Genomic DNA, 452,366 nt, shown 5'->3' with positions numbered 1-452,366 from the left:
TGCCGGCCGGGATCTCCTGGGCGGTCACCTTCTGGTCCGCGTGGGCCGCGTTCCAGGCGGCGACCATCTGCTTGCCCCAGGCCACTTCCTCGGCGTTGTTCGAGAGCCAGACGGTGATCTCGCCGCGGGCTTGGGCGGCCGCGTCGGCATCGCCGCCGCCACCCGAGCTGCCGCCGCAGGCGGCCGTAGTACCGGCCAGTCCTAGGGCCAGCAGGGCGGCCGTGAGTTTGCGTTTCATGAGTCCTCCAGGTGGGCGGTTGACCGCCGGATGATCAGACGGGCCGGCGGCAGTTCCACGTCCGGTACTGCGCCGTCGCCGTCGATGAGCTGGTTGAGGGTGCGCGCGGCCGCCTCGCCGAAGGCGTAGGGGTCGGCGCGCACCGTGGTCAGGCCGGGATGGACGAACTCGGCGAGCTCGCTGTCGTCGAAGCCCGCGATGCTGAGGTCGTCGGGCACCCGGAGCCCGGCTTGTTGCGCGGCACCGAGACCGGCGATCGCCATCCGGTCGTTGGCGTAGACGATCGCGGTCGGTCGTTCCGGCAGCGCGAGCAGCCGTTTGGTCGCCTCGATCCCGCCGACCGCGGTGAAGTCGCTGACCTCGATCCCGATCGGCTCCACCCCCGCCTCGGTCAGGGCGCTGACAAACGCGTCCTGCCGAGCGGTCGCGTGGACGAAGTCCTGCGGGCCGGCGACATGCGCGATCCGGCGGTGGCCGAGCTCGAGCAGGTGTTGCACCACGGCGATCGTGCCGGGCCGGTCGTCCAGGCAGACCGCCGGGAACGGCGAAGGGCCGTCGGGACGGTTCAGCGTGACCGCCGGCAACCCGAGTGAAGTCAGCAGGTCGATCCGCGGATCGTCGTGCCGGAGGTCGGATAGGAAGACGCCGTCGACGCGGCCGTCCTGAGCCAGCCGCCGGTACCCCGCTTCCTCGTTCTCACCCGGCGCGACCACCTGCAGGACGAGCGCCTGCCCGCGGGGTGCCAGCACGCTCTCGACGCCGCCGATGAACGCCGGGAAGAACGGGTCCGAAGAGAGCACTCCCGGGTCCCTGGTGATCACCAGACCGAGTGCGAACGCCTTCGAGACCGACAGCGAGCGGGCCCGGTTGCTGGGCCGCCAGCCGAGCTCGTCGGCGGCCGCCAGGATCCGGTCGACGGTCGCCTTGGCGAGGCCGGGCCGCCCGTTCAGCGCGAACGAGACGGCGCCCTTGGAAACGCCTGCGCGGGTCGCCACATCCGCGATGGTCGGCCGTTCCTTCGTCATCTGCATCCCAGGATTGAGGGTTTAAACCGGTTTAAACGATTACTAAACCGGTACAAACCCTCCGCGTCAAGAGGTCGGGCCGGACTGCGCAGTACCGCGTCGATGTGAAGGTTCCGCGCACTTGTTTGCAGGTTCGTCTTGACGGTGCGGTGCCGGGTCGCTTAACTAAGGCGTCAGTGCCGGGCCCGTGAGACCCACACTGCAGTGACGCACCCAGCCGGTAACGAACGCAGTTTCCAGTCCGGTTTTCAGGCGCCAGGGCGACGGCCCGAGGCGGGGTCGCGTCCCCTGGACCGATGGAGCCAATCGTGTCCCGTTTCCGCCTCCCGCTGATGGTCGCCGTGACCATCGCCACCGTCACTCTCGCCTCGCTGCTCACCCGCACGTCCGCCGACGCGGCCGTCACGCTGCCGCCCGCACACGCCAAGTTCGACTACCAGATCGGCGGCGCCTACCCGCCGCCGTCCGGCGTCCAGGTCGTCACCCGCGACCGGACGGCAGCGCCCGCCGCCGGTCTCTACAACATCTGCTACGTCAACGCCTTCCAGGTCCAGCCCGGCGAGGAGAGTCAGTGGGCGCCCGACCTGCTGCTCCGCGATGCCGCCGGCAATGTCGTCGTCGACGAGGACTGGGGCGAGGCGTTGCTCGATCTCCGGACCGCGGACAAGCGCAGCCGGATCGCCTCGAAGGTCAACGGCTGGATCGACGGCTGCGCCGCCAAGGGGTACAAGGCGATCGAGCCGGACAACTACGACAGCTACACCCGTTCCAAGTCGCTGCTCACCGCACCGCAGGCCAAGGCGTACCTCACCCTGCTGGCGCAGCACGCCCACTCCAAATCGCTGGCCATCGGCCAGAAGAACACCGTCGAACTGGCCGGCGCTCGGCAGAGCATCGGGCTCGACTTCGCCGTCGCCGAGGAGTGCGGCCAGTACGACGAGTGCGGTGACTATGTCGCTGCCTTCGGCAACAACGTGATCGTGATCGAGTACACCGACGGCGGCCGGCGCAAGGCCTGCGGCGCGTTCGGTACCAGGTTCAGCATCGTGCAGCGCGACGTGGACGTCTCCGTCCCCGGTGACGCCGGCTACGTGCGCAAAACCTGCTGATCAGCCCTTTCCCAGCTCAGCTCTAGGGGTTACCCATGCCTTCACCAACTCGTCGTGACGTCCTTCGCGCGGCAGCCGCTCTGGCCGCTGCCGGCACCCTCGCCGCCTGCGGCAAAACAGGCGAGGAGCCGGCCGGCGGCGTGGTCACCGTCGATCTGTGGCACGGCCAGACGGACCTCGCCAAGGCGGCGCTCGACGGTCTGATCAAGCAGTTCAACGACACGCATCCGTTGATCAAGGTCGTCGGTGGTGGTGGCGGGGTGACAGCGGACAGCATGCTGCAGAAGGTCACCGCGGGCCTCGCGGCGGGGTCCTATCCGGACATCGCGTACATCTTCGGATCGGACCTCGCCAGCATGACCCGCAGCCCGAAGGTGGCCGACCTGACCGGCTCACTGGATCTGAAGGACAGCTGGCCTGCCGCTCGCGACGCGGTCACGGTGAAGGGCAAAGTGCGTGCCGCCCCAGCGCTGCTCGACTCGCTGTGCGTTGTGTACAACAAGAAACTCTTCGCCGCCGCCGGCTTGCCCGAGCCCAAGGCAGGCTGGACCTGGGACGACTTCACCGCCATCGCTCAGAAGCTGACCAATCCCGGCAGGGGCGTCTTCGGGACCGGCTGGCCGGGCGTCGGCGACGAGGACACGGTCTGGCGACTGTGGCCGATGATCTGGGACCTCGGCGGCGACGTGGTCAGCGAGGATGGCAAGTCGGTCGGGTTCGACAAGGTCGGTGTGCAGGCGCTCGGCACGATCGACCGGCTCCGCACCGACAAGTCCCTGTACGTCGACCCGAAACCGGGTGGCGAGCAGCTGTACCAGGTGTTCCTCGGTGGCCGGATGGGAATGGTTGCCACCGGCCCCTGGCAGCTCCCCGACGTCGTTGACCGAGGCATCGACTACGGTGTCGCACCACTGCCGACGTACTCGGGGAAGCCGGTGACGATTTCGGGGCCGGACACCTGGACCGTGTTCGACAACGGCAAAGCGAGGGTCAAGGCGGCGACCGAGTTCGTTCGCTGGCTCAACGATCCGCAGCAGGATGTCCGCTGGGACATCGAGGCGGGGAGCCTCCCGGTGAGCACCACGACCGCGGCCTTGCCGGAGTGGAAGAAACACGCCGCGGGCACCAAGGGGTTGCAGGTGTTCGTGGATGCGCTGGAGTCGGCACGAGTCCGGCCGACCATTCCGGCGTACCCGCAGCTCTCGCAGCAACTCGGGCAGGCCGTGGTCGCAGTACTGCTGGGCAGGAAGTCGCCGGCCGATGCGCTCGGTGAGTGCGTGAAGCAGTGCAACGCGATCCTGGCAGTGCCCAGCTGATGGCCAGTGTCGTCGGCACCTTCACCGTCGACCCTCGTGCGCGGCGCGCGGCCAAGCGGCGTACCAGGGGTGAGGGCCTGACCGCGTGGGCCTTCGTCAGCCCGTCGGTGCTGATCATCCTCGGGTTGAGCGTCGTACCGGTGCTGTGGTCGTTGTTGTTGTCGTTCCAGTCGAACGACCTGGTCTCGCCGAGTTCCTGGGTCGGCCTGGACAACTACCGGGCGCTGGCGGCCGATCCCGCGTTTGCCGCCGCGGTGAAGCACACGCTGCTCTATGCGGTGCTGTATGTGCCATTCAGCGTGGTCGGCGGGTTGGCGATCGCGTTGATGCTCGATCGGCGGATCCGCTTCATCGGGCTCTATCGCACGCTGGTCTTTGTTCCCTTTGTGGTCTCCGCGGCGGCGCAGGGCGTGCTGTTCTCGTTCGTCCTCGATCCCGAGTTCGGCGTGGCCAACTCGCTGCTGCACAAGCTCGGCCTGCCGGCGCAGGGGTTCTTCAGCGACCCCGGTCAGGCGCTCTACCTGCTGGTCGGGATCTCCTTGTGGAGCGGGACGGGCTTCTGCGTGATCGTCTATCTTGCCGGTCTGCAAGGGGTTCCGGCCGAGCTGGTCGAGGCTGCCCGCATCGACGGCGCAGGACGGGCCGGCGTACTGCGGCACGTCGTGCTCCCGTCGTTGACACCGGTGACGATCTTCCTGGTGCTGTTCCAGACGATCAACGCGTTGCAGGTGTTCGACCTGGTCTTCGTCACCACGAAGGGCGGGCCGCTCGGCTCGACGACCGTGATCGTGTACTTCATCTGGGAGAAGGCGTTCAAGACCTTCACAGCCGGCTACAGCGCGGCCGCGGCGTACGCGCTGGCCGTTGCGTTGCTCACCATCGGGCTCGCTCTGCAGTTCTACCGCCGGAGGGTCGCGCGATGAAACGTCTGCCCTTCAGTCCCTGGCATCTCGTCCTCGCGCCGCTGGCGTTGCTGTTCGCGTTGCCGCTGGTCTGGTTGCTGGTCAGCTCGGTGATGAGCAACTCGGAGATCAACCGGTTCCCGCCGGCGCTGATCCCGTCGAGTATCAAGCTCGACGGGTACCGGTTCGTGCTCGGGAACGCGCTGTTCCCGCGCTGGTTCGTCAACTCGCTGATCGTGTCGGCGGTCGCGGTGACCGCCAATCTGATGCTCGGATCGCTGGGCGGCTACGCCTTCGCGCGGATGCGGTTCGCCGGGTCGCGGGTGGTGCTGGGGTTGATGCTCGCAACGATGGTGATCCCGTTCCAGCTGACGATGATCCCGACCTTCCTGGTGATGAAGCAGCTCGGGCTGATCGACACCCTGGGCGCGCTGATCATCCCTGCGCTGGTGACGCCGTTCTCGGTGTTCCTGTTCCGGCAGTTCTTCGTCTCGCTGCCACGTGAGCTGGAAGAGGCGGCCTGGTTGGACGGGTGCGGGCGGCTGCGGATCCTGGTGTCCGTTGTACTGCCGCTGGCGAGGCCTGCGCTCAGCACTGTTGCTGTGCTGACGTTCCTGAGCACGTGGAACGACCTGACGTGGCCGCTGATCGCGATCAACCACGACACGAACTACACGCTCCAGCTCGGGCTGACGACCTTCCAGGGCCAGCACCACACCCAGTGGGCGGCGGTGATGGCCGGCAACGTCATCACCGTGCTGCCTGTCCTGCTGGGCTTCCTGCTGGCCCAGAAAGCTTTCATCCGCTCGCTGGCTTCTACCGGACTTAAGGGTTAACAGATATGAGTGGTTTTGATCTGCTGGTCATCGGCGACGCCAATCCTGATGTGGTGATTGGGCCGGTGCCTCAGCCGGTGGTGTTCGGACAGCGGGAGACGTTGGTGGACGCGGGCTCATTGGTGTTGGGTGGGTCTGCCGCGATCATGGCGTGTGGGGCTGCTCGGCTTGGCCTGAGCGTTGCCTTCGCTGGCCGGGTTGGTGACGACCCTGCCGGCGCCTTCGTCCGTACTGCGCTCGCGGAGCGCGGGATCGACGTGTCGGCGCTGGTAGTCGACGCAACGCTTCCCACTCCCCTGACGACCGTGCTGACCTCGGGCAGCGACCGGGCGATCCTCACTGCGCCAGGGTGCTTGCCCGCGATCACGGCGTACGACGTACCGGCTGAGCTACTGCGGTCTGTACGGCATGTGCATGCTGCCTCCTTCTACCTGATGCCTGAGCTCGCTGCTGGGCTTGCTGCGCTCTTCAAGGAGGCGAAGAGCAACAAGGCGACCACGTCGCTCGACACCAACGACGATCCGTCTGGGCGATGGGACCGCGTAGTACTGGATGCAGTGTTGCGGGTGACCGACATCCTCTTCCCGAACGCGGCAGAGGCGCATGCGCTGACAGGGCACCCGGTACTGGCGGATGCGGCGGGCATACTCGCTCGGCGCGGGCCGCTGGTGGTGGTGAAGGATGGTGCCGCCGGGGCTCTGGCACACGACGGCACCAACCTGTTGTCCGCTCCTGCGCTTGCAGTGGAGCCAGTGGACACCGTGGGGGCCGGCGACAGCTTTGACGCGGGCTATGTGGCCGCAGTACTGAACGGGCTCGGGCGGGAGCGGGCGCTGGCGATCGCTGCGGCCTGTGGGTCGCTGTCGACGCGTGCTGCGGGCGGTACTGCGGCACAGGCCGACTGGGCGCTTGCTGTGGAGAGTGCCGGATGACCAAGATCGCGTTCATCGGCGCCGGGAGCGTCGTCTTCACGCAGGGGTTGCTGGCTGACCTGTTCAGCTTCGAGGACCTCGGCGAGCTGCAGATCGCCTTGCACGACATCGATCCGGAGCGGTTGAGTACGGCGACCGGCGCCGCCAACGCCATCGCGGACACTTTGGGAGTGTCGCCGCGGATCAGCGCGCACCTGGACCGGCGGGCGGCGCTCGACGGGTGCGACTTCGTCATCAACATGATCCAGGTGGGGATGAACGAGGCGACCCGGCTCGATTTCGAGATCCCGGCGCGGTACGGGGTCCGGCAGACGATCGGCGACACGCTCGGGGCGGGCGGCGTGTTCCGCGCACTGCGGACCTTCCCGGTACTCCGCGGCCTCGCGGCCGACATCGCCGCCGCCTGCCCGGACGCGTGGCTGCTGAACTACACGAACCCGATGGCGATGAACGTCTGGTACCTGTCGGCCCTCGGAGTACGGAACCTGGTCGGGCTGTGCCACTCGGTCTACTGGACGATGAACGACCTGTCGGCGCTGGTCGGAGCGCCGTACGACGAGGTGTCGTATCTGGCGGCGGGCGTGAACCACCAGGCCTGGGTACTGCGCTTCGAGCACCAGGGGCGCGACCTGTATCCGGTGCTGGACGACGTGATCGCTGGTGATCCGGAGCTGGCGCGGCGGGTGCGGGTGGACATGTACCGGCGACTCGGGCACTACCCGACCGAGACGAGCGAGCACTCGTCGGAGTACGTGCCGTGGTACCTGCATGACGCGTCGGAGGTGGAGCGGTTGCGGCTGCCGGTGGGCGACTACCTGCGCATTGTCGAGGAGAACGTTGCGCTCTACCAGAGCACGCGGGATGCTCTGAAGGCCGGTGAGGCGCTGGCTGTGGAGGGCACGATGGAGTACGCGCCACAGGTCATCCACAGCATGGTCACCGGTACCCCCCGAACCATCTACGGCAACGTGGTCAACACCGGCCTGATCTCCAACCTCCCGGCCAACGCAGTCGTCGAAGTCCCTTGCCTGGTTGACTCCCTGGGCGTCCAACCCACCTCCGTCGGCGCCCTCCCCGCCCAGTGCGCCGCCCTCAACCGCGCCTACATCAACGTCAACGAACTCGTCGTCAAAGCAGCCCTCGAAGACAACCCGCACGCCATCCGCCAGGCTCTCATGGTCGATCCCGCAACCTCGGCGACTCTCACCGTCGAGCAGATCTGGTCGCTGGCGAACGACCTAGTGGATGCCCACAGCAACTATTTGCACCCGTCGCTCCGCACGCGAATCACGCTGTAACGGCGGCCTGGAGATAGGTCTTGTACGTGGCGAGGGTCTGGATGACTTCGGCTGCTGTGGTGGTTTTGTGGAGGGCGCCTACGCCTTGGCCGGCGTAGAGGGAGGCGGCGGTGGGGTCGGCGGCGCGGGTGGCGGCTACGTACTGGGCGTGGCCTTCGTCGTCCGACTTCAGGGCGGCCTCCTTGCCTTCCCACGTGTCGTAGAAGGTGTTGCGGAGGGCTCGGCCGCCGAATTCGTCGGGCCAGCCGGCTCGGGAGGCGGCGTCGAAGACTGTGCCGTAGACGGTGTCGGTCTCGTCGGCTTCCAGCAAGCGCTGACGGGAGGACTCAGGTGTGAGGGCCTCCTCGCAGGTGAGGAACGCCGTACCGATCCACCCTCCGGCAGCACCAGCAGCCAGTACTGCGGCCAGTCCGCGCGGCCCCGAGATGCCACCACCCGCCAGCACCGGGAGATCGGTGAGGTCGAGAATCGCTTGCAGCAAAGGAAGTGTGCCCACCTCGTTGCGACCGTGACCACCTGCCTCGGCACCACGCACGACGATCGCGTCGACCCCCGCAGCGATGGCTTCCCGCGCGTCGGCGACGGTCCCGGCCTGGGTCGTCACCACGATGCCCGCGGCACGCAACGGTTCGACGTACGGGCTGTAGTCGCCGAAGCTGAGGGAGACGAGGGCCGGCTTCAACTCCAGTACCGCGTCCAGATGCTCCGGCCGGTCCTTGACCGACCACGCCATCAGGCCGACGCCGTACGGCTTGCCGCTCGCCGCCGCGATCGCGCCTTCCGTGCGGATCCAGTCGGCCGACACCGCGCTCCCGGCGCCGAGCATGCCGAGTCCACCGGCCGCCGACACCGCTGCCGTCAGCCTGCCGCCGCTCACGTTGGCCATCGGCGCCGCCACCACCGGTACCGACAGTCCGAACGTCTCCGTCAACCAGCCGCCCATCGTCCACTCCTTCTCGGCAATGCGAAAGGCCCGCCCCGGAACAGTCCGGGGCGGGCCTTCGAGCGCATCAGCTCTTGTAGATGTCCGAGTTCGGGTCACCGTGGCAGCGCTTGTACTTCTTGCCCGAGCCACACGGGCAGACCGCGTTGCGCGGCGTACCGGCGTACTCGAGAGCGCCGCCCTCGACCGCGTCGGTGCGCACGGAGACCTCGTCGTCGCCGTCGATCGTCGGCGCCGAGTAGGTCAGCCGCTGCGGGCGGCTCTCGGTGCTCAGGCCCTTGGCGCGCAGCTTCGGGGTGTCCTGCGGCCGCGGGGTGTCCTGCGGACGGTCCTCGTCGTCCTCGCCGGACTGCCGGCCCGGGAACTCCGCGACCGGTGCACCCGGGACCAAGATGTCCTCGGCCTCGGTCTCCTCGAGCTCGGCCAGCTCCGCCTGCGCGGCCAGGTCGGCCTGCATCGCCTCGATGTCGACCTCGACGTTGAAGATGAACGCGACCGACTCCTCCTTGATGGACTCCATCATGGCGGCGAACATGTCGTAACCCTCGCGCTGGTACTCGACCAGCGGGTCGCGCTGGGCCATCGCGCGCAGGCCGATGCCCTCGCGCAGGTAGTCCATCTCGTACAGGTGCTCGCGCCACTTGCGGTCCAGCACGCTCAGCACCACGCGACGCTCGAGCTCGCGCATCGCCTCGGTGCCGAGGCTCTGCTCACGCCGCTCGTACGCCTCGCGGGCGTCGGACGTCAGCCGCTCGATCAGGAAGTCCTGGGTGAGCCCGGAGCGCTCTCCGCCGGCCTCCTCGATCAGCGCTTCCTCGGTCAGCTCGGTCTGGTACAGCGTCCGCAGCGCGGTGAACAGCTGGTCGAGATCCCAGTCCTCGGCGAAACCGTCGGCGGTTGCACCCTGCACGTAACCGGCGATGGTCTCGTCGAGCATGTCCAGCACCTGCTCCTGCAGGTCCGCGCCCTCGAGCACCCGGCGGCGCTCGGCGTACACCACGTGCCGCTGCCGGTTCATCACGTCGTCGTACTTCAGGATGTTCTTGCGGGTCTCGAAGTTCTGCGCCTCGACCTGCGACTGCGCCGACGCGATCGCCTTGGTGACGACCTTGTTCTCCAGCGGCACCGTGTCGTCGTCGTTGCGCGACATCGCCCAGTCGACCATCTCGCGCTTGAACAGGCGCATCAGGTCGTCCTCGAGGGACAGGTAGAAGCGGGACTCGCCCGGGTCACCCTGACGGCCGGAGCGACCGCGCAGCTGGTTGTCGATCCGGCGCGACTCGTGCCGCTCGGTGCCCAGCACGTACAGACCGCCGGCCTCGCGGACCTCGACCTGCTCGTCCTTGACCTGCTGCTCGAACTTCTCCAGGACCTTCGGGTACTCCGCTTCGTACTCCTCGGCGGACTCCACCGGGTCGATCCCGCGGGCGCGCAGGTCCTTGTCGGCCAGGTGCTCGGGGTTGCCGCCGAGGATGATGTCGGTACCACGGCCGGCCATGTTGGTGGCCACCGTGACGGCGCCCTTGCGGCCCGCCTCGGCGACGATCGCGGCCTCTCGCGCGTGCTGCTTGGCGTTCAGCACCTCGTGCGGGATGTTGCGCTTGCGGAGCTGGTTGGACAGCCGCTCGGACTTCTCGACGCTGGTGGTGCCGACCAGGATCGGCTGCCCGGTCTCGTGCCGCTTGACGATGTCCTCGACGACCGCGTTGAACTTGGCTTCCTCGGTGCGGTAGATCAGGTCACGCTGGTCCTGCCGGATCATCGGCTTGTTGGTCGGGATCTGGACCACGCCGAGACCGTAGATCTTGGAGAACTCGTTCTCCTCGGTCTTGGCGGTACCGGTCATCCCGGCCAGCTTGTTGTACTGCCGGAAGTAGTTCTGCAGCGTGATCGTGGCGAGGGTCTGGTACTCCTCCTTGATCTCGACCTTCTCCTTGGCCTCGATCGCCTGGTGCAGACCCTCGTTGTAGCGGCGGCCGTGCAGGGTGCGGCCGGTGTGCTCGTCGACGATCAGCACCTCGCCGTCGACGACCACGTAGTCCTTGTCGCGCTTGAACAGGTCCTTGGCCTTCAGCGCGTTGTTCAGGTAGCTGATCAGCGGGGTGTTGGCCGACTCGTACAGGTTGTCGATGCCGAGCCGGTCCTCGACCTTCTCGATCCCGCGCTCGAGGATGGCGACGGTGCGCTTCTTCTCGTCCACCTCGTAGTCGGCGATCGGGCGCTGGTCCTCGGCGATCTTGTCGTCGGCGAACCGCGGCTTGAGCTGGGCGGCCAGGTTCGCCATCTCGACGTACCAGCGCTGGGAGTCCTCGGCCGGGCCGGAGATGATCAGCGGGGTCCGGGCCTCGTCGACCAGGATCGAGTCGACCTCGTCCACGATCGCGTAGTTGTAGTCGCGCTGGACACAGTCCTCGATCGAGTTGGCCATGTTGTCGCGCAGGTAGTCGAAGCCGAACTCGTTGTTCGTGCCGTAGGTGATGTCCTTGGCGTAGGCGGCGCGGCGCTCGGCCGGCGTCATCTCCGGCAGGATCACGCCGTAGTCGAGACCGAGGAAGTGGTACACCCGGCCCATCCACTCGGCCTGGAACTTGGCCAGGTAGTCGTTCACCGTGACCACGTGCACGCCCTTGCCGGACAGCGCGTTCAGGTACGTCGGCAGGGTGCCGACCAGGGTCTTGCCCTCACCGGTCTTCATCTCGGCGATGTTGCCCAGGTGCAGCGCGGCGCCGCCCATGATCTGGACGTCGTAGTGGCGCTGGTGCAGGGTCCGCTTGGCGGCCTCCCGGACCACCGCGAAGGCCTCCGGCAGCAGCCCGTCCAGGGATTCCCCGTTGTCGACCCGTTGCTTGAAGTCGGCCGTCTGCCCGCGGAGCTCCTCGTCGGACATGCCGACGAAGTCGTCCTCGATCGAGTTCACCACCTTGGCGATGGTCTCGAGCTTGCGAACGGTCTTGCCCTCGCCGATCCGCAGTAACTTGTCGAACGCCTTCATCGTGGGGGGTCCACTCCTTGACTGTGCAGCCTTCAATGCGGCGGGTGCCTGACCGTGCGTACCCGGTGACGGACGCAGCACGGCCTGCCCGCCTGGCGGGCGCCACCCATGGTACTGGGCGAGCAGCCCCACCCCACGCCCCGGAGTGACTACCGCCCACCTCTTCCTCACGAGCGAGGCGCCAGGAAAGTTCCAGTACTACGCCCGCGACGGCGCTGCGCGCCGCCGCGGGGTGGTGAGGCGAGGCGCAGCGCCCAAGGGTGGGGTGGTGAAGGGCGGGGTGGTGAGGTGGGTCAGTAACCGCGGAGGGCGTGGCTCAGGGCTGGGGCTAGGTCGCCGCCGCCGGACATGCGGACCTGGTCCAGGCCTAGCCAGGTGGCTAGTTGGACTAGTTCGGCGGCTAGTTCTTCGGGGGTTTCTGTGGGGGCGTCGGGTTCGGCGTGGGCTGATTGGACCAGGAGGGTGCTGGTGGCTCGGTCGGACTTCAGGTCTACTCGGGCTACCAGGCGGTCGCCCAGGAGGAATGGGAGGACGTAGTAGCCGTAGATGCGTTTGTCGGCCGGTACGTAGATCTCGATGCGGTAGCGGAAGCCGAAGAGGGCCTCTGTGCGGGTTCGCTCGTAGACCAGTGAGTCGAACGGGCTGACCAGGGCCCGGGTGTTCACCCGGCGGGGCAGCTTGGCGTCGCGGTGCAGGTACGCCTGGCGCTTCCAGCCCTCGATGGTGACCGGCAGCAACTCCCCCTCCTCGACCAGCTCGCTGATCGCCTGCGCGGTGGGAGCGGGCGCAGTACGGAAGTAGTCCTTGAGGCATTGGGCCGTCGCGACCCCGTGCGCCTTCGCCGCGATCGAGACGAGACTGCGATGCGCGTCCTCCGGGGTCGGCGTCGGCGTCGCGACCACCGAGGCGGGCAGCACTCGCTCGGGGATGTCGTACATCCGCTCGAACTGCTGGTTCCGCCGGGCCACCGTGATCTCACCGGCGAAGAACAGGAACTCGAGAGCCTTCTTCACGTCCGACCAGTTCCAGCCCCAGTGATTGCGCTCGCGCTCCACATCGTCGTCGATCTCCCGTGCGGTCAGCGGCCCGTGGTCGCGCACGTCGGCCAGCACCTGCTTCAGCAGGTCCGGCCGTTGAGTCGCGATCATCCACGGCCCGTTCCATGCCTCACTCATCGCTCGCGCCATCCGCCACCGCATCAACGGGTGCGTCTCCACCGGGATCAGCGACGCCTCGTGCGCCCAGTACTCCACCAGCCGCCGCGGCGCCTTCCCCGCGGCACGGTCGAGCAGGTCCCGCGGGTACGGCCCCAGCCGGGAGTACAGCGGCAGGTACTGCGCCCTGCTCAGCACGTTGACCGAGTCGATCTGGATCAGCCCGATCCGGCCGAGCACGCGACTCAGCGCCCGCATGTCCGGCACGCCTTTCGGACGCGGATCGGTGAACCCCTGGGCAGCCAGTGCCACCCGCCGGGCCTGGGCCGTCGACAACGCCTCCATAGTCACCTCACGAAGTCTGCCCGCCCCCACCGACAGAATCCTGCACGCCGACGCTCACCAGGTGCGTGGTCATAACTCTGGTGTTACCGCAAGTGAGAGGTGCGCTACCCGAGGTGATCGGGGATTCTGCGTGCAGGTGGTGCCGCCCGCGCCGCCCCCCATCACCCTGGAGTGTGAGGCATGACAGCAAGACTTCAACTGGCGCGCGCCGTTTTGGCGGCCGGTGCACTGACCGCGGCATCCCTCGGCGCGGTGTCCGCCGCGACGGCCGCACCGGCACCTGACGGTCCGCACACTCGGATCGTGGGCGGGGAGCTCGCCAAAACAGCCGACGCGCCCTGGGCGATCCAGTTGTCGAACAGCGCCTCACCCGACCCGACCGGCGAGTACTGCGGCGCAACCCTGGTCGCGGCCAACAAGATCGTCACCGCGGCGCACTGCTCGACCGAGGCGGCCGGCACCTACACGGCGATCCAGGGGCGGGACGTGCTGAGCGACAAATCGGTCGGCAAGGAGTCCAAGATCAGTGCCATCTGGGTCGACCCGGAGTACGGCAAAGCGGACGGGCACGACGTTGCGGTGATGACGCTGGCCACCCCGTTCACCGGCGTACCGACGCTGGCACTGGAGACCAGTACGGCGGCTGACGCGGAGGGCGCGGCCGCTGTCGTCTACGGATGGGGCGCCACCGAGGGCACCGGCCCTGCGAACACCTTCCAGAAGGTGGTCACGCCCGTGCTCGGCGACGCGTACTGCGGTGACGTGTACGCGAGCCAGAACTACACCGCAGCCGGTGAGATCTGCGCCGGCTACAAGGAGGGCGGCAAGGACTCCTGCCAGGGCGACTCCGGTGGCCCGCTGGTGCTCAACGGCCGGCTGTTCGGCGTCGTCTCCTGGGGCGTTGGCTGCGCGGACGCCGGCAACCCGGGCGTCTACGCCGAGGTAGCCACCTACGCGGCCGCGCTGCAGGCGCAGATCGACGGCTAGCGCAGGCAACAGACCTTCACAGGGGAAGGAGAAAGGGCCGGACACCGTGCGCGGTGTCCGGCCCTTCTCCTTTGTGGGCTCCTCCCGGGTCAGACAGCCAGCCGGATCACTCCGTAGTCGTAACCGCGGCGGCGGTAGACGACGCTGGGCTGGTTCTCGTCGGCATCGACGAACAGGTAGAAGTCGTGGCCGACCAGTTCGAGCTCGTAGAGCGCCTGGTCCAGCGACATCGGCTTGGCGGTGTGGGTCTTCTCGCGCATCACCAGCGGCCCGTCACCGGTCACCGTCAGCGAGCCGAACTTCTGGGTCGGCACCTCGTCCTCGGCGGCCGTCTCCTCCGGCACCGGGGCGCCGTTGATGGCCTGCTTCGCGGCCACGTGCCGCAGTCCTTCGGGGGCGTGCTGACCGGTGTGCACCCGGCGCCGGTCGGCCGCCTTGCGGACCTGGGCGCGGAGCCGGTCGAGGCTCACGTCGAAAGCAGCCTGCTTGGTCTCACCACTCGCTTCGGCCCGGAGCACCGGCCCCTTGGTGTACATGGTGAGCTCGACCCTCATGGCCCGATCGTGCTGTCGCGGGTTCTTCTCCTGGCTGACTTCTACCTCGCATCGCAGTACCCGGTGATCGACCTTCTCGATCCGCTCGAGTTTTTCCTCGACGTACTGCCGGAAGCGGTCACTGACCTCGCAGTGATGACCCTTGACAACGACGTCCACGGAAACCTCCATCGATCGGCGACTCTGTTACGTCTTCGGACCCCCGTCGGTGGTGCCGGTTGCGGCAGTCGGGTGCCCGAAACGACAACACCCGCTCTGCGGCCCGGCGGACTCCGTGGGAAGGAATCCGGCTGATCCGGTCCTCGCCCACCACTGCGTCCGACAAGCCCAAGCGGGTGTCATACGCCAACGCTAGTCGGCTTCTGCGAAAACCGGTAGGGAAGTTCTCATGAACCGGGCAGCGCGCGTCGCCGGGTCGCGGCCACGACGGCACAACCGAGGACCGGAATTCCCCGGACTGCCAGGGCACGGCAGGCTTCGGCGAGCGTGGAACCGGTCGTCAGCACGTCGTCGACCACGATCACCGGCTGACCCGTCAGCCTTTCAGCCCAGCGCGAACGGGCCTCGAAAGCGCCGGACAGATTGGCGGAACGCTGCTGAGCGGACAGTCCGGCCTGGTCCTGCGGACGCCGTACGACGGCCAGCGCGTCGGCGAGCCGTACGTCGTACCCACTCCTGCGCAGCCGCCGGACCGCGACCGCCGAGAGCCGGCGCAACGGGTCGTGGCCGCGTTGCCTGACGGTGGAAGCCGAGGACGGCACCGGGCAGAGCCACGCGGCGCGTCCCGCTCCCAGCGTGGTCTGCACCGCCACGGCGAGGGCCTCACCGAGCGGTCTCGCCAGCGCGTACCGAGCGTGCTCCTTGTGCGCGAGGATCACCGACCGCACCACGCCGCCGTACTCCGCTGTTGCCGTCGGCACCGATAGCCCCTCCGGCACCGGATCAGGCCAGGCCCGGTACGCCGTACAGCCCGCGAGCGCGTGCTGGCACTCGGGGCACAGCGACACGCCTGGGCGGTCGCACCCCGCACAGCGGCCGCCCAGCACGAGATCCACGAGCGCATCCCGCAGCAGCCACCCGAACCACGATCCGCGATCGCCTCCGGGACCGCAACCACACCGTCGGCAACCTGTGGACAAGCCAGCCGGATCGACCATCGAGCCCCGGACCTGTGGACAAGTCAGCCGGGGTAGACCGGGGTGACCTTGCCTTCGGGGCCGTCCGCGAGGTCGACCCAGTTGAGGTCCTTGCCCTGCCAGTGCAGCTGGCCGGCCGCGTCCTGGACGGCCGGCAGGGTGTCGAGGTTCGGGTTGGCCGCGACGTGGATCGCGTCGAACTCGCTGCTCGCGCCCGGCAGCGCCCGCTGGTACGAGCCGTCCACGTTCACCTGCCACGGCCGGGCCTGGTTCTCGCCCTTGGCGGCCTTGCCTGCGACCAGGATGCCCAGGTTGCTCCAGGCGGCGTCCGTGATCTCGGCGAGCCGCAGGTGCAGCGGCTTGAACCGGTTGAGCACCAACTGGTTGCCGTCGGTGTTCTCGATCGTTGCGGTCTGCACCGTGCTGACGTCGTCCTGCCGCATCACCAGCAGCGCCCGGACCCCGTCCGGCGCCATCCGCAGGACGACCGGGGTGCTGCCGCCGAAGTTGGTCTGCACGGTGGCCACCTTGCCGTCCGGTCCGCGCACCCGCAGCCGGGGCTTGGCGCTGTCGGCCCGGTCGAGGATCCACAGGTTGTCGTCGTTGTCGTAGCTCGGCCGCAGCACCTTGCCCTCGACCGGGATCATCGTCGTGGGCTGCTCGTTCCGCGGCGTGTCCAGCCGGCCGTAGACGACCGCCTGCGTGCCGTTCCTGGTCGTGGTGACGATGGCGCCGGCGTCACCGCGCAGGTTCACCGCGAACGACTCGGCGTTGTACGCGTACAGCGGGCTGTCGGTGATCGGCAGCGGTTCGATGGTCTGGGAACCGTCCTGGCCCTGCGGGATGCGCTGGATCTTGCCGTCGCGCAATCCGTACAGGTCCTTCATCCGGCCGCTCGGCACGGACGGGTCGTACTGGCCGAAGTTGGTGGCGAACGAGAGCTCGTCGTTGGGCTGGTCGGGCAGCAGCGGGGCGCCGTCGACCGTGATCCGCACCCGGGCGGTGACCGGCCGCAGCGTCCAGGTGATCTGGGCGGCCAGCCGCTCGCGGTCGAGTGTGTCGGTCAGCGAGGCAGCCGTACCGCTCAGGGCCACGTTCGCGACCCCGGACTCCACCGGCACCGAGACGTTCACCGTCGTCCCGGGTGGGGCGGCCGAGACGACGCTGTTGCCGAGCCGGCCGGTCGGGCCCTTCAGCAGTTCCTGGATCAGCTGGGTGGCCGCCTGGCCGGCGACCACCTTGTTCGGCAGGAAGACCGGGTCCGCGACCAGCAGCTCCCTGGACCGATTGAAGAAGTACAGCGCCTGCGGCGCGAGCCGCGGCTGCAGCTGGTTGCTGCCCAGGAACACGCCGGGCGGCGCGTTCGCGACCCGCCACTGCTTGGACACTTCGGTCAGCTCGAAGACCCAGTCCACCTGGTCGCCCGGCACGGCCGGGGTCCACGAGCCGCGGGAGTCGATGGTGGCGATCAGCGGCGCGGACAGGTGCACCTTCTTGTTGGCATCGACCGACACCCCCGAGCCCGCCGTCTGGTCGTAGACCCAGGTCTTGGACTCGGGTTTCCAGCTTCCGGCGGCTTTCGACGTCATGTACTCGCGGGCGACGTCGAAGGCCCGGGTGTCCGCCATCGCCTCCAGGAAGCCGTTCACCAGCGGGAGCGGCTCGGCGTTGGGACGCGGTGGCCGCGCCTCGACCCCGATCCCGGCGCTCCCCGCGGCCGGGGCGTCCTGGCTGCTGTTCCGGATGGGGCCCTTGGTCGGCACGGTCGCGCAGCCTGCCGCCAGCAGGGCCGTCGACAGCGCGGCTGCCAGCACGGCCAGCGGTTTGGTCCTCATGAATCGTCACCACCGGTCAGCTTCTGGTACGGCGCGCCGACGTCGACGAGCTCGGTCACCACGCGGGCCGCGTCGCTCGGCCGGGGCGGCAGCGGCGAGCCGGTCAGCGTGATGTCGGGACTGCGCGGCAGGGTGAGCCGGAAGTACGCGCCGTCGCCGGGCGATCCCCAGGCATCCAGCCGGCCGCCGTGCAACCGGGCGTCCTCCAGCGCGATGGACAGACCGAGCCCCGTCCCGCCCGTGGTCCGGGCCCGGGCCGGGTCGGCCCGCCAGAACCGGCTGAACACCATCTCGGCCTCTTCGGCCCGGAAGCCGACACCGTGGTCGCGCACGGCCACCGCCGCGGCCTCTTCGTCGTACGCCGTGCTGATCACGATCGGCCGGCTCTCGCTGTGCTCGATCGCGTTGCCGATCAGGTTGCGCAGGATCCGCTCGATCCGGCGTGAGTCGACCTGGGCGCGGCACGGCCGGGGCATCTCCAGCCGGACCTCGCAGCCCTTGTGCCGCAACAGGGTCTCGTGGTTCTCCAGGACGCGGGAGACGATGTCGCGCAGGTCCACGTCCTCCAGGTCGAGGGCGGCCGCACCGGCGTCGAAACGGCTGATCTCGAGCAGGTCGGCGAGCAGCTCCTCGAACCGGTTGAGCTCGTTCTGCAGCAACTCGACCGAGCGGCGGGTGATCGGGTCGAAGTCGTCCCGGGTCTCGTGCAGCAGGTCGGCGGCCATCCGGACCGTGGTGAGCGGCGTCCGCAGCTCGTGCGAGACGTCGGAGACGAACCGGCGCTGCAGCCGGGACAGCTCCTCCAGCCGGCGGATCTGCTGCTGCAGATTGCTGGCCATCTTGTTGAAGGAGACCGCCAGCCGGGCCAGGTCGTCGGTACCCCGGACCTGCATCCGCTCCTCGAGCCGGCCGGCCGCGAGCCGTTCCGCGATCCGCCGGGCCATCCGCACCGGCGTGACGACCTGGCGGGTGACCAGCCAGGCGACCGCGCCGAGCAGTATGACCAGCAGCAGCCCTGCGGTGAGCAGTGCCCGCTGGACGACATCCAGGGTGTCCTTCTGCGCCGTGAGCGGGAACAGGAAGTACACCTCGTACCGCTGGGCGTTCAGGTTCAGCACCCGCAGCTGGGAGCCGAACGCGAGGCCGGGCTCACTCTGGCCGCCGTCGTAGTCGATCCGCAGGTAGGTGTCGTAGAGCCTGGTCTCGTCCTTCGCGACCGAGGCCCGCAGCTCGTACGGGATCGAGTCGCTCTTGACCTGGCCGGTGGTCCGGATCGCGTTGGAGTCGGCCTGGTCGCTCGGGATCAGCACCACCTCGTACAGGCCGGGCCGGTTGGAGCCCGCGATCAGCAGCGACAGCTTCTGCTGGATCGCGCCGGGGTCGGCGGCGTTCAGCGAACCGGACAGCGACGCGAGCTGCGCGACGGCCTCCTTCTGGGCGCTGTCCCGCCGCGCCTCCAGGATGCCGTCGGTGACCTGGCTCATCATCACCCAGCCGACCAGGATCAGCACGATCATCGACATCAGCAGGGTGCCGGTGACGATCCGGGCCTGGATCGAGCGGCGCCAGAAGTCCGGCCAGTGCCGCGGGTGGGTCCGCCACAACGGCTGCTGCGCGGCGTGCCAGTCGGCCCCGGCGGCGGTGAGCTCGATCTCGGTTCCGCGGGTTTCCGGCTCGGCTGCCGGTTTCTCCGCCGGCGACTGTTCGTCGCGTCCGTACTCGATCAGTCCGCACCAGCCTTGTAACCCACGCCTCGGACCGTCACGACGATCTCCGGGTGCTCGGGGTCCTTCTCGATCTTGGACCGCAGCCGCTGGACGTGCACGTTGACCAGCCGGGTGTCGGCCGCGTGCCGGTAGCCCCAGACCTGCTCGAGCAGCACCTCACGGGTGAACACCTGCCAGGGCTTGGAGGCCAGGCAGACCAGCAGGTCGAACTCGAGCGGGGTCAGCTGGATGGTCTCGCCGGCCCGCTTGACCGAGTGCCCGGCCACGTCGATGGTCAGGTCGCCGATGGTCAGCGACTCCGGCCCGGGCTCGTCCATCCGGCGCAGCCGGGCCCTGATCCGGGCCACCAGCTCCTTGGGCTTGAACGGCTTCACCACGTAGTCGTCGGCGCCGGACTCCAGGCCCAGCACGACGTCCACGGTGTCGCTCTTGGCGGTCAGCATCACGATCGGTACGCCGGACTCGGCCCGGATCGCCCGGCAGACGTCGATCCCGTCCATCCCCGGCAGCATCAGGTCGAGCAGCAGCAGGTCGGGTTTGAACTCCCGGAAGGCCGGCACCGCTTTGTCGCCGGTGGCGCACAGGTAGGTGTCGTAGCCCTCGTTGCGCAGCACGATGCTGAGCATCTCGGACAACGCCGTGTCGTCATCGACGATGAGGACTCGGCCCCGCATCGTCCGGTTACCTTCTGCCACGCCTGCTCCTTGTAGTGTCACGGCCGATCCGGATCAGTGCCGCGCCCAGGGGCGCCGATCGTACGCACTACGGATAGTGTCCCATTCTCCGGCCGGCGCACACGCCGGAGCGCCGAGCGGGACCGGAGTAATGGGGGTATTGGACCGCTCGGGCTGTGATCATGGTGCACTGCGGGTTCGGGGACAAGCCCGGCAGGGCCGCATCGGGGCCCGCCGGCGGGCCGGGAAGGGAGGGGGCGGGATGCGCGACGACATCGGGGTCTACGAGAGTCCGGAGTACTCCGAACCGCTGCGGCCGTGGCTGCCGGCGGACCTGCTCGACAACGCCGCCCGGACCATCTCCGACAACAAGGCGGTCATGCTGGGCCTGCCGGTGGTGGCCGGGATCGCGCTGGCCGCGGTCCAGGCGGCGCTGGCCCAACTCACCGTGCCCGGTGGCATCAGCGGCTTCTTCAACGCGGACTCGCCGTTCGAACAGGCCGGTATCTCCATGCTGGTCATGTACGGACTGCAACTGGTTCTGTTCGCTGTGGTGTCGAGCATGCTGTCCGGCATCATCGCCCTGGCAGCCGTCCGCAGCCAGCTGGCGACCCGGGTGGGCCCACGCGAACTGCTCCGCCTGGTACGCCGGTCCCTGCCCGCTCTGGCCGCTGTCGGCGCGGTGCAGTCGCTGTGCTTCGTGGTGATGATCGCCGGCTGGGGGCTGGGCGTCTTCGGCCTCGGCGTCGGCGCGGACGCGGTCATCTCGTCAGAGGTCGCCGGTCTGATCTCGGTCCTGCTGGTGATGGTCGGCGGCGTCCTGGTGCTGATCTTCGGGATCCGGCTGGTGCTGGCCGGCACCGTGGTCCTGATGGAGGGCAAGCACGCTCCGGACATCGGGCTCTACATCCCGGCCAGGGTGGGGATCTGGGGTTCGCTGCGGCGCTCCTGGCGGCTGGTGCGCGGCAAGTTCTGGCGGGTGCTGGGCATCCTGCTCTTCGCCTCCGTGGTGGTGAACATCGTCAGCTACGCACTGCAGTTCGGTATCGGCACCCTGGTCGCCACGCTCGGCGCCTGGGCCGACGGCAGCGACGACGGCAGCGCGACCATTGTCGCGGTGGTGGTTGGCGTCGCGGCCGGAGTGGCGACCGTCCTCACCCTGATCGCCAGCCTCGCCTTCCTGTCGGCCGTGCAGGCACTCATCTACCTTGACCTGCGGGTGCGGCGCGAGGGGCTCGACCTCTGGCTCCGTCCCTCCCTGCGACCGGCGCCGGCCCAGCAGCAGACCGGGCCGCTTCTGTGAGGCCCATGGTGCAACTGGAACCGCCGGTCGACATCAGCCGTGACGACGCCGCCCAGGAAGCCGCGAAGGAGTTGGCCAAGCCCGCCTATGGTCAGGCCGGCGACAACCTCATCGCCCGGGCGATCGACAAGGTCCTGACCTGGATCACCGACATGCTCGCCGACCTGACCGGCCGGTCCCCCGACGGCAATGCGGGGCTGCTGATGCTGGTCGGCCTGATCGTGCTCGTGGTCGTGGTTGTCCTCTGGCGGGCCGGCGTACTACGCACCACGCGCAGCACCAAGAGTCAGGTTGTCTTCGAGACCGGCAAGCCACGCAGCGCAGCGGAGTACCGGGCCCAGGCTGAGGCCGAGGTGGCCGGGGGCAACTACGCGGGTGCGGTGCGAAGCCGGTTCCGTGCCTGTGTCGCTGAGCTCACCGAGCGCACTGTGATCGACGAGCGACCGGGGCGGACGGCGTACGAGGCGGTGGCGGACGCGGGGCGCGTAGTACCGGCTCTGCGGGAGCCTCTGCAGCCGGCGGCGCTGGCGTTCACAGAGGTTGTCTACGGCAACCGCCCTGGTACTCCGGAACGCTATGCCCAGGTAGTGGCGGCTGACGACGCCGCGAGGCACGTGTCGACGCGACAGCTGGTGCAGGGATGAGTACTGCGCTCGGTCGGAGCGGCACCGAGGTCTGGCGGTCCCTGCGGGTTCCCCTGCTGGTCACGGGAGCCGCCGTGCTCATCATCTTCGTGCTGCTCATCGCAGGAGCCACCCGGACCTCTGGACCGTTCAGCCCGGACTCTGCCGAGCCATCCGGCGCGAAAGCGCTGGCGGCTCTGCTGGAGAACCATGGGGTCGACGTGACCGGCACCGAGGACTTCGAGGACGCAACGGACTCCGGAGCGGGCAAGACGCTTCTGGTCGCTCCCGGCGGGTCTCTGAGCCGCTCCGACTGGGAGGACATCGCAGCGGCCGGGTGGAGTCATGTCGTGCTCATGCGGCCCAGCTCCAGAGCACTGGAGTCCTTTGCCACCGGCGTGCGATCCGCAAGCCAGACAATGCCCTCTGACAGCCGCTCCCCCGGCTGCGACCTCCCTGCAGCCATCAAGGCCGGTACTGCGACCGTCGGCGGCGTCTCGTACTCCGCGCCCGACTCGGCCACCGCTTGCTACGGCGACGGCATCAACCACACTGTGGTCCGTCTGGAAAACCAGGGCACGACTGTCGACGTGGTCGGCTCGCCACGGACCTTCACCAACGACCAGCTGGCCGAGGACGGCAACGCGGCGCTGGCGCTCAACCTGATCGGCACGCACTCCGAGCTGGTCTGGTACCTGCCGCAGTACGAGGGCAACAGCTACGACGACGAGGACGACGCCGAGGGCCCACCACTGGTGCCACCGGACGTCCGGTACATCGCCTGGGCGCTGGCCTTCGCTGCCTTCGTGGTGGCGATCTGGCGTGGCCGCCGGCTCGGACCCGTCGTACCAGAGCCGCTGCCGGTCATCGTCCACGCGGCGGAGACCACTGAAGGCCGGGCGAGGCTCTACCGCCGTTCCAGGGCTCGTGACCGCGCGGCCGCGGCTCTGCGGGAGTCCACGCTCGGCAAGCTGCAGAAGGCCCACGGCATCCCCCGCAGAGCCGACCCGACCGCCGTGGTGACGACAGTCGCCGCCCGGACCGGCAGGGATCCGGCCATGCTCCATGAACTGCTCTACGGTCAACCACCGGCCGACGACTCCGCCCTGATGTCCCTGTCCCACGAGCTAGCTGTGCTGACGCTGGAGGTACGACACCCGTGACGACCGCTATCGAGGTCACCCCCGAACGGGCCAGGCAGGCTCTGGTCGAGCTCCGGAACGAGATCGGCAAGGCCGTGGTCGGGCAGGAGACCGCCGTGACCGCTCTGGTGCTCGCCCTGCTGTGCCGCGGCCACGTGCTGCTGGAAGGCGTCCCGGGGACGGCCAAGACGCTGATGGTGCGGGCGCTGTCGATGGCGATGCGGCTGGAGACGAAGCGGGTCCAGTTCACCCCCGACCTGATGCCCGGCGACGTCACCGGTTCGCTGGTGTACGACGCGAAGACCAGCGAGTTCGAGTTCCGCAAGGGGCCGGTGTTCACCAACATCCTGCTCGCGGACGAGATCAACCGGACCCCGCCGAAGACCCAGGCCGCGCTGCTCGAGGCGATGGAGGAGCGGCAGGTCACCGTCGACGGCGAGCCGCGCAAGCTGCCGAATCCCTTCGTCGTCGCCGCGACCCAGAACCCGATCGAGTACGAGGGCACCTATCCGTTGCCGGAGGCGCAGCTGGACCGGTTCCTGCTGAAGGTGACGCTGGAGATCCCGCCGCGCGACGCGGAGATCGCAGTACTGGCACGGCATGCTGCCGGTTTCGACCCGCGTGACCTCACGGCGGCCGGGCTGCGCCCGGTGGCCGGCCCGGAGGACCTCCTGGCCGGACAGGCCGCAGTACGACGGGTCGCAGTACGGGAAGACGTGCTGGCCTACGTGGTCGACCTGTGCCGGGCCACTCGGCAGTCTCCGTCGCTGCAGCTCGGGGTGTCGCCTCGTGGTGCGACCGCACTGCTTGCGGTGTCTCGGGCGTGGGCCTGGTTGTCCGGGCGCGACTACGTGATCCCGGACGATGTGAAGGCGATGGCGCGTCCCTGTCTGCGGCACCGGGTGCAGATCCGGCCGGAGGCAGAGCTGGAAGGTGTCACGGCGGACGCAGTACTGGAGAGCGTGCTGGCCACGGTGCCAGTGCCACGCTGATGGTCGTCACTGGCCGGGCCGGCGTACTTGCCGCGGCCGGAGTCCTCTTCGTCGCAGTGGTGATGCCCAGGTGGGCAGGAGTCGGCCTGGTCGTCGCTGTTGTGCTGCTGGTGTGCCTGGTCGACCTGCTGCTGGCTGGGTCGCCTCGGCGGCTGCAGCTCAGCAGGGAGGGCGACAACGCAGTACGGCTCGGGCAGCAGGCGGTGGTCACGTTGCTGGTGGCCAATCCGGGCCGCCGGGTGAAGGGGTTGCTGCGCGACGCTTGGCCGCCTTCTGCCGGCGTACAGGACCCACCGCACAAGCTGGACCTGCCCAATGGCGAGCGGCGGCGGCTGACGACGCATCTGGTGCCCACCCGGCGTGGGGATCGGCATGCTGACCGTGTGACGGTGCGGTCGATCGGCCCGCTCGGCTTTGCCGGCCGACAGGGGTCGCACAAGGTGCCGTGGACCGTGCGGGCGCTGCCACCGTTCAACAGCCGCAAGCACTTGCCGTCCCGGCTTGCACGGCTCCGCGAGCTCGATGGCCGAACCGCCTTGCTGACGAGGGGTCAGGGCACGGAGTTCGACTCACTGCGCGACTACGTGCCCGGCGATGACGTTCGCAGCATCGACTGGCGAGCCACCGCCCGCCGCGACAGCGTCGTACTGCGAACCTGGCGGCCCGAGCGCGACCGGCAGGTGGCGATTGTCATCGACTCCGGTCGCATGTCGGCCGGGCGGGTCGGGGATGCGCCTCGCCTGGACCACGCAATGGACGCAGCCCTTTTGCTGGCTGCCCTGGCAACCCGTGCTGGCGACCGCGTCTCGTTACTGGCTTGCGATTCGGAGGTCCGCGCCGACGTTCGCCGACCCGCTCCGCAAGATGTCCTCCCGTCTTTCGTCAACGCCCTGGCGAACGTGGACGCGCAACTCGTCCAGACCGACTTCCGGGTGGTCGTCTCGCACGTCCTGGAACGCCTCGGCCAACGCTCCCTCGTAGTACTCCTGACAGGCCTGGATCCCGCGGTGATCGAGGAGTCCCTGCTCCCGGTCATCGGCCCACTCCTCCGCCGGCACGTCGTCGTACTGGCGTCCGTGGCTGACCCGCGCCTGTCGGAGATGGAGACGTCCCTCTCCGACATGATCGAAATCTACGGCGCAGCCTCAGCCGCCCGCACCCGCCTCGACCGCGAACGCGTAACCGCAGTCCTCACCCGAGCCGGCGCCACCGTCATCGACGAAAACCCCGACCAGATCGCACCGGCCCTGGCCGACACCTACCTAGCTTTGAAGAAGGCCGGCCGGCTCTAGACCAGCTCAAGCGGCTCGTTTGGTTCGGGCGGGAGTTTGACGGTCAGGTGGTCTCCTGGTCGCACGATGCCGCCGACGGTGACCACGCTCATGATCCCGACCCGACGGACGACTGTGCCGTCGGCTGACTTCCTCAGCACCTGCTTCAGCAGACCCTTCTGCAGCCCGTTGATCTGACTACAGGGATCCCGCAGCCCGGTGACCGTCAGGATCGCGGTGTCCCCGAGTTGTAGTTTCGTCCCCGTCGGCAGCTCGAACAGGTCGAGGCCGACGGTGGTGACGTTCTCCCCCAGTTCGCCTGGCGCGACGTCGTACCCGTTGGCTGCCAACTCGTCGAGCACCTCCCGCGAGATGAGGTGCACCTGCCGCAGGTTCGGTGCCGTCCGGTCCTTCTTCACCAGATGCCGGTGCCGCACGGTGGCGCCCGCATGCGCGTCCCCCTCGACCCCGACACCTTCGATCAACCGGATCTCACCCACCGACAACTTGCTGAACCGGTGCTTGTCGTCGCGGTGGACGGCTTCGACTCTCACCCTCCCAGCTTAAGCAGGTGGCAGGCGGCTTGGGACTGGGCTGTGGCGGGGAGGATGGGGAGGAGGTCGGTGCGACAGTGCGGGGCGATGGGGTTGTTGGCGGCTACTACCTGGCAGCGGGGGTGGAAGCGGCAACCGGTGGGGATGCGGGTTGGGTCTGGGGGTTCGCCGGACAGGACGATGCGTTCGGGGGATTCGGGGAGGACCGAGAGCAGGGCCTGGGTGTAGGGGTGTTGGGGGTTCTTCAGGACTTCCTCGGTGGGGCCTGACTCGACGATGCGGCCGAGGTACATGACGGCTACCCGGTCGGCGATGTTCCAGGCGAGGCCTAGGTCGTGGGTGACCACCAAGGCTGACAGTCCCAGGTCGTCGCGAAGGCGCAGGAGCAGCGCGAGGATTTCGCCGCGGACGGACGCGTCGAGGGAGGCGACGGGTTCGTCGGCGATCAGTACTTTCGGGTCGAGCGCGAGTGCGCCGGCGATGACGACTCGTTGCCGCTGGCCACCGGAGAGCTCGTGCGGGTAGCGCAGGAAGAACCGCTCCGGTGGTCGCAGACCGGCCCGCGAAAGGGCCTCACTGACAACCTTCTCCTCGTCCGGGAGACCGTGGATCCGGGGACCCTCGGCAACCGCTTCGTAGACCGTCTGGCGAGGGTTCAGCGAACCCATCGGGTCCTGCAGGACCAGTTGAACCTGCCGGCGGTAGGCCTTGAGCGACTTGCCTCGGTAGGACAACGGCGTCCCGTCGTACGAGACCGTGCCTGAGGTCGGGCGTTCGAGGCCGAGCAGGGTGCGGGCCAGGGTGGTCTTGCCGCAGCCCGATTCGCCCACCAGGGCGACGATCTCGCCCGCCCCGACGGACAGGTTGACCCCGTCGACGGCTCGCGCGCGCCGGCCGCGCGAGCTGAACTCGACCGCCAACTCAGTTGCCGTTAGCAAGATTCCTCCAGGACCAGCACACAGGCCGCCGTACGCCGGTCACCGGCCGGCCGCAACGAGACCTCGACCGTCGAGCACGTGTCGAGGGCGACCGGGCAGCGCGGATGGAACACGCATCCCGACGGCAACTGCTGCGGATCCGGCGGGTCACCCCCGAGACCGCGAGGCGCCAGCCGGGACGCGGGATCGCCGACCGTTGGGAAGGCGGCCGACAGCGCCTGGCTGTAGGGGTGGCGGAACGTACCACTGGAAGGACCGGTCTCGACCACTCGCCCGGCGTACATGACCGCCAGCCGGTCACACGTATCAGCCAGCACGGACAGGTCGTGCGAGATCATCAGCAACGAGATCCCGTGCGACGCGATCAGTTCCTTGATCAGGTTCAGCACCTGCGCCTGCACCATCAGGTCGAGCGCCGTGGTCGGCTCATCGGCGATGATCAGTTGCGGCTCGCAAGCAAGCGCCATCGCGATCATCACTCGTTGCCGTTGGCCACCAGACAGTTCATGCGGATAACTGCGCGCCCGCCAGGCCGGCAGACCGACCTGACTGAGCAGCTCCGCGACCCGCGCCTTGGCCTTCTCAGGCGACTGCAGCTTGTGTACCAACATCGGCTCGGCGATCTGGTCGCCGATCCGCTGCACCGGATTGAGCCCGTGCTGCGCACCCTGGAAGACGATCGACGCCTCGGCCCACCGAACCGCGCGCAACCGACCCCACTTCATCTGCAGGATGTCCTCGCCACCAAGCACGATCCGGCCTGAGGTCCGCGCGTCCTTCGGCAGCAACCGCAGCAGCGCCATCGCCAGCGTCGACTTCCCGGACCCCGACTCCCCCACGATGCCGAGCGCTTCCCCGGCTTCCAGCGACAACGAAACACCCCGTACTGCGGGGACGTCACCCGACGCGATCCGGTAGGTGACGGAGAGATCGTCCAGCTCGAGCAGGCTCATCAGGCGGCCCTCCGCAGCCGGGGGTTCAGCACGTTCTCCAGTGCCCGGCCGCAGAGCGTGAACGCCATCACGACGATCACGATGCACAGGCCGGGAACGAGGATGTACCACCAGGCGCCGGAGGTCGCCGCGCCCCAGTCGTACGAACCGCGCAGCATCGTTCCCCAGGAGGTCTTGTTCGCGCTGACCCCGAGAAAGGCCAGCGTCGACTCGGTGACGATCGCGCTCGCCACCTCCAGCGTGGTACTTGCCAGCAGCAACGGTGCCACGTTCGGCAGGACGTGCCGGGTGGTGATGTGCCAGTGCCCGCCACCCAGCGCCTGCGAGCGTTCGATGTAGGGCCGGGCCTCCACCGCCAGCGTCTGCGCGCGGATCAACCGGGCCGTCGAAGGCCAGGACGTCACGCCGATCGCGGCGATGATGGTCACCGTGCTGCCGCCCAGGATCGCCGCCAGCACCAGCGCGGTGACCAGGGACGGCAGGACCAGGAACCAGTCGGTGATCCGCATGACGATCGCGCCGATCCAGCCGCGGAAGTGCCCGGCCGCGATGCCGAGCACGGTACCGATCACCATGCTGAGCAGCGCGGCGAGGAAGCCGATCAGCAGCGACGTCCGCGATCCCCACCAGACCATCAGCAGCACAGACCGGCCGGACTCGTCCGTACCGAGCGGGTCGTCCCAGCTCGGCGGCGCCAGCTTCTCGCCGGTCCCGCTGACGACATTGGTCACACCCGCGTCGATGAACAGCGGTGCGATGACCGCGAGCAGGACCGCGACCACGAGGATCACGAGGCCCGCAACGCCGGCCCGATGCGTGCGGAAGTCCGACCAGAACCGCCGGAAAGCGCGCCGGCGCCGGGTCCAGGTGATGCTGCTCATGCCGACCTCACCCTCGGATCAAGCACGTGGTACACGACATCGGCGAGCGTGTTCATCAGGATCACCGACACTGTGATGAGCAGGAACGTGCCCTGCATCAAGGTGAAGTCGGGCACCCGGATCGCCTCGTAGAACAACTGCCCGAGCCCTGGCCAGCTGAAGATCGCCTCGACCGTCACCGCCCCGCCGACGACGAATCCGATCCGCATGAAGACCAGCGTCACGGTCGGCAGCAGCGCGTTCGGTACTGCGTGCCGCCGCCGGATCTCATCATCCTTGAGACCCTTCGCCCGCGCCGTCGTGACGTAGTCCTGGCCCACCTCGTCGAGCACCGAGGACCGCATCACCAGGAGGTACTGCGCATACACAACCGCCACCATCGTCAGGCACGGCAACACCATGTGCTTCGCCACATCGAGCACGTAGCCGAAGCCATCGGGTGCGTCGACACTCTCGATCCCCCTGGTCGGGAAGACGCCCGGGATCGGACCGATGCCGGCGGCAAACACCATGAGTAGCAGGAGTCCGAGCCAGAACGTCGGTACCGACCAGAGCACCAGCGACACCCCGGTGGAGAACTTGTCGAAGCGGCTGCCCGGTTTCCACCCGGCTCGCGCGCCTTGCCAGATGCCCAGACTGACGGCCATCACCAGCGCAGTACCGGTGAGCAGGAGGGTCGGGCCGATGCGTTCACCGATCAGGTCGAGGACGGGGCGCTTGTACTCGTACGACGTACCGAGGTCGAAGCGCAGCGTCTGGCCGACGAAGTCCAGGAACTGCTCGGGCAGCGACTTGTCCAGCCCGAGCCGGCGTCGCTCCAGGTCGAGCTGCTCGGGCGTCATGTTCCGCCCCTGCGCCAGCGCCCGGACCGGGTCGCCGGGCAGCAACCGGAATGCGAAGAACGTCGCGACGATCACCATCGCGATGCTGAGCAGCGCCCCGCCCACCTTCGACACGGCGTACCGCAGGAGCCCCCGGCGGGCGGGCTCCTCGGCGATCGCCTCCGTCGCGGATGGCGCGATGGTCATCGCGCCACCCGGTCAGAAACTGGAGTCATTCGCGGTCGTCCGCCACGGTCTTGCGGCGACGGGCGAGGAAGAACCCGACTCCGGCCAGAACCAGGACGCCGGCGACGACACCCACGATCACGCCGGTGTTCGAGCCCTCGGCCTCAGCGGCCGCGCCGTCCTTGGAGACCGCTTCGAGCGTGTAGAACGGCCAGTAGCCGCTGCCGCCGTACATGATGCCCTTGTCCTCGGGGATCGTGGTGACCTTGGCGATCCGGTCCTTGCGGTAGCCCTCGAGGTTGTTCGGGTAGTACAGCGCGATCACCGGCGCGTCCGTGTAGAGCCGCTCCTGCATCTTCTTGATGACGTCGGCCCGCTTCGGCCGGTCCAGCTCCTTCAGCTGCTGCTGGTAGAGCGCCTCGTACTGCGGGTCGCAGTAGAACGACTCGGTCCCACCGCCCTCACCCGATGCGGTCGGACGCCGGCTGCACAGGTGCGTCGCCAGCACCTCCTCCGGATCCGGGTTGACCGACCAGCCGCTGATCGCGATGTCGAACAGCGCCGTCGTACCGGTCTCCTCGGTGAACTTGCTGGAGTCGAGCCGCTTGGTGGTCAGCGTGATCCCGACCTCCTTGAGCCACCCGGTCAGGTACTCGGCCAGCTTCTCCTCGATCGGCGCGTCGGTGTGGATGCTGAACCGGAACTGCAGCTTGCGCGTTCCGTCCGGCATCGTCCGGATGCCGTCGGCACCTTTCTTGTAGCCGGCGTCGTCGAGGATCTTGTTCGCCTTGGCCAGGTCGAAGCTGACCTTCTGGTCACCGCCGGCCTGCCAGAAGAAGTCCTTGTACATCGGCGGCACGATCGATCCGTCGGCCGGTTTCGCCAGCCCGTTCTGCACCTCGTCGACCAGCTTCTGCTTGTCGATCGCGGTGTGCAGCGCCTGCCGGACCTTCGGGTCCTTCAGCGCCGGGTGCCCGTCGCCGATCGGCTTGTTGTCGCTGGTGGTCGCACCGTGGTTGACCTGCAGGTACGTCGCGCGCCGGCCCTCGGTGTTCCACTGGACGATGTTCTCGTCACCCTTGAGGGCTTCGAAGTCCGGCGGCGCGAGCCGGCCGATCAGGTCGATGTCACCCTTCTTCAGCCCGACGATCGCGGCCGCTGGGTTGTCGTAGAAGATCACCTGCAGCTCATCGATCTTCGGCGCGCCCCGCCAGTAGTCCGGGTTCGCCTTGAGCTTCACGTACTGGTCCTTCTTGTGCTCCACCGCGATGTACGGCCCGCTCGTGACGGCGGGGTAGTCATTCGCCTCGTACTTCGCGATGTCGCCGACCTTCTCCCAGACGTGCTTGGGCATGATCGGCACCGGGTTCTCGAGCATCGACGCCTGCGGGGACTTCAGCTTGATGATCAGGTCCTGGCCGTTCGCGCTGACGTTGGCGAAGTTCTCCACGGCGGGGCCGTTGGCGGTCTTCGCGCCGTCGTCGGTGATCATCTTGTTGAACGTCCAGGCCGCGTCGGCGGCGGTGATCGGCTGCCCGTCCGACCACTTGGCCTGCCGGATCTTGAACGTCCAGGTCAGGCCGTCCGGCGAGGTGGTCCACGACTCGGCCAGGTCAGGGCTGGGCTGCAGCGTCTTCGAGTCCGGTACGGCGAGGTAGCCGTACATCCAGCGGTGGATCGACGACGAGACCAGCCGGACGGCCAGGAACGGGTTCATCGAGTCCATCGCCTGGGTCGCGCCGACCCTGATCACCTTGGGCGCCGCGGGGTCCGCGGTCACCGCGGCCGGCGCCGCTTGAGCCACCGGTCCTGCCAGCCCTCCCAGCGCCAAGAGTCCCATCGCCGCTGCCGCGCCGATCCATTTGCGCATCCGCCCCACGCACCTTCCGCCCTGGTGTTTAGGGAGAAAACCACACCATGAAGCGGTGGTTCGTCAATGATTTACGACTTTTCGTCACAGATCCGTTGCCTGCGACCACACTGGGACGGCGGCCGTCAGGGTTGGCGGCCCGCGAGGACGCAGAATTCGTTGCCCTCGGGGTCGGCCAGGCACACCCAGCTCTCCTCGCCGGTCTGACCGACGTTCGCCCGGGTGGCACCCAGCTCGAGCAGCCGCTCAACCTCTTCGTCCTGGTCCCGATCGGTCGGGTTGACGTCGAGGTGCAGCCGGTTCTTGATGATCTTGCCTTCCGGCACCTTGACGAACCCCAGCGTCGGCGGCACTGGCCCAGGACGCGCCTTCCCCTCGGCCACCAGCGGCGACCCGATCCCGACGAAGTCCTCGTCCTGCTCCTGTACTTCGTAGCCGAGCACCGCACACCAGAACCGCGCCAGCCTCACCGGATCAGCACAATCAACCGCCAGTTCGGTGAACTTGCTCGTCAAGACACAAACCCTTCTCAGTGTTTGGCGTTGCGGGACCAGACGAAGGCGTAGATGCCGAAGGCGGCTACGCCGAGGGCCAGGAGGGTGAGGAGGACGGAGCCGAAGGGCTGGTCCCGGACGGTGCGGAGGGCGGTGTCGAGGCCGCCGGCCTTCTTCGGGTCGTAGTCGATCGCCGCCCAGGCGAACAGGGCGCCGGCGATGACGAAGGCGATGCCCTTGGCGGCGTAGCCGATCCGGCCGAGCAGGATGGTCGACTCCGAAACGCCACCGACCAGGTCCTGGAGGAACTTCTTCTTGATCGCCTTGTGGATCTGGTAGATGCCGAAGCCGACGATGAGCAGGCCGATCAGCACGACCAGCACCCGGCCGGCGCCGTTCTGCATCAGCTTCGCGCTCAGCCCGCTCGAGGTACCGGCGCTCGACTTGCTCGAGCCCATCGCGACCTTGGCCGCGCTGATCGCCAGGACGAGGTAGAGCAGGGCACGGCCGGCCGCCTTGAGCCTCTTCTTGGTGTCGAACCCGTAGGCGACTTCGAAACCCTTCCAGATCACCAGCGAGAGCAGGCCGGCCGCGGCGATCCAGAGCAGCACCTCACCGAAGGGTTTGCTCGCGAGCTCGTGCAGCGCCCCTTCGTGCGAGCCTTCTTCGGATTTCTTGCCCCAGGCGATCTGCACTGCGATCCAGGCGATCAACAGGTGCACCACGCCGTAGGCGATCAGCCCGACGGTGATCGAGGCGTGGTACACGGGGCTTTGCCGTGCTTGCTGGGCGGTCGTCATGGCTCACTCGTACCCACCGGGAAACGGGTATCAAGCCGAGACGGGTGCGCTCGCCTCGCGGTCGGCTTCCTCGACATCGCCGTACTCGCCGGCCTTCACGGCGCGCCGGCCGAGCGTCCAGACGTAGACGCAGAACCCGAGCTCAGCCAGTACGCCGATGCCGACCCTGACCGAGGTGGGTAGCGGCGAGGGCGTGACAAAGGCCTCGATCAATCCGGTGATCAGCAAGATCGTGCCGAGCCCGATCGCCATCCCGACGGTGGCGCGGCCGGTCTGGGCGAGGGCCTGCATCCTGGTTCTCGGACCGGGCGCTATCCAGGACCAGCCCAGCCGCAGGCCGGCCGCCGACGCGACGAAGACCGCGGTGAGTTCGAGCAGGCCGTGGGGCGTGATCAGGCCGAAGAACACGTCGCCGCGGTCGTGGCCGATCATCAGGCCGGCCATCACGCCGAGGTTCTCCGCGTTGCTCCACAGCACGAACATCGTCGGGACCAGCAGCACACCGATCGCCAGTACTGCGGCCGAGATCGCAGCGTTGTTGATCCACACCCGGAGGGCGAAGTCCTGAGCCGGGTTCTCGGAGTAGTAGTTGGCGAAGTCCTCGTTGACGAGTTGCTCGATCTGCGACGGGGTGGCGATCGACTCGAGGATCTCCGGGTTCGCGATGATCCGCCACGCCATCCAGGCGGCGACCAGGTAGAACAGCAGGCCGATGGCGAGCCACCAGCGGCGGGAGACGTACAGAGCGGCAGGGAAGCTCACCAGGAAGTAGCGGGAGATGTCCCGCCAGACAGGGGCCTGTGCACCTGTCACTGCACCTCTGGCGTCGGCTATGAGCCCGGAGAGCCGGCCGATGGTGACAGGGTCGGCTCCACTCGCCCGGAGCGCCGACAGGTGCGTGCCGACGCGCTGGTAAAGCGACACGAGCTCGTCGGCCTCAGCACCGCTCAACCGGCGCTGCCGCCGAGTCAGCTCGGCCAGCCGATCCCACTGCGGCTGATGCACGGACACGAACGCCTCGACGTCCATCAGCCCTCCCTCGACTCAGTCTGGCTCTCCCCTGGGGCAGACCAGTGTCCCGCATCGGGGGGTCGGTGCGTAGCTCCGGTGCCCAGGTGCGTGCATCGCAAGGCGGAGGAGGACCGTCGATGCGGGGTTCATCGTCGGTCCTCCTCCAACGCAGCGAGGTGCGTGCCTGGGTGCCGGAGATGCGTGCCGAACCTCCGATGCTGGACACTTGCGGTCCGGGGGGTCTGAAAAGGGAGGGGCGCTGTGTCTCAGCTGGTCACGGGGGAAGCGGTTGTCCTCCAGGTGCGGATCGCGCGGATGCCGACCCGGGCCCTGGCCTGTGCGATCGACTTCGTCATCCAGATGATCGTGCTGGGAACGCTGCTCGGCATCCTGCTGCAGTTCCTGATCGTCGAGGCGAGCCCCGCGCTCGGCGCCGCGCTGGTGATCATCACCGTGCTGCTGGTCCTGATCGGCTACAAGGTCGTAATGGAGACGCTCACCCGGGGCAAAACGCTCGGCAAGCTGATGCTCGGTCTCAAGGTGGTCCGCGACGACGGCAGCTCGATCCGGTTCCGGCACGCGCTCGTCCGGGCGCTGCTCTGGCTGTTCGTCGACTTCGCGCCGTGGTTCGCGGCCAGCCCGGGGATCGTGGCGAGCCTGATGAACAAACAGGGCAAGCGAATCGGCGACATGGTGGCCGGCACCGTGGTGATCCGCGAACGGCACCAGCCGATGGCGTCACCGCCGCTGTTCGTGCCAGGGCATCTGGTCCAGTGGGCGCAGTCCCTGGAGTTGTCGCGGCTCACGGACGACCTGGCGAACACGGCCCGCGAGTATCTGGCCCGGTTCATCGAGCTGGAGCCGGCCGCACGGGTTGCCCTGGGCGACGAGCTCGCCTACCGCGTCGGGCAGGTGACGGCTCCTGCGCCGCCGGTACCGATCATCGCGCCCGCCTTCCTGTCCGCAGTACTGGCCGAACGCCGCCGGCGCGAGCTGACCCGCCTAGCCACCGCCAGAGCGACGTACAGCACCACCACCGGCCCCTTCAGCCACCCCACCCCGTACTCCGCTCCGACTGGCCCCTTCACCCCACCCGGCCAGTACTCCGCTCCGACTGGCCCCTTCACCCCACCCGGCCAGTACTCCGCTCCGACTGGCCCCTTCACCCCACCTGGCCAGTACTCCGCTCCGGCTGGCCCTTTCGGGCCACCTGGTCAGGCCGCTGCTCCGGCTAACCCGTACGCCGTTCCGGCCGGTCCATTTGCTCCTCCGAGCCCGTACGGTGCGCAGCCGGCGCAGTACAGCCCTGCCCCGCGACCGCAGGACCGGCCGTACCCCGGCCCGCCGCCTGCGCCCGCCCAGGAGCCGACGAAGGTCAACGCCGAGGGCTGGCACGCACCGGGCAGCGAGCCCGACCAATGGTCCTGACCAACTGAAAACTGTCGGACCTCCTCGGCAGACTTGTCGAGTGGACTTCCCCCAAGCTCTGCGAACTGTGCGGCACGGCCGGCGCCTCAGCCAGCTCGAGCTTGCCCTGCGCGCCGGGACCACGCAGCGGCATGTGAGCTTCCTCGAGTCCGGCCGTTCGAGCCCCGGCCGTTCTCTCGTCACGTCCTTCAGCCGGACGGCGTTGCCCTTCGGCCGAAACACATACTCCCCACCGGCCACGAACTCCTCGTAGCTCCGGGCGACGCGCGCCTCCAGTTCGTCGTACCCGGTCGCCACCAGCGTGCCGGCCGCGAACCCGAAACCGAGCCCGCCGGCCACCGCCCGGAACTCCGCGGGCGGATCCAGCACATGGACGCCGTCCTCGGCCCAGAGCGCCTCGATCGTCCTGCGACGCTGGCCGGCATCGGCCTCGCACCAAACGCCGACGTACCGCGCGACCAGTTCCCGCGTTGCGCTGTCAGTCATGGTTTTCTCCTTGTTTCACAGGCTTTTCCTCGACACCGACGATCCTCCGCCACGCGCGCTGCCGGCTCAATTCCCGGCGGGGAATGGGCTACTGTTGCGACCATGTCGCAACAGGTGGATTGGGCCGGATGGCTGCAGCGGTGGGACGACCAGCAAGCGGGGTACCTGCCCGATCGCGAGGAGCAGTTCGGCCTGATGCTGGACGTCGTCGAGCGGCTCGTGGGCGAGCCCGGGCGATTCGTCGACCTGGCCTGCGGGCCCGGGTCGATCTCGGCTCGCGCCGCCAAGCGTTTCCCGCAGGCCGACATCATCGGTGTCGACCTCGACCCGTTCCTGCAGGAGATCGCGCGCCAGGCGGTCGCCACCGAGCGCGTCCGGTTCGCCGAAGCGAATCTCCGGATCACGGGCTGGGACGCAGTACTGGGGGAGGATCCGGTCGACGCCGTGTGCTCAGCGACTGCTTTGCACTGGCTCGATCCTGAGGATCTGGAGGCCGTGGCTCAAACGCTGGCCCAGCGCATCCGCCCGGGCGGAGTGTTCCTCAACGCGGACACGATGCGGCTCGGCCCCGACGAAGTACCGCGGCTGGATGCGCTCGCCGTGGCGCTGCGCGACGAGATCTGGGCCGAGTCCCACGCGCAGGGCGTCGAGGACTGGCAGACCTGGTGGGAGGCAGCCGCCGCCGAGCCGGCCTTCGCGGAGTTGCTCGCCGAGCGGGAGGCGCGGTTCGCGGACCGCTGGAGGGGCCGCGAGATCACTCTGACCGACACGATCCAGTCCTTCCGCAAGGCGGGTTTCACCGAGGTCGCAGTACTGGGTCAGGTCGCCGACAAGCACCTCTTCGCGGCGATCCGCTAGACGCCGAAGGGCGCCGTACCAGAGCCGGTACGGCGCCCTCCCAACGCAACCTCAGTAGCGGTAGGCGTCCGACTTGTACGGACCCTCGACCGGTACGCCGAGGTACTCCGCCTGCTCCTTCGACAGCTCGGTCAGCTTGACGCCGAGCGAGTCGAGGTGCAGCCGGGCGACCATCTCGTCGAGGTGCTTGGGCAGCACGTAGACGTCGGTCGGGTACTGCGCGGTCTTGGCGAACAGTTCGATCTGCGCCAGCACCTGGTTGGTGAACGAGTTCGACATCACGAACGACGGGTGGCCTGTCGCGTTCCCGAGGTTCAGCAGCCGGCCCTCGGACAGCACGATGATCGTGTGGCCGTCAGCGAAGCGGAACTCGTCGACCTGCGGCTTGATGTTGACCCGCTGGATGCCCGGCGTCTTGTACAGGCCGGCCATGTCGATCTCGTTGTCGAAGTGGCCGATGTTGCCGACGATCGCCTGGTGCTTCATCTGCGCCATGTGGTCGGCGGTGATGACGTCCTTGTTGCCGGTGGTGGTGACGAAGATGTCGGCGATCCCGACGACGTCCTCGATCGTGGTGACCTGGTAGCCGTCCATCGCCGCCTGCAGCGCGCAGATCGGGTCGATCTCGGTGACGATCACCCGGGCGCCCTGGCCACGCAGCGACTCCGCACAGCCCTTACCGACGTCGCCGTAGCCGCAGACGACCGCGACCTTGCCGCCGATCAGCACGTCGGTGGCGCGGTTGATGCCGTCGATCAGCGAGTGCCGGCAGCCGTACTTGTTGTCGAACTTCGACTTGGTGACCGAGTCGTTGACGTTGATCGCCGGGAACAGCAGCGTGCCGGCCTTGTGCATCTCGTACAGCCGGTGCACGCCGGTGGTGGTCTCCTCGGTGACACCCAGGATGTTCTGGCCGATGGTGGTCCAGCGCTGCGGGTCCTCCTGCAGCGACCGGGTCAGCACGGACAGCACGACGCCGTACTCCTCGGACTCCGCGGTGGACGGGTCCGGGACCGCGCCGGCCTTCTCGAACTCGGTGCCCTTGTGGACGAGCATGGTGGCGTCGCCGCCGTCGTCCAGGATCATGTTCGGGCCGTCGTTGCCCGGCCAGCGCAGTGCCTGCTCGGTGCACCACCAGTACTCCTCCAGCGTCTCGCCCTTCCAGGCGAACACCGGGACACCTTGGGGCGCGTCGGCGGTACCGTTCGGGCCGACGACGACCGCTGCGGCCGCGTGGTCCTGGGTGGAGAAGATGTTGCAGGACACCCAGCGCACCTCGGCGCCGAGCGCCGTCAGCGTCTCGATCAGCACGGCGGTCTGGATGGTCATGTGCAGCGAGCCCATGATCTTCGCGCCGGCCAGCGGCTTGCTGTCGCCGTACTGCGCGCGCATCGCCATCAGACCCGGCATCTCGTGCTCCGCGAGCCGGATCTCCTTGCGCCCGAACTCGGCGAGTCCGAGGTCTGCCACCTTGTAGTCGAACGTCATACCGTTGCCGCTCCCCTGGGGATGTGGATGCTTCCTACCGAGCCACACTAGAGGTCCCGGCACGGGTGGCGGACCGCCGGGTCGGCATTTCTGACACTGAAATGTCAGGATAAATCCCATGCGCATCACGGAGGCGGCGAAGAACCTCGGCACCACTCCCCGAATGCTCCGTTACCGGGAGGCCCTCGGGCTGCTGCCCAGCTCCCGGGCCGCCCGCAACAGCCAGCGCCAGTACGACGAACGCGACCTCGCCGCGGTCAGGCTCGCCCTCGAACTCGAACGCCGGTACGACGTGACGCCGGCCGCGCTCGCCTTCGCGCTCAGAGCACTCGCCGAGCCGTCGGTGGCGGCCGACCTGCGCAACCTCGGCTACCGCACCGGCCGCCTGACCACACCACCCACCACGGCCGAGATCGATCGCGAGCGCGCCCTCCGCTGGCTGGGCCGCAGCGGCACCCTGCCGCCCCCACACAACCGGCCGCGCTGAACGAGAAAGCCCCAGCCACCGACCAGGTGGCTGGGGCTCTCAGTCGCGGCTTCTAGTGGGACGGCGCCTCGGGGACGGCCGGACGCTCGGCGCGGACGTAGCCCTCGACGTAGATGTCGGGCTCGATGTAGACGTGGATCGACATCGGCTCGGCCTCGCGGACGGCGCGTTCGACGTCGTCGATGGTTCGGGCGATGGACGCCGCGTCGGCGTCCTCGGCGACCGCGACCTTGGCGGCGACCAGCACCTCCTCCGGGCCCAGGTGCAGGGTCTTGAGGTGGATCAGCCGCTGCACGCCGGAGACCGACTTGATCGCGTCGACGATCTTCTGCTGCGCCTCGCGGGTGGCCGACTCGCCGAGCAGCAGGGACTTCATCTCGATCGCCAGGAAGATCGCCACCACCACCAGCAGCGCGCCGATCGCCATCGAGCCGAGGCCGTCGTAGATCCCGTTGTCGGTGGCAAGCGTCAGGCTGACGCCGATCAGCGCGAGGATCAGACCCATCAGCGCGGCGAAGTCCTCCAGCAGGATCACCGGCAGCTCAGGCGACCGGGCGTTGCGGATGAACCGCATCCAGCCGACGGTGCCGCGGAGCTTGTTCGCCTCGATGATCGCGACCCGGAACGACATCGTCTCCATGATGATCGCGGCCACCAGCACCGCGACCGGCACCCAGTGCCAACTGTCGATCGCGTGCGGGTCGTGCACCTTGTGGTAGCCCTCGTACAGCGCGAACAGGCCACCGACGCTGAACAGCACGATCGCGACGATGAACGAGTAGACGTACCGTTCCCGCCCGAAGCCGAACTGGTGCAGTTCGTTGGCCTCGCGCTTGGCCCGCTTCGACCCGACCAGCAGCAGCACCTGGTTCCCGGCGTCGGCCAGGGAGTGGATCGACTCGGCCAGCATCGAGGCCGACTGGGTCAGCAGCCAGGCGCCGAACTTCGTGATCGCGATACCGGTGTTCGCCAGCAGTGCCGCGACGACGGCTTTGTTACCGCCACCAGCCATTTCGGTTGTCCTCCGGGACGTTCAAGGGGATGAGTACAAAAGGTCTTGGGAGCTCAGCGAGCGGACACGACGAACGCCGTGCCGGAACCACGCAGAGTACAGGGTCCTTCGGGTCCTCGGGCGAACGCGGACTGACCCGCGGACAACTCGACGACGTCTTCGGTGCCCTGGGCACCTACCGTCGCCGTTCCGTCCACACAGGCGACGATCCGCGGTCCGATGCCGGCCACTTCGACCGCCGCTCCGGCCAGGTCGATCCGCCGTACGGCGAAGTACTCGCAGCCTGTCTCGTAAACCGTCACACCCGGTGCCACCTCGACTCCTTCGAGTACCGGCGACGCCAGCGGCTCGAAGTCGACCACCGACACCAGCTCCGGTACGTCGACATGCTTGCGGGTCAGCCCGCCGCGCAACACGTTGTCCGAGTTCGCCATCACTTCGAACCCGGTGCCGTGCAGATAGGCGTGCACGTTGCCGGCCGGCAGGTAGACCGCCTGGAACCTCTCCAGCCGCACGCGGTTCAGCAACAGCGCGGCCAGTACACCCGGATCGTCGGGGAACTCGTCGCACAGCCGCGCAATCGTCTCGGCCTCCAGCGCGAACTCGTCGCCCGCATAGGCGCGACAGGCCTCGCCGAGAGCGGCGACCAGCGGACGGATCGCATCCCGGTCGGTGCTCATGAAGGACGTGAAGGCGTCCTGCAACTTCCCATCGCGCAGCAAGTCGCGCAGTTCGTCGAGGACACCCAGCGCCTCGAGCAAGGCGATCGACGCGGCCAGCGGCCGGAAGCCGACCAGCGCGTCGAAAGGACCCAGCGCGATCAGGATCTCCGGCTTCGGCCAGGCGTCCTTGTAGTTCCGGTCGCCGGCGTCCCGCGGAATCCCGGCCGCCTCGTCGCGGGCAAAACCGTCCACCGCCTGCGGGCGGGACGGATGCGCCTGGATCGACAACGGCTGCTCAGCCGCCAGGATCTTCGCCAGGAAGGGGAACCGGCCCTCGAACTGCGAGGCCACCGACTCCCCCAGTACGCCGGCCGGGTCGGCGGACACCAGATCGAACAACGACTCACCCGACGGCAGCACCGAGGGCGCCGACTCGTGCGCGCCCATCCACAGCTCGGCCTGCGGGGTGCCGTCCGGTTCCACCCCGGTCAGCTCGGGGATCGCGGTCCGCGACCCCCAGGCGTAGTCCCGGACGGTGTTCTGAAGCGGAGCTACCACGCCGGGTCCTCCGCAGGGTTGCCCGGTGGCCCGGGCGGCTCCTCGCTGGGCGTGCCGTAGCGGCCCAGGCCGATCCCCAGGTACGCCGCGGCGTACCGGCCGTGCTGCGTCAGTGCGGCGTACCGGGCCACGTCGGTCCCGTTGGCCTGGGTCACTACGTGCACCCGTACGTCGTGGCGCTCCGCGGTCTGCTCCAACTGGCGGCGGTGCTCGGCGACGCCGCCGTCCTCCACCCCGTCGTCCAGGATGACCAGGCCGGGCCGAAGCTCCTCCGGCTGGTCGAAGGGGTCCGCGAAGACGTCACGCGGCGGCTGGTTCGCCAGCACCGGCAACAGGTGACCACAGTCGGCTGCAAGAGCCGGGCGGCCGCTGGCGAGCCGCACAGCCTCCACTACACGACGTGCGGCACGAGCAGCCAGCACCGAGCCGCCCCAGACCAGCGGAAGCGCGTCCGCGAGCATCAGCGCGAGATCCTTGGCCGGGTTCGACGCTACGTCGTTGTTGGGCGAGCAGGCGATCGCAACCTCGTCGAGCATCTCCGCAACGGCCTTGGCGTCCACAGCCGGCCCAAGCTCCAACTGGTGAAGCCCTTGCAGTACTGCGACCGCTGCCGCCAACTGGTCGTCCGACTGCGACGGGAGCCGGATGGCGTGCCGCGAGCCGGCCGAAGCCTGCGCCACCGGCGAGTCGGCAGGAGAGGCGACCATCAGGCCACAGCCCCGGCGTACCGCCTCGGAAGCGGCCGAGACCGCGGCCGTGTCGGCGTCGTCGCCACTGAGCACGATGACGAGGTCGAGGGGGCCGGTCCAGCCGGGCAACCCCGGACCGGGCCAGGCCACGAACGGCACCGGGCAGACCGGCTCCAGCACCGCGCGGACCAGCCGGGCGTCCCGGCCGGCGGCGACGATCGCGCGCGGCCGGAAGCCGTCCGTGGCGAGCTGGGACAGCGCTTCTTCGGAGGCGTCGAGCTCGGCCCGGACCCGGGCACCCGCCCCCGCCAGCCGGCGCAGCAGATGGTCGGATGCCTCGAGGGCGGCCGGGTCGTCCAGCCGCGAATCGTCGAAGACGCTCATCAGTTGTCGGTAGCCTCTGCGTTCTTGGTCTCGCGCGCCTCGTCGATCAGCAGCACCGGGATGTCGTCGCGGACCGGGTAGGCCAGCGCACAGGTGGCGTTGGTACAGACCAGCTCACTGGCCTCGTCGTCCACGCGGAACTCCGACCGGCACTTCGGGCAGACCAGGATGCTCAGCAGGTCCGGGTCCAGGTTCAGGTTAGACACAGTCATCAGTTTCCTTGTTCTGCCGGCGCACCGGTGATCAGGGCCAGTACTTCGTCGCGGACGCGCTCCATGGTGGCGACGTCCGCCGCCTCGACGTTGAGCCGCAGCAGCGGCTCGGTGTTCGACGCGCGCACGTTGAACCACCACTGTCCTGCGTCGATCGTCAGACCGTCCAAGTGGTCAACGGTAATGCCCTCGCGGTCGCCGTAGGTGTCCTCGATCGCGGCGACCGTGGCGGCGGCGTCCTCGACCCGGCTGTTGAGCTCACCGGAGGCGACGTACCGCTCGTAGATCGAGAACAGCTCGGAGGCCGGCTTGTCCTGCTCACCGAGCGCCGCGAGCACGTGCAGGGCCGCGAGCATGCCGGTGTCGGCCCGCCAGAAGTCCCGGAAGTAGTAGTGCGCGGAGTGCTCGCCTCCGAAGACCGCGTCGGTCTCGGCCATCTTCTGCTTGATGTTGGAGTGCCCGACCCGGGTCCGCACCGGTACGCCGCCGTGCTCGCTGACCAGCTCCGGCACGGCCTTGGAGGTGATCAGGTTGTGCAGGATGGTCGAGCCGGGGTGCTTGGCCAGCTCCCGGACCGCGACCGCGCCGGTGATCGCGCTCGGCGAGATCGGGTCGCCCTTCTCGTCCACCACGAAGCAGCGGTCGGCGTCACCGTCGAAGGCCAGCCCGAGGTCGGCGCCGGTCTCGCGCACCTTGGCCTGCAGGTCGACCAGGTTCTTCGGGTCCAGCGGGTTCGCCTCGTGGTTCGGGAAGTTGCCGTCCAGCTCGAAGTACAGCGGCAGGATCTCGATCGGGCCGGTAGCGAAGACGGCCGGTACGGTGTGCCCGCCCATCCCGTTGCCGGCATCGACGACGACCTTGAGCAGTCGGCTGCCGGACAGGTCGACCAGGCCGTTCAGGTGGTCCGCGTACGCCGTCAGCAGGTCCTTGCGGCGGACGTGACCCGGCACGGGGACCGGCGACAGCCCGTCGATCAGCGACTTGGCGACCAGGTCGGCGATGTCCCGCAGCCCGGACTCCGCGCCGACCGGCGAGGCGCCCGCGCGGCACATCTTGATCCCGTTGTACTGCGCCGGGTTGTGGCTCGCGGTGAACATCGCACCGGGCAGCTGCAGCCGCCCGGAGGCGAAGTACAGCTGGTCGGTGGAGGCCAGGCCGATGTCGATCACGTCGGCCCCGGTGCTGGTCACCCCCTCGGCGAAGGCGGCGGCCAGCCCCGGGCTCGACGGACGCATGTCGTAGCCGATCACCACGGCTCCGGGGCCGGCGAGAACGTCCAGAACCTCGACGAACGCGGCACCGGTCGCCCGGGCCACCGCCTCGTCCAGCTCGTCCGGGACGACTCCGCGGACGTCGTACGCCTTGAAGATCGCAGCTACGTCAACCATGCGTGGACCTTATCTGGCCCCGGCATCATGCTGTGTTTCAGGCTGTTTCGAACCAGCCTGGTGTCGCCCGGTGGTGGACGTCCGGGAGCTTGCGCTCGACCACCGGGGCGGCCCAGCGGACGGCGTTGGCGAGGACCTGCTGCACCTCGGGCTGGTGGTAGGTCGGGTACTCCTGGTCACCCGGCCGGAAGTAGAAGACCCGGCCCTGGCCGCGGCGGTAGCAGCAGCCGGAGCGGAACACCTCGCCCCCGGAGAACGAGCTGACGAACACCAGCTCGTCCGGCTGCGGTACGTCGAACAGCTCGCCGTACATCTCCTCCTGTTCGATCACCAGCGGGTGCGGTACGCCGGCCGCGATCGGGTGCCCGGCCGCGACGGTCCAGAGCAGTTCCCGGTCGTTGTCCGAGCGCCAGTCGAGCGAACAGGTGGTCCCCATCAGCCGCTTGAAGATCTTCGCGAAGTGGGCCGAGTGCAGCGCGATGAGCCCCATCCCGGACAGCACGGCCTGCTGGACCCGGTCGACGACGGCGTCGTCCACGTCGTCGTGCGCCGTGTGCCCCCACCAGGTGAGCACGTCGGTGTCGGCCAGCACCTCGTCGGTCAAGCCGTTCTCGGGCTGCTGCAGCCACGCAGTACGGACCTTCACCTGCTCGCCCAGCTTGGCGCGCAGCCCGGCCGCGATCGTCTCGTGCATCGTGTCGGGGTAGATCTTCTGCACCGACGCGTCGCGCTGGTCGTGGACGTTCTCGCCCCAGACGGTCACTCGGATCTCAGTCATGCAGCACTACCTCTCGTCCGGCCTTCGCCGAGGCGTAGGCGGCGTCGATGACCTGGGTGCGCGCGAGCGCCTCCGAGCCGTTGTGGGCGGACCAGTCGCCGCTGAGCACGATGGCGACGAACTCGCTGACCACCGCGCGGTGGCCGAGCCCGGCGCCGGTGGCCGGACGGACCTCGGCCGGGATGCCGCCGACGTCGGTGAAGATCTTCAGGGTGTCGGTGTTCGTGTAGTCCTGGACGTCGATCTTGGCGCCACCCTCGGTCCCGAACAGCTCGATCCCGAAGTTGTCCCCCGGCGCCCGGTACGTCGCCCAGCTGGTCTCCAGCTGCAGCGCCCCGCCGCCCTCCAGCCGCAGGTACGCCGTGGCCAGGTCCTCCACCTCGAACTTCGCGCCGAGCGTGTCGACCTTCGGCCGGACCACGGTGCTCACACTGCCCCGGCCGCGCGGGCCGAGCTCGGCGAAGGTGTTCGCGCTGACCGTGGTCACCTTCGGCTCGTTCATCAGGTACAGCGCCAGGTCGAGGATGTGCACGCCGAGATCGATCAGCGGGCCGCCGCCGGACAGCTCGCTGTTGGTGAACCAGCCCCCCATCCCGGGGATGCCGTTGCGGCGCATCCAGTGCGCCTTGGCGTAGTAGATCCGGCCGAGCAGGCCTTCGTCGATCTGGTGCTTGAGGGTGGCGACGTCGCCGCGCTCACGGTGGTTGAACACCACCTTGAGCACCCGCCCGGCCTTCTTCGAGGCCGCCACCATCGCGGTGCCCTCGGCCACCGTCCGGGCCAGCGGCTTCTCGCAGAGCACGTGCAACCCGCGCTCCAGGGCCGCCAGCGCGATCGGCGCGTGCAGTTGCGTCGGCGTACCGATGCTGACGGCGTCCAGGCCGTCGACGGCGAGCAGGTCCTCCCACTTCTCGAAGAGGTTCGGCACGTGGTGCTTGGCGCCGAGACTCTTCAGGATGTCCGTCTCGAGCCCCGCGAGCGCCACCACTTCGACGTCGGGCAGCTCCGAGAACGCTTCCAGCGCGGTCCGCCCGGCATAGCCGACACCGACCACTCCGACCTGTAGTTTTCGATCGTTCACAAGTCAGGAGTCTTGTCAGCCGATGACAACGTGGTCAACCTCATCCCACGCTGTGAAACGGGCCGCGCCCCCCGATCAGCTGTGTCAGCGGGGCAGCTTGGCGCCGGCTGCGACCGCCATCTTCTGGAAGTTGGCCGGCTTCACGCCGTGGCCGTAGCCCCAGAACGCGAGGACCGAGACCGTCGTGCCCTTGAGGGTGACGGCGTACGGGAAGGTGCCTGCCTCGCTGCCCGGGTCGTTCGGCAGCGGGTAGTCGTACCAGCGCAGGATCGTGGTGGCGTCACCGACCTTGACCTTGGACACGGTGAGCTTCCGGCCATGGGTCGGGCTCTTGGGCTTAGCCGCCTTGCATGTCCTGACGACGGCGACGATCGAGGCATACGCCTTCCGGGCGTCCGCCTTGGTGTTGTACCGGGTCAGGTACTGCGCGCCGTACTTGGACATGTCGTCCGTATACCCCCGGGCCAGTCGCTGCGCGACCCGCTTGCCTTCCTGCGAGGCCGGGCCGCACCAGGTGCGCGGGAGGATGCCGCGGTCCCGCTGGACCGACCATCCCTGCCGCGGGTCGGCCTTGGCCACCTGGCCGACCGTCAGCATCATCGACCGGCTCATGTACGCCCCACGAGTCGCCGACGTGTCGGCGGTCTGGGTGCTTCCCGCCGTCGCGCCGATCGCGGTCGATGCGCCCGCCACCAGGCCGACGACCGACAGTCCGGCAGCCACGGCCCAGCGCCTGCCGACAGTGTGCAGTGCTCTCATTTCCTGTCTCCCCTCCAGCGAATGTCAACTGGTGAGACAGCGCCCGCGCGGAACTTGTTCAGCCGTCCGGGACGGAGAAACGACTCCGTTATCAGGCTTGGTCGGTGGTGCCGTCCGACGCGGTCGAGCCCGGATCCTGCAGCATCCGCAGATGGCCACGGCGGATCACCTCGACCGGCGCGCCCGGCGCCGGCTGACGACTGGCCGGCGGCAACGGCCGCGCAGCCTCCCGTACTGCGTTCGCCAGCGCCTCGAGGTCGTCGTTCGACGGGCCGGCGGCGGCCGGATCCGGGGCCAGCCGGATCACTTCCCAGCCGTTCGGCGCGGTCAGCCGGTCGGCGTGGTCGGCGCAGAGGTCGTAACAGTGCGGCTCGGCGTACGTCGCGAGCGGACCCAGCACGCAGGTCGAGTCGGCATAGACGTAGGTGAGCGTCGACACGGCCGGCCGATGGCAGGCGGCGCGCGAACAGATCCTGGCGATGCTCACGACCAGACGCTACCCCCACTAGGCTGATCGCGTGACCGAGGCTCGCCGTCATCGACGGCACATCGACCGCCACGGGCGCGGCATGCTCGGACCGATCAGCCGTCCGAGCAGCTTCGCACCGCGCGGACTGCCCTTGCAGCGGTCCGCCGCCGCCCAGTTCGACGAGGTGGTCGCGATCGAGGTGACCAGGCTGGAGAAGCGGTTGCCGCAAGTCGTCGCCCGGGTCGAGTTCGCGATCGAGGACGTGCCGAACCTCGATCTGCACGCCGGCGAGATCCCGCTGACCCACTCCACCGGCGGCACCTCGCACGAGCCCTACCGGATCGTCGTGTTCCGCCGCCCGATCGAGCTGCGCGCCGAGCGGTCCGGGACCAGCCTGGCCTGGCTGGTCCGATCGGCGCTCGTGCTCGAGCTGGCCGAGGTGCTGGCGCTGTCACCGGAGCAGATCGACCCCGACTTCGACACCGACGACGACTGACCCTTTCCCGCGACTTCGTGCACCACCTGAGCAGATCAGCCGCGGCGACTCGCTCACGTCGTGCACAAAGTGGGGGTTTTACTTCAGCGCTGCGCGGGTGTCGGGTAGGGCGCCCAGCTGGGCGCGGAAGACCAGTGACGTGGTCAGCGGCCAGGCGGCCACCAACGGCACGTCGTCCTCACCGGGCTTGGCCGGCGGCATCAGCGTCACGGCCGCCACCACCGAGCCCTTGACCTGCTCGACCATCAGGTACGTCGGCTTGGCCTGCGCCTTGAAGCCGATCGCGGTGGTCGCGCCGTTGACCACGTCGAGGGCCCGGGCCTGGACGAGCTTGCCGGTCAGGTCGCGCAGCTCGAATCTCACCGATGCCGTCTTGCTCGGCGCCGTGATCTGCAACTGGACCGGCTGAGCATGCGCGGGCAGCACCAGGTACGCCGGTCCGGCCAGCGCCTCGGCCGATCCGATCACGGCGAACTCGTCACCGGTCCCCGCGACGTTGCGCGCCGACGCGGTCACCGGCTGGTCCGAACTGATGGTGATCGACGACGGGTCGCCGCGCAGTACCTGGTCGAGCCGGATCGACGTCACCGAGCCGGCCGGGATCTGGACGGTCGACAGGTCGGCCGGTTTGAAGGGTCCGTTGGGCCCGTTGACGGTCAGCGTCGCGGTGGCCTGCAGGTCACTGGGGTTGGCCAGGGTGAGGATCCGGACGCCCGCACCCGCTGCGATCCCGGGCACCACCAGCGACGTGGTCGGCTGGGCGGACGGGTTGATCCAGTCCACCCCACCGGGCTTCTTGCCGTTCACCGCGTTGTCCCGCAGCGCCGGCGCCACCCGGCCGCCGGTCGACTCGACCCGCAACGCCAGGTCTCGCGCCTTCGGCGCCAGCAGGCTCATGTACAGCTCGACGGTGCCCCGCGCCGGTACGACGACTCCGCGCGCGTTGGGCAGGTCGAGCTGACCCTTGGACGAGTAGACGGTGACGTTGACCTCGGCGTTGATGCTGTCGAGGTTGGTCAGCACCAGGACATCGCGCCGGCCGGTCGTGCCACTGGCTCCGACGAACCAGAAGTCCGATCCGGGCAGCGTGCAGGGCACACTCGCCATCCCGCGGTTCACCCCCTCGGTCGAGATCGACGTACCGGTCCCGACGGTGCCGGCGGCGAGCGGGCCGGTGCCCTGGATCGACAGCGGTACGGGCTTGGCGGACAGCGGCGTCGAGGCGATCTTGCCGCGCACCAGCACCGACCCGACCGGGTCGGCGGTGGCCGGCAGCGGCGCGATCGACAGCGGGTTCGCCGTGCCCTCGGCCGTCGGGGTGTCCTTCGGCAGCACCGGTGAGACCGCGTCGACCGAGCTCAGGATCTTGTCGCTGGGGCCGGGGACGGGGCAGCTCAGCGCAGTACGGTTCACGATCGCGCGGCTCGGTCCGCCGGCGCCTTCGGGCCGGGTGACCGGCTCCTTGGCGTGCGTCACGACGCCCAGGCCGGCTGCGGCGGCCATCGCCAGCACGCAGGCTCCGACCCTGATTCGCAGGTCCGACAACAGGCGGCTCACGACTCCCTCCTCGCGTGGGTCCCGCGCGGGACCGCAACCGTTCGGCGCGCGGTCGGCAGGCAGGAGATCAGCGCGATGATCCAGGCGATGATGCCGAGCACCCGCCAGATGTCCCGGACGTCGTCCTGCAGTGGTGTCTTGCCGTCGATCTTCGACCGGTCCACCAGCCAGGCGGCGTCCGCGTCCGCGGCACTCGCCCTGGTCAGGCCGGGCAGCGAGTCGAGTGTGGCCATCAGGGTCGGATCGACCGGTGCCGGCAGATAGACGTAGTCGATCGCCAGCGACGCCAGTTGGCGCCCCTCTTCACCAGTTCCACCGCCGCCGAGGGCGGACAGGACATCGGTGATCGGTTTGCTCTGCTCGGGCTTCGGCGCTGCTTCCAGCGCACCCATCCGGGGCCCGCCGTTGCGCACCAGCGCGAAGCGCATGGCCGTCGTCGCGTCCTTCCGCACCACCAGGATCGATGCGTTCTGCGGCGGCCCTTGCGAGGACATCAGGTACTCCGGGAGGTCCTGTTCGGGTCCACGCCGCAGCGGGCCGTCGTCACCGCGCACGAGCCAGAACCCGGCAACGACGAGCGTGGTGACCAGGACCAGCCCCAGCACGCCCTGCACGAGGAGCTCGCGCGACTTGCCGACCGAGTCCCACGCGACGGTGATCGCGATGATCCAGCCGGCCGTCATCAGGAACATCAGCGGTCCACTGCCACCACCGAGCCGGCTGGCGACCAACGTGCCGGCCAAGCCTGCCAGCGCCGCGAACCAGCCGATCAGCTCGTACCGCTGCCGGCTCTGCCGCATCAGGCTGAGCAACGCCACCAGCATCAACGGTACGGCGAACCACCAGGGCACCGGCGCACCGATCGGCGTACCGGTCAGCAGGTGCGGGAGGCTGTCGCCCGGGCCCACTGCGGCAGTCGGTGGGCCGCCTGCTTCCTGCCCGAACCGGGACGGATTCAGGACGAGCTCGATCGTCCAGGGCAGGACGAGCACGAGACCGAGGACGACCGAGAAGACGAGCTGCCTGCCCTGGCGACGCCAGCCGAGACCGAGCGGAGCGGCTACTGCCAGTGTGAGGCCGACCAGGAGACCGACGGCCGGAGTGAAGGCGAACAGCACGGCCAAGCAGATCCCGGCGAACCAAGCTGCTCGCCAGCTGCCCTGGATGACAACCCGTCGACGCCGGGCGACCGTGTGCACGGCAGCACCGAGCAGCGGCAACGCGATCGCCGCGACAACCGTCCCGAGCCGGCCCTGCGTGACCGCACCGTTGGTGAAAACCGCCAGCCCGTACGCCGCCGCGCCCCACGCCCGGGCGACCCGATCGACGACGAAGGCCCGCAACAGAGCCCAAGCGGCCAATCCTGCCAGGGGAACCGCGCCGAGCAGCAGCACGTTCGTCGCGCCCGAGGGGCCGAAGGTGACGGTCGACAGTGCCCAGAACTGAGCCAGCCAAGCCGGTGGAGTCACTCCGGCCGGCGCGGCGGCAGCGGCATGCCACAGCGCACCGAGACTCTCGTGCGGAGGCAGCAGCAGAGCGGAACGCAGTACGCCGCTGCCGATCAGGCTGCGAGCGGCCACGAATGCACCGATGGCAAGGAAAACCCAGGTGACCAGGAACGGCCGGCGGATCAGCTGCCGGCGCCAGCGGGGCTGGTCCTGCGCGACGCGGGCGGTGCTCTTGGCCCGGCGGGCGGTCGTGACGACCTGCTCCTCGGGCTCGTCGGCCCAGGCTTCGCGCAGCCGCTCGGTGATCGTGCTGCCGGTCTCCTCGAGGTTGTGCCGCAGGGCGTTCACCGAGCGCGAGAAGAGCGGTTTGATCGCGTCGTACGGGACCTGGTCGAGGCGGCGGCGGTCCTTGCGGGCCTGGGTCCAGCCGCCCGCCAGCAGAGTGCCGAGCAGGGCGGTCCATTCGTCGACCGCGCCGGACGGCGTCTTGCCGATCAGGAACCAGGTCGACCGGATGACGGTGCCGACCAGGAACCTGAGGATCAGCAGCGGAAGCAGTTTGGCGGGCGCGTTCGCCAGGACGGTGTAGTAGGCATGCGCGCGGTCGAGCTGGTAGGCGTGCCGGCGGGTGCCGGCCAGTGCGCGTTCGCCGGTCGCGGCGGCCTGGGCGTGGTACACGACCGCGTCCGGTGCGACGCCGACCTTGAACCCGGCCCGGCTGGCCCGCCAGCCGAAGTCGATGTCGTCGCGGAACATCGGCAGGCGCGGATCGAATCCGCGCAAGGACTCCCAGACGTCGCGGCGAACGAGCATGCCGGCCGAGCTGACCGCGAGCACGTTCCGCGACTGGTCGTGCTGACCCTGGTCGAGCTCACCGTTCTCGATCCCGGTGTCCCGACGGCCACCCAGCGACGTGGTGACGCCGACCTCGAGCAGTTCGCGATCGCGCGGCCACAGCCGGAGCTTGGGACCCCAGACCGCGGTGTCCGGAAACATCGTCGCCTGCTGCAGCAGGTGCTCCAGCGCCTTCGGAGCGGGTGCACAGTCGTCGTGCAGCAGCCAGAGCCACTCGACCACCGGCATGTGCCCGTCGTCGCCGTACGGGCCGACAGCGGACGGGACAGGCGCGAAGCCGACCGTCTCGATGCCGCGCGCGACCGCGGTACCGAAGCCGCTGCGGGCCGAAAGGCTCACCACGGGCTCGACGGCGGGCATCTCGGCCAGCAGTTCGGCGGTCTCGTCGGTGGAACCGGTGTCGACGGCGATCAGCCGCTCGGGCCGGCGGCCGAGCGCCCACAGCGCCTCGGTCAGCCGGGGCAGCCAGGCGGCTCCTTCGTGCCCGACCACGACCGCGGTGACGACGTGCCGGATCGGCGCGCGACCCATCGGGTCGTGGGTGAGGTCGGTGGGAAAGTCGACTGAGTCGAAGAACTCCCAGCCGGCCGGAGCTTCTGGTTCCATGCGGAGCAGTGACACCTCAGGGGAAAGTGACGGCCTGGCCACACGACCATCCGGACGCGCGACGAGGACTCACCTTACGCGACCCGGCGAGGCTGCTGTGCCATACCTTCCCCGCCCCACCACCCCGGTCTGGACACAGCAGCGGGCCCCGGTGGACGAAGTCCGGCCGGGGCCTCACGCGGAAGTATGTGTTGACTTTTCCGTTCTGCTGATTCACGGCGTGAATCAAGGACGATCGACGACGGCGGGGTGGCAGGGCACCACCACCAGTCGATCAGTCGGCGTCAGACGGCCTTCTTCTTCAGCTTGCGGCGTTCCCGCTCCGACAACCCGCCCCAGATTCCGAAGCGTTCGTCGTTCTGCAGCGCGTACTCGAGGCATTCGCCCCGTACGTCGCACCCGAGGCAGACCTTCTTCGCCTCCCGGGTGGAACCACCCTTCTCCGGGAAGAAAGCCTCTGGGTCGGTCTGGGCGCACAGCGCCCTTTCCTGCCAGTTCGGCTCCTCCTCGATCGCCTCACCGTCGACAATCGCCATCAGCGTTTCTGTCACGGTACGACCTCCTCGACCCTGTTCGTTCCCCTGTACATGTGGGTTTGCGGACCACATGCCTGACCTCGACCGTTCTGTGTGCTGAAAACGGTCCCCGATACCGAGTGTCCAACGAACGACACGGTTGAAATTACATTCCTGCAATCCACGAAAGTCAAGCCGTGGTCTGCTATTGGCATCATCCGCAACACGGCTGCAAAAGAACGAGAGGCCTGTCTGCACAGGCCTCTCGGTGTACTACGACCCCCGGTCAGGCCGATCTGATTTGACTGACCGGGGGGTTTTTGCATGGTTGCTTCCTGGTCAGGAAGGCTGTGACCACCAGCCCTGCTGGTTGCCCTGGCCCTGCTGCGGCTGCCCTTCGTCGTCCTTCGGGGTCTCGGAAACCTGCGGTTCTACCCGGGTTTCGTCGGTCCCCTGCGGGGTTGCCTCGACCGGCTGCTCGGCCGCGGGAGTCTCTTCCGCGGGCCAGGTCTGGCCTTCCTGCTGCCAGCCCTGCTGCGACCAGCCCTCGGCCTGCGGGGCTGCCGGCTGACCCTGCTCGGGCTGACCAGCTTCCTGCGCGGGCCACTCCGGCTGTGCAGGCTGGTACTGCTCCTGGCCGGCCCACTGCTGACCGGAGTCGGCGCCACCCCACTGCTGCTGGCCCTCTTGCGGCCACTGCTGGGACTGCTCCTGGGCGGGCCACTGCTGCTGGCCTTCCGGGCTCCACTGCTGCGTCGGCTCGGCTGCGTGGCCCTCAGCGGACCAGGCCTGCTCGGCCGGCTGGGCACCTGCCTGGGCAACCGGCGACTCGGCCTGCGGCTGGGCGTCCGCCTCAGTCACCGGCCAGGTCTGCTGCTCGCCCTGGTTCCAGCTCTGCTCCTGCGGCCACTGCTGCTCGCCACCCTGGGCTGCGGCGTAGCCACCAGCTGCACCGGCAGCGGCACCGGCCGCGCCCGCCGCACCAGCGCTGTAGGCGCCGTACTGGCTCTGCTCGTTCTGGCCGTACTGACCCTGCTGGGCGCCGTACTGCCCGTACTGGCTCTGAGCGCCCTGCTGGCCGTACTGGCCGCCCTGCTGCGGGAACTGGCCGCCCTGCGGGCCGTACTGACCCTGCTGGCCGGCGAACTGGCCTTGCGGGCCTGCCTTCGGTGCGCGGACCGGTGCCGGAAGCGCCTGGAAGGTCTTGAGCATGTAAAGACCGGCAGCGCCGTAGATCGCGAGACCGGCGAGCGCGAACAGGAAGCTGACGAACTTGAGACCGCCCGTGCTGGTCTCGTTGAAGCCGGCGAAGGCGCCGATCAGGACGATCAGCGCGAGGACGCCGGTGATCGACAACGCGGCCAAGGTCACGATCCGGGCGTTGTGGGTACGCTCACCCGCTTCGTTCACCAGCCACACCGAGGCGACCAGCGAGAAAAGCACCACCAGCGCGTCCAGCGCGGGTGGGGTGAGGCTACCTTGCACGAGAGCGGCGGCGTTGGTGAATCCTGCGCTGCCGACGAACAGCCGGATCAGCGAAGCCAGCGCCACAAGGCCGGCAAATGCGAGCAAGATGTACGCGACCGGCTCTCTGAGCTTCTTGGTTGCGTCGGTGACCACGAGGGCTCCTCGGGATGTTGGGGGCCGTTCAACTGACGTTGACACATGTCGGACCCTCGGCAGCATAGTCGTGCGGTGGGCCGCTGCTTTGACGACTCGTGGAAACTGTTCCCATGCGATTGACAGTGCTAGCCGGTGGCATCGGCGGTTCCACCTTCCTGCGCGGCCTGCTGAAGGCGCGGCCGGACGCCGAGATCACCGTGGTGGGGAACACCGCGGACGACATCACCCTGTTCGGGTTGCGGGTCTGCCCCGACCTCGACACGGTGATGTACACGCTCGGCGGCGGCATCTCGAAGGAACGCGGCTGGGGGCGTGAGGACGAGACCTGGGTGATCAAGGACGAGCTCGCGGCGTACGGCGTGGAGCCGACCTGGTTCGGTCTCGGCGACCGCGACGTGGCCACCCATCTGGTCCGGACCCAGATGCTCGACGCCGGCTACGGGCTGGCTGCCGTGACCGAGGCGCTCTGCAGCCGGTGGAACCTGCCGGTCCGGCTGCTGCCGATGAGCGACGACCGGGTCGAGACCCACGTCGTGGTGGACGACCCGGACCATCCGGGCACCAAGAAGGCGATCCACTTCCAGGAGTACTGGGTCCGGCTGCACGCCGAGGTGACCGCGCACCAGATCGTTGCCGTGGGCTCCGAGAAGGCGAAGCCTGCGCCCGGCGTCCTGGACGCGATCGCCGAGTGCGACGCGCTGCTGCTGCCGCCGTCGAACCCGGTGGTCTCGATCGGCACGATCCTCGGCGTACCGGGGATCCGCGACGCCGTCCGCGAGACGTCCGCGCCGGTGATCGGGGTCTCCCCCATCATCGGCACCGGCCCGGTTCGCGGGATGGCCGACAAGGTGCTGGCGGCGATCGGGGTGGAGTCGACCGCGAGCGCGGTGGCCAAGCACTACGGGTCGCGCGCGGCGGACGGCGTACTGGACGGCTGGCTCATCGACACGTCGGATGCGGCTCAGCTGGAGTCGATTGCGACGGCCGGGATTCATGCCCAGGCCGTACCGCTGTGGATGACCGACGAGGACACGACGGCAGCACTCGCCTCCGCGGCACTCACGCTGGCCGAGGCGGTCCGCCGGTGAGGAAGCACCTCGAGGTCTTCCCCGTCGTCGGACTGCCCGAGATCGACGCCGGGGCCGACCTGGCCGCGCTGATCGGCGAGGCGGCCGACCTGCGCGACGGTGACGTGCTGTCGGTCACCTCGAAGATCGTGAGCAAGGCCGAGGGCCGGTTGACCACGGGCACCCGCGACGAGGCGATCGACGCCGAGCTGGTCCGGGTGGTGGCCTCCCGCGGCGACACCCGGATCGTGCAGACGCGGCACGGCCTGGTCATGGCCGCCGCCGGCACCGACACCTCCAACACCCGACCTGGCACCGTGCTGCTGCTCCCGGTCGACCCGGACCTGTCCGCCCGTGCGTTGCGTGAGGCCCTGCAGGCCCGGTACGACGTCAATGTGGGCGTGGTCGTCACGGACACGCTGGGCCGGCCCTGGCGGAACGGTCAGGTCGACCTGGCGATCGGCGCCGCCGGAGTACAGGTGATCGAGGACCTGCGCGGCACCACGGACAGTCATGGCAACGTGCTGGCCGTCACGGAGCCTGCGCTGGCCGACGAGATCGCCGCTGCCAGCGAACTGGTGAAGGGCAAGGCCGACGGAGTACCGGTCGCAGTACTGCGGGGGCTGGCTGATCTGGTGTTGCCTGCCGGTGAGCACGGACCTGGGGCTCGCGCGCTGGTGCGGGATGCCGAGCTGGACCTGTTCAGCCTGGGCACGCGGGAGGCGGCGCGGGCCGCAGTACTGGACCGGAAGTCTCCTGGTGCGCCACGGGAGGTTGATCCGGCCCTGTGGGCCGACCTGGTGGCCGATGACGACGCTGTCCAGATCAAGCTGCTCGACGGCGCCAGGGGGGTCTACGGCGTCTATGGCGACGACCCGGTGGCGGTCGGGATGGTCGCCGAGCGGCTTGCTGTCCTGCTGCACGCCGAGGGCTACGGGGTGAGCGTCCGGACGGGTATGGGGAGTGAGGCGACGATCACGGTCGGCTCACGGTCTGCCTAGATTTCTAGGCAACCTCTCAGACAGCTTGCGTACACTGCATCCGCACGGCGGCTCCGAGACCGCCCCTGATCCGGGAAGACCATCACTGTGGGTAAGTCTCAGAAGCAGTCACGCCGCGAGCTCGTCGAAAAGATGCAGCGCGACCAGGCCCGGGCCGACAAGATGCGCACCCGGCTGATCGTGGCCGGCTGCATGCTCGTCGGCCTCGCCATCATCGCCTACCCGGCGATCAAACTGATCCAGGACTCGCGGACCAGGAACCAGGCCATCAGTGAGATCGGCGTCGCCGCCTCGGCCGCCTCCTGTGACGCCCCGACGAACGACGCGGCCTCCGGCACCCAGGACCACCAGCCCGACGGCACCAAGATCCCGTACGCCGTCTCGCCGCCCTCGTCCGGCCCGCACTACGCCGACTGGGCCCCGTTCTCGAAGAAGTTCTACGCCGGGGACCGCCCGCCGGTGGAGCGCCTGGTGCACAACCTCGAACACGGCTACACGATCCTCTGGTACAACGAGGCGACCGCCAAGAACAAGGAGCAGGTCGAGCTGATCGAGAAGCTCTCCAAGGCCAAGCTGCCGGACAGCTCGATGGGCAAGTTCATCGCCGCCCCCTTCAACGCCGCCGACGGCGCCGCCTGGCCGGCCGGCAAGAACATCGCCTTCTCCCACTGGAGCGGCAACGCCCAGGGCCAGACCACCGCCTTCGGCCACCGCCAGTTCTGCGGCACCGTCTCCGGCGAAGCCCTCAAGCAGTTCATGGACAAATACCCCGCCACCGACGCCCAAGAACCCAACGGCGGCTGATCCACCTCTTTGCGGACAACGCCCCGGACCTGGCTTCAGGTCCGGGGCGTTGCGCGTTTCGTCACCAGCCGTGCCGGCGGCGCGCTTCCCGGCAGCAGAGCAACGCCGCGACCGAGGACTGCTCACACAACGTTCCGTCCAGGACGAGATCGAGCGCGGCGTCCCAGGTGACCAGTCCTACGCTCGGCCGGTCGGGCTCGTCGGCCCCGGTCAGCGGCTCCGGCTGATGCACCAGCCGCCCGCGTGCGAAGAAGACGTGCACCTTCGCCGACGAACTGGCCGCGTCCTTGTCCAGAACGGCGACCTCCGTCAGCTCGACCGCCTCGAACCCGGTCTCCTCCAGCAACTCCCGCCGCGCGGCGACGAGCGGATCCTCGGCCAGGTCGAGCGCACCGCCCGGCAGTTCCCAATCGGCACGGCCGATGCCCGGCCGGAACTGACGGACCACGATCAGCTCGTCCGCAGCGGTGACCGCACAGATCACGGCGACGGTCGGCCGATCGATCAGGTAGTACTCGTCGATCGTCCTGCCGGCCGGATCAGCCAACTGCGTACGCCTGACTGTCAGCCAGGGAGAAACCACCACGGATTCCTCGTCCGCCGGCGTCCACGGAACGGCCGGATACTCGGCCACCATGTGAATGGATCTGTCACCGGGTGACATCGTGACTGACGCTCCAGAGCTGGTCGTACTGCCTGACGAAGAAGTCGAAAAGGTTGCCGGCATCAACAGTCATCGGCTGCCGTTGGAGAAGCATGCCAGGACGAAGGTTCGCCGAAGCACGATAGGGCAGGAACTCGACCTGGATCTGGCCGGCGGGCGATGCGGGATCGACGATGATGACGTTGGCGGTGGGCACGATGTCGTAGCCCCGTACCTCGAAGTCGCCGCCCAGGCCGCGGGCCTCCTTTGCCAGCGTGACCATCGCTTCCTGGCTTCGCTTCAGTTCGCGGTGGAAGGAGTCCTCTTCGCCGAACAGACGACCGACAGCGAAATGCACCTGCCGGAGCGCGGGCGTGCTGTCCAGCAGCAGGATCCGGACGGAGCAACTCCGGCTCTTCTCCAGCAGGAGCTCACGATGCTGCTCCGCGAAGTGGAGCAGCGTCGTCCCCATGATCAGGACGGAACTCGTCGCGGGCCCGAGCAGTGGCAGTAACGGCACCTCGCGCCGAGTACTGCGGACCACCGCCGCCACCTCGGAAGGAACTCGGGTCACCTCGTTCATCCGGCTGTTGAGGACCGTCACTCCGTCGTCCAGATCCCGCCGGAGGACGTCCAGGTCCGACCGGATCCCTTCGAGCAACGTCACGCGCTCCAGAACCGCCGAGGCGAAGAAGAAGGCGAGGCCCAGGAGGGTGATCTGCGGGATCCGCTGGGCGAGCCAGGCGAACCTGTCCAGACCGATCGTCAGGTCGATGGCCGAGACGACCACGCCGGTGACCAGCAGGATCAGCACGGTGGCGTCCGAGGCCCGTCGGGCGATGCGCTGCCAGCGCAACTGCGCCGCTGTCGGGGACTGCGAGTTCGTCAACGAACAACTCCTCGGATACTCGTCGTCAGTTCCTCGATGGTGACCGCGGGTGCGATCACACCGTGTCCGATGCGAGTCGGCAAAACTACCCGCAGGCTGCCCGCGCGGACCAACATGACTTGGCGGAGCGCGTCGGCAAACCGCTGTTCGGCGGCCTTGTCGATGTCGATCGAGACCGGTAGCGCGAGCCGTCCGAGCAAGTTGCCGACGCGACGACCCTCGGCCTCGCCCAGGAGACGCCGGTCGACCGAGATCCTGGTGGCGGCAGCGATCCCGATCGCGACCGCGGGGCCGTGCCTGATCCCATGGCCGAGTGCCTTCTCCAGGGCATGCGCGGTCTCGTGGCCGAAGTTGAGCAACCGGTCGAGCTCGGCCTCGAACGGATCCTTCGTCAGAAGGGCCAGCTTGGCCATCACCGCCCGGCTGATCAGCTCGTCCAGCACCCGCGGCGCGGGGTGTCCGCCGGTCGGCAGGCTCTCCAGTCTGGCGAACAGCGCGCCGTCTGAGATCGTTGCCACTTTGGTGATTTCTGCCAGTCCGTCCCGGTCGGGGATCTCCAGCTGGACGGGCAACAGCGCAGGATCGATGATCACGTGACTCGGGTGGTAGAAGGCGCCGACGGCATTCTTGGCGGCGGTCGTGTTGACGGCGACCTTGCCCCCGATCGCGGCATCGACCTGGGCTGTCAACGTGGTCGGAAGGCAGACGTACGGGATGCCCCTCAAGTAGGAGGACGCGGCGAAACCTACGGCGTCGGTCGTGCTGCCGCCACCCACGGCGAAGATCGTCGTCCGACGATCAGCACGCAGCCGTTCCAGTTCTTCGATCAGGAACCCGAATCCGGCCAGCGTCTTCGCTCGTTCGCCCCGCTCGATCGTGATCACGTCCACTGTGCCGAAGACCCGCCGCAGGGCGGTGTCGACCACGTTCCCCACCGCCGCCTGAACGGTTGCGTCGGCCACCCAGATCGCCCGGCGGGACGGCGGGGAGGTGATTATCTCAGCCAGGTTCTGCACCGCGCCACGGGCCATCACGATGGTGCAGGCGGCCGGTCGCCCGACGTTCAGCGTCAGGTTCAGCTCGGCCTGCACTCGATCACCAGTCCTTCGGTATCGACCTCGGGCGTGAGCAGAACGACGTCGGGACAGGCCGGATCCGTCCGCCACGCTTCCTCGAACTCCTGGCGCCGGTGGGGAGGAATCAGCGCCCACACCGCTCCGCCATCTCCCCCGCCGCAGAAACGGGCCGCGCCGTCACAGGCAACCACAGCACGACGAAAGGCCACTGCCGCCCCCTTCATGACCTGTGGCCATCGTCGGACGCGTAACTCGCACTCTTCGTCCAGTGCGGCCGAGGCAGCTGCCCAATCAGCGGCACTGACCGCTTCCGCGAAGTGCCGGGTAACCTCCGCCGTACGGATCCACATCGCGAGTTCGCCCTGTCGCACAGACTCCGACCAGGAACGGCTGAGTCCACCGTCGACATGCGGTTCTCGAAGGACACCGACGACCAGCCGGGAGTTCAGCCCCAGCACGGTGCTCGCTCCCTGGATCGGAATCCGCCGGAACGGCGGCATCCTGTCCCGGGCGTCCCACTCCCACAGAGACACCCCGCCGAAAGCGGCCGCCAGGTGGTCCTGCAGTCCGACCGGAGCGGGGGTGATCGCCGCCTCCAGGCTTTGGGCCAGCATCGCCAGCCCCGGCAACTCCGCGCTTGACAATGCGACCTGTGCGGGAAGACGCCGATACGTCTGACAGGCGGCCACCAGGCTGAGCGCTACCGCGCCCGATCCGCCGAGCCCGCTGCCGCGCGGTACCGGCGACCGGATCGTCACCCGGACGCCCTCGAGCTGGAAGTGGTGCAGGATCACGGCGGTCAGCCGGGTCGCTCCCGCCAGCGACAGCTCCGCGGCTGATCCGAACTTCGTCACGCCCGTTTCGTCGTCCACGACGATGCAGGTGCCGTCCTGCTCCTCGACCGTCACCTCCACCCGCAGGTTCACGGCGAGATTCAGCGTGCAGGGATCGTACGGCTGCAGGATCGTCGCGATCGTCGCCAGATCCAGTGCGTTGCCGCAGTCCACCCGGAGCGGGGCGGAGGCGCGAACGGCTACCGGTGATGCAGAGCCGGGCAGATCGGCCTCCTTCCAGTGACACGACCGTCGTGCCACTGGAAGACTTCCCCGCGGCGTCCGTCGAAAACAACGGTCCGCCCACGGCGCGGACCCTCAGAGCAGGTCGTGCAGGCCCTCGTCGCGGATCCGGTCGACCACCTTCTTGACTTCCTGGGCCCGCCTGCGGTCGCAGATCAGCAGTGCGTCCGGGCTGTCCACGATGGCCAGATCCCGGACACCGACCGCCGCGATCAGGCGACCGGACTGCGGAACGATGACTAGTCCGTGGCTGTCCTCGAGAACGAGCACCGGCTTGCCACCACCCTCCCCGACCCCGGTCCCGTCCACGACGATGTTCTCGTCCGGGTTGTCCTCGCTGGTCCGCAGGGCCTCGCCGAGCGCGTGGAAGTCCCCGACGTCCGTCCAGCCGAAGTCCGACGGCACAGCGGCGACCAGGCCGGCCTCCGCCGCTCCCTCCATCACGGCGTAGTCGAGCGAGATCTTCGGCAGGGTCGGCCAGACCTCCGCCAGTACCGTCTCCTGCTCACGTGTGCCCCAGGCCGCGGCGATCCGCTGCAGGCCCGCGTGGAGCTCAGGCTGTTGCCGTTCCAGCTCGGCGAGGAAGACGTCGACCCGCCAGACGAACATCGACGCGTTCCAGTAGAACTCGCCGGAGTTCACGTACTCCGTGGCGACGTCGAGCGTCGGCTTCTCCTTGAACCGGCTGACCTTCCGTACCGGCCCGCCGTCGATGACCTCGCCGCACTCGATGTACCCGTAGCCGGTCTCGGGGTAGGTCGGAGTGATGCCGAAGACGACCAGGCGTCCTTGCTCCGCGCCGGCGATGGCAGCCCGGACGCATTCGAGGAACCGCTCCTGGTTCTGGACGATGTGGTCCGCGGAGAACGCTCCCATCAGTGCCTGGGGGTCTTTGCGGGCGATCAGGACCGCGGCCAGGCCGATGGCACCACAGGAATCCTTGGGCGACGGCTCGACCAGCACGTTCTCGTCGGGCAGTTCCGGCAACTGGCGCGCGACGGCCACCGCGTGCGCGGTTCCGGTGACCACATAGGTGTGCTCAGGCGTCGTCACCGGAATCACTCTGTTCACCGTCGCCTGCAACAAGGTGGCAGGAGTGCCGCTGAGGGCGTGCAGGAACTTCGGATTCGACTTCCGCGAGAGCGGCCACAGACGTGTGCCGCTGCCCCCTGCTGGGATGACTATGTTGAGCATGGAGAGGGAGCCTACCGGGCTGGGGGTGACGGCTCCTCGGGCTGTACCAGTTGGACGCTGGTACGGCGGTGAAGAGCCGCTCACCGCCGCGGCCCGGCTACTCGGTTGGGTCCGTGGCGTCCGGGGCTTCGCAGGCGGGGTTGTCGGGTTGGGGGGTGGGGACTGGTGGTAGCCGGAGGTGGGCCAGGTCTGGGGGGACGGGGGTGTTGGGGCGGAAGAAGGGGGCGAGGTCGCCGTCTATGCCGGTGGCTGGGGCGTCGGTGAGGCGGAAGCGGTCTCGGAGGCGGCCGTAGAAGTCGGTGGGGCGGAGGCGGACCAGGCGGAGGCGGCGGACCGAGCCGTAGACGCCGATCCAGTCTCCTGGGTCCAGTACGCCGCGTAGTTGGCCGTCGATGCTCACGGCGGCTTGGCCCGAGTGTGGGAGGACACGGAGGCCTACTGGCTCGTCGGGTGCCGCTACGACTGTGCGATTGAAGGTCATGTGCGGGGCGACGGGGGTGAAGACCACTGCTTCCATGTGTGGCGACAAGATCGGGCCGCCGGCCGCGAAGCTGTACGCCGTACTGCCGGTCGGTGTCGCGACGATCAGGGCGTCAGCGGAGTACGACGCGAGCAGGCGGCCGGACAGGTAGACGCCGACGCTCACCTGGTGGTCGCGGGCGAGCTTCTCGAGTACTACGTCGTTGAGGGCCGTCACGTCGAGCGCCACACCCCAGCCGTCGCTCTCCTCGCGCACAGCAGGTGGCGGGAGGGACGGGCCGTGGCCGTACCGCAGCAGGGCCTCGATGCCGGTCGGGACCTCCAGCGGCCGGGAGGCGCGCATGGTGAGCGTCATCCGCTCCTCGATCGTGGCCTGGTCCTTGTGGACCGCCTCCAGCGCCTCCTCGACGTCACTGCACGCCACCTCGGTCAGGAAGCCCACCTTGCCGAGGTCGACGCCCAGTACGGCGGCACCGTTCTTGGCCGCGATTCGGGCACCCCGCAGGAAGGTGCCGTCGCCACCGAGCGTGACGACCAGGTCGGGGTTGCCGGCGTGCTGCATCTCCTCCATGCCGCCCCGGCGGTGCTCGTGGTCCTTCCAGACGTCGATGTCGGTACAGCCGATGTCGTTGCGACGACACCACTCGCGGACCACCCCGGCGGCCTGCACGGCCAGCGGGCGAGCCTGATGGACGACGAGACCGAGACGGCTGACTGGCACGGGTGACTCCTCCTGTACGGCGTACCAACACCGTATGTCGTGCGGACGACCCGCTACCGGTCATCCTCCGGCGTCGGCCGGAGGTGCTGAGCGCCGGGAGGCGCTGATGATCGGGTCGGTTTCGTCGTCGAACTCGCCGATGACCTCTTCCAGCAGGTCCTCCAGCGCGACAACACCCAGCGGCTCGTCACCCTCCTGCACTACGGCCAGCTGCGACCGGCGTTCGCGCATCAGCCGGATCGCGGCGGCCACTGGCGTGCCGGCCGCCAACCGCAGCGGCTCGGTCATCAGGTCGGAAGCCCGAAGGGTGGTCCCACCCCGAGTGGTCGCGCGGGCCGCATCGCTGACGTGCACGATGCCGCACACCGCCGTAGTACCCGGTGTCACGACAGCGAGGCGCGAGTGGCCCTCACGTCGGCTGATGAGCTCGACTTCGCGAGCAGCCGCCGACGCGGGCACCGTGGAGAGCTGAGCGGTCGGCGTCAACACCTGAGCGACCGTGGTGTTCTGCAGCGCGAGCATGGCCGTCAGCAACTCGTGTTCGGGCTCTTCGAGGGTGCCGTGTTCGCGGGACGACTCGATCAGCAGTCGCAGTTCATCCGGACCGTGGGCGTTGGCCAGTTCGTTCTGCGGGGTCACCTTGATGAGGCGCAGGCAGAGGTTTGCCATGCCGTTCAGCACGGTCAGTAGCGGCCGGAAGACGTACGTGAATCCCCGGAACGGCAACGCCAGCAGCAAGGCGGATCGCTCGGGATCGCTGATCGCCCAGGACTTCGGCGCCATCTCCCCCAGCAGCACGTGCAGCAGACCGATGCCGGCGACCGCGATGAGCAGGGCGATCACGTGCCCGACTCCCTCGGGCAGTCCGATGACTTCGAATAGAGGATGTAGCAAGTGCGCCACGGCTGGTTCCGACAAGGAGCCGAGGCCGAGCGTGCACAGGGTGATGCCGAGTTGCGCGCCGGCCAGCATCAGCGACAGCTCGCTGACGCCGGCGATCGCGGCTCGCGCCGAGCGGCTTCCCGACGCGGCCGCCTGTTCCAGCCGGTGCCGTTTGGACGCGACCAGGGCGAACTCCGCCGCGACGAAGAACCCGTTGAGCGCGAGCAGCAGCACCGAGATGAGCAGCGCGACCGTAGTACTCATCTCAGCCGCTCCAGGACGACGATGCCGGGCACATGCCGCAGTACGGACTGGACTCTGAGCTGGAAGAACTCGGCGGGCACCGGCCGGCCGTCATGATCGAAGCGACGGGGCAGCTCGACCACCAGCTCGTCGCCGATGATGGGGATGCGGCCGAGCCGGGCCATGATCAGGCCGGACAGCGTGTCGTAGTCGTCGTCCTCGGGCAGCCGGATCCCGGTCTCCTCGGCCACCTGGTCGATCCGCCAGCGGGCCGGCACGGTCCAGGATCCGTCCTTGTTCTCCAGCATCGCGGCCTCGGGCAGGTCGTCCTCGTCGCGGATCTCGCCGACCAGCTCCTCGGCGATGTCCTCCAGCGACACCACCCCGGCGAACCCGCCGAACTCGTCGATGACGATCGCGAGCTGGCGGTGCGCAGTACGGAGTTGTTGCAGTACTGCGGGCAGCGGCAGCGTAAACGGTACGACGACCGGCGCCGACGCCAGTGAGCCGGCCGGGACGTGCGACCGGTCGGCGGGCTCGACCTCGACGACGTCACCGATCGCGATCACGCCGATCACCTCGTCGACCGAGTCGCCGATCACCGGGAATCTGCTGTGGCCGGTGTCGAGCAGTTCCACCACTCGGGTCAGCGGCGCGTCCCGGTGCACGGTGACGACATCGACTCGCGGCGTCATCACCTCGTCGGCGTTGCGGTGCCGGAAGTCGAGCCCGTGGTCGAGCAGCCGCATGGTGTCCTGGTCCAGCAGCCCTTGCTCGTACGACGTCGCGATGATCCTGTCCAGGTCCTGCGCGGTGGCCCCTTGCGGGAGCTCCTCGACCGGCTCGATGCCGACCCGGCGGAGGATCCGGTTCGAGGTCGCGTCGAAGATCCGGATCAGTGGACCGGCGACGGCCAGGTAGATCAGCGTGGACCGGGACAGTCGCAGCGCGATCGCCTCGGCCCGGGCGATCGCCAGGTTCTTCGGTGCCAGCTCACCGAACACCATCTGGATGATCGTTGCCAACAGCAACGCCAGCACGACCGAGACCGACAGGCTGACGCCCTCCGGCAGACCGGTCGTACCGAGCAGGTTCTCGAGACCCTTGCCCAGATAGGGCTGAGCGACGTACCCGGCCAGCAACGCGGTGAGGGTGATCCCGACCTGCGCGCCGGACAGGACGAACGACAGCCGCTGCGTCACCTTGAGTGCGCGGGCCGCGGCGTGGTCCCCGGCGTCGGCCAGGGCCTGCAACCTGTTCCGGTCCACCGCGACGTAGGAGAACTCCTGCGCCACGAAGTAGCCGGTGGCAACAGTCAACGCCAGGATCAGCACCAGGCCGATCACGATCAACATGCAGTGACCTTACGCCAGGCCGCACCCGGTTGAGCCGAAGACTAAGGTTGCGGAGTGACCCTTCCTCAGCTGTTCGGCGCCGCGGTCCAACGGGACGGCGCCAACCCGTTCCTGACCTACTACGACGACGTCACCGGCGAGCGGATCGAGCTCAGCGCGGTCACCACCGCGAACTGGGTGGCGAAGACGGCCAACCTGCTGGTCGACGAGTACGACCTGGAGCCCGGCGAGACGGTCGCGATCGGGCTGCCGCCGCACTGGCTGGGTGTCGTCTGGGCGCTGTCGGCCTGGTCGGCCGGCGCCACCGTCACCACCGGCGAGGGCGCGCTCGCCATCACCGGACCCGACTTCGCCGTCCGCGGCACCCGCGAGACGATCGCCTCCGCACTACTCCCGCTGGGCGGCCGGTTCCGCGAACCGTTGCCGGAAGGCATCCACGACTACGGCGCCGAGGTGTACAACCATCCCGACCTGTTCGTCCCGTTCGATCCGCCGGCGGACAGCACACCGGCGTACGACGACAAGACGCACGCCGAGCTGATCGCGGCGGCGGAACCGATCACCGACCGGGTCCTCACCACGACCTCGCTGGTCGCGCCCGAAGGCATCGGCACGTTGATCGGCGTGATCGCCGGCGGCGGCTCGATCGTGCTCTGCCGCAACCTCGACCCGGCCAAGCTCGACCGGCGGATCGCGGACGAGAAGGTCGATCGCGTGCTGGCAGACCTGTAACCACTACTTGGAGGGGAATCTTGATGCAGCGGTTCGAGGGGAAGGTCGCGCTCGTCACGGCGGGCGCACAGGGGATCGGCGCGGCGGTCGCGCGGCGGATCGCCGCGGAAGGCGGCTCGGTGGTCATCACCGACCTGCAGGAGGACAAGATCACCGCGCTCGCTCAGGAGCTGGGTGCTTCCGCGCTGGCCGTGCGGATGGATGTCACCTCCCGCACGGACGTCGACACCGCGGTGGCGGCAACGATCGAACGGTTCGGGCAACTCGACGTGGTGGTCAACAACGCCGGCGGCTGCATCGTCACCTCGGTCCCCGAAGACACCACCGACGAGGACTGGCACCGCCAACTAGACCTCACCCTGGTCGGCGCCGCCCGCTGCATCCAAGCGTCCCTCCCCCACCTGGTAAAAACCCGCGGCAACGTAGTCACCATCAGCTCGGTCAACGGCCTAGCCGCCTTCGGCAACATCGAGTACGCCGCCGCCAAGGCCGGCCAGATCGCCATGACCCAAAACTTCGCCGCCCGCTACGGCGCCATGGGCGTCCGCTTCAACGTAGTAGCCCCCGGCACCGTCCGAACCCCCAACTGGGACAGCCAACCAGAAACCCTGGAACAGTTCGCCGCCCTCTACCCTCTAGGCCGAGTAGGCGAGCCAGAAGACATCGCCGCCGCCGTAGCCTTCCTAGCCTCCACCGACGCCGCCTGGATCACCGGCCACACCCTCCCAGTAGAAGGCGGCGTCCTCACCGGCCCCGGCCAACTAGACCTAACCCCCACCGGCCCTTTCAAGAAGACCTACGAGGACTAGCGAGACGCACCTCTGAGGGGCTAACCCTTCGAAGGACGGGTTGCCTAGCCAGAATCTCGCCGGGCAACCCACCCTTTGACGGGTCAACCCCTCAGAGGGCGAACAGCTCAGCTGGTACGCCGCCCTGACGGCCGTCTTTCACGAGTATGCGCAGCACCTCCGCCTGCCGGTGAGTCCGTCCGCCTCTACCGCGGGCCACCTCCGAACGCATCTCACCCAACCCAGCCCCGCCCCCAAAGCCCTCATCCCCCATCCGGGGCGGGATTCCGCCACCTCTGGGGTGGCTATTCGCCGTCCGCGGGGGTAGGAACCTCCCCGGTCTGGCACCCGCCGCGCCAACCTCTGGTTCGCGAGGTGATGCGCAGCATCACGAGCCTGGCGCCGGCTGGTCAGCTCCTTGTGGCAGTCCGCGCGGCTGCGGCCAAGGCGTATTTTTGTTCCAGCAAATTCCCGAACGTCTTCCAGTCGCCCGCTACCTTTCTGAAGCCGGCCGTTGCGGCGGCTAGGTCGCCTCGGTGTTCGGCCAGTAGGGCGTTCGCGGTGGTGACGGAGTATTCGCGCATCGGCAACAAGGGCACCAAGCGAGATGTAAGCTCCTCGGCGAGGTCCAGTTCGTCTACCGCCAGTGCGGCTCGGACGAAGGTGGGTAGGCGCGCCGCGAATTCGTGGCTTCCGGCGAGCTCTTCCAAGTCGGCCAACCGCTGCAGCACCTCCCGTACGCCGTCGCGGTCCCCATCCAGAGCACGTGCCGTGGCGACCGGCGCGCCACCGATGGCGACATAGTCGGGCCAGCCGCTCACGATGCCCAGGCGGTAACCCTCCTCGGCCGGCTCCCGCGCCCCGGGCACACCCAGTTCGAGCAGAGCCCGAGCCAACGCCGCCAGTACTTCGATGCGCCGCAACGTCGTAAACGCCGGCCCCGGATCAGCTAGTTGCGCACGGCAAGCAACAACCACGGCCTCGGTGTCGCCGGTCTCCAGCATCAGTTCCAGCACCGTGCAGCTGAGGTTCTGCCGCAGCTCGGCCAGGCGGCGCCGTTCGGTGAAGTCCTGCGCCTCGCGCAACGCTTCGAGCGCCGCGATCGGTCCTTCGATCTGCCACACCACGAACCCGTAGTTGAGCCACGTCACCGCCGCATTGCGCGCATGGCCAAGCTCCAGCAACGCACTCAGCGCGTTCTTGATGTCGACCAAACCACCAGTGTCACCGTTGCCGACCCGCGACAGCCCGCGTGCCTCCAACGCGCGGTGCGGCACGCAGTACCCGAGCTCCTCGGCCAGGCGCAGCGACCGGTCCGCGTCGACGATCGACTCGTCCCGGCGGCCGGCAATGGACAGGATGGTCGCCCGCCCAGCCAGCGCACCAACGAGGTCCTCGCTCGGCTCGAGGCTTTCGAAGATGCTGACCACCCGGTCGATCGTCGCCAGGCTCTCGTCCCTGTTGCTCATCGCGTACGTCGACAACCGCAACGTCCGCGCCAGGCCGGCCAGATCACCGGCAGCCTCGAATCCAGCAACGGCCACCCGGTACGCCGCGAGCGCATCCTCCAACCGGCCGGTCAGGAACGCCGCCCATCCCCAGCGCGCCAAGACCTCGGGACGCTCGGGGTCATCCTCCGGCGTGAGGGCCAGCGCCTGGTCGAGCAGATCCATCGCGTCGGCGGTGTCCAGATTCATCGCCCGCTCGCCCGCTTGGCGCAGCTGCCGCCGGGCGCGCGGTACCAATCGTTGCTCGGTCTCCTCATCTCCGACGGCGCGAGCCAACTGCACCGCAGTACCGAGGTGGTGGGCAACGACATTGCTCGTATCGGCTTGCCGCAAAGAGCATTGCGACTCCATCCAGTCCGCGGCGGCGATGTGCCGCGCCGACCGCGCGGCTCGCGGAACCTGGCTGTAGGCAACATCTCGCGTCAGCGCGTGCCAGAAGGTGTACTCCCGTTGCCCTTCCAGCGACGACTGCCGAACCGGCCGCACCAGCTCCTTGCGCGACAACTCTTGCAGAGCCTGTACTACGTCCGCCGGGTCGCGCCCGGCGAGGGCGGCGACTGCCTCGGCCCAGAAGACCCGGCCGATGACTGCCGCATCCGCGAGCAGGGCCTTTCGCTCGTGGGCCAGGGTGTCGAGCCGGGCCGCGATGATCGAGGTGATCCCCGACGGCAACTCGGCCGGTGCCGAACCCGAGCCGGTCTCGTTCACCATCCGCGCGAGCTCTTCGGCGTACAAGGGGTTTCCGTCGGCACGGTCGACGAGGTCGGCTCTGGTCTGCGGGGAGAGTTGCCGGCCGAGGCGTTCGCCGATCAGCTGGTCGGTCTCGCTGCCGGACAGTGGGGACAGGCCGATCATCCACGCGTTCTGCAGGCCGCGGGTCCAGCGCGGGCCGCGTTCGAGGAGCTCGGGACGGGCGGTGATCACGACCAGGAGTGGAAGCTCGCGCACCCATTCGGCGAGGTGGTCGACGAAGGCCAGCAGGGCGTCGCGCGCCCAGTGCAGGTCTTCGAGCACCAGCACGGTCGGGGCCGATTCGGCGAAGCTTTCCAGGAGTTGGCGCCAGGCGGCGAACGACTCTTCCTGCGCCACCGCGACCGGCGTACCGTCGGCGTCGGCACCGACCAGCGGGCGGACGCGGGATCGCAACCAGGCCTGGTCGGCGCCCGCGGGAAGGATCGACTCGAGTTTCGCCGCGGCCTGCTCGGGTGGGTCGCTGTCGAGGATGCCCGCCTGGGTCTTGATGATCTCGGCGATCGGCCAGAACGGGCCTTCGCCGTACGGGAGGCAGCGGCCCTCCCGCCAGACGACCATCTCCTCGTGCTTGTCCAGCTCCGCGCCGAGTTCGGCGACCAGGCGGGACTTGCCGATTCCAGGTTCGCCGAGCAATGTGACGAACTGAGGTGAACGCTCGGCGACGGCCTTGTCGAACGCGGTTCGGAGCAACACAAGGTCGCGTTGGCGGCCGATCAGCGGCGTACTGAGGTCCCGGATCACGTCGGCGCCGACGCGGGCGCGCGGTTGCCCGGCCTGCCAGCGACCGAGGGGTCGGCTGAGGCCTTTGGCGGCGACCGGCTCCAGCGGCTGGTAGTCGAAGACGCGGCTGGTCGCGGCATAGGTGGCAGCGCCGACGACGACCGCGCCGATCGGGGCGGACGTCTGCAGCCGGGCGGCGGTGTTGACCACCAACCCGGTCACGAACGGCTCGCCGAGCTCCGGCCGGGCCGACAGGTCGACCAGCGCTTCGCCGGTCTCGATGCCGATCCGGACCTCCAGTGTCCCGGCAGCGAGTTCCGCGAGGATCGCCAGACCGGCCCGGACCGCCCGCTCGGCGTCGTCCTCGCGGGACAGCGGTGCTCCGAAGACGGCCAGGATCGCGTCGCCGGCGAACTTCTCCACCGTGCCGCCGAACCGCTCGACGGTTGCCTTCAGAGTCCGGTGGTACGGCGTCAGCCAGCGGCGGACGTCCTCGGGATCAGCTGCCTCCGCCGCGGCCGTGAAGCCGACCAGGTCGCAGAACAGCACCGAGACGACCTTGCGTTCCTCGTCCGCCGGCGGCATCAGGCGTACCTCAGGCTTCAGGCGCGGGCTTCGAGCGACCGGACGCGGGTGGCGAGAGCCTTGAGCAGCGCCTCCGCCACGTGCGGGTTCTCCTTCACCACCGGCGCGAACGCCAGCGCGGACAGCGCGAACGTGGTCAGCCCCTCGGGACCGGCCACGACGGTCGCCGAGCGCGGCAGCCCGTCGATCAGGGAGATCTCACCGAAGTAGTCGCCGGGGCCGAGGGCCGGCCGGGACTCTCCGTTGACCATGACCTCGGCGGACCCTTCCAGCACGACCTGCAGCCCGGCGTCGTCACTGCCCTGCTCGGTCGCGTGGGCGCCGGGGTTGATGGTCAGCGTCGTCCCGCGGGCGATCAGGTCGGACAGCGTCTCCTTGGGCAGCCCCGCGAAAAGGTCGACCTTCGCCAGGAACTGCGGCAGGCTCTCGTGACTCATCGGATCGCACCCCTCGATCGGTGCCCGCCCAGGCGGACAACACAGTGAACTGCCGGACAGGTTACAACCGCGAAGGACCGGCAGCCTAAGAAAATGCCGGTCCACGGACCCCGCGCCGCAAGTATTGTTCAATCAGTGACCGAGACAGCGCAGTACTACGACGAACTTCCGCTCTGGTCGGCGCCATTCGGGCAGTTGATTCTTGAACGGGTTCCCCTGCGCCGGGGCCAGACGATCGTGGACATCGGCGCCGGCACCGGCTTCCTGACCGTCGAGCTGGCCCAGCGCAGCGCGGCCGCCCGGGTGATCGCGGTCGACCCCTGGCCGGAGGCGATGCGGGTCCTGCGCCGCAAGATCAGCTATCTCGGCCTGACCAACGTCGAGCTGCGGGTGGCGGACGCGGCCACCCTCGACCTGGTCAGCGGGTCGGTGGACGTGGTCGTCTCCAACCTCGGCGTCAACAACTTCGACAACGCCGACACGATCCTCGCCGAGTGCCACCGGGTACTACGCCCCGGCGGTCGGCTGCTGCTCAGCACGAATCTGGTCGGCCACATGGCGGAGTTCTACGACGTACTGCGCGAAGTACTGGACGACCACGAGCAACTCGATGCCCATGTCAACCATCGGGCCACGCTCGACGGCACGGTCGCCCAGTTGCAGGCCGCCGGGTTCACGGCTTCCGTCGCCGGGACGGGTTCGTTCACGATGCGCTTCGCCGACGGCACGGCGCTCTTCAACCACTACTTCGTCCAGCTGGGCTTCCTCGAAGGGTGGCGCTCGATCGCCACGGCGGCCGAACTGGCCGCCGTGGAGAAGAAGCTCAACGAGCGCGGTGAACTGGCCCTGACGATCCCGATGGCCTGCTTCGAAGCCATCAAAAGCTGAAGCAGGTCAGGGCTTCCGGGGTCGTGCCCACCGGGCTCAGGGCTTCGGCCAGGCTTCCCAGGCGGTGGCGAACATCTGGTCGACGGTGTAGGTGTTCTTCCACTCCAGGTCGCGGGCGGCGAGCTCACCGGAGGCGACGACGCGGGACGGATCGCCCGGTCGGCGCGGGCCTTCGGTCGGCGTGAAGTCGATCCCGGTCACCCGGCGGGCGGCGTTCATGATCTCGCGGACCGACGTACCGGTTCCGCTGCCGAGGTTGTAGACGGGCTCCAGCGACTTGTCCTGCTCGAGGCTCCGCGCGGCCGCGACGTGCGCCCGGGCGAGGTCGGCGACGTGCACGTAGTCCTTGACCGACGTGCCGTCCGGGGTCGGGTGGTCGGTGCCGTAGATCTGCGGGACCTTGCCCTGGGTCAACAGGTTGCAGACGATCGGGAACAGGTTGTACGGACTCGCGTCGTACACCGACTGGTCGCCGGAACCGACCACGTTGAAGTAGCGCAGCGAGGTGTGGTTCAGGGTGACGGCCTTGGCCTGGTCCGTGAGGAGCCACTCGCCGATCAGCTTCGACTCGCCGTACGGGCTCTGCGGGTCGGGCGCGGTCTGCTCGGTGACCACCTCTTCCTTCGGCGTACCGTAAACGCCCGCGCTGGAGGAGAAGACGATGTTGGCGACGCCCTGATCGGCCATCGCCTCGAGCAGCGAGACCATGGCGGTCACGTTCTGCGTGTAGGTGTGCAGCGGGCGCTCGACCGAGACACCGGCGTACTTGAAGCCGGCCAGGTGGACCACCCCGGTCGCTCCTTCGAGCGCGCGGCGGGTGGCCTCACCGTCCAGCAGGTTCGCCTGCGTGAAGGGGACACCCTCGACCAGGAAGTCGGCCTTCCCGCTGGACAGGTCGTCGATCACCGCGACGTCGATCCCCTCCGCCCGGAAGGCGCGCACCACGTGCGATCCGATGTATCCGGCCCCGCCAGTCACCAGCCATGTCATGTCCAGATGCTCCCATTCGACGCCATGTTTCGGACCTCACTGCAACACCTGCATTGAATCACATAAACCACCACTTTTAAACATAATCGATCATCCAGCAGTGGTGAGCTTAGGATGCGCGCATGATCGGACTAGTCCTCGCCGCCGGTACCGGCCGCCGCCTGCGCCCGTACACGGACACGTTGCCCAAGGCGCTGGTCCCGATCGGGCCGGACACCACCGTGCTCGACCTGACGCTGGCCAACTACGCCGAGGTCGGCATCACCGACGTCGCGATCGTGGTCGGGTACGCCGCCGACGCGATCAAGGAACGGGTGGCGGGCTTCGAGGAGCGGTACGGCGTCACGCTCGAACTCGTGCCCAACGACAAGGCGGAGACGTGGAACAACGCGTACTCGCTGTGGTGCGCGCGCGACCTGCTCGGCGCGGGCGCCATGCTGGCGAACGGCGACACGGTCCATCCCGCGTCGGTCCAGCGAGCCCTGCTCGCCGCGCGCGCCGAGGATCGTCAGGTGATCCTCGCGCTGGACACCGAGAAGTCGCTCGCGGACGAGGAGATGAAGGTGATCTGGTCGCCGGAGCGCGGCGTCGAGCGGATCACCAAGCTGATGGATCCGTCGACCGCGACGGGTGAGTACATCGGCGTCACACTGATCGAACCGTCGGCCGCCACCGCCCTCGCCACCGCCCTGCGGCAGACCTGGGAACGCGATCCCAACCTGTACTACGAGGACGGCTACCAACTCCTCGCCGACCAGGAGTTCCGCATCGACGTCGCCCCCATCGGGACCGTCGACTGGGTGGAGATCGACAACCACGACGACCTGTCCCGGGCCCGCACGATCCTCGGCTCTCCCAGTGACCTTCCCCAGTGACCTGCCCCAGTGACCTCCGCTGAGCCCGCACCATCCTCGCTGCCCGCAGTGACCTTTCCTGAGCAGGTGAGCCTGTGCCGCTGCTAGCCCGGATGATCCCGGCACCGTTGGTGGTGGACGTCCGCCGCGGGGCACTGGCCGAGCTCGGCACGATCCTGGCCGACCAGCGGATCTCCACGTCGGGACGGGTCGCGATCGCCGTCGGTTCGACGTACGGGCCGATCGTGCAGGCGACCTTCCGTGACGGGCTGGCCGGGGCCGACTGGTTCACCGTCGACGGCGGCACGATCACCACGGCGATCAAGCTGGTCGAGCAGATCCGGCTGCGGCGCTACGACGCGATCGTCGGGATCGGCGGCGGCACGGTGCTGGACGTGACCAAGTACGCCGCCGCCCGGCTCGGCCTGCCGATGGTTGCCGTCGCCACCAATCTCGCGCACGACGGGATCGCCTCGCCGATCAGCACTCTGGACAACGACGCCGGCCGCGGCTCGTACGGCGTACCGGCGCCGATCGCCGTCCTCGTCGATCTGGACCTGATCGCCCAGGCGCCGGCCCGTTCGGTCCGGTCGGGGATCGGCGAGATCGTCTCCAACCTGTCCGCGATCGCCGACTGGGAGATCGCCCACAGCCTGCGCGGTGAGGAACTGGACGGCCTCGCGGTGTCGCTGGCGCGGACCGCGGCCCAGGCGGTGATGAACCACCCCGGCACGATCGCCGAGGACACCTTCCTCACGACCTTGGCGGAAGGCTTGGTGCTGTCCGGAATAGCCATGGTGGTCGCCGGTACGTCGCGTCCGTCGTCGGGCGCGTGCCACGAGATCTCGCACGCGATCGATCTGCTGCACCCGCAGCGGCGCGCGTTCCATGGTGAGCAGGTCGGCGTCGGGGCCGCGTTCGCGTGGTTCCTCCGTGGTGACAACGCGATGTTCAACGCGACGATCGACTGTCTGCACCGCCACGGCCTCCCGGTCCGTCCGGTGGACCTCGGCTTCACCCTCGAGGAGTTCGAAGGCGTGGTCGGCTACGCGCCACAGACCCGCCCCGGCCGCTTCACCATTCTGGAAGAGTCGGCCTTGACACCGGCCCGCATCAGCACCAAGGTCAACGCCTTCAACGATCACGCCTACGCTCGCATCACGTCTCCCCGGATCACTCCCGAAGGTGTACCTCTGGAAGACCAGTGAGCGCTCTGGAAGCCCGCCTCGCCCTGGAGGACCTGTGACCGTCGATCGCCACCTCGACTGGCCCGCCTGCCGCAACGCCCGCGACCTCGGCGGCCTCCCCACCACAACCGGCGGGACCATCCGCCCGGGCGCGCTGATCCGCTCGGACTGCTTGCAGTTCCTGTCTCCGGAAGGCGTGGAGACAGTACGCCGTACCGGCGTGAGCCGAGTCATTGACTTGCGTACCGCGGGCGAGGTTTCGGCGTTCCCGACACCCTTCACCGACGATCCGATCGGCCTGCACGTTCCGGTGCAGGACACCGACGATCCGCAGGACCACACCACGATCGTCGGTGCCTGCACCGAGATGCTCGATCTCCATCCGGACCGGTTCGCCGCCGCCCTCCGAGCCATCGCCGAAGCCCCCGAAGGCGCCGTGGTGGTCCACTGCTTCGGCGGCAAGGACCGTACCGGCGTACTGGTCGCCCTTGCACTCATCATCGCCGGCGTCCCCGAGGACGAGATCGTCGCCGACTACGCGTTGACCCAAGCCCGCATGGCGCCGCTACTCGCCGAACAACTGGCGGCCGAGCCGGACGAGTCGCTCCACCCACGGATGATCGAGTACCACGACACCCGCGCCGACTCGCTGACCCAGATCCTGCGCCACTTGGACACCAAGTACGGCGGCCCGATCGCCTACCTCACCCAAGCGGGCCTGACCGAGGCTGAGCGGACCACCCTGCGAGACCGTCTCGTTCGCTAGTGTCCCGTTAGCTGCCTACTTGCAGATCAAGTGGTATTCGTGGGTTGCGGTGGCGGCGGTGGGCTCGTCGATGACGAGGGTCTGGGTCAGATCGACCCGGCGGCCGGCGGCGGCGCCGAGGTCGAGCCTCGCCTCGAGGGTGGTGTCGCCCTCGTCGATCGCCTGCTCGATCGGTGCCGACGCCTTACCGTTCGTTTCCCAGTGGTACTTGATCGTCGCCGGCCCGTCGGCGCTGACGGTGGCTCGCACCGTGACCGGCGCCGTACAGAACACTTCGCTCGTCGAAGGCTCGATGAAGGCAATCCTGGTGATCTTGGCGTCGTCGTCGACGAGCACCAGCCAGGCGATCAGAGAGACCGCGACGATGCCGGCGCCTGCCAGCAGCGGCGCGAGCCTCGACTTTCGCGGTACGGGCTGGTGATGAACGGGCACGGCTTGTCCAGCAGGGGTCTCCAGCAGGTACGGCGCAGGGGGGTCGAAGGCCGGCGCGGGCTCCAGGACCGGCTGTTGCTGCTGGGCCAGGGTCGTTCGCGAGCGGAGGACGAAGGCTTGCGAGGACACGACCGCGAAACCGGATTCGTCGGCCAGGAAGCGCTGGTAGGTCCGCAACGCCTCCGCTCGAGCCGCACCGAGATCGGCCGCGTCGATCTCGAGACCGACGGCACCGCGACAGGCGAAGCCGTACAGGAGCTCCAGCGGCCGGCCGAACTCGTCGGTCACCGGGCCGGCCACCGGACTCCCCTCCAGGTCGGCGGGCGTGAGTCGCTCGGTCACGCAGACGAAGGTGACGTCCCCGGCCGCGAGCCCGGTGAGCTCGGCGACCCTCGGCTCACCGTCGGCCGGGGAGTCGCCGCTCGCGGTCTGCCCGAGTACGCCGTACTCGTTGCTCTGGACAAGGAAATCCGGCATCAGCAGGGACTGGTATCCCCGGCGCCGGCCGCGCGCGACCAGGAAGGCCCAGCCGTACGCCGGATCGCGGGTCACTCGCCTACCTTCCACTGAGCCGGGACGCGGGCAACCGGGCTTCGAGCCGGTCGAGTTCATCGGCGAACTCCGCCAGCACCTGAGCCCGGGCAGCCTCGACCGACTGTGCTTGCATCCTGTTCTCCTGTCTGGACCGCCCGCTCGCGCGGACCTCCTCGGCCGTCGCGCCGGCCATCCAGTCGAGGAACATGCCCATCACGTCCCGGCCGGAAGAGCCGCCGACCACGTCCTGGAGCCGCTGCCGGAGCGCCATCCCAGCGGGCAGGGAGAGGAGTCCGTCGAGCGACGTCCGGGATCCGTCGCCGCGGCCGCGCCGGGAGGCCGCCTCCTCGGTGAGCCGCCGACGGGTCAGGGCGTCGAGCGAGGACTCGACCTGGCGGAAGAGATCCGGCAGGATCGCGGTCAGCGGCACCTCGACGTTGGTCGGGTCGACCTCGCCATCGGGAAGCTTGAGCACGTGACCTTGCTGGTCCATCTGAGCGAAGTGCGGTCCGACCGCGCTGACCGGAATCAGCCGGATGACCCGATGCGCGAAGGTGTGCGTCTCGATCAGGGCCCGCAGGTGCGCGGTCTCGAGCAGGGCGTCCCGGACCAGGTCGAGGCGGGTGTTCTCGTCCGCGTCCGCCGGCTCGCCGAAGCCACGGACCAGGTCCCACTTGGTGAGGACGAAGTGGATCGGGCAGGAAGCGCCGGCCATGATGCCGGTCATCGGCTGGATCTGGCTGCGGAAGTACCGGCGGCCGGCCGGTTCGTTCCGCAGGTACTGGAGCACGCGGTAGCCGTCGAGCATGCAGAGCAGGCCGTGCGCACTTCGGATCCGCGACTCGAGGTCGGCCAGCGCGGTGGAACCGGCTTCCTGTTCGGACTCCAGCAGTTCGCCCGCGTAGTCGAGGTAGCTGATCCGGAACACCGTGTGCCGGACGCCGGCATCGAACGACACACAGTCGAAGTCGAGCTCTCTGGTCTCACCGGTCCGGGTACCCCGCGGCCACGGCTCCGAAGTGTCGCTGACCTCGTCGAAGACCTTGCTCAGGTAGACGCGGTGCGCGGCGTTCGTCTCGAGGAAGTACGTGCGCCCGGGGGCCGGCACGTTGACGGTGTGGAACATGCTCGACAGGTAAACGGTCTTGCCCGAGCCGGCCACGCCCAGCGCGACCACCCGGAAGTGCGGAGGAGTGTGGTCCACCGCAGTCTCCGCCGTACGCCGCGGCGCAGGAGCCCCCGCGAGCCGGGTTGCCGGAGTCGCCGTGGCCGGCCCGGTGGCCGTCGCGGGGGTCGGCGCGGGGGTCGGCGTTGGCGCGGGCGGCGCACCAGCTAGCCGGGTGATGGTGCCGGCGGTTTGCGGTGGGATCTTTGCCGGGCCGGTGGGTTGCCGGCGTACTGCGGGCGGTGGCTCGGCCGGGCGCGAAAGTGCCGGCGCGAAGACCTGCCGACGCAGGCTGAACGCGTGGACCGTGGCGATGATCATGAGCACGAAGTAGAGCGGCACCACTTGGACGCCTGCCCCGAGGCCCGCCATCAAGACGATCCAGGCGACCGAGTAGATCAGCGCCGTCACGGTCATCGCGCCCGCCTTCAGCTTGCCGGCCGCGTGGATGAACGGAGCCGGCGTCAGTAGCCCGAGCGACAGAACCGGCAGCAAAGCCCACAGCACCGTCCCCGCACCCAGCCGAGCCGGCGCAGAAGTCGGCGTACTTCCCACCGTCGCAAGCGTGCTCGGCTCCGGCTCAGGTGTTCTCGGTTCGGGTGTGCTCGGCTCCGGCTCGGGTCTGCTCGGTGCCTGCTCGGGTGTGCTCGGCTCTGGCTTTGACGCGGGCGGCGCCGGATTCGGCCGGGTCGGCTGAGGCTTCGGCGTGCTGGGTGCCGGCTCCGGCGTGCTGGGTGTTGGCCGCGGCGCGATCGGGGTCGGGCCGGGCGGAGTCGGCGCAGGCTTCGGCAGGCTCGGCGCCGGCCTCGGCGTACTCGGCGCAGGCTCCGGCGTGCTCGGGGTTGGGGTGATGGTGGTGGTGACGGGGATGGTCAGTTCGCCGCTGGGGGCTTTGAGGGTGATGGCTCCGGTGCGGCGGCCGGGGGTGGTGGTTTCGACGGTGACGACGAAGCTCTCGGCGGATTCGCGAAGGTGGATCCAGGCGTCGTCGGTGTGCGGAATGGCTGCCCGGGCGATCGGCGGACCCTGCAACTCAACTTCCTGCCGGGGAGCTTCGGCGCCCTGGGGCACCGGCGCGAACTCGATCTCGGTGCGGCTCGGCCGCAGAACCGCCTCGGCGAGCGCCGCCTTCGCGGGCTCCGCGACGTACTGGATGTCGGTTCGCGCAATCTCGGCCAGCGCCTCGTGCGCGCCGACCGCCGACGGCAGGTTGTCGCTCAGCAGCCGGACCCGGAGCTCACTGACCGCGCCGAGCCGGGAGAACATGTTCGAATCCGTCATCGCCGCCTGCAGGTCGGCGGGAATCGGCATCGGCTTGATCCGTTTGCGTCGGCTTCTCGCCAGGTACAGCTCCCCTGCATCTCGACGTCCCGGCTCGGCGTCTGGTGCGGGGTCTGGGCGCGGACCCGGTCGAAGACATAGTCGTACAACTCGTTCAGCGAGACCCAGCCGTCCTCGTCCCGGTCGGCGTCACCGGTCGCGAGCCCGTCCACCAGGGCCGTGGTGAAGACCGACGGCCGCTGGGTGTTGTCATCGGCGAGCCGATCGCCCTCGAAGGCGTACTCGATCGAGCTGGACGCCGTGATCACCGCCCGCCCGCGACCACCGCCGACCCGGTTCTCCGGGAAGCTGTCCGACACGTTGACGTCACCGGTCGAACGGACGGTCACGCCCTTCCCGAAGGCACCGCCGTAACAGCAGTCGAGCAGCAAGACGATGCTGCGCGACCTGCTCGCCCGCATGCACCGCTGGACGAAGTCGGCGGAGATCGCCGTCGAGCTGAGCCGGTTCGGCCGGGTGTTGGTGGCCGCGAAGAAGAGTTCGCCGGACTCGCTCTTGAGCCCGTGGCAGGAGAAGTGCAACAGCAGGACGTCGTCCGCGTTGCTGTCGGCGAGCAGATCCTCGATGTGGGTCTGGATGACGTGCGCCGGCTGGTTCCGGACAGTCTCCACCTCGAAGGCGCCGATCTGGCGGTCCCCGAGCACGCGGGCCAGCGCCTCGGCATCGGCCGCGGGAGACAGCAGGTGCCGGAGTCCCTCGTGGTCGTACTCGTCGTTGGCCACGATCAGGGCTTTGCGGCGGCCGTCCATCAGCCGTCCTCGGATCCCGCGTGCCCGCTGACGAACAACTCGATGAGCCGGCCCTGCTCCTTCTCCGTCACCTCGGACAGCTCGAGGACGTCACCGTCCAGCTCGATCCGGACGGTGCGTTTACTGCCATCGCCCTGGCTCAGCCAGCCGCGGATCGCGGCCACGACGGTGCGGAGCCCCAGGGCGGACTTGGTCAGGGTCACCACCAGCCCGCCGATCGCGATCGCGTCGATGGCCCGCGCGCCCGGTGGTGGCGGGCCGGCCCGGAGCGCGGTGACGCCGCCGACGTCGAGCTCGGCGAGTTCCTGGCGCAGGTACCCCGTCAACGTGTCCAGCCGCTCGGCGTCGGCTCCTGACTCGGACAGCTGCAGACGCAGTTCGGCCATCCCGGTCCACCCCTTCCTCGCTCCGTGGACCGCGGCGAGGCCCCCCACGCCGCGTGACGCCCACGTCACTCAGGCTAGACCGCTTCCCCCGTCGCCGCCACGCGTCGCACGCCCGCCCAGGCGTCGGGACCGCCCCTTCTGTGCCCGATCGGGCAGTCAGCCGATGCCGGTGGACTGGTGGTCGGGTTCGATCACCACGACGTGGCGGACTTCGCCGCGGGGGTAGGGCTCGCCGCTGTACTTGAGGGCGAGTTGGTCGATGAGCTCCCAGGCGGAGTCGTCCTCGATCCATTCGACCGCGCGGCCGCGGATGACGACCGGGTCGAAGGGGTTGTCGACCGGCGCGATCGACAGGGCCAGGCGGGGGTCGCGGCGCAGGTTGCGGGCTTTGCGCATGGTCGGACCGGTGAAGATGACGATGCGGTCGCCGTACGGGCCGACGTACACGGGAGTGTTGTGCGGCGATCCGTCCGGCAGGATGGTGGCGAGGTGGGCGATCGAGGCGCCCTCGAGGACGCGGCGTACTTTGTCGTCGAGCATGAGTTCTCCTCAGCGGTGGTTGCCGGCGCGCCAGGCGACGTAGTCCGAGACTGCCGCGGCGACGTCGAACATCGGGGTGAAGCCGGTCTCCTGGGTGAGCCGGGTGATGTCGAGGTACGGGTCCTCGCCGGGGCCGTGCCGGCGTCCCGGTAGGAGGTCGAGTTCTACGCCGGGGTTGATCGCCTGGACGGCTTCCACGAATTCGCGGTGGGTGGAGCGTCGGCCGCTGGACACGTTGTAGATGGTGTGGCGCAGGGTTTTCGCGGTTGTCAGCAAGGCGATCGCTCGTCCCGCGTCGGGTGCGTAGCAACTGTCGCCGCCGTCGTCGGCGTACAGGGGCTTCGGCTTTTCGCCGCGCTGCAACGCGCTGATGTACGGCGGGTAGGGGCTGAACTGTGATTCGGGGTCCATCAGCGGTCCCCAGGTGCTCCCGATCCGCAAGAGGATCGGCTGGACGCCACTGCCTGCGAGGCTGTGCGTGGTGATCGGCTCAACCGCTTTCTTGAAGGCGACGATCAGGTGCGGGAGGTCGACGGCGGGGAGGTCGAGCCCTTCGTGCCAAGGGATTTCGGGCCGGCCGATGTACAGGCCGATGCTGCTGGCGACGGCGAATCGGCGGACCTTCCAGGCGCGGGCGGCGTCCAGCGCGTTGAGCAGGACGGTCGTGTCGGTGCGGAAGTAGCCGATCGGGTCATCGCCGGGGATGGTTCCGGCCAGGTGCACGATTTCGCTGATTTCATAACGGTTGCCTAGGGCAAAGAACGCGTCCCGGTCGGTGAGGTCGAGCGATTCCACGGTGACCTGGCCGGCCAGGAACGACGGTACGTCGGTCTGGCGGTAGGAGGTGACGACCACTTCGTGTCCGAGGTCGACGAGCGCGCGGGCGGTGTGGGAACCGATCATGCCCAGCCCGCCGGTGACGAGGATCATCGGACCACCTCGTAGTGCAGGTGGGTCACGCCCGGTGCAGCGACGGCCTCCAGCAGCCGGAGGTGCACGTGCTTCGGGACCGACTGGAAGAAGCTGTGACCGCCGCCCAGCAGGATGGGGATCTGGTGCAGGATCACCTCGTCGACAAGGTCCGCCGCGAGCGCGGAGGTCAGCGCGCCACCGCCCATCACGGCGATATCTTTGCCCCCGGCAACCTTGCGGGCCGCCTCGATCGCCTCCTCGATGCCGGTGGTGATCAGCGTCTGCTGCTCACTGACCTCCGGCGCGGGCCGGTGGGTCAGCAGGAACAGCGGGGCGGTCGGATGCGGGCTGCCGCCACCGAAGTGACTCGAGTGCTCGTACGTCGTCCGCCCAACGACCGTTGCGCCCACGCGGCGCGCGGCGGTGTCGAAGACGCGAGCGCTCGGCTCGCTCAGCTTGAACCCCTCGAACACCTGGCTCGGGGTATCGCCGTTGAAGTACCAGTCGAACAGCATGCCCGCGTCGCCGAGACCGCGGCCGAACTCGTCGCCACCGTCGGGTGTGCGACCGCTGATGTACCCGTCGACCGAAACCGAGTGGGCACTGATCACCTTGCTCATGACACTCCCTTTGTTGCTTGCTCAGATCGCTTGCTGGAAGTCGAAAAATCGATGTGGGTCGTAGGTCTTTTTGACCGCGGTCAGCCGATGATGGTTGCTCCCGTGGTACGCCGCGGCCGGATCGTCGAGCGCGAGGTCGGGGAAGTTCGGAGAGACGTGACCTGACCCGTCGGGATGGGTGATCGCCCAGGATTCGTCGACCCAGGGGCTGGGCGCCTCGGCGACGTGTTCGAGCAGGAAGCGTTGCCCGCGATGGGCGAAGGCGGTGGCGTCCGCGGCGATCCGGTTGTAGGCACCGCCCATCGCGGTGAACGACAGTTCCCGCCGGCCCACGTCCCTTGGCTCGCCGAATTGGGTCAGCAGTGATGTGAGGGTGGCGTCGGTCAGTGCCTGGACGAAGAACTCCGATCTGATCCGAAGCGGGCTGTCCGGAAGGCCTCGTGGATCGGCGAAGGTGTCCTTCAGTTGGTGATACGGCAGACCGGCTCGCAACTCGATCGCCGGCGTTGCTTTGAGCTGATCGGTGAGTTCCCGGAGTAAGGCCGCGGTCGGGTCTTCCGCGAGAAGCGAGGCGCCGAAGAGGGTCGCCTGGAGCGGCCTGCCGGGCTCGGAGACCAGGCTGAGGTTGGCGGTGAGTTCGTCCGGGGCGTCCGGTGCCCAGTACTGCCAGGCCGCGACCAGGTCTTTGACGACCGGCCCGGACCAGCGCGCCTCGATCCGAGTCGTCGTCGGCTCGGGGACGGTGGCGTACCGCAGTACGGTGACAACGCCGAACTGGCCGCCGCCCGAACCTCGCAGCGCCCAGAAAAGGTCTGGCTCGTGGTCGTCGTCGCAATCCACGACGGTGCCGTCCGCGAGCACGATCTGGGCGCCGACGAGCCGATCGCAGGTCAGCCCGTACTTCCGCCCGAGCAGGCCGATCCCGCCGCCGAGGGTGAGGCCCGCGATGCCGACGGTGGCGCCGCATCCGGCGGGCAGCGTGCGGTCGCAGGCGTGGAGTTCCGCGTACACCTGCCCCAGGCGCGCACCGGCTCCGATCGTCGCGACGCCGTCGGCCGCGACGGAGATGTCGGCCAGGCCGGAGAGGTCGAGCACGATCCCCTCGGTCGACGATCGGCCCGCGAAGCAGTGGCCACCACCGCGCGGGACGATGCGGTCACCGGTGGCTCTCGCGTATTCCAGTGCGGCGACGACATCCGGGACCGACCGGCACCGCACGACGAGCCGCGGACGCACGTCGCCGTACGCCGGATTGGCGGGCCGGCGCATCGCCTCGTACCCCGGCGAATCCGGGCTGAACACCTCGCCGTCGAGTGAGCCGGCGAACCTCGCCAAGTCGGTCATGACCCGAAACTACGAGCGGCCGGGCACTCCGGTCTTGAACAAATCACGCACGGTCTAGACCGGTATCAGTTCTCCCTGACGATCATCCCCGCCGGCATCGGCGCTGGCACCGGCGGCGCGGGGATCGGCGGCGGTGCGACTGGCAGCGAAGCGGCTGGCAGCGGAGCGGCTGACTGCGGGGCGGCCGGCGAGGAAGGGGTGGTAGGAGGCGTAGTGGTCGTGGCCGCAGGCGCAGCGGTCGACGCTGCCGCCCAGGAGCTGCCGCGGGGTCAGGCCGGTCAGGCGGAGGCACTCCCGGCTCAGGTGCGCCTGGTCGGCGTACCCGACGTCGACAGCCAGTCCCGCCATCCCGTCCGCGCCGAGCAGCGCGGTGGCCGACGCGCCGGCCTGAGCCAGCGCGAGGAATCCCTGGAACCGCAGCGTCCGCTGCAGCACCTTCGGACTCACCCCAACCGCCTGCTGGCACCGCCGCCGCAACTGGCTCGCGGAAAGCGCGAGGTGATCCGCCAACCCGTCGATGTGGGTCGACTGCCACGGCATCAGCGCCTTCACGGCCGCGCCGACCAACCGATCCCCACCGCCCGTACGCCGAAACTCGTGCAGGAGATGCGTTTGCAGCCCCATCAACGCCTGCTCAGGCGACTCGGCCCGCGCCATCGACTCCACCAGACGATCCGCCGTACTACGCCACAACTCCGTCATCTCAACCCGCTGGTCGACCAACTCGTCGAGCATCGCCGGCAGCGGCGGCGCGGTCCCCGGATGGAACCGCACGCCCACGATCGTCGTCCGCGGCGGAATCACCTCGACCTGCGGCCCGGTCAACGGCCCGACCAACTGCGGACAGCCCCCGATCGGGAAATGAATCTCAACCCCACCCGTCGGCAAATGCCGCTGCACGTACGCCGCATCCCCGGTCCGCTGGATCCACACCGTCCGCACGACCCCCGCCAACCCCACCAAGGGCAGCCGCTCGACGTACGCCTCCATCCCCGCATAGTCCCACCACCAGCCCACCAAGACCACGCTTTCGAACCCGATGGAATTCATTGCCGCCGCCGCGCCTCGCTCGCTTGAACAGCAGCCGGAAAGCTTCGGGGCGGCGGCGGTATGTTGCCGGGAAGTTCTCTGAGTTGTGGGCTCGGGGTGGAGGCATCCGGGGTGAGGGGTTGCACTCCGGGGTGCTGGGATTTACCTTCAGCTAACCGTTAGGAAGGTTTCCTAATGGTCTAGGCAGCTGCAGCGCCTTTCCCTTCACCGCCCGGAGGACACCGCTGATGTCGTATCTACTTCGAGGGCTGACCGCTGCCGCGGTCGTCGCCTCCGTCCTGTTCGTCCAACCAGCCCTCGCCCCATCCGGCTCGACGGCTGCCACCGCCGCCGACACCCTGCTCTCCCAGGGAAAACCCGCCACAGCTTCGTCCATCGAGGGCAGCGGCTTCGAGGCGGCCAGCGCCGTCGACGGCAACTCCTCCACCCGGTGGGCCAGCGTCGAAGGCCACGATCCCGAGTGGATCCGGGTCGACCTCGGCGCCACCGCGACCATCAGCCGGGTGAAGCTCAACTGGGAGGTTGCGTACGGCAAGTCGTACAAGGTCCAGACGTCAGCCGACGGCACGGCCTGGACCGACGTCTACTCGACCACGACCGGCAACGGCGCGATCGACGACCTGACCGTGGCGGGTAGCGGCCGGTACGTGCGCGTCTACGGAACCGCCCGCGGTACGACGTACGGCTACTCCCTCTGGGACCTCGAGGTCTACGGCACCACCGGCGGCGGCACGGGTGACACCACCCCACCGAGTACGCCGACCGGTCTCGCCGCCACCGGGACGACCTCGAGCAGCGTCTCGCTGGCGTGGAACGCGTCCTCGGACAACATCGGCGTCACCGGCTACGTCATCTCCCGCAACGGCACGGAGATCGCGACGACCGGCACCGGTACGACGTACACGGACACCGGTCGCGCGGCGTCGACCAGCTACACGTACACGGTCAAAGCGCGCGATGCCGCCGGCAACGTGTCCGCCGCGAGCAACACCGTAACGGCGACCACTCAGGCCGGCGGCAGCGGACCGGCCGTGCCGTTCGGCAGCCACCAGTTCCCGTACGCCGCCGGCATGCTCAAGCCGTCCGGCACCCAGGCGACGCTCGACCAGAAGGTGATCGACTACTACCAGCGCTGGAAGGCCGCTTTCGTCAAGCAGAACTGCGGCAACGGCTGGTACCAGATCATCTCGCCCGACGCCGATCACCCGTACGTCGCCGAGGCCCAGGGCTACGGCATGGTCGTCACCGCGACCATGGCAGGAGCCGACCCCGCCGCCAAGACGATCTTCGACGGCCTGGTCAAGTACATGCTCGCCCACCCCTCCGTGCACAACCCTGACCTGCTGGCCGCCGAGCAGAACTCGTCCTGCGTCAGCGTCAACGGCTCCGACAGCGCGACCGACGGCGACATGGACGTCGCGTACGGCCTGCTGCTGGCGGACCGGCAGTGGGGCAGCGCGGGGACGTACAACTACAAGCAGCTCGCCATCCGGCACATCAACGCAATCAGGGCGAGCGAGATCAACCCGAGCACCAACCTGCTCAAGCTTGGCGACTGGAGCAGCTCCGGCGACCAGTACTACTACATCTCTCGGACGTCGGACTGGATGATCGACCACTTCCGCGCCTTCAAGGCAGCCACCGGCAACTCCGCCTGGGACACCATCCGAACCGCCCACCAGAACGTGCAGGCCTCCCTGCAGGCGAACTACGCACCCAGCACCGGCCTGCTGCCGGACTTCGTGATCAACACCAACACCACCCCGAAGCCGGCCGCCGGCCAGGTCCTCGAAGACCCCAACGACGGCTCGTACTGGTGGAACGCCTGCCGCGACCCCTGGCGGATCGGCGCCGACGCCGTCACCAGCGGCGACTCCAAGTCACTCACCGCGGCCCGCAAACTCAACACCTGGATCAAGTCCAAGACAGGCGGCAACCCCAACAACATTGCCATCGGCTACAAACTGAACGGAACCCAGATCTCCGCCGGCAGCGATCCGGCGTACTTCGCCCCGTTCGCCGTAGTAGCCATGACCGACCCCAACAGCCAAGCCTGGCTGGACGCCCTCTGGAACAAGATGCTCGCCACCCCCATCGACACCAGCAGCTACTACGCCGCCAGCATCCAACTCCAGGTAATGATCACCACCACCCACAACCACTGGATCCCCTAACCGCCCCAAACCCCGCCCGGCCCACCGGGCCGCGCGGGGTGCTCCCCACACCAAGCAACTCCCCACGCTGCCTCCCACGGTCACCTGATTGGCCAGGCAAGCGCCGCTCTCGCGCTCGGCGACCCGCGACCCCGCATCCCTCACCGGTGCTGCGCCGCCGTCCCGCTGGCCCTTCCCCGGTTGAGTAATTCACCTCATGCGCCGGACACTTCCCTCCCGCAGGATCAACGCATGAGCAAACCGATCCAGCCCTCGCAGACCTCTGCCTTCTACGTTCAAGCGGTCCTGTCCTTCGGCATCTCGCTGGCCGCCATGACGATCGCCATCGTCTACCTCCCCGCAGCCACCTGGATCCGCGCGTTCCTCGCCCTCGGCCTCCTCTACCTCGTCACCTCGACCGTGACCCTTTGCAAGGTCGTTCGAGACCGCCAAGAACTCTCCGTCGTCACTACCCGAGTAGACCAAGCCCGCCTCGACAAACTCCTCGCAGAACACGACCCCTTCAGAGTCGACGCCTGACCGGCCGCCCCGGACCGCCAGCACTCACAAACCTCGCCCGAGCAGTCCTGCCAAGGCGTAGGAGGGGTACGCCTTGGGCTGCGCGCAGCGGGTTTGTGAGTGCTGGCGGTCCCGGGAGAAGCCGGGCCAGTGAGCGCGACACGAGTCATACGTCCGATGCAAGCGCACCCGCCGCCGTCACGGCGACGCAGGAGCCGCGCGTACGGCGGAGGAAAGCCCGCGCAGCGGAAAGGTGGCGACGTCGGAGCGTGGTGGGGGGTGGGGAGCTAGCGAACGTGGGCGCGACGTAGGAGCGGCCGTCGGAGCCGGCGTGGGGAGCTCTTACAGGACGGCTGCTGTGTCGTTGGCGATTACTCGGCGAGGGACTTTGATCGGTGGCTCGATCAGGGCGACCTTCAACGACTTGCCGTCCGGGACGATCCACGGGGTTTCTGGTGAGGCGTTGGGTTCGGCCTTCCAGGTGTGGCAGACCTTGGGGATTTTGATGGGGTAGATGGTCAGTTCGCCCTGGGGGCTGATGTGGAGGCGGAGGAAGCCTTTGTAGTCCTCGATGCTTTGGCCGGCGAAGAGTTCGTTCACGTTGAAGCGGAACTTGCCGGCGATCAGCAGATAGGCGGCCACTAGTTCGGCGTCCACGAAGCCCACCACCAAAGGGGTTCCCACGAGGGTGACCAGGACCGTTATCCAGTCCGCGGCACCCTGGCTGAGGCGGAAGAGGACAGCGGCCCAGGCAACCATCAAGGCCAGGTGGGCCAGGGAATGCAGGAATCCGGCGACCGCGGCGGCCCAGCCGCTGCGGACCAGGCCGAACCGGCTGAAAAGCACCCCGGCAATGACTGTGAAGGCCACACCGAAGGCCGCCGGGGTCCACGCGGACAGCAATCCGAAGATGCCGTTCGGTTCAGCGGCAAGGCCGAACTGGACGAGCAAGGCGAGGACGGTCTGCAGACCTGCCGTCAGTCCCCAGAAGCCCGGATTGCTCACCGGCAGCCGATAGATCCCCTTGGCCAGGCGCTTCGATTCCCTCGCCTCGGGATAGGTCTGCACTTTGTCGTACGTCGTGACCTCGTTGACGTCGGCAACTCGCGAGACCTTCGGCGGCAGCGTCAACGACGGCGGCAAAAGGTGCGTCGCCGAAAGGAAAGCTCCCCCACCACCGCTCGTGATCCGTTGCCCGCTGCCATCGCGTTCGGCGTACCGCGCGTAGTGGTGCGCGTCGCCCGACAACATCACCCGGGTCACGGCGCCCGAAGGCCGGATGATCTCGCGGTCGAAGAAGCGGATGGTGTCGTACTCGTGCGTGTCGCCGCCGGCGCCGGCGTGCACCCACGCGGGTGTCGGCGTACAGAGGATGACCGCGTCGCCCTCTTGCATGCCGGCCAGTGCTTCGCGGAAGTAGTCGAGTTGTGGTGCGTCGATGTAGCCGCCGAACTGGGTGTCGATGGCAACGAGCCACCAGCGGTGCGGGAGTTCGATCGCGAAGTAGCTGCGGCCTTGCTCGGTTTTCCAGCCACCCACGTCGCGCTGCTGGGCGAAGACGCGCAGGAATGCTGTCAGGCCGTCGTACCAGTCGTGGTTGCCCGGCAGCGCGAAGAGCGTCGGCTGGTTCGCCGGTTCCGGCAGGGCGGCGCGGTACGGGCCCTTGGTGCGATCCTCGTACGCCGTCGACGACGCGGCCGGGTACACCTGGTCGCCACCCATCACGAGCAGCGAAGCTCGGGGCAGCGGCAACCCGTCGACCGGCTCCACAACCGGCGCGGCCAGTACCGAGGCGACCGAGTACGTCGCGTCGAAACCGTCGCCCAGGTCGGCGACGAAATCGAACCACAGCTCGTCGGTGCCGTGCCGGTACCCGTCGGCGGGCAACGAACTCTGCAGCTCGCGCTTGTCGGCGTACGCGCCGAAGATCCCGGACAGGACGGCCTTGACGCCGATGCTGCCGAGCACCGACGGCAGCAACCAACGGACTGGTCCTCGAATGCGGAATCCGAGCTCTTCCTCGGACAGATCAGAAGGGCGGCTCTGCTTCACCCGGCTACGTTACGGCCGGTGGGGTGCCACCGCGACCGGGACCGTGGCGTCGATGTGAGGACTGCGCCACCGGGCCGATAGATTGGCCCGCATGTCTAACGCGGCCGGGCCGGCCGAGACCGTCGACCTGGCGGCGCTGGCGGAGCGACATGGCCTGACCAGAAGCTCGGCGAGGCCACCACTCGGCGCCTACCTGCGTGAGTTGTGGGGACGCCGGCAGTTCGTCGTCAGCTACGCCCGGGCCCGCACCTACGCCATGTACGCCGGTGCGCGGCTGGGGTCGGTCTGGCAGGTGCTCACGCCGCTGATGAACGCCGCCGTGTACTACCTGGCATTCGGCGTCCTGCTGGGCACCAAGCACGGCATCGACAACTACGCCGCCTTCCTGATCTGCGGCATGTTCGTCTTCACCTACACGCAACGCTCGATGACCGAGGGCTCCCGGGCGCTGGCGCTCAACATGTCGCTGATCCGCACGCTGCACTTCCCGCGGGCGACGCTGCCACTGGCGTACGTCGTGAACGAGCTGAACCAGATGGCCGTCTCGATGGGCATCCTGTTCGTCCTGGTCGGGGCAACCGACGGGATCAGCTGGCGCTGGCTGCTCGTCGTACCGGCGCTGGTGTTGCAGACGATGTTCAACCTCGGGATGACGTTGATCTTCGCCCGGATCGGCACGTTCGTGTCCGACATCAGCCAGCTGCTGCCGTTCGTCACCCGGACCTGGTTGTATGCCTCCGGCATCTTCTTCTCCATCCCGGACAAGCTCCGCGACATCGACGCGCCGTCGTGGGTCATCCATGTGCTGGCGCTCAACCCGATCTCGGCGTACATCGACCTCGTCCGTCGCGCGTTGCTCGACGAGCACGAGCAGCACGCGTTGCCGAACGCCTGGCCGATCGCGGCCGGCTGGGCGGTCGTCGTACTGGCCGGCGGGTTCGTCTACTTCTGGCGCGCGGAAGACCGGTACGGCCGTGGCTGAGCCGATCCCGACCGTCATCGCGGACGACGTCAACATCATCTACAAGGTGATCGCCGGGCAGGGCGGCAAGGGCACGGCGGCGACCGCGTTCCGGCGCATCCTCAAACGCCAGGACCGGCCGACGATCCGCGAGGTGCACGCGGTCAAGAGCGTCACCTTCACGGCGTACAAGGGCGACGCGATCGGCGTGATCGGGCGCAACGGCTCGGGCAAGTCGACCCTGTTGCGGGCGATCGCCGGCCTGCTGCCGCCAGCGTCGGGCGCGATCTACACCGGCAGCCGGCCGTCGCTGCTCGGAGTCAACGCCGCGATGATGAACGACCTGACCGGCGACCGCAACGTCGTACTGGGGTGCCTGGCGATGGGCATGTCCCCCGCCGAGATCACCGACCGGTACGACGAGATCGTCGAGTTCTCCGGCATCGGCGACTTCATCGATCTGCCGATGTCGACGTACTCGTCAGGGATGGCGGCCCGGCTGAAGTTCGCGATCGCCTCGGCCAAGACCCACGACATCCTCCTGGTCGACGAGGCGCTGGCCACCGGTGACGCCGAGTTCCGGGTCAGGTCGGAGCAGAAGATCAAGGACCTGAGGTCCGAGGCCGGCACGGTCTTCCTGGTCAGCCACAGCCTGGACGTCGTACTGGACACCTGCAACCGAGCGCTCTGGCTCGACAAGGGGGTACTGCGCATGGACGGCGACACCCAGGAGGTAGTCGCCGCCTATACCCGTGAAGCCACTGCCAGCAGGTAGCAGCCGAGTCGGCTAGGCAGAAGCAGGAGCACCGGGGGCTGTGGCAGCCGGTGGGGCCGGGCGCTCCTGGAGGCCTACCAGGAAGCCGATACCCCAGGAGATGTGCATGGTGGCGCAGATCAGGGGTAGCCAGAAGAGGGCTTTCCAGGGCAGGTAGCGGCCTTCCATGGCTGAGCCGACCATGATCAGAAGCGCATAGCCGAGGGGTGCCAGGAAGCCGAGGTCCAGGATGCTGACGCCGGTGGCCAGGCCCACGATGCCGAGGATGGTGCCGACTGCCATCAGGATCACCGCGACCGGCGGGGCCAGGTAGCGCTTGCTGGCCGTCTCCGGGTGGCGGCGGATGACTTCGCGGCGCCACTGGCCGGTGTGGAAGAACTGCCTGGCGACGTCCTTGAGGGACGAGCGGGGGCGGTACGTCACGGACAGGTCGGGGCTGAACCAGATCAGGCCGCCGGTCTTGCGGATGCGGTAGTTGAGTTCCCAGTCCTGGGCCCGGTGCATCGACTCGTCGAAGCCGCCGACACGTTCCAGGGCCGCCCGCCGGAAGACGCCGAGGTACACGGTGTCCGCCGGACCCGCCTTGCCGCCCTGGTGGAAGGTGGACGCGCCCAGCCCGAGCCGCGAACGATAGGCACACGCGACGGCCATCTCGATCGGCGTACGGCCCTCGGCAGCCATCACCCCACCCACGTTGTCGGCGCCGCTCTCGTGCAGCACCTCGACCGCCCGGGTGATGTAGCCCTGGGTCAGCACGCCGTGCCCATCGACCCGTACGACGATGTCGTGGCGGGCGTGGGCGATCCCGGTGTTCAGGCCCGCCGGGGTCTTGCCCGACGGGTTGGCCACGATCGTGATCCGTTTGTCGGCCTCGGCCAGCCGGTCGGCGATCTGCTGCGTCTTGTCCTTGCTGGGACCGATCGCGAGCACCACCTCCAGCTCGCCTGGGTACTCCTGGTCGAGGACGCGGCCGACTGCCTCTTCGAGGTGGCGTTCCTCGTTCAGCACCGGCATCACGACGGAGACTGGGGGCCAGGAAGACAAGGACATGTTCAGGTCAGGCCTTACAGATCGAAGCGACGTCGTCGACGTCGTTACCGGGTTTGGACGGGGTGGTGCTGGTCTTGCCGGGCTTGGCCGACGTGGTCGGTTTCTTGGTGGCCGTGGTGCTCTTGCTGCTACTCGGGGTGTTCGTGGTCTTACCGTCGCCGCCATCGGACGACTTGTCCAGCGCTTCGGACTTTCCGATCGCCTCGGCCACCTTGGCCCGGATCAGCTCGAAGTCGGGGTTGCCGGTCTTGATCAGTGGCGGGACCGCGGAGAAGCTTGACACCGGCAGCTTCTTCGCGTCCAGCGCGAGGTCGGTGAAGGTGCCCAGGTCGCCGGACGGGATGTCGGTGTTGACCACCTTCTTGCTCGCCTTCGCGATGCCCTGGAACTTGGTCAGCACGGTCTGCGGCGACAGCTGGTTCAGCATCGCCGTCATCACGCACTTCTGCCGGGTCATCCGCTCGTAGTCTGTCGCACCGGCCCTCGACCGCGCGAACCAGAGGGCGTGGTACCCGTCCAGATGCTGGTTCTTGCCCGGCTCGATGTAGCCCTTGATCGGCGAACCGATCCCGCCGATCGGGACCCGCTTGCCGACGTCGAGAGTGATCCCGCCGACCGCGTTGAGCAGGTCGCGGAACCCGGCCAGGTCGATCAGTACGTGGTAGTTGACTTTCAGCCCGGTGATGCCCTCGACCGCCTGCTTGGTCGCCGTGGCGCCGGGGTCCGGGTCGCCGGGGAACAGGGCCGGGTGGCCGGCGCCGTACGTGTAGACGCCGTTCAGCAGGCAGTTCTCGGCGCAGTCCTTCCACCGGAACCCCTCGGGGAACTCCTTGTTCATCGCCGTACCGGCCGGGAACGGCACGCGGGCCATGTTCCGCGGCAGGCCGATCAGCACGGTCCGGCCGGTGTTCGCGTCGATGCTGGCCAGCGTGATGCTGTCCGGCCGGGTGCCGACCCGATCCGCGCCGGAGTCACCGCCGAGCAGCAGGACGTTGTACCGGCCCTTGTCTGCGTCGGACTTCTCGCCGTTGCCGAACACCGAGGCGACGAAGTCACGCTGGGTGGACACGATCGTGCTGCCCCAGATCAGCGCGCCGACGACCAGCACGATCAGCGCCCCGTCGAGGATGCTGGCGGTCAGCCGGTGCTTGCGCTCCAGCGTCAGCGGCCGGCCGAGCCGGTAGGCGTCGACGAACAGTGCCGCCCACCCGACCGCGAGCAGGATCAGCAGGATCTGGATGATCCGCAGCGTCGTCGGCGACACCATCAGGTTGATCGCACCGGCCCGCCAGATCAGCGACAGCACGATCAGGAAGACGACGACCGCGACGATGCCGCCCAGCACACGCCAGGCCCAGCGCCCGGCCCGCTTGCTGCCGGCCGCGATCTGCGCGGATCCGGGCAGCACCAAGGTCATCAGCAGCAGCGTGAGCGCTCGCTTGAAGCGGACCGGCTCGCTGAGATTGCGCAGGTCTGGCTTCTCCTGCGGCATGAAACCTTCCGTTCTCCCGTGGCATGGACGACACCACCCTCTCAGGCGCGCCGACCTACCTCCTTTTCCCATCCCTCACCGGGTACGACGTACCGGGCAGGGTCATGGTTCGAGCCGGGCGGATCCGGAGACGAAGGGTAACAGTTTCCTTACCCACCGAGAGCGGCGACCAGCCGGTACGGATCGCGGGGATCTCGCCGCGTTGCCGCAGGTTTACCCCTGTACTGGCCCGTACGGCGAAGTTTTCACCGCGTTGTGATGGCCGGAGGTGGGGTTCATCGGATACGAAGAGTCTTGGGCCGGCTACGGCCTGCTTGCGCCGCCCAACCGCAAGCACACCAGTGAGGACAGGAAACCGCCCATGAGACTGTTCCGTACCTTTGCCGCGACCACCGTCGCGCTCAGCGCCGCGCTGCTCGGTGGCAGCCAGGCACTTGCCGTCGAGGCCACACCACAGGCCTCCGCCCCGGCCGCCGTCGCCGCACCCGGTGCCGACTTCACCGGTATCGCGGCCCTCAGCAACTGCTCCGGCTCGCTCGTCCGGTACGCCGAGTCGCTGTCCACCGATCCCGCGCTGATCCTCACCAACGGCCACTGCTACGAAGGCGGTATGCCCAGCCCCGGCCAGGTGATCGTGAACCGCTCCTCAACCCGGCGGTTCACGCTGCTCCGGCCCAGCTCGAGCAACGCCGGCACGGTCCGGGCCAACCGGATCCTCTACGCGACGATGACCAAGACCGACGTGTCGCTGTACCGGCTCACCGAGTCCTACGCCTCGATCAAGTCCCGCCTCAACGTCACCCCGCTGACGCTGGCCAAGCAGTCCCCGGTGGCCGGCGCCGGAATGGCGGTCGTGTCCGGCTACTGGAAGCGGATCTACACCTGCTCGGTCCAGGGCATCATCCCCGAGCTGCGCGAAGCCGGCTGGGTGATGAAGAGCTCCATCAAGTACCTCCAGCCCGGCTGCGAGACGATCGGCGGTACGTCGGGCTCGCCGATCGTGAGCACGACGACAGGTGAGGTGATCGGCGTCAACAACACCGGCAACGAGGACGGCGCCCGCTGCACCCTCAACAACCCGTGCGAGGTAGACGCCAACGGCAACATCACGGTCGACCAGGGCGCGGCCTACGGCCAGCAGACCTGGTGGCTCTACACCTGCCTAACCGCCACCCGCACCCTCGACCTCAACAAAACCGGCTGCCAACTAGCAAAGCCCGCCACCCGCACCCGCTAACCCACCAACAACCTCCGGCGACCACTCCCCCCGCGGGCTGGTCGCCGGAGTGCTTTCTGGCTGGCAAGTATCCCCCCACCCGTAGTCGTATCGCGGGCTGGAGCGTCGCCCCGCCCGAACCAGTGGGGTGGAACCCACCTTCGCAACGAGCTCGAGCTGCGGCTGGATCCGCCTGCTCGCCCACCCCGGGCTCACCTCATGGCGGGTGCATCTGACTTGCTCGAACCGCCGCCGAGACCCCGAGGCTCGACGGACAAGTGCCTCAGGGGCGGCGGCGGGCGAAGATGAGGGCTTGGGGGACTTCTTCGTCTGGGTCGCAGAGCCACTGGGACTCGATCTCGAAGCCGGCGTCGCGCAGCCAGGAGGTCACCTTGTCGGGCTGGCGGCGGTGGACGTAGACCGTCATCGGATGGCCGCCGTACCCCTCCGTCTTCAGCCGCGAGATGTCGCCGACGTGAAACCCGATCTGCAACGGCCCGCCGGGACGCAGTACCCGATGGAAGTGCTTGAAGACTGTCGGCACCTCGTCGTCGGGGATATGGATGAGCGACCACCAGGCGAGCAGGCCGACCACCGAAGCGTCATCCAAAGGCAGGTCGGTCATCGAGCCCACCTCGAACTGCAGCTCAGGATGGTCACGCCGCGCCACGTCGATCATTCCGGGCGACAGATCGATACCGAAGGCGTCGACACCGAGCTCGTTCAGGCGGGCGGTGACATGTCCAGGGCCGCAGCCGACATCCGCCACCGGCCCGCCGCCAGTCGCCAGCACTCGTTCGGCGAACACCCCGAGCGCGGCGCGAAGGTAGGTCTTACCGGCGATGGCGTCGCGCAGTTGGTCGGCGTAGCTGACAGCGACCGTGTCATAAGAAGTTCGGGTATCGGCCAACCAGTCATCCGCAGTCATGCCCGCCACGATATTCGAGGCCAGGCTCATGCCGACTTCAAGCGGCTGCACGAAGCTCTGCCCCCACGCCCGCGAACAGGTCAAATACTTGCCCTAAGCAACATTAGCCGGTTACCCACAGACGGAGGCCTCCTGTGCATAACTTGGCCAGTTCTGCCAATCGCGAGTCTCCTTATAAACAAGGCGGTCTGGGCACGGAAATTGTCGGTGGCGTTGTCTAGAGTTTGCTGCATGGAGACCACGCAGCTACTCCCTCCGTCGAGGCTCGGTGACAGCGCTTTGCTGTCCACTCTCGATGCGGTCGAGGCTGCCCTCTCCACCTTGACCGCGTACCGCCTGCAGTTGGTCGCGGACTTCGATCAGCGCGGCCTCGCGAGCGAACACGGCGCCCGCGACACGATCGAGTTCTTGTCGCTGCGTCACCATCGCAACCGCCGCGAGATCAAGCGCGATCTCGCGACCGCCGAGGCGCTTCGCAGCTACACCGCCGTCAAGTCCGCGCTGCCGGACCCGGTAGCACCGACCGACGCGACGCCCACCACCGCCGACGCCCCGGCACTGGTGTTGAACCCGGGCCAGGCCGCAGCGATCGTCACCACCTTGGAGAAGGCGCCGGCCTCGGTCCCGGTCGAGCTGTTGCGGGTGGCCGAGGTACAGATGATCGAAGCCGCCCAGCTGCTCACTCCGGACGGGCTGCTGGGTTTCGGCCGCGAGGTGCTGGCCCGGTTGGACACCGACGGCCCCGAACCCGCCGAACACGACGCCGCCGCCCGCGAGTCGCTCACGCTGCACCGGGCCGACGGCGGCGTGAAGTTCACCGGCTACCTCGCGGGCGAGAACGCTGAACAGTTCCGCACCCATATCAACCGGTTGTCCAAGCCCCACCGCACCGTCGACGGTGAGCTGGACCCGCGCCCGCACGCCAAGCGCCAGGCCGACGCGTTGAGCTTGATTCTGGACCTCGCCGCCGCCAACACACCCCGCACCGACAACGACCCTGGTACGTCGGGTGGGCCGGGGGTTCCGCACATCACCATCACCATCGACTTCGACGACCTCCGCGCCGCCACCGCCCAAGCAGTCGGCGAACTGGTGTACGGCGACAACCTGTCCGCCTCCGCGATCCGGCGCCTCGCCTGCGACGCCGCCATCCTGCCCATCGTGCTCGGCTCGGACTCCCAGCCCTTGGACGTCGGTACCGAGCAGCGTTTCGTGACGCGGCCGATCCGGCGGGCGCTGATGAGGCGGGACAAGGGCTGCGTGGTCTGCAAGGCGCCGCCGTGGCAGTGCCACGCCCACCACCTGATCCACTGGATCGACGGCGGCCCCACCTCGATCGCCAACCTGGTGCTGCTGTGCGCCGGTCACCACCGCGCCGTGCACTCCGGCCAGTGGGCCATCACCATCACCGGCGGCGTCGTCCACGTAACCCGCCCGGCCTGGACCAGCCCCGGCACCACCACCGCCGCCGACCTAGCCAACCTGACCGACCTGTCGCGCTACTACACCCCGACCTCCGGCCGACAGGTCAGCGTCAACCCCCACCACGAACACCCCAGCATCACCACACCCCACGAGCACCCCAACGTCACCCCGAACCACGAGCACCCCCACCGGCTCCCGGCCACCAGCCTCACCGGACAACCCAGGCCGCAGCCAGACTCGCGCCCCAAGGTGCAAGCCGGTACCGGAGACCTGTCCTGGCTCACCCCAGAAGCCACCGCGCTCCTCGACCCCTGGGGCGACAACGGCACCCCCTCCGCCGGCCCGTAAACCCCCGCACCCGCCGGCGGCTCCGCACCGCGACAGCAGCCGCCGGCGCGAAACACCCCCAACCACCAAGCGCCCGATCACAACCGATCGGGCGCCCAGACCCATGCCACCCACAGCCGGCGAGGCGCCGTGCCCACCCCGCCGCCGTTGCCAAGTACAACCATGTCTTCGGTGCCGCCCGCGCCGCTCACTAACCGGGCACCGGAACGGCTAAGTAGCGGGAGAGACACACAACGCACCCGACCACTCGGTAGTTCGGGTGGAGCAAAGGGAGCCAAGTCACACCGGATCATCCTGGTCATCGCGCTGCTCTTCCTGGGTCCCGCGACAAGAGCACGAGCGGCCACACGGTTGCCTCACCGACGCAACCTGAGCCACATACGCGCCCCACCAGTCGGTAGTTCGGGCGGGCATGACCCTCCAGCATCCGACACGAGCACCGCCAAGGCGACGCACCCCAACGGTCCCGGGTGGCGCCGACACCTCAGCCCGACGAAGCAACGCGAGCCGGATACTCAACGCCCTCCAACCCCAGTAGCTCGACCGGGAGCAAAGCTCGAGCCAGGTCGAACCGGATCATCCTGGTCATCACGCTGCTCTTCCGGGTCCCACGGCAAGAGCACGAGCGGCCACACGGTTGCCTCACCGACGCAACCTGAGCCACATACGCGCCCCACTGGTCGGTAGTTCGGGCGGGCATGACGCTCCAGCATCCGACACGAGCACCGCCAAGGCGACGCACCCCAACGGTCCCGGGTAGCGGCGACGCCTCAGCCCGAGGACGCAGCGCGCCCCGACCACACAACGCAGTCCCGCCGCCCCAGCGGTTCGGGCGGGGTCACGCTCCAGCCCGCGACGCGTGAGCGGGGGCAGGCGTTGGAGATCGACAACCTGGGCCGGATACGTCACGCACCCCACCACTCAGTAGTTCGGCCAGGTGCAACGCTCCAGCCCGCGACACGAGCACGGGTGGGGCCACCCGGGTGGCTCGCCGGCGCAACCTGAGTCAGATACGCCATGCGGCCCGCCACTCAGTAGTTCGGGCGGGCGCGACGCTCCAGCCCGCGACCCACGAGTACGGCGGGGGGCGATGTACTCACCGCCGCCGATAGCTGGCGTGGCCCCGTCGGATGGTGTTAAAAGTTGGACCGAGGGTGAGGTAGAACACTCTGGATCCGGTATGGTCGCCGCCCATGGCAGTCGAGTCGTCAACACCTGGTCAGGTCAGCACTCCGCGGTGGCATAGTCCACTTGCGGTGAAACCCCGCCTGGTTCTGGCCAGTGCGCTGATGTTGTTCCTCGAGCTGGCGCTGATTCGCTGGACCGGGTCCAACGTCGTCCACCTCAGTTACTTCTCCAACTTCGTGCTGCTCGGATCGTTCCTCGGCATCGGGATCGGGATCCTGCGGTCCGGCCGGGCGAAGCGACTGCCGTTCTACTCGCCGATCGTGCTCGGGCTGCTGGTCGCGGTGGTCGCGTGGAAGCCGGTCACGGTCAACCGGGGCGGCGACACCAGCGTCATCTACTTCACCAGCCTGAACACCACCGGCCCGCCGACCTGGGTGATCCTGCCGATCATTTTCGTCGCCGCCGCGGTGATCCTGGCCGGTCCGGCCGAGTTGGTCGGCCGGTGTTTCGGTGAGTTGCCGCGGCTGACGGCGTACCGGTATGACCTGATCGGGAGCCTGATCGGCATCCTCGCGTTCACCGGGTTGTCGTTCGTGGGTGCGCCGCCGATCTGGTGGGGTGCGATCGTCACGATCCTGTTCGCAGTACTGATGGTCCCGCAGCAGAAGCTGACCGCGACCGCGTTGAGTGCTGCGCTGGTGGCCGCGCCGCTGCTGGTGATGGTCGGCGTGCTGTTCCACGAGTCGACGCGGCCCGAGAACAGCTGGTCGCCGTACTACAAGGTGCAGACGCAGGCATCTCAATGGGATGGCGTGCCGCTGCTCACCATCACGGTGAACGGCGTACCGCATCAGCAAGCGATTCCGGCCGACTCGCGGCTGCAGTGGGAGCCTCAGTACGGGCTGCCGTACGAGCGGGCCAATGCGGGCAAGGCGCCGAAGAACGTGCTGATCATCGGGGCCGGCTCGGGCTCCGACGTCGCGATCGCGCTGAAGAAGGGCGCGCAGCATGTCGACGCGGTCGAGATCGACCCGCGGATCCGCGACATCGGCAAGGCCCTGCACCCCGACCGCCCGTACCAGGACCCGCGGGTGACGTCGCACATCGACGACGGCCGCGCGTTCCTGTCCCGGACGGACAAGAAGTACGACCTGATCATGCTCGCGCTGCCGGACTCGCTGACGCTGGTCAACGGCGCCAGCTCGCTGCGGCTGGAGAGCTACCTCTTCACCAAGCAGGCGTTCGAGAGCGCGAAGGAGCACCTGGCTCCGGGCGGCGCGTTCGCGATGTACAACTACTACCGCGAGACCTGGCTGATCGACCGGCTCGCGCTGACGGCGGAAGAGGCGTTCGGGCACAAACCCTGTGTCGACAAGGTCGGCGACGACCTGCAGCAGGCCGTGGTGACCGTCGGGCTGACCGAGGCCGACCAGACCTGTGGCACCGCCTGGGCCGGGAAGACCGAGATCACGCCGCCGCCGGCCACTGACAACCGGCCGTTCCTGTACCTGTTCACCGACCGGATCCCGTCGCTGTACCTGGTAACGCTCGGCCTGGTGCTGGTCGCCGGCCTGATCGGCGTGGGCATCGCGGGCGGCGGTTCGTCGTACCGGCGGATGCGCCCGTACGCCGACCTGTTCCTGCTCGGCGCCGGCTTCATGCTGCTGGAGACCAAGAGCATCACCGGGTTCGCCCTGCTGTTCGGTACGACGTGGGTGGTCAACGCGATCGTGTTCGCCGGGGTGCTGATCGCCGTCCTGGCCGCCGTCGAAGTGACGCGGCGGTTCAAGACGCCACCGGTGAAGGCGATGTACGTCATCCTGGCCGCCGGGCTGCTGCTGAGCTGGGTCTTCCCGGACAGCTGGCTGCTCTCGATGCCGGTCGGGTTGCGCGCGCTGGTCGCCGTGGTGATCGCGTTCATGCCGATCTTCGCCGCCAACGTCATCTTCGCGAAGCGGTTCAGCGACACCGCCGACGGCACCGCCAGCTTCGGCGCCAACCTGCTCGGCGCGATGCTCGGCGGCTGCCTCGAGTACGCGGCGCTGCTGATCGGCTTCGACGGCCTGCTGATCATCGCCGCCCTGCTGTACGTCGGAGCGTTCCTCCTCCGGCCGAAAGGCAGTCCAGCGGTAGCCGGTTAAGCGGCAACAAAAAACTGAGGGCCACCCGCGCGGGTGGCCCTCAGTTTTTTGTCGGTGACTCAGCTGTTCGGCGATCCGTCCTGAGGGCGGTCCGGGTTGGGGCCCGGGTTGTAGGTCTCAGGCGGCGGGTACCCCGGGAAGGTGTTGCCCTGCTGCCCCTGCCCGTACTGCGACCCGCCGGGTTGCTGCTGCTGCGGGAACCCCAGCTGCTGGGGATAACCAGGTTGCTGCGGGTACCCCGGCTGCTGCGGATACCCGCCCTGGTTCGGGAAGGTGTTGCCTGGGCCGCCTCTGCGGTTGCGGCGACTGGCGACGGCCAGCAGGATCGCGCCGAGGGTCGTGAAGATCAGCACCGAGAAGACGAGCCCCACGATTGCCACGACGAAGAGCCCCAGCGAGCCGCGGGCCCCGACGGCGAACCTCACCCCGGGCTCGGTCTCGACGCAGTCCACCACGTAGTCGCCGGCCGGCAGCTTGTCGACCGACCGCGCGATCACGTACCAGCTCGTCTCGTTGATGGTGAGCGTCTCGGATCCGCTCGGCACCTCCAGCGCGACATCGCCGTCCGTCGCCGTCTTCACCTCGCAGGTCGGCTTGACTCCCTGCTCCGACGCGTAGATCTTCAGTCCGCCGTCGTCGAGGTGCATGACCCCGCCGTCGACCGGTTTCGGCGAGCTCGGCAGGTTCATGACGAGCAGGACGGCGAAGAGGGCGGCCAGCACGCCGCCCACGACAAAGCTGGCGATCCCGAAACGTTTCATGTGAGAACGCTAGCCCCCAGAAGCGTCACACCAGGCGCAGCGTCCGTCACGGTACGCCGACAAGTCGCAGCCCCCAGCGGTCTCGGGACCCCGAGCCACCGCAGCCCAGCGACCCTCACAGCAGACCGAACAACGGCGACCAAGCGACCCTCACGGCAGACCGAACAACGGCGACCCAGCGACCCTCACGGCAGACCGAACAACGGCGACCCAGCGACCGTCACGGCACCCCGAGCAAGCGCAACCCAGCGGCCGTCACGGCGGCGGCAACCACTACGAGCACGAACGGCGCCTTCCGCCAGGCCAGGACCCCGCCGACCAGGACGCCGGCCGGTCGGGCGATCCCGGCGTGACTCTGCCCGTCGGTCAGCGCGGCGGTCGCCACCAGCGCCGCCAGCAGGACGATCGCCGCCACCGACATCACCTGCTGCGCCCGCTCGGGCAGTTCGAATCGCGTGCGCAGCAAGGGCCCAGCGAGCCGCAGCGAAAAGGTGCCCACGGCAAGCACCAGGATCGCGGCGAGCAGTGCTGTGGTGTTCATCGAACCGTCTCCATCGCAGGTTTGCCGCTCCGGTAGAACACCAGACCGACGAGGGCGAGCAATACCGGCAACCCGGCGGGCAGGAAAGGCGTGGCGACGAGCGCGGCAACAACTCCAACTGCCGCGGCCGTCCGGGTCGACCGATCCCGCAGAGACGGCAGCACCAACGCGAGCAGAACAGCGGGGAACGCGGCATCCAGCCCGAACGCGTCGGTGTCGGTGATCACCGCCCCAGCCCCCGCGCCGATCGCCACCCCGACGTTCCAGCAGACGAAGATCCCGATCCCCCCGGCCCAGTACGCCGCCCGCCGCTGCCGCGGGTCGTCCTGGCCGAGGGCGAAGGCGACGTTCTCGTCCGTCATCAGGTGACTTCCCGGCAGCCGTCGCCAGCCGCCACCGATCACGTCGCTGATCGCCAGGCCGAACGGAACATGCCGGGTGTTCACCAGCAGTCCGGCGATCGTGGCCGCGACCGGACTGCCACCGGCCGCCACGATCCCGACGAACAGGAACTGCGACGCACCGGCGAACACCAGCAGCGACAACGCGATCGGCACCCAGATCGGGAGTCCCCCGCCGACGCTGATCGCGCCGTACGAGAGCCCGACGACGCCGTCGGCCAGGCAGACCAGTCCGATCGCGCGGAGCAGTCCAGGGTCTAATGTTCGCCATATCGAACGCATGGGTTTTATGATGAACACATCACAGTTGTTCGTCAAGCCGAACACATGGACCGATGGAGCGAACACCGATGGACAGTAAGGCGCCACTCGACGTCATCGCATCCTCCCTGCGCCGGGAGCGGGCCCGGGCCGGCCTGTCACTGACCGAGGTGGCCAAACGCGCGGGCGTGGCGAAGTCCACCCTGTCCCAGTTGGAGTCCGGCACGGGCAACCCGAGCGTGGAGACGCTCTGGGCGCTCTCGGTCGCCCTGGAGATCCAGTTCGCCGACCTGCTCGAACCCCCGCGACCCAAGGTCCAGGTGATCCGGGCGGACGAAGGCCCGGCGATCTACTCGGAGAAGGCTGACTACGCGGCGACCCTGGTCGCGGCCAGCCCGCCTCATGCCCGGCGCGACCTCTACCGCATCGTCGTCGCGCCCGGCCCGGGCCGCGAGTCACAGCCGCACATGCCAGGCACCATCGAACATGTTGTCCTGAGCACCGGCCGCGCGCTGATCGGCCCACTGGAGGAGCCGGTCGAGCTCCACCCGGGCGACTACATCGCCTACCCCGGCGACGTGCCCCACCTGTTCAAGGCACTCGTCGCCAACACCACCGCAGTACTGGTCTCCGAGACCTCGTAGCGTCCCGGCCCCAGGCATGGTTGCCGCGAGCAACGAGCCGCGGGCAACGCGTAGTGAGCTGCCGGTCAGGCCTTACGGCCGATGCCGCCGGCGATGCACTCCTCGATCTGGCTGAGCGGCTTGACCCGGGGACCGTCCGGCCACCACTCGTCGCACAGGACCAGGCCGGGCTCGACCAGCTCCAGGTCGCCGAACATCGCGCGGATGTCGGGGTAGGTGCGGAACAGGCCGCTGCCCATCGGGCTGTGGGTGAACCGGTCCTCCAGCGCGCGCGCCGTCTTGGCGTGCTCCGGCGTCTCCGGGTCGAGGAAGTGCGAGATCACCACGTACGAACCGGACACCAGCGCGTCGGCGTACCGCTTGACCAGGTCGGGCGCGTCGTCGCCGAGGTAGTGGTGCAGGGTGCCGTTCTGGATCAGCGCGATCGGCTGGCTGAAGTCGAGGAACTCGCGGACCTCGGGGTGGTCCAGGATCTCGTCGGGCTTGAAGATGTCGGCGCTGATGAACAGCGTCTTGTCGTTCTCCTCCAGCAGCGCCCGGCCGTGCGCCAGCACCACCGGGTCGTTGTCGACGTAGAGCACCTTGGCGTCCGGCTGCAGCCGCTGCACGATCTGGTGCGTGTTCTCCGCCGTCGGCAGGCCGGAACCACAGTCCAGGTACTGCGTGATGCCCGCTTGGCCGGCCAGGAAGCGGCAGGCCCGGACCAGGAAGTTGCGGTTGGACCAGGCCAGGTCGGTGACCTCGGGGGCCACGGTGGCGACCTGGCGCAGTACCTCACGGTCGATCTCGAAGTTGTCCTTGCCGCCCAGGAACGCGTCGTACACCCGGGCGATGCTGGCCCGCGTGGTGTCGACGCCGACCGGAACCGAACTCGGGGACATCTTGGCGTCGGGCATGGGCGACCTCGCAGATCGTGATGGGTCAGGAGCAGGAAAGACAGAGCCTACTAACAGTAGGGGAACGATTCCAGGTCTTGGGGGCGCGTCGGCCTGCCCCGGCCTGGCCGTAATCGTGAAATGATCCATCACAGCGTCAGGGACAGGGAGGACGGGCGGTGACGGAGCAAGGCACGCCGGGCGGGCCGACCGCGTTGCGGATCATGCTCGGTGCCCACCTCCGCCGGATGCGCGAAGAGGCCGGGATCACCCGCGCCGAGGCGGGCTACGCCATTCGCGGCTCCGAGTCGAAGATCAGCCGGCTCGAGCTGGGCCGGGTCGGCTTCAAGGTGCGTGACGTCGAGGACCTGCTCAGCCTGTACAAGCTGGCCGACGAGGACGAGCGCGCCCGGCTGATCAAGCTGGCCAAGGACGCGAACAACCCGGGCTGGTGGCAGCGCTACGACGACATCACGCCGAACTGGTTCCACTCCTATCTCGGCCTGGAGATGGCCGCCGAGCTGATCCGGACCTACGAGGTCCAGTTCGTCCCCGGTCTGCTGCAGACCCCCGACTACGCCCGCGCGGTGATCCGGCTCGGCCGGGGCGAGCGGCCGCTGCCGTCGGCCGAGATCGACCGCCTGGTCGCGTTGCGCGAAACGCGCCAGCGGATCCTCCAGGGCTCCACCCCGGCCCGGCTCTGGGCGATCGTCGACGAGGCCGTACTCCGCCGCCCGATCGGTGGCCGGGCCGTACTGCGCGCGCAGCTCGAACATCTCGCCGAGGCGTCCCGGCTGCCGAACGTGACGCTGCAGATCCTGCCGTTCTCGGCCGGCGGTTACGCGGCCACCGGCGGCGCCTTCACGCTGCTCCGGTTCGGCGACGCGGACCTGCCCGACGTCGTCTACATCGAGCACCTGACCAGCGCGGTCTACGTGGACAAGCGGGAGGACGTCGACGAGTACGTGATCACGATGGACTCGCTGTCGATCGCCGCCAGTACGCCGCGCAAGACCCAGGAGCTGCTCACCGAGATCACCAAGAGCTTCACCTGAGGCCGAGCCGGTCAGGACGGGCGCACTGGGTGACGTCGCGGCGACACTGCGTCAGCAAACATCAGGCCTTGGTTAACCGACAACCAAGTGCACCCTGAGTACGTCATATTGTGTGCGCCCAACTCTCCCTTGGACGGAGTTGTAGACACACCGATGCCGAGCGACGAGCACCAACCGGAACACTCGCGGGGCCGCGCCCGACGGTCCGCCCCGCGCCGGCGAGCCAACCGGCCGCGCACCGCGCGCACCGTCGCCTGGATGACGCTGCTCGGCGCCGTCGTCCCGGGCACCGGCTACCTGCTGGCCGGCCGCAAGAAGCTCGGCGCGGCCGTGACCACGATCTCGGTCGGACTGTTGCTGCTGGCCGGCTACCTCGGACTCACCCAGCGGGACCGGATCCTCGAGGTGGCCGTCGCGCCGCGGCAGTTGCAGTTCGCCACGATCGGCCTCTGCGTCCTCGGCACGCTCTGGATCGTCGTCATCGTCACCTCCCATCGGGCCCTGCGCTCCGGTACGGCGAGCAAGGGCTCGCGAGTCGGCGGCGCGGCCCTGGTCGGCTTGCTCAGCTTCGCGGTCGCAGTACCGACTGCTCTGGCTGTGCAGACGGCGCAGACGCAGCGGGACCTGGTCCAGACGGTCTTCGCCGGTGGCGACAGCAAGAGCGCGACGCGGCCCACCATCAAGAACAAGAAGGATCCGTGGGCCGGCAAGCCGCGGCTCAACGTGCTCCTGCTCGGTGCCGACGACGCGCAGGGCCGCGAGGGCGTCCGGACCGACACCGTGATCGTCGCCAGCATCGACACGGTGACCGGCAACGTCTCGCTGATCTCGCTGCCCCGGAAGCTGATGTTCATGCCGTTCCCGGAGGGCACCAAGCTGCACGAGAAGTACCCGGACGGGTTCGGCAAGGACGGCATCTCCAAGCAGGACCGGCTCGAGTGGATGCTGGACGCGATCTACAAGAAGGTGCCCGAGCAGTACCCGGGCATCGTCGGGCCGTCCGACAACGAAGGCGCCGACATCCTCAAGCTGACCGTCGGCGAGGCGACCGGGCTGACGATGGACTACTACGTCCAGATCAACCTGGCCGGGTTCACCGAACTGGTCAACGCGCTCGGCGGGATCACCGTCAACATCAACTACCCGATCCCGGTCGGTGGTAGCGACGACGCCAAGCGGCCGCCGAACTACTACCTCAAACCCGCGCAGAACAAGCATCTGTGGGGTCTCGAGGCACTCTGGTACGCCCGCGGCCGGTACGGCATCCCGAATCCGGACGACGCTCGCAGCGCCCGGCAGCGGTGCGCGATCCATGCGATCGCCGAGGCGGCGACACCGCCGAACCTGCTGAAGAGCTACCGCAATCTGGCCAAGGTCGGGAAGAACATGCTGCGCACCGACATCACCGAGGACCTGCTGCCGGCGTTCCTCCAACTGGGGCTGAAGATCAAGTCGGCGAAGGTCTCCGAGGTCCCGCTGGACGGCAAGAAGCTCAAGTTCGCCTATCCGCACCCCGACTACGACGGACTGCGCGAGACGGTAGCGGCAGCACTGTCGGCCACCCCGGCTCCCAGTACTCCGGGCACCACGCCGCGGCCTGGCAAGACCGCACCTGTCACGCCGACTCCGACCTCAAAGCCGACCTCCCGGCCGACCACGGCGCCAACCACTGAGCCGACCGGCACCGCCACAGCCAAGCCGTCGACACCTGCGACGGGACCGGCTGACCTGGCCGACGCCTGCGAGTACCACCCGCAGCAGACGCCGTAGTCCTGTGTGTACCACCCGCAGCAGACGTAGTACGGGCGTCTCGCCAGCGCTGGACACCTGATTGCCGCGGCTGGGCAGTGGGCTCTACGGTGGTCGCCATGTTTGAAGGGTGGGGTGACCGCGGTCGCCGGCGAGTGGAGTCGAGTGTGGCGTGGCTGCGGGAGACCATCGGCCATAGCGAACTGGCTGCTGCGCAGCGGATGCCGGCTGTAGTCGCGCAACTGGACCAGCACGCGGCGGCAGTACGGGACATCCTGACCTTCGGAGTACCGTCCGGACGCGGTGTGGATCAGAAGGTGTTGCTGGCCGGGTACGGCCGCGGCCTGGTGGATCGGGCCGCCGAGCTCGGGCGCCCGGTGGGTCGAGTGGGGCACTGGGCGCACGCGGAGTGGCTGGACCTGCGGCTGGCTGCTGTCTGCCTGCTGGCCGACGAGTGGCGTGCGCCGGGCTGGGACGACGGGCTACTCCCCCAGCCGTAGAGCGACGGCCGGTCGGGATCCGACCGGCCGCCATGTGCTGCTACTTGCTGCCTAGTAGTTCTCCCAGTCAGTAGCGGTTCGGGTTGTCGTAGCCCGGTTCGCCGGTGGAGCCACCGGTCGGCCGCGTACCGGACGTCGACGACGAACCGGACCCTGACTGGCCGGACCCTGACTGGCCGGACCCTGACTGCCCCGGCATGGACTGCCCCGGCGTGGTCTGGCTCGGGGTGGTGTAGCCCGTCATGGGCTGACCGGCCGCGTGCTGACCCGCCATGTGCTCACCCGTCGCGGACTGCCCGCTCATGGACCCGCTCGCGGAAACGCTCGCGGGCTGACCGGTGGGCTGGCCCGTCGTAGTGCCCGCGGCGGCGTCCTCGCGACCCCGCTGGTACGCCTCGGCCTGCGCCCGGGCCGCCGGCAGCTCGGAGTCGGCGCGGTCCAGCCACCGCTCCCACCGCTGCTGCATCGGCCGGATCAGACCGCCACCCGCACCGACGACGATCACACCGCCGACAGTGGCCAGGACGGCGATCAGTACCGGGGTGGTCACCGTGGTGGCGACACCGATCTGGTTGAGGGCCGCGATGATGCCCAGCGCCCAGATGAACACCGACGCGATGGTGGCCAGCGTCTTCCCGTAGGACAGACCGCTCAGCGCGTTGCCGACCAGATCCTTCACGGCCCGCGCGACGGCGCCGGCGATCACGACGATGATGATCGCGACAGCGGCTCGCGGCAGCCAGGCCACGATGTCGGTGAGCAGGTCGCTGACCGGGTTGGGTCCCCAGACCCCGAAGCCGATCTGCAACGTGATCAGCAGGATCGCGTAGTACACCAGTTTCGCGATGATGTCGGACGCGTCGTACTGCGACCTGGCCAGCGCCTGCTTGATCCCGCCCCGCTCGACCGCTCGGTCGAACCCGACCCGTTCGAGCGCCGCGTTGACCACTTTGGCCACGACTTTGGCAATGATCCAGCCGATCACCAGGATCGCCAGGAAGATGACCAGCTTGGGCACGAACGTCGCGATCGCGCTCCACGCGTCGTTGAGGCCTTGTTCGATATCCACTGTCTGCTCCTTCCGGTCCGGCACACCTCGAGAGACGGGACGTGCCCTGTCGCCGACCCGGTACCCCGCCGGGCCGCACAAACGCACAAGCGGCTGGTACCCCGCGGCGTACCGGCCAATTCGGCGTGCACAAGTTCGGCGCGCGGCAACCGTGTGGAGCAGGTCAGCCCGCCGGATGGAACCGGCGACCGGCTCGATGTTGCCGAAGGTGCCGACGGCAACGGCGGCGGCGAGCGTCAGTGGGTGAGCGCGGCGGCTTCGGGGACGGCGAGCAGGGCGGAGACCCACTGCATGCGCTCGGGCTTCGGCCAGTAGTAGACCCAGGTGCCGCGGCGTTCGCAGTCGACCAGCCCGGCCTGGCGCAGGACCCGCAGGTGGTGGGAGATGGTCGGGCCGGACACGTCGAACTGGCCGGTGAAGTCGCAGACGCAGATCTCGCCGCCGGCCGAGGCGATGATCGACATCAGCCGGAGCCGGATCGGGTCCGACAGCGCTTTGAAGACCGCGGCGCCCTCAGCGGCCTGCGCTTCATTCAGGGCCGAGACGGAGATCGGCGCGCAGCAGCCACCGCTCCGCTGAGCGTCGGTCGCATCGGACGATTCCTGATTCGACATGTGTCTATCTTGACTCTCGTCTAATCAAAAGGCAAGCTGGACATCGCTGATTAGATGAACTTCAACATAGTGGGGACGGGAGACCGATGAGCGAGCAGCACACCGCCGCCGGCGCGGACCAGACGGCACCGGCAGCATCCAAGACGGCACAGGCGGTTCGAGCGCCGGAGGGTCCGGTCGTGGTGATCGGGGCGGGTCCGGTGGGGCTGGCAGCGGCCGCGCACCTGGCCGAGCGGAGCGTGGAATTCCTGGTGCTCGAGGCCGGGCCCGGGGTCGCGGCGGCCATCAACGAGTGGCGGCACGTGAAGCTTTTCAGCCCGTGGCGCTACGACATCGACTCCGCGGCCCGTCGGCTGCTGGAGCAGTCCGGTTGGGTCGAGCCGGACCTGGGCGCGCTGCCGACCGGAGGTGACCTGATCGACTCCTACCTCGAGCCGCTGACCAAGACGCCGCAGCTGAACGACCGCATCCGCTACAACGCGGCCGTCGTCGCAGTGACTCGGGCCGGCTTCGACCGGGTCCGTACTGCGGGCCGCGAGCAAGCACCGTTCCTGATCCGGCTGGCCGACGGCAGCGAGATCCTCGCTTCCGCGGTGATCGACGCAGCCGGGACCTGGCGCCGGCCGAACGTGCTGGGCGGCTCCGGCATCCCCGCCCGCGGCGAAGCCGAGGTTGCCGACGGCATCGCTCGCGCCCTGCCCGACGTACTCGGCCGTGACCGCGACCGCTACGCGGGACGCCGTACTGCGGTAGTCGGCGCCGGCCACTCCGCAGCGACGACCCTGCTGGACCTCGGCGCGCTGGCGGACGAAGTCCCCGGTACGGAGATCGTCTGGGTGGTGCGTGGGACGGACCAGGCGCGGACCTACGGTGGCGGCGAAGCGGACGAGCTCCCCGCTCGTGGCGCACTGGGAAGCAGGCTGAAGAAGCTGGTCCAGTCCGGTCAGGTCGAGCTGGTGAGCAGCTTCCGCATCGAGGCTGCGACCCGGACAGCCGACGGCCGGATCGAGTTGGCCGCCGGCGACCAGCGTGTGGTCGCGGACACGGTGGTGAACTCGACCGGGTTCCGGCCCGACCACGACATGGTTGGCGAGCTCCGGCTGGACCTCGACTCGATCATGGGTTCGACCAGAGCACTTGCGCCGCTGATCGACCCGAACAAGCACTCCTGTGGCACTGTGCCGCCGCACGGCGTGGACGAGCTGACCCACCCGGAGACCGGCTACTACGCCATCGGTGCGAAGTCCTACGGCCGCGCCCCGACCTTCCTGCTCGCCACCGGCTACGAGCAGGCCCGCTCCGTCGTTGCCGCTGTGGCAGGCGACTGGGAGGCAGCCCGCGACGTACAGCTCGACCTGCCGGAGACCGGAGTCTGCTCCTCGAACCTGGCCTACGGCGACGCGAGTGGCGACGAGGCCGGGGGCTGCTGCGGACCGGCGCCGCAGGCAGTCACTGCTGGCCGGGGGCTCTCCACTGGCATCAGTGGCGGCCTCCTGACCGTCATTGAGGACAAGGCTCCTGCCCAGTCGGGCTGCTGCGGCTGATGAACCACCCTGCCCCGGCGACCGCCACAGACCTCGGTACTGGCGGTCGCCGCGGCACTCAGCGCCGCGACATCGTCGCCGCGCTAGCCGTCACCACCACCGTCGGCTACGGCGTCCTGTACTACGCCTTCAGCGTACTACTCGCGCCAATGAGCAGCGACCTCCAGATCTCCACCACTACGGCGACTGGAGCACTGACCACCGCAGTACTCGTCAGTGCGGCCATGGCCATTCCTGTCGGTCGCGTGCTCGATACCCGCGGCGGGCGCGGGGTCATGACAACAGGATCCGTGCTGGCAACCATCGCAGTATTGACCTGGTCGCAGGTGCAGAACGCGACGCAGCTGTACGCCGCCTTCGTGCTCATCGGCGCCGCCTCGGCGATGGTGCTCTACCAGCCCGCGTTCGCTGTCATCGTGGCGGTCACCGAACCGGCGCGACGCGCCAACGCCTTGCTGGGCGTCACTCTGGTGGGCGGCTTCGCGAGTTCGATCTTCATCCCCCTGACCGGCCAGCTCATCCAGGCCATCGGCTGGCGCGACACGCTCCTCGTCCTGGCCAGCATCGTTGCCCTGGGCACCATTCCCCTGCACACGCTCACGCTTCGCCGTACCGGCCCGCCGGTGCCAACGACCGCCCATGAACGGCGCTCACCGGCCCGCGTACTACGAGACACCGGCTTCTGGCTGATCGCCGTCGCGTTCGTGCTGCACAGCGCGGCCCAAGCAGTGATGGCCGTCCACCTCGTCACTTACCTAACCCAGCTTGGCCATTCGCTGACCACTGCGGCCGGCCTCACCGGCTTGCTCGGACTCCTGTCGGTCACCGGCCGCATCCTGACCACAGTCGTCCAGCGCTGGGTATCCATCACCCTGATCGCCGCCGCCGTCTACACCCTGCAGGGCATAGCGATCGCCATGCTGCCCTTCATCGGCCAAAGCGTCGGCGGTGCCACGGTCAGCCTGGTCCTGTTCGGTCTGGGCTTCGGCGTCGCGTCGATCGCCATCCCCGCCATCCTGCTCGACCGGTACGGCGACGACGGCTACGCGACCATCTCCGGCATCCTCGGCACGCCGACCACCATCAGCCGCGCCACAGCCCCACTCGCGGCCGCCGCCATGGCCACCACCATCGGCTACCGCCCGCTGATCCTCACCGCCGCCGCGGCCTGCCTAACAGCCGGTGCCGCGCTCACTTACTCCAGCGGAGCAAGGCTGCGACCGGCGCGCCACCCAGGGCAGCGCGGGGAAGAGTGACGACCTCGGCCGTGGTCCGGACAGCCGCCGCCACCAGCGCCTGATCGGCACGAAGCGGCTGATCCGACGGTACGGCGCCAAGGTCCAACCCAGGATGGTCCTGTACTACGACCTCGTGGGCAGCCGCCTCGCCCGGATCCAGCAGCAGCGTCTCCACCTGGCCGCGAACGAAGGCGCCGGCCACGTCCCGGACACCGGTGGCAACCGCGAAGTCCTGACCGAGCCGGTCCTTCAACCGATGGACGAGCTCGACCTGACGCGCAACGGAGTGCGCCATCAGCGCCTCGCGAATCGCCTGCGCCTGGGCCTCGTCACCACCGTCCTGGGCGCGGCCGCCGGACTCCAGCTGCACAACGGTCGCCTCGGACTTCTCCAGGCGATCCGTCACCTGGCCGACCGACCGGGGATCGCCCGCCACCAGGATCAGCCGTACGCCGCGACGCATCACCGACTCCAACTCGGTCACGACCGCGTCGGCGTTGCGGCTCCAGACATTCTCCGTCTCGTGCTGGTAGCGCAGCGCGGACCAGCCGCCGACCGGCACCTTGTGCACGTGATGGGTCTCGCCACCGGCCGAGGTCTGACTCTCCGGTTCCGGTACGTCGGAGTTGTAGACCGCGACGTCACCCCCCCTCGTGGTCGACCAGCGCCAGCGCGAACCGGATGTTGCGGTCGGCCAGCCGGATCCACTCGGTCAGGTCGGGCAACGGCCCCCAGCTCACCACCGGCTGATCCACCCGCTGGTGCGTGACCTCGTCGAAAAGCAGGCCCGTCACGTTCGCCACCACCATCCTGGCGGCCGGGGCCGGCGTCTCGACCTGCTCGGTCAGCCGCTCGGAGACCGACCGGATGACGGCGTCCGGCGCACCGGCGGAGGCAAGTTCATCGACTGCGGCCCGCGCTCGCAGCTCCTGCTCGTGCGCACCGGACTCGGACTCACGGCTCACGTCCAGCAGCACACTCGCGAACGGGCCGTCTTCGGCAAAGACATTGCTCAGTCGCGTGGCATCCATGCCGCCCGGGTACCCGCGAAGGCGATCGGAAAACGCCCCAGCTGAGAAGGAGCCTGATCGATGACGGAGCGACTGAGGGTCGCGACCTTGAACATCTGGTGCCGGCACGGCGACTGGCCGGCCCGGCGAGAGATCCTCCGGGAGGGATTCCGCGCGCTGCGGCCCGACCTGGTGGCGCTGCAGGAGACGGTGGTCGGCGACGGCGACGACCAGGTCGCCGAGCTTTTCGGCGACGAGTACCACGTGATCCACCAGGGCCGGCGTACTCCGGAGGGCGTCGGCTGCTCGATCGTGAGCCGGTGGGAGCCGGTCCGGATGGACGAGATCGACCTGTGTGTCACCGAACGGGTCGACCCGGAGGACTTCCCCGGCCGGTCCACCGTTGCCGAGTTCGACACCCCGCTGGGTCCGGTGCTGTTCGTCCAGCACAAGCCCGACTGGCAGGTCGACCGCGAACGCGAGCGGGAGCTGCAGGCGGTCACCGCCGCGGCGAAGGTCGAGAAACTGGCCGCCGATCGGGACGTGCACGTGATCCTGGCCGGCGACTTCGACGCCCGTCCGGAGACCGCGAGCGTGCGGTTCTGGACCGGCCGGCAGTCGCTCGGTGACCTGAGCATCAACTACCAGGACGTCTGGGAATTCGCTCGGCCCGGCGAGAGCGGGCACACCTTCACGCTGGAGAACCCGCAGATCGTCGCGGAGGCAGACTGGGGCCGCATCCCGCCCCGGCGGATCGACTACCTGATGGTCCGCTGCGACGAGCGCGGACCGACCCTGCGGATCCGCTCGGCGGACCGGCTGTTCGACACCCCGGTCGACGGTGTTTTCGGCAGCGACCACTTCGGCGTCACCGCGGAGCTCGAGCTCCCCTGACGGCGCAGTAAGGTGTTGCCGATGGACAGGGTGCGGATCGGATCGGGGCTGGTCAAGGCCCTGATCGCCGCCTGCCTGCTGGCCGGCGTCTTCACGATGCACGGCCTCACCGGCAACCACGACGCCGCCATGGCCTTGGTCCACCAACCACCGACACAGCTCGGCCTGCCGTCTCCGCACGAGTCGATTGGCGTAGCGCCTTCGCACGAGCCGGTCGGCGGGCCGTCTTCGCACGAGTCGGGCGGTGTGCCGCACTCGCACGAGTCGGCGCCGCACACCGACGTACCGGCGGCGGCTGCCGGGCTGCCGGTTGTCGAGTTCGGTCCGTACGAGGATCACGGGCACATCCACTCGATGGAAGACGTGTGCCTGGCGATGCTCGTCGCGCTCCTGCTCGCGCTCGTCGTCGCGGTGGCCCTGCGCAGTTCGGTGACCGCGCACCCCGCAGTAGTGGCTGCCGCTCCGGTCCGGGTGGTTGCCAACGGGCCGTCGCCGCCGTGGCGCCGGCCCACCTTGTCGAAACTCTGCGTACTCCGTACCTAGGCCGAGCCCTGCCCAGAACCGGGTAATCGGCCCGCTGACGCGTGCGCCGCACCCGGGGTTCTCGCAGTACTCAGCTTTCGACGACAAGGACCTCTTCATGCGACACCACCTGTGGAAAAGTGCTGCCCTGATCTTGCTGTCCGGCCTGGTGCTCACCGGCTGCGGCGACGACACCGACGGCGGCTCGCCGGCGGGCGGGCACGGCACCGGACACGGCAGTTCGACCACCGCGACCGCGAAGACCGGGGACTTCAACGACGCCGACGCCACCTTCGCGGCCCAGATGATCCCGCACCACCAGCAGGCCCTGCAGATGACCAGCATGGCCAGCCGTAAGGCGACCACCGCCGAGGTCAAGAAGCTCGCCGCGGCAATGACCACCGCGCAGCAGGCCGAGATCAAGACGCTGACGGGCTGGCTCACCGATTGGGGCAAGCCGGTGCCGACGCCGGCCCCGCACGACGACCACAACATGACCAAGATGCCCGGGATGATGACCGAGGCCGAGATGTCCGACCTCGGCAACGCCACCGGTTCGCTGTTCGACCGGATGTGGGCCCAGCTGATGATCGAGCACCACGAGGGCGCGGTGCTGATGGCCAAGACCGAGCAGACCGCGGGCAAGAACGCGGCCGCGATCGCGCTGGCGAAGAAGATCGAGACCGACCAGAACGCCGAGATCGCGACCATGAAGCGGCTGCTCGGCCGGATTCCCGCCAACTGACCCGGGAATACCCCCATGGGGTATAGTGTTACAGCGTCGGGAGGCTACGGAGTCCGTTCCGTGGCCGCCCGGCACACCGGACGCTCGAGAGGACACATCATGGTCAAGGCACCCCACCAGGGCCACGATCACCACCACCCTGACAACAGCCCAGCGACCGCTTCAGAAGTTGCCGAAGCCGGCCCCGAGACCCACAGCAGGCACGGGGCGCACGGCGGGCATGACGCGCACGGTGGGCACGACAAGCACGCGGGGCACGACCCGGAGATGTTCCGGCGGAAGTTCTGGCTGAGTCTGCTGCTGACGCTGCCGATCGTTGTCACCAGCCACATGGTGATGGACTGGTTCGGCTACTCGCTGGACTTCCGCGGCATCGACTGGGTCGGTCCCGTGCTCGGCACCTTCGTCTTCTTCTACGGCGGCTGGCCGTTCCTGGTCGGCGGCGTCCGCGAGGCCCGCGACCGGGCCCCGGGCATGATGCTGCTGATCTCGATGGCGATCACCGTCGCGTACGTCGCGTCGCTCGCCACCAGCCTCGGCGCCTTCGACCTGGACTTCTGGTGGGAACTGGCAGCCCTGGTCACGATCATGCTGCTGGGCCACTGGCAGGAGATGAAGGCGATCGGCCAGGCCCAGGGCGCGCTCGCCGCATTGGCGGCACTGCTCCCCGATGACGCCGACCGAGTCACCGACGACGGCGTCGAGACGGTATCGATCGCCGACCTGCGCATCGGCGACGTAGTACTGGTCAGGTCCGGTTCACGCGTGCCGGCCGACGGCGAGATCGTCGACGGCGCCGCCGAACTGGACGAGTCGATGATCACCGGCGAGTCCCGCCCGGTCAGCCGGACCGTGGGCGACCGCGTGGTCGCCGGAACCGTGGCGACCGACTCCGCGATCCGCGTCCGGGTCAACGCGATCGGCGAGGACACCGCCCTGGCAGGAATCCAGCGGCTGGTCAGCGAGGCGCAGCAGTCGAGCGGCCGAGCCCAGGTGCTGGCCGACCGGTTCGCCGCGATGCTGTTCTACATCGCGACCGCGGCCGCACTGGTCACTTTCCTTGCCTGGTGGGTCTTCGGGACCCTCAACGAGTCCGTCGTACGGACCGTCACGGTCCTGGTGATCGCCTGCCCCCACGCCCTCGGGCTGGCGATTCCGCTGGTGATCGCGCTGTCCACGGCGGTCGCCGCGAAGGCCGGGATCCTGGTCAAGGACCGGCTGGCGCTGGAGCGGATGCGGACCGTCCAGGCCGTGCTGTTCGACAAGACCGGCACGCTGACCAAGGGCGAGCACGTCGTCACCGGCATCGTCGGCGACGGGATCGACGACCAGGAGGTACTGCGGATCGCCGGTGCCGTCGAGGCTGACAGCGAGCACCCGTTGGCCCGCGCCATCGTCACGGCGGCCGACCAGCGGGGCGGGCGGGCCAAGGCCGCTGACTTCAAGTCGCTGACCGGCCGTGGCGTCCAGGCCACTGTCGAGGGCGTGAACTACGCCATCGGCGGGCCCGCGCTGCTGCGGGAACTGGACGCGACCGTACCGAGCCTGCTGCGTGACCGGGCCGAGGAGTGGTCGAACCGGGGCGCCGCGGTGCTCTATCTCCTGCGCGTCGACGACTCGACCTCGGTCGCGACCGGGGCGATCGCACTGGAGGACGAAGTACGGCCCGAGGCGCGGGAGGCGGTCGAGCAGTTGCGGGCCGCCGGCGTGGCCAAGATCGTCATGATCACCGGAGACGCCGAGCCCGTCGCTCGGGCGGTGGCAGCCGACCTCGGCTTCCGCGACGGCGTCGACGAGGTGTTCGCCGAGGTCCTGCCGGCCGACAAGGACAAGGCGGTCAGCGAGTTGCAGGCGCGAGGCCTGACCGTGGCGATGGTCGGCGACGGCGTGAACGACGCACCCGCGCTGGCCCGGGCCGACGTCGGCATCGCGATCGGCGCGGGGACGGATGTCGCCATCGAGTCGGCCGGGGTCGTGCTCGCGTCCTCCGACCCGCGCGGTGTCACCGGCGTGATCCGGCTGTCCAAGGCGTCGTACCGCAAGATGATCCAGAACCTCGCCTGGGCGGCCGGCTACAACGTCGTCGCGATCCCGCTCGCGGCGGGCGCGCTGGCCTGGGCCGGGATCACCCTCAGCCCGGCGCTCGGCGCCGTCCTGATGTCGGCCTCGACCATCGTCGTCGCCGCCAACGCCCAACTCCTGCGCCGCGTCCACCTGACCCCGGAACGCTGACCAACCATCCACACGAACCGCCGCGACCTGCTTCCCAGGCCGCGGCGGTTCGTTTCGCGAAAGCCTTGTTCTACTGCGGTTTGAGGCCACCGAAGGTCAGGTCGAGGATGGTGTCCACCTGCTCCTCGGTGACGGGACCTGTGTGCAGCAGTAACCGGTAGTACAGCGGCGCGTAGAGCAACTCCACCCTCAGGCATCGTCCGGGCGAGTGGCGGGACTCAGTTCGGCTAGCAGTCCGTAGTGGTCGCTGACTGTGGTGGCGGGTTGGTCGAAGATGCGATGGCAATCGGAGATCGCCAGGGTCGGGCCGCCGTGGGGGCCGCAGCGGACGAGGATGTAGTCGATGCGGCGGTAGGGCCAGTCCCAGTCGGCGCTGTGCGGATTGCCGGGGACGAAGGTGTCGCCGTTCTCCCCCGGATGGACGCTGCTCCAGGCATCGCGATAGCAGACGCTGAGATCGTCGATGACGTGCTTGCCGGTCCAGAACCGCATGCTGTCGGCGTCCGGCTCCGCGTCGAAGTCACCCGCGACCAGCACGTGGCCGGGATCCTCAGCGAGCAGATCGTCGAGGACGCGAGCGGTGGCGGCTGCTTGCAAACGTCGTTCGTGCTCGTGGTCCAGCTGCCAGTCGGGGAAGTGGTTGGCCAACCAGATCCGGCCGATCGGCTCCGGCGCCAGGATCTCCGTGACCAGGGCCGTGCAGGCGAAATCCGTGGCCCGGGTGGTGAGGTGAAGATCGATCTCCTCGACCCGACCAACCGGCCACCGACTCGCCGTCGTCACCCCCTGCCCATCCGCCTCCCGCGCCACCTGATGAATCACCTGGTACGCCGGATCAAGAAACTCCTGCACCTGGTCGTACTCCGCGGTCGCGACGGTTTCCTGCAAGGTGATGAGGTCTGGCCCGAGCTCGGCGAACTCCCGCCGGAGTACTTCCCGCCGAGCCGGCCAGTCACCGCGAGTCCTCCACACATTGAGCGTGGCGATCTTGAGGTTGGTCATGCCGACCGTTACCCATCTCTGGCCCGAGCACTCAGTTGAGGTGACTGAGGCTGGTGGCGAGGCGGGTTGCCAGGCGGGTCAGGTCGCGGTCGGTGCCGTGGTCGGGGTTGACCTCGGTCAGGACGAGACCGGCGGCCGGGCCGCTCAGGAACTCGTCCAGGCAGTCCATCATCAGGTCGAACGGGAGGCCGGTGTGGTTGTCGATGTGGACCGGGAGGTCGGCGAGCGGGAGGTCGAAGAAGTCCACCACGTCGATGTCGAAGTGGATCAGGTACGAGCCGCCTGACGACGCGAACAGGTCGCGAGCCTCCCGAGCGGTGCGCACGCCATCGCGGCGTACGTCGGCTGACGTGAACCGGCGCAGGGCGGACGTTCGCTTGGTCTCGTCGAGTCCCACGTTGACGCCGAAACCGACCACGTCCTCAACCTCCAGTAGCGGGCGGCGCGGTCCGATGCCGGCGAGCGGCTCGTAGCTGCCGGGCTCGCCCAGCGTGTGCCCCAGCCCCATCGAGTCGAGGACGCCGCTCGCCGTGCGGTCCGGCGTTCCGAGATCGAGACCGCCGTCGAAGTACACCAAGCCCGGGTCGGACCCCGCCCTCAGCAGGCCGGAGACCACGCCGACCGTGATCGAGCAGTCTCCCCCGATCACCAGCGGGAACCGGCCGGCGGCCACGGCCGCGGCGACCCGTTGAGCCGTCTGTTCGGCGATCGACACCACCGCAGACGCGTTCGACAAGCCGTCGGTCTCCCGCACGGGTTGCCATCGCGTGACAGGCTGCTCGCCCTGGTCGACCACGTCCAGCCCGTGATCGGCGAACACCTTCAGCAAGCCGGTACGCCGCAGCGCGGCCGGCGCCTTCTCCTGCCCGGGTGAGTGCGCGCCCGCACTGGAGGGGACATCCAGCAGTTCGATGGTGACCATGATGATCAACTCGCTTCCAGTCAAACAGGTTTTGATGGAATAGCTGTACCCTGGCAGCATTCCTTCAAACAACAGTTAGGTGGAAACGATGGCGAATCCCACGCCGGGCCGCCCGCGGTTCTACGCCGGTGTCGCCTGCCTGGATTTCGCCAACACGGTGGAGCCTCGCGTCACCCAGCCGGAGTTCGACTTCCTGCCCGACTTCGCCGCGCTGATCCACTGGTCGGACGAGGCGAAGCTGCTCACCCCCGTCCAGCGCCGCCGGCTCAGCCGCCAGGCAGAGGAGAACCCAGCCGCGGCCCACCGCGCGTACGACGCCGCGATCACGTTCCGTGAGTCCCTGTACCGGCTCTTCGCCGCAGTAGCAGCGGCCAAATCGCCTCGAGGCCTAGACCTCCAGGCCCTTCAACACGTCTATGTGGACGCGCAGCAGCATGCGACCGCCACCCTGGTCGACGGCCGGCTCGAGTGGACGTGGCGCGAGCCGTCCCTCGCCTACCCCGCCTGGCGGATCGCCGGCGACGCCATCGAACTACTCCGCTCCGACCGGCTCCAGCGCGTCAAGAGATGCCAACCGACCTGCGGCTGGCTGTTCCTCGACACCACCAAGAACAACAGCCGCCGCTGGTGCAGCATGCGCGAGTGCGGCTTCGAGGCCAAGGTCCAGCGCCAACGCGAGTCCACCCGAGTCAAGTGATCCTCTAGGTCGAGCAATCTGCTGAGAGCCTGGCCGAATCTTGTCCCAACGTTGACCGGCTCTTGTCGCAGAGCGGGCTGGTCCGCGCGACCGGCAGCCGTACGATGGCCATCTCTGCCAGGAAAGGGATCGGATGCGTGTACTGCTGGTCGAGGACGACCCGTCGATCGCCGGCGCGCTGTGCGAAGGTCTCCCCCGGTACGGATTCGCCGTCGACCACGTGACCACCGGCGCCGAGGCCCTGGCGGGTTTCGGCGCCGCCGAGCTCGTCCTGCTCGATCTCGGCCTGCCCGATGCCGACGGCATCGACATCTGCCGCCGGATCCGGGCGGTCAGCGAGGTGCCGTTGATCATCATCACCGCGCGCTCCGACGAGATCGAGCGGGTGGTCGGACTCGAGCTGGGCGCCGACGACTACGTCTCCAAACCCTTCGGCCTGCGCGAACTGGTAGCCCGGATGCGCGCCGTCACCCGCCGTACGGCGCCTCGAAGCGCCGGCGAACCCGAACCACCACCTGCCGTGGCGACCCAGCAGCTCGGATCCCTTCGACTCGACCGAGCAGCCCGGCGAGCCTTCGTGGCCGACGCCGAAATTTCCCTTACTCCCAAGGAATTCGACCTCCTCAGCCTGCTCGCGGCGACCCCCGGCGTCGTCCACACCCGCGAGCAACTGATCGAGGAGGTGTGGGACAGCAACTGGTTCGGCTCGACCCGCACCCTCGACGTCCATGTCGGTGCCCTGCGCAAGAAACTCGCCGACGCGGTCGAGGTGAACACCGTCCGCGGGGTGGGCTTCCGGCTCGATCCGGTCGCCCGGTGAAACTCCGGCTGGTCGCCAGCTATGTCCTGCTGGTGGCGGTCGCGCTGGCCCTGTTCACCATTCCGGTCGCGCTGAGCTCGTCGTCCATCCTCCGCTCGACCCTGGAGCAGACCGCCCAACGGGAAGCCCAGCTGTTCGCTCCCCTGGTACTACGAGACGACGCGGCCGCGGCCCAGGCGGTCGACGACCGGACTCGCGACTTCGAGAGCGCAACCGGTTCGCGCGTCGAACTCGTCGAACCGGCGGACCAACCCGCTGATGCCCAGGTACGGCAAGCTCTCGATGGTGGTGACCCGAAACCCGTCTGGGGTCGCCATCCGTTGCTCCAGGCCGACGCGGTCAGTGTGGTTCTTCCGGTCAAGGACCAGGGCCGCACGGTCGCGGTCGTCCAGATCGTCTCGCCGGCCGCCGACGTCAACGCCCAGATCGCGCAGATCTGGCGGTTCCGGTTGCTCGTCGGTGGTGCCGTCCTCCTCGTCGCGTCGGCCGTCGCGGTCGTCATCGCCAGCACGCTGGCCCGCCCGTTGCGCCACCTGGATGCGGTCGCCCGCCGGATCGGCGACGGCGACTACTCGGTCCGCGCATCGACCAAGGGCCCGCCCGAGATCGCGACCCTCGCGCGCACCCTCAACGACAGCGCCCGGCAGACCAACGCCCTGCTCACCTCCCAGCGATCCTTCGTCGCAGACGCCTCCCACCAACTCCGTACTCCGCTCGCGGCCATGCGACTCACCCTCGACAACGTCCGCGACACCACGCACGACCCGGCCCTCAGCGGCCGGATCGCCACCATCGATGCCGAGATCCACCGGATGAGCCGCATGGTGGAAGGGCTCCTGGCGCTGGCCAGGGCCGAGTCGACCTCGGCACCCGCCCAGCCGATCGACCTGGCAGCGATCATCGACCTCCGGGTCTCCACCTGGTCGGCTGCCCTCCAGGACACCGGGGTCGAGCTCGTGGTGGAGCTCGACCGCCCATGCTGGATCACCGCGACGCCGGGCGCACTGGAGCAGGTCCTCGACAACGTGCTCAGCAACGCGCTGGCTGTAGTACCGGCGTCGAGCCGGATCACCATCGTCGCTCGCCGGACCGGGTCGTCGGCGGAGTTGGTCATTGAGGATCAAGGGCCCGGTATGACCGCCGAGCAGCGCGCCCGCGCCTTCGACCGGTTCTGGCGTGCCGGGCCGCCCTGCACCGGTACGGGCCTTGGGCTGGCCATCGTCAAACAGCTCGTCGAACACGACGGCGGCCAGGCCGAACTCCGGCCGGCGCCGGGCGGCGGTCTCGCCGTCCACCTGACGCTTCGGGCCGCGACCTCACCTTCCAAGCGCTGACCGAACGCTGTCGCGATCCCGGCGTTCTCCTGACTTTCTGTTGCCATGCACAACAGCAGGATTGGTGGTGTCCCGGTAGCACTCGGCTACCGGCCGCCTGACCAGGAGCTCTCGTGAACCGAACCCGTACGACGGCCTTCGCCGCCACCACCGCCATCGCTCTCCTCGCCCTGACCGGCTGCGGCGGTGACGCCGGACCGACCAAGCAGGAGATCGCAGGTCTGTTCGACCAGTGGAACGCTGCCCTGGCGGGCGGCAACGCCGGCGTCGTCGCCGACCTGTACGCCGCCGACGGGATCCTGCTCCCGACCCTGAGCTCGGACATCCGGGCGAATCGGGAGCAGATCACGGCGTACTTCGAGACCGAGTTCCTGCCGAAGAAGCCGCAGGGCACCATCACCGAGTCTCACGTCCGGATCCTCGACGAGCGCAACGCGACGCACAGCGGGAACTACCGCTTCTCCCTCACCGACAAGGACGGCGGCAAGAGCGAGGTCGACGCCCGGTTCACCTACGTGTACGAGAAGATCGACGGCCGCTGGCTGATCGTCGAGCACCACTCGTCCGCTGCGCCCGGAAAGGACTAGCGGTCCTGCGGCCTGGACTCCGAGGTCGAGGCGCGCAGCGAGCCCGCGTGCGCCTTGGCCGAGGGGTCGCCCTTGGTCTTGATCAGGCTGGCCACCACGACGATCACCAGGATGCCCAGGATCACGCCGAGGCTGACCGGCGTGGGCACCTCCGGTACGCGGTCGTCGATGTCGACGTGCGCCCAGTGCAGGATGAGTTTGACGCCGATGAACGCCAGGATCACCGCCAAGCCGGCCGACAGGTACACGAGCCGGTCCAGCAGTCCCTTGACCAGGAAGAACAACGCGCGCAGCCCGAGCAGTGCGAACGCGTTCGCGGTGAACACGATGTAGGGCTCTTCGGTGACGCCGAACACGGCCGGAATCGAGTCCAGCGCGAACAGCAGGTCGACCCCACCGATGGCCACCAGGACCAGGAACAGCGGCGTGACGAGCTGCCGGCCCTCGACCTTGGCGAACAGCTTGCCCCCGACGTACTCGTCGCTGATCGGCAGCAGTTTGCGGGCGGTCTTCACCACCACGTTGTTCTCGACGTCCGGATCCTCGTTGCGATGCCGGAAGAGTTGCACGGCGGTGAACAGCAGCAACAGGCCGAACAACAAGAACATGAACGAGAACAGCGACAGCAGGGTGGCGCCGACCGCGATGAAGATCGCCCGCATCACCAGTGCCAGCACGATTCCGAAGGTCAGCACCTTGTGCTGGTGCTCCTCCGGGACCGCGAACGTGGTCATGATGATCACGAACACGAACAGGTTGTCGACCGACAGGCTCTTCTCGACGATGTAGCCGGCGAAGTACTCGGCCCCGAACGAACCGCCGTGCACACTGGCGAACCAGACCCCGAACCCGATCGCCACCAGCACGTAGAAAACCGACCAGGCGGTCGCCTCCCCGAACCCGACCTTATGCGGCCGCACCGCCGCGAGGACCAGATCCACCGCCAGCAACAAGACGACCAGCCCGATCGTCAGCGCCCACGTCAACCAGCCGATCTCGAGCACACTGCCTCCCACTCACCGGTTCCGAGCGGCCAGTCTGCTACCCCCGTTCAAATCACCCGCATCGACGCGCCGACCGTTGCTCCTGGCACCCAACTGCATCACGGCGACGGCACTGAGCACCAGGCCGCCGCCGACGAGCTGGATCCCGTTCAGGGACTCGCCGAACGCCGCGGCCGCGAGGGCGACGGTGACCACCGGCTCGAAGGTCGACAGGATCGATGCTGCCGAAGGCCCGACCCGCGCCATTCCGGCAAAAAAGGTCAGGATGGCGGCAACGGTGCTGACCATGGCGATCGCGAGCAGCCAGAGCCAGCCGCTGGGTTCGAAATCGAGCTGCGGACCGCCCTGTACTGCGGATGCCAGGGCGAAGGTGATGGCGGCGCCGGTGCAGACGAGTGCGGACAGCGCGATCGGCGGGGTGGTCCCGCCGACTCGGTCGCCGGCCAGGATGTAGATGCTGTAGGCAACTGCAGAGCCGAGACCCATGGCGGCTCCCAGCGGGTTCAGGCCGCCTGCCGCCGCACCGCCCAGCACCAGGGCGGTGCCGCTGGAGGCGATCAAGAGCGCCGCGATCCGGCGGGGTGACGCCTTTTCGCGGCCGAGCGCGATCGCGCCGAGCATCACCAGCGCCGGGTAGACGTAGAGGATCAGCGCGAGCAGCGAAGCGTCCATCCGTTCCAGCGCGCCGAAGAAGAGACCGGCCTGGGTGGCGTAGCCGATCCCGCCCATCGCCAGGCCGGCAACCACCGAGCGGCGCGACAACCCGCGGAAGGCTCCGGTGGCGCCGGCGATGGCCAGCAGCGCCGCGGCGGCGAACATGAAACGCAGCAGCAGGAGGTCTCCGAGACCGACGCCGGCGCCGTACGCGAGTTTGCCGAAGATCGCCATCGCACCGAAGCAGGCGGCTGACAGGAGGCAGAGGAGAGGTCCCACCCCGACGATGCTGCCATCGTCAACTGTTCACGTCTATCTCATGTTTGCGGACAGAACTGGGTAGCATTGGTGAACGATGCTCGACCTTCACCGCCTCCGGATCCTCCGCGAACTGAGTGCTCGCGGGACGGTTCACAGTGCCGCCCGGTCGCTCGGATACTCGCCGAGCGCTATCTCGCAGCAACTGGCGGTGCTCGAACGCGAGGCGGGCGCGAAACTGCTCGAGCGCACCGGCCGCAACGTCCGGCTCACCGATGCGGGCCTGGCCCTGGTTCGCCACGCGGCCGCCCTGCTCGACGGGATGGAGGCCGCCGAGGCGGAGGTCGCCGCGATCGCGGCCGGCCGCCCGAGCGGCGTCGTACGGGTGTCGGCTTTTCAGTCGGCCTTCCTGCGGATCGTCGCTCCCGCGGTCGCGGCGCTGGCCCAGAGCCATCCCGACATCCGGATCGAGGTCACCGAGGCGGAGGTCGAGGCGTCGATCCCGGCGCTGCGCCTGCGTCAGCTCGATGCGGTGGTCGGTGACGAGTACTCCGACCAGCCGCGGCCCGTCCACGCCGACCTCGCCCGCGAGCCCCTGGTCCGGGAGCAGGTGCGCCTGGTCCTGCCTGAAACCCATCCGCTGGCCCGCCACCGGCAAGTGCGAATGACGCAGCTAGCCGATGCGCGATGGGCCGCTTGCCAACCCGGTACCGGCCATCGGGACATGCAGATCCGCGCCTGCCGTGCGCTCGGCGGCTTCGAACCCGACCTGCGCTACGCCTCGGACGACTTCCTGATTCTCGTCGAGATGGTCCGGGCAGCCGGCGCCTGCGCGCTCCTCCCCGACCTCGTCCTCGGGTACGGCGTACCGGGCGTCGCCGTACGGACCTTGGCCGAAGGCACGATCGACCGCGAGGTCTTCCTCCTCACCCGCGCCGCCCGGACCCCCGCGGTCGAGGTTGTCGCCGCAGCCCTCCACGAAGCCGCTCCTTAGATCTCCTTCGACGGTTGGACGACGATGTGGGGGATGTTGACGTGCCGGGGGCGGCTCGCGATGTACGCGATCACGTCGGCAAGCTCCTCCGGCTGGACGGCCGACAGGCCGACCCGCAGTTCGTCGAGCATCGCCCGCAGGTCGGCCGGGAAGCCGTCGGCCAGCTCGGTCCCGCCGGTCATCCCCGGTTCGACATTCGTCACCCGGATCCCGTCGGGTGCGAGCTCGGCCCGGATGCTGCGCGACCAGTACGAAACGGCCGCCTTCGTGGCGCCGTACGTCGTCATCCCCGCCATGTACCGGTCGGCCGCGAGCGAGGAGATGTTGACCAGGTCGGTCGTTCGCTCGGCGGCGGATCGCTTCAACGCGGGCAGGAAGGCGTGGGTCACCTCCAACAGGCCTTTGAGGTTCACGTCCACCATGTGCTGCCACTCACTCACCGGCGCCTCGCCGAACGGCTGGATCTGCATCAGTCCGGCGTTGTTCACCAGCAGATCCACATCTCCGAGCTGCTCCTGGACCGTGACCGCGGCTCGCGCGACCGCTGCCTGGTCGGTGATGTCGGTCGGTACGGCGAGCGCGCGTCCGCCTGCTTCGACGACCTGGGCGGCGAGCTTCTCCAGCCGGTCGGCCCGCCGGGCGAGCAGAGCGACGGCGGCACCGTCGGCGGCGAGGCGAGTGGCGATGGCTGCGCCGATTCCGCTGGCGGCGCCGGTGACTACTGCGATTCGTGATTCAGTCATGGCTCCACCCTCGGGCGGACGCCGGGACCGGACCAGATCCGCTCCGACCCTAGGTCTGGCAGTACCACCCAGCCTGGATACTGGAACGGTGAGACCTGAGCTGGGTGAGTATCTGCAGAGCCGGCGCGCCCGGGTGAGCCCTGAGGAGGCCGGCCTGCCCAACGGCGCGGCCAGGCGGGTGCCAGGGCTGCGCCGCGAGGAAGTAGCGATGTTGGCCAATGTCAGCGTCGACTACTACATCCGGCTCGAGCAAGGTCGCGCCGGCAACCCGTCCGAGACGGTTCTCGGCGCGGTCGCGGACGCTCTCCGACTGACCGCGGCCGAGCGCGCCCACCTGTTCTCGCTCGCGGCACCGAGCCAGCGGACCAGCCCGCCACCGGCCGAGGTACGGCCTCAGCTCGCCGCGATGATCCAGGCACTGCGCGACGTACCGGCGATCGTGGTCGACCGGCTGACCAACGTCCTCGCCTGGAACGACGGCGCCGCCCTGATCCTCGCCGACTTCGCGGAACTCCCTGTCGAGCAGCGCAATCTCACCCGCATGCACTTCCTCGACCCGGCGATGCGTGACCTGCACGGGAACTGGGAGCAGGTGGCCCGGGACGCGGTGGCCCAACTCCGCCATGCTTCGGTCGGCTACGCGTCCGACCCCGAAATGGCCGCGCTGGTGTCCGAGCTCAGCAGCGCCAGTCCTGAGTTCGCCGCGTACTGGAACGCTCACGACGTCGCGACCCGGTCTCCGTGCGCCAAGGTCCTCAACCACCCGACGGCCGGGCGGCTCAGCTTCTCGCTGGAGTCCCTGGTGCTTCCCGCTGACGACGGCCAGTACGTGATGACCTACACCCCCACCGACGAGCCCACCAGAACCGCCCTCCTCGCCGCCGCCTCAGCGAGCTAGGTGCGAAGTGACTCGAGTAGTCGGGTCAGGACGGTGAGGGTCTGCTTCAGATCGCGGCGTGGATGGTCGGAGCCGGCCAGCCAGAGCGCGGCCTCGTTCATTGCCCCGGACAACAAATGCGCGAGCGGAACGACCGGCTGCTGAGGAATCTCACCCTCCTTGACCAACCGTGCCAGTACGTCGATCAGGTGCTGCATCGAGGTTGATGCGTCGAGCCGGCGCCAGGTCCCCCAGCCGAGGACCGACGGCGCGTCGATCAGCATGATCTGCTGACGGTGCGGCTCGGCGCTCGCGGTCAGGAAGGTCCGGCAACCGACGACCAGTTGCTGCCAGCTGTCCAGCCCTTCGGTCGCCTGCTCGATGCGCTCGGCGACCTCGGTGTGGATCTGCTCCAATACCGCCTGGAAGAGTGCGTCCTTGCCGTCGAAGTAGTGGTAAAGCGCACCCTTGGTGACGCCGGCCGCGTCGACGATCTCGGCCAGGCTGACCTGGCCGTAACCCTTGTCGGCAAAGAGTTCGCGGGCCGCGGCCACCAGCGCCGCCGTCGTCTCCACACGCTGTTGGGCCTTGGTCCTGGTCGGCATGGCGCCACTCTACCGCATTGACATACCAGTGGTATGGATCTAATTTTGCGGAACATACCGCCGGTATGTATCCCCCGCACTGAGGAGAGCCATGAAGGTATCCAGCTTCTACCCCGTGATCTGCACCGATGCCGAGCTGGTCGCGGCGACCCGCGACTTCTACGTTCAGCACTTCGGCTTCACCGTGACGTTCGACTCGGGGTGGTACGTCAGCCTGCGCCTGGACGGCGACCCCGACTACGAGTTGGCCATCCTTGACGCGTCCCACTCGACGATCCCGGCGGCCGGACGGCGTACGGTCAGCGGTTTGCTGCTGAACTTCGAGGTCGACGACGTCGACGCCGTCCACCACGACCTCGTCGAGGTCGCCGGCCTGGAGCCTGCCCTGACCTTGCGCAGCGAGGACTTCGGCCAGCGGCACTTCATCGTGACCGATCCGGCCGGCGTCCTGATCGACGTGATCACCGAGATCGAGCCGTCCCCCGAGTTCGCCGCCAACTTCACCGAGGCGTAGCCGTCCTGGATCGCTTCAGCGGTTGGACACGCCGGGTGACCGAGCAGAGGCCGGCGGGGGTGTTCGACACTCAAGGTGACCGAGACGGCCACCGGGAGGGCGTCGATGCCTACTGATCCTCCGCCTGCTTCCTACGACCGGGCCGCGGCGGCCCGGATCCTCTTCGAGCTGGCCGCGGGCGAGCCGTTCCGGTCGGCCGCGTGGGACGAACCGACTCCCCGCACGATCGAGTACCGCGAAGAGGTACTGCGTCCGGCGCGCGGAAGTCACCTCACCGCCGGGCAACTGTCATACGTCCTGCGCTATCTCCAACCGTGTCCGACCTACCTGGTCACCTCGGCCGGCTCGCGCATCACCTGGCGCGACAGCGACGGCATCGTCAACGTCGGCCACACCGGACCGCTCGGCGCGGCCGTTCCGGTCGTCGCACGAGAAGCGACGCTGATGCTGTGGAAGCTGCTGGCCTCCAACCAGACACTCGCCCGGCGCTCGGCCGAACTGAGACGCGAGGAGCGTGCGGTCCTCGCCGCCACGACGACCGATCGGGTGCCGCTCGACATCTTCCGCACCGGCATCGACGCAGCGGCGAAAGCCCTTGTCCAGCACGCTTTTCTCGCCAGACAGACATCCTGTACGACGCCGGCCGAGTTCGCCCGCGCGCTCCTCGACGGCGGCATCTTCAAGACAGTCGCCGGCACGTGGTACTGGAGCCTGCAGGCGACCACCTATCGGCGCGGGATCATCCCGGCGTCCTTGGTCACGTACGCCGGTCAGGTGCGCTACTCGGTCGACACCACCATCAACCTTCGAGCCTTGAAGGACGCCCAGCTCGAGGCCGCCAGGGAACTCGCCGACCGGGCCCGGTCGGCGAACGTGGAACTCGGGACGCTCCTAGATGACGGCCACGGCACGACGCCATCCAGCGCCGCGCAGTACGCACATCTGGAACCCGGTGATCGGCCGCGCTGTCCCGCGCAGGTGACTCATGCGAGCAACGGGCACCGGTCCAGCGTTCTTGACCAGGTGGCGCATGCCTTCGTCGAGACCTTCACCCACCTCATCGAGGTCATCGAGGTGGTACCGACCGCGGCCGCCGCCAAGGCCGCGGTCGGTGCGGTTGGCGAGGTGTTCGAAGTACCGGACATGACGTGTGACCACTGCACGAAGACCATCACGCGAGCGCTCGGTGAGCTCGGCGTCGACCCGCCCGAGTTCGACCTCGTCACCAAGCGGGTGATCGCTTCGTTCCCGTCCGCCGACGTCCGGGAGCGCAGTTTCGAGGCGATTCGCGAGCGCGGCTACACCGTCGTACCGGTCACCTGACGCTGACAGTCCGGGCAGAGGCCGACGAGCTCGACGGTGTGCGCGACCTCGGCGAATCCTGACTCGTCGGCCAGGCGCGCGGCCCAGCGCTCGACGACGTCGGCGTTCACCGTGCGACTGAGGCCGCAGCTCCGGCAGACGAGGTAGTGGCAGTGCCCCGCCGCCGGACGCCGCCGGTAGAACCGCTTGCCCACCTCGTCGCGAATGACGTCCACGCGACCCGCTCGCTCCAGCTCCCGCAGCGCCCGGTACACCGTCGTCAAGCCAACAGAGGTGCCGGCCGTTTCCAGCAACTCGTGCAATTCGCCGACCGAGACGAGGTCCCGGCAGCCGGAGAGAGTGTCCAGAATCGCGGCCCGCTGACGCGTCCGGCGCAAGCCGATACTCGCGGCCGACAGCTCCTCCATACGCACCAACTGTACATGACAATCATTTCCAACAACCGTACTGCGCGACTGCGCTGCGCGCCGCGGTCAGGCGAGGCGGCTACTTGCTGTGGCGGGCGTCCGGAGTACCTGTACTCCGATTACGCACCACGTCGCGCACATGACCACCAAGGCGATGTCGTGCCACGGGTCGGCCGGGATTGCGATGGCTGCGAAGGCAGCGATCCCGGCAACTGCCAGTAGCTGCCACCCGCCCGGGGCGGGTGAGTGCCGACGCAGCGCCAGACCCCACGTGAGCTGGCCGATCACCAGCGACAGCATGCCCAGTGCGAAGAGCAGGAACGACAACTCCAGCGGTGCCCCACGGATGACGCCAGTGATCAGCGCGACCAGGCCGAACGCCGTCAGGAGCCCGGCTCCGGCCATCGACAGGAAAGCTCCGGCGCGGGCCGGCTTCGTACGGCGTACTGATTCTCGGCGCAGGCCGCGCACGGCCAGGGTCAGCAGCGCGAACCCGAGCGTGCTCATGGTCAGCAGCAGCACGAAGGCCGGCATGTTGGTGATGGTTCCGTCGTCACGCTGAGGGTTCAGCAGCCACTCACCTTGGATGCCCGCCACCATCAAGACTCCAGCCGCGACCGCTGCCCGGCCGGTGGACTCAACAGTCGTCAACATCATGAAGCCCCTTTCACTTCCGGCGTCCGTCGCCTCTCCTCCGAAGCTAGGAAAGGCGGGCACCGGCGGTCGTCGCCCGCACTGCGGTTTCGCGGTCACCCGTACGGCGGACGGGAAGGCTCGACGACTCCACCTCTTTGTGGATGTACGGCGACAGCGGAGTCGCTACCGTCGAGATATGCCACGTGCTCGCTTGCTGGTACTCGCCGACCTCGGGGTCGTGCTCGTACTGGCGCTGTCCGCGCTCGGCCAGGTGTGGACCTCCCCGGCGACCGAGCTGGAAGGCGGCCGGGGCGCAGCTGAGCTGACACCGCGGGAGACCGAAGTACTGGCGCTGCTTGCCGAGGGGCTCTCGAACACGGAGATCGCCGACCGTCTGGTCGTCGGCGACGCCACTATCAAGACTCACGTCGGCCGCGTCCTGATGAAACTGGGCGTCCGGGACCGCGTCCAGGCAGTCGTGCTCGCCTACCGCTCCGGGTTGGTCAGCTGATCAGGTGGCGTGGCGGCGGCGGTAGGTTGCGGTTCGGGTCCGGTTCTGGCAGGTGACGGAGCAGAAGCGGCGGTGGGCTCGGGGCGAGATGTCGATGTAGACGTCGGCGCAGTTGCTAGCCGAGCACAGGCCTACCCGGGCCGAGTCGTGGTCGGCGAGCTGTTTGCGCAGGGTGAGCCCGGCAGCTGCCAGTACTGCGAAGCCTGGGTCCTCGACCACCCAGGTCGCCGCGAGGCCTCCAGCGGCGAGCCTGATCGTGGGTCGGACACCGGTCTGTTCGAGAAGACCGGAGAGCGTCCGGACCCTTTTGGCGGGGTCGCCGTTCGCGAACACCGAAAAGATCGCGTCAGCGGTTCGCTCCAACGTCTGCGTATCCGCCTTGACCCAGCTGGGCAGCAGCGCCTCGGTCAGCGCCGGGAAGCCATCCCGCTCGCCGGTCGCGCGCGGGACTGTCCCCCAGCCGTTGACGAGCGCGACGACCGTGGCGATCTCCAGTGGGTCAATGAACACAGCTTCAGTGTAACGCCATAAAGGTGTGCATGGCGTTGCAGACACCTGCACCATCCCGTAACGTCATAACAGAGTTCATGGCGTTACGAGTGCAGGATGGTGAGTTGATGCGGGCAGGTATGCGGGAATGGACAGGGCTGGCGGTGCTCGCCTTGCCCTGTGCGGTGGTTTCGATGGACGCGACGGTGCTGAACCTCGCGATCCCGAAGATCAGCGCCGCGCTTCAGCCGAGCGGTCCTCAACAGCTGTGGATCGCCGACAGCTACTCGTTCGTGCTCGCCGGCCTGCTGATGACGATGGGCATGGTCGGCGACCGCATAGGGCGCCGTCGGCTACTGCTGGCAGGTGCCACCGTCTTCACGGCAGCCTCGGTTCTCGCCGCTTTCGCGACCGGTCCCGGCCAGCTCATCGCTGCCCGCGTGCTCCTCGGACTTGCCGGCGCAACGCTGATGCCGTCCACGCTCTCGCTGATCCGCACGATGTTCGTGGATGCCGCGCGACGGCGTTTCGCCCTGGCAGTCTGGACGGCGAGCTTCGCTCTCGGAGGATTGGCCGGCCCGCTGATCGGAGGCCTACTGCTGGCTCACTACTGGTGGGGCTCGGTGTTTCTGGTCGCCGTACCGATCATGCTGATGCTGCTGGCGCTCGGACCGTTCGTGCTTCCGGAGTTCCGCGGCCGGACCGCTCCGCGCATCGACGTTCTCAGCTCGGTGCTCTCGTTCGGCGCCGTTCTGAGCTTCGTGTACGGCATGAAGAACCTGGCCGCCACCGGCCCGCAGCCGATGCACTTCGGCGCGGCAGCAGCGGGCGTAGTACTGGCTGGATGCTTCCTCCTGCGTCAGCGGCAGCTGGCTCAGCCGGCCATCGAGCCCGCACTTCTCCGCACGATCTCCTTCAGCCTGCCCCTCGCAGTCTTGGCGTTGAGCTTCTTCGTCCTCTACGGCACGCAGTTCATCACCGCCCAGTACTTGCAGGTCGCCCTTGGCTTGTCCGCGCTGCAGGCGGGTCTGGCTTCGCTTCCTGGAACGATTGCCTACCTGATCGGATCGCTCTTGGTGCCCCGCATCACCGGACGACTGGGCACTGCCCGCGGCCTTTCCGGCAGCCTGCTCATCAGCGCGGCAGGCTACGGCCTGCTGACGCTGGTGGCGTGGGGAGGACTGTGGATAGTAGTCGCCGGTTTCGTTGTTTTCTCTATCGGTTTGGCCGGGGTCTATGTCCTGGCAACAGACCTCACAGTCTCCACAGCGCCTCCAGAACGAGCTGGGGCGACATCGGCCCTCCTGGAGACCAGCGCCAACCTAGGAGGCGCACTCGGCATCGCGAGCCTCGGCAGCGTCGTCCTTGCCGTGAGCAACCACACCGACACCACCTCCACCCTCACCCACGGCTATCAACTGGCCGAACTGGTAGCCACCGCGGCCATCCTCATCGCAGCCACCACAACCATCGTCCTCCTCCGCCCGCGATCAGCGCAGAAGGTGCCGTCAGCAACAGTTCTGTAGATAGCTCTGAAGGTCTGCGAGCGCTGCGGCGCTGCCCTCGCGGTCGGCTCGGTACAGGACTGTTTTGCCTTCGCGGCGGGAGGTGACGATGCGGCCACGCCGGAGGAGGTCGAGTTGCTGGGAGGCGGTGGATTGGCCGATGCCGGCCTGCTCGGCGACCTCGTTGACCGACAGCTCCGCGCCGCGCGAGAACAACAGCATGATGCGTTGCCGCGTCGGACTGGCGAGAGCCTTGAGAAAGTCGTGCGTGGACGCGGAAAGCTCCACCGGCTCGGCTGCCATCCCACTCCCTTCGAGTGACCCCAGCCTAGCTCATATCGTTACTTCGTCATATCGCAATATGACGATACATTGTGGTCATGACTTCTTCTCCCCTGGTGATCATCGGCGCCGGCCAGTCCGGGCTGGCCGCTGCGAAGGCCGCCGAGTTGGCCGGTCTTCGGGCCCTGGTGCTCGAGTCCGGCGACCGGCCGGCCGGTTCCTGGCCGTCGTACTACGACTCGCTGACGCTCTTCTCCCCCGCCCGCTACAGCAGCTTTCCCGGTACGCCGTTCCCCGGCGACCCGGATCGGTATCCAACCCGCGACGAAGTGGTGGCCTACCTGGAGAGCTACGCCGCGACGCTGGACACCGAGATCCGGCTGGGCACCCGAGTGACAGCAGTAGAGCAAGCCGCCCAAGGCTTCATAGTGCGCACTGAAAGTGGAGACACGATCCACGCAGCCGCGGTTATCGCGGCAACCGGTTCGTTCGGCAGGCCTTACGTACCGGCGATTCACGGCCGGGAACGATTCGGCGGAGAGGTCCGGCACGTGGCGGAGTACCGGGATCCGAAACCGTACGCCGGGAAGCGGGTTGTCGTCGTCGGAGCCGGCAACTCCGCGGTTCAGATCGCGTACGAGCTGGCCGAACTCGCGCACGTCACCCTCGCGGTCCGTAGGCCGGTGCAGTTCGTACCGCAGCTCCGCGGCGGGCGCGACACGCACTATTGGCTGCACACACTGCGACTGGACCTACTGCCACCGTCAGTGCTCTCGCGGCTGATCAAAGGCACCCAGGTCCTCGACACCGGCAGCTACCGCGCGGCTCTGGACTCGGGTGACATCTCTCAGCGACCGATGTTCACGGCGTACGACGAGGCTGGCGTCAGCTGGGAAGGCGGCGAACGTGAGCCGGTCGACGCGGTGTTGTTCGCCACCGGCTACCGCCCGCACCTGCCCTACCTGGAACCCCTCGGAGCTCTCGATCCGAATGGTCTGCCGCTGCACCAACGCGGCATCTCACTGACCCACCGCGGCCTGGCGTATCTCGGCGTAGAGTTCCAGCGATCGTTCTCGTCAAACACCTTGCGCGGCATCCATCGCGATGCCCACTATGTCGTCAAAAGGCTGACCCCCTGCGTCAGCGATCTCATGGGCGGAGCAAACTGAGCAGCCAGGCACCCGGCGCGGTACGCGCGGTCGTCATCGGGGGCGGCCAAGCAGCACTGGCGACCGGTTTCTACCTCCGCCGCGCCGGCCTCACCCCTGGCCAGGACTTCGTCATCCTCGATTCCTCGGACCGATCAGGTGGCGCTTGGGCCAAGATGTGGCCGACGCTCCGGACCTTCTCGCCGACGCAGCACTCGTCGTTGCCCGGCTGGATGATGCCGCCCTGGACCGGCGACGACGGGTACCCGCTCGCGGCTCACGTCGTCGACTACCTCGCGCAGTACGAGGAGCGGTACGAACTCGCCGTACGCCGTCCGGTGCGGGTCTCGTCGGTCCAGTACGGCGATCGCGGCCGTCTCGTCGTCTCCACGGATCACGGCGACTGGCTTGCCGACAACGTCATCTCCGCCACCGGCACCTGGTCCAGGCCGTTCATCCCGAAGTACCCCGGCCATTTCGCCGGGCGGCAACTGCACACCGCGCAGTACCGGCGGGCGTCCGGCTTCGCAGGTCAGCGGGTGATGATCGTGGGCGGCGGCAACTCGGCGGCGCAGATTCTCGCCGAGGTGTCCGAGGTCGCCGAGACGATCTGGGTGACGCCGCGTCCGCCACGCTTCCTTCCCGACGAGGTCGACGGTCGCGCGCTCTTCGAGATCGCCACAGCTCGCCGGCGCGCTCGCGATGCCGGCAAAGCCGACACAGGTGGGGTCGGCGGACTTGGCGACATCGTCATGGTCGACAGCGTCCGCAAGGCCCGCGACCGCGATGTCCTGCACTCACGCGGACCGCTGGACCAACTCACCGAACACGGCGCCCGCCTGTACGACGGAAGCCGGGTCGACCTCGACACCATCATCTGGTGCACCGGCTTCAGACCGGCGCTGCAACACCTGGCACCGCTTGGCCTTCGCGGACCTGATGGGCTCATCCCCACCGAAGGAACCCAAGCACGCAAGGAACCGCGACTCCACCTGGTCGGCTACGGCGACTGGACCGGCCCCGCCTCGGCGACCCTCATCGGCGTCGGCCAGACCGTGCGCGCTCTCGCCGCCGCGATCAGGTGAACGCCGTACGGCGTCAGGCTGCCCGAAGCTCGCCGACGAGTTTTTCGACCCGGGCGCGGATCTCGTCGCGGACCTGGCGGACGACCTCGATGGGCTGGCCCGCGGGGTCGGTGAGTTCCCAGTCCTCGTAGCGTTTGCCGGGGAAGACCGGGCAGGCGTCACCGCAGCCCATGGTGACGATGACGTCGCTGGTCCGGGCGGTGTCGTACTCGAGCAGTTGCGGGACGGCGCCGGTGATGTCGATGCCGACCTCGCGCATCGCCTCGACCGCGATCGGGTTGATCTGGTCGCGCGGCGCGGACCCGGCCGATCGGACCTCGACCGTGTCCCCGGCCAGCTGCCGGAGCCAGCCGGCGGCCATCTGCGAACGGCCGGCGTTGTGGACGCACACGAACAGGACGACAGGCTTGCTCATTTGGTTGCTCCAGAGGTCTCGGACTGTGGGGTGACGACATCGCCGGCGGCTTGCCCGGCGTCGGGGTACAGGACGGTGAGCAGGCCGACGCCCACGATGGCACCGATGAGTTGCGCGACGATGAACCCCGGCAGAGATCCGGGCGCGATCCCGGCGAAGGTGTCACTGAACGCGCGGCCGATACTCACCGCGGGGTTGGCGAACGAGGTCGACGAGGTGAACCAGTACGCCGACCCGATATAGGCGCCGACGGCAACAGGTGCGAGCGCGGCACGACCGGACCGGGCCAGCGCGAAGATCAGTACGACGAGGCCGGCGGTGGCAACCACCTCTCCCAGCCACAGGTGACCGGCACTGCGATCCTTGGTCGACCACGAGACGGCAGGCTCGGCGTACATGAGATTGGCGAGCACCGCTCCGGCCACCGCACCGATGATCTGCGCGGGGATGTAGGCCCCGAGGTCGCGCAGCGTCAGCCCCGTACCGGTTCGTTGCCCCAGCCACCAATCCACGACCGAGACCACCGGGTTGAAGTGCGCACCGGACACCGGCCCGAACATCAGGATCAGTACCGCGAGCCCGAGCGCCGTCGCAAACGCGTTCTCCAGCAACTGCAACCCGACATCCCCCGGCGACAACGCCGCGGCCGCGATCCCCGACCCCACCACGACCGCCACCAACAGCGCAGTACCGACGCCCTCGGCAACAACCCGCCTCCACAACGGCACCACGCTGCTCACTGGCGGCCCAGGTGCGCGGCGGGGACGGACAACTCGTCGAGGAGAACGCGAACGCGACGCTCGATCTCGTCGCGCACCGGCCGGACGTGCTCCACGTCCTGACCTTCGGGATCGTCGAGGATCCAGTTCTCGTACCGCTTGCCGGGGAAGATCGGGCAGGCGTCACCACACCCCATGGTCACCACGACATCGGCGGCCCGGACGACCTCGTCGGTCCACGGCTTCGGATACTCGGCGGAGATGTCGATACCGCGCTCGGCCATCGCGGCCACCGCGGACGGGTTGACCTCGACCCCAGGCTCGGAGCCACCGGACCAACCGACCGCCGCGTCGCCGGCCAGGTGTTCGAAGAACCCGAGCGCCATCTGGCTCCGGCCCGCGTTGTGCACACACAAGAACAGCACGACCGGGCGGCCGTCGTCCGCATGACCTTCGACCCTGGCCAGTGCGGTCAGGCGCTGACGGGCGAACCGCTCGGCCAGCAGCGGCAGGAAGTTCGGCACCGTACTTCCGGTGGCGAACTGGTCGTAGCTGGAGTGCAGGAACCGCTCGATCGTCTCGGCCCCGTAGATCGCGGCGAACTCGTCGCCCAGCCTGCTCGCCGCCGTACGCAGCGCCAGTTGCTGGTCGATGGACAGGTCTTCTCGGTGATGCCCGGCCAGCTCTGTCATGGTCGACTCCTGGAGTTGTCGGTCGCGTCGGTTGGCGAGAGGACGGGCGCCAGGCGGTCGACCCGGTCGGTGAGCTCGGTGTAGGCGGCTTCGAAGGCGGCGTCGGTGTCGGTGGCTGCGGGATCCGGGATCGACCAGTGCAGTCGCGGGCGCGCGGCGGCCGGGAGGTGTTCGTACGCGATGTCGCAGACCGCGATGACCAGGTCGTCGGGCTTCACCACGTCACTCACCTGGCTCGTGCGCCAGCCTGTGGGATCCAGCCCGTGCTTGCGTGCGACCCGTACTGCGCGTGGGTGCGGCGCGGTGGCCGGCCGGGTGCCGGCCGAGAGGGCGGGGATGCGGCTGCGCCGCGACCAGATCGAGGCGGCCAGCTGCGAACGGGCGGAGTTCTGCGTACAGACGAACACCACCCGCGGCGCCGGAGCCAGCGAGGGCGTGACAGCCGACTCCAGCACCTCGGTCACCACCCGGACATAGGTACGGCGTCGATCGCCTTCGGACCGGGACCGCACGACCAGTCCGGCATCCTCCAGCACCTTCAGGTGGTGAGCGATCAGATTGGTCGGCATCTCGAGCACCAGCCCGAGTTCGCCAGGTGACGCGTCGCCCGCGACCAGGGTCTCCACAATCGCGAGCCGGCCGGGATCACCGAGCGCCGCGTGCACCCGGGCCTGCTCTGCCAGAGAATTCCGCTCAACGTTCATTGACTCAATAATCACTGAGCTAATCTGCCGTGTCAACCCGATGACGAACCGCCGGCCACGTTCGCCGCGTCAGGTAACTCACCCGCACGCTCCTGAAACAGCCACGCTGCCCCGTGTCGATTTCTGACCGTGTCGATTTCTGGGTGGGCCGGTCGACGCAGGGGTGAAGGAACAAAACCCCTGCTTCGGAAGGACCCATCATGACCACCAGCAGCTCAGTCGTCCGCACGACGTCTCGCGTCACCACCCGTACCTTGCTGACCGCCGGCCTGGTGGCCGGCCCGCTCTACACAGCCGTCTGGCTCGGGCAGGCCGCGACGCGGGAAGGGTTCGACATCACCCGCCACCCGGCCAGCCTGCTCGCCAACGGCGGACCGGGGTGGATCCAGACCGTCAACTTCGTCGCCGCCGGCATCCTCTCGATCGCCGCCGCCGTGGGGCTGCGCCGCTCAATCTCCGGCCGCGGCAGCCGGTGGGCACCACGGCTGCTCGGCGCGTACGGCGTCGGTCTCCTGCTGGCCGCAATCTTCCCGGCCGATCCCGCCGCCGGCTTCCCTGCCGGTACGCCGGCCGACTACGCCGAGATCAGCACCCGCGGAATGGGCCACTTCGTAGCTGGGAGCATCGGATTCACCGGCCTGATCGCCGCATGCCTGGTGATGGCAGCGCACTACCGCAGTGCCGGCCAGACCGGTTGGGCCCGCTACTCCACGGCCACCGGCGTACTGTTCTCCGCCGCCTTCGCCGGCCTGATGGCAGGAGCCGGCAACCCGGCCACCATCATCGCCTTCGGCGTGGCAATCGTCCTAGCCTGGACCTGGATCGCCGCCACCTGCGCCCACCACCGCCAAACCAACTGACGAGGTTGCCCGGGCTCATCTCCTCGTGATGAGCCCAACCACAAGACTGACAAGCCCGACCGCACCAACCGTGGCGCTCGTCATAACGAACTTCCGAGCGACCACGGCGAACCTGTCGACGTCGCCTCCCCCACCAAGAACGAAAAGCCCCGCCAACAAAACCAGAATGAAAACAGCCAGGACCAGCAGCACACCACCAACGATGAGCAGGGTCATACCGAGCCGCTCTCGCGAGGACCGACCGCCCCCTGCCTGCTGAGGAAACGGATACTGCTGCGGAGGCACATTCCCCCAACGCGGGTCGTAACCTCCCGGACCACCCGGCGCGGACTGAGACATACCCGGACCCTACCCGCCAACAAGCTCTGCGCCCGTCCACCGACTCAGCTCTCGGCCGTGGAGTAGTGCGCCGTCCACCAGGACCTCCACCGCAGCCGGTGGCCGCGGACTCACCGAGGAACTCGACCACGCCCGAACCAGCTCAAGACCAGAAGCCGCGCAACGCAACGGCCAGGTGCCCCGCTTGACCGCGCAAGCCGCCACGCAGCCGCAGCACGCAACCACGTGGCGCGCATGCGCCGAAGGCGCCAAGAGAACAGTCGCCGCCGGAGGCGGTGTCCTCTTGTCAGGCGAGGCCCTTGAGGAGTTGGCGGGCCATGACGATTCGTTGGACCTGGTTGGTGCCTTCGTAGATTTGGGTGATTTTGGCGTCTCGCATCATGCGTTCGACTGGGTAGTCGTGGGTGTAGCCGTAGCCGCCGAGGAGTTGTACTGCGTCGGTGGTGACGGCCATGGCTACGTCGGAGGCGAAGCACTTGGCGGCGGCGCCGAAGTAGGTGAGGTCGGGGGCGTTGCGTTCGGAGCGGGCCGCGGCGGCGTAGGTGAGCTGGCGGGCGGCTTCGAGCTTCATGCCCATGTCGGCGAGCATGAACTGCAGGCCCTGGAACTCGGCGATCGGCTTGCCGAACTGCTTGCGCTCCTTGACGTAGCCGAGCGCGTAGTCGAGGGCTCCCTGGGCGATGCCGAGGGCCTGGGCGGCGATCGTCACCCGGGTGTGGTCGAGGGTGGCCATCGCGGTGGCGAAGCCGGTGCCGGGGGCGCCGATCATCCGGGACGCCGGGATCCGCACGTTGTCGAAGTACACCTCGCGGGTCGGTGAGCCCTTGATGCCGAGCTTCTTCTCGGGGGCGCCGAAGGAGACACCCTCGTCGGCCTTCTCGACCACGAAGGCGCTGATGCCCTTCGAGCGCGCGTCCGGATCGGTCACCGCGAAGACGGTGTAGTAGTCACTCACGCCCGCGTTGGTGATCCAGCGCTTGACGCCGTTCAGCACGAAGAAGTCCCCGTCGGCGACAGCGCGGGTCTTCATCGAGACCGCGTCCGAGCCGGCCTCGGGCTCCGACAGGCAGTACGAGAACATCGCGTCGCCCGCGGCCACCGGCGGCAGGTAGCGGTCCTTGACCTGGTCCGAGGCGGACAGCAGCAACGGCAGCGAGCCGAGCTTGTTCACCGCGGGGATCAGCGAGGTGGACGCGCAGGCGCGGGCCACTTCCTCGATCACGATCACCGTGGCCAGCGCGTCCGCGCCGGCGCCGCCGTACTGCTCGGGGATGTGCGGCGCGTGGAAGTCCGACGCCTTCAGCGCGTCGTACGACGCCTTGGGGAACTCGGCGAGCTCGTCCACGTCACCGGCGTGCGGGGCCACTTTCGCGTCGCAGACGTCGCGCACGGCCTCCCGGATCGCCTGGTGCTCCTCGGACAGCGCGTACAGGTCGAATGAGTTACTCACGGGTACCAAGGTACGACGAAACCCCCTCCGCCGGGAGTCGCCGGACCCGTAAAGTGACCAACGGCGCACTCAAAGCCCGCAGCCGGACGGCGGCCGGACATGATGCGGTCACCTGGTGCTCACCGGGATCGGTAGAGTCCCTCGCATGACTGAAGGCACGCCCACCAGCGCGCGACCGCTGCGGATCGCGGTGATCGGCACCAACTACCTCGGGGCCAACACCGCCGCGGGAATGGCCGAGTTCGGCTTCGACGTGATCGGCGTCGAGATCGACGAGCACCGGCTCAAGCTGCTCAACGACGGCAAGGCCCCGTTGTACGAACCAGGGCTGGACCCGTTGCTGAAGAAGCACACCGACTCCGGCCGGCTGCGGTTCACCAAGGACTACACCGAGATCGCGGACTGGGCCGATGTCCACTTCATCTGTGTCGGTACGCCGCAACTCGAGGGCAGCGACTCCGCCGACCTCGCCCAGATCCACTCGGTCGTCACGATGCTGGCGCCGTTGCTGACCAAGCCGTGTCTGGTGGTCGGCCGGTCCACCGTCCCGGTCGGTACGTCGAAGGTGGTGGAAGCCCGCTTCCACGCCGAAGCCCCGGCGGGTTCTCAGGTGGAGATCGCGTGGCAGCCGGAGTTCCTGCGGGAGGCGCACGGCGTGGACGACACGCTGCACCCCGACCGGTTGGTGTTCGGCGTACAGTCGCCGGCCGCGGAAGCCAAGTTGCGGGAGGTCTTCGCGCAGCCGATCGCCGACGGATCGCCGGTGGTCGTCTGCAACCTGCCGACCGCCGAACTGGTCAAGGGCGGCGCGAACGCCTTCCTGGCCACGAAGATCTCGTTCATCAACGCGCTGGCCGAGCTCACCGACGCGACCGGCGCGGACGTCACACTGCTCGCCGACGCGCTCGGCTACGACAAGCGGATCGGCCGCGGCATGCTGAACGCCGGGCCCGGGTACGGCGGCGGCTGCCTGCCGAAGGACCTGCGATCGTTCATGGCCCGGGCCGGTGAGCTCGGCGTGGAAGAGGTCATCACACTGCTCCGCGAGGTCGACGACATCAACCAGCACCGGCGCGCGCGGATCGTGGACGTGGTGCACGAACTGCTCGGCGCCGACTGGGTCGGCAAGAACGTGACCGTGCTCGGCGCGGCGTTCAAGGCCGGCACGGACGACGTACGGGACTCGCCGGCGCTCGACATCGCCGGCCGGATCCAGCTGCACGGCGCGACCGTCACGGTCTTCGACCCCGAGGCGATGGAGAACGCCCGCCGGGTCCGCCCGACCTTCCGGTACGCCGAGTCCGCGCTCGAGGCGTGTGAGGGCGCGCACCTGGTGCTGCACCTGACCGAGTGGCCGGAGTTCCGCTTGCTCGACCCGGCCGCGTTGCGCGGCCGCGTCGAGGCGCCGGTGGTGGTCGACGCCCGACTCTCGCTGGACGGGGCGAAGTGGCGCGCCGCAGGCTGGATCTACCGCGCCCCCGGCCGGCCGTAAAGCCCTGGCAAAGCCGCAAAGCCTTGTAACAAGAAGACAAGGCAGCCTCAGGAAACGGTGGCGTTCCTGAGGACGGGCCTTGTGAGGGCAATCAACCCGATCAAGGCAGACGCCACACCGATGCCGAGGCAGACGCCGGTAATGCCCACCCCGTCCAGGTCGGCGAAGGTGCCGAGGACGGGGTTCATCACGACCAGGGCGAGGCTCTGGCAGAGCACCACGACCGACTGCAGCCGCGACTGGTACTCACGCTCCACCGAGTTCATCAACAACGGCAGGACATGTCCGGTGAAGGTCCCGACGCCGATCCCGCTGACCACGCCGGCCGCGAAGGCGAGCGGCAGCGGCTCGAGCACCGAAAGACCGAGCAGCCCGACCCCGGCCAGCAGCAGACCGAGCGCCGCGAAGACACCCGGCCGCGCGAAAGCACCGCGGGCCAGGATCCGGAGCGCGATGATGCCGACACCGAGGCTCCGGCTGGCGACCAGCAGGCCGGCCGTCGACGCGTCCCAGCCGTGATCCCTCGCCAGCAAAGGAAGTAGCAGCGCGTCGAGCGGCATCAGCAGTCCGGCCGCGATCGTCATCGTGATCAGCAGCGCCCGCGTCAGCGGCCGCCCGAAGGCGACCCGGACCCCGTCCAGGATCGACCGGAACATGCCCGTTCGCGGCCCGGTGGCACCGGCCGGGGTGTTGCGCAACGAGATCAGCACGATGATCATCACGGCGAACGTCAGCGCGTCGAACCCCGCCGCCGCGGTCAGCCCTGACCAGTTCACCAGTACGCCGCCGACCGCCGTGCCGGTGACGGCGAAGACGACTCCGGTGACCTGAAAGCTCGCCAGGGCCCGCGGCACCAGCTCCGGCGACACCAGCAACCGGGGCATCGACCGCGAGGACGGCAGGAAGAACGCGTCGATGATGCCGACGACCAACGCCGTGACCAGCAGCAGGCTGATGGGTTCACCGACCGCCAGCGTGGCTGGAACCAACGCGGTGGTCACCACGAACATCGCGATGCAACTAGCCAGCAGGACCTTCGGTGCGCCGTACCGGTCGCCTACCGCGCCGCCGATCAGCAGCAGGGCCGCACGCGGGGCCGCGGCCAGCAGCAGGACCAGGCCGGCAACCTGGCCGCCGTGCCGGCTGGCGGACCAGCCGATGGCAAACGTCATGGTCAGGTCGCCGAGCAAGGAGACGGCCGCGCCGAACAGCCAGATCCAGTAACGGACCGGGATGCGCTGCGTATCCGGTTCTGCGGGCGGAGTCACGATCGACGACCTTAGACGACGTTGGTTGGAATCTCACGGCTACCCGCCCCAGGTCTGTGGAAAACCGTGTGAGTGTCAGTTTTGACGCAGCTCTGCCGCGCCATCACGCACAGTACTGCCCTTGGCCCGCGCCAGGTCGGCCAGGTTCTCCTGGAACTCGATCATCTTCGCGCGGAGCTTCTCGTCGTGCGCGGCGAGAATCCGGACAGCCAGCAGGCCAGCGTTGCGCGCGTTGCCGATCGACACGGTGGCGACCGGCACGCCGGCCGGCATCTGCACGATCGACAGCAGCGAGTCCATCCCGTCGAGGTACTTGAGCGGCACCGGGACGCCGATCACCGGCAGCGGCGTCACCGAGGCGAGCATGCCGGGCAGGTGCGCGGCGCCGCCGGCCCCGGCGATCAGCACCTTCAGGCCGCGCTCGTGCGCCGCCTTCCCGTAGTCGATCATCTCGGCCGCCATCCGGTGCGCCGACAGCACGTCGGCCTCGAACGGCACGTCGAACTCGACGCACACCTCGGCGGCCGCCTTCATCGTCGGCCAGTCCGAGTCCGACCCCATCAGGATTCCCACGCTCATGCTGTCGCCCTCTTACTCGTCGATGGTGCCGGTCAGGTACGCCGCCGCGTGGCGCGCGCGCTCGCGGACCTCGTCCAGGTCGTCCCCGTACGCCGTCACGTGGCCGACCTTGCGGCCCGGCTTCACGGACTTGCCGTAGAAGTGGACCTTCAACCCGGGATCCCGGGCCATGCAGTGCAGCAACCCGAGATGCATGTCCTCGACGTCCCCACCGAGCACGTTCACCATCACCGTGTACGGCGCCCGCGCCGCCGGTGATCCGAGCGGCAGATCCAGTACCGCGCGCAGGTGGTTCTCGAACTGGCTGGTGACCGCGCCCTCGATCGACCAGTGACCGGTGTTGTGCGGCCGCATCGCCAACTCGTTGACCAGCAGCCGGCCGTCGCGGGCCTCGAACATCTCGACCGCGAGGATCCCGACGACGCCGAGCTCACCGGCGATCTTCAACGCCGTCTGCTGCGCCTGGGCCGCGCGATCCGCGCTCAGACCGGGCGCCGGGGCGGTGACCTCGACGCAGATACCGTCCCGCTGGACCGACTCCACGATCGGGTAGGCGACCGCCTGGCCGTGCGGGGACCGGGCGACGATCGCGGACAGTTCGCGGACGAAGTCGACCTTCTCCTCGGCCAGGATCGGCACGTTCGCGGCGAACGCCTCGTCGACGACCGGGTCGTCGGCGCTGGTGGCGACCCAGACGCCCTTGCCGTCGTACCCGCCGCGGGTGGTCTTCAGGATGATCGGGAAGCCGCCGATGCGCTTGGCGAAGTCGTCGAGGTCGGCCTTCGAGGCGACCACCTGGTGGGCCGGGGCGGGCGCGCCGATGGTGTCCAGCCGCTGCCGCATCACCGCCTTGTCCTGCGCATGCACGAGGGCGTCCGGGCCCGGGCGGACCTTGACTCCCTCGGCCTCCAGGGCCCGGAGCAGCTCGGTCGGGACGTGCTCGTGGTCGAAGGTGACCACGTCCGCCTCAGCGGCGAACCGGCGTACGGTCTCGGGGTCGCGGTAGTCGCCCACCGGGGCGTCGGCGACGGCCTGGGCGGCGGAGACCGTGGGTCCCTCGGCGAGCACCCGCAGCTGGATGCCCAGCGCGACCGCCACTTCCTGGGTCATCCGGGCCAGCTGGCCGCCGCCGACCATGCCTACGACAGGAGTTCCGACCGGGAGATCTGTGCGCTCGAACTTCACGGGGCTGAGCCTAATGTGCGGACATCCGACCCTCCCCGGCGGCGTCAAGGACTCGTCAAGGTGCCGGCGGAGATTTCGGGGTCTGACCCGTTGCCGGGTACCGTGGGAAGCTGCCGCACAGTCATCCGCGTTCACAGAGAGTTCCCAGGTCCGTTGAAGATCGTCACAACGCTGTATCGCCAGGTTGAGCACCTGGTGCACGAAGTGGCCAAGTTCGGTCTGGTCGGACTCCTCGGCATGGTCGTCGACCTGCCGATCTACAACTGGCTGGTCTTCGACAACCCGCTCGTCCTCGGCGAGTCGAGCAACGGCATGCTGCACGACAAGCCGGTCACCGCGAAGTTCATCTCGGTCACCGTCGCCACCATCGCGACCTACCTGGGCAACCGGCACTGGACCTGGCGGCACCGTGAGCGCACCGGGCTGCACCGCGAGTACGTGCTCTTCTTCGTGCTGAACGGCATCGGCCTGCTGATCGCGGCCGGCTGCCTGGGCTTCTCCCGCTACGTCCTGGACCAGCACAGCTGGCTGGCCGACAACATCGCCGCGAACTTCGTCGGCCTCGGCCTCGGCACGCTGTTCCGCTTCTGGTCCTACCGCAAGTTCGTCTTCAGGGAAGAGCTCGCCCTGGAAGACGCGGAGCAGCAGGCGAAGGCCCCCGACACCCCGGCCGCGCTGGACGCCGACAACACCGGCGACCTCCCCGCCGTTCGCTGAACCCCCAGCGGCACCCTCAACCCTGCCGCTCTCCGCAAAACCTCGCTAAAACCCGGCTGCACAGGGCCGCTCGGCGTGTGAGGATGCGATGGTGACCGAGTATCCCGTTCGCCAGGCCCGTGCCGAGGACTACGAAGAGATGGGCGCCCTGTTCGCCGGGGCGATGATGTTCGAGCCGTCCGTCGACGACCTCGGACGAAGACTGTTCGAACCCGACCGCGGACTGGTGGCGACCGACGGAGCAGAGATCGTCGGTACTACGCGGGCGCTGACCCGCGACCTGTCCGTCCCCGGCGCGATCGTGCCGGCCGCGCACGTGACCGGCGTCGGCGTCCGGGCGACCCATCGCCGGCGGGGCCTGATGGCCGAGCTGATCACCCGGCAACTGCGCGAAGTACCGGAAGCGATCGCGGTGCTGTGGGCCAGCGAGGCCGGCATCTACGGCCGCTTCGGGTACGGCGCTGCCGCGTTCAGTACGCAGTACGAGGTCGATCTGCATCGGGTCGGGCCGTCGAAGGTGCGGACCCGTCCGGGTGAGATCAGCGCGCTGACCGTCGATGACGCCCTCAAGGAGCTCCCGTCGCTGCTGCGGGGACTGCAGGAGCGGCGACCGGGCGTGTCCGGCCGGTCGGAGCTGAAGTGGCAGGGCCGGCTGAAGGACAAGCCGGAGGAGCGCGGCGGCAAGACCGCTCGCCAGATCCTGGTGCACCGGGACGAGACCGGCACCATCGACGGCTACGCCCTCTGGCGCGGCAAGATGGATTGGGGACCGACCGGTCCCGCCAGCGAGGTCCACGTCGAAGAGCTGGTGGCGACCGGAGCGGCGTACCAGCTCCTGTGGCAGCACCTGCTGACCCTCGATCTGGCCGCCAAGCTCAGATTCGGCTTCGCCGCGGTCGACGAGCCGCTGCAGCAACTCGTCACCACCCCGACGGCGCTGGACCGACGGATCAGCGAGTCCCTGTGGCTCCGCGTGACGGACGTCGCCCGAGCCCTCGAACAGCGCCGGTACGCCGTCCCGCTCGACCTCGTGCTCGAGGTGACCGACGAGGTGATCCCGGCCAACGCCGGCCGCTACCGACTCGTCGCGGACGGCGAGGCCGTGCAGTGCGACCGCACGGACGCAACGGCCGACCTGACCCTCTCCGTGACCGAGCTGGGCGCGACCTACCTCGGCGGCCGCGCCCTGGCCGAATTCGCCACCACGGGCCGAGTCGTCGAGCACACCCCCGGCGCGCTCAACCTCGCCACCGCGGCCCTCCGCTGGCCAACTGCACCGGCCAGCATCGAGATCTTCTGACCAGGCCGGTCACCGGCGGTCGTTGTCTTCTGAGCTGAAGAGGGTTTCGGAGTCGGGCTCGGCGACGGGCCTGGCTTCGCGGCGACGGAGGGGCTCCGGCGGGGCCTCGTCGTCGAGGTAGCCGTCGCCGGGTTTGCCGTCCGGGCCGCCGAAGAGCAGGTCGGACATCTTCAGGTGCATCTGCTCGACGTGCGGTACGTCGGGCAGGACCACCTGGCCGCCCTCGCTGGCGGACTGGATCTGCAGGGTGCCGCAGCGCAGCATCCGGTCGATCAGGCCGTGCTCGTAGGAGACGTCGTTGATCCGCATCAGCGGGATGTCCCGGCCGGTCCGGGTCAGGATGCCGTGCCGGGTGATCAGCCGCCGGTTGGTCAGCGTGTAGCTGGAGAAGAACCAGTTCAGGAACGGCTTGGCCGCGAACCCGAGCAGGATCAGCAGGCCGACCACGCCGATCGCGATCCGGGCCGGACCCTGCATGCTGCCTTCCGGCACCACGGCGGCCAGGAACGCGCCGCCCGCCACCACCACGAGCAACAGGAACACCGGGAAGATCAGTGCCTTCCAGTGCGTCCGGGTGCTGACGACGACGTACTCGTCCTCACCCAACAACTTCGCCGAGATCGCCATGGTCCCAGTCTCACAGTTCCGGGGTCCGCTTGTCGCCGGTCGACACGACTGCCACCGATCGCATACTGTCCGCAATGCGCAAGGGGCACAGCGTCACCATCTGGGGGGCTTCACCAGTGAGGAGCCGTGATGGGCATCTTGTCGGTACTCGATCGCGAGCACACCGTCGCGCCGCCGGGGTACAGCCGCTGGCTGATCCCGCCCGCCGCGCTGGCGGTGCACCTGTGCATCGGTCAGGCGTACGCGACCAGCGTGTACAAGACCTCGCTGACCAAGCACTTCGACACCAGCCAGACCGCGATCGGGGTGATCTTCAGCATCGCGATCGTGATGCTGGGGCTGTCCGCCGCGATCGGCGGCACCTGGGTCGAGCGCAACGGGCCGCGCAAATCGATGTTCGTCTCGGCCTGCTTCTGGGCCGCCGGCTTCGGAGTAGGTGCCCTCGGCATCGGTACCGGCCAGCTCTGGCTGGTCTACCTGGGGTACGGCGTGATCGGCGGCATCGGGCTCGGCATCGGCTACATCTCGCCCGTCTCCACCCTGATCAAATGGTTCCCTGACCGCCCGGGGCTCGCCACCGGCCTGGCGATCATGGGCTTCGGCGGCGGCGCCCTGGTCGCGAGCCCACTGTCCCGCCAGCTCCTCAGCCTGTACGACGACGGCTACAACCCGAGCAACTCGGGATCGGTGGCCGGCGGCGGTGCGCTCGTCGCGCTGTTCCTGACGCTGGGCATCGGCTACTTCGCAATCATGATGTTCGGCGTCTTCAACATCCGCGTGCCCGCCGAAGGGTGGAAGCCGGACGGTTTCGATCCCGCGCAGGTGAAGGCGAAAAGCCTCGTCACCACCGCGAATGTATCCGCGGCGAACGCGATCAAGACCCCGCAGTTCTGGCTGCTCTGGATCGTCCTGCTCTGCAACGTCACCGCGGGCATCGGCATCCTGGAGCAGGCCAGCCCGATGATCCAGGACTTCTTCCGCGGTGCGGACGGCAAGTCGAGCGTCGCGATCGCCGCGGCCGCCGGTTTCGTCGGCCTGCTGTCGATCTTCAACATGGCCGGCCGGTTCGCCTGGTCGACGACCTCGGACCTGATCGGCCGCAAACCGATCTACGCGCTGTACCTCGGCGTCGGCATCATCTTCTACTCGCTGCTGGCGACCGTCGGCCACAACAGCACCGCGCTGTTCGTCCTGTTCGCCGCGGTGATCCTGTCCTTCTACGGCGGCGGTTTCGCCACCGTACCGGCGTACCTGCGGGATCTTTTCGGGACCTATCAGGTCGGCGCGATCCATGGCCGGCTGCTGACCGCGTGGTCGGTCGCCGGGGTGGCCGGGCCGCTCATCATCAACGGATTCCTCGACAGGGAAGGGAAACCGGGCACGCTGACGGCCGAGGCCTACCGGCCCGCGCTGTTCACCATGGTCGGAGTCCTGGCGATCGGCTTCGTCGCCAACCTGCTGATCCGGCCGGTCGCCGACCGGTTCCACGAACCAGCCAAGGCAACCGCAATGGAGGCAGCCAAATGAATCCCCGCCTGGTCGTCTCTTGGGCGCTGGTAGCGGTGCTACTCGGTTACGGCATCATCCAGACACTCATCACCGCGGCCAAGCTCTTTACTCAGTAGCCCGCACATGCGTGACATCGCCGGCGGCCAGGGAATGCGGGCCGTCGGCGGTGAGCACTATCAGCCGGCCATCGGCATCCAGATCCGTAGCGGTGCCTTCCAGGAAGACGCCGCCGGGCAGCTCCACGCGCACCTGCCGCCCAAAGGTGGCTGACAGCTCCCGGTAGTCCGGCAGGATCACCTCTGGGTCTCCAGCAGCGTCCACCCAGGTCCGGTAACGAGTCTCCAGCTCCCGGAGTACTGCGGCCAGCACAGTGGCCCGGTCGGTCGTCGCCGCACCTTCGAGCGCCATCGACGTGGCTACCTCTGTGGGTCGCTCCTCCGCCTTGAGAGTCACATTGAGCCCGATCCCCACGATCGCCGCCGGCCCGTCCACCCGCTCGAGCAGGATGCCTGCCAGCTTCCGGTCGTCGACCAGTACGTCGTTGGGCCACTTCACCTGAGCAGGGATCTCCCCCACCCGCCGTACTGCGGCAGCAACCGCCAGCGGAACCAGCAACCCCAGCCACGGCCAGCGATGCGGCGGCACACTCGTAGGACGCAGCAGTGCGGACATGAGCAACGCAGAGCGGGCCGGTGTGGTCCAGGTACGCCCCAGCCGCCCACGACCCGACGACTGGTACTCCGCCGCCACCAGCAGCCCCTCAGGCTCGCCAGCGCGCGCTGCGGCCGCTACCACGGCATTGGTCGACTCCGTCTCGGCCAGTACGTCGATCTGACGCCACAGCGAGCCCGGACGGACTAGCCGCCCCCGCAGGAAGTCAACGTCGAGGGGCGGCCTTTCCAGATCGCCGTACATCAGCCGGTGTTCTGCAGACCGGCGGCAACGCCCGACACGGTCAGCAGGAGCAGCCGCCGAGTCCTGACGATCTGCTGCTCGTCCAGCGAGTCATCCGTCCGCAGCGTCCGGAGTGCCCGCAGCTGCAGGTAGCTCAGCGCATCGACGTACGGGTTACGCAGCTCGACAGCGCGGCCGAGCACGCGGCGGCCGCTGAGCAGCCGGTCGCCGCCGAGCACCTTGAGCACCCACTCCGTGGTCAGCTCGTGCTCGTCCAGCATCTGCTGGGTCAGGTCCGGCCGGTCACCGAGTTCGAGGTAGCGGCCGAGGATCCGCCGGTCGGTCTTCGCCAGCGACATCTCGGCGTTCTCGAGCATCACCTGGAACAGCGGCCAGTTCTGGTTCGCGTCCTGCAGCACCGCAACGTCGCCAACGGCTGCCAGCGCCGACCCTAGGCCATACCAGCCCGGCGCGTTCACGCGGGCCTGCGACCAGGCGAACACCCACGGGATCGCCCGCAGGTCCTCCAGCGAGGACACGGCCACCCCACGACGGGCCGGCCGGGAGCCCAGTGGCAGCTGCCCGAGCTCCTCCAGCGGCGTCACGCGGCCGAACCACTCCGCGAACCCCTCCGCCTTGACCAGCCGGTGGTACGTCGCCCGGGAGGCCTCGTCCATGGCCTTCCCCACCACGGCGAACCGGTCGGCCGCGACAGTGGCGCGCTCCTCGATGCCAGGCGTGGAGGCGAGCAGTGTGGCGGCAGTGACCTGCTCGATGTGCCGCTGCGCGATCGCTGCGTTGCCGTAGCGAGCAGGGATCGCCTCACCTTGCTCAGTGAGCTTGAACCGGCCAGAGACCGAGCCAGGCGCCTGAGCCAGTACTGCGCGGTTCGCCGGGCCGCCCCCACGTCCCAGCGCTCCACCACGGCCGTGGAACAGGGTCAGGCGGATCGCGTTGCGCTGGGCCCAGGCGGTGATGCGCGCCTGCGCGTCGTACAGGGCCAGGGTGGCCGACACCGGGCCGACGTCCTTGGCGGAGTCGGAGTAGCCGAGCATGACCTCGAAGCGCCGGTCGTTGGCCGTCAGGCGGTGCCGGACCCGGGTCAGCTGGATCGCGTTGTCCAGCACCTCCACCGAGTTCTGCAGGTCCTCACCGGTCTCGAACAGCGGTACTACGTCCAGCTCGATCGGCCGGCCGTCCATGGCGGCGTCAGCCAGCTCGTAGACGGCAGCGAGGTCGCCTGCGTTCCGGGTGAACGACACGACGTACCGGCGGCAGGCCTCAGGGCCGAAGCGCTGCTGGATCTGACCGATGACGCGCAGTGTGGCCAGTACTTCCTCGGTCTGGTCGGAGAGCTCACCACCGCTCAGTACCTCCTCCAGCGCCTTGGTGTGCACCGAGGAGTGCTGCCGGACCTCCAGCTCGGCCAGGTGGAAGCCGAACGAGGTCACCTGCCAGATGAGTTGCTGCAACTCGCCGTACGCCTGCCGCAGTGCCCCTGCACTGACCAGCGAGTCCTGCAGGACCTTCAGCTCGTGCAGGAAGTCAGCAGACCGCGGGTAGCCGAAGTCGGCGTCCCGGGCGCGCGTGGCGGCCAGCCGACGGGCTGCAAGCAGCAGTAGCTGGCGGTGCGGCTCGGAAGGCGAGCGGGTCTCGATGTCGGCCATCAGCTCGGGGTTGACCGCCCGGGCGTCCTCCAGGATCCGGCGTACCGGCGCTGACGGCGGAGTGGTCGCCGCATCCAGCGTGAGGGCGCGGCCGAGCTGATCGGTCGCCCGCTCGAGCGCGCGCAGTACGTGGTCAGCCTGGATCTGCATGGCCTCGCGGGTGATCGCCGCGGTGACGTTCGGGTTGCCGTCGCGATCGCCGCCGATCCAGGAGCCGAGCCGGACGAACGGGGCCACCACCGGCTGCTTGATACCGGCCGACTCCCCGGCCAGGGCGTCGTCGAGCCGGCGGTAGACGTTGCCGACGACATCGAACAGGGTCTCCTCGAAGACCGCCATCGCCGAGCGGACCTCGTCCAGCGGGGTCGGCCGGCTGGTCCGCAGCTGGGACGTACGCCAGAGGATGTCGATCTGCTCGACCAGGCGGCGCCGGTTCTCGGCCAGCTCGCTGTCACCGGCGCGCGGGTCACTGCGCTCCTCCAGCAGCGTCGAGATCCGCCGGATGGTCGCCAGTACTGCGCGCCGCCGCGCCTCAGTCGGGTGGGCGGTCAGTACCGGGCGGAACTCCAGCCCATTGAGCAGGGCACGCGCCTGCTGCTCGCCACTGTCGGCACCGATCTTCTCGACCGCCTGGGCCAGCTCGGACACCGCCGGAGCGTCGCTGGCGCGGTCGCGCTCCCGAAGTACGCGTGCCCGGTGCAGCTCCTCGCTCAGGTTCGTGAGGTGGAAGTAGCAGGTGAAGGCGCGGGCGACGTCCTCGGCGCGCTCGTGCGGCCAGGTGGCGACCAGCGCCTCGGCTCCCTCGCCGTCACCGGCGATGGTGAGCTCCCGGAGCTTCTCGACGTCGTCGAGCAGCGGCTGACCGGCGTACTCGACCAGTACGCGGCCGAGCAGCTCGCCGAGCAGGCGCACGTCGGCGCGGAGCTCCTCGGGGACTTCGAAACGTGCGCGGGTACGGGTGCGGGCGCTCGCCTGACTGCCGGTCTCGGTCACGTTCGCCCACGATATCCGTGGGCACGCTCTCGCCGCCTCCCAGTCCGACTGGTGAGCGCAGATCGTGACCAATCGTGACGAAACGTCAGTGTGACGCGACAGTAAGGGCACTAAACGGCGTTGAAGCCGCCGCCGACCACCTGGGAGACGATCTTGGCGAGCTCGGCCGGGGTGCGGTCGGTGCCGTCGACAACGAGCATCCGGGCGCAACTCTCGGTCATCGAGGCCAGCATCTCGGCCAGCACCGGCAGGTTCGCGTCCGGGTCGGTGACACCTGGCAACGATTGCACAAGAGTCAGCCGCAACCCCTCCACCAGGAAGGCGCGCGCCGCCCGGACCCGGTCGGCAACCACCGGCGCCGCGCCGTACTGCGCTCCGAACACAATTCGCCACGAGCGCGGCGACTGGGCTGCGGTCTCCAGGAACGCGGTGAGGCCTTCGAGCACGTGCTCCTCCGGCGTACCGACGCTCGGGTCGGCCGGCAGCGCGGAGACGATCGAGATGACCAGGTGCTGCTCCTCGCGGGCCAGCAGCGCGAGCAGGAGCTCGTCGCGGTTGGCGAAGGAGTCGTACACCACCGGCTTGGTGACGCCGGCCGCGTCGGCCACCGACTGCATCGTTGTACCGGCGTAGCCGCGTTCGGAGAACACTTCGAGGGCGGCGTCCAGGATCAACGGACGCCGGCGCTCCGGACCCAGGTGCGCGGCCCGGCGGCGAGGTTCCGGAACCGGGTCTTCAGGGCTGACCACTTGACAAAGCTATCAGGCCCGTAGGAAATTCCTACGGTCTGGTAGGAAGTGTCCGAAGGGACGCGTTTCCTATCTGCCAGGGAGGCGTCGAGTGGCCGTACGTGGCAGTGCGCGGTGGCTGGAGTCGGAGGACTTCACCGCGCTCGACCTCGGCGAGTTGTCCCGGCTCGTCGCGCGCACCTCGGAGCGAGAGCTCCGGCATCGGCTCATCGGGGGAGTCCGAGAGATCGCGTTGCGCGAGATCTTTCGCCGGATGCCGGAGTACCTCCGTCCCGCCCGGGCGGAGGGTTTCGACGCGGTCGTCGGCTGGCAGATCACCGGCGCGAGCGGCGGCGGCGTCGACGAGTACCGGATCCTGGTCAGCGACGGCACCTGCCGGGTGCTCACCGGCCACCGCGACCCACCGGCGATCTCGGTCCGCACCGACGCGGCCACCCTGCTGCGGATCGTCACCGGCAACGAGGACCCGGTCCTGGCCGTCCTCAAACAGCGGCTCTCGGTCCGCGGCGACCTGGCCCTGGCCGCCCGGCTCAGCAAACTCTTCGCCGTCGGGCCCCGTACTCCGCAGTAGGATTCCGGCATCCGGTGTGTTCATCGTCATCTGGGCGCGGGGTCCACAGGCGTTAGAGTGCCCGCTTATGGGAGAGACCGTGAACATCCACACCACCGCCGGGAAGCTCGCGGACCTGGAGCACCGGCTGGACGAGGCCGTGCACGCCGGCTCCGAGCGCGCGGTGGACAAACAGCACGCCCGGGGCAAGAAGACCGCCCGCGAGCGGATCGCGCTGCTGCTGGACGAGGGCTCCTTCTCCGAGCTGGACGAGTTCGCCCGGCACCGCTCGACCTCCTTCGGCCTGGACGCCAACCGCCCGTACGGCGACGGCGTGGTGACCGGGTTCGGCACCATCGACGGCCGCCAGGTGTGCGTGTTCGCGCAGGACTTCACCGTCTTCGGCGGCAGCCTGGGTGAGGTCTTCGGCGAGAAGATCGTCAAGGTGATGGACCTGGCGATGAAGATCGGCTGCCCGCTGATCGGCATCAACGACTCCGGCGGCGCCCGGATCCAGGAAGGCGTGGTCAGCCTCGGCCTGTACGGCGAGATCTTCCGCCGCAACGTGCGCGCTTCGGGCGTGATCCCGCAGATCTCTCTGATCATGGGCCCGTGCGCGGGCGGCGCGGTCTACTCCCCCGCGGTCACCGACTTCACCGTGATGGTGGACGAGTCGTCGTACATGTTCATCACCGGCCCGGACGTGATCAAGACCGTCACCGGCGAGGACGTCAGCCAGGAGGAGCTCGGCGGCGCCCGGACGCACAACACCAAGTCCGGCAACGCGCACTACCTGGGCAGCGACGAGGAGGACGCGATCGAGTGGGTCAAGGCCCTCGTCTCGCACCTGCCGCAGAACAACCTCGAGGACCCGCCGGCGTACGCCGAGGTCGCCGAGCTCGAGCCCGATGAGACCGACCTCGCGCTCGACTCGCTGATCCCGGACTCGCCGAACCAGCCCTACGACATGCACACGGTGATCGAGGCGGTCGTCGACGACGGCGAGTTCCTCGAGGTCCAGACGCTGTTCGCGCCCAACATCATCGTCGGCTTCGGCCGGGTCGAGGGCCGCCCGGTCGGCGTGGTCGCGAACCAGCCGCTGCAGTTCGCCGGCACCCTGGACATCGACGCCTCCGAGAAGGCGGCCCGGTTCGTCCGCACCTGCGACGCGTTCAACGTGCCGATCCTGACCTTCGTCGACGTGCCCGGCTTCCTGCCCGGCACCGACCAGGAGTGGAACGGCATCATCCGCCGCGGCGCCAAGCTGATCTACGCCTACGCCGAGGCGACCGTGCCGATGATCACCACCATCACCCGCAAGGCCTACGGCGGCGCGTACGACGTGATGGGCTCCAAGCACCTGGGCGCCGACATCAACCTGGCCTGGCCGACCGCGCAGATCGCCGTGATGGGCGCGCAGGGCGCGGTGAACATCCTGCACCGCCGCGAACTGGCCGCCGCCGCCGAGGCCGGCGAGGACATCGAGGCGCGCCGCCGGCAACTGATCACGGAGTACGAGGACCACCTCGCCAACCCCTACATCGCGGCCGAGCGCGGCTACATCGACGCGGTGATCAAGCCGAGCGAGACCCGCGCCGAGATCGTCCGCGCCCTCCGCCTGCTCCGCACCAAGCGCGACACCCTCCCGCCGAAGAAGCACGGCAACATCCCGCTCTGATCGGAGCCCGCCATGACCGAACCTGTACTCCGGATCGCCAAGGGCGACCCGACCCCCGAGGAACTGGCCGCCCTGCTGGCCGTCGTCGCGGCCCGCTCAGCCCCCACCCCGGCCCCGTCAACAGGCCCTGACCACGCCAGCAACTGGGCCACCTACTGGCGCAACCACACCCGCCCACTCCACCCCGGCCCCAACGCCTGGCGAGCCAGCGCGCACCCGTAACTAGCGCCGGCGGAACCTGATCAAGGGGTAGATCGGGGCTGGTGAGTTGCCGTAGGGCGGGCCGGGGAAGGTTGTGGCGCCGTCGAGGTGGAGGCCGTACTGCGCTGCGCGGGCGACCAGGACAGGTAGGGCATCCTGTGAGCGGTGGTCGTCGGGGGTGCGGCCGGTCGCGTAGCGGGCGGACTCGCGCTTCTCGGTGGTGGTGATGAAGACGCCGTCGGGACGTAGTACCCGGGAGACCTCCGCGAGGATCTGGTCGCTGTCGTCCACCAGGTGCAGGAGCCAGATCGCCAGTACTGCGTCGCAGCGGCGGTCGGCGATCGGGAGTTGGCTGGCGTCCGCGGCGGCGACGTGGCCGGGGAGCCGGATCCGGGCGTGCCGGAGCATCGCGGGCGAGAGGTCGATGCCGTGCACCAAGTTGCCTTGAGCAACCAGTTCGGCGGCGACGGTGCCGGTGCCGACAGCGAGTTCCAACACCCGGCCACCCTTGGGTAGCAGCTCGAGGATCGCGTCGGCAGCGGCTCTGGCGCGTTCGGGGCCGCCGCGGGATTCGTCGTACCGGGCGGCTTCGGTCTCGTCGTACTGAATCTTGCGCGGCGGTGCCCAGAGGGAAGGCCAGGAAATCCCTACCTGGGCCAGCATCCGGCGGACCAACGGCAGGGAGATGCCGACGACGTTGTGGTAGTCGCCCTCGATGCCGGCCACGAACGGGCCGCCGAGACCGTCGACGGTGAACGAGCCCGCGACGACCAGCGGCTCGCCGGTTGCGACGTACGCGTCGATCTCCTCCTCGGTGAGGTCGGCGAACCGGACCGTGGTGGAGGCGAGTTCGCGGATCTCCTGCCGGGTGGAGGTGTCGAACAGGCAGTGGCCGGTATGCAGGATGCCGGATCGGCCGCTCATCATCCGGAGCCGCTCGCGGGCGATCTCCGGCGTACCGGGTTTGCCGTAGGCGACGCCGTCGATCTCCAGCACCGAGTCGCAGCCGAGCACCGTCGCGTGGTCGTCGAGGGTCGAGACGACCGCGCGCGCTTTCAGTACCGCGAGGGTGCGGGCCAGCTCGCCCGGGCTGTCGGCGGTGACGTGGTCCTCGTCGACTCCCGAGACGATCACCTCGGGCTCGACCCCCGCGTTGCGCAGGGTCTTCAGGCGGGCCGGCGACGCCGACGCGAGTACGAACCGCGGCCGCGGGCCGGTGGCGACCGGGTCAGGGCTCATCGGGGCGCTCACAGTTTGGCGAGGGCGCGGCGGAGCGGGTCCAGGCCGATCGAGCCCAGGTTCAACGCGTCCCGGTGGAAGGCCCGCAGGTCGAAGTCGGCGCCCAAGCGCTGCTTGGCGTCCTCGCGCGCCTGCAACCAGATCCGCTCACCGACCTTGTACGACGGCGCCTGCCCCGGCCAGCCGAGATAGCGGAGCAGCTCGGCCCGGATGAACTCGGTCTCCATCCGCGAGTGGGCCCGCAGGAACTCGAACCCGAGCTCCGCGTTCCACCGCTCGCCCGGCCGCCAGCCGAACGGGTTGTCCGCCGGGATCTCCAGCTCCAGGTGCATCCCGATGTCGACGATGACCCGGGCCGCCCGGAAGGCCTGGCCGTCGAGCATGCCGAGTCGCGCGCCCGGCTCCTCGAGATAGCCGAGCTCCTCCATCAGCCGTTCGGCGTACAGGGCCCAGCCCTCGCCGTGGCCGGAGACCCAGCTGCCGACGCGTTGCCAGCGGTTCAGCAGGTCGGTCCGCAGCATCGTCTGGGCGACCTGGAGGTGATGCCCGGGCACGCCCTCGTGGTAGACGGTGGTGACCTCGCGCCAGGTGGCGAAGTCCTCGACGCCGTTCGGCACGGCCCACCACATCTGGCCCGGCCGGGTGGTCAGGTCCTCACTCGGCGGGGTGTAGTAGATCGAGCCGTCGGACGTCGGCGCGATCATGCAGTCGATCCGCTGGATCGAGGCCGGGATGTCGAAGTGGGTGCCGGCCAGTTCCTGCACCGCCGCGTCGGCGAGCTGCTGCATCCAGTCGCGGAACGCGTCCTTGCCGTGGATCATCCGGGCCGGGTCGTTGTCGAGCAGCTCGGCGACGGCCGCGATACTGCGGTCACCGTCGTTGAGCGCGGCCGCGATGGTCTCCATCTCGGCCTCGATCCGGGCCAGCTCCTGCCAGCCCCAGGCGTAGGTCTCCTCGAGATCGACGGCAGCACCGAGGAACTCCCGCGAGGCCAGCGCGTAGACCTCGCGGCCGCACGCGTCCCGGCTCGGTGCCTGCGGCAACAGCTCGGCGGTCAGCCACTGGCCGAACTGGTCGTAGGCCTTGCGGGCCGAGGCGGCGGCCGCCTCCACGGTGGCCTTGACCGGCGAGTCCGGCGCCTGCGCGGCGAGCCCGGCGAAGAAGTCGTCACCGTCGGCGCCGGTCCAGCTGGCGATCCGCTCGGCGAGCGCGTTGACCTGCCGCGCTGCGGACACCCGCCCGAGGCCGGCCTGCTCGGTCAGGGTCTCGCGATAGCCGTCGAGCGTCGTACCGACCTGGTTCAGCCGGATTGCGATCGTCTCCCAGTCGTCCTGGGTCGCGGTCGGCATCAGATCGAAGACCTGGCGGATGTGCGTCGGCTCGCAGGAGATCACGTTGAGCTGATGCTGCGGTACGCCGGCCTGGTAGCTCTCGAGCTGGAGCCCGAGCCGCTCGAGCAGCCCGTCCTTGGCGACCTCTTCGCGCGCCGACGTCACCTGGACGGCGGATGCCTCGGCGACCGTCCGGCGGTCCAGGTCGATCAGCGCCTCGAACCCGGCCGGCGAGAGGTCCGGTAACCGGTGGTCATGGCCCTGGATCCCCATGAAGGTGGCTTCGGCCGGCGAAAGCTCGGCGAACGCCTCGAGGTACCGCTCGGAGATCTCGTCGATGGGGCTGTTCGGTGTGGTGGCATCCGTCACCACACCGACACTACCGCGCGCCTGATCCGCGATGCCGGTACTGTGGCGCTCTCTCGTCAGTGGAACGACGCTGACGTCAGTGAAAGGGACACGGGGTTGACGCAGCCGCCATACGGTCAGCAGCCAGGCGGGCCCTACCCGCCGAACCAGCAGCAGCCGCAGTACCAGCAGCCCGGCCAGCCGCCGTACCAGTACGGGCCGCCGTCGGTGGCGCCGCAGCAGGGGCAGAGCTTCGGCTGGGGACCGCAGTTCGCGCCGCCCGGCCAGGGCTACCCGCCGCAGGGTGGCTACCCACCTGGGCAGGGCTACCCGCCTCAGGGCTTCCAGGGGCCGGGCTTCCAGCCGGGCTGGCAGCAGCAGTTGCCGTCGCGGAAGAAGTCCAAGGCACCGCTCTTCGCGGTGCTGGGCATCGTCGGAGCGCTGGTGGTCGGGTTGTGGATCTTCGGCGTGATCAAGAAGAACGCCGACAACAACTACACCCAGCCGACGACGACCGAGCCGAGCTACCGCTCCACGCCCACCGTGCCGACCGAATCACCGGAGCCGACCGGAGAGCCGACGGCCACGGAGCAGCCCACCACGACGGAGCCGACCAGCACGACGACCTCGGAGCCGTCCGGGGCGGCAGACCTCGTCACCCTGGCCAAGAACAAGCTCTACACGACCGGCCCGATGCGCACGGTGAACTGCAAGGAACCGACCGTCAAGCCGAGCACGGCCAGCAACGCCGCCCGGTACTGGGCCGAGGTCAAGCCCTGCCTGGAGCGCTCGTGGGCCCGCCAGATCGCATTGACCGGCTACCGGTTCAGGCCGCCGGGGATGCTCTTCTGGTCCGGCACCAGTGTCAGCAACCCGTGCGGCGCCAGCGCCGTCAGCGTGCCGTTCTACTGCCCCCCGAACCACATGATGTACATGAAGGTCGACAACTTCGTGAAGGCGTACAACGAGTACCCCGGCGCGGAGGACAAGGCGTACGCACGGATGTGGTACTCCCGGTCGATCGCCCACGAGTACGGGCACGCCATGCAGTCGGTGACCGGCATCCTCGAAGCGTCGCACCGGGTCAGGTACGAGCTGCCCGACTCCGACTCCCGGTTGCGGCAGACCCGGCGGGTCGAGCTGCAGGCGAACTGTCTGGCCGGCGTCTTCCTGGGGGCCAACAAGCGCAGCTACCCGATCAACGGGCTGATGCTGCAGGTCTGGAACAAGTGGGTCGTCACCGCCGGTGGCAAGCCGGAGCAGAGCACCCACGGCAGCAAGGCGAGTCAGGCGTACTTCATGGGGCGCTCGTTCGTCACCGCCGACCCGGCCAGCTGCAATACCTTCGCGGCCTCGCCGCGCAACGTCAGCTGAGGATCCGGGCAACCGGTACAGTGCCCCGATAAAACCAGTGCTCCCAGGGCACTGAGGCGAGGTGCGCTGCTGCTGCGGCACAGGAATACGCAGCAGCAGCGCACCGACCCTGTCGGCCTCAGCTCGTCTTGGCGTCCAGGAGTTGCAGCAGGTCGTGGGCGGCGAGCTCGATCTTCTTGTGCCGCCACTCAGAGGCCCGGTAGACGCAGGCGATCAGCCCGGTGCGATGCAGCCGGCGCAGGTCGCCGTACACGAAGGCGTGGCGGGCCTTCGTCTCGTCATTGGCCCCGACGGTCAGCCCGAGATGCCACTGCCCGTACTCCTCCCACGAGTGCGACTCGAGGAACTTGTTCTGCGCCTCGGCCCCTGGCTGGACCGCACCCCAGTCGCTGTCCAGCACGTACTGCCGGCCCTCGATCAGCCGCTTCGCGTACTCCACCGCCTGCTCATTGACCTCGTACTTCGCCATGCCACTCCAGTGCCCACCAGCGGGCACCGGACACTAAGTGAGCTCTTCGGCGACCGATTCGGGGGCCGTCTGGCGCCAGGAGTCGAGCAGGATGTCGCGGAGTTCGGCGGCGTCTTCCAGGGCGGCCAGGCGGGCGCGGACCCAGCTGGAGCCGGCTTCGTGGGGTGGGACCCAGAACTTCTCCGGCTCGGCGGCGATGAGTTCGGTGCGTTCGAGCCGCGGGCAGCGGACGGCGAACGAGGTCTGGTCGTCGGGGACGGTGAGGAACATCCGGCCCGCGACGTCGAAGGTCGGATGACCCCAGCGCTCCTTCTCCACCACGCCGGGGAAGGACAGCGCGATCCTGCGTACGTCGTCTGCGTCAAGCACGGCGACAGACTAATCGCCGGGACGGACCATTTGTCCCGGCCATTAGTTGATCAGCGGCGGCGTCCCGGCAGGAGCAGGGCGAGTACTGCGCCGACTGCGACGATTGCGGCGCCTACCCACACGGCCGGCACCAGGCCGTCGACGTACTCGGTGGGGCTGGCGTAGGAGCCGGCGGAGGCGAAGACGGAGGCCAGTACTGCGACCCCCATCGCCACGCCCACCTCGCGAATCGTGCTGTTCGTGCCCGACGCGACGCCCCGGTCGGCGTCGGAGAAGCTCGCCATCACGATGCTGGCCGAAGGGGCGAGGGTGAGCCCCATCCCCACTCCGGCGAGCACGAACGGAGCGACGTACGAGGGGTAGCCGACGTCGACGGTGGTGATCAGCGCGATCCAGCCCAGTGCCGTGGCCAGGAGGACCTGGCCGGTGGCGATCAGAGCCCTGGCGCCGACGCGATCGAGGACCAGGCCGGCCAGCGGGGCGATCACCATCGGCGCCAGCGTCCAGGGCAGTGTGCGCAGGCCCGACTGCAGCGGCGTGTAGCCCTGGACGACCTGGAAGAACTGCGCCAGCAGGAAGACCGACCCGAAAACGCCGACGGAGAAGGTGAAGGCGGTGAAGTTGACGACGCTGAAGGCCCTGGTCCGGAACAACCTCAGCGGCAGCATCGGAGCGGGCGCCCGGTGTTCCCAGGCGACGAAGGCGACCAGCAGTGCGGCGCCACCGATCAGGGCGGTCAGGATCCGCGCCGAGGTCCAGCCGTCGTCGGCACCGTGCACCACGCCCCAGACGATGGCGAGCACGCTGCTCGCGGACAGCACCAGGCCGAGCAGGTCGAGCTTGTGGGCGCCACCGCGGGACTCGGTCAGCACCCGGGCCGCGAGCGGGATCGCGATCAGGCCGATCGGCACGTTCAGCCAGAAGATCCACTGCCAGTTGATGCCGTCGACCACCGCACCGCCGACGACCGGCCCGACCGCGACGCCGAGGCCGGAGATGCCGCCCCAGATGCCGATCGCGGCACTGCGCTGACGAGCCGGTACTGCCGCCGCGAGCAGCGTGAGCGACAACGGCATCACCGCGGCGGCGCCGACGCCCTGGATCGCGCGGGCACCGATCAGCATCCACGGCTCGGTGGCCAGCGCACAGGCCGCCGAGGCGACGGTGAACAGCGCGATGCCGGCCAGGAAGATCCGCCGCCGGCCGAGCCGGTCGCCGATCGCCGAGGCGGTCAGCAGCAGGGCTGCGAAGGAGAGCGTGTAGGCGTTGATGAACCACTGCAGGTCGGTCAGCGAGGCACCCAGCTCGGCCTTGATCACCGGCAGCGCGTTCGTCACCACCAGGTTGTCCAGCGTCACCATGAACACCGGGATGCCCACCACCGCGAGCACGAGGCCCAGCGAGCGCCGTACTGCGGGCTCGTCGGCAGGGGTGTTGCCGGGTGCCCGGCCGGCGGGTTCGAGGGCGGTCGTACTCATTGCGGCTCCTTGTTGTTATCGACTGATAACTTACACTGAGATCAAGGTATGCATTGACTGATAACATGTCAATCGACCGAGGAGAGGGAACGATGACCAAGACCAGGCTGACCGCGGCCGAGCGCAGTGAAGAGGTCCTGCAGGCGGCGGTGGTGGCGTTCGGCGCCAACGGGTACGCCGGGACGAAGACCGACGAGATCGCCCGCCTGGCCGGGGTGTCTCAGCCGTACGTGATCCGGCTGTTCGGCACCAAGCAGCAACTCTTCCTCGCCGCCACCAACCGGGTCTGCGACCGGATCGAGGAGACCTTCCGGCGGGCCGGTGCCCGGGAAGGCTCACTGGCCAGCCTGGGCGAGTCCTACAACGAACTGATCCCGGAGCGCGAGCTGCTGGTGGTCCTGTTGCACGGTTTCGCGGCCAGCAACGATCCCGCGATCGGCGACACCGTCCGGGAGCGCTTCGGCCGGATCCACCGGATCGTCGGCGAGCTCAGCGGCGCGACGCCGGAAGAGGTCACCCACTTCATGGCCAACGGCATGCTGCTCACCGTGATGGCCGCGATGCAGGTGACCGGCCCCAACCCGGTCTCCTGCACCTGGGCCACCGAACTCCTCACCAGCCTCAGCACCAAGGACTAGCTGTCGGACTCCCCGATCGACTGGCCGGAGGCGAACCAGATCGCTGCGGTCGCGGTCGCGAGCGCGAGCACGGTGACGAGCAGGGAGCCCGGTACGCCGGCGCCGCGGATCAGGCCGGCCGTGATCGCGACGACCGGGCCGAGCAGCAGCGCGATGCTTGCTGGCAGCAACCACTTCCGCAGGGCCTGCCGATGCACTGTCGCGTACGACGGGATCTGGCCGGCGAAGGCGGAGGCCAGATGCACTGTCAGCAAGGCGATCCCGGTGACGACCAGCGCCCAGCTCAACTCATTGGGGGCTCGTAGCAACCAGCCCAGACAGATGACCAGCAGGAACATCAGTGCTGCCAGGGAGTCCGGCAACACCACGCAGCCGACCAGCAGGACCGATCCCACTACCGAGACCGCATCCATCTGGTCCCACGACTGCAGGCCGGGCAGCACGAGTGCCGCCACACCGGCCAGCGCGATCGCCGAGCGAGCGAGCCAGGTGGCCCGATCGGTCGCCCGGAGCTGTGCCAGCCACTGGCTGATCTTGACCGCCGAACTCATGACCGCATCCTCGGCGCCGAGGCCACCCGCGCCGCGTCCCGCAGTACCTCGTCCAGCGTCCCGGCGCCCCGCCAGCCGACCGTCGGTACGCCGAGGTCGCCCAGCCGGTCGAGCTCCGCGCGCCGCTCGAGCAGGCGGAGCCGCCAGGCCAGCGGCCAGGCCTTCGCGTCGTGGTGTTCGACGTCGATCACTTCGCCGGCGTCCGGTGGCAGAGTGTCGACCGCGATCACCGTGCAGCCCGAGTGGACCAGCGTGACGATGTAACCCAGCATCGCCTTGCGCAGCAGCGGGCTGAGAACGATCACCAGGCTGTCCGAGCGGATCCGGTGCCGCCGGGCCAGTTGGTTCTCGTCGTGCTGGCGTCCCCCGCGATCCGCGTGCACCAGTACGTCGAGGATGCGTCGCAGGTGGGCCCGGCCGCTCCCGGCGCGGACACCGCCGACCGTAGTACCGGTGTCGATCAGTCTGACTCGGTCGCCGTGCCGGAGGTAGTGCTCGGCAATGGAGGCTGCTGCGCGGACGGCTGTGTCCAGGCTGCTCGACCTGCCGTCGATGCCTTCGCTGATACCGACCTCCGTGCCGGAGTCGAGCAGGATGACGACCTCGGTGTCCCGGTCGGACCAGGTCGAAGTGACGTGCAGCTCACGCGTCCGGGCCGACACCTTCCAGTTGATGCGGCGCAACCGGTCTCCAGTACGGAACGGTCTGACCCCTGCCAGCTCAGTACCCTCACCAGGCCGCCTGGACCGGTGCAGCCCGACCAGCCCAGCAGGACGCGGTACTGCGTCCACTGCCTCGAACCCGGCGCGCAATGGCAACGTTTTGACCGGCACAGCGGCAGGAGATGTCACCTGAACCCGGTAGGCACCCAGCACGGACGTAGCGATGACATGCGGGTGCTGTAGCTCCCGCAGGCCCCAACGCTCGGAGCGCACGCCCACCTCGACAGTCACCGCGCCCTCTGCGACCGGCTCGGCCACGGCAGCTTGCGGCGGGTCGTAGCGGAACCACGGCGACCGCACCAAGGCCATGACGACCAGGTCGATGTCAGGGTCCAGCCCCTCCGCAACCTTCAGCCGGTACGTCGTGGCCTGTCCCTCGAACAGCACGTCCGCGTCCAACTCGGTCCGGAGCACTGGCTTCTCGCGCGGCCGGAAGTAGCGCCCCCAGGCGGCGAGGAAGGCCAGTGGAAGGCCGAGCACTGCCATGTCCGGCCGGCGGCCCAGCACAGCGATCAGCAGCAGGAGAGCAGCCACAGCGAGCGCCCTGACCTGCGCGTGTGTCGGCCCCCAAGTCACTGCCGGGTGTCCGCGACAGTAGGCGGCGCAGGCACCGATCCCAGCACAGTACGAACGACAGTGGCTCCAGTCACCTCATGCAGCCACAGCTCAGGCCGCACAGTGATCCGGTGAGCCAGCGCCGCAGTGGCAACCGCCTTCACATCCTCCGGTACTACGTAGTCGCGCCCCTGGATGACGGCGTACGAGCGAGCCGTGAGCAACAGGGCCAGCGAGCCACGAGGCGAGGCGCCGACGAGCACCTGGGAGTCGCGGCGAGTCGCAGCAGCGAGCTCCACGCAGTACCGGCCGACCGTGTCGTCGACGGTGACTCGCTCGATCGCCTGTTGCGCCGCGAGCAGGCCGGCCGCGTCAGTGACGGCCTCGACCTTCTGGTCCTCCGAGCGGCGACTCATGCGGCGTTGCAGGACCTCCCACTCCTCGGCAGCGCTCGGGTAGCCGAAACCGATCCGGAGCATGAACCGGTCGAGCTGGGCCTCCGGCAGCGGGTAGGTGCCCTCGTACTCGACCGGGTTGGCCGTCGCGAGCACGTGGAACGGCACCGGCAGTGGGAAGGTCTCGCCCTCGACGGTGACCTGGTGTTCCTGCATCGACTCCAGCAGCGCGGCCTGCGTCTTGGGCGGCGTCCTGTTGATCTCGTCGGCCAGCAACAGGCCGGTGAAGATCGGGCCGGGCCGGAACACGAACTGCGAGTCCCGCTGGTCGTAGACGAAGGCGCCGGTGACGTCGGAGGGCAGCAGGTCCGGAGTGAACTGCACCCGGCGGAACTCCAGCCCGAGCGCCTGCGCGAACGACCGCGCCGCCAGCGTCTTGGCCAGTCCCGGGTAGTCCTCCAGCAGCACGTGCCCGCCGGCCAGGATGCCGGCCAGCACCAGCTCGAGCGCGTCGCCCTTGCCGACCACTGCCTCGCCGACCCGGTCCAGCACCTTCCGGCTCAACGCGGACACCTCGCCGAGGCTCAGCTCATCAGTCACGGGTTCCTCACAGCTTCTCGATGGTCTGGACGGCCACTTCGATCTCCGCGAGCGTCGCGGTCCGTGCCTCGGTGCTGGTGATCAGGTCCCACAGGTGGTCGCCCACCACCGCGCGAGCCCGCTCAGGTTCCAGCTGCGGATCGATGCCGTGCCGGTGCACCAGCCGGTCGACGGTCAGCTCCAGCAGCAACGGCTGGATCCGGCGGGCGAACGTCATCGACCCCTCGCCGGCCCTGCGCTCCCGGTTCGACTCCTGCACCCAGGTCGCCAGGAACTGAGTCCGGTTTTCACTGTTGCGGCCGCGCCGGGCCGCCAGCCTCTCGTCGTACCGGGCGGGCCAGGTGGTCTCCAGTACCTGCGGTACGACAAGCCGCAGGGCAGCCGAGCCGAAGCCGATCGCCAGGGCCATCGCGACGAACCAGAGCGGCCGCGGCTGCGTCCCGGCGATCCCGAAAGCCACGATCAGCACGAGGCTGCCGGCCGCTGCGAGCAGCACGTGCTGCAGCACCAGCTTGTTGGCCGACCCGAGCCGCTGCCTCATCGGTCCGTCCCACCATCCGAGGCGTCCGGCCCTGCCGAGGCGGTCGGTCCTGCCGATGCAGTCGATCCGGCCGATGCCGCCGGCGCGGCCGGGGTTCGGCGCGCGATCGCGGCCGCCAGCTCGTCACGGAGCCGGACGAGGGCGGCGCGTGCCTGCGCACGGGCCTCCTCGCTCGAGCCGTGGGTCGAGTACCGTGCCTCACGGTAGAGCTGGGCGAGCCGGAGCAGCTCGGGCTCGGAGACGCCGCCCACGCCGAGCACCCGGACAGTGAACTCGGCCGGCGTCTCGGACTCCTGCCGACCCACTCCTGCCGAGGCAGCCGCGCGTTCGAGCGCCACCCAGCAGGCGATCACGCCGTCGGTCGCAGTACCGGAGTCGACGGCGGCCAGGCCCGACTCGACCGCGTCCGCGAGCCGGTCGACCTTCACCCGCTCCCAGTCGGTGTCCGAGCGCTCCACCACCGGAAGCTCGACCTGCCTGAGCATCCGGTAGAGCGCCCAGGCCAGGAACAGCAGGATCACCGCCCCGATGAGGTAGATCACCGCCTGCCAGACCGCCTTGACCCAAGCAGGCATCTCGGTCGCCTTCGGCTCTTTCCTGCCGCCCGGCGACTGCTGCGGCGGCGTCACCTGGGCTGCCGTCTGGGTCGGGAGGGGCTTGGGCGAGGACGAAGCAGTGCTCTCGCTGTACGGCCGGACGCTGCCACCCGCAGACGCCAGCACGACGAGCGCGACCGTCGCGACTCCCAGCATCAGGACGATCGCCACCGCCCACGCGCTACGACGGCTCGGCTGCATTCGGGAAGACTAGCTCGGTGTAAGGCCTTACCAGGTCAGAATCCGGTGTCCAGCCAAGGCAGCCGCGGTGACAGAAATGCCCGCGAGGCCACGGCCAGCGCGCCCTCGGTCCGCTCCTCCACCAGGCCCGCCGCGCCCAGCAGACCGAGCGACGGCCGGCCCAGGTACGCCGTACCGAGCTCGCGTACGCCGAGCACCAGATCCGGGCTCCGGTCGGTCTTCTCGCAGGTAGCGCCGCCCGGGCCACCCGCCAGGTGCCAGGAGCCGGCGTTCCAGGGCAGGAAGTCGTCCTCGACACCCAGGACGACGTCGAGCTCCTCGGCGTACGTGCGCGCGGCCAGCGCCTTGCCGACATCCGCCACCCGGCCCCAGAGCCCGTCCAGCGTTGTCGCGTTCGCCGCGCGTGGGTCGACCAGCAGCATCAGCAGCGGGTCGTCGGACGGCAGGTGCTCGTACCTCGTCTCGCCCAGCAGGTCGGGGTCGAGCAGGAACTGCCAGAGCGCGACATGGGCGGCCACGTCGGCCGAGTGCACCCGGACCACGTCGACAAAACCCTTGTCGGTACGCCGGGTGCGGTAGTGGGTGTAGCCGACCAGCTCACCGTCCCGCTCGGCCAGCACACACCGGACCGGCGAAGCACCCTGGAGCCGGGCCGTCACGTTGTCGTGGGTGACGTAGTACTGGAAGTTCTCGTCGTGCTGGAACATGCCCGGCCGGGTCTTCGCCTCGGCGTTGTGGAACGCACTGGTCTGCGCCAGCGACTCCTGCGGATCGGCGAACCGGAGCCGGACGTCCTCGACCCCGGCGACCTTGCGCAGCTCGCGGGAGGTGCGCTTGATGGTCACCTCCTGGTGGTCGGAGGCCAGCCCGTACCCGAAGCGGCCGTAGATCACCGGCTCGCTGGCGGTCAGCACGGCCAGCGGCTCCCCTGCCTCGTACAGGTCGGTCAGCTGGCGGCGCATCAGGTCGCGGAGGATGCCGCGACGGCGATGGGTCGACAGGACGCCGACCATCGTCACGCCCGCCGCCCGCACCTGACCGCCTGGCACCGTCAACTCGAACCCGAAGGCTCCGGTGTGCCCGACGACGTCCTTCCCGTCGGTCGCCGCGACGGAGCGGTCGCGTTCCCAGACCCGGGCCTCCGTCTCCAGTTGAGCGTCGCTCCAGGGCGCCGAGAAGGCCAGGTCGATGACCTGCCGCAACTCGTCCCACTCACCGTCGAACCGCCCGATCTCGATCGTCATACCCCCTCCCTATCAGACCGGACCAGACCGCCGCCGGGAATTTCCGGGGGGTCCGGCCGGCTGTCCCCAGGCCGGCCGGAGCCCTGATCAGAGGGTGATCGACCAGTTGGTGAGGGTCCCGCTGTCGCCGGGGCCGTTGTCGCCGATGCGGAGGTTCCAGGTGCCGGCGGCGTTCTCGGTGCCGACCGGCGTCACCGTGTAGGTCTTGCTGGCCGGCAGCGGGTGACAGGTGCTGCCGCCGTACCGCTGCAGGTAATACCAGCGGCCGCTCGGGGAAACCACGCTGATGTTCAGGTCCTCGAGGCAGCTGTGGTTGCCTTCCACGGTCACCTTGAACGGACTCGCGGCCCGGCCGGTCGCGGTCGAGCGGATCGGGCTGACCGTGGTCTGGAAGTCGCGGATCGGATAGTCGGTGCCGTTGGCAAACGTCCGGCCGCCACCCGGATCACCCGGCTGGGTCCGAGCCGTCACGGCCGGACTCGCCGCCGACTTGTTGCCTGTGGCATCTTTCCCCTGGATGGTGAAGGAGTAGCCGGTGTCCGGGGTGAGCCCGGACACGGTGGCCGTCGTACCGGCGACCGTGGTGGCCAGCGTGCTGCCGTTGTAGACGTCGTACCCGGTGACTCCGACGTTGTCGGTGGCAGCGTCCCAAGCCAGCGAGACGCTGCTGGACGTCGTACCGGTGGCTCGCGGGTTGCCCGGCGTGCTCGGTGCTTCCGTGTCGTCACTTGGGGTGCCGGTCAACAGAGTGAGGTTCCACTTGGTGAGGGCCTCGTTGACCGGCTGGAAGATGGAGTTGTCGTCGTTCGCCACACAGTTGCTGTTGCCGCCCGAGTGCAGGCCGATCGCCTTGTCGCCGCGCAACCAGGCGCCACCCGAGTCGCCGCCCTGGGAGCAGGCGTCGGTCGTGGTCAGGCCGTCGATCACCACGTTGCCGTAGTCGATCGACTGGTTCACCGTCCGGACCTTGCCGCATTCGAAGTTCGGCGCGGTGTTGCCGGAGTGGCAGACGGTGTCGCCGACGATCGCCTCGGCCGAACCACTGACCTTGACGGCCGGCTGCCCCCAGGTGTTGACGTTCGGAGAGATCGTCCAGCCGCTCTCGGTCACCGCCACCACGCCCATGTCGCCTTCGCGGGCGTTGACGCTGCGGCTGCCACCGACGTTCGACGTACCGAGCTTGTTGCTCTGACCACTGGCCCCGTACGCCGCCTGGTTCGCGTCGTTGGCGCAGTGGCCGGCGGTCAGGAAGTGCTTGTTGCCTTGGGCATCCGTCGCCGGGAAGCCGACCGAGCAGTTGCTCTCACTCCCCGGCCACCACGGATCTCCCGGGTTAACCTCACCGGCTTGCTGCCGGAAGTTCGTCGCGACCTGGACGACCTGTACTCCGTCGCCGAGCCCGCGCAGCGCGCCGTACGCGCCGCGCGCCTTCACCACCACCTTGTTGCTGACCGGGTCGATTCCCCAGCTCTGCAAGCCTTTCCCGCGGTCGGCCCGGGTGATCTTGTCGACCTTGGCCAGCAGCTCCTCCAACTGGGCCTGGCTGCGCGTGACGAGCTTCGGTGTTGCGCCCGCCTGCCGCACCCTGGCGGCCTCCTGCTCGTTGATCACCGCAACCATCAGCTTGCCGTCGGCAATCCAACGGCCGGCCTGATTGGGGGACTTCGGCAACTTGCCGGACAACTGATGCAGCACTGCTTGTTGGTCCAGCGGCTTGTTGCCATTGGCCTGCTCTGCACCGCGTGACTGCTGCTGGTCCGCACTCGCCGGGCCGCCGACGATGACCAGGGCCGCGACCGCGGCGATCACCGCGGCTCCGCCGACCGTCATTCTGCGCCTTTTCATCGGTGTTCTCCTTGAATTCGCACATCGAGGGGTTGGGGCGACCCTAGGAACGAACTCACGACGCCGATATGCGCCGACTGTTTTCACAATTAAGGCTTCAGCCTTAACACTTCACTTGGCCGGCCAGTTCCAGCGGAAGCCGTAGCGGCCGGGCCCGAAGTTCAGCGCGACACCGTGCACCGATGCCTGCGGTTCCACCTGGACGGCGAGCTCGTCGGCCTCGTCCAGCCGGGAATAACGCTCGCAGCCGACCGGGAGCCGATCCGGATCGAAACAGATCTCCAGCACGAACTCGCGGACCGGCAACCGGAATTTCCGCTCGTAGTTCGTGGCCGGCGGATACGGCGCGGAATTCACCAGTTCGTGCTCGGTGATCACCGTCTCGCCTTTGCGCAACGGCCGGTCGAACAGCAATTCCGCGACCAGCAGGCCGTCCGCGGGACGCAGTACGGTGCGACCGAGCCGGCAGTGCCGCAGCGGGCGGATCTCGGGCAACACGCGGTCGTGCTCGTCCACGTGCATGATCACCACCCAGCGGTCCGGCCCGTCCGCCTCGGCGCGCAGTACCTGGCGTGAGTGGTAGGACCGCTCGCCGCCGTCGGGGCCGACGTACACGCGGTCGTGCTGACTGATCCTGGTCAACCGCTCGTCCCACCTGATGTCGACCTCGCTGACCGCGTCCTCGACCGCGTCGGGTCGCGGCCAGAACGCCGCCACCTCCGGCGGATCGGGCACCGTGCTCAACCACCGTCCCCGCCTGCGCGGTGGACCCAGCGAGTCCATCAGCGTCCCGGCCGGTAGGTCGAGGACGGTCTCCAGCAACTGAACCGCGGCCAGCGAATCCCGACGCTCCGGACGGGACCGCCCGGACTGCCAATAGCTGAGGGTGGCCAGACTCACCGAGATTCCCTGCACCCGCAGCCGATCGCGAATCCGCTCGAGTCCCAGTCCACGGGCCTGGATGGCCGCGCGAAGAACCCGAGCGAACTCGCTGTCCGCCTGCAGTGGCTCCGGCATGGTTCGCACCCTAATGACGGAGGTCCACCCGCGGAAGGCATCACACCTTTAACAGTTAACTGGTACTGAGCGTGCGGCGCAGACCGTCCATCACCAGGGTCGGAGCCATCCCGACGGACTCGTAGAGCCTCAGCGCCTTTGACGGGTTGTTCGTGTCGACGTGCAGGATCGTCCCCGCCCGCCCGGCCGCCGCGTCGAGAGCGAAGGAGTCGCGGAGCAGGAAGGTCGCCAACCCACGGCCACGGAACTCCTCGACGACGCCGAGCCCGGCGAGGTGACCACAGTTGTCGCCCTCGATGAACTCGTCGCCGCAGGTGCGGAACGCCACCGCCCGGCCCTCGATCTCCAGCAGGGTGAGCTGGGACCAGGCGAAGGTCGACTTGGCCTCGAGAGCCTGCACCCACTCGTCGTGCGGGCGGGGCACGAAGCCGAACTGGCCGTGAAACGCGGCCAGGATGACCTCGTGAGCCGTCCAGCGACTCGCGTCGTCGAAGGCACCACGGCGAATCGTCAACCCCGCGGGCAACGCCGGAGCGGCGACCGGTCCGGCGTGGTCGATCCGCATCCGGAAGTACGTCGTACCGAGGGCGAACTCGTTCCCGGACAGCAATGCCCGCAGCGGCTCGTCGTCGTGGTGGACCCACACGTCCACGGTGATCTCGGCGTGGCCCTCGGCCCGCCCCATCGCCGTCGCGCGCCGCATCGTCCGCTCGTAGAGCCAGGCCGCCACCGACGGCTCCGGCGACGTCACCTCGATCTCGACGAAGGCGTGCTTCCCCTTCGCGAACGCGGTCCCATAGCCGACCGGGGCATCGTCGCGACCGAGCACCAGGAAGCCGTCCGTACTCCGCCCGAACCCGGGCTCGACGATCTTCTCCGCGACCTCGTCCAGCGTACAGTCGGCGAACCCGACCACTGTCGTGTTGTAGGCCGAGATGAGATCAAAGATCCCTTCGGCATCGGTCGTCTCGGGAGCGCGGACACGGAACCCGTCCGGCAGAACGGCAGCAGCCGTCATCGCTCACTTTCACAGTTTTTTGTCATACCTACCCGATGCGCCCGATCCGCCAAAGGTTGCGTTCCCACCACCCCGCCGGCCCCGGCGCCGGCCGCACCCCGGCACTGGACTGATGAAAACGATTTTCATATACTCGGGCCATGGCCGCCCCTCGCACCACGCCGTTGACCCTGTTGACCGGGCTTTCCACCACGCTGCGCGAACCCGTCCTGGCCACCATGGTCGACGCCACCACCGTGGCCGTCGTGGTGGAGCAGGACGAGCTGCGGCAGCGTGGGGTGCTGACCTGGCGGGTGTTCGACCAGGGCGGTCCGATCGACTCCGGTGAGTTCACCGTCGACGACGACTGCGGCGCCTGCCAGCTGATCGAGTCGCTCCTGCCGCTCTTGGAGACCCTGACAGCGCGCGGTCACTGGCGCCACGTCGTACTGGCTGCTCCGCCGGCGATGGAGGCGCGGTCGCTGGCCAGTGCTCTGGTCGCCACCATGCCCGAGGTGCGGGTCGACACGGTGACGTGCGTGGTCGACGCCGTGCTGCTGGTCGAGCAACTGTCCGGTGACGAACTGCTGGAAGAGCGCGGTCTTGCCCTCGGACTGCCCGACCGGCGCAACGTGGCCGAGTTGACCGCACGGCAGATCGAGTACGCCGACGTCTGCGTGCTGGCGAACGCTCATCGCAGTAAGGCGCCGGAGCGGTTGCACCACCTTCTCCAGCACCTGAACCCGCGTACGACGGTCGTCGCCGCCGACCCCGCCGGAGTACCGGCTGAGCCTGTCGCGCACCTCGGGCGGTTCGATTTCGACGCGGCGGAGGCATGGGCGGGCGAGTTGGCGTCGGCATCGCGTCTGCAGCCGAGCGGCGATGGCGTCACCACGGTGCTGTGGCGGTCGAGCCGTCCGCTGCATCCCGCGCGTCTCAACGAGGCTTTGGAGGACATCGTCGACGGTGTCGTTCGCAGCCGGGGCATCGTCTGGCTCGCCAACCGGCCGACCCAGCGGGTGCGCTGGGAATCGGCCGGCTACAGCGCATCGCTCGGCACGCTCGGCGAATGGGCCGACACCGAACACCTCGCCGAGTGCACCGTCGTCGCGACCGGTGTCGGCCTGGATCCGGCTCGCCTGCAAGCCGTCCTCGACGCCTGCCTGCTGACGGAATCCGAGCTGGCCGGCCTCGACTGGCAGTCCCTGGACGACCCCTTTGCCGGAGTGCTCTGAGGTTGAGTTGCGGCTCAGTCGCGAGCGGCGGCGAGGTGCATGGCCGCGGCCGCCTGCAGGTGATCGAGATCCGATGACACCGTGGCGAAGGTGAACCCCTCACTCAATCGTTGCCGCGCCTCCGTACCGCTGTGCGTATGGATGCCCGCGGCAACACCCGCCGCAGCCGCGGTACGGGCGATCAGCTCCACGGCGGCATCGAACGTCTCGGCCACGTCCGGATCGCCCGGATACTTGCCGCCGACAGCCAGCCGCAGATCAGACGGACCCACGTAGATCCCGTCCAGCCCAGGCGTCGCGCAGATCCCGGCGACATTCTCCAGCCCCTGCCGAGTCTCGATCATCGCCAGTACGACGGTCGCCGCGTCGGCCTCCGCCGGCACCGGACCGATCCGCAAACCCGACCGAGCCGGCCCATAGGACCGTACGCCGTTCGGTGGGTACCGCGCTGCCTCCACCGCCCGCAACGCGTCCTCAGCCGTGTCGACCAGCGGCACGATCACGCCGGCCGCACCGGCATCCAGGGCCCGCCCGATCGGCGTCGGGTTGTTCGCCTCGACGCGCACCAACCCCGCCGTACCGTTGCCAGCGGCATCGATCGCGATCAGGCCGTCCAGCAGGCCGCGAGAGTCGATCAATCCGTGCTGTCCGTCCAGTACGACGTAGTCGTAGCCCGTCAGCGCGATCCGCTCGGTCGCCGCGGGCGCGTCCAGCATCACCCAGTACCCGAGCGCGACCTGCCGGCTCCTGAGCCGATCGGCAAAATCCTTCGACGACATCCTGTCCCTCTCAGCTCAGCTGCAACGGTTCACGGGTCCGCGATCTCAGCCGAGCAACGGCAGCCGGGAAGCGTGGTCGCCCAGCAACTCCAGGTCGTCCTCGGTGAGCGGCAGCCGCCCGGTTGCCTTCAGCACGTACGTGGTCGTGTCCCACTGGATCACATCCCAGGCCTCCGGGCCGAACAGCCCGTCCAGAGTGCGGGCAGTCACCTGCAATCCTTCCGGATCGGGTTCAGGTGCCTCGGGCAACTCCAGGGTCAGGTCGAGGTGATGCACCGTTGCCTCCAGCACCAGTGTCGCGACGAAGTCGGCGGCCCGTAGTACATGACCCTGCGTCTCGACCTTGTGCCCCTTCTCGGCCAGTGCCACCACCGCCGCCCGAGCCGCCGCACCCGACACCTCGGCCCAATGCTCGACCAGCTTGCTCGACGGCCGGTACGCCGACGCGACCGCGCCCCAGAAGCTCACTTCGCCAGGATCACCGGCCGGGGTGTTCCGCCAGTACGACACGAAGTCCCGATCCGGCTCCCCCGTCGACGGAGTAGCGAACGCAACCAGCGCCCGCTCGGCGTCGTACAGGAGGTGGACGAGCAGCGCTCCGACGGTCATCCCCTCGCAGCGTGTCGGCCGCTCGAAATCGGCATCACTCAAACCCCGCGCGACCTGTGTCAACCGCCCATAGGTCCGCCCGAGCGTCGCCGCCAACCCCAACGGCAACGCCCCATGCTCAGGAGCCTTCATACTACGAACCTAAACCCACCCCAGGGCATCCGTCCTGGTCGCCGATCCCGAATGGGTACTGCTGTGAGGATTCCTTTCACCGTCCGGCCCGGCGCGACCGGCGTACCGATCGACTGGGCTGCCGTCGAGGCCCGGCTCGGGTTGCGGCTTCCGACTGACTACAAGGAGTTGGCGTCGGCGTACGGGCCGCTCGATATCGGGGAGTTCATCTGGCTCCACGTGCCCTGCGTGCAGGAGGGCCGGTTCGACTACGGCGACTGGCTGAAAGAGACCCACCGGCACTGCCGGGCCCTGTCCCGCAAGGTGCCGCCGCACACGCCTCCACCCTTTCATCCCCAGCCCGGCGGCCTGCTCGCCTGGGGCACGACGCGACGCTCCACCTACCTGTTCTGGGACACCTCGGCGGCGGATCCTGATCAGTGGCCGGTGGTGGCCTACGACAGCGACGCCGGCCAGGCGGGGAAGAACCCGTGGCAGAACTTCGGCCTGCCGCTGCTGGACATGCTCGAGGCGACGCTCCGGACCGGACTCGAACTCCCGCCGGCCTACGACGAGTCGGTCTTCCACCGCGGCGATCGACGGCTCGGCCCACTGCCACCCACCGCCCAACGGACTGCCTTCCTCCCCAACCCAGAGTCCTGGACGCCTTCCCCGCCGCCGCCCGCGGAGGATCCGGTACGGCGTACCGCGCTGACCGTCGGCTCCGGGCTGACGGCGGTCCGGCAATTGGTTCCGCCACCCACCGATCCGTATCTCGGGGACGGCAGCTGGGAGGAGCTGTTCGGGCAACTGGGGACCCGGCTCCCCGCGCAGTACGTGGAACTGCTGGAGACCTACGGTTCGGGCAGCTGGTCGTCCTGGCTCAACTTCTTCTCGCCGCTGCCCGCCAACACTCCCGACCCGCAGCACGCCTTCCGCGGTCTGCCGGTCTTCGCGACCGAGATTCTCGACATCTACCGGGAGCTGCGAGCCGCTCATCCGGAGTTCCAGCCGCTCGCCGTCTGGCCGGAGCCCGGCGGCTTCTTCCCCTTCGCCGAGTCGGTCGACGGCGATGCTCTCGGCTGGCTGACGATCGGCTCGCCCGACGACTGGCCGCTGATCGTCTACCCGCGCCACTACGACCAGGGCCCACCGCTCACCACCGACCTGTTCGACACCCTGCTCGGCTGGCTCCGCGGTGGCGCTGCGCCCGAATCGTTCCCGAAGCTGGACCCCGATGACGATCCGCTGGAGTACGCCACGTTCGAACCGTGGCGGCCCTAGATCGGCGGTACTAGACCGGCGGTACGCCGTGCCTGCGGGTGCTGAAGTGGCGGTTTTTGGTTTGGGCTGCGGCTAGGCGGGCTATCAGGTCGTCGCGGAGGTTCTCCGGTTCGACGATCGCATCGATGACCAGGTCGGCGGCCAGCCGGAGGATGTCGATGTCGGTCTCGTACTCCTCGCGCAGCTTGGAGACGTACTCGACCCGCTCGCCCTCGTCGGCGATCTCCTGGATCTTGTTGTAGTAGACCGCGTTGATCGCGGCCTCGGGACCCATCACCGCGATCTTGGCCGTCGGCAGCGCGATACACGCGTCCGGCGAGAACCCCGGTCCGCACATCGCGTAGAGCCCGGCGCCGTAGGCCTTCCGGACGATCACCGACACCGTCGGCACCGTCGCCTCGGACACCGCGGTGATCATCTTCGCGCCGTGCCGGATGATGCCGGCCCGCTCGACCTCCGAGCCGATCATGAAGCCCGGGACGTCGCACAGGTACACCAGCGGGATGTTGAACGCGTCGCACAACCAGATGAACCGGGCCGCCTTGTCCGCCGAGTCGACGAACAGCACGCCACCTTTGACGGCCGGCTGGTTGGCCACGATCCCGACCACCTGCCCGGCGAGCAGCCCGAACCCGGTGACGAGCTCCGGCGCGTACGACGGCTTGAGCTCGAAGAACGTCTCGGCATCGAGCAACGCGTCGATCACGTCGTGGATGTCGAACCCGACACTCTCCTCCACCGGCACCAGGTCGCGGGTGAAGTCGCGGCCGGCCGGCGCGGCGTCGTACGACGGAGGCTGGGCCTGCCACGAGCCGGGGACGTAGGAGAAGTACTGCTTGGCGAGGTCGATCGCCTCGGCGTCGTCGCCGGCCAGCAGGTCGCCGCAGCCGGACACACTGGTGTGCATCCGGGCGCCGCCCATCTCCTCCAGCGTCACCTTCTCGCCGACCACCATCTCGGCCATCCGGGGCGAGCCGAGGTACATCGAGGCGTTGCCGTCGACCATGATCACCAGGTCGCAGAACGCCGGGATGTACGCGCCACCCGCGGCGGACGGGCCGAACAGGCAGCAGATCTGCGGCACCTTGCCGGACAGCGCGACCTGGTTGTGGAAGATCCGGCCCGCGCCACGCCGGCCCGGGAACAGGTCGACCTGGTCGGTGATCCGCGCGCCGGCCGAGTCGATCAGCCAGAAGATCGGCAACTCGTCACGCAGCGCGACCTCGGTGATCCGGACGATCTTCTCAACCGTCCGGGCACCCCACGACCCGGCCTTCACGGTCGGATCGTTCGCCACCAGCAACGCCGGCCGCCCGTCGACCAGCGCGCGCCCGGTGACAACGCCGTCCGCGGGCAGCCCAGGGTTCAGCGCGTTGGCCAACTGCGCGTCCTCGACAAAACTCCCCTCGTCGACAAGCAGCGCAATCCGGTCCCGGACATAAAGCTTGTTCTGCGAAGCCAGCTTGGCCGCCGCTTTTTCAGGCGGCCCCAACGTCGCCTCACGCGCAACCTTGACCTCGGTCCAGTGATCGCGACTCATGAAACCTCCAACCCTGAAAAGGCGAGTATGACAAAGGTCATCGTGCCTCCCCCCACCCTTGACCGATGAGGTGAGGACGCCCGGTCATCGGGCCTCCCGATCTGGACTGAGGAGCGGAGGAGCGAAGCGACGGAGCGACGAGGGAAGATCGGGAGTTAAGCCCGATGACCCGCCGAGCCGAAGGCGAGGCCAAAAGCACAGCAATCCTGTTGCTCAGTCGACCGGCTACCCACTCAATCATTCGACGGGTAGACCAAGGCCGCGGGCGATCAGCATGCGTTGTACTTCGGAGGTGCCTTCGCCGATTTCCAGGATCTTGGCGTCGCGGTAGAAGCGGGTGACCGGGTACTCCTCCATGAAGCCGTAGCCGCCGAAGACCTGGGTGGCGATCCGGGTCGCGGTGACCGCGGACTCGGTCGCGTAGAGCTTGGCGACGGCCGCCGCCTGCTTGAACTCCTTCATCGGAGCACCCGCGTCCTTGAGCGCCGCGGCCCGGTAGACCAGCAGCTCGGCCGCGTCCGCCATCACCTTCAGGTCGGAGATCTGGAACGCGACACCCTGCTTCTGCCCGATCGGTACGCCGAACGTCTTGCGCTCCCCGGCGTACTGGACCGACATCTCCAGACACGCCTTGATGCAGCCCAGGGCGACCGCGCCGATCGCGACCCGGCCGTCGTCGAGGGTGGCGAGGAACTGGCCGAACCCCTTGCCGCGCTCACCCAGCAGGTTCGCCTCGGGCACCCGGCAGCCCGCGAACGACAGCGGGTGGGTGTCCGACGCGTGCCAGCCGAGCTTGTCGTACGCCGCCTCCGCCACGAACCCCGGCGTACCGGTGGGGACGATGATCGTGGAGATCTCCGGTCGCCCGTCGGCCTTCTCGCCGGTGCGGGCCGTGACGGTGACGAGGGAGGTGATGCTGGAGCCGGAGTTGGTGATGAACTGCTTCGACCCGTCGATCACCCACTCGCCGTCCTCGAGCACGGCCCGGGTCTTGGTGGCGCCCGCGTCGGACCCGGACTCGGGCTCGGTCAGGCCGAAGCCGGCCAGCTTGCGCCCGGCGACCAGGTCGGGCAGCCAGGTCTGCTTCTGCTCGTCGGTGCCGAAGGTGAGGATCGGGTTGATCCCGAGCCCGACCGCCGCCTCGAGCGTGATGCCCATCGACTGGTCGACCTTGGAGATCTCCTCGATCGCGACACACAGGCTGGTGAAGTCGCCGCCCGACCCGCCGAACTCCTCCGGCGCGGTCAGCCCGAACAGCCCGAGCTGACCCATCTTGTGGACCACCTCGACCGGGAAGTAGTGCTTGCGGTCCCACTCCGCCGCGTGCGGGGCGATCTCGGCCTGGGCGAAGTCCCGCACGCTGTGGGCGAACTCGCGGTGCTCTTCGGACAGCTCGTACGACATGAACGACTCCTGGGCCTCGTGATTGACGCTTACGTAAACGTAAAGCACGATGGGCTGCATGCACAATATCCAGGTGACAGCGGATCCGCAGACCTGGACGATCGCCGAACTGGCCGCCGAGTACGACGTCACCCTGCGCACGATCCGCTTCTACGAGGACAAGGGCCTGCTCACCCCGGAGCGCCGCGGCACCGTGCGCGTCTACCACGCCCGCGACAAGGTCCGCCTCGGCCTCATCCTGCGCGGCAAACGCCTCGGCTTCAGCCTCGACCAGATCGCCACCATCGTCGACATGTACGACGCCGAACCAGGCGAGGAGGGCCAACTGGCTTACCTCCTCGACCAGATCGGCCACCGCCGCGCAGAACTCGAACAACGCCGCCGCGACATCGACGAAACCCTCACCGAGCTGGCCGAGGTAGAACGCCGCTGCCAAGCCGACCTCGAAACCCTCCGCACCAAGTGACCGGCGCGGACGGCTGTGCACGCAGGACCCCAGGAGAAACCGGCGACACGCCGAGGTAAGCGCTTGCTGGGTGAGGTGGTGCGTGCGTGGCCGTCCGCATCACCAGTCGTCGGCCTCCACCCGGCCGGGAGTTAGCCAGCGGACGCGGCCACCGTGTGAGCGGTCGCCAGGGCCTCGTCGTAGCGGCGAAGCGCCAGGGCTGCCACGCGGAGGTCGGCGCCTACGGGGGCGCTGACCGGGAGGTCGCCGGCGATGCGGCGGACTCGGTCGGCGAAGAAGCCGGGGGCGAGCAGGTAGGTGGCCACAGCCAAGCGCTCGGTACTGCGGACTGCCTGGCGGGTGCGGGTGAGGACGGTCCCGAGGCGTTCGCCGGCGCCTGAGACGTAGCCGACCTCCACCGGGCGGTCGATGCGTTCGGCGAGCATCGCGGCCGTCGCCGAGCAGTCGAGCAACGCCCGCCGATCCGAAGACCCAGCAGCCGCCATCACCACCCGGTCGACCCGACGCAGGTCGGTGCAAGCACGCAACCGATCAACCAGTACGTCGGCCAGCGCCGGATCAGGCCCCAACGCCGGAGCGGCCTGCACCTGATACGGACGACGCTCAGCCTCCCGGGCGATGTCGACCGCCGTGTGATACCCACTGCTCAACAGCAACGGCACGATCACCGCATGGTTGCTATCAGCAACAACCCGGTCGACCAACGCAGGCAACGCGGGCACATCGACATCGACAAAGCCCAACGACATCGGCACCGACGGCCGCAACGACGCCATCAGCCGGACCAGCGAGTGCACCTCGCGGATGCCCCGCGGATCCGCCGTCCCATGGGCCGCCGCCACCAGGTCGATCATGTTGCTGCTCCCACCGGTTCGACCGCCAATCGGTATCCGCGGCGCACGACCGTCCGGACCAGTTCCGGGCGACCCACCGCAGTACGCAATCTGTTCACCGTCACCTCCACCGCATGGACGTCTTCGGCACCCGGCAGCACGGCCAGTAGATCAGGCCGCGAGACCACGTCTCCGCCGGCCGCCACCAGGGCCGCCAGCACCGCTCGGGGACCAGGACCGAGCGGCAGCACCTCACCATCGAGTACCGCGGCGCCACCGCGGATGACCAGTTGACCGAAGGCTGTCTCGATCGAGCGGGCGTTGTCGTCCGTCAGCCGGTCGGTGACGATCCGGATCAGCGCACCGAGCCGGAACCGATCCGGCACCAACGGCTCCAACCCCAGCGCCACGAACGGTGCCGCCGTGATCGGCCCTACGCATCCGTTCAGCACCCGACCGGTCCGCAACGCCGAGACCAGCGCGTCGTACTGGCCGGTCAGCGAAGCGGCATCCAGCATCGCCTGAGCGCCCGGCGCAGACGTGTGCACGACGGCATCCACCCCACCGGAACAGATCTGCCCGATCATCCGCTCGACAGCCGCCGGGTCGGGCGCGGGACCCCAGCGATAGACCTCAAGCCCACGCACCGAGGCACCCACAGACCGCAACTCATCTTGCAACGCAGGATCGGACAGCCCATGCAGCTGTACGACGATCTTGCGCCCCTCGACCCCTTGGTCGCGCAGCCACTCGACGACCTCCGCAGTCGTCTCCGAGCGCGCCGACCAGTGCTCGACCAGCCCGGCCGCCCGGATCGCTCCACGCGCCTTCGGTCCACGCGCCAGCAGCCGCGACTGCTCCAGGGTGCTGAGCAGGTCGGCAGCCAGCCCGACCGTGTCCGCCGCCTCGATCCACCCCCGGAACCCGACCGCCGTCGTCACCACCACGTCGTCCGGCGGGTTCGCGATCACCCGCCGCGTTGCCTCGAGCAACGGCTGGTCGTCAGCGGCCGGCACGATCTGCAGGGTCGGCGCGTGCACCACCTTCGCGCCCCGGCGCTCGAAGGACGCGATCAGGTCCTCCGCCCGCCGGTGCGCGGTGACGGCGATCGTGCAGCCGCTGAGTGGGCCAGGCTTAGTCACCGACAATCACCTGTCCGTCGGTGACCCGGACCGGATAGACCGTGAGCACCAGCGACGGGTCGTCGAGGCACACGCCGGTCCGCAGATCGTAGACCTGCTTGAACATCGGCGACGCCACCGTCGGTACGTCGCCGCGGTTGCCGACGATGCCGCGCGACATCACGTTCGCGCCGCTGACCGGGTCGGTGTTGCTCAAGGCAAACACCTGCCCGTCGTAGGTCCGGAACAGCGCGATCTGCCGATCCCCGATCAGGGCGGCGACACCTCGTTCGGGCAGCAGCGCGTCGAACCCGCACACCACCACAGCTGTCGTCGAAACGGTCATCGGCGTACCTCCAGTCGGGGACCGGCGAGCAGGACCGGTTCCAGTTGTCCGCGTTCTGCCGGGGTCGCCGGCCGCGGCTGATTGCGTTCGACCACGTAGCGCAGGTCGGCGTCGGGCTGGTCGGGCGCGTTGACGAACGACACGAACCGGGCCAGCTTGTCCGGGTCCTGCAAGGTGGCCTGCCACTCGTCGACGTAGGAGTCGACGTGGGCGGCCATCGCCGCGTCCAGGTCGGCCGCGATCCCGAGGCTGTCGTTGAGCACGACGTCCTTGACGTGCTCCAGACCGCCCTCGATCTCGGTGATCCAGACCGCCGTCCGCTGCAGCCGGTCGCCGGTCCGGATGTAGTACATCAGGAACCGGTCGATTGCCTGCAGCAACTGCTCGTCGGTCAGGTCGGAGGCGAGCAGCTGCGCGTGCCGCGGGGTCATGCCGCCGTTGCCGCCGACGTACAGGTTCCAGCCGTTCTCGGTCGCGATGATGCCGACGTCCTTGCCGCGCGCCTCGGCGCACTCCCGCGCACAACCGGAGACACCGAGCTTGAGCTTGTGCGGCGAGCGCAGCCCGCGATAGCGCAGCTCCAGCGCGATCGCCATCCCGACGGAGTCCTGTACGCCGTACCGGCACCAGGTCGAGCCGACACACGACTTCACCGTCCGCAGCGACTTGCCGTAGGCGTGTCCGGATTCGAACCCGGCGTCGACCAAACGCTTCCAGATCGCCGGCAACTGCTCGATCCGGGCGCCGAACAGGTCGACCCGCTGGCCGCCGGTGATCTTGGTGTAGAGCCCGAAGTCGCGCGCGACCTCACCGATCGCGATCAGGCCTTCCGGGGTCACCTCACCGCCGGGGATCCGCGGGACGACGGAGTACGTGCCGTCCTTCTGGATGTTGGCCATCACGTGGTCGTTGGTGTCCTGCAGCGTCGCGCGCTCGCCGTCGAGCACGTGCCCGGCCGGGTCGAGGCTGGACAGGATCGACGCGACCACCGGCTTGCAGATGTCGCACCCGCGTCCCGATCCGTGCCGCTCGACGATCTCGCTGAACGTCCGCAGCCCGGTCACCCGGACGACGTCGAAGAGCTCGGCCCGCGACAACGCGAAGTGCTCGCACAGCGCCTTGCTCACCTCGACACCGGCGGCAGCGAGTTCGGTGTTCAGGATGTTCTTGACGATCGGCAGGCACGAACCACAGCTCGTCCCGGCCTTCGTCTTGCTGCACAGCGACTTCAGATCGCCACAGCCCTCGTCCCGGACCGCGCAACGAATGGTGCCAGCGGCAACGTTGTTGCAGGAGCAGACCGGCGCGTCGTCAGGCAGCTCCAGCTGGACCGGCCCGGAGCCCTCGGGCAGCAGGTACGACGCTGGGTCGCCGCCGAGCTCGCGTCCGACCATCGGCCGCAGCCCCGAGTACGCCGACGCGTCGCCGACCAGGATGCCGCCGAGCAGGGTGCGCGCGTCATCGGAGAGGACGAGCTTCTTGTACACGCCGGCCACCGGATCGGCGTACACGATGTCGAGGGCGCCCTCGGTGGTGCCGAAGGCGTCGCCGAAGCTCGCGACGTCGACGCCGAGCAGCTTGAGCTTGGTCGAGGTGTCCGCGCCGGGGAAGGTCGCTTCGCCTCCGAGCAGCCGGTCGGCGACGATCTCGGCCATCGCGTACCCCGGAGCGATGAGGCCCCAGACCCGGTCCTCGATGCAGGCGACCTCACCGATCGCCCAGACGCCCGGCACGGAGGTGCGGCAGCCCTCGTCGACGACAACACCGCCACGCTCGCCGATCTGCAGACCGGCGGCCCGGCCCAGCTCGTCCCGCGGCCGTACGCCGGTCGCGAACACGACCACGTCGGCCGGCAGGTCCTTGCCATCGGCAACCGCCATCGCCTTGGCCGCACCCTGCGAAGTGGTCTTCACCTTGGTGGTCTGGGTCGAGGTCAGCACCTCGATGTCGAGGTTGCGGATCAGCCGGGCCAGCGCGCTGCCGCCGCCCTCGTCGACCTGAAGCGCCATCAACCGCGGAGCGAACTCGACCACCTTCGTGGTCGCGCCGAGCGCCCGGAGCGCACCGGCCGCCTCGAGGCCGAGCAGACCGCCACCGACCACGACGCCGTTGACGTCCTTGCCCTCGGACCGCAGCCGCTCGACATACACCCGCAGTGCGGCGACATCGTCGATGGTTCGGTAGACGAAGCATCCGACCGCGTCGCTGTTCTTGATCGGCGGCACGAAGGCGTACGAGCCGGTCGCGAGCACCAGTTCGTCGTACTCGATGACCTCGTCGCGGGAGGTCCGGACGGTCTTCGCGTCGGTGTCGAGCGCGGTGACCTGGACGCCCTTGCGCAGGGTGACGGCCGGGTCGTCCCACAGTTCGGGGTCGCCCAGGGAGAGGTCGTGCGGGTCGCGGCCGGAGAAGTAGCTGGTCAGCGCCACCCGGTCGTACGGCATCCGCGGTTCTTCGGCCAGCACGGTGATCCGCCACGCGATGTCGGCGTCGCGGGACCGCAACGCCTCCACCAGCCGGTGCGCGACCATGCCGCCACCGACGATCACCAAGTGCCGGGCCTTCTTCAGCTCTGTCATGGTCGCCCTTCTGGTCGGGACGGGTTCACTCTCGCCGCGCTGGAGCCGGTCGAGCAGGTTGCCGACGGCACCGATACAGCTGCCGCAGCCCGTTGTCGCCCTGGTCTTCGCCGCGATGCCGGCCACACTGTCGGCACCGCCTTGCCACGCCGCTTCGATCGCGGCTCTGGTCACTCCGTTGCACCGGCAAACGGTCAGGTTCTTCTGCTTGGGCGGCTCCGGTGCCGCCAGCAACGAGGTCGCTTCCACCGGAGTCCGCCGGTCGCTGAGCAGTACCAGCTCGGCGGCTACCTCGGGAGCGTTGACGGCGACCGCCGCCACCACGATGCCGTCGTTCAGAACGGCCCGCACGTAACGCTGCCCGTCCTCGAGTCGAACGACCTCTCCGTCGGCATCGCGCTCGCCGAGAGCCAGTACGTCGAGCCCGCCGGCCGTCAGCCGCAGTACCTCCGGGTCCGGCTCGTACTGCGTCCCGTGGCGCAGGTGGTCGGCCAACGCGGCCGCCTGCTCCCAGGCGGAGTCGACGGTGCCGGTACGCCGTCCGTCGATCACCGCGCAGTCGCCGATCGCGTGCACTCGTGGGTCGTCGGGGCTGGTCAGCGTGTGGTCGACGACGATTCCATCAGCGACTCGCAGCCCGGCCGCGGCGGCGAGGTCGGTGCGCGGCTTCACGCCGCAGGTCGCGATCAGGAGCTCACCGAAGACCGCACGGCCGCCCGAAAGCTGCAGAGCCTTGAAAGCCCCGTCCTTCACCGTGCTGCTGACCACCTCGGTGTTGAGCAGCACCTCGATGCCGAGCTCACGAACCGAACGGGTGATGGACCGTCCAGCAGTCGGCCGGACCACCTTGTCCAGCAGCGTCGCACCGTCGTGCACCAGCGTGACCGCGACTCCGCGCTCACGCAGAGCGCAGGCAGTCTCGACGCCCAGCACCCCACCACCAAGCACGACAGCCCGCCGAACCCGCTCAGCAGCCTCGACAACGCCGACCGCATCAGCAGCAGTACGAAGCGTCCAACCACCGACAACCTTCGCCGGCACAACAGCCTCAGCCCCGGTAGCAAACACCAACCGGTCATAGCTGAACCGCTGCCCGTCATCAGCAACTACAACCTGCGCACGCCGATCCACCGCGACAACCCGCGCCGTCGCAACGTCGTCGACGGTGGGTTTGCCAGCACGGCCCGCTACATACTCGGTCAGGCGAGTGCGGTTGTAGTGCGGCTCATCGCCCAGCACCACCACGTCGTACTCGGTCAGCTCGGCCGCCAGGCGCGTGCCCGCCATGCCGCCACCGATGATCACTACCCGTTCGGTCATGCCGACCACCCCGCCAGCGGTACTGCGTCGGCGCTCAGCTCGACCGCGCACACCTTGAACTCCGGCATCCGCGAGATCGGGTCGAGCGCATCGTTGGTCAACTCGTTCACCGCACCGTCACCACCGAAGTGGAACGGCACGAACACCGTGTCCGGCCGGACGTCGCTCGTCACCCGCGCCGCGAGCACCATCGAGCCGCGGGCCGTCCGCAACCGCACCGGCCGCCCGTCCGCGATCCCGAGCTGCGCCGCCACCCGCGGGTGAATCTCCGCGAACGCCTCGGGCTCAGCCGCCGCCAGTTCCGCGACCCGCCGCGTCTGCGCACCGCTCTGGTAGTGCTGCAACAACCGCCCGGTCACGAGGTACAACGGAGCCTCGGCCCGCAAGTCGTCCGCGACCGGCCGGTGATCGACAGCGATCACCCGAGCGCGCCCGTCAGGCGTACCGAAGCGATCTGCGAACAGGCGCGGCGTACCGGCGTGATCCTCCGACGGGCACGGCCAGAAGAGCGCTTCGCCGGCGTCCAGCCGCTCCCAGCTGATGCCCGCGTAGTCCGCGATTCCGCCTGCGCTCGCAACCCGCAGCTCCTCGTAGATCTCAGCGGGATCGGTGGAGAAGGCAACCTCCGGCCGCAACCGCTCGGCCAGTCCACCGAAGACCGCCAAGTCGCTTCGCACCAAACCAGGGGGTGCGACCGCCTGGCGACGCCGCAGTACGCGACCCTCGAGCGAGGTCATCGTGCCCTCCTCCTCGGCCCACTGGGTGACCGGGAAGACGACATCCGCCAGCATCGCGGTCTCGGACGGTACGACGTCCGCCACGACCAGCAGGTCGAGAGAGGCGAGCCGCTCCCGCACCGACGCCAGCCGAGGCGCCGAGACCAGCAGGTTGCTCCCGTGCACGAACAACGCGCGCGGGCCGTCCGTAGTACCGAGTGAGTTGATCAGCTCGACGGCGCTCCGCCCAGGACCGGGCAGGTCGTCCGGCGAGACTCCCCAGACTCCAGCGACGTACTCGCGCGCCGCCGGGTCGGAAATACTCCGGTACCCCGGCAGTTGGTCGGCCTTCTGGCCGTGCTCCCGTCCACCTTGCCCGTTGCCCTGACCGGTGATGCAGCCGTAGCCGTTGCCGACCCGACCGGGCAGGCCGAGCGCCAACGCCAGGTTGATACAGGCCGTGACCGTGTCGGTGCCCTTGCTCTGCTGCTCGGCCCCACGCCCGGTCAGGATGAACGCGCCCTTCCCACCGTGAACCGGCGCAGCAGCAGCCAGCACCCGAGCCGCCTGCCGAATAGTCCCAGCCGGTACGCCGGTAACGCGCTCCGCCCGCTCCGGCCACCAACCCGCCGTCGAGCGGAACAACCCATCCGGGTCATCCGTCCGCTCGGCCAGGTACTCGGTGTCGGCCAGGTTCTCCTGCAGTACGACGTGCGTGAGCGCCAGCACCAAGGCGAGATCCGTCCCCGGCGTCGCCTGAAGATGAATCCCGGCCAGCTCAGCCGTCGCGCTCCGTCGCGGATCGACAACCAGCAACCCACCGGCCTCGCGAGCCGCGGCAAGATGCGCGACCGCCGGCGGCATCGTCTCGGCAAGGTTGCTGCCGACCAGCAAGATCGCGCCCGCGCCGCCCAGATCCTCCAACGGGAAGGGCAAGCCGCGATCGATGCCGAAGGATCGGTTCGTCGCGGCGGCCGCGGACGACATACAGAACCGGCCGTTGTAGTCCACGTTCGAGGTGCGCAATACGACCCGGGCGAACTTGCCCAGGGCATAGGCTTTCTCGTTCGTCAGCCCGCCGCCACCGAACACGGCGACCGAGTCGTTGCCGTGGGCACCCTGCAACTGCTGGATGCGCGAGGCAACGAAGTCCAGCGCCTCGTCCCAGCTGGTCTCGACCAGGTCGCCCGACTCGTTCCGCACCAGCGGCTTCGTCAGGCGATCAGGCACCGTCAGCACCTCGGCCGCGGTCCAGCCCTTGCGGCACAGTCCGCCACGGTTCGTGGGGAATTCCCGCGGCTGCACCTCGACCGCACCCGGCCTCCCGGCCGGGTGCAGAGTCGTGGCGCACTGCAGGGCGCAGTACGGGCAATGAGTGGCGACTGAGGTCACACGCGCTCCTGGCTGAGCGGGCCACCCCGACGCAGGTAGCAGAAGTAGGTGACGGCGAGACAGACCACGTAGAAGCCGCAGAAGGTGTAGAGCGCCGGGACGAGCGATCCGTACTGCTCGTTGGACATCGCGAACCCGCGCGGTACCAGGAAGCCGCCGTACGCGCCGACCGCCGAGGCGATCCCGATGCAGGCCGCCGCCTCGCGCCGGGCCCGGGGCAGTTCCGGCTTGCCGTCGAGATCGAGCGTCGTCTGCCGGAAGACTGCCGGAATCATCCGGTACGTCGAACCGTTGCCGGCCCCGCTGGCCACGAACAGGACCAGGAAGCTGAGCAGGAACCAGACGAAGCTGCCCGCGTTGAGGGCGGCGATCGCGGAGAGGATCCCGGCGCCCATCACCACGAAGGCGCAGACCGTCACCCAGGCGCCGCCGACCAGGTCGGCCAGCTTGCCACCGAACGGCCGGGACACCGAGCCGACCAGCGCGCCGAGGAAGGCGATGTGCGCCACCGTGATCTCGGGGAATGAGTGCTTGATCAGCAGCGGGAAGGCCGCGCCGAAGCCGATGAAGGAGCCGAAGGTGCCGATGTAGAGGAACGAGATGACCCAGGTGTGCGGCCGCTTCGCCGCCGCGATCGAGGCGCGGAAGGACGAGGTCGCCGCGGTCAGGTTGTCCATCGTCTTCCAGGCCAGAACGGCGGCCAGCAGGATCAGCGGGATCCACATCAGCCCGGCCCGGTTGAGCGTGAGCCCGGCGCCGGCGACGATCACGATCGGTACCAGCAGCTGCACGACGGCGACGCCGAGGTTGCCGCCGGCCGCGTTCAGGCCGAGAGCGAAGCCCTTGTCCCGCTCGGGGTAGAAGAAGGAGATGTTGGTCATGCTGCTGGCGAAGTTTCCGCCGCCGACGCCCGCGGTGGCCGCGACCAGCGCCATCAGCCAGAACGGGGTGTCCGGCCGGCTGACGAAGAAGGCCAGGCCGGAGGCCGGGATCAGCAGCAGCAACGCGGACACGATGGTCCAGTTCCGGCCGCCGAACTTCGGCACCGCGAACGTGTAGGGCAGCCGCAGCGTGGCGCCCACCAGGCTCGGGAGCGCGATCAGCCAGAACATCTGGTTGGTCGTGTACGCGAAGCCGGCCGCCGGCAGCGAGACGACGACGATGCTCCACAGCTGCCAGACCGAGAAGCCCAGGAACTCGGCGAAAATCGACGGCCACAGGTTGCGCCGGGCGACCTTCTTACCCTTCTCCGCCCAGAAGGTGGCGTCTTCGGGGTCCCAGACATCGATCCAGCGACCGCGCCTGGGCGCTTCGACAGTACCCACTGCCCCGGCCCGGTCGCGGGGAGTGACGACCTCCGGTCCAGCCTCGAGCGTCATCCTGGTTCTCCGATCATTTGACCTCACTGATTAGGCCAGGACGCTATGACCGGGGTGTTTCCGAGCGGTCATTTAGTTGTTACGCCGTCGAAACGGCTCCCGCACACCTCCCGTGCGGCAGTGAGAGAAGTGGGTACTCTTTCCGGGCAGAACCGACCGACGAGGGGGCTCCGTGGAGCAGGCGACGACCGGACGGCGTTCGAGCAGGCGCTGGGTGTGGCGGGCGGGGGTGGCCGCGGTACTGATCGTGTGGCTGCTGCTCGCGGCGCTGGGCGGCCCGACCGTCGGCCGGCTGAGCGAGGTCCAGGAGAACGACAACGCCAACTTCCTGCCCAAACAAGCCGAGTCCACCCTGGTCAACACCGAAGCGGCCAAGTTCGTCGACTCCACCGCGCTGCCGTACCTGGTCCTGATCGAGCGTGAGAGCGGAATCACACCCGCCGACCTCGCCAAGGCGAACGAGTTCCTGGCCAAGGTGCCGGGAATCGAGCTGGGCGAGGGCAAGACGATCGGCCAGTACCTGGCCACGCCGCCCAAGACGGTGATCCCGTCGGCGGACAAGAAGGCGCTGCTGCTCACCATCGAGCTGGACGGCAATCGCGCCGCCGAGGTGGTCCGGGAGGGCGAGACCGTCCTGTTCGTGGTCGCCGACAAGCTGCGCGAGGACATCAAACAGTCGCTGACCCCGACCGGACTCCAGGTCTACGTGACCGGCCCGGGGGGTGTGTTCGCCGACTTCGTGGTCGCCTTCGGCGGGATCGACGGGATCCTGCTCGGCGTCGCGCTGGCGGTGGTGTTCGTCATCCTGCTGATCGTGTACCGCAGTCCGGTGCTGCCGATCACCGTCCTGCTGACGGCCGTGTTCGGTCTCGCGCTGGCCGCGCTGGTGGTCTATCCGCTCGCCAAGAACGACGTGATCGAGCTCAACGGCCAGAGTCAGGGCATCCTCTTCATCCTGGTCGTCGGAGCCGCGACGGACTACTCGCTCCTGCTCGTCTCCCGGTACAAGGAAGAACTGCACGACTACGAGAGCAAGTACGACGCGATGCGGGTCGCCTGGCGGGCCTCGATCGAGCCGATCGCGGCCAGCGCGGCCACCGTCATCCTCGGCCTGCTCTGCCTGCTGCTCTCCCAGCTCGGCAGCACCAAGGGTCTCGGCCCGGTCGGCGCGATCGGTATCGCCGGTGCGCTGATCGCTTCGATGACCTTCCTGCCCGCCGTCCTCCTCGCCTTCGGCCGCCGCATCTTCTGGCCGGCGATCCCCCGCGTCGACCATGTCCACGCGAAGGACCAGGTCGGTGGCCGCAAGCTGTGGGGACGCGTCTCCGGCATGGTCGGCCGCAGCCCGCGCAAGGTCTGGGCGATCAGCGCTTTGGCACTGCTCGCCTGCGGTGCGTTCCTGCCCACCTTCAAGGCCGAAGGCATCTCGCAGGAGGACCTGTTCCTGAACAAGGTCGAATCCGTCACCGGTCAGGAGGAGCTCGCCAAGCACTTCGACGCCGGCGCCGGTACGCCGGTCCAGATCCTCACGCCGGCCGACCAGGCCGACAGGGTGGTGCAGACGGCAACGAAGGTCGACGGCGTCGCCAACGCGTCCGCCTCGGTGGTGCCCGGTCAGCCGCCGAAGGTGGTCGAGGGCAAGGTTCTGGTCCAGGCGACCCTCAAGGTCAAGGCCGACTCCCCCGAGGCGACCAAGGTGGTCGAGCATCTGCGCAGCGAGCTGGACACGGTCAGCCCGGACATCCTGGTCGGCGGCACCACCGCGATCAACCTCGATGTCCTGGACGCCAGCAACCGCGACCTCCGCGTGATCATCCCGGCCATCCTGGCGGTCATCTTCGTCGTCCTGATGCTGCTGCTCCGCTCGGTCGTCGCCGCGATCCTGCTGGTGGTCTGCAACGTGCTCTCGTTCGGCGCGACCGTCGGCGTCAGCGCGCTGGCCTTCAACCACCTGTTCGACTTCCCCGGCGCCGACCCGTCCATCCCGCTCTACGCGTTCGTCTTCCTGGTTGCCCTAGGCATCGACTATTCGATCTTCCTGATGACCAGGGTGCGCGAGGAGTCGATCGAACAGGGCACCCGCCGGGGCATCCTGGTCGGCCTGGCGGTCACCGGCGGCGTGATCACCTCGGCCGGTGTCGTGCTGGCCGCGACGTTCTCCGCGCTGGCCGTGCTGCCGATCCTGTTCCTGGTCCAGATCGCCTTCATGGTTGCCTTCGGCGTCCTTCTCGACACCACCATCGTCCGCTCCCTGCTGGTCCCGGCGCTGTCCTACGACATCGGCCGCAAGATCTGGTGGCCGAGCAAACTGGCGAAAGCGGAGGTATAGATGGAGACCTTCGACGGTGTCATCCAGGAGGCCCCCGGCGGCGGCGCGTACGTCGAGGTGCCGGGTGAGGTGATCGCTGCATTGGGTGGCGGCGGGCGGATCCCGGTACAGGCGACCTTCGACGGGATCGCGTACCGGGGCTCGATCGTCTCGATGGGTGGCTGCCTGGCGCTCGGCATCCTCAAGCAGATTCGCGGTGAGCTCGGCAAGGGACCTGGCGACCCGGTCACGGTGACGGTCGAGCGCGACACGGCGGAACGCACGATCGAAGTACCGGCTGATCTGGCGGAAGCTTTGCAGGCGGCCGGGGTGCGGGAGGCGTTCGACGCGCTGAGTTTCAGCCACCGGCGCGAGCACGTGAAGGCGATCGAGGAGGCCAGGAAGCCGGAGACCCGGGCCCGCCGGATCGCCAAGGCCGTGGAGATGATCAAGCCCGATTGAGCTGTGTCGGGTCGCCACCGGCGGAGGAGTTGGCTAGTCTCCCGTCTGGGGGTCGAGGAAGGTGAGGAGCCCGATGGCAGACACCAAACCCATTGACCACGACAGGTTCAACCTGCCGATCAAGAACCTGCCCGCACCGCAGGTCCGCGACCTGCCCGAACCGCCGACGAACACCTGGCGGATCGTCGGGCCCGGAATGGTCGGGGCCGGGGTCGGGCTCGCGTCCGGTGAGTTCATTCTCTGGCCCTACATCTCGTCGCAGGTCGGGCTGGTGTTCCTCTGGGGAGCCGCCGTCGGCGTCGCGATCCAGTGGTTCCTGAACATGGAGATCGAGCGGTACACGCTGGCCACTGGTGAGACAGCGTTGACCGGCTTCAACCGGTACGGCAAGCACTGGGGCCTGTTCTTCGCGATCATGACGTACTTCGCGAACCTCTGGCCCGGCTGGGCGACCAGCTCCGCGTCGATGCTGACCTACTTGTTCGGCGCCGGCAATCCGCGCTGGATCGCGATCGGCATCCTGGTCCTGATCGGCGCCATCCTGACCCTCGCGCCGGTCGTCTACGTGATGCTCGAAAGGCTGATCTTCGTCAAGATCGCGGCGGTCGCACTGCTCGTCATCCTGGCGCTGATCTTCGCGATCCGCGGCCGGACCTACAGCGCACTCGGCGACGCCGTCACGCACCCCGAGTTCCCGGTCGAGACACTCGGTTTCGCGCTGATGATGGGCGCGATCGCGTACGCCGGAGCCGGCGGCGGGCAGAACCTGTGCCAGAGCAACTGGATCCGGGACAAGGGGTTCGGCAACGGTGTCCACGTCCCCCGGCTGACCTCGCCGATCACCGGCGAGAAGGAAGCCGACCCGTTCGCCAACGGCTACACGTTCCCGCCCGACGAGCAGAACCTGGCCCGCTGGCGGCGCTGGTGGAAGTTCGCCAACCTCGAGCAGGCGCTGACCTTCGTCCTGATCACCGTGGCGACGATCCTGTTCACCTCGCTCCTGGCGCACGCGACCCTGTTCGGCGACGACACGGTCAAGAACAACATCGGCTTCCTCAAGATCGAGGGCGTCAACCTGCAGAACCTGGTGGGCGGCTGGTTCGGCTACCTGTTCTGGGCGATCGGCGCGTTCTCGCTGTTCGCCGCCGCGGCCGGCATCGTCGACTACACCTCCCGGCTGAGCTCGGACATGATCAAGGCCCGCTACCTGCGGACCTCCACGATCACCGAGTCCCAGCTCTACTTCTGGCTGGTCTGGGGACTGGTTGCCTTCGGCATCATCGTCCTGCTGGCCGGTCTGGACCAGCCGCTGGTCCTGCTGGTCATCTCGGCCTGCACCGCCGGCACCATGATGTTCGTGTACTCCGGCCTGCTGTGGTGGATGAACTCCCGCGCCCTCCCCCGGGCGATCCGGATCAGCCGCCTCCGCACCGCCGTCATGCTCTTCGCCTTCCTGGCGTTCGGAGCCCTGGCCGTCTTCACCATCATCGACCAGGTCAAGAAGAACTTCTGACCTACTCCCGAACCCCGTCCGCCCGGCAACCTCGGGCGGGCGGGGTTCGGCGTTTCAGGAGTCGTACGGCTGCGGCGCGCCGTTCACCGTGGTGAGCAGGGAGTAGAGGGAGGTCGTGGCGGTGAGGAAGAGGCGGTTGCGTTTAATGCCGCCGAAGCAGAGGTTGGAGACGGTTTCGGGGACCAGGAGCTTGCCGAGCAGGGTGCCGTCGGGGTGGTAGATGTGAACGCCGTCGGCGGCCGCTCCCCAGATCCGGCCCTCGCTGTCGAGGCGGATGCCGTCGAAGGCGCCGTTGCCGCACTCCGCGAACAGTTCGCCACCGGTCAGCTTGTCGCCGTCGACGGTGAAGACCCGGATGGTCGCCTCCTCCGTATCGGTCACGTAGAGCAGGCTGCCGTCGTTCGAGAACGCCAGCCCGTTCGGCCGGTTGAAGTCGTCGGCGACGACGCTCAGCGTGCCGTCCGGCGCGATCCGGTAGACGTGGCAACCACCGACCTCGATCTCACCGCGATGGCCCTCGTAGTCGCTGTCGATCCCGTACGCGGGATCGGTGAACCAGACCGCGCCGTCCGGGCTCACCACCACGTCGTTGGGACTGTTCAGCCGGCCGCCGTTGTGGCCGTCGGCAAGCACTCGCACCGAGCCGTCGTGCTCGGTACGCGTCACCCGCCGGTTGCCGTGTTCGCAGCTGACCAGGCGGCCCTGCTCGTCCAGCGTGTGCCCGTTCGTGTTCCCGGCCGGCTCACGGAACACCGACACCTGGTACGACGTCTCGTCCCAGCGCAGGATCCGGTCACTCGGGATGTCGCTCCACACCAGGTACCGCCCGGCCGGCGAGTAGACCGGCCCTTCCAGCCAGCGCCCGCCGGTCCACAGCCGCTCCAAGTGGGAGTCTCCCCGGATCCCGGCGAAGCGGTCATCCAGCCTCACCCACTCAGCAGGGACGGTTCCGGCCAACGGCTCGAGCAGGGGCATGCCGGCTCCTCACGTTCGGTGCGTTCGTTGTCACCCGCGATCGTACGGCGGCGGGGCCCCGTCCGTCGTGAGCAGCCAGGAGTAGACCGACGTGGTCGCGGTGACGAACAGCCGGTTGCGTTTCGGCCCGCCGAAGCAAAGGTTCGACACCACATCAGGGAGGAGCAGCTTGCCGATCAACGTTCCGTCCGGGTCGAAACAGTGCACGCCGTCGTGGGCCGCGGCCCATATCCGACCGGCCGCGTCCAGCCGGAGGCCGTCGAACATTCCTGCCTGGCATGGCGCGAAGACCTCGCCGCCGACGAGCCGGTCGTCCTTCACCTCGAACCGCCGGATGTGCTTCGCGGGCGTGTCCACGACGTACAGCTCGGATTCGTCCAGCGAGAAGGCCAGGCCGTTCGGCCGGGCGAAGTCATCGGCCACGACGGTCAGTTCCGAGCCGTCAGGAGAAAGGCGGTAGACGTTGCAGCCGTCCAGCTCCTGCTCGGCGGCGTGGCCCTCGTAGTTCGAGGTGATCCCGTACGGCGGGTCGGTGAACCAGATCGAGCCGTCCCGGCGGACCACCACGTCGTTGGGGCTGTTCAGCTTGCGGCCGTCCAGGTGCGACGCGAGCACCGTGATCGAGCCGTCAACCTCCGTCCGCGTGACCCGGCGGTTGCCCTGTTCGCAGCTGATCAAGCGGCCCTGCGCGTCCAGGGTGTTGCCGTTCGTGTAGCCGGCCGGCTGGCGGAAGATCGAGACCGCGCCGGACAGCTCGTCCCAGCGGAGCATCCGGTCGTTGGGGATGTCGCTGAAGACCAGACTGCGCCAGGCCGGGACGTAGACGGGCCCTTCGAGCCAGCGGCCGCCGTCGTACAGGCGCTCCACGTATTCGTCGCCGCGGGCCACCAGGGCGAAGCGCTCGTCCAGTGTCACCAGTTCGGCGCGCGACCTGGGCGGCGGGGTGTCAGTCAGCGTGATCGTCATACTCAGGATGCTATCTTGCAAATTCTTCTTAAAACCAGACGAGGTTCGGCACTTATGACGATCGACCAGACGGATCGCGAGTTGCTCGCCCAGTTGCAGCAGGATGCGACGCAGTCGTACGCCGCACTGGGTCAGGCGGTCGGGTTGTCCGCGGGAGCGGCTCATGAGCGGGTTCGCAAGCTGAAGGCCGCCGGCGTGATCCGGCGGACCACGATCGAGGTGGATCCGGCCGCGCTCGGCAGCGGAGTACTGGCCTATGTCCTGCTCGACACGGACGCCTGGATGGGCGATGCGGTGACTCGGCAGGCGCTGGCGGACATCGCCGCGGTCGAGGAGGCGCACATCATCGCCGGGCCCGCGTCGGTCCTGGTGAAAGTGCGGACCGAGACCACCGAAGCGCTCCAGCAGACTCTGCGGGCGCTCCATCAGGTGGACGGGGTGACCAGCACTCAGACAGTCGTCGTGCTGGAGTCCTGCTTCGAGCGCCCGCCCGCGGTGATGTGACATAGAACCTGTCACGCCTGAGGTCCCCTTGACCCTAGACTCGGGCGGGCCGAAGGGAGTTCAGCTGTGTCTGACAGCAAGCGCATCACCAAGGTTCTGGTCGCGAACCGGGGCGAGATCGCCGTCCGGGTCGTCCGTGCCGCCGCCGACGCGGGACTGGGCAGCGTCGCCGTGTACGCCGAGCCCGACCGCGACGCCCTGTTCGTCCGGCTCGCCGACGAGGCGTACTCGCTGGACGGCGCGACACCGGCCGACTCCTACCTGAACATCGCCAAGATCCTCGACGTCGCCGCCCGCTCCGGCGCCGACGCGGTGCACCCGGGCTACGGCTTCCTGGCCGAGAACGCCGAGTTCGCGCAGGCCGTGATCGATGCCGGCCTGATCTGGATCGGCCCGCCGCCCAGCGCGATCGACTCTCTCGGCGACAAGGTGAAGGCCCGGCACATCGCCGAGAAGGTCGGCGCCCCGCAGGTCCCCGGTACGCCGAACCCGGTGGCCGACGCGGACGAGGTGGTGGCTTTCGCAACGGAGTACGGGCTGCCGATCGCGATCAAGGCGGCGTACGGCGGCGGCGGTCGTGGCATGAAGGTCGCCCGCACGATGGCAGAGGTTCCGGAGCTGTTCGAGTCCGCGACCCGGGAGGCGATCAGCGCCTTCGGCCGGGGCGAGTGCTTCGTCGAGCGCTACCTGGACAAGCCGCGGCACGTCGAGACCCAGTGCCTGGCCGATGCCCACGGCAACGTCGTGGTGATCTCCACCCGGGACTGCTCGCTGCAGCGCCGGTACCAGAAGCTGGTCGAGGAGGCGCCCGCGCCGTTCATCTCGCCCGAGCAGCTCGAGACGCTCTACACCTCGTCCAAGGCGATCCTGCGCGAGGCCGGGTACGTCGGTGCCGGGACGTGTGAGTTCCTGATCGGCCAGGACGGCCTGATCTCCTTCCTCGAGGTGAACACCCGGCTGCAGGTCGAGCACCCGGTCAGCGAAGAGGTCACCGGGATCGACCTGGTCCGGGAGATGTTCCGGATCGCCGACGGTGAGGAGCTCGGGTACGACGACCCGGAGATCTCCGGGCACTCGATCGAGTTCCGGATCAACGCCGAGGACCCGGGCCGCGGCTTCCTGCCCGCGCCGGGCACGCTGACCAAGTGGCATGCGCCGTCCGGTCCGGGGATCCGGCTCGACGGCGGCTACGACCAGGGCGAGACGGTGCCAGGGTCGTTCGACTCGCTGGTGGCGAAGCTGATCGTGACCGGCCGCGACCGGACCCAGGCGCTCGAGCGGTCCCGTCGCGCGCTGAAGGAGTTCGTGGTCGAGGGGATGCCGAGCGCGATCCCGTTCCACGCCGCGGTGGTGAGTGACCCGGCGTTCATCGGCGCCGACCGTTTCCAGGTGCACACCCGGTGGATCGAGACCGAGTTCGACAACCAGATCCCGCCGTACGCCGGTCCGGTCGATGTGGCCGAGGCGGACGAGCGGGAGACGGTCACCGTCGAGGTCGGCGGCAAGCGGCTCGAGGTCGTCCTCCCCGCCGGGCTCGGCGCCTCCGCGGCAGCCGCCGGTACGGCGAAGAAGAAGCCGTCGCGGCGCGCGGGCAGCAGCGGCAAGGGCGCGGCGGCGTCGGGCGACTCGCTCACCTCGCCGATGCAGGGCACGATCGTGAAAATCGCCGTCGAGGAAGGCGCGACGGTCGCCGAGGGCGACCTGATCGTGGTCCTGGAGGCGATGAAGATGGAACAGCCCCTGAATGCCCACAAGGCCGGCACGGTGACCGGGCTGTCGGCCGAAGTAGGCGCCACGGTCGCGGCCGGCGCGGCAATTTGCGAAATCAAGGACTGAAAACACAGCCGTTTCTCAGCATTTACCGCTAGTGTCCCGTCAGCACCGCTGACGGGACACTTGGCTTCCCTGCAGGATTGCCGCGAGGTGAGGAGAACTCTGCATGTCCAGGAAGACCCACGAGCAGCAGCTGGCTCAGCGCAAGGCGCAGCGAATGGCCGAGCGGCAGGCTGAACGCGCCAAGCAGCGCCGGATGCTGGCGATCACCATCGCGTCGATCGTGGCGGTGGTCGCGGTGATCGCGGGGGTCTTCGTGGTGATTGCCCAGAACACCGGCAACGACACCCCGGCGGCGTCCGACACGCCGTCGGCGCCGGCCGGCGCGGAGAACAAGCCGCAGTCGATTCCGACCGCGCTGGCGGCGCCGCCGAAGCGGCCGAAGCCGCTCGCGGCCGAGGTGGACTGCAGCTACGCCAAGTCCGCCGAGTCGGCCAGCAAGAAGGTCGACCCGCCGGCCAACGGCAAGGTCAAGGCCAGCGGCACCTCGCCCGTCACCCTCAACACCTCGATCGGCGACCTGAACCTGACCCTGGACAGCGCGCTGGCGCCGTGCACGGTGAAGAGCTTCCTCAACCTGGTCGGCCAGAAGTACTTCGACAACACCACGTGCCACCGGCTGACCGTCGGCCAGGGCCTGCAGGTTCTCCAGTGCGGCGACCCGACGACCGATCCGGCCAAGCAGGGAAGCGGCGGCCCTGGCTACAGCTTCAAGGACGAGGTGTACCCCGAGCTGAAGTACGGCCGCGGCATCCTCGCGATGGCGAACTCGGGCCCCAACACCAACGGCAGCCAGTTCTTCATCGTGTACGGCGACGCATCGGGCCTGAGCCCGGCGTACACGGCCTTCGGAACGGTCGACAAGCCGAGCCTCGAACTGATCGACAAGGTCGCCAACGCGGGCGTGATCCCAGAGGGCGGGCCCACCGACGGCAAGCCCGCCACCCCAGTCCAAATCAAGACCGCAACCACGGCCGCCAAGAACTGATCAAGAACTAGCTAGGCCAGTTCGTCGTACTTGCTGCGGGGCCAGGCCAGTAGGGCGTCGATCTGGACCATGCCGGACTGCTCGAGCAGCTGGACCGGTCCGTCGACGAAGTGGAAGAGGCCCGTGGCGGGATCGCGGGCCTCTTTCCAGGCTCGGTCGGAGTAGGCCTGCATGACCGTCTTGTAGCTGCGGTCGTGCGCGATCGAGTCGAGGATCAGCAGGTTCTTGAAGTAGATCGCGTTGAACCTCGTCGGCTGCTTCCACAGCCGGTCGTCGGTGCCGTAGAAGGCCAGCGACGCCTTCGCCAGCGCCTTGGCGTCCGTGAGGTACTTCTTCTCGTGCGTCGCCTTGTACAGCAGGGCTCCCGCACCGAGCATGACGCCCTGGTTGTAGCTCCACTGGGTCTTCTCGATCGTGCCGGCCAGGTCGATGTGGTCCCAGTACAGGCCGTTCGGGGCGAGCATGCACTTCTGCGTCCAGTCGTACATCTTCTTCGCCCAGGTCAGGTACGACTTGTCCCGCGTCAGCAGGTACAGGTGCGCGCCGAGCTCGGCGCCGGGACCGTTCGACACCGTGTTGCGGTCCTGGCTCCAGGGCGCCTGGGTCCAGAAGACGCCGCCCGCGCACGGGTGCGTCGGATCGGTGTCCCAGCCGTGCACGACGAGCGCGAAGATCTCCTTCGCCCGCGCGAGCGACGAGCGGTCACCAGTCCGCTGGTAGTGCTGGATCAGCTGCAGGCCGATCCACTCGTTGTCGTCGTAGAACTTGTCACCACCGTGGCCGAGCGGCGGCCGCAGGTACGAGTCGTATCCCTTGGGCGTGGTGGTGTCGTTCCAGTAGAGCTCGTACGCGTCCAGCCGGCGCTCGGCTTCCTGGGCCGCCTTGCGCCCGGCCCCGGGGATGCCGGCCAGGTTCTCCGCGGCGATCGCGGCCTGCGAGTACGGCCAGACGTAGGAGTACGGGTTCTGCTGGTGGTTCGGGTACTCCTCGAGCAGCAGGCCCTGCTGTCCGACCTCGAAGTACTTGTTCAGGGCCTGGTACGACGCCTGGGCGCGGGCCGCCGCGGTCCCGGGGCCCGTTCCCTGGCCGGCCTCGGCTTGCGCGTTCGCACTCGGGACGTGCAGCGCGGCCAGCAGCCCGACCGCGAGCAGCCCGCCCGCGATCCTCTGAGTTGGTATACCAAATTTTCTGCGCATCGACCTTGCTCCTCCTGGGGCGGCAGCGGTTGACATCGATGTCACGTTCTAGCTGGCCGAAGGTTTCGCCGTCAATGCCTCGGCGTCATCGAGCTTGGGTTTGCGTTGATATATCAAGCACGGTGGGTTGCACGCCGGCGAAGGCGAACCAGGCGGAGCGAAGGCGCAGCCGCGACCGGACCTGGTCGCCGCTCAGCACGACTCGCCCTTTCGATCCGACCGCCTCGACGCTGAGCACCCGGCCGCCGGACGGCCCGACGCCAGTACGCCGTACGACGCGCAGGCTGCGCAGCGAGCCGACACCGAACGCGGCCTGGAGCTGCGAGCTGGTCCGGGTCACCTTCCAGGCGACATTCGGGTTCTTGTTGCCCGGATACGCGTCCCAGGGATCAGCCTTGACCACCTGGTACGGCGCGTCGCCGTCAGCCGTGGCGCCGCCGTTCGAGGAGGAGAACTCGGCGATGATCGGCTTGCCCTGGTAGAGCCTGATCTGGCCGGCCGTCGCCGCGATCGCCGCGTTGGTCGACGCGACCTCGGCGTTGTAGCCGCCGTACACCTGACACGACGTCGTGTCGCAGAGATCGTAAGCCCGCTTGGCTGCCCGGTTCCGGTGGTAGACCGAATAGGTGCGGGCGGCAACCGACTGGACCTGCAACGCGGCCGGCCGCCAACTCGTCACCGCTTCCCGCGGAACCACGCCACGAAGGTAGAGCTCCAGCGAGAGCACGTTGACGGTGTCGAAATGAGCTCCGGCCACGTCGGCGGATCGCAGTGCGCCGCGATAGCGCACGACGGCCCCGCTCGGCAGGACCAGGGAGATGACCGTCGGGCCTTCGAACTGCGCCATCCCGGTGAAGGTCTTCCAGAGCGTCCAGGTCTTCGTCTTGGCGTTGTACGAGCTGACCGAGGCGCTGTGTTCGCCGCGCGGGTTGATCGACCACTGGCTCCTGGTCGATGCCACCGGCAACGTGTAGACCTTGCCGTTGGCAAGATCCCGCAGTCCAAGTTTGTTGCTAGCGGCAACGCGAACGCCGTCGGTGGTGTCCGCGGTGATCCGCACCCGCATGGAGCCGGTCGCCTTGCCCGCCGTCGTACCGGGATAGTAGAAGTCGAGGATCGTCTTGGCCGACCGGCCCGCGATCGCCGCGCCCTGCGCGCCGTACTGCGACATGCCCCGGCCGTGGCCGAAGCCGCGACCGGTGAGCGTCTGAACGGCCTCAGACTCGGGCTCCGGCGGGGCCGCGGCATTGCCCTGTGCCGTTGCGCTGAGCAACGTCGAACCGATTACCAGGGCAACGAGCAGGCGCTTCACGACACATACACCTTTTGCTGGCGGTTGTTGTAGGTCAGGATGCCGCGCTGGAACTGTTGCCGCAGGCCACCTTTCACCTTGTACATGTCGGTGATCGGCAGCCCGATCCGCGAGCGCTCCGCACCGAGCGCGACGTACTTGCGGTGGATCAGCCCGGCGACCGGGCGCATCTTGGTGGCCTTCGACCAGTACAGGCCACCCTTCTGGAACGACTGGACCTTGCTGCCGGCGACCCGGCCGTTGCGGTACTCGCTGGTCGGCAGGCCGAGCATGCCGTCGGGGCCGAACTGGCGGTAGCGGGTGCGGAACAGCCCCATCACCGAGTGCGCCCCACTGGCGGGCGACCAGTAGATGTCGCGCGCGGCGAAGTAGGTGGCGCGGCCGGTCTTCGTCCGGTGCTCACCCCAGAACGGTTGCCCCGTCACCCGGAATCCGCCGAGCTGCTCGGCGAACCGGTAGATCTCGGTCCACACGCTCTTGCCCATCAAGATGTTGACCCGTTGCCGGAGCCACGGAATCTTGGCGTACAGGTTCTTGCCCGGGCAGGCGGTCGCCTTCGTGTCGCGATGACCGGAAATCGTGGCGAGCTTCTTGCCTGCCAGCTTGACCGTTGTCAGCGGCGACCGGTAGTAGGCATCCAGCTTCCAGGCGATGATCCGGGCTGTCGTCTCCAGCATCGGCGCGGCCGGCGTGGCCTTCTCGAAGTTGCCGATCAGCGAGACGCCGAACGAGTTCGCGTTGAACGAGCCGGTGTGCGCACCGAGCACCGGGAACTGCGCCCCGCCGTACCGGCCCTCGAAGGCGCGACCGAACCGGTCGACGAGGAAGTTGTAGCCGAGGTCGCACCAGCCGCGGCTCTTCACGTGGTACGCGTACATGCTGCGGACCATGCCCGGCACCTGCGTGCGGGTGTAGTTGTTGCGGTCCGCGGTGTGGTGGACGAAGGCGGCGTGCACTGTGCCGGTGTACTTCGGACGCACGCAGGTTTTGCCGTTGTGGGCACGAAGTCGTTCGTCAGCGCCCCATCCGCGCCGGCTCACCATGGCCGGCATCGGGTACGGCGCTCGGCTGCCCTCGACGCCGGCCGGATCCTGGATGGTCGGCGGCTCGGCATCGGTCGCGCGCACTCCGGGGTTGATCAGGACGACCTTCGCGTCGGAGACCGTCGTGCCGTCGAGCGTGGTCAGGGCTGCCTGGACGCCGTTCGCGTCACCGACCCAGAGCGGCTCGGTGCCTGAGCGTCGGCTGCCTTCCGGGGTTGCGGGGCCGTGGTCGTCTTCGACGCGCAAGGGCTCCCAGGCTGACCACTGGCCGGCGCGCTGGACGCGGATCCTGACCTGCACCTGGGCGGAGCTCTCGCGGTACGGCCAGGTGACGCCGACTAGGCCGAAGGGCTTGGTCTGCCGGGCCTGGGTGGCCGCGTACCGGCCGGCTTGCTGCAGCGGGAGCTCGGTGTATTCGTCGGCTGAGTCGGGGACGGCCGGGCTGTTGTCTGGGGTGGCCGGGCTGTTGTTGGGCACGGCGGTTGTCTGCTGGTGGAGCGGGTGCTCGGGGATGGGCGCGAGCGGTACGAGCAGGGCGAGGCCTGTCACCGCGGTCAGCGCCAGTCGGGGTGAGAAGGTCTTGCTCATCGGACAGCCTTCTGCTAGACGGAACAGCAGTAATCGATTATGCGCACTGCGTGATCGGCGGCCCGGCATTTTCGTCACCCTGCGTGGCGCGATGGCGGCGCGGTTAGGATGACTTCGGAAATCGAAGCGACCTCGGGTGGGCGGTGTGGCTGGTATGGCTGGCCGGTTCCGGTCTGACGAGTTGCCGGGTCCGTTGCCCTCGACGGTGCGGCAGATCGGCGAGTGGTGGACGCTGCTGATCCTGCACGACGCCTTCGACGGGTACACCCGGTTCGACGAGTTCCAGCGCAACCTGCGGATCTCGTCCAGCATGCTGACCACGCGACTGCGGGCACTGGTCGACGACGGGTTGCTGGAACGCACGCAGTACCAGGACAAACCGCCGCGGTACGAGTACGTGCTGACCGAGCGCGGGCGGTCGTTGCGGCCGGTGATCATCGCGCTGGCCGCGTGGGGCAACGAGCGGCTGGCGGCCGAGGAGCGGACGATGATCCTGGTCGACGCCCGCACCGGTGAAGAGGTCGAGCCGGTGGTGGTGGACCGGGCGACCGGCCGGCGGGTGGACGGGCCGGAGTACGTGTTCACCGCCGGACCGGCCGCTCCGGAGGCTCTCCGCAGGCGCTACCGGCAGCTGTGATTCTTCAGCGAATTCTCAGCAGATTTCGGTCGGTTTCGACGGCCCGGTAGGCTCGACGCAACACTCGTCGAGGAAGGCCCGACATGTTCACCACCATTCTTGTGATCGCGGTCATCGTCATCGCCTTCATGGCGTTTCGTTCGTACCAGCGCACCAAACTGGAAACCAAGAAGAAGCACGAGATCAGCTCGGCCGAGCTGGAGTCGGTGAAGCGGACCGCCGACGAGGACATCACCAAGTTCGGCGAGGAGCTGCAGGACCTCGACCTGGACATGGTCGGCAAGGACCTCGGTGACGGCGCCCGGCAGGACTACCAGCGCGCGCTGGACTCCTACGAGGCGGCCAAGAAGGCGGTCGGCGAGGTCACCGAGGCCGAGCAGATCCGGCACGTGATCGAGATCCTCGAGGACGGCCGGTACGCGATGGCCTGCGTCCGCGCCCGGGTGAACGGCGAGCCGCTGCCGCAGCGCCGCCCCTCCTGCTTCTTCAACCCGCAGCACGGCCCGTCGGTCGTCGACGTGACCTGGGCGCCGCCCGGCGGCGCCCCGCGTGACGTCCCGGCCTGCGCCGCGGACGCCGAGCGCGTCCGGGCGGGCGCCGATCCCGATATCCGCAAGGTCATGGTCGGCCCGCAGCGCGTGCCGTACTGGGAGGCCGGCCCGGCCTACTCCCCCTACGCGATGGGCATGTTCGGCGCCCTCGGCGGCGTGATGACCGGCATGTTCATCGGCACCATGCTCGGCGGCATGTTCGCCGGCGGCGGCTACGGCGACATGGCCGGCGGCGGCTTCGAAGACGGCGGTGGCGGGGACGGTGGCGGCGGCGAGGGCGACTTCGGCGGCGACGGCGACTTCGGCGGCGGAGACGGCGGCGGCTGGGACTTCGGCGGCGGCGACTTCGGCGGCGACTTCTAAACGGTGTTTCTGCGAACCGCCGGAAGCTTCACGCTTCCGGCGGTTCTTGCTTTCCCGAAGACGAGCAGGAGTGCGGCGGCGAGGGTCAGCCAGAGGTAGGCGTTGCCGGCCAGGGACTGGACGAAGTTCCAGCTGAGCTCGAGGTTGCCGCGTCGTGGTGGCCACCAGATCGGTGCCACCATGAAGAGCCCGAACCAGCTCAGGGCCACCGGCAACGGGTAGCGCCGGCCGAGTTGTGTTGCCGTGAGCAACGAAACGCCGAGCGGGATCACCCAGACCCAGTGGTGACTCCAGGACACCGGCGAGCAGAACAGGCCGATCAACCCGGTGACCGCTGCGGCGGCCAACTCCTCACCGCGACGCCAGAGCTCGCGACTCAGCCAGAGGCCGGCGACCACGGTCACCAGTACTACGAGTTGCCACAGCCGGCCGCCGCCGTCGAGATCACCAGTGAGCCGGATCAGGAAGCCGTTCCACGACTGGTTGCCCGAGTACGCGAGGCCGCCGATCCGGCCGGTGTCGGAAATCAGGTTCGTCCAGTACTCGTACGCCGTCCGCGGCGCGATCAGGAACCCGATCGCGACCGTCCCGGCGAACGCGGCCGACGCGTGCGCAAGGGCTCTCCACTGCCGCGTGACGAGCAGCAGGCCGAAGAAGACCAACGGGGTCAGCTTGATCCCGGCCGCCAGTCCCAGCCAGGCTCCTCTGCCGCAACGCTGCTTCGGGCCGAGGACGTCGTACAGGACCAAGGCGCAGAGGAGCAGGTTGATCTGGCCGTACGAGAGGGTTTCGCGGACCGGCTCGATCAGCAGTGAGGCGGCGGAGATCGCGATCAGGACGGCTGGGTGCAACCGACGGCCGGCGAAGAACTGTTTGAGGCTGAGCTTCCAGATCACCACCAGGGCGACCAGGGAGGTGGCGATCGAGGCGCCGTACGCGAGCGGCCAGGGCAGGAGCGAGACCGGTGCCATCACGACGCCACCGAAGATCGGGTACGTGAACGGCATCGAGATGTAGCGCAGGCGGGTTGTGTACAAGCTCGACGGATCGGACAGGATCGCGGCGCCGCCGAGGCGGTACACCTTCAGATCCGCGCCGGTGTGGTCCCACACGAAGGGCAGCAGGATGGCAACGGCCACGCATACGCCTGCCGCCAGCCACCACCGGCGCTTGACCGGGTCCCCCAGGATCCCCCCATTCACCCGATCCAGCCTCGCTGGCTATAGGGTCAGCCGGTCTATGCCAGTGTTGCGGCTGGATCTCAGTTTCTGGAGACGTGCTGACTGACTGGGTCCTCATCGGCTACGGCTTGAGGGCGGCGGACGATCAGCAGCACGACGGCGACCAGTGCCGCGATCAAGTAGGCATTGCCACTGAACTGCTCCCGGAAGGACCAGTCGAGCTCACGGTTGTAGTGGTTGGGCGGCCACCAGATCGGCGCGATCGCGAACAGCCCGAACCAGCCCGCCGCGAAGACCAACTTGGGGTTCTTGGGCAGCTTGGGATTCTTGGGCAGCACGCTCATCACGCTGAGGCCCAACGGGATGGCCCAGACCCAGTGATGACTCCACGACACCGGCGAACACAGCAGGCCGATGAGCGCGGTCGTCGACACCGACGCCAGTTGCTCACCCTTGTCCCAAAGCTTCCACGTAAGCCAAAGTCCGCCGCCGACCGTCACCGCGACCAGCACCAGCCACACCGGCCCGCCACCGTCGAGATCCCCGGTCAGCCTGATCAGGAACGCGTTCCACGACTGGTTGCTCGAGAACGCCAACCCACCGATCCGCGTCGTCTCCGCCACCAACGACGTCCAGTACTCCGTCGCGCCCTTCGGCGTCACCGCGAATCCCACCAGCACCGTGCCCGCAAACGCCGCACTCGCGTACGCCAAGGCCCTCCACTGGCGGGTGACGAGCAGCAGCCCGAAAAACACCAAAGGCGTCAACTTCACCCCAGCCGCCAACCCGACCCAGATCCCCCGGCGCGAGTGCTTGGTGTCGAGCACGTCGTACAGGATCAACGCACAGAGCATCAAATTGACCTGCCCGAACCCGAACGTCTCCCGCACCGGCTCCAGCAACAACGACCCAGCAACCACCGCCAACAACACCGGCGAGGCCAGCCCCTTGCCAGCAGACAACCGCCACACAAACACCAAGCTCACAAAGCTGACAACCGACCAAACCGCAGCCGCCACCCCCCACGGCAACAACGCGAACGGCACCATCGCCACAGCAGCAAACGGCGGATACGTAAACGGCAACCCCGCCAACCGCACGTCGTACAACGCCGCCGCATCCCCCAGCAGCGTCTCCCCACCCACCCGATAAACCTTCAAATCAACCAACGAATGCTGCAGAAGCAGAGGCAACAACACACTGGCAACAACACAAACCCCACCAGCCAACCCCCACAACACCCGGCTCCGCATACCCAGAATCCTCACACGCCCGAAGCTCGCTCCCTCGCACTTCCACCCCGGGGTGCGGCCGGGGTGGAAGAGGTTGGGCAGTCGTCGTCTGGCGTGGTGGTCAGGCGAAGGGGGCGGTGGGTTGCCAGGTGGCGTCCATGCCGAAGAGGGCTGAGCCGTCGGTTTCGGCGATCCAGAGTTCGAAGTTCTGGTGGCGGACGTAGAAGTCGCGGTGCGGCGCGTTGATCGGCTTGAGGGTTCCGTAGCCCTTGCTGGCCAGGTCGCCGTACCCGGAGACGAAGGCGAAGGTCGCGTCCTTGCGGAACAGTTCGCTGCCGTCGTCCTGGTGCAACTTGATGCGGAAGTCCTGGTGCCGCAGGTAGTGGCCGGGGAAGTTGCGGGACTCCAGGCTGACGCCCTTCGGGAACGGGCCCTCCCTCCACAGGCCGGGGCGGGCCACGAAGGTCGCGTCGTTGCGATCCAGTCCGCTGCTGATCCGGCTGATCTCCCCCAGCGAGTTGCGGTGCCGGATGTAGTGGCCGGGGAAGTTGACCGACTGGAACGACACGGCTCCGGCCGGCGCGCCTTTCGGGGGCGGCGGGATCCGCAGCCACTGCGCGTCGAGCCAGACCTGCTCCGATCCGTCGTGCGGGGAGATCATCAGCTCGGAGTTCTGGTGCCGGAGGAAGTGGCCCGGGAAGTTCACCGACTCGAAGCTCTGGATGCCGAGGATCTCCTCGCCGCCGTGCCGGGTGAAGGTGGCGTCGGCGCGGAACAGGTCGGAGCCGTCGTTCTTGTGCAGCCCCACCTTGAAGTTGGCGTGGCGCAGGAAGTGGCCCGGAAGGTTGGACGCCTCGAAGCTCACGGTTCCCGGGGCGCCGGTCAGCCCGTTCCGCAGGACGAAGGTCGCGTCGGCACGGTCCAGATCCGTTTCCACGGGCGTGATCAGTCCCGCGAAGTTGCGGTGCCGCACGAGCAGGCCCGGGAAGTTGATCGCCTGCAACGAACCAAGGTCGCGCGGCAGCGGCTGGGCGTCGACCGTCGCCGGCGGGGTCGCCGGCGGCGCGGCCGGCGGCATCGTGGTCACGCTGCCGAACTCGGAACACGTGCGGTCGAAGTCGTACACCGCACAGACCCGGTAGTTGTAGGTGTGGCTGGGCTCCATCCCCGTGATGCTCCAGGCCCGCTTGCCGATGTCCGCCACCCAGACCGCGTACGGCTCCTCCAACTCGACCACGAACCAGTGCACGCCCTCGCCACTGTGATCCCACGTCACGGTGACCATCCCCGGCGCGTTCGCGAACGCACCCACAACCGGCTTCTCCCCGCTCATCAGCGTCTCCCCTCGATGTTTGACCGGACGAGCGAGCTGCTGCCCGCGTCGCCAGACACCAGCGTTCTCGACGACCTTCAGACAGGCTTAAAGTGGACCAACTTCGCCCGGAGGAGAACAGCCGTTGTCCGACAGTTCATTGGCCATCGCGGCGATCGGCGTACTGGGGACCTTGCTGGCCTCGATTCTGTCTCCGCTGATCTCTGAGCGGTCCAAGCGCAGGGAGTTTGAGCGGGCTCGGGTTGAGCGGCTTGAGTTGGCTGAGCGGGATGAGGTGCGGGCTCGGCGGTTGGAGTTGCGGCAGAGTTACATCACGTTCAACACCGCGGCGCGGGACTACCACCGGGCTCTGCGGGCCTGGTCTTATGCGGCTGACAACAACACCGAGCGGGCGGCTGAGTCGGTTGATCTGCCGCAGACTCGGCAGGCATTTCAAACGGCGTACGCCGAGGCGCAGATGATCGTGAGTGCTCCGGTTCTGGAGCTCGCGCAGCAAGTTGCGACCAAGCTCGCCGATGCTTACTCGATCCTCAAACACCGCGAAGACGGCACCCACGACCCAGCGACCGACACGACTGCGGAGGCTCGGCGGATCCTTGGTGATGCCTGGGAACCGTTGAGGACGATCCGTGTCGCCATGCGAGCCGATCTCGAGCTGCCTACGCTCTGAGGGGGATGAGAGAGCTCTCAGAATCGGTTAACAAGTGGCTCATCGTGGGCCCGCAGTGTTGTCGGTATGGCGGACGACGATGAGTTTCTGGAACTCCTGACCGGAGCTGCGGCCAGCAAGTTGCTGGCGGTGGCTGTCGCGGGGGTTGGTGGGCGGCTGGTCAGTTGGCGGGCCGAGCAGGTTGATTACCGAGCCGGCGGTACGACGGTTGCCTACCGCACCGAAATTGCCCAGGGGTCGACCACCCACACCGAGGTGTTGTGTGCGACCGCTGGTGGCGCGCTGCCGGACGGCGTCACCGTCATCGGGGACGACGAGTTGCAGGTGGGAGTCTGGGCGGCTGCGGCTGACCCGCTCCTTCCGGGGATGCGCGCCGCGATGAACCCTGCGGCCGTCTCAGCGCTCTTCGAGAGTTGTGGTCTTGGCGCCGAGGAGGTCCGCCTCGAGCTGTTGTCCTATCGGCCCATGCGGCGAGCGGTTGTCGAGGCGACTGGGCCGCTGGGGCGCCTTTACTTGAAGGTGATTCCGCCCGCCAAGGTCGAGGCGCTGCACGAGCGGCACCGTCTGCTGGCCGGCGCCGGAGTACCGGCTCCGCGCAGTCTGGGTTGGAGCGATGACGGGCTCCTGGTGCTGGAGGACTTGCCCGGTCGAAGCCTCAGGTCCGTACTGCGCTCTGGCGGGCCGCTGCCGGATCCGTCGGAGCTGCTGGGGTTGCTAGACCGTCTGCCGTCGCAGCTCCTCGATGCTCCCAGGCGATCGTCCTGGTTGGAGCGGACCGAGTACTACGCACGGGCGGTCGGCACCGTCGTACCGGAGTTGGCCGCGAATGCCAGCCAGCTTGCCGGCACCATCGTTGCCGAGAGCCACGTTGGCGCCGTCGTACCGGTGCATAGTGATTTCTATGAGGCGCAGGTGTTTGTGGATGCGCAGGGTTCGGTGTGTGGGCTGCTGGATGTGGACACGGCCGGGCCTGGTGATCGTGTCGATGATCTTGCTTGTCTGGTTGGGCATTTGAGTGTGCTCGCGGAGGTACTGCCGCGCCACGCCGCCGCTATCAGCGCCTATGCCACCCATTGTTTGTCTACCTTCGACCGGCACGTCGACCCACGGCAGCTGAGGCTGCGGGTCGCGTCGGTCGTCCTCTCACTCGCCACCGGACCGCACCGCGTGCAGGAGCCCGGCTGGCCACAAGCAACCCGGACACGACTCGCCCTGGCCGAACGCTGGGTCGAAGCCGCAGACCGGGTCAACCGGAGCCACGAGCTCCACGATGAAGGGAATCACCATGTCAGCAACGCGTAAGTGGGCCGTAGTCGGATCTGTCGCCGCCATCTCCACCATCGGCCTGGGCACCGCCGCATACGCCGCGCCGAACCTCAACGACCCCCAACCGGCCAACCCGACGGCCACCGCCCCCGGTACGACGAACGCCGCCCCGGCCGCAGCCTCCGCCGACACCCCCGGCGAGGTAGCCAGCACCAACACCCCAGGCGAACCCGCCTCAGCCAACACCCCCGGCAACACCACCTCGGCGAACACCCCAGACGACACGGCATCTGCCAACACCCCGGGCGACACCACCTCGGCCAACACCCCAGCCGGCGCAGCCACCGCAAACACCCCCGGCGACACCGACTCCGCCAACACCCCCAACTAACCACCACAGCCCCAACCACCAGCAACCGCTCGCCCCCAACCCGCCAGCAGGCTCCTACCGGCTACTGCTACCCCTCGCAGTAACCGCAGGAGCCTGCCTGCGGTTGCTGCGCGGAGGGACTGCTAGTGGCGGGCCGCCCTCGCAGTTGGCGCGGGAGATTGCCTGCTGGGGTTGCGTGGAGGTGCTGGTGTTAGGAGCGGAGGTGGAGGCGGCGGGCGGCTTCGGCGACGGAGCCTGAGACGGACGGGTAGACGGTGAAGGACTGGGCCATCTGGTCGACTGTGAGGCGGGCGCCTACTGCCAGGGAGATGGGGTGGATCAGTTCGGAGGCTCGGGGTGCTACCACGACGCCGCCGACGATGATGCCGGTGTTCGGGAGGCAGAAGAGTTTTACGAAGCCGTCTCGGACGCCCTGCATCTTGGCGCGTGCGTTGTCGGCCAGCGGCACCTTGACGACCATCGCCGTACTCGTGCCCGCATCCAGCGCCGCCTGAGTGACCCCGACCGTGGCGATCTCAGGCGCCGTGAAGACGTTCGACGAGACCGTGGACTGGTTCAGCGGCGCCACCGCGTCGCCGAGGGCGTGGGACATCGCGATCCGGCCCTGCATGGCTGCCACCGAGGCGAGCATCAGTACGCCGGTGCAGTCCCCTGCGGCGTACACCCCGCGCGCCGTCGTCCGCGAGACCTTGTCGACCGTGACGAAGCCGCCGTCGCCGAGCGACACGCCCGACTCGACGAGACCGAGATCTTCGGTGTTCGGCAGCGATCCGACCGCGAGCAGCGCGTGCGAACCCTCGACCGTCCGGCCGTCGGTCAGCGTCACCACGACGCCGTCGCCCTGCCGCTTGACCGACTCGGCGCGGGACTTGCCCAGCACCGTCATACCGCGCCGCTTGAAGACGTCTTCCAGTACTTCGGCGGCGTCCTTGTCCTCACCCGGCAGCACCCGGTCCCGCGAGGAGACCAGCACCACGTCGCTGCCCAGCGCGTCGTACGCGCTGGCGAACTCGGCGCCGGTGACACCGGACCCGACGACGATCAGCCGCTCGGGCAGCTCCTCGAGCTCGTAGACCTGCTCCCAGGTCAGGATCCGCTCACCGTCCGGCTCGGAACCCTTGAGGATGCGCGGCCTTGCCCCGGTGGCGATCAGCACCACATCGGCGTCCAGCCGTTCGTTGCCCACGACCACGGTCTCGGGACCGTCCATCCGGCCGCGGCCGTTGATCACCCGGACGTTGTCGCCGGCCAGCCGCCGGCTGATCCCCTCCGACTGCGCCGCCGCCAGCGACTTCACCCGCTGGTTGATGACGGACAGGTCGACACGCACGGAGTTCCGCGGATCGTCGTCGCCGTCCTCGACCCGGACGCCGAGCTCGCCGGCCTCCTCGACCTCGGTCATCACCTCCGCCGTGGCGATCAGCGTCTTGCTCGGGACGCAGTCCGTCAGCACGCACGAACCGCCGATCCCGCCGGAGTCGACGACTGTCACCTCCGCCCCTAATTGGGCGGCCGCACTCGCCGCTTCGTACCCGCCAGGACCGCCACCGATGATCACAACTCGCGCCACGAGAGGCCATTGTTCCGTATCCTGTGATCTCGTGACCCTGTACGCCGCGTTTGCGTCGAATCTGGACCCGAACTTGATGGCCGAGCGGTGCCCCTACTCCCCCCTGCGCGGAACCGGGTGGATCGTCGGCTGGCGCCTCACCTTCGGAGGGGAGGAACTCGGTTGGGAGGGCTCGATGGCGACCGTCGTCGAGGATCCCAGCGACCCGACGAACCAGGTTTTCGTCGCCCTGTACGACGTCAGCCCGAAGGACGTCGAGCGGCTGGACGAGTGGGAGTGGATCGACCAGGGCATCTACCGCAAGATCCAGGTCCGGGTGCAGACCCTCGACGGTGAGCAGCTCGCCTGGATGTACGTCCTGAACGCCTACGAGGGCGGCCTGCCCTCCGCGCGGTACCTGGGCATCCTCGCCGAGGCCGCCGAGGCAGCGGGCGCCCCCGACGACTACGTGGCCGACCTCCGCGCCCGCCCCTGCCAGAGCTCGGGGCACTAGAGCTCGGGGCATTAGAGCCGGGCTCCCGCCGTACTGGGCGGTATCGTGCGGTCGTGACCGTCAACGATGCCGCTTTGATCCGTACCGCCGCGCAAGCCTGGCTGGTCGAGGATCCCGATCCCGACACGCGCGCCGAACTCCAGGAATTGCTGGACTCCGGCCCGGCGGCCGACCCCGAGCTGGCGGACCGGTTCGCGGGCACCCTCGAATTCGGTACTGCGGGCCTGCGGGGCGCCGTCGGTGCGGGGTCGAACCGGATGAACCGGGTCGTCGTGATCCGCGCGGCAGCCGGACTGGCGGCGTACCTGAAAGCGAACGGGCTGACCGACGGGCCGGTCCTGATCGGGTACGACGCGCGGCACAAGTCGGACGTGTTCGCGGAGGACACCGCCGCGGTGATCCGGGGCGCGGGGCTGGACGCGGTACTGCTGGATCGGCCGACGCCGACACCGGTGATCGCGTTTGGGATCCGGCATCTGAAAGCGGTTGCCGGAGTGGTGGTGACGGCTTCGCACAATCCGCCGCAGGACAACGGGTACAAGGTCTATCTCGGCGACGGCTCGCAGATCGTGCCGCCGGCTGACGTTGAGATCGCCGCGGCCATCGCTGCCGTCGGGGCGCTTGCGTCGGTGCCGCGTGGGGACGACTGGCAGACGGCCGGCGATGAGCTGCTGGATGCGTATCTCGATCGGATCGCGACTCTCGTCCCGGCCGATGCGCCTCGTGAGTTGAAGGTCGCTTACACGCCGCTGCATGGCGTCGGGCGGTTGCTGGTGGAGGCGGCGGTGCAGCGGGCGGGGTTCGCAGTACCGGCTGTGGTGGCGTCGCAGGCGGATCCGGATCCGGACTTCCCGACGGTGTCGTTCCCGAACCCGGAGGAGCCGGGGGCGATCGACGCTGCCCTCGAACTGGCGCGTTCTGTTGGTGCTGACCTTGCCATGGCCAACGATCCGGATGCTGATCGGTGCGCGGTCGCAGTACCGGATCCGGCGGCGGAGGGTGGCTGGCGGATGCTGCGCGGGGACGAGCTGGGCGCGCTGCTCGGTGAGTTCCTGCTGTCGTCACGACCGGCCGGCGTGGCGGCGTGCTCGATCGTGTCGTCCTCGTTGCTGGGCAAGATCGCGGCGGCGTACGGCGTGGGGTATGTCGACACGCTGACCGGTTTCAAGTGGATCGGGCGGGTGCCGGAGCTGGTCTTCGGATACGAGGAGGCGCTCGGGTACTGCGTTGATCCGGCGGCCGTGCGGGACAAGGACGGCGTCTCGACGCTGGTCCGGGTGTTGCAGCTCGGCGCGGAGGCGAAGGCGGCTGGCCGGACGCTGCTGGACCTGCTGGACGACCTGGCGAAGAAATACGGCCTGCACGCAACGGACCAGCTGGCCGTGCGAGTCGACGACCTGAGCCTGATCACAGCCGCAATGGACCGCCTCCGCGCCACCCCGCCCACTTCCCTCGGCGGACACGCGGTAGAACGCGTCGAGGACCTCAACGAAGGCTCAGAAACCCTCCCACCCACCGACGGCCTCCGCTACACCCTCTCCGCCGGCGCCCGAGTAGTAGTCCGCCCCTCCGGCACCGAACCCAAACTCAAGTGCTACCTCGAGGTAGTCATCCCCGTAGAAGCCGAAGACCTGGCAGCAGCCCGAACCCAAGCCACCACCGAACTAACCGCCATCAAACAAGACCTAGCAACAGCCGCCGGCATCTGAACAAACAACTGACTGAGGGCCCCTCGGATGATCGGGGGCCCTCAGTCAGGTGAATGACGCGGTCAGCTGGTGGCGGGTCAGCTGAGGGCTGCGGCTTCGGCCTGTTCGGCTCGGAGGGAGCTTTGCAGGGAGGAGTGCAGGATCTTCAGGGTGCTGGTGGACTGCATCAGTGCCTCGCGCTCGTCCGGGTTGCGGTTGGCGAGGGTGGTGATCTCGTTGATGCTCGCCTCGATCCGCGCGATCCGGTCGGCGACGCTGCCCTCGCCGCTGCTGGCCCGGCGGACCGCCTCGGAGGTGACGGTCCAGACGTCTTCCTTGTCGTTGGTCCGCCGCGACAGGTCGACCATCTGGCCGAGTGCGGCCAGGTCGCTGTCGATCTGCGCGCGCTCGACCGGGGTGGTGATACCGGCCGTCCCCTGCCGCAGCCGGGTGACGTGACCGGACAGCTCCGACCAGCTGCACGTGCTGCTCTTGATCTTGTCCAGCACCTTGGTGTACTCGGTGTTGAACTCGTCGTAGTTCACGATCCTTGACTCCTGCCGTTCGTGGGTCGACCAAGACTGTAAGGCGTGCGGACCCGAAACACGGTAACCACACGATCGCAGATCGTGAACGTGTCGGCCAAATTGCAACCTACATTGCAACCACCTGCGGCCGGATCAGACAAAAGCGCCTGGAACGGCAACGCGTTCCAGGCGCTTTCGTTACTCCGGATCACCCGCAGATTGTGTCAGTCAGGTCAGGAGACCCGGCTGGAGGCTGCGGTGAAGGTGTTGCAGTGACCCGCGTAGGTCTTGGTGCTCCGCGCGTAGAAGCCGGTGTGGGACCACCAGCCGTGGTTCGCGAACGAACCGTGGTCGCGCGGGTAGCCCTTCATGTCACCGGAGTGCTCGACCAGCCACTTCCACTGGGTGTAGAGGCCGCCCGACATCGGGTAGTAGCGCTTGTTCGCGCCCAGCATGGCCGAACCGAGGCAGGACGCCTGCAGCTCACGGCGACGGCTCTCCTCGAGCTTGGCCGTCTGCGTGCTGGCCGCACGCTGGCGGGCCCAGGAGGCGCCCAGGATGCCGGTCACGTACTGCACGTGGTGGCCGTACTCGTGAGCCAGCGTGTTGGTCGCGTACGCCCGGGCGTAGGTCGGGCTGCTCTGCCGCCACATGTTCGAGATGTAGGCCGTCGGGATGTAGATGTGGGCCTGGCTGCCGTAGCCGCAGAAGTACGACGTGGGGTAGCGGATGACGCCACAGTTCGTCGCTGCGCGGCTGCCGTAGAAGATCAGAACGGGCTTCCACCGGTAGTTGGCACCGGCGGCGTGCAGGGTCGGCGCCCAGGCCCGCCACATGCAGTCCAGCAGCTTCTTGTCGTAGGCCTGGACCCCGGCGGCGGTGCGCAGGGAGACGTTGACCTCCGCGCACTTCGACGCGGCGATGGGGCCGGTCTTGTACAGCCGGTTGTACTTGACGATGTTGGTGTTCGAGGCCAGCGTGGCGGCCTTGGTCGTCGTCGTCGCCTTGACCTGCGGGGGCTCTTCCGGGCCGACGCCACCGTGCGCCTGAGCCGCCTGCGCGGGCAGTGCCACAGCCGCGAGTCCTGCCATGGCCGCGATGCCGGCCAGGACGCGCTTCTTGCTGGAGAGGTTGACCATTTGCTCCACTCTCGATGATTCGGGGACCTTGCGGAGTACATCCTGGGTGACCGTGAGGTTCATCCCGGGGGCGAACACGGACTCCGACGGTGCCGATCGTGGTGAGGTTCCCCTCAATCGGAGATTTTCGGCCTCAGGAACGCGAAGTGTTCACCGAGCATGCGCCGCCAGTAACCAGCCGTGTGCGCTCCGGCTGCAACCCATCGGCCGCGCCGACCGGCCCGCAGATCCCGGACCGCGCCCGCGCCCGGATCGCCCGCCCCACAATCAATGCTCAGGGCAACATTCTTGAGGTCCGTACGCCGTACCGGTCGGTGCGGAGGCCGCGTTTCTTCAGCAGTGGAAGGAATTCGGCGGTCAGCATGCTCTGCCTTCTGCCTTGGCCAGGGGCCATCAGCGCATTAGCTGGGCGACTAGGGCGGCGACGGCGAGTACTGCGGCGATGGCGAGCTCGGGGCGGGCCCAGGTGGTGACGACCTGAGCGTCGGCCGGGCCCGATTCGCCGTACTTGCTGACGTGGTAGTCGATCCGGTCGACGACGAACTCGGCCCGCGAGATCGAGCTGTCCGACTTGAGCTTGCTGCCGCCGACCCGCTGCTTGCGCATGTCCCGCATCACCAGCTGGACGCCCGGGCAGCGCAGCCGCCGGTCGCCGACGTGGACCCGGAGGATGTCGGTCATGTCGACGTCGGTGATCAGGTTCCACGGGACGACGTGGTCGCGGATGTGGTTACGGATCAGCAGGCTTTCGGGGCGGAGCGTCACCGACGGGCGGAACAGACCGACGTACGCGGCGAGCATCAGCAAGGAGATGCAGCAGCCGGCCACGAGACCGCCCAGGGTGCGCCATTCCACCAGGATGTCGATCAGGCCGAGCGAGCCGATCACCATCACCACGACGGCGGTGATCCGGTTCGACGCGGACAGGTACTGCTCGTTCTCGCTGGGCTGCTTCGCATTCACCCGGACAAGGTAGCCGCAGGGCGCGATGTTCCCTAGATTTGCCTGCCGGATCGAGCGGACCTGTTGCCCAGCTGGTACCTGTGTACAACCGGAAACAGGCAGCCCGAAACGCGATTAGACTGGGCCGGGTGACCACTACCGACACTGGCGTCGACAGTCTCGCCGACGTGACCTCGTCCGAGGACCGGCTCCGGCGGTTCCTGCTCGGTCTGCCGGGCGTGGACCAGGTCGGCGCCGAGGCCCGGGCCGCCACCCTGAGCACCCGGTCGATCAAGACCACCGCCAAGGCGTACGCTCTCGATCTGGCCATCCAGATGATCGACCTGACGACGCTGGAAGGTCAGGACACCCCGGGCAAGGTGCGGGCGCTGTGCGCGAAGGCCAAGCGGCCTGACCCGGCCGACCCGACCGCGCCGCAGGTAGCCGCGGTCTGTGTCTACCCGGACCTGGTGGCCACGGCGAAGTTCGAGCTGCGCGGCACCGGGATCAACGTGGCCAGCGTCGCCACCGCCTTCCCCAGTGGGCGTTCCAGCCTCGCGATCAAGCGCCAGGACACCCGCGACGCCATCGCGGCCGGCGCCGACGAGGTGGACATGGTGATCGACCGGGGAGCCTTCCTCTCCGGCCGGTACGGGCTGGTCTTCGACGAGATCACCGCGATCCGCGAGGCCGCCGGCGACGCGCACCTGAAGGTCATCCTGGAGACCGGCGAGCTGGTCACCTACGACAACGTCCGGCGCGCGTCCTGGCTGGCGATGCTGGCCGGCGCGGACTTCATCAAGACTTCAACCGGCAAGGTGTCGCCCGCGGCGACGCTGCCGGTGACGCTGGTGATGCTGGAGGCGGTCCGCGACTACCACGAGGCGACCGGGCTGCACATCGGCGTCAAGCCGGCCGGCGGGATCCGGACGGCCAAGGACGCGATCAAGTACCTGGTCACCGTCAACGAGACGGCCGGACCGGACTGGCTGGACCCGGAGCTGTTCCGCTTCGGGGCGTCCAGCCTGCTGAACGACCTGCTGATGCAGCGCACCAAGCTGGCCACCGGGCATTACCCGGGCCCCGACTACTTCACGCTGGACTGATGAGGGCATGAGCAGATTCGAGTACGCACCCGCGCCGGAGTCCCGCGCGATCGTCGACATCAAGTCGTCGTACGGGTTGTTCATCAACGGCGCCTTCACCGAGGCGACCGACGGCAAGCCGTTCAAGACCGTGAGCCCGGCGTCCGAGGAGGTGCTGGCCGAGATCAGCGAGGCCGGTCCGGCCGACGTCGACCGCGCGGTGAAGGCTGCCCGCAAGGCCTACGAGAAGGTCTGGGGCCCGATGTCCGGCCGCGACCGGGCGAAGTACCTGTACCGGATCGCGCGGCTGATCCAGGAGCGCTCGCGTGAGCTGGCCGTGCTGGAGTCACTCGACAACGGCAAGCCGATCCGCGAGTCCCGCGACGTCGACCTGCCCCTGGTCGCCGCGCACTTCTTCTACTACGCGGGCTGGGCGGACAAGCTCGAGTACGCCGGCGCCGGTCCGGACCCGCGACCCCTCGGCGTTGCCGCCCAGGTGATCCCGTGGAACTTCCCGCTGATGATGCTGGCGTGGAAGATCGCCCCGGCGCTCGCGGCGGGCAACACCGTCGTACTGAAGCCGGCCGAGACGACACCGCTGACGGCGCTGGCCTTCGCGGAGATCTGCCAGCAGGCCGATCTGCCGCCGGGTGTGGTCAACATCATCACCGGCGCGGGCCGGACCGGGCAGTCGCTGGTCGAGCACGAGGGTGTCGACAAGGTCGCCTTCACCGGTTCGACCGCGGTCGGCCGCTCGATCGCCAAGTCGGTCGCCGGGACGGACAAGAAGGTCACCCTCGAGCTGGGCGGCAAGGCGGCGAACATCGTCTTCGAGGACGCGCCGATCGACCAGACCATCGAGGGCATCGTCAACGGCATCTTCTTCAACCAGGGCCACGTCTGCTGCGCCGGTTCGCGGCTCCTGGTCCAGGAGAGCCTGTACGACGAGGTGCTGGCGCGGCTCAAGCGCCGGATGAGCACCCTGCGGGTGGGCGACCCGCTCGACAAGAACACCGACATCGGCGCGATCAACTCGGCCGAGCAGCTGGCCCGGATCCGCGAGCTGTCCCAGGTCGGCGAGGACGAGGGCTCCGAGCGCTGGTCGCCCGAGTGTGAGCTGCCCACCCAGGGGTTCTGGTTCCCGCCGACGGTGTTCACGGGTGTCTCGCAGGCGCACCGGATCGCCCGCGAGGAGATCTTCGGGCCGGTACTGTCCGTGCTCACCTTCCGCACTCCGGCCGAGGCGGTCGAGAAGGCGAACAACACGCCGTTCGGGCTGTCGGCCGGGGTCTGGACCGAGAAGGGCTCGCGCATCCTCTGGATGGCGAACCAGCTCCGCGCCGGCGTCGTCTGGGCGAACACGTTCAACCGCTTCGACCCGACCTCGCCGTTCGGCGGCTACAAGGAGTCGGGTTACGGCCGCGAGGGCGGCCGCCATGGTCTGGAGGCCTACCTTGCCCACTGACAGCACTCGCCTCGACGTGCGCAAGACCTACAAGCTGTACATCGGCGGCGCCTTCCCGCGCAGCGAGTCCGGCCGGTCGTACGTGGTGTCCAATACCAAGGGCAAGTTCCTGGCGAACGCCTCGCAGGCATCGCGCAAGGACGCCCGCGACGCCGTCGTCGCCGCCCGCAAGGCGTTCGGCGGCTGGTCGACGCGGACGGCGTACAACCGTGGTCAGGTGCTGTACCGGATCGCCGAGGTGATGGAGGGGCGGCACGAGCAGTTCAGCTCCGAGGTCGCCGCGTCGGAAGGGCTGTCGATCGGCAAGGCGCGCGCGCTCGTCGACGCCTCGATCGACCGCTGGGTCTGGTACGCCGGCTGGGCCGACAAGCTCGCCCAGGTGGTCGGTTCCAGCAACCCGGTGGCCGGCCCGTACTTCGACTTCTCGTTGCCTGAGGCAACTGGAGTGGTGGCGGTGCTCGCCCCGCAGGACTCCAGCCTGCTCGGCCTGACCAGCGTGATCGCCCCGGCCATCGTCTCGGGCAACACGGTCGTCGCGGTCACGTCGTTCGAGCGGCCGTTGCCGGCGGTGACCTTGGGCGAGGTGATGGCGACGTCCGACGTACCGGGTGGAGTGGTCAACCTGCTCACCGGTTCGGCGACCGAGATCGGGCCGTGGCTGGCGTCGCACTCCGACGTCAACGCCATCGACCTGGCCGGTATCTCGGACCCCGAAGAGGCGACGGCCCTGGAAGCGGCGGCCGCCGAAAACCTCAAGCGGGTCCGCCGTCCGGCCGAGGAAGACTGGACCGCATCGCCGGGCCTGTCCCGCCTCACGCAGTACCTTGAGTTGAAGACCGTCTGGCACCCGATCGGCCTGTAGTCACGCCGTTGGCGCCGGCCGGGGTGACTGACCGCCGGCGCCGTCCGGGCCGCTGGTATCCGCCCGGCGGCCGGCAGGCTGCCGCTTCGAGAACTCAGTCGGCACCTGGAGCCGCAGCGCCGCTGACGCCCTCGAGGTGGCGCTTGGCCAACTCGATCTCCCCGCGCACGTCCCGCTCGAGACGGCGACGGAACAGTGGCTCCATCAGCCAGCGCACGGCGGGCGAGAACCGGAACTCCAGCGTCCGGGTCACCCGTGTCCCGCCGTCGACCGGCGAGCACTCGAAGCTCGCCTCGAAATGGGCCATCAAGTGCGCGAGCCGATTCCGCGGCTTGGGCAGCAACCCAATGTCGATCCGCCGGTCCGGCGTCAGTTCGATGAACTGCACCACCTTGGGCTGCCGGATACCAGCCAGCTTCGGCCGGCAGGCGAACTCGACGCGATTGCCGTCCCGGCGCGACCACAGGATCGGCCGGATCTTCTCGTCGACCTCGGCGTAACGCTCGATGTCCATCACGAGGCCGAGAAACTCGCTCGGCGTCGTCGCCACCGTCTCCTGAACTTGGACTCTCACCATGGTGAGAGAGTACTCTCTCTCACCATGGTTGGCGACAAGCGGTCCCCCGCTCAGCAACGACTGGTCGACGCGGCCACGCGACTGTTCTCCGAACGTGGTTACGCGGCGACGTCGGTGGCCGACATCCAGAAGGCGTGCGGCCTGACCGGTGGCTCGGGTGCGCTGTACAAGCACTATCCGTCGAAGCGCGCACTGCTCGACGAGGTCGTCGGCGTCCACCTCACCACGATGCGTGCGGGTCATGCGGCCTTCGCCGCGCAGGTACCGGACGACCTCGAGGGTGCACTCCACTACGTGGTCGACGCGGTCTGGACCAGCATGCGCAACGACCACGCCGTACTGCGTGTCCTGCTCCGCGATCTGGACGACTTCCCGGACCTGCTCGAGCGCATCTGGACGGAGATCCGGTCCAACGTCTATGACCCCTTCACGCTGTGGATCAGTGAGCAGACCGGGCGGGGAGCACTGCGAGTGGCCGACCCGGCCGCCACCGCGGCGGTGCTGCTGTCGTCCCTCACGTACCTGCCGATCCTGCAGACGTTGATCGGGCGCACCCCGGGCGACATCGACCCCGACCGCTTCGCCGAAGCCTGGGTGCAGCACGCACTCGCCACGCTGACCGCGGGGCGGTTATAGGTTGTGCGCATGTTGTTTGCGCGCAAGGTTGTTGCCGGGGATCGGGTGGCTGTGGTTTCGCCGTCGGGCGGGCTGGCCGAGGTGTTTCCGTTGCCGTACGAGCTTGGGCTGCAGCGGATTCGGGATTTCGGGCTGGAGCCGGTGGAGTACCCGGCCAGCCGGAAGCTGAAGTCGACGCCTGAGGAGCGGGCCGCCGACCTGCACGCCGCATGGGCCGATCCGGAGATCCGCGCCGTCATCGCGTCCATCGGCGGCGATGACCAGCTCACCGTGCTCAAGCACCTCGACCCGGCCGTCTTCCGCGCCGACCCGAAGCCCTTCTTCGGCTACAGCGACAACACCAACCTGCTCAACTTCCTTTATTCGCTAGGTATTCCGGCCTATCACGGCGGTAGCGTGATGGTTCAGTTCGGCCGTGGTGGCGCGATGCACCCGGCCACCGACCGCTCGCTGCGGGCTGCGCTCTTCACCTCGGGCGACTTCGAACTGACCGCGTCCGACTGGACTGACATCGACCGCGACTGGGCCGATCCGGCCTCACTTGCTTCCGAGCCGGCACTCTTCCCGGCCACCGAGTGGAGCTGGTACGGCCCGGAGACGCCGGTGACTGGTCGGCTCTGGGGTGGCTGCCTGGAGATCCTCGACTGGCAGCTCGCCACCAACCGCTGGATGCTGCCGACCGATGAGTACTCCGGCGTCCTGTTCCTGGAGACGTCTGAGGAACTTCCGTCGGCCGACCAGGTCTATTGGATGCTGCGCAACTTCGGTGAACGCGGGCTGCTTGCCCGGTTCGAGGCCGTCCTCTGGGCTCGCCCGAAGTCGTGGTCGCTCGACCGCCAGTTGAGCTCCGAGGAATCAGCGACCTACGTCGAGCACCAGTACGCCGCCGCCCGCCGCGCGCTGTCGGAGTACAACCCCGATGCCGTTGTGGTCACCGGCCTGGACATCGGACACACCGACCCGCAACTGATCCTCCCGTACGGCGGTACCGCCACCATCACGCCGGCGACTCGGAGCATCTCGGTCACCTACTGAGCTCCTGCCCTGCTCCTCACCGGATCTGCGTTCGAGTCAGGGCAGGGTTGGGGACCGGGTAGCACGCGACCGGCGACTTCACGGTGACGAACTTCCATTTGATCGTCGCCTGCAGGGTGAGGCCGGGGTTGTCGAAGCTGGTGCCGAGCAGCTTCGTCTCCACCACGCGACCACGGCCGCCGGCCTTCAGGCGTACCGAGAGGGTCGGCAACTGGTACGCCGATCCGCCGGGGATCGGCCCGCCGACCCGGATCGTCACGATGCCGCCCGAGCGTTCGAGCGTCGGCGTCGACCCGAGTCCCGAGCCGCCGCGAAGTTGCGCGCTGACGAACGAGGTGTTGGCCGGGACGGGAACCCGCAGGGTGAGGTCGCGAACCTCCTTGAGCTTGAACCCCTTCACCTCCCCCGGCAAAGACCCCGGCTTGAGATCAAACGCCACGGTGAACCGAGCCCCCGGTCGCACGGTCGCCGGCGCCTTCGCATCCACTCCCTGGCGAAGCGAGAAGGTCTGCTTACCGAACTTCGTGTCCGCTCGGCATGCATAGCTCGCAGCCGGCGCCGCAGTACCTCCGAAGGCTGCGGTCGGTGGTACAGCAAGAACCAGCGTGAGGGTGACGAGGGATGACCTGCGCAGCCACATCTTGATGCAGTGAGTAGTCATGTGACTACTCTATGGAGTCAGGGGCGGGTTTGGCTGCGGGTGTCTCGGGTGGTGGTCAGCGGGTTACGAGGTACCAGCCGCCGGCTGCTGCGAGCAGGAAGAGGAGTGGGAGGGTCGCGAACAGCCAGCCGCGGTGGCTTCGGCGGCGCCGCGGCGGGTGGGCCGACGCAGAGACCGTCGTACGGACACCGTCTTGGTCGCCGACGGTCGTGCGTTGGGAGGCGAGCACCGGAGCCTCCTGCTCGAGGCGGTACGCCTCCTGCTCCAGCCGCTCCGCCAGGCTGTCCGCGCGTCTCCAGCGGTCGCCAACCCGGTACGCGAGCGTCCGGGCGAGGATCTCGTCGATCTCGCCCACCGAGTCGTGCAGCAGCGGCTGCAGGCTCGGCGGCACGCTGTCGGGGTCGCGCGCCAGCACGTCGCTGATAGACGACGCCAGGAACGGCGGCCCGCCCGTCATCAGCGCATAGGTCACCGCACCGACGGCGTACACGTCCGCCCGCTCGTCGAACCCACCATCGCCACGCCCTTGCTCCGGCGCCATGTACGACGGGGTGCCGACGGCCTGGGTCAGCCCCGACGCCTCGGCAGCACGTTTCGCCAGCCCGAGATCGGCCAGCACGATCCGATGCGTCCCACCGCCCGACTCCAACCCCTGGGAGGGCCGGAGCAGCAGGTTCGCGGGGGTGATGTCGCGATGCACCACACCCTCCTCGTGGAGCGCCGCGACCGCGCGGGCCAGGTCGGCTCCCCACCAGAGCGCGTCGACGGGCTCGAGCGGCCCGTGCGCCATCACGTCGGCCAGCGAACCACCGGGCACGTAGTCCATCACGAAGTACGGGCGGCCGTCGGGCAGCTCACCGAGGTCGAAGACGCGGACCACCCGGTCGCTGGCGATCCGGCGCATCAGCCGCGCCTCGGACAGGAACCGTTCGCGGACGTCGGCGCGGGAGGCCCAGTTGTCCGCCAGCACCTTCACGGCGACGTCCACGTCGAGGTCGTCGTCGTACCCTCGCCAGACCGTCGCGAAGGCGCCTGCGCCGATTTTCGACTGCAGCCGGTAGCGTCCGATGACATCCATCCCGGCTATTGTCGAGCACTGCAGGGATCAAGGCGAACACCGACGCCGTGGCGAGTGCCGTCGTGGCGGGCTGGGGGAGCATTGAACGAGGATCTGGAAGACCTCGCGGCGCGCGCGGCGGGTGGCGACAAGACCGTCATTCCCGAGCTGTTGCAGGCGATCCGGCCGCAGGTACTGCGCCGGGTGGCCAGGTTCCTGCCGTTCCGTGAGGACGCCGAAGAGGCTGCGCAGGACACGCTACTGACGGTCGCGACCAAGATCCACACCTTCAAAGGCACCGGGAGCTTCGCGGGCTGGCTGACAGTGGTCGCGACCAACTGCGCCCGGCAGACGTACCGCTCGCTCAAGCGCCGGTCCGTCGAGCAGTCGGCCGAAGTGCTGCCCGAGTCGGTCGACCCGCGGACCACCTCGGTGATCGCCGGCTCCCGGCTCGACCTCCTGGAGGCCCTCGAAACCCTCGAGGCCCAGCACCCGCAGCTGGTCCAGCCCCTGGTACTCCGCGACCTCGGCGCGATGACGTACGCCGAGATCGCCGACGAACTCGCCATCCCGCTCGGCACCGTCAAGGCCCGCATCCACCAGGCCCGCAAACACGTAGCCGAACACCTGACCATCCGCTGACCCCCCGGGCGGTGGTCGCCCGGGGGTTCGGCGTACTGGTTAGCGGAGGCCTTGGCGCTGGGCTCCAGGGTCGATGGACTTGGTCTGGGCGGCTGCCGGGTTGGCGGCGACGCCCATCCACTTCTGCAGGATCTGGGTCGCCTCGGCGCGCTGCTCCGTCGGCAGGGCGTTGATGTTCGAGCCGTGGTTGCCGTTCGGGACGGTGTACCAGTGCGAGTCCTTCGTGCCCGGTCCGGGCTCGAACTTCTCCGCGCTCCACGGGTCGTTCTCGCCGTACACGAACAGCATCCGCTGACCCGACATCTTCAGCCACAGATCGACGTCCATCATCGCGAACGGCTGGTGCTTCGGCTCGATCGAGTCCGGTACGGCGGCCGGCGCGTCACCCGCCTCGCGGTAGCGCAGCAGACCCTTCAGCCAGGTCGTCTTGCTCGCCACGTCAGGCCAGTTCAGCTGCTCGGACGCCTGGTAGTAGTACGGCAGGAAGCCCGCGGTGCCCTCGTCGGAGTAGAACGACCAGCCCGAGATCTGGTCGATGAAGTCGAACAGCTGCTGGTCGGTCGCCGCCGCGGTCCCCGGCACCTGCGCACAGTTCGCCTGCGTGCTGTACTGCCAGAAGGCGAACGGCGTGTCCAGTACCGCGGCCTCGAGCGCCCGGTCGACCGTGCCGAAGGTGCTCTCGTAGGTCAGGCCGTTCTGCGCCGCGTGCTCCTTCAGCTTCGCCAGCATCGCCGGCCTGCGGAGCAACGTGTTGCGCTGCATGTTCCGCAGGGCCAGGTTGCAGGCCGGGTCCGTCCCGGCTTCCTGGATGAAGTCGATGTAGGTGTCCCGCCGGTTGATCACGTCCTGCGGGGCCACGTAGGCGACGGTGGCGTCCACGTCGTTCGGGTAGAAGCGCCGGTGGTAGACCGACGTCATGCCGCCCTTGCTCGCGCCGGTGGACACCCACTTGCCGGAGTACAGGGCCTTCTTGAACGCCTCGACGATCCGGTGGTGGTCGCTCGCGGCCTGCCAGATGTTGAGTTTGGTCCAGTCCTGGCTGGCCGGCGTGGAGGTGTTGAAGAAGCGCTGCTCGACGTTGAGTTGGTTGCCGTCGACGAGTCGCGTCGGCTCGGAGGTGAACGGGCCTCCGACTCCGCCGTACCCGGTCGTGTGCAGCACTGTCGGCCGGTCGAACTCACGGTGCCAGAGCGTCACCCGCTGCTCGAACTTCTCCCCGCCCGGGTTCTTGTGATCGGCCGGCTGGGTGTAGCGCAGGACGAAGAACGGTTTGCCGTTGACGACCCGGCTGCTCTCGATCCGCAGTCCTGCAATCGTTTGAAGTTTCGCCGTGACGTCGGCGACTGGATCAGCAGCCGGTACTGCGGGCGCTGCCGACGCGGTGAGCGCGGCTGGTCCCGATATCAGGGCAACGAGCACGGCGGCGATGGTGAACCGGCGCATGGGCGGACTCCTCAGGGTGGCGGCGTCAGACTCCGAAGAGACTAAGCGCCCCCACCGACAACCGCGAGACCTCGCGGTCAGCCGTTGGCCTCGCGATCAGCCCACAGGCTTCGCGGTCGCCCACAGGCGTCGCGGTCAGCCGAAGGTCCGGCGTACGGCGATCGCCCGGCGGAGGTCGTCGGTCTGGTCCGCGCTGGTCCGCCGGATGCTCGGCGCGACCGTTTCGTCGGCGATCAGCGCGTCCGCGAGCTCGATCACGCGCTCGTCCACCGCGTACCTCGGGAAGATCCGGCTCACCGTCAGCGCGACCGCCATGCCCGACCGGATCTCGCCGGTCCGCGCGATCTCGGCGAAGTACCGCTCGACGTACGGCGCGGTCAGCTCGGCCTGAGCGGGATGCCAGAACCCTTCACAGGTGGCGAACAACTCGTTCACGCCGATCGTGGCGTCGGTCATGATCCGTTGCCAGGCGGCTTCCTTGCCGTCGGCGCTGGCAGCCAGGCATCGCGCCGCCTGAGTGACACCTTCGGTCGACCGGTCCTTGGCGAGCTCGGCCTCCACCTCAGCCTTGCCGTAGACGCCCAGCCGCACCAGGCGTAGTACGAGCGACCACCGGAGGTCTGTGTCCACCTGCAGGCCGGTAGGCACGTCCCTGCCATCCAGCCAGCCCTGCAGCAGCTTGGCGTCGTCAGTAGTGGCAATGACTCCACGTGTGACGGCCAACTGGAGGCTGCTGCCGGCAGGAGTCTGCGCGAGCCTTGCAGTGAGGGCTGCCGCCACCTGGCCGCGGTACGGCTCCTGCGGAAGGTAGTTGGCCAGCAGGCGGTCGTCCAGCCAGCGCAGAAGGGAGCCGACGGCAATGTCGCTGTCCTCGTGCTGCAGCGCTTCATGCAGGATCGCCAGCGCCTGCCGCGGGTCGAGCTCTGCGTCTGCCGTCGCGTCGCGGATGCTGTTCCAGATCACCGCACGCGTGGTGCCGTCAGTCAGCTTCGGCAGTACTGCGGGCAGGTTCGCCAGGCTGGTCGCGTCGAGCCGGATCTTGGCCCAGGTGTCGTCAGCCGCGTCCGGCACGATCACCGCCAGGGTGGAGTCGAAGTCCACCTCCACCACGTCCTGGTCGAGCAGCACCTGCACGGACGTGCCGCGCCCACTCTCGTCGTACCCGGCGACTGTCAGCTTGTGTGGCCTGTCTGCGGGACGATCCGCGGGCGTCCTGCGGTGCAGCCGGAGCCCGGTCTCGGTGCGCTCGGCGCTGATGGTGTCCATCCCCGCCGTCCGCAGCCACTGCTCCGACCAGCTGGGCAGCTCCTGGGCGCCGGCCTCGGTGAGCTTGCCGATGAACTCGTGCAGATCCGCGTTGCCGAACTCGTGCGCGTCGATATGCGCGTTGACCCCCTTCAGGAACACCTCGTCACCCAGGTACGCCGCGAGCTGCTTGAGCACCGCGGCGCCTTTGGCATAAGAGATTCCGTCGAAGTCGTCCAGCGACGCGCGAGCATCCTTGACCGCGTCGGCCGCGACCGGATGCGTCGACGACCGCTGGTCGGCCTGCATCCCCCACCACTTGCGCACGAAGGCGAAGTCGGTCCAGTGCCCCTGGTGATCGGTGGCGTCGTGCGAGACCCGATGAGCCATGTACTCCGCGAACGACTCGTTCAGCCACAGGTCGTTCCACCACTTCATCGTGACCGTGTCACCGAACCACATGTGCGCCATCTCGTGCACCACGATGCGAGCCCTCGTACTACGCTCCGCGTCCGTCACCGTCGACCGGTACACCATGCTGTCGGCGAACGTCACGCACCCGGGGTTCTCCATCGCGCCGAGGTTGAAGTCCGGCACGAACACCTGGTGGTACTCACCGAACGGGTACCGGTAGCCGAACAGCCGGTGGTACTCGTCGAAGGCTTGCGCGGTAACGGTGAACAGGTCGTCCTTGTCGCGCTCGAGATGCTCCTTCAGGCTCTGCCGGCACGCGAGCCCAAGCGGGATCCCGTCATGCTCCGCGCGGATCAGGTGATAAGGGCCGGCCACCAGCGTGACGAAGTATGTGGAAAGCGGTTTGGTCTCGGCGATGCTCCACTGCCCGGGCCCGGTCTTGCCGGCCGGCCCGTTGCCGAGCACGATCCACTCGTCGGGACATTTCACAATCATCGTGTACGGCGCTTTGAGATCGGGCTGGTCGAAACAGGCGAAGTACCGGGGTGCGGATTCCAGCGACGACATCCCGTAGAGGTAAACCAGACCATCACCGGCATCGACCGTCCGTTGCAGCCCCTCGCCGTCGGCCGAGTACTTCATGACCGCCTCGACCACCAGCTCGTTCTCCGCTTCGCGCCCGTCCCCTGCTCGGAGCCCGTCGAGCCAGAGCCGCCCGTCGTCGAGGCCGGCCGGATCGACGCTGCTGCCGTTGAGTGTCACCGCGGTGAGCCGCTCGGGCTTGACGTCCACGAAGGTCCGCTCGGCGGAAGCGGCGAACCGGATCGTGCTTACCGCGGTGAAGACCTCGTCTCCGACGGTCAGGTCGAACGCGATCTCGTAAGAGCGGACATCGACGGCGGCGGCCCGGGTACGGGCTTCTTCCACGGTGAGAGCAGGCATGCTTCGACCCTAACCGGGCGGCAGCCCACGCCGCTCCCGCTCATGCCGAAGGTACAGCCCGGTGGCAGTCGACACACTCGTCAACAACCAGACGGCCACGCCTGCGTCGTCGGTGACGCCGATGATCGGGAGGAACTCGGGGAGGATGTCGATCGGCGAGATCAGATAGACCAATGCCAACGCCCACAAGACTTTGCGGTTGCCCGGCAGACCGGCGTACCCCTCGGATTTCGCTGCTCGCAGGAGGCGAGGTAGTGCGGCGGCTCGCTCGAACACGTCGCCTACAGGCACCGGCTCACCGCGAGCGACCTTCCGCTTCCGCCGAGTCCGCCTGAGAAATCCCACCCCAGCAGCCACGGCTCCGAGCACCAGCAGCGCAACACCTACGCCCGCCGGCGGAATCCCAACAATCTCAGCGTCCCTGAACACCAGAGTCGCCAGGCCCAGCACCGCAAGCAACCCACCGAAGACCACCATCCGTCAACTGTAGTTCCCCACGCCTGCACCAACGCTCGCTCCTCCGTCGCTCACACGGCGCCAGCTCCCATCGGTCCACACCGCGAGCCAGACGCGGCGGTGTGCCGCAGGTCGTGCAAGCGTCGGTCCGCACTTGGAGTGACAAGACCGGGGGCGCATCACGTCGTCGAGCAGCGCGCCGCGGCTGCCAGCCAGAATGTTGCATCAGCCAGGATCGAACAGGGCAGGCGGGTACTGGAGATCGGGGTCCGGCTGTTGTCAGCCGAACTGCTCAACCGCGCTTTGAAGCGGCGTCGTTCGCAAGCTGCCACATTTCGTAGTTCCCGCATTCTGCCGTGATCTCAGCCGTCGCCTGAGCCGCGGCGAAGAAGTCGTCGGCCAGCGGCGAGGTGCGCGACGCCGCCATCGCGACGAATACCTGGTCGGGTGCCAGGTCCGGGACGGGCACGTAGCTGATGTCCGGCCGGGAGAAGAACACGGTCTCCGAACGCCCCACGAACGAGATGCCACGGCCGGCCGCGACGTGCTCGAGCTTCTCCTCCACCCCGCGCACCCGGAGCCCGGAGTCGGGGTGTGGCCGCCTGGTGGGCTGCGTGCTCGGGTCAGCGTGCCAGATCAGCGGCTCACCGGCCAGGTCGGTCTCGGTGACCTCATCCTTGCCGGCCAGTCGGTGGCCGGTGGGCAGCGCCACCATGAGGGGCTCGGTGTAGAGCGGAGTCAGGCGCAGGCCGGTCTCGTCGATGGGCAGCCGCACATAGGCGACGTCGACGCGGCCGTCGAGCAGCATCGGGGCCTGGTCGTCCCATTCCATTCGCTGCACGTCCACGACTACGTCGGGATGCTGGACCTCGAACACCCGCGTCGCCGGGATGACCGGGATGCCGGCTCGAAAGCCGACCACCAGCCGCTGGTCGCCGCGTTCTGCCACGGACACCCGGCGTCGGACCGCGTGCGCGGAGGCGAGCAGCGGACCGGCGTCGTCCAGCAACTGCCGGCCCGCGTCGGTCAGCGTGACGCCGTGGCTGTCCCTGGTGAACAGGGCAGCGCCGAGATCCTGTTCCAGCGCGCGGATCTGCCGGCTGAGCGCCGGCTGCGCGATGTGCAGCTCATCGGCGGCGCGGCCGAAGTGCAGCCTGTCGGCGACGGCGACGAAATAGCGCAGCTTGCGCAGGTCCAGATCCATAGGGGCCTCCCGGTCCGGCAATGCCTCGAAGGTATCACCACGGCTGAAACAGGTCTTGGACGCCCGCTCAAGCCGGTGGCATTGTTTATTGGGCCGGGAGAATTCGGCACAAGAATTCGGTACAAAAATTCGGGATCGGTATTTGATAGCCACGCCCAACACCAGGATGAGCACATCAAGAATTGGGCTTTCCGTCCCATTGTCGAAACCCATCAATTCAAAGGAGTGATCATGGGAAAGCTCGATGGCAAGGTCGCGGTGATCACCGGTGGATCCACCGGCCTGGCGCTGGCCGGCGCCAAACTGTTCGTCGAAGAAGGAGCGCACGTCTTCATCCAGGCCCGGCGGCAGGAGGCACTGGACGATGCCGTCAAGCTGATCGGCCGCAACGTCACCGCCGTACAGGGTGACGCGGCCAACCTGGCCGACCTGGACCGCTTGTACGACGCCGTGAAGCGGGAGAAGGGTTCGATCGACGTGCTGTGGGCCAGCGCCGGCATGGGCGAACCCGCCGTACTGGGTGAGATCACGGAGGAGCAGTTCGACCGCGCGTTCATGCTCAATGCTCGCGGCACCCTGTTCACCGTGCAGAAGGCACTGCCGCTGATCAACGACCACGGCTCGATTTTCATGACCGGATCCAACGCCTCGCTCGGTGCCTTCCCCGGTTGGAGCATCTACGCGGGAAGCAAGGCCGTCCAGCAGGCCTGGGCCCGCGTCTGGCTCAACGAACTGCGCGACCGCAAGATCCGGGTCAACGTCCTGACTCCCGGCCAGGTCGCCACCGCCAAACAGGCAGAACTGTTCGACGAGGCAACCAGAACCGCCTTCGAGTCCCTCATCCCCCGCGGAGCAATGGGCCGCCCCGAGGAAATCGCCAGCGTCGCCCTGTTCCTTGCCTCCGACGACTCCAGTTACGTCAACGGCCTGGAACTGGTGGCCGACGGCGGCACCACAGCCCTCTGAATCACTCGAGAACAGGAAGAAACCTTATGAGTAGCATCACGTTCATCGGTGCGGGAAACATGGCCCGCACGATCGGCACGCTCGCGGTGGCGGGCGGCAACACGGTCGAGGTCATGGCACGCGATCAGTCCAAGGCCGACGCCCTGGCCAAGGTTCTGGGCGGCGGCACCACGGCAGGTAAGTGGGGTGCCGTCCCGGCCGGGGACATCGTCATCACGGCCGTGTTGTACGCCGGTGTCGTTCCGGCCGTCGCCGAGTACGGAGACGCCCTCGCGGGCAAGATCATCGTCGACATCAGCAACCCGTTCAACGCCGCGTTCGACGGTCTGGCCCACAGCGAGCCGACCTCGATCGCGCAGGAGGTCGCCAAGGTGGCCCCGGCCGGCGCCAGCGTGTTCAAGGCCTTCAACACCATCTTCCGTGGCGTCCTGGAGCAGGGCCGTCCCGATGTCTTCTTCGCTGGCGACAACCCGCAGGCCAAGGCGGACGTGGCGGCATTCATCGAGAGCCTCGGACTGCGCCCGCTCGACGTCGGCGGCCTGAAGATGGCGCACTGGCTGGAAGGGATGGGCCTGGTCACGGTAGGCCTCACCGGCAACGGAGTTGGCCACGGGAATTTCGCCCTCGGCGTCAACGAAGTTAAGGGCTGAGCAGTCGGCGAACCCAGTGCCGTGCGCTCTGTGGTTGATCGCGCGTCGAGCGGCGGAGGACGCCGGCCGCGATCCCGACGCACTGAAGACGGCCATGCGGATCAACCTCGAGCCGGGCACGTCCGTCGACTCGGTCGCGGACCAGCTGAAGCGGTACGCCGACTCCGGTGTTGATGAGGCGTACTTCGAAACGACCACCCGAGAAAGAGAGCACTCACCATGAGCAGCATCAGTTTCATCGGCCTCGGGGGCATGGCCCACGCCATCGCCGCCCGCGCGGTCACAGGCGGCAACTCCGTCGAACTCATCGGCCGCGACCCGGCCAAGGCCAAAGGCCTGGCCGCCGAACTCGGCGCCGGTGCCACCGCGGGGACCTTCGGCACCGTCCCTGTGGGCGACATCGTCGTCCTCGCCGTGCCCTACGCCGGCGCCGTGCCGGTCGTCGCCCAGTACGGGGATGCACTGGCCGGCAAGGTCATCATCGACATCTCCAACACCTTCAACGCCGACGCCACCGGGCTGCTCACTCCTGAGGGCACGTCCGGCGCACAGGAGATCGCCAAGGCGGCCCCGGCGAGCGCGCACGTCGTGAAGGCGTTCAACACCGTCTTCGGCCACGTCCTGGTCCAGGAGCGCCCGCTGGACGTGTTCTTCGCCGGAGACGACCCGCAGGCCAAGGCGAGCGTGTCGGCGTTCATCGAGAGCCTCGGACTGCGTCCCCTCGACGTCGGCGGCTTGGAGATGGCCCGCTGGCTGGAAGGGGTCGGGCCATTGCTGATGGGCCTGGCCCTCAACGGCGCGGGGACCTTCGACGTCGCCCTCAGCGTCGACTTCCCCGGCTGAGCGCACCCCGCACCACCACTCCTTCCGCCACGTCACCAACGCCGCATCACTGACAAGGAGCAATATCGTGCACGTCTTCGTCACCGGCGGGACCGGCCACTCCGGTTCGCACATCATCCCCGAGCTCATCGCCGCCGGGCACGAGGTCACCGGCCTGGCCCGGTCGGACACGGCCGCCACGGTGCTGTCCGCGCTTGGCGCGAAGGTACGCCGCGGCGACCTCCAGGACCTCGACGGGCTCAAGGAGGCGGCCGCGGACTCCGACGGCGTCATCCACGTCGCGCACCGGCAGGACCTGCTTCCGTCCGGTGGGATCGACGCCGTGGCCGCCGCGGAACTCCCGATCATGCTCGCGTACGGCGAGGCACTCGCGGGAACCGGAAAGCCGCTGGTCGCGGCGGGGAGCATCGGCTCGCCCGGGCAGCTGGGCCGACCGGCCACCGAGGACGACCCAGCCCTTGCCGTCGGCGACGAGCACAAGGGCACCCTGAGGGCTCGCAACGTCGTGGAAACCGCCGTCATCGGGCTCGCCGCGCAGGGAGTACGGTCGTCGGTCGTACGGATTGCCAACATCGCGCACGACACGACTGATCGAGCCGGCTTCCTGCCCACACTGATCGCGCTCGCGAAGGACAAGGGCTTCGCCGGCTACCCCGGAGACGGCGCGAACGTGTGGAACGCCGTGCACGCCCGCGATGCCGCCTCGTTGTTCCGTCTGGCGCTGGAGAAGGGCCCGGCCGGCAAGTACTGGCACGCCGTGGAGGACGGGGGCATTCCGGTCCGCGAGATTGCCGAGGCCATCGGCAGCCGCCTGAGCCTGCCCGCCGTGAGCGTACCCCTGGACGAACTGATGCTGCCGGGCTACTTCGGGTTCCTCACGAACGTCATCACGCAGAACTACCCGGCGTCCAACCTCATCACCCGCCGGACCCTCGGCTGGGAACCCGCTCAGCCCGGCCTGCTCGCCGATCTGGACAACGGTCACTATTTCCCGTCGACCGACGTCCCCGCCATCTGAGGGCATGGACCTCATGGCAACGGGTCCCGCCCGTGGGGGGACAAGCGCGAACACGGTCGCTGAGCGGCTGAACCAGGAGAGGCACATGAGCGACCACCCGCCGCTGATCGCGGTGACCGATGCAGACCTCGACCTGTGTCCGCGAAACGTGCACCCGCTTTCTGGGTGCTTACCGACCTGGAGGGGAACGAAGCCTGCGTGACCACATGGCAGGGCCGCGACGGCTGAAACTCGCCTCGCGGACGCTCAGCGAGGCCAACTTTTGTGCCGACCGACAGGAGGTAGTGCCCGATTTGTGGCCGTAGGCCTGCTGCTTGAGCGTGGAGCCGGCGCCTCGTGCGGACTACATCCTGTCGTTCGGGACACTCAGGCCGCTTCAGACCAGTTGCGACCATCCGACCGGGCCGGTCCACGACTGGCGTGTGAGCGGCGGAGGAGCGAGCGTGGCGCAGGCGTGGGGAACTGCAACAACTCAACTGTTGGCGGCCAGGCGGATGTGGTGGGCGAGGGCTTTGGTGGGTTGGGAGGGGGCGTAGCAGAGGAGGTGGGCTCGGGTTGCCCACGGGTCCGTAAGGCGGCAGATGTCCAAGGTGGGGGTTTGGTGGACTGAGCGGAGCGGGGTGATGGCCAGGCCGACGCCTGCGGTGGCGAGGGTTATCAAGGTGTGCAGGGTCGGGACCAGGGTTCGGTAGCGCGGCGCCGGGGCGTGCGGACCGAGGCGTTTGTCCATCCAGCCTCGGAGGGTTGAGTCGAGGTCGAGGCCGATCATCGGGTGTTCGGCGACTTCGGCGTACGTCATGGTCTGGCGGCCGCTGAGGACGCCGCCGGCCTGGCCGATCACGACGAGAGAGTCGTCGGACAGCGGTTCGGTGTGGAGGTTCGAGGCGAGGGTTTCGTCGTCGTCCAGGACGATGCCCAGGTCGGCTTTGCCCTCGGCGAGTAGGCGGAGTGAGCGGGGTGTGCGCTGCTCGGAGACGGTGACGTCGTGTTCGGGGTACTCGCGCAGGAACGACGCCAACGCCGCCGGCACCACCCGATGCATGGCTGATCCTCCAGAGACCAGTACCAACGGCCTCGACCGAGCCGCTGTGTAGCTGGCGACTGCACTGTCGAGGCGAGCAGTTTCAGCCAGTACTTCGCGCGCGTGGCGAGCGAGCGTCGTACCGGCTGGGGTTGGTCGTACTCCCCTGCGTTCCCGGATCAGGAGCGGTACGCCGGCGTGGGACTCGAGGGCTCTGACCCGTGCACTCGCCGAAGGCAGACTCAAGTGCAACTGAGCAGCGCCGGCCGTGATCGAGCCCTGGTCGACCACATACACAAACAGCCGCAAGTCATCCAGGTCGTAGCGCATGCAACTCAGCCTACGCTTCAGCCGTAGGCAGACTGCGGCAAAAACGCATTGTGCTCCTTACGCGAGCTGGCCGATGCTCGACGGGTGACCGCGCTGCTGATCGTCTTGCTGGCCGGCATCGCGGCCGGCGCGTTGAACTCGGTCGGCGGTGGCGGCAGCTTCGTCGCGTTCCCAGCACTGGTTGCCGTCGGGGTCACCGCGGTCACCGCCAACGCCGCGACCACCGTCGCGCTGCTGCCCGGCGGGCTGGCCAGCCTCTGGGTCTACCGGCGCGACCTCGAACCACTCCCGAGTACGTCGATCCGCGTGCTCACCGCGACCAGCGTGGTCGGCGGCGCCGCGGGCGCGGTGCTACTCCTCGTGCTCCCGTCGAACTCCTTCGACGCGGTTGTCCCCTGGTTGCTTGCCTTCGCCACCTTCGTCCTCGCCTTCGGTCGCCGCATCGCCGCCGCGCTCCGGACCACGGTCGCCGGACGCCCGGTCATCATGGCCGGGCAGTTGCTGCTGTCCATCTACGGCGGGTACTTCGGCGGCGCGTCCGGGCTGATGATGGTCGCGTTCTGGAGTGTTGCCGCGAGCATCGATCCCGGCCGGGTCAACCCGTTGCGGATGGCCCAGATGGCGGCCATCTATCTCACCGCGGCGGTTGTCTTCCTGGTCGCCTCGGACGTACTCACCGAGTCGGCCAAGCTCGGCCTGATGCTCGCCGGCGCGATCGTCGGTGGGTACGGCGGGGCCACGATCGCCCGCAAACTCCCGACCCCGGTACTGCGGGCGATCGTGGTCGGCACGGCGGCCGCGATGACCGTCGTCTATTTCGTGGTGAACTCATGACGAGCGAGGAATCCCTGGCCCGCTTGGCGATCGCCTGGGAAGCCTGCCAACTCTCGGAAGCGGCAAGAGCGGCAGTCCGGATCGACGGCGAACCCGACGAACTACTGGCCAGAGCAAACGAAGTACTACAAGCCGCCGAACGCTACGCGGCAACAGTCCACGCCTTCACCAGCCACCAAACAACAGAACGCCAATTCACCTGGTGGCACAACAACCCCGAAGAAGCCGCCGCCGACCTCGACGACTGGCTGCTCCGCCACCAGGACGGCGAAAACCTCGACCCGGCGCCAATCTCCAGTCAACTACCCGAACCGCACTGATTGCAGGTTCCTTCAACAGCCGTACGCCGGGTCAGTCGATCAGGCCTTTGACGATGGTGGTCATGCGGTCGACCGGGATGGCGAAACCGATGCCGATGTTGCCGGAGCGCGAGCTTGTGCCCATGGTGGCGATGGCGGTGTTGACGCCGACCACCTGGCCGGCCGCGTTCACCAGTGGGCCGCCCGAGTTGCCCGGGTTGATCGCGGCGTCGGTCTGGATCGCCGATTGGCGGTTGCCGTTGTCGCCGAACCGGGCCTGCCGGTCGACGGCACTGACGATGCCGGCCGTCACCGTTCCTTCCAGGCCGAGTGGTGAGCCGACCGCCAGGACCGGGTCGCCCACGTGGAGCTGCGAGGACCGGCCGAGCGGGAGCGCACGCAGTCCCTCGACGTTGCCGGTGACCTGGAGCACCGCCAGGTCGTTGTTCGCGTCGACGCCGATGATGTTCGCGTCCACGCGTCGCCCGTTGGACAGGACCAGTGACACATCGCTTGCTCCTTCGACCACATGTGCGTTGGTCACCACGTGCCCCTGCTGGTCGATGGCGAATCCCGACCCGGTCGCGCGACCGGCCCGGACCGAGACCACGCCCGGCAACACACTGGCCGCGGCGGCAGCGATCGAGCCTTGCGGCGCACCACCCGACGGAGCGTTGGCCTGCGGCAACTCGACCGGGGCACTCACCGCCGGCGAGTCACCCCAGTTGCCGGTCACCGCACCAGCCAGACCGCCTGCCAGCACCGACAGGGCGATGCCAGTGGCGAGCACCCGGCCGGTACGACGTCCTGGGGGTGAAGCCGTCACCCCGGCCGGAGGTGCCGCGGCCGGAGAGGGGGGAGCCGGCATTGCGGTGGCCGGGGTGACGGTGAAGGGGGCGCCGGTGGGCGGACCCGCTGGTGCGGGTGGCTCCGGCGGCGGCGGGCCGGGCTGGTAGTGCGGTCCACGGAAGGGATAACCGAGATGAGGGCTCACGAGAGGCTCCAAAGCGCTGTTAGGGCAGTCGCGAGAACCAGAGCAGGGAGGCCAGGCCGGCCAGCAGTGCGACGGCCAGGGCGATTCCTGCCACCAGGTTGGTGATCTCGCGTTCCTCGGTGGTCCAGCCGATCGACGACTGGAGATCGGAGTAGACGGAGCGCAGTTGCTCGTCGCTCTCCGCGGCGTAGAACGAACCGGAGGTCGCGTCGGCCAGTCCACGCAGGGCCTCGGCGTCGGCGGGGACCGGAATGGTCCGGCCGCCGATGTCGACGGTGCCCTCGGGCGTTCCGTAGGCGATGGTCGAGACCGGCACGCCGGCCTGCGAGGCGGCCTCGGCGGCTTCGTCGATCGGGCGGCCCGCGGTGTTGCCACCGTCGGACAGCAGCACGATCCGGGCCGGCGGTGGGTCGGTGGCCGCGTCGGCGTCCAGGCTCTTCACCGCGGTCAGGCTGGTCAGGACGGCTTCACCGATCGCGGTGCTGTCGGTCATCGTCAGCCGGCCGATCGCGTCGATGGTGGCCTGGTGGTCGGTGCCCGGGGGCGTGACGACGTTCGCAGTCCGGGCGAAAGACACCAAGCCGACGTTGAACTGCTCGGGCAGGCTGTTGACGAACTCGGTCGCGGCGCTCTTGGCGACCTCGAACCGGTTGGGTTCGACATCGGTCGCGGCCATCGAGTTGGAGATGTCCATCGCGACCACGACCGTGGCGCGTTCGCGGGGCACCCGGACGTCGGCGACGGGGCGGGCGATCGCGATCGTGAGCACGGTCAGCGCCGCGAGGAAGGCGAAAGCGGGTGCGTGCCGGCGCCAGCCCGGACGGGTCGGCGCGACCTTCTCCAGCATTGGCAGAGTGGCGAACCGTACGGCGTACTTGCTGCGGCGGCGTTGGGCGACGAGATACGCCACGACCAGAGCCGGGACGATCAGCAGCAGCCAGAGCCACAGCGGTTGCTCGAACTTCATCGGATACCGGTCCTCCCTCGGGGGGTGCGTCGGGTGTTGGCACGTTTGCGCGCGGCGGCGAAAGCGGCGACGTCGCGCACCCAGTCGGTGTCGGTTCGCAGCACGAGATGAGCGGCACCGGCGGCGCGGATCGCTTGGGCGGTCCGCTCCCGGTGCTCGCGCATCACCGCCGCATACCGCTCCCGCAGCCGCTTCTTACTCGTCTGTACTTCGCGCCGCCGCCCGGTCTCGGGATCAACCAAGGTGAGCAACCCAACCTCGGGCAACTCAAGCTCCCTCGGGTCAAGAACCTCCACGGCGATCACCTCGTGCCGCGCACCAAGCCGTCGGAGCGGAACCTCCCACCCCTCGGTGTGAAAGTCAGAGACAACAACTCGTAGCCCTGGGCGCGGGTGCTCGCGGTTGAGGCGGGTGATGGCGCGTGCCAGATCTGTTGCGGGATGTTCGCCTGGGGTTGCTCTGGGCAACGACAGCAGGGTGCGGAGGGTGCGGCGGAGGGCTGCTGGGCTGCCGGCGGCGGGCAGATGGCGGATCTCGTTGCCTAGGGCAACTCTTACGCCGAGGCGGTTGCCGGGGCGGTTGGAGAGCAGGCCGACCGCGCCGACGATGGCGACGGCGAGGTCGCGCTTCTCCGACAGCGCAGTACCGAAGTCCATGCTGGCGGAGGCGTCGAGCAGGGCCCAGGTTTCCAGCTCGCGTTCGGCCAGGGGGGCCCGGACATGTGGTTCGAGGGAGCGGGCCGTGACGTTCCAGTCCATCCGGCGGACGTCGTCCTGACCCGCCTGGTACGGCCGCGCCTCGTTCGGCTCGCTGCCCGGGCCGCTCCGCAAGCCGGTCATCTCGCCGTGCAGAAAGCCTTCCAGCTTTCGTTTCACCGAGAGCTCCAGCGAGCGGAGCGCGCGCTCCCGCCCGGCCAGCAGGTCGGGACCTGTCATGCCGCGGACCCCTGCGTCTGGTCCGCCGGTACGACGTGCGGCTGCTCGACAGAGTGCAGCACCCGCGAAACGACCGCCCTCGGATCGATGCCGTCGGCAAGCGCATCGAAGGTGAGCACCAGCCGGTGCGCCATCACGTCATGCGCCACGTCGTACACATCGACGGGCAACACGTAGTCCCTGCCACGCAGGAGCGCGAGCGCACGACCAGCCGCGACCAGACCGAGCGTGGCCCGCGGGCTCACGCCGAACTCCAGTACGCCGCCGAGATCGTCGATCCCGTACTGCTGTGGCGCCCGCGTCGCGTGCACCAGCCGGACGACGTACTCCGCCACCGCGTTGTGCACGAAGACGTCTTCCGTTGCCTCCTGCAACTCGCTCACCATGGCCGGCGTCAGGACCGCGTTGGCGTGCGGGCGGTGTGAGCTCATCCGCTGCAGGATGGTGAGCTCCTCCAGCGGCGTCGGGTAGTCGACGGTGATCTTGAGCAGGAACCGGTCGCGCTGCGCCTCGGGCAACGCGTAGACGCCCTCGGACTCGATCGGGTTCTGGGTGGCGAGCACGAGGAACGGCTCGGGCAGCGGGTAGCTGACGCCACCGATGCTGACCTGGTTCTCGGCCATTGCCTCCAGCAACGCCGACTGCACCTTGGCAGGGGCCCGATTGATCTCGTCGGCGAGCACGAGGTTGGCGAAGATCGGACCGAGCTCGGTGTCGAACCCCTCCGCCGACGGCCGCCAGATCCGGGTGCCGACGATGTCGCCGGGCACCAGGTCAGGGGTGAACTGCAACCGTGCGAACCGCCCGCCGATCACCTCCGCGAGGGTCCGGACGGCCAGCGTCTTGGCGACGCCCGGCACCCCTTCCAGCAGGCAGTGGCCGCGGGCCAGCAGCCCCACCAGCATCCGCTCCACCAACTGGTCCTGCCCAACGACAACCCGCTTCACCTCGAAGAGGGCCCGCTCGAGTACTGCGGTCATGAGGCCTCCCGGCCTGGACTGAGGAATGGAGGGAGCGAAGCGACCGGAGTGACGAGGGAAGGCCGGGAGTTCAGCCTCATGACCCGCCGTGCCGGAGGCGCGGCCACGTATACAGTCATGCGTTGCTCTGCGGGTCGGCCTGCTCAGGCTGCGTCTGCTCAGGCTGGGTGGGCTGAGCGGTCCCGCCACCCTGCTGGCCGGAGCCGTTCTTGTCCGGGCAGTCCTTGCCGTCGCGCGCCGCGCCCGTGCCGTTCGGCGCGGTGCCGGTGCCCGGGCCGGTCTCGGTGCCTGAGGTGTCGCCGGTCGTGGCCGGGCCCTCTTCCACCGTCACGTAGCCCTGCTCGGGGGCCGGGTCGTCGCCGGTGGCGTACGCGAAACCACCCACGCCCAACGCGGCGGCGGCGACCGCAGTACCGAGCAGGAGGCGCTTGCCGGGGAGATTCATGCTGACTCCTTCGAGATCGGATGATGGGTCCAGATCATCAGGCGGCCCCGAAAACGACCGGAAAGCACAGCGAAAGCTCACCGAAAGCGCACACCGGCCTCAGCGCGGGACACGGCTACCTTTGACTCGTGCGACTACTGGTGGTGGAAGACGAGGAAGGTCTGGTCAGCGCTCTGCGCTCGGGACTCGGCCGGGCCGGCTATGCCGTGGACACCGCGCTGACGGGTGCCGAGGCAGTCGAGAAGCTGGCGACCACGCCGTACGATCTGGCGATTCTCGACATCACGCTGCCCGACACGAGCGGCCTCGACCTGTGCCGTGCGGTTCGCCGTGGCGAGATCGAGGTGGCGTCCGGGCGTGAGCTGCGGGTGCTGATGCTGACCGCCCGCGCCTCCCTCGCCGACCGGGTGCGCGGGCTCGACGAGGGCGCGGACGACTACCTGACCAAGCCGTTCGCGCTGGTCGAGCTGCTGGCCAGGATTCGCGCGCTGCTCCGCCGTGACGTGACGAACGGGACCACCCAGCTGCACGTCGGTGAGCTCGTCCTGGACAGCTCCCGCCACCAGGCGACCAGGGCCGGCCGCGAGCTTCCGCTGACCTTGAAGGAGTTCGGCGTACTGCGCTATCTCATGTCCCGGCCCGGTCATGTCGTCTCGGCCGAGGAGCTGCTCGAACACGTCTGGGACGAGAACGCCGATCCGTTCACCCAGAGCGTCCGCGTGACGGTCGGCACCCTGCGCCGCAAGCTCACCCTGGACGGCGAGGAACCCTTGCTGGAAACGGTGATCGGGCGCGGCTACCGCCTCAGAGGTGAGCCGTGAACCGCCCGAACCTGCCGCCCTGGACCCAGACCATCCGCTTCCGCCTGACGCTGGCCTATTCCGCGGTCCTGATCGGTCTGTCGGCCCTCGTGCTCGGCAGCCTGTACTTCGCGCTGTCGGCCTACCTCGACCCGCAGCCGCTCGACCCGATCACGGTCAAGAAGGTCTACAAGGACGAGCACGGCAACTACCATCCCAAGCCCGGCCAGACCTTCCAGGCCGCGGACCTGGCCGGCATCCAGTCGGCGGTCAACTACCAAACCCTCGAGACGTTGAAGACCTATTCAGCGGCCGGCATGGGCGGCCTGCTGATCCTCAGCCTCGGTACCGGCTGGTGGCTGTCCGGCCGCGCGCTCCGCCCGGTACGCCGGATCACCGCGACGGCGCAGGACATCTCCGCGACCGACCTGTCCCGCCGGATCGCGCTCGACGGTCCGCGCGACGAGCTGCGCAACCTCGCCGACACCGTGGACGACATGCTCGAGCGGCTCGAATCCGCGTTCGTCGCGCAACGCCAACTGGTCGACGACGCGTCGCACGAACTGCGCAACCCGTTGGCGGTGATCCAGGCCAATGTGGACGCAGTACTGGCTCATGACGACACTTCATCGGAGGACCGGGCCCAGGCGACGGCGATCGTTTCGCGCGCGATCCAGCGGATGACCCGGCTGGTGGAGGACCTGCTCGCGTCGGCCCGCCGATCCTCACCCGCCTTCGTGGACGCCGATGTCGACCTCGCCGCGATCGCGGGCGAGGCCGCCGAGGAGTACGCACTCCTGGCCGCCGACCGCGAGCTTCGACTGGTACGCCGCCTGGCGCCCGGCCCGATCGCAGCGGGAGACGCCCAGGCGCTTCGCCGGGCGGTCGACAACCTGCTGTCCAACGCCGTCCGGCTGGCCCGCGGTGGCAGCGAGCTCGTCCTGGCGGTCGGGAGCCGCAGCGGGTGGGCGTGGATCGCCGTACGGGACGAAGGTCCGGGCATCGCGGTCGAGGACACCGATCGGGTCTTCGACCGCTTCTTCCGCTCCGGCCAGCGTCAGCCACCGGCCACGGTCCCGCTGAACAGTCCGTCCAACGGCCCGTCGACGGGTCAGCGCCGGGCCGGCCTCGGGCTGGCCATCGTCCGCCAGATCGTCGAGTCCCACGGCGGCACGGTCGCCCTGCACTCCGAAGTCGGCGTCGGCTCGACCTTCATCCTCTGGCTCCCCGAACGCTCCCTCACCAACACCACCCGCCGCTCCCCCACACCCCCACCCGAAGATCCACTGGGAGCGCGGCCTTAGCGCCGGACCGCCCCCACTCACAACCTCGACTCATCTCCTCAGCCTCAGCGTGCGCGAGCGTACGGCCGGCTGGGAACGACGGGTTTGTGAGTGCTGGCGGTCCGGGCTAGTTCGCTGCAAGCAGCGGGCGCGTACCCGAAAGGACCGCCGCGTAGCGGGCTCGGACCTCGGCGGCGTCCACGTCGGTCAGCACTGGCGACTCGGGCTTGCTCATGGCGACTTCCCAGGTCGGGACGGCACCCGATACAGCCCACGCTGCTTGACGGGCCGCGCCGAGAGCGACGTACTCGGCCGGCTCAGGCAGGACCACCGGCGCACCCAGCAGAGCCGGTGCAAGAGCCTGTACTGCGCGGGAGCGCGCGGCACCACCAAGCAGGAGCACCCGGTTGACCGGTACGCCCTGGACTCGCAGGGCGTCAACTGCGTCGGCCAGGCCGCACAGCATGCCTTCCACTGCGGCACGAGCCATCGTGGCGGGCTGGGCCGTAGTACGGGTGAGGCCGTAGATCAGGCCGGTCGAGTGCGGCAGGTCTGGGGTCCGCTCGCCGTCCAGGTAGGGCAGCATGACCAGGCCTGCGCTGCCGGGTGAGGTGAGCGCGGCTTCGTCCAGTTGGGCGAGGTCCATGCCGAGCAGTTGAGCCGTTGCCGAGAGCACCCGAGCCGCGTTCAGCGTGCAGACCAAGGGCAAGTAGCCGCCGGTCGCGTCCGCGAAGCCGGCGACGAAGCCGCTCGGATCGGTCGTCGGGGCAACGGCCCTGGCGAACGCAGTACCGCTGGTACCCAACGAGACGGCGACATCGCCGGGCTGGAGGTCCAGACCGAGCGCGGCGGCCATGTTGTCGCCAGTGCCCGCAGCGAGCGCGATACCGGATGCAGTTTGGCCTACGACCTCAGAAGGCCCGGCCACGCGCGGCAGCTGCAGTGAGCGGCCGAAGGCGAGCTCGACCAGGTCAGGCCGGTAGTCGTTGGTCGTCGGCGACCACCAGCCGGTGCCCGACGCGTCACCGCGGTCAGTCGTCAGGTCGGCGTTACCCGACCGGTCCGCCGCGAGCTGGTGGGTCAGCCAGTCGTGCGGCAACGCCACAGCCTCGGCACGAGCGGCAGCATCGGGAGCAGCGCCGCGAACCCAGCGCAGCTTGGTCACCGTGAAACTCGGCACCGGCACAGACCCGGTCGCAGCGGCCCAAGCCTCGGGACCGCCAAGCTCGGAGACCAGCTCGGTCGTGGCCGCGGCGGAGCTGGTGTCGTTCCACAGCACTGCGGGGTGGACGACCTCACCAGTGCCGTCCAGGAGCACCATGCCGTGCTGCTGGCCGGCGACGGACAGCGCCGCGACCCCGTCGAGCAGCCCGTCGGACGCGATCTGCCAGGCCTTCCACCACTCGGCCGGGTCGACCTGGGTGGCGTCGGGATGCGGCGCGCGGCCTTCCCGCAGTACCTCGCCGGTGTTCGCGTCGCACACGACGACCTTGGTCGCCTGGGTCGAGCAGTCCACCCCGGCAACCAGTCTCGGGTCAGTCATTCAATTCCCTTTCGGTGTATTCTTCTGCCCCGCCCCACCACCCCGGTCAGGGAGAAAACTGCCGCAGTACTTCGCGGGCGAGGTCGGTCGTCGTCACCAGGGTGCTGACCAGACCGGCCCGGACCGCGGCGATCACCGCCGGGGCGCGATGGGACCCCGCGGCCAGGGCGACCCGTTCCGCCGGGCGGCGGAGCTGGTCGACCGAGACCGCGATGATCATCTGCTCCAACGGTGACTGGACCAGTCTGCCGTCCAGGTCCAGAAGATGCCCGCTGACCTCGGCGATTGCGCCGCCGGCCTGGCCTTGCGCGCGGATCTCCTCGGACACCGCGTCCCAGACGGTGGAACAGCCGGCCCGCCAGGCGCCGATGGCAACGACCGAGATGTCGAGGCCGTCGGCCAGTGCCAGGGTGTCGGCGATGCCGGGCTGCCTGCGCAGAGCGGCGACGGCGGCGACGTCGTCCACCACCAGCGGCGCGTGGACGGCGTGCGCAGTACCGCCTGCCAGGGCCGCGGCTCGGCGGGCCAGGTCCATCGTGCTGCCGCCGCCCGCGGGTGAGTGCAGGGATCCGGCCATCTGGATCACCGTGCAGGCGGGCAGCGTGTCGAGGTGATCGACCATCGCGTCGACGGCCCGGCTCCAGGTCAGGCCGAGCAGGTCGCCGTCGCGAACCAGCGGTGCGAGCGTCCGGGCGGCAGCCTCGGCCACCTGGTCACGGACCTGCTCGGGCGAGCCAGAGGTGTGCGCGACGACGCAGCGCGGCAGGCCGAGGGCGTGGGCGAGCTGGTCGGACAGGCCGCGATCGATCGGGCTCGGGTTCTTGATCTGGATCTGGACGATGCCCCGGCTGCGGGCGTCCTCGAGCAGCCGGGCGACCTTGAACCGGCTCAGGTCGAGCTGCTTGGCGATGTCGACCTTGGAGGTGTTGTCCAGGTAGTACCGGCGGGCGACCTCGGCCAGCAGCTCGTCGTCGTCATCGCCGTCCCCGAGCAGCTGTCCCCGGCTGTTCACCGTCACCCCGCCACCAATCCTTCTCCCGTGTTTCTCCGGCACCGTAACCGGTTAAGGCTGCTTGCCGCGAGTGGTTCCAGCCGGTGGTCAGCCGGCCCGCGCCTCCAGCGTCGCGCGGGCGCCCTGCTCGTGTAGCGAGGCCAGCGCGGACGTGTAGGCGCGCACGAATCGCTCGTCCTCCACCAGGTCACCGAACAAATCCCGGTCGGACACGAAGAGCAGCGGGTTCTCGCGGTTGTGCTGGGCCCGCTCGACCAGTTTGTCCCGCAGCCGGTCCACCACCACGATCGGCTCGCCCTGCTCGTCCACGCCCTCGGCGTACCGGGCCCAGGAGGCGACGACGAGCGCGGCGTGCTCGATCCCGCGTCCGGCGGCGAGCTGTTCGCGGACGACGGGCAGCAGCCATTTCGGGATCCGGTCCGAGCTCTCCGCGCAGAGTCGCGCGAGGGTGTCGCGCACTTCGGGGTTGGCGAACCGCTCGATGAGCTGGTGCTTGTATCGGTTCAGGTCGACACCCGGTACCGGCGGCAGGGTCGGCGTACCTTCGGTGTCCATGTAGCCGAGCAGGAAGTCGACGAAAAGCTTGTCCTGACAGACCTCGTGCGCGTAGCGATAGCCGGCCAGATAACCCAGGTAACAAAGGGCTTGGTGACTCGCGTTGAGCAGCCGCAACTTCATCAACTCGTACGGCTCGACGTCGTCCACCAACTGCACACCGACATCCTCGTACTGCGGCCTGCCGGCGCCGAAGTCGTCCTCCAGCACCCACTGGGTGAACGGCTCGCAGACGACCGGCCAGCCGTCCTCGATGCCGAACCGCTCGGCCAGCGCGGCCTTGTCCTCCTCGGCGGTGACCGGCGTGATCCGGTCGACCATGCAGTTCGGGAAGCGCACCTCGCGCTCGATCCAGTCGGCGAGGTCAGCGTCCTTGAGCCGGGCGAAGGCGGTCAGCATCTTGCGGGCGACATGGCCGTTGCCCGGGATGTTGTCGCAGGACATCACTGTGAACGGCGGCGCCCCGGCCGCCCGGCGCCTCGCCAGCGCCTCGATGATGAAGCCGAACGCGCTCCCCGGCTGCGCGCCCGGCTCCAAATCCGCGGCCAGGCCGGGATCGGAGGCGTCCAGCTCACCGGTCACCTGGTTCACGTGGTACCCGCCCTCGGTGATCGTCAGCGAGACGATCCGGGTGTCCGGGTCGACCATCCGGGTCAGCACGGCCTCCGGGTCGTCCGGCGCGAACAGGTAGTCGACGATCGAGCCGATCACCCGCGGCTCCAGCGTCCCGTCCGGGTACTTGACCACCAACGTGTACAGGCAGTCCTGCGCCGCCATCACGTTCGCCATGTGACGGTCCTGTGGCAGGACGCCAACTCCACAGATGCCCCAGTCGAGCGCCTTGCCCTCGTTCATCAGCCGGTCCAGGTACATCGCCTGATGCGCACGGTGGAACCCGCCCACGCCGAAGTGCACGATGCCGGGGCGGACCGCAGTACGGTCATAAGCCGGTACGCCGACCTGCTCGCCGAGGGACGCCAGGCCGGCCTCATTGAGCTTGTGCAATCTCATTTGACCGCCCCGAGCGACAGACCCTGGACCAGCTTGTCCTGTGCGGCGAACCCGGCGATGAGTACCGGCAACGACACGATCAGGGACGCCGCGCAGACCTTCGCCAGGAACAAGCCTTGGCTGGTGACGAAGCCGGTCAGGAAGACCGGCGCGGTCTGCGCCACGGTGCCCGTGAGCACGCGGGCGAACAGGAGCTCGTTCCAGCTGAAGATGAAGCAGATCAGCGCCGCCGACGCGATCCCCGGCGTCACCACCGGAGCGACCACCGAGCGCAGCGTGCGGACCAGGCCGGCCCCGTCGACCGACGCGGCCTCGAGGATCTCGACCGGTACTTCGGCCAGGAAGCTGCGCAGCATCCAGACCGCGATCGGCAGGTTCATCGAGGTGTAGAGCACGATCAGCAGCCAGATGTTGTCCAGCAGCCCGGTGACCTGCGCGAACAGGTAGATCGGCAACAGACCCGCGACCACCGGCAGCATCTTCGTGGAGAGGAAGAAGAACAGCACGTCGGTCCACTTCTTCACCGGCTTGATCGACAGCGCGTACGCCGCCGGGAAGGCCAGCGCGATCACCAGGATCGTGGACAGGATGCTCGCGGTCAGCGAGTTCGCGATCGACGGCCAGGGACCCGTGTCGAAGAACGAGCGGTAGCCGTCGAGGGTCAGCGGCGCCGCGACGGCCGGCGGGTTCTGCGCCGCGTCGGGCTCGGCGTGGAAGGACGTCAGCGCCATCCACAGCACCGGGAGCACGAACAGCGTCCCGACGATCCAGGCCAGCGCGCTCAGCGCCATTCCGCCGCCGCGGTTCCTCCGCTTGCCGGTCACGATCGTCACCTGGCCCTGGCTTTGATGCGGTGCGCTCATCGGCCCTCCTCCTTGAACAACGTGGACACCGAACGCAGCGCGAAGGTGGCGATCAGGATCGTGCCGATCACCACGATGACGCCGGCGGCCGAGGCCCGGCCGTAGTCGTGGGCGGTGTAGAAGGTCTGGTAGATCGAGTACGGCAGGTTCGCCGTACCGAGGCCGCCGGACGTGATGGTGAAGACGGCATCGAAGTTCTGGACGACGTAGATCGAGCCGAGCAATGCGCTCAGTTCGAGGTACTGGCGAAGGTGCGGCAACGTCATGTAGCGGAAGATGTCCCACTGGCTCGCGCCGTCGATGCCCGCGGCCTCGATCACGTCGAGCGGGCGGCTCTGCAGCCCGGCCAGCAGAATCAGCATCATGAACGGCGTCCACTGCCAGACCAGCGCGAAGATCACCGACCACAGTGGCTGGTTGCTGATCCAGTCCGGCTGCGGAGCGTTGTCCCCGAAGATCCAGGTCAGCACACCGTTGAAGAGCCCGTACTCCGGGTTGTAGAGCGCGTGCTTCCAGAGCAGAGCCGCCGCGACCGGTACGACGAGGAACGGCGTGATCATCATCGTCCGGACCACGCCACGACCGCGGAACCTGCGGTCGAGCAGCAACGCGATGCCCAGGCCGAGCAGCAGGCTGATCAGCACGACCGCCGCCGTCAGCAGGATGGTCACCAGGATCGCGTCGCGGGTGTTCGCGTCGGTCAGCACGCGGCGGAAGTTGTCGATCCCGGCGAACCCGCGCTCGTCGGGGTAGTAGGCGTTCCAGTCCATGAACGAGGTGATGATCGTGACCACGAACGGCAACTGGGTGACGACGATCATGAACACCAGCGCCGGCATCAGCGGCGCCCGCCGGGCCCAGTCGCCGGTCCGGCGCATCATCGTGCCCGGCTTGTTGGGTGGCGTGGCCGCATGACGGCCGGGACGAACCTCGGTGTCGACAGACATCTCAGCCCTCACTTCGCTTCTCTGGCGCGATAGCGCTCGGCCACGTCGTCAGCCAGTTCCTGCCCGCGTTTCAGCGCCTCCTCGACGCTCATCCGGCCGGCGATCGCCGAACTGACGTCCTGGCTGACCTGGGTGCCGAGGTCGGGGAACTCGGGGATGTCGACGAACTGGATCCCGATCGCCGGCCGCGGCTGCACGCCGGGGTTGCGCGGGTCGGCCGTCTCGATCGCCTGCCGGGTCGGATCCGCGAAGGCCGCCGCCTCCTTGCGGTACTGCGGGTTCTCGTACGTCGAGGCGCGTTTGCCGGCCGGGACGCGAGACCAGCCGAGCTCCTTGCCGACGAGCTCCTCGTACTGCTTGCTCGAGGCCCAGGAGATGAACTTCCAGGCGTTGTCCTTCTTCTTGCTCGCCTGCTGGATGCTCCACGACCAGGCGTACAGCCAGCCGGAGCTGTCGGTCTTCACGACCGGTGCCGGGGCGTAACCCATCTTTCCCTTGACCGGCGAGTTGGGCGCTTCGAGCGAACCGGCAGCCGAGGTGGCGTCGTACCACATCGCAACGTTGCCCTGGACAAGGTTGTTGAGGCATTCGGTGAAGCCGGCCTGGGGTGCGCCCAGCTCACCGTGGTTGCGGACCAGGTCGACGTAGAACTTGGTCGCCTCGGTGAACTCCGGCGAGTCGACCTTCGCCTGCCAGTCCTCGGTGAACCAGGTGCCGCCGAAGGTGTTCACGACCGTTGTCAGCGGTGCGAAGAGTTGTCCCCAGCCGGGCTGGCCGCGCAGGCAGATGCCGCGCATACCGGGCTGGGCGTTGTCGACCTTCGCGGCGATGTCGGCAACCTGCTGCCAGGTCGGTTTGGCCGGCATCTCGATACCCTTCGCGGCCAGCACGTCCTTGCGGTACATCAGGAACGAGGACTCGCCGTAGAAGGGTTCGCCGTACACCTTGCCGTCCTCGCCGGACATCGACTCGGTCATCGGCTTCAGGACGTCGTCCTGGTCGAACGTCGGGTCCTTGGCGAGGTAGTCGGTCAGCGGGGCGATCCACTTGCTCTTGGCGTAGATCGGGATCTCGAAGTTGCTCAGCGAGGCGACGTCGTACTGGCCGGCCTGGCTGGAGAACTCCTGGCTGATCTTGTCCCGGACGTCGTTCTCCGGCAGCACGGTGTAGTTGACCTTGATCCCGGTCTGCTTGGTGAAGTGGTCGGCGGTCAGCTTCTGCAGGTCGACCATCTGCGGGTTGTTCACCATCAGCACGGTGATGCTGTCGGCGCCCCCACCGCCCGCGCCACCACCCCAGCCGGCGCAGCCGCTCACTCCACTCACCAGAAGGAGTGCGACGACCAAACCCCCGCTCCGTTTGCGCTTGTCCAGCACAGGCTGCTCCTTAGCGATCGGCGGTCCCGCTCAGATGAGCAGCTCCCTGCTCATCCTTGAGTGAAGCGAACCGGCTGGGCGCCTGTCAAGAGTTCGCGCAACAGTCGAGCATCGCGACGCTCATCTGAGCGGTCTTGGGGCTGTCGGCTGGGCCGGCGACCGAGCTGTCGGCTGGGGCGGGCGGCTGGGCGGCGTTTGGTGGTGGCCTAGCCGGAATGCGGCTGAGCCGCCAGACTGAGCCGTGATGCCTGAGGTCGAGACCCGCCTGCTCGGCGGCACCGCCAACCGCGGACTGGTGGTGCGAGTCGGCCAGACCGTACGCCGCCCGCTGCGGGCGAGCAGCCCTGCCGTCCACGCCCTGCTAGACCACCTCCACGGGGTCGGCTTCGACGCCGCCCCGGCCTTTCTCGGTGTCGACGCACAAGGTCGCGAGGTGCTGACCTACGTGCCAGGCGAAACCGTCACAGCGCCGTACCCGGCCTGGTCGATGACGGAGGCGGCTCTGGCGAGCGTGGCCCATCTGCTGCGCCGGTACCACGAGGCAGTCGCCGGCTTCGACCCATCCGGACACAGCTGGGCCGAACCCGTACCACCGGAGTACGACGAAGGCCTGGTCGGCCACAACGACCCGAACCTCGACAACATCGTCTTCCGCGACGGCCGCGCGATCGCCCTCATCGACTTCGACCTGGCCGGCCCTGGCTCAGCCCTCTGGGACGTAGCAGCCGCAGCCCGCCTCTGGGCGCCCCTCCGCCCCGACGCCGACATCCACGACCCCCGCCAAGGCCGCGCCCTAACCCGCCTCCGCCACTTCGCCGACGCCTACGGCCTGACCCCCGCCGACCGCACCCGACTCGTGAACGCCGCAGCCGCCAACCACATCTGGTGCATGGACTACGTCCGCCGAGGAGCCGAATCCGGCCACCCCTGGTTCCACCAACGCTGGACCACCGGCGAATCCACCCTCACCACCCGAACCAACCACTGGTTCACCACCCACCACGACCAATTGGTGAAGTGCCTGGAGGAGTAGTTCATCCCCACGCACCCTCCGCCCGCTCGCTCCTCCGTCACTCCCAGCTCCGGCCGCTCCCACCCACCCTTCTCACAACTACCGCTCCTCCGTCGCGCGGGTGCCCGGGTGCGGCACGCCTCCTACCGGAGGGCGGCACGAAGCCTGCGAGCTCAACCGCCCGCCATCGCCTGCGCCCAAAGCTGTCGCTAGGTCAGCAGTCGAGCAGCTCCGTCGATCAGCGTGCTCGCGTTCCGCAGCGCACTCTTGGCCTGCTGCCGTCCGACGTAAACCATGCCGTAGTGTGCGCCGTCCTTGATGTCCAGCAGGCGGCCGAGCGCCTTCGCGAGGGTCTTGCCATCGCCGCCAGTTTGCTCGACCAGGCCGATCGCCTGCCGATGATCCTGACCGCGCGCCCGGCGGCCCAGCGTGGCGCAGCAAGCCGCATCCGCGGCGGCGATGCCCGCGAGAACGGCTAGGGCGGCAGCAACGTTGTCGTTCGCCAGCTCGTCTTCCTCGACGCCCACGAGTTCGGCGACCTCCAAGAACGCCCGCGCCTGGTTGAGTCGGACGATGGCCTGTGCACGGTTGCACTCCTGCGTACGGCCGGCCTGTGGCGTCATCGTGCGTTTTCCTCGTGGACGTGGGTGTGCAAAAAGTTCCGGAACTCCGGACCGGAGACGGTGATGGCGTCACGCCGCCAGTCCTTCACAATCGGCTCACCCGCCTGGACATGCCGAAGGAAGCCCTCCGAGTTAAGTTCGTAGGCTTGGAGGTGGTTGCCGCTCCAGCGGTAGACCCGGTCGCCCAGTTCGGTGATCTGGTCGATCCATGTCTGCTCCGGACCCTCCACCGAGCTGAATTCGTGCACGATCAGCAGGTCGACATCGCTGCTCACGCCGCCATCTCCGCGGGCAGCAGAGCCGAAAACGCTCGCGTGCAGCGGCTGGATCGGCCAACTCCGGATTTCGTCGCGGATACCGTCGAAGAGGCGCTGCCGCAGCGAGGTCAGCTCGATCACAGCATTCGCGGCGAGGTGATCGCGGTTCAGCTTGTACTGGACCGAAGGGCCGACCTCTGCCGCCTCGACCAGCCCGGTACGCGCCAGGCGTCTCAACACGTTCCGTGTGCCGGTCTCGCTGCCGGCCGCGGCGAGCTGATGGATCTTCCGGCCGGTCAGCGGAGCTGTGGTCCGCGCCAGCACCTCGAGCACAGGGCCATCCACAGTTTGGATCACTGTGCTGGTCGGGTTGGACATGTCCATGACATCAGTCTACTGCCGGTATCGGCAATTTTCTGCCGATACCGGCAGAATATTGTCAGGCTTCCTATCGGCAGACGGGGTGAAACAGGCGAGTTCGACCACGTCGCCGACCACTGACGAAGCACTGCAGACGTCGGCGATCAGCTGGACTCAGCCAGGCAGCGGAGGCGGTCGGGATTAGTTGGAAGCCTGGAGTATCTGAGCGATCGCGGTCTCGAGCGCCTTGATCAGCTCAGTTCCACGTCGGGCAGCCTCGATGTCCCCGCGCCGATCAGGCTAGCGATCGTCGTCCGTGTTGCTGCGTTCACTGCTCTGCTCCGGTGTTGTCGAGGACGGTCAGATGAGGGCTGCTGCGGACCGTCTGGAGGAAGACGGTGGGTTGCTCCGCCCAGTCCTCCGGTGTAACGACTGTGAGCTGGACCGGGACACTGAGCAGTTCCTCAAGCCGCGCGTTGGCTCCGCGCAGCTCTCTTGGTCGCGGGGAGCCGACCACGATCACGTCAACGTCGTTCGGCGGAGGTCCGGGCTCTCCGTGGTAGCGCCTTGCCCACGAACCGATGATGACGGCCAGTTCGATGCCGGGGATCTTCGCCAACTCCTGCGGCACCACGACCGCGGGACCGTAAGCCCGGCCCAGGATCTGCACCAGGGGCTCGAAGTACGGACTGGAAGTGTTGGCGGCGACCAGCCGCGTGTTGCCGGCCCGGCGCTCGCGCAACAAACCACCCTCCACGAGCCGGTTGACCTCGCGAAGGGTGTTGGGCTGCGCAACACCGGCGACCGGCGCAAGCGTCGCGATGGGCTGCTCACGATCCGGCCTGAGGAGCAGCCAGGCGAGAATCCTCGCCTGGGCCTCCGAACGAAAGATCGGCATCAACGCCGACGGGGCGGTAGCCACATTCCGTATAGTACTATACGGCAATCATATTTTGTGTCAGGAACCGCCGAACCATCCGAGGAGGTGGCATGCTCGCCGCATGTCGCAGATCGTCTGGTGGGAGATTGAGACACCCGCGCCCGACGTCTTCCAGCGTTTCCACGGCGCGATGTGGGGCTGGGTCTTCGAGCCTGCCTTTGCGGACAGCGAGCTTGACGCCGACTACTGGATCATCAAGGTCGACGGCAAGAGCATCGGTGGGCTCCAACGCTCCGTCGGCAATGCCCACCCCCACGCGGGTACTCGGCTGTACGTGGAGGTAGCCGATCTGGAGGAGGTTCTCCGGGAGGTCCAGGCCCGCGGCGGTCAGGTGGAGCGGTCCCGGACCGCATTGGGTGGCGATGACCGGTGGTTTGCCACGGCCTTCGACCCGACCGGAGTCTCCTTCGGCCTGTGGACATCACATCCGCCAACTGAATCGCCCGCGTCCGACGGCAGGTGACCGGCGCAACTGGTAGTCCGGCAGCAGGCGAGACGGGTCTCGGCTCCGTGGAGCAGGCGGATCGCGGTAGGAGCGCGGCGCGTTGCGACTACGCTTCCGTCGGACCTTCGAGCGCGACTCGGTAGCCGTTGGGTGACGTCAACAGCAGGCGGCGATACACCCAGTCGGGCCGTGGTTCTTGCACATCCAGGACGTAGTCGAGGCGGTGGGCGTCGCAGACCGCGATCGCAACGTCGATGTCGGCAACGCCGATCTGCCAGGTGAGCACGCTGGGTGGGTCGTTGTCCGCAAGGGTCTGCTGGATGCCGAAATCCACCGAGCCTGTGCCGAAGGCGATGAAGTCCGGGTACTCGGGTCCCTCGTAGATGACCGGGAGGCCCAGTGACTCATAGAAGCGTCGCTCGCTCGCCAGGTCCCGGACGTTGAGCACCGGCGCGAGCTTCGTGAACTCGATCGTCCGCTGTTGGTTCAACTCGCCTCCCAGCCACCGATGCGTGAAGCCTTGTGCCCGATCTTGGCAGACTTCCGGGTGCGGCGCGCTTCCTACCGCAGGCGACGCCGCGCGGGAAGCCCACCAGTACCGCGTGTTGCCGGCTCGGCGCTCGCGCAACGGGCTGCTCGCGTTCCGGCACGAGAAGCGGCCAGGCGGGAATCCTCAGGACGTTGGGGCGGGGAGGAAGCCGCGTAGTTGTGGCATGCCTGCCATTCGGGCGATCACCGCGATGTGTTCGTACAGGCCGGAGAGTTGGAGGTTTTCGGCGGCGGGTCGGCCGCCCATGGCCAGGATCGGCACATAGCCGTAGCACTGCTCGAACGCGGGCATGCCCTCCGGGCGGGAGGCGACGACCTCGGGGTAGGGGTCCCACTCGAAGACCGGACCGCGGTTCTCGGGCCGCTCGATCATCGCGGCGAGTTCGCCGAACGACGTACCGGTCGGCACCAGGTCGATCACGCCGTAGCGGAACTTGATCATCAGGAACGCGCCGTTGGTGTGGAAGACGACATCCCCGAGTCCCGTGGTGAACAACACCGTCGACTTCTCGGGGAAACCGACCACGCCTTGCAGCATCTGCGCCGCCCGAGCCGGGTCGACCGCGCGGAAGAACCCGTCGCCGACGAAGCCGGCGCCGTGCGTTCGCCACATGTCGGCGATCTCGGCTGACACCTGACCGGCGTACTGGTCGATCGTCGGCTGCTCGATCGGCGAGACCGTAAGGAACTGGCGGAACGTGGTCAACAGATCTCCTCGAAGCACGGCCCCCTCCAGGCCAATGGCGCAGATTGTGCCAGGCGGACGGCCCAAGCGGGCCGGGAGGCTGAGGGGGTGGGCGTGCGAGAATCTGGCGGTGAGTGCTCGGGTGGTGTTGCTGGCGGGGCCTTCGGGGGCTGGGAAGTCGCGGTTGGCGGAGGTTGTGGGGTTGCCGGTGGTGCGGCTTGACGACTTCTATCGGGATGGGGACGACGTGGCGATGCCGCGGTCGCCGTTGGGGATTGTGGATTGGGATGATCCGGGGTCCTGGGACGGGGAGCGGGCGGTGGCCGCGTTGGAGGTGTTGTGTGCCACGGGGACGGCGGATATGCCGATCTACGACATCTCGGCGGATGGCACAGTGGGGCATCGCCCTGTGGAGACAGGGGGATCGCCGTTGGTGGTTGCTGAGGGCATCTTTGCTGACCAGATCGTGGGGGCGTTGCGGGAGCGGGGGTTGCTGGCCGCGGCGATCTGCGTTCGTCACCATCGGATCGTCACCTTCGTACGCCGGTTTCAGCGCGATCTCCGTGAGCGCCGGAAACCGCCGTTGACCCTGCTGCGTCGCGGGCTGCTGCTGTTGAAGGACGATCCGCGGGTGGTGAAGCGCTGTGTCGACGCCGGCTGTGAACCCCTTCATCCCAAGGCCGCGCGCCGTCGCATCGCCAGTCTCATCGCCGCCACCACAGGCTGAGCCGATCAGCTGATTCGTGGGTGGACCTCGGGATGAGCGGCCCACCAGGGACCGTACGTCGGGCTGCGGACCGCGTACTCCGTGTAGGCACTCGCGATGGCGAGATACGTCGCCTCGATCTGGTCATCGGTGATCCGGCTGCGGCGCCAGGCAAGGATCAGTCGTCCGCGGAGAGGATCGCCGGTCAAGCGCCGAATGACCATCCCGCTAGCGCCGGCCGAGGTCGGTTCGACCAGTTGGACGGCGCGGCCGGTCTGGATGAGTTGACGCCCGCCGCCGCTCGGCGCCTCGTACCGGATTCTCGGGCTGAAGCCAGCTCGGCGGCAGGCCGCACGGAGTGACGCCAGTGAGCCGTCGTCCGCACCCGGCGGACTGATCCAGGCCTCGTCGGCGAGGTCCGCGAGGTCGACCTCCTCGCAGCCGGCCAGTGGGTGGCTCGACGTCATCGCAATGAAGAACGGCAACCTGGGCAGGATTGTGCGCTGGCCGAGGTCGGGCGCCAGCGGGACGTCGCTGTCGTCGCTCATGCCGATCACCGCGAAGTCGGACCGGTGGTGCGCCAGCGCCTGGGCGAGGCTGATGGCAGAGGCATCGACCTGAACAGTGAGCTCCACCGGCGACAACGCTGCCTGGACGCGCTCCACCATGGTGCCGACGCATTCCATGTGCGCCGTACCCATGTGCAACTCGGTCGGACCCGAACCGGCGGCCAGCGTGAGATCGCCGGCAAAGGAGTCGATGTCGGCCAGTACCAGCCGGGCGCGTTGCAACGCGCGCTCCCCTAGTGGGGTGGGACGGACCCCGGTACGAGCGCGTTCGAACAGCTGGCCGCCGAGCGAACGTTCGAAGCGTTGCAGCAGTCCGGTCAAGGCTGGTTGGGAGATCCCGAGCCGGGCGGCCGCCTTGGTCACGCTGCCCGCGTCGGCGATCGCGCAAATCGCCCGCAGATGGCGGATCTCCGGGTCCATAACGCGAGGCTATCGCCGTTGGGATGACCGGGGAACTACTCGGCGTGGCACGCTCCGAAACGTTGCGGATCACCACTCCCCCCGCCGTAGCCACGCAGCCCGCGTGCCCCGCCCCCGGAGGACAAACCATGAGATCCCCACGATTACCGCTGTTCCGCCGACCGGCCGCGGCCACCGCCCTCACGGCCGCCATCGCCATGACCGCCCTGGGCTTCAGCACCGGTCCCTCCCAAGCAGCCAAGCCCACCCCCGCCGTACCCGCAGCCGCTCAAAACGGCCCCAGCGGCCCCAATGGCGTCGAATGGCTGGCACCCCCCGGCGACGAGCCGGCGCACGTCACCGATGCCAGCCTGCCCGCGAGCAAGCGGCCGCCCCTGCCCGCCTCGAAGGACGAGCTCCGTCGTGACTACGACGAACCCGGCAAGGCAACCCCCAAACCGCGGCCCTCCATGCAGTACCGCAAGACCACCGCAGCGGCCTGCAACATCGCAGACTTCACCAGCCGCACCGGCGCCGCTCTGGTCAGCCACATCAAGGCGTCGACAACAGACTGCGTGAACACCCTCTTCAGCCTCACCGGGACCAACGCGTACTCCGCGTTCCGCGAGGCCCAGATGGCCAGCGTCGCCTACGGGCTGCGCGACAACGGCACGGCGTACCCGGGAAACAACACGACCGGTACTGCGCAACTCACGCTGTACCTTCGGGCCGGGTACTACGTCCAGTGGTACAACCCGTCCACGGTAGGCACCTACGGTCCGACCCTGCGCACCGCCATCCAGTCGGGCCTGGACAGCTTCTTCGGCAACTCGCGTGCCTTCGAAGTCAGCGATGCCAACGGCGAGACCCTCGCCGAGGCGATCACCCTGATCGACAGCTCGGCACAGAACGCCCGCTACCTGTCCGTCGTCAAGCGGATGCTTGCCGGCTACAACAATTCGTACAACACGTCGTGGTGGATGGTGAACGCGGTCAACAACGTCTACACCGTCTTGTTCCGCGGCCATCAGGTCCCGGAGTTCGTGGCGGCAGTGCAGTCCGACCCCAGCGTGATCGACACCCTGTACAGCTTCGCATCCAGCCACAAGGACCTCCTGTCCGGCGAGCACAGCTACCTGACCTCCAACGCCGGTCGCGAACTCAGCCGCTTCCTCCAGTACTCCGCCCTGCTACCCAAGGTGCGCCCCCTCGCGAAGGGCCTACTCGGGCAGAGCTCAATTCAAGGCCCGACAGCGCCGCTGTGGGTCGGCATCGCCGAGCTGACGGACTTCTACGACAAGGCCAACTGCTCGTACTACGACACGTGCAACCTGCAAGCCAGACTGGCCGCCGCAATCCTGCCGATCAATCACACCTGCAGCACCACCTTGCGCATCCGGGCCCAGGAGATGACCGCTGCCCAACTGTCATCGAGCTGCACCAGCCTGTCCAACCAGGACGCGTACTTCCACGGCATCGTGGCCGACCCAGGCCCCGTCGCCAACGACCGCAACACCAGCCTCGAGGTGGTGGTCTACAACTCCAGTACCGACTATCAGACCTACGCCGGCGCGATGTGGGGCATCGACACCAACAACGGCGGCATGTATCTGGAGGGCAACCCGGCCGCAGCAGGCAACCAGGCCAGATTCATTGCCTACGAGGCCGAGTGGCTGCGCCCGACCTTCGCGGTCTGGAACCTCAACCACGAGTACACGCACTACCTCGACGGTCGCTTCAACCTGCACGGCGACTTCAACTCGAACGTCAGCACCCCGACGATCTGGTGGATCGAGGGCTTCGCCGAGCACGTCTCGTACTCCTACCGCAACGAGACCTACGCGGCCGCGATCACCGAGGCCGGCCGCAAGACCTACGCCCTCAGCACACTGTTCGGCACCACCTACAGCCACGACACCACGCGGGTCTACCGCTGGGGCTACCTGGCGGTCCGCTACATGCTGCAGTCGCACCGCAGCGACGTAACCACCGTCCTCAACTACTACAGGTCAGGGAACTGGAACGCAGCCGCGAGCTATCTCCGAACCACGATCGGCAGCCGGTACGACGCCGACTGGTACAGCTGGCTGTCCGCGTGCGCGGCCGGGAACTGTGGAAGCGGTGGCGGCACGACCTTGCCCGAGTGCACCGCGAGCGACGCCCGCGTACTGGGCAAGAACTGCCAGCGCAGCAACCGGGGCACGACCGCCGGTAACTACGACTACTTCTACATCCACCTACCGGCCGGCACAGCTCAACTGCGGATCACCAGCAGCGGCGGCACCGGCAACTGCGATCTCTACCACAACAGGGTCCGCTGGGCGACTACCAGCGCCTACACCCAACGGTCGACCACTACCGGCAACGCCGAGTCGGTCACCGTCACCAATCCGCCGGCCGGCTACCACTACATCAGCCTGTACGGCGCGACGGCCTGTAGCGGCGTGACCATCAGCACCCGCTACTGACCGTTCGTTCCCTCTGCGCGGGCCCACCTGCCCACCCGCGCGGAGGGAACTCCCCTGTGTACAAACGCCCGTTGCCTGGCGTTCACCTCCATCTGGTGGGCTCTGCCCGGTAGTCCCCTGAACTGCGGAGGAATCGTGAGGCGAGCCGCACCCGGTGTTGCCGCTGTGCTGTTCGCCGGGCTGGCGGCACTGACCGGCTGCGGGAGCGACGCCCTCACCACGCCGGTCGAAGCCGCCGTCCCTCCAACGGCGAAAGCTGCGACGCCCACCCCGGCCGCGGCGAACGCGCTGGCTGGGTTGGCCGTTGCTCCGAGTGGATTCCTGAAGGGGTCATCTGACGACCCGAGGCAGCTGAACGGGCCGTTCACCCGGCAGGGCTTCGTCGACGTCCTGTCCGCCTCACCCGCCAAGGATCTGGCCTTGCTGCTGAACGCGGGGTGCACGGACGGGTACCGGACGTTCCGGCTCAGCCCGGATCGGCGCAAGCGGGTCACCGTTCAGCTGTTCAAGACGAGGTCCAAGGCCAAGGCGCAGGATCTGCAGAAGGGGTTCTGGAGTCAGGACGAACACGGCGCGCCGTTCGCCGTACCGGGGCTGCCTGGTGCGCTGACCGATGCGCGGACCGAGGTCGACGGGGTGACCGGGAAGTTCGAGGCCGTCGCCGAGGCGAGCATCACGGTCGGCGCGATGGTCGCCGAGGTCACGGTCAGCCAGACCGGCACCATCGACAAGCCACCGACGCCCGACACCAAGCTCGCCGCCACGATGATCCGCCTGCAACAAGCCCGCCTGACCACCAACTCCGGCTGACGGCCGGCGCCGGGACCGCCGTACTGCGGGATCAGGCGGTGACGCGGTCGATCACCAAGGGGGTCGGGGTGTAGGAGTCGGAGATCCCGATCGCATCGGTGAGGGACTCCAGGGCGCGCTCGAAGCGGGTGGCTTCGTCGGCGTGGAGGGTCAGCAACGGCTGGCCCTTGGTGACCTGGTCGCCCGGCTTGGCGTGGAGCTCGACTCCCGCGACCGGGGAGACCGGGTCCTCCTTGCGGGCCCGGCCGGCACCGAGGCGCCAGGCCGCGACACCTACCGCCAGGGCATCGAGCGTTGACAGCACGCCGGTCGCAGAGGCCTTGACGACGTGCTGTTCCGGCGCCACCGGGAGCTCGGCGTCGGGGTCGCCACCCTGGGCCGAGATCATCCGGCGCCAGGCGTCCATCGCAGTACCGTCCCGCAGCTTCTCGGCCGGGTCGACGTCGGTGACGCCCGCGGCGGCGAGCATTTCGGTGGCCAGGGCTACGGTCAGTTCGACCACATCGGCCGGGCCGCCGCCGGCCAGTACCTCGACGGACTCCCTGACCTCCAAGGCGTTTCCGGCGGTCAGGCCGAGCGGTACCGACATTTCGGTGAGCAGGGCAACGGTCTTCACCCCGGCGTCGGTGCCCAGCGCAACCATCGTCTCGGCCAGCTCGCGGGCGTCGGCGAGGTCCTTCATGAATGCGCCGGTGCCGACCTTGACGTCCAGCACCAAGGCACCAGTGCCCTCGGCAATCTTCTTGCTCATGATCGAGCTGGCGATCAGCGGGATCGCCTCGACCGTGCCGGTCACGTCCCGCAGCGCGTAGAGCTTCTTGTCGGCCGGCGCCAGGCCGTCACCGGCCGCGCAGATCACCGCGCCGACGTCCTCGAGCTGCCGCATCATCTCGTCGTTCGACAGCGCCGCCCGCCAGCCGGGGATCGACTCGAGCTTGTCGAGCGTGCCGCCGGTGTGACCGAGGCCGCGGCCGGACAGCTGCGGTACGGCGACGCCGCAGGCCGCCACCAGCGGGGCGAGCGGGAGGGTGATCTTGTCGCCGACACCGCCGGTCGAGTGCTTGTCCGCGGTCGGCCGGGAGAGCTTGGCGAAGTCCATCCGCTCGCCCGAGGCGATCATCGCGGCGGTCCAGCGGGCGATCTCGCGACGGTTCATCCCGTTCAGCAGGATCGCCATCGCCAGCGAGGACATCTGCTCGTCGGCGACCGCGCCCTTGGTGTAGGCGTCGATCACCCAGTCGATCTGCCCGTCGGTCAGCTCGCCCTTGTCCCGCTTGGTGCGGATCACGTCGACCGCGTCGAAACTCACTCAATCGTCCATTCTCTCGGGCCCGAATGCCTCGGGCAGCAGCTCGCGCAGGGGGCGGCTGCCGGTGGTGGACTCGATCAGCAGACCCGGCCCACCATGTTCGTGCAGGAGTTGGCGGCAGCGGCCGCACGGGGTGAGGAGCTGCTCGTGGTGATCCACGCAGGTGAACGCCACCAGCCGCCCGCCGCCGCTCGCGTGCAACTCGGAAACCAGCCCGCACTCGGCACACAACGTCAGCCCGTACGACGCGTTCTCCACGTTGCACCCAGCAACGATCCGCCCGTCGTCCACCAGCGCTGCCGCCCCTACGGGGAATCCAGAGTAGGGCGCATAGGCTCGCCGCATAGCTCCAACAGCAGCCTCGCGGAGCTTCTCCCAGTCCACGTTCACATCAACATCCACTTCACCAGCATCCCCCATCACACGACCTACTCGGTGACGTAAGGCTCGCCGTCGGCCTTCGGGGCCCGGACTCGGCCGACCAGGCCGGCTACGGCGATGATGGTGGCCAGGTAGGGGGCCATCAGCAACAGTTCGCCGGGGATCGGGGTCTGGATGATCTGGAGCTGGGACTGCAGCTGGGTGGCGAAGCCGAAGAAGAGGGCCGCGACCATCGCACCGATCGGGTGCCAGCGACCCATGATGAGTGCGGCCAGGGCGATGAAGCCGTTGCCCGCGGTCATCCCCTTGGCGAACGAACCGGCGTACCCCACGGTGAAGAACGCGCCGCCGAGGCCGGCCAGCACGCCCGCCCACAGGACCGCGGAGTACCGGATCCGCTTCACCCGGATGCCGACCGTGTCCGCCGCCTTCGGGTGCTCGCCGACCGCGCGGACCCGCAGACCCCAGCGGGTCTGGAAGAGCACGAAGGTGACCACCGCGACCGCGAGGTAGGTCAGGTAAACCAGCACGGTCTGCTGGAACAGGATCGGCCCGACGAACGGGATGTCGCCCAGCAGCGGGATCTTGACCGCCGACAGCACGTCCGGCGTGTTCAGGTTCGCGGAGTCCTCTTGCAGGAACTGGTCGAACAGATACCCCGTGATACCCGAGGCAAAGACCACCAGCACGACGCCGAGGACGACCTGGTTGACCAGATACTTGATGGAGAACACAGCCAGCAGCGAAGCCATCAGTACGCCGGTCAGCGCCGCCGCCACGAGCGCCGCGACCGCGCTGCCCGTAGTACTGGCAACAACAGCGGCCGTGAACGCGCCGACCAGGAACTGTCCCTCGATCGCGATGTTGATGACACCAGCGCGCTCACACAGCACACCGGCCAGCGCGCCGAGGATCAGCGGGGTCGCGAAGTTCAGCGTGCCCTGGAACTGGTTCGCCAACGGGAACGTCTTGCCCGCCGCCGCCCAGCACAGGAACGCCCCGATGAAACAGATCCCCAGTACCGCGGCCAGCCAGCCGCTGTACTTCGTCGGAATCCGGCGCAGCACATAAGCCACGGCAGCCAGTACTCCGAGCCCGCCGAGCAGGATCGCCACCGGTTGAGCAGGTACGCCGACGAGGTTGTTCTCCAGGTCGCCCGAGGTCAGCTGGAAGGTTGCCTTGCCACCCTTGGTCGCGATCGCCAGGATCAGCCCGATCAGGGCGAAGACCACCATCAGCCCGCCGACCCGCAACCGCCGGGTCCGCTCGGCCGGCGCCTCGATCGCAGCCGGAGCCGGCGGTCGCGGCGTCTCGGCGGTCGTAGTCGACTCGCTCATCCGTTCCAGCCTTTCGCGAGGACGGCACCGGCGCCGCGTTCCTTCGGCAGGAACCGGAAGATCGAACGCACCAGCGCGGGTGCGGCGACGAAGAGCACGATCAGCGCCTGCAGCACGGTGGTCAGGGTCAACGGCGTCTGGGTTTGCAGCTGCATCTGCAGGCCGCCCGCGTTGAGGGCGCCGAAGAGCAGACCGGCCAGCACGGTACCGAGCGGCGTACCGCGGCCGAGCAGTGCGACCGTGATCGCATCGAAGCCGACCGTAGCGGCAACACCATCCGTCAGCGGCAGGTCGGTACCGAGCACCTGCTGGGTGCCGGCTAGACCGGCCAATGCTCCGGCGACCAGCATTGCGATGAAGTAGGCGCGACCGACCGACATACCCGCAGTACGGGAGGCGTCGGCGTTGGCGCCGACCGCACGCAGCTCGAAGCCGACGGTCGAGCGGTTCAGCAGCCACCAGACGAAACCGGCCGCCAGCAACGCCAGCAGGAAGCCGATGTGCAGCCGGGTGCTGCCGAACTGCGGGTACTGCGCGTTCGCGTCCACGATCGGGCTGATCGGGTCCTCGCGACCGGGCCGCTTGAAGGTCGTTGTCGTCAGCAACCACTGGAGCAGGTAGATGGCGACGTAGTTGAGCATGATCGTGACGATCACCTCGTGCGCGCCGGTGCGTGCCTTCAGCAACCCGACGATGCCGCCCCACACCGCGCCACCGAGCAGACCGGCCAGGATCGCGACGAGCAGGTGGATCCCGGGCGGCAGGTGCAGGGTGAACCCGACCCAGGCGGCCAGGATCGCGCCGACGATGAGCTGGCCCTGGGCACCGATGTTGAACAGTCCGGTCCGGAACGCCAGCGAGACGGCCAGGCCGCCGCAGATCAGCGGGGTCGCCTGGGTCAGCGACTCGGTGATCGGGGTGATCCCGCCGACGGCACCGACCACGAGTGCTTTGTAAGCGTTGCCGACGGCACTGAACGCGGCCGAGAAGGTGTCGCCCGGCGCCGCACCGAAGTACGTGACCGCAGCCTTCACCTCGTCGTCGCCGATGATGATCAAGACGGCACCGACCAGCAGCGCCAGCAGGATCGCGCTCAGCGAGACCAGCCCCTGGACCGCCCAGCTCGGCAGGCTGGAGAGCCGCCGCTGCTTGGCCGGTGCGGCCGGTGGCGCCTGCTCCGGCTCGACGGTGGTGTCGTTACTCATCTAGATGGTTCCCAACGTGGTCGGGTTCTCGATCGCGACTTCGTGCGCCTCGGTCCGGGACGCGCCGGCCATCATCAGGCCGAGCTCGTCGCGAGGCGTGTCGGACGGTACGACGCCGACCACCTTGCCGCGGTACATCACCGCGACCCGGTCGGACAGTGCGGCGATCTCGTCGAGTTCGGTGGACACGATCAAGACGGCGGTGCCCCGGTCGCGCTCGCGCACGATCCGGGTGTGCAGGAACTCGATCGAGCCGACGTCGACGCCGCGGGTCGGCTGCGAGGCGACCAGCAGTTTCAGCGGCCGGGACAGCTCCCGCGCCAGCACCACCTTCTGCTGGTTGCCGCCGGACAGCGATGACACCGGCAGGTCGGCTCCCTGGGTGCGGATGTCGAACTCCTCGATCCGCTCGTTCGCGTTCTTCTCGATCTGGTCGGTGCGCAACCGGAGGCCGTTGCCGAACGGCTCCTGCCGGAACAGGTCGAGGACCAGGTTCTCGGCGACGCTGAACGGGCCGACGAAACCGTCGTGCCCGCGGTCCTCCGGGACGTACCCGATGCCGGCGTCGAGCCGCTGCCGGGTGGACACCCCGGTCAGGTCCTTGCCGTCCAGTGAGACCCGGCCGGCCGCGATCGGGATCAGCCCGAGCAGCGCCTCGGCCAGCTCGGTCTGACCGTTGCCCTGGACACCGGCGACTGCGAGGATCTCGCCGGCCCGGACCTCCAGGTCCACCCCGTCGACGGCGGCGAACCCACGCTCGTCGATCACGGTGAGGCCTTCGATCCGTAGTACCGGGTCGCCCGGCTGGGCCGGCTCCTTGTCGACCACCAGGTCGACGGCGCGGCCGACCATCAGCTCGGCCAGTTCTTCCTCGGAGGCGGACGGCTCGGCCTGGCCGACCACCTTGCCGCGGCGGATCACGGTGATCTTGTCCGCGATCGCCTTGACCTCTTTGAGTTTGTGGGTGATGAAGACGATCGAGGTGCCGCTCTCCTTGAGCTGGCGCATCACCGCGATCAGCTCGTCGATCTCCGCGGGGGTGAGCACCGCGGTCGGCTCGTCCAGGATCAGCACCTTGGCGTCGTTGGTGAGCGCCTTGATGATCTCGACCCGCTGCTGGACGCCGACCGGGATGTCCTCGACCAGCGCCTCGGGGTCGACCTCGAAGCCGTACCGCTCGGACAGCTCGGTGACCAGGGCGTTCGCCTTCTTGCGGTCCAGCACGCCGCCGGCGTGGGTGTTCTCCCGGCCGAGCATGATGTTCTCGGCCACGGTGAACACCGGGACCAGCATGAAGTGCTGGTGCACCATGCCGATGCCGTGCCTGATCGCGTCGCTCGGCGAGGTGATCGCGACCTTCTCGCCGTCGATCACGATCTCGCCCGAGTCGGGCTGGAGCAGCCCGTAGAGCATGTTCATCAGGGTGGACTTGCCGGCCCCGTTCTCGCCGAGCAGGCAGTGGATCTCACCGGGCTCGATCACCAGGTCGATCCGGTCGTTGGCGACCAGGGAGCCGAAACTCTTCGTCAGCCCCGAGAGCTCTAGATGCATGCGGGCATGCCCCCTTCGTCAGCCTTCGTAAGGCGAGCCAGGAAGGCGGTGGACCTTGGTGGTCCCTGCCTTCCTGGCTCGCACCGTACTACGTGTTGCAGTGGTGAATCAGGACGCCTTGGGCTGTGCCTTCGACTCCAGCGTGATCTTGCCGGCGATGATGTCGGCCTTGATCTGGTCCAGCTCGGTCTTCAGCTCGGCCGGGACCTTGCTGTCGAACTCGTGGAACGGGGCCAGCCCGGTGCCACCGTTCTCCAGCGTGCCGATGAACTGCTTGTTGTCGAACTTGTTGTCGACCACGGAGACGACCGCGTCCTGGACGGCGACGTCCATGCCCTTCTTGACGCTGGTGACCAGCACCGAGCAGTACTCCGCGGCGCTCTCGCAGCCGTCGGTGTCGACCCAGATCGCGTTGACCTTGCCGTTGCTGGCCTTGGCCGCCTGCAGACCGCCCAGACCGGCCGGACCGGCCACCGGGAAGATGATGTCGGCGCCCTGGGTGATCAGGTTCTGGCCGGTGTTCTGGCCCTTCGCCTTGTCCTCGAAGCTACCGGTGAACAGGCCCTCCTGCTTGGCGTCGTCCCAGCCCAGCACGGCCACGTTCTTCGACTTCTGCTTGTTGTAGTAGCGCACGCCCTCGGCGAAACCGTCCATGAAGATGGTCACCGGCGGGATCTTGATGCCACCGAAGGTGCCGACCTTGCCGCTCTTGGACATCGCGGCGGCCACGTACCCGGCCTGGAAGCTGGACTGGGCGGTGTTGAAGGCCAGCGGCTTGACGTTCGGGATCGGCGCGGCCGGAGCCGAGTCGACGATCGCGAACTTGACGTCCGGGTTCGCCTTGGCCGCCTTGTCGGTGGCGTCCTGCAGCTTGAAGCCGACGGCGATGATGACCTTGCAGCCGGCCGAGACCATCGCGGTCATGTTGGTCGGGTAGTCGTTGTCCGACTTCGACTCGGCCTTCTGCTCGGTCAGGCCCTTCGCCTTGACCGCGGCCTGGAGGCCCGCGTACGACGTCTGGTTGAACGACTTGTCGTCGAACCCACCCGAGTCGGAGACCATGCAGGCCTTGAAGTCCTTGTTGGCGCTGCCACCGGCAGTGTCCTCAGCCGGCTTGCTGCCACAAGCGGCGATGGCGAGCGTCAGCACGCTCACGATCGCCAGTCCCCGCACGTACTTCTTCACCGGATGTCCCCTTCGTTGACCAAGATCTGTCGCCGGCACGCCTTCCCAGGTGCCGCATCCGCAGACTATAGGTGCGAGTCCGGCCTTCTTTGAACGGTGAAAGGGCCTCGATACCGGAAAGTAATCGGCGGGAGAAGCATTGCAACGAAAACTCTGCCGACCGATGCCCCTTCGTCACACAGCGTGATCGCTGCCGCCTGTCGTGGCATCGTTTTGCGGACGGGATCAGTCCGGGAAGCACCCTAATCTGGGCCCATGACCGAATGGGAGCGGGACGGTACTTCGGACGGGCTGGACGACTGGCGAGTGGTCGACGACCGCCTGACCGCGTGGTTCGAGGCGACCTCGCAGAGCGCCGGCGCCGAACTGATCGGCCGGATCACCGACCTGACCGACGGTAACGGCTTACCAGACCTGGAGCTGCGCGCCACCGGCGTACGAGTGCGGCTGTCTTCACCGGAGCTGGCGCGGGAGATTTCGGGGCTGGCCGGGGAGCTTGGGCTGGTTGCGGATCCGTCGGTGCTGCAGACGCTGCGGTTTGCCTTCGATGCAGCTGATCTTGGCGAGGTGCGGTCCTTCTGGCAGACCGTGCTTGCTTATGAATCGGTGGGTGGCTCGCTCGGCGATCCTGTGCGGCGGGATCCGGCTGTTTCCTTTCGTCGACTGGAGGACGCGCGGCCGCTGCGTCATCGGATTCACGTTGACGTCGTGCGGCCGGCGGAGGCGGTGACGGCCGTGAAGAGCGCGCTCGGGCTCGAGGCGTACGGGGTCAACGGACTCACCCTCGCGGACTCCGAGAAGAACGAGGTCGACCTGGTCCCCGGCGGCAACCTCACCGAATCCCCGGACACCTCCGACTGGCGCACCCTCTTCGGCGCGATGACCTTCTATCCCACCACCTCACCTACTCAGGCAAGCGCGTTGGCCACGGCAGTTGCCACCCTGGCCGACGCGGCCGGCGTTCCGCTCTTGGTCGACCTCCGCCCGGCCGGCGTCACGATCGACAGCGGCAAAGACGAGTGGGAGTACGACGTACCGCGCTTCGCCCGGCTGGCAGCCGAGATCCAAACCGCGGCCCACGAGCTCGACCTCACGGCGGACACCACCAACCTGCGCTTCGTCCAGTTCGGCATCGACGCGGTCGACATCCCCGCAGTACGGGCGTTCTGGCAGGCACTGCTCGGTTATCAGCCGGATCCGCGGGAGTTCCTGTCCGACATCGACGACCCGCGCCGGCTCAGCCCGGTCCTCTTCTTCCAGCAGCTCGACGCGGCCGACGTTGCCCGTCGCAAGCAACGCAACCGGCTCCGGTTCGAGCTTCTCGTCCCGCACGATCAGGTCGAAACCCGGGTCGCCACCGCCCTGGCCGCCGGTGGAAAACACCTACCGGACAAGGGGCCCGGCCTCCGCGCGCTCACCGACCCGGAAGGCAACGAGGTCGACATCCACACTGTGACTGGCTGAATCGGGTGTCCGGGGCGTATGCAATCATCCCGGGATGACGACTTCGCACTTACGGCTGGCCGGCGTGGAGAATCGCGTCGACGAGGTACGGGCGGAGGCGATTGCGGTTCGCCGGGATCTGCACGCGCATCCCGAGCTCGGCTGGCACGAGGTCCGTACGACGGAACTGCTGGCGCGCCGGCTCACCGCCGCGGGGCTCTCGCCGCGCGTGCTGCCCACCGGGACCGGGCTGATCTGCGACATCGGTTCAGGTGACACCTGCGTGGCATTGCGGGCGGACATCGACGCGCTGCCCGTGCCGGACGGGGTCGAATCGCCGTGGCGCTCGACAATCGACGGCACGGCGCACGCTTGCGGGCATGACGTCCACACAGCCGCGCTGCTCGGCGCCGCCCTGGTGCTGGCGGGTATGTCCAGGGACGGTCTGCTCGATCGCCGGGTGCGGCTGATCTTCCAGCCCGCGGAGGAGTCGATGCCGGGCGGTGCGCTCGGCGTGATCGCGGCCGGCGGCCTGGAGGGCGTGCACCGGATCTACGGCCTGCACTGCGACCCCCGGCTGCAGGTCGGGCAGGTCGGGCTGCGGACCGGTGCGCTGACCGCTGCCGCCGACCGGATCCTGATCCGCCTGTCGGGTTCGGGCGGGCACACCTCGCGTCCGCACCTCACCGGCGACCTCGTCTACGCGCTCGCGACCCTCGTCACCGAACTTCCGGCCGTCCTCTCCCGCCGCGTGGACCCGCGCGCCGGAATGTCGATGGTGTGGGGCCGGATCACCGCGGGGTCGGCGGCCAACGCGATCCCGGCTCGCGGCGAGGCCGAGGGGACGCTGCGCTGCCTGGACGTCAACGCCTGGCGGCTCGCGGCCGAGCTGATCCCGACACTGGCCGAGCACCTCGTGTCGCCGTTCGGCGTGGAGGTCGACACCGAGGTCACGCATGGCGTCCCGCCGGTGATGAACGACGCCGGAGCGATCAACGTGATCCGCACCGCCGTCGAGCAGACGATGGGCCGCGACGCGGTCGCCTCGACCGACCAGAGCCTGGGTGGCGAGGACTTCGCCTGGTACCTCGAACACGTCCCCGGCGCGATGGCCCGGCTCGGCGTCACGCCGCCCGGTGTCGAGGACGCGGCCGACCTCCACACGCCGGGCTTCGACGCTTCGGAGGACGCCATCACGCTCGGCACCGGAGTACTGGTGGCTACTGCGCTGCTCGACTGACCGGCCTCGGCCGGCCAGTCGAGGCTGTGGTCAGAACGTGTCGGCGGGGACGTAGACGCCCCAGACCGCGCGGAGGGCGTCGCAGACCTCACCGACGGTGGCGCGGGCGCGCAGGGCTTCCTTCATCGGGTAGAGACAGTTGTCGTTGCCTCGGGCAGCGTTCTGCAGGTCGTTGAGGGCCTTGTCGACGGCGGCCTGGTCGCGTTCCGCGCGGAGCTTGGCGAGCCGGGCAACCTGCTCGGCCTCGATGGCCGGGTTCACCCGGAGCGGCTCGTACGGCTCCTCTTCGGCCACGCGGTACTTGTTCAGCCCGACGACGACCCGCTCGGCCGAGTCGATCTCCTGCGCGATCCGGTACGCCGAACGCTCGATCTCCTGTTTCTGGAAACCCTTCTCGATCGCCCCGACCGCGCCACCGAACTCCTCGACCCGCTCCATCAGTTCGCGCGCAGCCGCCTCGACCTCGTCGGTGAGCGACTCCACGACGTACGAGCCGGCGAACGGGTCCACGGTCGCGGTGACATCGGTCTCGTACGCGAGCACCTGCTGGGTGCGCAACGCGAGCCGGGCCGCCTTCTCGGTCGGCAGCGCGATCGCTTCGTCGTACGAGTTGGTGTGCAGTGACTGGGTGCCGCCCAGGACGGCAGCGAGGCCCTGGATCGCGACCCGGACCAGGTTGACCTCGGGCTGTTGCGCGGTGAGCTGGACGCCGGCCGTCTGGGTGTGGAAGCGCAGCATCAGCGACTTGGGGTTCTTCGCGCCGAACTCGTCGCGCATCACCTGCGCCCAGATCCGCCGGGCCGCGCGGAACTTGGCGACCTCCTCGAGCAGCGTCGTCCGGGAGACGAAGAAGAAGGAGAGGCGCGGGGCGAACGTGTCGACGTCGAGGCCGGCGGCGACCGCAGTACGGACGTATTCGATGCCGTCGGCGAGCGTGAAGGCGATCTCCTGCGCGGGCGTCGCGCCGGCCTCGGCCATGTGGTAGCCGGAGATCGAGATCGTGTTCCAGCGCGGCAGCTCGGTCTGGCAGTACGCGAAGATGTCGCTGATCAGCCGCAGCGACTCCTTCGGCGGGTAGATGTAGGTGCCGCGGGCGATGTACTCCTTCAGTACGTCGTTCTGGATCGTGCCGGTGAGCTTGTCACCGGAGACGCCCTGCTCCTCCGCGACCAGTTGGTAGAGCAGCAGCAGCACCGAGCCGGGCGCGTTGATCGTCATCGACGTGGACACCTGGTCCAGCGGGATCCGGTCGAACAGCAGCCGCATGTCGTCGATCGAGTCGATCGCCACCCCGACCTTGCCGACCTCGCCGTGCGCGATCGGCGCGTCGGAGTCGTACCCCATCTGGGTCGGCAGGTCGAACGCCACCGACAGCCCCATCGTGCCGTGGTCGATCAGCTGGTGGTACCGCTGGTTGGACTCGGCCGCGGTCCCGAACCCGGCGTACTGCCGCATGGTCCACGGCCGTTGCGTGTACATCGTCGGATAGACACCCCGGGTGAACGGATACTCCCCCGGCGCGCCCAGTTTCTCCCCAGGATCGAACCCAGCAAGCCGCTCCGGCCCGTAGACCGGCTCGAAATCCCATCCCGACTCGGTCTGATGACTCATCCCCCCACCGTAGGCCGAACCACCCCACCACTGGTATGCACCAGCCCACGTCGCCCGTGTGGGCTCCAGCACAGCCCCAGGACGACAACGGTTACAGCACGAGGAAGCCGAGCTTGGCCGCCGCTTCGGCCTGAGCGGTGTCCCGGCTTGCGAAGCCACAGGCCTCCGGAGACGCCAGTGGCATCGCGGCCAGGTCGGCGACGGCCAGATGCAAGGCATCCAGGGATCTGATCGCGTACTCGCGGACGATCTCGACCGCGCGCGCTTCGGTCGCCACCGCATCCGGGCGGAGGAGAGTGACGGGACCGTCGACGGCGACGTCGGTCTCGAACGCGGCCAGCAGGTCGTCGAGGTTCGCACGACCGGTCCGGGCGGCACGAGTCAGCGCGCTCGTGACCTCCACGACTGTCCAGGTCGAGGTCACCAAGGCGTCCTCGCCGATCAACAGGTCGTTGGCCGCCGTGTGCCCGTTCTCGTCCGGTAGGTAGGCCCGCACCAGGACGGACGAGTCGACGTAGATGATCACTCAGCGGCCGTCTTCCAGGATGCCGTCGACGACCTGCCCCAGCCCTCGGGCGGAGTCGAGCGCGGCTTGCCGGTCGGCTGCGGACAGCACCCGGCGTGGCGTGTGCGGCTCCGCCAGTACGCCGAGCTGGTGTGCCTTGGCCCGCAGCCGTCGTCGTACCGATGCCGGGTCTTCCTCGATCACATGGTCCAGGAGTTCGGTGGCCAGCGCGTTGACCGACTGTCCCCGCTCCTGGGCGCGGGCCGTCAACCTGGCATGCAGGTCATCCGGCACCCGAAGCAGCAGCTGTCTCATGACCAGATGATATCAACCCGATCTGCATCTTGCTATCACTCGAGGCGGCGTGCGCCGACACACCCGTGGGATAGATTCGCGCTTCTTTGCTGACCGGGAAGGTTCCCCGCATGACCCACCACCCCGCACCGGGTCCCCCGGGGGGCTTCGACGACCGTGCGCCCCGGAGGAGGCTGTGGCCGGCCGTGTCGGGCGGCCTCGTCGCCGGACTGGTCGTGATCGCCCTGGTCGTGGCGTTCCTCGCCCGGCGGGACGACGCGGCGGCTGGTGCGGAGTCGTCCACTACCCCGCTCGTGCTGGCCGAGGACGTCACCGCCGGCGGCGAGCTGACCGGCCAGGCACGGACACTTGCTGACGCCATGGCTCAGCGCGGTCTCGGGTGCGGCGTCCGCTTCCTCGGCGCGGACGGTGGCCAGACCGGTTGCTTCGCCTGGTCGCGATCCAGTCAGACCACGGCGGAGGTGATCTTCCAGCACCAGCTCGACGGCAGCGTGATCGGCCTGAACATCAAGGTGACCGGCTCCAAGAACCCCAGTGTGGTGCTCCGGGCCCTCACCGACGGTGCCGGCCCGATCGTGTTCCCCGCTGATCTTCCGAAGGTGACCGACAGCTTCGAACGCTTCGGAGGATTTCCAGAGGGGTCCTGGGGGAATTATCGAGTTTTCATGCATCGTCAGAAGCCTTCACTCAGTGCGTCGAAGCTGAACACCACCCCGATCAAGGTCCCGGTGCTCCACCTCGACACCGCCGAGCCGCGGCTGGCCGACGCGCTGCGCGCCGACGGGTTCACCTGCACCGGCGACAACGAGACCTGCGCCGGACCACCGGGCACCGCGCTGAGATTCTCGGGACCGGATACGGGCATCACGTACCTCGTCGCCACCGCCGCGAGCGGTGCGACCACGCGGAAGACCTTCGACCAACTAAGGGCACAGGTCTTCGGGCACCTGAGCGGCAGCGCGGTCGGCCCTGTGCGGGACTGGGTGACCCTGCATCTCGACGGCCGTTCGCACAGTGCCTACGTGGCCGGTTGGCGCGTCGACCTCGCTGTGACTGCCGGCAAGCAGATCCGCCTGACCCTCTTCAACGAGGAAGTCTGGCAAGTCCCCGAGTAGTACCGCGGCAGCGTCGTTCGTACGTCGTCTGCCGAGCTCTCCCTGGTTGCCGGGTGGTTGCCTGGTGGTTGGGTGGTGGTTGGGGAGGTGTCGTCGGGCGATCGACGGGGAGTCATGGGAGTGTCGCCGAGGGTTCATGCTGGGTCGGGAACCTCGCAGAGTGCGCATAGTGATGGTCGCCGAGTCCTTCCTGCCGCAGATCAATGGTGTGGCGAACACGGTTCGCCACGTCGCCGACCGGTTGCTGGTCCAGGGTCACCAGTTGCTGATCATTGCCGCCGGCCCCGGTCCGGACAGCTACCAGGGCGTCCGGGTGATCCGGGCCCGGAGCTTCGGGATCCCTGGCTACAAGGAGTTTCCGGTCGGGCTGCCCGACCCTGCGATCGAGCGGGCGATGGCCGACTTCCAGCCCGACCTGGTCCATCTCGCGTCGCCGTTCGTCCTCGGCGCCTACGGGCTGCGCAGCGCGCGCCGGCTCGGGCTGCCGACCGTCGCGGTCTTCCAGACCGACCTGGCCGCCTTCGCCCGGCAGTACCCGTGGTTCGCGAAAGCCGACCGCGGCGTCCAGGCGTGGATCCGGCGCATCCACTCGCGCGCCGACCGGACACTGGCGCCGTCGTCGGCCTCGGTCGCGCAACTCGTCCAGGCGGGCGTTCCGCGGGTGCACACCTGGGGCCGCGGCGTGAACCTCGACCTCTTCGACCCGTCCCACCGCGACGAACGCTGGCGCCGGGAGATCTCCCCGGACGGCAAACCGATCGTCGGGTACGTCGGCCGGCTGGCCGCGGAGAAGAAGGTCAAGCGCCTCGCCGAGCTGGCCGGCCTGGACTGTCACCTGGTCGTCGTCGGCGACGGCCCGGACCGCCACGCCCTGGAAAACACGTTGCCAGGAGCAACCTTCCTCGGGATGCGCCGCGGTACCGACCTGGCCGGCATCTTCGCCGGGCTGGACATCTTCGTGCACACGGGTGAGCACGAGACGTTCTGCCAGACCATCCAGGAGGCGCAGGCCTCAGGGGTCGTCACGGTCGGACCGGCCGCGGGCGGACCGCTCGACCTGATCCGGCCGGGCGAGAACGGCCTGCTCTTCGAGCCGGGCAAGGCGGGCTCGTTGCGCCAGGCCGTCGCGCACCTGCTGGACAACCCAGCCGAGCGCCGCACGATGGCGGCGGCCGGCCAACGCCGGGTACAGACAAGGACCTGGCCTGCCGTGGTCGACGACCTCGTCTATAAGCACTACGCAGAAGTCTTGGAAGAAGTCGCACACCAAACCCCCCGTACTGCGCGCCTGCGGCGGGCCGCATGACCGTCCTGAGCAACTTCCCGGCCGGCCGGCTCGGGTCGCTTCGCATCGCCCAGCTGGCCAACTTCGTCGGGCCGACCTCGGGCGGGATGCGGACCGCGATCGAGCATCTCGGCCAGGGATACCGCGACGCCGGGGCCGAGCGGATCCTGATCACACCCGGCGAACGCGACAGCGTGACCGAGACCGAGGCCGGCACGATCGTGCGGATGAAAGCCCCCAAGGTCGGTGGCGGCTACCGGCTGATCACCGACCCCTGGCGCGTGATCGACGCCCTGGAACGCTTCCGGCCGACCACCGTGGAGATCTCCGACAAGTCCACTTTGTTGCCAGTGGCAAGGTGGGCGCGTCGCAACGGCATCGGCTCGGTGCTGTTCAGCCACGAACGCCTGGACGCGATGCTCTCCCTGCGAACGGGTCGCCAACTAGGCGTCGCGGCCGGCGTCGGCGCCCTCTACAAGTTGCTGAGCCGCACGTACGACGCCGTCGTGGTGACTTCTCGCTACGCCGCGGCCGAGTTCGACGAGGTGACCACACCACTAGTCCGCATTCCTTTAGGCGTCGACCTCGAGACCTTCCACCCATCGCGCGCAACGCCGACCGACGACGGCGTACTGAAGCTGGTCCACGCCGGCCGCCTGTCCCGCGAGAAGAGCCCGCATCTAGCGGTAGCCACCGCAGCCGAACTCCACCGCCGCGGCATCAACCTCCGAATGGACGTCTACGGCTCCGGCCCCCACCTGGACGAGCTGATCGCGATCGCAGGCTCAGCCCCGATCACCTTTCACGGCTACATCGACGGCCGCGTCAACCTGGCCCGCCACCTCGCCGAGGCCGACATAGCCCTCTCCGTCTGCCCCGGAGAAACCTTCGGCCTCGCAGTACTGGAAGCCCTGGCAGCAGGCACCCCAGTAGTCACAGCCAACACCGGCGGCGCCCGAGAACTAGTAGACAAAACCTGCGGCCGCTGGGCCGACCCAACCCCCGCGGCCCTGGCGGACGCAGTACTGGACCTGCTGACCCAGCCGAACCGCAGACCCGCAGCCCGCCAACGAGCCGAGCTCTACGACTGGAACACCTGCATCCAGCACCTGCTCAACCTGCACAAACAACTGGGCTTGAAACGACTGGCCGCCTAGTACCTATAAGTGAGCACGCGGACACGGAAAACAACAAGGCGACCAACGCCGCTGCAGGTTGCTGCAACCCACTTGCGGCCACCCCCTCCCACGTTGTAATCCTTGACCCTTCTGTCCGGCCTTCGGGGGCCAGCCGGATTCACCTGCACTGGAGAGTCGATGCGCCGCGCCCGCATGCCCGCCCTGTCCCGCCCCGCCCTCTTCCGCACCGCCCTAGCCGCAGCCCTAGCGGCCCTCACCATCCCCTTCATCGCCCACGCTGCCTCAGGCGACGAATCCGTCGCCACCCCAACCGCCCAGGTCTTCCCAACCCGCCAGGGCATCGGCATCACCTGGACCCCCGTGGACGCCTCCGGCTACCGCGTCGAACGCAAACAAGCCACCGCCGACTGGCAGGACCTCAGCGGCCCACTGACCGCCTCGACGACCACTTGGATCGACGAGACCATCCCAGCCGGCACCACCGCCGACTACCGCGTCGCCACCACCGGCACCGACCCAGCCACCAGCACCGAGGTCAAAGCCACCCGAGTCACCGAAGCCCCAGCCGTCGGCGACATCGACGTACTGGCCCTCGACGCCAACCGCGGCGGGCCTCCCACCTGGCTGAAGAACGAGATCGCGAGCCCCGTCACGGCCACCGCGCCCACCGACGGCTCCCGGACGTTGACCGCCGGTTCGCTGAAGGTGACGCTGCCGGCCTTCGTCGCCGGTCCGGGGTACCACGACCTGCGGTCGCAGACCGCGGTAACACTCACGCAAGGCGAGCGCAGCTGCACCTCCGCCGCCACGCTCCGCGTCACCGCCGTGAGCTACACGCCGGACCTGCAACTCGAGACCTTCGCCGCCTCGCTGGCCGCCGGAACGTGCGAGGGCGCCGACCCGGTCGCGTGGTACGAGATCCGCTATCGGAGCGCCCTCGGCTACCAGGCGCTGTCCATCACGCCGGAACGACACGACTTCGGCAAGGTAAGGCACGGCGAAATGCCGAGCACCGCGTTCACCCTCAAGAGCACGGGCATCGATCCGGTCAGGATCACTGGTTTCTCGATCTTCGGCGGAGGGTTCGAGCTGGACCCGGGGGCCCCGGAGAACTGCCCTTCGTCGTTGCAGCCGGGCGAGACGTGCACCGCGACCGTGCGGTACAGGCCGTCGGTCGGCCCGTCCTCGACCACTTTGAGGGTCTTCGACTCCACCGCCTTGGGCCTGCACAGCGTGACAGTCAGTGGCTACGGAGTAGATGTCGCCGAGGCGCAGAACGTGGACGTGCGCTCGACGTTCAACGGCCACACGGTCAGCTGGAGGTCGCTGCAGAGAGCAGGCGGTACGGCGGTTCTCGGCTACAACCTGCATCGCTACCTGAACGGCGCGGAGACGACCGAGTGGTTCCCGGAGAAGGCGACGGAGGGTACCTTCGTCGTCCCCAAGCCCACCACCGAGCCCGGGACCGAGTACGCCGTCTCGGTCGTCAACGAAGTTGGCGAGGGACCGGTCAGCACCCGTCTGCCCGTCCCGCGGACCAATGAGCAGATCGTGGTGACGCAGGGCGAGCCGGACAGCCGGGACCTGGCGGCAGCAGAAAAATTCGGACACGTCGTCCCGTTCCCGGCAGATCCGAACTCGGTCAAGCCGAAGGAGGCCGTTGCCAGTTCCCCGGACGGGCAGTCCCTCGTCTACGTCACGAACACCACCGAGCGAACCCTGTGGACGCAGAAGGTCACCCCCGGCCATCTCGGCGTACCGGTGAAACTCTGGAGCTCCGCGACGCCGATCACCCGCCTGTCCTGGTCGCCTGACGGCACCCGCATCGCGTTCCAGGCCCCCGAGAACGACAGGCCGTGCGTGTACGTGATCGCGGCCACCGGCGGTACGCCGACGAAGGTCGCCTGCGAGCTGTCCAGCCCGAGCTGGATGCCGGACGCCCGCACGTTGGTGGTGTCCGACCACCGCCTTTCCCCGAGTCGGCTCGCCACGATCGAAGCCACGGCCGGCGGGACCCGGATCTCCACGTGGCGGGGTCAGGCCGAGGTGCCGGCCGACCGGCCGGTCCGCGTCTCGGCTGACGGCCGATGGGTCGCCTACGGCCATGGCTCGACCGTTCGACTGGCCGGTGATCCTGAGCGGGTGAGTCCAACGCTCGACGCGGAGGTGCGTGAGCTCACCTTGGATCCGTTCGGCGGCGACTGGGTCCTGGCGCTGACGGCCAGCGGGCGCGTCTACCAGCTCGGCTTCGACCTCGGCGGCCAGCTGTTCTTGTACGACGGCCTGAAGAGCGTGACGAATCGAGCCGACGTGGCCTGGCAGCGGCTGAGCCTGACGATCAAGCCGACACCGGCGTTGATGGGGCCTGACATCTCCATTCCCTTCGAGGCTTCGGCCTTGCCGGCCGGCACTACCTTCAGTTGCGAGGTGAAGGGATCGTTCCGGGAGGCCGTGGCGTGCACCTCGCCCTTCACAACGCCCGAACTCTCATCAGGGAACTACCAGGTCGTCATCGGTGCGTCCGCACCGGACGGAACCGGCGCCGTGGCGTTCCGGAACATCACCGTCGACGCGACGGGGCCGGTGGCGCGGATGACAGGGCCGGCGTACCAGTCTTCGGTGGCTGCGACGGTGACATTGAAGGTGTCGGCCACGGATCCCAACGGGGTTGCGTCGTACGACGTGCAATACCGTCGGGCCACCTCGGCTGGGCCGTACGGCGATTACGTGCAGCCGTGGACGAACACGACCGCGACGTCGATGAGCCTTGCGGTCGCGGCCGGGTACGAGTACTGCGTTTCGGTGCGGGCCAAGGACAAGTTCGGGAACCTCGGCCAGTGGAGTGCCGACCGGTGCTTCTCGCGGCCATTCGACGACCGGTCGTTGGCTTTGGCATCGACCGGCTGGACGCGGGCGACCGGATCGACGTTCTACTACGGCACCACCACGCAGACGACGGCGTACGGCAAGTCCCTGACCCGGACCGTGCAAGGCAAGCGGTTCTTCCTCGTCGCCACCCGCTGCCCGACCTGCGGATCGGTCGCGGTGTACGCCGGGAACCGGCACCTGACCACGGTCAACCTGGCCTACCCGACCACGCACCGCCAGGTCGTGCTCGGCCTCCCGGTCCAGAGCACGCTCTTCAGCGGCACACTGAAGTTCGTCTCCGCCTCCAGCGGCAAGCTTGTTCAGATTGATGGGCTTGCGGTGGGGCGCACCTGAGTCCATCGCTGCATGGTTGGAGCTGTGACGGCGTCTCTCCTGGCAATCGACCGATGACTGCTAGGAGAGACACTGACCAGTACTACGTCAGGTGGTCGTAGTCGCCTCGGGCCCAGGCGGCGTGGCGGTCGGCGGAGGAGCGGACTACCTGGCGGGCGTCGGCCGGGATGGAGGCGCCGAAGTTGCCGTAGAGGCGGTCGTAGGAGAAGACGTCGAGGGCCTTCGCTACGCGGTCGACTACTGCGCCGGACAGCGGGATGCGGTTCGGGTAGCTGCGCATGAAGCTGACCGAGGTGCGGTCGGGGTTGGCGAAGATGGTGTCGCCGGCAAGGATCACGCCCTTGCCCTCGGCACCTTCTGCCCAGTGCACGACGGCGCTGCCGGGGAAGTGGCCGCCCGGCTGGATCAGGGTGACGCCGGGGAGCAGGTCCAGGGTGCCGGACCAGGTCCTGATCACCTCGTCCTGGCGCGCCACCCATTCTTTGTCGGCCTCGGACACATAGACCGGTACGCCGCCGAGCCGGTGGCTCCACTCGACCTGTACGCCGTACATGTGCGGGTGGCTCGCGATGATCGCGGCCACGTTGCCCAGGGCCCGGACCTGCTCGACGGCGTCGTCGTCCAGGTACCCGATCGGGTCCCAGAGCAGGTTGCCCTCAGCGGTCTGGACCAGCATCGACTGCTGGCCGATTCCGGCGCTCGGGGTCGACGTCACGCCGTACAGGCCGGGCTCGACCTCCTTGACCTCCACCTTGTACCCCGCGGCCGACAGCTCCTCGAGCGTGGTCCAGTGCTGCCCGTCGGCGGGCACCCACTGTCGCTCGTCGGCGCAGATCGCGCAGACCTCGACCTGCTCGGAGTGCTCGACCGCGCAGGTCTCACAGATCCAGAAACTCACTGTCGTCCCCTCTCCACCCGGCGTCGCCGGCGTCATTTTTCGTCGCCGCTCCCACGCTAATCCCCGGCCGGTCCCTCCCACAGGGTCCAATCGGCCCCGGTCGTGGCGGGCCACTGGATGCTCCAACTTCAAGAGCGGTCGAAGTCAAGCGCCGTCGAGTCAAACGCGGCCGAGTCAGGCGCGGTCGAAGTCAGGCGCGACGTGACCGCCGCCACGCCGCCGGATCTCGCCGAGAGCGATCTCACATGAGAGCGGCGCAGAACGGGTGCGGGGCAGCGATAACATCAAGAACGGTCTGGTTCCCTTCCGGGCCGAGCCGATCGCGGCCTCTGCTATCAACTCGACACCCGTGCTGACCAGACGCCCCGGAGTCGCCGCGTCCACCGGCTCTGATCCGTCGTCCGATCGGAGGATCGGTTTGCCCAGCAAGCCAGTCGGCACGCTGTACCGCGGTCACGAGGGCATGTGGTCGTGGGTGGCGCACAGGATCACCGGCGTCGGGATCTTCTTCTTCCTCCTCGTGCACGTGCTCGACACCGCGCTCGTCCGGGTCTCCCCCGAGGCGTACAACGAGGTGATCGGCACCTACAAGAACCCGATCGTCGGCCTGATGGAGGTCGGTCTGGTCGGGGCCATCCTGTTCCACGCCTTCAACGGGATCCGGCTGATCCTGGTCGACTTCTGGGCCAAGGGCCCGCGCAACCAGCGCAAGCTGATGATCGGCGTCGGGGTCGTCTGGATCGTCCTGTTCGTGCCGTTCGTGATCCGGCACCTGATGCACGTCTTCGGCGGGGAGTGACCATGTCCGAAATCGCAGCCCCGCGCTCGTCCACCCGGTCCCGCTCGCTCAAGGGCGGCGGCCGCAACCGGTCCGGCCAGACCAACTTCGAGCTCTACAGCTGGCTGTTCATGCGGCTGTCCGGGCTCGCCCTGGTCGTGCTGGTGCTCGGCCACCTGTTCGTCAACCTGATGCTCGGCGGCGGGATCACCGCGCTGGACTTCGCCTTCGTGGCCGGTAAGTGGGCCAACCCGCTGTGGCAGGTCTGGGACCTGCTGATGCTGTGGCTGGCGATGCTGCACGGCACCAACGGGATGCGCACGATCATCAACGACTACGCCGAGAAGGACCAGACGAGGTTCTGGCTGAAGAGCCTGCTGATCACCGCCTCGATCGTGATCGTCGTGCTCGGCACCCTGGTCATCTTCACCTTCGACCCCTGCCTAGACCCGCACAGCACGCTGTCGGTCTGCAAGTAAGGACAGTCTCAGATGCAGCGCCACCAGTACGACGTGGTCATCGTCGGCGCCGGCGGAGCGGGTATGCGCGCCGCTCTGGAGTCCAGCAAGCGGACCCGGACCGCGGTGCTCACCAAGCTCTACCCGACCCGGTCGCACACCGGCGCGGCCCAGGGCGGCATGTGTGCCGCGCTGGCCAACGTCGAGGAGGACAACTGGGAGTGGCACACCTTCGACACGGTCAAGGGTGGTGACTTCCTGGTCGACCAGGACGCCGCCGAGGTGATGTGCCGCGAGGCCGTCGACGCGGTCCTCGACCTGGAGAAGATGGGCCTGCCGTTCAACCGGACCGCCGAGGGCAAGATCGACCAGCGGTTCTTCGGCGGCCACACCCGCAACCACGGCGAGGCCGTCGTACGCCGCTCCTGCTTCGCCGCCGACCGTACCGGTCACATGATCCTGCAGACGCTCTACCAGCAGTGCATCAAGCAGAACGTCGAGTTCTTCAACGAGTTCTACGTGCTCGACCTGCTGATGGTGGCCGGCAAGGCGACCGGCGTGGTCGCCTACGAGCTGGCCACCGGCGAGCTGCACATCTTCTCGGCCAAGTCGATCGTGTTCGCCTCGGGTGGGTTCGGCAAGGTCTTCCGGACCACCTCGAACGCGCACACGCTGACCGGCGACGGGATGGGCATCGTCTGGCGCAAGGGCCTGCCGCTGGAGGACATGGAGTTCTTCCAGTTCCACCCGACCGGCCTGGCCGGCCTCGGCGTCCTGCTGTCGGAGGCCGCCCGTGGTGAGGGCGGCATCCTGCGCAACAAGGACAACGAGCGCTTCATGGAGCGGTACGCGCCGACCGTGAAGGACCTCGCGCCGCGCGACATGGTGGCCCGGGCGATGGCGAACGAAGTACGGGAAGGCCGGGGCTGTGGCCCGGACGGCGCGTACGTGATGCTCGACCTGACCCACCTGGAGCCCGCGCACATCGACGCGAAGCTGCCGGACATCACCGAGTTCGCCCGGACCTATCTCGGCGTCGAGCCGTACACCGAGCAGATCCCGGTGTTCCCGACCGCGCACTACGCGATGGGCGGCATCCCGACCAACATCAAGGGCGAGGCGCTGGCCAACAACACCGACGTCATCCCCGGCCTGTACGCCGCGGGCGAGGTCGCGTGCGTCTCGGTCCACGGCGCCAACCGGCTCGGGACCAACTCGCTGCTGGACATCAACGTGTTCGGCCGGCGGGCCGGCATCGCTGCCGCGGAGTACGCCGAGACCGCGGACTTCGAGGAGCTCCCGGACGCACCGGAGACCTTCGTGGTCGACCTGATCGAGGGCATGCGGACCGCCACCGGCGAGGAGCGGGTGGCCGCGATCCGGACCGATCTGCAGGCCACGATGGACATCAACGCGCAGGTGTACCGGACCGAGGGCTCGCTCAAGCAGGCGCTGTCCGACATCGAGGCGCTCAAGGTCCGGTTCGCGAACGTCGCGGTCCAGGACAAGGGCAAGCGGTTCAACACCGACCTGCTGGAAGCCGTCGAACTGGGCTTCCTGATCGACCTGGCCGAAGTACTGGTGGTGTCGGCGCTGGCGCGCAAGGAGTCTCGCGGCGGGCACTTCCGGGAGGACTACGACAAGCGTGACGACGTGAACTTCATGCGGCACACCATGGCCTACCGGACGATCGATGCCGAGGGCAACGTGAACATCCGGCTCGACTACAAGCCGGTCGTGCAGACTCGCTACAAGCCGATGGAGCGGAAGTACTGATGGACGTCAAGGTCAAGATCCTTCGGTACAACCCCGAGGTGCTCGACGAGTCCGAGTGGAAGACCTACTCGGTCACGCTGCTGCCCGGCGACCGGGTGCTGGACGCGCTGCACAAGATCAAGTGGGAGCAGGACGGCACGCTGACCTTCCGCCGGTCCTGCGCGCACGGTGTCTGCGGTTCGGACGCGATGCGGATCAACGGCCGCAACCGGCTGGCCTGCAAGACGCTGATCAAGGACCTGAACCCGGAGAAGGAGATCACCGTCGAGCCCATCAAGGGCCTGCCGGTGCTCAAGGACCTGGTCGTCGACATGGAGCCGTTCTTCGACGCCTACCGCGCGATCATGCCGTTCCTGGTCACCGACGGCCACGAGCCGAGCCGGGAGCGGATCCAGTCGCAGGCCGACCGGGAGCGCTTCGACGACACCACCAAGTGCATCCTCTGCGCCGCCTGTACGACGTCCTGCCCGGTCTTCTGGTCCGACGGCCAGTACTTCGGTCCGCAGGCGATCGTCGGCGCGCACCGGTTCATCTTCGACAGCCGGGACGAGGGCACCGAGCAGCGGCTGGAGATCCTGAACGACAAGGAGGGCGTCTGGCGCTGCCGGACCACCTTCAACTGCACCGACGCCTGCCCGCGCGGTATCGAGGTCACCAAGGCGATCCAGGAGGTCAAGCGCGCACTGATCTTCCGCCGCGTCTGATCCTGCAACGTTTGAGCGTCCGGAGAGCCCTTCGACGGGGTTCTCCGGACGTTTTGCGTTGAGGGTGCAACCGGATCCGCCGCCCAGGAGTTGTTGGGAAAAGACCTACTGGGGAGTGGTGATGGCTGACGAGGAAACGGTGCGGGAGCTGTACGAGGGGTGTTACCGGCGACTGGTCGGGCAGGTTTTCGCTGTGTGCGGCAACCGGGGGGAAGCCGAGGACGCCGTCCAGGAGGCGTTCGTCCGGGCGGTGGAGAAGCCGCGGCGGTTCGCCCAGATCGACAACCAGGAAGCCTGGCTCCGGACGGTCGCGCTGAACGTACTACGCAGCCGCTACCGCCGGGCAACGCGTTTCCACGGGTTGCTGTCCCGCCAGCCGGCCCCGGTGACGACCACGACCGGGATGTCCGCCGACCGGGTGGCGCTGGTCGACGCGCTGCGGCAACTGCCCTACGAACAGCGCGAGGCGATTGCGCTGCACCACATCGTCGACCTGCCGATCCGCGAGATCGCAGCGCAGCTGGGAGTCGCCGAAGGCACCATCAAGGCCCGCCTGACCAGGGGCCGGGCGCGGCTGGCCCCGCTGGTCCACGAGTTCGCCGACGACGCCGAGGAGGTCAACCATGTCTGAACTGAAAGAACTGTCCTGGGAAGTCCAGGAGAGCGTCGAGCCAGTGCCGTTCGAACAGCTGGAGCACCGGGGTATCCGCCGTCGCCGCCGTCGGCAGACACTCACCGGCGCGGGAGTCGTTGCGGCGGTGACGATCGCGGTAGCAGCCGCCCTTCTCCCCCTCGGCAACGTCACCGGCACCGAGAAGCCCCCGGCGGCGGGCATCACCAAGCCGATCGCTGTCGACCAGGCGGCCGAGAAGCTGGTGGCCGGCGACGCGCGCCTGGCAGAGGTCGTCTTCGCCGGCCCCAACAGCTGGGTGTCCTCGTGGGACGGCTCTACCGGTGAGAAGCAGCGCTATGCGGCCGTGCTGAGCCGGGACGGAGTCCGGACCACTACGCCGGTGCGGGACATGTGGTTCTCGGCGCTCGAGCTCGGCGACGACCCCGCCGCGGTGTCCGGACCCAAGGGGGAAGGGGACCAGAAGGACCCGAGCTGGGCCCACGCGCTGATGGTCCGGCTGACCGCCGAGGGCAAGGTCGAGAAGAAGCTGCGCTGGGCCGCGCCGACCACGACGTTCGCCGAGAACGAGACGCTGGTGTTCGAAGTGACCCACGAGCACGTGCCGTGGATCCTCAATCCGGACGAGGGCACTCTGCGGAAACTGGAGATCAAGGGGACGGACAACTTCTCGGGCACGGTTCAGGACGGCACCGGCCGTTGGTGGCTGACCGGCAACCAGGGCAAGGCGAGTTACGTCCTGTGGACCGACGACGGCGGCCGGAACTGGAGCAAGGCGCTGGTCGATTCGCTCGACTCGGCCGGCGGTGTCGGGGTCAGCGCCGACGGTCGCACTGCCGTCACCTTCACCCTGGGAATTACCACCGGCGGCCCGGTCCGGATGAAGCTCTCGACCGACCAGGGAGAGACCTGGACGACCAGCGCTCCCAGGGAGCGCACCTGGACCAGGCCACCGGTCGCCCTCAACGACGGCAGCGTCCTGCTGCTGGAGAAGGGCAAGCTGGTCCGGCTGAACGGCGAAGTGGTGGCCACCGCTCCCAAGGACGCTGTCGAACTGCGTGGCGACGACGACCTCCTCTACGTCGCGAGCGGCGAGTCGGGGTCGATCGCCACCAGCACCGACCTCGGCAAGACCTGGAAGACGTTCGAACCCCGCTAGGGATGCATGCGGGAGCCCTTGAGGATCTTGTCGACCGCGTTCTTCGGACCATGCAGGGCCAGCCCGACCAGATCGAGCTGGCCCTGCTGGACCGCTTTCACCGCCGCGCGGTTGTCACGATCGTTGCCGGTAGCAAACAAGTCCTGAGTGAAGATCGAGTGCGCGATCCCCCGGCCGAGCGTCCGCTGATGGGCCACCGCCATGAACTCCTTCGCCCCCTCGAACACCAGCACCGGCTGACGGAACATCGGCAGGTACCGCGTCCCGTCGGCGTCCTCGTACGCCTCCCCCACCAGCTCCGGCTGCGTCGCCGCGATCCCACTCACCAGAAACGCCGTCACGTTCAACCGCTGCCAACTCGCCAGATCGTCCCGCAGCAACACAGCAATCTTCGTATCGAACCGAACCAACTCAGCATCGTTGTCCACAACCTCAAATCTGCCCGCTACGCCATCGCCCGGGCTTGTACGTTCTTAACGCATACTGGCGCGCATGGACTGGTCGAGAGAACCGAAGGCGCGCGTGCTCGGGGCGGCGTACGTGGTGGGATTCCTGCTCTGGCTGGTCGGCGTGATCGTGGTCTTGTACAACCAGCTCACCGGCGGCTCCGGGGCGGCGATGACCGTCGGCGTCGTGTTGTTCGCCGTCGGCCAGGCGGTCATCACCACGCTGGCCTTCCGCCTGCGTCGACACTTCCCCGCGCCGAACCGGCCCAAGGACAACTTCCAGCGAGCCTGGAACTACCTCGCCCTCGGTCGCGCGTTGCCCTCCGCCGTACGGCTGCTGCTCAACCGGTAGCGATCAGCAGTACGGCGGGTTGGAGGTGATGGCGGTGGCTACTCGGAGGAAGAGGCAGAAGAGGCGGTACAGGTCGGGCATCGGGGCTTCGACGGTGATGGTGCGGTCGTCGGTGCGGGTGATGCCGGGGATGGCGGGGAGGTGAGAGGCGACGGAGGCGTTCTGCCAGCGGACGGCCAGGCGGTGGGTGGTGCGGTTGACGGTTGGGGTGGCTCTCGGGGTGCGGAGGGCTGTTTCGGTGGCCGACTCGATGGCGGCGCGCGCTTCGGCAACGGGGACCAGTTGAGCGGCGAAGCGGTCCTTGGCGAACTTGACCGGGACGGTTGCCACCGACGGGTCCCAGGCGGTCATCTCGGCGCAGGCGGCGTCGTCACCGGTCAGCAGCGCCACCGGTACGCCGTACGCGGCTGCGGTGGCGTGCAGGAGACCGATCTCGCCGACCACGCGGTCATCGAGCCAGATGTCCTCGATCTCGTGACCCATGAAGCTGTGGCTGAGGACTCCGAGGACGCCCGCCCGGGCGTGGAAGCCGACGCAGACCACGGCGTCGTACTCCGGGGTCAGGCCCTCGATCATGCCCATCGGTTTGGGCCGGCCCTTGATCAGCGTCACCCGCGGGTCGAGCAGGTCGGGCAGCAGGTTCCGCATCGGGCCGTGGGCGTCGTTGACCAGGACCACCGACGCCCCGCCCGCGAAGGCCCCGCGGACGGCCGCGTTGACGTCCTCGGTCATCATCACCCGGCCGCGCTCGTAGTCGCGCCCACCCGGCTGCACGTCCTCGGCGTCGACGAGTCCGGTGATGCCTTCCATGTCCGCGCTGATGTAGACCTTCACGCCGTCTCCCCTTCGCAGTTCATCACCCGAGGGTATGTTCTGACGTGTGAGCAGCGGGGCGCAGGTCGAGGCCTGGAGGCCGGCGATCGACGGTGTCGTCGAAGTGCTGCACGCCCACTTCCCGTCGCACGCCTATCCGAGCCACACGCACGACGCGTGGACCGTGCTGATCGTGGACGAGGGCGTCATCCGCTACGACCTGGACCACCGCGAGCACGGCCTGACGCAGGCCCAGGTCTCGCTGCTGCCGCCGAACGTCCCGCACGACGGCCGCTCGGTCCACCCCGGCGGTTTCCGCAAGCGCGTGCTCTACCTAGAGCCGGACCGCCTGGGTGGCGAAGGCCTGAGCGGCGCAGCGGTCGACCAGCCGGAGTACCTCGATCCCGTACTACGACGCCGCCTGCACCAGCTGCACGGCGTACTGGTCGATGGGCGGGAGGACCTCGAGGCGCAGAGTCGGCTCACGCTGATTGAGGAGCGTCTGCAGCAGCATCTGCGCCAGCAGGTCGTCGCCCCGCCGGATCGCCGCGACCCCGGAGTCGCCGCGAAGCTGCGGGAACTCCTCGACGAGCAGCTGCCGGCCGGGCTCACCCTCGACGAGGCGTCGAAGGTCGTGCACGCGCACCCGGCGCATCTGGTGCGCGCGTTCAGCCGCGAATACGGAATGCCGCCGCACCGCTACCTGACCGGGCGACGGGTCGACCTGGCCAGGCGGTATCTGCTGGAAGGGCGGCCGGCGGCGGAGGTCGCAGTACTGGCCGGGTTCTACGACCAGTCGCACCTGACCCGGCACTTCCGGAAGATGCTCGGGGTCAGTCCGTCGCGGTTCGCTCGGCCTTGAGCGCGCGGTAGCCCCACCTGCCGAGCAGGCCGGCGATGCCGAGGTTCACCACGATCAGGACGGTGTGCGCCACGTAGTACCCGGTCGGGCGGCCGTTGGTGGCGGCCAGGTTCTTGATGAACGTCACGTAGGTGACGACGTTCCAGACGGCGATCCCGAGCAGGACGAGAGCATGCTTGCGTTCGAGTTTCACCGGACCAGTCTCCCCGATCGCTTAATTCCCGCGGTCGACGGTGCGGAGGAGCTGGGTGCGGTTGGCGACGCCGAAGCGGCGGTAGAGCCTGGTCAGCTGCGACTCGACCGCCTTGACGCTCAGGTAGAGGGCGGCGGCGATCTCGCGGTTGGTGGAGCCGTCGCGGACCATCGCGACGATCTGCAGCTCGTTGTCGGTCAGCTCGGACGGCAGCCGGCTCCGGCTCGGTACGTCGAGCCGCGCGAGCTCCGTCTCGGCCACCTCACGCCAGGCGGGAGCGCCGTACGCCTCGAACTGCTCGATGGCATCCAGGAACGCGGTCCGTGCCACCGATCGACGGCGAGCCTGCCGGGCCACCCGGCCGCGCGTCAGCTCGCAGCGGGCCAGATCCAGTGGGTAGACGTGATCGCCGGCCGTATTGATCGTCTTCTCGAGCAGATCCAGCGCCGCGGCCGGATCGCCCTGCTTGGCGATCAGCAGCGCCTCCGAACGCGCCAGCCCGACCAGTACGACGGATCGGTCGAGCCGCTCGGCCCGCTCCCGGATCTCCGCGATCAGCGCGGCGGCGTCATCCAGCCGCCCAGCAGCAACCAGAGCCTCCGCGTAGTCCGCGTGCCACGGGATCACGGCCGGGTCGTAGGGCATCGCGGCCTCACCCGACTCCGCGATCGCATCGAACGCCTCAACCGCCCGCTGCGGGTCGCCGGTCAGTACGCCGATGATGCCTACGCCGGTGAGCGCCGGGCCGGTCCACTCCTCGTTGCCGACCAGCCGGCAGCCCTCAAGCGCCGCCTCGGCCAGCTCGCGCGCCATCGTGGCCGTGCCGCCGGCCCATTCGGCGCGGCAGGCAACGACCAGCCCGACCTCGGGCTCGTCGCCCAGGTCCTGCATGAGCTGGTAGCACTCGTGACCGGCGGCCAGCGCGTCGGCGCCGCGGCCGCTGCGCTCGTAGATGGCCGTCGCGGAGACCAGCACCGAAGCCAGCCAGCGGACCGCGCCACCAGCCCGTACTTCCTCGACCAGCGCGCTGATCTGCTCGATCGCCTCGCCTGTCCGGCCGCGGAACAGTTCACGCATCGCCGCCATCTGCCGGGCGTTCACCACCGCCTTGGTGAGCGGCAAGCCACGGGCCAACTCGGCGGCCTGCTCCAGCAGGTCGTCGGAGGTCTGCTCGCCGCCACGGGCGATCTGCACGGTGCTGGACGCACTCAGAGCGTCGACCAGTGCCTCGACGTCACCACACTCGCGAGCAAGCCTCTCGGCCTCCTGCGCGTCAGCCTGGGCGTCGTCGAGCCGACGGTCGAAGTACGCGCTGTTGCTGCGCAGGATCCGAACCCGTGCTTCGAGTTGCGGATCACCCGCCGCCGCCTCGAAGGCTTCGGCGAGGAGAGCGATCCTGTGCTCCCGCTCAGGCCATGCTGCGTCCACCAGGAGCAGCAGGGCCGCCACCTTGGTCTCCGGCCGAGTAGCAGCCTGTACTGCGAGCCGCGCCATCTCTGCGGACTCCACCAGGTGGCCGGCCGCAGCTGCCGCGTCTGCTGCGCTGGAGAGTCGCCTGGCTCGGTCGTCCTGCTCACGGACCGGTGTGCGCTCCGCAGCGAGTCGCCAGAGGGTCGCGGCGGCTCCGAGTGCCCCGCGGCCGCCGGCAACAACAGCAGCGGCCTCGATCGTCGCGGCCAGTTCGGTGTCGGCCTCCTGCGTCGCCAGCGCCCGGTGCGTCGCGTTCTCGACCGGCTCGTCCACCACCGCGGCCAGCTGGGCGTGTGCCTGCCGCCGCGCCGCGGACGTCGCTTCGGCGTAGACGAACTCTCTGAGCAGCGGGTGGGAGAACCGCAGCCGCTCCGATGACACATCGACGATCCCGAGCGCTTCTGCCTCGGCCAGCTCCGCGTCGACGGGACGTTTGAGCGACTGGGCGAGCTGATTGGTCGTCGGGCGCGGCGAGGAGGCGGCATGCAGCAGCAGCTCGTACGTCGCCGGGGTGAGGTCGGCGAGCCGGTCCCCCAGCAGCGTCTTGAGGCGGCTGGACACGGGCAGCGGGTCGTTCGGCGAGACGCCCTGCGGGTGACGCAGGATGGCCCGGCCGAGCTCCAGCGCCATGAACGGGTTGCCGGCGCTCGCGGTGAAGATGCGGCGCGCAGTACGGACCGGGAGGGGGCTGGAGAGTCTGTTGCGGAGCAGAGCCAGTACGTCGGCCTCGGTGAGCGGCGGGACCTCCAGCTGCAGCACAGGCTCCGGGCACGCCTCAGCCATCACCGGCAGGTCGCCGTCGGCAACCTGCTCCGTGGCGAGCATCTGGACGCCATCGGTCAGCCGCCGGGCGCAGAAGGTCAGTACTTCGAGGCTGGACGGGTCCACCCACTGGATGTCGTCCACAACCAGTAGCACCGGGCCCGCGGTCGCCAGGCGGCGCAGTACGTGCAGTACTGCGAGTCGCACGGCCAGCTCGTCGCGGACTGTGTCGGGAGCGCTTGCCTTGAGCAAGGCCACCTCGAGCGGCTGACGGAGGTGGTCGGGCAGCACCTGCCAAGCCAGCTCCAGCTGGTTGGAGAGCAGGTCGAGGAGCGTGACGTACGGCAGACCGGCCTCGCTCTGGGAGGGCGCGGCGCTCAGCACGCGGCAGCCGGCCTTGGCGCGGTCAGCAACCAGTGCCCGGCCGGTGGCGGACTTGCCGATCCCGGTCGGGCCATAGAGCAGCACGCTGCCGCTGGTCGCGAGCTGCTTCTTGGCACGCTCGACCAGTCCGGCGCGCCCGACCAGCTCGTCGTCAGTCATCGATCCACATTCTCCCCGAAGGATTACATTCGCCGACATCACAGTCGAGTGCCAATGGACACGGCGAGTGTCACATATGGAGATCGCCAGGCCACTAGCTCGTCATCCACCTGTTGAAACGTGCAGTTGGCCCACGATTGCGCATTTTCACGGCGCTTCAGTCAAAACTCGCCGAAACGAGACAGTGGCACACCAGTGCCCCGGCACAGCGCTGACCCGGCTTCCACCGGAAGCCGGGTCAGTGCCACGGGCTGGCTCAGATCGAGTCGAGGTCGCGTTCGATCGCGGCCAGTTCCTCCTCGGATCCCTGCACCTTGGGGCCGGTGAACCAGTGCCGGGCCGAGATCAGCCACCACAGACCGGCGAAACCGAGCACGACCAGGACCGCGATCGGGGTGTAGTTGAAGGTCTTCGGGCCGACCGGGCTGACCTGCGGCAGCATGAACAGCACGGTGATGAAGAGGACCCACGTGACCGCAATCACACCGATCGGCCGGCTCCAGCGGCCCAGGTGCCACGGTCCGGGCTCGAACCGGTCCCCTTGCAGCAGCCGCAGGAAGGTCGGCATCACGTAGGCGATGTAGAGCCCGATCACCGCGATCGAGGTGACCGCGGCGTACGCCGTCGCGTTCCACAGGTACGGCAGGCCGAGCAGGAAGGCGCCGGCCCCGGCCAGCCAGATCGCGTTGGTGGGCGTCCGGGTCTTCGGGTTGATCTTGTGCCAGAAGCTCGAGGCCGGCAGCGCGCCGTCACGGGAGAACGCGTAGATCATCCGCGAGTTGGCCGTCATCGACGACATCCCGCAGAACAGCTGCGCCCCGACCACGACCAGCAGCAGCACCTTGGCGAGCGAGACGCCGACCGCGTCGATGAAGATCTGCGCGGGCGGTACGCCGGTCTCGCTGCCGAGCGCGCCGTCGTAGCTCTGGATCGCGAAGGTCAGGCCGATCAGCAGCACCCAGCCGGCCACCAGCGAGACCAGGATGGACATCACAATGCCGCGCGGGCCCGACCGGGCCGCGTCGTGGGTCTCCTCGGTCATGTGCGCGGACGCGTCGTACCCGGTGAAGGTGTACTGCGCGAGCAGCAGGCCGAGCAGCGCGACGTAGAAGGTCGAGCCCCAGCCGGTGTTGTTGACGAACTCGGTGAAGACGAAGTCGGCCGACTGGTGACGGTCCGGCACGAAGGCCAGGATCGCGACGATGAAGACGACGCCGACGATGTGCCACCAGACGCTGATGTCGTTGAGCCGGGCGACCAGTTTCACGCCGACCGAGTTCAGCAGCGCGTGCACCAGCAGGATGATGCCGAACAGCAAGATGGTGTGGCCCGGCGTCGCACTGAAGCCGAACTGCAGGTCCAGCAGCGCGTTCAGGAAGAACGCGGCGCCGAAGTCGATCCCCGCGGTGACCGCGACCTGGCCGAGGAAGTTGAACCAGCCGGTGAACCAGGCCCAGGCGGCGCCGTTCGACGGTGCCAGCTTGGCCGACCAGTAGTACAGGCCGCCGGCGGTCGGGTAGCTCGAGCAGACCTCGGCCATCGCCAGTCCGACCAGCAGCGTCATCAGCCCGACGATCGGCCAGCCCCAGATGATCATCACCGGGCCGCCGGTGTTCATCCCGAAGCCGTACAGGGTCAGGCAGCCGGACAGGATCGAGATGATCGTGAAGGAGACGGCGAAGTTCGAGAACCCCGACATCGTCCTGGAGAGTTCCTGGGCGTAACCCAGCTGGTGCAGCCGCTTTTCGTCGTCGGACCGGTCCGTGCTCACGAATGCCTCCCAATGGTCTTCCAGCAGACCTTTGCGGACCATTGAGACACGCGCCACACGCACTGTCAAGGAATCAGGTCAGGAAGCCCCGGAGCAAGGCCGCCGTGCCGGACAGATGCTCCTGCATCGCCTGCCGGGCGGCGACCGGATCGCCGGCCAGGATCGCGGTCACGATCGCGTCGTGCTGGTCGTTGGAGTGCTCCAGATTGACCGCCAGCAAGGGAATCGCGTCCAGCAACTCGTTCAGCCGCATCCGTACGTCGGCCGTGGCGGACGTCAGCGACGGTGAGCCGCTCACCTCGGCGATGGCCAGGTGCAGGCGGGAATCCATCCTGCGGTAGTCGGTCAGGCCGGCCGACGAGGTCTCGGCCAGGCAGCGCCGAAGGTGCTCGGCCTCGGCGTCGGTCAGCTCGCGGGACGCCGCGGCCTCGGCCGCACCTGTCTCCAGCGCGAACCGGAGTACCAGGGCGTCGTCGACTCCGGCGCCGAGCTCCCGGGTGAGCTGTTTGGCGCTCACCCGGCGGGGTTTGGGCAACTGCTCGTTGACGAACGTCCCGCCGTACCGGCCGCGGCGGGACTCGACGTACCCGGCGTCCGTCAGCGCCTTGATCGCCTCGCGCAGGGTGACCCGGCTGACGTTCAGCCGGGCGGCCAGGTCGCGTTCGGCGGGCAGCCGCTCACCCGGCCCGACGACGCCGAGCTTGATTGCCTGCAGCAACCGCTCGACCGTCTCCTCGAACGGGTTGCCGGCCCGTACCGGCCGGAACACCGCCTCGTCCGCAGTTGCCACCCTGCCACCTACTTTCCCCGTTGCGTTGCCCCAGGTTAGAGCGGGGTGACGTACGCGCCCGAGATGCCGCCGTCGACCAGGAACGTGTTGGCGGTGATGAAGGACGAGTCGTCGCTCGCCAGGAAGGCGACGGCGGCGGCGATCTCCTCGGGCTCGCCGAACCGGCCCATCGGGACGTGCACCAGCCGGCGCTGCGCACGCTCCGCGTCCTTGGCGAAGAGTTCCTTCAGCAACGGCGTGTTGACCGGGCCGGGACACAACGCGTTGACCCGGATCCCCTGCCGGGCGAACTCGACGCCGAGTTCGCGGCTCATCGCGAGCACGCCGCCCTTCGAGGCGGAGTACGAGATCTGCGAGGTGGCGGCGCCCATCACGGCGACGAACGAGGCCGTGTTGATGATCGAGCCCTTGCCCTGGCGCTGCATGTACGGGATGACGTGCTTGCAGCACAGGTAGACCGAGGTCAGGTTGACCTCCTGCACCTTGCGCCACGCCTCCAGGCCGGTCTCCAGGATCGAGCCGTCCTCCGGCGGCGAGATGCCCGCGTTGTTGAAGGCGATGTCGACGCTGCCGAAGGTGTCGCACGCCTGCTTGAACAGGTTCTCGACATCCGCGTCGTTGGTCACGTCGGTCTGCACGAGCAGCCCGCCGACCTCGTCGGCGGTCGCCTTCCCGGCCGCGGGGTCGACGTCGCCGACGACCACCTTCGCGCCCTCGGCCGCGAGCCGGCGGACCGAGGCGAGGCCGATCCCGCTCGCGCCGCCGGTGACAACCGCGACCCGGCCCTCCAGACGGGTTGCCTTGACGTCCATTCAGTCCTCCGTGGTGATGTAGATGTTCTTGGTTTCGGTGAACGCGTCGAGCGCGTCCGGTCCGAGTTCGCGGCCGAGCCCGGATTGCTTGTAGCCGCCGAACGGCGTCGAGTAGCGCACCGACGAATGCGAGTTGATCGACAGGTTGCCCGCCTCGACCCCGCGACCCACGCGCAGCGCACGGCCGATGTCCCGCGTCCAGATCGACCCCGACAGCCCGTACTGCGAGTCGTTGGCGATCCGCACCGCGTCGGCCTCGTCCTCGAACGGGATTACCGTGACGACCGGCCCGAAGATCTCCTCACGGGCGGCCCGGTCGTCGGGTGAGACCGGCGCGAGCACGGTCGGCGGGAACCAGTACCCGGGTCCGCTCGGCGCGCTGCCCCGGAACGCGACCGGCGCGCCGTCCGGCACGTAGCTCGCGACGCGTTCCAGCTGCTTGGCGGAGATCAGCGGACCCATCTCGGTCGCGGGATCGGCCGGATCGCCGACCTTCACACCCTGCACGGCCGGCTCGAACAGCTCCATGAACCGGTCGTACGCCGACCGCTCGACCAGGATCCGCGACCGCGCGCAGCAGTCCTGCCCGGCGTTGTCGAACACCCCGTACGGCGCCTGCGCGGCCGCCTTGGCCAGGTCGGAGTCGGCGAAGACGATGTTCGCCGACTTACCACCGAGCTCGAGCGTCACCCGCTTCACCTGGTCCGCGCAGCCGGCCATGATCTGCTGACCGACCGCCGTCGACCCGGTGAACACAACCTTCCGTACCGCGGGATGCGTCACGAACCGCTGGCCGACCACGGTCCCGGCGCCGGGGACGATCTCCAGGACGCCCGGTGGGATCCCGGCTTCCAGCGCAAGCTCGCCCAAGCGGATCGCGGTCAACGGGGTCAGCTCGGCGGGCTTGAGCACGACCGTGTTGCCCGCAGCCAGGGCAGGTGCGAAACCCCAGCCGGCGATCGGCATCGGGAAGTTCCACGGCACGATCACGCCGACCACGCCGAGTGGTTCCTTGAAGGTCAGATCGATGCCACCGGCAACAGGAATCTGCCGGCCGAACAACCGTTCCGGCGCCGCGGAGTAGTAGGTGAGGACGTCGCGGACGTTGCCGGCCTCCCAGCGCGCGTTGCTGATCGTGTGGCCGGCGTTCTCGACCTCCAGCTGGGCAAGGTTCTCCAGATCCGCGTCGACCTTGTCGGCGAAGCGCCGGAGCAGCCGGCCGCGGTCCGCCGGCGCGACGGAGCGCCAGGTGGTGAACGCTTCGGTGGCCCGGGCGATGGCGGCATCGGTCTGCTCGACCGAGGCCAGCTCGATGCCGCGGACAACCTTCTCGGTCGCGGGGTTGATCACGTCGTACGTCACCGGCGCGGACTCCTCTTCTTGCCTTCAGCAACGAGTGCGGCGAACAGCCGCAGGTCTTCGGGGTTCTCCTCGGGATGCCACTGGACGCCGAGCGCAAAGGTCTTGCCGTCGACCTCTGCCGCTTCTACGGTGCCGTCGCCGGCTCTGGCGGTCACCTGCAGGTCGGCGGCGACTTCGGCCAGCGCTTGGTGGTGGTAGCAGTGCACGCTGGTCTGCTCGCCGAAGAGCCGGCCGGTGAGGGTGTCCGGCTCGACCTTCACCTCGGTCCGGCCGAAGACGGCAGGGCTGGGTCGGTGCTCGTGGTGGGCGATCGAGTCCGGCAGGTGTTGGTGCAGGGTGCCGCCGAGGGTGACGTTGAGCATCTGGAGTCCCCGGCAGATCGCGAGCAACGGGAGATCCGCGTCGAGAGCCGCCTTGATCAGGACGGCCTCGTGCTCGTCGCGACTCGGCCGGGTGTCGACGGTCTCGGGGTGCGGCGCGGCGCCGTACGAGGCGGGGTCGACGTCACACCCACCGGCGATGATCAGGCCATCGAGGATGTCCAGGACTGAGGGATCGGTGCCGACGGGCGGGAGGAGCAGCGGTACGCCGCCGGCCGCGACGACGGAGTCGAGGTAGACGCGCGGGAGGATGGCGGCTTCGCGCTGCCAGACTCCCCAGCTCGTCGGCTCGAGGTACGTCGTGATGCCGATCCGCGGCCTAGAGGCGCTCGAAGCCACGGATCCGCTCCCAGTCGGTCACCGCCGCGTCGTAGGCGTCCAGCTCGACGCGGGCCGCGTTGACGTAGTGCTCGACGACGTCGTCACCGAAGGCTTCCCGCGCGACCTTCGAACCGCCGAACAGGGCCGCCGCCTCGCGCAGAGTGGTCGGCACGTGCGGCTTGTCCGAGGTGTAGGCGTTGCCTTCCAGCATCGGCTCCATCTCCAACTGGTTCTCGAGCCCGTGCAGACCCGAGGCGATCAGTGCGGCGACGGCGAGGTACGGATTCACGTCGCCACCCGGCAAGCGGTTCTCCACCCGGAGCGACTCGCCGTGCCCGACGACTCGCAGCGAACAACTGCGGTTGTCGAGCCCCCAAGCGACAGCGGTCGGCGCGAAGCTGCCCGGTACGAAACGCTTGTAGGAGTTGATGTTCGGCGCCAGCAGATAGGTGAACTCGGGCAAGCAAGCGAGTTGGCCGGCGATGAACCGCTCCATCAGTTCGGAGAATCCGTGCTCACCGTCACCGGCCAAGACCGCAGTACCGTCGGTACTGCGGAAGCTCAGGTGGATGTGACACGAGTTGCCCTCGCGTTCGTCGTACTTGGCCATGAAGGTCAGGCTCTTGCCGTGCTTGGCCGCGATCTCCTTGGCCCCGGTCTTGTAGATCGAGTGGTTGTCGCAGGTGGCCAGCGCCTCGTCGTACCGGAAGGCGATCTCGTGCTGGCCGAGGTTGCACTCGCCCTTGGCGGACTCGACGTACAGGCCGGCGCCCTCCATCGAGTTGCGGATGTCACGCAGCAGCGGCTCGATCCGGGCGGTGCCGAGCAGCGAGTAGTCGACGTTGTACTGGTTGGCGGGCTCGAGATCCTTGTAGGTCTTGGTCCAGGCGGACTCGAAGGTGTCGTTGAAGACGATGAACTCGAGCTCGGTCCCGACGTACGCCTGCAACCCGAGCTCGGCCAGCCGGTCGAGCTGCCGCTTGAGCACCTGCCGCGGCGACACGGGCATCGGGCTGCCGTCGAGCCACTGGACGTCACAGAGCACGAGCGCGGTGCCTTCGAGCCAGGGCAGCAGGCGGAGCGTGTCGAGGTCGGGCGCCATCAGCAGGTCGCCGTAGCCGCGCTCCCAGGAGGACATCTCGTAGCCCTCGACGGTGTTCATGTCGACGTCGACCGCGAGCAGGTAGTTGCACCCCTCGGTCCCGTGCGCGAGCACCTCCTCGACGAAGTACCGGGCCCCGCAGCGCTTACCCTGCAACCGGCCCTGCATGTCGGTGATCGCCACCAGCACGGTATCGACCTGCCCGGCCGCGACAAGCTCCCGCAGACCCTCAACACTCAGCTTGCCGCCATCAGCCACGGTCACTCCCCAATTCTATTGGTCTACGACCAGTCCATTGACGCAAGCCGCGGCCTCGATGTCAATGTCGTCGACCGCCGAACTGTCCAGAGTCGACCGGAAACGCAGCCGCTCAGTCGAGCAGGGCTGGCAGGCAGGCCTGGGCGGCGGCTCGGCGGGTGGCTTGCCATTCGGGGCTCTTCTGCCAGTAGTAGTGCGTCTGGGTCTCGGGAGCGAGCGCGACGATGTCGAAGGTGGTCAGCGCCAGGTGGATCTGTTCCCAGGCCGGGAGCGGTGCCGAGCGGTGTTCGGCGTACGACGTCCAGAGGTGGTGGCGGAGGTCGCCGTACGAGGTTTCGGCGGCCCAGCTGGTGCTGTCCCACTGGCTGCAGGTGAAGTCGACGATGGGAGACAGCACGCCTCCGAACCCCCAGTCGAGAACGCCGGTCAATGTCCCGGAGTCGTCCAGCAGGAGGTGTCCCTCGTGGAGGTCGCCGTGGGCGAGGACCGGGTCCATTGCTTCGACAGCTTCGAGGGCGTCGAGCAACGTCTTGCGCGCTGCTGGGCTGAGAGGTCCGGCGGCTTCGGTCAGGTGCTCGGCGCCGCCCAGGTCGCGGACTGGTGAATAGCAGTCGGCTGCGGTCGGGGGCGTGGCCGGTGGATCGGACCAGGCGTTGGCCCAGAGTCGCTGTGGGGTGCTGTTCACGTCGATTTCGTGGCTTGCCGCGAGCGCCGCGCCCAGCTGCTCGGCGATCGTTGGCAGCTGCTCCGGGGAGATCTCGCCGGGGCTGGAGCCTCGGAACCGGGTGACGGCGAAGAACGGGTACGGCGAGATGGCCGGCTCGTCCCACCGGCCGAGCAGCTTGGCGACGAGCGGGTGATCGACGGTCGAGTAGACGTCGCATTCGCGCTCGAGCTGGTCCACGATCGTGTGGTTGCGCGGGAAGAGGAACGCTCGGTCCTCGGTGAGGAGCACGTGTTTCGTGTAGCCGTCGAAGCGCGGTTCGATCGGCCCGTCGACCTCGCAGAGCTCCCTGAACCGCTTGAGCTGCGGCGGCACCAGCACAGCTGCGACCGCTTCCTCGTCATCCACAACTACCGTCTCCCATCGCCTCATCATAGGCGGCCGGCTTGGCAGACTGTGGGGGTGATGATGCGACCAGGACCCGGTGAGCAGGCGGTTGATTCGTGGCGGGCCGTTGCGCTCGCTGATCTCGCCGGGGTGGTGCGCGAGTGTGCCGGTGAGGTGCCATCTGGACGTCCTTGCATCGTCGCGGTCGATGGGCGCAGCGGGGGTGGCAAGTCCACACTCGCGCGGCGGCTGGCGGACGTCGTACCGGAGTCCGCGGTGGTTCACGTCGACGATGTCGCCTGGAACGCTCCGATGTTCGGGTGGGCCGAGCTTCTTGCCGACGGCGTACTGGAACCACTTCGACGGGGCGAAGCCGTCTCGTACCGTCCTCCGGCGTGGGAGGACCACGACCGCTCGGGCGCCATCGTCGTACCGTCCGGCCGGTCGATGGTGGTCGTCGAGGGCGTCGGCGCCGGCCGTCGGGAGCTCTCCGACCTGATCGACTGCCTGATCTGGGTCCAGTCCGACTACTCCGAAGCGGAGCGTCGCGGCCTCGCCCGGGACCTCGCCTCAGGCGTCAACGGCGACACCGAAGCAACCATCGCCTTCTGGCACACCTGGATGGCCGCCGAGAACCCGTTCCTCTCAGCCGACCGCCCCTGGGCCCGAGCCGACCTCATCACCGCCGGTTCCTCGCCCCAGGCCCAACCACCGAACACGGTCCTGATCGCGCCGCGCTCAGCGGGTTCGGCGTAGTACTGCCGTGGCACCTATCGGACAGTGAACGGCTTTGCACTCTGCGGAATGACGCTCAAAATCGGGTGGTCGGGCCGCCCGCCCCGCGGCCCATGATCCGAGGAGCGCTCTATGCGATCTCTCTTGACCCGCCCCCGCGCCCTGGCCGTGATCCTTGCCGGTACGGCGCTCGCCTTCAGCCCCCTCGGCGGCCAGGCCAACGCCAAGCTGCCGGCCGACCAGTTGACCAACCCGTGTTTCGAACCGGCCGAAGGGCCGTCGGCGCGTGGTGGTCACGGCCCTGACCACCGGGAGCTGTCCGCGGCCGAGCAGAAGGCCGTCGATGCGAAGACGGCGCAGTTGGTCGCCGCCAAGCAGGCTCGTGGACTCGCACCGAAGGCCGGCCGGCTCGCCGCCGCCAACGTGCCGGTCTATGTCCACGTGATGCGGAGCAGCAGCGGCGCCGGTGACGTCACGAACACGCAGATCAGCCGGCAGATCGCCGAGCTGAACCAGAACTTCGCCGGTGGCGAGTCGTCGGCCGCGGCGAACACCGGCTTCACGTTCACACTGGCCGGCACCTACCGGTACAACAACAGCACCTGGCACCGGGACGGCCAGAGTACGACGTACCGGTCGCAGACCCGCAAGGGCGGCAAGAACGCGCTCAACATCTGGCTGGTCAACTTCTCGTACCTCGGCATCGCGACCTGGCCCTGGGACTACGCGAGCAACCCGAAGATCGATGGCATCCGGGTGCAGTACACCTCACTGCCCGGCGGATCGGCCACGAACTTCAACCTCGGCAAGACGGCGACGCACGAGGCCGGTCACTGGTTCGGGCTCTACCACACCTTCCAGGGCGGCTGCACGAGCACGAACGACTCGGTAGCCGACACCCCGGCGCAAGGCAGCGCCAGCTCCGGCTGCCCGACTGGTCGCAACTCCTGCTCGCTGCCCGGCCTTGACCCGATCCACAACTACATGGACTACTCCTACGACTCCTGCTACAACCAGTTCACCCCGGGCCAGAGCACCAGGATCAGCAACGCCTGGACGGCGTACCGCGCCTGAGAGGTGTCTGCCCCTGCATGGCCTGGTGGACCGTGGGCCGTCTAGAGTGCCGCCGATGCGTGTCCTCCTGACGGCCTGCGCCACTGCGGTAGCCTCCACGGCTCTCGCGGTGACTGGTCCGCTTGCAGCGACCGCCGCCGACCAGGGTGTCAGTACTCCGGTCGGCGGCGCACAGCTGACCACGGAGCCGACGGTTGTCGCCGCTGGGGCGAAGCCGCCGGCCGTGCAGGCGTCGGCGTACGTGCTGGCTGACATCGATACCGGCGAGATACTGGCGGCCAAGGCGCCACACGCCAAGCTGCGGCCGGCCAGCACGCTCAAGACGCTCACTGCGCTGGTGCTGCTGCCGCGGCTCAACAAGGCCGACCAGGTTGTCGGCACCAACGAGGACGCCCGCATTGTCGGTAGCAAGGTCGGTGTGTACCCCGGCCTGACCTACAGCGTCGACCTGCTGTTCGAGGGGATGTTCCTGGGTTCCGGCAACGATGCGGTGAACGCCCTGGTGACCCACGACAAGGGCGGCGTACAGGGCACCATCCAGCGGATGAACCAGAAGGCCGCCGAGCTCGGTGCGCTGGACACGCATGTGACTGACCCGACCGGGCTGGATGCGGACGGGCAGTACTCGAGTGCGTACGACCTGGCGCTCTTTGCCCAGGCGGGGTTGCGGCGGCCGGACTTCGCGAAGTACGCGGCGACGAAGTTCACGAACTTCCCGCTGGCGAAGAAGGGCGGCACCTACCAGGTCGCCAACCAGAACAAGCTGCTGTTCAAGTACGACGGCGCCGTCGGCGTGAAGACCGGCTACACCACCCTGGCCCGCAACACCTTCATCGGAGCCGCCCGCCGCAACGGCCACACCCTGGTCGTCACCCTGATGAACTCCCCCCACGGCATCACCGAAGACGCCACCAAACTCCTCAACTGGGGCTTCACCTCGTACGACGCCCTGACCCCGGTCGGCACCCTGGTGAAGCCGGCTGCCGCCGCACCCCCGAAAACCACCGAGGGCACCGGCCCCAACACCTCCAAGAAGGCCCCAGCCCTCCCACCCCGCCGCAACCGCCCAGCCCTGGTCGCAGCCGCAGTAGTCCACTCAGTAGCCTTCAGACTCCCCGAGTGGACCTACGCCGCCCCAGCGTTCCTCCTACTCCCCCTCTTCCTCCGCCGGCCCAAAGCCCTACGCGCCCGAGCCAAAGCAGCGTCAAGGTCCCGGCGCCACTAGTACGTCAGCGTTTGATGGAGCGGGCTGCTCGGGTTAGGTGGACTGTCAGGGCTGTGGCGGTGGCGCCTAGGAGGGCGCCGGCGGCTACTGCGACGGTGTCGGCCTTGCGGGCTGGGATGGGGATTACCTTGTATTTCTTGCCGGGTGGTCCTGGCAGGAGGTCGCCGTCCTTGGTTGGGGGAACGGGCGACGAGTCGCGACGGGTGTGGGCGACGTTCGGGGTGGTGTCGGGGTCTGTTTCGAAGGGCATGGCGGCTCGGGCTGCTTCTTCGGCTTCGCCGGTGTGCCAGCGGTGGTCGAGGGTGGCTTCCTTGGTCCAGGCGGCGATCAGCATGATGACCCGGGTCATCAGGTAGATCCACACCAGCAGGGCCAGCGGGAGGGCCAGGGTGCCGTACGCCGCGTTGTTGCCCATCACGTTCTTGACGTAGCTGTTGCCCAACTGCTGGGCGAGGTAGAAGACGATGCCGCCGGCCAGGGCTGCGATCAGGGCTACCTTGCGCGGCAGGATGATTCGGGGCATGGCGGTCTGCAGGTAGAGGAACAGCACCCCACCCGCGCCGATACCGACGACGATGCTGAACAGGGTGATGCCCCAGTTCGCCAGCCAGGTGCCGTCGAGGCCGGCCCATTCGACGATGTTGTCCGACAGTCCGACCAGGATCGAGGACGCGCCGGTGGCGATCAGGCCGATGACGCCGAGGCCGATCAGGGCGCCGAGATCGATGAGCTTCAGCTTGACGATGTTGCCCGGCTGGTCGTCCAGCTCGTGCATCGAACGGATCGAGGCGCGCAGCGAGTCGATCCAGCCCAGCCCGGTCAGCAACAGCGTGGCACCGGAGATCAGTCCGATGGTGGCGGCGTTGCTGATCAGCGCGTCCAGGTCGATCTGGTCGCCGATCCCCGGCAGGTTCGTCTTGATCGCCGTCTTCAGCCGCTCCACCGCGGCCTGGCTCAGGAACTCACCGGTGACCGCGGCGGACAGCACGATCAGCGGGAACATCGACAGGAAGCCGAAGAAGCTCGTCGCACCCGCCAACCGGTTGCCGCGCCGATCGCCGTACCGTTTCCAGGCCCGCCACAGCTGTGTCCGGCTGAAACGCGCCCAGACCGCTTTGCCCCGATCCTTGATCCCCATGCGGCTCCTGTACCCCGGGTAAGGAGTCCTACCCTGCCAGCGGGAACGACCGCTGCGGCCGCCACACGCCGTCGGCGCCGTGCTCGTACCGGCTGAACTCCGCCACGTCGAAGGCGCAGTCATACTCCGCCAGGGCGTCGTACGCGCGGTCCAGTGCGGCCTTCTCCAGGTCGTGGGCCACCGTGACGTGCGGGTGGTACGGGAAACGCAGCTCGACCTCCAGTGGGCCGGACCGCACCTGCGACTGCAGCACCTCGCAGGAGGAGATCCCCTCGGCCAGGGGCACGAACACGACCGGCGAGATCGGCCGGAAGGTCGCCGTACCGCGCAGCCGGATCCGGAAGCTCGGGAACCGGGCCGCCACCTCCAGCAGGTGTTCGTCGATCGCGGCCAGCTGGTCGTCGGCCACCTCGGTCGGGGGCAGCAGCGTGACGTGGGTCGGGATCGACGACGCCATCGGATCGCCGAACTCGGCCCGGTACTTCTGCAGCTCGGTGCCGTAGGGTTCCGCGATCGGGATCGCTACACCGATCGTCGCCATCCGGGGCCTACCGGCCCAGCTCGGAGGTCACCGGGGGGCCGGGCACGAACCCGAGCCGGTCGTAGACCCGCTGCAGCGTCGGCTCGGTCACGGCGCGAGCGCGCTCGGCTCCCGCCGCCAGGATGGAGTCCAGCTGGGCCTTGTCGTCCAGGTAGCCGAGCGTCTTCTCCCGGAACGGGGTGACGAACTCGACCACCTGCTCGGCCAGGTCCTTCTTGAAGTCGCCGTAGCCACGGCCGGCGTACTCGTCCTCGAGCTCGCTGATCTTCTTGCCGCTGAGCGCGGAGTAGATGGTCAGCAGGTTCGCCACGCCGGCCTTGTTCTCCGGGTCGAAGATCACGTCCCGGCCGGAGTCGGTGACGGCGGACCGGATCTTCTTCGCGCTCACCTTCGGGTCGTCCAGCAGGTCGATGATGCCGCCGGGTGAGGACGACGACTTGCTCATCTTCGCGCCCGGCTCCTGCAGGTCGGAGATCTTGGCGGTCTCCTTGACGATGTACGGCTCCGGCAGCCGGAAGGTCTTGCCGAACCGGTGGTTGAAGCGCTGCGCCAGGTCGCGGGTCAGCTCCAGGTGCTGGCGCTGGTCCTCGCCGACCGGGACGCGCTCGGTCTGGTAGAGCAGGATGTCGGCGGCCTGCAGGATCGGGTAGGTGAACAGCCCGACGGTGGCGCGGTCGGCGCCACCCTTGGCCGACTTGTCCTTGAACTGGGTCATCCGGCTGGCCTCGCCGAAGCCGGTCAGGCAGCCGAGCACCCAGCCGAGCTGGGCGTGCTCAGGCACGTGCGACTGGACGAACAGCGTCGACCGGTCCGGGTCGATCCCGGCGGCCAGCAGCTGAGCGACCGACCGGCGGGTGCGCTCGCGCAGTACCTTCGGGTCGTACTCGACCGTGATCGCGTGCAGATCGACCACGCAGTAGAACGCGTCGTGGTCGTCCTGCAGCGCCACCCACTGGCGAACCGCGCCCAGATAGTTGCCGAAGTGGAAGGAGTCCGCGGTCGGCTGGATCCCGGAGAGGACGCGTGGACGCCGCCCGGATCCGGTGGCCGGCACAGGGGCATCGTCGGAGGCGGCTGCAGACATGAGCCCGATTCTGCCAGCGCCCAGGCTCTCCCCCACACCCGGGCGCCCTCCACTTGGCCATAAGGCCGAAATTATGGCCTTCTAGGTGGTCGCGGGGTCGCCGTCGATGGCCTTGGCTAGTTGGGGGACCAGTTGGTCGATGACGATGGGGAGGCTGAGGACGGAGACGAAGCTGGTGGCACCGTACAGGTCGTTGTCGTAGTCCTCTTCGATGAAGACGTCGCGGCCCTGCTTGCGGACGTTCAGGGCCTTGTAGACCTTGTCCTCCTTGAGCTTCTGGGTGCCGCCCTTGCCGGGGAACCAGACGATCGCCTGCTGGTCCAGCAGGGCCGCCTTCTCGGTGCTGATGTTGGCGCCGAACTTGCCCCCGATCGCCTTGTCCAGATCGGCCGGCAGGGTGAAGCCGAGGTCGGTCAGCACCCGCGAGCGCGGGTCCTGGCTGCCGTAGATGAAGTAGCCCTCGTACGGCGAGGCCATCAGCGCGGTCTTGCCCTTGAACTCGGGGTGCTCGGTGCGGACCTTCTCGAACCGCGCCTCGATCCCCTTCACCAGCTCCTCGGCCTCCTTGGACTTGCCGACCGCCTGACCGACGGTCTTGGTCACGTCCTGCCACGCCACGCTGTAGTCCGGCGGACCGGGCAGCTGCGCGACCGTCGGGGCCAGCGCGCTCAGCTTCTGGTAGTCCTCGGCGGTGATTCCGGCGTACAGGCCGATGATCAGGTCGGGGCGCAGCGCGGCGATCTTCTCGAACTGGATGCCGTCCTTGTCCTTGAGCACCTGCGGCAGCGTGCCGTCACCGAGCTTCGCCTTGGCCCACGGGAACAGCGCGCCCGGCTTCTCACCGAACCACTCGGTGGTGGCGACCGGCGTCACACCGAGCGCCAGCAGCGCGTCCTGCTCGACCAGGCCGACGACGACGATCCGCTGCGGCGCGGACTTGATCTCGGCGGTGCCGAACTTGTTCTTGATCGAGACCGGGAAGGCACCGGCTTCGGCGCCGGCCTGCGGCTGGGCGGCCGCGTCCTTCTGGTCACCGCCACCGCAGGCGCTGAGCGCGAGCAACGGCAGAGCGACCAGCAGCGCGAGCGGCCGGAGGATGGAGCGCATGGCGGAACCTCACAGTCGGTATTAGGTTGCCCTAACCTAACTCAACCCGGGTTCCCGCAAGAACAGATCTCAGCCCCGCCGGTACTTCGTGACCGACTCGTCCTGCTTGAGCTTGTCGGCCGCAGCCTGGATCTGCGCGGACCAGTCGTTGCGCTCCAGCCGCCCGGACAGGAAGGCCCCGGTCGCCTCCGCGGCCACCTTGCCGAGCTCGGGGTACCAGTCCGCGAAGTACCAGGTGATCGTCTGGTCCCCGGCAGCCGTCAGGAGATCCCGCGCCGACCGGAGCGCAGTACTGAGCTCCAGTCCGTCAGCCGCACCCCGTACTACGGTCAGCTGGTTGCTCTCGGCGGTCACCTGGGCCGCCACGTCCTTGGACAGCATGGCTCGGAGGTACTCGAGGCCGCCCGGCTTGTTCGCGGCCTTCTCCGGCACCAGCAGTGGCGAGGCGGGCGCAACATGCAGACCACGCGGCAGGGCCGGCGACGTGTCCAGCGGTGGCAGGGCGAACATGGTCAGCCCGAAACCGGCCGGGATGACCGCCTTCATCTCGTTCTCCAGCCAGTTGCCGCAGGGCAGCAGCCCGGCCTTGGAGGTCAGCAGCCGGCTCTGCGAGCCGAGATGATCCAGCTGCGAGCTGCCCTTCGCGATCAGCCCGCGCTTGACCAGCTCCCCGAAGGCGGCGATCGCCACGGTGACCGACTTGTTGAGCCAGGCGCCGGTGTCCAGGTTGTCGATCCGCTTGAGCACGTCGTGGCCGCCGGTCTTCGCGGCCAGGGTCAGGATCGCTTCCAGCGCGTAGTACGGGTGCTTGCCCGCGTAGGTGAAGGGGTCGAGCTTGGCCTTTTTCATTTCGTTGCCCAAGGCCAGCAGTTCGGGCCAGGTGCGGGGCACGTCCCAGCCGTGCTTCTGGAACAGCTGGGTGGAGTACCAGAAACCGTAGACGGTGGTGATGTAGTTGATCGCGCGGAGCGTGCCCTCGTACCGTCCGGCGTCGAGCATGCCGGGGAGCAGGACGTCCTTCGCGGCCACGTTCTTGTGGTCCCACGACGGGGCGGTGAGCACCGCCTTCAGATCCGCGAGCTGGCCTTCCTTGACCAGCCGGCCGATCGGGAGCGCCCTGTCACCGGAGTTGAAGACGACGTCGGGCGGGGTGCCGGCCGAGAACCGCGGCTGCAGCACATCCCGGAGTTTCTTGCTGACCGGGGCGGTGACGGTCGCATGCGGATACTTCCGCCGGTACGCCGGTGCGCCGTACCCGCCGAACTCCTCAGCCACCACCACCTCGAGCGCGGCCTCACCCGAGACCTTGAAGGGGTTGCCCGGGTCGGGTTTGACCGGCGGCTGGCTGCTCCCGGAAGAACACCCGGTCAGCGCGGCACCGGCGAGCGCGCCCTGCAGGATCGTCCGACGTTTCAGCATTTCGGCAGAGTAGTACGTCAGCGGTGGTGTGGGGGCCAAAGAAAAGCCGACCGCCCCGGGAGGAGGGGCGGTCGGCGGGGAGGGCTACTTGAGGGTCGCGCCGGTGAGGCCGGCCTGGACCTGGCGGTAGAAGACCAGGTAGACAGCGACCACCGGAACCATGGCGATGGTGAGGGCGGCGAACAGAATGCCCCACTCGTTTTCGTAGCGTTGGCTGCCCAGCAGAGTAGCGATGCCCTGGGACAGCACCGGCTTCTCCGGCGACAGGAAGGCCGGGAGGACGAACTGGTTGAACTGGCCGAGCACGTTGAAGATGCCGACGCTGATCAGGCCGGGCTTGGCCATCGGCAGCATCACCCGGAAGAACGTGGTCGTGTGCGACGCGCCGTCCACCAGCGCGGCCTCGGCGATCGAGGTCGGCAGGGTGCGGAAGAACGCGTGCATGAAGAAGACCGTGAACGGCAGCGAGTAGGCGATGTAGACCAGGATCAGGCCCTGGTACGTCGACACCATGCCGAAGCCCTTGACCACGAAGAACAGCGGCACGATCGCCAGGAAGGTCGGGAACATCATCCCGGCGGCGAACAGGTAGTAGATGAAGCGGTTGCCGGGGAACTCGTAGCGGGCCAGCACGTAGGCCACCATCGAGCCGAACAGCATGGTGCCGAACACACCGCCGGTGACCACCACGACGCTGTTCATCAGGTAGTCGCCGACGCCCTTGTCCCAGGCCTTGGCGAAGTTGTCGAACAGCAGTTCCTTCGGCAGCGCCCACGGGTTGTCGCCGAAGATCTCGCCGGTGCTCTTCAGCGAGGCGATCAGCGCCCAGACGAAGGGCACGACCACCAGGATGCTCCAGGCGATCAGCACCGTGTGGGAGAACACGTTCACCGGGCTGAAGGCACGGTCCTTGGCGCCGACCGGCTGGAGTTTCGGCGCAGGCGCCGACCGGGTGCCCTCGACGTCTATTTGCAGTGTCATATCCGGCCCCTCAGTATTCGATCCGGTCGCGCCGGGTGGCCCGGAGCATCACTGCGGCGATCAGCAGGGTCAGGAAGAACAGCACGACACCCATCGCGGAGGCGTAGCCGGCCCGGCCGTACTGGAAGCCGTTGTCGGCGATCTGCAGCCCCATCACCTGGGTGGCGTTGTCCGGCCCGCCCGGTCCGGCCGTCATCACCGCGACCAGCGCGTAGGCGTCCAGCGCCAGGATGGCCAGGTATACCCAGGCCGTCTGGATGGTGTCCCACAGCAGCGGCAGCGTGATCCGGTAGAACGTCGCGAACCGGCCCGCACCATCGATGATCGCGGCCTCGAAGATGTCCTTCGGAATCCCCGACATGGCCGCGTTGAACAGCACCAGGTAGAAGCCGACGCTGCCCCAGACCATCACCCACATCACGCAGTACAGCGCGATGTCGGGACTGGCCAGGTACTGCGAGGTGCCCAGGCCGAGCTTCTTGGTCACGGTGTTGGCCAGACCGTTGTCGGTCGACGTCATCACCACCGACCAGATCACCGCGATGACCGGGACCGACAGCACCTGGGGCATGAAGAACGCCAGCTTGTAGAAGCCGTTGCCCCGGACTCCCTGCACGCCCGCGCTGTTCGACCGGCCGCCGACGTTCAGCAGGTAGGCGAAGACCAGCGCGAGGAAGATGGTGATCAGTGGGACACCGATCAGCAGGATGACGTTGTGTCCGAGCGCCTGCCGGAACACGGTGTCGCGGGCCAGCGTCTGGAAGTTCTCCAGGCCCACGAACTCGAACTTCGGCGAAATGCCGGTCCAGTCGGTCAGCGAGTAGTAGAACGCCTGGACGAACGGCGAGATCACGAAGATCGCATACAACGCCAGGGGAATCACGAGGAAACTCGCGACGAACCGATAGCTGCCGTGCCGCATCTCTCTCCTTACAACAGCGCAGGGGGCGGAGGATCGACTCCGTGGATCACATCCGCCCCCGGCACAGCTCACATGGGCAACGGACTCAGGTACGAGACTGCTTGACGGTCTTCGGGTCCTTGGCCGTGTCGTCGGCGATCTTCTGGGCACGGTTGCAGAACTCGTCGGCCGTGATGCGGGCGGCGGCAAGCTCTCCCCACACGCTACGGATCGGCTTGTCCATCGTCGAGTACCACGCGGCGAAGTACGTCGTCCAGTTGTTCTCGCCGCCGGACTTCAGCAGCGCGCTCGCGGACGAGGCACCCGGGCTGAGCTTGAGGCCCTCGCCGGCTCCCTTGACCACGGTCGGGGAACCGGTCAGCTCGGTGAACTTGCCGGCCGCTTCCTTCGACAGCATGATCCGCAGGAACTCCAGGCCGCCGGCCTTGTTCTTCGCCTTCTCCGGGACGATGAACGGCTCACCGGCGGCGATCTGGGTGCAGTCGGCCGGCAGCTTCGAGCCGTCCAGCAGCGGGGTGAAGGCCGCGGTGGTCTCGAAGTCCTTGGGAGCGACGGGCTTCTGCTCGTTCTCCAGCCAGGAGCCGGACGGGATGAACGCGGCCTTGCCCTGGTTCCAGGCGGTCTGGGACTGGATGTGGTCCAGGCCCTCCGTGCCCTGCAGGAAGTAGCCCTTGCGCTTGATCTCCAGGATCGCCTCGGCGGCGGCCTTGACCGACTCGTGCTTCCACGCGTTCGGCTCGAGTTGGTCGATCGCCTTGATGACGTCGTGGCCACCGTGCTTGACGGCCATGTCCATCATCACCTGGCCGATGTAGTACGGGTGCTTGCCCTGGTGGGCCATCGGCGCGATCCCGGTCTTCTTGATCTTCTCGCACAGGTCGAGGAACTCCTGCCAGGTCTTGGCGGGCTCCCAGCCGTTCTTGGCGAACAGCGGCTTGTTGTACCAGATCGCGTAGACGGTCAGCACGTAGTTGAGCAGCAACGGCTTGCCGCTCAGCTGGGCCGCCTCGAGCGTGATCGGCTCGACCGAGTCGCGGACCTTCTTGTTCGGGTCGTCGATCGAGGCGGCGTCGAACAGCTGGGTCAGGTCGGCGAGCTGACCGGTGGTGGCCAGCGTCGACGCCGGCAGCGCCGAGGCGCCGGAGTTGTCGATCACGTCCGGTGGGTTGCCGCCGTTGAAGCGCGGCTGCAGCTGCGGGGTGATGTCGGTGATCCCGGCGTGCTTGATCGCCGCCTCGGGGAACTTCTTCTTGTACAGCTCCTCGTGGGCCTTGGCGTAGTCGTCGCCGTAACCGCCCTTGAAGATCACCACGTCCAGCGGATCGGCCGCCTTGACGCCGAACGGGTTCTCCGCCGTCTTGTCTGCGCCACCGCCACCGGTGTTTTCGTCGCCGCCACCGCTCGCGCAGGCCGAGAGCAGCGTCGCGCCGCCGGAGGCCATCAGGGTGCCGACCGCCGCGCGCTGCAGGAACAGCCGCCGCGACAGGTTGTTGGGAGTGGTCATGGGTCCCGCCTTCCGAGAGTGTTTCAAGCAGTACGCCGGATCCGGCCGGCGTACTGTGCTTCAAGGGCGTGGTTGTGGTCGTCGCCGCCCGGGATGTTCGCGGACAGGTAGACCGGTGGCTTCTCGCCGGCCTCGGTCAGCCGGCGCAGAACCTCAGCGACCAGCATCTGCGCGATCAGCGCGGCGGTGATGGACGACACGGCGCAGACCTTGCCACCAGTGGGCAGATCGAGCACGGAGTCGCCGTACGGAGCATGGTTGTCGAGCACCACGTCGGCGAAGTCGATCAACTTCTGGCCGGACGGGTGCCGCGAGTCCACCCCGCTGGTGTGCTGCAGCGAGGTGATCGCGATCAGGGGGTGACCCTTCTCCTTCACCACCGAGGCGAGCTCGACGATCGAGCCGTTCACGCCGGAGTTGGAAGCGATCACGAACAGGTCGCCCGGTCGGGCCGCGGACAGTTCGTAGAGCTTGCGGGAGTACGACGGGTCGCGCTCGAGCTCGCCACCACGCAGCAGCTCGACCGGTTCACCGCCGAGCAGGACGAGGTCGCGCAACGCGATCCGGTTGGTGGCGATCAGGCCACCCGCGCGGCCGGCGATCTCCATCGCCAGCGCCTCGGAGTGGCCGGAGCCGAAGGCCTGGATGACGCCGTTGGCGCGCAGCGAGGTGGCGACCAGATCGGCGGCCGCTTGGATCGGCCCGTCGATCTGCGCGGTCACCGCGGCCATGATCGGAGTGAGCGCATGAACAAAGGCGTGCGCGCTCAGAGCTGTTCCGTCCCCGTTGCCGGCCTGGTCGCTGCCGTCTGCCGTGCTGGCCATCAGCGGCCCCACCCCTCGACTAAATTGATCGCCGCGACACTCCTGGTGCCGACAAGTGCGCAAGTTTGCGGTTTGCTGGACAGAACTTTTCTCACCTGACAGCTAAAGTCAAGGCTCATCTCACTCTTCTTCCCAGATCGGGACCGTTGCGTGACCTTGTCCATTATTGTTCACGACTAGACCCTTTCGAGCAGTTTGGAGCATTGCTTATGTCGGTCGAACGCCCACTCGCGCAACCAAGGGAATCAGTGGTCTTGATGCCAGCATCCACACTGGTCCTGGGCGGCGACCTCGGCGGCACCTCCACCCGGATCGTGATCGCGGACCATGAGGGCAACGTAATCGGTCGCGGCGCGGCAGCGGGCGGAAATCCGACCAGCCACCCGGCCAGCGCCGCGGCCAACTTCGGACAGGCTATTCACCAGGCGCTGCAAGGTCTCGATCCCGCGCTGGTGAAGACCGCGGTGATCGGCGCGGCGGGCGGATCGGCACTGTCCAACCCGGGTGTCCGGGCCCAGTTCGACGCGGCCTGGAGCGGTGCCGGCCTGATCTGCGAGGCCGACTACATCGGCGATCTGGAGGTGGCTTTCGCCTCCGGTACGCCGGAGGCTGACGGCACCGTGCTCATCGCGGGCACCGGATCGGCCGCCGGGCTGGTCCGCGACCACCGGCTGACCCGGACGGCCGACGGCCACGGCTGGCTGCTCGGTGACGACGGCTCCGGCTTCTGGCTCGGCCGGGAGGCAATGCGCAGCCTGCTGCGCGCTCTCGATCTGGGCGAGCCGATCGGGCTCCTCGGCGAGGCCGTAGTACAGGCTGTACTACCGGACCGCGATCCGGGTGCTGTCGCGCAGCGTGAAGGCTATGACCGGCTCCGTGACGACCTGATCCGGACCGTGAACGCGCGTCCGCCGGTCCTGCTGGCCGAGTTGGCCCGGGTGGTCGTGGCGGCCTACGACCAGAATGACAAGACCGCCCACGCCTTGGTGAAACGCGCAGCCGAACTGCTCACAGAAACGGTCAGCCGGCTCAGGACAACGTCGGACAACGGCCCGATGGTGCTCGCCGGCAGTGTTGCGGGTGAATCGTCGCCGGTCGGCAAACTGCTGCGGCAAAGCATTCACGAGCACTTCGACGGCGAGGTCCTGACCGCCCGGGACGGCGTGGGCGGAGCGACCTGGCTGGCACTGGGCGTCCTCGACCCGGCACTCGCCACCCGCTCCAACCACGCCCGCCTGGTCAGCTGACGACTACTCAGCGCGACCGGACCGCCCCCACTCACCAACCTCACCTGATCGCACCCGGCTACGCGCGCACCGGCGTGCGCCGGCGTGGGAGCGGCGGGTTTGTGAGTGGGGGCGGTCCGTGGGTGCGGCCACTAGGTCGCGATCGGGCGAACCTCGACGGCGTAGAACTCGGCTTCGGGGATGCGGGCGGCGATCTCCTCGGCTCGCTCGGGAGTGTCGACGTCGACGATGAAGACGCCGGCCAGTTGCTCCTTCGCTTCGGAGTACGGGCCGTCGGTGGTGGCCCGGACGCCCTCGCGGACGCGGACCACCTTGGTCTGGCGCGGTGAGGCCAGCGGTTCGGCCGCCACCAGCTCGCCGCGCTCGGTCAGCTCCGCGAGCAGCTTCTCCAGCTGCGCCGACAGCAGCTCCCGGGCCGACTTGGGCAGTTTCCTGCCCTCCTCGGTGTGCAGGAAGGACGGATGTCCCCAGGTCACCGGGTTGCTGTGGATCAAGAGCAGGTACTTCATGGTCGTTCCTCTCCGTCGAAGGGATCTTCGCAGCAGAGGTCGGAGGGATGCGGGGCTCCTCGACATTTCGCCGTTTTCCGGAGTAGGCGCCACTTTCCTACAGTGATCGTCATGAACGAGACCGAGTTGCTGCTGGCCGACGGACGCACGCTGCACGTGTACGACACCGGTCACGGCGACCTCCCCGTCTGGTGGTCGCACGGCACACCGAATCTCGGCGCACCACCCGAGCCGCTGCTCGAGAAGTCTGAACGGCTCGGGCTGCGCTGGTTCTCTTTCGACCGGCCGGGGTACGGCGGATCGACGCCGGCGCCCGGTCGCACGATGGCGTCGACCGCCCACGACCTCGCTCAAGTCGCCGACTCCCTCGGCATCGACCGCTTCGCGGCAGTGGGGTACTCCGGCGGCGGGTGCTACGCACTCGGCGGAGCCGCCACCCTCCGCGATCGGGTGCAGGCCGTGCTCACGCTGGCCGCGATCGCGCCGTACGGCGTGGACGGGCTGGACTGGTTCGGCGGGATGCTCCCGTCGGGAGTGACGTCCCTGCGAGCGGCGCTTGGCGGTCGCGAGGTGAAGGAGGCGCACGAGGCCTCGGGGATCGAGTACGACCCGGAGTTCACGGCGGCTGACCTGGCGATGTTCGACGGCCCGTGGTCGTGGCTCGGGTCGGTCGCGTCACGCGGGATGGACGCGGGTCCGTACGGGTTGATCGACGACGACATTTCCTATGTGACTCCCTGGGGCTGCGATCCGGGCAGCATCACGGCGCCGATCCTGCTGCTGCACGGCGAGCAGGACCGCATCGTTCCGAGCACCCACGGGTTCTGGCTGGCGAACCACTGCCCGACCGCCGAGTTGCGGCTCTTCGCCAAGGACAGCCACATCTCGGTGCTGGCCCACGCCGCCGACGGATTGGATTGGCTCCGCGCTCGGCTTTGACCGAATGCGCCCGGCGGTTTCTGGGTACGCGCATGCGATGAGGCCAGCTGGAGATACCACCGAACTGGTGGCCGGGCGTTATCGGCTGGGCGATCCCCTGGGTCGCGGCGGAATGGGCGAGGTCTATCGCGCCACGGACGAAGTACTGGGTCGTGAGGTAGCGATCAAACTGCTGCTGCCGGTCCGGGAGGGTCTTGCGGCCGCACAGCGTTTCCAGCGGGAGGCCCGGGCCGCCGCCATGCTCTGCGATCCGCAGGTGGTGGCGACGTACGACTTCGGCCGGCACAATGACGCCTTCTATCTCGTGATGGAGCTGGTCGAGGGCCGGACGCTCAGCGAGGAGCTGAAGCGCAACGGGCCGATGGAGCCCGACCGTGCCCTCGGCATCGTGCGGCAGGTGGCGTCCGGCCTGGCCGATGCTCATCGGCACGGACTCATCCATCGCGACATCAAGCCGGGCAACCTGTTGCTCACCGCCGACGACCAGGTGAAGATCGCCGACTTCGGCATCGTGCGGATCCTCGGCGACATGACGACCACACTGACCGCGACCGGGCAGATCGTCGGCACCAGCCACTACCTCGCCCCTGAGCGCGCTCGCGGCGAACCAGCCGGGGCGGCGTCGGACGTCTATGCCCTCGGCTGCGTGCTCTACCAGTTGGTGACCGGCCATCCGCCGTTCATGGCTGACGATCCGGCCTCGATCATGTACCAGCACGTCGAGACCATGCCGACTCCCCCGAGCGAACTGCGGCCCCAGCTCGCCGGGGAGTTCGAGGCGTTGTTGTTCTGGATGCTGGCCAAGGATCCCGCCGACCGCCCGACAGCCGCACAGATCCTCGCCGGCGCCGTCCCACCGGCCATCGTCCCGACCCAGCCGTTGCCGGTCGTGCCGATCCCCCACAACCGCCGCTCGCGTCACCGTCTCGTCGCCGCGGCCGCCGTCCTGGCGATCGCGCTCATCACCACCCTGGGCTTGGTCCTCGACGCGAAATCGGACAAGCTGCCGGCCACGACCGAGTTCAAACCCCCGGCAGCATCGATCCCCAGCACTCCGGCCCCGCCGCCGTCCCCGGCGCGGAAGCCGACCACCGCCACCACCTCCGCGCCGGCCAAGCCGACTCCTTCCCGCACCCAGTCCGCGGACGCCGGCGCCTCGGCCAAGTCCGACGAAAAGGCCAAGGAGCAGAAGGCCGAGGACAAGAAGAAGGACGAGGAGAAGGCGAAGGAAGCCGAGGAGAAGGAAGGCGAGGGGAAGGAAGGCGAGGGGAAGGGCAAGCAGGAGAAGTCCGGCCGCAAGGACTGACGCTCACCCGGGCATTCCAAGCAAAGGCTTGACATCTGGTTTCGTGCGCGTCATATTCCAAGCATGTCTTTGGAATCTTCGGACGACGCGCGCCGGCGGCGGTTGCTGGACGACCCGCTGGCGATTCGGGCGATGGCGCATCCGGTGCGGCTCGAGTTGCAGACGCTGCTGGGCAAGGAAGGGCCGCTGACCGCGGCGGAGGCGGCGCGGCGGTTGGGGATCAGCCAGGCGTTGGCCTCACATCACCTGCGGCAGCTGGCGAAGTACGACTTCGTGGAGGCCGTGCCGGGCAAGGACAACCGGGAGCGGCCGTGGCGGCTGGTGTCCACCTCGCAGTCGTGGCGCGATGTCGACCTGAGTCCGGAAGCGGCCGCGGCGGCGGACGTCTTGGAGCAACTGATGGCCGAGCGGGCGCTGGGCAGCCTCGCCGACTGGCAGCAGCGACGGAGCAGCGAGGACCGCGTCTGGCGCGAGAACTCGGGCATCAGCCGCACCGGCATCTACCTGACCGGTGAGGAGCTGGCCGAGCTCGAGGAACAGCTCGAGGCGCTGCTCATGCGGTACGTCGATGAGAGGCCGATCGACGACAAGTCCACCCGGCCACCGGGGAGCCGGCTGGTCGACATCACCCGCATCGTGATCGTGTCACCGGCCGATGAGTCATGAGGACTTTCCTCCTGACCGTGCCACGGGCTGAAGAGTCATGAGGACTTTGTGGGAGGTGCTCGCGCGGCAGCGCGACTATCGGCTCGTGCTCAGCGCCGGTCTGGTGTCGCTGACCGGCGACTGGATCCTGCGGACCGGGCTGGCGTTCCAGGTCTACGTGATGACCGGATCGACGCTGGCGTCGGGCGGGCTACTGCTCGCGTCGTTCCTGCCGTTGGTGCTGCTCGGTTCGCTGGCCGGGGTGTTCGTCGACCGGTGGGACCGGCGGCGGACGATGATCGTCACCAACGTCCTGCACGCCGTGGGATTGCTGCCCCTGTTGCTGGTCCATGACGAGAACCAGCTCTGGGTGATCTACCTGGTCATCCTGGCACAAGGTTGCCTTCAGCAATTTTTTCGGCCGGCCGAGCAGTCGCTGGTGCCGTTGCTGGTCGAGCCGCGGCAACTCGTCACCGCCAACTCACTGAACAGCCAGACCAACGACATCGCCCGTCTGGTCGGCGCCGCTCTTGGCGGAGTACTGGCTGCAGCGGGAGGGCTTCCCCTGCTGGCGTTGGCGGATGCTGCCACTTACCTCGTGGCGATGGGACTCCTGCTCGGCGTACGGCATCGACCGGAGCGGGTGGTGGCGGAACGCGCTCGCGGCGTCCGGTCCGCAGTACGGGGGTTGCGGGACGAGTGGGTCGAGGGGATCCGGATCTGCGTTGGCGGGCAGGCGATGCGGCTGGTGTTCGTGTTCGGGTTGGTGACCGGGGTCGGCGAGGGCGCGATGAGCACTCTGTTCGCGCCGTTCGTGTCCGCCGAGCTGGGCGGCGACGGTACGGCGTACGGGCTGATCACCTCGTCGCAGGCGGTCGGCGGGATCGCGGGCGGGCTGATCGCGGCGGCGGCCGGGCCGCGCTTCTCGGCGGCGAAACTGTGGGGGTTCGGGGCGGTCGCGTTCGGGCTGATCGACCTGGTGATGTTCCTGTATCCCTTGTTCTGGGACGGTTTGACGCCGGCCTTCGTCTGCATGATCGCGGTCGGCATCCCCGGCGCGTTCCTGACCGCCGGGCTGATGACCGTGATCCAGCGGCTCACCGACGACGCATCCCGCGGCCGGGTCTTCGGCGCACTGTTCGCGGCCGAGGGCGCCGCCCTGCTGGTCGGCATCACCGCCGCGGGACTGCTCGGCGACGTCGTCGGCATCATCCCGGTGCTGGTCGCCCAGGGACTCGGCTTCTTCGTCGGCGGCCTGGTCGTCCTCAGCCGTCTGGGCGTCCTCAGCCCGGACGCGTCACCGGCCGAGGTCCGGCTCTAAGTCGGCCGGCGCCGGCTCGCCGGTGGTGACGAGGTGGACGCGGACCCGGGAGACGCGGCGGCCGTCCATCTCGGTGACGGTGATCTTGTAGCCGTCGACGGCGCCTTCATCGCCGACGGACGGGACCCGGCCGAGCTGGGCGGCGAGGAAACCGGCCACCGTTTCGTACGGGCCGTCCGGCAGCTCGACACCGGTCTCGTCGGCGAAGTCGTCCAGGTTGAGCAGGCCGTCCACCTCGATGTCGCCACTGCGCAACCGGGTGGTCTCGGCCGACTCCTCGTCGTACTCGTCCTTGATGTCGCCGATCAGTTCCTCGACCAGGTCCTCGAGCGTGACGATGCCCGCCGTACCGCCGTACTCGTCCAGCACGATCGCCAGGTGCGTGCTCCGCCGGCGCATCTCGGTCAGCGTCGGCAGCAGCTTGGCCGTGTCCGGCAGCATCAGGACGTCGCGCGCGAGGTCGCCGACCCGGACCGACCGGGTGGCGACCGCCGGGTCGAACAGGTCCCGGACGTGCACGAACCCGACGATGTCGTCGGCCGAGCCGTTCATCACCGGATAGCGCGAGTGCGGCCGCTCCGCCGCGAACTTCACCGCCTTGTACGCCGGCATCTCCGCGTCGACGAAGTCCACCTCGGTGCGGGGCAGCATCAGTTCGCGGAGCTGGCGGCTGCCGGCCTCGAACACGTCGTCGACGATCCGGCGTTCCTCCTCACCGAGCGACTCGTGCGCGGAGACGATCTCGCGCAACTCCTCGTCCGACATCACCTCGCGGTTCGCGTTCGGGTCGCCGCCGAGGGCGCGGACGACCAGGTCGGTCGACCTGGACAGCAGCCAGATCACCGGTCGCGCGATCGACGCGATCCGGTCGACCAGCGGGGCCAGGCCGAGCGCGAACATCTCGGCTCGCTGCAGGGCGAGCCGCTTGGCCGCGAGCTCACCGAGCACGATCGAGACGTAGGAGATGGCGATGGTGATCAGCACCAGCGCGGCCGTGCCGGCGACCGACTCGGGCAGGCCGAGGTCTTCCAGGTGCGGCGCCAGTCCGTCGGCGAGGGTCGCGCCACCGAAGGCGGCGGACAGGAACCCCATCAGGGTCACGCCGATCTGGACGGCGGACAGGAAGCGGTTCGGGTTGGCGGCCACCCGGGCGACGGTTTCGCCGCGCTTGCCGCGCTGGGAGATCGACTTGAGCTGGCTGTCCCGCAGGGAGACCAGCGCCATCTCGGCCGCGGCGAAGACGCCACCGATCAGGACGAAGACGAAGATCAGGACGATGTTGAGCAGGGTCTCGTTCATGAGCTGGGGATTCCTAGCGCCCTCTCCGTGTGGTCAGGGGAGGGCGCGATGGTAGGGCGACGTCCATCGATCCAGCCTACCGGTGGCTGGTCCAACGATGCATGTTTGAATATGTTGGTTTACGATGGTTTATGGCTAGGTTTGTTTCACCAGCGCCGATTCCCGGCGCTATCCCGGAAGGTCGGACGATGAACGCCACCCCCCGCGGTGCCCGCCGGACGGACACCACCCTGTCCGACGGCCGGCAACTGATCTACTACGACCCGGCCGACGCGCCGGTCCGGGTGCCGCTGGAAGACAGCCGCGGCCTGCCCGCACCGAAGCCGCAGGCGGAGTTCCGGACCGACCCGCTGACCGGTGACGTGATCACCTACGCCACCCATCGCAACACCCGCACCTACCTGCCGCCGGCCGACCAGTGCCCCCTGGACGCCAGCAAGCCGGGCAAGCCGACCGAGATCCCGGACCACGACTACAACGTCGCCGTCTTCGAGAACCGCTTCCCGTCCTTCTCCGGACCCGGCCGGTGCGAGGTGGTCTGCTTCACCAGCGACCACACCAAGTCCTTCACCGAACTGTCCCAGGGCCAGGCCCGGCTGGTCGTCGAGGCCTGGGCCGACCGGTCCGCGGAGCTGGGCGCCCGGCCCGACGTCGAGTACGTCTTCGCGTTCGAGAACCGCGGCCGCGAGATCGGCGTGACGCTGAGCCACCCGCACGGCCAGATCTACGCCTACCCGTTCCTGCCGCCGCGGATCAAGACGCTGATGGCGCGCGCCCGGGAGTACCAGGAAGTTGCCGGGAGCAACCTCTTCGCCGACACCCTGGCCGCCGAGCGCAAGGACGGCAGCCGGGTCGTGGTGGAGAACGACACCTGGACCGCGTTCGTCCCGCAGGCTGCCCGCTGGCCGGTCGAGGTGCACCTCTACCCGCAGCGCCAGGTCGCCGACATCTCCGACCTGACCGGCCAGGAACGGGACGACTTCACCGAGCTGTACCTCGACGTACTGAACCGCTTCGACGGACAGTACGGCGACGCCCTGCCCTACATCGCCGCCTGGCACCCGGCGCCGGTCCGGGTCGACCGCGAACTCGGCTACCTGCACCTGGAGCTGTTGTCGATCCGGCGGGCCAAGGACAAGATCAAGTACCTCGCGGGGTCGGAGTCGGGCATGGGCGCCTTCATCTCCGACACCCTGCCCGAGCTCGTTGCCGAGACACTGCGGAAGGTTGGTTCGTGAGCAAGTTCGTGGAGGTCTTCGGCGCCGAACCCGACGGTGTCTGGCGCGCACCCGGCCGGGTCAACCTGATCGGCGAGCACACCGACTACAACGACGGCCTGGTGCTGCCGATCGCACTGCCGAACCAGATCACCATCACCGGCTCGGCCCGTACCGACGGCGTGGTCGTGGTGGCCACGGCGGGTCAGGACGGGATCATCTCGTTCGACCTCGACTCGCTCAGCCCGGGCTCGGTCGGCGACTGGGCGGCGTACCCGGCGGGTGCGGCGTGGGTGCTGCGCGAGGCGCAGTACGAGATCGGTGGCGCGAACCTGCTCGTCGAGTCGGACCTGCCGTCCGGCGCCGGGCTCTCCTCGTCGGCCGCGTTGCTCTGCGCGACAGCCGTTGCCCTGCTGGGATTGCGCGACATCTCTGTGGATCCGGCGGAGGTGGCGCGCCTGGCGCAACGCGCGGAGAACCAGTACGTCGGTGCGCCGGTCGGCCTGATGGACCAGATGGCGTCGATGTGCTGCACCGCCGGCCACGCCCTGTACTTCGACATCCGGGCGATGAGCACCGACCAGATCCCCTTCGACCCGGCGGCCGACGGTCTGGCCTTGCTGGTGGTCGATGTGAAGGCACCCCACCGGCATGTCGACGGCGAGTACGCGGCCAGGCGCCAGTCCTGCGAACAGGCCGCGGCCGAGCTCGGCGTACCGGCGCTTCGCTCGATCGCCTTCGAAGACCTGGACGACGCCCTGTCCCGGCTCTCCGACGACGTCGTGCGCCGCCGGGTCCGCCACGTCGTCACCGAGATCCGCCGGGTGGAGGAAGCAGTCGCCCTGATGCGCGCCGGCCGTCTCCGCGACGTCGGCCCCCTCTTCACCGCCTCCCACGCCTCCCTCCGCGACGACTTCGAAATCACCGTCCCGGAACTGGACGTGGCCGTCGACACAGCGCTGGCAGCAGGAGCCTTGGGTGCCCGCATGACCGGCGGCGGCTTCGGCGGCTGCATCATCGCCCTGGTCGAGTCCTCCGAGGCCCCCGCAATCCTCACCGCCATCGAAAAAGCCTTCGCCGAAAACACTTTCCCCACCCCCACCTCCCTGGACGCCACCCCCTCCCCCGGCGCCTCCCGCATCTCCTGACCTGGCCGGCGCCCTCAGCTGTTCTGCTGAGCCTTCAGTTCGCGGCGGATGGTGGGAGCGAAGGCGAGGGTGGCGGTGAGTTGGAGGAGGCCCATGACGACGTACGGGGTCTTCAGGTTGGTTTGGTGGGCCAGGAGGCCGGCGGAGACTGCTCCCAGGGGGGCGGCGCAGAAGGCGACCATGCGGTAGACGGAGGTGACTCGGCCTAGCAGGGCGGGTGGGACCAGGCGTTGGCGGAGGGTGATGGTGACGACGTTCCACCAGGTGCCGGCCAGGCCGAGGATGGTGGTGGCGATGGCTACTACGACGATGGCGCTGACTACTCCGAAGGTGACGATGGCCAGGCTGGAGATGACCATCGACGCCAGCAGGCTGGCAAAGATCGGGAGTCGCTTCGAGAAGCGGGGGGCCAGCAGCGCGCCCAGGACGCCGCCGATGGCGTAGATCGCGACCAGCCAGCCGAAGCCCGCTTCCGGGAGGCGTAGTACCTCGAGGACGTAGAGGACGAGGATCGCGACGATGCCGGCGGCGACCGCGTTGACGACGACCAGGAGCAGGCAGAGCGAGCGCAGGAGTTTGTGCCGCCAGAGGAAGGTCAGGCCCTCCTTGAGTTCGCGGCCGAGGTGGCGGTCGGTGGCGCGTTCGCGGGGCGGGGAGGCGTGCCGGATCGAGAAGATCAGGATCGCGGCGACGGCGAAGGTGATCGCGTCGATCAGGATCGGCAGGCCGTGGTCGAGCACGAACAGCGCCGCGCCCACCGGCGGGCCGATCAGGTTGGCCAGGACGAGCAGGGAGATCTGCTGGTAGCTGTTGGCCCGTTCGAGGGATTCGCCGGCGACGAGCTCCGGGATGATGACGGACGAGGCGTTGTCGAAGAACGGCGCCAGCAGGCCGAGGGCGAACCCGGCGACCAGCAGGATCGGGATGTTCGCCAGGTCCAGCAGGATCAGTGTTGCGAGCGCTCCCGCCACGACCGCGCGAAGGGAGTCGACGATCCACATCGTGGAAGTCCGCCGCCAGCGGTCGACCATCACGCCGGAGACGAGGCCGAGCAGCAACCAGCCGGCGCCGGCGACCGCTTCGCTGAGCGAGATGATCCGCGGGTCGCGGGTGAACGATGCGGCCAGCAACGGCAGTGCGCCGAAGGTGATGCCGCTGCCCACGAACGAAACGGCCCCCGCTACCCACACCACCCAGAACTGCCGTCCCAACGGCGTCGCCGACTGCCGCGTAGCGCTGCTTGTCACTGGGTGATCGTCACTGGGCGACGGTCATTGAGCAATGGTCAGAGCACAGCCGGTTTCCTGCAGCGCCTTCTTGGCTTGCGGGGTGATGCCGGGATCGGTGATGACCAGGTCCAGGTCGGACCAGGTGGCGAACGTGCTGAGGCCGACGGTTCCCCACTTGGTGTGGTCGGCGAGCAGCACCACCTCGCGGCTGGCGGCGATGAAGGACCGGTTGGTTTCGGCTTCCATCAGGTTAGGGGTGCTGAGGCCGTGCTCCGCGTCCACCCCGTGCGCCCCCAGGAACAACATGTCGAGGTGCAGCGACTGCAGGGCGGCGGTCGCGATCGGACCGACCAGCGCATCGGACGGCGTACGGATCCCGCCGATCAGTACTACGGTGCGATCCGACCGGCCGTTGCCGTGGAACACGTCCGCGATCCGGGCCGAGTTGGTGACCACCGTGAGGTTCTCCACCCGGAGCAGCTGCCGCGCGAGCGCGTACGTCGTCGTACCGGCGCCGATGCCGATCGCGCTGTCCGGCTGGACCCGGCGGGCCGCCTCGATCGCGATCGCCTGCTTGGCGGCGGACTCCTGGGTGAGCTTGGCGTCGAACCCGGGCTCGTGCGCGCTGCGCAGGCCGACCGAGGTCGCGCCGCCGTGCACCTTGTGCAGCAGCCCGCTGGAGTCCAGCGCGTCCAGGTCGCGCCGGATCGTCATGTCGGACACGCCGAAGCGCTCGACCAGCTCGGCCACCGTGATCGCACCCCGGCTGTTGACCTCGGCAACGATCGTGGCCTGGCGCTGGGCGGCGAGCTGACCGCCCCGGCCACGGGACGGTTCGGTGGGTCCGGCTGCGTTCACAGCGACAGCCTAAGGTCTGAGCTGCCCGATCGCGCCGGGATTGTGGCGGCGGGTGTGCCGCGACGCGCCGCCGGCCGAAATGGCGTTGCCGCCGCGGGGTCCGCCTTGTCAGGCTGGCGGCATGCGATTCCCCGAGGACGTCCCCACCCTGACCGACGGCGTTGTGACGCTGCGTGCGCACACGGTTGCGGACATCCAGCCGCTGTACGACGTGTGCCAGGACCCGGAGATGCAGCGCTGGACGACGATCCCGCTGCCCTACGAGTACCAGCGCGCGGAGCAGTACGTGACCGAGCTCATCCCGGCCGGCTGGGTCAAGGGCAATTCCTGGGCCTGGGCGATCGACTACGACGGGCGCTACGCGGGCACCATCGACCTGCTCCCGGAGGACCGCATCGTCGGCGAGGTCGGGTTCTCGGTGGCGCCGTGGGCCCGGGGCAACGGGGTGGGCACCCGGGCGGTGAAGCTGGTCGTGCGGCACTGCTTCGACGAGGGCTTCCAGCGGGTGACCTGGCGCGCCTATGTCGGCAACTGGGGCTCCCGGCGGGTCGCGTGGAACAGCGGCTTCCGCAACCTGGTGACAGTGCTGGGCAGTGGCGTGGCCCGTGGCGTTCGCAAGGACGAGTGGGTGGCATCGATTGCCCGCGACGACGAACTGGAGCCGCAGGGGCGCTGGTGGAAGGTGCCGGTGATCGAGACCGATCGGGTGCGGTTGCGGCCGTTGCGAGGTACCGATGCCAAGCGGGTCGCAGAGGCCTGCAGCGACAAGCGGACCCAGAAGTGGCTGGCCGGTCTCCCGAATCCCTATCAGCTGGAGGATGCGGAGGGCTTCATCGAGGGCCGGCTGGAGTTGCTCGCGAGCGGCGAGGCGGTGTCCTGGGCGATCGCCGACCCCGAGACCGATGAACTGCTCGGCAACGTGAGCGTGTTCGACCTGAAGAACCGGATCGACAAGACGATGGCCGAGGTCGGCTACTGGGCGCACCCCGAGGCTCGCGGCCGTGGGGTGATGTCGGCGGCCGTCCGGTGCGCGATCAGGCACGCGTTCACGCCGGTCGAGGACGGCGGGCTGGGCCGGCGCCGGCTGGTGCTCTTCGCTGCCGAGGGCAACGCTGCCTCCCAGCGGGTTGCCGAGGTCAACGGGTTCACCCGGACCGGGCGCCAGCGCGCCGCCAGCCCGGGGCGGGACGGTGAGTTCCGCGACCTGCACTGCTTCGATCTGCTGGCCACCGACGAGTGGCCGGGAAAGTCGCCGGAAACGTCGTGAAAACTCGTCCGGAGGGACGAATCGGCGGCTTGTTGATGACAGCCGACACTTCTTCCTCTCGCCGTGGAACGTTCTGACTGGTTGAATCAACGAGTGAGAGATCGTGAGGAACTCGTCCGCCGCTGGCAGGCCGGGTGGTCTGTATCGCGGGGCTGGACCACAGTCGAGGATGACAACGACGGGATCCTGACCGTCCGCGCGGGTGAGGAGAACCGCGCGATGGAGTACGTCGTACTGGACGCGGACGACAAACCCGAGCGCGTCGAGCGCGCGGCGGAGCTGGCCAGGGCCGCGGGCAGCGGCCGGGGCGCCGGCTGGGTCACGCTCGCGACCGACGACCGGGAGGCCCGGATCGACCAGCTCGAGGATCTCGGGCTGGAGGTGCAGCGCGACCAGGACTGGCTGATGACGATTCAGCTGTCCGAGCAGCCTGCCCTCAAGCTGAACGAGCGGTACGCGCTGCACACCGAGCTCGAGTCCGACCTGATCGTCACCCGGGCGACGCTGCACGGCGGGGTGGTCTCCAGCGGCCGGATGGCGGTGGTCGGCGAGGACGCCGTCGCTGACCGGATCGAGACCGACCCGGCCCACCGGCGGCGCGGGCTGGGCAGCGCGGTGATGGCGTCACTGGTGGAGACGGCCGCGGCCCAGGGCGCCAAACGCGGCATCCTGATCGCCTCCATCGACGGCCTCCGCCTCTACCGCAGCCTCGGCTGGAAGGTAGTCGCCGACATCGTCATCGCCCGCACCTAACCCGCCGCTCCCACGGCAGCGTGGGGTCAGCGGATGGTGGCGGTCAGCGCTTCGGCGGTGGGAGTCGGAGCCAGGCCGAACGTGTTCTGGGCGTCGGAGGAGTCGAGCACGAACGGCGCCCGGAACTGGTACTGCAACTCGCGAATCTCCCGCGCCTGTTTGTTGAAGAATCCTCCCAGCCAGAGCGCCGCCGGCGGCATGGTCGACAAGCGAGGCTCGGGCGCTCCGGCGATCGCGGCTGCCTGCGCCGCGAGGTCGCGGATCGACACCGGCGGCGGAGTCGGCACATGCCACACCCGGCCCAAGGCACTCTCGTCAGACGCGACAGCGACCAGCGTGCGCGCGACATCCTCAACAGCCGTCCAGCTGTGGAGCACCTCGAGATCAGCCGGTACGGCGGTCCTCTTGCCGGCCAGTACGCCGGGCAGCACCGCCACGGTGCAGAACGACATCGCACCGGCCCCCAGATAGTCCGAGCCCCGCACCTCCGCAGTACGGATCGGCGCCGCCAGCGCGTCGGCCCAGACCTTCGCCCTGACGCGCCCCTTCGAGGAGTTGGGCCGGTCCGGGTCGCCCTCCTTCATCGGCCCGGTCGGCCGGCCATAGGCGTAGAGGTTTCCGGTGGTGAGCAGTACGGCGCCTGTCGACTCAGCCGTCTTGATCAGCGAAGCGCCCAACGGTGGCCAGTCGGTGAGCCATCGGTCGTACGCCGGTCCGCCGCAACTGAAGACCGTCTCGGCCCCGGCAACGAGCTTTGTCAGTACTGCGGAATCGGTCGCATCCGCCGCCACCTTCTCCACGCCATCCGGCCCGGTGCCGCTCCTGGTGACCACGCGAACCTGCTCCCCGCGCTCGACGAGGAGCCGCGCGACCGCAGTACCGACTGGACCAGAACCGACGACGACTCGCATGGTCCAGGACAGTACGGCCGGTCGTAAGAGGTTTGTCAAAGCGGGGGTGAGGTTTGTCGCGAAGGGTCGTGGGTGGTGGCGAGATCCGCTAGCGTCCCTCGGGCATGTCACTGGGGATCACGGGGATCGACGGATGACGACGAGAGGCTCGCAGGCTCCATGAACGACGCACCACACGATCCCTTCCAGCAGCACGAACCCGTACCACCGCGGTCGCACGGCCGCCGCAGGAAGCAGCGCGGTGGCGTGGCCGGCCCCATCCTCGGCGCGTTGACGGTTCTCGTTCTGCTGGCCGGCGCCGGCTGGTACATCAGCCGCGACGAGACGAAGACGACCAGCCAGGACAAGCCGCTGACGACCCTGGAGACGATCGACTCGGCCACTCCGCGGGACGACGCCAGCCTGCCGACGCCGACGCCGACCCCCACGCCGACCAAGACTCCTTCGGCCACGCCGTCCAGGACGCCGTCGAAGAAGCCCAAGCCGACCGCGACGCCGACGCGGTCGACCACCGCGCCGAGCCGCGACGGCACCCGGTCGCCCTCTCCGACGCCGACGAAGACGAAGAAGCCGACGCCGAGCCCGACCCGGACCACGACGCCGACCCCGACGAAGTCGACGAAGCCGCCGGCACCCACTGGTGGAACCGAGGCGCAGGTCCTGCAGCTGACCAACAGCGAGCGCAGCAAGGCCGGCTGCGGTCCGCTGCGCACCAACAGCGCGCTGACCCGGGCCGCCGACCTGCACGCGGCGGACATGGTCGCGCGGCACTACTTCGACCACACCAGCCTGGACGGCCGGTCGCCGTTCGACCGGATGAAGGCCGCCGGCTTCACCGGTGGCGCGATGGCCGAGAACATCGCCGTCGGCTACAAGAGCGCGGCCGCCGTGGTGGACGGCTGGATGAAGAGCGAGGGCCACCGCAAGAACATCCTGAACTGCGACTACACGATGATCGGCATCGGCTACGACGCCGGTCAGGTGAAGCCCGACTGGGGCAACGGCAGCTGGGTGCAGAACTTCGGCGGCTGACCGCCGAAAAGACCTGAATCTCAGGGGTTCGTTAAGACGCTTCAAACGCCCGTAACAGTGACCTCGCAATTCGGTTAAGGTCACTGATCGGCAACCAGGGGGGCCTGGCACCGCCGGGGGGACAACGCACCACGGGGAACGACGGACTTCCGGTAGTACGACGAACTGAAGAGGACTCGCCCATCCATGACGGACTCGCCTGCCCCTGGGCGGCACCGCAGCAGGAAGGCCCCACGACGCCGAGGCCTGATCGGCCCCATCGTCAGCTCGCTGTCGGTGCTACTCGCCATCGGACCCGTGGTCTGGGTGATGACGGCTCGCGACGGTTCCGCTGTCGCCGAGAACGACGCCACCAAGGTGCTGAACGTTGCCGAGGACAACTCCGGCCCGGCCGCGATCGAGGGCGGGCGTTACGGCCCCGGCAAGGCCAAGGTCACCACAACGCTGCCGAACGGCCGGACCACCACGATCACCCCGACCGGTACGCCGGCGCTCGGCTCGGCCCAGTCGACCCTGGACAACCTGAACACCCCGGACACCCCGGACACGCCGGTGCCGTCCGGCGTACCGACGACGGTGATCAGCACCGCGCCGGCCGGTGGGGTGGAGACGGTCACGATCACCCCGGCGCCGCCGCGCAAGACCAACGGGCACAGCAAGCCGAAGCCGCGGCCGTCGACGCCGGGGCCGAGCAAACCGACGAAGACCCCGAGCGAGCGGCCGACCAAGACGCCGACCGCCTCGCCGACGCCGGACGACCCGCCACCGCCGCCGGGTGGTGGCGGCACGAACGCGCAGGAGCGTGAGGTCCTCGACCTCACCAACCAGGCCCGGAGCAACAAAGGCTGCCGGCCGCTGAAGCTGGACGACAGCCTGGTCGAGGCAGCCGGTTCGCACGCGTCGGACATGGTCCGCCGGCACTACCTGGACCACACCAACCCCGACGGCGAGGGTCCGGGCGACCGGATGGCCAAGGCGGGCTGGCAGGGCTCCGGCTGGGGCGAGAACATTGCCGCCGGCTACGAAAGCCCGCAGCGGGTCTTCAAGGCCTGGATGAACAGCGACGGTCACCGGGCCAACATCCTGAACTGCAAGTTCACCAAGATCGGCATCGGGTTCGACCCGGGCCAGGTCAAGTCCGACTGGGGGCCGGGCAGCTGGGTGCAGGACTTCGGTCGCGACTGACCGAAGGACGTTGTTCGCAGCACCGTTTGTTCGCAGCACCGAATTGTGCAGCACCGATTTGTGCAGGACCGCGGCCGACATTGTCCGCCGGGCACCGGGTTCGCCGCAGGCACTGTGGCGAACCGACAAGGATTGTCCGGTTGACCGCCGATCACCGCGGGTAGATCCGTCCTTGCGATGCCATCGGGCGCCCCTCACGGCGCCACGGTGAGACGAATGAGGCACGTCTTGGGGGCGCGACCGTGAAGGGAACACGCACGTAATGTCAGAGCGTTCAGCTGCCGGACGGCGGCGCAGCAAGAGAGCGGCGGCCCGGCCGGAGTCACGCGGCCGGCGGATCGCCGTGGCGATCGGCACGGTCACCCTGGTGATCACACCGATCTCCTGGATCCTGCTGCACGAGCCACAGGCGGACCAGGCCGATGCCGCGGTCCCCTATGTCACCCGGACCGACGACACCTACATCAAGACCTCGGCCAAGCCGGCCGTGGCGACGCCGGAGGCCACGACACCGGCCGGTACGCCGACCCCGGTACCGACACCCGGTACGCCGAAGCCGACCGAGACCCCGAGTGTCCCGGGCGAGACCCCGACTCCCACGGACGGCCCGACCACGGACCCGACCGGCGGGCCGACGGCACCGACCGAGGGGCCGACACCAGGCCCGACCGAGGTCCCTAGCACCCGCTCTACCCCGCGGGACCCACGCAGCCAGGGCACCCAGCCGACGCCGACGCCGGGCGACGACACTCCCTCCAGCACGCCGACCACGACCACACCGACCACCACCACGCCACCGCCGCCGCCCGCGGACGACGGCAACATGTCGGGCGCCGAGGTCGAACTGTTCAGGCTGGTGGACAACGCCCGGACCGATCGCGGCTGCGCGCCGCTGCGGCGCAACAGCGACCTGAGCGGAAGCGCGGGCGCCGAGGCGAAGGAGCGGGCGGAGAGCGGCAACGTTTCCGCCACCGGTTCGTCCATGGCCGCCACCGGTGGCGATGGCGTCACCGCGAAGGCCGCTTTCGACAAGCTGAAGAGCACGAGCTCGGGCACGTTGTTCAACTGCGGACTGCGCGAGCTGGGCGTCGGCCAGGACGACGCGGACTACTGCAAGACGAGGCTGGTGGTCTGCCTCAGCAGCGGGACGCGCGAGGCCTGGGTGGTCGACTTCAAGTAGCCGGCTGGTCACTCAGAACGGCGGCTCGCGGACTGTGAGCCGCCGTTCTGGCCGCCCGGTGGGATGATGGGCGAAGGTGCTTGAGTCGCCCGGCGGCACGGGGTTAGCTTGAGCCTCCACCGAGCTGCGGGAGGCCGGATGTACGGCGAGCGCGACGATCTCGATCCGGCCCGGCCCGCGTTGTACGGCATCCCGCCGGACGCGGTCGCCGACGAGCGCCCGGACCGCCGGCCGGAGGACGCCAAACGGGTCGGGTTGAGCCGGCACACCGAGGAGGGCGCGGTCGTGCATTTCGTCGCCCACCTCGACCGGGCCAAACCCGGGCACAAGATGATGGCCTGGATCCTGCTGGTCACCTTCGTGGCGCCCGCGATCTACACCCTGCTCCTCTTGCTCTAGCGACACGCGTCAGCGCGCGGCGGACTTCTTCTGCAGGTTCTCGTCGAGGGCGGCCAGGAACTCCTCCGTGGTGAGCCATTCCTGGTCCTTGCCGACGAGTTGGGCCAGGTCCTTGGTCATCTGGCCCTGTTCGACGGTCTCGACACAGACCTCTTCGAGCATGGTCGCGAAGCCGGTCACCTCCGGGGTGTTGTCCAGCTTGCCGCGGTGCTTGAGGCCGCCGGTCCAGGCGAAGATCGACGCGATCGGGTTGGTCGAGGTCGGCTTGCCCTGCTGGTGCTGCCGGTAGTGCCGGGTGACCGTACCGTGCGCCGCCTCGGCCTCGACGGTCCGGCCGTCCGGGCTCATCAGCACCGACGTCATCAGGCCGAGCGAACCGAAGCCCTGGGCAACGGTGTCGGACTGGACGTCGCCGTCGTAGTTCTTGCAGGCCCAGACGAAGCCGCCCTCCCACTTCAGCGCCGAGGCCACCATGTCGTCGATCAGCCGGTGCTCGTAGGTCAGCCCGGCCTCAGCGAACCGCGGCTGGAACTCCTCGTGGAAGATCCGCTCGAAGATGTCCTTGAAGGCACCGTCATAGGCCTTCAGAACCGTGTTCTTGGTGGACAGGTAGACCGGGTAGTTGCGCTGCAGCCCATAAGCGAACGAAGCCCGCGCGAAGTCCTCGATCGACCGGGTGAAGTTGAACATGCCCAGTGCCACCCCGCCGTCGTCGCCGTAGTTGGCGACCACGTGCCGGATCGGCTCGGAACCGTCGGCCGGGGTGAAGGTGATGGTCAGTTCACCGGCGCCGGGCACGGTGAAGTTCGCCGCCTTGTACTGATCGCCGTGCGCGTGCCGCCCGACGATGATCGGCTTGGTCCAGCTCGGGACCAGCCGCGGGATGTTCGAGATGACGATCGGCTCGCGGAAGATCACCCCGCCGAGCAGGTTGCGGATCGTGCCGTTCGGCGACGGCCACATCTTCTTCAGGCCGAACTCCTCGACGCGCTCGGCGTCCGGCGTGATGGTGGCGCACTTGACGCCCACCCCGTGCTGCTTGATCGCCAGCGCGGCATCCACGGTGACCTGGTCGCCGGTCGCGTCGCGGTGCTCGATGCCGAGGTCGTAGTACCGCAGCTCGAGGTCGAGGTACGGGTGGATCAGACGGTCCTTGATGAACCGCCAGATGATCCTGGTCATCTCGTCCCCGTCGAGCTCGACGACGGGACTGGTCACGGTGATCTTGGCCATAGGTGCCTCTCAGACGGCGGTTATCTTGACGTCAAGATAAAACCCGATCTATCTTGACGTCAAGACAGTTCGCCGGCCGAACTCGTGCCGGTGCCGCTGCGGAGTCGTACCGAGGACGAGGTGGAAGTGATGCCGTAACGCGGCACTGCTGCCGAATCCGCTCTCCACCGCGACCCGCTCGACCGGGTGATCCGTTGTCTCCAGCAACAATCTGGCCCGGTCCAGCCGTTGCCGGAGCAACCAGGCCTGCCCGCTGCTGCCGGTGCGCGCCCGGAACTGCCGGGTGAAGGTCCGCCGGGACAGCGCGACCGCCGCGGCCCACTCGTCCAGCGAGATCGGCTGGTCCAGCCGGGACCGGGCCCACACCATCGCCCGCTCGATCACGTCGTCCGACGGGTCCGGCGGCACCGGGACCGGGATGTACTGCGCCTGCGACCCACTGCGATGCGGCGCCACCACGATCATCCGGGCCAGCCGCTCCGCCAGTTCGACGCCATGGTGCGTCCGGACCAGATGCAGACAGCAGTCGAGCGAAGCCGCAGTACCGGCGGAGGTGACCAGGTCGCCGAGGTCCGACCAGAGGACGTCGGCCCGGACGTGGATCTTCGGGTACTGCGTCGCAAGGCGCTCGGCCCAGCGCCAGTGCGTGACCACCTCCCGGTCGTCGGCGATCCCACTCGCGGCCACCAGGAAGGCGCCGATGCAAAGGCCGACCACCGTCGCACCACGGGCATGAGCGGCCCGGATCGCCTCGACGAGCACCCCGGACGGCTCGAGCCGGGGATCCCAGCTCGGCAGGATCACCAGGTCGGCCTCGGCCATCACGTCCAGCCCGCGCTCGACGTGCAGACCGAACCCGGCATTGGTGTCCAACCGCCCAGGCCGCTCGGCACACACCTGTACGTCGTACTGGCGCTCGCCGCCGGCCCGGTCGCCGAGCACCAGGCAGGGCACGGAGAGGTGGAACGGGCTCATCCCGTCGTAGGCCAGAACCGCTACCGATCGCATGGCCCGATCTTAAGGAAGAGTGTCCTCCAGGCCAATGGCTCAGCGCCCGCCGAGGCCGAAGGATGGACCCATGAAGCTCACCCACATCGGAGGACCGACCGCAGTGCTCAGCATCGGCGGCCTCACCCTGCTGACCGATCCCGCCTTCGACGAACCGCGCGACTACCCGTTGGGCGGCGGCCGCGCGCTGACGAAACTCACCGGGCCCGCGCTGCGGCCTGACCAGCTCGGCCCGATCGACGCCGTGCTGCTCTCGCACGACGAGCACCCGGACAACCTCGACGACTCGGGCCGCGAGTTGCTCTCCTCGGTTCCGGTGGTGCTGTCGACGCCGGGCGCGGCGGACCGGATCCCCGGCGTCCGCGGCCTGGAGAACTGGGAACCCGTCGAGCTGGACCGGCCCGACGGCGGCACGCTGGTCGTCACCGGCCTTCCCGCGCGCCACGGCCCGGAGGGTTGCGAGCCGCTCACCGGCTTCGTCACCGGGTTCCTGTTGAGCGGCTCCGGCCTGCCGACTGTCTATGTGTCCGGCGACAACGCCTCGGTCGACCTGGTCGAGGAGCTCACCACCAGGTTGGCGGCCGGTAGCATCCCCGGCGTCACCGCCCGGACGGTCGACATCGCAGTACTGTTCGCCGGTGCCGCGCGCACGCCGCTGTTCGACGGCGCTCCGCTGACGCTCACGTCGGAAGCCGCGGTGGAGGCAGCTCGGCTGCTGGCGCCCGCGGTCATCGTTCCGGTCCACACCGAGGGCTGGGCGCACTTCTCCGAAGGCCCTGACGTCCTCGCGAAGGCCTTCGCCGACGCCGGGCTGCCGCTTCAACTTCCGCCGGCCGGAGAGGCATTGTCACTCTGAGTGTACCGACCCCTTGACGGATACGGAGGGTGACTTTATCGTTCTACGCGCCGGGGGGAATCCGGCAGACAGACTTCATCGGGCCGGGGGGAATCGGCCCACAGCCGGAAGGAACTCCATGTTCGTACGTCGCTTCAGCCTGCCCGCCGCCGCTGTCGCCACCGGTGTCGCCGCCGTCGTCGGCCTGGCCACCGTGCCGTTGCCGGCGATGGCGGCCAGCACCGTGGTGCTGTCCGGGATCCAGTACGACCCGGCCGGGACAGACACCCGAACCAACGCGCACCTGAACCAGGAGTTCTTCACCATCCGCAACCTCAGCACCCGGCCGCGCAATCTGTCCGGGTTCAGGGTCAAGGACGTCGCGAACCACACCTACGTCTTCCCGAGCGGCTACGTACTCGCCGGCCGGACGACCGCGATCATCCGGACCGGCCGCAACCGCAACACGGCCACCACCCTGTACTGGAACCAGTACAACTACATCTGGAACAACACCGGCGACACCGCCCGCTTCCAGACCCCGGCGGGCGTGACCTTCGACTGGTGCAGCTACACGGCGATGGCCGGCCGCACCCGCGTGGCTTGCTAGTACTAGTACATCTGGTGTGAAGTCCAGAAGGGCGCCAGGTCCTTCGTGGTGGCAGCCTCGGCGGCAGACTTGAAGTCGCCGGGGGTGGCCACCCCGTACCACTGGGACGTGGCGTAGTCCTTCATCAGCTTCTCCATCGCGGGAGTGCCGATGAAGCGCTGCAGGTCAGCCAGCATGCAGGAGCCGTACGTGTAGACGTAGCGGCTCCACCCAGCACCGTGCTTCTTCCAGAAGCCCATGTCGTTGGTGATCCGCGCATCGAGCTGACCCGGCCAGCAATCGGGCTGGCTGTCACCCCAGTGCAGGTACGACGAGTACGTCGCGAAGGACTCGTCCAGCCAAGGGTCGGCGTACTCGTTGTTGCCCACGATCCCGTACCACCACTGGTGAGCAAGCTCGTGCACCACCGGGCCTTCCTCGTTGGGCGGCGCGATGAGCAGCACGAAACCCGGGTACTCCATCCCGCTGAAGCCGACCCAAGTGTCGTTCAGCACCAGGTCGACCTCGCCGTACGGGTACTTGCCGAACCGGCTGCTGAAGTCGTCGATCGCCGCCACGCCCTTCGTCCGCGCGTCGGTGACCGCGCCCGCCGTCACCGTGCCGGTCCACCAGGTGCGCACCTTCACCCCACCGGGAGACGTCACCACGGACTGCTTGAACGGCCCGGCCGAGAAGGCGAAATCCCTGACCTGCTTGGCGATACTCGTCGTCGTGACCGTCTTGCCCCGCTGCGCCGTCGAGGTGACCCCGGTCGCCGGCACCAGCAAGGAGGCCGGGTGGTGCAGCCGTACGGCGAAGTCGGCGGCGAGCGTGTAGTAGCTCTCCCCCATGCCGAGATCCGGCTCGAGATGCCAGCCCGCCTGGTCGTGGACCGCGAGCACCGGCAGCGCATTGCCGAAGAAGCTGTACGCTCCCGCCTGGCCAAACCGTTCCAGCCGCCGCGGCGCCGTCACGGACAGGTCGAAGGCGATCTCCATTTGCTTGCCGGGAGCAAGCACTTTGCCGAGTTTCACCTGCAGGGCAGTGCAGTTCACGGTCGGTGTGCCCGGCGTCCCGCCCTCGAAGCGGCTCAGCTTCACCGGTGACTTGCACCCGTCCCAGGTGTTGCCCCAGATCCTCAGGTAGACCTCGCGCAACGCCTTCCCGGTGGTGTTCGTGAAGACGATCCGCTCGCGCCCCGTCCAGGTCCGCCCCGTCGCGTCGCTCGTCAGCCGCACGTCGTACTGCGGTTTACCCGGCCCGCGCTGGACAATTTCTTTGCCCTGAGCAACGGTCGGCACCGTCGTGGTGAGCAGAGCACAAGCGAGCAGGAGGACAACAAAACGGCGCACGGCAGACTCCCCAGGTTCGTGGAGTCTCGAACGCTAGCGCGCCGAGGGTGCGGGGTCGTCGCCTTCGGGCAGCCAGTCGTGTACCAGGATCTCATCACCCACGGCGACAATGCCCGGCGTCAGGACGGACGCTTTCATGCCGAAGCTGACCCCGCCGCCGTAGTCGGGCTGCCGCCGGTACGTCGCCAGCGTGCGGGTCGGCTCGGGACCGCGCTTCTCCCCCGTGGCCTGGTCGACGGTCGGGACGGCGCAGCGGATCGAGCGAGCGGCGTAACCGAACTCGGCCTCGCCCACCGACGCGCGCAGTACGCGATCTTCGGTGTGCGCCTCGGGCCAGCCGGCGACGACGATGTTCGGCCGGAAGCGGTTCATCGGGATCGCCTCGCCACCGGAGGCCACGATGCGTTCGTTCAGCCCGTCGAGCGACGACAGCGAGGTGATCAGCAGCGCGTGCGCGTCACCGAACCCGGTCAGGCCCTGGTGCACACCCCAGCCCGGCCGCTCGTGCTCCGGCGTGACCCGGACCAGCGCGACGGGCCGGCCGAGCCGCTCCGAGAACCACTCGTCGGCCGCGGCGTCCTGAGCCACCCCGGCCCCGAACCACTTCCCGAACAGGCTGACGTCCCGCCGCTTCCCGTCGTACGCGACCGGTACTTCGAGCTCGTCGGCACCGTCGGCGGACAACCTGAGCGCGTCGCCATCGGCCAGTACTTCGGCGCGCAGCGGCGCCATCGCCGGCACGGTGCGCTGACTGAGGAAGACACCTTCCGGATCGACCAGCATGAAGGTCCGGTCGTGCCGCAGCCCGGTGCCGGTCAGCTCGGCACGCTCGACGGAAACCCCGGCGAGACCCTTGACGGGGTAGTAAGTCAACGCGGCGACCTTGGCATCAGACACCGGGCCAAAATACCTGCCGCCAGGCGCGCCCAGCGCCCGCGTTGACCGAACCTGACCGCGGATTGTCCAGTTCGGCCCGGTTCAGCGGCCGAAAGTGCCGGCCGGCGCGGCCGGCGACGCGAAACCCTCGGCATCGGTCAGCGGCACCGCCTTGCCCGCGAGCTCAGCCAGCGGGAGCACCTCGTACGGCGGTTGCGCGCGCGAGCCGGCCGGCTCGGCGACCGGAGTACGGGAGCCGACCAGGACGACGTTGCCGAATCCCTTGCCGCGCAGGACCTTGCGTTCGGCCAGCACCAAGCCGTCACCCAGCCCGGCCCGGAGCGTCGCGGCGACCCGGCGGACGAACCCCAGTCCGGCCGTCCCGTCGATCAGGTTGAACACGAGCGCCCCCGACGGCCGCAGAATCCGGGCGCACTGGGCGACGAACTCGGCGGTGACCAGGTTCGCCGGGACGGCCTCGCGGACGAAGGCGTCGACGATCACCACGTCGGCCGAGTCGTCGTACAGGCCGGTGATGCCCTCGCGGCCGGTCACGCCGCGGACCTTGATGCCCGAGCGCTTCGGCAGCGGCAGCGTCTCGCGGACGAACTCGGTCAGATCCTCGTCCGGCTCCAGCACGATCTGCCGCGAGCGCGGGCGGGTGACGGCGACGTACCGGGCCAGTGTCAGCCCGGCACCGCCGACGTGCACCGCGGAGATCGGCTGCCGGCGCGGTGCGATCAGGTCGAGTACGTCCCCGATCCGGCGGACGTACTCGAACCCGAGATGGGTGGGGTCGGCAAGATCGACCTGCGACTGCAGCGACCCGTCGACGCGGAGGACGAACGTCCCGTCCGCCTCGGCCTCGACGGTCGCCGTACCACTGGCTACCTTGCGTTCCACCCGGTCATCTTGTCAGCAGGCTCACTTGGACTCGGCCTCGGCGGCCAGGGCGATGTCGGCGTTGTCGGAGAAGAGCCCGTCGATCCCGGCCTTGCGGAACGCCGCGATCTCGGCGAACAGGTTGCCCGAGTCGTCGGGCACGGCGGAGCTGCGGAGGTTGACCGGGAGGAAGGTGTTCTCGACCCGGAACGTGTACGGGTGCACGACCAGGCCGGCGCGGTGGGCGTCGCGAACCAGCGGGGTCGGCGTACCGAGCTTGCCGGTGCTGTCGAGCGGGATCACCTGGTCCTTGGCCGGGCCGACGCCGTCGGCGTACGTCGCGACCTCCTGCAGGCCCTTGGCCGAGACGACGTCGGCGTACGTGCGCTTGTCACCGCTGACGACGAAGTCGTACGGCGCGCCGGACGAGCTGGTCAGCTGGACCAGCGGGACCCGGAGCTGCTTGTCGAGCGCCTTCAGGTTGGCGACCTCGAAGGACTGGACGAACACCTTCGCGTTCGGGCGGTTGAGGCCGTTGCGGTTCAGCGTGCTGACCAGCGTCGGCTCGAGCGCGAGGCCCTGCTGCTGGAAGTAGGTCGGGTGCTTGGTCTCCGGGTAGATCCCGATCGGCCGGTCGAGCTCGCGGGACAGCCGCTTGGTCAGGTCGATGACCTCCTGGAGGGTCGGGACCTGGTACTTCCCGTCGAAGACCGTGTTCTGCTGCCGGAGCGCCGGGATCCGCTCCTTGGCGCGCAGCGTCTTCAGCTCCTGCAGCGTGAAGTCCTCGGTGAACCAGCCGGTCAGCGGGGTGCCGTCGAGGACCTTGGTCTTCTTCCGGGCGGCGAACTCCGGGTGCGCGGCGACATCGGTCGTGCCGCCGATCTCCGGCTCGTGCCGGGCCACCAGGACGCGGTCCTTGGTGGTCACCAGGTCCGGCTCGATGAAGTCGGCGCCCATCCGGGCGGCCAGCTCGTACGCCGCCAGCGTGTGCTCGGGGCGGTAGCCGGAAGCACCACGGTGTCCGACCACCACGAAGTCGTCGTGCTTGGCGGTACTCGTGGCGACCGTGGTGGCGGCGGTAGGGGCGGTCTGCTTGGAGGTGTCGGATACCTGGGGGACCAGGACCGCGGCGACGACGGCCACTGCGGAGGCGGTCACCGAGACGTTCCGGCGGGACAGCACCGTTCTCATCGAAATTTCTCCTTATAAGTCAGATACTGCCAAGTCAGGGACTGTGCACACCCTCGGGTCAGCAGAAGGCGGGTCGGCATCCGGCTGATGAACGGGTGGTGTGGATCACCTGACCCACCGTCGCCTACCCGGGGCGGACTTGCTAGCGTCCGAAGGGTCTGTCATTGAATCCTTTGAGGAGCGTGTCGTGAGCAAATCACCCGTCAAGGTGGCCGTCACCGGTGCTGCCGGTCAGATCGGATACAGCCTGCTGTTCCGGATCGCGAGCGGTGCGCTGCTCGGGCCGGACACGCCGGTCGAGCTGCGGCTGCTGGAGATCACCCCGGCGCTGAAGGCGCTCGAGGGTGTGGTGATGGAGCTCGACGACTGCGCCTTCCCGACGCTGGCCGGGGTGGAGATCGGCGACGACGCCAACACCATCTTCGACGGCGCGAACGTGGCCCTGCTGGTCGGCGCCCGGCCGCGGACCAAGGGGATGGAGCGCGGTGACCTGCTGGAGGCCAACGGCGCGATCTTCACCGTCCAGGGCAAGGCGCTGAACGAGCACGCCGCCGACGACATCCGGATCACCGTGACCGGCAACCCGGCCAACACCAACGCGCTGATCGCCCGCAGCAACGCGCCGGACATCCCGGCCGAGCGGTTCTCCGCGCTGACCCGGCTGGACCACAACCGCGCGCTGGCCCAGCTGGCCAAGAAGACCGGCACGCACGTCACCGACCTGAAGAAGCTGACCATCTGGGGCAACCACAGCGCCACGCAGTACCCGGACATCTTCCACGCCGAGGTGGCCGGCAAGAACGCGGCCGAGGTCGTCAACGACCAGAACTGGCTGGAGAACGACTTCATCCCGACCGTGCAGAAGCGCGGCGCGGCGATCATCGAGGCCCGTGGCGCCTCCTCGGCCGCCTCGGCCGCGGCGGCCACCGTCGACCACGCCCGCGACTGGCTGCGCGGCACCCCCGAGGGCGACTGGCTGTCGATGGCCGTCGTCTCGGACGGCTCGTACGGCGTCCCGGAGGGCCTGATCTCCTCCTTCCCGGTGACCACCAAGGACGGCGACTACGAGATCGTCCAGGGCCTGGAGATCAACGACTTCTCCCGCGCCCGGATCGACGCCAGCACCAAGGAGCTCGGCGAGGAGCGCGACGCGGTCCAGGCCCTCGGCCTGCTCGGCTGACCCCAGCACCACCAGGAAACCCCCGGGGAGCAGTTCATTCCCCGGGGGTTTCCGTTGTTGTCGATCAGGTCAGCGCAGCGGGTAGGCCCCGAAGACTGTCTGGTCGGTGGTGTTGCCGGCCACGTCGACGACCTGTGCCTTCAGCGAGACCTTTGCCCCGGCCGGCGTCGCGAAGAGCGCCTTGTAGCCGGTGCCCGTCCGGACGACGGTCGCCGCCTTCCACGTCTTGCCGTCGTCGCCCGACACCTGGACCGTCACCTTCTTGACCGCCGGTTGCACGGCGCCGGGTGTTCCGTCGACTACCAACGGCAACACGGTCACCGGCGTTCGCTTCACCGTGTTCCGGCTGTCCACCTCCGGCTGATACCGAACCGTGTGGACCGGCACCGCGGTCCTCTCCTCCGTCGCCGCCGAGCTGAACGTCACGGTGAGATCCGTCCGGCCCGAGAACGCCGTGTCAGCGCGCGTCCCGGTCGTGACGAACTTGTACGTCGCCTTCTCGGCCGGCAGCCCTTCGGCGACCGCGAACCCGAACGAGTTGGACGAGGCAACCTGCTCGCCGTTGCGGTAGAGCGTGCTGCTCGCGGTGTCGGTCCGCTCGCCCCCGAAGCGTCCGTCGGCATCCCCGTGCTTACCTATCGAGAGATACAGCTCGTTGCCGGTGCGGGTGAGCTGATTGACCTTCGGCACGAACGCAGCGGCGTTCCATCGCTCGTGGTACGTCCGCCCGGGCCGGTACCTGACCGCTTCTCCCCGGCTCCAGGAGCGTCCGAAGGGGTTCCACTCTTCCGGTTCGAACAGCTCCCCTTCCCAGCCCTGGACGTCATCGAGGTAGTACCGGATCGTCCTCGGCAGGTCCACCGGGACATGCGTGGCCGTGCTCACGCCGACGCCGGTCATCCAGGGGCGGATCACCTTGTGCATGACCCCGTCGGTGGTCGCGTTCATCGCATGGTCGACCACGACCAGGTCCTCGGCCTTGACTGTCCGGTGGAACCCCGTGCTGAACTCGCCTGGCTGGGAGTTCGCGATCCCGTACAGGTACGGCGTGTTCCTGAAGTTGCCGTCGGCGCCAGGCACTCCCCACTGGGAGGTGACGTGCCCGGTCATCTCCGCGGCAGGCAGAGCCGGCCCGGTGCTGTAGGTGAAGATCGTGCCGAAGTCGAAGGCTGCCATCCAGGTGAGCAGACCGCCGATACCGTTCGGCGCGGTCCTGGTGTAGCCGACGTCCACGACCGCCGCCCTGGCCTCCGGGTTCGGCACCGAGGTGGTGACCGGCTTGGCCTTACGCGCATCCAGCACCACTGTCTGGTCCGAGGTGAGCTGGATGCTCGGTGCAGCCAGTTTGTAGAACTGGTAGTCCTCCTCGGTGACCGCGAACTCCTGGAACTGGTCGACCAGATACTCCCCCTTCGGCAACCTGATCTTCACCGTGCCGCTGGGGTCGTAGAGGTGTTCGAAGGTGTCGTTCCCGACGCCGGAGAGCAGGGCCGGCCCTTGGTCGTCCGGGGTTCCGTCCGCACGAATCAGCTTGACCGTCAACTCGTAGCTCTCGGCCTCCTTGGTCACCCCCGCCGGTACGACGACCGAAGTGCCGTCGGCCGTCGCGGTGATCCGGCCGGAGTACAGGCCGTCCGGGCCGGTGTGCTTGGTGTTCGAGGTGGCCTGGACCGACGCGGTACCACCGGCCGGTACGGTCACCGTGTTCGCGCTCAACGTCAACGCGCCGGCCGGAGCCGCCGCACCGTCCGCTGTGGTCATCGAGGCGGTCAGCGTCAAGGTGACCGGCTGGTCGCCGAGGTTGCGATAGGTGACGTCCTTGGTCACCGGCTCGTCGTCGGTGTGCGGGAAGGCGGCGACGCCGAACGACACCGACGCCGGCTCGGCGATCACGGTCTGCTTGATCGCCTTGGCCAGGTCGATCCGGCCCGCGCCTTGCTGGAAAGTGGTCTGACCGGCGGCGACCTTCGCCGAGCCCATCAGCGTGCCCTTGAGCTCAGGAGCCTTCCAGGACGGGTGTTGCTGCACCAGCAGCGCTGCGGCCCCGGCGGTGTGCGGAGCCGCCATCGAAGTACCGGACAGCCGCAGGTACTTGTCACCGACCGGCTCGCCGATCGAGGAGTCCTTCGACTTCGCCGCCACGATGCTCGTCCCCGGTGCGGTGACGTCGGGCTTGACGGCACCGTCGCCGATCCGCGGGCCACGGCTGGAGAAGTCGTTCAGCTCGTCCTGCTTGTCCACGTTGCCGACGGTCAGCGCGGCGTCCGCGCTCCCCGGCGAGCCGACCGTCCGGTCTCCCGGACCTGAGTTGCCGGCGGAGATGACGAAGAGGGTGCCGGTGCTCGCGGTCAGCTCGTTCACGGCCGCTTCCAGCGGGTCGAGCTCCGGGAAGTCCTGTCCGCCGAGGCTGAGGTTGACCACGTTGGCCTTGACCTCGTTCGCGGCCCATTCCATCCCGGCCAGGATCGCGGATTCCTGGCAGCCCCAGACCTCGCAGACCTTGCCGTCGTACAGCTTCGCGTCCGGCGCGACGCCCTTGTACTTGCCGTCCGACGCGGCACCGGTGCCCGTGATCGTCGATGCCACGTGCGTGCCGTGGCCGACCACGTCATCGGCCGATTCCTCGGTGAAGTTCTTCGCACCGGCGAGCTGGCTGGCCAGATCCGGGTGGGTGGCATCGATCCCGGTGTCCAGGACGGCGACCGTGACGCCCTTGCCGGTGTAGCCCGCCTGCCAGGCCGCCGGGCCACCGATCTGCGGCACCGACTGGTCCAGCAGGACCTTGCGCTTGCCGTCCAGCCAGATCTTGTCGACGCCGTCGGCCGAGCGGGCCTTGGCGGGACCGGTCAGCGCGGTGCCGGTCAGGAAGGTCCCGGCGTTCTTCTTGCCCACCCGCACGGCCGCGCCGTCGATCGCCGGCAGCTGCCGGGTCACGGTCGCACCAACGGGCGCCGAACGCTTCGCTTTGCCCCGGTAGGTGACCAGCACCGGGATCGAGCTGCTCGACTTGTCGTCGTACCCGGCCTTGATCAGCCCGGCGACGTCGAACAGGCGGCGATCGAGCTGCCCGGTCGCGAGCTGGTGCTGGACGTCGGACGGGATCACGTACGACCCGTGCTTGGTCCGGTAGTTGTTGAAGACTATTTTCTCCCGACCCGGTCCGGGCTCGATGGTCGCCTTGGCCGTGTCGCCGTCGCGGACGGTGACCCGGTCGCCGGTGATCAGCGTGACACTGACAGCCGGTCCGCTTGCGGGGGTTTGTTTCGCAGTACCGGCCGCTGGTCCTGGTGTTGCTGTCTGCGCTGCTACCGCTGGACTGCCGGCGCCGGCCAGGCCGATGCCCACGAGCGCCAGCGACGCGACGGCGGGCAGGCCGAAGCGTCTCGATCTCGAACGGAAAGCCACGAGGGGCTCCTCCCCAGGTTGTGGAATGTCCTCACTACGCAACCCCTAGACGACGCGAAGTGCCTTGGGGGTTGCACAGCCTTGGTGTCCGGAACGCACAACAGGTTCCGGGAAACCCGGAACCTGTTGCGGCGTTCGGTTGATCAGCGGAGCAGGTAGGCCCCGATGACGGTCTGGTCGGTCGTGTTGCCGGCCGCGTCGACGAGGTGAGCCTTCAGCGAGATCGCCCCGCCCTTCGGCGTCGCGAAGATCGCCTTGTAGCCGGCCCCGACCCGTACGACGGACGCCGGCTTCCAGGTCTTGCCGTCGTCACCGGACACCTTCAGTTCCAGCTTCTTCACGGCGGGCAGCGTCGCGCCCGACTGGCCGGTCAGGGTGACCGGCAGCACGGTCACCGGCAACCGTTTCGCCGTGTTGCGGCTGTCCACGGCCGGCCGGTAGCCGACCGTCCGCACCGGGAGGACCTGCTCGGACCCAGCCTGGGCGGAGGTGAACGTGAAGGCCAGGTCGATCTTGCGCGACAGCTTCGTCACCGACGACCGATCCAGCGAGGTGACGAACCGGTACTTCGCCTTCGCCGCCGGCAGGTCTTCGGCCACCATGTCGCCGAACCATTCGGACTGGCCGACCAGCTTCCCGTCCCGGTAGAGCTTGCTGCCCTGGCTGTCCGCGACCGTCGCGCCGCCATGGCCGTCCGCGTCCGTGGTCGAGAAGACGCCCAGTTCGAGCGTGTTGCCCAGCCGCTGCGCGAACAACGGCGTCGGCGCGAACGTCGCCGCGTTGAAGCGCTCCCGGTAGGACCTGCCGGCCCGGTACTTCGTCGCCGGCGAGTCGAGCTCGGTCACGACGGTCGGGAACGGGTCCTCCGGATCGGTACTCGGGATCACCTCGCGGACCGAGGTCTCCCAGCTGACCGCCGCCGTCTCGACGAACAGGGTGGACTTGGCCGGCAGGTCGAAGTTGACGACCGGGACCCAGACCCCGAGGCCGGGCGCGGACGGATAGACGACGCGCTCGGCCCCGCGATCAGCGGTCGCGTTGATCGTCTGCGTCACGGTGGCCAGGTCCTTGGCCCGCACGGTGCGCGCGAAACCGTCGAAGAAGGTCCTCGGCCGCAGGTTCACCAGCCCGTAAAGGAACGGCGTGTTCGTGAACCTGCCCTCGGCGTTCGGCCGGCCCCAGAACGAGCTCACGTGGGAGAGCATCTGCCCCTCCGGCGCCGGCTCGCCCAGTTTGCCGGCGTGCATCCCCTGGAAGTCGAAGCTCAGCATGCTCGAGCTGAGACCGCCGTCTTCCGGGTCCGCGCTGGACCGGTCGTACCCGAGGTCGGCCAGGACAGCTCTGGCGCTCTTGTCCGGGACGGTGGTGGTCACCGGCTTCGCGGTGCGCGCGTCGATCACGACCTTCTGGTCACCGGTCAGCCGCAGCAGCGGCTGGACGATCATGTAGCTGTCCCAGTTCTCCGTGCCGGGCTGCTGCACGTACTGGGTGCCGTCCAGCAGGTAGTCACCCTTGGGCAGCCGTACCTTCACCGTGCCGCTCGGGTGGCTGTAGAAATTGAACCACCGCTGGGTGAGGCCGAACACGAGGCTGCTGCCCTCGGCGAACGGCTTGCCGTCAGGGCCGATCTGGTCGATCGTCAGCGTGTAGCTCTCGACCTCCTTGTTCACCCCGGCCGGAGTGCTCACCGCGACACCTGCCGCGGTGGCGGTGATCCGCCCGGAGTACAGGCCGTCCGGCCCGCTGTGCTTGGTGTTCGAGGTGGCCTGCACGGTCGCTGTACCACCCGCCGGCACGGTCACCGAGCTCGCGCTCAGCGCGAGTGAACCGGCTGGCGCCGGCGCTCCGGCCGATTCCGTCAGCGTTCCGGTCAGGGCGAGGGTGACGGCCTTGTCGCCCAGGTTGCGATAGGTGATCGTCTTGGTCACCGGGGTGTCGTCGGCGTGCGGCCACTGGGCGGTCCCGAAGGAGACACCGCCCGGCTCGGCGATGACGGACTGCCCGATCGCCTTGGCGACGTCGATCCGGCCCGCGCCCTGGTCGAACGTGGTCTGATCGGCGGCGACCTTGGCCGACGCCATCAGCGCGCCTTTGAGCTCGGCCGCCTTCCAGCCCGGGTGCTGCTGGGCCAGGATCGCGGCCGCGCCGGCCGTGTGCGGCGTCGCCATCGACGTACCGGACATCATCACGTACCTGTCGCCGACCGGGTCGCCGATCTCCCCGTCCTTGGACCGGGCGGCGACGATGTCGACACCAGGCGCGGTCACGTCGGGCTTGAGTGCGCCGTCACCGGTCCGCGGGCCACGGCTGGAGAAGTAGGCCAGCTGGTCCTGCTTGTCGACCGCGCCGACGGTCAGCGCCGCATCGGCGCTGCCGGGCGAATCGATCGTGCCCTCGCCGGGGCCGCTATTGCCGGCCGCGATCACGAACAGCGTGCCGGTCTGGGCGGTCAGCCGGTTCACCGCTTCCTCGATCGGGTCGAGCTCGGGCGTGTCCTGACCGCCGAGGCTGATGTTGACGACCTTCGCCTTCACCTCGGTGGCGGCCCACTCCATCCCGGCCAGGATCGCCGAGTCAGGGCAGCCGCCGGCCGAGCAGACCTTGCCGTCGTAGAGCTTCGCGCCCGGTGCGACGCCCTTGTACTTGCCGGCCGACGCCGCCGCCGTACCGGCGATGGTCGAGGCGACGTGGGTACCGTGCCCGATCTGGTCGCCCGCCAGGTCGTCGACGAAGTTCTTCGCGCCGGCCACCTGGCTGGCCAGGTCCGGATGAGTGGCGTCGATCCCGGTGTCGAGAACGGCCACCGGGATGCCCTTGCCGGTGAAGCCCGCCTGCCAGGCCGCGGGCGCGCCGATCTGCGCGACGGACTGGTCGAGCGAGATCTGCCGCTTGCCGTCCAGCCAGATCTTGTCGATCCCGGTGGCCGACCGCGCGGCCGGACTTACTCCATCGAGGAAGGCGGCTGCCTTCTTCTTGTCCACCTTGAGCGCAGCGCCGTTGATCACCGGCAGGTTCCGGCTGACGGTCGCACCGGCCAGGGCCGACCGCTTCGCCTTGCCCTGGTAGGTGACGATGACCGGGATCACCTTGCTCGCGCCGTCGTCGTACCCGGCCTTGATCAGCCCGGCGACGTCGAACAACCGGCTGTCGAGCCGGCCGGCCGTCACGGCCGCGCTCACATCGGACGGGATCACCAGCATCCGGTCCTTGAGCCGATGCGTCCGGAACTGCACGCCCTCGCGGCCCGCCGCGGGCCGGACCGAGGCCTTCGCCGGATCACCACCCCGCAAGGTGACCTGGTCACCCGTCACCAACGTGACGACCTTGTCCGGCGCGGCAACGGCTTTGCCTGCCTTGGGCTTCGCTGTGCCGGCCGGCGCCGGCGGACCTGCCTGTGCCTGCCCGGCGGCGCTGACGCCCAAGCTCAGCACGGCCAGTGAAGCGACGGCGGTCAGCCCGAGTCGCCTCGCTCTGGTTCTGGATTTCACGGTGAGTCCCTCCCAGTCGGTTGTCCTCATCAGGCACCGACCCGGGGCCTCACAGTGCGGATCCGGGGCGGCACACACAGTGAGACGCCGGACTGGTCCAGACCGTTGCTCGCCCGCCGACATTTGCAGCTTCCGGCAAATGACGCCGCCCCTCTTGACACCAGCCAATCAACGCGTCCGATACAGCTCGAGGACGGTCTGGTCGGGGATCAGGCCGGGAAGGACGGTACGGCGGCCAGCAGGGTGCGGGTGTACTCCGTGGACGGGTTGGCGTAGAGCTCGGCGCTGGGGCCGGACTCGATGATCCGGCCTTGCTGCATCACCGCGATCCGGTCCGCGACGTGCCGGACCAGTCGCAGGTCGTGGCAGATGAACAGGTAGCCGAGGCCGAGCTCTTTCTGCAGTTCGATGAGCAGCTTGATCACGCCGGCGCGGATCGACGGATCGAGCGCGGAGACCGGTTCGTCGAGGACGAGAAGCCTCGGATTGCTGGCCAGTGCCCGGGCGATGCCGACCCGCTGGCACTGGCCGCCGGACAGCTCGCGAGGCAGTCGCCCCGCCAGGGACCGGTCGAGTTTGACCAGCTCCAGCAGCTCGTCGACTCGGGCCGGCCCGCCGACCGGATCCCAGCGGCCCTGGACGCGGAGCGGTTCGGCGATCGCGTCGCGGACCCGCAGCCGCGGGCTGAGCGAGCCATAGGGATCCTGGAAGACAGGCTGCAGGGCCGGCCGCAATCCGCGCAGCGCCGCCTTGTCGAGGGTGGCCAGATCGACTCCCTCGAACCGGACCTCACCACCGTCGGGACGGCGCAACCGCAGGACGGCGGCCGCAGTACTGGACTTGCCGCAGCCGGATTCGCCAACCAGCGCAAGGGTTTCGCCCACCTGGACTTCGAACGAGATCCGGTCGACGGCGACCATCGGCTCCGCGCGTCGCCTTCCGGCGTACCGGACGGTGAGGTCGCGGACTTCGAGCAGCGGGGTCATCGGTAGAGCTCCTCGAGCGAGGCGATCAGGTCCGCGGTGTACGGGGAGCGTGGAGCGGTCAGCACCTGATCCACCGGTCCAGACTCGGCCTCGCGCCCGGCCGCCATGATTAGCACCCGATCAGCGAACCCGGCAACGGCGGCCAGGTCGTGCGTCACCAGCACCACCGCCGCGCCGGACTCGTCGCGAACGCGGTTGAGCAGCTCCAGGATTTGGGCCTGGATCCGGGGATCGAGCGCCGTGGTCGGCTCGTCGGCGAAGATCAGCTCGGGTTCGTTGACCATCGCCATCGCGATCACGGCCCGCTGCCGCATCCCGCCCGAGAACTCGTGCGGATACGCCCGCGCTCGCCGGCCCGCCTCGGGAATGCCGACGCGCTCCAACGCCCGGACCGCTGCGTCGAAAGCCGCCTTCCGTCCGCCACCCTGGACCGAGCGAATCGCGATCGCCAACTGCTCTCCGACCGGGTGCACTGGACTGAGCACCGACAACGCATCCTGCGGAACGAAGCTCAGGCGTCGCCCCCGCAGATCGCGGTACGAACTCTGCGCAGCACCGGCCAACTCCCGGCCGGCGAACCGAACGCTGCCCCGCACCTCGGCGCTGGGCCCGAGCAAACCCAGCACAGCCTGGACAGTCAGCGACTTGCCCGCACCGGACTCACCGACGATGGCCAGGATCTCCTTGGGCGCCACGTCGAACGACAACCCTCGTACTGCGGTCACCGGCCCACCCCGGCCGCGGACTGTGACCTCGAGATCCCGTACTTCGAGCAGCGCCGTCATCCCCGAATCCCTTCGGCAGCAGGGGTTCTGCGCGGAGCCGGCAACGTCGAGAGCGAGACGGCCAGCGCTGCCAGGAGCAGGAGCATCGCCACCGGTGCGAGTGCCGCCCACGGTGCGCGCTCCACGTAGGGCAACGACTCGGCCAAGGTCGCTCCCCATTCGGGCGCCGGCGGCTGGGAGCCGAGACCGAGGAATCCCAACGAGGCAAGGGCCAAAGCGATCGCGGGCAACCGGATCACTGCGTGGCGTGCGACCGGACCAGCCACCGCCGGAAGGACGTGCCGGGTGAGGATCCAGGTCGGGCTCGACCCGATGGCGCGTTGCGCGGTCAAATAGCCGGCGGCTCGAGTCTCCTGCACCAGGGCCGCCGCATGTGCGGCGAGCGAGGGCCAGGAGACGAGCGCGACGGCGATCGACGCGCCGATGGTGCCCGGGCCGAGCACGGCCGCGACCACGATGCCGGCGATCACCGGCGGTACCGCGTTCGCAGTCTCGGCAGCGCCGGTCGTCACGCTGGGCAGGAAGCCCGCGACCATGGCCACGACGTACGACGCAAGGCAAACGAGGATGGCCACCCCAGCCGTCGCAGCAGCACCGTGTCCGACTCTGGCAAGAACGTCACGACCGAGGGAGTCGGTCCCGAGCGGGTGCGTCCAGTTGGGCGCAGCAAGGCGAGCGGTCGTGTCGAGTTCCAGTGGTTCGAGGAACAGTCCCCAGCCGATCACAACAGCCAGCAGAACAGCACAGACGATAGGAACCACTCGCTGCAGGCGCCCGACTGTTGTCACCGGCATCGTCAAGGTGAGGGCCTCGTCCCGCAAGCCGGGTCCCAGCAGGCGACGCCTCGTCAGTTGGGCCAGCAGTCCCGCGACTACTCCGAGCAGCACCAGGATCAGTACGGACCCTTGCAACAAAGGCAGGTCCTGCGACTCGGCCGCGTCCAGCGCAGTACGGCCGATCCCTGGTACTGCGAACACGGCCTCCACCGCGACCGCGCCCCCGGTGAGGCCGACCGCCACTAGCCCGAACAGGGGCACGACAGCCGGCACGGCCCGGCGTACTGCGGCTGCTGCGATCCGAGCTGGGGTGCACCCAGCGGAACGCCAAAGGCCGACCCAACGCTCCGCGAACACCGCCGGCAATGTGTCGTCGACCAGCCGTCCCAGGAATCCACCGGCAGGCAGGCCCAACGCCAGCGCCGGGAGGATCAGGTGCTGCCCCCCTTCCCACCCGTACGGCGGGAGCCACCGGAGCCAGACCGCGAAGCCCAGCATCAGCAACGTGGCCAGGAGAAACTCCGGTACTGCGGCCAACGTGCTCGCGGTGACTCCGGTCGGCCCGGTCCGGAGCGTGCCACGAGCGCCACGGATCAACGTGGGCAGGCAAACGGCGACAGCGATGACCACGGCGATCAGCAGGGCGGCCAGCATCATAGTCAGCGAGACGCCGGCTGCGGACAGGATGGACGGCAGGACCTCGTCGCCGCTGGTCCAGGACCGGCCGAAGTCGCCCCGCAGTACTCCGCCGAACCAGCGCCCGAAGAGTTGCAGCGGGCTTTGGTCGAGCCCGAGTTCGGCCCGGATCGCACCAAGCGCCTCAGGCGTCGGTTCCTGGTCGGCGGACCGGGCGCGGAGTACCGACAGAGCGGGATCGCGGCCGGACAGCCAGGGCAGCAGACCGATGACGATGACGACGAGGGCGGTCGCGACGACGCGCGTGATCAGGGCCGTGGCGGCGTTCCTCACCGCAGTTGGGTCTCCGCCGTGACGAGCATCCGCTCCCGCGAGTCCTTGGCGGAGTTCATCAGCTCGGGCGCGTCACCTTGGATGACCCGCTCGTGCAGCAACGGGACGGCCGCGTCGGTGCGGAGGATCGCGGCCTCGGCCTGCAGGATCGCGGCCCGCCGCTCGTCGCCGGCCGGGATCGCCGCCGCCTTGGTCAGCGCCGCGTCGACCGCGGGGTTGCACAACTGGGCGATGTTGAACGATCCCTTGCAGGCGAAATCGCTGTACATGTAGGCGACCGGGTCGCCCGAATCGAGCACGGTGGCCCGGGAGAGGATGAAGGCGTCGAACTTGCCGGCCAGAGCGTCCTCTTCGATGTGGGCGTACTCGCGGACGACCTGCTTCACCACGAAGCCGGCCTTCTGCAGTTGCTGCTGGAGGACCGAGGCCACCTCGGGGAGTTCGGCTCGATCGGTGAAGGTCGCCAGCGTGATCGTCGTACCGGCTGGGGGCTTGGGGGCGGTGCGGTCGGTCAGTTCGGTTCTGCCCTTGGCGGCCCAAGGTAGGGCTGGGCCCAGCAGGCCGGAGGCCAGGTCTGCTCGGCCTTCGTACACGCCCTTGACCAGGGCTTCCCGATCGACGGCGGAGCGGATGGCGGCCCGGAGCGCGGGGTCCTTCAACGGACCTGTTGTGGTGTTGAGGTAGAGGGTGTTCGTCCGGGGCATGGGGACCTCGGCGATGGTCTTGGGCTCGAGCAGAGCCGCCTGGGAGACCGGGATCCCTTCGACCAGGTGGGCCGAGCCGCTCCGGATCGCGGCGGCTCGGGCGGCGCCGTCCGGCACGAAGGAGACGTCGATCCCGGCAGCGTGGGCCTTCTCACCCCAGTACCCGTCGTACCGGTCGAGGCGGGCGCTGCTGGTACCGCGAACCTCGACGAGCTTGAACGGCCCGCTGCCGGTGCCGACCGGGCTGACCCGCTTCCCGGAGTACGCGGCCTTGGCCAGGATCGACAGCTGCGGCGAGGAAAGGCGTTGCGGCACGAGCGGATCGGCCTCGGCGGTGGTGACCAGCACAGTGTTGCCCTTGGCAACTGCTGTGAGCTGGACGCCGTCCAGGATGCGCGGCTTCGGCGACGCGGTGGTGGCCCGCGTCAGCGCGAAGGCGGCGTCCTGCGCGGTCAGCACCGTGCCGTCGTGGAACTTGACGCCGGAGCGGATGGTGAACTCCCAGGTCAGCGGCGTACTGCGCTTCCAGGACGTGGCCAGCGCGGGCTGGGCGTCGCCGAGCTCGTCCAGCTTGATCAGCGTCTCCGCCGTACTCCAGCGGGACAGCTTGAAGGCGTCATCGCTGAACGGCGACAACGCCGACCGCGGCGGCAACATCATCGCCAGCTTGATCCGGCCGTCTCCCTCCGCCTTCGCGGTGGTCTCCGCACCAGCACCGGCAAAACAGCCGGTCAGCAACAGAGACGAGGACAACACAAGGGGGGCGAAAACGCGCACGGGAGCTCTTCCAGGGACGACGGACGGGTCGAGCCGTAAGCTAGCACATGACAATCGTTTTCTTTAAGCGCACCGACAGCTTCGCCCCTGACGGAGCCTGCGCGGATCAGTTGGGGACGATGAGGCCGAGTAGGCCTATTGCTGCGCCTACGCCTGCCAGTAAGGCGGTGTCGAACATTCGGCCTCGGACTCGGAGGAGTCCTGCGGCGGGATCGCTGAGGGTTAGGCGTAGGAGGGCTGCCAGCAGGACGCCGCCGGCGAAGATCAGGACGCCGTTGCGCCAGTCGTAGAAGGTGAGGGTGACCAGGCCGGTCAGCGCCACCAGCCCGGACAGCACCAGCGGCCACTCGCTGCGCCGCTCGGCCTCGCCGGTCATCAGCCCGCCGCGACCGACTGGGCCGCCTCGGCCGCCTCGACGACGTTGGTGAGCAGCATCGCGCGCGTCATCGGACCGATCCCGCCGGGCATCGGCGCGATCCAGCTCGCCACCTCGCGGGCGGCCGGGTCGATGTCGCCGACGATCTTGCCTTCGGCGTTGCGGCTGGTGCCGACGTCCAGCAGGACGGCACCCGGCTTCACCATGTCAGCGGTGATCAGCCCGGCCGAGCCGGCGGCGGCGATCACGATGTCACCCGTCTTGACGACAGCGGCCAGGTCCTTGGTGCCGGTGTGGCACTGGGTGACGGTCGCGTTCTCGGAGCGACGCGTGAACAGCAGGCCCATCGGCCGGCCCGCGGTGACACCACGGCCGACGACAACCACATGAGCGCCGGCGATCGGCACGTCGTACCGGCGGAGGATCTCGACGCAGCCCTTGGGGGTGCAGGGCAGCGGGCCGTCCTGGCCGAGGACGAGCTTGCCGAGGCTCATCGGGTGCAGCCCGTCGGCGTCCTTGTCCGGGTCGATCAGGCCGAGGATCGTGTTGGTGTCGACGTGCTTGGGCAGCGGGAGCTGGACGATGAAGCCGGTGCACTCCGGGTTCTCGTTCAGCTCGATCACCAAGGCCCCGATCTCGTCCTGGGTCGCGGTGGCCGGCAGCTCGACCTGGATCGACGCGATCCCGACCGCCGCGCAGTCCCGGTGCTTACCGGCCACGTAGGCATGGCTGCCCGGGTCGTCGCCGACCAGGATCGTGCCGAGCCCGGGCACGATGCCCTGCTCGGCCAGTTTCGCCACCCGGACCGCGAGCTCACTCTTGATCGCCGCCGCGGTCGCTTTTCCGTCCAGAATCTCCGCTGTCACAACACCGGAGTCTGCCAGGGCCGCCCGCGGCAGCGTGAACTGGCACACAATCCTGACCGATCGGTTGGTAACTGACCGATCGGTCAGTTATGGTCAGGACCATGGCATCCAGTACTCCGGTCCGCGAACGGACCCGGCGCGAGATCGTCCAGCGCGCGATGGAGCTGTTCCAGGTAGCCGGGTACAACGCCACCTCGCTGCAGGACATCGCCACCGCGGCCGGCTGCTCGAAGGCGACCGTGCTGTACCACTTCAACGGCAAGGCCGCTGTCCTGGCGGCCGTCCTCGAGCCGTCCGCGGCCGCACTGGACGAAGTACTCGCCGAGCTGGAAGGACTCTCCCCGGCCGCCGCTCAGGAGCTGGCCATCCGTCGCTTCGTCGAGCTCGCGGTCGAGAAGCGCGGCATCATCAACGTGCTGCAGGACGTCCTGCAGTCGATCGAGGAGATGCCTGAGTTCACGGACCTCGTCGCGGCCGGGATGCGACTGACGGCGTACATGGCCGGCAGTCCGGACCCGCTCGAGAACGCCATCGCCGGCTTCGCGATCGGCGGGCTCCTGAACGAATGCCGGCGCCCGGGCGAGCAGACCGACGACGAACTCCGCACCCTCTGCGACACCGCACTGCGCCGACTGCTCCAGCCACCTGCCTGACCCTCTTCTCCCCTGCCCTCCTGCTCTTAGCGAACGGACGCTTCCTGATGGCCAACCTCCTCTACCGGCTCGGCCGGTTCTCCTACCAACGGCGCAAGCTCGTCGCGGCGATCTGGACCTTCGTCCTGGTCCTGCTCGGGGTCGGCGCGCTGACGCTCGGCGGCCAGACCTCGAACACGTTCTCGATCCCCGGGACCGAGTCGCAGCGGGCGCTCGACGCACTGCAGAAGGACCTGCCGGCCGCCAGCGGCGCCTCGTCGTCGGTGGTCGTGAAGGCACCTGAGGGCAAGACGCTGATGGATCCGGCCGCGAAGGCCGCCGTCGGCGCGACCGTGGCCAAGGTCGCGGCCGTGCCCGAGGTGGCCGCCGCGATCGATCCCTTCACCAGCAAGGCGATCAGCCCGGACGGCCGGACCGGACTGATCAGCGTCCAGTTCGACAAACCGGCCGACGAGTTGGCGAAGGACACCACCGAGGCGTATGACCACCTCTCCGCACTGAGCAGTGGCGATCTGCAGGTGGCGCCGGGAGGACAGATCGTCGGCGGAGCGCCGGAGATCGGGTCTACCGAGGCGATCGGCGTCGCGATCGCGGCCCTCGTCCTGGTCGTCACGTTCGGCTCGCTGGTCGCGGCAGGCATGACATTGCTGACCGCACTGCTCGGCGTACTGGCCGGGATGGCCGGGCTGTTCATCGTCACCTCGTTCGTCGATGTCTCGTCCAGCGCGCCGATCCTGGCGCTGATGCTCGGACTCGCGGTCGGCATCGACTACTCCTTGTTCATCAGCTCGCGGCACCGCACGCAGCTCGCGGCGGGGATGGACCCCGAGGAGTCGGTCGCCCGGGCGACTGCGACGGCCGGCTCGGCCGTGACGTTCGCTGGTGCGACTGTGGTGATCGCGCTGGCCGGGTTGAGTGTGGTCGGCGTTCCGTTCCTGACGGCGATGGGGCTTGCCGCGGCGGCGACGGTACTGACCGCAGTACTGGTTGCGTTGACTCTGCTGCCGGCGTTGCTCGGGTTCATGGGCCGGAAGGTGTTGCCGCGGAAGATCCGCAAGACTGCTGTGACCCCGGCGGTTGAGGGGTTCGGCTTCCGGTGGGCGCGGTTGATGACGCGCTTCCGCATCCCAGTTGTTGCCGTGGGCATCATTGGGCTCGGCGTACTGGCGATTCCGACGCAGGACATGCAGCTGGCGCTGCCCGATGGTGCTTCGGCTGCGGCTGGGACCAATCAGCGGGTTGCCTACGACCTGGCGGCGGCCGCCTTCGGTCCCGGCTCGAACGGGCCGCTGGTCGTCGTGGTGAAGACCGACAGCGCGGCGGCCTCCGGCGTACTGGTCGAGCAGGTCATTGCCAAGAGCAAGACTTTGGGCGACGTGGTCGCCGCGCAGCCCGGCCCGGCCAGCGCTGACGGATCGACCCGGCTGGTCAGCGTGATCCCGAAGAGTGGACCGGCGACCGAGGAGACCGCCGAACTGGTGAAGGATCTGCGGTCCGCGGTGAAGCCACTGGCCACTGGCGACGCGTCGATCTCGATCACCGGCAACACGGCAGTGGGCGTGGATGTGTCGAACAAGCTGACGGCCGCGCTGCCGATCTATCTGCTGGTCGTGATCGGGCTCTCGTTCCTGCTGTTGCTGCTGGCGTTCCGGTCGATCCTGGTACCGCTGAAGGCGACGCTCGGCTTCCTGCTGACGATCGGCGCGACCTTCGGCATCACGGTCGGCGTCTTCCAGAACGGGTGGGGCGCGTCGCTGCTCGGGGTCGACTCCCCCGGACCGCTGGTCAGCTTCCTGCCGATCATCATGATGGGCATCCTGTTCGGGCTGGCGATGGACTACGAGGTGTTCATCGTGTCCCGGGTGCGGGAGGAGTTCGTACACGGCAAGCACGCCACCGAGGCGACCATCCAGGGTGTCGGCCACGGGGCCCGGGTGGTGACGGCGGCCGCGCTGATCATGGCCGCGGTGTTCGCCGGCTTCATCCTGGTCGAGGACCCGATCATCAAGACGATCGGCTTCGGCCTCACCATCGGCGTCCTGATCGACGCCTTCGTGGTCCGGATGGCCGTCGTCCCGGCCGTCCTCTCCCTCCTCGGCGACCGGGCCTGGCACTTCCCGAAGTGGCTGGACCGCATCACCCCCAAGGTAGACATCGAAGGCGACTCCCTCCGCCCGAAAGAGCCGACAGAGAAAGAACTGGTAACCGTCGACTAGCCGCCACGGCTTGCCCGCCGGCTCAGCCCGCCCGGCCACAGGCTCCGGCTGCTTCGACCGGCCTCGCCTTCCTTCCCTTCCGCCGAGCTTCGCGCCCCCAGGGCGCGAAGCTCGGCGTGCTTTTTGCCCCGGAATGCCAAGGGGCTTGCTGGAGTTGTGGCAGGTAGTTTATTCTTGAACCACCACCGAGGAGCCTGACATGCCTGCCGTCACCGTCAGCGACATCACCGTCCTGCCGCGCGTCCACCAGCCCGACCCGGCCGTCGCCAGCGAGCGGGCCGTCCGGTCGGTGACGTCGGCGCCGAGCGGCTACGAGGGCGAGGGATTCCCGGTACGCCGCGCCTTCGCCGGCGTCGACATGCGTGACCTCGACCCGTTCATCCACATGGACCAGATGGGTGAGGTCGAGTACGCGCCGGGCGAGCCGAAGGGCACCCCGTGGCACCCGCACCGCGGCTTCGAGACCGTCACCTACATGCTCGACGGGATCATGGAGCACCAGGACTCCCAGGGTGGCGGTGGCGTCATCTCCAACGGCGACACCCAGTGGATGACCGCCGGCAGCGGCCTGCTTCACATCGAGACCCCGCCGGAGCACCTCGTACTCAGCGGCGGACTCTTCCACGGCATCCAGCTCTGGGTGAACCTGCCGAGAGCGCAGAAGTGGGCAACCCCGAAGTACCAGGACATCCGCGGTGGCGACTCGGCCCTGCTGACCACGCCGGACGGCGGTGCCCTGATCCGGGTGATCGCCGGCTCGGTCGACGGCCACGAAGGTCCTGGCTCGACGAACACCCCGATCACGCTGGTGCACGCGACCGTCAGCCCCGGCGCCGAGATGGTGCTGCCGTGGCAGCCGGACTACAACGCGCTCGTCTACGTGCTCGCCGGTCAGGGAACGGTCGGCGCCGAGCACCGCCCGATCCGCAAGGGCCAGCTCGCCCTCTTCGGCCCCGGCGACACGATCCGTACGGCGGCCGCGCTCTCCCAGCCCTCCGCCGAACCCAACCTGGAGGTCGTCGTCCTCGGCGGCCGCCCGATCCGCGAACCGATCGCGATGGCCGGCCCGTTCGTGATGAACACCCGCGAAGAGGTCATCCAGGCCTTCGAAGACTTCCAGGCGGGCAAACTCGGCTCGATCCCACCTGTCCACGGCCTCGGCACCACGCTGCACGAGTCCAACTGACGCAGCTAGACGCCGGTGTTGTCGAGGTCGATGTAGAACTCGATCCGCGGGTCGTCGGCATCGGCGCCGTAGTACTGGGCAAACCGCCGAGCCGCCGACGGCCCGCCGTACTGCGGATTGAGACTGCCCGAGAGGCTCTTCACCATCAGCGCGACATCGACGTACGGATCCCCGAGCCCCAGCCGGCTGAGATCGAGAATCCCCTTGAATTGCAGGGTTTCGGGATCGATGAAGACATTCGGCGCCGCATAGTCGCCATGCGTGACAACCACCCGCTCGCCAGGAAACGGCGAAACAAACGGGCAGTCCGTCAACCCATGAAGCTCACGAAGCCCATCAGCAACAGCCCGCAGTACTGCGGGCCTGTCGGCGGCCGGCCACGGCTGGGAAGCGTCGCGACCGGGGAGCGCTGAGGTGAGCATCCAGTCGTCGCCACGGTCGACGATCCGCGGACACGGGAAGCCGGTGTCGCCGAGCCAAGCGAGGCGGTCGGCCTCGTTGCCGACACCCGGCCCTTCCTTGTAATAAAGGACTTCCGCACCCCGCTGCAGCCGAACCACCGTCGCCTCGGAGTGCCCAACGTGAACCGGCTCGGCGCTGCTCGCGCCGAACCGGTCCATCAAGAATTCACTGTCCACTCAGCGCAGATTACGGTGCAACGCAGAGATCAGCTCGCCATTTGCGGTGTCACCGTCGAGCGACCAGATCATCGCGCCACCGAGCTTGCGGTCGGAGATGTAGCGCGCCTTGCGCTTCATCTCGATCGGGTCGTCCCAGGTCCAGAACGTCGTACCGTCGAACAGCCAGGCGAAGCCGGCCTTTTCGTCGCGGTGCACGGTGAACGCGGCAGCCTTCGCCTTCAGGAGGCGGTAGTCCTCGTAACCGGCCTCGTACGTCGCCGGCGCGGGGCCGGTGGCGGGCTGGAAGAGGCCGTTGTTCTGGTTGGTCACGCCGGTCCAGCCGCGGCTGTAGAACGGCACGCCCATCACCAGTTTGTTCCGCGGCGCGCCGCGCTCCAGGTAGGCGTCGATCGTCACCTGGGAGCTGAACTCCGCCGTCGACGGGTCACCCGCCGGCCCGTCGATCGCGGACTGCTGGTTCGTCACCGGATCCCACGCGCCGTGGTAGTCGTAGCCCTGCGTCGTCGCGAAGGTCAGGTCCCGGAACACCTGCTTGACCTGGAAACCCCGGTCGATCTGGACCGGGTCGGCGGGCAGGAACGCGGTCAGGTTGTAGCGGCCGCGGAAGGGCCAGGAGGCCTGGTCGAGCTGCTTGCGGTACTCGCGCACCAGCCCGGTGAAGTTCTCGCGATCCTCCGGCCGGATCACGTTGCCGGGGTTGCCCTCGCTGGCCGGCCATCCCAGTCGAGATCGATGCCGTCGAAGACACCCTTTGCGGCTCCGGCCGGTGCACCGGGAAGGTTGCCCTTGATCCACATGTCCAGGCAGGACTTCACATGCGCGGCCCGGTTGGCCGGGAGGGCAGCATCGGAGAAGTACTTCGATCCGGTCCAGCCGCCGAGCGAGATGCTGATCCGCAGCTTCGGGAACTTCTGCTTCAGCTGCCTGAGCTGGTTCAGGTTGCCGGCCAAAGGCTGCCCGGCCTCATCAGCCTTGCCACTAACGCTCTGCTCGGCGGTGAACGGCCGCTGATAATCGGCCCACGGGTCACTGCTGACGCACTTGCCCTGCGCGTCCAGGAAGCCGAACGCGTAGTTCAGGTGGGTGAGCTTGGCGGCCGTTCCGTTCTTGACCAGGTCACTCACCAGGAAGTTGCGGTCGTAGCCGCTCCACTGGGTGTAGTAACCGACAACACGCTTCTGACTGTGCGCCTCGGCCGGCACCGCGGTCAGTCCGACCGGGACCACCACCGCGGCTGCCACCAGCAACGCAAAACTCCGACGTTTCACCGACATGCTTCTCCCCAACGGGCGGTTTGAGGGACAGATGTCGCTCACCATAGGTCGGTAGCAGTTAAATAGGCAACCTCCCTAACAAATAAGGCATGAGAAGCATCACTTCTATCTGTATCTAAGTGAACGCCGTGCGTAACCACGCATGCTTAAAGTCCAGCTCATGTCGACCACGCGCCTCGTCCGGACAGCCGCCGCTGTTGTCCTCATCGCCGCCGCTGCCCTCGGCACCGTCGCACTGACCAGGTCAGGCGGCTCGACCGACGCCAGCGCCGCCGCGGCGCCGATCAGCACTGCCGACCAAGCGCTGCTCCACCAGGCCGAGCAGCGGCTGATCAAGCAGTGCATGACAGCGGCCGGTTTCCGGTACGACGAACGCCCCGTGCCGCCGCCCCGCACCGAACGGCGGTTCGCCTACATCATCGACGACGTCGCCTGGGCCGAGGTGCACGGCTACGACGACCCCAACCCGGCGCCCCGCAGTACGAACCCCAACAGCGCCCACGTCCAGAGCTTGCCCGCAGATGAGGCCCGGCGCTGGGAACGCACGCTGATCGGTGACGGCAAACAGATCTCTTTCGAACTCGGCGACGGCAGCCGGATCTCCACCAGCGACAAGGGCTGCCTGGCCACCGCGCGCCGCGCCCTGTACGGCGACCTGCCGCAGTGGTTCCGCGCTCGCCGGACCGCCGACGGGCTGGTCTACATCGTCTACTCGAAGGTCCACCACGACCCGCGGTACGTCGCCGCCCTGGCCGAATGGGCCACCTGCGTGCGCGGCCGCGGCTATGCCGCTGATACCCCGGGCCGGCTGATGGAGGTCGTGAAGCAGCGCAGCAAAGGCCAGTCACGCCAGGCGATCCGGGCCGCGGAGATCGCCGGCGCGGTGACCGAGGCCGACTGCGCGACCACCACCTCGCTGGCCGGCACCGTCCGCGACCTGCACGCGGAACACCTCACCAAGACCACCGCCGAGACCCGGCGGGAGTTCCAGCAGCTGGAGCGGCTGGAACGGGCCGCACTGCCCAAGGCCACTACCGTCCTCGGGCCTTCGTGACCACTACGACGAAAGAGAAGACCGCCTTGCGATCAACCGCCAAGAGAGTCAGCGCGTTCCTGGCCATCGTTTTCCTGGCCGGCAGCACCACCACCGTGTCCGCCAACGCCGCGACCACCGCGGACCCCGACATCGGCGCCTGCCCCCGGGGCTTCTTCTGTGCCTGGTCCGACGACAACGCCGAGGGCCGGATGGCCAAGTGGGAGGGCGACGACAGCTGGTGGGGCGACGACGGCATGCACGACGACGCCGAGACCATCTACAACAACGGACACCCCGGCACCTATGACGACGTGGTGCTCTACTTCGATGTGAACTACCGGACGATGGCGTTCTGCCTGCCGCAGGGCGACTGGCGCGACTGGGACATGGCGGACAACGACTACGACTCCCACAAGTGGCGCTCCGGCTGCTGAACCGACGCAACAGCCCCCTGCCTTCCGAAACCGGAGGCAGGGGGCTGTCGTAGTACTAGTGGAAGAAGTGCCGAGTGCCGGTGAAGTACATCGTGACGCCGGCCTTGGTGGCGGCTTCGATGGCCAAGTCGTCCCGGATGGAGCCGCCGGGCTGGACTACCGCCTTCACGCCGGCCTCCAGAAGCACCTCGAGGCCATCGGGGAAGGGGAAGAAGGCGTCGGAGGCGGCTACCGAGCCGGCTGCCCGCTCACCGGCGCGGGAGACGGCCAGGCGACAGGAGTCGACGCGGTTGACCTGGCCCATGCCGACGCCGACCGACGCGCCATCAGCAGCGAGCAGGATCGCGTTGGACTTGACCGCGCGGCACGCCTTCCAGGCGAACGCGAGGTCGGCCAGCACCTCGTCGGAGGCGGCTTCGCCCGCGGCGAGGGTCCACTTCGACGGGTCGTCGCCCTCGGCCTGGAAGACGTCCTTGTGCTGCATCAGCAGGCCGCCACTGACCGCGCGGATCTCGACCGGCGGACCGTCCTCACCCGGTGGGGAGACCAGCAGCCGGAGGTTCTTACGCGCCTGCAGGATCTCGACCGCGCCGTCCTCGTACGCCGGTGCGACCAGCACCTCGGTGAAGATCTCCGCGACCTGCTTGGCCAGCTCGACCGTGACCGGCCGGTTGGTGGCGATCACGCCGCCGTACGCCGACACCGGGTCGCACTCGTGCGCTCGCCGGTGCGCCTCCGCGATGTCCTTGCCGACCGCGATGCCACACGGGTTCGCGTGCTTGATGATCGCGACCGCGGGCTCACTGAAGTCATACGCCGTACGCCGGGCCGCGTCCGCGTCGACGTAGTTGTTGTACGACATCTCCTTGCCGTGCAACTGCTCGGCCGAAGCCAGTCCCGAGCGGCCGTTGCTGTAGAGAGCAGCCGGCTGATGCGGGTTCTCGCCGTAGCGCAGTACGGCCTTCTTCTCCCAGCCCGCGCCGACCCAGGCCGGGAAGCCTGTGCCCTCGCTGCTGTCGGTGAGCACGTTGCCCATCCAGGAGGCAACAGCCACGTCGTACTCCGCAGTGTGCACGAAAGCCGCGGCCGCGAGCTTCTGCCGCTGCTCGAGCGAGAAACCACCCTCGCCCAGTACGGCGTACACATCGGCGTACTGGTCCGGCGAGGTCACGACGGCGACGTTCGCGTGGTTCTTGGCCGCGCCGCGGACCATCGACGGGCCGCCGATGTCGATCTGCTCGACACACTCGTCGACGGACGCACCGGACGCGACGGTCTCGCTGAACGGGTACAGGTTGCTGACCAGCAGGTCGAACGGCTCCACCCGCATCTCGGCGAGCTGCTCGACGTGGTCGGGCTTGCGGACGTCGGCGAGCAGCCCGGCGTGCACCTTCGGGTGCAGCGTCTTGACCCGCCCGTCGAGGCACTCGGGGAACCCGGTCAGCTCCTCGACCTTGGTCACCGGCACGCCCGCGGCAGCGATCCGGCCGGCGGTCGAACCGGTGGACACGATCTGGACGCCGGCCTCGGACAGCGCCTTGGCGAGCTCCTCCAGACCGGTCTTGTCGTAGACGCTGATCAGCGCCCGGCGGATCGGCCTGCGGTCGGTGCTCACTTCGTGGTGACCTTTCGTCCGGTGATGGTCCAGCCGTCGCGGACCAGCCGGCCGACCCACTCCACCAACTGGCGGCGCTCGACCTCCTTGATCCGCTCCGTCAGGGTGTCTTCGGTGTCGTCGTCCTCGACCGGTACGGCGACCTGGGCGATGATCGGCCCGGTGTCCACCCCGCCGTCGACGAAGAACAGGGTCGCGCCGGCCACCTTGACGCCGTACTCGAGCGCGTCGCGCGGTCCGTGGATGCCGGGGAAGGCCGGCAGCAGCGCGTTGTGGGTGTTGATGTAGCGATCCCCGAAGCTCGCCAGGAAGTCGTCACCGACCAGCTTGAGGAAGCCGGCCGAGATGACCAGGTCAGGCTGGTACTGCGCGACGGACGCGGTCAGCGCGCGATCCCAGTCGGCCCGCTCGGGGTAGTCCTTGACCTTGTGCACGAACGTCGGTACTCCGGCCGCGACGGCCCGGTCCAGCCCGGCGATGCCTTCGCGGTCCGCGCCGACGGCCACCACCGAGGCGCCGTACGCCGGATCGGCGCACGCGTCGAGCAGGGCCTGCAGGTTCGAGCCGGAACCCGAGATGAGCACGACGAGGCGCGCGGGCTCGGGCGTGGGCGCAACCGGGTCTGTCACGCGGCAAACCCTATCGCTCGGGGTCGGTCCCGCTCTCAGCCGGTCGCCGTGCGGCGATGACGGCCGCGGTGATCGAGGCCCCGATCGCCATCGCGGCAACGAGCACTCCGGCTGCCGGCACCGCGCCCGGTACGCCGACCGCAGCCATCCGCCCCGGCCCGGCAGCGCCGCCCGAGAGCACCATCAGCACCATCAGGACGATCCCGGCCAACAGAGCCGCGATACCGCCACGGAGAGCGAAGGCATCCCAACCGAGCGCATCCGAGTCCTCAGCCCCGAGCCCACGCCGAGCAACCACGAAGCCGGCCAGCACCCCGGCCCCCAGCGGCACCAGAGCCGTCAGCACGAGCAGGTACGTCGGTGTCGCGCCGTCAGCCGGTACTGCGGCCAGCAGCGGCAGTGCAGGCAGGTTGCCGACGTCCACCCCGGTCGGGGCGATCGTCGTACCGACTCCCAGCTGGAAACCCGGGCCGGCGATGAACGCCACGGCGTACAGGATCATGTTGGGTAGCAGCATCAGACAGATCGCGAACAGCACCACCGAGCCGACTGCACCGGCGTCCAGCAGCTCCAGCATCGAGGTGACGCGGGAGAAGTGCACTGCCAGCAGTACGGCGTACAGGATGCTTGCGACGGCGACGATCGACAGCACTGCGGCGGCAGCGGCAGGGACGACGTCTCGCAGGCCCGGTGGAGTCGCATCAGCAATGTCCGCAGCAGCTCCGGACTCGACCAGTACTCCGGCAGTGCCCGCGATGGCCGCGAGGATGGCCGCTCCGAAGAACGCTCCCACCGGCGAGACCTTCACCGCGCCGTCGGAGGTCAGGAGCGCGATGACCAGCGCACCGAGCCCGTAGGCGATGGCCAGTACTCCGGAGGCCGTGGCGAGGTCTTTGGTCGCGTCTGCCCCGCTGACGCGCGCAGTGAACCGGCCACCGCGGTACAGGCACCAGGCGAGGAACAGCGTCAGCCCCAGCGGTGCAAGGGAGATCTTGGCGTCACCGACGGTGGCACCGGCCTTGTGAGCGACCAGCCACACAGCGGCACCGGCCCGGACCGCACCGGACGCGCCACCGAAGGATGCGGCCAGCCAGCCGATCACGGCAACGGCAGCACAGGCCAGCAGTCCGGTGAGCAGACAGGCACCTGCTCCTATCACCGCCGAGACGATCACTGGCTTGGTCGGTGCGATGGCGTCGGGCTGGGCGGGCCCGGGCGCCTGGTGAGATCCGCCGTCACGGGCGCCCGGACGGCTCAGCATGTCGGTCATCTCCGTCCATCGTCACTCGCTGCCGGGGGACTGCTCGTTCTGACACGCCGGATATGGAAGACTTCGGCCCTGCTTGGTCTTGGTGTGGAAGGTGACGGGCACCAGGTACCGTCGGGTGGAATCAGTCTGGAGGTCAAGAACTAGTGACCGGTTCCCACCGCGCCTCACGAGGCGGCGGCCGCGCCGCTGCCCGGGAGGCTCGCCGTCAGCAAGTCCGCCGACGGAACCAGCTCATCGGTGCGGGAGCGGCCGTCGTACTGCTCGTCGGTGGCGGTGGCTTCGTGGCCCTGAACGCGTTCGGCGGCGACGACTCCCCCAGCAACGCCAAGTCCGGCAACCCGGACGACAAGCCCAGCGGCAGCGACTCGGGCCTGCTGAGCGACGCCAAGGTGCTGCTCGACGGTACTGCGGCCAAGCAGCTCGCCCCCGCGGCGGGAGCCTGGGCCGTCGCGAGTACCGACAATGGCAGCAACGCCCCGGACCGGTCCTTCGTCTGCCAGGCGCAGCGGTTCGCCGACCCGGCCGGGATGCGGACCTGGATCCGCACCTTTCGCAACCCATCGAACAAGGACGCGGCGGTCCAGTACGTCGAGGTCTCCAACGACGAGGCAGCCGCCGGCAAGGCGTACGCGACGATCACCGGCTGGCTCAGCACTTGCAACACCCCGCAGGTCCGGCTGATCTCCAGCTACCGGACCGACGGTCTCGGCAGCAAGGGCGTGGTCGCCGTCTTCTCCCAGCCGGGCGCCAAGACCAACAAGTACCGCACGATCAGCGTGAGCACCGCCGGCCAGACCACGATGGTGGTGGAGCACGACACGGTCGGCAAGGTGGCGCCCAAACCGGACGCCCTGGTCGCCACGGCCGGCACCGGACTGAAGCGGCTCTGCGCCGAAGCCAAGTGCACGACCGGGACGCCGACGGTCAAGCCGGCCCTGCTGCCGACCACCGAGCCGGCCGGTTTCATGGCGCCGATCGACCTGCCGGTCCTGCCGAGCATCGACAAGCCGTGGGTCAGCACGTCGAGCACCACCCCGAAGGGCACCGGCTGCGAGGGCAAGATGGACCTCAAGAAGGCCAAGTCCACCTCGAACAAGGCGCAGACGTACGTCGTACCGGAGGCGAAGGTGCCGGCCGAGTTCGGGCTGGACACGATGGTGGCCGCGTTCCCCACCCCGGCGGCGGCCGCCAGCTGGGTGAGCCAGGTCCGCAAGAACGTCGACGGCTGCAAGAAGGCGATCTCCAACGCGACCGTGAAGTCGACCGGCGAGGTGGAGTACGGCAGCATCCGGGGTGAGAGCTGGGAGGCGTCGTACGACACCGGTAAGGACAACAAGTTCACCTACCGGATCGGGGTCGCGGTGAGCGGCTCACGCGCGGTGTACGCGCTCTATCCGGTGCTGGAGGATCTCGACATCTCCAACGCGGCCTTCAACGAAGTACTGATCCGCGCAGCTGAGCGGGCCGCGGCGTACAAGTAACCAACAGGAACGGCCCCCAGGATCACCTGGGGGCCGTCTCTGATGCTGGGTGTTACTTGGTCAGGCCCTGCATGATCTCGCGCATCAGGTTGGCGGTCTCGGTCGGCGTCTTGCCGACCTTCACGCCGACGGCCTCGAGGGCCTCCTGCTTGGCGGCCGCGGTCCCGGAGGAGCCGGAGACGATGGCGCCGGCGTGGCCCATCGTCTTGCCCTCGGGTGCGGTGAAGCCGGCCACGTAGCCGACGACCGGCTTGGTGACGTTGTCCTTGATGAACGCCGCCGCCCGCTCCTCGGCGTCGCCGCCGATCTCGCCGATCATCACGATCGCGTCGGTGTCCGGGTCGTCCTGGAACGCCCGCAGCGCGTCGATGTGGGTGGTGCCGACGATCGGGTCGCCACCGATGCCGATCGCGGTGGAGAAGCCGAAGTCGCTCAGCTCGTACATCATCTGGTAGGTCAGCGTGCCCGACTTCGACACCAGGCCGATCCGGCCGGCACCGGCGATGTTCGCCGGGATGATGCCGGCGTTGGACTCACCCGGGGTGATGATGCCCGGGCAGTTCGGCCCGATGATCCGGGTGGTGCCGGAGGCCTGCGCGGCGGCGTGGAACGCGGCGGTGTCGTGCACCGGCACGCCCTCGGTGATCACCACGACCAGCGGCATGCCGGCCTCGATCGCCTCGAGCACCGCGTCCTTGGTGAACTTCGGCGGCACGAAGATGACCGAGACGTCGGCCCCGGTCTCCTTGATCGCGTCCGCGACGGTACCGAAGACCGCGACGGCCTTGCCGTCGAAGTCGACCGACTGGCCGGCCTTGCGCGGGTTCACGCCGCCGACGATGTTGGTGCCGGAGGCAAGCATCCGGGTGGTGTGCTTGGTGCCTTCCGAGCCGGTCATGCCCTGGACGACGACCTTGCTGTCCTTGGTCAGGAAGATAGACATTTCAGCGATCCCTTACTTCGCAGCCAGCTCGGCGGCCCGCTTGGCGGCGCCGTCCATCGTGTCGACCCGCTCGAGTCCGGGCAGGTTCGCCTGGTCGAGGATCCGGCGACCCTCCTCGGCGTTGTTGCCGTCCAGCCGGACGACCAGCGGCTTGTCGACGTGCTCGTTCCGGCTCGCCAGCAGCTCGAACGCCTGCACGATGCCGTTCGCGACCGCGTCACAGGCGGTGATGCCGCCGAACACGTTCACGAACACGCTCTCCACCTGCGCGTCGGAGATGATGATCTCCAGCCCGTTGGCCATCACCTCGGCCGAGGCGCCACCACCGATGTCGAGGAAGTTCGCGGGCTTGACCCCACCGAACTCCTCACCGGCGTACGCAACGACGTCCAGCGTGGACATGACCAGGCCGGCGCCGTTGCCGATGATGCCGACGGAGCCGTCGAGCTTCACGTAGTTCAGGCCCTTGGCCTTGGCCGCGGCCTCCAGCGGGTCCTCGGCCGACGCGTCGGCGAACGCCGCGTGGTCCGGGTGCCGGAAGTCGGCGTTCTCGTCCAGGCTGACCTTGCCGTCCAGCGCCTCGACGTTGCCGTCCTTGAGCTTGACCAGCGGGTTCACCTCGACCAGGGTCGCGTCCTCGGACAGGAAGACCTGGTAGAGCTTGACGATCTCCGGTGCGACGGCGTCCAGGATGTCGGCCGGGTAGCCGGCCTGGGTCGCGATCTCGCGCGCCTTGGCCTCGTCCACCCCGGTGGCCGGGTCGATCGAGATCTTGGCGACCGCGTCCGGGTTCGTGTGCGCGACCTCCTCGATCTCCATCCCGCCGGCGGCGGAGGCGATGCAGAGGTAGTTGCGGTTGGCCCGGTCGATCAGGAAGGAGAAGTAGTACTCCTCCGCGATCGCCGCGGCCGGGACGATGTTGAGGGTCTTGACGATGTGGCCCTTGATGTCCAGGCCCAGGATCTCGCGAGCCCGTTCCTCGGCCTCGTCGGGCGTGGTGGCCAGCTTGACGCCGCCCGCCTTGCCACGACCGCCGGTCAGCACCTGGGCCTTGACGACCACGGTGCCACCGATCTTCTCGGCGGCCGCGCGAGCTTCCTCGGGCGTGTGGACGACTTCACCCACCGTCGTCCGTACACCGTGCTTGGCGAAGACAGTCTTCGCCTGGTACTCCATCAGATCCACGACTGTGGTCCCTCTCTCGCCTGTTCGAGTTAGGCCGCGGCAGGCTGCGGTGCGGAGAGGCACGGTCGCCGGCGCGTTCCGTCGGGCTGAGACTAGCCACCTCGGTACCACCCGCGACAGTCGGGGTACGCGCTGAGACGACCGTCACAGGATCTTTGCTTCCCCGTGAAAGGCTGGAACGCATGACTGAAGGATCAACCAGACCAGCTGACGAGTGGTGGCGTAGCGCCGTCGTGTACCAGGTCTATCCGCGGTCGTTCGCGGACGCGGACGGTGACGGTACCGGCGACGTGAACGGTATCCGGGCCCGGCTGCCCTACCTGGCCGAGCTCGGCATCGACGCCCTCTGGATCAGCCCGTGGTACCCCTCACCGCTGCTCGACGGCGGGTACGACGTGTCCGACTATCGCGACATCAACCCGGACTTCGGCACCCTGGCCGACGCCGACGCGCTGATCACCGAGGCGCACGCGCTCGGGCTGCGGATCCTGATCGACCTGGTGCCGAACCACTGCTCCTGGGAGCACCCGTGGTTCAAGGCGGCACTCGAGGCCGGCAAGGGCTCCCCCGAGCGGGACCTGTTCTGGTTCCGCGACGGCAAGGACGGTGGGCTGCCGCCGACGAACTGGCCGGCCGCGTTCGGTGGGGGCGCCTGGCAGCAGATCGAGGACGGCCAGTGGTACCTGCACATGTTCGACATCTCCCAGCCCGACTGGAACTGGGACAACCCGAAGGTGATCGAGGAGTTCGACGCGATCCTGCGGTTCTGGTTCGACCGCGGCATCGACGGCTTCCGGATCGACGTCGCCGACTCGATGGCCAAGGACGCGTCGCTGCCCGACGTCCCGCTGCACGAGGGTGAGCCGATCAGGGACAAGTACGTCGGCAACCCGTTCTACGACCAGCCCGGTGTGCACGACATCCACCAGCGCTGGCGCACGATCGCCGACGAGTACGCCGATAGTCCGCAGGGCCCACGAGTCTTCGTGGCCGAGGCCTGGCTCTCCCCGGCCGAGCGGCTGGCGCAGTACGTCCGGCCGAACGAGCTGCACTCCGCGTTCAACTTCGACGTCCTGCGGGCGCCGTGGAGCGCGAAGGAGTTGCGGCAGGTCATCGACTACACCACCGAGAGCCTGTGGGCCGTCGGTGCGCCCGCGACCTGGGTGCTGAGCAACCACGACACCATCAGGCACCGCACTCGGTACGGCCGGGATCAGCGGGACGCGCTACAGGGTGCGGGCGTAGTACCGGTTGATCTGGCGCTGGGGCTTCGCCGGGCCAGGGCCGCTGCGCTGCTGGAGTTGGCGTTGCCTGGTGGCGCGTACATCTACCAGGGTGACGAGCTGGGGCTGCCGGAGGTCGAGGACCTGCCGGACGAGGTCCTGGACGACCCGACGTGGGAGCGGTCGGGCCACACGGTGCGCGGGCGCGACGGTTGCCGGGTGCCGATTCCGTGGAGTGGCAGCGAGCCGCCGTACGGGTTCAACAGCGGCAACAGCCAGCCGTGGTTGCCGCAGCCGGCCGACTGGGCGCCACTGACGGCAGAGGCGCAGGCCACCGAACCCAAGAGCCACTTGGCGCTCTACAAGGCAGCACTGCGCATCCGCCGCGAGCATGAGGCCCTCGGCGAAGGCCGCCTCGTCTGGGACCAGGATGCTCCGGAGGGAGTCCTCTCCTTCAGCCGGGACCCGGGCTTCCGCTGTGTGGTCAACCTGGGCGACGACCCGATCGACCTGCCGGAGTACACCGCGGTACTGCTCTCCAGCGAGCCGCTCCCCGACCACAAGCTCCCAGTGGACGCCACCGTCTGGCTGCAGGTCTGAGAGTCAGGCAGCGACCGGCAGAGCGCTGACACCCCGCACCAAGCTGGACATTCGCCACTCCTCCGGCCCTGTACGCCGTAGCGACGGCAGGCGGGTGGCGAGCGTCCGGAAGGCGATCTCGCCCTCGAGCCGCGCGAGCGGAGCGCCCAGACAGTAGTGCGCTCCGTTCGCGAAGGCGAGGTGCTCCCGATCGGTCGCCCGCCAGATGGTGAAGCTGTCCGGCTGCTCGAACGCCTCCGGGTCCCGATTGGCCAGGCCGAACAGGATCAGCACCTCCACGTCGGCCGGCAGCTTCATGATGCCCTGGCCGGTGTCGACCTCGATCGGCTCGTGGGTGAAGCGGGCGCCGTACTGGAAGGGCGTTTCGAAGCGCAGCACCTCCTCCACGACCTGCGGCGCCAAGCTGGGGTCGGCGCAGAGTGCGCGCCACTGCTCGGGGTGGTCCAGCAGCAACCGGACCCCGTTGCCCAGCAGGTTCACCGTCGTCTCGAAGCCGGCCAGCAACAGCAGGCCCGCGGTCGTCATCAGCTCAGCGGGAGTGAGCTTGTCCTCCCGCAGAGCGTCGACGAGCGTGCTGATCACATCGTCACCGGGGTTCACCGAGCGCTGCTCGATCAGGTCGGCGAACAGCTTCCGCAGCGCGATGCTGACCTCCCGCACCTCTTCGACCCGGCCCATGGCTTCCATGTCGAGCGATGCGCCGACGATCCGCCCGTACCGTGCAAACGTCTCGTGATCGCTGTCCGGAATGCCGAGCAGGTCGCTGATCACCGTGATCGGCAGCGGGCCGGCGAACTCGCGGACCAGGTCGAACTGGCCAAGCGCTCGCATCCGGTCGACCAGCCCGTCGGTGAGCGCCTCGATCCGGCTCCGGTAGGCCGGCATCTTGCTGCGTGAGAACGCGGGCGTCGCGAGCCGCCGCAACCGCGTGTGGTCCGGCGCGTCCATTTCCAGGAACGTGTGCATCCATGGCGGCGGCACTTTGTGCATGCTGATCGAGTACGGCGGCCGCCCGTCGGCATGCCGTACGCCGATCCGCCGGTCCCGCAGCAACGCGGAGCAGACGTCGTACGAGGTGGCGACCCAGACGCCGGACAGGGCCTTCCACAACGGGCCGCGTTGGCGGATCCGCTCGAGTTGCGGGTACGGATCGGCCCGCCAGCGCGCGGCGGTGTACTCGCTGATCGGGTCGCCGAGCAGCCGCAGTACCTGCAGGGCCATGCGCTGGCCGGCGAGCTGCGACCTGAGTTTGAAGTCCATGATGTTCCCCCAGACAATTGGCATCACTTCTGAACTTCACGGTATATTTCTGAACATGAGTGTTCAACCCCGAGCACGAAGAGTCCGTTCCAGCGATCCGCGGGTGATCCTGGAGATCGCCGCCGAGGTGTTCAGCGCGAACGCCGCCGCCTCGCTGGCCGATGTCGCCGCGGCCGCGGGGGTCGGCCGAACCACGCTGCACAATCGGTTCCCCACTCGCGAGGCGCTTCTGCTCGCAGTGGCCCACGACGCCCTGGACAGGTGCGCCGCAGTGATCGAGGACGCCCGGCTGACCGAGGTCGCGGCCACTCCCGACGACGTGCGAGCGGCGCTGAGCCGGTTCATCGAGGCGATGATCCCGCTCGGACCACGCATCGAGTTCCTGCTCCGTCAGCCGGAGCTCGACCTGGACAAGGAGCTGGCAGCCCGGACCGACCAGCTGGACAAGCCCATGGAGGAATTCGTCCACCGCGCCCAGCACACCGGCGCCCTCCGGCCCGGCGTACCGGCGTGGTGGGCGGTCTCAACCCTCTACGCCCTCATCTACGCAGCCTGGGAAGCCATCACCGCCGGCCGACTGGCCCCCCGCGACGCGGCACCCCTGGTACTCGACACGACCCTCGGCGGCATCGGTCCACTCGAAAGCTGCCAATAAGGTTGCTGAGGGCAACCAAATGGGCCGGACCCTTGCTCGGGTCCGGCCCACCGGTCTCTGTCACCGTCAGCGCTTGTCGCGATCCCGCCGGTCCTGCTCCTCACGATCTCGACGATCCTGCTCCTCACGGATCCGTCGGTCCTGCTCCTCGCGGCGGTCGCGGTCTTCTTGGTCGCGCCTGTTCCTGTTATCTCCGTAGCTCACTTCACACCTCCAGCGGCTAGGTCTTCGACCATACGCCGGTTTCGGGCCCTTACTTCACGCCGCCCGCGGTCAGACCGGCGACGATACGGCGCTGGAACAGCAGGACGGCGATCACCAACGGGATGGTGACGACGACGCCGGCCGCCATCTGGGTGCCGAACGGCTGGTCGAAACCCGAGATGCCGGTGAACTTGGAGATCGCCACGTTCGCCGTCTGGATCTCCGCCTTGTTCACCATGCTCAGTGCGATCAGGAACTCGTTCCAGGCCGCGATGAAGGTGATGATCGCGGTGGTGAAGACACCGGGTGCGGCCAGCGGCAGGATGATCTTGCGGAACGCCTGCGCCGGAGTACACCCGTCCACCATCGCCGCCTGCTCCAGTTCCCGCGGCATCTGCCGGAAGAACGTGGTCAGCGTCCACACCGCCAGTGGCAGCGCGAACGACAGGCTGGGCACGATCATCGCCTGGTAGGTGTTGATCCAGTTGATGTCGATGAACAGCTTGAGCAGCGGGACCACCAGCGAGATGCCCGGGAACATCGACGTGGTGATGATGATCGCCAGCACCAGGTTCTTGAACCGGAACTCCAGCCGGGCCAGTGTGTAGGCGGCGATCAGCCCCACGATCAGGGTCAGGATCGTCGTCACGCCGGCCACGATCAGGCTGTTCAGCAAGGCCCGGCCGAAACCGACGCCCTCGCCGAAGACCGCTCGCAGGTTGTCGAGCGAGAACGGCGCCGGGATCAGCGAGTTGTCGAACTGGTCGAGCGGGCGCCGGAACGCCGACACGACCATCCAGTAGAACGGCGCCAAGCAGTACAGCACGATGACGATGACGCCCAGCAGTGGCGCGTACTTGCGCCACGGGCTCGCCTCGGCAGCCTTGAGGTCAACAGCTTTGGTGTCGGTCGCCATCAGACTCCACTCCCCGTCCCGCTCATGCCCGCGGCGGATCCCATCGCGACACCCGGGGGCGCCGCGTCGATCTCCCGCTTCTTGCCGTTGCGCTTACCGTTCTTCTTCTTCGGCGCGGCGTCACCGAGGACGTCGGCGCCGAGCAGTTTGACGAACGCGTAGGCCACCACAGCGACGTACAGGAACAAGATCGTCGCGTACGCCGCGGCTGGACCGAACCTGGTGTTCGACGCCTCGTCGTAGGCGAGCATCGACAGTGTCTCGACCGACTCCTTGTTCGCGCCGACCAAGACATACGGCAGGTCGAAGATCCGCAGCGTGTCGAGGATGCGGAACAGTACTGCGACCAGCAGGGCCGGCTTCACCAGCGGCAGGGTGATCCGGACGAACGTCTGCCATGGACCCGCGCCGTCGACCTTCGCGGCTTCGTAGACATCACCTGGAATCGTCTGCAGGCCCGCCAGTACCAGCAGACCGATGAACGGTGCTGTCTTCCAGGTGTCGGCGACAATGACCGACAGCACCGACTGCCAGCCTTCGGTGGACCACAGGATCTGCTGCCCAATCAGCGCGTTGGCCGCGCCGTCGGCCTGGAAGATCCACTTCCACAGCAACGCCGAGATCACCGTGGGAATGGCCCACGGCACCAGGATGCTGGCCCGGACGATGCCGCGGCCCTTGAACGCCTTGTGCATCACCAGGGCCATCGCCACGCCGAGCACCGTTTCCAGCAGCACACAGGTGATGGTGAAGAACGTGGTGTTGTAGAAGGCGTTCCAGAAGCGGTCCCCGGTCTCGCCGGAGAAGATGGCGGTGTAGTTGTCCAGCCCGACGAAGGTGTCACCCTCGACGACGAAACCGGACTCGTCGATCTCCTGGCCACTGCTGTAGAGCGATTCGCGAAGCGCCGAAATGATCGGGTACACCACGACCAGCGCGAGCACCAGCAAGGTCGGCGACAACAGGATCGCGGCCAGTTTGCCGGTGCCCTCGTTGAACGACGTCGTGCGCTTCGGCTTGGGGACTTTCCCGGATGGTCGCTCCGCGACCTGGGCGGAAGCACTCATCTCTGTCTCCTTCTCTCTGCCCGGCTGCGCAGGCAGGAACAGGCCGGGGCCGGTGCGCGGCCAACTCCACCACGCACCGGCCCCGCCACATCGATCACTGAGTGATGAGCGAGCTCAACTTGGTCTGCAGATCGGTGAGCGCAGCCTTGGGCTCCGCCTTCCCTGTCAGCGCGTCGTACGCCGCGGCCTGGACGGCCGTCGTGACGTCGCCGTACTTGACCACCTTCGGCCGCGACTTCGCGGACTCGATCGAGGCCTTCAGCGGGGCCAGGTAGGGGAACTGCTTGTTCAGCGCCGGGTCGTCGTAGAGCGAGGCCCAGGTCGGCGCCTGGGAGGTCTTCTCCACGTTCGCCTTCTGCCGCTCCTCGCTGGACATGAACTTGATGAAGTCCGCCGCGGTCGCCTTGTTCTTGGTGAACTCGGAGATCGCGTAGTTGTGACCACCCAGCGTCGAGACGCCCGGGCTGTCCTTGCCCGGCAGCGGCGCGACCGCGAACTTCCCGGCGATCTTGGAGGAGCCGTCGGTCTTGCCGGCCAGCGCGTACACGTACGGCCAGTTGCGGTGGAAGACCAGCTTGCCCTCCTGGAAGGCGCGGCGGCCCTCTTCTTCCTTGTAGGTGATGGCGGCGGCCGGCATCGTCTTGTTCTTGAAGCCGTCGACCAGGAACTGCAGGCCGGCCAGTGCCTCCGGGGTGTCCACGTTCGGCTTGCCGTCGTCGCCGACGACCACACCGCCCGCGGAGTTGACCGCCTCGGAGAAGTTCACGGTCAGGCCTTCGTACTTCTCGAACTGGCCCGCGTAGCAGCTGGCGCCCTTGGCCTCCGGCAGCGCGATCACCTTGGCGCAGGCGGCCTGCATCTCGGCCCACGTCTTCGGCGGCTGCACGCCGGCCTTGGTCAGCCAGTCGCTGCGGTAGTACAGCAGACCACCGTCGGACGTCACCGGTACGGCGTAGAGCTTGTCGCGGTACTTGCCCGTGTCGAGCGTCGACGGCAGCAGCTTGCCCAGGTCCGGGAACTGGTCCTCGGGCAGCTCGGTGACCCAGCGGTTGGCCGCGAACTCCGCGGTCCAGACCACGTCGAGGTTCAGCACGCTGAAGGCATCGGACTTCGCCTGCGCGTTCTGGACCATCTGCTGACGCTGCTGGTCGGCGGACTCCGGGAGCTCCTTGACCTCGACCTTCTCCTCCGGGTGCTGCGAGTTCCAGGCCGCGACCTGGTTCGTCAGGTTCCCGGAGGTGTCCTTGCCGGTGGCAAACGTGATCGGGCCACGGCCTTCGAGCTTGGCGCCGCCCCCAGTCGTGTCGCCACCGCCTCCGTCGTCACCGCCACACGCGGAGGCGAGCAGCGCCAGGCTGCCGGCCACGGCGACAACGGCCGCCTTGCGTGAGTGTGATCGTTCAAACCTCATCGTGTTACCTGCCCTCTCCCGATGCGAACTCTGGTCCTGCGCAGGCCACCCGCAGACCCCCACCTCACTGCGGGACGCCCTATCCGGACAGTAACCGAGATCGGGGCCGATGTGTCCTGAGCCACACATTGTTGGCCGATCTCAGCGTCGTGCACAGACAAACGCATGGCTGTATGCGACCGCGATTAGCCAGCGGGCACAACCAGGTGTTTCTTAACGATTCGGTATTACCGACCAGTAACCGGCAATCGGGCGGCAGTCCGGGGTTGCGGGAGGCAACAAACCGGCAGGATCAGGCCGTGGCGGAGGCGTCGCCGACGTGGCCGCGGACCCACTCGACAATCTCGGTGGTGGTCGCGCCGGGGGTGAAGATCTTGTGCACGCCGAGCTCGGCCAGCGGCTCCAGGTCGGCCTCGGGGATGATCCCGCCGCCGAACACCACGATGTCGTCGGCGTCCCGCTCGGTGAGCAGCTCGCGGACCTTCTTGAACAGCGTCATGTGCGCGCCGGACAGCACCGACAGGCCGATCGCGTCGGCATCCTCGGCGATCGCGGTCTCGACGATCTGCTCGGGAGTCTGGTGCAGACCGGTGTAGATGACCTCCATACCGGCGTCCCGCAGGGCCCGGGCGACCACCTTCGCGCCGCGGTCATGGCCGTCCAGTCCGGGCTTGGCGACTACTACTCGAAGTGGGCTCGTGGCAGGCATAAGCAGAAGCTACCTCACGGATCAGACACGGCGGTGTGTGTTCCCGGCCACGCAAAGTGGGAACCGGTTACCGTGAGAAGAGATCAGACCACTGCCCTGTGCGGTCCGATCGGGAGTGTGAGGAGACGCGATGAGCACCGACGGCATCTGGGGAGCTCTCGAAGGACTGAAGTACGGCGCCCGCTCGGCACTGTCGCCGCGCGTACTGCAGGGCGCGGCCGTCGAGCTCGGCTGGATCACCACCCACCTGGCGATGTACCCGCTCGGCCTGGTCGGCGGCTCCGCGGCCCGCGCCGAGCGCCTCAACCTGAGCGGCCTGACCCCGGCCCAGCGCAGCCTCCTGGTCGGCGACGTCCAGGCCGCCGGTACGCCGATCCTGCTCGCGCACGGGATCATCGACAACCACACGATCTTCGCCCTGATGCGCCGCCAGCTGCTCCGCCGCGGCTTCACCCGGATCGAGACCTTCTCGTACTCACCGCTGACCCTCGACGTCCGGAGCACGGCCGAGCGGATGGCCGACGAGGTCGAGCGGCTCTGCGAGGAGTCGGGCTCGGAGCAGATCCACATCGTCGGCCACAGCCTGGGCGGCCTGATCGCCCGGTACTACGTCCAGCGGCTCGGCGGAGCCGAACGCGTGCACACCTGCGTGACGCTCGGGACCCCGCACCAGGGCACGGTCGCCGCGCGGCTCCTGCCGTGGCCGCTGGTGAAGCAGCTCCGGCCGGACAGCGACCTGATGGAGGAGCTGGCCGAGCCGGCCCCGGACTGCCCGACCCGGTTCGTCGCTTTCTACAGCGACGTCGACCAGCTGATCGTGCCGCAGCGCCGGGCCCGGATCCGGCACGCCGACCTGATCGCCCACAACATCCGGATCGACGGGGTGGGACACCTGTCCCTGCCGTTCCACGGCGACGTCGTGCACCAGATCACCGGGATGCTCTCGCACCTCGATCAGCAGGACACAGTTGCATGAAAGTTCTTCCTGACATGACAGTTTCTTCCTGACGCGGCAGCCATCTGAGCGCTCGGGCCGATGCACGTGCAGCCGCGCATGCAAAGGTTTCGTGAAGCCGGTGCCAAAAAAGGGGTGGCGGGGTTTGTGGGCTCGTTGCGGTTCCGTTATGGTGCATGAGCCCGCCGGGGGAATAAACCCCCACTGGGTGCAGTACTAGGAGTTCCACCCCTAGCCCCTCCCCTGTGACCGAAAGGCCACGTTGTGTCCCAGCACCGTGCCGCGGCCAGCCGCGTCACGCCAGGCAACGCTGCGCGCAAGACCGGCGCAGGACGTCACAGTGCCAAGCATCGTGTTGCCAGGCGTAACACCCCCAGCAGTACCCAGGTAGTCGGATTGACCGCAGCCCTCGCGGCAGCGGCGGGAGCAGTCGGCTTCAGCCACAGCTCTCTGGCCACTCCGACCCAGGCGAACTCCGCGGTCAACCTCGCTGCCCTCAGCATGGGCGACGGGCAGCTGTCCGAACTGACCACGCTGCGGATCGAGCGCCGCAACCTGGCCACCCGGGACTCCTCCCGGGTCGCGCTCACCAGCGTCGAGAAGACCAAGAAGCAGGCCTCGGCCGACCGGACCGGCAAGGCCCGGGCCGCCAAGCTCGAGGCCACCCGCGCACTGACCAACAAGCGGGCCATCGCGCTGGCCAAGGCCAAGGCCCAGATCGACCAGGCCCAGAAGAACGTCCGCGAGTCGGCCACCCGCTGCGAGATGATGCTCTCGAACTACCGCATCACCGCCACCTACGGCATGGGCGGCACCCGCTGGGCCCGCAGCCACACCGGTACCGACTTCGCCGCCCCGATGGGCACCTCGATCCGCAGCGTGATGAAGGGCGAGGTGGTCAGCGCCGACTGGGCCGGCGCCTACGGCCGGCAGGTCCGGGTCCGCCACGAGGACGGCACCGAGACCTGGTACAACCACATGTCGCAGTTCGACGTGCGGGTCGGAGAGACCGTGTACGCCGGCGACAAGGTCGGCGAGGTCGGTTCGAGCGGCAACAGCACCGGTCCGCACCTGCACTTCGAGGTCCGCCCCGGCGGCGGCGAGCCGATCAACCCGATGCCCTGGCTCCGCAACCACTGCGGCCTCAACCCCTGAGCCCTTTCGGTAAAGGCTTGGCTCGCGGCAACACCGCAGTACTAAGGTGCGGCCATGCGTCCGGGCCCTGGTGAAGTCCTGCATTTCTCCGAAGACCCGTCGATCCGGGTCTTCCGTCCCCACATCGCTCCGACGTCGGTGAAGGCAACCCCGTACGTCTGGGCCGTCGGCCACGATCGTGCGCCTGGCTACTGGTTCCCCCGCCAATGCCCGCGAGCAATGGCCTGGTTGAGCCCCAAGACCTCCGACGAAGACCGCGCCCGCATCATCGGCGACGGCTGCGGCACCCGGGTCCACGCGATCGAGTACGGCTGGCTCGAAGCCATGCGCACAGTCGAGCTCTACGCGTACCGGCTGCCGGCCGAACCCTTCCAGCCGGCGGATGCGGCCATGGTGGCGACGACCGAAGTCACGCCGCTCGGTCCGCCTGAGCGGGTGGGCGACTTGTTCGAGCTGCACGCTGAGGCGGAGATCCAGTTGCGGGTGCTGCCCCGGCTGCACGAGTTCTGGGATGCGGTGATCGCCAGCTCGCTGGAGTTCAGTGGGATCCGGCTGCGCAACGCGGTCGCCCGGTAGTCAGCTGCATCCGGCTGCGGAAGGCGGTCGCCCGGTAGTCAGCTGCGTAGTGCCGCCGCCGTGATCAGCGGCGCCAGACCTCGGCGGTGGTGAGGAAGGCCGAGGAACCGGGGCGGTCGGCGGAGCCGTCGACCTGGACGAAGCCGGGGACGGAGGCGCCGCCGATCGAGACGGTGGCCGAGCGGACCGGGGCGATCACCAGGCTGAGGCTGTGGGTGCCCTCGGCGAGCTGGAAGTTGTCGGTGGCGAACAGCCGCCGGTCGAGTACGCCGCCCATCTCGATCTGGATGTCGGCGGCCTTGGCGCTCAGCCCGTCGGCGAGGTTCATCGAGACCTGGACCAGGTCGCGCTCGACGGCGGGCTCGTGCCAGGGCAGCCCCTGGACCTCCAGGAACGACCGGACGAAGTACCGCTCCAGCCAGGACGCGAGGTCGACGTCTTCCGAGACCACCCGGACGATCCCGTCGAACCAGAGCACGACCGCCGTCCCGGCACCGCAGATCGACCAGTCGACCATCCAGATCGAGGCGAACGCGGTGACCTTGCCGTCCTTGTCGAACAGCCGCAGCCCAGGGTTGGCTCCCGCCAGGATGATCCGGCGGTTGCTGCTGTCTGCTGGCTTGGGCATGGCGTGGACCTTCGTCCGAGGAGGGCCGAAGGTTCGATTGTGACAGCCGGACGGCCGATCGGCACGTTGGAGGAGCTAAATCTTCTCCACCGGGGCGTAGCGCAGCAGTAGGCGCTTGACGCCCTCGGAGCCGAAGTCGATGTCCGCCTGGGCCTGCTGACCCTCGCCGCGGACCACCACGACCGTGCCCATCCCGAAGCTGTCGTGCACCACCCGGTCGCCCGGGTTGAGGCTGATGACCGGCTTGTCGGACGCCGTACGCCGGGCCGGCTCCCACCGCGACTGGACTCCGCTCGCCCCACGGGACGACGTACCGGTCCCGGACCAGCGGGTGATCGCGGACTCGTCGCGGCGCCAGTCCAGCAGCTCGGCCGGGATCTCCTCGAGGAACCTCGACGGCGGGTTGTGCTGCGGTGCGCCGTACGCGCTCCGCACCGCGGCGCGCGAGATCGCCAGCCGTTGCCGGGCGCGGGTGATGCCGACGTAGGCCAGCCGGCGCTCCTCCTCCAGCTCCTTCAGGTCGGTCAGTGACCGAGAGTGCGGGAAGACGCCGTCCTCCATGCCGGTCAGGAACACCACCGGGAACTCCAGGCCCTTGGCGGTGTGCAGGGTCATCAGCGTGACCACCCCACCGTCGTCGGCGGCGTCCGGGATCTGGTCGGCGTCGGCGACCAGCGCGACCCGCTCGAGGAACGCCTGCAGGTCGGACGGCTCAGCGGCCGCGGTCCGCTCCTCGACGAACTCGCGCGCCACCGAGATGAACTCGTCCAGATTCTCCAGGCGGGTCTCGTCCTGCGGGTCGGGCGACTTCTGCAGCTCCTCGTAGTACCCGGAGCGGTGCAGGGCGACGTCGAGGATGTCGTCCGGTGGGGCACCGGAGTCGACCATCGCGGTCAGCTCGTCGAGGATGTCGACGAACCCCTGGACCGCGTTGACGCTGCGGCTGGCCATCGCCGGGGCGTCGTGAGCACGCCGGAGCGCCGCGGAGAAGGTGATCCGGTCGCGCAACGCGAGCGCCTCGATGGCTGCCTCGGCGCGCTCGCCGATCCCGCGCTTGGGCACGTTGAGGATCCGGCGCAGCGAGACGGTGTCCTCCGGATTGGTCAGCACCCGCAGGTACGCGAGCGCGTCGCGGACCTCCTTGCGCTCGTAGAACCGGACGCCGCCGACCACCTTGTACGGATGGCCGGTGCGGATGAAGACCTCCTCGAACACCCGGGACTGCGCGTTGGTCCGGTAGAACACCGCGACATCGGACGGCTTGACCCCGTCGGCATCGGTCAGCCGGTCGATCTCGTCCGCGACGAACTGCGCCTCGTCGTGCTCGTTGTCCGCGACGTAGACGGCGATCTGCTCCCCCGCGCCCTGGTCGGACCACAGGTTCTTCGCCATCCGGCCTTCGTTGCGGCTGATCACCGCGTTGGCCGCGGTCAGGATCGTCTGGGTGGAGCGGTAGTTCTGCTCCAGCAGGATCGTCTCGGCGCCGGCGAAGTCCTCCTCGAAGGCGAGGATGTTCCGGATCGTCGCGCCCCGGAATGCGTAGATCGACTGGTCGGAGTCGCCGACCACCATCAGCTCGCCGGGCGGGCTGACCGGGCCGTCGTGGGGCCCCGGCTCGATCTCGGCGCAGAGCTCACGGATCAACGTGTACTGCGCGTGGTTGGTGTCCTGGTACTCGTCGACCAGCACGTGGCGGAACCGGCGGCGGTAGTACTCGCGGACCTCGGGGAACGCCTGCAGCAGGTTGACCGTGGTCATCAGCAGGTCGTCGAAGTCCAGCGCGTTGGCCTGGGCCAGCCGCTCCTGGTAGATCCGGTAGCACTCGGCGTACGTCTCCTCCAGGTGGTTGGAGGTCTTCGACGCGGCCGTCTCGTGGTCGATCAGCTCGTTCTTCTGGGTGCTGATCCAGTTCAGCACCGCACGCGGGTTGTACCGCTTGACGTCCAGGTCGAGCTCGCGGCAGACCAGCGTCATCAGCCGGCGCGAGTCGGTGTCGTCGTAGATCGAGAACGTCGAGCTGATCCCGAACCGCTTGATGTCGCGGCGCAGGATCCGCACGCAGGAGGAGTGGAAGGTGGAGACCCACATCAGCTTCGCCCGCGGCCCGACCAGCTCGACGACCCGCTCGCGCATCTCGGCGGCCGCCTTGTTGGTGAAGGTGATCGCCAGGATCGACCCGGGATGCGCGTCCCGGGCGGCCAGCAGGTAGGCGATCCGCCGGGTCAGCACGCGGGTCTTGCCCGACCCGGCACCGGCCACCACCAGCAGCGGCTTGCCGGCGTGCACGACGGCAGCGCGCTGCTGAGGGTTGAGCCCCTCGAGCAGTGCCTCCGGGTCGGCCCGGTGCCTCTTGGGCTCCTCGAGCGGCACCGGCAGTTCGTCTGGAGAAAAGAGCGTGGTCATCGCTCACCACCTTAGACACCCCCACCGACAAACACCGTATGCGGCAACCACACCCCGATCCGCCGCCCCAGAACACCCACGTCACTTCGCCGGACCTCCAGCCACTTTGTGCACGACGTGAGCGTCCTACTCGTGAGTAGGCGCTCACCCGGTGCACAAAGTGGAGCCCAGGCCGGCCGGACCCCCGACCGCGGGCCGGTGCTGGCTCGTCGGCGGGACGCTGGCCGGCTCGTCGGCTGAGAGCAGAGCTGCTGTGGGCAGAAAAGGTGGGGTGGGCGGGGTCCGGGTGGTCATGGTGGGTTCATGGCGGACGAGATGAAACCTCCCATGTTCAACGAGCAGACCCGGCAGGCCTTGTTCCGGCAGCGGATCCTGGTGCTGGACGGGCAGCTCACCGACGACAACGGCACCTTGCTGACCACCCAGCTCCTCACCCTGGCGGCCGAGGACCCGACCACCGACATCGCGCTGTGGATCCACTCGATCGGCGGCTCGGTGCCCTCGATGCTGGCGATCCGGGACGTCATGCGGCTGGTGCCGTGTGACGTCTCGACGCTGGCCCTCGGACTGGCCTGCAGCGCCGGCCAGTTCCTGCTGTCGGCCGGTACGCCGGGCAAGCGCTTCGCGCTCCGGCACGCGCGGGTCCTGATGCACCAGGGGTCGGCCGGGATCGGCGGATCGGCGGTGGAGATCGAGATCCAGGCGAACGACCTGCGGCACATCCGGGACACCGTGCTCGGCCTGATCGCCCAGGACACCGGGCAGCCGATCGAGACGGTCTTCGACGACTCGTTGCACGACCGCTGGTACACGGCCGAGGAGGCCCGCACCTACGGCTTCGTCGACCACATCGTCGAGACCTTCGACCAGGTGATGCCCCGGCAACCCGCGCAGGCAGGAGCAGCAGGATGAACAACTACCTGATTCCCAACGTGATCAGCCCGCACCCTCGGGGCGAGCGAATCATGGACGTCTACTCCCATCTGCTGACCGAGCGCACCATCTACCTCGGGACAGCGATCGACGCGGGTGTCGCGAACGCCCTGATCGCCCAGCTGCTGCACCTGGAGGCCAGCGCGCCCGACCAGGTGATCAACCTCTACATCAACTGCGAGGGTGGCGATCCGACCGCGATGCTGGCGATCTACGACACCATGCAGTACGTCCGCTCGCCGGTCGCCACCTTCTGTGTCGGGCAGGCGATCGCGGGCGGCGCCGTCCTGCTCGCCGCCGGCGAACCGGGCATGCGGGCGGTCCTTCCGCACGCCCGCGTCATCCTCCACCAGCCCGCCGCCCGCGGTCAGGGCACCATTCCCGACCTGATCCTGCAGGCCGACGAACTGGTCCGCGTCCGCAGTCAGCAGGAGGCGATCCTGGCCGCCCACACCGGCCAGACGATCGAGCGGCTGCGCCAGGACACGGACCGCGACCACGTTCTCACCGCGGAGGAGGCGGTCGAGTACGGGGTCGCCGACGACCTGATCGGCCACCGGCCGGTGGTCACGGCGTTCCGGGAGGCACCGGCGCTGAGTGCGTGAGCCGGGCGGGAACTCCGCCGGCACTAAGGGGAACTCCGCTGGCACTAAGGTCGCCTGCGTGACCGTACCTACCGCGAATCCCCGTCCTGACAGCGAGATCGAGCACGTGCTGGCCGTCGTCGCCCACCCGGACGACATCGACTTCGGCGGCGCGGGCACGGTCGCGCTGTGGACCGGGGCGGGGATCGAGGTCAGCTACTGCATCGTGACCGACGGCCAGGCCGGCGGGTTCGAACCCGACCGCGACCGGGCCGAGATGCCCGCCGTACGCCGCGCCGAACAGACCGCGGCGGCCGCGCACGTCGGCGTACGGGACCTGCACTTTCTCGGCTACGAGGACGGGTATCTCGAGCCGTCCCGGGAGCTGATCGCCGATATCGCGCGGGTGATCCGGAAGGTGCGGCCGCAGCGGCTGGTCGGGCAGTCGCCGGAGCGCAACTGGTCGCGGCTGCGGCCGTCGCATCCGGATCACCTGGCCGCGGCCGAGGCGACGGTCCGCGCGTTCTTCCCGGCCGCCGGGAATCCGTACGCCTACCCGGAGATCGACGAGGAGGCGTGGCAGGCCGGCGAGCTGTGGATGATGGAGCACCCTGAGCTCAACCACTACGTCGACATCACCGCGACGTACGACGCCAAGATCGCGGCGGTGATGTCGCACAAGAGTCAGCATCCCGATCCCGTGGGCCTGCCGAAGCTCCTCGGCACCTGGTTCCAGCAGAACGCCACCGACGCGGGCTTCCCGGCCGGCCACTACGCCGAACCCTTCACCGTCATCCGCCTCGACGCCTGAGAAAAACTCGATTGCTCCTAGCCGTTAGGGTCCCGAGTTCGAAGTTGTTTGACAGTGGGCGGTGTCCAGGTGCGTGCATCGCAAGGCGGAGAAGCGGCCTCGATGCGGGTTTCATCGTGGCTGCTTCTCCAACGCCGCGAGGTGCGTGCCTGGGCGCCGCCCACGTCAAAGAACTTCGGACTCGGGGCACTAAGGTCCTGGGCATGACGATTTTTCATGAGGTGACCGGCGACGGGCCGGCCGTCCTTCTGGTCCACGCCGGCGTCTGCGACTCGCGGATGTGGGCGCGACAGGTCGAGGACCTGCGGACCGACCACCGGGTGATCACGGTCGACCGGCGTGGGTACGGCAAGACGCCGCTCGAGGCGGGGGCGAAGTACGCCGATGCGGCGGACCTGCTCGAGGTGCTCGACGAGCTCGGGGTGGAGACGACCGCGGTGGTCGCCGCATCGTTCGGCGCCTACGTGGCGCTGCAGGCGGCGAGCAAGCAGCCGGAGCGGTTCAGCCGCCTCGTGCTGATGTCGCCGCCGGCCGACAACGTGATGCCGACCGACGACCTGCGCGCGTTCGGCGCCGAGGAGGACCGGCTGCTGGAGGCCGGTGACGTCGACGGCGCCACCGCGCTGAACGTGCAGGCCTGGGTCGGCCCGGAGGCGGACGACGAGGCCCGCGAGCTGGTCCGGGTGATGCAGAAGCGCGCCTTCGAGGTTCAGCTGGCCGCGGGCGAGGTTGAGAACGAGGAGTGGGAGGTCGGCGGCATCACGGCGCCGATCACGCTGTTCACCGGCGCCCACGAGTTCACGTTCTTCGCCGACTGCGCGAAGTACCTGACCGAGCTCCTCCCGAACGTCACCCACACCGAACTCCCCTGGGCCGGCCACCTCCCGTCCCTCGAACGCCCGACCGAGATGACCGCCACGATCCGCGCGGCGCTGACCTCGACCGACTGAACAACACCGGCCGGCACGCCAACGGGCCCTTGAGTCGAAGCGACTCGAGGGCCCGTTGCGGGCGTAGTACAGGTCAGTCGGCGAGGGCGCCCATCGGGTCCCAGGCGGGGAGGACGATCGGGTCCTCCCCGAGGCGGGCCTGCAGGTCGGCCGGGAGGGCGGACTTGCGGACGGCGATCTCGAAGACGTGCTCGCCGAACCACGAGTCGTTCATGGTCCAGAAGCCGTTGTCGGCCTTCTCGTCACCCCAGCTGTTCTCCACCCGCCAGCGGCGCGGCTTGCCGTCGACCAGGTCGACGCCGGTGAACAGCATCGCGTGCGTCATCAGCGTCTCGTGGTGCAGCAGCCGCTCGGCCTTGTCCAGGCTGAACTCGGTGTCGTAGACGGCGCCCAGGGCGTACAGGTTCGCGTCCCAGTAGCCGAGGTCGGCCGACATCTGCTTGCCGACGTCACAGCCAAACCAGACCGGCTCGCCACTGACGATGGCGTCCTGGGTGAGCTGCTTCATCAGGTCCATCTCGACGTTCAGGTAGACCACCGGCGGCGCGTCGATGACGTTGCCCAGGTAGTCGACGGTGAACGTCCGGCCGGTCGGGCTGGACTCGCGCGGGTCGTGCACGAGGCAGACGTACTCGTCCACCGGCAGCGTCACGTACGCCGCGGCGAACTCGGCCGGGGTGGTCCAGCCGTCGCGGTGGAACTCCTTCTCGCTGTCCTTCCACTGCCACAGGAACTTCTGCGGCGGCGTACCGAGGTGGATGCTCAGCACCCGGTGGATCGTGGTCAGCAGTTCGCGCTTGTGCGCCCGCTGCGCCTCGACGCCGGACAGCCCGCGCAGGTCGCGGGCGCCCTGACGGAGCAGCTTGCGCAAGGTGTCGTTCAGCTGCGCGGTCGCCGACGAGCTCTCGGTCTCCGGCATCGCGGACTTCGGCACCAGGCCGTGCTTGCGGACCAGCGCGACGAACATGTTCCACTGGCCGCCGTCACCGATCGGGTCGGACAGCAGGTGCGCGACGGTCCGGTCGTCGACGTCGCGGCCGGCGGTGTCGATCATCGCCTCGAGGAAGAAGTTCGCCCGCTCGAACTTGTCCCAGAACAGCAGGTAGTTCTGGGAGAACTCGAAGTCCTTGACGCCGAGCTTCGCGGCGGCACCGGGACGGAGCAGGTTCAGCCCGGCGAACAGCCAGCACCGGCCGCTCTTCTTCTGGTTCGTCACCTTCCAGTCGTCCAGCAGGTTCGACACGGAATGGTCGATCGAGGTGACGATCTGGCGATCCAGGGCGATCTTGGCGATCGGCGTCTCCGTGACGGCGTTCTGCATCACCCGGTACTGCGGGTTCGACGCGAACTCCTTCTCGAAGAGCGCGAGCTGTTCGGTGGTGAGATTCCGCTCCATGAGAGTCGACGGTATAACAGCGGCAAAGCCCCCTGCTGCTCTGCCGGGGTGGCGAATGTGTGCCCTGGCCGGAACCCGCCATCCGCCTCACCCGCGGCGTCACCCCGGCAACCCCGGGCGTCACTGTGGCGCTACTCGATCAGTCCCAGCTGGTAGGCCCGGACGAGCCGCCGCGGCACCCGCAACTGACGGCCGTTGACGGTGATCGGCACCAGGTCGGGCGGCGTGGCCTTCCACTGCGCCCGCCGGCTGCGGGTGTTCGACCTGGACATCTTGCGCTTCGGTACCGCCATGACCCATCTCCTCTGCTCGGCTGAACAGCGGCTATGCTAGTTGAAAATGATTATCAACAGCAAGAAAGGCTCTGACGATGGCACGACGTGACAAGGCGGCCGACGGACGCGGACGCAAGCCGAAGCAGAACCCGTTCAAGCGCGACGGCATCGAGGTCGTCGACTACAAGGACACCGCGCTGCTGCGGAAATTCATCTCCGACCGCGGCAAGATCCGCTCCCGCCGCGTCACCGGCCTGACCGTCCAGCAGCAGAAGCAGATCGCCCGAGCGATCAAGAACGCCCGCGAAATGGCCCTACTCCCCTACAGCTCAACCCCACGCTGACCCGCGATCAGTGCCAGAACACGGCAATGACCGCGTTCACCAAGGTCAGCCCACCGATCGAGAACAACACACCCCGACTGATAGACGGCCGCTTGCGGTGCACGAACAGCAACACCGTGATACCCAGCACGACAAGGAGCTTCACACCGACCTTGGTGTTATCGACAGTGAAGTCGTCATCCTTGACCCCAGACGCAATCCCAACCAGCAAAACACCCGTCACCAGTTGAGTCAGAGCCCCATGCAACATGGCGTTGTTCACCACCGGCTCCGCCGCCTTCAACTGAACGAAGAACCCCCCGAACAACGCGGCAAACCCGACGAAATGCAGCAAGGTGAGCACATCGCGCAAAAAATCCATGGCGCCACTCTAGGCAGTGGTGTGGAGGTCTGCCGGTAGGCCGCTGCGATACGTGAGCAGTCCTTCGACCCCGCGCAGGAACGTGTCACTGACGAGCCCCGGATCGGTCAGGCAGCCGGCGGCCATCGCGCCGTCCCGCAGCATGACGAAATGTCGCCCGGCGGGCTCCGGGTCGGGTTTCCCGGTCTCGGAGAAGAGCTCGGTGATCGTGGCCAGAAACCACTGCCGATGCCTGAGCACCGCCTGGTGCACCGGATGGGCCGGGTCGGGGTACTCGGCGGCGGCGTTGAGGAACGCACAGCCGCGGAAACCGGGGCGCTGAATGTCATCGGCGATGGATCGGCCGACAGTGCGGATGATGTCGTCGGCAGATGCGTCCTGAGTCCGCACGGCAGCCAGCCGAGCGCGCATCGCGTCGTCGGCTTGGGTCAGGTAGGCGACGACAAGATCGTCCTTGCTCGGGAAGTGCTTGTACAGGGTGGCGCGCGTCACCGGCGCGGCAGCGACGATGCGGTCGATACCGACGGCATGCAGGCCTTCGCCGTAGAAGAGTTCGCTGGCCGTTCTGAGCAACCGCGCCCGCGCCTCCGACATCCGCCTCATCCCTCTCTCGCGGTACTGAACCCGAGGCTAGCAGACAGAACGATCGGTCTTGACAGGGCGAAGGGGCTCGGCGCAAGATCAGGTGTACCGATCGTTCTGTCTACCTGATCGGACCCACCGAGAGAGGGACTCATGTCCAGTTCAATCGATGCCGGCGACACCGGCACTGTGGCCGCAGCCACTCCGACGACCGAAGCGCTGCGGAACCTGTACTACGCCCGCTTCGGATTCGCCGTCCTGTGGGCGGGACTGCTTGCCCTGACCGCTTCCACGCTCAATCCCGCGAGCATCGCCTTGCTGGTGATTTATCCGCTGTTCGACGTCACCGCGGCCTTCATCGACATCCGCTCCTCGGGTACCGCACGCCCGAAGAAGCCGCTGTACATCACCATGGCGTTGAGTCTGCTCGCTGCCATCGGATTGGCCGCCGCGGCGACCTCCGGTATTCCCGATGTCCTGAGGGTGTGGGGCGTCTGGGCGATCGCGGCGGGAATCGTCCAATTGACCGTTGCGATCTTGCGCTACCGGCTCGGCGGCCAGTGGGCGATGATCCTCAGCGGCGGAATCTCCGCGCTCGCCGGCACCAGCTTCATCCTGCAGGCCGGCGACGCGAACGCGCCGCTCACCCCTCTTGCCGGGTACGCGGCGCTGGGCGGCGTCTTCTTCCTGATCTCAGCGATCCGCCTGCAAACGGCGATCAGACCAGACGGCGGTCGGTGGCCCAGCGGGTTAGTTCGTGGCGGTTGGAGAGTTGGAGTTTGCGGAGGACCGAGGAGACGTGGGTTTCGACGGTTTTTACCGAGATGAACAGTTCGCGGGCTACTTCCTTGTACGCGTAGCCGCGGGCGATCAGGCGGAGGACCTCGCGTTCGCGCTGGGACAGGCGGTCCAGGTCCTCGTCGACCGAGGCGATGTCGATCGCGCCGGAGAAGGCGTCCAGGACGAAACCGGCCAGCCGGGGTGAGAAGACCGCGTCGCCGTCGGCGACCCGGCCGATCGCGTCGACCAGTTCGGTACCGCTGATGTTCTTGGTGACGTAGCCGCGGGCGCCGGCCCGGATCACGCCGATCACGTCCTCGGCCGCGTCGGACACCGACAGCGCCAGGAACTTGATGTCCGGGTGCCGCTGGTGCACCTGCTTCATCACCTCGATGCCACCGCCACCGGGCAGGTGCACGTCGAGCAGCACCACGTCCGGTTCGGTCCCGGCGATCGCCTTCACCGCGGACTCCACGTCGGCGCCCTCGCCGACGATCTCGACCGCGGCGCCGATCTCGCTGCGCACGCCCGCCCGGAACATGTCGTGGTCGTCGACGACAACCACTCGCCGCCGGCCGCTTTCAGTCAGGCTCATCTGTCCATCTCCAGTCGCACTTCGGTGCCTGTCTCCGGGCTCGACCGCACTGTCGCGCGGCCGCCGTGCCGTTCCATCCTGCCCATCACGCTGTGCCGCAGCCCCAACCGGTCCTCCGGCACCCCGTCGGTGTCGAAGCCCTTGCCGCGGTCCCGGACGAACATCTCGGCCCGGTCCCCGTCCACCTCGACGAACACGTCGATCTTGTCAGCTCCGGAGTGCTTCGCGGCGTTCACCATCGATTCGCGCGCCGCCCGGACCATCGCCGACAGTCCCTCGGTCAGATCGCAGTCGCCAACGGTCACCACCTCGACCGGTACGCCGTGCGAGTCCTCCACCTCGGCAGCGGCCCGCTTGGCCGCCCCGGACAGCGTCTGGTCGGTCTGGTCGTCCTCGTCGTACAACCAGGACCGCAGGTCGCGCTCCTGCGCCCGGGCCAGCCGTACTACGGCCCGCGGGTCGTTCGCCTGCTTCTGAATCAGGGCCAGCGTCTGCAGCACCGAGTCGTGCAGGTGTGCGGCCATGTCCGCGCGCTCCTGCGACCGGATGCGCTCCCCGCGCTCGACGTTGAGATCGCGGGTCAGCCGGTGCACCCACGGCCCGGCGATGACGCCGATACCGACCACGGCGAGCAGGAGAGCGACCAGTACCTCGCCGACCTGCGACAGCCGGCCGTTCTGCACCAGGAAGACGGTGATGGCCGTACCGATCAGGATCAGCCCGACAGCCACCCGGATGACCGACTTCAAGCCGCCCTTGCCGAAGAGTGCGCCCAGCGTCGGCGCCTTGTTGGTCCAGGCGGTCTTCTGGCCCTCGTCGGCCTGCCGCCAGATCAGCGCCAGACCGGTGCCCGCGAAGACGAGCGGCCAGAACATCTTGCCGGCGATACCGATCCCGGCGACGTTGAGCAGCAGCAGGACACCGACGGCCACGACGGCGAGCGCGGTCAGCTGGCCGCGGTTCTTCTCCCTGCGGCGCTCCTTGGAGGCCGAGGTGATCGGTGGCACCGGAGTCTCGGGCCGCATGCCCTTCCGGGTCGCCGCGGCCAGGCCGGGCGCGTTCGGACCGGTCGGAACCTCCAGCGGCATCAGGAACCACAGCGCCGCATAGATCAGTACGCCGAACCCGCCGAACACCGTCGCGGCGATGAAGACCAGCCGGACGACGGTGTCGGACACGTTCAGGTGGTCCGCGATGCCCCCGGCCACACCACTCAGTACGCGGCCGTCCGCGCGCCGGTAGGCGCGGCGTACCGGCGGGCGCTCGTCGCCAGGCTGCTGACCCGGAGGCCCGTACTGCGGACCGGGGGCGCCGTACTGCGGGCCGGGCGGGCCGTACTGCGGGCCAGGAGGGCCGTACTGCGGACCGGTGCCGTACTGCGGTCCCTGGGCATACGAACTACCGACCGGGGCCCCAGGAGTCGAGGGCCCGCCCGTGGGCGCGGCAGCAGCTGGCTGTGTCATCCCCACGATCGTCACATGCCGGCAGCCCGCAGACCAGCAGGCTTCTCCCCGGCTGACTCCTCAACAGCCGCCCCCCGCGCTCAGGGTCGGGCCGGGGACAACCCCTAGCCGAGCGGGGCCCGGACGGTGAGCCGGGGTCCACAGAGGGGTATCCCCGATGTTGTCCGCGCCTGGAAGGGGACAGTATCGATGGCATGGAGCAGAACTCGAGCGGGGGATTCGACCGCGAGCAGCTGAGGGACGTGCAGAATTGGCGTCGCAGCCGGTCCGACCGGATGCTCGCCGGTGTCTGCGGCGGCATGGGCCGGGCGCTGAACATCGACCCCGTGCTGATCCGGGTCGTGATGGCGGTGCTGATCCTCACCGGCCCGGGCATCATCTTCTACGTCGCCGCCTGGGTGATGATGCCGGGTGAGGGCAGCGACCGCTCCGCCGCACAGGGCCTGCTCGGTGACCGGGTCCGGGCCGACCACCCGTGGCTGTGGCCGGTGGTGATCGGTGCCTGTGTGTTCTTCGCCATCGCGATGATGTCGTCGTTCAACTTCGGCAAGATGGTTCCTGGCCCGCTGGTGGTGCTTGCCCTGATCTGGCTGTTCGTCTTCCGCGGCAAGGGTCACAAGTGGAGCCACTGGGGTCACCGCACTCCCGGCTCGAACGGCTACACCGGTCCTGCTCAGACTCCCCCGCCCAGCGGACCGCAGTACGGCGTGCCCGCACAGACCGGCCCGCCTCCTCCCTCGGCGGGCCAGGCGTCCCCGGCCACACAGCGCCCCCAGGACCGGGTGACCGAGCCGGTCCAGCCTGTGTGGACCGAGGACGACCCCCTGGGCCTGTACGTCGATGAGCCGCCGGCCGCAACGGCTCCGGCGACTCGTATGGCCGCGGCGCCGGTGAAGGGCGTCAAGGGTCTGAAGCCCGCCATCGTGCTGGCAACGGGTATGGCGCTGTTAGTCGCCTATCTGGCGGAAGCGTCGACCACTACGACGCTGACGATCGGGCTGGTCACACTCGGCCTGGGCATGCTCCTCGGCGGGTTCGTGGGCAAGACCCTCGGCCTGCTGCCGCTGGGCATCCTGCTGGCGGCCTGCATCGCGGCGAGCACCGTCTTCCCGTCCGTACCGCGCAAGTTCGCCGACACGAACTTCGTCGCCACTGCCCAGAGCACCGTCGGCCCCACGAACATGACGCACCAGTTCGACGCCGGGTCGGTGCACCTGGACCTGACCAAGGCGACCTTCGAGGACGGCGCGAAGGTGGTCGTCGACGGCGGCGTCGGTGACGTCGTCCTGAAGCTGCCCCCGAACGTCGACGCGACCGGCACGGTGCTGACCGACACCGGAGAGGTGGACGCCTTCAGTGTGAAGAAGAGCGGCCACGATGCGAAGATGACGCTGAACGACCTGGGCGCCGACGGCAAGGTGGGACCGAAGGCCGTCGTCCTGGACCTGCACCTCAAGCTCGGCAGCATCAGGGTGGTCCGCGGATGAGGAAGACGAAACCGGACGTTCCCGGCATCATCGCCGGCACCGTCCTGTCCGGCGGCGCCACGATCTTCATCCTCAACGACAACGGCGTGGTCCAGACCGACGACCTGGGTTTGACCGCCGCCCTGCTCCTGGTTGCCGCCGGCATCATCGGCCTGGCCGCCTCCCAGCGAGGCTAATTCGGTGGCCTCGCCAGATTCGCTCTCCTAGAGTGCGGGCCATGGCGAGTCCCGAGGCAGACAGAAGCAACCACCGCTGATCCGGCGGGCGCGGACCGCCCCGTCGGCTTCTTCGATGGTTGCGGAGTCTTCTCGCGATGCCTTTTCTGCTCTACCTGCTCGGCCTGGCCGTTTTCGCCCAGGCGACCTCCGAATTCATGCTCTCGGGGCTCGGCCCCGACATCTCCCACGACCTCGGCGTCCCGCTGCCGGCGACCGGCTGGCTGACGTCCGCCTTCGCGATCGGCATGGTGGTCGGCGCGCCGGCGATCGCCGTCCTCGGCAGCCGCTGGCCCCGCCGTCCCGCGCTGCTGATCACCTTGAGCGTCTTCCTGGTGGTGCACGTGCTCGGCGCCCTCACCACCAGTTTCACGATCCTGCTGCTCACCCGGATCGTGGCCGCCGTGGCCAACGCCGCCTTCCTGGCCTTGGCACTGACGACTGCCACCACCCTCGTCCGGCCGGACGCCAAAGGGCGAGCAACGGCCATCCTCCTGAGCGGCACCACACTCGCCTGCATCGCTGGCGTCCCCGGCGGCGCCCTACTAGGCCAGTACTACGGCTGGCGCAGCGCCTTCTGGGCAGTAGCCGCCATCTGCCTGCCCACCCTCATCGCCGCGGCCTACCAACTCCCCAGCACTCCCCCGACGCCCTCACCACCTCGTCGCAGGGGGCTGATCGGCAAGGGCCTGGTCCTGCGGTTGTCATTAGGGGCCCTAGTCAACGGCGCGACCTTCTGCAGCTTCGTCTACCTCGCCCCCGTCATCACCGAGACAGCGAACTTCGGCGCCGACTGGGTACCGGTGATGCTTGCCCTGTTCGGGATCGGATCCTTCGCCGGAGTCACCGTCGCCGGGCGACTGGCCGACAGGAGTCCCCTCCGGGTGCTCGCGGTCGGCGGCACCACCTTGCTGGTCGGGTGGTGCGCCTTCGGGTTGCTGGCCGCAGTACCGGCTGCTGTGGTGGTGCTGGTCCTGGTGCAAGGCGCTCTGTCGTTCGCTGTCGGGTCGACGCTCATAGCGCTGGCGCTCTACGCGGCCGCCGATCTCGGAGTACTGGGAGCGGGTCTTGCCACTGCCGCGCTGAACGTCGGTGCGGCCATCGGGCCGGTGCTAGGCGGGCTCGCGATCGCCGGTTTCGGCTTTCGGGCGCCACTCTGGGTCAGCGCCGCGCTCGTGGCCGCGGCTGCTGGGCTAGTCTTGTTGACCGCTCGATCAACCGGTTTCGCGGCCGGCGACGGGCACCCGAGGGATCCGGTGAGCGGGTCCCGTTGAAGGTCTACGGGAGTTGAAGAGATGGTGCGCGGCACCGTGAAGTGGTTCAACGCCGACAAGGGCTACGGCTTTCTGGCCGTCGACGGCCAGGACGACGTGTTCGTCCACTGGAGCAAGATCGTCTCCGACGGCTACAAGACGCTCGAGGACGGCCAGCAGGTCGAGTTCGAGGTGGTGGACGGACCCAAGGGCCGCGAGGCCGACGCGGTACAGACCCTCTGACCCGGCCCTCTGACCCAGCCCCCTGACCCAGCGCGGCGAGACCCAGCGCGGCGAGCCCTGCCCCGGCCGGACCGGAGTACCGGACGGGCAGGGCTTTTCCACACCTGCGCGGAGCGTGGCCAACCGGTAACCTGACCTCTCACCGTGGGAGGGGTAGCAACGTGACGGATGAGCCGGTGCAGGTGATCCGCAAGCTCGAGCAGGCGCTGGCCGACGACGACTTCGCCTGGACGATGGTGCTGGTCGGCGAGGACCAGACGGACAAGCTGGCCACACTGACCGGCGACCTGCGCGGCCCGTACTCGCGGACCGGCGACGGCAAGCAGATCACCTCCGGCTTCTCCTACTGGGGGATCGGCCCGACGATCGCCTGGGCGAACGCGACCAACGACCCGTTCTACCTGGTGATGAAGGCAGGCGCGGAGTCGTTCCTGCGGCACTGGCGCCGGATCCGCCCGCACGTCGACCAGGGCGGCTTCCACTTCGTCAGCCTCGGCGTCGGCACCGGTGTGAAGGACCGCACGATCCTGGCCGACCTGTACCAGCAGAACCCGGACATGTTCTACATCCCGATCGACATGAGCTCGGAGATGCTCCGGATGGGCAGCCAGGAGCCGGTCCGCGGCGTCGGCTTCCCGATGGCCCAGGTGCTGCCGCTGCAGATCGACTTCTCCATCGACCACAACGTGAAAGAGGTCGGCCAGCTGCTGTCCCGACTGGTCGGCGACGAGCCGATCCTCTACACGCTGACCGGCAACACGCTGGCCAACTTCGAGAGCGACCTGGACCTGCTCGCCACCATCACTCGCGTACTGCGGCCGCAGGACCGGCTGCTGCTCGAGGTGGCCAGCACCAGCAGCCTCGACCAGGAGGCGGCGAAGGCGGCCGCCGACGAGTACCACCAGACCCGTGCGTTCGCCGAGTTCGTCACCAGCGCGCTGCGGTACAACACGGATCTGCGGATCGACAGCGAGCTGATCGACTTCCGCGGCGAGGTCGAGGACGACGACGCGTTGCTGGTCAAGATCGTCTGGCAGAACACCACCGATGCGCCGATCACGATGGGCCTGCCCGACCACACCCAGGTGATGCTGGAGCCCGACGACACGATCCTGCTCTACACGACCCGCAAGTTCTCCACCGAGCGGCTGAAGAAGCTGACCGCCGCCTGCGGCCTGGTCGGGATCGAGCACGCCCATTCCGGCTTCCGCTACGCGCGCCGGCCCAGCCCGTTCGGCCTGGACCTGCTGCTGCTGGCCAAGGGCACCGCCGGCGAAACGGTCAACACCCTCGCCGACGACATCTGGGCCCGATGACCGGTCCACCTGCTGTCCGGCGCGACCGGTGGCGGGTGCTCGCGCGGTTGCGGGTCCTGACCGGCGTACTGCGAGCCACGCGGGGTGATGCCCGCTGGGCGGCGTACCGGCGGACGGTGGTGACGGCCGTCAGCTACGGGTTGCTGGCGGTCGCGTTCGTGCTCGGTGTGGTGTGGTTCTTCTGGCCGGACAACAGCCGCTGGGAGCCGGCGGTCAACTCGCTGACCCTGGTGGCCGGGTTGACCGGCATCTTCGTCGAGCGGCTCAGCGCGGAGGCGGAGCGGCGTACCGGCGTCCTGCGGGCGGTTGCGGACGAGTTGCAGGAGAACACCCGGTTGCTGGCCGACGAGCGGTTCTCGCCGCGGACTCCGACGCAACGGCAGGTCTATCCCCGGCTGGTGGTCTCGGCGGTCGATCTCGCGCTCGTGTCGGGCGCACTCGTTCGGCACCGCGACGCCGAGCTGGTCACCTTGCTGCACCGCTGGCGGGACACCGTGCACCTGTTCAACCGGCGCCTCGACCTGACCGAGATCAGCACCTTCTCCAGCACGATCTCGGCCGACGAGCTGGCCGCGTTCCATCGCGCGCTGACCCGGGAGAACAGCTACTTCGCCGCCACCCGCGAGATGCTCGAAACGCTGCTCAAGCGCCTGCCGAATCCCTGAGTTCGTTTATCGGGCGAGACCGATAACACCGTCCAGCTTCTGCAGCAAGCGGCAGCAGTCGAGATCTTGACGCGACAACAACCGACGGCTCTACTTTCGGACAAGGCCGTTATTCGCTCCATTTGGAGGCGTCGCCCATGCGACCACCGCGTGCGCTCCTGACCACTGCCCTTGCCGCCCTGCTGATGATTCCCCTGGCAGCGGCCCAGGCCGGTCCCAGCGAGCCGGCCCCGCCGACCGTCGTACCGCTCGAGTCGAGCCCGCGAAGCGGCGTACTGCTCGAGTCGGGGCCGCCAACCGTCGTACCGCTGGGGATTCCGCTGTCTGACCTGCTGCTGATCGGCGGCACGGTCGCGCCCGGGCCCGATGCCGGGAAGGCAGCCATCTGGAACGTCTCCACCGGCAAGCCGGGCTACCTGAACGCCATCGATCCGGCCACCGGAGCCACCCTGATCTCGGCTCCGCTGCCGGGCGCCGACTCGGGGTACGCCGTCACCGCGACACCGGACGGCAGCATCTACGCCGGCACCTACATCAACGGGCACCTCTACCGCTGGCGTCCCGGCAGCGGCAACACCGTCGAGGATCTCGGCCAAGCGATCCCCGGCGAGAGCTACATCTGGCGGACAGCCTCCGACGAGCTGGGCAACGTCTACGGCGGCACGTACCCGAACGGCAAGGTCTTCCGGTACGAGGCCGCCACCGGCACTGTCCGCGACTACGGCCAGGTCGTTCCGGGCCAGCCCTACGTCCGGAGCATCGAGTACGCGAACGGCAAGGTGTACGCCGGAACGCATCCCGACGCGCACCTCGCCGAGCTGGATCCGGTCAGCGGCGCGGTGACCGAGATCCCTACCCCACCAGGCGTTGCGGACATCAAGAACCTCACCGTCCACGACCTCAACGCCCGGGACGGCCGGCTCTACGCGCGCTACGGTTCGGCGTACCCGGGCCGCCTCTTCGTCTTCGACCTCACCACCCGCACCTGGGTCGACGAGATCCCCGCGGCCCACGGCCTGGACGTCTCGCCGGCCGGCGACCAGGGCGAGATCTACCTGATCCAGCAGAGCGAGCTCAAGCGCTACGACCCGGCCACCAAGACCCTGACCGGCACCGGGCTGACCTTCACCGGCCGGATCCAGAACACCCGGTCGTTCGGCTGGGCCGAGCTCGGCCTGCCCGACTACCCGGGCAAGAGCGTCGTCGGGACGCTGTGGCGCGGTGAGCTGTTCCGCTACAACCCGCAGACCGGCAAGTCCAGCATCATCCAGGCGCAGGTCCGGCGCGAACCGATCGACATCGTTTCGGTTGCCGGCGGCAAGCAATCGGCCTACGTGGGTGGGTATCTCAACGGCGGCGTCTCGGTGGTGGATCCGGTGACCGGCGCGACGATCTTCAACCGGTTCTCCCAGACCGAGGCGATCCTGGAGGCGTCCGACGGCCGGGTCTGGCTCGGCACGTACCCCGAGGCACGGTTGTACTCCTGGGACCCGAGCCAGCCGTGGAGCAGCCCGGAGTACTCGCCCGGACCACCCGGTACGCCGGACAACCCCAAGCTCCACGCCAACCTCAAGACGGAGCTGCAGATGCGCGCCCGGGCCCTGGTGGAGGTCGACGGCAAGATCGCCGTCGGCACAGTGCCCGAAGGCGACCGGCTCGGTGGCGCCCTGGTGATCCACGACCCCACGACAGGTACGACGCAGACCTTCCGCAACGTCGTCCAGGACCAAAGCGTCTTCGGCCTCGCCGCCGACCGCAACATCGTGTACGGCGGCACGTCGATCACCGGCGGTCTGGCCACGACTCCGCCGACCCGCACCGAGGGCACCGTCTTCGCCTGGGACGTGCGGCACTCCCGCAAGCTGTGGGAGACGCCCATCGCGGGCGCCGGGACGGTCCGCTCGGTTGCTCTCGGTCCCGACGGACTGCTGTGGGGTGTGGCCGGCAAGACCATCTTCGCGGTCGACACCCTGCGCGGCCGGCTCAAACGACGATTCGATGTGGGCACCACCAACACCGGCGGCGACATCGTCGCCACCCGCGACGCTCTGTACGCCGGGATCGACGGCAACCGGATCTACAAGCTGGCCCCCTGGCAGCGCACCACCCCGCCCGTCTTCGTCACCCACCCGAACAACCGATTGGCGGTCCGGGGCAACAGTCAACTGCTGATCACAACCGGGCCACATCTGTTCACGGTCCGTCTAAATCGTTGACAGGCCGAAAGCCGTCCCAGTACTTTCGGCCTGGGCCGTTATTACTCGGGCAGTCCATCCGCCGGTTCATCTCTGGACAAGAGGGGTCCGATGAAAACCAGTCTCAGCCGCTTCCTGGCGCCGCTCGCCGCGTTCGCGGTGGCCGCCTCGCTCACGGCGTGCGGTGGCTCCGACGAGCCGTCGTCATCGTCCGACCCGATCACCGTCTGGATGCACCCGGTGATCGCCGACCAGCCGGCCAGTACGGCGTACTGGGCGCAGATCGAGAAGGACTTCGAGGCGGCCAACGCCGGCACCGACGTGAAGATCGAGCTGGTGCCGTGGGAGAACCGGGACCAGAAGCTCGCCACCGCGTTCTCCGGCGGCAAGGGTCCGGACATCGTCCTGCTGAACCCCGACCAGGTCCCGCAGTACGTGAAGAACGGATCGCTGGCGCCGGTCGACAAGGTGCTCGAGCCGGCCAAGAGCAGCTTCCTGTCCCCGGCCGTCGACGCGCTGACCGTCGACGGCAAGGTCTACGCCGCGCCGATCTACCACACGGTGACGACGACGATGTACAACAAGAAGCTGCTCGACAAGGCCGGGATCACCACGCCGCCGCAGACCTGGGACGAGATCAAGGCGGCCGCGCCGAAGCTCAAGGCCGCCGGGGTCGCGACGCTCGACTACTCGGCCTTGCCCGCCGCGACGCTGAACCTCAACTTCTACCCGCTGCTGTGGCAGGCCGGCGGCTCGGTCTTCTCCGAGGACGGCAAGAAGGCCGCCTTCAACCAGGCTCCCGGTGTCGAGGCGCTCACCTTCCTGACCACGCTGTTCAACCAGGGCGCGATCCCCAAGAGCGCGCTGTCCAAGGGCAACGTGGTCGCCGACGCGGCGCTGGGCAAGCAGGAGGTGGCGATGGGATTCAACAACTCGCCTGCCGACGCCGCGGTGGCAGCGACCGCCTGGGGCGCCGACAACGTCGTCATCGGGCTGCCGCTGAAGAACAAGAAGCAGGTCGGTTTCGGTACGCCGGGCGGGCTGGCCATCAACGCGGCCTCGAAGAACATCGCCGGCGCGGAGAAGTTCATCTCCTTCATGACGGATCCGAAGCAGCTGATCAGCATCGGCACCGCGTCCGGCTTCCTGTCGCCGCGAACCGACGCGAAGATCCCCGCCAAGGACGCGCAGGCGGAGAAGTTCGCCGCCGCCCTCGAGTACGCGTATCCGGGCGAGCCGAACCCGGCCGCCCGTCAGGTGATGTCGCTGCTCGCCGTGGAACTGCAGGCCGCGCTGAGCGGCAAGAAGACGCCTCAACAGGCCCTGGACGACGCTGCCAAGCAGGCTGACGACCTGCTGTCGAGACAGCGTTGAGCTCACGGGGAGGTCGCGCGGCAATGACGGAGGGAGGCCGCGCGGCACCCCCGGGGGATGAGAACCAGGCGACAGACTCGGCCGCGCGGGCGGCGCGTCCGGGTCTGTCGCCGCGGTTCCCTCGTCGGCGCGGGCCTCGCCTGTACCCGCCTCGTCGGCGGCTGTCCCGCCGGTCGCTTGCGGGGCTGTTGTTCGTGGCGCCGATGCTGGTGCTGTTCGTGGTCTTCCGGTTCGTCCCGGTGGTGGGCGCGTTCCTGCTCTCGCTGACCGACTACCGGCTCAGCGGCCAGTGGTCGTTCATTGCCCTGGACAACTATTCGCGGCTGCTCGGCGACAAGCTCTTCCACGAGAGCCTGCTGGTCACCCTCACCTACACGGTGATCTTCGTACCGCTCACCGTCCTGCTGTCCCTCGGTACGGCGCTGCTGCTGCACCAGGTGGTTTGGAGCCGCGGCTTCTTCCGCGGCGTGTTCTTCCTGCCCTACGTCACCAGCATCGTGCTCGCGGCGGTGGTCTGGAAGTGGATCTACGACGCCGAGGACGGACTGCTCAACGGCGTCCTCGGGCTGCTCTCCCTCGGCCCGTTCGACTTCCTCGGCGAGGCCGGGTCCGTCCTGCCGTCGATCGCCCTGATGTCGGCGTGGAGGGGGTTCGGCTATTCGATGCTGATCCTGCTGGCGGGTCTGCAGGCCGTCCCGCAGTCCTACCTGGAGGCCGCGATGATCGACGGCGCGGGCCGGTGGCAACGGTTCTGGTACGTCACGCTTCCGCAGATGCGGCCGGTGCTGTTCTTCGTGCTGGTGATCGAGACGATCGGCGCGTTCCAGGTCTTCGACGCGATGTACGTGATGACCGCCGGCGGCCCGCTCCGGGCCAGCTACTCACTGGTCTACATGCTCTACGACTCCGGCTTCAGGTTCTTCGACTTCGGCTACGCGAGCGCGATCGGGCTGATGCTGTTCCTGATCGTGCTGGTCGTCTCGCTGGTCCAGCGCCGCCTGGTCGGGAGGGACGACTGATGCCCACTGCCGGCTCTGATTCCGTTCGGCGATCACTCGGTCGAGGTGGCCGCTCTGGCGCCTCAGGTGCCGTCTCGCCGGCTCGGCTGACGCTGCCGACTCTGCTCACGTTGACCGCGATCGTGACGATCGTCCCGTTCGTGGCGATGGTGCTGGTCGCCTTCGCCCCGCCGAGTGGCGAGACCTTCCCGGCCGCGCTCGACCCGACCCGATGGACCTGGCAGAACTTCTCCACCGTGCTCTCCAGCTCGAACATCCCGCGCTGGACGCTGAACTCGCTGATCTACTCGGTCGGCTCGGTGATCTTCGTCCTGCTGTTCGCCGCGATGGCCGGCTACGCCTTCGCGAAGAAGCGTTTCCCCGGCCGCGAGGTGATCTTCTGGGCGTTCCTGGCGACGCTGATGGTGCCGTTCCAGGCGACCCTGATCCCGTCGTACATCCTGGTCTCGAAGCTCGGCTGGGTGGACGGCTACTGGGGGCTGGTGGTGCCGACGCTGGCGAACTCGCAGGCGGTCTTCCTGATGCGGCAGTTCATCAGCCAGTTGCCGGACGAGCTGTTCGAGGCCGCCGAGATCGACGGCGCTTCGGAATGGCGCACCTTCACCACGATCGTGCTGCCGCTGGTCCGGCCGGCTCTCGCGACGCTCGGCATCTTCGTCTTCCTGTGGCATTGGAACGACTTCCTCTGGCCACTGGTGATCGGCCAGTCGGCGCAGATGCAGACACTGACCGTCGGCCTGGCCAGCATGCAGAGCGAGGTCGTTCCGATCAACCAGATCATGGCCGGGGCGACCATCACCGTGCTCCCCAGCCTGCTCGTGTTCGGCTTGCTGCAGCGCTATCTGACCGACAGCATCGCGATGACAGGACTGAAGGCCTAAAGGTTGCCGAAGGCTTCGATCGCGCGGAGGGCGTCGGCTTGGGGCATGCCGGGGGGCTGGATGCGCAGGATGAGGCCGTCGGCGCCGAGCTCCTCGTAGTACTGGATCCGCTCGGCGCACTCGGCCGGTGAGCCGATGATGCTGCGGGCAACGATGTCGTCCCAGCCCTGGGTGTAGCGCGACGCATCGGCGGAAGTGCGTTTCCATCCTGTGTAGGCGTCGTAGAGGTCGCGCAGTGGTTCCTCCAGCTTGTGTCTTGCCTCCTGCGAGTTCGAGGCGCAGTAGGCCTCCCGGCAGACGATGACCTCGGCACCCAACGTCTGCTCGCCGCGCTCGTACGACCGGTACTCCGCGATCTTCGCCGGCAGGTCGGCGTCCAGTTCGTTGAACGAGGTGGTCCAGCCGTCGCACATCCGGGCGGTGCGTTCGAGCATCGCGGAGACGCGGCCTCCGTTCCAGATCCGCGGTCTCGGCCGCTGGACCGGCTTCGGCGACAGGAACGCCTCGTCGAGCTTCGTGAACCGGCCGTCGTGGCTGACCTTGTCCTCGGTCCACAGCCTGGTCAGGATGGTGAGGCACTCCTCGAACCGTGCGACCCGCTCGGCCTGCGTGACGCCGTACAGGGCGAACTCCTCGGGCCGGTAGCCGAGCACGAAGCCGGCGGTCAGCCGGCCGCCGGACAGTACGTCGAGGTGCGCGAGCGTCTCGGCCAGCACGACCGGCTGGTAGAGCGGCGCCACGATGCCGGCGGTGGCGATGCCGATCCGCTCGGTCTTGGCAGCCAGCCAGGTCAGCGAGGTGAGGATCTCGTGGTAGCCGGGGCGGTGCAGATGCCGCTCGCCGAGCACGACCCAGTCGAAACCGGCCTGCTCGGCCAGCCGGGCCTGCTCGACTCCGTCCTCGAGCGACGGCCGGTCCGCCGGGTCGCCGTACAGGTTCAGATAGAGCCCCAGCCGCATGGGTGCCGCCTTCCGTCCATTGACATCGACCGACCTCGCTACTTACGGTCTTGACCGTAAATGCTTTCCTCGTGTGGCGCGACCCCAAGGAGCAGATTTCGTGAGTGTCGCATCGCAATCGCAGCCTGTGGGACTGCCGGCCGCCGCGGCCGCCGGCTCGATCGCCCGGATCCGGACCCGGGTGGTGCGCGCGGCGTACCGGCGACCGTTCCGGATCAGCAGTGGGGTGAGCAACGAGCTGGTCAGCCTGGTGGTGGAGGTCGAGACGACCGACGGGGTGATCGGCATCGGGGAGACGTCACCGATGACGGCGTACACAGGGGAAACGCTGGCCGGTGTCACCACGGCGATCGAGGAGCACCTCGCGCCGGCCCTGATCGGCCACGACCCGCTCGACCGGGCCGGTGCGCACCTGGTGATGGACACGGCGCTGCGCGGGCAGCATGTGGCCAAGTCCGGGCTCGACATCGCCCTGTACGACCTGGCCGGGCAGCTCAGTGGCTGGCCGGTCCATGTCCTGCTGGGTGGCAGCATCCGCTCGCGGGTGGAGACGGCCTGGGTGGTTGGGCTCGGCACGCTGGACGAGATGGCTGCGGAAGCCGCGGAGTACGCAGAGCGCGGGTTCCGCCACCTGAAGGTCAAGGGTGGCCAGGACCCGGCCAGAGACATCGAACTGGTCCGTGCGGTTCTTGCCGCGCTCCCGCCGGGGGCAGAGCTGTGCCTGGACGCTAATGAAGGCTATGACGCCGCTACTGCGCTTCCGGTGCTCTCCAAGATGGCTGACGCCGGTCTGGCGCTTGTAGAGCAGCCGCTACCGCGCTGGGACCTGGCAGGGCTCGTGCGGCTCCGAGAGCGGCTCGACCTGCGCCTGATGGTCGACGAGAGCATGCAGTCGCTGCAGGACGCCCTGGAGATCGTACGGCGGGGTGCGGCCGACGTACTGAACATCAAGATCCTCAAGGTGGGTGGACTGCATCGCGCTTTGCAGATAGCCCATGTGGCCGAGGCAGCTGGGCTTGCTGTCAAGGTGGGGTCCATGCCGGAGCTGGGGGTGGCGACACTCGCGGCGGTGCACCTGGCGGCCGCAGTACCGGGCGCTACTGTCCCGGCTGACCTAGTGGGGCCGCTACTCGTCCGTGAGGAGCCGCTGGCTCCCAAGACCTTCAGTGACGTCAACGGCTGGGTTGAGGTGCCTACCCGGCCGGGACTGGGGCACGACCTCTGATGCATCCGCTTGTCGAGAAGCTGCGCGGCACGTTGCTTCCTGCTGTCGTCACGCCGATGGACAGCTTGGGTGTGGTGGCTTACGAGGCTCTGGAGTCCTACGCCTCCGCTATTGCAGGCGAGCCGATCGGTGGGGTGGCTGTGTGGGCTCATACCGGCCGGGGGCTCTACCTGAGCGAGGCGGATCGCGGGAAGGTGCTGGCTACCTGGCGTGCTGCCACTAGAGCTCCTTTGGTCGCAGGGGTTGGGGTGCCTCGTAGTACTGGGGCTGGGAGCTTGCAGGAGGCGGAGGACGCCACTGTGGCTATGGCTGTCAGCGCAGCAGGGCTCGGGGCTGATGCGGTGATGGTCTATCCGCTGGCGGCGTACGGCTCGTTGCCTGACGGCTCGGCTGCGGCTGTGCGGCTGCATCAGCGAGTGGCCGCGGAGAGTGGGCTGCCGCTGGTCGGCTTCTACTTGCATGGCGAGGCTGGTGGGTATCCGTATCCGCCCGCGTTGATCAAGGAGTTGCTGTCGCTCCCAGAGATGCTCGGGGTGAAGACGGCAACGCTGGACCGCGCCATCGACTGCCAGGACGCGGTCTGGGCGGGGCGTAGTACGGGCAAGCTGTTGATCACCGGCGAGGACCGGATGTACGGGCCGTCGATGATGTGGGGGGCCGACACCGCACTGGTCGGGATCGCCGCGGCGCAGGTGGAGCTGTCGGCCGCAGTACTACGAGCATGGACCTCCGGCGACCACACCGCCTTCCTGACGGCCTCGGAGCGGTTGGACCGCTTTGCCGCAGCCACCTTCTACGCTCCGATTGAGGGCTACGTGCAACGCATGCTCTGGGCAGCGGTGTGGGAAGGCCTACTCCCCGAGGCAGCGGCTCACGACCCCTACGGCCCCGCCTTAGCTGCTGCTGAACGCGATCGGGTCATCCGCTGCCTGGAAAGCCTCTGAACAATCTCTCCGCATTGCCGGACAGCACCTGCTCGAGTTCGGCTTCGGTGAAACCCGCGTCGCGGATGACGCCGAGGGAGATACACGGATCGATCAACGTCGAATCGGTGCCGAAGAGGAACTGTTCCATGGGTACGCCTTGGGCGCGGGCGTAGGCGATGCGACCGGCATCGGTCACCGTGCGGCAATGCTCCAGATAGAGCCGATCACACTCCGCCGCCGCCTTAGCCGCCTCCCGCCAAGCATCCCCACCCGCATGGCCGGCGATCACCTTGAGATTGGGCCGGCTCTCCAACATCTCCGGAAGTCTGGCGACGTCGTCTCCCCAGGTGTGCAGCAACAACGGCACCCCCACCTCATCCAGCATGTCGAACGTCTCCGCCATCAACGGCGACCCGATCGGCACCCCTGGATAAGTCGTATGAATCTTCGCCCCCACGAACCTTTCCGTGGTGAGGCAATCCCTGAGATCCTCAGCGCTGCGCTCCAGCCGATTGGCATTCACCACGGCGTACCCGAACAGCCGCGGCTGCTCCTGCAACACCTCAGCCAACTTCGCATTCCCCGCCACCGCGTCGTACACCACCGCCTCGGCCGCGGACACGATCTGCACGTCGATCCCGTATCGATCCATCAACTCGAGGTTGAGCGCGACATCCCCCACGTCCAGGTGAAACGGCCAAGACCCCCAGTGCCCGTGCACATCGATGATCCGCATCAGCCAACCAGCTCCCTGAGGTTGCCCCCAGCAATCAACGCCCGCTCCTCGGCCGTGATCCGCGCGTACCGCAACCGCAACGTCTGCGGCGAAACATCCATGAACGGAGTCCGCGACCCGAACACCAGGTGCGCCGCCCCCAGACTCCCCACCACCCGCTCAATCCCGTCCGGACTGGACAACATCCGCGTAGTCGCCTTGAACCCGGGCTCGCTCCTGGCCATCAGGACGAAATCGCCGAGCAGGTACACATGAAGATCCAGGAAGACGACCTCGGCACCCTGACCGGCCAGCAGCGGGCCGAACGTTCGCGGGTCCCCGTCCTGCAGCAACACCATCCGCCGCTCGATCGCAGCCGCCACGACTGCCCGGTACGACGGTGTGTCACCGTGCACCCCTTGCTGCACCGTGAACAGTCGCAGGCACCGAACTCCCTGCTCCACCAGAGCATCCAACTGCTCACTGGCGCCCACGGCATCCCGCAGATCGACCGTCCCGACCGGGACCAGCCCGTCGCCGGCCGCTGCGATGGTCTCCGCGTTGCCACTGGGAGCGTCGAAGAGCGCGCCGCGCGTGGAGATGGCCAGCGCTTTACGGATGCGCGAGTGGGTCAGGTGCGCGCGGAGTCCGGCAGCGTCGGTGTCGGTGGGATGGGACGGCCAGCCGCCGAAGAGGGTGTCGGCGTCGTACCCGATCTCCTCTTCGGGGGACCAGGTCAGCCAGTCAGCCGTCGTCATGCACTCTCCGGATCGCTCGGGCGATATCCAGTACGTCGGTCTTCGTGTAGCCCTCGTTCCAGGGCAACACTACGAGGGTGTGCTCGATCAGCCGCTCGGCATTCGGGCAGAGGCCGGCCGGGTAGTCGCGATCCAGCGGATACCTCGACGTCCCGTAGACCGGTCCGCTGAAGACGGGGTTCGCGTAGAGCGGCCGGTCCAGGTACCCGGCCGACACCGGGATTCCTTCCGCCGCCATCCCGTCCGCCCAGCGCTTGTTATCCCCGGCAACGATCAGCGGGAAGAGCCAGAACGCATGCCCCGGCAGCGCCGGCAGCCCGACATTCGGAAGGCCGGGGAGCGAGTGGGTGGATCCCGCCAGCGCCTCGACCAGTTGCGCGGCGCGCTCCTGCCGTCGCTCCACCACCGCGCCGACCTTGGTCAGCTGGGCCCGCGCGACGGCAGCGGTCAGCTCGGTCATCCGGTAGTTCAGGCCGAGGATCAGATGCACGCGCCCACCCGCACGGTCCCAGCCTTTGTCCAGGAAGAGCCGCATCCGCGCGGCCAGCTCAGGATCAGCCGTGATCGCCAGCCCGCCATCGCCGGTGGTGATGTGCTTGTACTGCTGCAAGCTGAAGCACGCAATGTCCCCGAACGTCCCCAGCAACGCACCCTCGGCCGTAGTACCGAGCCACGCCTGCGCACAGTCCTCGATCAGCATCAGCCCGTGCCGGTCCGCAATCTCCCGCAGCGCCACCACGTCCGCGGCGGCTCCGAAGAGATGTACTGCGATGATCGCCTTCGTCCGCGGCGTGATCGCTGCCTCCACCGCCGCCGGATCCAGATTCCCCGTCGCCGGATCGACATCAGCAAACACCGGTACGCCGTTCTGCGCCAGGATCGGCCCGACCGTCCCGAAGTCGGAGATCGGCGTGGTGATCACCTCGTCGCCCGGTTCGAACCGCACAGCCGCGACCGCCAGGTGCAGCGCCGCAGTACCCGAGCTGCACGCGACCGCCGATCGCCCGTAGAGCGACTCCATCTCGGCTTCCAGCGCTCGGGTTTCGCCGCCGAAGGTGCTGCAGAGCACCGCCGAGTCGAGCACCCGCAAGACGGCCGCGCGCTCCTCGGCGCCGATGGTTCGCCCGGCCGGTTCGAGCACCCCGGGCAGCGGCGTACGGCGTACTGGAGCTCCAGACATGAGCGGCTCCCCGAGATTGCAGCAATTTAGGTCTTGACCGAAACCTAGGAGACGGCGTCAGATGGCGTCAAGGGTTGCCTCGGATCGCGCAAGCCGTGCGCTAAAGTGCGATTTGAGGGCCGGACCACAAGAACGTCCGGCGCCGACCTGGGGCGAAAACGACCATCTCGGGGACCCAATGAGGAGCACACCGCAGTGATCAGCGTCGGGATCATCGGCCCGGAGGACCTGGTCCAGCGCGTCCTCGCCGTCGGTACTGCGAGCCACCCGGCGACGCTGGTCCCACTGCCCTACCGGCACGAGACGGAGGCCGTCGCGCTGGTCGAGCAGGTCCGTGAGCAGGTGGACGCGATCCTCTTCACCGGCGTCGTACCGTTCACGATCGCCACCGAGGCCGGCGTGATCGACCGCCCGGCGATGTACGTCTCGTACGACGGCGCCACGCTGCTGCGCGCCCTGGTCGAACTGCTCCGCCTCGGCCACGACGTGACCCGGTTGTCGATCGACACCCTGCGCCGCAGCGAGGTGTTCGAGACGCTGATCGAAGCCAAGCTCCCCACCGACGACATCCACGTGCTGCCGTACCGCGCGGGTCTCACCTCGGACGACATCGTCACCTTCCACCGCAACGCGCAGGAGCAGCACGACACCAAGGTCGCGATCAGCTGTCTCGGCTCGGCCTTCCACCTGCTGGAGAACGAGATGCCGTCGGTGCGGCTCGCGCCCTCGCGGTACTCGATCCAGTCGACCCTGCAGGCTCTCGTCCTCACCACCACCGGCCAGCACGTCGGCGATGCGCAGGTCGCGCTGGGCGTCATCGAGTTGCCCGAGCCGGATGACGCGCTGGCACGCGACCTGATCACGCTCGGCGGCAGCCTCGCAGTACTGCCTGACGGTCGGAATCTGGTCGTCACCACCCGCGGCCTACTCGAGCAAGCCACCGAGCAGTTCAGCCGGATGCCGCTGCTCGACGCCCTGGCGGCCCGGCACGCTACGGCCCGCGTCGGCTTCGGAGTCGGCCGTACTGCGGCCGAGGCCGAGGCACTGGCCCGCCGCGCCGTCAGCCGCGCCGCGTCGATGGGGCCGGTGGCCGGTGTGGTCTCCATGTCGGACGACGTCGAGATCGTCATCGAACCGTCCAGCGACCAGGACCACCGGACCGTCGACCGTGGCCCGGAATCCCTTCCCCTGCTGGCCCGCCGCGTCGGCCTCAACACCCAGACGCTCTCCCGCATGCGCGAACTGGTCGCCACCCTCCCCGACGGCCTGACCACCCAGGACGTCGCCGAGCACCTCGCAGTACAACTGCGCACAGCACGCCGAGTCCTCAAACGCCTCGAACGAGCCGGCCTCGCCGACCCCATAGGCAGCCAACAACACGGCCGAACCGGCCGCCCCCCAACGGTCTACCTGATCCGTCTCTAGCCCGACCCACCCGAGGCCGATGCGCCGGCATCTCGGGGGTTGACCCCCGAGATGGTGGGTTGCCACCTCAGATTCCGGGGTGGCAACCCACCACCTGAGGGGTTGACCCCTCAGGTGGCCGGTGAGGGGAGCCTCGGCGATCGGGTAGGTGAAGGCTGCGGCGATCGCTCGAGTGCCGCGCTCAGGGGTTGATGACGGTGATGCCGGGTGGCGTGCCGTCACTCAGGGGTTGATGGATGGTTGCCGTCGCTCAGGGGTTGATGACGGTGATGCCCGGCGGGGTGCCGTCGCTCAGCGCGGCGAGCGCTGCCGGCGCCTCCTCCAGCGTGATCGTCCGGGCGACCAACTCAGCGGGGGCGAGGTTGCCGGAGGCAACGAGCCCGAGCATTTCGGGGTACGCGTGGGCCGGCATGCCGTGGCTGCCGAGCCATTCGAGCTCCTGGCCGATCAACCGGCCCACGTCTAGCTGGACGGCGCCTGGCAACAAACCGACCTGCACGTGCCGCCCTCGCGGTCTCAAAGCTCTCAACGCGTTCTGCACGATGGCAGCGGACCCGAGGGCATCGATCGTCACCTGCGCCCCGCCACCGGTCAGCTCCAATAGCTCCGGCACCACGTCCTCCGACGACAGCACCACCTCAGCGGCACCGTACGAGCGGGCCAACTCCAGTGCCCCCGGATTGGTGTCAACGGCGATCACCCTGGCGCCGAGCGCGGCAGCGATCATCACCGCGGACAAGCCGACCCCGCCACACCCGAAAACGACCACACTCTCACCGGCCTGAACCCGCCCGACCTGCCGCACAGCCCGGTACGACGTAGCGAAGCGGCACCCCAGCCCCGCCGCGGTACCGAAGTCGAGCTCGTCCGGCAGCCGGATGAGATTCACCTCGGCAAACGGCAGCGCGACGTATTCCGCGAACGATCCCCAATAGTTGAAGCCCGGCTGCAGCTGATTCGGGCAGACCTGATGGTTGCCCTCCCGACACTGCTCGCAGGTCCCACAAGCGCAGATGAAGGGCGACGTCACCCGATCCCCCACCGCCCAACCGGAGACCCCTGAGCCCACCGCCGCGATGGTCCCGGCCAGCTCATGCCCCGGAACATGCGGCAGGACGATGTCCGGGTCGTGCCCCTGCCAGCCGTGCCAGTCGCTCCGGCACAACCCGGTCGCCTCCACCTTCAGGACCACCCCGCCAGGTTGAACCTCAGGCTCGGGCACCTCCCGCACCACCGGCAGTACGCCGTACTGGTCGATCACGATCGCGCGCATCGGGTCATCCTATCCACTGGGTTTGCATGATCATGCAGAGCAGTGCATACTTATTCTCATGTCCAAGGTCATCACGTCTCTGCCCGTCGGTGAACGGGTCGGCATCGCCTTCTCCGGGGGTCTCGATACGTCGGTCGCGGTCGCGTGGATGCGCGACAAGGGCGCCGTGCCCTGCACCTACACCGCCGACATCGGCCAGTACGACGAACCCGACATCGACTCGGTCCCCGGTCGCGCCAAGGCGTACGGCGCCGAGATCTCGCGGCTGGTCGACTGCCGTGCGGCGCTGGTCGAGGAGGGCCTGGCCGCACTGACCTGCGGCGCGTTCCACATCCGCACCGGCGGCCGGGCGTACTTCAACACCACCCCGCTGGGCCGGGCGGTGACCGGCACGCTGCTGGTCCGCGCGATGCTCGAGGACAACGTCCAGATCTGGGGCGACGGCTCGACCTTCAAGGGCAACGACATCGAGCGGTTCTACCGGTACGGGCTGCTCACCAACCCGAACCTGCGGATCTACAAGCCGTGGCTCGACGCCGCCTTCGTCACCGAGCTCGGGGGTCGGAAGGAGATGAGCGAGTGGCTGCTCGCCCACGACCTGCCGTACCGGGACAGCACCGAGAAGGCGTACTCGACCGACGCGAACATCTGGGGCGCGACGCACGAGGCGAAGACGCTCGAGCACCTCGACACCGGGGTGGAGACCGTCACCCCGATCATGGGCGTGAAGTTCTGGGACCCCGAGGTCGAGATCGCCACCGAGGACGTCACGATCGGCTTCGTCCAGGGCCGGCCGGTGACGATCAACGGCAAGGAGTTCGGCTCCGCGGTCGACCTGGTACTGGAGGCCAACGCGATCGGCGGCCGGCACGGGCTGGGCATGTCGGACCAGATCGAGAACCGGATCATCGAGGCGAAGAGCCGCGGCATCTACGAGGCGCCCGGGATGGCGCTGCTGCACGCGGCGTACGAGCGGCTGGTGAACGCGATCCACAACGAGGACACCATCGCGGCGTACCACAACGAGGGCCGCAAGCTCGGGCGGCTGATGTACGAAGGCCGCTGGCTCGACCCGCAGGCGCTGATGATCCGGGAGTCGCTGCAGCGGTGGGTCGGCTCGGCCATCACCGGTGAGGTCACCCTGCGGCTGCGGCGCGGCGAGGACTACTCGATCCTCGACACCACCGGCCCGGCGTTCAGCTACCACCCGGACAAGCTGTCGATGGAGCGCACCGAAGACTCCGCGTTCGGCCCGGTCGACCGGATCGGTCAGCTGACCATGCGGAACCTGGACATCGCCGACTCCCGCGCCAAGCTGGAGCAGTACGCCGGCCTGGGCATGATCGGCACAGCCCACGCCGAACTCCTCGGCGCCGACACCACCCTGATCGGCGAAATGACCCAAGGCGGAGCCGACGCCATCGCCTCCCGAGGCCAGGTCAACCCCGACGACGAACTCCTCGACAACGCAGCCATGGAATTCGGCACCGACTGACCCCAGCAACAGACAACCACAAGAACAAAACTCTTTAAAAACAAAGAAAATTCTTGTGTTTGCCTAGGTTCTCGTCGCAGAGATGAGGCGGAAGACCACCGCGCTGGCGCGGCTTGTCTTCCGCCTTGTTGGGTTTGTCGATGCCCGCCAATTGCCGGCTGATGCACCTACGGTTGCTCGCCTCGCGGTTGCGCGAGGCGAGCCTCAGGCGAGCGAGCCCGGCTGGCGGCGGCAATCACCCTTCCTCGGCACGCGAGGCGAGCCGCAGGCGAGCGAGCCCGCGCCCGGCTGGCGGCGACAACCACTATCCCTCGCCTCCCCGATGCGAGCCGTAGGCGAGCGAGCCCGGCTAGCGGCAGCAACCCCGCATCACCCGATGCGAGCCGTAGGCGAGCGAGCCCGGCTGACGGCGACAACCATCCCTCGCCACTCGATGCGAGCCGCAGGCGAGCGAGCACCCCGGGCCCCCACACCGTCTCCACCCCACGGCGCGGCCACCACGCATTTACAGGCGGACGACTGCCTGCGCCACAGCGGCGGATTCCCGCCTCATCAGCGCGGCGAGAACCTCAGACAGCTTAGAAATAAAAGAAAATCTGTCTAGCTGAGGTTCTCGCCGTTGGTGAGTGGCTGTCAGCCGCCGGCGACGGCGGGGATGATGGAGACCTGGCCGCCGTCTTTGATGGAGGTTTGCAGGCCTTCGGCGAAGCGGACGTCGTCGTTGTCGACGTAGATGTTGACGAAGCGGCGGAGTTCGCCCGACTCGTCGAGGACGCGGCTCTTGATGCCGGGGTACGACGTGTCGAGGGAGTCCAGCACCTCGCTCAGGGTGGAGCCGTCGACGGAGACCTCGGACGCGCCCTGGGTGTAGGGACGCAGGATGGTCGGGACACGGACGCTGACGCTCACTGCAGACCAGCCTTCACGAAGGCGTCGTACGACGCGGGGATGGTGACCTTCGGGCCGACCCGGTCGGCCACGGCGTCGAGCGTCTTGAGCCCGTCGCCGGAGTTGATGATGACGGTTTCGGCGTCGGGGTCGAGCTGGCCGGTCTCGATCAGCTTCTTCAGCGTCGCGACCGTCACCCCACCGGCGGTCTCGGTGAAGATGCCCTCGGTGCGGGCCAGCAACTGGATGCCCTCGACAACTTCTTCGTCGCTGACGTCCTCGATCACGCCGCCGGTACGCCGGGCCACGTCCAGCACGTACGGCCCGTCGGCCGGGTTCCCGATCGCCAGCGACTTCGCGATGGTGTCCGGCTTGACCGGCTTCACCACGTCGTGGCCGTCGCGGAACGCCTGCGCCACCGGCGAGCACCCGGTCGCCTGCGCGCCGTAGATCTTGTAGTCGGTCGCGTCGACCAGCCCGAGCTTGCCCAGCTCGGTGAAGCCCTTGTCGATCTTGGTCAGCTGCGAGCCGGACGCGACCGGGATCACCACCTGCTGCGGGATCCGCCAGCCGAGCTGCTCGGCGATCTCGAAGGCGAGCGTCTTGGAGCCTTCGGAGTAGTACGGCCGGACGTTGACGTTCACGAACGCCCAGCCCTCCTCCTCACCGGCGATCTCGGAGGCCAGCTTGTTGACGTCGTCGTAGTTGCCCTCGACGGCCACCAGCGTCCCGCCGTACACGGCGGTGGTGATGATCTTGGGGCGCTCGAGGTCCTGCGGGATGAACACGACCGAGCGGATCCCGGCCCGGGCGGCGGCCGCGGCGACCGCGTTCGCCAGGTTACCGGTGGAGGGGCAGGCGAAGACCTTCATGCCGAGCTCGCGGGTGGCGCTCAGGGCGGACGCGACGACCCGGTCCTTGAAGGAGTGGGTCGGGTTGCCCGAGTCGTCCTTCACCCACAGCTTGCGCAGGCCGAGCTCGCGGGCCAGGTTGCCGGCGTCGATCAGCCGGGTGTAGCCGGGCTCGGTGTTCGGGAAGCTGGCCACGTCGACCGGGACGGGCAGCAGTGGCTGGTAGCGCCAGATGTTCTTGGGTCCGGCTTCGATCTGCGCACGCGTGATGGCCGGGAACTCGTACCCGACCTCCAGCGGGCCGAAGCACTCCATACAGGCGTAGAACGGACCGAGTTCGGACTTCGCGCCACACGCGCGACAGCTCAGGTGCGTTCCGTTGCCGAAGGCACCTTCACGGATGGTGTGGGTGGTCGGCGCGGTGCTCAGGCTCATGGCGGAGTTTTCCCTCCTCATCTTCCCCGGACCGGATCTCGGCACAGGACGGATTTGGCACCGTTCCGCCGCCGAGGCCTCGGATCGAGACGCCGAACGGGGAGGGTTGCCGGGACTTCAACGGGCCGTTTCCCTCAGTCCCTCTGGATGAGCACTGCCGAGGTTACCCAATCGGGTCCATAATGTGTCTTCGGTTCCCACCATGCGAGACAGCCGATCTCAGCTCACGCCAGGCGCGCGCGCGGCCCAGGCGTGGCCGCCAGCCGTCTCCCGGCCGCCGCCGGCCCGCTCTCGCGGAAGGTCCGCCGGTACGCCGACGGCGACGTCCGCAGCACCTTGCCGAAGTGGTGCCGCATCGTCACCGCGGTGGCGAACCCGGACGCCAGCGCGATCTCCTCAACCGGCGCATCCCCGGTTTCCAGCATCGTCAGCGCCGCCTGCAGGCGCTGGGCGATCAGCCATTTCGCCGGCGTAGTACCGGTCGCTCGCACGAAATGCCGCAGGTAGGTCCGCGGCGACAACCCGGCTTCCCGCGCCAGATCCGGTACGCCGATCGGCTCGGCCAGGTGCTCCAGCGCCCACCCGAGACTCCGGGCGACCGGGGAGTCGTCCGGCTCCGGCGGCACCGGCGACTCGATGTACTGCGCCTGCCCGCCGGCCCGATATGGCTGGATCACGAGTCGGCGAGCGACCGCGTTGGCCACGGCCGCGCCGAAGTCCTTTCGGACCAGGTGCATCGCGAGGTCGAGGCCGGCGGCACAGCCCGCACTGGTGAGCACGTCACCCTCGTCGGTGTAGAGCGGTTCCGGGTCCACCAGGACCGCAGGGTGGAGCTCACGGAGCAGTTCGGAGTACCGCCAGTGCGTGGTCGCTCGACGGCCGTCCAGGAGGCCGGCGGCGGCGAGCGCGAAGGCGCCTGAGCAGATCGAGACGATGCGGGCGCCGCGGGCGTGAGCTTGTTGCAGCGCCTCGGTCAGTTGCGGTGACGTCGGGCCGCGCGGATCGGCGACGCTCGGGATGACGACCGTGTCGGCCGCGGCGAACTCGGCCAGCCCGTGCGGGCTGCTCATCGTCGCGCCACCGATCACCCGGATCGGCTCCGGCGTCTCGGTGCAGACCTTCAGCTCGTACCAAGGCTGGTCGAGGTCCGGCCAGACGAACCCGAACACCTCCATCACGATGCCGGCCTCGAACCCGGTCATCCCGTCGTACGCGAGCACCGACACCGTCGGCCCCCGCACCACCTGCCCGTTCCGCGTCATGTGTCGTAATCTTAGCGATCATGGTCATCCGCGCCACTTCTCCCGCGGCAGCGGAACTCGCACGATGGAGTCATGTTCGAGAAACTGAAGGATTTCGCCGCCGGGATCGCCGCCGCCGGAGCGATCCGGCACGGCGCCGAACCTCCGGCCCGGGCGTTCAATTCCCCCGCCGCCGCTCGACCATCCGCATCATCGGAGTCGCTGCGACGCCGTGCACAAGCACACTCAGCGCAACGGAGAACCCGACAGTCGCCCACAACCACGGCAGATCCGCACTGAAGTCGGACCCCGCATAAGCCAGGTAGTAAACCGAGCCCACACCCCGTACTCCGAACGCGGCCGTCACCCATCGCTCGGACTGCCGCAGCCGAGTACCGGCCAGTGAGAACCAGGCGACCACCGGCCGGATCACCAGCACCAGCAGGAGCCCGATCGCGGCCCCTCCCCAGGTCAGCGGCTTCAGCAGCCCTCCGGTGATGGCCACTCCGAGCAGCAGCAGGATCCCCCACGTGAAGATGTGCTCGAGTTGCTCCAGGAATCCGTGCAGCTCGCCGTGGAAGTCGTGGCTGCGTTCGGCTGCCCGGATCGTCAACGCAGCAACGAAGACAGCGACGAAGCCGTAGCCGTGCAGCACTTCCGCAAGCCCGTAGACGCCCAGGGTCATCGCCAGAGCCATCACCGGCTCGCGAAAGTTCGACAGCCGCAGCGTCGGCACCGGCGCCGCGAAGGCCATCTTCCCGAGCAGCCAGCCCGCTCCGACCCCGATGGCGACACCGATCACCATCTTGCCGATCAGGTGCCAGGCGAACCACTCGAGTCCCCAGTCACCGACCGCGCCTTTGGTGGCGGCGAAAATCGCGGCGTACACAAAAGGGAAGGCGAGCCCGTCGTTCAGGCCGGCCTCCGAGGTGAGCGCCAGCCGGATCTCGTCGTCCTCCTCAGGCTCGGCCCCCTCACCGGTCGAAGGCCCCTGCACCTGTACGTCGGACGCCAGCACCGGATCGGTGGGCGCCAGCACCGCGCCGACCAGCAAAGCCGTCGCGGGCGCCAGTCCGACCAGCCAGCCGACACCGGCGACGGCAGCGATACAGGCGGGCAATGCGATGAGGAGAAGCCGCCACGTCGTACTCCACCGCCGCCATCCGATCGGCCGGTCAATGGCCAGACCGACGCCCATCAACGCGAGCAGCAGAGTCAGCTCGGCCAGATGCTCGGTCAGCTCGGGTTCCGCGATCGGACTCAGGTGGCTCCGGTCGACGAACGCGCCGAGAAGCAAACCAGCGCTGAGGAAAGCGATCGGCGCCGAGACCGCGTACCGGCGTAGCAGCCGCGGCAGCACGGCGCCGACCAAGAGAGCAATGCCGGCCACCAGGTACAGGCCGTCCCCGTCAATTGTCATTACCGACCCAGTGCCCAGATCATGCACCTTCCACCACTGGGCCTACTGGGCGTGCTTCAGCGGCTGACGCGGCTCTGCATCTCCGTGGCGAACGTCTCGATCGCCACCTGCATCTTCGCCAGCTCCGCCGGGTCCGCGAACACCTCGCCCAGCGTGCTCGAATCCACGTCATCTCGGTCACCACCGTCGCCCCGCCACCAGCGAGGGCTTCGATCAGGAACGCTAACGAAGGCGGTGGGTGGCGCCGGGAGTATGGGTGGGAAGGGATTTGCGGGGGCCGTAGCGAGGGTGGGAGATGCCGGCGAGGCCCAGGAGAGCCTGGACGCGGAAGCGGTGGCCTCGGTAGGGCTCGATGACTTCGGCGCAGCCGTCGTCGTCCAGTTCCTCGCCGATGAGCGCGTAGGAGACGCTGCGCGAGACGTGATAGTCGGCAAAGGAGAACGCGTCGGCGTCACCATGAGCCCGCTGCCGGACCTCGGCCGCCGTCCACACGCCCACGCCAGGCAGCGACCGCAACCGCCGCTCGACCTCAGCTCCGTCGCTCAACTCCAGCGTCCGCTCCAATGCCGCAGCCCGGGTCGCCGCCGTGATCACCACCCGCGACCGCCGGCCCTCGACGCCCGCACGCAACCACTGCCACGACGGAATCAACCGCCAGTCCTCCGGCGCGGGCGGCACCATCATCTTCCGCCCGTCCGGCGACCCCGGCCCCGGCGCCGGTTCGCCGTACTCGCGCAGCAGCATCCGCCACCCCGCGAACGCCTCCTTGCCGGTCACCACCTGCTCGATCCCGGCAGCAGCCATCGCCTCGAAAACCGCCCGCGTCCGCGGTACCCGGAAGTCCGAGAACCGCCGAGCCGCATCAACCAGCGCCCGATGCTCCGCCAACGGCTCGAACCCGTCCCAACTGTCGCCCTCCCCCAACAACTCAGGCACGCCATCCAGCGCCCACCCCGAACCAGGCCCCCACGCCTCGGCTTCCACTTCACCCAACGCGGAGTACGGCGTCAACCGCAGCAATACCGGCCCGTCCGGCGTACGAGTAGCCCGCCAAACAGTCCGCCGCCCCGCCTCGAACACATACGCCGGATCCCCAGGCCCCTTCCGCAACCCACCGATCACCCTGTGCGGATCCACCACCCGCCCAGACCGCCACCGCCGAACCACAGAACTCACACCCGCCAGTCTGGCCCACCGCACCGACAGCTAGCGCGGCGCACCGTCCACCAGGTGTTTCCGCATCCAGGGATACGGATCGAGCAGTTGCGTCCGGCCGGCCAGAACGTCTTGCCGGATCTGGGCGAGCAACTCACCCATCACGTAATGCCTGCCCTTCGTCTCACCGACAGGCTGAAGCAGGCCGAGCTCGGTCAGCCGGGCCAGATCCCGGCTGGCGGTCCGTTGCTCGATATCGGCTCGACGGACATAGGTCGATCGGCGGATCCGGAACCCCAAGCTGGCATCGAACAGTTCGTCCGCGACTCGCTCAGGCAGGCTGAACTGCTCAGCCAACTGATCGAAGGCCCGCCACAGTTCACCTGCCTCCTGATAGCGCCGAGCCACCGTCTGCGCCTGGATGTGGTGTGCCCGCAGGTTGAACTTGACCCACAGGGCAGCCGACCGCTCTGGGCTCCACTTCCCAGCGCCAGTCAGGCCGAGAACCCGGTAGTAGTCCTCCGTGTTGCTGCCCAGCCACTCCTCGATACTGGAGAAGGCCGGCTCCCCGATGCCGCACTGCGACAGGACCAAGGTCTGGAGTGCCCTCGCCATCCGGCCGTTCCCGTCGCGGAACGGGTGGATCAGCACCAGATTCAAGTGCGCCATCGCCGCCCGTACCAGGGTGTCCGACCCGTCGTCGGCCGACAGTCCGTCCATCAGTTCCGCCACCAACCCCGGAACCTCCTCAGCGGCGGGCCCCTCGTAGACGTTCTGTCCGGTCTTCTCGTCATGGACGTAGATCACGCCCTGGCGATAGCTGCCCGGGCTCTTGGACAAGTCGTGGCTCAGCATCATGAAATGCATCGCCCGTACTGCGGCCGTGTCGAGCCTGAAGTCCCTGTCCCCAGCCATCGCCAGCACGTACCCCAGCGCCTGCCGATATCCCCTGATCTCCGCGAACGTCTGCTGGTCGGCACTCAGTGCCTCTTCGTCATCGAGCGCGGCGGCGGCATCGTCGACTCTGACCTCGTACCCCTCGATGCTGTTCGAGCCCTGGATGGCGCGCGCCAGCATGCTGCGGCGCAGGCCGCCGGCCCAGCGCCGGGGCACCCGCATGACGTCGGCGAGATCGGTGCTGAAGGCGTGAATCTCCCCCAGGACATGCTGGTCCTCGCGGTCCGGCTGCGGCGTTCGGTAGATCGTCACTCATGTCCTAATGTCTCGATTCTTAGGACAAGCCTATCAGTGATGTCCTGATGATTGAGACCTCGGGACAACTGACGCCGAGGGATCGATACTGGGCGTGGAGGTGGCGTATGTCGGGGTGGCAGGGCGTGAAGTTTGTGGGGAACGTGCTGAATCTGTCGACGGTCTTCGGGGTCTTGGTGGGGGTGATCGGGCGGGCGAGGTTCAGTCGGGGGCCGCGGGGGCTGGTTTATGCGACTGGGTACAGGTTGCGGTTTCCGATGGCTGGGGCTTTCACGATCGGCAACCTGGTGCTGAGTAAGCACGATCGCGCGTACCTCGAGGAGCGGCCGGGGCTGGTTCAGCATGAGGAGCGGCACTCGTGGCAGTACTTCTGCCTGGTCGGGCTGCCGCTGCTCCCGCTCTACGGTCTCGGCGCCGCCTGGTCCTGGCTACGGACCGGCTGCCCGGCCTCCCGCAACCCGTTCGAGCGGCTCGCCAACCTCAAGGACGGCTACTACGAGGAGAAGCCACTACAACCACTCGGCCTGACGCTGAACCAGGCGTTCAGCGGGTTGCGATCGCGTCCGAAAGGGCCGTGAGGACGGTTACTACGCCTGCTGGGTCGTCGACGACGATGTCGGCTGCGTCGGTGAGGGCAGTGGCGCCAGAGGAACGGGCGGCGACCAGTACGGCGTACAGGCCTTCGGCGCGCAGCGCGTCTAGCGCTTGGAAGGCGGCCAGGTCGCCCAGGTCGTCACCGGCGTACAGGACGGCCCGGGCGCCAGTGCTGGCGATTAGGCGGTGCATGGCGACGCCCTTGTCGATGCCGGGTGGGCGGAGCTCGAGTACTAGGTTGCCTGGCTCCAGGCGGAGGTCTACTGACTCGGCGAGGTCTGTCAGCGGCTTGCGCAGTGCTTCCAGAGCTGGCACCGGGTCGGGCAGCCGGCGGGTGTGGACCGCCAGGGAGCTGCCCTTGTCCTCTACGAATGCATCCGGCAGGCCCACGTCGTGCAGCAGCCCTGGCAGCTTCTCCCGAGCGACAGCAACGCCAGCTGGTACCGGGTCGCTGGTGACGGCACCAGTAGATGCCTCCCAGCGCTCAAGCCCGTAGTGACCCAGTACTACGAGCCCGCCGAGCCCTGGATGTCCCGTGACCCCAGCGAGTTCTGTGGCAACCAGTGCCGGCCGGCCGGTCACGATGGCCACCTGCTTCACCGAGCGCGCCAGCCGGGCCAGCGCGTCCAGAGCGCCGTCGACCGCGCGGGACATCGACGGGTCCTCGACCAGCGGCGACAGCACGCCGTCGAAGTCCGAGGCGATCACCGCCCCGGCTGGGTCCGCGACGATCGCTTCCCAACCCTCCCGCCCGGCGGCGGTCGCGAGTTCCGGAATGCTCATCCGGCGTAGTCCGTGGTCAGGATGACGCTGAGGCGGTCCTTCTTCATGTTCGGCAGGGCTTCCTTGGTGCGGCCGACGCCGATGTCCTTGGCCAGCTGGTTGGCTTCGGCCTGCATACCGGCCGGGAAGTACACCGTGCTGGTGACGATCTTGCCGTGCCAGTTGTCCTTGCCGGTGACGATCCAGCCGCTCTGCCGGGCCCGGATCGCGACATCCTCGGCCAGGCCCTTGCGGGCGGTGTTGTTGTACACCTCGACCGCCGGGCGCTCGGAGGCTGGGATCGATGCCGGAGGAGCGGTCGGCGGCGCGGTCGGCTTACCCGAAGGCACGCCGGACGGCTCGGTCGTCGGCTCGGTGCTCGGCACGCTCGGCGGCCCGCTGGTCGGTGCCTCAGGCGTGGGCGTAGGAGTGGGCGCGGACGTCGGCCCGGTGCTCGGCGCCGTCACCGACGGCTTCCCCGCACTGGTCGACGGCGTGGCCTTCGGTGAAGATTTCTCGGTGGGCGTCGGCTGGTCGGCCACGCTGTCGTTACCGCGGGTGCCGAACAGCACCAGCAGGCCGCCGACGATCGCGACGACGGCGAGCACGGCAACGAGGGACGAGAGGACCTGGCCCTTTTCGTCCTGCGTTCGGTTCAAGGTTCAGACCTCGATGCCCAGGCGGCGGGCGGATCGGGCTCGCTGGCGGGCGGCGCGCAGCCGGCGCAGGCGCTTCACCAGGAGGGGGTCGTGGGCGAGGGCCTCGGGCCGGTCGATCAGGGCGTTGAGCACCTGGTAGTAGCGGGTGGCCGACATCTGGAACTGGTCCCGGATCGCCTGCTCCTTGGCACCGGCGTACTTCCACCAGTGCCGCTCGAAGCCGAGGATGGCACCGTCCCGGTCGGACAACCCAGCGACGGCCGGCTGGGCCGCTTCGGCGGGGCCGGAAGAGCTGGCGTTGGCGCTGTCCATCTGCTGGTGACTCCCGTGCGGTCGGTGATCGTCCGTCCGCGTTCCACCCTACGCGGTGAAACACAGCAATGTCATTCACCGCGCAGGTACCCAGCGTGTGTCGTGGGTAGCGTCCCACGGGACACCGGGCGGACGGCCGTGCGCGCTCAACTCTGGCAGGATCGACGGTGTGAGCTCAACTCGACAGGGCCCCGGCGACGTGTCGCCCGGCCTGCGAACCGCCGTCGCGACGGTCGAGGAGCTGCAGAACCGGTACGCCGAGGTGAACCCTCTGGTGAACGCTGTCTGCACCCCGAACTCAGCCGCCCTGACCGAAGCCGCCCGCCTCGACACAGAACGTGACGACGGCCGGGTGCGCGGTCCACTGCACGGACTGCCGGTTCTGGTGAAGGACAACATCGACACCTACGACCTGCCGACCACGGCCGGTTCGCTGGCACTGGCGGACCAGCCGCCTCCCCCGCACGACGCCCCACTCGTACGCCGCCTGCGCGAGGCGGGCTGCATCATCCTGGGCAAGACCAACCTGAGCGAGTGGGCCAACTTCCGCGGCTCCTCCTCGTCGTCCGGCTGGAGTGCGTACGGCGGGCTCACCCGCAACCCGTACGCCCTCAATCGCTCCGCCGGCGGTTCGTCCAGCGGGTCGGGCGCGGCCGTCGCCGCCGGACTCGCGGACCTGGCGATCGGGACGGAAACCAACGGCTCGATCGTCTGCCCCGCGGCGCTCAACGGCATCGTCGGGCTCAAACCCACAGTCGGTCTCATTCCCCAGCAGGGCATCGTCCCGCTCAGTCATTCGCAGGACACCGCCGGGCCGATGACCAAGACGGTCCGGCAGGCCGCCGCGCTGCTCACCGTCCTGACCGGCGGGGGCACGGACTACGAGGCCAGCTGCGAAGGGGACGACCTCGCCGGCGTTCGCATCGGAGTACCGCGTGGGCCTTTGTGGGGGTATTCGCAGCGTCTTGACCAGGTGACCGAAGAGGCGCTGGTGTTGTTGTCCAGGGCCGGTGCGACCATCGTCGACCCGCTGTCGCTGCCGTCGCCGGGTAGTGAAGACGACCAGTTGGCCGTCCTCGAGTACGAGATGAAGGTCGATCTCGCCGCCTACCTGGCCACTCGTCGTCCTGGCGGACCGCGCAGCCTCGCGGACGTGATCGCCTTCAACAAGGCCCATGCCGACGTTGAGCTCCGGTACTTCGGCCAGGAACTCTTCGAGCGCTCCGAGCGCACCGACGGCCTCGACTCGGCGGTCTACGTGGCCGCCCGGTTGTCCGCGCTGCGAGCCGGTCGCGACGGCATCGACAATCTGCTCCGCGACCATCAACTCGACGCCCTGGTCACGCCGGCGTACTCACCGGCCTGGGCGATCGACCTGATCAACGGCGATCACGTGCTCGGCAGCTCGTCGACACACGCCGCCCTGGCCGGCTATCCGCTGCTCGCCGTACCGACCGGTTTGGTCGAGGGTTTGCCCGTCGGGATCACCTTCAGCGGCACCGGTCGCAGTGATGCCACCCTCATTCGCTTGGCGCACGCGTTCGAAACGGCGAGAATCAAGGCTCACGGCCCGTTCCCGACCCCGGAGTTCAGACAGTGGGTATAGATCGAGTCCGCTGGGGAATCGTTGCTACTGGCAACATCTCCACGTCGTTCACCAAAGACCTCGCCCTGCTCGGCGACGAGGCTGTGGTGACGGCTGTCGCCTCGAGGTCGCTGCAGAACGCCAACAAGTTCGCCGACGAGTTCGGTATCGAGCACCGCTATGACGACTATCGCCGGCTGATCGACGACGGCGTCGTCGACGTCCTCTACATCGGTACTCCACACCCGCAGCACTACGCGATCGCCCGAGCCGCCCTGCAGGCCAAGGTCGCGGTGCTCTGCGAGAAACCGGTCACCCTGACCGCGAAGCAGGCGCGCGACCTGGTCGCCGTCGCGGTCGAGAACAACACGCTCTTCGCCGAAGCGATGTGGATGCGGACCAACCCGGTCATCGAGGCGTTCTTCGCCGATCTGGAGACCGGCGTGATCGGCGAGCCGATGGAGGCGCTCGCGGACTTCGGTTTCTACAAGCCGAACCCGCCGGCCCGCCTGCTCGACCATGCGCTGGGCGGCGGATCGCTGATGGACGGCGGCATCTACCCGATGACATTCGTGCACATGGCGCTCGGCAAACCCGCCGAGGTGAAGGCCGTCGGGTCGCTCAACGACGACGGCGTCGATCTCAACGTCGCGATGGCCTGGCGGTACGACTCCGGCGCCGTCGCGGCCCTGACCTGCGGGCTGCGCTCGCAGAACCCGTTCACCGCCTCCGTCAGCGGGCCCGAGGGCAGTTTGTTGCTCCCGTCCCGCTTTCACCACCCCGAGTACTACGTGCGCAGCACGCCGGCCGGCCAGGAGCGGGTCGAAGTATCAGCGCATGGCCTTGGGTACCACTACGAAGCAGCCGAGGTGATGCAGGCGCTGCGCGCCGGGCTGGTGGAATGCCCCGCCCTCCCGCATGCCGCCACGATCGAGATCCTCGAACTGCTCGACGAGACGCGTAGACAGATCGGGGTCAGCTACCCCGGCGACGACGAATACCTGGGTGGATAACAACTGATGCCGAGCGGACGCAGTTCCTTCGTAGTGGTGGCCAACCGGTTGCCGGTCGATCGAATCGAGATGCCCGACGGTACGACGGCCTGGCGGCGCAGCCCCGGTGGTCTGGTGACCGCCCTGGCGCCCGTCATGCAGCGGCACCAGGGCGCCTGGATCGGCTGGACCGGTGGCGCCGACGAGAAGCTGGACCCGTTCGACGAGGGCGGTATGCACCTGGTCCCGGTGACGCTGTCGACCGAGGACATCAAGCTGTACTACGAGGGCTTCTCCAACGCGACACTGTGGCCGCTCTACCACGACGTGATCGTGGCACCGGAGTTCCACCGCGAGTGGTGGGAGTCCTACGTCGCGGTGAACCGGCGATTCGCCGAGGCGGCGGCCGAAGCGGCTGACGACAACGCGGTGGTCTGGGTGCACGACTACCAGTTGCAGCTGGTTCCGGCGATGCTGCGCCGGCTGCGTCCCGACGTACGGATCGGTTTCTTCCTGCACATCCCGTTCCCGCCGACCGAGCTGTTCGCGCAGATGCCGTGGCGCCGGCAGATCCTCGACGGGCTGATGGGTGCCGACCTGGTCGGCTTCCAGCGGCCGGGAGCGGCCTCGAACTTCGCCCGGCTGGCCCGCAACCGGATGGGCCTGCGCACCCGCGGCGACCGGATCCACCTGCCCGACGACCGGATCGTGCGCGCCAAGGCGTTTCCGATCTCGATCGACGTCGGCGAGCTGGAGCAGATCGCCCGCCAGCCGGAGACGCTGGCCCGCGCCGCCGAGATGCGCGAGGAGGTCGGCAACCCCGCGCACATCCTGCTCGGCGTCGACCGGCTCGACTACACCAAGGGCATCCGGCAGCGGCTGCGCGCTTTCGGCGAACTGCTGGACGAGAAGCGCGTCTCGGTGGACGACGCCGTCTTCATCCAGGTGGCCACGCCGTCACGCGAGCGGGTCGAGCAGTACCGGGTACTACGCGACGAGATCGAGCTCCTGGTCGGCCGGATCAACGGTGAGCACGGCCGGATCGGCACGCCCGCGATCAACTACCTGCACACGTCGTACTCGCGCACCGAGATGGCCGCGCTGTTCCGGGCCGCCGACGTCGCGGTGGTGACGCCGCTGCGCGACGGGATGAACCTGGTCGCGAAGGAGTACGTCGCCTGCCGGTACGACGACACCGGCGCGCTGGTGCTGAGCGAGTTCGCGGGCGCGGCCGACGAGTTCCGGCAGGCCTTCCTGGTGAACCCGCACGACATCAACGGCATGAAGGACACCATCGTCGACGCGATGAACACCGACGACCGCCAGCTCGGCCGCCGGATGAAGGCGATGCGCAAACACCTCGCCGCCCACGACGTCAACGTCTGGGCCGCGTCGTTCCTCAAGGCCCTGCATGCGGAAGACTGAGGCCGGCACTGATGGTTTGATCGCCGGGCGGATCCTGGCGCTGGATCTCGGGACGTCTTCTGCGCGTGCGCTGGTGCTGTCGGCGGACGCTTCGCCGGTTGCCGGGGCGTTGGCCCGGCACAAGGTCAAGCCGTTCTACGGGGCGGCGGGCGAGGCAACGCTCGACCTGCACGGATATGTCGAGGGGTTGCTCGGCTGTCTCGACGAACTCGAGCAGAACGGTCATCTGATCGGCATCACCGCCATCGTGATCTCCTCGCAGTGGCACTCGATTGTTGCCTTGGACAACAGAGGCACTCCGCTCACGCCGGTGATCCCGTGGGTCGACACGCGCTCGGTCGCACCGACGCTCGACACTGCCTTCGACGAGCACGCCTTCCACGCCCGGACCGGATCCTGGTTGCACCGCTTGTACTGGACCCGCCGCATTCCCTGGCTCCGGTCGGTCACCACACCGTCGTCGTACGCCGGACTGCCCGACCTCGTCCTCGAGCGGCTGACCGGCGAGCGGGTCACCTCGGTGTCGATCGCGTCGGGCACCGGCACACTCGACCTCGCCAAGGGCGTGTACGACGAGGAAGCACTGACCGTGGCAGGTGTTTCGGCCACCCAACTACCTCCGATCGTGCCGACCGGGTGGACCGGCAAGCTGTCGGCCGAATACGCGAGACGCTGGCCGGGGCTGGTCGGCGTACCGGTTCATCCGCCCACCGGAGACGGCGCCGCCTCCAACGTCGGCACCGGCGCGTACGACGAAACCACAGCAGCCGTCACAGTCGGTACGTCGGCCGCGGTGCGCGTCGTCCACCCGATCGAGGGCGCGCCGGAGTTGCCGTGGGAGCTGTGGCGCTACCGCGTCGACGATCGGCACGCCGTGACCGGGATGGCCTTCTCCGCAGCGGGAAACCTGCATGCGTGGCTGACCGGCGTACTGCGACTCGACGCCCCCGAGCCCACCGGTGTGGAGATCGGCTCGTCGCGGGTGATCGCCATCCCGTTCCACGCCGGGACGCGGCCGCCGCACGTCGTACCGAGTGGATCCGGCGTGTACTTCGGACTGTCGTTCGACGACACCGCCGCCGACCTGCTGGCCGCTTCGTTGCAAGGCGCCTCGCTGGAGATCGACCGTGGCCTGCGGATGCTCGACTCGCTCTTCGGGCGGCCCTTGCAGGTCGTCCTCGGTGGGGGCGGCATCGACGCGTCCGCGTGGTGGCGCCGCTGCCTGACCGCGACCTTCGACCGCCCGACGGACGTCTGCTCGGAAGCCGAGGTGGGCGCGCGGGGTGCCGCCGCGGTCGCGCTGAACCTGTCACCGGTGCCCGGCGGCGAACACCTGGAGCCCGTCCCCGCCGAGGTCGAGCGCATCACCCTCCTCCGCCCCCGCTACGAAGCCCTCCGAGCCCTCGCGGTCCAAGCCACCGGAGCAAACGCGTGAAGAGCACCGCCGAAGACGTCGAGCGAACTACTCGCCGCGGACGTCGTGGTCGTACTGCGTGCGTAGTACTGGCTGGATACGGCCGATGGACGACGCGGCCGTCGGCCGTGCACACGTAGAGTGAGGGAATGGTGGTAAGCCCGCGGCTTGCGGGGTACAAGATGCATCCGGTGGCGTGCGATCACGCCATCGTGCTGATCGTGCTCGCCATCAACCTGTTGCGGCCGGGCGCCAAGCACGGCGACCCGCAGATCCAGTTGACCGTGACCAGCACACTCCTGATCCTGCTCGCCTGTCTGCCGCTGGCCGTTCGCCGTCAGGCTCCGCTCCCCGTTCTGGTCATCACGTCGCTGGCCGCGGCCGGCTATGCGGCCGTCGTCCAGGTCAAGAGCCCGATCGTCCTCCCGCTGGCGTGCGCGATCTACACCGTGGCGACCCACAAGGACCGGCGGACCCGCTCGATCGCGATCGCCGTGGTCGCCGGGCTGATGGTCGTCACGACCACCTTGTTCACCGACGGCGACCTGCTGGAAAACCTGTCGGTCGCGATCTTCGTCCTGTTCGCCGGCGCCATCGGTGAGGCGGTGCGCTATCGCCGCGCCTACCTGCACGAACTGGAGGATCGCCTGCGGCGGGCCGAGCAGACCCGCGAGGAGGAGGCCGAGCGGCGGGTGATCGAGGAGCGGTTGCGGATCGCGCACGAGCTGCACGACGTGATCGCCCACCACATCGCCTTGATGAACGTGCAGGCCGGCGTCGCCTCGCACCTGCTCCGCGAGCAGCCCGACGAGGCCGAGCGCGCGCTCCTGCTGGTCCGCGAGGGCGGCCGGACGGTGCTGCAGGAGCTGACCGTGCTTCTCGGCGTACTGCGTCGCTCGGGCTTGGGCTCGCTGCCGACCACACCGACGCCTTCCCTGCAGGAGATCTCTGCGCTGATCGAGTCGTCCACCGCGGCCGGGCTGCGGGTCGACTGCGAGTCACCGGCCTCGCTGGAACTGCCGGACGTGATCGAGCTGACGACGTACCGGATCCTGCAGGAATCCCTCACGAACGTGGTGAAACACGCTCCCGGCGCCGCCGTCCGGATCCGCATCGAGCACGAGCCCGGATCGCTGACCGTCGAGATCGTCGACGACGGCGGCCACCCCGGTACGCCGTACCGGACCGCTTCGGTGGATCCGGTCGGCGCCGGCCACGGGTTGCTGGGGATGCGCGAGCGGGTGACCGCTGTCGGCGGCGAGCTGACGGCAGGGCCGTTGCCCGACGGGGGTTTCCGCGTCCGGGCCGTACTTCCTCTAGAGACTGGTGGAGCCACACGTGACGATCCGGGTACTGCTGGCCGACGATCAGACGCTGATCCGCAGCGGGTTCCGGGTGCTGGTGAACTCAGCACCGGGACTGGAGGTCGTTGCTGAGGCGGCGAACGGCCGGGAGGCCGTCGAGCGGGCCCGCAGCGAGCGCGCCGACGTGGTGCTGATGGACATCCGGATGCCCGACGTCGACGGGCTGGAGGCGACCCGGCAGATCACCGCGGACGACTCGCTGGCCGGCGTCAAGGTGCTGATCCTGACCACCTTCGAGGTGGACGAGTATGTCTTCGAGGCGATCCGGGCCGGTGCCAGCGGATTCCTCGGCAAGAGCGTCGAGCCGGACGAACTGATCAGTGCGATCCAGGTGGTCGCGCGCGGAGACGCGTTGCTGTCGCCGAAAGCCGTGCGTGGGTTGATGAATCGCTTCCTCGCCCAACCTGAGCTGGAGCAACTGGCCGCCCCTGCGCTGCTGGAGGTGCTGACCGATCGGGAGCGCGAAGTGGTCGGGCTGGTCGCCCTCGGGCTGTCCAACGACGAGATCGCCGAGCGGCTGGTGGTTTCACCGCTGACCGCCAAGACGCATGTGAACCGGGCGATGGTGAAACTCGACGCCCGCGACCGCGCGCAACTCGTGGTGATCGCCTACCGCACCGGGCTGGTCCGCAGCGGAGTACAACCGCTGCAGTAGCTCGTACGGCGTTCGCAGTACAGCGAGAAGCCCACACCTGACGGACGCGGACTACGGGGTGCGGGCGGAACGATCGTCGGCATGGCTACCTATCTCTACCGGCTCGGCCGGTTCGCGTTCCGCCGACGAAAGCTCGTGGTGTTCATCTGGCTGGGACTGCTCGCCGCGGGCATCGCGGGCGCCGCCACGTTGTCCGGGCCGACCGCCACGGGCTTCTCCATCCCCGGGACCGAGTCGCAGCGGGCTGTCGACCTGCTCGACGAGCGGTTCCCGCAGGCCGGCGCGGATGCCGGCACCGCCCGGATCGTCTTCGAGGCGCCGCCAGGGCAGCGGCTCAGCGATCCGGCCAACACCGCGACCGTGCAGAGCACACTGGCCCGGCTGGCCACCGCTCCCCAGGTCGAGCGCGTCGTGGATCCCTTTACTGCCAAGGCGATCTCACCCGACGGGCGGGTCGGCTACGCGCAGGTCGCCTACCAGGTGCCGGCTCAGGAGGTGACGCCCGAAGCCAAGGAGGCGGTCGCTGCCGCGGTCGAGCCCGCTCGGGCGAGCGGCCTGACGGTCGAGTACGGCGGTGACGCCATGCAGATCCAGGACGAGCAGAGCCTGGCCGAGGTGATCGGCATCGGCGTCGCGGCCGTTGTGCTGCTGATCACCTTCGGCTCGCTGCTCGCGGCCGGGCTGCCGTTGCTCTCGGCACTCATCGGGATCGGCATCGGCGCGTCCCTGATCACGGCGGCGACCGGGTTCATCGACATCGGCGAGGGCACGACGATCCTGGCCTTCATGATCGGGCTGGCGGTGTCGATCGACTATGCGCTGTTCATCATGTCCCGGTACCGGCACGAGTTGAGCAGCGGGCTGGAGCCGGAGGAAGCCGTCGGCCGGGCGGTCGGCACGGCAGGCTCCGCGGTGGTGTTCGCCGGACTCACCGTGGTGATCGCGCTGGCCGGGCTGTTCGTCGTCGGAATCCCCTTCCTGACCGAGATGGGTCTGGGAGCAGCCTTCACGGTGGCCATCGCCGTTGCCATCGCCCTCACTCTGTTGCCGGCCCTGCTGGGCATGGCCGGGCGTCGCGTCCTCGGTAACCGCATCCCCGGTCTGCGCGGCGGAGACCCCGAGGCGGCCGACAAGCCGACCACGGGCCGCCGCTGGGCCGGCTTCGTCACCCGGCGCCCGATCGCCGTGCTGGTGGTCAGTGTCATCGGGCTGGGCACGCTGGCCATTCCCGCACTCGACCTGGAGCTCGGGCTGCCGGATGACAGTGTTGCGGCAGCGGACTCGACGCAGCGCAGGGCTTACGAGATGTTGTCGGAGGGATTTGGACCCGGCTTCAACGGACCGCTGATGCTGGTCGTCGACGCGGCCGGGGCAGCTGACCCGAAGGCCGCCGCCGAGAGTACTGCGAACGCAGTACGGGGGCTGGCCGATGTGGCCGTGGTGACTCCGGCGGCGTTCAACCCGGCCGGGGACACCGCATTGATGACGGTGATCCCGGCGAGTGGCCCGAGTACGCCTGAGACCAAGGAACTCGTCGAGGCGATCAGGTCCGCGCCTGAGGCGGCTGGTGCCGAGGTTTCGGTGACCGGAGCGACCGCGTTCAACATCGACATCTCGGCCAAGCTCGGCGACGCGCTGCTGCCGTATCTCTCCTTGATCATCGGCTTGGCCTTCATCCTGCTGATGATCGTGTTCCGCTCGATCCTGGTGCCGTTGAAGGCCACGCTCGGCTTCCTGCTGACGGTGGCCGCCACGTTCGGCGCGGTGGTCGCGGTGTTCCAGTGGGGCTGGCTCGCCGGGCTGTTCGGCATCGAGGGGCAGGCCGGGCCGATCATCAGCATGCTGCCGGTCTTCCTGGTCGGCATCGTGTTCGGGCTCGCGATGGACTACCAGGTCTTCCTGGTCACCCGGATGCGCGAGGAGCACGTGCACGGCTCCCCACCAGGAGCCTCGGTCGTCGACGGCTTCGCGCACGGCTCGCGGGTGGTGACGGCCGCCGCGGTGATCATGATCGCGGTCTTCTCCGGCTTCATCCTGTCCAGCGAGATCCTGGTCCGTTCGATCGGGTTCGGCCTCGCCTTCGCGATCCTGATCGACGCGTTCGTGGTCCGGATGACGATCGTTCCGGCGGTGATGGCATTGCTCGGCCGCTCGGCCTGGTGGCTGCCCCGCTGGCTGGACCGGCTGCTGCCGAACGTCGACATCGAGGGCGAGAAGCTCCGCCGGCAGTTCGAACCGGTCGTCCCGGAGCCGGAGCCCGAGCCGGAGCTGAGCTACCGCTGAGCTGAACCGAGCCGGGCTGGACCGAGCCGGGCTGGACCGAGCCGGACCAGGCTGGCCCGGCTGGCCCGGCTGGCTCGGCTGGCCCGGGGGTCCGGCCGGCTCGGTGGCTCGGCCGGCTCGGTGGCTCGGCCGGCTCGGTGGCTCGGCCGGCTCGGTGGCTCGGCCGGCTCGGTGGCTCGGCCGGCTCGGTGGCTCGGCCGGCTCGGTGGCTCGGCCGGCTCGGTGGCTCGGCCGGCTCGGTGGCTCGGCCGGCTCGGTGGCTCGGCTGGAACAGGCTGGAGGGTGACGGTGGCCACTGACAGTGATGGAGGTGACCTGGATGATGAGCGCCATGCTGCGCTCGATGATGAAGTCCAAGGTCCACCGGGCCACCGTCACCCAGGCCGACCTCGACTACGTCGGGTCCTGCACGCTGGACGCGACCTTGATGGAAGCGGCGGACCTGCTGCCCGGTGAGCAGGTCGACATCGTCGACATCACCAACGGCAACCGGCTGACCACGTATCTGATCGAAGGGCCGCGCGACACCGGCATCGTCGGCATCAACGGTGCCGCGGCCCACCTGATCCATCCCGGCGACCTCGTCATCCTGATCGCCTATGGGCTGTTCGACACCGCGGAGGCCAAGATCTTCGCGCCGAGCGTAGTCTTCGTGGACGGGCACAATGCGATCACCCGCATCGGCTCCGACCCCGCCGAGGTGCTGCCGGACAGCGGCACGCTCCGCGGCGACCAACTGCACACCGCGCGCTGAGATGAGGATGGCTCGACGATGAGCGACAGCACGGACAAGGCTCCCAAGACCGCGACCCACGACAGCCCCACGAACGAGAAGCTGCGCGAGTTCATGAACTCGGGCTGGGGCTCGACCGAGCGTGAGGACGTCACTCTCAGCGACGTCGGCACCTGGGCGGCGAAGCGGCGCGACGCCCTGTCGCAGGCGTTCCCGGGTGAGCGGCTGGTGATCCCGGCCGGCACCTACAAGGTCCGCTCGAACGACACCGACTACGCGTTCCGCCCGCACACCGACTACGTCTGGCTGGTCGGCGACCAGACCTCCGACGCCGTCCTGGTACTGGAGCCGAACGGGACCAGCGGCCACGACTCGGTGCTCTACTTCCGGCCCCGCGCGGACCGCAGCGAGGGCGAGGAGTTCTGGCGCGACCGGATGTACGGCGAACTGTGGGCCGGCCGCCGCCCGTCGCTGACCGAGACCGCCAAGGAGTTCGGACTCGAAACCCGGCACGTCGACGCGCTCGCCGACGTACTGAAGAGCGACGTCCCGACCCGGGTCCGGCGCGGCGAGGACAGCTCGATCGCGTCCCTGCTGAGTGGCACCAAGACCGACGAGGACCGCGACGGCGAGCTCGCCTTCACCCTGTCGGAGCTCCGGCTGGTCAAGGACGCCTTCGAGATCGAGCAACTGCGGGAGGCGTGCGCGATCACCCACCGCGGCTTCTCCGACGTACTGGCCGACATGGACAAGGTCCGCCAGTACGGCGAACGCTGGATCGAGGGCACCTTCTGGCGCCGGGCCCGCGCGGAGGGCAACGACGTCGGCTACACGTCGATCGCCGCCGCCGGACCGCACGCGACCACACTGCACTGGATCGAGAACGACGGCCCGGTGAACGACGGCACGCTGATGCTGCTCGACATGGGCGTCGAGAACCGCAACCTGTACACCGCGGACGTCACCCGCACGCTCCCGGTGAACGGCGAGTTCACCCCGCGCCAGCGCGAGCTCTACCAACTGGTGCTGGACGCCCAGAACGCGGGCATCGCCGCACTCAAGCCCGGCGTCGCCTTCCGGGCCGGCCACGAAGCCTCCATCGAGGTACTGGTCCGCGGCTTGGAGGCGATGGAGCTCCTCCCGGTCACCGCCGACGAGGCCCTCGACCCGAGCAGCGGCATCTACCAGCGCTACACGCTGCACGGCGTCAGCCACATGCTCGGCCTCGACGTGCACGACTGCGCGGCCGCCCGCAACGAGAAGTACAACAAGGGCAACCTCGAGGCCGGCTACGTCCTCACCGTCGAGCCCGGCTTGTACTTCCAGGCCGAAGACCTGACCGTCCCCGAAGACCTCCGCGGCATCGGCATCCGCATCGAAGACGACATCCTCATCACCGCGGACGGCACCGAAAACCTCTCCGGCGCCATGCCCCGCGAGATCGAAGAAGTCCAGAACTGGGTGGCGGGCTAACCCCAACCGGCCGACACCTGGCCCGGGGCTGCTATTCGGCCAGGAACGTCAGGGCGTTTTGGATGCCTTGGGCGAGTAGGGCGTCGGCTAGGTGGGGGTCGGTCAGGGCTCGGGAGAGTTGGAGGGTGCCGGCGAGCATGCCTAGCAGGCTGAGGGCTTTGACTCGGGCTGACAGTGGGTCGTGGGGTGCCATGCGGGCGGCGAGGCCGTCGATGACGAGTAGTACGCCGTCGGTGTAGGCCTGCTTGGTTTCGTCTGCACAGCGTCCGATCTCGTCGAGCAGGGCCGCGTTGGGGCAGCCGTCACTGCGGTCGTCGCGGTGCTCGACTGACAGGTACCAGCGGACTATCTGCTCGAGGCCCGGCCGGCCGGGGTCCGCCTGCGCGACGATGTTGTCGTGCAGCGTGCGCAGCTGGTCGGCGATCGCGGTCGCGACCAGCTCGTCCTTGGAAGCGAAGTGGCTGTAGAAGGCGCCGTTGGTCAGGCCCGCGTCCTCCATCAGCGTCGCGACCCCGGAGCCGTCGATGCCGTTCCGCTTGAACCGGCGACCGGCCGTCGCAATGATCCGCTGCCGCGTCTCCTGCTTGTGTTCCTTCGTGTACCGCACCATGCGTTCCTCCATCTCAGCCAGGGTGCTCCGGACACCGCCCCGGCCACCTCAGTGTCCCGCGTCGACCAGACGAGCAGTGAACCCGACCTCGTTTCGTCAACTGCCGTTGAGTGCTTCATCCAGCGCTGTGGTTTGGGCGTGGAAGAATGTCTGGGCGACGGCTGTCTTCGCTTCGACTGAGTCGAAGGCGTGGTAGGCGCCGGGTACTACGTGCAAAGCGCAGGCGACGCCGGCCTCCTGCAGTCGTCGGGCATAGGCGATGTCCTCGTCGTGGAACAGGTCGTTGGTGCCGACACCGATCCACGCGGGCGGCAGGCCGGACAAGTCGTCGTACCGGGCCGGTGCGGCCAGCGGGGACACGCTGCCGTTGGGGACGGAGCCGAGGTACGCACGCCAGCCGAAGCGGTTGCTGTGCTGGCTCCAGAGGCGCTGCCGCCGCCCGTCGATGTCGGACCGGGTGGTGGTCCGGTCGTCCAGCATCGGGTAGGACAGCAGTTGCAGGACCGGCTGGATCTCACCGCGTTCCTTCGCCAGCAGGGCTAACGCGGCGGCCAGACCGGCGCCGGCGCTGGCACCGCCGATGGCGATCAGTGCGGGGTCGATGCCGGGCTGCTTGGCCAGCCAGCGCAGCGCGGTGTAACAGTCTTCCAGTGGTGTCGGGAACGGGTGCTCGGGCGCCAGCCGGTACTCCACCGAGACGACGACGATGTCGAGCTGCTCGGCGATCCGGCGGCAGAAGCGACTGTCCTGCGCGGCGGCGCCGAGCACCATCCCGCCACCGTGGATCCACAGCAACGCCGGCCTCGCCGCTGCCGGCGCCACCTTCGGCCGGCCGCCTTCCAGGAGCTGCCGATGCCCGGCCGACGCCGGCCTCGGACGCTGGGCCGACGCTGGCCGGAAGACGCGCACCGACACGTCGGCGTCCACGGCGACGACCTCGCCGCCCGGCCGTTGAGCCATCCCGGCGACCTTGGTGAGTAGCCGGAGCGTGGGCAGTGTTCGGGAGGTGATCACGGTGCGGGGCAGGAAGCGCGCGGCCCGCAGGTGCGGGTTGAAGAGTTGCTCGGTCATCGTGCTCACCGCGGCATCCGGTTGAACCTGCGGATGATGCGGTCGAAGACCCGCGCGGGGACCAGGCGATGGATCGCACTGATGCTGGTGGCTGTCGAGCCGGCCGGGCGCCGCAGTTTCGGGTTCCGGTCGGTGGCCGCCGCGACGATCACCTTGGCCACGACGGCGGGATCGTCGCCGCTGCTGAGGTTCTTCTCCAGCACCTCGTCGTAGTTGCGCCGCCCTGCCGCGTAGACCGGCAGGGGGAAGTCGCCCTCCACGCTGTGGGCCGCGAACGGGGTGTTGATCGGGCCGGGCTCGACCAGCAGAACCCGCACGCCGTACTCGCGGACCTCGTGGTCGACCGACCCGGAGTAGCCCTCGACCGCGTACTTGGTCGCGACGTACAGGGTCATGAACGGGCTGGGGACGAACCCGCTGAGCGAGGAGACGTTGACGATGCGGCCACTCCGTTGCTCGCGCATCTGCGGCAGGACCGCCCGGGTCATCCGCATCACGCCGTACACGTTGATGTCGAAGATCTCCTGCGTCCGGGCGATCGAGAACTCCTCGGCGGCCCCGGTCGAGCCGACGCCGGCGTTGTTGACCAGGACGTCGATGCGCCCGTACCGCTCGGTCACCTGCTTGACCAGGGAGGCGACCGATTCGTCGCTGGTCACGTCGAGGTCGAGGTAGGTCACTCCGGCCGGTCCGCTGACCCGCGCGGTGTTGCGACCGGTGCCGATCACCTCGAAACCCTCGGCAGCGAACGCGATCGCTGCCGCCTTGCCGATTCCTGAGGTAGCGCCCGTTACGAGCGCCACCTGCCTGGTTGCCGTCATCACGGGACTCCCTCATCGTTGGCTGGTCTTTGAATTATGATCGTATGGCTTACGTTCGTAAGACAATACGGCCAGGACCGATCGATGGCAAGCGATCAAGGAGAAGCAGGTGTCAGCGCTAGGCCGGGACGCCGCGGAAAGTACGCCGGTAAGCGCTTGGCGAGACGCCGAGCGCTGCGTGCAGGTGCTCCCGCAGCGAGGTGCCGCCGGCGAAACCGACCTGGGCGGCGATGTCGTCCACGGCCAGGTCGGTGGACTCCAGGAGATGCCTGGCTCGCTCGACGCGTTGCTGGATGAGCCATCGGCCGGGACTCATGCCGACTTCCTCGTTGAAGCGACGGGCGAAGGTGCGCAGGCTCATGTGGGATCGCTCGGCGAGCTCATTCAACGCCAGCGGCAGGTGGAGGTGGTCCAGCGCCCATTGGCGAGCGGCGGAGGTGCCGTGCGCAGCGGGTCCGGGGACCGGGTACTCGATGTACTGCGCCTGGCCCCCGTCGCGCCATGGCGGGGCGACACACAGGCGTGCCACGTGGTTGGCGATCTCGCTGCCGTGGTCCTTGCGCAGCAGGTGCAGACACACATCGATACCCGAGGCGGCGCCGGCCGAGGTGAGTACGTCGCCGTCGTCGACGAACAGGACATCCGGGTCGAGCGTCACCTGCGGGTACCACTCGCGGAAGATGCTCCTCAGGGCCCAGTGCGTGGTGGCCCGCCGCCCGTCGAGGAGGCCAGCGGCGGCCAGTACGAAGGCACCGGTGCAGGTCGAAACGATCCGCGTGCCCGGAGACACCGACGCGAGAGCTTGTGCCACGGTCGCCGGACCTTCCCGATCCTCGATGTGGAAGGGCGGAACGATGACTGTGTCGGCGGTCCGCAAGATCTCCGCGTCGTGCTCGACCGCGATCGAGAAGTCGGCGTTGGTCCGGACCGGGCGGCCGTCGACGGTGCAGGTCAGCACCTCGTAGCGGCCGTCGGCGGCACCGAAGACGCGATTCGGGATGCCCAGATCGAACGGGTACACCCCGTCGGGCGCGAGGACGACGACACGGTGCGGCTTGGCCATGGCAGGATCCCGTCAATTGTTGGCGATCCTGCCATGGTAGCGGGCGCGGCGGACGACCAGGCTGGAGCCATGACAACCACCGCAACCATGCGAGCCATCAGCCAGGACACCCACGGAACCCCCGAGGTGCTCGAAGAAGTCGTCGTGGCCAAGCCCGCGCCGGGACTGGGTGAGGTCCTCGTCGCCGTCCACGCGGCCGGGATCAACCCGACCGACTGGAAGAACCGCGCCCAGCCCCTCACCGTCACCGGGCTGCCGCTCGTCCTCGGCTGGGACGTCTCGGGCGTCGTCGAGGCGGTCGGCCCGGGCGTCACGCTGTTCAAGGCCGGCGACGAGGTCTTCGGCATGCTGCCCTACCCGGACGGGGTGGGCTCGCACGCCGATTACGTGACCGGGCCCGCTCGCGCCTTCGCCAACAAGCCCGCCAATCTCGACCACGTCCAGGCCGGCGCACTGCCGCTGGCGGCGTTGACCGCTTACCAGGCGTTGGTCGACACGGCCGATGTCCGCCCGGGACAGCGGGTCCTGATCCACGCGGCGGCCGGCGGCGTGGGGCATCTCGCCGTACAGATCGCCAAGTCGCGCGGCGCGTACGTCATCGGCACAGCCAGCGCCGCCAAGCACGACTTCGTCCGATCCCTCGGTGCGGACGAGGTGATCGACTACCACTCGGTCGACTTCACCAAGGCTCTCAGCGACCTCGACGTGGTCCTCGACCCGATCTCGTTCGACTCCGAGGCGCGCGCCCGCTCCCTCGCGGTACTGCGCCCGGACGGCATCCTCGTTTCGATCCTGCTGGCACCGATCGACGCCGGCGAACTCGCGATGATCGCCGAACGAGGTATCCGCTACGAAGGACTGCTCGTCGAGGCCGACCGAGCCGGCATGCAGGCCATCGCCCACCTCGCCGAGACGGGCGCCCTGCGCGTCCACATCGAGGCCACTTTCCCGCTCGACCAGGCCGCCAAAGCCCACGCCCTCGGCGAGACCGGCCGCACCAGCGGCAAGATCGTCCTGACCGTGAAGGAGACCTCAGCCAAGTTGTCCTGACAGCCGCTCAGCCGACCGATGGCCTGCTACAGCAGGCCATCTGGTCATCGAGCCGGCCGGCCGACGGTCAGCGGAGTTGGAAGGCGCGGCGGTAGGCCTGCGGGGACAGGTGGATGCGGCGGGTGAAGTGCTGGCGCAGGTTGATGGCGGTGCCGAAACCGCAGTGGCCGGCGATCTCCTCGATCGACAGGGCCGTGGTCTCCAGCAACTCCTGGGCGTGCCGCACGCGCTGGGTGAGCAGCCACTGCAGTGGCGTCGTCCCCGTCTGTTCGTGGAAGCGCCGGTTGAGGCTCCGCGGACTGACGGCCGCCTGCCGGGCGATGTCGGCAAGCGTCAGCGGCTCGCCGAGGTGGTCGCGCATCCACCGCATCGTCGGCTCCAGCGAACCACTGTCATCCGTCGGCTCGTGGTGAACGATGAACTGCGCCTGGTCGCCGGCACGTTGCGGCGCGACCACGACCTGGCGGGCAACCTCGGCCGCGACCGCCGCTCCGAAATCGTTGCGCACCATGTGAACACACAGGTCGAGACCGGTTGCCGCTCCCGCTGACGTGAGCACGTCGCCCTCGTCGACGAACAGCACGTTGGCGTCGACCTCGACCTGAGGGAACTGCTGAGCCAGGTACTCGGCCGAGGTCCAGTGCGTTGTCGCCCGGCGCCCGTCCAGCAGCCCGGCCGCAGCCAGCATGAAGGCGCCGCTGCAGATCGAAGCGATCCGGGCGCCACGCTCGTGCGCCTGCCGCAGTACGTCGAGCACATCGGCGGGCGGGTCGGTGGTCAAGCGAGCGCCCGGCACGACCACCGTGTCGGCTGTCACCGCATCGGCCAGGTCATGCGGGGCGGTGAGGTGGAACAACTCCCTCCCGTCGCGGCCGGTGACCACGAGACCGGGTCGCTGCCCGCACACGATCACGTCGTACAGCGGATCTCCGTACGCCGCTCCCGGGGCGTCGCCGCGTGACCGCGCGGACCCGAACACCTCACCCGGGATGGCGAGATCGAGACTGTCCACCCGGTCGACAGCCAGTACTGCGACACGATGCATGGCAACAATCTATCGGAGATGGGCGTTCTTGCCACTGTTGACCGCGAGCCGGCCTGACGACGATGAGCAGGGTGATCCTCCTGCACCTCGTCATCCAGCTCACCGTCTACGCCGTCGCCCTTTCCCTGCTGGCCCTCCTGGGCCGCTTCGCCGACCGGCTGTCCCGCCGCCCCACCGTTCACCGCCGCTCCGGCAAGCCAGCTCAGCCATCACGACTGCCATGACAGCAATACCCGTCTAGCTGAAGGCTTCCCGTTGCTACCAGATGCGGACGCGGTCCTCGGGCGCCAGCCACATGCCGTCGTTCTCCGTGACACCGAAGGCTTCGTGGAAGGCGTCGATGTTGCGGGCGACCGCGTTGCAGCGGAACTCCGGCGGCGAGTGCGGGTCGATGGCCAGCCGGCGGATCGCCTCCGCCTCGCGGGCCTTGGTGGACCAGCCCATCGCCCAGGCCAGGAAGAACCGTTGCGCGCCGGTGAGGTTGCCGATCGTCGGCATCTCCGCGTCGCCGAGGGCGAGCTGGTACGCGACGTAGCTGATCGACAGGCCACCGAGGTCGCCGATGTTCTCGCCGAGGGTGAGCTCGCCGTTGACGTGATGACCCGGTGCGTCGGCCGGTTCCAGTACGTCGTACTGCGCGACCAGCTTGGCCGTCCGCTGCTCGAAGGCGGCCCGGTCGTCGTCGGTCCACCAGTCGTTGAGGTTGCCATCACCGTCGTACTTCGACCCCTGGTCGTCGAAGCCGTGCCCGATCTCGTGCCCGATCACCGCGCCGATCGCGCCGTAGTTCACCGCGTCGTCGGCGTCGAGGTCGAAGAACGGCGGACGCAGGATCGCGGCCGGGAAGACGATCTCGTTCATCCGCGGGTTGTAGTAGGCGTTGACCGTCTGTGGGGTCATGAACCACTCGGTCTTGTCGATCGGCTGGCCCAGCTTGGCGAGGTCGCGGGCGGTCTCCACCGCGACCGAGCGGCGGACGTTGCCGACCAGGTCGTCCGGGCGGATCTCGAGCGCGCTGTAGTCCTTCCACTTGTCCGGGTAGCCGATCTTCGGGGTGAACCGGCCGAGCTTCTCGAGGGCGCGCTGCCGCGTCTCCGGGCTCATCCAGTCGAGTGCCTCGATCCGCTGCCGGTAGGCCTCGACCAGGTTGGCGACCAGCTCGACCATCCGGGCCTTGGCGGCCGGCGGGAAGTGCTCGGCGACGTACAGCTGGCCGACCGCTTCACCGAGGGCGGACTCGACCACGCCGACACCACGCTTCCACCGCTCCCGCAGCTCGGGCGCGCCGGTCAGCGTCTTGCCGTAGAAGTCGAAGTTCTCGTCGACGAAGGCCTGACTCAGGAGCGGTGCCGCGGTGTGGACGACACGCCAGCTCAGCCACTCCTTCCAGTGCGCGAGCTCGATCTCCTGCAGCGCCACCGCGGCGGCCGTGAGGTAATCGGGCTGGCGGACCACCAGCTGGGAGAACGCGTCCTCGGGAACCCCTGCGTTGGACATCCACGCAGCCCAGTCGAAACCAGGCGTGAGCTCCTCGAGCCCTGCCCGGTCCAGCTTGTTGTACGTCGCGGTGACATCCCGGTTGCGCACCCGGTCCCAGTGGCCCTGCGCCAGCCGGGTCTCGAGCGCCATGATCCGCTCGGCGGCGGCACCGGAGTCCGGCAGGCCGGCCAGCTCCAGCATCTTGGCCACGTGGGCGACGAAGGCCGTCCGTACTTCGGCGAAGGAGTCCTCGCGGTAGTACGACTCGTCCGGCAGGCTGATGCCGCCCTGGCTCGCGTAGATGATGTATTGGTCGGACTGCCGCGCGTCGATGTCCGCGCCGTAGTAGAAGACGCCGTGCACGCCCTGCAGCTCGAGCTGTCCGAGCGCGCCGACGAGGCCGTCCACGTCCTCGACCGAGGCGACCAGTGCGAGCTGGTCCGCGATCGGGCCGGCGCCGAGCCGCTCGATCGTCGCGGTGTCCATGAAGCTGTTGAACAGGTCGGCGATCTTGCGCGCCTCACTGCCCTCGGGGTGCTCGGTCGCCGCGGTCTTCTCGACGATCGCGCGCACATCCTGCTCCGCGGCGTCCCAGAGCGCGTGGAAGGCGCCGTAGATCGCCTTGTCCGCGGGAATCTCGGTGCGGTCCAGCCATGGCCCGTTCGCGTAGCGGTACAGGTCGTCCTGCGGCCGGACCGTGGTGGACAGATCCGAGCTGTCGATCCCTGCTGTCATTCCTGTCCCGCTCCTTCGCCGCTGCGTCCTAGTGCCATTCACCGTGACATTACCCGTTCCGGACCAGCCGCCGGAGTGGATATCCACAGCTATTGTTGAAAACGCAACCGCCATCGTGCCGGTGCATCCAGGGCGCCGGCCAGACCCCGGAGGACACCCCGCCATGTCACGCCCACTACCCCTGCAGTTGGGCCGCGCACTAGCAGCGACTCTCGGCCTCTCCACCCTTCTTCTCGGCGGCATCACCGCACCAGCCTCCGCCGAAGCACCGGCCGCGCCAGCAGCCGGCCACAGCGCACAGTTCCCGGCCCACTTCGACCTCCCACCAGGCTTCCAGCCCGAAGGCATCGCGATCGACCACGGCGGTACTGCGTACTTCGGCTCCCGCGTCGACGGCGACATCTACGCCGCCAGCCTGCGCACCGGTCAGGGCAAGGTGATCACCCAAGGCCCCGGCACCGCGTCACTCGGCCTGAAGGTCGATCAGCGCGGCCGGCTGTTCGTGGCCGGGGCCGGCGGCGGCGACGGCCGGGTGATCGACACCCGCACCCGCAAGGTGCTCGCCAGCTACACGTTCACCACTGCGCCGTCGACGTTCGTCAACGATGTCATCCTCAGCAAGGACGCCGCCTGGTTCACCGACTCGCGCCAGCCGGTGCTCTACAAGGTTCCTCTCGGCCGCGACGGCTCACTGCCCGGCCAGGCAGCCGTCCGGACCATCCCGCTCAGCGGCGACTACGTGCACGACCCGGTGAACCTCAACGCCAACGGCATCGCCCTCACGCCGGACCGCCGCAACCTGATCATCGTGCAGTCGGCGACGGGCTTCCTGTTCCGCGTCGACCCGCGCACCGGGGTCACCCGGCGGATCGACCTCGGCTCCACCGTGCTGACCAACGGGGACGGCCTGCTCCGGTCCGGCCGCACCCTGTACGTCGTGCAGAACCGGCTGGACAAGATCGGGGTGCTGGAGCTCGACCGGTCGGCCACCAGCGGCCGGCTAGTCCGTGAGATCAGGAGCGCCGACTTCGACGTACCGACCACGGCGGCGTTCTTCGGGTCGCGGATCTACCTGCCGAACGCCCGGTTCCGCACGCCGCCGACCCTGACCACGCCGTACTGGGTGACGGCCGTCCGCCGCTGACGGTCAGGAGACGGTGCGGAGGCTGCCTCGGGCGGCGGCTTTGAGGCGGCTTCCGCACGACAGGCGGACGGAGTACCCGGCGGGGATCGACAGCGGCTCGCCGGTCTGCGGGTTGCGGCCGGTCCGCGGCGCGCGCAGTACCCGCTCGATGCTCAGCAGGCCGGTCAGCGAGACCTTGTCGCCCTTGTGCACGGCTTCGGTGACGACGTCACCCAGCGCGTCGAGCACCTTCTCGGCCTGGTTACGCGGGATGCCCGCCTTCGTCGCCACGCCGGCGACCAGCTCGTTGCGGTTCACGGTTCTCCTCCGAGTCGCGCCGCCGGTCGGCACTGCGGACGCCGCCCCGGTCGGACCTCCAAAACCTTAACCGAAATGATTGTCGTTAGCGAGAGCGATCCCGGATCGTGGGGAAAACCCGCGTCAGAGCCCGTCCTGATCGTGCCAGTGCGACTGCCAGCGCAGGTCGATGGAGGTGCCCGCCAACTGATAGCGGATGTCGGTCGACAGCCGCATCGACGACGACACGTTGTCCAGCGCGGCGTGCACCGTGTGGGCGGTGTGGATGACGACATCACCCGCTGCGTAGTCGGCGACCAGCCAGCGGGCGTCGTACTCCTCGGCCAGGCCAGGTAGGTCCGCAGTGATCGAGGCGGCCGGGCGCTTGAGCGTGCCGGCCGCCTCCTCCCGCAGTACTCGGTGGTGGCTGCCTTCCAGGTACGTGAGACCGCCCAGAGAGACAGGACAGTCGCCGAGCGGGATCCAGGCCGACAGCACCTGGTCAGAGCCTTCGCGGAGGTAGACGAGGTCGTAGTGCGCTTGCGTCGCCGTACCAATCCCTGCTTGACCCGGTGCGATGTGCCGGATGATCTTGCGCCGATGCAGGAACGTCTCACCGCCCAGGAACCACTCGTACCAAGACCGCAGGGCCGGCTGGGCACAGAAGACCTGGTACTGCGCCCCCGGCACCACCTCCCCGAACAGCACCCTCCGCAACGCGCCCGGCTCCACGACCTGCGGCACCCCGTGAGCGTCGGCGACACCAGTCCGCTCGAAGTAGTACCGGCGGAACGCCATCACCTCAGCAGGGATCGAGCAACCCCCGCAGAAACAGGTACCCATCCCGCTCCAGCCGGAGCCGCAGCGCCTCCCGATCCCCTCGCTCTGCCCGCGGGACCTCACTCAGCGTCCCGAGCCGTTCAGACGACAACACATACCCATTGGAAGTCAGCACGCCACCATTTCAACCGCCCACTCGGACCGCGGTGAATGGACTGACGCAGACACTTCTTGGACTCTTGTCATCATGGATGACTGGTCGATCTACCTGACCCCAGGTCCGATTGAGCGTGAACTTGGACTCTTCTGCCTCGGTGCCGGCGAGCAGCGTCACGGGCCCGGCACCGCTCCTGAACGCGCCCTCGGCTGCCACGCCGCCGTCTTCCTTCACCGGGGCAGGGGCCAGCTGCTGCACGGCCCTGATCGCACACTGCACGAGGTCGAGGCGCCAGCCCTGCTCTGGCTCTTCCCCGGCGTACTGCACGGCTACCGGCCGTCCACGCACTGGCAGCAGTCCTGGGTCCTCTTCGGCGGTACTGCGACCGACGCCCTGACCCGTCTCGGCTACCTGACCCCAGAGCAGCCCGTACGCCGGTACGCCGACCCCCGCTCGCCACAGCGCGCCTTCGCCAAGCTCCTCCGAGTCGTCAGGACCAGTGGTCGAGAAGTGCAAGTCGCGGCGGCTCTCTACGACCTCATCGCCGCCGCAGCGCAGGATGACCCAGGCCACGAGCTGATCGCCAGGTTGCGGGCCATCGCCTGTCGTCCACTGTCGATACCGCAGTACGCCGAAGCGCTCGGGGTCACCGTTGACGAGCTACGGACGGCGACTCGGCGGGCGGCCGCTTCCACGCCGCAGGAAGTGATCTTGACCACCCGGATGAACGAGGCGAAGGCCCTGCTGGCCGAGTCCGGACTGCCGGTCGCGGTGGTGGCCCGGCAGGTCGGCTACGACGACCCGGCGTACTTCAGCCGGTTGTTCAGCGCCCGCGTGGGCCAGGCGCCACGCACGTTCCGGCGGATTGGTTCGATCGGGGGGCGATGATCATCCTTTCGATCGAGGCGGCCGGGGTGCACGGTCTGAAAGTGTGGGGTGAAGACCCTTCGCCGGACTGACGCCCGAACAGCCCCGGTGCCGATACGGTCGTTCCATGAGCCAACCGCAGTCCATCGACCCGCGCTACGTCAGCCGGCCGCCCGCGCGACCCAAGAAGCGGCGCAACTGGATCGCCCGGATCATCGGACTGATCGTCCTGCTGTTCGTGCTGAGCCTGATCTGCATCCCGCTGTTCGCCTGGGGCAAGATCAACAAGGTCGACGCCTTCCCCTCCGGCGACCGCCCGGCCGAGACCCCCGGTACGACGTACCTGCTGGTCGGGTCCGACGGCCGCGAGGGGCTGTCCCGCGCCGAGCGGGCCCGGCTGCACACCGGCAAGGCGGCCGGTCACCGGACCGACTCGATCATGTTGCTGCACGTGCCGGAGTCCGGCCCGACCGCGCTGGTCAGCCTGCCGCGGGACAGCTACGTGCCGATCCCGGGCCACGGCCGGAACAAACTGAACGCGGCGTTCGCGTTCGGCGGCCCGCAGTTGCTGATCCAGACCGTGGAGAACGTCTCCGGCCTGCGCGTCGACCACTACGTCGAGATCGGCTTCGGCGGCTTCGCCTCGATCGTGGACGCGGTCGGCGGGGTCAACATGTGCTTGCCTAAGGCAATCAAAGACGAGAAGGCCCACATCAACCTGCCGAAGGGCTGTCAGGACCTCGACGGCGTGACCGCACTGGGCTATGTCCGGGCCCGCTACTTCGATCCGTCCGGCGACCTCGGCCGGGTCCAGCGGCAGCGCGAGATGATCGGTGCGATCGCCGACAAGGGCGTCTCACCGGCCACCTTCCTGAACCCGTTCCGCTTCTACAAGCTCAGCACCGCCGGCGCCGAAGCGCTCAGCGTCGACAAGGACATGGGCCCGTTCACCCTGCTCAAGTTCGCCCGCGGCATGAAGGCGGTGTCCGCCGGCAGCAGTGGGGTCACGCTGACCGTGCCGATCTCCGACAGCAACCTCAGCACCTCGAACGGTTCAGCCGTGAAGTGGGACAGCAAGAAGGCCACCGCCCTCTTCAAGGCCCTGAAGGAAGACAACACGAGCGGCCTGAAAGCCAGCTAGTGATCACGCTGGTTCACCTGGTGGTGAGTCTCGGCATGCTCGTGATCGTGCCGCTGGGGCTCAGCCTGATGACGGTGGACGGCGGTAGGACGGTCCGCCGCTGGTGGCCGGCCGCGGCCGTGCCGGGGGTGATCTCCCTCTGGCTCGTCCGCGGCGACTTGTCGATCGCACTGGCCAGCATCTACGCGGCAGGCACCATCGCCCTCGCAGTACTGGCTGCAGTGGATCTCGTACGCCGGAGACGCTTGCGGGCCAGGGAGATCGCGCTCTACACCGCACTGGTGACGCCAGCGATTGCCGCGCTGGCACTGGTCGCGGAGCGCTCGTCACACGAGCTGTTCGGCTTCAAGCTCACAGTGCTCTCGCTGACGGTCGCCCACTTCCACTTCGCCGGCTTCGCCGCGGCACTGGTCGCCTGCCTGGTGGTGGAGTCGACCAGCGGCCGGGTAGCGACCGCTGCGGCGATCAGCGTGCCACTGGGGACAGGCATCGTGCTGCTCGGCTTCTTCCTCGGCGACGCGGTAGAACTGCTCGGCGCCGCAGTACTGACAGCGGGGATGTGGATGGTCGGCTGGGCGATGTGGCGGCGGTCCCGGACCGCTGACAGAGCCACCAAGGTGCTGTTGAGCGTTTCGGCCGCAGTACTGGTGGTGACGATGCTGCTGGCGCTCAGCTGGGCACTGGGGCATGTAGTGGCGACGCCCTACCTGCCGTTGCGGTGGATGGTTGCTACACATGGAGTGGCGAACGCACTCGGCTTCGCTCTCTGCGGACTGCTGGCGTGGCGCCGGCTGGAGGAGTGGGATGAAGCTCGATGACCTGATCGGCCTGCGCTTCAGCTACGACGCGGTCGGCTCGACCCGGTACGTCGAGACGCCGCCGGGCTACCACCGGCTCGACCATCGGGCCCGGATCGGTGGTGGCGACGAGGTGTTCCGGCGCGCCACCGAGGCGTTGATGAACTGGAAGATGCACCGCAAAGCCGGAGTACGGGTCACGGCGACGGACAGCCCGGCCGTGATCGGCACCAACGCGCTGGGCCGAGCGGGCGTCGGCCCACTCGGCCTGCCGGTGCCGTGCCGCGTGGTCTGGGTCGCGGACGAGCCGGACCGGGTGGGGTTCGCGTACGGAACGCTGGAAGGCCATCCCGCGTCCGGCGAGGAGTCCTTCGTCGTCACTCGCGAGCCGGACGGTGTCTACTTCACGCTCCGCGCCTACAGCCGGGCCGGCACCTGGTACGCGCGTCTGGGCGGCCCTGCCACCCGCGCCACCCAGAAGCTGGTCGCCCAACGCTACGGCCAGGCACTGGAGCGGTTGGCCAACCCCTGAGGCTGGCCGACCCCTCAGGCTGGCCGACCGCTGAGTGGACTGGCGAAGGCAGCGCCCATTGGCCCTGTCCCGACCAGCAGCACCGCTCCTAGCCTCACCAGCATGAGCAACGTCCGCGCCGCTACCCCTGCCGACATCCCCCAACTCGTCGACGCCTACAGCTGGCTGTTCGAGCCGCCGGGCGCGAAGCCTGCCGACTGGGACCCCGCCGTCGCCGCCGACCGGCTGGAGCGCACGATCACCGGCCCACGCAGCGGAGTACTGGTTGCTGCTGACGGGGACGAGCTGCACGGCTTCTGTACGACGTACCTGGATCTCGAGTCGGTCCGGTTCGGTCAGCGTTGCTGGGTGGAGGACCTGGCCGTGGACCCCTCGCAGCGTTCGAGTGGAATCGGCGCGGCCCTCCTGACGGCCGCCCGTGAATGGGCCGCGGCGCAAGGGGCAACCCACCTGGAGCTCGACTCGTCCACGGTCCGCACCGACGCGCACCGCTTCTACAACCGGCACAACCCGGACAGCCACTCGCTCAACTTCGGCTGGCAAACGGCCTGAGCAACAGCGACGCAACCAGCAGCACAACGCAAAGGCCCCGCAAGAGCTCATACCTTTTGCGGGGCCGCAGACATTCTTACCGGGCCCACACGAACGGCTGCCTGACCGACACGCGAACTGTGAGTGACATCATGTCCCGGTGAGTCCCAAGACTTTGACTGATCTGGTGGCACCCGACTGGGCCGAGGCGCTGGCTCCGGTGGAAGAGACCGTGGCGCGGATGGGCGAGTTCCTGCGCAACGAGATCGCCGCCGGCCGGCCGTACCTGCCCGCCGGGGAGAACGTCCTGCGGGCCTTCAACCAGCCGCTGAACGACGTGAAGGTGCTGATCGTCGGCCAGGACCCCTATCCGACGCCCGGGCATCCGGTGGGCCTGAGCTTCTCGGTCGCACCCGACGTGCGCCCGATCCCGCGCAGCCTGCAGAACATCTACCGCGAGCTGATGGCCGACGTCGGCGTACCGGCTCCTTCCAACGGTGACCTGACGCCGTGGGCCGAGCAGGGTGTGCTGATGCTCAACAGAGTGCTGACCGTGCAGCCGGGCAAGTCCGCGTCGCACCGGGGCAAGGGCTGGGAGACGGTGACCGAGCAGGCCATCCATGCGCTCGTGAAGCGCGGTGGACCGCTGGTGGCGATCCTCTGGGGCCGTGACGCGCAGACACTCAAGCCGATGCTCGGCAGTACGCCGTACATCGAGAGTGCCCACCCGAGCCCCATGTCCGCGGACCGTGGCTTCTTCGGCTCCCGGCCGTTCAGCCGGGTCAACGAGCTGCTCATCAAGCAGGGCGGCACCCCTATCGACTGGCGCCTGCCGTAGAAAGCCCAGTCCCGGTCCAGCTGTGCCAGAGCTGGCTGTAGCGACCACCTGCAGCCAGCAACTCGGCATGCGTACCTGCCTCGACCACTCGCCCGTGGTCCAGTACGACGATCCGGTCCGCCTGCTCCGCCTGCGTGAGCCGGTGAGCCACCACCAGCGTCGTACGGCCCTCGGTAGCAGCAGCACTGGCTCGCTCCAGCTCTCGCGCCCCAGCGCTCCCCGCCTCAGCCGTCGCCTCATCCAGTACTGCGACAGCCGGGTCCGCGAGCACCAACCGCGCCAGCGCGACCTGCTGTGCCTGGGCACCCGTCAACTGATGCGCGTTCTCCCCCACCTGGCTCTGCAGCCCGTCCGGCAACGCACGCACCCAGCCGAGCGCCCCCACGAGCTCCAGGGCTTCCTCCACCTCGGCTACAGTCGCCGAAGCCTTGGCCAGCCGTACGTCGTCCAGCAGCGCGCCGGAGAACACATGGACCTCCTGACTCAGCAGAGCAACCTGCTGCTGAGTACGAGCCTCACCGAGCGCCCTGATGTCCACACCACCTAGCCGTACTGTCCCAGTGGTAGGCATCAGTACTCCGGCCGCGATCGCTGCCAGCGTGGTCTTCCCAGCTCCACTCGCGCCCACCAGCGCAACGCGCTCACCCGGCTCGATCCGCAACGAGACCCCGTCGACCACCAGCGGCCCGTCGTACGAGTGCCCGATCCCCACCAGCTCCACAGACGCATCGGCAGGCGACGGCCCCGGAGGCGGCTCGACAGCGGGCTCCAACGTCAGTACTCCGGCCAGGCGCGCCAGCCCGGCCGCAGCCGTCTGCACCTGGTCGAACTGCATCAGCAACGCACCGATCGGGTTGAACAGCCGGTGGAAGTACAACGCGGCCGCCGTGGTCGCGCCGATCGTCACCAGATCCGCCCGGACCAGGAAGAACCCGGCCACCAGGATCGAGGTCAGCCCGACGAACTCGGCGTGGTTGACCCGCGAGGAGAAGAAGCTGAAGAGCCGGAAGACGTTCAGCGACAGGTCGCGCGCGGTCGCCGAGCGATCCGCGATCCGCTCCAGCTGCGTCTCCTCCAGCCGGTACGCCCGGACCGTCGCGCTGCCCCGCAGCGAGGTGATGATCGCCTCGGACCGCTCCCCCATCGCGAGCCGTTCCTTGCTGTAGAAGGGCGCGGACCGCGGCAGGTACCAGCGCAGCGCCAGCAGGTACATGGGCAGGGAGAGCAACCCGGCAAGCCCCAGCCGCCAGTCGAGCGCGAACATCCCGCCCGCGGTCAGCACGATCGTCAGCGACGCCCCCAGCAGGATCGGCCCCAGCTGGGTCAGCGCTGTGGCCACCGCCGCCACGTCATCGCCCACCCGCGACAGCAGGTCCCCGGTACGGATCTTGTCGAGCACAGGAGCCGGCAGGTGCAGCACCCGATCCAGCACCTGCTCCCGGATCCGCGCGAGCACTGTCTCGCCAACTCGCGCGATCAGGGTCACCCCAAGAGCAGTGAGTACTCCGGACAGCAGTGCCGCGCCACCGATCAGCACGACCACCCGTACGACGGCAGACCCATCGGCACCGGCAGACACGTCGTCCACCAACACACCAAGAGCCCACGGTGCGACAAGCCCGGCCGCGCTCCCCACTGTCACCACGACGGCAGCCACGAGCGACAGCAGTCGCAGGCGACGGATCTCCCGCCACAGCACCACCCAGGTGGCGCGCGGCCCGGCAATCGGCAACAACTCGGACGTGCTCATCGCAGTACCGCTTCCTGGTACGCCGTGTCGGTGTCGGCCAGCTCGGCATGCCGGCCCTCTGCCACTACGGAACCCTCCGAGATGACCAGCACCCGGTGCATCTTGCCCAGCAGCGCAGGGCTGCTGGTCAGTACGAGGGTCGCGAGGGTGGGGACGCCCCGGACCTCCGCGAGCCCTTCGGCCAGGAGCTCCTCGGTGACGGCGTCGACCGCAGTACTGGGGTCGTGAAGGACCAGCACTGGGGGCTCGGCCAGCAAGGCACGGGCCAGGCCGAGGCGTTGGCGTTGCCCGCCCGACAGGGTCCGGCCGCGGTCGGACAGTGGATGGTCCAAGCCATCCGGGTAGGCCTCGATCACGTCGGTCGCCGCAGCAGCCTCGACCACACGTTCCAACCCAGAAGAGTTGCTGGAGCCGGCCAACAGGTTGGAGCGCAGCGTCCCCTCGAACAGATCGGTGTCATGCTGCTCGACCAGCACAGAGCGGCGTACCAGGTCGATGTCCAGCTCCTCGACGTCAGTGCCACCGACAAGCACCCGGCCGGTGTGGTCGGCGGTCCTGCCGGCCACGACTGTCAGCAGGGCGTCGGCGTCGCGTGGGTCGTAGCAGAGAACTCCGACTAGCTCACCCGGTCGCAGTGACAGGTCCAGCGAGGACAGGGTCTTGTAGCCAACGCCTTCGAGCGACAGCAGCGGCTTCGCCGGGTCCAGGCTGGTGGAGGTGCCAGTGGTGATCGCCCACGGCGAGCCGAGCGCTGACGCCAGCCGCCCGGCCGAAGCACGAGACGTAGCGAAGACCTGGCCGCTGTAGCCGAGTAGCCCGACGGGCTCCGCGATGAACTGGGCCAGGCCCACGACGGTGATCAACTCGCCGATGCTGATCCGGCCGTCCAGGGCGAACCAACCGGCGACACCTGCGACCGCTGCCAGCAGCAGACCGCTCAGCGCGTTGGTGACACCGTCCTGCAACCCGTTGGTCGACGCAGCCCGGAGCGTCGCCTTCAACGTCTCCTGGCTCGACCGTCGGTACCGCTCGGCTGCGTTGTGCTGAGCCCCGATGCCACGCAGTGTGCGAAGCCCACCGACCAGGTCGGTCGCCAGGGCCGTAGTACTGGCGACTGCTTCCTGCTGCGACGCCGTACGACGGGTCAGCAGTGGCGACAGGGCCTGGATGCCCAGCACCAGCAGGGGTACGCCGATCATCACGCCAAGCCCCAGCGGTACGTCGACGAGCAGCAGAGCCACCGACGACACCACCAGTGCGGCACTGCCGGCAAAGCCCAGCGAGACGGCGCGTAGTACCAGCGAGGTCTTCTCTGCATCGGAGGTGGCGATCTGCAGCAGCTCCCCCGACCGCAGGCCGGTCCGGTGACCGCGGGGGTCCAGCACTCGCCGGGCGATCTCCAGCCGAAGCAGGTGGGTCTCGTACTCGATCGCGTGGACCACCTGCCGGGCGCCGGTCTTCCAGGCGTTCGACAGCACCGCGAACAGCGCGACCATCATCAGCACGCACCACAGCAGCGGTTCCAGCCGCCCGGTCGACACGGCCTGGTCGACGAAGATGCCGATCGTGATCGGTACCGCGACCTCCGTGGCCTGGTGCAACGCCAGGACGAGCATCCCGGCGATCATCCGGGCCCGGTGCCGCCCGATCGCGCGGCGCAGCACCCTGCCTGCTGTGAACTCCACGGAAAAGCCTTCCCCCACGTCGGCGTGACCGCCCCTCCGGGCGGCAAGTTAGTACACCCTAACTTGACGAAGAAAAGAACCGGAAGCGCCGACCGATTGACACCTGCCCCGGCTCCCCCGTACGGTCTCGCGGTAATAGGAAACTTTCCTAACAGTTGATCCAGGCGGCCGGAAGGTCAGCGTGGTCAGGCGACGTGACAGCGAAGGGAGGGCAGGGTTAGCACATGGCCAGCACACCCGGTACACCCCGCCTGCTCCGCGCGATGAACGACCGCGCCGCCCTCGACCTGCTGCTCACGCACGGGCCGTTGTCCCGCACCACGCTCGGCAACCTCACCGGCCTGTCCAAGCCGACCGCCTCCCAGCTGCTCTCCCGGCTCGAGAGCGCCGGGCTCGTCCGGGCCAGCGGGACCAGCGCCGGCCGGCCAGGCCCCAATGCCCAGCTGTACGAGATCAACGGCGGCATCGCGTACGTCGCCGGCCTGGACGTCACGCCGACCCGGATCCGTTCGGCCATCGCCGACTTGACCGGCAAGGTGGTCGGCCGCTTCGAGCTGCCCACTCCCGGCCGGAGTGCCAAGGGCACCGTCGAACGCGTTGTCAAGGCGATCGACGGCGCGCTCGGCGATGCCGGGCTGACCCGCGACCGCCTGCACCGCGTCTCGATCGGCACGCCCGGTGGGTTCGACCCGACCACCGGCCGGCTCCGCTACGCGACTCACCTCCCCGGCTGGCACGCGCCACACCTGCTCGAGGAGCTGGCCGCTGCGATCGCAGTACCGCTGGAGGTCGAGAACGACGTCAACCTGGCCGCGGTCGCCGAGCAGCAGGTCGGGCACGCGAGCAACAGCGACAACTTCGTCATGCTCTGGGGCGAGGAGGGTATCGGCGCGGCGATCGTGATCGGCGGCCACCTCGTCCGCGGCGCCACCGGCGGTGCCGGTGAGGTCGCCTTCCTGCCGCTGCCCGGTACGCCGCTGGTGCGCAACGTCGGCCGCAACAACGCCGGCGGCTTCCAGGAACTCGCCGGTGGCGAACCGGTCCTCGAACTGGCCCGCTCCCACGGCCTGCGCGCCCGTACGCCGGAAGCCGCGATCGCCGCCGCCCTGGAGACCCCGGGCGCGGGCGACACCGTGCTGGCCGAGTTCGCCCATCGTCTCGCGGTCGGCCTGGCCGCGATCGTGTCCGTCGTCGACCCCGAGCTGATCGTGCTCGCGGGCGGCGTCATCACCGCCGGCGGCGAACGCCTCCGCGGCCTGGTGCAGGACGAGCTCGCCGAGCTCGCCGTACCGCGGCCGCGGTTGCTGATGACCGCGATCAACACCGACCCGGTGCTGTCCGGCGCCCTGCAGTCTGCCCTGAGCTACACCCGCGACGCGGTCTTCGACACAGCCGGTACGACGACCGGGGGCAGTACCGACTAGCCCCGACCAACCGGCGCCACTAGCGCCGCCAGCCGCCCAGCCACATCCCCGGACCGGGACACCAACCCGGTCCGGTGGATCCGCACACCCCAATGCAGTCCCGCTCCACCCAGGATCAGGAGAAAACGGAAATGCGTCGAGTCCACAAAGCAGTGATCGCCTCCGCCGCGATCGCGCTGCTCGGTACCGCCTGCACCGGTACGTCGAGCGCCCCCAAGGCGAACGACGACGCCACCCAGCCCACCACGATCACCTTCTGGCACGGCTGGAGCGCGCCGAGCGAGGCGGCCGCGATCGCGGCGAACGTGAAGTCGTTCGAGGCGAAGTTCCCGCACATCAAGGTGAAGGTCGTCGGCAACATCAACGACGACAAGATCAAGCAGGCGCTGCGGGCCGGCGGCCCGAACGCCCCGGACGTGGTGTCGTCCTTCACCACCGACAACGTCGGCACGTTCTGCTCCTCGAAGGTGTTCGCCGACCTCAAGCCGTTCCTCGACAAGTCCGGCGTCGACCTGGACAAGACGTTCCCGAAGCCGCTGCAGGACTACACGCAGTTCCAGGACCAGC

Annotated in this window: 428 protein-coding genes, 1 pseudogene and 1 riboswitch (2 of these 430 cut by a window edge); of the genes and pseudogenes, 186 read left to right on the top strand and 243 right to left on the bottom strand. The window is 68.5% G+C overall.

Annotated features, from left to right (window positions below):
* Both ACQPYM_RS08500 and ACQPYM_RS08495 read right to left on the bottom strand, forming a co-directional pair.
* Positions 1-238, bottom strand: the 5' end (the start) of a protein-coding gene (locus tag ACQPYM_RS08500; protein ID WP_433017484.1) for an ABC transporter substrate-binding protein. The gene continues 1,058 nt to the left of window position 1, outside the view; only the first 238 of its 1,296 coding nucleotides appear in the window; its start codon is at positions 236-238; its stop codon lies off the left edge, out of view.
* A complete protein-coding gene (locus tag ACQPYM_RS08495) occupies positions 235-1,263 on the bottom strand; it encodes a LacI family DNA-binding transcriptional regulator (RefSeq protein WP_433017481.1) in 1,029 nt (342 codons plus the stop codon). The genes ACQPYM_RS08500 and ACQPYM_RS08495 overlap by 4 nt, the downstream gene beginning before the upstream one ends.
* Before the next feature lie 308 nt (positions 1,264-1,571).
* Between ACQPYM_RS08495 and ACQPYM_RS08490 the strand changes: the two genes are divergently transcribed.
* From ACQPYM_RS08490 to ACQPYM_RS08465, 6 genes are read left to right on the top strand one after another with little or no spacing between them, the layout of a single operon-like run.
* Complete coding sequence (locus ACQPYM_RS08490; protein WP_433017478.1) at positions 1,572-2,372, top strand: endo alpha-1,4 polygalactosaminidase; 801 nt, start codon at positions 1,572-1,574, stop codon at positions 2,370-2,372.
* Positions 2,373-2,407: 35 nt separating this feature from the next.
* Positions 2,408-3,688: an ABC transporter substrate-binding protein gene (locus ACQPYM_RS08485; protein WP_433017475.1), complete on the top strand. Its 1,281-nt coding sequence runs from the start codon at positions 2,408-2,410 to the stop codon at positions 3,686-3,688.
* Complete coding sequence (locus tag ACQPYM_RS08480; RefSeq protein ID WP_433017472.1) at positions 3,646-4,611, top strand: carbohydrate ABC transporter permease; 966 nt, start codon at positions 3,646-3,648, stop codon at positions 4,609-4,611. The genes ACQPYM_RS08485 and ACQPYM_RS08480 overlap by 43 nt, the downstream gene beginning before the upstream one ends.
* Entirely contained in the window at positions 4,608-5,426 is an 819-nt protein-coding gene (locus ACQPYM_RS08475) for a carbohydrate ABC transporter permease (protein WP_433017469.1), read from the top strand. The genes ACQPYM_RS08480 and ACQPYM_RS08475 overlap by 4 nt, the downstream gene beginning before the upstream one ends.
* A gap of 5 nt (positions 5,427-5,431) precedes the next feature.
* Entirely contained in the window at positions 5,432-6,358 is a 927-nt protein-coding gene (locus ACQPYM_RS08470; RefSeq protein WP_433017466.1) for a carbohydrate kinase family protein, read from the top strand.
* On the top strand, positions 6,355-7,656 hold the full coding sequence (locus ACQPYM_RS08465; RefSeq protein WP_433017463.1) for an alpha-glucosidase/alpha-galactosidase: 1,302 nt from the start codon (positions 6,355-6,357) through the stop codon (positions 7,654-7,656). Before ACQPYM_RS08470 ends, ACQPYM_RS08465 begins: the two co-directional genes overlap by 4 nt.
* Here the strand turns inward: ACQPYM_RS08465 and ACQPYM_RS08460 are convergent.
* The 3 genes from ACQPYM_RS08460 to ACQPYM_RS08450 all read right to left on the bottom strand — a co-directional run bounded on the left by ACQPYM_RS08460 (position 7,646) and on the right by ACQPYM_RS08450 (position 13,090).
* Positions 7,646-8,599 carry an NAD(P)H-dependent flavin oxidoreductase gene (locus ACQPYM_RS08460; protein ID WP_433017460.1) on the bottom strand — a complete coding sequence of 318 codons (954 nt, stop codon included), beginning with the start codon at positions 8,597-8,599 and terminating at the stop codon, positions 7,646-7,648. The genes ACQPYM_RS08465 and ACQPYM_RS08460 overlap by 11 nt on opposite strands.
* Positions 8,600-8,666: 67 nt before the next feature.
* On the bottom strand, positions 8,667-11,591 hold the full coding sequence (gene secA, locus ACQPYM_RS08455) for a preprotein translocase subunit SecA (RefSeq protein WP_433017457.1): 2,925 nt from the start codon (positions 11,589-11,591) through the stop codon (positions 8,667-8,669).
* A 293-nt stretch (positions 11,592-11,884) separates the two neighbouring features.
* Positions 11,885-13,090, bottom strand: a complete 1,206-nt coding sequence (locus ACQPYM_RS08450) for a winged helix-turn-helix domain-containing protein (RefSeq protein ID WP_433023205.1) — start codon at positions 13,088-13,090, stop codon at positions 11,885-11,887.
* A 180-nt stretch (positions 13,091-13,270) separates the two neighbouring features.
* On the opposite strand from ACQPYM_RS08450, the gene ACQPYM_RS08445 reads away from it, so the two are divergent.
* Positions 13,271-14,077 (top strand): S1 family peptidase, encoded by an 807-nt coding sequence (locus tag ACQPYM_RS08445; protein WP_433017453.1) that lies wholly within the window; start codon positions 13,271-13,273, stop codon positions 14,075-14,077.
* A gap of 89 nt (positions 14,078-14,166) precedes the next feature.
* On the opposite strand, the gene hpf is transcribed toward ACQPYM_RS08445, so the two are convergent.
* The 5 genes from hpf to mtrA form a co-directional block, all read right to left on the bottom strand.
* Positions 14,167-14,790 (bottom strand): ribosome hibernation-promoting factor, HPF/YfiA family, encoded by a 624-nt coding sequence (hpf, locus tag ACQPYM_RS08440; RefSeq protein ID WP_433017450.1) that lies wholly within the window; start codon positions 14,788-14,790, stop codon positions 14,167-14,169.
* Positions 14,791-15,017: 227 nt separating this feature from the next.
* Entirely contained in the window at positions 15,018-15,686 is a 669-nt protein-coding gene (locus tag ACQPYM_RS08435; protein WP_433017447.1) for a ComF family protein, read from the bottom strand.
* A gap of 125 nt (positions 15,687-15,811) precedes the next feature.
* Positions 15,812-17,602, bottom strand: coding sequence for an LpqB family beta-propeller domain-containing protein (locus ACQPYM_RS08430; RefSeq protein WP_433017444.1), 1,791 nt, complete (start codon positions 17,600-17,602; stop codon positions 15,812-15,814).
* Positions 17,599-19,206, bottom strand: a complete 1,608-nt coding sequence (mtrB, locus tag ACQPYM_RS08425) for an MtrAB system histidine kinase MtrB (protein WP_433017441.1) — start codon at positions 19,204-19,206, stop codon at positions 17,599-17,601. Before mtrB ends, ACQPYM_RS08430 begins: the two co-directional genes overlap by 4 nt.
* Before the next feature lie 119 nt (positions 19,207-19,325).
* Entirely contained in the window at positions 19,326-20,003 is a 678-nt protein-coding gene (gene mtrA / locus ACQPYM_RS08420) for an MtrAB system response regulator MtrA (protein ID WP_131345780.1), read from the bottom strand.
* Positions 20,004-20,265: 262 nt separating this feature from the next.
* Between mtrA and ACQPYM_RS08415 the strand changes: the two genes are divergently transcribed.
* The 5 genes from ACQPYM_RS08415 to ACQPYM_RS08395 are packed head-to-tail and all read left to right on the top strand — an operon-like array spanning position 20,266 to position 25,355.
* Entirely contained in the window at positions 20,266-21,306 is a 1,041-nt protein-coding gene (locus ACQPYM_RS08415) for a hypothetical protein (RefSeq protein ID WP_433017438.1), read from the top strand.
* A 5-nt stretch (positions 21,307-21,311) separates the two neighbouring features.
* Positions 21,312-21,950: a DUF4129 domain-containing protein gene (locus tag ACQPYM_RS08410; protein ID WP_433017435.1), complete on the top strand. Its 639-nt coding sequence runs from the start codon at positions 21,312-21,314 to the stop codon at positions 21,948-21,950.
* Entirely contained in the window at positions 21,947-23,092 is a 1,146-nt protein-coding gene (locus ACQPYM_RS08405; protein ID WP_433017432.1) for a DUF4350 domain-containing protein, read from the top strand. Before ACQPYM_RS08410 ends, ACQPYM_RS08405 begins: the two co-directional genes overlap by 4 nt.
* Positions 23,089-24,063 carry an AAA family ATPase gene (locus ACQPYM_RS08400; RefSeq protein WP_433017429.1) on the top strand — a complete coding sequence of 325 codons (975 nt, stop codon included), beginning with the start codon at positions 23,089-23,091 and terminating at the stop codon, positions 24,061-24,063. The genes ACQPYM_RS08405 and ACQPYM_RS08400 overlap by 4 nt, the downstream gene beginning before the upstream one ends.
* Entirely contained in the window at positions 24,063-25,355 is a 1,293-nt protein-coding gene (locus tag ACQPYM_RS08395; protein ID WP_433017426.1) for a DUF58 domain-containing protein, read from the top strand. The genes ACQPYM_RS08400 and ACQPYM_RS08395 overlap by 1 nt, the downstream gene beginning before the upstream one ends.
* Here ACQPYM_RS08395 and ACQPYM_RS08390 read toward each other — a convergent pair.
* The 9 genes from ACQPYM_RS08390 to ACQPYM_RS08350 all read right to left on the bottom strand — a co-directional run bounded on the left by ACQPYM_RS08390 (position 25,352) and on the right by ACQPYM_RS08350 (position 33,860).
* Entirely contained in the window at positions 25,352-25,888 is a 537-nt protein-coding gene (locus ACQPYM_RS08390) for an MOSC domain-containing protein (RefSeq protein WP_433017423.1), read from the bottom strand. The genes ACQPYM_RS08395 and ACQPYM_RS08390 overlap by 4 nt on opposite strands.
* Complete coding sequence (locus ACQPYM_RS08385) at positions 25,885-26,826, bottom strand: ABC transporter ATP-binding protein (RefSeq protein ID WP_433017420.1); 942 nt, start codon at positions 26,824-26,826, stop codon at positions 25,885-25,887. The genes ACQPYM_RS08390 and ACQPYM_RS08385 overlap by 4 nt, the downstream gene beginning before the upstream one ends.
* Complete coding sequence (locus ACQPYM_RS08380) at positions 26,820-27,779, bottom strand: ABC transporter ATP-binding protein (RefSeq protein WP_433017417.1); 960 nt, start codon at positions 27,777-27,779, stop codon at positions 26,820-26,822. The genes ACQPYM_RS08385 and ACQPYM_RS08380 overlap by 7 nt, the downstream gene beginning before the upstream one ends.
* Positions 27,779-28,660, bottom strand: coding sequence for an ABC transporter permease (locus ACQPYM_RS08375; protein WP_433017414.1), 882 nt, complete (start codon positions 28,658-28,660; stop codon positions 27,779-27,781). Before ACQPYM_RS08375 ends, ACQPYM_RS08380 begins: the two co-directional genes overlap by 1 nt.
* Positions 28,657-29,688 carry an ABC transporter permease gene (locus ACQPYM_RS08370; protein WP_433017411.1) on the bottom strand — a complete coding sequence of 344 codons (1,032 nt, stop codon included), beginning with the start codon at positions 29,686-29,688 and terminating at the stop codon, positions 28,657-28,659. Before ACQPYM_RS08370 ends, ACQPYM_RS08375 begins: the two co-directional genes overlap by 4 nt.
* A 25-nt stretch (positions 29,689-29,713) precedes the next feature.
* Positions 29,714-31,537: an ABC transporter substrate-binding protein gene (locus ACQPYM_RS08365; RefSeq protein WP_433017408.1), complete on the bottom strand. Its 1,824-nt coding sequence runs from the start codon at positions 31,535-31,537 to the stop codon at positions 29,714-29,716.
* Between the two features lie 125 nt (positions 31,538-31,662).
* On the bottom strand, positions 31,663-32,052 hold the full coding sequence (locus ACQPYM_RS08360; protein WP_433017405.1) for a VOC family protein: 390 nt from the start codon (positions 32,050-32,052) through the stop codon (positions 31,663-31,665).
* Between the two features lie 14 nt (positions 32,053-32,066).
* A complete protein-coding gene (locus ACQPYM_RS08355) occupies positions 32,067-32,831 on the bottom strand; it encodes a DUF1206 domain-containing protein (RefSeq protein ID WP_433017402.1) in 765 nt (254 codons plus the stop codon).
* A gap of 30 nt (positions 32,832-32,861) precedes the next feature.
* Complete coding sequence (locus tag ACQPYM_RS08350) at positions 32,862-33,860, bottom strand: stage II sporulation protein M (protein WP_433017399.1); 999 nt, start codon at positions 33,858-33,860, stop codon at positions 32,862-32,864.
* 243 nt (positions 33,861-34,103) lie between these two features.
* Between ACQPYM_RS08350 and ACQPYM_RS08345 the strand changes: the two genes are divergently transcribed.
* Positions 34,104-35,270: an RDD family protein gene (locus ACQPYM_RS08345; protein WP_433017396.1), complete on the top strand. Its 1,167-nt coding sequence runs from the start codon at positions 34,104-34,106 to the stop codon at positions 35,268-35,270.
* Between the two features lie 588 nt (positions 35,271-35,858).
* On the top strand, positions 35,859-36,614 hold the full coding sequence (locus tag ACQPYM_RS08340; RefSeq protein WP_433017393.1) for a class I SAM-dependent methyltransferase: 756 nt from the start codon (positions 35,859-35,861) through the stop codon (positions 36,612-36,614).
* Positions 36,615-36,665: 51 nt separating this feature from the next.
* Here ACQPYM_RS08340 and ahcY read toward each other — a convergent pair whose 3' ends face one another.
* Entirely contained in the window at positions 36,666-38,102 is a 1,437-nt protein-coding gene (gene ahcY, locus ACQPYM_RS08335) for an adenosylhomocysteinase (RefSeq protein ID WP_433017390.1), read from the bottom strand.
* Between the two features lie 118 nt (positions 38,103-38,220).
* Between ahcY and ACQPYM_RS08330 the strand changes: the two genes are divergently transcribed.
* The gene (locus tag ACQPYM_RS08330; RefSeq protein ID WP_433017387.1) at positions 38,221-38,589 is read left to right on the top strand and encodes a MerR family transcriptional regulator; all 369 of its coding nucleotides are present in this window, start codon (positions 38,221-38,223) and stop codon (positions 38,587-38,589) included.
* A 52-nt stretch (positions 38,590-38,641) separates the two neighbouring features.
* Here ACQPYM_RS08330 and ACQPYM_RS08325 read toward each other — a convergent pair whose 3' ends face one another.
* From ACQPYM_RS08325 to ACQPYM_RS08285, 9 genes are all read right to left on the bottom strand, one after another.
* The gene (locus ACQPYM_RS08325; protein ID WP_433017384.1) at positions 38,642-39,601 is read right to left on the bottom strand and encodes a cation diffusion facilitator family transporter; all 960 of its coding nucleotides are present in this window, start codon (positions 39,599-39,601) and stop codon (positions 38,642-38,644) included.
* 53 nt (positions 39,602-39,654) lie between these two features.
* Positions 39,655-40,821, bottom strand: coding sequence for a mannose-6-phosphate isomerase, class I (gene manA / locus ACQPYM_RS08320; protein WP_433017381.1), 1,167 nt, complete (start codon positions 40,819-40,821; stop codon positions 39,655-39,657).
* The gene (locus tag ACQPYM_RS08315) at positions 40,815-41,894 is read right to left on the bottom strand and encodes an SIS domain-containing protein (RefSeq protein ID WP_433017378.1); all 1,080 of its coding nucleotides are present in this window, start codon (positions 41,892-41,894) and stop codon (positions 40,815-40,817) included. Before ACQPYM_RS08315 ends, manA begins: the two co-directional genes overlap by 7 nt.
* Positions 41,894-42,106, bottom strand: coding sequence for a Trm112 family protein (locus ACQPYM_RS08310; protein WP_433017375.1), 213 nt, complete (start codon positions 42,104-42,106; stop codon positions 41,894-41,896). The genes ACQPYM_RS08315 and ACQPYM_RS08310 overlap by 1 nt, the downstream gene beginning before the upstream one ends.
* Positions 42,106-43,494 (bottom strand): phosphomannomutase/phosphoglucomutase, encoded by a 1,389-nt coding sequence (locus tag ACQPYM_RS08305; RefSeq protein ID WP_433017372.1) that lies wholly within the window; start codon positions 43,492-43,494, stop codon positions 42,106-42,108. The genes ACQPYM_RS08310 and ACQPYM_RS08305 overlap by 1 nt, the downstream gene beginning before the upstream one ends.
* Positions 43,495-43,531: 37 nt before the next feature.
* The gene (locus ACQPYM_RS08300; RefSeq protein ID WP_433017370.1) at positions 43,532-44,272 is read right to left on the bottom strand and encodes a ThuA domain-containing protein; all 741 of its coding nucleotides are present in this window, start codon (positions 44,270-44,272) and stop codon (positions 43,532-43,534) included.
* The gene (locus ACQPYM_RS08295) at positions 44,265-45,353 is read right to left on the bottom strand and encodes a Gfo/Idh/MocA family protein (RefSeq protein ID WP_433017367.1); all 1,089 of its coding nucleotides are present in this window, start codon (positions 45,351-45,353) and stop codon (positions 44,265-44,267) included. The genes ACQPYM_RS08300 and ACQPYM_RS08295 overlap by 8 nt, the downstream gene beginning before the upstream one ends.
* Before the next feature lie 84 nt (positions 45,354-45,437).
* Positions 45,438-46,112 carry a hypothetical protein gene (locus ACQPYM_RS08290; protein WP_433017364.1) on the bottom strand — a complete coding sequence of 225 codons (675 nt, stop codon included), beginning with the start codon at positions 46,110-46,112 and terminating at the stop codon, positions 45,438-45,440.
* Between the two features lie 91 nt (positions 46,113-46,203).
* Positions 46,204-46,599, bottom strand: a complete 396-nt coding sequence (locus ACQPYM_RS08285) for a DUF3499 domain-containing protein (protein ID WP_360282860.1) — start codon at positions 46,597-46,599, stop codon at positions 46,204-46,206.
* A gap of 31 nt (positions 46,600-46,630) precedes the next feature.
* Between ACQPYM_RS08285 and ACQPYM_RS08280 the strand changes: the two genes are divergently transcribed.
* Positions 46,631-47,077 (top strand): metallopeptidase family protein, encoded by a 447-nt coding sequence (locus tag ACQPYM_RS08280; protein ID WP_360282858.1) that lies wholly within the window; start codon positions 46,631-46,633, stop codon positions 47,075-47,077.
* A gap of 78 nt (positions 47,078-47,155) precedes the next feature.
* On the opposite strand, the gene ACQPYM_RS08275 is transcribed toward ACQPYM_RS08280, so the two are convergent.
* From ACQPYM_RS08275 to ACQPYM_RS08260, 4 genes are all read right to left on the bottom strand, one after another.
* On the bottom strand, positions 47,156-48,634 hold the full coding sequence (locus tag ACQPYM_RS08275) for a DUF5719 family protein (protein WP_433017359.1): 1,479 nt from the start codon (positions 48,632-48,634) through the stop codon (positions 47,156-47,158).
* A complete protein-coding gene (locus ACQPYM_RS08270; protein WP_433017356.1) occupies positions 48,631-51,543 on the bottom strand; it encodes a glycosyltransferase family 2 protein in 2,913 nt (970 codons plus the stop codon). The genes ACQPYM_RS08275 and ACQPYM_RS08270 overlap by 4 nt, the downstream gene beginning before the upstream one ends.
* A 284-nt stretch (positions 51,544-51,827) precedes the next feature.
* Positions 51,828-52,079, bottom strand: coding sequence for a WhiB family transcriptional regulator (locus tag ACQPYM_RS08265; protein ID WP_020389877.1), 252 nt, complete (start codon positions 52,077-52,079; stop codon positions 51,828-51,830).
* Between the two features lie 318 nt (positions 52,080-52,397).
* Complete coding sequence (locus ACQPYM_RS08260) at positions 52,398-53,678, bottom strand: hypothetical protein (protein ID WP_433017354.1); 1,281 nt, start codon at positions 53,676-53,678, stop codon at positions 52,398-52,400.
* A gap of 113 nt (positions 53,679-53,791) precedes the next feature.
* Between ACQPYM_RS08260 and cofD the strand changes: the two genes are divergently transcribed.
* The 3 genes from cofD (at position 53,792) to ACQPYM_RS08245 (ending at position 56,553) form a co-directional block, all read left to right on the top strand.
* On the top strand, positions 53,792-54,769 hold the full coding sequence (gene cofD / locus ACQPYM_RS08255; protein ID WP_433017351.1) for a 2-phospho-L-lactate transferase: 978 nt from the start codon (positions 53,792-53,794) through the stop codon (positions 54,767-54,769).
* Positions 54,766-55,749, top strand: coding sequence for a coenzyme F420-0:L-glutamate ligase (locus ACQPYM_RS08250; protein ID WP_433017348.1), 984 nt, complete (start codon positions 54,766-54,768; stop codon positions 55,747-55,749). Before cofD ends, ACQPYM_RS08250 begins: the two co-directional genes overlap by 4 nt.
* An 87-nt stretch (positions 55,750-55,836) precedes the next feature.
* Positions 55,837-56,553: a DUF3105 domain-containing protein gene (locus ACQPYM_RS08245; protein ID WP_433017345.1), complete on the top strand. Its 717-nt coding sequence runs from the start codon at positions 55,837-55,839 to the stop codon at positions 56,551-56,553.
* 61 nt (positions 56,554-56,614) lie between these two features.
* On the opposite strand, the gene ACQPYM_RS08240 is transcribed toward ACQPYM_RS08245, so the two are convergent.
* From ACQPYM_RS08240 to ACQPYM_RS08205, 8 genes are all read right to left on the bottom strand, one after another.
* Positions 56,615-57,187 (bottom strand): NUDIX hydrolase, encoded by a 573-nt coding sequence (locus ACQPYM_RS08240; protein WP_433017342.1) that lies wholly within the window; start codon positions 57,185-57,187, stop codon positions 56,615-56,617.
* A 16-nt stretch (positions 57,188-57,203) separates the two neighbouring features.
* The gene (locus ACQPYM_RS08235; protein ID WP_433017339.1) at positions 57,204-58,085 is read right to left on the bottom strand and encodes a hypothetical protein; all 882 of its coding nucleotides are present in this window, start codon (positions 58,083-58,085) and stop codon (positions 57,204-57,206) included.
* Positions 58,082-59,176, bottom strand: a complete 1,095-nt coding sequence (locus tag ACQPYM_RS08230) for a 3-dehydroquinate synthase (RefSeq protein WP_433017336.1) — start codon at positions 59,174-59,176, stop codon at positions 58,082-58,084. Before ACQPYM_RS08230 ends, ACQPYM_RS08235 begins: the two co-directional genes overlap by 4 nt.
* Positions 59,161-60,255: a hypothetical protein gene (locus ACQPYM_RS08225; protein ID WP_433017333.1), complete on the bottom strand. Its 1,095-nt coding sequence runs from the start codon at positions 60,253-60,255 to the stop codon at positions 59,161-59,163. Before ACQPYM_RS08225 ends, ACQPYM_RS08230 begins: the two co-directional genes overlap by 16 nt.
* 57 nt (positions 60,256-60,312) lie before the next feature.
* Positions 60,313-61,431, bottom strand: coding sequence for a mannose-1-phosphate guanylyltransferase (locus tag ACQPYM_RS08220; protein WP_433017330.1), 1,119 nt, complete (start codon positions 61,429-61,431; stop codon positions 60,313-60,315).
* Positions 61,432-61,528: 97 nt separating this feature from the next.
* Positions 61,529-62,632 carry an NAD(+)/NADH kinase gene (locus ACQPYM_RS08215; protein ID WP_433017327.1) on the bottom strand — a complete coding sequence of 368 codons (1,104 nt, stop codon included), beginning with the start codon at positions 62,630-62,632 and terminating at the stop codon, positions 61,529-61,531.
* 60 nt (positions 62,633-62,692) lie between these two features.
* A complete protein-coding gene (locus ACQPYM_RS08210) occupies positions 62,693-63,778 on the bottom strand; it encodes a hemolysin family protein (protein WP_433017324.1) in 1,086 nt (361 codons plus the stop codon).
* On the bottom strand, positions 63,775-65,112 hold the full coding sequence (locus tag ACQPYM_RS08205; protein ID WP_433017321.1) for a hemolysin family protein: 1,338 nt from the start codon (positions 65,110-65,112) through the stop codon (positions 63,775-63,777). Before ACQPYM_RS08205 ends, ACQPYM_RS08210 begins: the two co-directional genes overlap by 4 nt.
* A 54-nt stretch (positions 65,113-65,166) precedes the next feature.
* Between ACQPYM_RS08205 and ACQPYM_RS08200 the strand changes: the two genes are divergently transcribed.
* Together ACQPYM_RS08200 and ACQPYM_RS08195 are read left to right on the top strand one after the other, a co-directional pair.
* Positions 65,167-65,844, top strand: coding sequence for a TIGR03089 family protein (locus ACQPYM_RS08200; protein WP_433017318.1), 678 nt, complete (start codon positions 65,167-65,169; stop codon positions 65,842-65,844).
* Between the two features lie 23 nt (positions 65,845-65,867).
* Entirely contained in the window at positions 65,868-66,653 is a 786-nt protein-coding gene (locus ACQPYM_RS08195) for an SDR family NAD(P)-dependent oxidoreductase (protein WP_433017315.1), read from the top strand.
* Positions 66,654-67,042: 389 nt separating this feature from the next.
* Here ACQPYM_RS08195 and ACQPYM_RS08190 read toward each other — a convergent pair whose 3' ends face one another.
* The gene (locus ACQPYM_RS08190) at positions 67,043-70,198 is read right to left on the bottom strand and encodes an AAA family ATPase (protein ID WP_433017312.1); all 3,156 of its coding nucleotides are present in this window, start codon (positions 70,196-70,198) and stop codon (positions 67,043-67,045) included.
* Positions 70,199-70,215: 17 nt separating this feature from the next.
* Positions 70,216-70,635: a Crp/Fnr family transcriptional regulator gene (locus ACQPYM_RS08185; protein ID WP_433017309.1), complete on the bottom strand. Its 420-nt coding sequence runs from the start codon at positions 70,633-70,635 to the stop codon at positions 70,216-70,218.
* Positions 70,636-70,770: 135 nt separating this feature from the next.
* On the opposite strand from ACQPYM_RS08185, the gene ACQPYM_RS08180 reads away from it, so the two are divergent.
* A complete protein-coding gene (locus tag ACQPYM_RS08180) occupies positions 70,771-71,523 on the top strand; it encodes a class I SAM-dependent methyltransferase (RefSeq protein WP_433017306.1) in 753 nt (250 codons plus the stop codon).
* Positions 71,524-71,559: 36 nt separating this feature from the next.
* Here the strand turns inward: ACQPYM_RS08180 and galE are convergent, their stop codons facing one another.
* The gene (gene galE / locus ACQPYM_RS08175) at positions 71,560-72,513 is read right to left on the bottom strand and encodes a UDP-glucose 4-epimerase GalE (RefSeq protein WP_433017303.1); all 954 of its coding nucleotides are present in this window, start codon (positions 72,511-72,513) and stop codon (positions 71,560-71,562) included.
* A gap of 122 nt (positions 72,514-72,635) precedes the next feature.
* Between galE and ACQPYM_RS08170 the strand changes: the two genes are divergently transcribed.
* The 3 genes from ACQPYM_RS08170 to ACQPYM_RS08160 all read left to right on the top strand — a co-directional run bounded on the left by ACQPYM_RS08170 (position 72,636) and on the right by ACQPYM_RS08160 (position 75,320).
* Positions 72,636-73,388 (top strand): sugar phosphate nucleotidyltransferase, encoded by a 753-nt coding sequence (locus ACQPYM_RS08170; RefSeq protein ID WP_433017300.1) that lies wholly within the window; start codon positions 72,636-72,638, stop codon positions 73,386-73,388.
* 74 nt (positions 73,389-73,462) lie between these two features.
* Positions 73,463-74,575 carry an iron-containing alcohol dehydrogenase family protein gene (locus ACQPYM_RS08165; RefSeq protein WP_433017297.1) on the top strand — a complete coding sequence of 371 codons (1,113 nt, stop codon included), beginning with the start codon at positions 73,463-73,465 and terminating at the stop codon, positions 74,573-74,575.
* Between the two features lie 34 nt (positions 74,576-74,609).
* Entirely contained in the window at positions 74,610-75,320 is a 711-nt protein-coding gene (locus tag ACQPYM_RS08160) for a tyrosine-protein phosphatase (RefSeq protein ID WP_433017294.1), read from the top strand.
* Positions 75,321-75,335: 15 nt separating this feature from the next.
* Here ACQPYM_RS08160 and ACQPYM_RS08155 read toward each other — a convergent pair whose 3' ends face one another.
* The 9 genes from ACQPYM_RS08155 to ACQPYM_RS08115 form a co-directional block, all read right to left on the bottom strand.
* A complete protein-coding gene (locus ACQPYM_RS08155) occupies positions 75,336-76,304 on the bottom strand; it encodes a hypothetical protein (RefSeq protein ID WP_433017291.1) in 969 nt (322 codons plus the stop codon).
* A 4-nt stretch (positions 76,305-76,308) separates the two neighbouring features.
* Complete coding sequence (locus ACQPYM_RS08150) at positions 76,309-78,762, bottom strand: hypothetical protein (protein WP_433017288.1); 2,454 nt, start codon at positions 78,760-78,762, stop codon at positions 76,309-76,311.
* Positions 78,729-79,541: a caspase family protein gene (locus ACQPYM_RS08145; protein ID WP_433017285.1), complete on the bottom strand. Its 813-nt coding sequence runs from the start codon at positions 79,539-79,541 to the stop codon at positions 78,729-78,731. The genes ACQPYM_RS08150 and ACQPYM_RS08145 overlap by 34 nt, the downstream gene beginning before the upstream one ends.
* Positions 79,541-79,927: a hypothetical protein gene (locus ACQPYM_RS08140; protein ID WP_433017282.1), complete on the bottom strand. Its 387-nt coding sequence runs from the start codon at positions 79,925-79,927 to the stop codon at positions 79,541-79,543. Before ACQPYM_RS08140 ends, ACQPYM_RS08145 begins: the two co-directional genes overlap by 1 nt.
* Positions 79,928-80,083: 156 nt before the next feature.
* On the bottom strand, positions 80,084-80,467 hold the full coding sequence (locus ACQPYM_RS08135; protein WP_433017279.1) for a PPOX class F420-dependent oxidoreductase: 384 nt from the start codon (positions 80,465-80,467) through the stop codon (positions 80,084-80,086).
* Between the two features lie 9 nt (positions 80,468-80,476).
* Entirely contained in the window at positions 80,477-81,397 is a 921-nt protein-coding gene (locus ACQPYM_RS08130) for an NAD-dependent epimerase/dehydratase family protein (protein WP_433017276.1), read from the bottom strand.
* Positions 81,394-81,999, bottom strand: a complete 606-nt coding sequence (locus ACQPYM_RS08125; protein ID WP_433017273.1) for a dihydrofolate reductase family protein — start codon at positions 81,997-81,999, stop codon at positions 81,394-81,396. Before ACQPYM_RS08125 ends, ACQPYM_RS08130 begins: the two co-directional genes overlap by 4 nt.
* Before the next feature lie 21 nt (positions 82,000-82,020).
* A complete protein-coding gene (locus tag ACQPYM_RS08120; RefSeq protein WP_433017270.1) occupies positions 82,021-83,343 on the bottom strand; it encodes an FAD-binding oxidoreductase in 1,323 nt (440 codons plus the stop codon).
* Positions 83,344-83,397: 54 nt separating this feature from the next.
* On the bottom strand, positions 83,398-84,393 hold the full coding sequence (locus tag ACQPYM_RS08115) for a helix-turn-helix domain-containing protein (RefSeq protein WP_433017267.1): 996 nt from the start codon (positions 84,391-84,393) through the stop codon (positions 83,398-83,400).
* Between the two features lie 227 nt (positions 84,394-84,620).
* On the opposite strand from ACQPYM_RS08115, the gene ACQPYM_RS08110 reads away from it, so the two are divergent.
* Both ACQPYM_RS08110 and ACQPYM_RS08105 read left to right on the top strand, forming a co-directional pair.
* On the top strand, positions 84,621-86,567 hold the full coding sequence (locus tag ACQPYM_RS08110) for a glycosyl hydrolase family 8 (protein WP_433017264.1): 1,947 nt from the start codon (positions 84,621-84,623) through the stop codon (positions 86,565-86,567).
* 231 nt (positions 86,568-86,798) lie between these two features.
* Positions 86,799-87,086 carry a YiaA/YiaB family inner membrane protein gene (locus tag ACQPYM_RS08105; RefSeq protein WP_433017261.1) on the top strand — a complete coding sequence of 96 codons (288 nt, stop codon included), beginning with the start codon at positions 86,799-86,801 and terminating at the stop codon, positions 87,084-87,086.
* A 321-nt stretch (positions 87,087-87,407) separates the two neighbouring features.
* On the opposite strand, the gene ACQPYM_RS08100 is transcribed toward ACQPYM_RS08105, so the two are convergent.
* Positions 87,408-89,117, bottom strand: a complete 1,710-nt coding sequence (locus ACQPYM_RS08100; protein ID WP_433017258.1) for a metallophosphoesterase — start codon at positions 89,115-89,117, stop codon at positions 87,408-87,410.
* 91 nt (positions 89,118-89,208) lie between these two features.
* Here ACQPYM_RS08100 and ACQPYM_RS08095 point away from each other — a divergent pair, with 91 nt between their 5' ends.
* Positions 89,209-90,099, top strand: a complete 891-nt coding sequence (locus ACQPYM_RS08095; RefSeq protein WP_433017255.1) for an ABC transporter permease — start codon at positions 89,209-89,211, stop codon at positions 90,097-90,099.
* Positions 90,092-90,853, top strand: a complete 762-nt coding sequence (locus ACQPYM_RS08090) for an ABC transporter ATP-binding protein (RefSeq protein ID WP_433017252.1) — start codon at positions 90,092-90,094, stop codon at positions 90,851-90,853. The genes ACQPYM_RS08095 and ACQPYM_RS08090 overlap by 8 nt, the downstream gene beginning before the upstream one ends.
* Before the next feature lie 12 nt (positions 90,854-90,865).
* On the opposite strand, the gene ACQPYM_RS08085 is transcribed toward ACQPYM_RS08090, so the two are convergent.
* Entirely contained in the window at positions 90,866-91,903 is a 1,038-nt protein-coding gene (locus tag ACQPYM_RS08085) for a glycosyltransferase family 2 protein (protein WP_433017249.1), read from the bottom strand.
* Between the two features lie 7 nt (positions 91,904-91,910).
* Entirely contained in the window at positions 91,911-93,395 is a 1,485-nt protein-coding gene (locus ACQPYM_RS08080; RefSeq protein ID WP_433017246.1) for an LCP family protein, read from the bottom strand.
* A gap of 361 nt (positions 93,396-93,756) precedes the next feature.
* On the opposite strand from ACQPYM_RS08080, the gene ACQPYM_RS08075 reads away from it, so the two are divergent.
* A complete protein-coding gene (locus ACQPYM_RS08075) occupies positions 93,757-94,632 on the top strand; it encodes a S1 family peptidase (RefSeq protein WP_433017243.1) in 876 nt (291 codons plus the stop codon).
* Positions 94,633-94,894: 262 nt separating this feature from the next.
* Here ACQPYM_RS08075 and ACQPYM_RS08070 read toward each other — a convergent pair whose 3' ends face one another.
* On the bottom strand, positions 94,895-95,539 hold the full coding sequence (locus ACQPYM_RS08070; protein ID WP_433017240.1) for a methyltransferase domain-containing protein: 645 nt from the start codon (positions 95,537-95,539) through the stop codon (positions 94,895-94,897).
* A gap of 231 nt (positions 95,540-95,770) precedes the next feature.
* On the opposite strand from ACQPYM_RS08070, the gene ACQPYM_RS08065 reads away from it, so the two are divergent.
* On the top strand, positions 95,771-97,312 hold the full coding sequence (locus ACQPYM_RS08065) for a DUF222 domain-containing protein (protein ID WP_433017237.1): 1,542 nt from the start codon (positions 95,771-95,773) through the stop codon (positions 97,310-97,312).
* A 1,256-nt stretch (positions 97,313-98,568) separates the two neighbouring features.
* The gene (locus ACQPYM_RS08060; protein WP_433017234.1) at positions 98,569-100,581 is read left to right on the top strand and encodes a spermidine synthase; all 2,013 of its coding nucleotides are present in this window, start codon (positions 98,569-98,571) and stop codon (positions 100,579-100,581) included.
* A gap of 59 nt (positions 100,582-100,640) precedes the next feature.
* Here ACQPYM_RS08060 and ACQPYM_RS08055 read toward each other — a convergent pair whose 3' ends face one another.
* From ACQPYM_RS08055 to ACQPYM_RS08045, 3 genes are all read right to left on the bottom strand, one after another.
* Positions 100,641-101,342: a hypothetical protein gene (locus ACQPYM_RS08055; protein ID WP_433017231.1), complete on the bottom strand. Its 702-nt coding sequence runs from the start codon at positions 101,340-101,342 to the stop codon at positions 100,641-100,643.
* Positions 101,343-101,562: 220 nt separating this feature from the next.
* Entirely contained in the window at positions 101,563-101,883 is a 321-nt protein-coding gene (locus ACQPYM_RS08050; RefSeq protein WP_433017228.1) for an AzlD domain-containing protein, read from the bottom strand.
* On the bottom strand, positions 101,880-102,566 hold the full coding sequence (locus ACQPYM_RS08045; protein WP_433017225.1) for an AzlC family ABC transporter permease: 687 nt from the start codon (positions 102,564-102,566) through the stop codon (positions 101,880-101,882). The genes ACQPYM_RS08050 and ACQPYM_RS08045 overlap by 4 nt, the downstream gene beginning before the upstream one ends.
* A 68-nt stretch (positions 102,567-102,634) precedes the next feature.
* Between ACQPYM_RS08045 and ACQPYM_RS08040 the strand changes: the two genes are divergently transcribed.
* Positions 102,635-103,189: a helix-turn-helix domain-containing protein gene (locus ACQPYM_RS08040; RefSeq protein ID WP_433017222.1), complete on the top strand. Its 555-nt coding sequence runs from the start codon at positions 102,635-102,637 to the stop codon at positions 103,187-103,189.
* Positions 103,190-103,254: 65 nt separating this feature from the next.
* On the opposite strand, the gene ACQPYM_RS08035 is transcribed toward ACQPYM_RS08040, so the two are convergent.
* Positions 103,255-104,085, bottom strand: coding sequence for an SAM-dependent methyltransferase (locus tag ACQPYM_RS08035; RefSeq protein WP_433017219.1), 831 nt, complete (start codon positions 104,083-104,085; stop codon positions 103,255-103,257).
* A gap of 158 nt (positions 104,086-104,243) precedes the next feature.
* Between ACQPYM_RS08035 and ACQPYM_RS08030 the strand changes: the two genes are divergently transcribed.
* The 3 genes from ACQPYM_RS08030 (at position 104,244) to ACQPYM_RS08020 (ending at position 107,368) form a co-directional block, all read left to right on the top strand.
* A complete protein-coding gene (locus ACQPYM_RS08030) occupies positions 104,244-105,119 on the top strand; it encodes a helix-turn-helix domain-containing protein (RefSeq protein WP_433017216.1) in 876 nt (291 codons plus the stop codon).
* Between the two features lie 258 nt (positions 105,120-105,377).
* Positions 105,378-106,889, top strand: a complete 1,512-nt coding sequence (locus ACQPYM_RS08025; RefSeq protein WP_433017213.1) for an LCP family protein — start codon at positions 105,378-105,380, stop codon at positions 106,887-106,889.
* A 98-nt stretch (positions 106,890-106,987) separates the two neighbouring features.
* A complete protein-coding gene (locus ACQPYM_RS08020) occupies positions 106,988-107,368 on the top strand; it encodes a DUF6401 family natural product biosynthesis protein (RefSeq protein ID WP_433017210.1) in 381 nt (126 codons plus the stop codon).
* A gap of 67 nt (positions 107,369-107,435) precedes the next feature.
* Here ACQPYM_RS08020 and ACQPYM_RS08015 read toward each other — a convergent pair whose 3' ends face one another.
* A complete protein-coding gene (locus ACQPYM_RS08015) occupies positions 107,436-108,437 on the bottom strand; it encodes a mechanosensitive ion channel family protein (protein WP_433017207.1) in 1,002 nt (333 codons plus the stop codon).
* A gap of 236 nt (positions 108,438-108,673) precedes the next feature.
* On the bottom strand, positions 108,674-109,051 hold the full coding sequence (locus tag ACQPYM_RS08010; protein WP_433017204.1) for an ArsR/SmtB family transcription factor: 378 nt from the start codon (positions 109,049-109,051) through the stop codon (positions 108,674-108,676).
* Positions 109,052-109,137: 86 nt separating this feature from the next.
* Between ACQPYM_RS08010 and ACQPYM_RS08005 the strand changes: the two genes are divergently transcribed.
* Both ACQPYM_RS08005 and ACQPYM_RS08000 read left to right on the top strand, forming a co-directional pair.
* The gene (locus tag ACQPYM_RS08005) at positions 109,138-110,595 is read left to right on the top strand and encodes an FAD-dependent oxidoreductase (RefSeq protein WP_433017201.1); all 1,458 of its coding nucleotides are present in this window, start codon (positions 109,138-109,140) and stop codon (positions 110,593-110,595) included.
* On the top strand, positions 110,595-111,851 hold the full coding sequence (locus ACQPYM_RS08000) for an MFS transporter (protein WP_433017198.1): 1,257 nt from the start codon (positions 110,595-110,597) through the stop codon (positions 111,849-111,851). The genes ACQPYM_RS08005 and ACQPYM_RS08000 overlap by 1 nt, the downstream gene beginning before the upstream one ends.
* Here the strand turns inward: ACQPYM_RS08000 and ACQPYM_RS07995 are convergent.
* Together ACQPYM_RS07995 and ACQPYM_RS07990 are read right to left on the bottom strand one after the other, a co-directional pair.
* Positions 111,787-112,425: pseudogene (locus ACQPYM_RS07995) on the bottom strand (Vms1/Ankzf1 family peptidyl-tRNA hydrolase); the annotation flags it as partial. The gene ACQPYM_RS08000 and the pseudogene ACQPYM_RS07995 sit on opposite strands and share 65 nt — an antisense overlap.
* Before the next feature lie 49 nt (positions 112,426-112,474).
* The gene (locus ACQPYM_RS07990) at positions 112,475-112,864 is read right to left on the bottom strand and encodes a hypothetical protein (RefSeq protein ID WP_433017195.1); all 390 of its coding nucleotides are present in this window, start codon (positions 112,862-112,864) and stop codon (positions 112,475-112,477) included.
* A 60-nt stretch (positions 112,865-112,924) separates the two neighbouring features.
* On the opposite strand from ACQPYM_RS07990, the gene ACQPYM_RS07985 reads away from it, so the two are divergent.
* From ACQPYM_RS07985 to ACQPYM_RS07970, 4 genes are all read left to right on the top strand, one after another.
* Entirely contained in the window at positions 112,925-113,737 is an 813-nt protein-coding gene (locus ACQPYM_RS07985) for an endonuclease/exonuclease/phosphatase family protein (protein ID WP_433017192.1), read from the top strand.
* Between the two features lie 21 nt (positions 113,738-113,758).
* The gene (locus ACQPYM_RS07980) at positions 113,759-114,280 is read left to right on the top strand and encodes a hypothetical protein (RefSeq protein ID WP_433017190.1); all 522 of its coding nucleotides are present in this window, start codon (positions 113,759-113,761) and stop codon (positions 114,278-114,280) included.
* 97 nt (positions 114,281-114,377) lie between these two features.
* The gene (locus ACQPYM_RS07975) at positions 114,378-115,004 is read left to right on the top strand and encodes a DUF305 domain-containing protein (RefSeq protein ID WP_433017187.1); all 627 of its coding nucleotides are present in this window, start codon (positions 114,378-114,380) and stop codon (positions 115,002-115,004) included.
* A gap of 99 nt (positions 115,005-115,103) precedes the next feature.
* Complete coding sequence (locus ACQPYM_RS07970; protein WP_433017184.1) at positions 115,104-117,236, top strand: heavy metal translocating P-type ATPase; 2,133 nt, start codon at positions 115,104-115,106, stop codon at positions 117,234-117,236.
* Between the two features lie 189 nt (positions 117,237-117,425).
* On the opposite strand, the gene ACQPYM_RS07965 is transcribed toward ACQPYM_RS07970, so the two are convergent.
* A complete protein-coding gene (locus ACQPYM_RS07965) occupies positions 117,426-118,238 on the bottom strand; it encodes an endonuclease/exonuclease/phosphatase family protein (protein WP_433017181.1) in 813 nt (270 codons plus the stop codon).
* A 31-nt stretch (positions 118,239-118,269) separates the two neighbouring features.
* Positions 118,270-119,160 carry an arginase family protein gene (locus ACQPYM_RS07960; RefSeq protein WP_433017178.1) on the bottom strand — a complete coding sequence of 297 codons (891 nt, stop codon included), beginning with the start codon at positions 119,158-119,160 and terminating at the stop codon, positions 118,270-118,272.
* 88 nt (positions 119,161-119,248) lie between these two features.
* On the opposite strand from ACQPYM_RS07960, the gene ACQPYM_RS07955 reads away from it, so the two are divergent.
* The 4 genes from ACQPYM_RS07955 (at position 119,249) to ACQPYM_RS07940 (ending at position 122,598) form a co-directional block, all read left to right on the top strand.
* Positions 119,249-119,857 carry a CGNR zinc finger domain-containing protein gene (locus ACQPYM_RS07955; protein ID WP_433017175.1) on the top strand — a complete coding sequence of 203 codons (609 nt, stop codon included), beginning with the start codon at positions 119,249-119,251 and terminating at the stop codon, positions 119,855-119,857.
* A gap of 133 nt (positions 119,858-119,990) precedes the next feature.
* A complete protein-coding gene (locus tag ACQPYM_RS07950; protein WP_433017172.1) occupies positions 119,991-120,677 on the top strand; it encodes a response regulator transcription factor in 687 nt (228 codons plus the stop codon).
* The gene (locus ACQPYM_RS07945) at positions 120,674-122,011 is read left to right on the top strand and encodes a sensor histidine kinase (protein WP_433017169.1); all 1,338 of its coding nucleotides are present in this window, start codon (positions 120,674-120,676) and stop codon (positions 122,009-122,011) included. Before ACQPYM_RS07950 ends, ACQPYM_RS07945 begins: the two co-directional genes overlap by 4 nt.
* 113 nt (positions 122,012-122,124) lie before the next feature.
* Positions 122,125-122,598 (top strand): SgcJ/EcaC family oxidoreductase, encoded by a 474-nt coding sequence (locus ACQPYM_RS07940; protein WP_433017166.1) that lies wholly within the window; start codon positions 122,125-122,127, stop codon positions 122,596-122,598.
* Here ACQPYM_RS07940 and ACQPYM_RS07935 read toward each other — a convergent pair.
* Both ACQPYM_RS07935 and ACQPYM_RS07930 read right to left on the bottom strand, forming a co-directional pair.
* On the bottom strand, positions 122,595-123,602 hold the full coding sequence (locus tag ACQPYM_RS07935) for a TerC/Alx family metal homeostasis membrane protein (RefSeq protein WP_433017163.1): 1,008 nt from the start codon (positions 123,600-123,602) through the stop codon (positions 122,595-122,597). The genes ACQPYM_RS07940 and ACQPYM_RS07935 overlap by 4 nt on opposite strands.
* A gap of 12 nt (positions 123,603-123,614) precedes the next feature.
* Positions 123,615-124,535, bottom strand: coding sequence for a DMT family transporter (locus ACQPYM_RS07930; protein ID WP_433017160.1), 921 nt, complete (start codon positions 124,533-124,535; stop codon positions 123,615-123,617).
* Between the two features lie 76 nt (positions 124,536-124,611).
* On the opposite strand from ACQPYM_RS07930, the gene ACQPYM_RS07925 reads away from it, so the two are divergent.
* On the top strand, positions 124,612-125,508 hold the full coding sequence (locus ACQPYM_RS07925; protein WP_433017157.1) for a LysR family transcriptional regulator: 897 nt from the start codon (positions 124,612-124,614) through the stop codon (positions 125,506-125,508).
* On the opposite strand, the gene ACQPYM_RS07920 is transcribed toward ACQPYM_RS07925, so the two are convergent.
* The gene (locus tag ACQPYM_RS07920; protein ID WP_433017154.1) at positions 125,505-126,251 is read right to left on the bottom strand and encodes an SDR family oxidoreductase; all 747 of its coding nucleotides are present in this window, start codon (positions 126,249-126,251) and stop codon (positions 125,505-125,507) included. The genes ACQPYM_RS07925 and ACQPYM_RS07920 overlap by 4 nt on opposite strands.
* Positions 126,252-126,339: 88 nt before the next feature.
* Between ACQPYM_RS07920 and ACQPYM_RS07915 the strand changes: the two genes are divergently transcribed.
* A complete protein-coding gene (locus tag ACQPYM_RS07915; RefSeq protein WP_433017151.1) occupies positions 126,340-127,149 on the top strand; it encodes a helix-turn-helix transcriptional regulator in 810 nt (269 codons plus the stop codon).
* On the opposite strand, the gene ACQPYM_RS07910 is transcribed toward ACQPYM_RS07915, so the two are convergent.
* The gene (locus tag ACQPYM_RS07910) at positions 127,146-127,733 is read right to left on the bottom strand and encodes a TetR/AcrR family transcriptional regulator (protein ID WP_433017148.1); all 588 of its coding nucleotides are present in this window, start codon (positions 127,731-127,733) and stop codon (positions 127,146-127,148) included. The two genes, ACQPYM_RS07915 and ACQPYM_RS07910, sit on opposite strands and share 4 nt — an antisense overlap.
* 91 nt (positions 127,734-127,824) lie before the next feature.
* Here ACQPYM_RS07910 and ACQPYM_RS07905 point away from each other — a divergent pair, with 91 nt between their 5' ends.
* Both ACQPYM_RS07905 and ACQPYM_RS07900 read left to right on the top strand, forming a co-directional pair.
* A complete protein-coding gene (locus ACQPYM_RS07905) occupies positions 127,825-128,247 on the top strand; it encodes a VOC family protein (protein ID WP_433017145.1) in 423 nt (140 codons plus the stop codon).
* Positions 128,248-128,352: 105 nt separating this feature from the next.
* Positions 128,353-129,570 carry a heavy-metal-associated domain-containing protein gene (locus ACQPYM_RS07900; RefSeq protein ID WP_433017142.1) on the top strand — a complete coding sequence of 406 codons (1,218 nt, stop codon included), beginning with the start codon at positions 128,353-128,355 and terminating at the stop codon, positions 129,568-129,570.
* Here the strand turns inward: ACQPYM_RS07900 and ACQPYM_RS07895 are convergent.
* Together ACQPYM_RS07895 and ACQPYM_RS07890 are read right to left on the bottom strand one after the other, a co-directional pair.
* A complete protein-coding gene (locus tag ACQPYM_RS07895) occupies positions 129,546-129,977 on the bottom strand; it encodes a Fur family transcriptional regulator (protein WP_433017139.1) in 432 nt (143 codons plus the stop codon). The genes ACQPYM_RS07900 and ACQPYM_RS07895 overlap by 25 nt on opposite strands.
* A 66-nt stretch (positions 129,978-130,043) precedes the next feature.
* The gene (locus ACQPYM_RS07890; RefSeq protein ID WP_433017136.1) at positions 130,044-130,631 is read right to left on the bottom strand and encodes a hypothetical protein; all 588 of its coding nucleotides are present in this window, start codon (positions 130,629-130,631) and stop codon (positions 130,044-130,046) included.
* 178 nt (positions 130,632-130,809) lie between these two features.
* Here ACQPYM_RS07890 and ACQPYM_RS07885 point away from each other — a divergent pair, with 178 nt between their 5' ends.
* Positions 130,810-131,124, top strand: a complete 315-nt coding sequence (locus ACQPYM_RS07885; RefSeq protein ID WP_433017133.1) for a response regulator transcription factor — start codon at positions 130,810-130,812, stop codon at positions 131,122-131,124.
* On the opposite strand, the gene ACQPYM_RS07880 is transcribed toward ACQPYM_RS07885, so the two are convergent.
* Positions 131,125-131,634 carry a CGNR zinc finger domain-containing protein gene (locus tag ACQPYM_RS07880; RefSeq protein ID WP_433017130.1) on the bottom strand — a complete coding sequence of 170 codons (510 nt, stop codon included), beginning with the start codon at positions 131,632-131,634 and terminating at the stop codon, positions 131,125-131,127.
* 77 nt (positions 131,635-131,711) lie between these two features.
* Here ACQPYM_RS07880 and ACQPYM_RS07875 point away from each other — a divergent pair, with 77 nt between their 5' ends.
* The gene (locus ACQPYM_RS07875) at positions 131,712-133,139 is read left to right on the top strand and encodes an MFS transporter (protein ID WP_433017127.1); all 1,428 of its coding nucleotides are present in this window, start codon (positions 131,712-131,714) and stop codon (positions 133,137-133,139) included.
* Here ACQPYM_RS07875 and ACQPYM_RS07870 read toward each other — a convergent pair.
* Positions 133,122-133,421, bottom strand: a complete 300-nt coding sequence (locus tag ACQPYM_RS07870) for an ArsR/SmtB family transcription factor (RefSeq protein WP_433017124.1) — start codon at positions 133,419-133,421, stop codon at positions 133,122-133,124. The two genes, ACQPYM_RS07875 and ACQPYM_RS07870, sit on opposite strands and share 18 nt — an antisense overlap.
* A 77-nt stretch (positions 133,422-133,498) precedes the next feature.
* On the opposite strand from ACQPYM_RS07870, the gene ACQPYM_RS07865 reads away from it, so the two are divergent.
* Positions 133,499-134,569: a flavin-containing monooxygenase gene (locus ACQPYM_RS07865; RefSeq protein ID WP_433017121.1), complete on the top strand. Its 1,071-nt coding sequence runs from the start codon at positions 133,499-133,501 to the stop codon at positions 134,567-134,569.
* Complete coding sequence (locus ACQPYM_RS07860; protein WP_433023203.1) at positions 134,467-135,633, top strand: ArsO family NAD(P)H-dependent flavin-containing monooxygenase; 1,167 nt, start codon at positions 134,467-134,469, stop codon at positions 135,631-135,633. The genes ACQPYM_RS07865 and ACQPYM_RS07860 overlap by 103 nt, the downstream gene beginning before the upstream one ends.
* Before the next feature lie 13 nt (positions 135,634-135,646).
* Here the strand turns inward: ACQPYM_RS07860 and ACQPYM_RS07855 are convergent, their stop codons facing one another.
* Genes ACQPYM_RS07855 through ACQPYM_RS07840 form a run of 4 tightly spaced genes read right to left on the bottom strand, consistent with a single transcriptional unit; the run spans position 135,647 to position 138,163 of the window.
* On the bottom strand, positions 135,647-136,048 hold the full coding sequence (locus ACQPYM_RS07855) for an arsenate reductase ArsC (protein WP_433017118.1): 402 nt from the start codon (positions 136,046-136,048) through the stop codon (positions 135,647-135,649).
* Positions 136,045-136,776: an MIP/aquaporin family protein gene (locus ACQPYM_RS07850; protein ID WP_433017115.1), complete on the bottom strand. Its 732-nt coding sequence runs from the start codon at positions 136,774-136,776 to the stop codon at positions 136,045-136,047. The genes ACQPYM_RS07855 and ACQPYM_RS07850 overlap by 4 nt, the downstream gene beginning before the upstream one ends.
* An 8-nt stretch (positions 136,777-136,784) precedes the next feature.
* Positions 136,785-137,459 (bottom strand): arsenate reductase ArsC, encoded by a 675-nt coding sequence (locus ACQPYM_RS07845; protein WP_433017112.1) that lies wholly within the window; start codon positions 137,457-137,459, stop codon positions 136,785-136,787.
* Positions 137,456-138,163, bottom strand: a complete 708-nt coding sequence (locus ACQPYM_RS07840; protein WP_433017109.1) for a MarR family transcriptional regulator — start codon at positions 138,161-138,163, stop codon at positions 137,456-137,458. The genes ACQPYM_RS07845 and ACQPYM_RS07840 overlap by 4 nt, the downstream gene beginning before the upstream one ends.
* A gap of 200 nt (positions 138,164-138,363) precedes the next feature.
* Here ACQPYM_RS07840 and ACQPYM_RS07835 point away from each other — a divergent pair, with 200 nt between their 5' ends.
* On the top strand, positions 138,364-139,023 hold the full coding sequence (locus ACQPYM_RS07835; protein ID WP_433017106.1) for a DUF998 domain-containing protein: 660 nt from the start codon (positions 138,364-138,366) through the stop codon (positions 139,021-139,023).
* 15 nt (positions 139,024-139,038) lie between these two features.
* Here the strand turns inward: ACQPYM_RS07835 and ACQPYM_RS07830 are convergent, their stop codons facing one another.
* Both ACQPYM_RS07830 and ACQPYM_RS07825 read right to left on the bottom strand, forming a co-directional pair.
* Positions 139,039-139,239, bottom strand: coding sequence for a hypothetical protein (locus ACQPYM_RS07830; RefSeq protein ID WP_433017103.1), 201 nt, complete (start codon positions 139,237-139,239; stop codon positions 139,039-139,041).
* Positions 139,240-139,648: 409 nt separating this feature from the next.
* A complete protein-coding gene (locus ACQPYM_RS07825) occupies positions 139,649-140,812 on the bottom strand; it encodes an acyl-CoA dehydrogenase family protein (protein ID WP_433017100.1) in 1,164 nt (387 codons plus the stop codon).
* Between the two features lie 145 nt (positions 140,813-140,957).
* On the opposite strand from ACQPYM_RS07825, the gene ACQPYM_RS07820 reads away from it, so the two are divergent.
* The gene (locus ACQPYM_RS07820) at positions 140,958-142,304 is read left to right on the top strand and encodes a UDP-glucose dehydrogenase family protein (RefSeq protein ID WP_433017098.1); all 1,347 of its coding nucleotides are present in this window, start codon (positions 140,958-140,960) and stop codon (positions 142,302-142,304) included.
* A 47-nt stretch (positions 142,305-142,351) separates the two neighbouring features.
* Here ACQPYM_RS07820 and ACQPYM_RS07815 read toward each other — a convergent pair whose 3' ends face one another.
* From ACQPYM_RS07815 to ACQPYM_RS07805, 3 genes are all read right to left on the bottom strand, one after another.
* Positions 142,352-143,572, bottom strand: coding sequence for an MFS transporter (locus ACQPYM_RS07815; RefSeq protein WP_433017095.1), 1,221 nt, complete (start codon positions 143,570-143,572; stop codon positions 142,352-142,354).
* Positions 143,573-143,647: 75 nt separating this feature from the next.
* Complete coding sequence (gene purE / locus ACQPYM_RS07810; RefSeq protein ID WP_433017092.1) at positions 143,648-144,151, bottom strand: 5-(carboxyamino)imidazole ribonucleotide mutase; 504 nt, start codon at positions 144,149-144,151, stop codon at positions 143,648-143,650.
* Positions 144,152-144,163: 12 nt separating this feature from the next.
* Positions 144,164-145,336: a 5-(carboxyamino)imidazole ribonucleotide synthase gene (locus ACQPYM_RS07805; RefSeq protein ID WP_433017089.1), complete on the bottom strand. Its 1,173-nt coding sequence runs from the start codon at positions 145,334-145,336 to the stop codon at positions 144,164-144,166.
* Positions 145,337-145,489: 153 nt separating this feature from the next.
* On the opposite strand from ACQPYM_RS07805, the gene ACQPYM_RS07800 reads away from it, so the two are divergent.
* Together ACQPYM_RS07800 and ACQPYM_RS07795 are read left to right on the top strand one after the other, a co-directional pair.
* Complete coding sequence (locus ACQPYM_RS07800; protein WP_433017086.1) at positions 145,490-146,053, top strand: GtrA family protein; 564 nt, start codon at positions 145,490-145,492, stop codon at positions 146,051-146,053.
* Between the two features lie 91 nt (positions 146,054-146,144).
* Entirely contained in the window at positions 146,145-147,353 is a 1,209-nt protein-coding gene (locus tag ACQPYM_RS07795) for a GNAT family N-acetyltransferase (RefSeq protein ID WP_433017083.1), read from the top strand.
* A gap of 9 nt (positions 147,354-147,362) precedes the next feature.
* Here the strand turns inward: ACQPYM_RS07795 and ACQPYM_RS07790 are convergent, their stop codons facing one another.
* A complete protein-coding gene (locus ACQPYM_RS07790) occupies positions 147,363-147,980 on the bottom strand; it encodes a PH domain-containing protein (RefSeq protein ID WP_433017080.1) in 618 nt (205 codons plus the stop codon).
* Between the two features lie 129 nt (positions 147,981-148,109).
* On the opposite strand from ACQPYM_RS07790, the gene ACQPYM_RS07785 reads away from it, so the two are divergent.
* Complete coding sequence (locus ACQPYM_RS07785) at positions 148,110-149,507, top strand: OFA family MFS transporter (protein ID WP_433017077.1); 1,398 nt, start codon at positions 148,110-148,112, stop codon at positions 149,505-149,507.
* Positions 149,504-149,605 carry an MFS transporter small subunit gene (locus tag ACQPYM_RS07780; protein WP_433017074.1) on the top strand — a complete coding sequence of 34 codons (102 nt, stop codon included), beginning with the start codon at positions 149,504-149,506 and terminating at the stop codon, positions 149,603-149,605. The genes ACQPYM_RS07785 and ACQPYM_RS07780 overlap by 4 nt, the downstream gene beginning before the upstream one ends.
* Here ACQPYM_RS07780 and ACQPYM_RS07775 read toward each other — a convergent pair.
* The 3 genes from ACQPYM_RS07775 to ACQPYM_RS07765 form a co-directional block, all read right to left on the bottom strand.
* Positions 149,595-150,404 (bottom strand): biotin--[acetyl-CoA-carboxylase] ligase, encoded by an 810-nt coding sequence (locus ACQPYM_RS07775; protein WP_433017071.1) that lies wholly within the window; start codon positions 150,402-150,404, stop codon positions 149,595-149,597. The genes ACQPYM_RS07780 and ACQPYM_RS07775 overlap by 11 nt on opposite strands.
* Positions 150,404-153,043 carry a phosphoenolpyruvate carboxylase gene (locus ACQPYM_RS07770; RefSeq protein ID WP_433017068.1) on the bottom strand — a complete coding sequence of 880 codons (2,640 nt, stop codon included), beginning with the start codon at positions 153,041-153,043 and terminating at the stop codon, positions 150,404-150,406. The genes ACQPYM_RS07775 and ACQPYM_RS07770 overlap by 1 nt, the downstream gene beginning before the upstream one ends.
* A gap of 110 nt (positions 153,044-153,153) precedes the next feature.
* Positions 153,154-153,792, bottom strand: a complete 639-nt coding sequence (locus ACQPYM_RS07765) for a TetR/AcrR family transcriptional regulator (RefSeq protein ID WP_433017065.1) — start codon at positions 153,790-153,792, stop codon at positions 153,154-153,156.
* 91 nt (positions 153,793-153,883) lie between these two features.
* Between ACQPYM_RS07765 and ACQPYM_RS07760 the strand changes: the two genes are divergently transcribed.
* The 3 genes from ACQPYM_RS07760 to ACQPYM_RS07750 all read left to right on the top strand — a co-directional run bounded on the left by ACQPYM_RS07760 (position 153,884) and on the right by ACQPYM_RS07750 (position 156,242).
* Positions 153,884-154,363 carry an SCP2 sterol-binding domain-containing protein gene (locus ACQPYM_RS07760; RefSeq protein ID WP_433017062.1) on the top strand — a complete coding sequence of 160 codons (480 nt, stop codon included), beginning with the start codon at positions 153,884-153,886 and terminating at the stop codon, positions 154,361-154,363.
* 67 nt (positions 154,364-154,430) lie between these two features.
* Complete coding sequence (locus ACQPYM_RS07755; RefSeq protein WP_433017059.1) at positions 154,431-156,020, top strand: acyl-CoA carboxylase subunit beta; 1,590 nt, start codon at positions 154,431-154,433, stop codon at positions 156,018-156,020.
* A gap of 12 nt (positions 156,021-156,032) precedes the next feature.
* On the top strand, positions 156,033-156,242 hold the full coding sequence (locus ACQPYM_RS07750; protein WP_433017056.1) for an acyl-CoA carboxylase subunit epsilon: 210 nt from the start codon (positions 156,033-156,035) through the stop codon (positions 156,240-156,242).
* Here ACQPYM_RS07750 and ACQPYM_RS07745 read toward each other — a convergent pair whose 3' ends face one another.
* Both ACQPYM_RS07745 and ACQPYM_RS07740 read right to left on the bottom strand, forming a co-directional pair.
* Complete coding sequence (locus tag ACQPYM_RS07745) at positions 156,243-157,460, bottom strand: Maf family nucleotide pyrophosphatase (protein ID WP_433017054.1); 1,218 nt, start codon at positions 157,458-157,460, stop codon at positions 156,243-156,245.
* An 8-nt stretch (positions 157,461-157,468) separates the two neighbouring features.
* On the bottom strand, positions 157,469-159,160 hold the full coding sequence (locus tag ACQPYM_RS07740; protein WP_433017051.1) for a DUF885 domain-containing protein: 1,692 nt from the start codon (positions 159,158-159,160) through the stop codon (positions 157,469-157,471).
* Positions 159,161-159,256: 96 nt separating this feature from the next.
* Between ACQPYM_RS07740 and ACQPYM_RS07735 the strand changes: the two genes are divergently transcribed.
* Positions 159,257-160,513 (top strand): neutral zinc metallopeptidase, encoded by a 1,257-nt coding sequence (locus ACQPYM_RS07735; protein WP_433017049.1) that lies wholly within the window; start codon positions 159,257-159,259, stop codon positions 160,511-160,513.
* A 118-nt stretch (positions 160,514-160,631) separates the two neighbouring features.
* On the opposite strand, the gene ACQPYM_RS07730 is transcribed toward ACQPYM_RS07735, so the two are convergent.
* From ACQPYM_RS07730 to ACQPYM_RS07720, 3 genes are read right to left on the bottom strand one after another with little or no spacing between them, the layout of a single operon-like run.
* The gene (locus tag ACQPYM_RS07730; protein WP_433017046.1) at positions 160,632-160,982 is read right to left on the bottom strand and encodes a hypothetical protein; all 351 of its coding nucleotides are present in this window, start codon (positions 160,980-160,982) and stop codon (positions 160,632-160,634) included.
* 33 nt (positions 160,983-161,015) lie between these two features.
* Positions 161,016-161,351 (bottom strand): MmcQ/YjbR family DNA-binding protein, encoded by a 336-nt coding sequence (locus ACQPYM_RS07725; RefSeq protein ID WP_433017043.1) that lies wholly within the window; start codon positions 161,349-161,351, stop codon positions 161,016-161,018.
* Positions 161,352-161,401: 50 nt separating this feature from the next.
* Complete coding sequence (locus tag ACQPYM_RS07720) at positions 161,402-162,829, bottom strand: MFS transporter (RefSeq protein ID WP_433017040.1); 1,428 nt, start codon at positions 162,827-162,829, stop codon at positions 161,402-161,404.
* Between the two features lie 92 nt (positions 162,830-162,921).
* On the opposite strand from ACQPYM_RS07720, the gene ACQPYM_RS07715 reads away from it, so the two are divergent.
* Positions 162,922-163,467 (top strand): TetR/AcrR family transcriptional regulator, encoded by a 546-nt coding sequence (locus tag ACQPYM_RS07715; protein ID WP_433017037.1) that lies wholly within the window; start codon positions 162,922-162,924, stop codon positions 163,465-163,467.
* On the opposite strand, the gene ACQPYM_RS07710 is transcribed toward ACQPYM_RS07715, so the two are convergent.
* The 9 genes from ACQPYM_RS07710 to ACQPYM_RS07670 all read right to left on the bottom strand — a co-directional run bounded on the left by ACQPYM_RS07710 (position 163,464) and on the right by ACQPYM_RS07670 (position 172,752).
* Positions 163,464-164,018: a hypothetical protein gene (locus tag ACQPYM_RS07710; protein ID WP_433017034.1), complete on the bottom strand. Its 555-nt coding sequence runs from the start codon at positions 164,016-164,018 to the stop codon at positions 163,464-163,466. The two genes, ACQPYM_RS07715 and ACQPYM_RS07710, sit on opposite strands and share 4 nt — an antisense overlap.
* The gene (locus ACQPYM_RS07705; protein WP_433017031.1) at positions 164,015-165,274 is read right to left on the bottom strand and encodes a DUF58 domain-containing protein; all 1,260 of its coding nucleotides are present in this window, start codon (positions 165,272-165,274) and stop codon (positions 164,015-164,017) included. Before ACQPYM_RS07705 ends, ACQPYM_RS07710 begins: the two co-directional genes overlap by 4 nt.
* A 38-nt stretch (positions 165,275-165,312) precedes the next feature.
* Complete coding sequence (locus tag ACQPYM_RS07700; RefSeq protein WP_433017028.1) at positions 165,313-166,290, bottom strand: AAA family ATPase; 978 nt, start codon at positions 166,288-166,290, stop codon at positions 165,313-165,315.
* Between the two features lie 7 nt (positions 166,291-166,297).
* Positions 166,298-166,831: a hypothetical protein gene (locus tag ACQPYM_RS07695; RefSeq protein WP_433017025.1), complete on the bottom strand. Its 534-nt coding sequence runs from the start codon at positions 166,829-166,831 to the stop codon at positions 166,298-166,300.
* Positions 166,828-167,628, bottom strand: coding sequence for a DUF4129 domain-containing protein (locus ACQPYM_RS07690; RefSeq protein WP_433017022.1), 801 nt, complete (start codon positions 167,626-167,628; stop codon positions 166,828-166,830). Before ACQPYM_RS07690 ends, ACQPYM_RS07695 begins: the two co-directional genes overlap by 4 nt.
* A 35-nt stretch (positions 167,629-167,663) precedes the next feature.
* Entirely contained in the window at positions 167,664-168,872 is a 1,209-nt protein-coding gene (locus ACQPYM_RS07685) for a GNAT family N-acetyltransferase (protein WP_433017019.1), read from the bottom strand.
* Positions 168,873-168,959: 87 nt separating this feature from the next.
* Positions 168,960-170,717 carry a proprotein convertase P-domain-containing protein gene (locus ACQPYM_RS07680; protein WP_433017016.1) on the bottom strand — a complete coding sequence of 586 codons (1,758 nt, stop codon included), beginning with the start codon at positions 170,715-170,717 and terminating at the stop codon, positions 168,960-168,962.
* Positions 170,718-170,828: 111 nt separating this feature from the next.
* On the bottom strand, positions 170,829-171,734 hold the full coding sequence (locus ACQPYM_RS07675) for an XRE family transcriptional regulator (RefSeq protein ID WP_433017014.1): 906 nt from the start codon (positions 171,732-171,734) through the stop codon (positions 170,829-170,831).
* Between the two features lie 55 nt (positions 171,735-171,789).
* Positions 171,790-172,752 (bottom strand): GNAT family N-acetyltransferase, encoded by a 963-nt coding sequence (locus tag ACQPYM_RS07670; protein WP_433017011.1) that lies wholly within the window; start codon positions 172,750-172,752, stop codon positions 171,790-171,792.
* Positions 172,753-172,892: 140 nt separating this feature from the next.
* Between ACQPYM_RS07670 and ACQPYM_RS07665 the strand changes: the two genes are divergently transcribed.
* Positions 172,893-173,966, top strand: coding sequence for a CobW family GTP-binding protein (locus ACQPYM_RS07665; protein WP_433017008.1), 1,074 nt, complete (start codon positions 172,893-172,895; stop codon positions 173,964-173,966).
* A gap of 14 nt (positions 173,967-173,980) precedes the next feature.
* On the opposite strand, the gene ACQPYM_RS07660 is transcribed toward ACQPYM_RS07665, so the two are convergent.
* Together ACQPYM_RS07660 and ACQPYM_RS07655 are read right to left on the bottom strand one after the other, a co-directional pair.
* Complete coding sequence (locus ACQPYM_RS07660; protein WP_433017005.1) at positions 173,981-174,745, bottom strand: HpcH/HpaI aldolase family protein; 765 nt, start codon at positions 174,743-174,745, stop codon at positions 173,981-173,983.
* Between the two features lie 45 nt (positions 174,746-174,790).
* Positions 174,791-175,486, bottom strand: coding sequence for a maleylpyruvate isomerase N-terminal domain-containing protein (locus ACQPYM_RS07655; RefSeq protein WP_433017003.1), 696 nt, complete (start codon positions 175,484-175,486; stop codon positions 174,791-174,793).
* A 63-nt stretch (positions 175,487-175,549) separates the two neighbouring features.
* Between ACQPYM_RS07655 and ACQPYM_RS07650 the strand changes: the two genes are divergently transcribed.
* Entirely contained in the window at positions 175,550-176,749 is a 1,200-nt protein-coding gene (locus tag ACQPYM_RS07650; RefSeq protein WP_433017000.1) for a hypothetical protein, read from the top strand.
* Positions 176,750-176,759: 10 nt separating this feature from the next.
* On the opposite strand, the gene ACQPYM_RS07645 is transcribed toward ACQPYM_RS07650, so the two are convergent.
* Both ACQPYM_RS07645 and ACQPYM_RS07640 read right to left on the bottom strand, forming a co-directional pair.
* A complete protein-coding gene (locus ACQPYM_RS07645; RefSeq protein ID WP_433016997.1) occupies positions 176,760-178,289 on the bottom strand; it encodes an acyl-CoA carboxylase subunit beta in 1,530 nt (509 codons plus the stop codon).
* A gap of 237 nt (positions 178,290-178,526) precedes the next feature.
* Positions 178,527-179,693: an acyl-CoA dehydrogenase family protein gene (locus ACQPYM_RS07640; protein WP_433016994.1), complete on the bottom strand. Its 1,167-nt coding sequence runs from the start codon at positions 179,691-179,693 to the stop codon at positions 178,527-178,529.
* A 73-nt stretch (positions 179,694-179,766) separates the two neighbouring features.
* Here ACQPYM_RS07640 and ACQPYM_RS07635 point away from each other — a divergent pair, with 73 nt between their 5' ends.
* Positions 179,767-180,159, top strand: coding sequence for a MerR family transcriptional regulator (locus ACQPYM_RS07635; RefSeq protein ID WP_433016991.1), 393 nt, complete (start codon positions 179,767-179,769; stop codon positions 180,157-180,159).
* 131 nt (positions 180,160-180,290) lie between these two features.
* On the opposite strand, the gene ACQPYM_RS07630 is transcribed toward ACQPYM_RS07635, so the two are convergent.
* The 6 genes from ACQPYM_RS07630 to ACQPYM_RS07605 are packed head-to-tail and all read right to left on the bottom strand — an operon-like array spanning position 180,291 to position 189,845.
* On the bottom strand, positions 180,291-181,013 hold the full coding sequence (locus ACQPYM_RS07630; RefSeq protein ID WP_433016988.1) for a sirohydrochlorin chelatase: 723 nt from the start codon (positions 181,011-181,013) through the stop codon (positions 180,291-180,293).
* Positions 181,010-182,134: a uroporphyrinogen-III synthase gene (locus tag ACQPYM_RS07625; RefSeq protein ID WP_433016985.1), complete on the bottom strand. Its 1,125-nt coding sequence runs from the start codon at positions 182,132-182,134 to the stop codon at positions 181,010-181,012. Before ACQPYM_RS07625 ends, ACQPYM_RS07630 begins: the two co-directional genes overlap by 4 nt.
* Complete coding sequence (gene nirD / locus ACQPYM_RS07620) at positions 182,127-182,459, bottom strand: nitrite reductase small subunit NirD (RefSeq protein ID WP_433016982.1); 333 nt, start codon at positions 182,457-182,459, stop codon at positions 182,127-182,129. The genes ACQPYM_RS07625 and nirD overlap by 8 nt, the downstream gene beginning before the upstream one ends.
* Positions 182,456-186,358, bottom strand: coding sequence for a nitrite reductase large subunit NirB (nirB, locus tag ACQPYM_RS07615; protein WP_433016979.1), 3,903 nt, complete (start codon positions 186,356-186,358; stop codon positions 182,456-182,458). The genes nirD and nirB overlap by 4 nt, the downstream gene beginning before the upstream one ends.
* Positions 186,355-188,466: a molybdopterin oxidoreductase family protein gene (locus ACQPYM_RS07610; protein WP_433016976.1), complete on the bottom strand. Its 2,112-nt coding sequence runs from the start codon at positions 188,464-188,466 to the stop codon at positions 186,355-186,357. Before ACQPYM_RS07610 ends, nirB begins: the two co-directional genes overlap by 4 nt.
* Positions 188,463-189,845, bottom strand: coding sequence for an MFS transporter (locus tag ACQPYM_RS07605; protein WP_433016973.1), 1,383 nt, complete (start codon positions 189,843-189,845; stop codon positions 188,463-188,465). Before ACQPYM_RS07605 ends, ACQPYM_RS07610 begins: the two co-directional genes overlap by 4 nt.
* 172 nt (positions 189,846-190,017) lie before the next feature.
* Here ACQPYM_RS07605 and ACQPYM_RS07600 point away from each other — a divergent pair, with 172 nt between their 5' ends.
* The 3 genes from ACQPYM_RS07600 (at position 190,018) to ACQPYM_RS07590 (ending at position 194,128) form a co-directional block, all read left to right on the top strand.
* The gene (locus ACQPYM_RS07600) at positions 190,018-192,174 is read left to right on the top strand and encodes an MMPL family transporter (RefSeq protein WP_433016970.1); all 2,157 of its coding nucleotides are present in this window, start codon (positions 190,018-190,020) and stop codon (positions 192,172-192,174) included.
* Positions 192,175-192,615 carry a YdeI/OmpD-associated family protein gene (locus ACQPYM_RS07595; protein WP_433016967.1) on the top strand — a complete coding sequence of 147 codons (441 nt, stop codon included), beginning with the start codon at positions 192,175-192,177 and terminating at the stop codon, positions 192,613-192,615. It abuts the gene before it with no gap.
* 73 nt (positions 192,616-192,688) lie between these two features.
* Positions 192,689-194,128 (top strand): Nramp family divalent metal transporter, encoded by a 1,440-nt coding sequence (locus ACQPYM_RS07590; RefSeq protein WP_433016964.1) that lies wholly within the window; start codon positions 192,689-192,691, stop codon positions 194,126-194,128.
* 54 nt (positions 194,129-194,182) lie between these two features.
* Here ACQPYM_RS07590 and ACQPYM_RS07585 read toward each other — a convergent pair whose 3' ends face one another.
* Positions 194,183-195,103, bottom strand: coding sequence for an SMP-30/gluconolactonase/LRE family protein (locus ACQPYM_RS07585; protein WP_433016961.1), 921 nt, complete (start codon positions 195,101-195,103; stop codon positions 194,183-194,185).
* Between the two features lie 30 nt (positions 195,104-195,133).
* Complete coding sequence (locus ACQPYM_RS07580; protein ID WP_433016959.1) at positions 195,134-196,069, bottom strand: SMP-30/gluconolactonase/LRE family protein; 936 nt, start codon at positions 196,067-196,069, stop codon at positions 195,134-195,136.
* A gap of 54 nt (positions 196,070-196,123) precedes the next feature.
* On the opposite strand from ACQPYM_RS07580, the gene ACQPYM_RS07575 reads away from it, so the two are divergent.
* From ACQPYM_RS07575 to ACQPYM_RS07565, 3 genes are all read left to right on the top strand, one after another.
* A complete protein-coding gene (locus ACQPYM_RS07575) occupies positions 196,124-196,573 on the top strand; it encodes an Lrp/AsnC family transcriptional regulator (protein WP_433016957.1) in 450 nt (149 codons plus the stop codon).
* A 66-nt stretch (positions 196,574-196,639) separates the two neighbouring features.
* Positions 196,640-198,409 (top strand): biotin carboxylase N-terminal domain-containing protein, encoded by a 1,770-nt coding sequence (locus ACQPYM_RS07570; RefSeq protein WP_433016954.1) that lies wholly within the window; start codon positions 196,640-196,642, stop codon positions 198,407-198,409.
* Between the two features lie 103 nt (positions 198,410-198,512).
* Complete coding sequence (locus tag ACQPYM_RS07565; protein WP_433016951.1) at positions 198,513-199,394, top strand: peptidylprolyl isomerase; 882 nt, start codon at positions 198,513-198,515, stop codon at positions 199,392-199,394.
* 11 nt (positions 199,395-199,405) lie between these two features.
* On the opposite strand, the gene ACQPYM_RS07560 is transcribed toward ACQPYM_RS07565, so the two are convergent.
* The 3 genes from ACQPYM_RS07560 to ACQPYM_RS07550 form a co-directional block, all read right to left on the bottom strand.
* On the bottom strand, positions 199,406-200,590 hold the full coding sequence (locus ACQPYM_RS07560) for a glycoside hydrolase family 76 protein (RefSeq protein WP_433016948.1): 1,185 nt from the start codon (positions 200,588-200,590) through the stop codon (positions 199,406-199,408).
* An 85-nt stretch (positions 200,591-200,675) separates the two neighbouring features.
* Complete coding sequence (locus tag ACQPYM_RS07555) at positions 200,676-201,902, bottom strand: SpoIID/LytB domain-containing protein (protein ID WP_433016945.1); 1,227 nt, start codon at positions 201,900-201,902, stop codon at positions 200,676-200,678.
* Positions 201,899-203,533, bottom strand: coding sequence for an N-acetylmuramoyl-L-alanine amidase (locus ACQPYM_RS07550; protein ID WP_433016942.1), 1,635 nt, complete (start codon positions 203,531-203,533; stop codon positions 201,899-201,901). Before ACQPYM_RS07550 ends, ACQPYM_RS07555 begins: the two co-directional genes overlap by 4 nt.
* A 154-nt stretch (positions 203,534-203,687) precedes the next feature.
* Between ACQPYM_RS07550 and ACQPYM_RS07545 the strand changes: the two genes are divergently transcribed.
* A complete protein-coding gene (locus ACQPYM_RS07545) occupies positions 203,688-204,170 on the top strand; it encodes a winged helix-turn-helix transcriptional regulator (protein ID WP_433016939.1) in 483 nt (160 codons plus the stop codon).
* Between the two features lie 83 nt (positions 204,171-204,253).
* Positions 204,254-205,084 (top strand): hypothetical protein, encoded by an 831-nt coding sequence (locus ACQPYM_RS07540; RefSeq protein WP_433016936.1) that lies wholly within the window; start codon positions 204,254-204,256, stop codon positions 205,082-205,084.
* Here the strand turns inward: ACQPYM_RS07540 and ACQPYM_RS07535 are convergent.
* From ACQPYM_RS07535 to ACQPYM_RS07525, 3 genes are all read right to left on the bottom strand, one after another.
* Positions 205,081-206,286, bottom strand: coding sequence for a glycosyltransferase 87 family protein (locus ACQPYM_RS07535; protein WP_433016933.1), 1,206 nt, complete (start codon positions 206,284-206,286; stop codon positions 205,081-205,083). The two genes, ACQPYM_RS07540 and ACQPYM_RS07535, sit on opposite strands and share 4 nt — an antisense overlap.
* 59 nt (positions 206,287-206,345) lie before the next feature.
* The gene (locus tag ACQPYM_RS07530) at positions 206,346-207,410 is read right to left on the bottom strand and encodes a glycosyltransferase 87 family protein (RefSeq protein ID WP_433016930.1); all 1,065 of its coding nucleotides are present in this window, start codon (positions 207,408-207,410) and stop codon (positions 206,346-206,348) included.
* 208 nt (positions 207,411-207,618) lie between these two features.
* Positions 207,619-208,830, bottom strand: coding sequence for an AbfB domain-containing protein (locus tag ACQPYM_RS07525; RefSeq protein ID WP_433016927.1), 1,212 nt, complete (start codon positions 208,828-208,830; stop codon positions 207,619-207,621).
* Between the two features lie 124 nt (positions 208,831-208,954).
* Here ACQPYM_RS07525 and ACQPYM_RS07520 point away from each other — a divergent pair, with 124 nt between their 5' ends.
* The 3 genes from ACQPYM_RS07520 to ACQPYM_RS07510 all read left to right on the top strand — a co-directional run bounded on the left by ACQPYM_RS07520 (position 208,955) and on the right by ACQPYM_RS07510 (position 211,157).
* Complete coding sequence (locus tag ACQPYM_RS07520; RefSeq protein WP_433016924.1) at positions 208,955-209,500, top strand: hypothetical protein; 546 nt, start codon at positions 208,955-208,957, stop codon at positions 209,498-209,500.
* 66 nt (positions 209,501-209,566) lie between these two features.
* A complete protein-coding gene (locus tag ACQPYM_RS07515) occupies positions 209,567-210,802 on the top strand; it encodes a phosphotransferase (protein ID WP_433016921.1) in 1,236 nt (411 codons plus the stop codon).
* Positions 210,786-211,157 (top strand): hypothetical protein, encoded by a 372-nt coding sequence (locus ACQPYM_RS07510; protein WP_433016918.1) that lies wholly within the window; start codon positions 210,786-210,788, stop codon positions 211,155-211,157. The genes ACQPYM_RS07515 and ACQPYM_RS07510 overlap by 17 nt, the downstream gene beginning before the upstream one ends.
* 190 nt (positions 211,158-211,347) lie before the next feature.
* Here ACQPYM_RS07510 and ACQPYM_RS07505 read toward each other — a convergent pair whose 3' ends face one another.
* Positions 211,348-212,727 (bottom strand): NAD(P)H-quinone dehydrogenase, encoded by a 1,380-nt coding sequence (locus ACQPYM_RS07505; RefSeq protein ID WP_433016915.1) that lies wholly within the window; start codon positions 212,725-212,727, stop codon positions 211,348-211,350.
* Between the two features lie 31 nt (positions 212,728-212,758).
* Here ACQPYM_RS07505 and ACQPYM_RS07500 point away from each other — a divergent pair, with 31 nt between their 5' ends.
* Together ACQPYM_RS07500 and ACQPYM_RS07495 are read left to right on the top strand one after the other, a co-directional pair.
* The gene (locus tag ACQPYM_RS07500) at positions 212,759-213,220 is read left to right on the top strand and encodes a gamma-glutamylcyclotransferase (protein ID WP_360288781.1); all 462 of its coding nucleotides are present in this window, start codon (positions 212,759-212,761) and stop codon (positions 213,218-213,220) included.
* 53 nt (positions 213,221-213,273) lie between these two features.
* On the top strand, positions 213,274-214,929 hold the full coding sequence (locus ACQPYM_RS07495; protein WP_433016911.1) for a phospho-sugar mutase: 1,656 nt from the start codon (positions 213,274-213,276) through the stop codon (positions 214,927-214,929).
* Positions 214,930-215,006: 77 nt separating this feature from the next.
* Here the strand turns inward: ACQPYM_RS07495 and ACQPYM_RS07490 are convergent, their stop codons facing one another.
* The 3 genes from ACQPYM_RS07490 to ACQPYM_RS07480 form a co-directional block, all read right to left on the bottom strand.
* A complete protein-coding gene (locus ACQPYM_RS07490; RefSeq protein ID WP_360288785.1) occupies positions 215,007-215,453 on the bottom strand; it encodes a hypothetical protein in 447 nt (148 codons plus the stop codon).
* A 215-nt stretch (positions 215,454-215,668) separates the two neighbouring features.
* On the bottom strand, positions 215,669-216,574 hold the full coding sequence (locus ACQPYM_RS07485; protein ID WP_433016907.1) for a neutral zinc metallopeptidase: 906 nt from the start codon (positions 216,572-216,574) through the stop codon (positions 215,669-215,671).
* Between the two features lie 393 nt (positions 216,575-216,967).
* Entirely contained in the window at positions 216,968-217,537 is a 570-nt protein-coding gene (locus ACQPYM_RS07480; RefSeq protein WP_433016904.1) for a PH domain-containing protein, read from the bottom strand.
* A gap of 128 nt (positions 217,538-217,665) precedes the next feature.
* Between ACQPYM_RS07480 and deoC the strand changes: the two genes are divergently transcribed.
* The 3 genes from deoC to ACQPYM_RS07465 are packed head-to-tail and all read left to right on the top strand — an operon-like array spanning position 217,666 to position 220,928.
* Entirely contained in the window at positions 217,666-218,622 is a 957-nt protein-coding gene (gene deoC, locus ACQPYM_RS07475) for a deoxyribose-phosphate aldolase (RefSeq protein ID WP_433016901.1), read from the top strand.
* 7 nt (positions 218,623-218,629) lie between these two features.
* Complete coding sequence (locus ACQPYM_RS07470; protein WP_433016898.1) at positions 218,630-220,066, top strand: aldehyde dehydrogenase family protein; 1,437 nt, start codon at positions 218,630-218,632, stop codon at positions 220,064-220,066.
* Positions 220,056-220,928, top strand: coding sequence for an aldehyde dehydrogenase family protein (locus ACQPYM_RS07465; protein ID WP_433016895.1), 873 nt, complete (start codon positions 220,056-220,058; stop codon positions 220,926-220,928). The genes ACQPYM_RS07470 and ACQPYM_RS07465 overlap by 11 nt, the downstream gene beginning before the upstream one ends.
* 94 nt (positions 220,929-221,022) lie before the next feature.
* Here the strand turns inward: ACQPYM_RS07465 and ACQPYM_RS07460 are convergent, their stop codons facing one another.
* Positions 221,023-221,505, bottom strand: a complete 483-nt coding sequence (locus ACQPYM_RS07460; RefSeq protein ID WP_433016892.1) for an SRPBCC family protein — start codon at positions 221,503-221,505, stop codon at positions 221,023-221,025.
* Between the two features lie 24 nt (positions 221,506-221,529).
* Here ACQPYM_RS07460 and ACQPYM_RS07455 point away from each other — a divergent pair, with 24 nt between their 5' ends.
* Positions 221,530-222,141 (top strand): TetR/AcrR family transcriptional regulator, encoded by a 612-nt coding sequence (locus ACQPYM_RS07455; RefSeq protein ID WP_433016889.1) that lies wholly within the window; start codon positions 221,530-221,532, stop codon positions 222,139-222,141.
* A gap of 9 nt (positions 222,142-222,150) precedes the next feature.
* The gene (locus ACQPYM_RS07450; protein ID WP_433016886.1) at positions 222,151-223,176 is read left to right on the top strand and encodes a S66 family peptidase; all 1,026 of its coding nucleotides are present in this window, start codon (positions 222,151-222,153) and stop codon (positions 223,174-223,176) included.
* Between the two features lie 16 nt (positions 223,177-223,192).
* Here the strand turns inward: ACQPYM_RS07450 and ACQPYM_RS07445 are convergent, their stop codons facing one another.
* Together ACQPYM_RS07445 and ACQPYM_RS07440 are read right to left on the bottom strand one after the other, a co-directional pair.
* Positions 223,193-223,837, bottom strand: coding sequence for a hypothetical protein (locus tag ACQPYM_RS07445; protein ID WP_433016883.1), 645 nt, complete (start codon positions 223,835-223,837; stop codon positions 223,193-223,195).
* 55 nt (positions 223,838-223,892) lie between these two features.
* Positions 223,893-224,915 (bottom strand): serine/threonine-protein kinase, encoded by a 1,023-nt coding sequence (locus ACQPYM_RS07440; protein WP_433016880.1) that lies wholly within the window; start codon positions 224,913-224,915, stop codon positions 223,893-223,895.
* 81 nt (positions 224,916-224,996) lie between these two features.
* Between ACQPYM_RS07440 and ACQPYM_RS07435 the strand changes: the two genes are divergently transcribed.
* Positions 224,997-225,536 carry an RNA polymerase sigma factor gene (locus ACQPYM_RS07435; RefSeq protein WP_433016877.1) on the top strand — a complete coding sequence of 180 codons (540 nt, stop codon included), beginning with the start codon at positions 224,997-224,999 and terminating at the stop codon, positions 225,534-225,536.
* Between the two features lie 39 nt (positions 225,537-225,575).
* Here ACQPYM_RS07435 and ACQPYM_RS07430 read toward each other — a convergent pair whose 3' ends face one another.
* The 4 genes from ACQPYM_RS07430 to ACQPYM_RS07415 form a co-directional block, all read right to left on the bottom strand.
* The gene (locus tag ACQPYM_RS07430; RefSeq protein WP_433016874.1) at positions 225,576-226,979 is read right to left on the bottom strand and encodes a S28 family serine protease; all 1,404 of its coding nucleotides are present in this window, start codon (positions 226,977-226,979) and stop codon (positions 225,576-225,578) included.
* Between the two features lie 135 nt (positions 226,980-227,114).
* On the bottom strand, positions 227,115-229,580 hold the full coding sequence (gene pepN / locus ACQPYM_RS07425; RefSeq protein WP_433016871.1) for an aminopeptidase N: 2,466 nt from the start codon (positions 229,578-229,580) through the stop codon (positions 227,115-227,117).
* Positions 229,581-229,589: 9 nt separating this feature from the next.
* Entirely contained in the window at positions 229,590-230,057 is a 468-nt protein-coding gene (locus tag ACQPYM_RS07420; protein WP_433016868.1) for a YkvA family protein, read from the bottom strand.
* Positions 230,058-230,328: 271 nt separating this feature from the next.
* On the bottom strand, positions 230,329-231,453 hold the full coding sequence (locus tag ACQPYM_RS07415; RefSeq protein WP_433016865.1) for a LysR family transcriptional regulator: 1,125 nt from the start codon (positions 231,451-231,453) through the stop codon (positions 230,329-230,331).
* 18 nt (positions 231,454-231,471) lie between these two features.
* Between ACQPYM_RS07415 and ACQPYM_RS07410 the strand changes: the two genes are divergently transcribed.
* The 5 genes from ACQPYM_RS07410 to ACQPYM_RS07390 all read left to right on the top strand — a co-directional run bounded on the left by ACQPYM_RS07410 (position 231,472) and on the right by ACQPYM_RS07390 (position 234,717).
* Positions 231,472-232,206: an SDR family NAD(P)-dependent oxidoreductase gene (locus tag ACQPYM_RS07410; RefSeq protein ID WP_433016862.1), complete on the top strand. Its 735-nt coding sequence runs from the start codon at positions 231,472-231,474 to the stop codon at positions 232,204-232,206.
* Between the two features lie 26 nt (positions 232,207-232,232).
* Positions 232,233-232,856 (top strand): NADPH-dependent F420 reductase, encoded by a 624-nt coding sequence (locus ACQPYM_RS07405; protein ID WP_433016859.1) that lies wholly within the window; start codon positions 232,233-232,235, stop codon positions 232,854-232,856.
* A gap of 34 nt (positions 232,857-232,890) precedes the next feature.
* Positions 232,891-233,079 (top strand): hypothetical protein, encoded by a 189-nt coding sequence (locus ACQPYM_RS07400; RefSeq protein ID WP_433016856.1) that lies wholly within the window; start codon positions 232,891-232,893, stop codon positions 233,077-233,079.
* The gene (locus tag ACQPYM_RS07395; protein WP_433016853.1) at positions 233,076-233,699 is read left to right on the top strand and encodes an NADPH-dependent F420 reductase; all 624 of its coding nucleotides are present in this window, start codon (positions 233,076-233,078) and stop codon (positions 233,697-233,699) included. The genes ACQPYM_RS07400 and ACQPYM_RS07395 overlap by 4 nt, the downstream gene beginning before the upstream one ends.
* A gap of 67 nt (positions 233,700-233,766) precedes the next feature.
* Positions 233,767-234,717 (top strand): SDR family oxidoreductase, encoded by a 951-nt coding sequence (locus ACQPYM_RS07390; RefSeq protein ID WP_433016850.1) that lies wholly within the window; start codon positions 233,767-233,769, stop codon positions 234,715-234,717.
* Positions 234,718-235,189: 472 nt separating this feature from the next.
* Here the strand turns inward: ACQPYM_RS07390 and ACQPYM_RS07385 are convergent, their stop codons facing one another.
* Complete coding sequence (locus ACQPYM_RS07385) at positions 235,190-236,068, bottom strand: LysR family transcriptional regulator (protein ID WP_433016847.1); 879 nt, start codon at positions 236,066-236,068, stop codon at positions 235,190-235,192.
* An 84-nt stretch (positions 236,069-236,152) separates the two neighbouring features.
* On the opposite strand from ACQPYM_RS07385, the gene ACQPYM_RS07380 reads away from it, so the two are divergent.
* The gene (locus tag ACQPYM_RS07380) at positions 236,153-236,902 is read left to right on the top strand and encodes a sulfite exporter TauE/SafE family protein (RefSeq protein WP_433016844.1); all 750 of its coding nucleotides are present in this window, start codon (positions 236,153-236,155) and stop codon (positions 236,900-236,902) included.
* Positions 236,899-237,222, top strand: coding sequence for a hypothetical protein (locus tag ACQPYM_RS07375; RefSeq protein WP_433016841.1), 324 nt, complete (start codon positions 236,899-236,901; stop codon positions 237,220-237,222). Before ACQPYM_RS07380 ends, ACQPYM_RS07375 begins: the two co-directional genes overlap by 4 nt.
* A gap of 31 nt (positions 237,223-237,253) precedes the next feature.
* Here ACQPYM_RS07375 and ACQPYM_RS07370 read toward each other — a convergent pair whose 3' ends face one another.
* The 5 genes from ACQPYM_RS07370 to ACQPYM_RS07350 all read right to left on the bottom strand — a co-directional run bounded on the left by ACQPYM_RS07370 (position 237,254) and on the right by ACQPYM_RS07350 (position 241,522).
* On the bottom strand, positions 237,254-238,195 hold the full coding sequence (locus ACQPYM_RS07370) for a S1C family serine protease (protein ID WP_433016838.1): 942 nt from the start codon (positions 238,193-238,195) through the stop codon (positions 237,254-237,256).
* A 19-nt stretch (positions 238,196-238,214) separates the two neighbouring features.
* Positions 238,215-239,162, bottom strand: coding sequence for a VWA domain-containing protein (locus ACQPYM_RS07365; protein WP_433016835.1), 948 nt, complete (start codon positions 239,160-239,162; stop codon positions 238,215-238,217).
* The gene (locus tag ACQPYM_RS07360) at positions 239,159-240,097 is read right to left on the bottom strand and encodes a DUF58 domain-containing protein (RefSeq protein ID WP_433016832.1); all 939 of its coding nucleotides are present in this window, start codon (positions 240,095-240,097) and stop codon (positions 239,159-239,161) included. The genes ACQPYM_RS07365 and ACQPYM_RS07360 overlap by 4 nt, the downstream gene beginning before the upstream one ends.
* Positions 240,094-241,077 (bottom strand): AAA family ATPase, encoded by a 984-nt coding sequence (locus ACQPYM_RS07355; protein ID WP_433016829.1) that lies wholly within the window; start codon positions 241,075-241,077, stop codon positions 240,094-240,096. Before ACQPYM_RS07355 ends, ACQPYM_RS07360 begins: the two co-directional genes overlap by 4 nt.
* Positions 241,078-241,192: 115 nt before the next feature.
* Positions 241,193-241,522: a hypothetical protein gene (locus ACQPYM_RS07350; RefSeq protein WP_433016826.1), complete on the bottom strand. Its 330-nt coding sequence runs from the start codon at positions 241,520-241,522 to the stop codon at positions 241,193-241,195.
* 128 nt (positions 241,523-241,650) lie between these two features.
* Between ACQPYM_RS07350 and ACQPYM_RS07345 the strand changes: the two genes are divergently transcribed.
* On the top strand, positions 241,651-242,343 hold the full coding sequence (locus ACQPYM_RS07345) for a response regulator transcription factor (RefSeq protein ID WP_433016824.1): 693 nt from the start codon (positions 241,651-241,653) through the stop codon (positions 242,341-242,343).
* On the top strand, positions 242,340-243,626 hold the full coding sequence (locus ACQPYM_RS07340) for a sensor histidine kinase (RefSeq protein ID WP_433016821.1): 1,287 nt from the start codon (positions 242,340-242,342) through the stop codon (positions 243,624-243,626). The genes ACQPYM_RS07345 and ACQPYM_RS07340 overlap by 4 nt, the downstream gene beginning before the upstream one ends.
* A 106-nt stretch (positions 243,627-243,732) precedes the next feature.
* On the opposite strand, the gene xylB is transcribed toward ACQPYM_RS07340, so the two are convergent.
* The 6 genes from xylB to ACQPYM_RS07310 all read right to left on the bottom strand — a co-directional run bounded on the left by xylB (position 243,733) and on the right by ACQPYM_RS07310 (position 250,861).
* Positions 243,733-245,148 carry a xylulokinase gene (xylB, locus tag ACQPYM_RS07335; RefSeq protein ID WP_433016818.1) on the bottom strand — a complete coding sequence of 472 codons (1,416 nt, stop codon included), beginning with the start codon at positions 245,146-245,148 and terminating at the stop codon, positions 243,733-243,735.
* A 46-nt stretch (positions 245,149-245,194) separates the two neighbouring features.
* The gene (locus ACQPYM_RS07330) at positions 245,195-246,166 is read right to left on the bottom strand and encodes a sugar-binding transcriptional regulator (protein WP_433016815.1); all 972 of its coding nucleotides are present in this window, start codon (positions 246,164-246,166) and stop codon (positions 245,195-245,197) included.
* An 81-nt stretch (positions 246,167-246,247) separates the two neighbouring features.
* Entirely contained in the window at positions 246,248-247,726 is a 1,479-nt protein-coding gene (locus ACQPYM_RS07325) for a mannitol dehydrogenase family protein (protein WP_433016812.1), read from the bottom strand.
* Positions 247,723-248,589: a carbohydrate ABC transporter permease gene (locus ACQPYM_RS07320; protein ID WP_433016809.1), complete on the bottom strand. Its 867-nt coding sequence runs from the start codon at positions 248,587-248,589 to the stop codon at positions 247,723-247,725. The genes ACQPYM_RS07325 and ACQPYM_RS07320 overlap by 4 nt, the downstream gene beginning before the upstream one ends.
* The gene (locus ACQPYM_RS07315; protein ID WP_433016806.1) at positions 248,586-249,536 is read right to left on the bottom strand and encodes a carbohydrate ABC transporter permease; all 951 of its coding nucleotides are present in this window, start codon (positions 249,534-249,536) and stop codon (positions 248,586-248,588) included. The genes ACQPYM_RS07320 and ACQPYM_RS07315 overlap by 4 nt, the downstream gene beginning before the upstream one ends.
* A gap of 8 nt (positions 249,537-249,544) precedes the next feature.
* Positions 249,545-250,861 (bottom strand): ABC transporter substrate-binding protein, encoded by a 1,317-nt coding sequence (locus ACQPYM_RS07310; protein WP_433016803.1) that lies wholly within the window; start codon positions 250,859-250,861, stop codon positions 249,545-249,547.
* Positions 250,862-251,156: 295 nt separating this feature from the next.
* Between ACQPYM_RS07310 and ACQPYM_RS07305 the strand changes: the two genes are divergently transcribed.
* Positions 251,157-251,945, top strand: coding sequence for a phosphotransferase enzyme family protein (locus ACQPYM_RS07305; protein WP_433016800.1), 789 nt, complete (start codon positions 251,157-251,159; stop codon positions 251,943-251,945).
* Between the two features lie 188 nt (positions 251,946-252,133).
* Here the strand turns inward: ACQPYM_RS07305 and ACQPYM_RS07300 are convergent, their stop codons facing one another.
* The 3 genes from ACQPYM_RS07300 to ACQPYM_RS07290 all read right to left on the bottom strand — a co-directional run bounded on the left by ACQPYM_RS07300 (position 252,134) and on the right by ACQPYM_RS07290 (position 254,086).
* A complete protein-coding gene (locus ACQPYM_RS07300) occupies positions 252,134-252,547 on the bottom strand; it encodes a hypothetical protein (protein ID WP_433016797.1) in 414 nt (137 codons plus the stop codon).
* Complete coding sequence (locus ACQPYM_RS07295; protein WP_433016794.1) at positions 252,544-253,188, bottom strand: nucleotidyltransferase domain-containing protein; 645 nt, start codon at positions 253,186-253,188, stop codon at positions 252,544-252,546. Before ACQPYM_RS07295 ends, ACQPYM_RS07300 begins: the two co-directional genes overlap by 4 nt.
* Before the next feature lie 304 nt (positions 253,189-253,492).
* Entirely contained in the window at positions 253,493-254,086 is a 594-nt protein-coding gene (locus ACQPYM_RS07290) for a hypothetical protein (protein ID WP_433016791.1), read from the bottom strand.
* A 79-nt stretch (positions 254,087-254,165) separates the two neighbouring features.
* Between ACQPYM_RS07290 and ACQPYM_RS07285 the strand changes: the two genes are divergently transcribed.
* Entirely contained in the window at positions 254,166-254,567 is a 402-nt protein-coding gene (locus tag ACQPYM_RS07285) for a hypothetical protein (protein WP_433016788.1), read from the top strand.
* Positions 254,568-254,655: 88 nt separating this feature from the next.
* On the opposite strand, the gene ACQPYM_RS07280 is transcribed toward ACQPYM_RS07285, so the two are convergent.
* Together ACQPYM_RS07280 and ACQPYM_RS07275 are read right to left on the bottom strand one after the other, a co-directional pair.
* Positions 254,656-255,039, bottom strand: a complete 384-nt coding sequence (locus ACQPYM_RS07280) for a VOC family protein (RefSeq protein ID WP_433016785.1) — start codon at positions 255,037-255,039, stop codon at positions 254,656-254,658.
* 183 nt (positions 255,040-255,222) lie between these two features.
* Positions 255,223-255,804, bottom strand: coding sequence for a T6SS immunity protein Tdi1 domain-containing protein (locus ACQPYM_RS07275; protein ID WP_433016782.1), 582 nt, complete (start codon positions 255,802-255,804; stop codon positions 255,223-255,225).
* A 109-nt stretch (positions 255,805-255,913) separates the two neighbouring features.
* Here ACQPYM_RS07275 and ACQPYM_RS07270 point away from each other — a divergent pair, with 109 nt between their 5' ends.
* A complete protein-coding gene (locus ACQPYM_RS07270) occupies positions 255,914-256,510 on the top strand; it encodes a uridine kinase family protein (RefSeq protein ID WP_433016779.1) in 597 nt (198 codons plus the stop codon).
* A gap of 5 nt (positions 256,511-256,515) precedes the next feature.
* Here the strand turns inward: ACQPYM_RS07270 and ACQPYM_RS07265 are convergent, their stop codons facing one another.
* The gene (locus ACQPYM_RS07265) at positions 256,516-257,478 is read right to left on the bottom strand and encodes a LysR family transcriptional regulator (protein WP_433016776.1); all 963 of its coding nucleotides are present in this window, start codon (positions 257,476-257,478) and stop codon (positions 256,516-256,518) included.
* A 128-nt stretch (positions 257,479-257,606) separates the two neighbouring features.
* On the opposite strand from ACQPYM_RS07265, the gene ACQPYM_RS07260 reads away from it, so the two are divergent.
* Together ACQPYM_RS07260 and ACQPYM_RS07255 are read left to right on the top strand one after the other, a co-directional pair.
* The gene (locus ACQPYM_RS07260; RefSeq protein WP_433016773.1) at positions 257,607-259,925 is read left to right on the top strand and encodes a M9 family metallopeptidase; all 2,319 of its coding nucleotides are present in this window, start codon (positions 257,607-257,609) and stop codon (positions 259,923-259,925) included.
* Positions 259,926-260,060: 135 nt separating this feature from the next.
* Positions 260,061-260,735, top strand: coding sequence for a hypothetical protein (locus ACQPYM_RS07255; protein ID WP_433016770.1), 675 nt, complete (start codon positions 260,061-260,063; stop codon positions 260,733-260,735).
* A 31-nt stretch (positions 260,736-260,766) separates the two neighbouring features.
* Here ACQPYM_RS07255 and ACQPYM_RS07250 read toward each other — a convergent pair whose 3' ends face one another.
* The 6 genes from ACQPYM_RS07250 to ACQPYM_RS07225 all read right to left on the bottom strand — a co-directional run bounded on the left by ACQPYM_RS07250 (position 260,767) and on the right by ACQPYM_RS07225 (position 267,703).
* A complete protein-coding gene (locus tag ACQPYM_RS07250) occupies positions 260,767-262,044 on the bottom strand; it encodes a thymidine phosphorylase (RefSeq protein ID WP_433016767.1) in 1,278 nt (425 codons plus the stop codon).
* The gene (locus ACQPYM_RS07245) at positions 262,045-262,434 is read right to left on the bottom strand and encodes a cytidine deaminase (protein WP_433023201.1); all 390 of its coding nucleotides are present in this window, start codon (positions 262,432-262,434) and stop codon (positions 262,045-262,047) included.
* Between the two features lie 38 nt (positions 262,435-262,472).
* Positions 262,473-263,762 (bottom strand): ABC transporter permease, encoded by a 1,290-nt coding sequence (locus tag ACQPYM_RS07240; RefSeq protein WP_433016764.1) that lies wholly within the window; start codon positions 263,760-263,762, stop codon positions 262,473-262,475.
* Positions 263,759-264,967, bottom strand: a complete 1,209-nt coding sequence (locus ACQPYM_RS07235; RefSeq protein WP_433016761.1) for an ABC transporter permease — start codon at positions 264,965-264,967, stop codon at positions 263,759-263,761. Before ACQPYM_RS07235 ends, ACQPYM_RS07240 begins: the two co-directional genes overlap by 4 nt.
* The gene (locus tag ACQPYM_RS07230) at positions 264,968-266,518 is read right to left on the bottom strand and encodes an ABC transporter ATP-binding protein (protein ID WP_433016757.1); all 1,551 of its coding nucleotides are present in this window, start codon (positions 266,516-266,518) and stop codon (positions 264,968-264,970) included.
* A gap of 108 nt (positions 266,519-266,626) precedes the next feature.
* On the bottom strand, positions 266,627-267,703 hold the full coding sequence (locus ACQPYM_RS07225; RefSeq protein ID WP_433016754.1) for a BMP family lipoprotein: 1,077 nt from the start codon (positions 267,701-267,703) through the stop codon (positions 266,627-266,629).
* 255 nt (positions 267,704-267,958) lie between these two features.
* On the opposite strand from ACQPYM_RS07225, the gene ACQPYM_RS07220 reads away from it, so the two are divergent.
* Together ACQPYM_RS07220 and ACQPYM_RS07215 are read left to right on the top strand one after the other, a co-directional pair.
* Positions 267,959-269,167, top strand: a complete 1,209-nt coding sequence (locus tag ACQPYM_RS07220) for a VOC family protein (RefSeq protein WP_433016751.1) — start codon at positions 267,959-267,961, stop codon at positions 269,165-269,167.
* 34 nt (positions 269,168-269,201) lie between these two features.
* Positions 269,202-270,386: an amidohydrolase gene (locus ACQPYM_RS07215; protein ID WP_433016748.1), complete on the top strand. Its 1,185-nt coding sequence runs from the start codon at positions 269,202-269,204 to the stop codon at positions 270,384-270,386.
* A gap of 30 nt (positions 270,387-270,416) precedes the next feature.
* Here the strand turns inward: ACQPYM_RS07215 and ACQPYM_RS07210 are convergent, their stop codons facing one another.
* From ACQPYM_RS07210 to ACQPYM_RS07200, 3 genes are all read right to left on the bottom strand, one after another.
* The gene (locus ACQPYM_RS07210) at positions 270,417-271,997 is read right to left on the bottom strand and encodes an acyl-CoA mutase large subunit family protein (protein ID WP_433016745.1); all 1,581 of its coding nucleotides are present in this window, start codon (positions 271,995-271,997) and stop codon (positions 270,417-270,419) included.
* Between the two features lie 91 nt (positions 271,998-272,088).
* Positions 272,089-272,523 (bottom strand): type II toxin-antitoxin system VapC family toxin, encoded by a 435-nt coding sequence (locus ACQPYM_RS07205; protein WP_433016742.1) that lies wholly within the window; start codon positions 272,521-272,523, stop codon positions 272,089-272,091.
* The gene (locus ACQPYM_RS07200) at positions 272,524-272,817 is read right to left on the bottom strand and encodes a toxin-antitoxin system HicB family antitoxin (RefSeq protein WP_433016739.1); all 294 of its coding nucleotides are present in this window, start codon (positions 272,815-272,817) and stop codon (positions 272,524-272,526) included.
* A gap of 185 nt (positions 272,818-273,002) precedes the next feature.
* Here ACQPYM_RS07200 and ACQPYM_RS07195 point away from each other — a divergent pair, with 185 nt between their 5' ends.
* From ACQPYM_RS07195 to ACQPYM_RS07180, 4 genes are all read left to right on the top strand, one after another.
* Entirely contained in the window at positions 273,003-273,932 is a 930-nt protein-coding gene (locus ACQPYM_RS07195; protein ID WP_433016736.1) for a hypothetical protein, read from the top strand.
* Positions 273,933-274,092: 160 nt separating this feature from the next.
* A complete protein-coding gene (locus ACQPYM_RS07190) occupies positions 274,093-275,238 on the top strand; it encodes a glycosyltransferase family 4 protein (protein WP_433016733.1) in 1,146 nt (381 codons plus the stop codon).
* On the top strand, positions 275,235-276,374 hold the full coding sequence (locus tag ACQPYM_RS07185; protein ID WP_433016730.1) for a glycosyltransferase: 1,140 nt from the start codon (positions 275,235-275,237) through the stop codon (positions 276,372-276,374). The genes ACQPYM_RS07190 and ACQPYM_RS07185 overlap by 4 nt, the downstream gene beginning before the upstream one ends.
* Positions 276,375-276,533: 159 nt before the next feature.
* Positions 276,534-279,578 (top strand): hypothetical protein, encoded by a 3,045-nt coding sequence (locus ACQPYM_RS07180; protein ID WP_433016727.1) that lies wholly within the window; start codon positions 276,534-276,536, stop codon positions 279,576-279,578.
* Between the two features lie 82 nt (positions 279,579-279,660).
* On the opposite strand, the gene ACQPYM_RS07175 is transcribed toward ACQPYM_RS07180, so the two are convergent.
* Positions 279,661-280,476, bottom strand: a complete 816-nt coding sequence (locus ACQPYM_RS07175) for an MBL fold metallo-hydrolase (RefSeq protein WP_433016724.1) — start codon at positions 280,474-280,476, stop codon at positions 279,661-279,663.
* 265 nt (positions 280,477-280,741) lie between these two features.
* On the opposite strand from ACQPYM_RS07175, the gene sdhC reads away from it, so the two are divergent.
* From sdhC to ACQPYM_RS07145, 6 genes are all read left to right on the top strand, one after another.
* Positions 280,742-281,275 carry a succinate dehydrogenase, cytochrome b556 subunit gene (gene sdhC, locus ACQPYM_RS07170; RefSeq protein ID WP_433016722.1) on the top strand — a complete coding sequence of 178 codons (534 nt, stop codon included), beginning with the start codon at positions 280,742-280,744 and terminating at the stop codon, positions 281,273-281,275.
* A 2-nt stretch (positions 281,276-281,277) separates the two neighbouring features.
* Positions 281,278-281,733, top strand: coding sequence for a succinate dehydrogenase hydrophobic membrane anchor subunit (locus ACQPYM_RS07165; RefSeq protein ID WP_433016719.1), 456 nt, complete (start codon positions 281,278-281,280; stop codon positions 281,731-281,733).
* Positions 281,734-281,745: 12 nt separating this feature from the next.
* Positions 281,746-283,488 carry a succinate dehydrogenase flavoprotein subunit gene (sdhA, locus tag ACQPYM_RS07160; RefSeq protein ID WP_433016716.1) on the top strand — a complete coding sequence of 581 codons (1,743 nt, stop codon included), beginning with the start codon at positions 281,746-281,748 and terminating at the stop codon, positions 283,486-283,488.
* Positions 283,488-284,192, top strand: a complete 705-nt coding sequence (locus ACQPYM_RS07155) for a succinate dehydrogenase iron-sulfur subunit (RefSeq protein ID WP_360284140.1) — start codon at positions 283,488-283,490, stop codon at positions 284,190-284,192. The genes sdhA and ACQPYM_RS07155 overlap by 1 nt, the downstream gene beginning before the upstream one ends.
* A gap of 121 nt (positions 284,193-284,313) precedes the next feature.
* On the top strand, positions 284,314-284,823 hold the full coding sequence (locus ACQPYM_RS07150) for an RNA polymerase sigma factor (protein WP_433016712.1): 510 nt from the start codon (positions 284,314-284,316) through the stop codon (positions 284,821-284,823).
* Positions 284,816-285,982: a WD40/YVTN/BNR-like repeat-containing protein gene (locus tag ACQPYM_RS07145; protein WP_433016709.1), complete on the top strand. Its 1,167-nt coding sequence runs from the start codon at positions 284,816-284,818 to the stop codon at positions 285,980-285,982. Before ACQPYM_RS07150 ends, ACQPYM_RS07145 begins: the two co-directional genes overlap by 8 nt.
* On the opposite strand, the gene ACQPYM_RS07140 is transcribed toward ACQPYM_RS07145, so the two are convergent.
* Positions 285,979-286,410 carry a DUF2000 family protein gene (locus ACQPYM_RS07140; protein ID WP_433016706.1) on the bottom strand — a complete coding sequence of 144 codons (432 nt, stop codon included), beginning with the start codon at positions 286,408-286,410 and terminating at the stop codon, positions 285,979-285,981. The genes ACQPYM_RS07145 and ACQPYM_RS07140 overlap by 4 nt on opposite strands.
* A gap of 64 nt (positions 286,411-286,474) precedes the next feature.
* Between ACQPYM_RS07140 and ACQPYM_RS07135 the strand changes: the two genes are divergently transcribed.
* Positions 286,475-286,780 carry a hypothetical protein gene (locus ACQPYM_RS07135; RefSeq protein WP_433016703.1) on the top strand — a complete coding sequence of 102 codons (306 nt, stop codon included), beginning with the start codon at positions 286,475-286,477 and terminating at the stop codon, positions 286,778-286,780.
* A gap of 3 nt (positions 286,781-286,783) precedes the next feature.
* Here ACQPYM_RS07135 and ACQPYM_RS07130 read toward each other — a convergent pair whose 3' ends face one another.
* Positions 286,784-287,614, bottom strand: a complete 831-nt coding sequence (locus ACQPYM_RS07130; protein WP_433016700.1) for a M55 family metallopeptidase — start codon at positions 287,612-287,614, stop codon at positions 286,784-286,786.
* A 46-nt stretch (positions 287,615-287,660) separates the two neighbouring features.
* Between ACQPYM_RS07130 and ACQPYM_RS07125 the strand changes: the two genes are divergently transcribed.
* Positions 287,661-288,455 (top strand): helix-turn-helix domain-containing protein, encoded by a 795-nt coding sequence (locus tag ACQPYM_RS07125; RefSeq protein WP_433016697.1) that lies wholly within the window; start codon positions 287,661-287,663, stop codon positions 288,453-288,455.
* Here the strand turns inward: ACQPYM_RS07125 and ACQPYM_RS07120 are convergent.
* From ACQPYM_RS07120 to ACQPYM_RS07080, 9 genes are all read right to left on the bottom strand, one after another.
* Complete coding sequence (locus ACQPYM_RS07120; protein WP_433016695.1) at positions 288,427-288,648, bottom strand: SCO4848 family membrane protein; 222 nt, start codon at positions 288,646-288,648, stop codon at positions 288,427-288,429. The genes ACQPYM_RS07125 and ACQPYM_RS07120 overlap by 29 nt on opposite strands.
* A gap of 21 nt (positions 288,649-288,669) precedes the next feature.
* Positions 288,670-291,423 (bottom strand): AAA family ATPase, encoded by a 2,754-nt coding sequence (locus ACQPYM_RS07115; protein WP_433016692.1) that lies wholly within the window; start codon positions 291,421-291,423, stop codon positions 288,670-288,672.
* A gap of 256 nt (positions 291,424-291,679) precedes the next feature.
* The gene (locus tag ACQPYM_RS07110) at positions 291,680-293,194 is read right to left on the bottom strand and encodes an amino acid permease (RefSeq protein WP_433016689.1); all 1,515 of its coding nucleotides are present in this window, start codon (positions 293,192-293,194) and stop codon (positions 291,680-291,682) included.
* A gap of 73 nt (positions 293,195-293,267) precedes the next feature.
* The gene (locus ACQPYM_RS07105; RefSeq protein ID WP_433016686.1) at positions 293,268-293,984 is read right to left on the bottom strand and encodes a FadR/GntR family transcriptional regulator; all 717 of its coding nucleotides are present in this window, start codon (positions 293,982-293,984) and stop codon (positions 293,268-293,270) included.
* 35 nt (positions 293,985-294,019) lie between these two features.
* Positions 294,020-294,796, bottom strand: coding sequence for a 3-oxoacyl-ACP reductase (locus tag ACQPYM_RS07100; protein WP_433016683.1), 777 nt, complete (start codon positions 294,794-294,796; stop codon positions 294,020-294,022).
* Entirely contained in the window at positions 294,797-296,158 is a 1,362-nt protein-coding gene (locus ACQPYM_RS07095; RefSeq protein WP_433016680.1) for an aldehyde dehydrogenase family protein, read from the bottom strand. It lies immediately after the preceding gene.
* Positions 296,155-296,877 carry a gamma-glutamyl-gamma-aminobutyrate hydrolase family protein gene (locus ACQPYM_RS07090; RefSeq protein ID WP_433016677.1) on the bottom strand — a complete coding sequence of 241 codons (723 nt, stop codon included), beginning with the start codon at positions 296,875-296,877 and terminating at the stop codon, positions 296,155-296,157. Before ACQPYM_RS07090 ends, ACQPYM_RS07095 begins: the two co-directional genes overlap by 4 nt.
* Positions 296,858-298,225 (bottom strand): glutamine synthetase family protein, encoded by a 1,368-nt coding sequence (locus ACQPYM_RS07085; protein ID WP_433016674.1) that lies wholly within the window; start codon positions 298,223-298,225, stop codon positions 296,858-296,860. The genes ACQPYM_RS07090 and ACQPYM_RS07085 overlap by 20 nt, the downstream gene beginning before the upstream one ends.
* Positions 298,226-298,331: 106 nt before the next feature.
* Entirely contained in the window at positions 298,332-299,291 is a 960-nt protein-coding gene (locus tag ACQPYM_RS07080; protein ID WP_433016671.1) for a phosphotransferase family protein, read from the bottom strand.
* 57 nt (positions 299,292-299,348) lie between these two features.
* Here ACQPYM_RS07080 and ACQPYM_RS07075 point away from each other — a divergent pair, with 57 nt between their 5' ends.
* From ACQPYM_RS07075 to ACQPYM_RS07065, 3 genes are all read left to right on the top strand, one after another.
* Positions 299,349-300,026, top strand: a complete 678-nt coding sequence (locus tag ACQPYM_RS07075) for a uridine kinase family protein (RefSeq protein WP_433016668.1) — start codon at positions 299,349-299,351, stop codon at positions 300,024-300,026.
* A gap of 111 nt (positions 300,027-300,137) precedes the next feature.
* Positions 300,138-301,079: a zinc metalloprotease gene (locus ACQPYM_RS07070; RefSeq protein WP_433016665.1), complete on the top strand. Its 942-nt coding sequence runs from the start codon at positions 300,138-300,140 to the stop codon at positions 301,077-301,079.
* 55 nt (positions 301,080-301,134) lie between these two features.
* Positions 301,135-302,304: a D-alanyl-D-alanine carboxypeptidase family protein gene (locus tag ACQPYM_RS07065; RefSeq protein ID WP_433016662.1), complete on the top strand. Its 1,170-nt coding sequence runs from the start codon at positions 301,135-301,137 to the stop codon at positions 302,302-302,304.
* Positions 302,305-302,308: 4 nt separating this feature from the next.
* Here ACQPYM_RS07065 and ACQPYM_RS07060 read toward each other — a convergent pair whose 3' ends face one another.
* The 9 genes from ACQPYM_RS07060 to ACQPYM_RS07020 all read right to left on the bottom strand — a co-directional run bounded on the left by ACQPYM_RS07060 (position 302,309) and on the right by ACQPYM_RS07020 (position 311,824).
* On the bottom strand, positions 302,309-303,442 hold the full coding sequence (locus ACQPYM_RS07060; protein ID WP_433016659.1) for a YihY/virulence factor BrkB family protein: 1,134 nt from the start codon (positions 303,440-303,442) through the stop codon (positions 302,309-302,311).
* Positions 303,443-303,470: 28 nt separating this feature from the next.
* Positions 303,471-303,983, bottom strand: a complete 513-nt coding sequence (locus tag ACQPYM_RS07055) for a 2'-5' RNA ligase family protein (protein ID WP_433016656.1) — start codon at positions 303,981-303,983, stop codon at positions 303,471-303,473.
* Positions 303,984-303,990: 7 nt separating this feature from the next.
* Positions 303,991-305,067 carry a tryptophan--tRNA ligase gene (gene trpS, locus ACQPYM_RS07050; protein WP_433016653.1) on the bottom strand — a complete coding sequence of 359 codons (1,077 nt, stop codon included), beginning with the start codon at positions 305,065-305,067 and terminating at the stop codon, positions 303,991-303,993.
* Positions 305,068-305,148: 81 nt separating this feature from the next.
* Positions 305,149-306,174 (bottom strand): iron-siderophore ABC transporter substrate-binding protein, encoded by a 1,026-nt coding sequence (locus ACQPYM_RS07045; protein WP_433016650.1) that lies wholly within the window; start codon positions 306,172-306,174, stop codon positions 305,149-305,151.
* Between the two features lie 69 nt (positions 306,175-306,243).
* Positions 306,244-307,593 carry an N-acetylglucosamine/diacetylchitobiose ABC transporter substrate-binding protein gene (gene ngcE, locus ACQPYM_RS07040; protein ID WP_433016647.1) on the bottom strand — a complete coding sequence of 450 codons (1,350 nt, stop codon included), beginning with the start codon at positions 307,591-307,593 and terminating at the stop codon, positions 306,244-306,246.
* 84 nt (positions 307,594-307,677) lie between these two features.
* Positions 307,678-308,574, bottom strand: a complete 897-nt coding sequence (locus ACQPYM_RS07035; protein ID WP_433016644.1) for a carbohydrate ABC transporter permease — start codon at positions 308,572-308,574, stop codon at positions 307,678-307,680.
* 10 nt (positions 308,575-308,584) lie between these two features.
* Positions 308,585-309,496 (bottom strand): carbohydrate ABC transporter permease, encoded by a 912-nt coding sequence (locus ACQPYM_RS07030; protein ID WP_433016641.1) that lies wholly within the window; start codon positions 309,494-309,496, stop codon positions 308,585-308,587.
* Between the two features lie 85 nt (positions 309,497-309,581).
* Positions 309,582-311,000 (bottom strand): N-acetylglucosamine/diacetylchitobiose ABC transporter substrate-binding protein, encoded by a 1,419-nt coding sequence (gene ngcE / locus ACQPYM_RS07025; RefSeq protein WP_433016638.1) that lies wholly within the window; start codon positions 310,998-311,000, stop codon positions 309,582-309,584.
* A gap of 23 nt (positions 311,001-311,023) precedes the next feature.
* Positions 311,024-311,824, bottom strand: a complete 801-nt coding sequence (locus ACQPYM_RS07020; protein ID WP_433016635.1) for a sugar isomerase domain-containing protein — start codon at positions 311,822-311,824, stop codon at positions 311,024-311,026.
* Between the two features lie 257 nt (positions 311,825-312,081).
* Here ACQPYM_RS07020 and ACQPYM_RS07015 point away from each other — a divergent pair, with 257 nt between their 5' ends.
* Positions 312,082-313,071 carry an N-acetylglucosamine kinase gene (locus ACQPYM_RS07015; protein WP_433016632.1) on the top strand — a complete coding sequence of 330 codons (990 nt, stop codon included), beginning with the start codon at positions 312,082-312,084 and terminating at the stop codon, positions 313,069-313,071.
* A 131-nt stretch (positions 313,072-313,202) separates the two neighbouring features.
* Here ACQPYM_RS07015 and ACQPYM_RS07010 read toward each other — a convergent pair whose 3' ends face one another.
* Positions 313,203-313,580 (bottom strand): YciI family protein, encoded by a 378-nt coding sequence (locus ACQPYM_RS07010; RefSeq protein WP_433016629.1) that lies wholly within the window; start codon positions 313,578-313,580, stop codon positions 313,203-313,205.
* 111 nt (positions 313,581-313,691) lie between these two features.
* Between ACQPYM_RS07010 and ACQPYM_RS07005 the strand changes: the two genes are divergently transcribed.
* From ACQPYM_RS07005 to ACQPYM_RS06990, 4 genes are all read left to right on the top strand, one after another.
* Positions 313,692-314,519 carry an alpha/beta fold hydrolase gene (locus ACQPYM_RS07005; protein WP_433016626.1) on the top strand — a complete coding sequence of 276 codons (828 nt, stop codon included), beginning with the start codon at positions 313,692-313,694 and terminating at the stop codon, positions 314,517-314,519.
* A 67-nt stretch (positions 314,520-314,586) separates the two neighbouring features.
* The gene (locus ACQPYM_RS07000) at positions 314,587-315,825 is read left to right on the top strand and encodes a serine/threonine-protein kinase (RefSeq protein ID WP_433016623.1); all 1,239 of its coding nucleotides are present in this window, start codon (positions 314,587-314,589) and stop codon (positions 315,823-315,825) included.
* Positions 315,826-315,888: 63 nt separating this feature from the next.
* Positions 315,889-316,491: an ArsR/SmtB family transcription factor gene (locus ACQPYM_RS06995; RefSeq protein ID WP_433016620.1), complete on the top strand. Its 603-nt coding sequence runs from the start codon at positions 315,889-315,891 to the stop codon at positions 316,489-316,491.
* A 37-nt stretch (positions 316,492-316,528) separates the two neighbouring features.
* The gene (locus tag ACQPYM_RS06990; RefSeq protein ID WP_433016617.1) at positions 316,529-317,791 is read left to right on the top strand and encodes an MFS transporter; all 1,263 of its coding nucleotides are present in this window, start codon (positions 316,529-316,531) and stop codon (positions 317,789-317,791) included.
* Here the strand turns inward: ACQPYM_RS06990 and ACQPYM_RS06985 are convergent.
* On the bottom strand, positions 317,768-319,090 hold the full coding sequence (locus ACQPYM_RS06985) for a hemolysin family protein (RefSeq protein ID WP_433016614.1): 1,323 nt from the start codon (positions 319,088-319,090) through the stop codon (positions 317,768-317,770). The two genes, ACQPYM_RS06990 and ACQPYM_RS06985, sit on opposite strands and share 24 nt — an antisense overlap.
* 188 nt (positions 319,091-319,278) lie before the next feature.
* On the opposite strand from ACQPYM_RS06985, the gene galT reads away from it, so the two are divergent.
* Complete coding sequence (gene galT, locus ACQPYM_RS06980; protein ID WP_433016611.1) at positions 319,279-320,328, top strand: galactose-1-phosphate uridylyltransferase; 1,050 nt, start codon at positions 319,279-319,281, stop codon at positions 320,326-320,328.
* Positions 320,325-321,455, top strand: a complete 1,131-nt coding sequence (gene galK / locus ACQPYM_RS06975; protein ID WP_433016608.1) for a galactokinase — start codon at positions 320,325-320,327, stop codon at positions 321,453-321,455. The genes galT and galK overlap by 4 nt, the downstream gene beginning before the upstream one ends.
* A gap of 14 nt (positions 321,456-321,469) precedes the next feature.
* Here galK and ACQPYM_RS06970 read toward each other — a convergent pair whose 3' ends face one another.
* Both ACQPYM_RS06970 and ACQPYM_RS06965 read right to left on the bottom strand, forming a co-directional pair.
* Positions 321,470-322,702: an MFS transporter gene (locus ACQPYM_RS06970; RefSeq protein ID WP_433016605.1), complete on the bottom strand. Its 1,233-nt coding sequence runs from the start codon at positions 322,700-322,702 to the stop codon at positions 321,470-321,472.
* 24 nt (positions 322,703-322,726) lie between these two features.
* On the bottom strand, positions 322,727-323,542 hold the full coding sequence (locus ACQPYM_RS06965) for a DeoR/GlpR family DNA-binding transcription regulator (protein WP_433016602.1): 816 nt from the start codon (positions 323,540-323,542) through the stop codon (positions 322,727-322,729).
* Positions 323,543-323,663: 121 nt separating this feature from the next.
* Here ACQPYM_RS06965 and ACQPYM_RS06960 point away from each other — a divergent pair, with 121 nt between their 5' ends.
* Positions 323,664-324,809: a GNAT family N-acetyltransferase gene (locus tag ACQPYM_RS06960; protein ID WP_433016600.1), complete on the top strand. Its 1,146-nt coding sequence runs from the start codon at positions 323,664-323,666 to the stop codon at positions 324,807-324,809.
* Between the two features lie 93 nt (positions 324,810-324,902).
* Entirely contained in the window at positions 324,903-325,562 is a 660-nt protein-coding gene (locus ACQPYM_RS06955; RefSeq protein WP_433016597.1) for a GNAT family N-acetyltransferase, read from the top strand.
* Between the two features lie 26 nt (positions 325,563-325,588).
* On the opposite strand, the gene ACQPYM_RS06950 is transcribed toward ACQPYM_RS06955, so the two are convergent.
* Entirely contained in the window at positions 325,589-326,473 is an 885-nt protein-coding gene (locus ACQPYM_RS06950; protein WP_433016594.1) for an NAD-dependent epimerase/dehydratase family protein, read from the bottom strand.
* Positions 326,474-326,632: 159 nt separating this feature from the next.
* Between ACQPYM_RS06950 and ACQPYM_RS06945 the strand changes: the two genes are divergently transcribed.
* From ACQPYM_RS06945 to ACQPYM_RS06930, 4 genes are all read left to right on the top strand, one after another.
* Positions 326,633-327,505 (top strand): CAP domain-containing protein, encoded by an 873-nt coding sequence (locus ACQPYM_RS06945; RefSeq protein WP_433016591.1) that lies wholly within the window; start codon positions 326,633-326,635, stop codon positions 327,503-327,505.
* 186 nt (positions 327,506-327,691) lie between these two features.
* Positions 327,692-328,690 (top strand): CAP domain-containing protein, encoded by a 999-nt coding sequence (locus ACQPYM_RS06940; protein ID WP_433016588.1) that lies wholly within the window; start codon positions 327,692-327,694, stop codon positions 328,688-328,690.
* A 262-nt stretch (positions 328,691-328,952) separates the two neighbouring features.
* A complete protein-coding gene (locus ACQPYM_RS06935; protein ID WP_433016585.1) occupies positions 328,953-329,870 on the top strand; it encodes a hypothetical protein in 918 nt (305 codons plus the stop codon).
* Between the two features lie 138 nt (positions 329,871-330,008).
* Complete coding sequence (locus tag ACQPYM_RS06930) at positions 330,009-330,269, top strand: hypothetical protein (RefSeq protein ID WP_433016582.1); 261 nt, start codon at positions 330,009-330,011, stop codon at positions 330,267-330,269.
* A 9-nt stretch (positions 330,270-330,278) separates the two neighbouring features.
* Here ACQPYM_RS06930 and ACQPYM_RS06925 read toward each other — a convergent pair whose 3' ends face one another.
* Positions 330,279-331,502 carry an NADP-dependent isocitrate dehydrogenase gene (locus ACQPYM_RS06925; protein ID WP_433016579.1) on the bottom strand — a complete coding sequence of 408 codons (1,224 nt, stop codon included), beginning with the start codon at positions 331,500-331,502 and terminating at the stop codon, positions 330,279-330,281.
* 48 nt (positions 331,503-331,550) lie between these two features.
* Entirely contained in the window at positions 331,551-332,510 is a 960-nt protein-coding gene (locus tag ACQPYM_RS06920) for a GlxA family transcriptional regulator (RefSeq protein WP_433016576.1), read from the bottom strand.
* A 70-nt stretch (positions 332,511-332,580) separates the two neighbouring features.
* On the opposite strand from ACQPYM_RS06920, the gene ACQPYM_RS06915 reads away from it, so the two are divergent.
* Both ACQPYM_RS06915 and ACQPYM_RS06910 read left to right on the top strand, forming a co-directional pair.
* Positions 332,581-333,366 (top strand): MBL fold metallo-hydrolase, encoded by a 786-nt coding sequence (locus ACQPYM_RS06915; protein ID WP_433016573.1) that lies wholly within the window; start codon positions 332,581-332,583, stop codon positions 333,364-333,366.
* Positions 333,367-333,484: 118 nt separating this feature from the next.
* Positions 333,485-333,955 carry a lamin tail domain-containing protein gene (locus tag ACQPYM_RS06910; RefSeq protein ID WP_433016570.1) on the top strand — a complete coding sequence of 157 codons (471 nt, stop codon included), beginning with the start codon at positions 333,485-333,487 and terminating at the stop codon, positions 333,953-333,955.
* 2 nt (positions 333,956-333,957) lie between these two features.
* Here the strand turns inward: ACQPYM_RS06910 and ACQPYM_RS06905 are convergent, their stop codons facing one another.
* From ACQPYM_RS06905 to ACQPYM_RS06890, 4 genes are all read right to left on the bottom strand, one after another.
* On the bottom strand, positions 333,958-335,286 hold the full coding sequence (locus ACQPYM_RS06905) for a M1 family metallopeptidase (RefSeq protein ID WP_433016567.1): 1,329 nt from the start codon (positions 335,284-335,286) through the stop codon (positions 333,958-333,960).
* 33 nt (positions 335,287-335,319) lie between these two features.
* Positions 335,320-336,183 (bottom strand): MOSC domain-containing protein, encoded by an 864-nt coding sequence (locus ACQPYM_RS06900; protein ID WP_433016564.1) that lies wholly within the window; start codon positions 336,181-336,183, stop codon positions 335,320-335,322.
* Between the two features lie 81 nt (positions 336,184-336,264).
* Entirely contained in the window at positions 336,265-337,065 is an 801-nt protein-coding gene (locus tag ACQPYM_RS06895) for a spermidine synthase (RefSeq protein WP_433016561.1), read from the bottom strand.
* 21 nt (positions 337,066-337,086) lie between these two features.
* On the bottom strand, positions 337,087-338,235 hold the full coding sequence (locus ACQPYM_RS06890) for a glycerophosphodiester phosphodiesterase (protein WP_433016558.1): 1,149 nt from the start codon (positions 338,233-338,235) through the stop codon (positions 337,087-337,089).
* A 187-nt stretch (positions 338,236-338,422) separates the two neighbouring features.
* Here ACQPYM_RS06890 and ACQPYM_RS06885 point away from each other — a divergent pair, with 187 nt between their 5' ends.
* Entirely contained in the window at positions 338,423-339,415 is a 993-nt protein-coding gene (locus ACQPYM_RS06885; RefSeq protein ID WP_433016555.1) for a malate dehydrogenase, read from the top strand.
* Between the two features lie 69 nt (positions 339,416-339,484).
* On the opposite strand, the gene ACQPYM_RS06880 is transcribed toward ACQPYM_RS06885, so the two are convergent.
* From ACQPYM_RS06880 to ACQPYM_RS06845, 8 genes are all read right to left on the bottom strand, one after another.
* Complete coding sequence (locus ACQPYM_RS06880; RefSeq protein WP_433016552.1) at positions 339,485-342,820, bottom strand: S8 family serine peptidase; 3,336 nt, start codon at positions 342,818-342,820, stop codon at positions 339,485-339,487.
* Positions 342,821-342,963: 143 nt separating this feature from the next.
* Positions 342,964-346,308, bottom strand: a complete 3,345-nt coding sequence (locus ACQPYM_RS06875; RefSeq protein ID WP_433016549.1) for a S8 family serine peptidase — start codon at positions 346,306-346,308, stop codon at positions 342,964-342,966.
* A 209-nt stretch (positions 346,309-346,517) separates the two neighbouring features.
* Positions 346,518-347,294, bottom strand: a complete 777-nt coding sequence (locus ACQPYM_RS06870; RefSeq protein ID WP_433016546.1) for an ATP-binding cassette domain-containing protein — start codon at positions 347,292-347,294, stop codon at positions 346,518-346,520.
* Complete coding sequence (locus tag ACQPYM_RS06865) at positions 347,291-348,079, bottom strand: ABC transporter ATP-binding protein (RefSeq protein ID WP_433016543.1); 789 nt, start codon at positions 348,077-348,079, stop codon at positions 347,291-347,293. Before ACQPYM_RS06865 ends, ACQPYM_RS06870 begins: the two co-directional genes overlap by 4 nt.
* Positions 348,076-349,824, bottom strand: coding sequence for an ABC transporter permease subunit (locus ACQPYM_RS06860; protein ID WP_433016540.1), 1,749 nt, complete (start codon positions 349,822-349,824; stop codon positions 348,076-348,078). The genes ACQPYM_RS06865 and ACQPYM_RS06860 overlap by 4 nt, the downstream gene beginning before the upstream one ends.
* Positions 349,821-351,305, bottom strand: coding sequence for an ABC transporter substrate-binding protein (locus ACQPYM_RS06855; protein ID WP_433016537.1), 1,485 nt, complete (start codon positions 351,303-351,305; stop codon positions 349,821-349,823). Before ACQPYM_RS06855 ends, ACQPYM_RS06860 begins: the two co-directional genes overlap by 4 nt.
* A 106-nt stretch (positions 351,306-351,411) precedes the next feature.
* On the bottom strand, positions 351,412-351,681 hold the full coding sequence (locus ACQPYM_RS06850; protein ID WP_433016534.1) for a DUF3017 domain-containing protein: 270 nt from the start codon (positions 351,679-351,681) through the stop codon (positions 351,412-351,414).
* The gene (locus ACQPYM_RS06845) at positions 351,681-352,547 is read right to left on the bottom strand and encodes a bifunctional methylenetetrahydrofolate dehydrogenase/methenyltetrahydrofolate cyclohydrolase (RefSeq protein WP_433016531.1); all 867 of its coding nucleotides are present in this window, start codon (positions 352,545-352,547) and stop codon (positions 351,681-351,683) included. The genes ACQPYM_RS06850 and ACQPYM_RS06845 overlap by 1 nt, the downstream gene beginning before the upstream one ends.
* A 101-nt stretch (positions 352,548-352,648) precedes the next feature.
* Here ACQPYM_RS06845 and ACQPYM_RS06840 point away from each other — a divergent pair, with 101 nt between their 5' ends.
* The 3 genes from ACQPYM_RS06840 (at position 352,649) to ACQPYM_RS06830 (ending at position 356,602) form a co-directional block, all read left to right on the top strand.
* On the top strand, positions 352,649-353,200 hold the full coding sequence (locus tag ACQPYM_RS06840; RefSeq protein ID WP_433016528.1) for a TetR/AcrR family transcriptional regulator: 552 nt from the start codon (positions 352,649-352,651) through the stop codon (positions 353,198-353,200).
* 47 nt (positions 353,201-353,247) lie between these two features.
* Positions 353,248-355,416, top strand: a complete 2,169-nt coding sequence (locus ACQPYM_RS06835; protein WP_433016525.1) for an MMPL family transporter — start codon at positions 353,248-353,250, stop codon at positions 355,414-355,416.
* Between the two features lie 199 nt (positions 355,417-355,615).
* On the top strand, positions 355,616-356,602 hold the full coding sequence (locus ACQPYM_RS06830) for a pirin family protein (RefSeq protein ID WP_433016522.1): 987 nt from the start codon (positions 355,616-355,618) through the stop codon (positions 356,600-356,602).
* Between the two features lie 5 nt (positions 356,603-356,607).
* Here ACQPYM_RS06830 and ACQPYM_RS06825 read toward each other — a convergent pair whose 3' ends face one another.
* Genes ACQPYM_RS06825 through ACQPYM_RS06815 form a run of 3 tightly spaced genes read right to left on the bottom strand, consistent with a single transcriptional unit; the run spans position 356,608 to position 358,517 of the window.
* Positions 356,608-357,240, bottom strand: a complete 633-nt coding sequence (locus ACQPYM_RS06825; protein WP_433016519.1) for a phosphotransferase — start codon at positions 357,238-357,240, stop codon at positions 356,608-356,610.
* The gene (locus tag ACQPYM_RS06820; RefSeq protein ID WP_433016516.1) at positions 357,241-357,930 is read right to left on the bottom strand and encodes a glycoside hydrolase family 18 protein; all 690 of its coding nucleotides are present in this window, start codon (positions 357,928-357,930) and stop codon (positions 357,241-357,243) included.
* Entirely contained in the window at positions 357,927-358,517 is a 591-nt protein-coding gene (locus ACQPYM_RS06815; RefSeq protein WP_433016513.1) for a glycoside hydrolase family 18 protein, read from the bottom strand. The genes ACQPYM_RS06820 and ACQPYM_RS06815 overlap by 4 nt, the downstream gene beginning before the upstream one ends.
* A gap of 160 nt (positions 358,518-358,677) precedes the next feature.
* On the opposite strand from ACQPYM_RS06815, the gene ACQPYM_RS06810 reads away from it, so the two are divergent.
* Entirely contained in the window at positions 358,678-359,571 is an 894-nt protein-coding gene (locus ACQPYM_RS06810; RefSeq protein WP_433016510.1) for a hypothetical protein, read from the top strand.
* On the top strand, positions 359,568-359,987 hold the full coding sequence (locus tag ACQPYM_RS06805) for a peptidase inhibitor family I36 protein (RefSeq protein ID WP_433016507.1): 420 nt from the start codon (positions 359,568-359,570) through the stop codon (positions 359,985-359,987). The genes ACQPYM_RS06810 and ACQPYM_RS06805 overlap by 4 nt, the downstream gene beginning before the upstream one ends.
* A gap of 55 nt (positions 359,988-360,042) precedes the next feature.
* On the opposite strand, the gene purH is transcribed toward ACQPYM_RS06805, so the two are convergent.
* Genes purH through ACQPYM_RS06790 form a run of 3 tightly spaced genes read right to left on the bottom strand, consistent with a single transcriptional unit; the run spans position 360,043 to position 363,501 of the window.
* Positions 360,043-361,602 (bottom strand): bifunctional phosphoribosylaminoimidazolecarboxamide formyltransferase/IMP cyclohydrolase, encoded by a 1,560-nt coding sequence (gene purH / locus ACQPYM_RS06800; RefSeq protein WP_433016504.1) that lies wholly within the window; start codon positions 361,600-361,602, stop codon positions 360,043-360,045.
* Complete coding sequence (gene purN / locus ACQPYM_RS06795) at positions 361,599-362,231, bottom strand: phosphoribosylglycinamide formyltransferase (protein ID WP_433016501.1); 633 nt, start codon at positions 362,229-362,231, stop codon at positions 361,599-361,601. Before purN ends, purH begins: the two co-directional genes overlap by 4 nt.
* A gap of 10 nt (positions 362,232-362,241) precedes the next feature.
* Positions 362,242-363,501 carry a cell division protein PerM gene (locus ACQPYM_RS06790; protein WP_433016498.1) on the bottom strand — a complete coding sequence of 420 codons (1,260 nt, stop codon included), beginning with the start codon at positions 363,499-363,501 and terminating at the stop codon, positions 362,242-362,244.
* A 143-nt stretch (positions 363,502-363,644) separates the two neighbouring features.
* Here ACQPYM_RS06790 and ACQPYM_RS06785 point away from each other — a divergent pair, with 143 nt between their 5' ends.
* The gene (locus tag ACQPYM_RS06785) at positions 363,645-364,982 is read left to right on the top strand and encodes a hypothetical protein (protein WP_433016495.1); all 1,338 of its coding nucleotides are present in this window, start codon (positions 363,645-363,647) and stop codon (positions 364,980-364,982) included.
* Between the two features lie 52 nt (positions 364,983-365,034).
* Here ACQPYM_RS06785 and sucD read toward each other — a convergent pair whose 3' ends face one another.
* Together sucD and sucC are read right to left on the bottom strand one after the other, a co-directional pair.
* Positions 365,035-365,925 carry a succinate--CoA ligase subunit alpha gene (gene sucD, locus ACQPYM_RS06780; protein WP_433016492.1) on the bottom strand — a complete coding sequence of 297 codons (891 nt, stop codon included), beginning with the start codon at positions 365,923-365,925 and terminating at the stop codon, positions 365,035-365,037.
* A 12-nt stretch (positions 365,926-365,937) separates the two neighbouring features.
* The gene (gene sucC / locus ACQPYM_RS06775) at positions 365,938-367,110 is read right to left on the bottom strand and encodes an ADP-forming succinate--CoA ligase subunit beta (protein WP_433016489.1); all 1,173 of its coding nucleotides are present in this window, start codon (positions 367,108-367,110) and stop codon (positions 365,938-365,940) included.
* Positions 367,111-367,292: 182 nt separating this feature from the next.
* Between sucC and ACQPYM_RS06770 the strand changes: the two genes are divergently transcribed.
* On the top strand, positions 367,293-368,933 hold the full coding sequence (locus tag ACQPYM_RS06770; RefSeq protein WP_433016486.1) for a glycoside hydrolase family 13 protein: 1,641 nt from the start codon (positions 367,293-367,295) through the stop codon (positions 368,931-368,933).
* Positions 368,934-368,936: 3 nt separating this feature from the next.
* On the opposite strand, the gene ACQPYM_RS06765 is transcribed toward ACQPYM_RS06770, so the two are convergent.
* Positions 368,937-370,193, bottom strand: coding sequence for a cytochrome P450 (locus ACQPYM_RS06765; protein ID WP_433016483.1), 1,257 nt, complete (start codon positions 370,191-370,193; stop codon positions 368,937-368,939).
* 55 nt (positions 370,194-370,248) lie between these two features.
* Here ACQPYM_RS06765 and ACQPYM_RS06760 point away from each other — a divergent pair, with 55 nt between their 5' ends.
* Entirely contained in the window at positions 370,249-370,848 is a 600-nt protein-coding gene (locus ACQPYM_RS06760) for a TetR family transcriptional regulator (protein WP_433016480.1), read from the top strand.
* A gap of 253 nt (positions 370,849-371,101) precedes the next feature.
* Here ACQPYM_RS06760 and ACQPYM_RS06755 read toward each other — a convergent pair whose 3' ends face one another.
* From ACQPYM_RS06755 to ACQPYM_RS06740, 4 genes are all read right to left on the bottom strand, one after another.
* A complete protein-coding gene (locus ACQPYM_RS06755) occupies positions 371,102-371,968 on the bottom strand; it encodes a carbohydrate ABC transporter permease (protein WP_433016477.1) in 867 nt (288 codons plus the stop codon).
* Positions 371,968-373,035 carry a carbohydrate ABC transporter permease gene (locus tag ACQPYM_RS06750; RefSeq protein ID WP_433016474.1) on the bottom strand — a complete coding sequence of 356 codons (1,068 nt, stop codon included), beginning with the start codon at positions 373,033-373,035 and terminating at the stop codon, positions 371,968-371,970. Before ACQPYM_RS06750 ends, ACQPYM_RS06755 begins: the two co-directional genes overlap by 1 nt.
* Positions 373,036-373,129: 94 nt before the next feature.
* On the bottom strand, positions 373,130-374,446 hold the full coding sequence (locus tag ACQPYM_RS06745; protein WP_433016471.1) for an ABC transporter substrate-binding protein: 1,317 nt from the start codon (positions 374,444-374,446) through the stop codon (positions 373,130-373,132).
* Positions 374,447-374,738: 292 nt separating this feature from the next.
* On the bottom strand, positions 374,739-375,155 hold the full coding sequence (locus tag ACQPYM_RS06740; protein ID WP_433016468.1) for a cobalamin B12-binding domain-containing protein: 417 nt from the start codon (positions 375,153-375,155) through the stop codon (positions 374,739-374,741).
* Positions 375,156-375,285: 130 nt separating this feature from the next.
* Between ACQPYM_RS06740 and ACQPYM_RS06735 the strand changes: the two genes are divergently transcribed.
* From ACQPYM_RS06735 to ACQPYM_RS06725, 3 genes are all read left to right on the top strand, one after another.
* Positions 375,286-376,131 (top strand): esterase/lipase family protein, encoded by an 846-nt coding sequence (locus ACQPYM_RS06735; protein ID WP_433016465.1) that lies wholly within the window; start codon positions 375,286-375,288, stop codon positions 376,129-376,131.
* A 375-nt stretch (positions 376,132-376,506) separates the two neighbouring features.
* Positions 376,507-377,265 (top strand): M23 family metallopeptidase, encoded by a 759-nt coding sequence (locus ACQPYM_RS06730; RefSeq protein WP_433016462.1) that lies wholly within the window; start codon positions 376,507-376,509, stop codon positions 377,263-377,265.
* A gap of 54 nt (positions 377,266-377,319) precedes the next feature.
* Positions 377,320-377,841 carry a DUF6886 family protein gene (locus ACQPYM_RS06725; RefSeq protein ID WP_433016459.1) on the top strand — a complete coding sequence of 174 codons (522 nt, stop codon included), beginning with the start codon at positions 377,320-377,322 and terminating at the stop codon, positions 377,839-377,841.
* Between the two features lie 64 nt (positions 377,842-377,905).
* On the opposite strand, the gene ACQPYM_RS06720 is transcribed toward ACQPYM_RS06725, so the two are convergent.
* Both ACQPYM_RS06720 and pcrA read right to left on the bottom strand, forming a co-directional pair.
* Positions 377,906-378,469 carry a hypothetical protein gene (locus ACQPYM_RS06720; RefSeq protein ID WP_433016456.1) on the bottom strand — a complete coding sequence of 188 codons (564 nt, stop codon included), beginning with the start codon at positions 378,467-378,469 and terminating at the stop codon, positions 377,906-377,908.
* A 75-nt stretch (positions 378,470-378,544) separates the two neighbouring features.
* Positions 378,545-380,872: a DNA helicase PcrA gene (gene pcrA, locus ACQPYM_RS06715; RefSeq protein ID WP_433016453.1), complete on the bottom strand. Its 2,328-nt coding sequence runs from the start codon at positions 380,870-380,872 to the stop codon at positions 378,545-378,547.
* 303 nt (positions 380,873-381,175) lie between these two features.
* On the opposite strand from pcrA, the gene ACQPYM_RS06710 reads away from it, so the two are divergent.
* From ACQPYM_RS06710 to ACQPYM_RS06695, 4 genes are all read left to right on the top strand, one after another.
* The gene (locus ACQPYM_RS06710; protein ID WP_433016450.1) at positions 381,176-381,784 is read left to right on the top strand and encodes a ClpP family protease; all 609 of its coding nucleotides are present in this window, start codon (positions 381,176-381,178) and stop codon (positions 381,782-381,784) included.
* Positions 381,781-382,410 (top strand): ClpP family protease, encoded by a 630-nt coding sequence (locus ACQPYM_RS06705; RefSeq protein ID WP_433016447.1) that lies wholly within the window; start codon positions 381,781-381,783, stop codon positions 382,408-382,410. The genes ACQPYM_RS06710 and ACQPYM_RS06705 overlap by 4 nt, the downstream gene beginning before the upstream one ends.
* Positions 382,411-382,468: 58 nt before the next feature.
* Entirely contained in the window at positions 382,469-383,200 is a 732-nt protein-coding gene (locus ACQPYM_RS06700; RefSeq protein WP_433016444.1) for a PIG-L deacetylase family protein, read from the top strand.
* 203 nt (positions 383,201-383,403) lie between these two features.
* Positions 383,404-384,150 (top strand): alpha/beta fold hydrolase, encoded by a 747-nt coding sequence (locus ACQPYM_RS06695; protein ID WP_433016441.1) that lies wholly within the window; start codon positions 383,404-383,406, stop codon positions 384,148-384,150.
* A gap of 73 nt (positions 384,151-384,223) precedes the next feature.
* Here ACQPYM_RS06695 and ACQPYM_RS06690 read toward each other — a convergent pair whose 3' ends face one another.
* Positions 384,224-385,546, bottom strand: a complete 1,323-nt coding sequence (locus tag ACQPYM_RS06690; protein WP_433016438.1) for an aminopeptidase C — start codon at positions 385,544-385,546, stop codon at positions 384,224-384,226.
* Between the two features lie 131 nt (positions 385,547-385,677).
* The gene (rpmF, locus tag ACQPYM_RS06685; RefSeq protein ID WP_433016435.1) at positions 385,678-385,839 is read right to left on the bottom strand and encodes a 50S ribosomal protein L32; all 162 of its coding nucleotides are present in this window, start codon (positions 385,837-385,839) and stop codon (positions 385,678-385,680) included.
* 77 nt (positions 385,840-385,916) lie between these two features.
* Between rpmF and rpsR the strand changes: the two genes are divergently transcribed.
* Positions 385,917-386,165 (top strand): 30S ribosomal protein S18, encoded by a 249-nt coding sequence (rpsR, locus tag ACQPYM_RS06680; RefSeq protein ID WP_433016432.1) that lies wholly within the window; start codon positions 385,917-385,919, stop codon positions 386,163-386,165.
* A gap of 7 nt (positions 386,166-386,172) precedes the next feature.
* On the opposite strand, the gene ACQPYM_RS06675 is transcribed toward rpsR, so the two are convergent.
* Positions 386,173-386,526: a hypothetical protein gene (locus tag ACQPYM_RS06675; RefSeq protein ID WP_433016429.1), complete on the bottom strand. Its 354-nt coding sequence runs from the start codon at positions 386,524-386,526 to the stop codon at positions 386,173-386,175.
* 9 nt (positions 386,527-386,535) lie between these two features.
* Positions 386,536-387,120: a TetR/AcrR family transcriptional regulator gene (locus tag ACQPYM_RS06670; RefSeq protein WP_433016427.1), complete on the bottom strand. Its 585-nt coding sequence runs from the start codon at positions 387,118-387,120 to the stop codon at positions 386,536-386,538.
* Between the two features lie 141 nt (positions 387,121-387,261).
* Here ACQPYM_RS06670 and ACQPYM_RS06665 point away from each other — a divergent pair, with 141 nt between their 5' ends.
* Positions 387,262-387,936, top strand: a complete 675-nt coding sequence (locus ACQPYM_RS06665; RefSeq protein WP_433016424.1) for a hypothetical protein — start codon at positions 387,262-387,264, stop codon at positions 387,934-387,936.
* Here the strand turns inward: ACQPYM_RS06665 and ACQPYM_RS06660 are convergent.
* Entirely contained in the window at positions 387,827-388,483 is a 657-nt protein-coding gene (locus tag ACQPYM_RS06660) for a response regulator (RefSeq protein WP_433016421.1), read from the bottom strand. The genes ACQPYM_RS06665 and ACQPYM_RS06660 overlap by 110 nt on opposite strands.
* Positions 388,480-389,946, bottom strand: coding sequence for an ATP-binding protein (locus tag ACQPYM_RS06655; RefSeq protein WP_433016418.1), 1,467 nt, complete (start codon positions 389,944-389,946; stop codon positions 388,480-388,482). The genes ACQPYM_RS06660 and ACQPYM_RS06655 overlap by 4 nt, the downstream gene beginning before the upstream one ends.
* Before the next feature lie 194 nt (positions 389,947-390,140).
* Here ACQPYM_RS06655 and ACQPYM_RS06650 point away from each other — a divergent pair, with 194 nt between their 5' ends.
* The 10 genes from ACQPYM_RS06650 (at position 390,141) to ACQPYM_RS06605 (ending at position 400,594) form a co-directional block, all read left to right on the top strand.
* Positions 390,141-391,433 carry a PspC domain-containing protein gene (locus ACQPYM_RS06650; RefSeq protein ID WP_433016415.1) on the top strand — a complete coding sequence of 431 codons (1,293 nt, stop codon included), beginning with the start codon at positions 390,141-390,143 and terminating at the stop codon, positions 391,431-391,433.
* Complete coding sequence (locus ACQPYM_RS06645) at positions 391,430-391,609, top strand: hypothetical protein (RefSeq protein ID WP_433016412.1); 180 nt, start codon at positions 391,430-391,432, stop codon at positions 391,607-391,609. Before ACQPYM_RS06650 ends, ACQPYM_RS06645 begins: the two co-directional genes overlap by 4 nt.
* A 137-nt stretch (positions 391,610-391,746) precedes the next feature.
* The gene (locus ACQPYM_RS06640; RefSeq protein WP_433016409.1) at positions 391,747-392,922 is read left to right on the top strand and encodes a Cmx/CmrA family chloramphenicol efflux MFS transporter; all 1,176 of its coding nucleotides are present in this window, start codon (positions 391,747-391,749) and stop codon (positions 392,920-392,922) included.
* A 21-nt stretch (positions 392,923-392,943) separates the two neighbouring features.
* Positions 392,944-393,144, top strand: a complete 201-nt coding sequence (locus ACQPYM_RS06635; protein WP_433016406.1) for a cold-shock protein — start codon at positions 392,944-392,946, stop codon at positions 393,142-393,144.
* Positions 393,145-393,305: 161 nt separating this feature from the next.
* Entirely contained in the window at positions 393,306-394,460 is a 1,155-nt protein-coding gene (locus tag ACQPYM_RS06630) for an L-histidine N(alpha)-methyltransferase (protein WP_433016403.1), read from the top strand.
* On the top strand, positions 394,457-395,125 hold the full coding sequence (locus ACQPYM_RS06625) for a hypothetical protein (protein ID WP_433016400.1): 669 nt from the start codon (positions 394,457-394,459) through the stop codon (positions 395,123-395,125). The genes ACQPYM_RS06630 and ACQPYM_RS06625 overlap by 4 nt, the downstream gene beginning before the upstream one ends.
* Before the next feature lie 137 nt (positions 395,126-395,262).
* The gene (locus tag ACQPYM_RS06620; RefSeq protein ID WP_433016398.1) at positions 395,263-397,341 is read left to right on the top strand and encodes a PQQ-binding-like beta-propeller repeat protein; all 2,079 of its coding nucleotides are present in this window, start codon (positions 395,263-395,265) and stop codon (positions 397,339-397,341) included.
* Between the two features lie 90 nt (positions 397,342-397,431).
* The gene (locus ACQPYM_RS06615; protein WP_433016395.1) at positions 397,432-398,694 is read left to right on the top strand and encodes an ABC transporter substrate-binding protein; all 1,263 of its coding nucleotides are present in this window, start codon (positions 397,432-397,434) and stop codon (positions 398,692-398,694) included.
* 203 nt (positions 398,695-398,897) lie between these two features.
* Positions 398,898-399,713, top strand: a complete 816-nt coding sequence (locus tag ACQPYM_RS06610) for a carbohydrate ABC transporter permease (protein WP_433023199.1) — start codon at positions 398,898-398,900, stop codon at positions 399,711-399,713.
* A gap of 110 nt (positions 399,714-399,823) precedes the next feature.
* Positions 399,824-400,594 carry a carbohydrate ABC transporter permease gene (locus tag ACQPYM_RS06605; protein ID WP_433016392.1) on the top strand — a complete coding sequence of 257 codons (771 nt, stop codon included), beginning with the start codon at positions 399,824-399,826 and terminating at the stop codon, positions 400,592-400,594.
* Here the strand turns inward: ACQPYM_RS06605 and ACQPYM_RS06600 are convergent.
* Positions 400,591-401,553 (bottom strand): LLM class flavin-dependent oxidoreductase, encoded by a 963-nt coding sequence (locus ACQPYM_RS06600; RefSeq protein WP_433016389.1) that lies wholly within the window; start codon positions 401,551-401,553, stop codon positions 400,591-400,593. The two genes, ACQPYM_RS06605 and ACQPYM_RS06600, sit on opposite strands and share 4 nt — an antisense overlap.
* 100 nt (positions 401,554-401,653) lie before the next feature.
* On the opposite strand from ACQPYM_RS06600, the gene ACQPYM_RS06595 reads away from it, so the two are divergent.
* On the top strand, positions 401,654-402,778 hold the full coding sequence (locus ACQPYM_RS06595; RefSeq protein ID WP_433016386.1) for a mandelate racemase/muconate lactonizing enzyme family protein: 1,125 nt from the start codon (positions 401,654-401,656) through the stop codon (positions 402,776-402,778).
* A complete protein-coding gene (locus ACQPYM_RS06590) occupies positions 402,778-403,722 on the top strand; it encodes a dihydrodipicolinate synthase family protein (RefSeq protein ID WP_433016383.1) in 945 nt (314 codons plus the stop codon). Before ACQPYM_RS06595 ends, ACQPYM_RS06590 begins: the two co-directional genes overlap by 1 nt.
* On the opposite strand, the gene ACQPYM_RS06585 is transcribed toward ACQPYM_RS06590, so the two are convergent.
* The 3 genes from ACQPYM_RS06585 to ACQPYM_RS06575 are packed head-to-tail and all read right to left on the bottom strand — an operon-like array spanning position 403,697 to position 406,357.
* Positions 403,697-404,440, bottom strand: coding sequence for an amidohydrolase family protein (locus ACQPYM_RS06585; RefSeq protein ID WP_433016380.1), 744 nt, complete (start codon positions 404,438-404,440; stop codon positions 403,697-403,699). The genes ACQPYM_RS06590 and ACQPYM_RS06585 overlap by 26 nt on opposite strands.
* On the bottom strand, positions 404,440-405,177 hold the full coding sequence (locus ACQPYM_RS06580; RefSeq protein WP_433016378.1) for a hypothetical protein: 738 nt from the start codon (positions 405,175-405,177) through the stop codon (positions 404,440-404,442). Before ACQPYM_RS06580 ends, ACQPYM_RS06585 begins: the two co-directional genes overlap by 1 nt.
* Entirely contained in the window at positions 405,164-406,357 is a 1,194-nt protein-coding gene (locus ACQPYM_RS06575; RefSeq protein ID WP_433016375.1) for a DegT/DnrJ/EryC1/StrS family aminotransferase, read from the bottom strand. The genes ACQPYM_RS06580 and ACQPYM_RS06575 overlap by 14 nt, the downstream gene beginning before the upstream one ends.
* A gap of 195 nt (positions 406,358-406,552) precedes the next feature.
* Between ACQPYM_RS06575 and ACQPYM_RS06570 the strand changes: the two genes are divergently transcribed.
* Complete coding sequence (locus tag ACQPYM_RS06570) at positions 406,553-407,782, top strand: helix-turn-helix domain-containing protein (protein ID WP_433016372.1); 1,230 nt, start codon at positions 406,553-406,555, stop codon at positions 407,780-407,782.
* 250 nt (positions 407,783-408,032) lie between these two features.
* Here the strand turns inward: ACQPYM_RS06570 and ACQPYM_RS06565 are convergent, their stop codons facing one another.
* Complete coding sequence (locus ACQPYM_RS06565) at positions 408,033-409,055, bottom strand: zinc-dependent alcohol dehydrogenase family protein (protein WP_433016369.1); 1,023 nt, start codon at positions 409,053-409,055, stop codon at positions 408,033-408,035.
* Between the two features lie 58 nt (positions 409,056-409,113).
* Between ACQPYM_RS06565 and argG the strand changes: the two genes are divergently transcribed.
* Entirely contained in the window at positions 409,114-410,550 is a 1,437-nt protein-coding gene (gene argG / locus ACQPYM_RS06560) for an argininosuccinate synthase (RefSeq protein WP_360284251.1), read from the top strand.
* A 633-nt stretch (positions 410,551-411,183) separates the two neighbouring features.
* On the opposite strand, the gene ACQPYM_RS06555 is transcribed toward argG, so the two are convergent.
* From ACQPYM_RS06555 to ACQPYM_RS06530, 6 genes are all read right to left on the bottom strand, one after another.
* On the bottom strand, positions 411,184-411,459 hold the full coding sequence (locus ACQPYM_RS06555) for a ubiquitin-like small modifier protein 1 (RefSeq protein WP_433016366.1): 276 nt from the start codon (positions 411,457-411,459) through the stop codon (positions 411,184-411,186).
* A complete protein-coding gene (thrC, locus tag ACQPYM_RS06550) occupies positions 411,456-412,724 on the bottom strand; it encodes a threonine synthase (protein WP_433016363.1) in 1,269 nt (422 codons plus the stop codon). The genes ACQPYM_RS06555 and thrC overlap by 4 nt, the downstream gene beginning before the upstream one ends.
* A gap of 14 nt (positions 412,725-412,738) precedes the next feature.
* Positions 412,739-412,878: riboswitch (SAM riboswitch) on the bottom strand.
* A 70-nt stretch (positions 412,879-412,948) separates the two neighbouring features.
* Entirely contained in the window at positions 412,949-413,986 is a 1,038-nt protein-coding gene (locus ACQPYM_RS06545; protein WP_433016360.1) for a helix-turn-helix domain-containing protein, read from the bottom strand.
* A gap of 157 nt (positions 413,987-414,143) precedes the next feature.
* Positions 414,144-415,385: a cation:proton antiporter gene (locus ACQPYM_RS06540; protein ID WP_433016357.1), complete on the bottom strand. Its 1,242-nt coding sequence runs from the start codon at positions 415,383-415,385 to the stop codon at positions 414,144-414,146.
* A gap of 222 nt (positions 415,386-415,607) precedes the next feature.
* Positions 415,608-416,561, bottom strand: coding sequence for a DNA-3-methyladenine glycosylase family protein (locus ACQPYM_RS06535; RefSeq protein WP_433016354.1), 954 nt, complete (start codon positions 416,559-416,561; stop codon positions 415,608-415,610).
* Between the two features lie 30 nt (positions 416,562-416,591).
* Entirely contained in the window at positions 416,592-417,749 is a 1,158-nt protein-coding gene (locus ACQPYM_RS06530) for a Fic family protein (protein WP_433016351.1), read from the bottom strand.
* Positions 417,750-418,009: 260 nt separating this feature from the next.
* On the opposite strand from ACQPYM_RS06530, the gene ACQPYM_RS06525 reads away from it, so the two are divergent.
* A complete protein-coding gene (locus ACQPYM_RS06525) occupies positions 418,010-418,330 on the top strand; it encodes a hypothetical protein (protein WP_433016348.1) in 321 nt (106 codons plus the stop codon).
* Here ACQPYM_RS06525 and otsB read toward each other — a convergent pair.
* Genes otsB through ACQPYM_RS06510 form a run of 3 tightly spaced genes read right to left on the bottom strand, consistent with a single transcriptional unit; the run spans position 418,296 to position 420,079 of the window.
* Positions 418,296-419,129, bottom strand: a complete 834-nt coding sequence (gene otsB, locus ACQPYM_RS06520) for a trehalose-phosphatase (RefSeq protein WP_433016345.1) — start codon at positions 419,127-419,129, stop codon at positions 418,296-418,298. The genes ACQPYM_RS06525 and otsB overlap by 35 nt on opposite strands.
* Positions 419,126-419,767, bottom strand: a complete 642-nt coding sequence (locus ACQPYM_RS06515; RefSeq protein ID WP_433016342.1) for a LytR C-terminal domain-containing protein — start codon at positions 419,765-419,767, stop codon at positions 419,126-419,128. The genes otsB and ACQPYM_RS06515 overlap by 4 nt, the downstream gene beginning before the upstream one ends.
* Before the next feature lie 3 nt (positions 419,768-419,770).
* Positions 419,771-420,079: a DUF3263 domain-containing protein gene (locus ACQPYM_RS06510; protein ID WP_026162776.1), complete on the bottom strand. Its 309-nt coding sequence runs from the start codon at positions 420,077-420,079 to the stop codon at positions 419,771-419,773.
* A 169-nt stretch (positions 420,080-420,248) separates the two neighbouring features.
* On the opposite strand from ACQPYM_RS06510, the gene ACQPYM_RS06505 reads away from it, so the two are divergent.
* From ACQPYM_RS06505 to ACQPYM_RS06465, 9 genes are all read left to right on the top strand, one after another.
* Positions 420,249-421,685 carry an amidase gene (locus ACQPYM_RS06505; protein WP_433016338.1) on the top strand — a complete coding sequence of 479 codons (1,437 nt, stop codon included), beginning with the start codon at positions 420,249-420,251 and terminating at the stop codon, positions 421,683-421,685.
* A complete protein-coding gene (locus ACQPYM_RS06500) occupies positions 421,676-422,677 on the top strand; it encodes a Gfo/Idh/MocA family protein (protein ID WP_433016335.1) in 1,002 nt (333 codons plus the stop codon). Before ACQPYM_RS06505 ends, ACQPYM_RS06500 begins: the two co-directional genes overlap by 10 nt.
* A gap of 6 nt (positions 422,678-422,683) precedes the next feature.
* Positions 422,684-424,081 carry an alpha,alpha-trehalose-phosphate synthase (UDP-forming) gene (locus tag ACQPYM_RS06495; protein ID WP_360284263.1) on the top strand — a complete coding sequence of 466 codons (1,398 nt, stop codon included), beginning with the start codon at positions 422,684-422,686 and terminating at the stop codon, positions 424,079-424,081.
* Complete coding sequence (locus ACQPYM_RS06490; protein WP_433016331.1) at positions 424,068-425,516, top strand: FGGY family carbohydrate kinase; 1,449 nt, start codon at positions 424,068-424,070, stop codon at positions 425,514-425,516. The genes ACQPYM_RS06495 and ACQPYM_RS06490 overlap by 14 nt, the downstream gene beginning before the upstream one ends.
* 128 nt (positions 425,517-425,644) lie before the next feature.
* Complete coding sequence (locus ACQPYM_RS06485) at positions 425,645-426,931, top strand: sensor histidine kinase (RefSeq protein WP_433016328.1); 1,287 nt, start codon at positions 425,645-425,647, stop codon at positions 426,929-426,931.
* Positions 426,834-427,514, top strand: a complete 681-nt coding sequence (locus ACQPYM_RS06480) for a response regulator transcription factor (protein ID WP_433016325.1) — start codon at positions 426,834-426,836, stop codon at positions 427,512-427,514. Before ACQPYM_RS06485 ends, ACQPYM_RS06480 begins: the two co-directional genes overlap by 98 nt.
* Before the next feature lie 81 nt (positions 427,515-427,595).
* Entirely contained in the window at positions 427,596-429,797 is a 2,202-nt protein-coding gene (locus ACQPYM_RS06475; protein ID WP_433016322.1) for an MMPL family transporter, read from the top strand.
* 331 nt (positions 429,798-430,128) lie between these two features.
* Entirely contained in the window at positions 430,129-430,551 is a 423-nt protein-coding gene (panD, locus tag ACQPYM_RS06470; protein WP_433023197.1) for an aspartate 1-decarboxylase, read from the top strand.
* An 18-nt stretch (positions 430,552-430,569) separates the two neighbouring features.
* Positions 430,570-432,003 (top strand): aminopeptidase P family protein, encoded by a 1,434-nt coding sequence (locus tag ACQPYM_RS06465; protein WP_433016319.1) that lies wholly within the window; start codon positions 430,570-430,572, stop codon positions 432,001-432,003.
* A 31-nt stretch (positions 432,004-432,034) separates the two neighbouring features.
* On the opposite strand, the gene ACQPYM_RS06460 is transcribed toward ACQPYM_RS06465, so the two are convergent.
* The 4 genes from ACQPYM_RS06460 to ACQPYM_RS06445 all read right to left on the bottom strand — a co-directional run bounded on the left by ACQPYM_RS06460 (position 432,035) and on the right by ACQPYM_RS06445 (position 435,568).
* Positions 432,035-432,625, bottom strand: a complete 591-nt coding sequence (locus ACQPYM_RS06460) for a TetR/AcrR family transcriptional regulator (protein WP_433016316.1) — start codon at positions 432,623-432,625, stop codon at positions 432,035-432,037.
* 84 nt (positions 432,626-432,709) lie between these two features.
* Complete coding sequence (locus ACQPYM_RS06455; RefSeq protein WP_433016313.1) at positions 432,710-433,684, bottom strand: alpha/beta hydrolase; 975 nt, start codon at positions 433,682-433,684, stop codon at positions 432,710-432,712.
* Positions 433,685-433,689: 5 nt separating this feature from the next.
* Positions 433,690-434,505: an oxidoreductase gene (locus tag ACQPYM_RS06450; RefSeq protein ID WP_433016310.1), complete on the bottom strand. Its 816-nt coding sequence runs from the start codon at positions 434,503-434,505 to the stop codon at positions 433,690-433,692.
* A 118-nt stretch (positions 434,506-434,623) separates the two neighbouring features.
* A complete protein-coding gene (locus ACQPYM_RS06445; protein ID WP_433016307.1) occupies positions 434,624-435,568 on the bottom strand; it encodes a GlxA family transcriptional regulator in 945 nt (314 codons plus the stop codon).
* A gap of 69 nt (positions 435,569-435,637) precedes the next feature.
* Between ACQPYM_RS06445 and ACQPYM_RS06440 the strand changes: the two genes are divergently transcribed.
* Entirely contained in the window at positions 435,638-436,618 is a 981-nt protein-coding gene (locus ACQPYM_RS06440; RefSeq protein WP_433016304.1) for an NADP-dependent oxidoreductase, read from the top strand.
* Between the two features lie 67 nt (positions 436,619-436,685).
* Here ACQPYM_RS06440 and ACQPYM_RS06435 read toward each other — a convergent pair whose 3' ends face one another.
* A complete protein-coding gene (locus tag ACQPYM_RS06435; protein WP_433016301.1) occupies positions 436,686-437,663 on the bottom strand; it encodes a GlxA family transcriptional regulator in 978 nt (325 codons plus the stop codon).
* A gap of 62 nt (positions 437,664-437,725) precedes the next feature.
* Between ACQPYM_RS06435 and ACQPYM_RS06430 the strand changes: the two genes are divergently transcribed.
* Complete coding sequence (locus ACQPYM_RS06430; RefSeq protein WP_433016298.1) at positions 437,726-437,887, top strand: hypothetical protein; 162 nt, start codon at positions 437,726-437,728, stop codon at positions 437,885-437,887.
* A 34-nt stretch (positions 437,888-437,921) separates the two neighbouring features.
* On the opposite strand, the gene ACQPYM_RS06425 is transcribed toward ACQPYM_RS06430, so the two are convergent.
* The gene (locus tag ACQPYM_RS06425; RefSeq protein ID WP_433016295.1) at positions 437,922-439,877 is read right to left on the bottom strand and encodes a M13 family metallopeptidase; all 1,956 of its coding nucleotides are present in this window, start codon (positions 439,875-439,877) and stop codon (positions 437,922-437,924) included.
* A gap of 163 nt (positions 439,878-440,040) precedes the next feature.
* Between ACQPYM_RS06425 and ACQPYM_RS06420 the strand changes: the two genes are divergently transcribed.
* Complete coding sequence (locus ACQPYM_RS06420; RefSeq protein ID WP_433016292.1) at positions 440,041-441,021, top strand: superoxide dismutase; 981 nt, start codon at positions 440,041-440,043, stop codon at positions 441,019-441,021.
* 3 nt (positions 441,022-441,024) lie between these two features.
* On the opposite strand, the gene ACQPYM_RS06415 is transcribed toward ACQPYM_RS06420, so the two are convergent.
* A complete protein-coding gene (locus tag ACQPYM_RS06415; RefSeq protein WP_360284276.1) occupies positions 441,025-441,318 on the bottom strand; it encodes an HU family DNA-binding protein in 294 nt (97 codons plus the stop codon).
* Positions 441,319-441,441: 123 nt separating this feature from the next.
* Entirely contained in the window at positions 441,442-442,095 is a 654-nt protein-coding gene (locus ACQPYM_RS06410) for a phytanoyl-CoA dioxygenase family protein (RefSeq protein ID WP_433016288.1), read from the bottom strand.
* Between the two features lie 229 nt (positions 442,096-442,324).
* Here ACQPYM_RS06410 and ACQPYM_RS06405 point away from each other — a divergent pair, with 229 nt between their 5' ends.
* The 6 genes from ACQPYM_RS06405 to ACQPYM_RS06380 all read left to right on the top strand — a co-directional run bounded on the left by ACQPYM_RS06405 (position 442,325) and on the right by ACQPYM_RS06380 (position 446,940).
* Positions 442,325-443,122: an AraC family transcriptional regulator gene (locus ACQPYM_RS06405; protein WP_433016285.1), complete on the top strand. Its 798-nt coding sequence runs from the start codon at positions 442,325-442,327 to the stop codon at positions 443,120-443,122.
* 106 nt (positions 443,123-443,228) lie between these two features.
* The gene (locus ACQPYM_RS06400; protein WP_433016282.1) at positions 443,229-444,242 is read left to right on the top strand and encodes an LCP family protein; all 1,014 of its coding nucleotides are present in this window, start codon (positions 443,229-443,231) and stop codon (positions 444,240-444,242) included.
* A complete protein-coding gene (locus ACQPYM_RS06395) occupies positions 444,242-445,060 on the top strand; it encodes a YndJ family protein (RefSeq protein ID WP_433016279.1) in 819 nt (272 codons plus the stop codon). Before ACQPYM_RS06400 ends, ACQPYM_RS06395 begins: the two co-directional genes overlap by 1 nt.
* Positions 445,047-445,571: a DUF1990 family protein gene (locus tag ACQPYM_RS06390; protein WP_433016276.1), complete on the top strand. Its 525-nt coding sequence runs from the start codon at positions 445,047-445,049 to the stop codon at positions 445,569-445,571. Before ACQPYM_RS06395 ends, ACQPYM_RS06390 begins: the two co-directional genes overlap by 14 nt.
* A gap of 102 nt (positions 445,572-445,673) precedes the next feature.
* Entirely contained in the window at positions 445,674-446,123 is a 450-nt protein-coding gene (locus ACQPYM_RS06385; RefSeq protein WP_433016273.1) for an N-acetyltransferase family protein, read from the top strand.
* 139 nt (positions 446,124-446,262) lie between these two features.
* A complete protein-coding gene (locus ACQPYM_RS06380; RefSeq protein ID WP_360284283.1) occupies positions 446,263-446,940 on the top strand; it encodes a uracil-DNA glycosylase in 678 nt (225 codons plus the stop codon).
* Here the strand turns inward: ACQPYM_RS06380 and ACQPYM_RS06375 are convergent.
* Both ACQPYM_RS06375 and ACQPYM_RS06370 read right to left on the bottom strand, forming a co-directional pair.
* Entirely contained in the window at positions 446,918-448,690 is a 1,773-nt protein-coding gene (locus ACQPYM_RS06375) for an ABC transporter ATP-binding protein (protein ID WP_433016269.1), read from the bottom strand. The two genes, ACQPYM_RS06380 and ACQPYM_RS06375, sit on opposite strands and share 23 nt — an antisense overlap.
* Positions 448,687-450,375 (bottom strand): ABC transporter ATP-binding protein, encoded by a 1,689-nt coding sequence (locus tag ACQPYM_RS06370; protein ID WP_433016266.1) that lies wholly within the window; start codon positions 450,373-450,375, stop codon positions 448,687-448,689. Before ACQPYM_RS06370 ends, ACQPYM_RS06375 begins: the two co-directional genes overlap by 4 nt.
* 224 nt (positions 450,376-450,599) lie before the next feature.
* On the opposite strand from ACQPYM_RS06370, the gene ACQPYM_RS06365 reads away from it, so the two are divergent.
* Together ACQPYM_RS06365 and ACQPYM_RS06360 are read left to right on the top strand one after the other, a co-directional pair.
* Positions 450,600-451,799, top strand: coding sequence for an ROK family protein (locus tag ACQPYM_RS06365; RefSeq protein ID WP_433016264.1), 1,200 nt, complete (start codon positions 450,600-450,602; stop codon positions 451,797-451,799).
* A 131-nt stretch (positions 451,800-451,930) separates the two neighbouring features.
* Positions 451,931-452,366 carry the start of an ABC transporter substrate-binding protein gene (locus tag ACQPYM_RS06360; RefSeq protein ID WP_433016262.1) on the top strand. Its footprint extends 893 nt past the window's final position, so the window shows 436 of its 1,329 coding nt (coding positions 1-436); it begins with the start codon at positions 451,931-451,933; its stop codon lies beyond the right edge, outside the window.

The sequence above is a fragment of the Kribbella sp. CA-294648 genome, from assembly GCF_050943845.1.
Taxonomy (GTDB): Bacteria; Actinomycetota; Actinomycetes; order Propionibacteriales; family Kribbellaceae; genus Kribbella.
This window is presented reverse-complemented; position numbering and strand designations above follow the sequence as displayed.

Excerpts from the sequence above, each read along its gene's own strand:
- ACQPYM_RS08025 (WP_433017213.1), top strand. The coding sequence starts at position 105,378 with ATGACGCTGCTCGGCGCCGTCGTCCCGGGCACCGGCTACCTGCTGGCC.
- ACQPYM_RS06435 (WP_433016301.1), bottom strand. The coding sequence starts at position 437,663 with ATGCATCGTGTCGCAGTACTGGCTGTCGACCGGGTGGACAGTCTCGAT.
- ACQPYM_RS06390 (WP_433016276.1), top strand. The coding sequence starts at position 445,047 with ATGAAGCTCGATGACCTGATCGGCCTGCGCTTCAGCTACGACGCGGTC.
- ACQPYM_RS06510 (WP_026162776.1), bottom strand. The coding sequence starts at position 420,079 with ATGGACAGCGCCAACGCCAGCTCTTCCGGCCCCGCCGAAGCGGCCCAG.
- ACQPYM_RS07385 (WP_433016847.1), bottom strand. The coding sequence starts at position 236,068 with ATGCGCTACGACCTGGATGACTTGCGGCTGTTTGTGTATGTGGTCGAC.
- ACQPYM_RS07890 (WP_433017136.1), bottom strand. The coding sequence starts at position 130,631 with ATGTTGACGACTGTTGAGTCCACCGGCCGGGCAGCGGTCGCGGCTGGA.
- ACQPYM_RS07755 (WP_433017059.1), top strand. The coding sequence starts at position 154,431 with ATGGGAGAGACCGTGAACATCCACACCACCGCCGGGAAGCTCGCGGAC.
- argG (WP_360284251.1), top strand. The coding sequence starts at position 409,114 with ATGTCCAAGGTCATCACGTCTCTGCCCGTCGGTGAACGGGTCGGCATC.
- ACQPYM_RS07005 (WP_433016626.1), top strand. The coding sequence starts at position 313,692 with ATGAACGAGACCGAGTTGCTGCTGGCCGACGGACGCACGCTGCACGTG.
- ACQPYM_RS07375 (WP_433016841.1), top strand. The coding sequence starts at position 236,899 with ATGACGAGCGAGGAATCCCTGGCCCGCTTGGCGATCGCCTGGGAAGCC.
- ACQPYM_RS06985 (WP_433016614.1), bottom strand. The coding sequence starts at position 319,090 with ATGAACGAGACCCTGCTCAACATCGTCCTGATCTTCGTCTTCGTCCTG.
- ACQPYM_RS08195 (WP_433017315.1), top strand. The coding sequence starts at position 65,868 with ATGCAGCGGTTCGAGGGGAAGGTCGCGCTCGTCACGGCGGGCGCACAG.
- ACQPYM_RS07235 (WP_433016761.1), bottom strand. The coding sequence starts at position 264,967 with ATGAGTAACGACACCACCGTCGAGCCGGAGCAGGCGCCACCGGCCGCA.
- ACQPYM_RS08495 (WP_433017481.1), bottom strand. The coding sequence starts at position 1,263 with ATGACGAAGGAACGGCCGACCATCGCGGATGTGGCGACCCGCGCAGGC.
- ACQPYM_RS06670 (WP_433016427.1), bottom strand. The coding sequence starts at position 387,120 with ATGTCGGAGGCGCGGGCGCGGTTGCTCAGAACGGCCAGCGAACTCTTC.
- ACQPYM_RS08070 (WP_433017240.1), bottom strand. The coding sequence starts at position 95,539 with ATGACTGCGGATGACTGGTTGGCCGATACCCGAACTTCTTATGACACG.
- ACQPYM_RS07665 (WP_433017008.1), top strand. The coding sequence starts at position 172,893 with ATGGCCGCCCCTCGCACCACGCCGTTGACCCTGTTGACCGGGCTTTCC.
- ACQPYM_RS06865 (WP_433016543.1), bottom strand. The coding sequence starts at position 348,079 with ATGACGGCGCTGCTCGAAGTACGGGATCTCGAGGTCACAGTCCGCGGC.
- galE (WP_433017303.1), bottom strand. The coding sequence starts at position 72,513 with ATGACATGGCTGGTGACTGGCGGGGCCGGATACATCGGATCGCACGTG.
- ACQPYM_RS07925 (WP_433017157.1), top strand. The coding sequence starts at position 124,612 with ATGCTCGACCTTCACCGCCTCCGGATCCTCCGCGAACTGAGTGCTCGC.
- ACQPYM_RS07515 (WP_433016921.1), top strand. The coding sequence starts at position 209,567 with ATGGCGGACGACGATGAGTTTCTGGAACTCCTGACCGGAGCTGCGGCC.
- ACQPYM_RS06950 (WP_433016594.1), bottom strand. The coding sequence starts at position 326,473 with ATGCGAGTCGTCGTCGGTTCTGGTCCAGTCGGTACTGCGGTCGCGCGG.
- ACQPYM_RS08445 (WP_433017453.1), top strand. The coding sequence starts at position 13,271 with ATGACAGCAAGACTTCAACTGGCGCGCGCCGTTTTGGCGGCCGGTGCA.
- ACQPYM_RS07360 (WP_433016832.1), bottom strand. The coding sequence starts at position 240,097 with ATGACAGGTCCCGACCTGCTGGCCGGGCGGGAGCGCGCGCTCCGCTCG.
- ACQPYM_RS06420 (WP_433016292.1), top strand. The coding sequence starts at position 440,041 with ATGTCACGCCCACTACCCCTGCAGTTGGGCCGCGCACTAGCAGCGACT.
- ACQPYM_RS07035 (WP_433016644.1), bottom strand. The coding sequence starts at position 308,574 with ATGACACTGCAAATAGACGTCGAGGGCACCCGGTCGGCGCCTGCGCCG.
- ACQPYM_RS07575 (WP_433016957.1), top strand. The coding sequence starts at position 196,124 with ATGACGATCGACCAGACGGATCGCGAGTTGCTCGCCCAGTTGCAGCAG.
- ACQPYM_RS07820 (WP_433017098.1), top strand. The coding sequence starts at position 140,958 with ATGACTGAAGGCACGCCCACCAGCGCGCGACCGCTGCGGATCGCGGTG.
- ACQPYM_RS07965 (WP_433017181.1), bottom strand. The coding sequence starts at position 118,238 with ATGACCAACCTCAAGATCGCCACGCTCAATGTGTGGAGGACTCGCGGT.
- ACQPYM_RS07215 (WP_433016748.1), top strand. The coding sequence starts at position 269,202 with ATGACGACTTCGCACTTACGGCTGGCCGGCGTGGAGAATCGCGTCGAC.
- ACQPYM_RS07135 (WP_433016703.1), top strand. The coding sequence starts at position 286,475 with ATGGACTGGTCGAGAGAACCGAAGGCGCGCGTGCTCGGGGCGGCGTAC.
- rpmF (WP_433016435.1), bottom strand. The coding sequence starts at position 385,839 with ATGGCGGTACCGAAGCGCAAGATGTCCAGGTCGAACACCCGCAGCCGG.
- trpS (WP_433016653.1), bottom strand. The coding sequence starts at position 305,067 with ATGTCTGCAGCCGCCTCCGACGATGCCCCTGTGCCGGCCACCGGATCC.
- ACQPYM_RS07560 (WP_433016948.1), bottom strand. The coding sequence starts at position 200,590 with ATGCGCAGAAAATTTGGTATACCAACTCAGAGGATCGCGGGCGGGCTG.
- ACQPYM_RS07395 (WP_433016853.1), top strand. The coding sequence starts at position 233,076 with ATGAGCAGCATCAGTTTCATCGGCCTCGGGGGCATGGCCCACGCCATC.
- ACQPYM_RS07630 (WP_433016988.1), bottom strand. The coding sequence starts at position 181,013 with ATGATCGACCTGGTGGCGGCGGCCCATGGGACGGCGGATCCGCGGGGC.
- ACQPYM_RS07830 (WP_433017103.1), bottom strand. The coding sequence starts at position 139,239 with ATGACCCTGCTCATCGTTGGTGGTGTGCTGCTGGTCCTGGCTGTTTTC.
- sucD (WP_433016492.1), bottom strand. The coding sequence starts at position 365,925 with ATGTCTATCTTCCTGACCAAGGACAGCAAGGTCGTCGTCCAGGGCATG.
- ACQPYM_RS06400 (WP_433016282.1), top strand. The coding sequence starts at position 443,229 with ATGAGCCAACCGCAGTCCATCGACCCGCGCTACGTCAGCCGGCCGCCC.
- ACQPYM_RS07720 (WP_433017040.1), bottom strand. The coding sequence starts at position 162,829 with ATGAGTACGACCGCCCTCGAACCCGCCGGCCGGGCACCCGGCAACACC.
- ACQPYM_RS06735 (WP_433016465.1), top strand. The coding sequence starts at position 375,286 with ATGAGCACCGACGGCATCTGGGGAGCTCTCGAAGGACTGAAGTACGGC.
- ACQPYM_RS08035 (WP_433017219.1), bottom strand. The coding sequence starts at position 104,085 with ATGCCCGACGCCAAGATGTCCCCGAGTTCGGTTCCGGTCGGCGTCGAC.
- ACQPYM_RS08465 (WP_433017463.1), top strand. The coding sequence starts at position 6,355 with ATGACCAAGATCGCGTTCATCGGCGCCGGGAGCGTCGTCTTCACGCAG.
- ACQPYM_RS07265 (WP_433016776.1), bottom strand. The coding sequence starts at position 257,478 with ATGGACCCGGAGATCCGCCATCTGCGGGCGATTTGCGCGATCGCCGAC.
- secA (WP_433017457.1), bottom strand. The coding sequence starts at position 11,591 with ATGAAGGCGTTCGACAAGTTACTGCGGATCGGCGAGGGCAAGACCGTT.
- ACQPYM_RS06365 (WP_433016264.1), top strand. The coding sequence starts at position 450,600 with ATGGCCAGCACACCCGGTACACCCCGCCTGCTCCGCGCGATGAACGAC.
- ACQPYM_RS06790 (WP_433016498.1), bottom strand. The coding sequence starts at position 363,501 with ATGACCGACATGCTGAGCCGTCCGGGCGCCCGTGACGGCGGATCTCAC.
- ACQPYM_RS07695 (WP_433017025.1), bottom strand. The coding sequence starts at position 166,831 with ATGAGGCAGCGGCTCGGGTCGGCCAACAAGCTGGTGCTGCAGCACGTG.
- ACQPYM_RS08355 (WP_433017402.1), bottom strand. The coding sequence starts at position 32,831 with ATGACGACCGCCCAGCAAGCACGGCAAAGCCCCGTGTACCACGCCTCG.
- purE (WP_433017092.1), bottom strand. The coding sequence starts at position 144,151 with ATGAGCGTGGGAATCCTGATGGGGTCGGACTCGGACTGGCCGACGATG.
- ACQPYM_RS07485 (WP_433016907.1), bottom strand. The coding sequence starts at position 216,574 with ATGGTCAACCTCTCCAGCAAGAAGCGCGTCCTGGCCGGCATCGCGGCC.
- ACQPYM_RS06540 (WP_433016357.1), bottom strand. The coding sequence starts at position 415,385 with ATGACAATTGACGGGGACGGCCTGTACCTGGTGGCCGGCATTGCTCTC.
- ACQPYM_RS07070 (WP_433016665.1), top strand. The coding sequence starts at position 300,138 with ATGCGATCTCTCTTGACCCGCCCCCGCGCCCTGGCCGTGATCCTTGCC.
- ACQPYM_RS07015 (WP_433016632.1), top strand. The coding sequence starts at position 312,082 with ATGCCAGCATCCACACTGGTCCTGGGCGGCGACCTCGGCGGCACCTCC.
- ACQPYM_RS07075 (WP_433016668.1), top strand. The coding sequence starts at position 299,349 with ATGATGCGACCAGGACCCGGTGAGCAGGCGGTTGATTCGTGGCGGGCC.
- ACQPYM_RS08330 (WP_433017387.1), top strand. The coding sequence starts at position 38,221 with ATGCGCATCACGGAGGCGGCGAAGAACCTCGGCACCACTCCCCGAATG.
- ACQPYM_RS07185 (WP_433016730.1), top strand. The coding sequence starts at position 275,235 with ATGACCGTCCTGAGCAACTTCCCGGCCGGCCGGCTCGGGTCGCTTCGC.
- ACQPYM_RS08040 (WP_433017222.1), top strand. The coding sequence starts at position 102,635 with ATGGACAGTAAGGCGCCACTCGACGTCATCGCATCCTCCCTGCGCCGG.
- ACQPYM_RS08145 (WP_433017285.1), bottom strand. The coding sequence starts at position 79,541 with ATGGACGGCCGCCGCAAAGCCCTGATCGTGGCCAACGACGAGTACGAC.
- ACQPYM_RS06750 (WP_433016474.1), bottom strand. The coding sequence starts at position 373,035 with ATGAGTGCTTCCGCCCAGGTCGCGGAGCGACCATCCGGGAAAGTCCCC.
- ACQPYM_RS07655 (WP_433017003.1), bottom strand. The coding sequence starts at position 175,486 with ATGAAGGCTCCTGAGCATGGGGCGTTGCCGTTGGGGTTGGCGGCGACG.
- ACQPYM_RS07975 (WP_433017187.1), top strand. The coding sequence starts at position 114,378 with ATGCGACACCACCTGTGGAAAAGTGCTGCCCTGATCTTGCTGTCCGGC.
- ACQPYM_RS08085 (WP_433017249.1), bottom strand. The coding sequence starts at position 91,903 with ATGTCCTTGTCTTCCTGGCCCCCAGTCTCCGTCGTGATGCCGGTGCTG.
- cofD (WP_433017351.1), top strand. The coding sequence starts at position 53,792 with ATGCGATTGACAGTGCTAGCCGGTGGCATCGGCGGTTCCACCTTCCTG.
- ACQPYM_RS07775 (WP_433017071.1), bottom strand. The coding sequence starts at position 150,404 with ATGTACGGCGATCTGGAAAGGCCGCCCCTCGACGTTGACTTCCTGCGG.
- ACQPYM_RS08075 (WP_433017243.1), top strand. The coding sequence starts at position 93,757 with ATGAGACTGTTCCGTACCTTTGCCGCGACCACCGTCGCGCTCAGCGCC.
- ACQPYM_RS06425 (WP_433016295.1), bottom strand. The coding sequence starts at position 439,877 with ATGACAGCAGGGATCGACAGCTCGGATCTGTCCACCACGGTCCGGCCG.
- ACQPYM_RS07585 (WP_433016961.1), bottom strand. The coding sequence starts at position 195,103 with ATGCCCCTGCTCGAGCCGTTGGCCGGAACCGTCCCTGCTGAGTGGGTG.
- ACQPYM_RS08375 (WP_433017414.1), bottom strand. The coding sequence starts at position 28,660 with ATGAGCAGCATCACCTGGACCCGGCGCCGGCGCGCTTTCCGGCGGTTC.
- ACQPYM_RS07580 (WP_433016959.1), bottom strand. The coding sequence starts at position 196,069 with ATGACGATCACGCTGACTGACACCCCGCCGCCCAGGTCGCGCGCCGAA.
- ACQPYM_RS08410 (WP_433017435.1), top strand. The coding sequence starts at position 21,312 with ATGGTGCAACTGGAACCGCCGGTCGACATCAGCCGTGACGACGCCGCC.
- ACQPYM_RS08210 (WP_433017324.1), bottom strand. The coding sequence starts at position 63,778 with ATGAGTACTACGGTCGCGCTGCTCATCTCGGTGCTGCTGCTCGCGCTC.
- ACQPYM_RS06405 (WP_433016285.1), top strand. The coding sequence starts at position 442,325 with ATGGATGACTGGTCGATCTACCTGACCCCAGGTCCGATTGAGCGTGAA.
- ACQPYM_RS06935 (WP_433016585.1), top strand. The coding sequence starts at position 328,953 with ATGTCAGAGCGTTCAGCTGCCGGACGGCGGCGCAGCAAGAGAGCGGCG.
- ACQPYM_RS06690 (WP_433016438.1), bottom strand. The coding sequence starts at position 385,546 with ATGGAGCGGAATCTCACCACCGAACAGCTCGCGCTCTTCGAGAAGGAG.
- ACQPYM_RS08305 (WP_433017372.1), bottom strand. The coding sequence starts at position 43,494 with ATGGTTGACGTAGCTGCGATCTTCAAGGCGTACGACGTCCGCGGAGTC.
- ACQPYM_RS08470 (WP_433017466.1), top strand. The coding sequence starts at position 5,432 with ATGAGTGGTTTTGATCTGCTGGTCATCGGCGACGCCAATCCTGATGTG.
- xylB (WP_433016818.1), bottom strand. The coding sequence starts at position 245,148 with ATGACTGACCCGAGACTGGTTGCCGGGGTGGACTGCTCGACCCAGGCG.
- ACQPYM_RS08170 (WP_433017300.1), top strand. The coding sequence starts at position 72,636 with ATGATCGGACTAGTCCTCGCCGCCGGTACCGGCCGCCGCCTGCGCCCG.
- ACQPYM_RS07595 (WP_433016967.1), top strand. The coding sequence starts at position 192,175 with ATGGAGACCTTCGACGGTGTCATCCAGGAGGCCCCCGGCGGCGGCGCG.
- ACQPYM_RS08265 (WP_020389877.1), bottom strand. The coding sequence starts at position 52,079 with ATGGCGATTGTCGACGGTGAGGCGATCGAGGAGGAGCCGAACTGGCAG.
- ACQPYM_RS06925 (WP_433016579.1), bottom strand. The coding sequence starts at position 331,502 with ATGGCCAAGATCACCGTGACCAGTCCCGTCGTCGAGCTCGACGGGGAC.
- ACQPYM_RS07445 (WP_433016883.1), bottom strand. The coding sequence starts at position 223,837 with ATGACTACTCACTGCATCAAGATGTGGCTGCGCAGGTCATCCCTCGTC.
- ACQPYM_RS07660 (WP_433017005.1), bottom strand. The coding sequence starts at position 174,745 with ATGTCGTCGAAGGATTTTGCCGATCGGCTCAGGAGCCGGCAGGTCGCG.
- ACQPYM_RS06675 (WP_433016429.1), bottom strand. The coding sequence starts at position 386,526 with ATGGATTTTTTGCGCGATGTGCTCACCTTGCTGCATTTCGTCGGGTTT.
- ACQPYM_RS06990 (WP_433016617.1), top strand. The coding sequence starts at position 316,529 with ATGAGGACTTTGTGGGAGGTGCTCGCGCGGCAGCGCGACTATCGGCTC.
- ACQPYM_RS06640 (WP_433016409.1), top strand. The coding sequence starts at position 391,747 with ATGCCTTTTCTGCTCTACCTGCTCGGCCTGGCCGTTTTCGCCCAGGCG.
- sdhA (WP_433016716.1), top strand. The coding sequence starts at position 281,746 with ATGCAGCGCCACCAGTACGACGTGGTCATCGTCGGCGCCGGCGGAGCG.
- ACQPYM_RS07675 (WP_433017014.1), bottom strand. The coding sequence starts at position 171,734 with ATGCCGGAGCCACTGCAGGCGGACAGCGAGTTCGCTCGGGTTCTTCGC.
- ACQPYM_RS06720 (WP_433016456.1), bottom strand. The coding sequence starts at position 378,469 with ATGCCCAAGCCAGCAGACAGCAGCAACCGCCGGATCATCCTGGCGGGA.
- ACQPYM_RS07785 (WP_433017077.1), top strand. The coding sequence starts at position 148,110 with ATGGGCATCTTGTCGGTACTCGATCGCGAGCACACCGTCGCGCCGCCG.
- ACQPYM_RS08190 (WP_433017312.1), bottom strand. The coding sequence starts at position 70,198 with ATGCCGCCGGCGGACGAGGAACGCAAGGTCGTCTCGGTGCTGTTCTGC.
- ACQPYM_RS07990 (WP_433017195.1), bottom strand. The coding sequence starts at position 112,864 with ATGGATGCCACGCGACTGAGCAATGTCTTTGCCGAAGACGGCCCGTTC.
- ACQPYM_RS07745 (WP_433017054.1), bottom strand. The coding sequence starts at position 157,460 with ATGAGCCCTGACCCGGTCGCCACCGGCCCGCGGCCGCGGTTCGTACTC.
- ACQPYM_RS06815 (WP_433016513.1), bottom strand. The coding sequence starts at position 358,517 with ATGTCGGTGAAACGTCGGAGTTTTGCGTTGCTGGTGGCAGCCGCGGTG.
- ACQPYM_RS08415 (WP_433017438.1), top strand. The coding sequence starts at position 20,266 with ATGCGCGACGACATCGGGGTCTACGAGAGTCCGGAGTACTCCGAACCG.
- ACQPYM_RS06615 (WP_433016395.1), top strand. The coding sequence starts at position 397,432 with ATGAAAACCAGTCTCAGCCGCTTCCTGGCGCCGCTCGCCGCGTTCGCG.
- ACQPYM_RS07970 (WP_433017184.1), top strand. The coding sequence starts at position 115,104 with ATGGTCAAGGCACCCCACCAGGGCCACGATCACCACCACCCTGACAAC.
- ACQPYM_RS07060 (WP_433016659.1), bottom strand. The coding sequence starts at position 303,442 with ATGGGGATCAAGGATCGGGGCAAAGCGGTCTGGGCGCGTTTCAGCCGG.
- ACQPYM_RS07260 (WP_433016773.1), top strand. The coding sequence starts at position 257,607 with ATGAGATCCCCACGATTACCGCTGTTCCGCCGACCGGCCGCGGCCACC.
- ACQPYM_RS07230 (WP_433016757.1), bottom strand. The coding sequence starts at position 266,518 with ATGCATCTAGAGCTCTCGGGGCTGACGAAGAGTTTCGGCTCCCTGGTC.
- ACQPYM_RS07920 (WP_433017154.1), bottom strand. The coding sequence starts at position 126,251 with ATGACTGAATCACGAATCGCAGTAGTCACCGGCGCCGCCAGCGGAATC.
- ACQPYM_RS08055 (WP_433017231.1), bottom strand. The coding sequence starts at position 101,342 with ATGAAACGTTTCGGGATCGCCAGCTTTGTCGTGGGCGGCGTGCTGGCC.
- nirB (WP_433016979.1), bottom strand. The coding sequence starts at position 186,358 with ATGACCGAACGGGTAGTGATCATCGGTGGCGGCATGGCGGGCACGCGC.
- ACQPYM_RS08205 (WP_433017321.1), bottom strand. The coding sequence starts at position 65,112 with ATGTTGATCGTGATCGGCCTGGTGCTGATCCTGGCGTTGACTGTTGCC.
- ACQPYM_RS06930 (WP_433016582.1), top strand. The coding sequence starts at position 330,009 with ATGTACGGCGAGCGCGACGATCTCGATCCGGCCCGGCCCGCGTTGTAC.
- ACQPYM_RS07680 (WP_433017016.1), bottom strand. The coding sequence starts at position 170,717 with ATGAAAAGGCGCAGAATGACGGTCGGCGGAGCCGCGGTGATCGCCGCG.
- ACQPYM_RS07895 (WP_433017139.1), bottom strand. The coding sequence starts at position 129,977 with ATGGAGGAGCTGTCGGCCGCGAGTATCGGCTTGCGCCGGACGCGTCAG.
- ACQPYM_RS07640 (WP_433016994.1), bottom strand. The coding sequence starts at position 179,693 with ATGTCGTACGAGCTGTCCGAAGAGCACCGCGAGTTCGCCCACAGCGTG.
- ACQPYM_RS07305 (WP_433016800.1), top strand. The coding sequence starts at position 251,157 with ATGCCTGAGGTCGAGACCCGCCTGCTCGGCGGCACCGCCAACCGCGGA.
- ACQPYM_RS06960 (WP_433016600.1), top strand. The coding sequence starts at position 323,664 with ATGCGATTCCCCGAGGACGTCCCCACCCTGACCGACGGCGTTGTGACG.
- ACQPYM_RS06465 (WP_433016319.1), top strand. The coding sequence starts at position 430,570 with ATGAGCGACAGCACGGACAAGGCTCCCAAGACCGCGACCCACGACAGC.
- ACQPYM_RS08365 (WP_433017408.1), bottom strand. The coding sequence starts at position 31,537 with ATGCGCAAATGGATCGGCGCGGCAGCGGCGATGGGACTCTTGGCGCTG.
- ACQPYM_RS08010 (WP_433017204.1), bottom strand. The coding sequence starts at position 109,051 with ATGTCGAATCAGGAATCGTCCGATGCGACCGACGCTCAGCGGAGCGGT.
- otsB (WP_433016345.1), bottom strand. The coding sequence starts at position 419,129 with ATGAGCATTCCGGAACTCGCGACCGCCGCCGGGCGGGAGGGTTGGGAA.
- ACQPYM_RS07285 (WP_433016788.1), top strand. The coding sequence starts at position 254,166 with ATGTCGCAGATCGTCTGGTGGGAGATTGAGACACCCGCGCCCGACGTC.
- ACQPYM_RS07730 (WP_433017046.1), bottom strand. The coding sequence starts at position 160,982 with ATGGCGAAGTACGAGGTCAATGAGCAGGCGGTGGAGTACGCGAAGCGG.
- ACQPYM_RS06725 (WP_433016459.1), top strand. The coding sequence starts at position 377,320 with ATGCGTCCGGGCCCTGGTGAAGTCCTGCATTTCTCCGAAGACCCGTCG.
- ACQPYM_RS06995 (WP_433016620.1), top strand. The coding sequence starts at position 315,889 with ATGTCTTTGGAATCTTCGGACGACGCGCGCCGGCGGCGGTTGCTGGAC.
- ACQPYM_RS06445 (WP_433016307.1), bottom strand. The coding sequence starts at position 435,568 with ATGGCCAAGCCGCACCGTGTCGTCGTCCTCGCGCCCGACGGGGTGTAC.
- ACQPYM_RS07865 (WP_433017121.1), top strand. The coding sequence starts at position 133,499 with ATGACTTCTTCTCCCCTGGTGATCATCGGCGCCGGCCAGTCCGGGCTG.
- ACQPYM_RS08370 (WP_433017411.1), bottom strand. The coding sequence starts at position 29,688 with ATGACCATCGCGCCATCCGCGACGGAGGCGATCGCCGAGGAGCCCGCC.
- ACQPYM_RS07355 (WP_433016829.1), bottom strand. The coding sequence starts at position 241,077 with ATGACCGCAGTACTCGAGCGGGCCCTCTTCGAGGTGAAGCGGGTTGTC.
- ACQPYM_RS07710 (WP_433017034.1), bottom strand. The coding sequence starts at position 164,018 with ATGAGTTCGGCGGTCAAGATCAGCCAGTGGCTGGCACAGCTCCGGGCG.
- ACQPYM_RS07790 (WP_433017080.1), bottom strand. The coding sequence starts at position 147,980 with ATGGCGATCTCGGCGAAGTTGTTGGGTGAGGACGAGTACGTCGTCGTC.
- ACQPYM_RS07180 (WP_433016727.1), top strand. The coding sequence starts at position 276,534 with ATGCGCCGCGCCCGCATGCCCGCCCTGTCCCGCCCCGCCCTCTTCCGC.
- ACQPYM_RS08395 (WP_433017426.1), top strand. The coding sequence starts at position 24,063 with ATGGTCGTCACTGGCCGGGCCGGCGTACTTGCCGCGGCCGGAGTCCTC.
- ACQPYM_RS06770 (WP_433016486.1), top strand. The coding sequence starts at position 367,293 with ATGACTGAAGGATCAACCAGACCAGCTGACGAGTGGTGGCGTAGCGCC.
- ACQPYM_RS07350 (WP_433016826.1), bottom strand. The coding sequence starts at position 241,522 with ATGAATCTCCCCGGCAAGCGCCTCCTGCTCGGTACTGCGGTCGCCGCC.
- ACQPYM_RS07715 (WP_433017037.1), top strand. The coding sequence starts at position 162,922 with ATGACCAAGACCAGGCTGACCGCGGCCGAGCGCAGTGAAGAGGTCCTG.
- ACQPYM_RS06575 (WP_433016375.1), bottom strand. The coding sequence starts at position 406,357 with ATGTCTGGAGCTCCAGTACGCCGTACGCCGCTGCCCGGGGTGCTCGAA.
- ACQPYM_RS07240 (WP_433016764.1), bottom strand. The coding sequence starts at position 263,762 with ATGAGCGAGTCGACTACGACCGCCGAGACGCCGCGACCGCCGGCTCCG.
- rpsR (WP_433016432.1), top strand. The coding sequence starts at position 385,917 with ATGGCACGACGTGACAAGGCGGCCGACGGACGCGGACGCAAGCCGAAG.
- ACQPYM_RS07420 (WP_433016868.1), bottom strand. The coding sequence starts at position 230,057 with ATGGTGGTCTTCGGTGGGTTGCTTGCGGTGCTGGGCCTGGCGACTCTG.
- ACQPYM_RS06840 (WP_433016528.1), top strand. The coding sequence starts at position 352,649 with ATGGCATCCAGTACTCCGGTCCGCGAACGGACCCGGCGCGAGATCGTC.
- ACQPYM_RS07315 (WP_433016806.1), bottom strand. The coding sequence starts at position 249,536 with ATGTCTGTCGACACCGAGGTTCGTCCCGGCCGTCATGCGGCCACGCCA.
- ACQPYM_RS06580 (WP_433016378.1), bottom strand. The coding sequence starts at position 405,177 with ATGACGACGGCTGACTGGCTGACCTGGTCCCCCGAAGAGGAGATCGGG.
- ACQPYM_RS08350 (WP_433017399.1), bottom strand. The coding sequence starts at position 33,860 with ATGGACGTCGAGGCGTTCGTGTCCGTGCATCAGCCGCAGTGGGATCGG.
- ACQPYM_RS07955 (WP_433017175.1), top strand. The coding sequence starts at position 119,249 with ATGGCGAATCCCACGCCGGGCCGCCCGCGGTTCTACGCCGGTGTCGCC.
- ngcE (WP_433016638.1), bottom strand. The coding sequence starts at position 311,000 with ATGACCACTCCCAACAACCTGTCGCGGCGGCTGTTCCTGCAGCGCGCG.
- ACQPYM_RS08340 (WP_433017393.1), top strand. The coding sequence starts at position 35,859 with ATGTCGCAACAGGTGGATTGGGCCGGATGGCTGCAGCGGTGGGACGAC.
- ACQPYM_RS06915 (WP_433016573.1), top strand. The coding sequence starts at position 332,581 with ATGAAGCTCACCCACATCGGAGGACCGACCGCAGTGCTCAGCATCGGC.
- ACQPYM_RS07900 (WP_433017142.1), top strand. The coding sequence starts at position 128,353 with ATGCCTACTGATCCTCCGCCTGCTTCCTACGACCGGGCCGCGGCGGCC.
- ACQPYM_RS07300 (WP_433016797.1), bottom strand. The coding sequence starts at position 252,547 with ATGACGCCACAGGCCGGCCGTACGCAGGAGTGCAACCGTGCACAGGCC.
- ACQPYM_RS07150 (WP_433016712.1), top strand. The coding sequence starts at position 284,314 with ATGGCTGACGAGGAAACGGTGCGGGAGCTGTACGAGGGGTGTTACCGG.
- ACQPYM_RS08460 (WP_433017460.1), bottom strand. The coding sequence starts at position 8,599 with ATGGGCGGCTGGTTGACGGAGACGTTCGGACTGTCGGTACCGGTGGTG.
- ACQPYM_RS06755 (WP_433016477.1), bottom strand. The coding sequence starts at position 371,968 with ATGGCGACCGACACCAAAGCTGTTGACCTCAAGGCTGCCGAGGCGAGC.
- ACQPYM_RS06660 (WP_433016421.1), bottom strand. The coding sequence starts at position 388,483 with ATGAGCCTGACTGAAAGCGGCCGGCGGCGAGTGGTTGTCGTCGACGAC.
- ACQPYM_RS06450 (WP_433016310.1), bottom strand. The coding sequence starts at position 434,505 with ATGACGGCAACCAGGCAGGTGGCGCTCGTAACGGGCGCTACCTCAGGA.
- ACQPYM_RS06475 (WP_433016322.1), top strand. The coding sequence starts at position 427,596 with ATGGCTACCTATCTCTACCGGCTCGGCCGGTTCGCGTTCCGCCGACGA.
- ACQPYM_RS06740 (WP_433016468.1), bottom strand. The coding sequence starts at position 375,155 with ATGCCTGCCACGAGCCCACTTCGAGTAGTAGTCGCCAAGCCCGGACTG.
- ACQPYM_RS06710 (WP_433016450.1), top strand. The coding sequence starts at position 381,176 with ATGGCGGACGAGATGAAACCTCCCATGTTCAACGAGCAGACCCGGCAG.
- galT (WP_433016611.1), top strand. The coding sequence starts at position 319,279 with ATGAACGCCACCCCCCGCGGTGCCCGCCGGACGGACACCACCCTGTCC.
- ACQPYM_RS08140 (WP_433017282.1), bottom strand. The coding sequence starts at position 79,927 with ATGGCCGAACTGCGTCTGCAGCTGTCCGAGTCAGGAGCCGACGCCGAG.
- ACQPYM_RS06485 (WP_433016328.1), top strand. The coding sequence starts at position 425,645 with ATGGTGGTAAGCCCGCGGCTTGCGGGGTACAAGATGCATCCGGTGGCG.
- ACQPYM_RS07100 (WP_433016683.1), bottom strand. The coding sequence starts at position 294,796 with ATGGACGTCAAGGCAACCCGTCTGGAGGGCCGGGTCGCGGTTGTCACC.
- ACQPYM_RS07210 (WP_433016745.1), bottom strand. The coding sequence starts at position 271,997 with ATGAGTCATCAGACCGAGTCGGGATGGGATTTCGAGCCGGTCTACGGG.
- ACQPYM_RS07905 (WP_433017145.1), top strand. The coding sequence starts at position 127,825 with ATGAAGGTATCCAGCTTCTACCCCGTGATCTGCACCGATGCCGAGCTG.
- ACQPYM_RS06610 (WP_433023199.1), top strand. The coding sequence starts at position 398,898 with ATGCTGGTGCTGTTCGTGGTCTTCCGGTTCGTCCCGGTGGTGGGCGCG.
- ACQPYM_RS07325 (WP_433016812.1), bottom strand. The coding sequence starts at position 247,726 with ATGAGATTGCACAAGCTCAATGAGGCCGGCCTGGCGTCCCTCGGCGAG.
- ACQPYM_RS06375 (WP_433016269.1), bottom strand. The coding sequence starts at position 448,690 with ATGAGCACGTCCGAGTTGTTGCCGATTGCCGGGCCGCGCGCCACCTGG.
- ACQPYM_RS06525 (WP_433016348.1), top strand. The coding sequence starts at position 418,010 with ATGGCTGGGGCTTTCACGATCGGCAACCTGGTGCTGAGTAAGCACGAT.
- ahcY (WP_433017390.1), bottom strand. The coding sequence starts at position 38,102 with ATGACGTTCGACTACAAGGTGGCAGACCTCGGACTCGCCGAGTTCGGG.
- ACQPYM_RS08270 (WP_433017356.1), bottom strand. The coding sequence starts at position 51,543 with ATGGAACCAGAAGCTCCGGCCGGCTGGGAGTTCTTCGACTCAGTCGAC.
- ACQPYM_RS07980 (WP_433017190.1), top strand. The coding sequence starts at position 113,759 with ATGGACAGGGTGCGGATCGGATCGGGGCTGGTCAAGGCCCTGATCGCC.
- ACQPYM_RS07960 (WP_433017178.1), bottom strand. The coding sequence starts at position 119,160 with ATGGTCACCATCGAACTGCTGGATGTCCCCTCCAGTGCGGGCGCGCAC.
- ACQPYM_RS07510 (WP_433016918.1), top strand. The coding sequence starts at position 210,786 with ATGTCAGCAACGCGTAAGTGGGCCGTAGTCGGATCTGTCGCCGCCATC.
- ACQPYM_RS06760 (WP_433016480.1), top strand. The coding sequence starts at position 370,249 with ATGAGTGTTCAACCCCGAGCACGAAGAGTCCGTTCCAGCGATCCGCGG.
- ACQPYM_RS07605 (WP_433016973.1), bottom strand. The coding sequence starts at position 189,845 with ATGACGCTCGAGGCTGGACCGGAGGTCGTCACTCCCCGCGACCGGGCC.
- ACQPYM_RS07455 (WP_433016889.1), top strand. The coding sequence starts at position 221,530 with ATGGTTGGCGACAAGCGGTCCCCCGCTCAGCAACGACTGGTCGACGCG.
- ACQPYM_RS08405 (WP_433017432.1), top strand. The coding sequence starts at position 21,947 with ATGAGTACTGCGCTCGGTCGGAGCGGCACCGAGGTCTGGCGGTCCCTG.
- ACQPYM_RS06650 (WP_433016415.1), top strand. The coding sequence starts at position 390,141 with ATGGAGCAGAACTCGAGCGGGGGATTCGACCGCGAGCAGCTGAGGGAC.
- ACQPYM_RS06440 (WP_433016304.1), top strand. The coding sequence starts at position 435,638 with ATGACAACCACCGCAACCATGCGAGCCATCAGCCAGGACACCCACGGA.
- ACQPYM_RS07540 (WP_433016936.1), top strand. The coding sequence starts at position 204,254 with ATGTTCACCACCATTCTTGTGATCGCGGTCATCGTCATCGCCTTCATG.
- ACQPYM_RS07590 (WP_433016964.1), top strand. The coding sequence starts at position 192,689 with ATGGCAGACACCAAACCCATTGACCACGACAGGTTCAACCTGCCGATC.
- ACQPYM_RS08125 (WP_433017273.1), bottom strand. The coding sequence starts at position 81,999 with ATGAGCAAGGTGATCAGTGCCCACTCGGTTTCGGTCGACGGGTACATC.
- ACQPYM_RS08430 (WP_433017444.1), bottom strand. The coding sequence starts at position 17,602 with ATGAGGACCAAACCGCTGGCCGTGCTGGCAGCCGCGCTGTCGACGGCC.
- ACQPYM_RS06625 (WP_433016400.1), top strand. The coding sequence starts at position 394,457 with ATGACCGGTCCACCTGCTGTCCGGCGCGACCGGTGGCGGGTGCTCGCG.
- ACQPYM_RS06410 (WP_433016288.1), bottom strand. The coding sequence starts at position 442,095 with ATGGCGTTCCGCCGGTACTACTTCGAGCGGACTGGTGTCGCCGACGCT.
- ACQPYM_RS06810 (WP_433016510.1), top strand. The coding sequence starts at position 358,678 with ATGTCGACCACGCGCCTCGTCCGGACAGCCGCCGCTGTTGTCCTCATC.
- ACQPYM_RS07885 (WP_433017133.1), top strand. The coding sequence starts at position 130,810 with ATGCCACGTGCTCGCTTGCTGGTACTCGCCGACCTCGGGGTCGTGCTC.
- ACQPYM_RS06385 (WP_433016273.1), top strand. The coding sequence starts at position 445,674 with ATGAGCAACGTCCGCGCCGCTACCCCTGCCGACATCCCCCAACTCGTC.
- thrC (WP_433016363.1), bottom strand. The coding sequence starts at position 412,724 with ATGAGCCTGAGCACCGCGCCGACCACCCACACCATCCGTGAAGGTGCC.
- ACQPYM_RS07430 (WP_433016874.1), bottom strand. The coding sequence starts at position 226,979 with ATGCGCCGGTTCACCATCGCCGCCGTGCTCGTTGCCCTGATATCGGGA.
- ACQPYM_RS07365 (WP_433016835.1), bottom strand. The coding sequence starts at position 239,162 with ATGAAGTTCGAGCAACCGCTGTGGCTCTGGCTGCTGCTGATCGTCCCG.
- ACQPYM_RS08150 (WP_433017288.1), bottom strand. The coding sequence starts at position 78,762 with ATGCCGATTCCCGCCGACCTGCAGGCGGCGATGACGGATTCGAACATG.
- ACQPYM_RS07950 (WP_433017172.1), top strand. The coding sequence starts at position 119,991 with ATGCGTGTACTGCTGGTCGAGGACGACCCGTCGATCGCCGGCGCGCTG.
- ACQPYM_RS07220 (WP_433016751.1), top strand. The coding sequence starts at position 267,959 with ATGACCGAATGGGAGCGGGACGGTACTTCGGACGGGCTGGACGACTGG.
- ACQPYM_RS06460 (WP_433016316.1), bottom strand. The coding sequence starts at position 432,625 with ATGGAGGAACGCATGGTGCGGTACACGAAGGAACACAAGCAGGAGACG.
- ACQPYM_RS06835 (WP_433016525.1), top strand. The coding sequence starts at position 353,248 with ATGGCCAACCTCCTCTACCGGCTCGGCCGGTTCTCCTACCAACGGCGC.
- ACQPYM_RS08115 (WP_433017267.1), bottom strand. The coding sequence starts at position 84,393 with ATGAATTCCATCGGGTTCGAAAGCGTGGTCTTGGTGGGCTGGTGGTGG.
- ACQPYM_RS07030 (WP_433016641.1), bottom strand. The coding sequence starts at position 309,496 with ATGCGGCACGGCAGCTATCGGTTCGTCGCGAGTTTCCTCGTGATTCCC.
- ACQPYM_RS07750 (WP_433017056.1), top strand. The coding sequence starts at position 156,033 with ATGACCGAACCTGTACTCCGGATCGCCAAGGGCGACCCGACCCCCGAG.
- ACQPYM_RS07550 (WP_433016942.1), bottom strand. The coding sequence starts at position 203,533 with ATGAGCAAGACCTTCTCACCCCGACTGGCGCTGACCGCGGTGACAGGC.
- panD (WP_433023197.1), top strand. The coding sequence starts at position 430,129 with ATGCTGCGCTCGATGATGAAGTCCAAGGTCCACCGGGCCACCGTCACC.
- ACQPYM_RS06920 (WP_433016576.1), bottom strand. The coding sequence starts at position 332,510 with ATGCGATCGGTAGCGGTTCTGGCCTACGACGGGATGAGCCCGTTCCAC.
- ACQPYM_RS07155 (WP_360284140.1), top strand. The coding sequence starts at position 283,488 with ATGGACGTCAAGGTCAAGATCCTTCGGTACAACCCCGAGGTGCTCGAC.
- ACQPYM_RS06940 (WP_433016588.1), top strand. The coding sequence starts at position 327,692 with ATGACGGACTCGCCTGCCCCTGGGCGGCACCGCAGCAGGAAGGCCCCA.
- ACQPYM_RS06910 (WP_433016570.1), top strand. The coding sequence starts at position 333,485 with ATGTTCGTACGTCGCTTCAGCCTGCCCGCCGCCGCTGTCGCCACCGGT.
- ACQPYM_RS06705 (WP_433016447.1), top strand. The coding sequence starts at position 381,781 with ATGAACAACTACCTGATTCCCAACGTGATCAGCCCGCACCCTCGGGGC.
- ngcE (WP_433016647.1), bottom strand. The coding sequence starts at position 307,593 with ATGCTGAAACGTCGGACGATCCTGCAGGGCGCGCTCGCCGGTGCCGCG.
- ACQPYM_RS08300 (WP_433017370.1), bottom strand. The coding sequence starts at position 44,272 with ATGACTGAGATCCGAGTGACCGTCTGGGGCGAGAACGTCCACGACCAG.
- ACQPYM_RS07855 (WP_433017118.1), bottom strand. The coding sequence starts at position 136,048 with ATGAGCAAGCCTGTCGTCCTGTTCGTGTGCGTCCACAACGCCGGCCGT.
- ACQPYM_RS06585 (WP_433016380.1), bottom strand. The coding sequence starts at position 404,440 with ATGCGGATCATCGATGTGCACGGGCACTGGGGGTCTTGGCCGTTTCAC.
- ACQPYM_RS07055 (WP_433016656.1), bottom strand. The coding sequence starts at position 303,983 with ATGGCGACGATCGGTGTAGCGATCCCGATCGCGGAACCCTACGGCACC.
- ACQPYM_RS06620 (WP_433016398.1), top strand. The coding sequence starts at position 395,263 with ATGCGACCACCGCGTGCGCTCCTGACCACTGCCCTTGCCGCCCTGCTG.
- ACQPYM_RS08315 (WP_433017378.1), bottom strand. The coding sequence starts at position 41,894 with ATGAGCGTCTTCGACGATTCGCGGCTGGACGACCCGGCCGCCCTCGAG.
- ACQPYM_RS07450 (WP_433016886.1), top strand. The coding sequence starts at position 222,151 with ATGTTGTTTGCGCGCAAGGTTGTTGCCGGGGATCGGGTGGCTGTGGTT.
- ACQPYM_RS07460 (WP_433016892.1), bottom strand. The coding sequence starts at position 221,505 with ATGGTGAGAGTCCAAGTTCAGGAGACGGTGGCGACGACGCCGAGCGAG.
- ACQPYM_RS07410 (WP_433016862.1), top strand. The coding sequence starts at position 231,472 with ATGGGAAAGCTCGATGGCAAGGTCGCGGTGATCACCGGTGGATCCACC.
- ACQPYM_RS07145 (WP_433016709.1), top strand. The coding sequence starts at position 284,816 with ATGTCTGAACTGAAAGAACTGTCCTGGGAAGTCCAGGAGAGCGTCGAG.
- ACQPYM_RS07845 (WP_433017112.1), bottom strand. The coding sequence starts at position 137,459 with ATGACAGAGCTGGCCGGGCATCACCGAGAAGACCTGTCCATCGACCAG.
- ACQPYM_RS07870 (WP_433017124.1), bottom strand. The coding sequence starts at position 133,421 with ATGGCAGCCGAGCCGGTGGAGCTTTCCGCGTCCACGCACGACTTTCTC.
- ACQPYM_RS06455 (WP_433016313.1), bottom strand. The coding sequence starts at position 433,684 with ATGACCGAGCAACTCTTCAACCCGCACCTGCGGGCCGCGCGCTTCCTG.
- ACQPYM_RS07295 (WP_433016794.1), bottom strand. The coding sequence starts at position 253,188 with ATGGACATGTCCAACCCGACCAGCACAGTGATCCAAACTGTGGATGGC.
- nirD (WP_433016982.1), bottom strand. The coding sequence starts at position 182,459 with ATGACCGTTTCGACGACAGCTGTGGTGGTGTGCGGGTTCGACGCGCTG.
- ACQPYM_RS07010 (WP_433016629.1), bottom strand. The coding sequence starts at position 313,580 with ATGAAGTACCTGCTCTTGATCCACAGCAACCCGGTGACCTGGGGACAT.
- ACQPYM_RS07985 (WP_433017192.1), top strand. The coding sequence starts at position 112,925 with ATGACGGAGCGACTGAGGGTCGCGACCTTGAACATCTGGTGCCGGCAC.
- ACQPYM_RS08325 (WP_433017384.1), bottom strand. The coding sequence starts at position 39,601 with ATGGCTGGTGGCGGTAACAAAGCCGTCGTCGCGGCACTGCTGGCGAAC.
- ACQPYM_RS08475 (WP_433017469.1), top strand. The coding sequence starts at position 4,608 with ATGAAACGTCTGCCCTTCAGTCCCTGGCATCTCGTCCTCGCGCCGCTG.
- ACQPYM_RS08095 (WP_433017255.1), top strand. The coding sequence starts at position 89,209 with ATGTCTAACGCGGCCGGGCCGGCCGAGACCGTCGACCTGGCGGCGCTG.
- ACQPYM_RS07840 (WP_433017109.1), bottom strand. The coding sequence starts at position 138,163 with ATGAACGTTGAGCGGAATTCTCTGGCAGAGCAGGCCCGGGTGCACGCG.
- ACQPYM_RS06745 (WP_433016471.1), bottom strand. The coding sequence starts at position 374,446 with ATGAGGTTTGAACGATCACACTCACGCAAGGCGGCCGTTGTCGCCGTG.
- pepN (WP_433016871.1), bottom strand. The coding sequence starts at position 229,580 with ATGCCTGCTCTCACCGTGGAAGAAGCCCGTACCCGGGCCGCCGCCGTC.
- ACQPYM_RS07020 (WP_433016635.1), bottom strand. The coding sequence starts at position 311,824 with ATGGCCAGCACGGCAGACGGCAGCGACCAGGCCGGCAACGGGGACGGA.
- ACQPYM_RS06695 (WP_433016441.1), top strand. The coding sequence starts at position 383,404 with ATGACGATTTTTCATGAGGTGACCGGCGACGGGCCGGCCGTCCTTCTG.
- ACQPYM_RS08380 (WP_433017417.1), bottom strand. The coding sequence starts at position 27,779 with ATGAGCCTGCTCGAGCTGGACGATCTCTCCGTCACCTACCGGATCGCG.
- ACQPYM_RS06635 (WP_433016406.1), top strand. The coding sequence starts at position 392,944 with ATGGTGCGCGGCACCGTGAAGTGGTTCAACGCCGACAAGGGCTACGGC.
- ACQPYM_RS06850 (WP_433016534.1), bottom strand. The coding sequence starts at position 351,681 with ATGACCGGCGAGGCCGAGCGGCGCAGCGAGTGGCCGCTGGTGCTGTCC.
- ACQPYM_RS07525 (WP_433016927.1), bottom strand. The coding sequence starts at position 208,830 with ATGAGCGGGGAGAAGCCGGTTGTGGGTGCGTTCGCGAACGCGCCGGGG.
- ACQPYM_RS07115 (WP_433016692.1), bottom strand. The coding sequence starts at position 291,423 with ATGACTGACGACGAGCTGGTCGGGCGCGCCGGACTGGTCGAGCGTGCC.
- ACQPYM_RS07165 (WP_433016719.1), top strand. The coding sequence starts at position 281,278 with ATGTCCGAAATCGCAGCCCCGCGCTCGTCCACCCGGTCCCGCTCGCTC.
- ACQPYM_RS06590 (WP_433016383.1), top strand. The coding sequence starts at position 402,778 with ATGCATCCGCTTGTCGAGAAGCTGCGCGGCACGTTGCTTCCTGCTGTC.
- ACQPYM_RS07910 (WP_433017148.1), bottom strand. The coding sequence starts at position 127,733 with ATGCCGACCAGGACCAAGGCCCAACAGCGTGTGGAGACGACGGCGGCG.
- ACQPYM_RS06655 (WP_433016418.1), bottom strand. The coding sequence starts at position 389,946 with ATGACACAGCCAGCTGCTGCCGCGCCCACGGGCGGGCCCTCGACTCCT.
- ACQPYM_RS07415 (WP_433016865.1), bottom strand. The coding sequence starts at position 231,453 with ATGGGTTTCGACAATGGGACGGAAAGCCCAATTCTTGATGTGCTCATC.
- ACQPYM_RS08045 (WP_433017225.1), bottom strand. The coding sequence starts at position 102,566 with ATGCGTTCGATATGGCGAACATTAGACCCTGGACTGCTCCGCGCGATC.
- ACQPYM_RS06945 (WP_433016591.1), top strand. The coding sequence starts at position 326,633 with ATGAACGACGCACCACACGATCCCTTCCAGCAGCACGAACCCGTACCA.
- ACQPYM_RS08310 (WP_433017375.1), bottom strand. The coding sequence starts at position 42,106 with ATGACTGTGTCTAACCTGAACCTGGACCCGGACCTGCTGAGCATCCTG.
- ACQPYM_RS08005 (WP_433017201.1), top strand. The coding sequence starts at position 109,138 with ATGAGCGAGCAGCACACCGCCGCCGGCGCGGACCAGACGGCACCGGCA.
- ACQPYM_RS08135 (WP_433017279.1), bottom strand. The coding sequence starts at position 80,467 with ATGCTCGACGACAAAGTACGCCGCGTCCTCGAGGGCGCCTCGATCGCC.
- ACQPYM_RS07320 (WP_433016809.1), bottom strand. The coding sequence starts at position 248,589 with ATGAGCGCACCGCATCAAAGCCAGGGCCAGGTGACGATCGTGACCGGC.
- ACQPYM_RS08290 (WP_433017364.1), bottom strand. The coding sequence starts at position 46,112 with ATGAGAGCACTGCACACTGTCGGCAGGCGCTGGGCCGTGGCTGCCGGA.
- ACQPYM_RS06830 (WP_433016522.1), top strand. The coding sequence starts at position 355,616 with ATGCCTGCCGTCACCGTCAGCGACATCACCGTCCTGCCGCGCGTCCAC.
- ACQPYM_RS06565 (WP_433016369.1), bottom strand. The coding sequence starts at position 409,055 with ATGCGCGCGATCGTGATCGACCAGTACGGCGTACTGCCGGTGGTGCGG.
- ACQPYM_RS06430 (WP_433016298.1), top strand. The coding sequence starts at position 437,726 with ATGAGCAGGGTGATCCTCCTGCACCTCGTCATCCAGCTCACCGTCTAC.
- ACQPYM_RS07065 (WP_433016662.1), top strand. The coding sequence starts at position 301,135 with ATGCGTGTCCTCCTGACGGCCTGCGCCACTGCGGTAGCCTCCACGGCT.
- ACQPYM_RS07545 (WP_433016939.1), top strand. The coding sequence starts at position 203,688 with ATGGCTGGCCGGTTCCGGTCTGACGAGTTGCCGGGTCCGTTGCCCTCG.
- ACQPYM_RS07440 (WP_433016880.1), bottom strand. The coding sequence starts at position 224,915 with ATGGATGTCATCGGACGCTACCGGCTGCAGTCGAAAATCGGCGCAGGC.
- ACQPYM_RS07045 (WP_433016650.1), bottom strand. The coding sequence starts at position 306,174 with ATGCGCTCCATCCTCCGGCCGCTCGCGCTGCTGGTCGCTCTGCCGTTG.
- ACQPYM_RS07690 (WP_433017022.1), bottom strand. The coding sequence starts at position 167,628 with ATGCAGCCGAGCCGTCGTAGCGCGTGGGCGGTGGCGATCGTCCTGATG.
- ACQPYM_RS07670 (WP_433017011.1), bottom strand. The coding sequence starts at position 172,752 with ATGACGGCTGCTGCCGTTCTGCCGGACGGGTTCCGTGTCCGCGCTCCC.
- ACQPYM_RS08020 (WP_433017210.1), top strand. The coding sequence starts at position 106,988 with ATGTTTGAAGGGTGGGGTGACCGCGGTCGCCGGCGAGTGGAGTCGAGT.
- ACQPYM_RS06890 (WP_433016558.1), bottom strand. The coding sequence starts at position 338,235 with ATGAGAACGGTGCTGTCCCGCCGGAACGTCTCGGTGACCGCCTCCGCA.
- ACQPYM_RS06870 (WP_433016546.1), bottom strand. The coding sequence starts at position 347,294 with ATGACCCCGCTGCTCGAAGTCCGCGACCTCACCGTCCGGTACGCCGGA.
- ACQPYM_RS08065 (WP_433017237.1), top strand. The coding sequence starts at position 95,771 with ATGGAGACCACGCAGCTACTCCCTCCGTCGAGGCTCGGTGACAGCGCT.
- ACQPYM_RS08220 (WP_433017330.1), bottom strand. The coding sequence starts at position 61,431 with ATGCTCAACATAGTCATCCCAGCAGGGGGCAGCGGCACACGTCTGTGG.
- ACQPYM_RS08110 (WP_433017264.1), top strand. The coding sequence starts at position 84,621 with ATGTCGTATCTACTTCGAGGGCTGACCGCTGCCGCGGTCGTCGCCTCC.
- pcrA (WP_433016453.1), bottom strand. The coding sequence starts at position 380,872 with ATGACCACGCTCTTTTCTCCAGACGAACTGCCGGTGCCGCTCGAGGAG.
- ACQPYM_RS07565 (WP_433016951.1), top strand. The coding sequence starts at position 198,513 with ATGTCCAGGAAGACCCACGAGCAGCAGCTGGCTCAGCGCAAGGCGCAG.
- ACQPYM_RS07405 (WP_433016859.1), top strand. The coding sequence starts at position 232,233 with ATGAGTAGCATCACGTTCATCGGTGCGGGAAACATGGCCCGCACGATC.
- ACQPYM_RS08105 (WP_433017261.1), top strand. The coding sequence starts at position 86,799 with ATGAGCAAACCGATCCAGCCCTCGCAGACCTCTGCCTTCTACGTTCAA.
- ACQPYM_RS06600 (WP_433016389.1), bottom strand. The coding sequence starts at position 401,553 with ATGCGGCTGGGGCTCTATCTGAACCTGTACGGCGACCCGGCGGACCGG.
- ACQPYM_RS07875 (WP_433017127.1), top strand. The coding sequence starts at position 131,712 with ATGGCGTTACGAGTGCAGGATGGTGAGTTGATGCGGGCAGGTATGCGG.
- ACQPYM_RS08450 (WP_433023205.1), bottom strand. The coding sequence starts at position 13,090 with ATGGAGGCGTTGTCGACGGCCCAGGCCCGGCGGGTGGCACTGGCTGCC.
- ACQPYM_RS07780 (WP_433017074.1), top strand. The coding sequence starts at position 149,504 with ATGAATCCCCGCCTGGTCGTCTCTTGGGCGCTGGTAGCGGTGCTACTC.
- ACQPYM_RS06765 (WP_433016483.1), bottom strand. The coding sequence starts at position 370,193 with ATGGACTTCAAACTCAGGTCGCAGCTCGCCGGCCAGCGCATGGCCCTG.
- ACQPYM_RS06495 (WP_360284263.1), top strand. The coding sequence starts at position 422,684 with ATGCCGAGCGGACGCAGTTCCTTCGTAGTGGTGGCCAACCGGTTGCCG.
- ACQPYM_RS08000 (WP_433017198.1), top strand. The coding sequence starts at position 110,595 with ATGAACCACCCTGCCCCGGCGACCGCCACAGACCTCGGTACTGGCGGT.
- ACQPYM_RS07645 (WP_433016997.1), bottom strand. The coding sequence starts at position 178,289 with ATGAGTCGCGATCACTGGACCGAGGTCAAGGTTGCGCGTGAGGCGACG.
- ACQPYM_RS08080 (WP_433017246.1), bottom strand. The coding sequence starts at position 93,395 with ATGCCGCAGGAGAAGCCAGACCTGCGCAATCTCAGCGAGCCGGTCCGC.
- ACQPYM_RS08185 (WP_433017309.1), bottom strand. The coding sequence starts at position 70,635 with ATGAGTCACGAGAGCCTGCCGCAGTTCCTGGCGAAGGTCGACCTTTTC.
- ACQPYM_RS08120 (WP_433017270.1), bottom strand. The coding sequence starts at position 83,343 with ATGACCGACTTGGCGAGGTTCGCCGGCTCACTCGACGGCGAGGTGTTC.
- ACQPYM_RS07835 (WP_433017106.1), top strand. The coding sequence starts at position 138,364 with ATGACCACCAGCAGCTCAGTCGTCCGCACGACGTCTCGCGTCACCACC.
- ACQPYM_RS08485 (WP_433017475.1), top strand. The coding sequence starts at position 2,408 with ATGCCTTCACCAACTCGTCGTGACGTCCTTCGCGCGGCAGCCGCTCTG.
- ACQPYM_RS06545 (WP_433016360.1), bottom strand. The coding sequence starts at position 413,986 with ATGACGCGGAACGGGCAGGTGGTGCGGGGGCCGACGGTGTCGGTGCTC.
- ACQPYM_RS06490 (WP_433016331.1), top strand. The coding sequence starts at position 424,068 with ATGCGGAAGACTGAGGCCGGCACTGATGGTTTGATCGCCGGGCGGATC.
- ACQPYM_RS06665 (WP_433016424.1), top strand. The coding sequence starts at position 387,262 with ATGTCCAGTTCAATCGATGCCGGCGACACCGGCACTGTGGCCGCAGCC.
- ACQPYM_RS08130 (WP_433017276.1), bottom strand. The coding sequence starts at position 81,397 with ATGATCCTCGTCACCGGCGGGCTGGGCATGATCGGTTCCCACACCGCC.
- ACQPYM_RS07470 (WP_433016898.1), top strand. The coding sequence starts at position 218,630 with ATGAGCAGATTCGAGTACGCACCCGCGCCGGAGTCCCGCGCGATCGTC.
- ACQPYM_RS07200 (WP_433016739.1), bottom strand. The coding sequence starts at position 272,817 with ATGAGACAGCTGCTGCTTCGGGTGCCGGATGACCTGCATGCCAGGTTG.
- ACQPYM_RS08050 (WP_433017228.1), bottom strand. The coding sequence starts at position 101,883 with ATGAACACCACAGCACTGCTCGCCGCGATCCTGGTGCTTGCCGTGGGC.
- mtrA (WP_131345780.1), bottom strand. The coding sequence starts at position 20,003 with ATGCGGGGCCGAGTCCTCATCGTCGATGACGACACGGCGTTGTCCGAG.
- ACQPYM_RS06645 (WP_433016412.1), top strand. The coding sequence starts at position 391,430 with ATGAGGAAGACGAAACCGGACGTTCCCGGCATCATCGCCGGCACCGTC.
- ACQPYM_RS07685 (WP_433017019.1), bottom strand. The coding sequence starts at position 168,872 with ATGACGATCGAGATCGGGCGGTTCGACGGTGAGTGGGACGAGTTGCGG.